The organism is Pseudofrankia saprophytica (assembly GCF_000235425.2).
GTDB lineage: Bacteria > Actinomycetota > Actinomycetes > Frankiales > Frankiaceae > Pseudofrankia > Pseudofrankia saprophytica.
The window spans coordinates 5,200,888-5,571,481 of sequence record NZ_KI912266.1; the positions used below are offsets into that span (position 1 = coordinate 5,200,888).

The 370,594-nt window shown below is 71.4% G+C and carries 323 protein-coding genes, 1 pseudogene and 1 riboswitch (1 of these 325 cut by a window edge); of the genes and pseudogenes, 172 read left to right on the forward strand and 152 right to left on the reverse strand.

Annotated elements, in window-relative coordinates; translation table 11 throughout:
* The 8 genes from FRCN3DRAFT_RS0221875 to FRCN3DRAFT_RS45655 form a co-directional block, all read right to left on the reverse strand.
* A protein-coding gene (locus tag FRCN3DRAFT_RS0221875) for a BTAD domain-containing putative transcriptional regulator (RefSeq protein WP_007509247.1) crosses the window boundary here: on the reverse strand, positions 1–631 show its beginning. 2,558 nt of this gene lie to the left of the window's left edge; 631 of the gene's 3,189 nt are visible here — the first part of the coding sequence; it begins with the start codon at positions 629–631; the stop codon falls past the left edge of the window.
* A gap of 12 nt (positions 632–643) precedes the next feature.
* On the reverse strand, positions 644–1,471 hold the full coding sequence (locus tag FRCN3DRAFT_RS0221880) for an alpha/beta hydrolase (RefSeq protein ID WP_007509245.1): 828 nt from the start codon (positions 1,469–1,471) through the stop codon (positions 644–646).
* Between the two features lie 119 nt (positions 1,472–1,590).
* The gene (locus FRCN3DRAFT_RS0221885; protein WP_027140824.1) at positions 1,591–4,317 is read right to left on the reverse strand and encodes a helix-turn-helix transcriptional regulator; all 2,727 of its coding nucleotides are present in this window, start codon (positions 4,315–4,317) and stop codon (positions 1,591–1,593) included.
* Positions 4,318–5,206: 889 nt separating this feature from the next.
* Positions 5,207–5,602: a hypothetical protein gene (locus FRCN3DRAFT_RS0221890; protein WP_035925061.1), complete on the reverse strand. Its 396-nt coding sequence runs from the start codon at positions 5,600–5,602 to the stop codon at positions 5,207–5,209.
* A gap of 192 nt (positions 5,603–5,794) precedes the next feature.
* The gene (locus tag FRCN3DRAFT_RS0221895) at positions 5,795–10,567 is read right to left on the reverse strand and encodes a non-ribosomal peptide synthetase (protein WP_007509240.1); all 4,773 of its coding nucleotides are present in this window, start codon (positions 10,565–10,567) and stop codon (positions 5,795–5,797) included.
* Complete coding sequence (locus tag FRCN3DRAFT_RS0221900) at positions 10,564–17,328, reverse strand: non-ribosomal peptide synthetase (protein WP_007509238.1); 6,765 nt, start codon at positions 17,326–17,328, stop codon at positions 10,564–10,566. The genes FRCN3DRAFT_RS0221895 and FRCN3DRAFT_RS0221900 overlap by 4 nt, the downstream gene beginning before the upstream one ends.
* A gap of 82 nt (positions 17,329–17,410) precedes the next feature.
* Complete coding sequence (locus tag FRCN3DRAFT_RS0221905) at positions 17,411–18,103, reverse strand: GNAT family N-acetyltransferase (RefSeq protein ID WP_007509236.1); 693 nt, start codon at positions 18,101–18,103, stop codon at positions 17,411–17,413.
* Positions 18,104–18,309: 206 nt separating this feature from the next.
* The gene (locus FRCN3DRAFT_RS45655; protein ID WP_007509234.1) at positions 18,310–19,200 is read right to left on the reverse strand and encodes an NAD(P)-dependent oxidoreductase; all 891 of its coding nucleotides are present in this window, start codon (positions 19,198–19,200) and stop codon (positions 18,310–18,312) included.
* Positions 19,201–19,331: 131 nt separating this feature from the next.
* Here FRCN3DRAFT_RS45655 and FRCN3DRAFT_RS0221915 point away from each other — a divergent pair, with 131 nt between their 5' ends.
* Positions 19,332–20,156, forward strand: a complete 825-nt coding sequence (locus tag FRCN3DRAFT_RS0221915) for a siderophore-interacting protein (protein WP_007509232.1) — start codon at positions 19,332–19,334, stop codon at positions 20,154–20,156.
* 54 nt (positions 20,157–20,210) lie between these two features.
* On the opposite strand, the gene FRCN3DRAFT_RS0221920 is transcribed toward FRCN3DRAFT_RS0221915, so the two are convergent.
* Positions 20,211–21,116, reverse strand: a complete 906-nt coding sequence (locus FRCN3DRAFT_RS0221920) for a siderophore-interacting protein (protein ID WP_007509230.1) — start codon at positions 21,114–21,116, stop codon at positions 20,211–20,213.
* Positions 21,117–21,172: 56 nt separating this feature from the next.
* Positions 21,173–22,708, reverse strand: a complete 1,536-nt coding sequence (locus tag FRCN3DRAFT_RS0221925) for an MFS transporter (RefSeq protein WP_007509228.1) — start codon at positions 22,706–22,708, stop codon at positions 21,173–21,175.
* A gap of 147 nt (positions 22,709–22,855) precedes the next feature.
* Here FRCN3DRAFT_RS0221925 and FRCN3DRAFT_RS0221930 point away from each other — a divergent pair, with 147 nt between their 5' ends.
* The 3 genes from FRCN3DRAFT_RS0221930 to FRCN3DRAFT_RS0221940 are packed head-to-tail and all read left to right on the forward strand — an operon-like array spanning position 22,856 to position 27,167.
* Positions 22,856–24,664 (forward strand): ABC transporter ATP-binding protein, encoded by a 1,809-nt coding sequence (locus FRCN3DRAFT_RS0221930; RefSeq protein ID WP_007509226.1) that lies wholly within the window; start codon positions 22,856–22,858, stop codon positions 24,662–24,664.
* On the forward strand, positions 24,661–26,421 hold the full coding sequence (locus tag FRCN3DRAFT_RS0221935) for an ABC transporter ATP-binding protein (protein WP_007509224.1): 1,761 nt from the start codon (positions 24,661–24,663) through the stop codon (positions 26,419–26,421). Before FRCN3DRAFT_RS0221930 ends, FRCN3DRAFT_RS0221935 begins: the two co-directional genes overlap by 4 nt.
* Positions 26,422–26,471: 50 nt before the next feature.
* On the forward strand, positions 26,472–27,167 hold the full coding sequence (locus FRCN3DRAFT_RS0221940) for a TetR family transcriptional regulator (protein WP_007509223.1): 696 nt from the start codon (positions 26,472–26,474) through the stop codon (positions 27,165–27,167).
* A 22-nt stretch (positions 27,168–27,189) separates the two neighbouring features.
* Here FRCN3DRAFT_RS0221940 and FRCN3DRAFT_RS0221945 read toward each other — a convergent pair whose 3' ends face one another.
* The 4 genes from FRCN3DRAFT_RS0221945 to FRCN3DRAFT_RS0221960 all read right to left on the reverse strand — a co-directional run bounded on the left by FRCN3DRAFT_RS0221945 (position 27,190) and on the right by FRCN3DRAFT_RS0221960 (position 31,628).
* Positions 27,190–28,545, reverse strand: a complete 1,356-nt coding sequence (locus FRCN3DRAFT_RS0221945; protein WP_007509221.1) for an ABC transporter substrate-binding protein — start codon at positions 28,543–28,545, stop codon at positions 27,190–27,192.
* A gap of 110 nt (positions 28,546–28,655) precedes the next feature.
* The gene (locus tag FRCN3DRAFT_RS0221950; protein ID WP_007509219.1) at positions 28,656–30,215 is read right to left on the reverse strand and encodes a carboxylesterase/lipase family protein; all 1,560 of its coding nucleotides are present in this window, start codon (positions 30,213–30,215) and stop codon (positions 28,656–28,658) included.
* A complete protein-coding gene (locus FRCN3DRAFT_RS45660; protein ID WP_051467082.1) occupies positions 30,212–30,874 on the reverse strand; it encodes a TetR/AcrR family transcriptional regulator in 663 nt (220 codons plus the stop codon). Before FRCN3DRAFT_RS45660 ends, FRCN3DRAFT_RS0221950 begins: the two co-directional genes overlap by 4 nt.
* A 196-nt stretch (positions 30,875–31,070) precedes the next feature.
* Complete coding sequence (locus FRCN3DRAFT_RS0221960) at positions 31,071–31,628, reverse strand: type 1 glutamine amidotransferase domain-containing protein (RefSeq protein WP_007509216.1); 558 nt, start codon at positions 31,626–31,628, stop codon at positions 31,071–31,073.
* Positions 31,629–31,827: 199 nt separating this feature from the next.
* Between FRCN3DRAFT_RS0221960 and FRCN3DRAFT_RS0221965 the strand changes: the two genes are divergently transcribed.
* Complete coding sequence (locus FRCN3DRAFT_RS0221965; protein ID WP_027140828.1) at positions 31,828–32,700, forward strand: MBL fold metallo-hydrolase; 873 nt, start codon at positions 31,828–31,830, stop codon at positions 32,698–32,700.
* A gap of 193 nt (positions 32,701–32,893) precedes the next feature.
* Here FRCN3DRAFT_RS0221965 and FRCN3DRAFT_RS0221970 read toward each other — a convergent pair whose 3' ends face one another.
* Complete coding sequence (locus tag FRCN3DRAFT_RS0221970; protein ID WP_007509212.1) at positions 32,894–34,585, reverse strand: AMP-binding protein; 1,692 nt, start codon at positions 34,583–34,585, stop codon at positions 32,894–32,896.
* A gap of 321 nt (positions 34,586–34,906) precedes the next feature.
* Between FRCN3DRAFT_RS0221970 and FRCN3DRAFT_RS0221975 the strand changes: the two genes are divergently transcribed.
* The 7 genes from FRCN3DRAFT_RS0221975 to FRCN3DRAFT_RS0222005 all read left to right on the forward strand — a co-directional run bounded on the left by FRCN3DRAFT_RS0221975 (position 34,907) and on the right by FRCN3DRAFT_RS0222005 (position 43,749).
* A complete protein-coding gene (locus tag FRCN3DRAFT_RS0221975) occupies positions 34,907–35,899 on the forward strand; it encodes a helix-turn-helix domain-containing protein (protein WP_007509210.1) in 993 nt (330 codons plus the stop codon).
* 248 nt (positions 35,900–36,147) lie between these two features.
* The gene (locus FRCN3DRAFT_RS0221980) at positions 36,148–37,632 is read left to right on the forward strand and encodes an aldehyde dehydrogenase (RefSeq protein ID WP_007509209.1); all 1,485 of its coding nucleotides are present in this window, start codon (positions 36,148–36,150) and stop codon (positions 37,630–37,632) included.
* 176 nt (positions 37,633–37,808) lie between these two features.
* Complete coding sequence (locus FRCN3DRAFT_RS0221985; RefSeq protein ID WP_007509207.1) at positions 37,809–39,011, forward strand: cytochrome P450; 1,203 nt, start codon at positions 37,809–37,811, stop codon at positions 39,009–39,011.
* Between the two features lie 143 nt (positions 39,012–39,154).
* Positions 39,155–39,955 carry a coniferyl-alcohol dehydrogenase gene (locus FRCN3DRAFT_RS0221990; RefSeq protein WP_007509205.1) on the forward strand — a complete coding sequence of 267 codons (801 nt, stop codon included), beginning with the start codon at positions 39,155–39,157 and terminating at the stop codon, positions 39,953–39,955.
* A gap of 103 nt (positions 39,956–40,058) precedes the next feature.
* Positions 40,059–40,733 carry a TetR/AcrR family transcriptional regulator gene (locus tag FRCN3DRAFT_RS0221995; RefSeq protein WP_007509203.1) on the forward strand — a complete coding sequence of 225 codons (675 nt, stop codon included), beginning with the start codon at positions 40,059–40,061 and terminating at the stop codon, positions 40,731–40,733.
* A gap of 516 nt (positions 40,734–41,249) precedes the next feature.
* Positions 41,250–42,242 carry an enoyl-CoA hydratase-related protein gene (locus tag FRCN3DRAFT_RS45665; RefSeq protein ID WP_007509201.1) on the forward strand — a complete coding sequence of 331 codons (993 nt, stop codon included), beginning with the start codon at positions 41,250–41,252 and terminating at the stop codon, positions 42,240–42,242.
* A gap of 109 nt (positions 42,243–42,351) precedes the next feature.
* Positions 42,352–43,749 (forward strand): ABC transporter substrate-binding protein, encoded by a 1,398-nt coding sequence (locus tag FRCN3DRAFT_RS0222005; RefSeq protein ID WP_232794112.1) that lies wholly within the window; start codon positions 42,352–42,354, stop codon positions 43,747–43,749.
* A gap of 91 nt (positions 43,750–43,840) precedes the next feature.
* Here FRCN3DRAFT_RS0222005 and FRCN3DRAFT_RS55225 read toward each other — a convergent pair whose 3' ends face one another.
* The 4 genes from FRCN3DRAFT_RS55225 to FRCN3DRAFT_RS0222025 all read right to left on the reverse strand — a co-directional run bounded on the left by FRCN3DRAFT_RS55225 (position 43,841) and on the right by FRCN3DRAFT_RS0222025 (position 49,064).
* Positions 43,841–43,978 carry a hypothetical protein gene (locus tag FRCN3DRAFT_RS55225; RefSeq protein ID WP_198536017.1) on the reverse strand — a complete coding sequence of 46 codons (138 nt, stop codon included), beginning with the start codon at positions 43,976–43,978 and terminating at the stop codon, positions 43,841–43,843.
* A 70-nt stretch (positions 43,979–44,048) separates the two neighbouring features.
* Positions 44,049–45,440 (reverse strand): ABC transporter substrate-binding protein, encoded by a 1,392-nt coding sequence (locus FRCN3DRAFT_RS0222015; protein WP_007509198.1) that lies wholly within the window; start codon positions 45,438–45,440, stop codon positions 44,049–44,051.
* Positions 45,441–45,482: 42 nt separating this feature from the next.
* On the reverse strand, positions 45,483–48,281 hold the full coding sequence (locus FRCN3DRAFT_RS0222020) for an ABC transporter permease subunit (RefSeq protein WP_007509196.1): 2,799 nt from the start codon (positions 48,279–48,281) through the stop codon (positions 45,483–45,485).
* Entirely contained in the window at positions 48,282–49,064 is a 783-nt protein-coding gene (locus FRCN3DRAFT_RS0222025) for an ABC transporter ATP-binding protein (protein WP_007509194.1), read from the reverse strand. It abuts the gene before it with no gap.
* 650 nt (positions 49,065–49,714) lie between these two features.
* On the opposite strand from FRCN3DRAFT_RS0222025, the gene FRCN3DRAFT_RS0222030 reads away from it, so the two are divergent.
* A complete protein-coding gene (locus FRCN3DRAFT_RS0222030) occupies positions 49,715–50,392 on the forward strand; it encodes a TetR/AcrR family transcriptional regulator (protein ID WP_425343323.1) in 678 nt (225 codons plus the stop codon).
* A gap of 35 nt (positions 50,393–50,427) precedes the next feature.
* On the opposite strand, the gene FRCN3DRAFT_RS45670 is transcribed toward FRCN3DRAFT_RS0222030, so the two are convergent.
* Positions 50,428–51,645 (reverse strand): CaiB/BaiF CoA transferase family protein, encoded by a 1,218-nt coding sequence (locus FRCN3DRAFT_RS45670; RefSeq protein ID WP_007509191.1) that lies wholly within the window; start codon positions 51,643–51,645, stop codon positions 50,428–50,430.
* Positions 51,646–51,736: 91 nt separating this feature from the next.
* Positions 51,737–52,738, reverse strand: coding sequence for an NAD-dependent epimerase/dehydratase family protein (locus tag FRCN3DRAFT_RS0222040; protein WP_007509189.1), 1,002 nt, complete (start codon positions 52,736–52,738; stop codon positions 51,737–51,739).
* Positions 52,739–53,063: 325 nt separating this feature from the next.
* On the opposite strand from FRCN3DRAFT_RS0222040, the gene FRCN3DRAFT_RS0222045 reads away from it, so the two are divergent.
* Entirely contained in the window at positions 53,064–53,495 is a 432-nt protein-coding gene (locus tag FRCN3DRAFT_RS0222045) for a hypothetical protein (RefSeq protein WP_007509187.1), read from the forward strand.
* A gap of 105 nt (positions 53,496–53,600) precedes the next feature.
* Here the strand turns inward: FRCN3DRAFT_RS0222045 and FRCN3DRAFT_RS0222050 are convergent, their stop codons facing one another.
* Positions 53,601–53,912, reverse strand: coding sequence for an antibiotic biosynthesis monooxygenase family protein (locus FRCN3DRAFT_RS0222050; protein WP_013423807.1), 312 nt, complete (start codon positions 53,910–53,912; stop codon positions 53,601–53,603).
* Positions 53,913–54,064: 152 nt separating this feature from the next.
* Complete coding sequence (locus FRCN3DRAFT_RS0222055; RefSeq protein ID WP_007509184.1) at positions 54,065–54,835, reverse strand: VOC family protein; 771 nt, start codon at positions 54,833–54,835, stop codon at positions 54,065–54,067.
* Positions 54,836–55,103: 268 nt separating this feature from the next.
* Here FRCN3DRAFT_RS0222055 and FRCN3DRAFT_RS0222060 point away from each other — a divergent pair, with 268 nt between their 5' ends.
* The gene (locus FRCN3DRAFT_RS0222060; RefSeq protein WP_027140830.1) at positions 55,104–56,246 is read left to right on the forward strand and encodes an epoxide hydrolase family protein; all 1,143 of its coding nucleotides are present in this window, start codon (positions 55,104–55,106) and stop codon (positions 56,244–56,246) included.
* 69 nt (positions 56,247–56,315) lie between these two features.
* On the opposite strand, the gene FRCN3DRAFT_RS0222065 is transcribed toward FRCN3DRAFT_RS0222060, so the two are convergent.
* Positions 56,316–56,993, reverse strand: coding sequence for a maltokinase N-terminal cap-like domain-containing protein (locus FRCN3DRAFT_RS0222065; RefSeq protein WP_007509180.1), 678 nt, complete (start codon positions 56,991–56,993; stop codon positions 56,316–56,318).
* 118 nt (positions 56,994–57,111) lie between these two features.
* Positions 57,112–58,101 (reverse strand): alpha/beta hydrolase, encoded by a 990-nt coding sequence (locus FRCN3DRAFT_RS0222070; RefSeq protein WP_007509178.1) that lies wholly within the window; start codon positions 58,099–58,101, stop codon positions 57,112–57,114.
* A gap of 370 nt (positions 58,102–58,471) precedes the next feature.
* Here FRCN3DRAFT_RS0222070 and FRCN3DRAFT_RS0222075 point away from each other — a divergent pair, with 370 nt between their 5' ends.
* From FRCN3DRAFT_RS0222075 to FRCN3DRAFT_RS0222090, 4 genes are all read left to right on the forward strand, one after another.
* Complete coding sequence (locus FRCN3DRAFT_RS0222075) at positions 58,472–59,410, forward strand: ribose-phosphate diphosphokinase (protein WP_007509177.1); 939 nt, start codon at positions 58,472–58,474, stop codon at positions 59,408–59,410.
* Positions 59,411–59,510: 100 nt separating this feature from the next.
* Positions 59,511–61,154: an alpha-amylase family protein gene (locus tag FRCN3DRAFT_RS0222080; protein ID WP_007509175.1), complete on the forward strand. Its 1,644-nt coding sequence runs from the start codon at positions 59,511–59,513 to the stop codon at positions 61,152–61,154.
* Positions 61,155–61,288: 134 nt separating this feature from the next.
* Positions 61,289–62,290 (forward strand): SDR family oxidoreductase, encoded by a 1,002-nt coding sequence (locus FRCN3DRAFT_RS0222085; RefSeq protein ID WP_027140831.1) that lies wholly within the window; start codon positions 61,289–61,291, stop codon positions 62,288–62,290.
* Between the two features lie 138 nt (positions 62,291–62,428).
* Positions 62,429–63,271: a TIGR03620 family F420-dependent LLM class oxidoreductase gene (locus FRCN3DRAFT_RS0222090; protein WP_027140832.1), complete on the forward strand. Its 843-nt coding sequence runs from the start codon at positions 62,429–62,431 to the stop codon at positions 63,269–63,271.
* Between the two features lie 201 nt (positions 63,272–63,472).
* Here the strand turns inward: FRCN3DRAFT_RS0222090 and FRCN3DRAFT_RS0222095 are convergent, their stop codons facing one another.
* The 6 genes from FRCN3DRAFT_RS0222095 to FRCN3DRAFT_RS0222120 all read right to left on the reverse strand — a co-directional run bounded on the left by FRCN3DRAFT_RS0222095 (position 63,473) and on the right by FRCN3DRAFT_RS0222120 (position 68,225).
* Positions 63,473–63,784, reverse strand: coding sequence for a DUF4286 family protein (locus FRCN3DRAFT_RS0222095; RefSeq protein WP_007509170.1), 312 nt, complete (start codon positions 63,782–63,784; stop codon positions 63,473–63,475).
* A 79-nt stretch (positions 63,785–63,863) separates the two neighbouring features.
* Positions 63,864–65,108: a metal-dependent hydrolase family protein gene (locus FRCN3DRAFT_RS0222100; protein WP_007509169.1), complete on the reverse strand. Its 1,245-nt coding sequence runs from the start codon at positions 65,106–65,108 to the stop codon at positions 63,864–63,866.
* Positions 65,105–65,437, reverse strand: a complete 333-nt coding sequence (locus tag FRCN3DRAFT_RS0222105; RefSeq protein WP_027140833.1) for a hypothetical protein — start codon at positions 65,435–65,437, stop codon at positions 65,105–65,107. Before FRCN3DRAFT_RS0222105 ends, FRCN3DRAFT_RS0222100 begins: the two co-directional genes overlap by 4 nt.
* A gap of 77 nt (positions 65,438–65,514) precedes the next feature.
* Positions 65,515–66,774, reverse strand: coding sequence for an aromatic ring-hydroxylating oxygenase subunit alpha (locus FRCN3DRAFT_RS0222110; protein ID WP_007509165.1), 1,260 nt, complete (start codon positions 66,772–66,774; stop codon positions 65,515–65,517).
* 12 nt (positions 66,775–66,786) lie between these two features.
* A complete protein-coding gene (locus FRCN3DRAFT_RS0222115) occupies positions 66,787–67,464 on the reverse strand; it encodes a carboxymuconolactone decarboxylase family protein (RefSeq protein WP_007509163.1) in 678 nt (225 codons plus the stop codon).
* The gene (locus tag FRCN3DRAFT_RS0222120; protein ID WP_007509161.1) at positions 67,461–68,225 is read right to left on the reverse strand and encodes an SDR family NAD(P)-dependent oxidoreductase; all 765 of its coding nucleotides are present in this window, start codon (positions 68,223–68,225) and stop codon (positions 67,461–67,463) included. Before FRCN3DRAFT_RS0222120 ends, FRCN3DRAFT_RS0222115 begins: the two co-directional genes overlap by 4 nt.
* 220 nt (positions 68,226–68,445) lie before the next feature.
* On the opposite strand from FRCN3DRAFT_RS0222120, the gene FRCN3DRAFT_RS0222125 reads away from it, so the two are divergent.
* Positions 68,446–69,081, forward strand: coding sequence for a TetR/AcrR family transcriptional regulator (locus FRCN3DRAFT_RS0222125; RefSeq protein WP_007509159.1), 636 nt, complete (start codon positions 68,446–68,448; stop codon positions 69,079–69,081).
* A 37-nt stretch (positions 69,082–69,118) separates the two neighbouring features.
* On the opposite strand, the gene FRCN3DRAFT_RS0222130 is transcribed toward FRCN3DRAFT_RS0222125, so the two are convergent.
* From FRCN3DRAFT_RS0222130 to FRCN3DRAFT_RS0222140, 3 genes are read right to left on the reverse strand one after another with little or no spacing between them, the layout of a single operon-like run.
* On the reverse strand, positions 69,119–69,964 hold the full coding sequence (locus FRCN3DRAFT_RS0222130) for a TauD/TfdA dioxygenase family protein (RefSeq protein WP_007509157.1): 846 nt from the start codon (positions 69,962–69,964) through the stop codon (positions 69,119–69,121).
* Entirely contained in the window at positions 69,961–70,311 is a 351-nt protein-coding gene (locus FRCN3DRAFT_RS0222135; RefSeq protein ID WP_007509155.1) for a hypothetical protein, read from the reverse strand. Before FRCN3DRAFT_RS0222135 ends, FRCN3DRAFT_RS0222130 begins: the two co-directional genes overlap by 4 nt.
* Positions 70,308–71,597 carry an aromatic ring-hydroxylating oxygenase subunit alpha gene (locus FRCN3DRAFT_RS0222140; protein ID WP_007509153.1) on the reverse strand — a complete coding sequence of 430 codons (1,290 nt, stop codon included), beginning with the start codon at positions 71,595–71,597 and terminating at the stop codon, positions 70,308–70,310. The genes FRCN3DRAFT_RS0222135 and FRCN3DRAFT_RS0222140 overlap by 4 nt, the downstream gene beginning before the upstream one ends.
* A gap of 126 nt (positions 71,598–71,723) precedes the next feature.
* On the opposite strand from FRCN3DRAFT_RS0222140, the gene FRCN3DRAFT_RS0222145 reads away from it, so the two are divergent.
* Complete coding sequence (locus tag FRCN3DRAFT_RS0222145; protein ID WP_007509151.1) at positions 71,724–73,172, forward strand: aldehyde dehydrogenase; 1,449 nt, start codon at positions 71,724–71,726, stop codon at positions 73,170–73,172.
* A 132-nt stretch (positions 73,173–73,304) separates the two neighbouring features.
* On the opposite strand, the gene FRCN3DRAFT_RS0222150 is transcribed toward FRCN3DRAFT_RS0222145, so the two are convergent.
* Positions 73,305–74,510, reverse strand: a complete 1,206-nt coding sequence (locus tag FRCN3DRAFT_RS0222150; RefSeq protein ID WP_007509149.1) for a PucR family transcriptional regulator — start codon at positions 74,508–74,510, stop codon at positions 73,305–73,307.
* Positions 74,511–74,704: 194 nt separating this feature from the next.
* Here FRCN3DRAFT_RS0222150 and FRCN3DRAFT_RS0222155 point away from each other — a divergent pair, with 194 nt between their 5' ends.
* Complete coding sequence (locus FRCN3DRAFT_RS0222155; RefSeq protein ID WP_007509148.1) at positions 74,705–75,676, forward strand: alpha/beta hydrolase; 972 nt, start codon at positions 74,705–74,707, stop codon at positions 75,674–75,676.
* 30 nt (positions 75,677–75,706) lie between these two features.
* Positions 75,707–77,023, forward strand: coding sequence for an ABC transporter substrate-binding protein (locus FRCN3DRAFT_RS0222160; RefSeq protein WP_007509146.1), 1,317 nt, complete (start codon positions 75,707–75,709; stop codon positions 77,021–77,023).
* A gap of 79 nt (positions 77,024–77,102) precedes the next feature.
* Here the strand turns inward: FRCN3DRAFT_RS0222160 and FRCN3DRAFT_RS0222165 are convergent, their stop codons facing one another.
* The gene (locus FRCN3DRAFT_RS0222165) at positions 77,103–78,002 is read right to left on the reverse strand and encodes an SDR family oxidoreductase (protein WP_007509144.1); all 900 of its coding nucleotides are present in this window, start codon (positions 78,000–78,002) and stop codon (positions 77,103–77,105) included.
* 87 nt (positions 78,003–78,089) lie between these two features.
* On the opposite strand from FRCN3DRAFT_RS0222165, the gene FRCN3DRAFT_RS0222170 reads away from it, so the two are divergent.
* Entirely contained in the window at positions 78,090–78,659 is a 570-nt protein-coding gene (locus FRCN3DRAFT_RS0222170; RefSeq protein ID WP_051466339.1) for a TetR/AcrR family transcriptional regulator, read from the forward strand.
* Positions 78,660–78,697: 38 nt separating this feature from the next.
* Here FRCN3DRAFT_RS0222170 and FRCN3DRAFT_RS0222175 read toward each other — a convergent pair whose 3' ends face one another.
* Positions 78,698–79,075, reverse strand: coding sequence for an oxygenase MpaB family protein (locus FRCN3DRAFT_RS0222175; protein WP_007509141.1), 378 nt, complete (start codon positions 79,073–79,075; stop codon positions 78,698–78,700).
* A 200-nt stretch (positions 79,076–79,275) separates the two neighbouring features.
* Between FRCN3DRAFT_RS0222175 and FRCN3DRAFT_RS0222180 the strand changes: the two genes are divergently transcribed.
* The gene (locus tag FRCN3DRAFT_RS0222180; RefSeq protein WP_131803565.1) at positions 79,276–79,812 is read left to right on the forward strand and encodes a hypothetical protein; all 537 of its coding nucleotides are present in this window, start codon (positions 79,276–79,278) and stop codon (positions 79,810–79,812) included.
* Positions 79,813–80,144: 332 nt separating this feature from the next.
* Here FRCN3DRAFT_RS0222180 and FRCN3DRAFT_RS54205 read toward each other — a convergent pair whose 3' ends face one another.
* The 3 genes from FRCN3DRAFT_RS54205 to FRCN3DRAFT_RS0222190 all read right to left on the reverse strand — a co-directional run bounded on the left by FRCN3DRAFT_RS54205 (position 80,145) and on the right by FRCN3DRAFT_RS0222190 (position 82,791).
* Positions 80,145–80,669, reverse strand: a complete 525-nt coding sequence (locus FRCN3DRAFT_RS54205) for a hypothetical protein (RefSeq protein WP_007509137.1) — start codon at positions 80,667–80,669, stop codon at positions 80,145–80,147.
* 252 nt (positions 80,670–80,921) lie between these two features.
* Positions 80,922–81,713 (reverse strand): NucA/NucB deoxyribonuclease domain-containing protein, encoded by a 792-nt coding sequence (locus FRCN3DRAFT_RS51715; RefSeq protein WP_007509135.1) that lies wholly within the window; start codon positions 81,711–81,713, stop codon positions 80,922–80,924.
* 865 nt (positions 81,714–82,578) lie between these two features.
* A complete protein-coding gene (locus tag FRCN3DRAFT_RS0222190) occupies positions 82,579–82,791 on the reverse strand; it encodes a hypothetical protein (protein ID WP_007509134.1) in 213 nt (70 codons plus the stop codon).
* A 117-nt stretch (positions 82,792–82,908) separates the two neighbouring features.
* On the opposite strand from FRCN3DRAFT_RS0222190, the gene FRCN3DRAFT_RS54210 reads away from it, so the two are divergent.
* The 4 genes from FRCN3DRAFT_RS54210 (at position 82,909) to FRCN3DRAFT_RS54215 (ending at position 86,173) form a co-directional block, all read left to right on the forward strand.
* Positions 82,909–83,067 carry a hypothetical protein gene (locus tag FRCN3DRAFT_RS54210; RefSeq protein WP_007509132.1) on the forward strand — a complete coding sequence of 53 codons (159 nt, stop codon included), beginning with the start codon at positions 82,909–82,911 and terminating at the stop codon, positions 83,065–83,067.
* A gap of 438 nt (positions 83,068–83,505) precedes the next feature.
* Positions 83,506–83,856 (forward strand): endonuclease VII domain-containing protein, encoded by a 351-nt coding sequence (locus FRCN3DRAFT_RS57840; RefSeq protein WP_007509128.1) that lies wholly within the window; start codon positions 83,506–83,508, stop codon positions 83,854–83,856.
* Between the two features lie 441 nt (positions 83,857–84,297).
* The gene (locus FRCN3DRAFT_RS0222205; RefSeq protein WP_007509127.1) at positions 84,298–84,645 is read left to right on the forward strand and encodes a hypothetical protein; all 348 of its coding nucleotides are present in this window, start codon (positions 84,298–84,300) and stop codon (positions 84,643–84,645) included.
* Between the two features lie 505 nt (positions 84,646–85,150).
* Entirely contained in the window at positions 85,151–86,173 is a 1,023-nt protein-coding gene (locus tag FRCN3DRAFT_RS54215) for an NsdA family TPR-like regulatory protein (RefSeq protein ID WP_007509125.1), read from the forward strand.
* 276 nt (positions 86,174–86,449) lie between these two features.
* Here FRCN3DRAFT_RS54215 and FRCN3DRAFT_RS55230 read toward each other — a convergent pair whose 3' ends face one another.
* Positions 86,450–87,172 carry an FmdB family zinc ribbon protein gene (locus tag FRCN3DRAFT_RS55230; RefSeq protein ID WP_131803566.1) on the reverse strand — a complete coding sequence of 241 codons (723 nt, stop codon included), beginning with the start codon at positions 87,170–87,172 and terminating at the stop codon, positions 86,450–86,452.
* Between the two features lie 227 nt (positions 87,173–87,399).
* On the opposite strand from FRCN3DRAFT_RS55230, the gene FRCN3DRAFT_RS0222215 reads away from it, so the two are divergent.
* Positions 87,400–88,275, forward strand: a complete 876-nt coding sequence (locus FRCN3DRAFT_RS0222215; RefSeq protein ID WP_035925085.1) for an oxygenase MpaB family protein — start codon at positions 87,400–87,402, stop codon at positions 88,273–88,275.
* Positions 88,276–88,329: 54 nt separating this feature from the next.
* Here the strand turns inward: FRCN3DRAFT_RS0222215 and FRCN3DRAFT_RS45685 are convergent.
* Positions 88,330–88,806, reverse strand: a pseudogene (locus tag FRCN3DRAFT_RS45685) (oxygenase MpaB family protein); the annotation flags it as partial.
* Between the two features lie 238 nt (positions 88,807–89,044).
* On the opposite strand from FRCN3DRAFT_RS45685, the gene FRCN3DRAFT_RS0222225 reads away from it, so the two are divergent.
* From FRCN3DRAFT_RS0222225 to FRCN3DRAFT_RS0222240, 4 genes are all read left to right on the forward strand, one after another.
* Positions 89,045–91,735, forward strand: coding sequence for an alpha/beta fold hydrolase (locus tag FRCN3DRAFT_RS0222225; RefSeq protein WP_007509119.1), 2,691 nt, complete (start codon positions 89,045–89,047; stop codon positions 91,733–91,735).
* Complete coding sequence (locus FRCN3DRAFT_RS0222230) at positions 91,732–92,694, forward strand: ABC transporter permease (protein WP_007509117.1); 963 nt, start codon at positions 91,732–91,734, stop codon at positions 92,692–92,694. Before FRCN3DRAFT_RS0222225 ends, FRCN3DRAFT_RS0222230 begins: the two co-directional genes overlap by 4 nt.
* 335 nt (positions 92,695–93,029) lie before the next feature.
* Positions 93,030–94,406, forward strand: coding sequence for an NADP-dependent succinic semialdehyde dehydrogenase (locus tag FRCN3DRAFT_RS0222235; RefSeq protein WP_007509115.1), 1,377 nt, complete (start codon positions 93,030–93,032; stop codon positions 94,404–94,406).
* Positions 94,407–94,502: 96 nt separating this feature from the next.
* Positions 94,503–95,735 carry a cytochrome P450 gene (locus FRCN3DRAFT_RS0222240; RefSeq protein ID WP_007509113.1) on the forward strand — a complete coding sequence of 411 codons (1,233 nt, stop codon included), beginning with the start codon at positions 94,503–94,505 and terminating at the stop codon, positions 95,733–95,735.
* A gap of 146 nt (positions 95,736–95,881) precedes the next feature.
* Here FRCN3DRAFT_RS0222240 and FRCN3DRAFT_RS0222245 read toward each other — a convergent pair whose 3' ends face one another.
* On the reverse strand, positions 95,882–96,928 hold the full coding sequence (locus tag FRCN3DRAFT_RS0222245; RefSeq protein ID WP_007509111.1) for a Rieske 2Fe-2S domain-containing protein: 1,047 nt from the start codon (positions 96,926–96,928) through the stop codon (positions 95,882–95,884).
* Between the two features lie 303 nt (positions 96,929–97,231).
* A complete protein-coding gene (locus FRCN3DRAFT_RS0222250) occupies positions 97,232–98,995 on the reverse strand; it encodes an HNH endonuclease signature motif containing protein (protein ID WP_007509109.1) in 1,764 nt (587 codons plus the stop codon).
* A 1,150-nt stretch (positions 98,996–100,145) separates the two neighbouring features.
* Here FRCN3DRAFT_RS0222250 and FRCN3DRAFT_RS0222260 point away from each other — a divergent pair.
* Positions 100,146–100,712 carry a DUF3800 domain-containing protein gene (locus tag FRCN3DRAFT_RS0222260; protein ID WP_007509107.1) on the forward strand — a complete coding sequence of 189 codons (567 nt, stop codon included), beginning with the start codon at positions 100,146–100,148 and terminating at the stop codon, positions 100,710–100,712.
* Positions 100,713–101,117: 405 nt separating this feature from the next.
* Positions 101,118–102,191, forward strand: a complete 1,074-nt coding sequence (locus FRCN3DRAFT_RS0222265) for a TIGR03857 family LLM class F420-dependent oxidoreductase (protein ID WP_007509105.1) — start codon at positions 101,118–101,120, stop codon at positions 102,189–102,191.
* Positions 102,192–102,217: 26 nt separating this feature from the next.
* Here the strand turns inward: FRCN3DRAFT_RS0222265 and FRCN3DRAFT_RS0222270 are convergent, their stop codons facing one another.
* From FRCN3DRAFT_RS0222270 to FRCN3DRAFT_RS0222280, 3 genes are all read right to left on the reverse strand, one after another.
* On the reverse strand, positions 102,218–103,180 hold the full coding sequence (locus FRCN3DRAFT_RS0222270) for a hypothetical protein (RefSeq protein WP_007509103.1): 963 nt from the start codon (positions 103,178–103,180) through the stop codon (positions 102,218–102,220).
* The gene (locus tag FRCN3DRAFT_RS0222275) at positions 103,173–104,303 is read right to left on the reverse strand and encodes a phosphotransferase family protein (protein ID WP_007509101.1); all 1,131 of its coding nucleotides are present in this window, start codon (positions 104,301–104,303) and stop codon (positions 103,173–103,175) included. The genes FRCN3DRAFT_RS0222270 and FRCN3DRAFT_RS0222275 overlap by 8 nt, the downstream gene beginning before the upstream one ends.
* A 135-nt stretch (positions 104,304–104,438) precedes the next feature.
* Positions 104,439–105,221 (reverse strand): hotdog domain-containing protein, encoded by a 783-nt coding sequence (locus FRCN3DRAFT_RS0222280; RefSeq protein WP_035925088.1) that lies wholly within the window; start codon positions 105,219–105,221, stop codon positions 104,439–104,441.
* Positions 105,222–105,437: 216 nt separating this feature from the next.
* Here FRCN3DRAFT_RS0222280 and FRCN3DRAFT_RS0222285 point away from each other — a divergent pair, with 216 nt between their 5' ends.
* From FRCN3DRAFT_RS0222285 to FRCN3DRAFT_RS45690, 5 genes are all read left to right on the forward strand, one after another.
* Complete coding sequence (locus FRCN3DRAFT_RS0222285; RefSeq protein ID WP_007509097.1) at positions 105,438–106,508, forward strand: NAD(P)H-dependent amine dehydrogenase family protein; 1,071 nt, start codon at positions 105,438–105,440, stop codon at positions 106,506–106,508.
* Positions 106,508–107,968: an aldehyde dehydrogenase family protein gene (locus FRCN3DRAFT_RS0222290; RefSeq protein WP_007509095.1), complete on the forward strand. Its 1,461-nt coding sequence runs from the start codon at positions 106,508–106,510 to the stop codon at positions 107,966–107,968. Before FRCN3DRAFT_RS0222285 ends, FRCN3DRAFT_RS0222290 begins: the two co-directional genes overlap by 1 nt.
* 76 nt (positions 107,969–108,044) lie before the next feature.
* The gene (locus FRCN3DRAFT_RS0222295) at positions 108,045–109,625 is read left to right on the forward strand and encodes a recombinase family protein (RefSeq protein ID WP_198536018.1); all 1,581 of its coding nucleotides are present in this window, start codon (positions 108,045–108,047) and stop codon (positions 109,623–109,625) included.
* A 407-nt stretch (positions 109,626–110,032) separates the two neighbouring features.
* Complete coding sequence (locus FRCN3DRAFT_RS0222300; protein ID WP_007509091.1) at positions 110,033–110,431, forward strand: recombinase family protein; 399 nt, start codon at positions 110,033–110,035, stop codon at positions 110,429–110,431.
* The gene (locus FRCN3DRAFT_RS45690) at positions 110,428–110,904 is read left to right on the forward strand and encodes a hypothetical protein (RefSeq protein WP_007509089.1); all 477 of its coding nucleotides are present in this window, start codon (positions 110,428–110,430) and stop codon (positions 110,902–110,904) included. Before FRCN3DRAFT_RS0222300 ends, FRCN3DRAFT_RS45690 begins: the two co-directional genes overlap by 4 nt.
* A 654-nt stretch (positions 110,905–111,558) precedes the next feature.
* On the opposite strand, the gene FRCN3DRAFT_RS0222310 is transcribed toward FRCN3DRAFT_RS45690, so the two are convergent.
* Positions 111,559–112,704, reverse strand: coding sequence for a helix-turn-helix transcriptional regulator (locus FRCN3DRAFT_RS0222310; protein ID WP_035925092.1), 1,146 nt, complete (start codon positions 112,702–112,704; stop codon positions 111,559–111,561).
* A gap of 370 nt (positions 112,705–113,074) precedes the next feature.
* Between FRCN3DRAFT_RS0222310 and FRCN3DRAFT_RS0222315 the strand changes: the two genes are divergently transcribed.
* The 4 genes from FRCN3DRAFT_RS0222315 (at position 113,075) to FRCN3DRAFT_RS45700 (ending at position 117,507) form a co-directional block, all read left to right on the forward strand.
* Positions 113,075–113,524 (forward strand): NUDIX domain-containing protein, encoded by a 450-nt coding sequence (locus FRCN3DRAFT_RS0222315; protein ID WP_007509086.1) that lies wholly within the window; start codon positions 113,075–113,077, stop codon positions 113,522–113,524.
* Between the two features lie 356 nt (positions 113,525–113,880).
* Complete coding sequence (locus FRCN3DRAFT_RS54220; RefSeq protein WP_007509084.1) at positions 113,881–114,537, forward strand: hypothetical protein; 657 nt, start codon at positions 113,881–113,883, stop codon at positions 114,535–114,537.
* A 144-nt stretch (positions 114,538–114,681) separates the two neighbouring features.
* Positions 114,682–115,635: a hypothetical protein gene (locus FRCN3DRAFT_RS0222325; RefSeq protein WP_007509082.1), complete on the forward strand. Its 954-nt coding sequence runs from the start codon at positions 114,682–114,684 to the stop codon at positions 115,633–115,635.
* A gap of 462 nt (positions 115,636–116,097) precedes the next feature.
* On the forward strand, positions 116,098–117,507 hold the full coding sequence (locus FRCN3DRAFT_RS45700; protein ID WP_335341708.1) for a replication initiator: 1,410 nt from the start codon (positions 116,098–116,100) through the stop codon (positions 117,505–117,507).
* Between the two features lie 646 nt (positions 117,508–118,153).
* Here the strand turns inward: FRCN3DRAFT_RS45700 and FRCN3DRAFT_RS0222345 are convergent.
* From FRCN3DRAFT_RS0222345 to FRCN3DRAFT_RS0222360, 4 genes are read right to left on the reverse strand one after another with little or no spacing between them, the layout of a single operon-like run.
* Positions 118,154–119,338: an acyl-CoA dehydrogenase family protein gene (locus tag FRCN3DRAFT_RS0222345; RefSeq protein ID WP_007509078.1), complete on the reverse strand. Its 1,185-nt coding sequence runs from the start codon at positions 119,336–119,338 to the stop codon at positions 118,154–118,156.
* Positions 119,338–120,888 (reverse strand): class I adenylate-forming enzyme family protein, encoded by a 1,551-nt coding sequence (locus FRCN3DRAFT_RS0222350; protein WP_007509077.1) that lies wholly within the window; start codon positions 120,886–120,888, stop codon positions 119,338–119,340. Before FRCN3DRAFT_RS0222350 ends, FRCN3DRAFT_RS0222345 begins: the two co-directional genes overlap by 1 nt.
* Positions 120,885–121,682 carry an enoyl-CoA hydratase/isomerase family protein gene (locus FRCN3DRAFT_RS0222355; RefSeq protein WP_007509075.1) on the reverse strand — a complete coding sequence of 266 codons (798 nt, stop codon included), beginning with the start codon at positions 121,680–121,682 and terminating at the stop codon, positions 120,885–120,887. The genes FRCN3DRAFT_RS0222350 and FRCN3DRAFT_RS0222355 overlap by 4 nt, the downstream gene beginning before the upstream one ends.
* Complete coding sequence (locus tag FRCN3DRAFT_RS0222360; protein ID WP_007509074.1) at positions 121,679–122,707, reverse strand: acyl-CoA dehydrogenase family protein; 1,029 nt, start codon at positions 122,705–122,707, stop codon at positions 121,679–121,681. Before FRCN3DRAFT_RS0222360 ends, FRCN3DRAFT_RS0222355 begins: the two co-directional genes overlap by 4 nt.
* A gap of 107 nt (positions 122,708–122,814) precedes the next feature.
* Here FRCN3DRAFT_RS0222360 and FRCN3DRAFT_RS0222365 point away from each other — a divergent pair, with 107 nt between their 5' ends.
* The 3 genes from FRCN3DRAFT_RS0222365 (at position 122,815) to FRCN3DRAFT_RS0222375 (ending at position 126,350) form a co-directional block, all read left to right on the forward strand.
* Positions 122,815–123,753, forward strand: coding sequence for an enoyl-CoA hydratase/isomerase family protein (locus FRCN3DRAFT_RS0222365; protein ID WP_007509072.1), 939 nt, complete (start codon positions 122,815–122,817; stop codon positions 123,751–123,753).
* A 70-nt stretch (positions 123,754–123,823) separates the two neighbouring features.
* On the forward strand, positions 123,824–124,696 hold the full coding sequence (locus tag FRCN3DRAFT_RS0222370; protein WP_007509071.1) for an enoyl-CoA hydratase/isomerase family protein: 873 nt from the start codon (positions 123,824–123,826) through the stop codon (positions 124,694–124,696).
* A 391-nt stretch (positions 124,697–125,087) separates the two neighbouring features.
* Positions 125,088–126,350, forward strand: coding sequence for an ABC transporter substrate-binding protein (locus FRCN3DRAFT_RS0222375; RefSeq protein WP_051466342.1), 1,263 nt, complete (start codon positions 125,088–125,090; stop codon positions 126,348–126,350).
* A 184-nt stretch (positions 126,351–126,534) separates the two neighbouring features.
* Here FRCN3DRAFT_RS0222375 and FRCN3DRAFT_RS0222380 read toward each other — a convergent pair whose 3' ends face one another.
* A complete protein-coding gene (locus FRCN3DRAFT_RS0222380; protein ID WP_007509069.1) occupies positions 126,535–127,383 on the reverse strand; it encodes an enoyl-CoA hydratase in 849 nt (282 codons plus the stop codon).
* Positions 127,384–127,609: 226 nt separating this feature from the next.
* Positions 127,610–128,632 carry an acyl-CoA thioesterase gene (locus FRCN3DRAFT_RS45710; protein WP_232794114.1) on the reverse strand — a complete coding sequence of 341 codons (1,023 nt, stop codon included), beginning with the start codon at positions 128,630–128,632 and terminating at the stop codon, positions 127,610–127,612.
* Between the two features lie 436 nt (positions 128,633–129,068).
* On the opposite strand from FRCN3DRAFT_RS45710, the gene FRCN3DRAFT_RS0222390 reads away from it, so the two are divergent.
* The 3 genes from FRCN3DRAFT_RS0222390 (at position 129,069) to FRCN3DRAFT_RS0222400 (ending at position 132,627) form a co-directional block, all read left to right on the forward strand.
* Complete coding sequence (locus FRCN3DRAFT_RS0222390) at positions 129,069–129,773, forward strand: histidine phosphatase family protein (protein WP_007509067.1); 705 nt, start codon at positions 129,069–129,071, stop codon at positions 129,771–129,773.
* Positions 129,774–129,951: 178 nt separating this feature from the next.
* The gene (locus FRCN3DRAFT_RS0222395) at positions 129,952–130,947 is read left to right on the forward strand and encodes an aldo/keto reductase (protein ID WP_007509065.1); all 996 of its coding nucleotides are present in this window, start codon (positions 129,952–129,954) and stop codon (positions 130,945–130,947) included.
* A gap of 267 nt (positions 130,948–131,214) precedes the next feature.
* On the forward strand, positions 131,215–132,627 hold the full coding sequence (locus FRCN3DRAFT_RS0222400; RefSeq protein WP_232794115.1) for an acyltransferase domain-containing protein: 1,413 nt from the start codon (positions 131,215–131,217) through the stop codon (positions 132,625–132,627).
* Here the strand turns inward: FRCN3DRAFT_RS0222400 and FRCN3DRAFT_RS0222405 are convergent.
* A complete protein-coding gene (locus tag FRCN3DRAFT_RS0222405; protein WP_007509062.1) occupies positions 132,554–132,961 on the reverse strand; it encodes a winged helix-turn-helix transcriptional regulator in 408 nt (135 codons plus the stop codon). The two genes, FRCN3DRAFT_RS0222400 and FRCN3DRAFT_RS0222405, sit on opposite strands and share 74 nt — an antisense overlap.
* A gap of 113 nt (positions 132,962–133,074) precedes the next feature.
* Here FRCN3DRAFT_RS0222405 and FRCN3DRAFT_RS0222410 point away from each other — a divergent pair, with 113 nt between their 5' ends.
* The 3 genes from FRCN3DRAFT_RS0222410 to FRCN3DRAFT_RS0222420 all read left to right on the forward strand — a co-directional run bounded on the left by FRCN3DRAFT_RS0222410 (position 133,075) and on the right by FRCN3DRAFT_RS0222420 (position 138,799).
* A complete protein-coding gene (locus FRCN3DRAFT_RS0222410; RefSeq protein ID WP_007509060.1) occupies positions 133,075–133,971 on the forward strand; it encodes an alcohol dehydrogenase catalytic domain-containing protein in 897 nt (298 codons plus the stop codon).
* A 269-nt stretch (positions 133,972–134,240) separates the two neighbouring features.
* Positions 134,241–138,494: a SpoIIE family protein phosphatase gene (locus FRCN3DRAFT_RS0222415; RefSeq protein ID WP_007509058.1), complete on the forward strand. Its 4,254-nt coding sequence runs from the start codon at positions 134,241–134,243 to the stop codon at positions 138,492–138,494.
* On the forward strand, positions 138,491–138,799 hold the full coding sequence (locus FRCN3DRAFT_RS0222420; RefSeq protein WP_007509056.1) for an STAS domain-containing protein: 309 nt from the start codon (positions 138,491–138,493) through the stop codon (positions 138,797–138,799). Before FRCN3DRAFT_RS0222415 ends, FRCN3DRAFT_RS0222420 begins: the two co-directional genes overlap by 4 nt.
* A 109-nt stretch (positions 138,800–138,908) precedes the next feature.
* Here the strand turns inward: FRCN3DRAFT_RS0222420 and msrA are convergent, their stop codons facing one another.
* Both msrA and msrB read right to left on the reverse strand, forming a co-directional pair.
* Positions 138,909–139,430 carry a peptide-methionine (S)-S-oxide reductase MsrA gene (gene msrA / locus FRCN3DRAFT_RS0222425; RefSeq protein WP_007509055.1) on the reverse strand — a complete coding sequence of 174 codons (522 nt, stop codon included), beginning with the start codon at positions 139,428–139,430 and terminating at the stop codon, positions 138,909–138,911.
* Complete coding sequence (gene msrB / locus FRCN3DRAFT_RS0222430) at positions 139,431–139,895, reverse strand: peptide-methionine (R)-S-oxide reductase MsrB (RefSeq protein WP_007509053.1); 465 nt, start codon at positions 139,893–139,895, stop codon at positions 139,431–139,433.
* Between the two features lie 216 nt (positions 139,896–140,111).
* Here msrB and FRCN3DRAFT_RS0222440 point away from each other — a divergent pair, with 216 nt between their 5' ends.
* The 3 genes from FRCN3DRAFT_RS0222440 to FRCN3DRAFT_RS0222450 all read left to right on the forward strand — a co-directional run bounded on the left by FRCN3DRAFT_RS0222440 (position 140,112) and on the right by FRCN3DRAFT_RS0222450 (position 141,618).
* On the forward strand, positions 140,112–140,483 hold the full coding sequence (locus tag FRCN3DRAFT_RS0222440) for an ArsR/SmtB family transcription factor (RefSeq protein WP_007509052.1): 372 nt from the start codon (positions 140,112–140,114) through the stop codon (positions 140,481–140,483).
* Positions 140,480–140,977 carry an SRPBCC family protein gene (locus tag FRCN3DRAFT_RS0222445; protein ID WP_007509050.1) on the forward strand — a complete coding sequence of 166 codons (498 nt, stop codon included), beginning with the start codon at positions 140,480–140,482 and terminating at the stop codon, positions 140,975–140,977. The genes FRCN3DRAFT_RS0222440 and FRCN3DRAFT_RS0222445 overlap by 4 nt, the downstream gene beginning before the upstream one ends.
* Positions 140,978–141,192: 215 nt before the next feature.
* On the forward strand, positions 141,193–141,618 hold the full coding sequence (locus tag FRCN3DRAFT_RS0222450) for a hypothetical protein (RefSeq protein WP_007509049.1): 426 nt from the start codon (positions 141,193–141,195) through the stop codon (positions 141,616–141,618).
* 27 nt (positions 141,619–141,645) lie between these two features.
* Here FRCN3DRAFT_RS0222450 and FRCN3DRAFT_RS0222455 read toward each other — a convergent pair whose 3' ends face one another.
* Genes FRCN3DRAFT_RS0222455 through FRCN3DRAFT_RS0222470 form a run of 4 tightly spaced genes read right to left on the reverse strand, consistent with a single transcriptional unit; the run spans position 141,646 to position 145,245 of the window.
* Positions 141,646–142,149: a CoA-binding protein gene (locus tag FRCN3DRAFT_RS0222455; RefSeq protein ID WP_007509047.1), complete on the reverse strand. Its 504-nt coding sequence runs from the start codon at positions 142,147–142,149 to the stop codon at positions 141,646–141,648.
* Positions 142,150–142,156: 7 nt separating this feature from the next.
* Positions 142,157–143,482, reverse strand: coding sequence for an O-acetylhomoserine aminocarboxypropyltransferase/cysteine synthase family protein (locus FRCN3DRAFT_RS0222460; RefSeq protein ID WP_007509045.1), 1,326 nt, complete (start codon positions 143,480–143,482; stop codon positions 142,157–142,159).
* Complete coding sequence (metX, locus tag FRCN3DRAFT_RS0222465) at positions 143,479–144,681, reverse strand: homoserine O-acetyltransferase MetX (RefSeq protein ID WP_007509043.1); 1,203 nt, start codon at positions 144,679–144,681, stop codon at positions 143,479–143,481. Before metX ends, FRCN3DRAFT_RS0222460 begins: the two co-directional genes overlap by 4 nt.
* A 15-nt stretch (positions 144,682–144,696) precedes the next feature.
* Positions 144,697–145,245: an OsmC family protein gene (locus tag FRCN3DRAFT_RS0222470; RefSeq protein ID WP_007509040.1), complete on the reverse strand. Its 549-nt coding sequence runs from the start codon at positions 145,243–145,245 to the stop codon at positions 144,697–144,699.
* 72 nt (positions 145,246–145,317) lie between these two features.
* Here FRCN3DRAFT_RS0222470 and FRCN3DRAFT_RS0222475 point away from each other — a divergent pair, with 72 nt between their 5' ends.
* Positions 145,318–146,604, forward strand: a complete 1,287-nt coding sequence (locus tag FRCN3DRAFT_RS0222475) for an NAD(P)-binding domain-containing protein (protein ID WP_027140842.1) — start codon at positions 145,318–145,320, stop codon at positions 146,602–146,604.
* Between the two features lie 70 nt (positions 146,605–146,674).
* Here FRCN3DRAFT_RS0222475 and FRCN3DRAFT_RS0222480 read toward each other — a convergent pair whose 3' ends face one another.
* Genes FRCN3DRAFT_RS0222480 through FRCN3DRAFT_RS0222490 form a run of 3 tightly spaced genes read right to left on the reverse strand, consistent with a single transcriptional unit; the run spans position 146,675 to position 150,155 of the window.
* The gene (locus FRCN3DRAFT_RS0222480; RefSeq protein ID WP_007509036.1) at positions 146,675–147,898 is read right to left on the reverse strand and encodes an SfnB family sulfur acquisition oxidoreductase; all 1,224 of its coding nucleotides are present in this window, start codon (positions 147,896–147,898) and stop codon (positions 146,675–146,677) included.
* Positions 147,895–149,004 (reverse strand): LLM class flavin-dependent oxidoreductase, encoded by a 1,110-nt coding sequence (locus FRCN3DRAFT_RS0222485; RefSeq protein WP_007509034.1) that lies wholly within the window; start codon positions 149,002–149,004, stop codon positions 147,895–147,897. Before FRCN3DRAFT_RS0222485 ends, FRCN3DRAFT_RS0222480 begins: the two co-directional genes overlap by 4 nt.
* Entirely contained in the window at positions 149,001–150,155 is a 1,155-nt protein-coding gene (locus tag FRCN3DRAFT_RS0222490) for an LLM class flavin-dependent oxidoreductase (RefSeq protein WP_007509032.1), read from the reverse strand. The genes FRCN3DRAFT_RS0222485 and FRCN3DRAFT_RS0222490 overlap by 4 nt, the downstream gene beginning before the upstream one ends.
* Before the next feature lie 106 nt (positions 150,156–150,261).
* On the opposite strand from FRCN3DRAFT_RS0222490, the gene FRCN3DRAFT_RS0222495 reads away from it, so the two are divergent.
* Genes FRCN3DRAFT_RS0222495 through FRCN3DRAFT_RS58225 form a run of 3 tightly spaced genes read left to right on the forward strand, consistent with a single transcriptional unit; the run spans position 150,262 to position 152,189 of the window.
* The gene (locus tag FRCN3DRAFT_RS0222495) at positions 150,262–151,518 is read left to right on the forward strand and encodes an acyl-CoA dehydrogenase family protein (RefSeq protein WP_007509029.1); all 1,257 of its coding nucleotides are present in this window, start codon (positions 150,262–150,264) and stop codon (positions 151,516–151,518) included.
* A gap of 36 nt (positions 151,519–151,554) precedes the next feature.
* Positions 151,555–151,881 carry a hypothetical protein gene (locus FRCN3DRAFT_RS58220; protein ID WP_198536019.1) on the forward strand — a complete coding sequence of 109 codons (327 nt, stop codon included), beginning with the start codon at positions 151,555–151,557 and terminating at the stop codon, positions 151,879–151,881.
* Between the two features lie 53 nt (positions 151,882–151,934).
* Positions 151,935–152,189, forward strand: coding sequence for a hypothetical protein (locus FRCN3DRAFT_RS58225; RefSeq protein ID WP_483414356.1), 255 nt, complete (start codon positions 151,935–151,937; stop codon positions 152,187–152,189).
* Positions 152,190–152,424: 235 nt separating this feature from the next.
* On the opposite strand, the gene FRCN3DRAFT_RS0222505 is transcribed toward FRCN3DRAFT_RS58225, so the two are convergent.
* A complete protein-coding gene (locus FRCN3DRAFT_RS0222505) occupies positions 152,425–153,342 on the reverse strand; it encodes a TIGR03564 family F420-dependent LLM class oxidoreductase (RefSeq protein WP_007509023.1) in 918 nt (305 codons plus the stop codon).
* Positions 153,343–153,448: 106 nt separating this feature from the next.
* On the opposite strand from FRCN3DRAFT_RS0222505, the gene FRCN3DRAFT_RS0222510 reads away from it, so the two are divergent.
* Positions 153,449–154,003, forward strand: a complete 555-nt coding sequence (locus FRCN3DRAFT_RS0222510; protein ID WP_007509022.1) for a TetR/AcrR family transcriptional regulator — start codon at positions 153,449–153,451, stop codon at positions 154,001–154,003.
* A 160-nt stretch (positions 154,004–154,163) separates the two neighbouring features.
* On the opposite strand, the gene FRCN3DRAFT_RS49740 is transcribed toward FRCN3DRAFT_RS0222510, so the two are convergent.
* The gene (locus FRCN3DRAFT_RS49740) at positions 154,164–158,087 is read right to left on the reverse strand and encodes an NB-ARC domain-containing protein (RefSeq protein WP_007509020.1); all 3,924 of its coding nucleotides are present in this window, start codon (positions 158,085–158,087) and stop codon (positions 154,164–154,166) included.
* 162 nt (positions 158,088–158,249) lie between these two features.
* Positions 158,250–159,185 carry a zinc-binding dehydrogenase gene (locus FRCN3DRAFT_RS0222520; protein ID WP_007509018.1) on the reverse strand — a complete coding sequence of 312 codons (936 nt, stop codon included), beginning with the start codon at positions 159,183–159,185 and terminating at the stop codon, positions 158,250–158,252.
* A 121-nt stretch (positions 159,186–159,306) separates the two neighbouring features.
* On the opposite strand from FRCN3DRAFT_RS0222520, the gene FRCN3DRAFT_RS0222525 reads away from it, so the two are divergent.
* Entirely contained in the window at positions 159,307–159,960 is a 654-nt protein-coding gene (locus tag FRCN3DRAFT_RS0222525; RefSeq protein ID WP_007509016.1) for a TetR/AcrR family transcriptional regulator, read from the forward strand.
* Positions 159,961–160,126: 166 nt separating this feature from the next.
* On the opposite strand, the gene FRCN3DRAFT_RS0222530 is transcribed toward FRCN3DRAFT_RS0222525, so the two are convergent.
* Positions 160,127–160,858: an SDR family oxidoreductase gene (locus tag FRCN3DRAFT_RS0222530; protein ID WP_007509014.1), complete on the reverse strand. Its 732-nt coding sequence runs from the start codon at positions 160,856–160,858 to the stop codon at positions 160,127–160,129.
* Positions 160,859–160,946: 88 nt separating this feature from the next.
* On the opposite strand from FRCN3DRAFT_RS0222530, the gene FRCN3DRAFT_RS45725 reads away from it, so the two are divergent.
* The 7 genes from FRCN3DRAFT_RS45725 to FRCN3DRAFT_RS0222565 all read left to right on the forward strand — a co-directional run bounded on the left by FRCN3DRAFT_RS45725 (position 160,947) and on the right by FRCN3DRAFT_RS0222565 (position 166,936).
* Positions 160,947–161,438 carry a MarR family winged helix-turn-helix transcriptional regulator gene (locus FRCN3DRAFT_RS45725; RefSeq protein ID WP_007509011.1) on the forward strand — a complete coding sequence of 164 codons (492 nt, stop codon included), beginning with the start codon at positions 160,947–160,949 and terminating at the stop codon, positions 161,436–161,438.
* 57 nt (positions 161,439–161,495) lie between these two features.
* A complete protein-coding gene (locus FRCN3DRAFT_RS0222540) occupies positions 161,496–162,074 on the forward strand; it encodes a cupin domain-containing protein (protein WP_007509009.1) in 579 nt (192 codons plus the stop codon).
* A 142-nt stretch (positions 162,075–162,216) separates the two neighbouring features.
* Positions 162,217–163,446, forward strand: a complete 1,230-nt coding sequence (locus tag FRCN3DRAFT_RS0222545) for an LLM class flavin-dependent oxidoreductase (protein WP_007509007.1) — start codon at positions 162,217–162,219, stop codon at positions 163,444–163,446.
* A gap of 3 nt (positions 163,447–163,449) precedes the next feature.
* Positions 163,450–164,229, forward strand: coding sequence for an SDR family NAD(P)-dependent oxidoreductase (locus FRCN3DRAFT_RS0222550; protein WP_007509006.1), 780 nt, complete (start codon positions 163,450–163,452; stop codon positions 164,227–164,229).
* 139 nt (positions 164,230–164,368) lie between these two features.
* On the forward strand, positions 164,369–164,830 hold the full coding sequence (locus tag FRCN3DRAFT_RS0222555) for a GNAT family N-acetyltransferase (RefSeq protein WP_007509004.1): 462 nt from the start codon (positions 164,369–164,371) through the stop codon (positions 164,828–164,830).
* 182 nt (positions 164,831–165,012) lie between these two features.
* A complete protein-coding gene (locus FRCN3DRAFT_RS0222560; RefSeq protein WP_007509001.1) occupies positions 165,013–166,248 on the forward strand; it encodes an NADH:flavin oxidoreductase in 1,236 nt (411 codons plus the stop codon).
* A gap of 79 nt (positions 166,249–166,327) precedes the next feature.
* The gene (locus FRCN3DRAFT_RS0222565) at positions 166,328–166,936 is read left to right on the forward strand and encodes a GNAT family N-acetyltransferase (RefSeq protein ID WP_007508999.1); all 609 of its coding nucleotides are present in this window, start codon (positions 166,328–166,330) and stop codon (positions 166,934–166,936) included.
* 120 nt (positions 166,937–167,056) lie between these two features.
* Here FRCN3DRAFT_RS0222565 and FRCN3DRAFT_RS0222570 read toward each other — a convergent pair whose 3' ends face one another.
* Both FRCN3DRAFT_RS0222570 and FRCN3DRAFT_RS0222575 read right to left on the reverse strand, forming a co-directional pair.
* Entirely contained in the window at positions 167,057–167,881 is an 825-nt protein-coding gene (locus tag FRCN3DRAFT_RS0222570; protein ID WP_007508997.1) for an SDR family NAD(P)-dependent oxidoreductase, read from the reverse strand.
* 1,097 nt (positions 167,882–168,978) lie between these two features.
* Entirely contained in the window at positions 168,979–169,503 is a 525-nt protein-coding gene (locus FRCN3DRAFT_RS0222575; RefSeq protein ID WP_007508996.1) for a MarR family winged helix-turn-helix transcriptional regulator, read from the reverse strand.
* A gap of 327 nt (positions 169,504–169,830) precedes the next feature.
* Between FRCN3DRAFT_RS0222575 and FRCN3DRAFT_RS0222580 the strand changes: the two genes are divergently transcribed.
* Positions 169,831–170,745, forward strand: coding sequence for an LLM class flavin-dependent oxidoreductase (locus FRCN3DRAFT_RS0222580; RefSeq protein ID WP_007508994.1), 915 nt, complete (start codon positions 169,831–169,833; stop codon positions 170,743–170,745).
* Positions 170,746–170,869: 124 nt separating this feature from the next.
* Here the strand turns inward: FRCN3DRAFT_RS0222580 and FRCN3DRAFT_RS0222585 are convergent, their stop codons facing one another.
* Positions 170,870–171,940 (reverse strand): LLM class flavin-dependent oxidoreductase, encoded by a 1,071-nt coding sequence (locus FRCN3DRAFT_RS0222585; RefSeq protein ID WP_007508992.1) that lies wholly within the window; start codon positions 171,938–171,940, stop codon positions 170,870–170,872.
* A gap of 204 nt (positions 171,941–172,144) precedes the next feature.
* Between FRCN3DRAFT_RS0222585 and FRCN3DRAFT_RS45730 the strand changes: the two genes are divergently transcribed.
* Genes FRCN3DRAFT_RS45730 through FRCN3DRAFT_RS0222600 form a run of 3 tightly spaced genes read left to right on the forward strand, consistent with a single transcriptional unit; the run spans position 172,145 to position 173,947 of the window.
* On the forward strand, positions 172,145–172,519 hold the full coding sequence (locus FRCN3DRAFT_RS45730) for a winged helix-turn-helix transcriptional regulator (protein ID WP_007508990.1): 375 nt from the start codon (positions 172,145–172,147) through the stop codon (positions 172,517–172,519).
* A gap of 35 nt (positions 172,520–172,554) precedes the next feature.
* On the forward strand, positions 172,555–173,571 hold the full coding sequence (locus tag FRCN3DRAFT_RS0222595) for an NADP-dependent oxidoreductase (protein ID WP_035925107.1): 1,017 nt from the start codon (positions 172,555–172,557) through the stop codon (positions 173,569–173,571).
* Complete coding sequence (locus FRCN3DRAFT_RS0222600; RefSeq protein ID WP_007508987.1) at positions 173,558–173,947, forward strand: MerR family transcriptional regulator; 390 nt, start codon at positions 173,558–173,560, stop codon at positions 173,945–173,947. The genes FRCN3DRAFT_RS0222595 and FRCN3DRAFT_RS0222600 overlap by 14 nt, the downstream gene beginning before the upstream one ends.
* A 101-nt stretch (positions 173,948–174,048) precedes the next feature.
* On the opposite strand, the gene FRCN3DRAFT_RS0222605 is transcribed toward FRCN3DRAFT_RS0222600, so the two are convergent.
* The 3 genes from FRCN3DRAFT_RS0222605 to FRCN3DRAFT_RS0222615 form a co-directional block, all read right to left on the reverse strand.
* On the reverse strand, positions 174,049–174,939 hold the full coding sequence (locus FRCN3DRAFT_RS0222605) for an alpha/beta fold hydrolase (protein WP_007508985.1): 891 nt from the start codon (positions 174,937–174,939) through the stop codon (positions 174,049–174,051).
* Positions 174,940–175,247: 308 nt separating this feature from the next.
* Positions 175,248–175,769 carry a P-loop nucleotide/nucleoside kinase family protein gene (locus FRCN3DRAFT_RS0222610; RefSeq protein WP_007508982.1) on the reverse strand — a complete coding sequence of 174 codons (522 nt, stop codon included), beginning with the start codon at positions 175,767–175,769 and terminating at the stop codon, positions 175,248–175,250.
* A gap of 59 nt (positions 175,770–175,828) precedes the next feature.
* Positions 175,829–176,920, reverse strand: coding sequence for an LLM class flavin-dependent oxidoreductase (locus tag FRCN3DRAFT_RS0222615; RefSeq protein ID WP_007508980.1), 1,092 nt, complete (start codon positions 176,918–176,920; stop codon positions 175,829–175,831).
* A 218-nt stretch (positions 176,921–177,138) separates the two neighbouring features.
* Here FRCN3DRAFT_RS0222615 and FRCN3DRAFT_RS45735 point away from each other — a divergent pair, with 218 nt between their 5' ends.
* Positions 177,139–177,672, forward strand: a complete 534-nt coding sequence (locus FRCN3DRAFT_RS45735; protein WP_007508978.1) for a winged helix-turn-helix transcriptional regulator — start codon at positions 177,139–177,141, stop codon at positions 177,670–177,672.
* 38 nt (positions 177,673–177,710) lie between these two features.
* Here FRCN3DRAFT_RS45735 and FRCN3DRAFT_RS0222625 read toward each other — a convergent pair whose 3' ends face one another.
* The gene (locus FRCN3DRAFT_RS0222625) at positions 177,711–178,685 is read right to left on the reverse strand and encodes a zinc-dependent alcohol dehydrogenase family protein (RefSeq protein WP_007508976.1); all 975 of its coding nucleotides are present in this window, start codon (positions 178,683–178,685) and stop codon (positions 177,711–177,713) included.
* 115 nt (positions 178,686–178,800) lie between these two features.
* Here FRCN3DRAFT_RS0222625 and FRCN3DRAFT_RS0222630 point away from each other — a divergent pair, with 115 nt between their 5' ends.
* Positions 178,801–179,409, forward strand: a complete 609-nt coding sequence (locus FRCN3DRAFT_RS0222630) for a TetR/AcrR family transcriptional regulator (protein ID WP_007508974.1) — start codon at positions 178,801–178,803, stop codon at positions 179,407–179,409.
* A gap of 36 nt (positions 179,410–179,445) precedes the next feature.
* On the opposite strand, the gene FRCN3DRAFT_RS0222635 is transcribed toward FRCN3DRAFT_RS0222630, so the two are convergent.
* The gene (locus FRCN3DRAFT_RS0222635; RefSeq protein WP_007508972.1) at positions 179,446–180,363 is read right to left on the reverse strand and encodes a LysR family transcriptional regulator; all 918 of its coding nucleotides are present in this window, start codon (positions 180,361–180,363) and stop codon (positions 179,446–179,448) included.
* Positions 180,364–180,524: 161 nt separating this feature from the next.
* Here FRCN3DRAFT_RS0222635 and FRCN3DRAFT_RS0222640 point away from each other — a divergent pair, with 161 nt between their 5' ends.
* Complete coding sequence (locus tag FRCN3DRAFT_RS0222640; protein WP_007508970.1) at positions 180,525–180,932, forward strand: nuclear transport factor 2 family protein; 408 nt, start codon at positions 180,525–180,527, stop codon at positions 180,930–180,932.
* 6 nt (positions 180,933–180,938) lie between these two features.
* Here FRCN3DRAFT_RS0222640 and FRCN3DRAFT_RS0222645 read toward each other — a convergent pair whose 3' ends face one another.
* Genes FRCN3DRAFT_RS0222645 through FRCN3DRAFT_RS0222665 form a run of 5 tightly spaced genes read right to left on the reverse strand, consistent with a single transcriptional unit; the run spans position 180,939 to position 187,404 of the window.
* A complete protein-coding gene (locus tag FRCN3DRAFT_RS0222645; protein WP_007508968.1) occupies positions 180,939–182,093 on the reverse strand; it encodes an LLM class flavin-dependent oxidoreductase in 1,155 nt (384 codons plus the stop codon).
* 7 nt (positions 182,094–182,100) lie between these two features.
* The gene (locus FRCN3DRAFT_RS0222650; RefSeq protein WP_007508965.1) at positions 182,101–183,492 is read right to left on the reverse strand and encodes an LLM class flavin-dependent oxidoreductase; all 1,392 of its coding nucleotides are present in this window, start codon (positions 183,490–183,492) and stop codon (positions 182,101–182,103) included.
* Complete coding sequence (locus FRCN3DRAFT_RS0222655; RefSeq protein WP_007508963.1) at positions 183,489–184,925, reverse strand: LLM class flavin-dependent oxidoreductase; 1,437 nt, start codon at positions 184,923–184,925, stop codon at positions 183,489–183,491. Before FRCN3DRAFT_RS0222655 ends, FRCN3DRAFT_RS0222650 begins: the two co-directional genes overlap by 4 nt.
* Positions 184,922–186,121 carry an LLM class flavin-dependent oxidoreductase gene (locus FRCN3DRAFT_RS51730; protein WP_007508961.1) on the reverse strand — a complete coding sequence of 400 codons (1,200 nt, stop codon included), beginning with the start codon at positions 186,119–186,121 and terminating at the stop codon, positions 184,922–184,924. The genes FRCN3DRAFT_RS0222655 and FRCN3DRAFT_RS51730 overlap by 4 nt, the downstream gene beginning before the upstream one ends.
* Before the next feature lie 59 nt (positions 186,122–186,180).
* Positions 186,181–187,404, reverse strand: a complete 1,224-nt coding sequence (locus tag FRCN3DRAFT_RS0222665; RefSeq protein ID WP_007508959.1) for an LLM class flavin-dependent oxidoreductase — start codon at positions 187,402–187,404, stop codon at positions 186,181–186,183.
* 868 nt (positions 187,405–188,272) lie between these two features.
* Between FRCN3DRAFT_RS0222665 and FRCN3DRAFT_RS0222670 the strand changes: the two genes are divergently transcribed.
* The 5 genes from FRCN3DRAFT_RS0222670 (at position 188,273) to FRCN3DRAFT_RS45745 (ending at position 193,772) form a co-directional block, all read left to right on the forward strand.
* Positions 188,273–189,838: an ABC transporter substrate-binding protein gene (locus FRCN3DRAFT_RS0222670; RefSeq protein WP_007508957.1), complete on the forward strand. Its 1,566-nt coding sequence runs from the start codon at positions 188,273–188,275 to the stop codon at positions 189,836–189,838.
* A gap of 91 nt (positions 189,839–189,929) precedes the next feature.
* Positions 189,930–190,880, forward strand: coding sequence for an ABC transporter permease (locus FRCN3DRAFT_RS0222675; RefSeq protein ID WP_007508955.1), 951 nt, complete (start codon positions 189,930–189,932; stop codon positions 190,878–190,880).
* Entirely contained in the window at positions 190,877–191,926 is a 1,050-nt protein-coding gene (locus FRCN3DRAFT_RS45740) for an ABC transporter permease (protein ID WP_007508953.1), read from the forward strand. The genes FRCN3DRAFT_RS0222675 and FRCN3DRAFT_RS45740 overlap by 4 nt, the downstream gene beginning before the upstream one ends.
* A complete protein-coding gene (locus FRCN3DRAFT_RS0222685) occupies positions 191,923–192,810 on the forward strand; it encodes an ATP-binding cassette domain-containing protein (protein WP_007508951.1) in 888 nt (295 codons plus the stop codon). Before FRCN3DRAFT_RS45740 ends, FRCN3DRAFT_RS0222685 begins: the two co-directional genes overlap by 4 nt.
* On the forward strand, positions 192,807–193,772 hold the full coding sequence (locus FRCN3DRAFT_RS45745; protein WP_007508948.1) for an ABC transporter ATP-binding protein: 966 nt from the start codon (positions 192,807–192,809) through the stop codon (positions 193,770–193,772). Before FRCN3DRAFT_RS0222685 ends, FRCN3DRAFT_RS45745 begins: the two co-directional genes overlap by 4 nt.
* Before the next feature lie 150 nt (positions 193,773–193,922).
* Here FRCN3DRAFT_RS45745 and FRCN3DRAFT_RS0222695 read toward each other — a convergent pair whose 3' ends face one another.
* Positions 193,923–194,249, reverse strand: coding sequence for a rhodanese-like domain-containing protein (locus FRCN3DRAFT_RS0222695; RefSeq protein ID WP_007508946.1), 327 nt, complete (start codon positions 194,247–194,249; stop codon positions 193,923–193,925).
* A 36-nt stretch (positions 194,250–194,285) separates the two neighbouring features.
* On the opposite strand from FRCN3DRAFT_RS0222695, the gene FRCN3DRAFT_RS45750 reads away from it, so the two are divergent.
* The 4 genes from FRCN3DRAFT_RS45750 to FRCN3DRAFT_RS0222715 all read left to right on the forward strand — a co-directional run bounded on the left by FRCN3DRAFT_RS45750 (position 194,286) and on the right by FRCN3DRAFT_RS0222715 (position 198,634).
* The gene (locus FRCN3DRAFT_RS45750) at positions 194,286–194,927 is read left to right on the forward strand and encodes a TetR/AcrR family transcriptional regulator (RefSeq protein ID WP_007508945.1); all 642 of its coding nucleotides are present in this window, start codon (positions 194,286–194,288) and stop codon (positions 194,925–194,927) included.
* A 378-nt stretch (positions 194,928–195,305) separates the two neighbouring features.
* Complete coding sequence (locus FRCN3DRAFT_RS0222705) at positions 195,306–196,094, forward strand: TauD/TfdA dioxygenase family protein (protein ID WP_007508943.1); 789 nt, start codon at positions 195,306–195,308, stop codon at positions 196,092–196,094.
* A gap of 78 nt (positions 196,095–196,172) precedes the next feature.
* On the forward strand, positions 196,173–197,105 hold the full coding sequence (locus FRCN3DRAFT_RS0222710) for a glutathione S-transferase C-terminal domain-containing protein (RefSeq protein ID WP_084174270.1): 933 nt from the start codon (positions 196,173–196,175) through the stop codon (positions 197,103–197,105).
* A gap of 83 nt (positions 197,106–197,188) precedes the next feature.
* Positions 197,189–198,634: a tetratricopeptide repeat protein gene (locus tag FRCN3DRAFT_RS0222715; protein ID WP_007508939.1), complete on the forward strand. Its 1,446-nt coding sequence runs from the start codon at positions 197,189–197,191 to the stop codon at positions 198,632–198,634.
* A 458-nt stretch (positions 198,635–199,092) separates the two neighbouring features.
* On the opposite strand, the gene FRCN3DRAFT_RS0222720 is transcribed toward FRCN3DRAFT_RS0222715, so the two are convergent.
* The gene (locus FRCN3DRAFT_RS0222720; RefSeq protein WP_007508936.1) at positions 199,093–199,743 is read right to left on the reverse strand and encodes a hypothetical protein; all 651 of its coding nucleotides are present in this window, start codon (positions 199,741–199,743) and stop codon (positions 199,093–199,095) included.
* A gap of 119 nt (positions 199,744–199,862) precedes the next feature.
* Positions 199,863–200,474, reverse strand: a complete 612-nt coding sequence (locus FRCN3DRAFT_RS0222725) for a hypothetical protein (RefSeq protein ID WP_007508935.1) — start codon at positions 200,472–200,474, stop codon at positions 199,863–199,865.
* 73 nt (positions 200,475–200,547) lie between these two features.
* Here FRCN3DRAFT_RS0222725 and FRCN3DRAFT_RS54225 point away from each other — a divergent pair, with 73 nt between their 5' ends.
* Positions 200,548–200,742 (forward strand): hypothetical protein, encoded by a 195-nt coding sequence (locus FRCN3DRAFT_RS54225; protein WP_027140848.1) that lies wholly within the window; start codon positions 200,548–200,550, stop codon positions 200,740–200,742.
* 38 nt (positions 200,743–200,780) lie between these two features.
* On the opposite strand, the gene FRCN3DRAFT_RS56390 is transcribed toward FRCN3DRAFT_RS54225, so the two are convergent.
* The 9 genes from FRCN3DRAFT_RS56390 to FRCN3DRAFT_RS0222775 all read right to left on the reverse strand — a co-directional run bounded on the left by FRCN3DRAFT_RS56390 (position 200,781) and on the right by FRCN3DRAFT_RS0222775 (position 211,921).
* Positions 200,781–201,164, reverse strand: coding sequence for a hypothetical protein (locus FRCN3DRAFT_RS56390; protein ID WP_007508933.1), 384 nt, complete (start codon positions 201,162–201,164; stop codon positions 200,781–200,783).
* 235 nt (positions 201,165–201,399) lie between these two features.
* Complete coding sequence (locus FRCN3DRAFT_RS0222740; RefSeq protein ID WP_007508928.1) at positions 201,400–202,767, reverse strand: NtaA/DmoA family FMN-dependent monooxygenase; 1,368 nt, start codon at positions 202,765–202,767, stop codon at positions 201,400–201,402.
* A gap of 121 nt (positions 202,768–202,888) precedes the next feature.
* Positions 202,889–204,103, reverse strand: coding sequence for an LLM class flavin-dependent oxidoreductase (locus tag FRCN3DRAFT_RS0222745; protein WP_007508926.1), 1,215 nt, complete (start codon positions 204,101–204,103; stop codon positions 202,889–202,891).
* Between the two features lie 124 nt (positions 204,104–204,227).
* Positions 204,228–205,535 carry an LLM class flavin-dependent oxidoreductase gene (locus FRCN3DRAFT_RS0222750; protein ID WP_007508925.1) on the reverse strand — a complete coding sequence of 436 codons (1,308 nt, stop codon included), beginning with the start codon at positions 205,533–205,535 and terminating at the stop codon, positions 204,228–204,230.
* A 27-nt stretch (positions 205,536–205,562) separates the two neighbouring features.
* The gene (locus FRCN3DRAFT_RS0222755; protein ID WP_007508924.1) at positions 205,563–207,398 is read right to left on the reverse strand and encodes a dipeptide ABC transporter ATP-binding protein; all 1,836 of its coding nucleotides are present in this window, start codon (positions 207,396–207,398) and stop codon (positions 205,563–205,565) included.
* A complete protein-coding gene (locus tag FRCN3DRAFT_RS0222760) occupies positions 207,380–208,348 on the reverse strand; it encodes an ABC transporter permease (RefSeq protein WP_007508923.1) in 969 nt (322 codons plus the stop codon). The genes FRCN3DRAFT_RS0222755 and FRCN3DRAFT_RS0222760 overlap by 19 nt, the downstream gene beginning before the upstream one ends.
* Complete coding sequence (locus tag FRCN3DRAFT_RS0222765; RefSeq protein WP_007508921.1) at positions 208,345–209,388, reverse strand: ABC transporter permease; 1,044 nt, start codon at positions 209,386–209,388, stop codon at positions 208,345–208,347. Before FRCN3DRAFT_RS0222765 ends, FRCN3DRAFT_RS0222760 begins: the two co-directional genes overlap by 4 nt.
* Before the next feature lie 146 nt (positions 209,389–209,534).
* Positions 209,535–211,163, reverse strand: a complete 1,629-nt coding sequence (locus tag FRCN3DRAFT_RS0222770; RefSeq protein WP_007508920.1) for an ABC transporter substrate-binding protein — start codon at positions 211,161–211,163, stop codon at positions 209,535–209,537.
* A 167-nt stretch (positions 211,164–211,330) separates the two neighbouring features.
* Positions 211,331–211,921: a hypothetical protein gene (locus tag FRCN3DRAFT_RS0222775; RefSeq protein ID WP_035929136.1), complete on the reverse strand. Its 591-nt coding sequence runs from the start codon at positions 211,919–211,921 to the stop codon at positions 211,331–211,333.
* A gap of 54 nt (positions 211,922–211,975) precedes the next feature.
* On the opposite strand from FRCN3DRAFT_RS0222775, the gene FRCN3DRAFT_RS0222780 reads away from it, so the two are divergent.
* The 7 genes from FRCN3DRAFT_RS0222780 to FRCN3DRAFT_RS0222810 all read left to right on the forward strand — a co-directional run bounded on the left by FRCN3DRAFT_RS0222780 (position 211,976) and on the right by FRCN3DRAFT_RS0222810 (position 220,648).
* Positions 211,976–212,683, forward strand: a complete 708-nt coding sequence (locus FRCN3DRAFT_RS0222780; protein ID WP_027140850.1) for a response regulator transcription factor — start codon at positions 211,976–211,978, stop codon at positions 212,681–212,683.
* Positions 212,680–214,137: a sensor histidine kinase gene (locus FRCN3DRAFT_RS0222785; RefSeq protein ID WP_027140851.1), complete on the forward strand. Its 1,458-nt coding sequence runs from the start codon at positions 212,680–212,682 to the stop codon at positions 214,135–214,137. Before FRCN3DRAFT_RS0222780 ends, FRCN3DRAFT_RS0222785 begins: the two co-directional genes overlap by 4 nt.
* Positions 214,138–214,239: 102 nt before the next feature.
* Complete coding sequence (locus tag FRCN3DRAFT_RS0222790; protein WP_007511403.1) at positions 214,240–215,775, forward strand: glycoside hydrolase family 18 protein; 1,536 nt, start codon at positions 214,240–214,242, stop codon at positions 215,773–215,775.
* Between the two features lie 187 nt (positions 215,776–215,962).
* Positions 215,963–217,171 carry a beta-1,3-glucanase family protein gene (locus tag FRCN3DRAFT_RS0222795; protein WP_007511400.1) on the forward strand — a complete coding sequence of 403 codons (1,209 nt, stop codon included), beginning with the start codon at positions 215,963–215,965 and terminating at the stop codon, positions 217,169–217,171.
* Between the two features lie 200 nt (positions 217,172–217,371).
* Positions 217,372–217,968, forward strand: a complete 597-nt coding sequence (locus FRCN3DRAFT_RS0222800; RefSeq protein WP_007511399.1) for a hypothetical protein — start codon at positions 217,372–217,374, stop codon at positions 217,966–217,968.
* 57 nt (positions 217,969–218,025) lie between these two features.
* The gene (locus FRCN3DRAFT_RS54230; RefSeq protein WP_007511397.1) at positions 218,026–218,958 is read left to right on the forward strand and encodes a thioesterase II family protein; all 933 of its coding nucleotides are present in this window, start codon (positions 218,026–218,028) and stop codon (positions 218,956–218,958) included.
* A gap of 397 nt (positions 218,959–219,355) precedes the next feature.
* Complete coding sequence (locus tag FRCN3DRAFT_RS0222810) at positions 219,356–220,648, forward strand: ABC transporter substrate-binding protein (protein ID WP_007511395.1); 1,293 nt, start codon at positions 219,356–219,358, stop codon at positions 220,646–220,648.
* Positions 220,649–220,654: 6 nt separating this feature from the next.
* Here the strand turns inward: FRCN3DRAFT_RS0222810 and FRCN3DRAFT_RS0222815 are convergent, their stop codons facing one another.
* Positions 220,655–221,689, reverse strand: a complete 1,035-nt coding sequence (locus FRCN3DRAFT_RS0222815) for a patatin-like phospholipase family protein (RefSeq protein WP_007511393.1) — start codon at positions 221,687–221,689, stop codon at positions 220,655–220,657.
* Between the two features lie 323 nt (positions 221,690–222,012).
* On the opposite strand from FRCN3DRAFT_RS0222815, the gene FRCN3DRAFT_RS0222820 reads away from it, so the two are divergent.
* Complete coding sequence (locus FRCN3DRAFT_RS0222820) at positions 222,013–222,558, forward strand: DUF3592 domain-containing protein (RefSeq protein WP_131803568.1); 546 nt, start codon at positions 222,013–222,015, stop codon at positions 222,556–222,558.
* 307 nt (positions 222,559–222,865) lie between these two features.
* On the opposite strand, the gene FRCN3DRAFT_RS0222825 is transcribed toward FRCN3DRAFT_RS0222820, so the two are convergent.
* The 3 genes from FRCN3DRAFT_RS0222825 to FRCN3DRAFT_RS0222835 form a co-directional block, all read right to left on the reverse strand.
* A complete protein-coding gene (locus FRCN3DRAFT_RS0222825; protein WP_007511389.1) occupies positions 222,866–223,684 on the reverse strand; it encodes a response regulator in 819 nt (272 codons plus the stop codon).
* The gene (locus tag FRCN3DRAFT_RS45755) at positions 223,672–224,781 is read right to left on the reverse strand and encodes a sensor histidine kinase (RefSeq protein WP_007511387.1); all 1,110 of its coding nucleotides are present in this window, start codon (positions 224,779–224,781) and stop codon (positions 223,672–223,674) included. Before FRCN3DRAFT_RS45755 ends, FRCN3DRAFT_RS0222825 begins: the two co-directional genes overlap by 13 nt.
* Before the next feature lie 326 nt (positions 224,782–225,107).
* Positions 225,108–225,716, reverse strand: a complete 609-nt coding sequence (locus FRCN3DRAFT_RS0222835) for a TetR/AcrR family transcriptional regulator (protein WP_007511385.1) — start codon at positions 225,714–225,716, stop codon at positions 225,108–225,110.
* Positions 225,717–225,743: 27 nt separating this feature from the next.
* On the opposite strand from FRCN3DRAFT_RS0222835, the gene FRCN3DRAFT_RS0222840 reads away from it, so the two are divergent.
* The gene (locus tag FRCN3DRAFT_RS0222840; protein ID WP_007511384.1) at positions 225,744–226,655 is read left to right on the forward strand and encodes an alpha/beta fold hydrolase; all 912 of its coding nucleotides are present in this window, start codon (positions 225,744–225,746) and stop codon (positions 226,653–226,655) included.
* 21 nt (positions 226,656–226,676) lie between these two features.
* Here FRCN3DRAFT_RS0222840 and FRCN3DRAFT_RS0222845 read toward each other — a convergent pair whose 3' ends face one another.
* From FRCN3DRAFT_RS0222845 to FRCN3DRAFT_RS0222855, 3 genes are all read right to left on the reverse strand, one after another.
* Positions 226,677–227,894: a cytochrome P450 gene (locus FRCN3DRAFT_RS0222845; RefSeq protein ID WP_007511382.1), complete on the reverse strand. Its 1,218-nt coding sequence runs from the start codon at positions 227,892–227,894 to the stop codon at positions 226,677–226,679.
* Positions 227,895–228,173: 279 nt separating this feature from the next.
* Positions 228,174–229,025, reverse strand: a complete 852-nt coding sequence (locus FRCN3DRAFT_RS0222850; protein WP_007511380.1) for a mycofactocin-coupled SDR family oxidoreductase — start codon at positions 229,023–229,025, stop codon at positions 228,174–228,176.
* A gap of 261 nt (positions 229,026–229,286) precedes the next feature.
* Entirely contained in the window at positions 229,287–229,625 is a 339-nt protein-coding gene (locus tag FRCN3DRAFT_RS0222855) for a DMT family transporter (RefSeq protein ID WP_007511378.1), read from the reverse strand.
* An 89-nt stretch (positions 229,626–229,714) separates the two neighbouring features.
* On the opposite strand from FRCN3DRAFT_RS0222855, the gene FRCN3DRAFT_RS0222860 reads away from it, so the two are divergent.
* Positions 229,715–230,299, forward strand: a complete 585-nt coding sequence (locus FRCN3DRAFT_RS0222860; protein WP_007511376.1) for a TetR/AcrR family transcriptional regulator — start codon at positions 229,715–229,717, stop codon at positions 230,297–230,299.
* A gap of 82 nt (positions 230,300–230,381) precedes the next feature.
* The gene (locus FRCN3DRAFT_RS0222865; protein WP_007511374.1) at positions 230,382–231,590 is read left to right on the forward strand and encodes an amidohydrolase family protein; all 1,209 of its coding nucleotides are present in this window, start codon (positions 230,382–230,384) and stop codon (positions 231,588–231,590) included.
* Between the two features lie 134 nt (positions 231,591–231,724).
* Here FRCN3DRAFT_RS0222865 and FRCN3DRAFT_RS0222870 read toward each other — a convergent pair whose 3' ends face one another.
* From FRCN3DRAFT_RS0222870 to fusA, 3 genes are all read right to left on the reverse strand, one after another.
* Entirely contained in the window at positions 231,725–232,567 is an 843-nt protein-coding gene (locus FRCN3DRAFT_RS0222870) for a ferritin-like domain-containing protein (RefSeq protein WP_007511373.1), read from the reverse strand.
* Positions 232,564–233,349 (reverse strand): ferritin-like domain-containing protein, encoded by a 786-nt coding sequence (locus tag FRCN3DRAFT_RS0222875; protein ID WP_007511371.1) that lies wholly within the window; start codon positions 233,347–233,349, stop codon positions 232,564–232,566. The genes FRCN3DRAFT_RS0222870 and FRCN3DRAFT_RS0222875 overlap by 4 nt, the downstream gene beginning before the upstream one ends.
* Before the next feature lie 331 nt (positions 233,350–233,680).
* Positions 233,681–235,792 (reverse strand): elongation factor G, encoded by a 2,112-nt coding sequence (fusA, locus tag FRCN3DRAFT_RS0222880; RefSeq protein WP_007511369.1) that lies wholly within the window; start codon positions 235,790–235,792, stop codon positions 233,681–233,683.
* Between the two features lie 348 nt (positions 235,793–236,140).
* Here fusA and FRCN3DRAFT_RS0222890 point away from each other — a divergent pair, with 348 nt between their 5' ends.
* Entirely contained in the window at positions 236,141–236,770 is a 630-nt protein-coding gene (locus tag FRCN3DRAFT_RS0222890; protein ID WP_007511365.1) for a hypothetical protein, read from the forward strand.
* Here FRCN3DRAFT_RS0222890 and FRCN3DRAFT_RS54235 read toward each other — a convergent pair.
* On the reverse strand, positions 236,751–236,927 hold the full coding sequence (locus tag FRCN3DRAFT_RS54235) for a hypothetical protein (protein WP_007511362.1): 177 nt from the start codon (positions 236,925–236,927) through the stop codon (positions 236,751–236,753). The genes FRCN3DRAFT_RS0222890 and FRCN3DRAFT_RS54235 overlap by 20 nt on opposite strands.
* A gap of 739 nt (positions 236,928–237,666) precedes the next feature.
* Here FRCN3DRAFT_RS54235 and FRCN3DRAFT_RS49745 point away from each other — a divergent pair.
* Positions 237,667–238,206 carry a hypothetical protein gene (locus tag FRCN3DRAFT_RS49745; RefSeq protein ID WP_007511360.1) on the forward strand — a complete coding sequence of 180 codons (540 nt, stop codon included), beginning with the start codon at positions 237,667–237,669 and terminating at the stop codon, positions 238,204–238,206.
* Between the two features lie 128 nt (positions 238,207–238,334).
* On the opposite strand, the gene FRCN3DRAFT_RS0222905 is transcribed toward FRCN3DRAFT_RS49745, so the two are convergent.
* The gene (locus FRCN3DRAFT_RS0222905) at positions 238,335–240,440 is read right to left on the reverse strand and encodes a PKD domain-containing protein (RefSeq protein WP_007511358.1); all 2,106 of its coding nucleotides are present in this window, start codon (positions 240,438–240,440) and stop codon (positions 238,335–238,337) included.
* Between the two features lie 448 nt (positions 240,441–240,888).
* Between FRCN3DRAFT_RS0222905 and FRCN3DRAFT_RS0222915 the strand changes: the two genes are divergently transcribed.
* The 4 genes from FRCN3DRAFT_RS0222915 to FRCN3DRAFT_RS0222930 all read left to right on the forward strand — a co-directional run bounded on the left by FRCN3DRAFT_RS0222915 (position 240,889) and on the right by FRCN3DRAFT_RS0222930 (position 244,393).
* The gene (locus FRCN3DRAFT_RS0222915) at positions 240,889–241,551 is read left to right on the forward strand and encodes a TetR/AcrR family transcriptional regulator (protein WP_007511356.1); all 663 of its coding nucleotides are present in this window, start codon (positions 240,889–240,891) and stop codon (positions 241,549–241,551) included.
* 228 nt (positions 241,552–241,779) lie between these two features.
* Positions 241,780–242,088 (forward strand): DUF6458 family protein, encoded by a 309-nt coding sequence (locus tag FRCN3DRAFT_RS0222920; protein ID WP_007511354.1) that lies wholly within the window; start codon positions 241,780–241,782, stop codon positions 242,086–242,088.
* A 577-nt stretch (positions 242,089–242,665) separates the two neighbouring features.
* Positions 242,666–244,012, forward strand: coding sequence for an EAL domain-containing protein (locus tag FRCN3DRAFT_RS55245; RefSeq protein WP_007511352.1), 1,347 nt, complete (start codon positions 242,666–242,668; stop codon positions 244,010–244,012).
* A 150-nt stretch (positions 244,013–244,162) separates the two neighbouring features.
* Positions 244,163–244,393, forward strand: a complete 231-nt coding sequence (locus FRCN3DRAFT_RS0222930) for a hypothetical protein (RefSeq protein WP_007511351.1) — start codon at positions 244,163–244,165, stop codon at positions 244,391–244,393.
* 173 nt (positions 244,394–244,566) lie between these two features.
* Here FRCN3DRAFT_RS0222930 and nicT read toward each other — a convergent pair whose 3' ends face one another.
* Positions 244,567–245,757: a Nickel transporter NicT gene (gene nicT / locus FRCN3DRAFT_RS0222935; RefSeq protein ID WP_007511349.1), complete on the reverse strand. Its 1,191-nt coding sequence runs from the start codon at positions 245,755–245,757 to the stop codon at positions 244,567–244,569.
* A gap of 162 nt (positions 245,758–245,919) precedes the next feature.
* On the opposite strand from nicT, the gene FRCN3DRAFT_RS0222945 reads away from it, so the two are divergent.
* Positions 245,920–247,038: an enoyl-CoA hydratase/isomerase family protein gene (locus FRCN3DRAFT_RS0222945; RefSeq protein WP_007511346.1), complete on the forward strand. Its 1,119-nt coding sequence runs from the start codon at positions 245,920–245,922 to the stop codon at positions 247,036–247,038.
* A gap of 4 nt (positions 247,039–247,042) precedes the next feature.
* On the opposite strand, the gene FRCN3DRAFT_RS0222950 is transcribed toward FRCN3DRAFT_RS0222945, so the two are convergent.
* Positions 247,043–248,074: a ribonucleotide-diphosphate reductase subunit beta gene (locus FRCN3DRAFT_RS0222950; RefSeq protein ID WP_035925121.1), complete on the reverse strand. Its 1,032-nt coding sequence runs from the start codon at positions 248,072–248,074 to the stop codon at positions 247,043–247,045.
* Positions 248,065–250,578, reverse strand: coding sequence for a ribonucleoside-diphosphate reductase subunit alpha (locus tag FRCN3DRAFT_RS0222955; RefSeq protein WP_007511343.1), 2,514 nt, complete (start codon positions 250,576–250,578; stop codon positions 248,065–248,067). Before FRCN3DRAFT_RS0222955 ends, FRCN3DRAFT_RS0222950 begins: the two co-directional genes overlap by 10 nt.
* Before the next feature lie 246 nt (positions 250,579–250,824).
* Positions 250,825–251,053, reverse strand: a riboswitch (cobalamin riboswitch).
* Between the two features lie 273 nt (positions 251,054–251,326).
* Here FRCN3DRAFT_RS0222955 and FRCN3DRAFT_RS0222960 point away from each other — a divergent pair.
* Entirely contained in the window at positions 251,327–252,694 is a 1,368-nt protein-coding gene (locus FRCN3DRAFT_RS0222960; RefSeq protein ID WP_007511342.1) for an LLM class flavin-dependent oxidoreductase, read from the forward strand.
* Positions 252,695–252,815: 121 nt separating this feature from the next.
* Here the strand turns inward: FRCN3DRAFT_RS0222960 and FRCN3DRAFT_RS45770 are convergent, their stop codons facing one another.
* Positions 252,816–253,556, reverse strand: coding sequence for a GntR family transcriptional regulator (locus FRCN3DRAFT_RS45770; RefSeq protein ID WP_007511341.1), 741 nt, complete (start codon positions 253,554–253,556; stop codon positions 252,816–252,818).
* Between the two features lie 90 nt (positions 253,557–253,646).
* Entirely contained in the window at positions 253,647–254,165 is a 519-nt protein-coding gene (locus tag FRCN3DRAFT_RS0222970; protein ID WP_007511340.1) for a flavin reductase family protein, read from the reverse strand.
* Positions 254,166–254,337: 172 nt separating this feature from the next.
* Here FRCN3DRAFT_RS0222970 and FRCN3DRAFT_RS0222975 point away from each other — a divergent pair, with 172 nt between their 5' ends.
* Positions 254,338–255,849: an MmgE/PrpD family protein gene (locus tag FRCN3DRAFT_RS0222975; protein WP_007511339.1), complete on the forward strand. Its 1,512-nt coding sequence runs from the start codon at positions 254,338–254,340 to the stop codon at positions 255,847–255,849.
* A gap of 34 nt (positions 255,850–255,883) precedes the next feature.
* The gene (gene prpB / locus FRCN3DRAFT_RS0222980) at positions 255,884–256,798 is read left to right on the forward strand and encodes a methylisocitrate lyase (protein WP_007511338.1); all 915 of its coding nucleotides are present in this window, start codon (positions 255,884–255,886) and stop codon (positions 256,796–256,798) included.
* A 70-nt stretch (positions 256,799–256,868) separates the two neighbouring features.
* On the opposite strand, the gene FRCN3DRAFT_RS0222985 is transcribed toward prpB, so the two are convergent.
* From FRCN3DRAFT_RS0222985 to FRCN3DRAFT_RS0223000, 4 genes are all read right to left on the reverse strand, one after another.
* The gene (locus FRCN3DRAFT_RS0222985) at positions 256,869–257,552 is read right to left on the reverse strand and encodes an adenosylcobinamide amidohydrolase (protein WP_035929163.1); all 684 of its coding nucleotides are present in this window, start codon (positions 257,550–257,552) and stop codon (positions 256,869–256,871) included.
* A gap of 152 nt (positions 257,553–257,704) precedes the next feature.
* Entirely contained in the window at positions 257,705–258,580 is an 876-nt protein-coding gene (locus tag FRCN3DRAFT_RS0222990) for a CbtA family protein (RefSeq protein WP_007511336.1), read from the reverse strand.
* Between the two features lie 15 nt (positions 258,581–258,595).
* The gene (locus tag FRCN3DRAFT_RS0222995; RefSeq protein WP_007511335.1) at positions 258,596–258,814 is read right to left on the reverse strand and encodes a CbtB domain-containing protein; all 219 of its coding nucleotides are present in this window, start codon (positions 258,812–258,814) and stop codon (positions 258,596–258,598) included.
* 258 nt (positions 258,815–259,072) lie between these two features.
* A complete protein-coding gene (locus FRCN3DRAFT_RS0223000) occupies positions 259,073–259,903 on the reverse strand; it encodes a helix-turn-helix domain-containing protein (RefSeq protein ID WP_007511334.1) in 831 nt (276 codons plus the stop codon).
* A gap of 126 nt (positions 259,904–260,029) precedes the next feature.
* Here FRCN3DRAFT_RS0223000 and FRCN3DRAFT_RS49750 point away from each other — a divergent pair, with 126 nt between their 5' ends.
* Complete coding sequence (locus FRCN3DRAFT_RS49750) at positions 260,030–260,620, forward strand: carboxymuconolactone decarboxylase family protein (protein WP_007511333.1); 591 nt, start codon at positions 260,030–260,032, stop codon at positions 260,618–260,620.
* 123 nt (positions 260,621–260,743) lie between these two features.
* Here FRCN3DRAFT_RS49750 and FRCN3DRAFT_RS0223010 read toward each other — a convergent pair whose 3' ends face one another.
* Both FRCN3DRAFT_RS0223010 and FRCN3DRAFT_RS0223015 read right to left on the reverse strand, forming a co-directional pair.
* Entirely contained in the window at positions 260,744–262,399 is a 1,656-nt protein-coding gene (locus FRCN3DRAFT_RS0223010; protein ID WP_007511331.1) for a permease family protein, read from the reverse strand.
* A gap of 124 nt (positions 262,400–262,523) precedes the next feature.
* Positions 262,524–263,225, reverse strand: a complete 702-nt coding sequence (locus FRCN3DRAFT_RS0223015; RefSeq protein WP_007511329.1) for a cysteine hydrolase family protein — start codon at positions 263,223–263,225, stop codon at positions 262,524–262,526.
* A gap of 518 nt (positions 263,226–263,743) precedes the next feature.
* On the opposite strand from FRCN3DRAFT_RS0223015, the gene FRCN3DRAFT_RS0223020 reads away from it, so the two are divergent.
* Both FRCN3DRAFT_RS0223020 and FRCN3DRAFT_RS0223025 read left to right on the forward strand, forming a co-directional pair.
* On the forward strand, positions 263,744–264,925 hold the full coding sequence (locus FRCN3DRAFT_RS0223020; RefSeq protein WP_007511326.1) for a sulfotransferase family protein: 1,182 nt from the start codon (positions 263,744–263,746) through the stop codon (positions 264,923–264,925).
* A gap of 93 nt (positions 264,926–265,018) precedes the next feature.
* The gene (locus FRCN3DRAFT_RS0223025; protein ID WP_007511325.1) at positions 265,019–266,398 is read left to right on the forward strand and encodes a serine hydrolase domain-containing protein; all 1,380 of its coding nucleotides are present in this window, start codon (positions 265,019–265,021) and stop codon (positions 266,396–266,398) included.
* A 187-nt stretch (positions 266,399–266,585) separates the two neighbouring features.
* On the opposite strand, the gene FRCN3DRAFT_RS0223030 is transcribed toward FRCN3DRAFT_RS0223025, so the two are convergent.
* The 3 genes from FRCN3DRAFT_RS0223030 to FRCN3DRAFT_RS0223040 form a co-directional block, all read right to left on the reverse strand.
* The gene (locus tag FRCN3DRAFT_RS0223030; protein WP_007511322.1) at positions 266,586–267,059 is read right to left on the reverse strand and encodes an HIT family protein; all 474 of its coding nucleotides are present in this window, start codon (positions 267,057–267,059) and stop codon (positions 266,586–266,588) included.
* Between the two features lie 251 nt (positions 267,060–267,310).
* The gene (locus FRCN3DRAFT_RS0223035) at positions 267,311–268,204 is read right to left on the reverse strand and encodes an IS982 family transposase (RefSeq protein WP_007507587.1); all 894 of its coding nucleotides are present in this window, start codon (positions 268,202–268,204) and stop codon (positions 267,311–267,313) included.
* A gap of 99 nt (positions 268,205–268,303) precedes the next feature.
* Positions 268,304–269,605 (reverse strand): MFS transporter, encoded by a 1,302-nt coding sequence (locus FRCN3DRAFT_RS0223040; RefSeq protein WP_007511320.1) that lies wholly within the window; start codon positions 269,603–269,605, stop codon positions 268,304–268,306.
* 133 nt (positions 269,606–269,738) lie between these two features.
* Here FRCN3DRAFT_RS0223040 and FRCN3DRAFT_RS45780 point away from each other — a divergent pair, with 133 nt between their 5' ends.
* Positions 269,739–270,185, forward strand: a complete 447-nt coding sequence (locus FRCN3DRAFT_RS45780) for a MerR family transcriptional regulator (protein WP_007511318.1) — start codon at positions 269,739–269,741, stop codon at positions 270,183–270,185.
* 124 nt (positions 270,186–270,309) lie between these two features.
* Here FRCN3DRAFT_RS45780 and FRCN3DRAFT_RS0223050 read toward each other — a convergent pair whose 3' ends face one another.
* Together FRCN3DRAFT_RS0223050 and FRCN3DRAFT_RS0223055 are read right to left on the reverse strand one after the other, a co-directional pair.
* On the reverse strand, positions 270,310–270,699 hold the full coding sequence (locus FRCN3DRAFT_RS0223050) for a VOC family protein (RefSeq protein ID WP_007511316.1): 390 nt from the start codon (positions 270,697–270,699) through the stop codon (positions 270,310–270,312).
* Between the two features lie 71 nt (positions 270,700–270,770).
* Complete coding sequence (locus FRCN3DRAFT_RS0223055; RefSeq protein ID WP_157845246.1) at positions 270,771–271,493, reverse strand: hypothetical protein; 723 nt, start codon at positions 271,491–271,493, stop codon at positions 270,771–270,773.
* 314 nt (positions 271,494–271,807) lie between these two features.
* Here FRCN3DRAFT_RS0223055 and FRCN3DRAFT_RS0223060 point away from each other — a divergent pair, with 314 nt between their 5' ends.
* Positions 271,808–273,565 (forward strand): alkaline phosphatase D family protein, encoded by a 1,758-nt coding sequence (locus tag FRCN3DRAFT_RS0223060; RefSeq protein ID WP_007511313.1) that lies wholly within the window; start codon positions 271,808–271,810, stop codon positions 273,563–273,565.
* A 404-nt stretch (positions 273,566–273,969) separates the two neighbouring features.
* Positions 273,970–274,992, forward strand: coding sequence for a CobW family GTP-binding protein (locus tag FRCN3DRAFT_RS0223065; RefSeq protein WP_007511312.1), 1,023 nt, complete (start codon positions 273,970–273,972; stop codon positions 274,990–274,992).
* A gap of 91 nt (positions 274,993–275,083) precedes the next feature.
* Here the strand turns inward: FRCN3DRAFT_RS0223065 and FRCN3DRAFT_RS0223070 are convergent, their stop codons facing one another.
* Positions 275,084–276,337, reverse strand: a complete 1,254-nt coding sequence (locus tag FRCN3DRAFT_RS0223070; RefSeq protein ID WP_007511309.1) for a PspC domain-containing protein — start codon at positions 276,335–276,337, stop codon at positions 275,084–275,086.
* Positions 276,338–276,462: 125 nt separating this feature from the next.
* Here FRCN3DRAFT_RS0223070 and FRCN3DRAFT_RS0223075 point away from each other — a divergent pair, with 125 nt between their 5' ends.
* The gene (locus tag FRCN3DRAFT_RS0223075; protein WP_007511307.1) at positions 276,463–277,638 is read left to right on the forward strand and encodes an ATP-binding protein; all 1,176 of its coding nucleotides are present in this window, start codon (positions 276,463–276,465) and stop codon (positions 277,636–277,638) included.
* The gene (locus FRCN3DRAFT_RS0223080) at positions 277,635–278,294 is read left to right on the forward strand and encodes a LuxR C-terminal-related transcriptional regulator (protein WP_007511305.1); all 660 of its coding nucleotides are present in this window, start codon (positions 277,635–277,637) and stop codon (positions 278,292–278,294) included. The genes FRCN3DRAFT_RS0223075 and FRCN3DRAFT_RS0223080 overlap by 4 nt, the downstream gene beginning before the upstream one ends.
* A 142-nt stretch (positions 278,295–278,436) precedes the next feature.
* On the opposite strand, the gene FRCN3DRAFT_RS0223085 is transcribed toward FRCN3DRAFT_RS0223080, so the two are convergent.
* Entirely contained in the window at positions 278,437–278,757 is a 321-nt protein-coding gene (locus FRCN3DRAFT_RS0223085) for a GlsB/YeaQ/YmgE family stress response membrane protein (RefSeq protein WP_007511303.1), read from the reverse strand.
* A gap of 262 nt (positions 278,758–279,019) precedes the next feature.
* Complete coding sequence (locus FRCN3DRAFT_RS0223090) at positions 279,020–280,063, reverse strand: zinc-binding metallopeptidase family protein (RefSeq protein WP_007511301.1); 1,044 nt, start codon at positions 280,061–280,063, stop codon at positions 279,020–279,022.
* A 273-nt stretch (positions 280,064–280,336) separates the two neighbouring features.
* On the opposite strand from FRCN3DRAFT_RS0223090, the gene FRCN3DRAFT_RS45785 reads away from it, so the two are divergent.
* The 3 genes from FRCN3DRAFT_RS45785 (at position 280,337) to FRCN3DRAFT_RS45795 (ending at position 283,997) form a co-directional block, all read left to right on the forward strand.
* Entirely contained in the window at positions 280,337–281,272 is a 936-nt protein-coding gene (locus FRCN3DRAFT_RS45785; RefSeq protein ID WP_007511299.1) for an alpha/beta hydrolase, read from the forward strand.
* Between the two features lie 136 nt (positions 281,273–281,408).
* Positions 281,409–282,638 (forward strand): glycosyltransferase, encoded by a 1,230-nt coding sequence (locus FRCN3DRAFT_RS45790; RefSeq protein WP_007511297.1) that lies wholly within the window; start codon positions 281,409–281,411, stop codon positions 282,636–282,638.
* Positions 282,639–283,997 carry a wax ester/triacylglycerol synthase domain-containing protein gene (locus FRCN3DRAFT_RS45795; protein WP_007511295.1) on the forward strand — a complete coding sequence of 453 codons (1,359 nt, stop codon included), beginning with the start codon at positions 282,639–282,641 and terminating at the stop codon, positions 283,995–283,997.
* Here FRCN3DRAFT_RS45795 and FRCN3DRAFT_RS45800 read toward each other — a convergent pair.
* The gene (locus FRCN3DRAFT_RS45800) at positions 283,994–286,087 is read right to left on the reverse strand and encodes a prolyl oligopeptidase family serine peptidase (RefSeq protein ID WP_007511293.1); all 2,094 of its coding nucleotides are present in this window, start codon (positions 286,085–286,087) and stop codon (positions 283,994–283,996) included. The genes FRCN3DRAFT_RS45795 and FRCN3DRAFT_RS45800 overlap by 4 nt on opposite strands.
* A gap of 211 nt (positions 286,088–286,298) precedes the next feature.
* On the opposite strand from FRCN3DRAFT_RS45800, the gene FRCN3DRAFT_RS45805 reads away from it, so the two are divergent.
* Positions 286,299–286,769 carry a SixA phosphatase family protein gene (locus FRCN3DRAFT_RS45805; protein ID WP_007511290.1) on the forward strand — a complete coding sequence of 157 codons (471 nt, stop codon included), beginning with the start codon at positions 286,299–286,301 and terminating at the stop codon, positions 286,767–286,769.
* 42 nt (positions 286,770–286,811) lie between these two features.
* Here FRCN3DRAFT_RS45805 and FRCN3DRAFT_RS0223120 read toward each other — a convergent pair whose 3' ends face one another.
* Positions 286,812–287,465 (reverse strand): TetR/AcrR family transcriptional regulator, encoded by a 654-nt coding sequence (locus FRCN3DRAFT_RS0223120; RefSeq protein WP_035929191.1) that lies wholly within the window; start codon positions 287,463–287,465, stop codon positions 286,812–286,814.
* 346 nt (positions 287,466–287,811) lie between these two features.
* Here FRCN3DRAFT_RS0223120 and FRCN3DRAFT_RS0223125 point away from each other — a divergent pair, with 346 nt between their 5' ends.
* From FRCN3DRAFT_RS0223125 to FRCN3DRAFT_RS54245, 5 genes are all read left to right on the forward strand, one after another.
* Positions 287,812–288,672 carry an SDR family NAD(P)-dependent oxidoreductase gene (locus FRCN3DRAFT_RS0223125; protein ID WP_007511286.1) on the forward strand — a complete coding sequence of 287 codons (861 nt, stop codon included), beginning with the start codon at positions 287,812–287,814 and terminating at the stop codon, positions 288,670–288,672.
* Between the two features lie 43 nt (positions 288,673–288,715).
* A complete protein-coding gene (locus FRCN3DRAFT_RS0223130) occupies positions 288,716–289,486 on the forward strand; it encodes an SDR family NAD(P)-dependent oxidoreductase (RefSeq protein WP_007511283.1) in 771 nt (256 codons plus the stop codon).
* A 643-nt stretch (positions 289,487–290,129) separates the two neighbouring features.
* Entirely contained in the window at positions 290,130–291,440 is a 1,311-nt protein-coding gene (locus FRCN3DRAFT_RS0223135; protein WP_232794118.1) for an ABC transporter substrate-binding protein, read from the forward strand.
* A 282-nt stretch (positions 291,441–291,722) separates the two neighbouring features.
* A complete protein-coding gene (locus tag FRCN3DRAFT_RS54240) occupies positions 291,723–292,469 on the forward strand; it encodes a hypothetical protein (protein WP_027140859.1) in 747 nt (248 codons plus the stop codon).
* A 23-nt stretch (positions 292,470–292,492) separates the two neighbouring features.
* Complete coding sequence (locus FRCN3DRAFT_RS54245) at positions 292,493–292,651, forward strand: hypothetical protein (protein WP_157845247.1); 159 nt, start codon at positions 292,493–292,495, stop codon at positions 292,649–292,651.
* Here the strand turns inward: FRCN3DRAFT_RS54245 and FRCN3DRAFT_RS0223145 are convergent.
* Both FRCN3DRAFT_RS0223145 and FRCN3DRAFT_RS56395 read right to left on the reverse strand, forming a co-directional pair.
* The gene (locus FRCN3DRAFT_RS0223145) at positions 292,630–293,250 is read right to left on the reverse strand and encodes a dihydrofolate reductase family protein (protein WP_007511274.1); all 621 of its coding nucleotides are present in this window, start codon (positions 293,248–293,250) and stop codon (positions 292,630–292,632) included. The genes FRCN3DRAFT_RS54245 and FRCN3DRAFT_RS0223145 overlap by 22 nt on opposite strands.
* A complete protein-coding gene (locus FRCN3DRAFT_RS56395) occupies positions 293,250–293,663 on the reverse strand; it encodes a metalloregulator ArsR/SmtB family transcription factor (protein ID WP_007511272.1) in 414 nt (137 codons plus the stop codon). Before FRCN3DRAFT_RS56395 ends, FRCN3DRAFT_RS0223145 begins: the two co-directional genes overlap by 1 nt.
* Before the next feature lie 250 nt (positions 293,664–293,913).
* Between FRCN3DRAFT_RS56395 and FRCN3DRAFT_RS0223155 the strand changes: the two genes are divergently transcribed.
* Positions 293,914–294,876 (forward strand): alpha/beta fold hydrolase, encoded by a 963-nt coding sequence (locus tag FRCN3DRAFT_RS0223155; protein WP_007511270.1) that lies wholly within the window; start codon positions 293,914–293,916, stop codon positions 294,874–294,876.
* Between the two features lie 57 nt (positions 294,877–294,933).
* Here the strand turns inward: FRCN3DRAFT_RS0223155 and FRCN3DRAFT_RS0223160 are convergent, their stop codons facing one another.
* On the reverse strand, positions 294,934–296,037 hold the full coding sequence (locus FRCN3DRAFT_RS0223160; RefSeq protein ID WP_007511268.1) for an NAD(P)/FAD-dependent oxidoreductase: 1,104 nt from the start codon (positions 296,035–296,037) through the stop codon (positions 294,934–294,936).
* A 153-nt stretch (positions 296,038–296,190) separates the two neighbouring features.
* Between FRCN3DRAFT_RS0223160 and FRCN3DRAFT_RS45815 the strand changes: the two genes are divergently transcribed.
* Positions 296,191–297,045, forward strand: coding sequence for a helix-turn-helix domain-containing protein (locus tag FRCN3DRAFT_RS45815; protein WP_007511266.1), 855 nt, complete (start codon positions 296,191–296,193; stop codon positions 297,043–297,045).
* Between the two features lie 48 nt (positions 297,046–297,093).
* Here FRCN3DRAFT_RS45815 and FRCN3DRAFT_RS0223170 read toward each other — a convergent pair whose 3' ends face one another.
* Together FRCN3DRAFT_RS0223170 and FRCN3DRAFT_RS0223175 are read right to left on the reverse strand one after the other, a co-directional pair.
* A complete protein-coding gene (locus FRCN3DRAFT_RS0223170) occupies positions 297,094–298,140 on the reverse strand; it encodes an aldo/keto reductase (protein WP_007511263.1) in 1,047 nt (348 codons plus the stop codon).
* 142 nt (positions 298,141–298,282) lie between these two features.
* Positions 298,283–299,011 carry an SDR family NAD(P)-dependent oxidoreductase gene (locus tag FRCN3DRAFT_RS0223175; RefSeq protein ID WP_007511261.1) on the reverse strand — a complete coding sequence of 243 codons (729 nt, stop codon included), beginning with the start codon at positions 299,009–299,011 and terminating at the stop codon, positions 298,283–298,285.
* A 263-nt stretch (positions 299,012–299,274) separates the two neighbouring features.
* On the opposite strand from FRCN3DRAFT_RS0223175, the gene FRCN3DRAFT_RS0223190 reads away from it, so the two are divergent.
* The 6 genes from FRCN3DRAFT_RS0223190 to FRCN3DRAFT_RS0223215 all read left to right on the forward strand — a co-directional run bounded on the left by FRCN3DRAFT_RS0223190 (position 299,275) and on the right by FRCN3DRAFT_RS0223215 (position 307,930).
* The gene (locus tag FRCN3DRAFT_RS0223190; protein ID WP_027140860.1) at positions 299,275–301,203 is read left to right on the forward strand and encodes a flavin-containing monooxygenase; all 1,929 of its coding nucleotides are present in this window, start codon (positions 299,275–299,277) and stop codon (positions 301,201–301,203) included.
* Positions 301,200–301,799 carry a TetR/AcrR family transcriptional regulator gene (locus FRCN3DRAFT_RS0223195; RefSeq protein ID WP_007511257.1) on the forward strand — a complete coding sequence of 200 codons (600 nt, stop codon included), beginning with the start codon at positions 301,200–301,202 and terminating at the stop codon, positions 301,797–301,799. The genes FRCN3DRAFT_RS0223190 and FRCN3DRAFT_RS0223195 overlap by 4 nt, the downstream gene beginning before the upstream one ends.
* A gap of 266 nt (positions 301,800–302,065) precedes the next feature.
* On the forward strand, positions 302,066–303,208 hold the full coding sequence (locus tag FRCN3DRAFT_RS0223200; RefSeq protein ID WP_007511255.1) for a sulfotransferase family protein: 1,143 nt from the start codon (positions 302,066–302,068) through the stop codon (positions 303,206–303,208).
* Positions 303,205–304,257 (forward strand): DUF7064 domain-containing protein, encoded by a 1,053-nt coding sequence (locus FRCN3DRAFT_RS0223205; RefSeq protein ID WP_007511254.1) that lies wholly within the window; start codon positions 303,205–303,207, stop codon positions 304,255–304,257. The genes FRCN3DRAFT_RS0223200 and FRCN3DRAFT_RS0223205 overlap by 4 nt, the downstream gene beginning before the upstream one ends.
* A gap of 58 nt (positions 304,258–304,315) precedes the next feature.
* Positions 304,316–305,935: an ABC-F family ATP-binding cassette domain-containing protein gene (locus FRCN3DRAFT_RS0223210; protein ID WP_007511252.1), complete on the forward strand. Its 1,620-nt coding sequence runs from the start codon at positions 304,316–304,318 to the stop codon at positions 305,933–305,935.
* A gap of 228 nt (positions 305,936–306,163) precedes the next feature.
* On the forward strand, positions 306,164–307,930 hold the full coding sequence (locus FRCN3DRAFT_RS0223215) for a hypothetical protein (protein ID WP_007511250.1): 1,767 nt from the start codon (positions 306,164–306,166) through the stop codon (positions 307,928–307,930).
* Between the two features lie 35 nt (positions 307,931–307,965).
* Here the strand turns inward: FRCN3DRAFT_RS0223215 and FRCN3DRAFT_RS0223220 are convergent, their stop codons facing one another.
* Positions 307,966–309,564: an MFS transporter gene (locus FRCN3DRAFT_RS0223220; protein WP_007511248.1), complete on the reverse strand. Its 1,599-nt coding sequence runs from the start codon at positions 309,562–309,564 to the stop codon at positions 307,966–307,968.
* Between the two features lie 123 nt (positions 309,565–309,687).
* Here FRCN3DRAFT_RS0223220 and FRCN3DRAFT_RS0223225 point away from each other — a divergent pair, with 123 nt between their 5' ends.
* On the forward strand, positions 309,688–310,422 hold the full coding sequence (locus FRCN3DRAFT_RS0223225; RefSeq protein ID WP_007511246.1) for a TetR/AcrR family transcriptional regulator: 735 nt from the start codon (positions 309,688–309,690) through the stop codon (positions 310,420–310,422).
* A 164-nt stretch (positions 310,423–310,586) separates the two neighbouring features.
* Here FRCN3DRAFT_RS0223225 and FRCN3DRAFT_RS0223230 read toward each other — a convergent pair whose 3' ends face one another.
* Positions 310,587–311,432, reverse strand: coding sequence for a class I SAM-dependent methyltransferase (locus FRCN3DRAFT_RS0223230; RefSeq protein WP_027140862.1), 846 nt, complete (start codon positions 311,430–311,432; stop codon positions 310,587–310,589).
* Between the two features lie 72 nt (positions 311,433–311,504).
* Between FRCN3DRAFT_RS0223230 and FRCN3DRAFT_RS0223235 the strand changes: the two genes are divergently transcribed.
* The gene (locus FRCN3DRAFT_RS0223235) at positions 311,505–312,107 is read left to right on the forward strand and encodes a TetR/AcrR family transcriptional regulator (RefSeq protein ID WP_007511242.1); all 603 of its coding nucleotides are present in this window, start codon (positions 311,505–311,507) and stop codon (positions 312,105–312,107) included.
* A gap of 70 nt (positions 312,108–312,177) precedes the next feature.
* On the forward strand, positions 312,178–312,912 hold the full coding sequence (locus tag FRCN3DRAFT_RS45820; protein ID WP_051466351.1) for a M24 family metallopeptidase: 735 nt from the start codon (positions 312,178–312,180) through the stop codon (positions 312,910–312,912).
* A gap of 75 nt (positions 312,913–312,987) precedes the next feature.
* Here the strand turns inward: FRCN3DRAFT_RS45820 and FRCN3DRAFT_RS0223245 are convergent, their stop codons facing one another.
* Positions 312,988–314,208, reverse strand: coding sequence for an NAD-dependent formate dehydrogenase (locus tag FRCN3DRAFT_RS0223245; protein WP_342435353.1), 1,221 nt, complete (start codon positions 314,206–314,208; stop codon positions 312,988–312,990).
* A 393-nt stretch (positions 314,209–314,601) separates the two neighbouring features.
* Here FRCN3DRAFT_RS0223245 and FRCN3DRAFT_RS0223255 point away from each other — a divergent pair, with 393 nt between their 5' ends.
* From FRCN3DRAFT_RS0223255 to FRCN3DRAFT_RS45830, 9 genes are all read left to right on the forward strand, one after another.
* A complete protein-coding gene (locus FRCN3DRAFT_RS0223255; RefSeq protein ID WP_007511237.1) occupies positions 314,602–315,072 on the forward strand; it encodes a nuclear transport factor 2 family protein in 471 nt (156 codons plus the stop codon).
* On the forward strand, positions 315,062–315,997 hold the full coding sequence (locus FRCN3DRAFT_RS0223260) for a DUF7065 domain-containing protein (RefSeq protein WP_007511235.1): 936 nt from the start codon (positions 315,062–315,064) through the stop codon (positions 315,995–315,997). Before FRCN3DRAFT_RS0223255 ends, FRCN3DRAFT_RS0223260 begins: the two co-directional genes overlap by 11 nt.
* Positions 315,994–316,515 carry an FAS1-like dehydratase domain-containing protein gene (locus tag FRCN3DRAFT_RS0223265; RefSeq protein ID WP_007511233.1) on the forward strand — a complete coding sequence of 174 codons (522 nt, stop codon included), beginning with the start codon at positions 315,994–315,996 and terminating at the stop codon, positions 316,513–316,515. Before FRCN3DRAFT_RS0223260 ends, FRCN3DRAFT_RS0223265 begins: the two co-directional genes overlap by 4 nt.
* 29 nt (positions 316,516–316,544) lie before the next feature.
* On the forward strand, positions 316,545–316,976 hold the full coding sequence (locus FRCN3DRAFT_RS0223270) for a MaoC/PaaZ C-terminal domain-containing protein (RefSeq protein WP_007511231.1): 432 nt from the start codon (positions 316,545–316,547) through the stop codon (positions 316,974–316,976).
* A 164-nt stretch (positions 316,977–317,140) separates the two neighbouring features.
* Positions 317,141–318,232, forward strand: a complete 1,092-nt coding sequence (locus FRCN3DRAFT_RS0223275; protein ID WP_232794119.1) for a LacI family DNA-binding transcriptional regulator — start codon at positions 317,141–317,143, stop codon at positions 318,230–318,232.
* 155 nt (positions 318,233–318,387) lie between these two features.
* Positions 318,388–319,920, forward strand: a complete 1,533-nt coding sequence (gene araA, locus FRCN3DRAFT_RS0223280; RefSeq protein ID WP_007511226.1) for an L-arabinose isomerase — start codon at positions 318,388–318,390, stop codon at positions 319,918–319,920.
* 47 nt (positions 319,921–319,967) lie between these two features.
* Positions 319,968–321,830: a ribulokinase gene (araB, locus tag FRCN3DRAFT_RS45825; RefSeq protein ID WP_007511224.1), complete on the forward strand. Its 1,863-nt coding sequence runs from the start codon at positions 319,968–319,970 to the stop codon at positions 321,828–321,830.
* Entirely contained in the window at positions 321,827–322,531 is a 705-nt protein-coding gene (locus FRCN3DRAFT_RS0223290) for an L-ribulose-5-phosphate 4-epimerase (protein WP_007511222.1), read from the forward strand. Before araB ends, FRCN3DRAFT_RS0223290 begins: the two co-directional genes overlap by 4 nt.
* A 168-nt stretch (positions 322,532–322,699) precedes the next feature.
* Positions 322,700–324,424, forward strand: coding sequence for a GGDEF domain-containing protein (locus FRCN3DRAFT_RS45830; RefSeq protein WP_007511220.1), 1,725 nt, complete (start codon positions 322,700–322,702; stop codon positions 324,422–324,424).
* 37 nt (positions 324,425–324,461) lie between these two features.
* On the opposite strand, the gene FRCN3DRAFT_RS0223300 is transcribed toward FRCN3DRAFT_RS45830, so the two are convergent.
* The 4 genes from FRCN3DRAFT_RS0223300 to FRCN3DRAFT_RS0223315 form a co-directional block, all read right to left on the reverse strand.
* Complete coding sequence (locus FRCN3DRAFT_RS0223300) at positions 324,462–325,484, reverse strand: LLM class flavin-dependent oxidoreductase (protein ID WP_007511218.1); 1,023 nt, start codon at positions 325,482–325,484, stop codon at positions 324,462–324,464.
* Positions 325,485–325,603: 119 nt separating this feature from the next.
* Positions 325,604–325,972, reverse strand: a complete 369-nt coding sequence (locus tag FRCN3DRAFT_RS0223305; RefSeq protein WP_007511216.1) for an EthD domain-containing protein — start codon at positions 325,970–325,972, stop codon at positions 325,604–325,606.
* Between the two features lie 67 nt (positions 325,973–326,039).
* On the reverse strand, positions 326,040–326,633 hold the full coding sequence (locus FRCN3DRAFT_RS0223310) for a TetR/AcrR family transcriptional regulator (RefSeq protein WP_007511214.1): 594 nt from the start codon (positions 326,631–326,633) through the stop codon (positions 326,040–326,042).
* Between the two features lie 169 nt (positions 326,634–326,802).
* Positions 326,803–327,417, reverse strand: a complete 615-nt coding sequence (locus FRCN3DRAFT_RS0223315; protein ID WP_007511213.1) for a TetR/AcrR family transcriptional regulator — start codon at positions 327,415–327,417, stop codon at positions 326,803–326,805.
* 124 nt (positions 327,418–327,541) lie between these two features.
* Here FRCN3DRAFT_RS0223315 and FRCN3DRAFT_RS0223320 point away from each other — a divergent pair, with 124 nt between their 5' ends.
* The 7 genes from FRCN3DRAFT_RS0223320 to FRCN3DRAFT_RS0223350 all read left to right on the forward strand — a co-directional run bounded on the left by FRCN3DRAFT_RS0223320 (position 327,542) and on the right by FRCN3DRAFT_RS0223350 (position 333,665).
* The gene (locus tag FRCN3DRAFT_RS0223320; protein ID WP_007511211.1) at positions 327,542–328,783 is read left to right on the forward strand and encodes an amidohydrolase family protein; all 1,242 of its coding nucleotides are present in this window, start codon (positions 327,542–327,544) and stop codon (positions 328,781–328,783) included.
* Positions 328,780–329,310, forward strand: a complete 531-nt coding sequence (locus tag FRCN3DRAFT_RS0223325; protein WP_007511210.1) for a nuclear transport factor 2 family protein — start codon at positions 328,780–328,782, stop codon at positions 329,308–329,310. Before FRCN3DRAFT_RS0223320 ends, FRCN3DRAFT_RS0223325 begins: the two co-directional genes overlap by 4 nt.
* A gap of 67 nt (positions 329,311–329,377) precedes the next feature.
* Positions 329,378–329,974, forward strand: a complete 597-nt coding sequence (locus FRCN3DRAFT_RS0223330; RefSeq protein WP_007511209.1) for a carboxymuconolactone decarboxylase family protein — start codon at positions 329,378–329,380, stop codon at positions 329,972–329,974.
* 58 nt (positions 329,975–330,032) lie between these two features.
* On the forward strand, positions 330,033–330,866 hold the full coding sequence (locus tag FRCN3DRAFT_RS0223335) for a TauD/TfdA dioxygenase family protein (RefSeq protein WP_007511208.1): 834 nt from the start codon (positions 330,033–330,035) through the stop codon (positions 330,864–330,866).
* A gap of 204 nt (positions 330,867–331,070) precedes the next feature.
* Complete coding sequence (locus FRCN3DRAFT_RS0223340) at positions 331,071–332,027, forward strand: ABC transporter ATP-binding protein (protein ID WP_007511207.1); 957 nt, start codon at positions 331,071–331,073, stop codon at positions 332,025–332,027.
* Positions 332,024–332,818, forward strand: a complete 795-nt coding sequence (locus tag FRCN3DRAFT_RS0223345) for an ABC transporter permease (RefSeq protein ID WP_007511206.1) — start codon at positions 332,024–332,026, stop codon at positions 332,816–332,818. Before FRCN3DRAFT_RS0223340 ends, FRCN3DRAFT_RS0223345 begins: the two co-directional genes overlap by 4 nt.
* A 79-nt stretch (positions 332,819–332,897) precedes the next feature.
* Positions 332,898–333,665 (forward strand): MerR family transcriptional regulator, encoded by a 768-nt coding sequence (locus FRCN3DRAFT_RS0223350; protein ID WP_007511205.1) that lies wholly within the window; start codon positions 332,898–332,900, stop codon positions 333,663–333,665.
* A 13-nt stretch (positions 333,666–333,678) separates the two neighbouring features.
* Here the strand turns inward: FRCN3DRAFT_RS0223350 and FRCN3DRAFT_RS45835 are convergent, their stop codons facing one another.
* On the reverse strand, positions 333,679–335,028 hold the full coding sequence (locus tag FRCN3DRAFT_RS45835) for a 4Fe-4S binding protein (protein WP_007511204.1): 1,350 nt from the start codon (positions 335,026–335,028) through the stop codon (positions 333,679–333,681).
* Between the two features lie 53 nt (positions 335,029–335,081).
* Between FRCN3DRAFT_RS45835 and FRCN3DRAFT_RS49755 the strand changes: the two genes are divergently transcribed.
* Both FRCN3DRAFT_RS49755 and FRCN3DRAFT_RS0223365 read left to right on the forward strand, forming a co-directional pair.
* A complete protein-coding gene (locus FRCN3DRAFT_RS49755) occupies positions 335,082–335,774 on the forward strand; it encodes a winged helix-turn-helix transcriptional regulator (RefSeq protein WP_007511203.1) in 693 nt (230 codons plus the stop codon).
* Positions 335,775–335,875: 101 nt separating this feature from the next.
* Positions 335,876–336,457, forward strand: a complete 582-nt coding sequence (locus tag FRCN3DRAFT_RS0223365; protein WP_007511201.1) for a YdeI/OmpD-associated family protein — start codon at positions 335,876–335,878, stop codon at positions 336,455–336,457.
* 115 nt (positions 336,458–336,572) lie between these two features.
* Here the strand turns inward: FRCN3DRAFT_RS0223365 and FRCN3DRAFT_RS0223370 are convergent, their stop codons facing one another.
* The 3 genes from FRCN3DRAFT_RS0223370 to FRCN3DRAFT_RS0223380 all read right to left on the reverse strand — a co-directional run bounded on the left by FRCN3DRAFT_RS0223370 (position 336,573) and on the right by FRCN3DRAFT_RS0223380 (position 339,482).
* Positions 336,573–337,829, reverse strand: a complete 1,257-nt coding sequence (locus FRCN3DRAFT_RS0223370; RefSeq protein ID WP_007511200.1) for an amidohydrolase family protein — start codon at positions 337,827–337,829, stop codon at positions 336,573–336,575.
* A 75-nt stretch (positions 337,830–337,904) separates the two neighbouring features.
* Positions 337,905–338,957, reverse strand: a complete 1,053-nt coding sequence (locus FRCN3DRAFT_RS0223375) for an aldo/keto reductase (protein WP_007511199.1) — start codon at positions 338,955–338,957, stop codon at positions 337,905–337,907.
* A gap of 72 nt (positions 338,958–339,029) precedes the next feature.
* Positions 339,030–339,482 carry a pyridoxamine 5'-phosphate oxidase family protein gene (locus FRCN3DRAFT_RS0223380; protein ID WP_007511198.1) on the reverse strand — a complete coding sequence of 151 codons (453 nt, stop codon included), beginning with the start codon at positions 339,480–339,482 and terminating at the stop codon, positions 339,030–339,032.
* A 331-nt stretch (positions 339,483–339,813) separates the two neighbouring features.
* Between FRCN3DRAFT_RS0223380 and FRCN3DRAFT_RS0223385 the strand changes: the two genes are divergently transcribed.
* The gene (locus tag FRCN3DRAFT_RS0223385) at positions 339,814–340,602 is read left to right on the forward strand and encodes a TetR/AcrR family transcriptional regulator (protein ID WP_007511197.1); all 789 of its coding nucleotides are present in this window, start codon (positions 339,814–339,816) and stop codon (positions 340,600–340,602) included.
* Between the two features lie 221 nt (positions 340,603–340,823).
* A complete protein-coding gene (locus FRCN3DRAFT_RS0223390) occupies positions 340,824–341,687 on the forward strand; it encodes a mycofactocin-coupled SDR family oxidoreductase (protein ID WP_007511196.1) in 864 nt (287 codons plus the stop codon).
* Positions 341,688–341,775: 88 nt separating this feature from the next.
* Here FRCN3DRAFT_RS0223390 and FRCN3DRAFT_RS0223395 read toward each other — a convergent pair whose 3' ends face one another.
* Complete coding sequence (locus FRCN3DRAFT_RS0223395) at positions 341,776–342,213, reverse strand: VOC family protein (RefSeq protein WP_007511195.1); 438 nt, start codon at positions 342,211–342,213, stop codon at positions 341,776–341,778.
* Between the two features lies 1 nt (position 342,214).
* On the reverse strand, positions 342,215–342,850 hold the full coding sequence (locus tag FRCN3DRAFT_RS0223400) for a DinB family protein (protein ID WP_007511194.1): 636 nt from the start codon (positions 342,848–342,850) through the stop codon (positions 342,215–342,217).
* A gap of 61 nt (positions 342,851–342,911) precedes the next feature.
* On the opposite strand from FRCN3DRAFT_RS0223400, the gene FRCN3DRAFT_RS0223405 reads away from it, so the two are divergent.
* Complete coding sequence (locus tag FRCN3DRAFT_RS0223405; protein ID WP_007511193.1) at positions 342,912–343,874, forward strand: helix-turn-helix transcriptional regulator; 963 nt, start codon at positions 342,912–342,914, stop codon at positions 343,872–343,874.
* Between the two features lie 28 nt (positions 343,875–343,902).
* On the opposite strand, the gene FRCN3DRAFT_RS0223410 is transcribed toward FRCN3DRAFT_RS0223405, so the two are convergent.
* Positions 343,903–344,571 (reverse strand): LuxR C-terminal-related transcriptional regulator, encoded by a 669-nt coding sequence (locus FRCN3DRAFT_RS0223410; RefSeq protein ID WP_007511192.1) that lies wholly within the window; start codon positions 344,569–344,571, stop codon positions 343,903–343,905.
* Between the two features lie 87 nt (positions 344,572–344,658).
* Between FRCN3DRAFT_RS0223410 and FRCN3DRAFT_RS0223415 the strand changes: the two genes are divergently transcribed.
* Together FRCN3DRAFT_RS0223415 and FRCN3DRAFT_RS0223420 are read left to right on the forward strand one after the other, a co-directional pair.
* On the forward strand, positions 344,659–346,089 hold the full coding sequence (locus tag FRCN3DRAFT_RS0223415) for a PP2C family protein-serine/threonine phosphatase (protein WP_007511191.1): 1,431 nt from the start codon (positions 344,659–344,661) through the stop codon (positions 346,087–346,089).
* 81 nt (positions 346,090–346,170) lie between these two features.
* Entirely contained in the window at positions 346,171–347,040 is an 870-nt protein-coding gene (locus FRCN3DRAFT_RS0223420; protein WP_007511189.1) for an enoyl-CoA hydratase-related protein, read from the forward strand.
* Positions 347,041–347,074: 34 nt separating this feature from the next.
* On the opposite strand, the gene FRCN3DRAFT_RS0223425 is transcribed toward FRCN3DRAFT_RS0223420, so the two are convergent.
* Complete coding sequence (locus FRCN3DRAFT_RS0223425; RefSeq protein ID WP_007511188.1) at positions 347,075–348,103, reverse strand: LLM class F420-dependent oxidoreductase; 1,029 nt, start codon at positions 348,101–348,103, stop codon at positions 347,075–347,077.
* A 178-nt stretch (positions 348,104–348,281) separates the two neighbouring features.
* Positions 348,282–349,583, reverse strand: coding sequence for an ABC transporter substrate-binding protein (locus tag FRCN3DRAFT_RS0223430; RefSeq protein ID WP_007511187.1), 1,302 nt, complete (start codon positions 349,581–349,583; stop codon positions 348,282–348,284).
* A 534-nt stretch (positions 349,584–350,117) separates the two neighbouring features.
* On the opposite strand from FRCN3DRAFT_RS0223430, the gene FRCN3DRAFT_RS0223435 reads away from it, so the two are divergent.
* The 11 genes from FRCN3DRAFT_RS0223435 to FRCN3DRAFT_RS45845 all read left to right on the forward strand — a co-directional run bounded on the left by FRCN3DRAFT_RS0223435 (position 350,118) and on the right by FRCN3DRAFT_RS45845 (position 363,169).
* Positions 350,118–351,302, forward strand: a complete 1,185-nt coding sequence (locus tag FRCN3DRAFT_RS0223435) for an amidohydrolase family protein (protein ID WP_007511186.1) — start codon at positions 350,118–350,120, stop codon at positions 351,300–351,302.
* A gap of 169 nt (positions 351,303–351,471) precedes the next feature.
* Positions 351,472–352,614 (forward strand): acyl-CoA dehydrogenase family protein, encoded by a 1,143-nt coding sequence (locus FRCN3DRAFT_RS0223440; protein ID WP_007511185.1) that lies wholly within the window; start codon positions 351,472–351,474, stop codon positions 352,612–352,614.
* A complete protein-coding gene (locus tag FRCN3DRAFT_RS0223445; RefSeq protein ID WP_007511184.1) occupies positions 352,611–353,891 on the forward strand; it encodes an acyl-CoA dehydrogenase family protein in 1,281 nt (426 codons plus the stop codon). The genes FRCN3DRAFT_RS0223440 and FRCN3DRAFT_RS0223445 overlap by 4 nt, the downstream gene beginning before the upstream one ends.
* Before the next feature lie 85 nt (positions 353,892–353,976).
* Positions 353,977–355,692 carry a class I adenylate-forming enzyme family protein gene (locus tag FRCN3DRAFT_RS0223450; RefSeq protein WP_007511183.1) on the forward strand — a complete coding sequence of 572 codons (1,716 nt, stop codon included), beginning with the start codon at positions 353,977–353,979 and terminating at the stop codon, positions 355,690–355,692.
* Between the two features lie 154 nt (positions 355,693–355,846).
* Positions 355,847–356,410 carry a cupin domain-containing protein gene (locus tag FRCN3DRAFT_RS0223455; RefSeq protein ID WP_007511182.1) on the forward strand — a complete coding sequence of 188 codons (564 nt, stop codon included), beginning with the start codon at positions 355,847–355,849 and terminating at the stop codon, positions 356,408–356,410.
* Between the two features lie 158 nt (positions 356,411–356,568).
* The gene (locus tag FRCN3DRAFT_RS0223460) at positions 356,569–357,402 is read left to right on the forward strand and encodes an amidohydrolase family protein (RefSeq protein ID WP_007511181.1); all 834 of its coding nucleotides are present in this window, start codon (positions 356,569–356,571) and stop codon (positions 357,400–357,402) included.
* On the forward strand, positions 357,399–358,589 hold the full coding sequence (locus FRCN3DRAFT_RS0223465; RefSeq protein ID WP_007511180.1) for a cytochrome P450: 1,191 nt from the start codon (positions 357,399–357,401) through the stop codon (positions 358,587–358,589). Before FRCN3DRAFT_RS0223460 ends, FRCN3DRAFT_RS0223465 begins: the two co-directional genes overlap by 4 nt.
* Before the next feature lie 128 nt (positions 358,590–358,717).
* Entirely contained in the window at positions 358,718–359,587 is an 870-nt protein-coding gene (locus FRCN3DRAFT_RS0223470; protein ID WP_007511179.1) for an SDR family NAD(P)-dependent oxidoreductase, read from the forward strand.
* Positions 359,584–360,606 carry an NAD(P)H-dependent amine dehydrogenase family protein gene (locus tag FRCN3DRAFT_RS0223475; protein WP_007511178.1) on the forward strand — a complete coding sequence of 341 codons (1,023 nt, stop codon included), beginning with the start codon at positions 359,584–359,586 and terminating at the stop codon, positions 360,604–360,606. The genes FRCN3DRAFT_RS0223470 and FRCN3DRAFT_RS0223475 overlap by 4 nt, the downstream gene beginning before the upstream one ends.
* Entirely contained in the window at positions 360,603–361,457 is an 855-nt protein-coding gene (locus FRCN3DRAFT_RS0223480) for an SDR family NAD(P)-dependent oxidoreductase (RefSeq protein ID WP_007511177.1), read from the forward strand. Before FRCN3DRAFT_RS0223475 ends, FRCN3DRAFT_RS0223480 begins: the two co-directional genes overlap by 4 nt.
* Positions 361,457–363,169 (forward strand): class I adenylate-forming enzyme family protein, encoded by a 1,713-nt coding sequence (locus FRCN3DRAFT_RS45845; protein WP_007511175.1) that lies wholly within the window; start codon positions 361,457–361,459, stop codon positions 363,167–363,169. The genes FRCN3DRAFT_RS0223480 and FRCN3DRAFT_RS45845 overlap by 1 nt, the downstream gene beginning before the upstream one ends.
* A gap of 9 nt (positions 363,170–363,178) precedes the next feature.
* Here the strand turns inward: FRCN3DRAFT_RS45845 and FRCN3DRAFT_RS0223490 are convergent, their stop codons facing one another.
* From FRCN3DRAFT_RS0223490 to FRCN3DRAFT_RS0223500, 3 genes are all read right to left on the reverse strand, one after another.
* On the reverse strand, positions 363,179–364,630 hold the full coding sequence (locus tag FRCN3DRAFT_RS0223490; RefSeq protein WP_007511173.1) for an aldehyde dehydrogenase: 1,452 nt from the start codon (positions 364,628–364,630) through the stop codon (positions 363,179–363,181).
* A gap of 49 nt (positions 364,631–364,679) precedes the next feature.
* Complete coding sequence (locus FRCN3DRAFT_RS0223495) at positions 364,680–365,780, reverse strand: NAD(P)-dependent alcohol dehydrogenase (protein ID WP_007511171.1); 1,101 nt, start codon at positions 365,778–365,780, stop codon at positions 364,680–364,682.
* Between the two features lie 75 nt (positions 365,781–365,855).
* Positions 365,856–366,914 carry an NAD(P)H-dependent amine dehydrogenase family protein gene (locus tag FRCN3DRAFT_RS0223500; protein ID WP_007511169.1) on the reverse strand — a complete coding sequence of 353 codons (1,059 nt, stop codon included), beginning with the start codon at positions 366,912–366,914 and terminating at the stop codon, positions 365,856–365,858.
* Between the two features lie 136 nt (positions 366,915–367,050).
* Here FRCN3DRAFT_RS0223500 and FRCN3DRAFT_RS0223505 point away from each other — a divergent pair, with 136 nt between their 5' ends.
* Together FRCN3DRAFT_RS0223505 and FRCN3DRAFT_RS0223510 are read left to right on the forward strand one after the other, a co-directional pair.
* Positions 367,051–367,467, forward strand: a complete 417-nt coding sequence (locus FRCN3DRAFT_RS0223505) for a VOC family protein (RefSeq protein ID WP_007511167.1) — start codon at positions 367,051–367,053, stop codon at positions 367,465–367,467.
* A 40-nt stretch (positions 367,468–367,507) separates the two neighbouring features.
* Positions 367,508–368,287, forward strand: coding sequence for an SDR family oxidoreductase (locus tag FRCN3DRAFT_RS0223510; protein WP_007511165.1), 780 nt, complete (start codon positions 367,508–367,510; stop codon positions 368,285–368,287).
* Positions 368,288–368,374: 87 nt separating this feature from the next.
* Here FRCN3DRAFT_RS0223510 and FRCN3DRAFT_RS0223515 read toward each other — a convergent pair whose 3' ends face one another.
* Positions 368,375–369,715: an acyl-CoA dehydrogenase family protein gene (locus FRCN3DRAFT_RS0223515; RefSeq protein ID WP_007511163.1), complete on the reverse strand. Its 1,341-nt coding sequence runs from the start codon at positions 369,713–369,715 to the stop codon at positions 368,375–368,377.
* Between the two features lie 15 nt (positions 369,716–369,730).
* Positions 369,731–370,594, reverse strand: an 864-nt coding sequence (locus tag FRCN3DRAFT_RS45850; protein WP_007511161.1) for an acyl-CoA dehydrogenase family protein, incomplete at its 5' end; no start/stop codon positions are given.

Below are 370,594 nucleotides of genomic sequence, written 5' to 3' on the forward strand. Positions count from 1 at the left end.
CGAGGGCCGCCTGAACGGTCTCGTGCAGCGGCGCCATCCTGGCGGCCAGGTACAGGGGCTGCAGTACGCGCGTCGGCTGGCCCCCTGCCACCGCGAGCTCGGCGGCCGCCACGCACGCGTCGAAGAACTCACCGTCCAGCGAGGCGAAGACCGACATCGCGGTCGACCCGCCGGCCAGCCCGTCGCCGGCGCTGCCGTGCCAGAGCGCCAGCGCCCGCACGTACGAGTCGAGCGCCTCATCGGGCCGCTGCTGGGCGACCCTGGCCCTGGCCGCCTCGACCAGCTCCCGGAACGTGAGGACGTCCAGCATGCCGGTGCCGGCGGCGAAGAGGTAGCCGTTACCGCGACGCTGAAGGTGCGAGCCGGTGCCGCGCGCGGGCAGCGCGGGCTCCAGCAGCCGGCGGAGCGCGCCGATGTACTTCTGGAGGATGTTGACGGCCGAGGCAGGGACGTCGTCAGCCCAGATCAGATCGATCAACTGGGTGGTGCTGACCGGCTTGCCGGCACGGGCAAGCAGCACGGCGAGAAGGTACGCCTGCTGCCGAGGCCCGGCGTCCACCTCGACGCCGTCCCGCCAGATCCGCAACGGACCGAGAATCTGTAGACGCAGCTCTTCTCCGGAGGCGGCCATGACTACTCCCACTCACCGACCGGCCGTGAGCGGCTGCCGGGCCAGCCATTCTAGGGTGTAGTCCGCGACCTGCCGCCATCCGCTGTCGATGACGAGCGAGTGTCCGCGGCCGGGGAACTGTTTGAGGTCTGTGATCGCGGACGAGTCGCCGTAGAGCTTGTACGCGGCCCGGGTGACGACGTCCGGCACGGTGCGATCCTCCTGGCCGGAGATGAGCAGCAGTGGGCCCCGGCTGGCGTTGCCGGTGTCGACCGCGGCCGGTGACGCGCGGCGGAGGTTCGCGACCGCGGCCTCGAAGAGCGGGCGGCCGGGCGACGGGATGGCCCACAGGCCGAACAGCTCGTCGGACTCCGTGCTGCTGACGGCGTTGCCGAAGCCGTACCGGAACTGGGTGGCGGTCAGCGACACCGACCGGCGCCGGTTGGCCGGGTTGGCGAGCGCAGGGAGGGCCGAGCGCAGCTGGGCGAACGGCAGCGGCCGGACGCCCTTGATCGGGGCCGGGGCGATGGCGACGGCGGCGAGGCCGAGACCGAGGCCGAGCAGCTTCTGCGCGATCAGGCCGCCGAACGAGTGGCCGATGAGCACGGGCGCAACCGGCAGGTCACGGACGATCGCCGCGTAGTGGGTGGCGACGTCGTCGATGCCGAGCCCGGCGACGGCGCGCGGGTCGCTGCGGGCCGCGTCGACGGTGTCGGGTTCGCCTGGCCAGCCGGGCATGGCGGGCGCGTACCCGTGGACGGCGAACCGGTCGGCCCACGGTCGCCACGAGGCGGCGTGCAGCCAGAGACCGTGGATGAAGACGACGGGGACGGCGGTGGTGGCGATGGCGGGCTCCTTCATCGTGCGATGCAGGAAGCATCGCCCGACAGTCGGTGCCCGCTGATCTGTCAGATGACCTACGTCCTCGACCTAGGTCGTATCTGTTGACCTAGGTCGCATCCGTTGCCGCGGGTGTCGACCTACGGCGGGTCCGTCGGCAGCGCGTCCCGCAGCGAGGCCCGCGACGTGATGCCCAGCTTCGGGAAGATCTTGTACAGGTGCGCGCCGACCGTGCGTGGCGACAGGTGCAGTCGGGCGCCGATCTCCCGGTTGCTCAGCCCGGTCGCGGCCAGCTCGGCGATCTGGCGTTCCTGCGGGGTCAGGGCGGCCACCGCGGCGCGGTCCGCGCGGGTCGGTTTGCCGGCTGCCCGCAGCTCGGTGCGGGCGCGTTCGGCCCAGGTCGCGGCGCCGAGCGTTTCGAAGGCGCCGAGCGCTTCGGTCAGCGTCCGTCGGGCCAGGGCCAGTTCGCGCGACCTGCGCAGCCAGGCACCGTAGGCGAGGCGGATCCGGGCCAGCTCGAACGGCAACGTGGCGCCGGCGGGGTGCGAGACCGCGGCGGCGAACAGCGCGCCGGCCGCCTCGGGCGGGGCCGTGATCGCCAGCGCGCCAGCGGTAAGCAGCGCGAGCCGCGGCGACAGCGCCGGTAGGCCCAGATCCCGGGCGGCCTCGGCATGCGCGCTCGCGGCGTCGTGCCGGCCGGTGTGCACGGCGGCCTCGACCAGGTCGAACAGCGTACGGAGGGCCTGCTGCGAGAACCGGGTGAACGTGCCCGGGGCGGTGATCCCGGCGGCGTAGGCGTACGCGGTCTCGTACTCACCTTCGCTGAGCGCCGCCGCCGCGCCGATCGCCTCCGCGTACTCGGTCAGGAACCGCAACCCGCGCGGCCGCCCCCAGGCGTCCACGGCCGCCTGCAGCTCGCGGGCCGCGTCCAGGTCGCCGCGGTACGCGGCCAGCAGGCCGAGAAACGCCCGGAACGTCTGGCCGAACAGCGTGTACCCGTGCTCGGCGGTCAGGTCCAGGCCACGGCGGCCGGTCCGCTCGGCCTCCGCCCACGCGCCGGCGCTGACCTGATCAAGCATGACCATCTGGAGCAGCACCATGACGCTGGCCACCGCACCAGCTTCCGCCTCCCGGTCGACTGTCCGTCGCAGCAGCGCCCGGTGGTCGCCGAGCACGCCCACGTAGTTGGCGGCGACGGCCAGCCGCATGATCTCCCACGGCGCGCAGGCGGCGGGATCGGCGAGCGCGGCGGCGATCCGTTCCGCCACGCCGTGGCCGCGCCGCACCATGTCGCCCCACGTGTCCCGGGCGATCGCCGCCGACGGGCTCACCCGGTCGCCGAACCGGTCGAAGAGCGCGTCGGTACGTGCCCAACGGGCCGGGTCGACGGAGAACTGGCTGAGCACCAGCAGCAGGCCCAGCGCACGTTCGGTCAGTTCTCCATCGGCGATGCCGAACTCCAGCAACGCGGCGATCCGGCGGTGGTTCGCGGCGACCTCGCCGTCGCGGTAGAGCGACACGTAACCCGCGGTGATCTCCGCCGCCGGGCCGTCGGACCCGGCGTCCTGGGCGAGGCCCTGCGCGGCGTCGAGCAGGCCGGCCTGCCCGGCGACGTACGCGGCGGAGGCCAGCCGCCGGGACCGGTCGGCGGGGCGGCGGCTGAGCTCCGCGGCGCGGGTCAGCCAGGTGATCGCGGTCGCGGCGCCGCCGCGGCGGGTCGCCGACACGGCCGCCTCCTCGAGCGCCGCCGCGACGTCGTCGTCGGGGTCGACGGTGGCGGCGGCCAGGTGAACGGCCCGCCGTTCCGGGCTGTCGCGGTGCAGGTCGGCGAGGTCGGCGTGCGCGGCCCGGCGCTCGTTGGGTGTGGCCGCCTGCACCACGGCCGAGCGGACGAGTGGATGGCGGAACACCGGCTCCCCGCTCGCCGGGTCCGGCGCCAGCAGGCCCGCGTCGATCGCTCGGCCGGCGTCGCGCATCCGGTACCGGACCGCCCCGATCCGGCGGACCGATCCGGCGCCCGTGCCGTCCAACGCCGCCCGCAGCAGCTCGCCGCGCTCCGCCGCCGGCAGCTCGCGCAGCCGCGCACCGTAGATCCGTTCCAGCCGCCGCGGCAGCGTCATCGCGCCGGAGTCCAGCAGTTCCGCACGAGGTAGCTCGATCAGCGCCAGCGGGTTTCCAGCCGCGGTCTTCAGGATCATGTTCCGGTGATAGGGCCTGAGTCTGGCCTGCTGCCGGTCCAGCAACTGGGCCGAAGCCTGCTCGGTCAGCGGTTCCAGGACCAGCTCCGGCAGCCCCGTCCCGTCGAACGGGGACGACACCTCCGCGCGTACCGCGACCGCCACCCGCACCGCCGTACCCGCGAGGCGTCGCGCGGTGAACGCGAGCACCTGCGTGCTCGGCGCGTCCAGCAGGTGGCCGTCGTCGACGACCAGCAGCAGCGGCGTGGCCGCCGACACGAACACAAGCAGGTCGAGCACGGCGATGCCGAGCTCCATCACCTGGGGCACGGTGCCGGTGGTACCGGCGAACGCCGCGTTGATCACCGCCCGGTGCCCGGGGTCCAGGCCTGTCGGCTCCGCCAGCAGCGGGAAGATCAGCTGATGCAGCCCGGCGTACGCCAGGTCCCGCTCCGCCTCCGCCCCGGCGCACCGCACGACCCGGAACCCGGCCGCCGTCATCGTCGCCGCGGCCGTCATCGTCGCTGCGGCCGTCGTCGCGGCCGCGGCCGCGGTCAGCTCGTCCAGCAACGCCGTCTTGCCGAGCCCGGCCTCGCCCCGCAGCACCACGACTGGACTGGCCGCGTCGCCGAGCAGCGCCACGAGCCGGGCTCGTTCCTCGTCCCGTCCAACGAGCTCAGCCTGGCGCACGCCTGGAACCTATCCGGCGGAGAGTCAGGAGACGGATCGGCTGGGAGCCGGTGAGAACAAGGACATCTCCCGTGGGTTCCCGCGGTCGGGACGACTTCCGCGCCGCGCCGCGCCGCGGCCCCTGGCCGTGAGCGCGCGAGCCGTCCATGATCTGGTGGGATCGTGGGAGCTCTGGCACGCAAGAACGCAATCACCCGGGAAATGTCTTGGCGATCGCAATGCCGCCCCCGCGTGGAGCGCGGTCCGGGTTTAGTCGGGGCGCCGCCCGGCGCTCGTGCGGCCGGGTGCTCATCCTGTCCGACGTCAGCGTCACAACCAGCGCCGTTTCGCGCCCCTGACGTCTGACGCGACGCCCGGGATCCCCGGTACCTGCCACGACGCGGGAGAGAAACAACCGGGCCGCCGCTCCGCTGCGCACGTCCATCCACCCATGGGCTGTGGCGGGCGGGAAGCCGGGATCCGCCCCACAAGCCATGACCAGATCCGATGAGGGACCTGAGTAATTTCGGTTTCTCGCTCTGGCGCGCAAGAACCCAATTGCTCTACGAACATCTTGGCGATCACAGAGGTGAAGTCCGCGGACGTGGCGTGGCGTACGGGGTGTGATCGGGGGAACACGGCTGAGGTGGTCGCTGGCGGCTCGTTGCGGCCGGCTGGTGTGACCGCCTGGGTCGCGCCACGGGCAATCTGGAGTGCCCTTGACCGCGCCCTGGTTCCGAAACGGGATCGTGGCATTTCGGCGTGTCCATAGACAGCCTGAGCCAACACACTTCGCCGTACTGCTGCCGGTGTGTGTCAGATGATCGAGCCTATGGGCACGCCCAAATGCCACGGTCCAGCCCACGCGCAGCCGGCCGGCAAGCAGCGCACGGGGCAGCACACACCGTGGTCAGCGCACTAGCTGTCTCGCCTCGGCTCCCCCTGGGTCAGGCGGCTCCTCAAGGAAGAACGTCACGTCATCAAGCGCGGAGAGAACCCGGCCGTCGAGGTCCGGACGCTCGGCGAGCTGGCGGACGAGCACGACCGACTGGGGTTCCAGGTATCCGAAGCGTCGAGCGAGGTGCCCCAGGCAGAGCGATGCCGTGGCGACAAGCCACAGGTCGGCGCTGTCGCGTGCGACCCGGCAACACCAGCGCTCGACGAAGACACGATCGTCGTCGTACAGCGCCAACCCCACCAACACGGAGCTGGGCTCAAGCGCCTGATCCGTGCCCTCCAGAGCAGCAGTGAGCGCTTCGTCCGCGAGGCCATGCGGCACCTGCGATGGATTCTCGTAAACGCCCACGCTGCGAGGTTACGGCGAAGCCGCGCGCGGGTTTGGACACGGGATTCGAGCATCTACCGGTACCGGACAGGAAGGCCGAGGACAGGAAGGCCGAGGAAGATCGGCGCCAACTATCTGCACATCTTCAAGGGGCGACGCCGACCTGGGCCAGGCGGAACCCGCCCAAGCCCTGCCAGCCCCAATACTGGACAGCTACCAGTGCCGCGTGGAGCCGGCCAGCAGCGTGACCGCGTCGAGCAGGTGCCCGCCGAGGGCGTCGAGGTCGGCCGCGGCCAGGACGTTGCCGTTCGCGCGCAGCGTCGTCACCAGCGACGCGGGCGACCCGGGGCCCCCGACCGAGCCGACGGCGCAGATGACCTCCAGGTCGTAGCGCAGCGGCAGGTCCGGCTCCGGGTCGGCCGGCAGCAGGTCGTGCAGCGCGCGGTCGGTCACGGCCGCCCAGCCGCCGGCGTCCGCCGGCTGCTGGTCGAAGCGACCGAGGTAGTTGAACTCGATCGGGGGAACCGCCGCCGTCCGCAGCCGCGGGTCCTCGCGGAGGCTCTGGGCGAGACCGAAGTCGAACCCCTGGTTCGGCACCGCCGCGAGGCGCCGCGCGGTCGCCTCGGCGGCCCGCCACAGCGCCGCGCACTCGTCGGCCGCCGGCTCCTCGGCTCCCCCGCTCCCCCGCGCGCCGTCGGGCTCGGGCGTGCCGTCAGCCTCGGGCACCGCCGGCACCCGGAACGGGAAGACGCTGGTGAACCAGCCCACCGTCGCCGACGTGTCGACATCGTCGACGTCGGCGGCGCCGGGTCCGGCGGCTCCTACCCCCTCGTCACCGGCCGCCACGACGAGGTGGTCGTGCCGGCCGTGGGACTCCAGGTCGACGACCACGTCCGGCAGCGCGGGGCGCCAGCGGCGGACCGCCCAGCCCAGCGCGGTGAGCAGCAACTCGCGCAGGCCGACCTCGCGGCTCACCGCGTCGACCAGGGCCGCGGTCGTCTCCGGCGAGGCCGCGAACGTCGCGACCCGCAGGCTCGCCGCGCGGTCGCTGGCGGGGTCCGTGCGCCGCGAGCCCAGCGGCTGGTCGGCCCCGGCGAGCTCCGCCGCCCAGTAGGGCACCTGCTGGGCGACCTCGTCGGCGCCGGCGCGCCCGCGCGCCAGCTCGCCGAAGCGTCGGTAGCTGGTCAGCTCACCGGTCGCCTCGCTCGGCCGGGCCAGCGCCCGCAGCATGATCGCCCAGGACACCGCGTCGACGGCCAGATGGTGCACGGACAGCTGGAGCAGGTCGGCGTCCGGCAGGTACAGCGCGGCCAGCATCCGCCCGCGGGCGGGGTCGACCCGGTCGATGGTGGCCCGGGCCTCGGCGCCGAGCGCGGACGGCGCGTCGCCGGGCACGACCCGCAGTACGTCGGCCGCCTTGACCGCCCCGACCGGATGGGTCACCAGGGCGTCCCCGGCGGGCGCCAGCGCGGCGCGCAACATCGGGTGGCGGTCGAGCAGCATCTGCAGGGCCGTCTCGACGCCCGCCGTCCCGGTGCCCGGCGGCACCGCCAGCAGCTGCGTCTGTGTGAAGCGGCGGAAGGACCGCAGTTCGAGCAGCCACCGCGCGATCGGCAGCGCCGGCACCGTGCCCAGCCCTTCGTCCGCGGGCCCTGCCGGCCCGCCCGCCCCGCCGGCCGCCGTCCGGGCCGCCAGGGCGTCGGCGGCCTCGGCCAGCTCGCGGATACCGCGGCTGACCGCCACCAGCCGCGGCGTGAGCACGATCCCGCCGGCCCGCGCCCTGCTCACCAGCGCGATCGTCGAGATGCTGTCGAGCCCCAGGTCCGCCAGGTCCGCGCCGACGCCGGCGGGAGCCGCGCCGAGCAGCTCGGTCGCGACCGCCCACAGCGCGCGTTCGGTCGCGGTGGCTGGCTGCGCCCCGGCTGCCTCGGCGTCACCCGCACCCACGCCGCCCGGGCCGCCGGCGGCGAGCGCCTCCAGAGCTCGGGCGTCCACCTTGCCGTTGGACGTCATCGGCAGCGCGTCGACGAGCACGAACCGGGCGGGCACCAGGTGCGCCGGCAGTCGGTCCGCGAGCTGGGCGCGCAGCGCGGCCGGCGTCGGCGCGGCCGGCGCGGGGACGCCACCGGCGGGGACGACGAAGGCGACGAGGGCCTGGCCCGCGCCCCGCGCCACCGCCCGGACGACGGCGGTAGACACGCCGGGCACCGCGCGCACCGCCGCCTCGATCTCCGCCGGCTCCACCCGGTAGCCGCGGATCTTGACCTGGTCGTCGCCGCGGCCCAGGTACTCGAGCCGGCCCGCCACCGCGCGACGCACGACGTCGCCCGTGCGGTACATCCGTTCCCCGGTCTGGAAGGGATCCGCGACGAATCGACCGGCGGTGTGCCCCGGCCGGCCAAGGTAGCCCCTGGTGAGCTGGTCGCCGCCCAGGTAGAGCTCGCCGGCCACACCCGCCGGGACCAGCCGCAGCCGGGCGTCGAGCACGTAGGCGCGCATGCCGGCGACCGGGTACCCGATGCTCGGCTCGGCCGTCTCGGCGAGCGCGGCCGACGCCGCGTCGACCGTCGTCTCGGTCGGCCCGTAGAAGTTGTGGACGGCGGTGGTCGGCAGCGCGCGCAGCCGGTCCCACACGTCCTGCCCGACCGCGTCGCCGCCGAGACCGAGCACCGCGAGTGGGCAGCGCTCCCCCTCCGCCGTGGCTTCCAGCAGACCGGCCTGGGCCAGATGGCCGAACATCGACGGCGACGTCTCGATCATGTCGAGGCCGAAGCGCCTGATGCCGTCCACGAGCCTGGCCGGGTCGCGCTGTTCGTCCGCGTCGAACACGTGGATGGCGTGCCCGGCCAGCAGCGCCAGCGTTGGCTGCCAGGACGCGTCGAAGCTCATCGACCAGGCGTGGCCGACCCGCAGCGGCCGGCCGAGCCGGCGGGCCGCCGGCTCGTACACGCGGTCGCGGTGGTCGGCGAGCAGGGCGGCGATCCCCCGATGCGTGCCCACGACGCCCCGGGGCTCGCCCGTCGAACCAGACGTGAAGATCGTGTACAGTGCCTGGTCGGGCAACACGCGCACGGCCGGCCGCTCAGCGGGCCGTCCGGCCACCGACGCGGCCGTCTTCGGGTCGTCCAGGTTCAGGACCGGTACGGCGCAGCCGGCCAGCTCGGCGGCGGCGGCGATCGCGAGCGCCGCCGAGGTCCGGTCGACCAGCGTGGCCAGCCGCGCCGCGGGCACCGGCCACTCGACGGGGACCGACGTGGCGCCGGCGAGTACCACCGCCAGCAGGGCGACGACGAAGCGCGGGCCGCGCGGCAACGCGATGACGACCGCGTCCTCCTGGCCGACGCCGCGCGCGACCAGCTCATGCGCGAGCCGGGCGGCCGCGGCGCCGAGCTCGCCGTAGCCCAGCCGGCCGGGTACGGTGGCGCCGCCCAGGTCCGCGTACGCCTCGGACTCGAGGGACCAGGTCATGGCCAGCGCCGCCGGCGTGTCCTGGACGTGCCGCCAGAACAGGTCGGCGACGCTCGGCGCCTCGTCACGCCCCGCGGCAACCGCGCCGGGCGTCCCGGCCGCCACACCGGTCGTCCCGGCTGCCTTCACCGACGTGAGCAGCGCGGCGCTCTCGCCGGGCAGCAGGATGTCGAGCGTGTCCGGGTCGGCGTCGGCGTGGTCGGGCAGGGCGCGCAGGACCTGGAGCAGCCGGGCGCCGAGCTCGCCGGGGTCGATGCTGGGCAGCAGGTCGGCGCGGTGCTCCAGCACGACGCGCAGCTCGCCGTCGGCGAGGTAGGGCACCAGCGTGAGCGGGTAGTGGGTGAGGCTGTCCAGCCGCAGCGGCGTGAACACCACGCCGTCCGGTGCGCGCACGACGTCCGCCATCGACCCGCGCGGGGCGTTCTGGAACACCATCAGCGTGTCGAACAGCTCGGGGTGGCCGGACAAGCGCTGCAGTGCGGCCAGCCCGACCCCGCCGTGCGCCCGCATGCCGACCACCCGGCGCTGCAGGTCGGCGCAGCCCTGCCTGACGGTGCTGGCGGTGTCGAGCCGCGCCCGCACCGGCACCGTGTTGATGAACAGGCCGACCATGTCCTCGACGCCGGTGAGCTGTTCGGGACGGCCCGCGACGGTCGCCCCGAACACCACGTCGCGCCGGTCGGTGAGCCGGCCGAGCAGCACCGCCCAGGCGAACTGGGTGAGCGTGTTGACGGTGAGGCCGCTCGCGCGCGCCCAGGCGGTCAGGCGCGCGGTGTCGGCGGCGGCAAGGCCCACCTCGACCGACACCGGCAGCGCGGCGGCCGTGCCGCGGCGGCCGGGAGCGAGGATCGACGGTTCGGCCAGCCCGGCGAGGTAGTCGCGCCAGGCGGACCGGGCTTGGCCCGGGTCCTGGCGCCCCAACCAGGCGACGTAGTCGCGGTAGGGCCGGACCCGCGGCAGGTGGTCGGTCCGGCCGTCGGCGAGATAGCCGGCGACCAGGTCGCGCACCATGGTGGGCACCGACCAGCCGTCGACGACGATGTGGTGCACCGTCCCGATCAGGCGGTGGCGCCCAGGCTCGCTCCTGGCGAGGGCGAACCGCATCGCGGGGCCGGCGGCGAGGTCGAACGGGACGCGCCGCTCCCGGTCGGCGAGCGCGTCGAGCTCGGAGCGCGCGCAGACGACCTCCCGCCAGGCCGGCGCGGCGCGGTCCGGCACGATCTGCACCGGATGCGGCAGGTCGCGGTCCCAGAACGACACCCGCAGGTTCGGGTGCCGGTCCAGCAGTGCCACCGTGGCGCGCCGCAGCCGGTCGACGTCGAGCGGGCCGTCGATGTCGGCGATGAACTGGATGGTGTACGGGTCGACGGCGCCCGGCTCGCGGGCCTGCGCGAGCGCGTAGAGCCCGGTCTGCAGCGGGGTCAGCGCGAGGACGTCGACGATCCGGTGGCGCTGTGTCCCGGTGGTGCTCGTGCTGGTGGCGCTCGCGTCGGTGGCGCTCGCGTCCGTGGTGGTCATCGTGCCCTCCAGGCGCGTTCGAGCGCGGCGAGGTCGGTCGCGTCCAGCCCGGACGCGCTCATCGGGTCGGTCTCGGGCGCGAGCCAGCCGTCCAGCGCGTCGCGTCCCGGTCCGCCCGGCTCGCCGTCGCCGGACGCGGCGACGTCGGCGCGGGCCACGTCGATCGCGGCGGCCACCGCCTCGACCGTCTCGTGCTCGAAGAGCAGCCTCGGCTCCAAGGGCAGGCCGGCCTCCCGCGCCTTGGCGGACACCTGGATCGAGACGATGCTGTCGCCGCCGAGGGCGAAGAACCGGTCGGAGCGCCCGACCCGCGGCACGCCCAGCACCTCGGCGAGGATCGCGGCGAGGGCGCGTTCGGTGTCGGTCACGAGCCCGTCGGCGACCGCCGCCGCTGCCAGGTCCGGCGCGGGCAGGTCCGGCCGGTTGATCTTCCCGGACCTGGTCAGCGGCAACTCCGGCAGGACGACCACCATCGCGGGCACCGCGTAGCTCGGCAGCCGTTCGGTGACGTGCGCCCGGACCAGGTCGGCGAAGGCCCGGTCGTCCGCGTCGCCGGCCGCCGCTGTGGCACCCGCCGCGGCGTCGGCGGCGTCGCGGACGACGTAGCCGACGATGGCGTCCGCGCCGTGCAGCGGGTGCAGCCGTGCGGCGGCGGCGGCCACGCCGGGCGCCGCCCGCAGCGCCGCTTCCACCTCGCCGAGCTCGATCCGAAAGCCGCGGATCTTGACCTGGTGGTCCACCCGGCCGGCGAAGCGCAGCCGCCCGTCCGCGTCCCACCAGCCGCGGTCGCCGGTGCGGTAGAGCCGTCCGCCGGGCTCGGTGGCGAACGGGTCGGCGACGAACCGGCTCGCGGTCAGGCCGGGGCGGCGCCAGTACCCGCGGGCGAGCTGCGCGCCGGACACGCAGACCTCCCCCACCGTCCCCGGCGGCACCGGGCGCAGCAGGTCGTCGAGGACCAGGATCCGCGTGCCGGGGACCGGCCGCCCGGCGGCGAGCCGGCCGGGTGTGACCGTCGTGCGCACGATCGCTCCGGCCGTCTCGGTCGTCCCATAGGAGTTCACCAGGTGGCGCTCGGGCGCGGCCGCGGCGAGCCGGTCCAGCAGCGGGTCCAGCAGCGGCTCGCCGCTGCACACCCAGCGGCGCACCGAGCGCACCGCGTCGGGAGCCGTGTCGACGAGCGCGCTGACGGCGCTGGCCACCATCGTCACCTGGCCGACCGGGTGCGCCCGCAGGAGCCCGGCCAACGCCGACAGGTCGCGGGCCTGCTCGTCGTCGGCGAGCAGCAGCTCGGCGCCCACCGCGACGGCGGCGAGCAGTTCCAGCGGTCCGTCGAGGAAACTCAGCGCGCCCTGCGCGAGGCGCACGTCCGGGTCGTCGACGGGGTAGCGCCGCGGCTGCCAGGCGAGCCGGTTGGCCATGGCGCGCTGGGTACCGACGACGCCCTTGGGCAGGCCGGTGGACCCGGAGGTGAACAGCAGGTAGGCCGCATGGTCACCGCGCAGGCCGAGCTCGCCCGGCGGGTCCGCGGCGGCGATCGCGGCCTGGGTGGCCGGGTCGTCGAGCACGACGCGCGGCGTGCCGGCGGGCGTGGCGCCGGCACCGGCACCGGCCTCCCCGTCCGAGGTGGGCAGCAGGTTCGCGACCGCCCCGGTGGTGAGCACGCAGACGGCCTCGGCGTCGGCGAGCATGAAGGCGAGCCGCTCGGCCGGCAGGCGCAGGTCGAGCGGGAGGAACGCCGCGCCGGACTTCATCACGGCGACGAGCGCCACCAGCATGTCGAGCGTGCGGGGCAACGCGACGGCGACGAAGGTGTCCGGCCCGGCGCCGAGCGCGCGCAGGTGGCCGGCGAGGCGGTCGGCGCGCTCGTGCAGCGTCGCGTGGTCGATCGTCGCCGCGGCGCACCGCACCAGCCCGCCAGTGGGTGCGCCGCGGCGGGACCGCTCGAGCAGCTCGGGCACGGTCGCCGGGACGGGCTCGGTCGTGAGCTCGGGCTCCGGGTCGGGCCAGCTCCACGCGTCCAGCGAGGCGCGCTCGTCCGGGGACAGCACGGCGAGCGCGGGAAGCGGGCTGTCGGGGGTGGTCGCGAGCGCGTCGAGCACCCGCAGCAGGCGGTCGACGATGGTCTGCACGGTGGCCCGGTCATACAGCTCGACGCGGTAGTTGACTCCGCCGCCGAAGCCGTCGCCGTCGGCGTAGAAGTCGAACGTCAGGTCGAACTTGGCCGTGGTGTCGACCGGGGCCTCGGTGCGCAGCGTCGTGCCGCACTCGTCCAGCGCCGTGCTGGTCAGCCCGGACTCGCGCAGGTGTACCAGAACCTGGAACAGCGGGTGGCGGGCCGTGGTGCGGGCCGGGTTGGCCGCGTCCACCAGCCGTTCGAACGGCAGGTCCTGATGGGCGAGGGCCGCCAGCGCCAGCGCCCGGGTCCGGCGCAGCAGCTCCCGCCCCGTAGGCGCACCCGACAGGTCGTTGCGCAGGACCAGGGTGTTCACGAACATGCCGACGGTCCGCGCGACCTCCGGGCGGGTGCGGCCGGCGACCGGCGTGCCCAGCGGGATGTCGGGGCCGGCGCCGAGCGCGTGCAGGGTGAGCGCCACGGCGGTCTGCAGCACCATGAACTCCGTCGCGTCGGTCTCCCGCGCGACCTGGGCCAGCCGCTGGCGCAGCGCCGGCGACACCCGCAGCGTCACCGTGTCGCCCTGGTCGGACTGGACGCGGGGCCGGGGCCGGTCGCGGCCGACGGCGGTGTCCTCGGGCAGGTCCGCGAGCGCCTCGCGCCAGAACGCGACCTGCTCCTCCTCGATGGTCGGCTCGCGTTCGATGGTCGACTCGCGGCCGTCGGCCGGACGCGGCCGCGCAGTCTCGTCCGCGGGAGCTTCCAGGGTCCGCGGGGTGAACATCTCCCGCTGCCACAGGGCGTAGTCGACGTACTGCACCGGCAGCGGGTCCCAGCCCGGCGCGGCGCCCCCGACGCGGGCCCGGTAGGCGGTGACCATGTCCTGGAACAGGACCGGCGCCGACCACTCGTCGGCCGCGATGTGGTGGACGACCACGGAGAGCCAGTGCAGCCTGGGCCCGACCCGCAGCACGGTCGCCCGGATCGGCGGCGCGGCCGACAGGTCGAACAGGTGCCCGGCGAGGCCTGGCAGCAGGTCGCGCAGCGCCTGGTACGGGTCCGGCTCCCCCGTCAGGTCGACCACTGGCAGGTCCAGCCGGAGCGCGGGCCAGATCTCCTGGTGGGGCACCCCGTCCACCTCCGGGTAGACGGTGCGCAGCACCTCGTGTCTGTCGGTCACGTCGCGCAGCGCCGCGGCCAGGGCGGAGACGTCGAGCTCGCCGTCGACGCGTGCGGTGAACGGGATGTTGTAGGTGCTGCGCGGCCCCTCGACCCGGTAGCCGACCCACTGCCGCAGCTGCGCGTAGGACAGCGGCGGCCGTTCGGGCCGGCGCGGGTGCGCGACGATCGGCGGCAGCTCGGGCCTGTCGGGGGTGACGCCGGCGAGTCGGGCGTCGACCAGGGCGGCGAGACCGGCCGGGGTCGGCGCCTCGAAGGCGTCGGCGAGCCGCAGCCGCACCCCGGTCCGTGCCTCGACCGCGGACAGCAGCGAGGTCGCGAGCAGGGAGTGGCCGCCGAGCTCGAAGAACCCGGCGTCCACGCCGACGTGGTCGCGCCCGAGCGTGTCGGCGAATGCCGCGCACATGAGCTTCTCGGTCCCAGTCGACGGCTCGCGGTCGGGCCGGCCCGCGGCCAGGTCCGGGGCGGGCAGCGCGGCGCGGTCGGCCTTGCCGTTGGCGGTGACGGGGATCTGCCCCATCCGGACGAACGCGGCCGGCACCATGTGGGCGGGCAGCGCGCGGGCGAGATGGTCGCGCAGCTGCCCCTCCAGGCCGTCGGCACCGGACCAGTCCCGCTCCCAGCGCTCGGCGGACCGGTTACTGGCGGGCACGACGTAGGCGACGAGCGCCGTCCCCAGCCGCTCCGCCTCCGTGGCCACGACGACGCACTGGCGCACCTCGGGGTGGCGGGCGAGCACGGCCTGGATCTCCCCCAGCTCGACCCGGAACCCGCGGATCTTCACCTGCTCGTCGGCGCGGCCGGTGAACTCGAGCTCGCCCTCGGCGTTCCAGCGGCCCAGGTCCCCGGTGCGGTAGAGCCGGCCGCCGCCCGGCCGGACGGGGTCGGCGACGAACCGCGACGCGGTCAGGCCCGGCCTGCCCAGGTAGCCCCGGGCGAGCTGGCCGCCGCCGATGTAGATCTCGCCGACCGTGCCGGGCGGCGCAAGCCGCAGGCGCTCGTCGAGGACGTAGACCTGGGTGTCGGCCTTGGGCATGCCGATCGGCACGGTGCGGGTGCCCTGCGGCCCGTCCACGACGTAGCGGGTGGCGGCGAGCGTGGTCTCGGTCGGGCCGTAGAAGTTGTGCAGGGCCGCGTCGAAGGTGCGCCGGAACCGGTCGACCAGCTCCCCCGGCAGCGCCTCGCCGCCGATCGGGACCAGGCGCAGCGACTTCCAGTCCGCGGTGCCCGGCAGGCTGAGGAACAGGTCGAGCAGCGACGGGACGAAGTGCATCCAGCTGATGCGCTGCTCGTCCAGCAGCCCGGTCAGGTAGGCCAGGTCCTGCAGGCCGCCGGGACGCGGGAGGACGAGGCGCGCGCCGGCGCACAGCGGCCCGAACAGCTCGCCCACCGAGACGTCGAAGCTGGGAGAGGCCACCTGCAGCAGCGCGTCGTCGCCGCCCACCGAGTACTCCTGCTTCAGCCACGACAGGTGACCGCAGATGGCGGCGTGCGAGACGGGCACGCCCTTGGGCGCCCCCGTCGAACCCGACGTGTAGATGACGTACGCGGTGTTGTCCGGCAGCAGCGGCCGGACCCGGTCCGCGTCGAGGGGCTCGGTGGCGGGCAGCCCCGGGTCGTCGAGGTCCAGCGGCCCGTCCAGGACGAGTCGCGGCCGGGCGTCGGCCAGCATGTACTCGATCCGGTCCGCGGGGTACTCGGGGTCGACGGGCAGGTAGGCGGCGCCGCTGGCGACGACGCCAAGTGTCGCGACCACCATGTCCAGGCCGCGGGGGTAGCGCAGCGCGACGATGTCCTCGGTGCCGATCCCCTGGCGGATCAACCGGTGCGCGAGCCGGTAGGCGCGGCCGGTCAGCTCGGCGTAGGTGAGGGTGGCCTCGTCGGCGACGACCGCCGGGGCGTCCGGGGTGCGTCGGGCCTGCGCGGCGACGAAGGCCGGCAGCGTCGGCACCACGAGCGTGACAGGACGGCCGGTCGAGAAGCCCAGCAGCTCGGCGTGGCGCCGCTCGCTGAGCACCGGCAGGTCGCCGACGGCGGTGTCCGGCCCGCGGACGGCCGCGCCGAGCAGGACGACGAGCTCCTCCAGCAGCCGGGCAGCCATCTGGTCGCCCACGACGTCGAGCTGGTAGGTGGCCTCCAGCAGCCAGGAGTCGTCGGCGGTCGGCTGCGCCATCACCTCGAACGGCAGCTGCGCCACGGCGCCGTGCAGGTCGAGCCGGTCGGAGCGCAGACCGGGCACGGCCAGCCCCGTCCACGTGCCGGAGCGGACGCCGAACCCGACCCGGGCGAGCGTGTCCAGCCCGCCGCCGCGGTTGGCGAGCGCCTCGGCGACGATGCGCTCCAGGCCGACGCCCTGGTGCGCGAACGCCCCGGCGCACACGTCCCTGGTGTGTTCGACGAGTGCCTGGAAGGAACCGGCCGCGGCGACCTGGATCCGCAGGGGCAGCGTGTTGCCGAAGTACCCGAGCGCGCCCGCGGCGTGCTGGCCCGGCCGGTCGACGACGGGGGTGACGACGACCAGGTCGGTCGCGCCGGTGACGCGGTGGGTCAACGCGGCGAACGCTGCGGTGAGCACCGCGAAGGGGCTGGCGCGCAGGGAGCGCGCGAGCGCGCGGACCTGGGCGGCGACGTCGGCGGGCACGTCCACCTGACGGTGTCCGCTGGCGCCCGGCGAGCCGGGCGCGGTGGCGGCGCCAGGCGCGACGGGGACGGCCGTCCGGGCGTGTTCGCCCGGGAGCTCGAAGGGCTCGATCGATCCCGCGAGCGCGTCGTGCCAGTACGCCAGGTCCGCGGCGATGGCGGCGCCGCCCGGACGCGCGGACGGGTCGAGGACCTGCAGGTCCAGGTACTGGGCGGGCGGGGTCGGCCCGGTGGCACCGGAGACGTACGCCTGGGAGAGGTCGGCGAAGAACGGCTCCCAGCAGTCGTCGTCCCAGGCGATGTGGTGCGCGACCAGCAGCAGGACGTGCTCGTCGTCGCCGGTGCGCGCCACGGTCAGCCGCAGCGGCGCATCGCGGGTCAGGTCGAACGGGCGGGTGAACTCGTCCGCCGCCAGGCGGCGTACCCGTGCCTCCCGATCATCCGCCGGCAGCCCGCGCAGGTCGTCGGTGGCGAGGCGAAGCGCCGGCGCCGGCGCCGCCTGGACGGTCTGGTACGGGGTGCCGTCGGTGTCCGCGTGGTACGTGGTGCGCAGGATCTCGTGCCGCTCGGCCACGGCGGTCGCGGCGCGGGCCAGCCGATCCCGGTCGAGCTCGCCGGCCAGCCGCATGGCCACGCCCACGTTCAGGTCGGCGCGGCTGGCGTCGACCTGGTGGAGGAACCACATGCGCCGCTGGCCCGACGAGAGGGGGTAGGGCGTGTCGCCGCCGCGCCGGGCGGGCGCCGTGGCGGCCGGCTCCTGGCCGGCAAGGCCGCGTTCGGTCAGGGTTCGGCGCAGCAGCGCGAGCCTGCGGTCGGTGTCGTTCCCCATGCCTCGTCGGCCTCCGAGTCCGCGAAGTCAGCAATCAGGTCGTCTGTGACGGCGGGCCGGCGTGGCGGCGGGCCCGCGCGGGTCAGTCGGCGGCCGCGGCCGCCCCGACGCGTTGGTAGGCGGGGGGCGTGTCCTTCTGGTCGCGTGGCCAGGCGTAGAGCGCGATCGTGCGGGTGGGCATGTCGTGCAGGCCGAGCTTCTGGCAGCCGGCCCGCTCGCAGACCAGCCGCGCGGGGGTGTTGCGGTGGTCGGGCTCGAACATGACCCGGCGGCACCGCGGCTCGGCCCGGAACGCGCCCTCGACGATGCCGCGCAGCCCGTAGGCGATGCCGCGGGCGGGCATGGCCGAGCGCACCACGACGGCTGCGTGCAGTCCCAGGTCCCAGGGATCGGCGTCGTAGAAGGTGGAGATGGTGTCGCGGGAGGCCCGGTACAGCTCCAGGTAGCCGACCGTTGTGTCCTCGTAGCTCAGCATCAGCGGCCGGGAGAAGTCGCTGTCCAGTTGTGCCCGCAGGTAGCGCCCCCAGCGTTGCGCCGGCCAGGCGGAGTTCCAGGTGTGGATGAGCAGGTCGCGGCTCATCCACTCCGAGACCAGCTCGGCGTCGGCGTCGGGGTCGGCGAACCGCACCGAGAACGGCGCCGGCATCTCGGCCAGGGGCGGGGCCGGAACCGCGAGAACCTCGGGCGAGAGGCCGGTCGCCCGCAGCCGGGGCAGCAGGGTGTCCTCGCCGGACTCGGCGGTCGCCGTGCCGGCGGACACGGGTTGGGCGGGCATGTCTGATGTCCTCCATCGAGATCGGACTGGCAGTGGCCGCGCGCAGCGGCGACCTCCGGGCGCGCCGGGAACACGCTGGTCAGCGGCGGTCAGCGCGGGTCAGCGCGGGTCAGCGCGGGTCAGCGGCGGTCTGCAACGAGCGATGATCAGCGATCAACGGCCGGTGGGGTGGCCGGCGGCGTGGTCAGCGGGGCGGTCAGCGGCAGTCAGTGCGTCTCCTGCCTGGGACGGGCCGGAACCAGGGCCGCGAAGGAGGAGAAGTCGAGCCCGGCGTTGCCGGACAGGAGGTTCTCCGTCAGCAGGTCCAGGACGCGCAGCGCCGACAGGGGCGGGGCGCCGACCCGGTTGCCGTGCGCCCAGGCAAGGTCGATGTCCTTGTGCATCAGGGCGGTGGTGAAGTCGGGCCGCCAGTCGTTCGAGGCCGGGCTGTGCGGCGCGACCCCCGGCACCGGGAAACGGGAGCGGGCGATGAAACTGTCGCCGGTGGAGTGGCCGAGCGCGTCATGCAGTGCCTGTGGGCTCACCCCAGAGCGCTGGGCCAGCTCGGCGCACTCGGCCAGGGTGAGCAGCTGGGCGCACACCAGCACCTGGTTGCAGAGCTTGACGACCTGGCCGGCGCCGACGTCGCCCGCGAGCGCGACGTAGCCGGCGTAGGCGTCGATGACCGGTCGCACGGTCTCGAACACGCCCGCGTCGCCGCCGACCATGACCGCGAGGGTGCCCGCCTCGGCGCCCTGTGGCCCGCCCGAGACCGGCGCGTCGAGGTAGTGGCCGCCGGCCTCGCGGACGAGCCGGCCCAGCCGCGTCTCGGTGTCGGGGCCGACGGTCGAGTGGTCGACGATCGTGCGGCCGCGCGCGACCGGCAGGCATTCCCCGACGACCGAGCGGACCGCCTCGTCGTCCGGCAGGCACAGGAAGGTGATCTCCGACCACGCCACGACGTCGGCGGCGGTCGGCAGCGGCACGGCCCCGAGCGCGGCGAGCTCCCGCACGGGCCCGGGAGACCTGGACGCGCACGCCAGCTCGTGCCCCGCGGCCAGCAGCCGCCTGGCCATGGGCCGCCCCATCGTGCCGAGCCCGATGAACCCTGTTCTCACCGCACCTCCCATATCCAGCCGAGGTGACTTAGGTTAACCTAACCAAACCAAAGTAGCCACATTTTGGCTGGTTACGCCACGGTCCGTGCGCCTGGGCGCGCCGGATCTCACGGGAGGAGAGGCCACACTCGATGGCCAGCCACAGCAGGTTGAAGAAGCCGGCGGAGCGGGAGGTCCTGGGCGCGGAGGTGGTGAAGGCCCAGCGGATCACCCCGCATGCCGTCCGGATCACCGTCAGCGGCGAGGACCTGCGCCGGTTCCAGCCGATGGGGTTCGACCAGTGGTTCCGGCTGTACATCCCGCAGGAGGGCCAGCATGAGCTCCGCCGGCCGGGCCGCGCCGGCCTGTCGGGCTACGTGCAGTACCTGTCGATACCGAAGGCCACGCGGCCGGTGATGCGCAACTACACGGTGCGCGCGTTCCGGACCGAGTCGGCGGAGCTGGATATCGATGTGATGACCCACGAGGGCGGGGTGGCCTCGGCCTGGGCCGAGCGTGCCCGTCCCGGCGATCAGGTGGCGCTCGTCGACGAAGGGATCATGTACACCCCCGCGCCCGAGACCGACTGGGCCCTGCTCGTCTGCGACGAGAGCGGCCTGCCAGCCGTCGCGGGTATCTGCGAGTCCCTTCCGCGCGACGCGCGGGGTGAGGCGTTCCTCGAGATTCCCGGGCCGGACGACGCCCAGGAGATCGACGCGCCGGTCGGGGTGAACCTGCACTGGCTCAGCCGCGACGACCCGCACGCGCGGCCGGGCGCACTCGCGCGGGCGGCCGTCACCGCGCTGGACCCGCCGAAGGGACGCCCCTACGCGTTCGTCGTCGGCGAGTCCGCGATGGTCACGGGCCTGCGCCGGTTCCTCGTGACCGAGCGCGCCATCCCGAAGGAGGACGTCTCCTTCTGCGGGTACTGGCGCGCCCAGGCGGCGCCGGCCGGCTCGGCCTCCCCAGCCGCCTGAACTGCTTCTCATGGTGCCGGCCCGGCCCGTCGGTCGCGCCGCGCCGCCGACGGCTCAGACCTCGAGCTCGACGCGCTCGCGGACGCCCGGATCGGTCGGGTCGGCACCGGTCGCCAGCTCCGACTCGTACCGGACGAGGTCCGCCTCGTCGCGGGCGTCGCTGTCCAGTCCCGCCTTCCAGTAGGCCGTGGCATGCAGGTCGTCGATCGAGACCGCGAGATCCGCGAGCGCCCAGCGGCGCAGCGCCCTGACCACGCCCGCCTCCGCGGCGAGCCAGGCCTGCACGCGCCCGCCCGGCCGCTCGCCCGCGCGCACCGCCCGCTCCAGCGGCGAGCCCGTGCCAGCGGGGGAACCACCGGGCACGATCTCGACCCGGACGTCGTCCCGCGCGGGCACGAGCGCCGCGTCGGCCTCGTCGTCGACTGCGAGGTAGACCGTCGCCTCGACGTGCGGGCCGAGCGACTCGACGATGGCCGCCACCGCGGGAAGCGCGCTCGAGTCGGCGGCGATCAGGTGGCGGGTCACCCCGTCCCCGGGATAGAAGTCGCGCCGCATCCCGATGAGGCCGAAGGTCGCGCCGGGCCGCGCCCGGTCCAGCCAGCGTCGGACGACGCCGCCCGCGTGCAGCATGGCGTCGAACTCGATGCGCCGGGCCGCGGGGTCGAACCGCCGGACGGTGAACGCGCGCGGGACCGGGGGGCTGCTCATGGACGGCCAACGGGGGAAGCCGTTGACGTCCCATTCGGGTTCTCCGACGCTGGACAGGCCGTCCGGGGGCAGCATGGCCTTGAACGCGTCGGCGGGCAGGACCTCGCGGTACCCGTCGAGACCGTCGCCGCTGACCGTGACCCTGGCGAAGCCGGGAGACAACGCGACCACCGACTCGACCCTGACGACACAGGCGACCCGCGAGGATCCGTCCCGAGTGATGCGCCGGATCTCCTGTCGGATCCCCGCCACGATGCCCCACCTCCGACCGAACTGGCTGATTAGGGAAGCCTAACCTAATAGGCTCGTCATCCGGAAGTCCTGGTCGGGGCACCGGCGGGCCGGTCGGCGGCGGCCCGGTCGCGGGGCCGGGACGGCAGCAGCGTGAACGCCGCCAGCGCGGCGATGCCGATGAGGATGCCGGCGATGAGGAAGGCGCGGTCGTAGCCGGTGGTGACCGCGGCGGCGCTGGCCGGGTCGGCCTGGTGGCGGGTGACGGTGGCCGCGACCGTGACGAGCACCGCCAGGCCGATGCTTCCCCCGCACTGGCGGGCGGCGTTCAGCAGGCCCGAGGCAAGTCCGGCCTCCTCGCGCGCGACGCCGGTGGTGCCGGCGGCGGTGTTGGTGACCATGCACAGCCCGAGGCCCACCGAGGTGACCAGGGAGGGGCCGAGCAGGTCCGTGGCGAAGCCACCGTCCGGGCTGACCCAGCCGAACCAGCCCATCCCGACCGCGCCCAGCGCCAGCCCGCCGACCAGCGGCGGACGCGGACCAACCCGGGCCATCAGGCGCGCGGCCACGATCGTGCCGGCGATCACGCCCAGGGCGAAGGGCACGAACGCGAGCCCCGTTCGCAGCGGGCTGTAGGCGAGCACGCCCTGCAGGTACAGCGAGGCGAAGTAGAAGGCGCCGAACTGGCCGCAGGCGACGAGGAAGATGACGACGCAGGCCACCGACAGCGACCGGGACCGCAGGATCCCCAGCCGGACCAGCGGCGCGGCGACCCGTCGCTCGACGAGCACGAACGCCACCGCGAGCACCGCCGCGGCCCCGAGCGTGCCGAGCGTCCGCGCCGAGCCCCAGGAGTAGGTGTCGGTGCGTACCACCCCGTAGACCAGCAGCACCATCGCGGCCGTGGCCAGCACCGCGCCGGCGACGTCCAGGCGGGGCCGGCGGGCCGTGCGCAGGTTGCCGATGCACGCGGCGGCGAGCGGGATGGCGACCGCGGCGATCGGGACGTTGACGAACAGGACCCACCGCCAGTTCAGGTACTCGGTGAGCACACCGCCCAGCAGGACGCCGACCGCGCTGCCGGCGCCCGCCACGGCCCCCCAGACCGCGAGCGCCCGGTGCCGCGCCGCGCCCTCGGTGAACGTGGTGGTGATGACGGTGAGGCTGACCGGCAGCAGCACCGCGCCGGACACGCCCTGCGCGGCGCGTGCCGCGATGAGCTCCGACGGGTTCTGCGCCAGCCCACCGAGCAGCGACGTGAGCCCGAACAGGCCCAACCCGGCGACGGCCGCGCGGCGCTGGCCGGCCAGGTCGGCGAGCCGGCCGCCGAGCAGCAGCAGCCCGCCAAAGGTGAGCGTGTAGGCGTTCACCACCCACTGCAGGCCGCTCGCGCTGAAGCCCAGGTCGGCGCGGATGGACGGCAGCGCGACGTTCACCACCGAGATGTCGAGCACCACCATCAGCTGGCACAGGCAGACGACCGCGAGCACGAGCCCGGCCCGCGCGGGTACGGGCGCGAGCGCGCCCTCGCTGACGCCCGGCCCGGGCCCGGATTCGGGCTCGCTGGCGTGCGGGCCCGCCACGGCGGTGTCAGGTGGCTCCGAGATGGACATAGCGCCCCTTTCGGGCGGAGTGCGGCGGAGGAAAACCGTTCGCAGGTCTATTGGACAGCGTCCAGTTAGGCTAACCTAACCTACAACTTGTTGATCGACAAGGGCGGGTGCTCACCCGGGCGCCCGCGAGACGAAGGGGGAAGGCTGATGGCCGAGACGCCACCGGCGACGGTCGGGCCGGACGCTCCGCCCGCGGCGCTGGGCGCCCTGCTGGCACCGGTCCGCGGGCGGCTGGTCGTCGCGGCGGTGTGCCAGGCGGCGGGCTCCGTGGCCGCGGTGGTTCCGTACGTGTGCATCGGCGAGCTGGCCAGCACCCTGCTAGGAACCCCCGTCGACCACAGCCGGGCCTGGACGGTCGTGCTCGTCGCGGTCGTCGCGTTCGTGGCCCGCTTCGCGCTGGTCGGCGCGGCCGGGGCGATCAGCCACCTCGCCGACAACGACCTGACGTTCGACCTGCGCACCCGCCTGGCGCGCCGGCTGGGACGGGCGCCGCTGGGCTGGTTCGACCAGCGCTCCAGCGGCGTCGTGAAGACGGCGGTGCAGGACCAGGTGTCGGCGCTGCACACGCTGGTCGCCCACGCTGTGAACGACTTCGTCGGCGCCGCGGTCACGCCGCTGGTGGTGCTCGGCTACCTGTTCTGGGCGGACTGGCGGCTCGCGCTGGTCACGCTGGTGCCACTGGTGTTCTTCGCCTTCTCCTACGGGCGGATGACGAAGGGCTACGGCGCGCAGATGGCCACCTACGTCACGGCGCTCGGGCGCATCAACGCCGCCGCAGTCGAGTTCGTCCGTGGCATCGCCGTGGTGAAGGCGTTCGGGCAGGCGCGACGGGCGCACGCCCGGTTCCTGCGCGAGACCGACGCGTTCGCCGACGCCTTCGAGGGCTGGACGAAGCCGATGCTGCGGCCGTTCGCGATCACGATGGCCGCGGTCTCCGGGCCGACGATGCTGCTGGTGATCCTCGGCGCCGGCATCGGGTTCACCCAGGCCGGCTGGTGCGCCCCCGCCGACGTGGTGCCCTTCGTCGTGCTGGGCATCGGGCTCGCCGGGCCGCTGCTGAACCTGGAGCACTCCGCCACGGCGCTGCAGCTCGCCCGCGGCGCCGCCACCGCCATCGGCTCCCTGCTGGCGACCCCGATCGTCACCGAGCCGCAGCGGCCGCGCGAGCCCGCGGGCCACCGGGTCGAGCTGCGGGAAGTGTCGTTCAGCTACGACGGCCGCGTCCGCGTGCTCGACGGTGTGGAGGCGGTACTCGAACCCGGCACGGTGACGGCGCTCGTCGGCCCGTCCGGCGCGGGCAAGTCGACCCTCGCCGGCCTGCTCCCTCGCTTCGCCGATCCGGACGCCGGCGCCGTGCTGCTGGGCGGCGTGGATGTCCGGGACGTCGGCAGCGAGCTGCTGTACCGCCAGGTCGGGTTCGTGACGCAGGAGGTCGGGCTGCTGCGCGTCAGCGTGCACGACAACATCGCCCTGGCCCGGCCGGGAACGACCCGCGAACGGGTCGTCGAGGCCGCCGTCGCGGCCCAGGTCCACGACGTGATCAGCGCGCTCCCCCGCGGCTACGACTCGGTGATCGGCGAGGACGCCCACCTCTCGGGCGGCGAGGCGCAGCGGGTCACGATCGCCCGTGCCGTGGTGGCCGACACGCCCGTCCTCGTCCTCGACGAGGCGACCTCGTGGGCGGACCCCGAGTCGGAGGCCGCGATCCAGGACGCGCTGTCCGCCGTGGCCGCCGGGCGCACGGTGCTGGTGATCGCGCACCGCCTGGCCAGCATCACCGCCGCCGACCAGATCCTGGTCCTCGAAACCGGACGGGTCGTCGAGCGCGGCCGACACCCGGAACTGATCGCCGCCGGCGGCCGCTACGCCCAGCTGTGGGCGGCCCAGACGGCGGACATCACGACGACGGACACACCGAACGACGGCGGCAGGACGGACACGGAGGTGGCGCGGTGATCCGGCAGCTCGGCAGGGTCCTCGGTACCAGGCACCGCGGCGACTACCTGCGCTATCTCGCCGCGCTCGTCGTCTACAACGTGCTGCAGGGCGTCGCCTACGTGCTGCTGGTGCCTGTGCTGCGCGACCTGCTGCGCGGCGACACCGGCGGCGCCGCCCGCTGGTTCGCGGTCCTCGCCGCGGTGGTGGTGACCGGCTGGCTGGTCTCCTACGCCCAGCAGCAGCTGGGGTTCCGGCTCGGGCACCTGCTCGCGCGCACCCTGCACCACCGGCTGGGCGACCATCTGGCCGACCTGCCGATCGGCTGGTTCAGCGGCAGCAGGGTCGGCGGCGTCGGACAGCTGACCAGCAAGGGCGTCGTCGACATCATGGGACTGCCCGCGCACATGTTCCAGCCGATCGTCTCGGCCGCGGTCACCCCGCTCACCGTCGTCGCCGGCATCCTGATCCTCGACTGGCGGCTGGGGCTGGGCGCGCTCGCCGCCGTCCCTCTGGTATTCGCCGTGTACTCCTGGGCCGCCCGGCGCGCCGCCAGCGTCGACGAGCAGCTGCACGCCACCGGCGTCGAGGCCGCCGACCGGGTCGTCGAGTTCGCCCGCCTGCAGCCGGTGCTGCGCGGCGCCGGGCGGGCGGCCGACGGCTACGCCCAGCTCGACGGCGCGCTGCGCGCGCAGCACGCCGCCGGCCGCCGCCAGCTGGGCCGTTCCCTGCCCGCGCTCGGCGGCAACGCCCTCACCATCCAGCTCGTGTTCACCGCGCTCATCCTGCTCGGCACGGCCCTGGCCCTGCACGACGGCGGCCGGACGGCCGAACTGGTCGCCCTGCTGGTGCTGCTGGCCCGGTTCGCCGAACCGCTGGCCGCCGCGGCCGAGTACGGCGGCACGCTGCGCGCGGCCAGGGCGAGCCTCACCCGCATCGACGAGGTCCTGGCGACCGCTCCCCTGCCCGAGCCGGACCATCCGACCCAGGTCGACGGCCACCGCGTCGACGTCGACGACGTGAGCTTCGGGTATGACCGCGACCGCCCGGTCCTGTCCGGGATCAGCTTCACCGCCGAGGCGGGCTCCACGACGGCGATCGTGGGATCGTCCGGGGCCGGCAAGACCACCCTGCTGTGGTTGCTGGCCCGGTTCCTCGACGTCGACGCCGGCGGCATCCGCGTCGGCGGCGTGGATCTGCGCGCGCTGACCGCGGAGCAGCGCGGCACCCTGATCGCGCCGGTGTTCCAGGACGTCTATCTGTTCGAGGGCAGCATCGCCGACAACATCCGGCTGGCCCGCCCCGACGCCACCGACGCCGAGCTGCGCGAGGCGGCCCGGCTCGCCCGCGTCGACGAGATCGTCGACCGGCTGCCCGACGGCTGGGAGACCCAGGTCGGCGAGGGCGGCACCTCGCTGTCCGGCGGCGAGCGCCAACGGGTCTCGATCGCCCGCGCCCTGCTCAAGGACGCCCCGATCGTGCTGCTCGACGAGGCCACCGCCGCCGTCGACCCGGAGAACGAGGCCGCGATCACCGCCGCGCTGGCCGCGCTCACCCTGGCCCGCACGGTGTTCGTCGTCGCCCACCGGCTCACCACCGTCGCCCACGCCGACCAGATCCTGGTCCTGGACGGCGGCCGCGTCGCCGAGCGCGGCACCCACACCGAGTTGCTGGCGAGCGACGGCCGCTACGCCGCGTTCTGGCGGCAACGCCAGCGCGCCGCGGGCTGGCATCTCCACACCCGCGTCACCACGGGGGCGGCCATCGGCGGAGACTAAGCCGTCGCACATCAGGTCCGGCCCTGGCCGGGTGTGGGACCGTGACATCCGTGGCGGAACGCGGTCGAGGAACGGACGTCGGCACCAGGCCCAGGCTCACCCCGGGCCTGGTGATCGACGCCGCGTTGGAGCTGAGCCGGGAACGTGGCCTGGACGGCTGGACCATCCGCGACCTCGCCCAGGCCCTCAAGGTCTGGCCGAACACGATCGCGTACCACGTCGGCGACCGGGAGGCGATCCTCGACGCCGTCGTCGAGCGGGTCGTGGCGATGATGCCGAACCCGCCCGTCGACCTCGGCTGGCAGGACTGGTTCCGGGCGTTCCTCTTCCCCGGCCGCGACATCGTCGGCCGCTACGTCGGGGTCGCCCGCCGGCTGTGCCGGGACGGCGCCACCGTGCCATCCGCCTTCCCGATCATGGATCGGGGCATCGGCCTGCTCGCCGCCGCCGGGTTCGGCGACCGAGCCCCGCTCGCCTACGCCACCCTGCTCAACAGCGCCATGCTGCTGGTCGCCCTCGACGACGACCGCGCGCTCGCCGGGCACGGCCGCGGCGACGCCGCGATCGCCCTGCGGTCCGCACCCGCGCCGCCGGGCGCGGGCGCGGGCTGGGCCACCATGCAGCCGTGGCTACGGGGTTGGGCCGAAGATCCCGACGCCAGCCGCGCCGCTCTCTACCGCTACACCATCGAGTGCCTCCTCGCCGGCCTCGAGGCCGACCTGCGCACAGGCGCGGGACGGGCCTGAGAGACAGGCCTGAGTCGAGCTGTCAGTCGGCGATCGGGGTGTTGCCGAGGACCTTGTACGCGGCGGGCTGGCCCTTGTCGTCCAGGGTGGTGATGAGGCCACCGAGGACGCAGACGGCCGGGTTGGCCGGGTCGGCCTTGCCGTTGCAGCGGAACTTCAGCCCGGCGCCGCCGGGCAGCTCCGTCTCCTTCATCGCCTTGATCGTCGAGGCGACGGTCGCCGGGGTGATGTCCCCGGAGATGCCCTGCGTCGCCACCTGGAGGCCCGTGGTCAGCATGAACGCGATCATGCTGTCCTGGACGCTGGTGTCGATGTCCGTGCCGTAGGTGTCGACGACCTTCTGGTACAGGCGCATCGACGGGCTGTCCGGGCCGACCGGCGCGGTGGCGCTGACGACCATGCCCTTCAGCGTGCTACCGGGCACCGACTTGCGGGTCGCGTCGGTGACGCACTGCGAGATGGCGCTGATGGTGCCGGTGAAGCCGACGGCCTTGAGGCCCTGCATGGCGCTGATGCAGAACGAGTCGTTGCCGATGATGAAGACCTCATCGGACTTGTTCGAGATGACCTGCTGCATCTGGGGCGTCATGTCGGCGGTACCCGGCGCCACGCGGATCAGCTCGTAGCCGATGCCGGCCTTCTCGAACAGCGGCGGCGCGACCTCCTGCGCCGAGTGGAGCGCGGCCGGAACGTCGATCACGACGGCGCTGACCTTCTTGTTGCCCTCGTCCTTGGCCACCTGGATCGGCAGGTCGATGACGGGGAAGGTCGGGTTGCCCAGCGAGAAGGTCGTCGGGCTCGCCAGCAGTGCCGGGTCGCTCGAGCCGTAGAGCATGACAGGGATCTTGGCCTCGCCCAGGGGCTTCCAGGCGTCGTCGACGACGCCGGAGGTGCCGATGAGGACGGCGACGGCACCATTCTGGATCATCTGGTTGCCGCAGTCCGTGGCCTTGGACGGGTCGCCCTGGGTCTCACAGACGGTCAGCTCGATGGGCCGGCCGCCGATCCCGGCCTTGTGCTCGTTGAGGTACTTGACGGTCGCCTCGGCCACCAGACCGACGGGCCGTGAGTCCAGCACGGGGGTGGCGCCGTCGATGATCATGCCGATCTTGACGGGCGCGCCGGTCGCCTTGTCGACCGGGCCGAGGGGGTCCGCGGCGCTCGCGGAGCCGCTCGCCGCCGGCGTCGCGGCGCCTTCGGGGACGTCCGAGCCGCCGCCGCAGGCGGAGACGAAGGCCAGACCCGCGGCCAGGACGGCGGTGCCGGCGAACCGTGACCGTAAGGCCCGCCTCGGGCCGGTGTGCGCTGGCAGGGCCGCTGCCGCCGGGTGCGGCCGTCCAGCCCTCAAACGACCGGTCAGTCCATTTATAAGCGTCATGTTCCCTGCCTGTGTCGATGGGCACTACGTTGACGGGCACTGCGCGGATACGGAGAACACGGCGCTCCGGTGGAGCGGCGAAGCGGGGTTTCAGGTTGGGCTGCGCCCCGTCAGGAGGCGTGCAAGGGAAGCGTGCCGAAGACGTGGTCCTGCCAAAGCCGTCGGGACGAGTCCTCCGGGTACGCGGTCACGGTCGGGTTCGCGTCGAAGACCTGGGTTAGTCGTCGCTCGGTGTCGTAGGCGGGCCAGCCCGGGTCACCGGTGGTGGCGAAGGCGGTCCAGGCGCCCCGGATGCGGGCCGCGAGTGCCCTGGCCTCGTCGGACGGCTCGGGACCGAGGAGCAGCGGGCCCAGGTGGGCGTCGAAGGTACCGAACACCAGCGGGCCGTCGAGGCCGTGGCAGGCGCCCAGCACGCCCCCGGCGCCGGGGGTGGCCCAGGTCAGCTCATAGAGGTGGGCGCGACCACCGCCGGCGGTCTGCGCGTCGGCGAGGTGCAGCGCGGGCATGCGGAACAGCCAGTCGGACTGGACGAGCTCGTGCAGGTACTCGGCCGAGGCCTCGGGAAAGGCCGCGCGGTAGGCGCGCTCGGCGTCGGGGGGCGGACCGAAGGTGCGCAGCGTCAGCGCGGCGTCCTCGTCCCCGATGCGGCCACGCTGCCCGGCGAGCGCGGTGAACAGCCGGTACTCGTCGCGGTTGTGCCCGATGATCAGGCCGATCCCCCGCGCCGCGCCGGCCCGCAGCGCCCGCCACGGCGTGGTGGGGAGCACGTCGCCGTCGACGACCGGGGCGTAGGGCGTGACGGTGTGGGCGACCGCGCCCCACCGGTCCTCGTGCTCGCGCATCTTGGTCGTCACCACGGCGCCCGCGTCCACCAGCCGGTAGGGGTCCACGGCGGACAGGTCCTCGACGGTCGCCCGCCGGCCCGCCTCCGCCGCGATCGCTGTCGCGATGTCGCCGCCCAGCTCGTCGGAGAAGAAGATGCCGGACGGGCTCTGCAGGATCGCCCGTCGAAACAGACCCTCGGCCCGGGGCATCGCCAGCAGGGCGGCAATGGACCCGGCGCCCGCCGACTCACCGAACACCGTGACCCGGTCCGGGTCACCGCCGAATGCCGTGATGCTGTAGCGCACCCATTCCAGCGCCGCCACCTGGTCGAGCAGCCCACGGTTGGCCGGCGCCCCGGCGATCCGCGCGAACCCCTCGACGCCCAGGCGGTAGTTGAAGGAGACCACGACGACGTCGCCCTCCTGGGCGATGTGGCTCGCGTCGTAGCCGGGACTTCCCGCCTGGCCAACCTTGAACGCCCCGCCGTAGACCCACACCAGTACCGGGCGGCGGGCCGCCGGATCCGGGTCCGGCGACCAGACGTTGACCGTCAGCCAGTCCTCCCCCGCCGACGTGTCCACGACACCGGTTCTCCCGGGAATCCCGGCGTCCTGCGGCGGCGGCGGGCCGAAGGCGAACGCCTCCCGCGCCCCCTCCCACGGGGGCACCGGGCGTGGTGCGGCGAACCGCGCGTCGCCCACGGGTGGCAGCGCGAACGGGATACCGCGGAAGACGGCCAACCCGTTCTCCCAACGGCCGCGTAACCTCCCGCGGGCGGTACGTACCTCAGGTTCGCCCTCAGGCTCGGCGGTGCGCCGGGACGCGTCGGTGCTGCCCGCGGTCATCGGATGGTCCTCTCGCCTAGTTGGCCGGATGTGAGAAGGCCCGGCTCGCTGCCGGGGGCGTGCGCCGCGACAAGCGCGTGGACGAGAACGGACACCATCCGGGTGATCCGGTCGGCGAACTCCTCCGGGTCGAGCGGATCCTCGCCGTCGATCACCCAGGCACAGACCAGGGCGTGCCCGCCACCGGCGAGACACGTCGCGAGATCATTCGCCGTCCGCGCGTCGAGGCTCCCGCTGAACGCCTCCTGGAAGAGCTGCCGGTGGAAGGGCACGAGAAGGCCTGTCATCGCCTTTCCCAGGGCGAACGCGATCGAGCCCGACATCAACGCCCGGTAGAAGCCGCGGTACTCCGCGAAGTGTCGGGCCACCGCCAGCGATCGGGCACGGCCGGGCACCGCTGCCGCGGGATCCCCGAGCCGCGGCATCAGGTCCCGGCGCGCGAGATCCAGCGCGGCCTCGAGGAGGAGCGCGTCACGGTCGCCGAACTGCTGGTACAGCACCTGCCGGCTCACGTCCGCCGCGTCGGCGATGTCGGAGATCGGCACGGCTGCCGTGCCGCGCTCCCCCACCAGGTCGGCCGCCGCCCGAAGCAGCGCGGACCGCGAGCGGCGTGCCCGACGGTCCCGAACGGGAACCGCCGGCGGGAGGCTGAACGTCACACGCGAGATAATGGACACATGTGCTGTAACTGGCAAGTGTCCGATCCGGGAAACATCGCTCCTGATCGCCGCGGACGTGTCGTCGCGGTCGCGGTGTAACCGGATCCGCGACCGCGACGACATGGCGACACGGGCGACACGTTGGTGGCGATCTACCACCGGCGAGCTGACGAGCGAACGCCGGCGAGGGCGGCACCTACCCCGACACGCGGGACCGGGCGAACTGCTCGACGATCGCCCGGCAGAAGGCCGGCAGGTCGGCCGGCGAACGGCTGGTGGTGAACTGCCCGTCGACGACGACCTCCTCGTCGACGACCTGCGCCCCGGCGTTGCGCAGGTCGGTCCGGATGCTCGGCCACGACGTGACCCTGCGCCCGCGCACGACATCCGCCTCGACCAGCATCCAGGGGCCGTGGCAGATCGCCGCGATGGGCTTGCCACTCGCGGTGAACGCCCTGACGAAGCCGACCGCGTCGCCGTTCATGCGCAGACGATCGGGATTGGTCATCCCGCCCGGCAGGAACAGGGCGTCGTAGTCCTCGACGGACGCGTCGGCGATCAGCCGGTCGACGGGAAACGTCCCCGCGGGCACGGAGTCGAACTGTCGAGCCTCGATCTCGCCGGGATGGATCGAGACGATCTCGGTGGTCGCGCCGGCACCCAGCAACGCCCCGCGGGGCTGGTCGAGCTCCACCCGCTCGACGCCGTCCGCGACCAGGATCGCGATCTTCAGGTTGTCGAGGTCGTGCGCCATGGTGCATCCCCTCCCTGGGTGGATGGCTGAGGTCTCGCCTGGAACGTGAGCGTCCCGCCCACCTCTCAAACGTCCCCATCGCCAGCCATCGACGAGCCGTGTCGACCTCCTCGCCTGACGACCCATGACCGCGGCCGGGCCGGGCCGGGCCGGGGGGATATTGTTTGCTTCCCCGCCTGGCAAGATTGAGAAGGTGGACGTGACCACGACCGTGACCTTGACGGGCACCGGCGTGCCCTTCCCGGCGCCGGGAAGGGCCGGGGCGGGGGTCCTGGTGCGTTCCGGCGAGACGGTCCTGCAGTTCGACGCGGGCCGGTCGACGACGCTGCGGCTGGCGGAGGCGGGTGTCCACCCACACGCGCTGTCCGCCGTCCTCCTCACGCACGTGCACAGTGACCACGTGGTGGGACTACCCGATCTCGCCATGGCCCGGTGGGTACAAAGCCACGCGTTCCCGGCGGGCCCGCTCGACGTCGTCGCCCCCGAGGGCGCCACGGCGCGCTTCGCGCGGACCATGCTCACGCCCTACGCGGACGACATCGAGGTAAGGCAGAAGCACGTACAGGCGTCGCCGCCCGAGGTGACGGTGCACGCGTTCGCCGTCGGCGACCGGCCGGAGATCGTCTGGACCAGCGGGGACGGGAAGGTCACCGTCGCCGCGGTCGGCGTGCACCACGAGCCCGTGGAAGGGGCGGACGCGTACCGCGTCGATACTCCCGACGGACGCGTGGTCATCTCCGGGGACACCAGGGTCTGCACCGAGGCCGAGGACCTCTGCCGGGACGCCGACCTCGTCGTGCACGAGGCCTGCCGCGCGTCGGCCCTCGCCGACTTCGTCCGAGGTACGCCCTTCGAGACCATCTTCTCGTACCACGCCGACACGGTGGCGCTGGGCGCGATGGCGGAACGGGCCGGCATCCCCCATCTGGTCCTGACCCACCTCATTCCCGCGCCGGACACCACCGAGGCCGAGGAGAACTTCGCCGCGGACGTGCGCAAGGGCGGCTATGCGGGGCGCGTCACCGTCGGTCGAGACCTGATGACGTTCTCGATCGGCGAAACCGCCCCGTAAAAGCGCATTCACACCATTCCACCCAAGCCCCACCCGATCACGGCCCGCTCATGACCACCGCGCCGCGGGCTTGATCGTCAGATCTGTACTTGGATCCGAACGGGCGAGGGCTCGCAGTTCGGATTTGGATACAGTCCTGGCGATCTTCGAGGCATCGGCCGCGCGAACGTGGCCGGGAACCGCGCTGGCCTCCTCAGCCCAGCAGCGGGTCGAGCCGGGCCCGGTCGGCGTCGTCGAGGGGGCGCAGGGGCTCGCCCTTGGCCGGGCGCCACACGACCGGCCCGGACCGCCAGGCCTCGCGGCGGAGGCGGCGCTTGTCGATCTTCATGCTGGCCAGCTTCGGCAGCTCGCCGGTCACCCGGACGAAGGCCGGCACCCACTTGGGCCCCAGGTCGGGCTGCTCGGCGAGGAACGCGTCGAACGCCGCCGGGTCGAAGCCGGCTCCGCCGCGTAGCTCGAGCGCCGCCATCACCCGGTCCCCCACCGGGTCGTCGGGCACGGCGTAGACCGCGACCGAGCGGACCTCGGGATGGCGGGCGAGGATCGCCTCCACCGGCGCCGCGGCGAAGTTCTCCCCGTCGACGCGCAGCCACTCGTTCGACCGTCCCGCGAAGTACAGCCAGCCGTCCGCGTCGCGGTAGGCGAGGTCGCCGGACCAGTAGGCACCGCCCCGGAACCGGGCCCGGGTGGCGTTCTCGTTGTTGTAGTAGCCCTCGAACCCCGAGGTGGGTGCGGTCTCGACGATCTCACCGACCGCCTCGTCCAGGTTCGCCGGCCGCCCGGCCGCGTCGAGGACCACCGCCGGGCATTCCGCGCCCGTCTCCGGGTCGAGCACCCGGACCGAAGGGTCGGCCGTGCCCAGCGCGTTCTCGGGCATCGAGGGGTCGCGACGGATGATGATGATGCCCTCGGTGGAGCCGTAGCTGTCCCGGACCGAGCAGCCGAACCGGCGGGCGAACTCGCGGATGTCCCGGGTCGACGCCTCGTTGCCGATCGCGAGCCGCAAGGGGCTGTCCGCGTCGTCGTGACGCTCGGGGGTGGCGAGGATGTAGTTCAGCACCTTGCCGGTGTAGGTGAGCATCGTCGCGCCGTGGCGGCGGATGTCCGGCAGCGTGCCCGACGCGGAGAACCTCGCCCGGGTCGCGATCGGGATACCGGCGTTGAGAGCCGACGACCAGCCCGTGAACAGCGAGCTGGAATGGAAGAACGGCAGCGGCGCGTACACCACGTCACCCACGGCCACGCCGTCCCCGGCACCGCCACCGGCACTAGCACCGCCGGCAGCACCGGCGGCACCGGCGGCACCGAGCCCGGCGATCCGCGCGACGTGGGCACCAGTCCGGGCGAACCGGCCCTGGGTGCAGCGCACCGCCTTCGGCAACCCCGTCGAACCGGATGTGAAGATCAGAAGGAACAGGTCGTCGGCGGCGGCGGCCGGCCGCTCAGGCACCGCGGACGGCGCCGACGGCGCGGCGGCGAGCCGGGTGGCGTATTCGTCGCTGTCGACGAGCAGCGTCCGCTCCGCGGCGACGCCCGTGTCCGCGCCTTCCAGCAGCGGCCGGTAGCCGGCCGAGGTGACCAGGAGCTGGCAGTCGGTGTGCCGCACCAGCTGCGCCAGCGCCTCGCCTCGATAGGTGGCGTTGACACCGACGACGACCGAACCCGAGAGCGCCGCCGCGCCCAGCCAGAACAGGTAGTCGGGCACGTTGTCGAGCAGGACGCCGATGTGCGGCGGACGGTCGTCGTCGCGTAACGACTCGAACACCGACGCGCGGCGGTACGCCTCCTCGACCAGCTGTCGGTAGGTCCAGCGCTCGTCCCCGAACAGCAGCGCGACGGCATCGCTGTCCGCCCGCTCGCGCAGCAGATTCCCCACGGTCGTCACGGCCGCCCACCTCCGCAATCCGCCGACAGCCACCCCGAACGCCGACGTTCATGACGCCGACATTCATGGTCCGCCAAGGTCCCGCCATAGTCCCGCGCGGGAGCCCGCGCACGCGACGACCACCGCCTCCGCGGAGGTCAACTCGGCCGCCGGGGTAGCCCAGCCTCCCGACCGAGGTCTATGTCGACATCGACTTCGACCTCGTGACCTTAGCGGCGGCCGGCGGGCAGTCGCAACGGATCGTCGCCCGGGTCCGCACTGTGCGAAGGCAGGGAAGCATCATGCGAACCGCCCAGGCGGCTGAGCTACGGTCGCCGCATCATGAGCAGCAGACCCTCACCGCAGACAGATCGGCTACTCGACCTGGTGGACCTCCTCGCCACCCGTCCGGTCGACGGCGCCACGCTGGCCGAGATCGCGCGAGCGCTCGGCCTCAGCAAGACGACGATCCACCCGATGGTCGTGACGCTGGCCCGGCGCGGCTGGCTCCTGCGCCACCCGGACCGGCACACGTACCGGCTCGGCCCGGCGCTGGTCGCCGCCGGGCGGGCCGCGGCCCGCGGCCACGCCGTCATCGACGCCGCCCGCCCGGTGGTCCGCGGCCTCGCCGCGGTGACCGGGCTGACCTGCCTCGCGCTGGTCACGGGCGCCATTCCCGGTGAGCGGGACGAACTGCTCATCGGCGAGATCGGAGCCCCGCCCCAGCCCGCGGCGAACGGCGGCGGCGCGGCGGGCAGCCTGGGGGCGGCCTACCGTCACCTGCGGCTGGGCGACCGGTTCCCGTTGCAGCCGCCGATCGGATCGGTCTGCGTCGCCTGGTCCGACGATCCCACCGCGGTCGAGCAGTGGCTCGACCGACTGGGTTCCGACCGGCCGGGCGACGCGCTGGCGCAGATCACGCCGAGCCTCGCCGGGGTGCGGGCGCGCGGCTGGTCGGTCGAGGTGGACCGGCACCTGCGCGAACGCCTCGACCTGCTGGCCGCGGAGCTCGGCGAGGATCAGCGCGGCGCCGAGCACGCCGCGGCGCTGCGCCGGATCCTGGGCGAGGTCCACCGGACGTTCGGCCTCGCGGACGCGCTTCCCGCGACGATCGATCTGGCCGGTACCTACCGCGCGACCACGGTCAGCGCCCCCGTGTTCGACGCGCGCGGTGAGGTCGTCGTCGTGCTGGCGGCGATCTGCGCCTCCGACCAGCACTACGCGCCCGTGCGGACCGGCGCCGAGGTCATCGACCTCGGGGAGCGCGTCCGCGCGGCCGCCGAGACCCTGACGGCCAGCACCCAGGGCCGCCCACCGGCCCGCTGGCAGGGCTGAGAACCGGCCTCAGGTGTTCGCATAATGCGACTGTTGCTTCGCGCAGTGCGTCATGAAACGCTGCCAGCCACGACTCGTAGCCAACGTGGAACGAGCGGCGATGGCCGGCTGCTCGCCGGACGCCGACTCTCGGCACCGTTCACGGCGGTCGCGAGCCGACCAGCGCCAGCCCGGGCCTGAATCCACGCCACCTACCGGCCAAACCCCCTGGCGAAGTCTTCGACGTTCCTACCTGGCGGAGTCGTCTCATGTCGTTACTGCCCTCGGCAAGCGCGCCACCGGTCACCTCGCCGGTCGTCAAGGACCGGTTGTTCATCGGCGGCGCCTGGGTGGCGCCGGCGAGTGCCCGCACCATCGACGTCGTCTCGCCGCACACCGAGCAGGTCATCGCGACCGTCCCCGAGGCGGACGGGACCGACATCGACCGCGCGGTGGCCGCGGCGCGCACGGCGTTCGACGACGGCCCATGGCCGCGCTCCTCCCCCGCCGAGCGGGCCGCCGTGATCCGGGCGATCAGCGCCGCGATCCAGGCGCGCGCGCAGGAGTTCTCCGACACGGTGACCGCGGAGATGGGCGCCCCCTCCACCTTCGCGCTGCTGGGCAACACGCTGGCCGCCGCCATGGTCCTCGACGGCTACGCCGACCTGCTCGACACCTTCCCGTTCGAGCAGGAGCGCCCCGGCCTGCTGGCCCCGGCGACCGTCGTCAAGGCCCCGGTCGGGGTGTGCGCGGGCATCGTGCCGTGGAATGTGCCGCTGTTCCTGATCGCGATGAAGATCGGGGCGAGCCTGGCCTCCGGATCGACGATGGTCGTCAAGTCGGCGCCGGAGACACCGCTGACCGGCTACCTGCTCGCCGAGGTCCTCGAGTCCGTCGGTCTGCCGCCAGGCGTCATCAACATCATCACCGCGGACCGCGAGATGAGCGAGCTCCTCGTGCGCCACCCAGGCCTCGACAAGGTCTCGTTCACCGGCAGCACCGCGGTCGGCCGCAAGATCGGCGCGATCTGCGGCGAGCAGCTGAAGCGCTGCACCCTGGAGCTCGGTGGCAAGTCGGCCGCGATCATCCTCGACGACGCCGACCTGGGCACGGCCCTGCCCGCGCTGCTGCCGGCGGCGTTCATGAACACCGGGCAGGTGTGCGCGGCGCAGACCCGCGTCCTCGCGCCCCGCAACCGCTACCGCGAGGTCGTCGACGGCCTCGCCGACCTGGTCGCCACCGCGAAGGTCGGCGACCCCGCCGACCCGCAGACCCTCGTCGGCCCGCTCGTGGCCGAACGGCAGCGCACCCGCGTCGAGGGCCTCATCCAGGCCGGCACGGGCGAGGGCGCCCGGCTCGTCCAGGGCGGCGGGCGGCCCGCCGAGCTGGACCGGGGCTGGTACGTCGAGCCGACGCTGTTCGCCGACGTGGACAACCGGATGCGCATCGCCCAGGAGGAGATCTTCGGTCCGGTTCTGTCGGTGATCCCGTACGACGGCGAGGACGAGGCCGTCCGCATCGCCAACGACTCGAACTACGGACTGTCCGGCTCCGTCTGGACCGGCGACCCCGCCCGCGGGACCGCCGTCGGCAGGCGCGTCCGCACCGGCGTTCTCGCGATCAACTCGGGCACCGTCGTCGAGCTCCGCAACCCCTTCGGCGGGTTCAAGCAGTCCGGAATCGGCCGCGAGATGGGCATGGAGGGTCTCGAGGCCTACCTCGAGACCCAGACGCTCGTCAATCCGCAGGGCTGACCGCCGGTCTCCGCCAGTCTCCGCCGGCGGCCAGAACCGGCGGAGACTGGCGGACCCGGCGATCCGGCGGACACCCGCGGTCACCATCCCGGCCGGGCCACGCGGGAACCGCGACAGCCGGAGGCGAGACGACGCATGATTCTCCTCACGATCACGGCCGCGAGAAGGAGCCGAGCATGACGGTGACGAGCCCGAGCGACGTGTACTACGACCCCTACGACGCCGAGATCGACGCCGACCCGTACCCGACGTGGCGACGGTTGCGCGACGAGGCGCCGCTCTACCGCAACGACAAGTTCGACTTCTTCGCGCTGAGCCGGTTCCCCGACGTCGAGCCGGCGCTCGCGGACTGGCACACCTACCGCTCGGGCCGGGGCTCGGTCCTGGAGCTCATCAAGGCCAACATCGAGCTTCCGCCGGGCAATATCCTGTTCGAGGACCCACCGATCCACACGGTCCACCGGAGCCTCCTGGCCCGGGTCTTCACCCCGAAGAAGATGCTCGCGCTCGAGCCGAAGGTCCGGGAGTTCTGCGCGCGCAGCCTCGACCCGCTCGTCGGCGCGGGCCGCTTCGACTTCATCCGGGACCTGGGCGCGCAGATGCCGATGCGCACCATCGGCTACCTGCTCGGCATTCCCGAGGACGACCAGGAGGCCCTGCGGGACCGGATCGACGAGGGCCTGCGGCTCACCGGCGACGGCACCGACCTGGTGCCCCCCGACAGCTTCATGGCCAGCATGGAGATGTACGGCGAGTACATCGACTGGCGGGCCAAGAACCCGTCGGACGACCTGATGACCGAGCTGCTGACCACCGAGTTCGAGGACGAGAACGGCACGACCCGCACACTGACCCGCGAGGAGGTCATCACCTACGTCATGTTGCTGGCCGGCGCGGGCAACGAGACGACCACCAGGCTGATCGGCTGGACCGGCAAGGTGCTCGCCGAGAACCCCGAGGCGCGCCGCGAGCTGGTCGCCGACCGGTCGCTCATCCCGAACGCCATCGAGGAACTCCTCCGTTACGAGTCCCCCTCCCCCGTCCAGGCCCGCTACGTCGCGCGCGACGTCTCCCACCACGGCCAGACGGTCCCCGAGGGCAGCATCATGCTGCTGCTGAACGGCTCGGCCAACCGCGACGAGCGCCGTTTCCCCGAGCCCGACCGCTTCGACATCCACCGCGACGTCGGCCGGCACCTCACCTTCGGCTACGGCATCCACCACTGCCTCGGCGCCGCGCTCGCCCGTCTCGAAGGCCGCGTCGCCCTCGACGAGGTGCTGCGCCGCTTCCCGGACTGGGAGATCGACTGGCCGAACGCCCGCCAGGCCCGCACCTCCACCGTCCGCGGCTGGGAGACGCTTCCCGCGATCACCGGCTGACGCGCCGAGACGCTCGGGCGGCCCAGGCCCGCCCGAGCCACCGGGCGGGCTCCGGCCCGTCACACATCCGGCCAGCACCTTCCCGCGCGCCTGGCCGTGCCGCCGGCATCAGGCCGTGTCACCGACATCAAGAAAGGGGCCCGGTGGGAAACCCGTTCAGCTACCAGGGCAGGCGCGTCGTCGTGACCGGCGCCGCCTCCGGGGTGGGAGCGGCGCTCGTGGAGCTGCTCGTCGAGCTCGACGCGGCGCACATCACGGCGATCGACCGGGACACTCCGGCCGGGCCGGCCCACCAGTTCATCCGCGCGGACCTGTCCACCGAGGCCGGCGTGGAGGCCGCCGCCGAGGCCGTCGACGGCCCTGCCCAGGTGCTGTTCGCCAACGCCGGCGTCGCCGCGACCCAGCCGACGCGGACCGTGCTGAGCGTCAACTTCCTCGCCACCCGCCGGCTGTGCCAACGGCTCGCCCCACGGATGACCGCGGGCGGCGCGATCGTGCTGACCTCGTCGATGGCGGGCACCGGCTGGCCCAACCACCGCGACGACCTGCTGAAGCTCATGGCGATCGACGACTGGGACGAGGCGCTCGCCTGGTTCGACGCCCACCCCGAGCTGACCGCCGACTCCTACGGCCTGTCCAAGGAATGCGGCCAGGTCTACACCTTGTACGCGTCCCGGGAACTCGGCCGGTCGGGCATCCGGATCACCAGCGCCTGTCCCAACCCGATCAGCACGCCGCTGCTCGCCGACTTCCGGGCGACGATGACGGACGAGCTGCTCGACTGGGCGGTCAGACAAGGCCACCAGGGCCGGCCGGCGACGGCGCGCGAGGTCGCCCAGGTGCTCGCGTTCCTCGGTTCCGACGCGGCCAGTTACCTCAATGGCGTCAACATCCCCATCGACGCCGGCATGCAGGCCGCACTCCTGACGGACCAGACCGACTAGCCGGGTCAACGAGCCCGAGCAGGCCAGCGAGCCTGGGCAGGCCAGGGAATCCGGGCAGGTTAGCGAACCCGGGCACGTGCACGCGGCCGAGAGGAGAGCACCGTTGCCGTTCGATCCACCCGCGGACCGCGAACAGTCGGGACCCCCGCTCCCGACCGCGCGCCGGGAATCGCGGGCGCGGATGCTGGCGGCGGCCAGGATGGTCTTCGAGCGAGATGGACTCCACGACGCCCGCGTCACGGACATCGTCCATCTCGCCGGTCTGGCCCACGGGGGGTTCTACCGCCACTTCGAGTCCAAGGAGGCCGCCTTCCTGGAGCTCGCGCGCGAGGCCTCGGCCCGGCTGGGCACTCCCCTGGACGGCCTGCTCTTCGAGCCGGGTCGCCTGGACGGGCTGGGTGACCTCATGCGGGCCAGCGTCCGCCGGTACCTGGAGGCCTATCGGCTGGAGGCCCGGCTGCTGGGACTCGTCCGCCAGATCGGCTGGCACGACGAAGAGGTCCGGGCCATCCGGGCGGACTCGCGGATGCGGGCCGTGGCCCGGCACGTCGAGCCGGTCCGCCGGCTGCAGCGTGCCGGGCTGGCGGAGGCCCAGGTCAGCCCGGAAAGCATTCTGCTCGGGCTCATCGGCATGGTCGAGGGATTCGCCGACCGCTCCTTCCCGCGCCCGGGGGTCGACCGCGACCTCGCGACCGCCGCCGACCAGCTGAGCCGGCTCTGCCTGCAGGCGATGCGCCTGCCGCGCGGCGGCGACCTGCCCGTCGGGCCCCGGGCGTGACCGCGGGGCGCGCCGCGCCCCGGACGAGATGTTTCTCTCTATGCCCCGCCAGACCCTCACCGCGACCCACGGTCTGGAAATCTGGGAGCCCAGGTCTGGAAACCCGGGAAACGGTCACACGATAGGGACATCGTCCCAACAGCCGCCCGGCACGAGGGCGACAGCCGCTCGACGGGAGACCGGCGCGGCGCCCGAACGCCCGAGCGCACGGACGCGCGGACGTCCTGGGAGCGCAGCGCCGGGGCGACCCGTCGAGGTCCCGCCCGTTTGTCGCCAAGACAGTCCGCTTACTATGGGCCGCGCACCTCAAGGTCGACGTCAATCTTGACTGTGGATCAGCAAGCCGGGACGGCACGGAACCGCGCGACCGGTAGCGGACCTCACCGCGTTCAAGATCAGCCGGCGACCGGCCGTCTGCCTGTAGTGGCGCCCCCACTACCGCCCTACCCGACGCGCCGGCCGCGCAACGCCGGATGATCGCGCGCGCCGAGCCGGGCACACCGAACCGAGGGGACGATGAGAGGGAACGAGGTGGGGACGCCACCCGAACGATCATCGGATGGCGCGGCCAGCGACACCCCCGACAGCCACGCCCCCGGCAGCGATGCCCCGGGCAGCGACGACACACCGAGCAACGGCGACGTCGCGGTCGTGGCGGACGGGCCGGTGCTGCTGCACGTCGGCACGGACGGGGTCGGCGTCGTCACGCTGAACCGCCCGGACCGGCGCAACGGCTGGAACCCGGACATGGAGCTTCGCTACTTCGAGGCGCTCGAGCAGGTCGACCGTGACCCGCGGATCCGGGTCGCGGTCGTCACCGGCGCGGGCAGGACCTTCTGCCCGGGTGTCGACAGCGGCCGTCTTGACGGGATCGCCAGCGGCGGCCTGGACCTGTCCGGCCGCCGCTCGCCGGTGCGGGCCTGGGCGTTGCGCAAGCCACTCGTCGCGGCCATCAACGGCGCGTGCGCCGGTATGGGTCTCGTCCAGGCGCTGCTGTGCGACGTCCGGTTCGCCGCGCGCGGTGCCCGGTTCACCACCGCGTTCGCCCGCCGTGGCCTGGCCGGCGAGTTCGGCGCCACCTGGCTGCTGCCCAGGCTGGTGGGGGCGGAGCGGGCGGCGGACCTGTTGCTGTCCGCACGGGTCTTCGACGCCGACGAGGCCCTCGCGCTCGGGCTGGTGAGCAGGGTCGTCGAGCCGGCGGAGCTCCTGGCGGCGGCGCGCGCCTACGCCGCCGACATCGCCGCGAACTGTTCGCCGGCTTCCCTGGCGCTCATCCGCCACCAGTTGCACGCCGACCAGCAGAGCGACCTCGAGACGGCACTGCGTCGCTCCTACCGGGCGATGGCTGTCGCCGTCACGGGCCCCGACTTCCGCGAGGGGCTGGACAGTTTCACGCAGAAACGCCCCCCGGCGTTCCCACCGCTGGCCGACGACCTCGACCCGGCCGCGGTGACCGGCGCCGGGCTGCCCGAGCTCGACGTCGTCCCGCAGCAGGCCCTGGATTCCTGACGATCCCGAAGAAGACTTACGTGGAGACCATCTTGGCTTGTCAGTGCATGGGAGTCCGTTTCTCGCGCGCCTCGTTCGGTCCGCGAGGGTTCCTGACCCTGGGCCGGGGGTGACGGTGGTGCTCAGCGCGCCCAGCGACTCCCAGAAAAGCGACGCCTCCTCACGGCGCCTCCGGCGGCGGCCGCGCCGCGACCCGTCGATCTCCCGCTCGTGGGATGCGCGGCCCGCCCCGAGGACCCTGTCCAGGTCCCGGCGCGGCGCGTCGCGGCCCACGGCGCTGGCCACCGCCCTGGTCGCGGTGCTGGCCGCGGGCTGCGCGTCCTCCGGCGGCGGCGCGGGCAGCAGCGCGGTCGCCAGCTGCAACACTCCCGGCTTCACCGACGACTCGATCCAGCTGGGCTTCGTCTACCCCGACACCGGCGCCGGCGCCGCCTCGCTGACCGCCGCCAAGGGCGGGTTCATCGCGCGGATCGAGGAGGCGAACGCGGCCGGCGGGATCCACGGTCGCAAGCTCGTCTACACCTGGCGCGACGACGCCAGCGAGCCCGCCCAGAACCTCGAGATCGTCCGCGACCTGACCGAGAACCAGAAGGTCTTCGGGTTCGTCGAGGCGTCCATCGCCGCCGCCCAGGGCGCCGACTACCTGCGCGAGCACGGCATCCCGGCGACAGGGATTCCGGCGGAGCCGTTCTGGACGGACCAGCGGTATCGCAACATGTTCGCCTACGCATACGTGTTCAGCGACGGCCCGTCGGTCTCGACGTTCGGCGACTTCGCGAAGGCTCAGGGCGGCACCAGGGCGGCCGTGATCCAGAACGACGTCACCTCGTCCGGCAACGACATCGGATCGAAGATCAGTGCCAGCCTGGTGTCGGCGGGCATCCAGATGGCGCCCGGTCATTTCATCTTCAACGGGAACGTCACCAACCCGGTCCAGCTCGGCCAGCAGCTGAAGCAGGCCGGGGTCGACGTGGTGAGCGCCGCCTTCGCCGGCACCGACCTGGCCGAGGTCGTCCGCGGCATCCGTGAGGCCGGCGCGCCGGTGAAGGTCGTGCTCGCGCCCAGCGGCTACGACAAGTCACTGGTCAACCAGTACGGCAAGACGCTCAGCGGGCTGACCGCGGCCGTCAACTACGTCCCGTTCGAGATCGGCGGCGCGGCCCACCAGAAGTACCTGTCGGCGATGAGCAGCTACGCGCCCGAGCTCCAGCCGCCCGACCAGGAGCTCGCGTTCGTCACCTACATCCTCACCGACCTGTTCCTCTACGGTCTCGACAAGGCCGGGTCCTGCCCGACCCGCGCCCAGTTCATCGACACCCTGCGCGCCAGCAAGTTCGACGCCGGCGGCCTGCTGCCCGGTCCGGTCGACATGACCAAGGACTGGGGCCAGATCGCCACCTGCTACACCTTCATGCGCGTGAACGACGCCGGCACCGGCTACGAGGTCGTCCCAAGCTCCGACCCCGCCAACCGCAACCGCTGGTGCGGCCACCGGCTGGAGCAGTAGCCCCCAGACCTGGGCCGGCCGCGGGAGGCAACGCAACGCCCCGCGGCCGGTCCAGCCATTTCTGGCCGCTGACAGGCCTTCACCATCACGTTCACATCACGTCCACGGTGCTCCCGGCGAACGTCGGGAGCACCGTTTTTTCCGCCGAGCCACGGTCTACGCCGAGCCGCTCCGGGTGGCCGGCGACATCCTCGTCGACCGTCGCCGTCGTGGCCCGTCGCCCGTTCACTGTCCGTAGAAAGCCCGAAGGCTGTGCGGCCAGGTTCGGCCGCACAGCCTTCGGGGCGTGCTCGGGCGATTTACGCGGCCGAGAACAGGTATTCGTGGCCGAAGGTCTGGAGGTCCTTGATGGGGACGATGGCCTTCTTCGCCCCGTCGAACCGGACGAGCGCGGCGCAGTCGTTGCCCAGGACGCGCCCGGCGGGCCAGGTGGAGCCGCACAGCGCGTTGCCCAGCGCGGGGTAGTCGAAGCCGGAGTTGAGGACCTTGGCGAGGGCCTCGGTGGTGACCGAGCCGTTGATCTTCGCGAAGGCCTTGAGGAACAGGTCCGCGGCACCGTAGGAGGTCAGCGTCCCGGAGGCGCTGGCGTCCGCCTGCGAGCCGACGGCCTTCAGGTCGGCGTCGATCTGCTTGAAGGTGTCGCTCGGGAAGACGCCCGAGCCGAAGTTCGGCGTCATCGCGTACGCCTTGTCGAGCTGGTCGGCCAGCGGCGCGAGTCGCGGGTCGGCGAAGTAGATCAGGACGTCGCCGGTGTAGCCCGACGACCGCAGCGCGGCCACGAGCGGGAAGATCTGGGCCGGCGGGGTCGTCGACGCGACCAGGTTCGCGCCGCTGGCGATGATGTCGCGGGCGATCGGCGTGTAGTCCGACAGCGGCGGCGCCCCGGGCCCCGGGATCGGGGTCTTGGCGTAGGGGGCCTTCATCCCCAGCCCGACGGCCATCTTCGCGAAGCTCTTCACGGAGCTCGCCCCGGCCGCGACGCTCGACCCGATGAACGCGGCACTCACGTCAGCCGGCTTCTTGCCCGAGCCCGTCAGGTAGCTCTCCAGACCGGCGGACGAGTAGAACGTCTGCCCGGGCAGCACACCCGCGCAGGCGATCGCCTGGGTGACGGAGAAGCCGAACTGGCGGTTGTTCCAGCCGCAGTAGTCGTTCGAGATGCCCCAGCCGAAGTAGGGCACGTGCTTGTCGTTGAGGTAGTCCCCGACGGTGGAGACCGTCGCGGTGAAGGGCACCAGACCGAAGACCTTCTTGTCCTCGACCATCTCGGTCACGGCGTCCTTGGACGTCGTGGGATCGGCACCGCTGTCGGTACAGCCCGCGTAGGAGAAGGTGTAGCCGTTCACCCCGCCCTCGCGGTTGGCACGTTCGAACCGCGCCTTCGCGCCGTCGCACACGCCCGGGAAGTTCTCGATACCGGTCGTGTCCTTGACGTCGGCGACGCCACCGATCGTGATGACCTTGCCGTTCACGCCGCGGACCGTGTCGCCGGTCGCGAACTCGATCGGCCCCGCCTTCTCGATCGCCAGCTTGCTGGCCGCGGCGGCGTCCATCGGCTTACCCAGGTCCACGGGTGCCGAGGAGGTGCCGTTGTCGGTGGTGGAGCTACACGAGGCGAACGTGACCGCGGCCACCAGCGCCGCGACGCCGGCCAACCCGGCCCGCGCCCGACGTGAACGCAACAAGATCACAGGTCTTCTCCCAGTCAGATTTTCAGAACGCGACGGGCGGCCTCAGACCGTGGCCGCGCCGCCGAGATATGCGGAGGTGAGCTCGTCGAGATCGACGTCCGCGGCGGCGCGCACCCACTGCAACCGGCCGAGGGAGAGGGCACCGACCTGGTCGGCCAGGGTCAGCACCTCCTGCGCCTTCTCCTCGACCAGGATCAGGGTCGTCCCCTCGTCCCGCAGGACCCGCAGCGCCGCGAGCACCTCGCCGGCGACCTTCACCGAGAGCCCCAGCGTCGGCTCGTCGGCGAGCAGCAACGCCGGCGGCCGCGCGATGAAGGGCGCCAGGCTGAGCATCTGCTGCTCACCGCCGGACAGGTTGCCCGCCTCCACCCCGCGCCGCTCGGCCAGGTTCGGGAAACGGTCGTAGACGCTCTCCCGCAGGGCCTGCTCACGCAGCCACAGCTGGAGGTTCTCCTCGACCGTCAGGCTGGGGAAGACCCCACGGGACTCGGGCACCAGCACGATGCCCATCCGGGAACGCTCGTGCGCCGGCGCGTGCGTGACGTCCTCACCCCGGAACATCACCTGACCGCCGACGCCGGAGGTCAGCCCGGCGACCGTCCGGCACAGCGTGCTCTTGCCGGCGCCGTTGGCCCCCAGCAACGTCAGGACGCCGCCCGGCGCGACCGTCAGGTCCAGGCCGTGGAGAACCTCGACGTCGCCGTACCCGGCCCGCACCCCGCGCAGCTCGAGCAGCGCCGGACCCGTGGGCGGGGCGGCCACCGGCCCGCGGGCGGGCGTGGCGAGTGCCGGCGACGCCGTCGCGGCCGTTCCCTGGGCAGGCACAGCCGCGGCGGCGTCGGACGCGACCGCCGGGCGGGTGGCGAGCCGGCGACGATGCCTCAGCCCGGAGACCGAGGCCAGCGCGCCCTCGGGCTGCTGGGCCAGGCCGATCGCGCCGAGCCCGAACAGGATCTGCGCGACCACCGGCGACGTCGTCCCGCCCCAGCCCACCGACCCCAGGTGCAGGCCATGGCTGATCACCCGCGGCAGCGCGACCGACACCAGGCCGGCCACCACCGCGCCCTGCGGGCGGCGGACCCCGAAGATCACCACGGTCGCGAGCCAGAGGAAGCCCATGATCGGCGGCCAGGAGAAGCCCCGCGCGGTGCCCTGGACGCAGGCGAGCAGCACCCCGCCGAGACCCGCCAGCGCCGCCGACACCCCGAAGATAGTCAGCTTGGTCGCGGCGAGCGGCACGCCGCTGGCCGCCGCACCCGGCGCGCTGGACCGCACGGCCGCCATCGCCCGTCCCGACGCCGAGCGCTCCAGGTTCCCGACGACCGCCGCGACCGCCAGCACCACCGCGAACAGCACAACGACCATGACCCGGTCGTCGGCGAAGTCCACCGACCCGACCGACGGGAACGCGAGCTTCCAACCCTCCGTGCCGTTGGTGAAACCGGCGATGTTGAACAGCACCGAGAAGCCCAGCAGCGCCAGGGCGAGCGTCGCCAGCGTGAGCGCGACTCCCCCCAGCCGCAGCGCCGGCAGCGCGACCACGACTCCGATCGCCGTCGCCGCGGCCATGCCGAGCAGCAGGGCCAGCAGGAACGGCCAGCCGTGCCCCACCGCCCAGCCGGCGGACAGGGCCGCGACCGTGACGAAGGTCGACTGCGCCAGGCTGACCATGCCGCCGATCCCGGTCACGACCGTGAACGACATGAACACGATCGCCAGCGCCAGCCCGGACAACACGATCGTGCGCCACGTGCTGTCGGCGAGGAACAGCCCGTAGATCAGCAGGACGGCGCCGGCGATGACCCATGGCAGGTGCCGGCGCCACCGCGGCAGGTCCGCGAGGTAGTCCGGCGGCGGGGCGGCCTCGCTGGCGGTCCCCGCCACCCGCCGGCGCCGCTCCATGCCGACGACGACCAGGGCGACGATCAGCACCCAGTACGGCAGCGACGACCGCAGCCCGTAGACGCCCTCGACCCAGGAGCCGAAGGAGCCCAGGTACTGGCCGCTGACATACCCCTCGGCCAGGTTGCGGGCGGCGCCGATGAGCAGCCCGGCCAGAAACGCGATCGGGAACGACCGCAACCCGGCGATCACCGCGGCGGTCGCCGCCACGAACAACGCCAGCGTGTAGTTGTCCCCGGTCAGTCCGAACGTGCCCGGCAGCGGCGCCGCGAGCACGCCGGCGAGCCCCGCCAGGAAGAAGCTGAGCACCCAGGCCACGCCGGAGGTCGTGTTCGTGTTCGTCCCCCGCAGCCGCACCAGCTCCGGCTTGTCGACCGCCGCCCGCATCCGCAGCCCGAGCGCCGTGAACCGCAGCAGCAGCCACAGACCCACGAACGCGACCAGCGCGACCACCAACGCGATCAGCTGGTTCGAGCTGATGACCAGCCCTGACGTGACCCGGAAGTTCCGCGGCGGGTTCGGCCCGATCCCCGGAACCACGTACGCCGTCGAGGTGTCGACGAACCCGACCCCGAACGTCCCGCGCAGCACGTCACACAGCCACTGCACCAACGCCGGCATCGTGATGAGGATCCCGACGCTCGCGACCGTCGCGGCCGCCTCGCCCGCACCCGCCAGCCGGCGAAACACCAGCCGGTCCCACATCCACCCCGCCGCCGGCGCGAACAGGAACACCGTCACGACGAGCGCGGCCCACTTCGACCAGCCGAGCCCCGTGTTCAGCTGGTAGAAGAGGAACGCGGTCGAGAAGGCCGTCGCGCCGTGACCGAAGTTGAAGATCCTGGCCGTCTGGTAGTTCAGTACCAGGCCGATGGCGAGCAGCGAGTAGATGGCGCCGGAAACGCCGCCGCTCAGAATTAGGCTGACGAACTTGTCCATCTACGCTTTCCCGATGTAGGCGGAGACGACCCTGGGGTCGCGGCAGACCTCGGCCGGGTCACCACTGGTGAGGACCTGGCCGGCGGTGAGCACCATCAGCTGATCGCACAGCCCGACGACGAAGTCGAGGTCGTGCTCGACGAGAATCGCCGCGCACTCGCCCTTCGACGTGAGCTCGGTGACGACCGAGCCCAGACGTTCCGTGTCCGCGGGGCCGAGACCGGAGGTCGGCTCGTCCAGCAGCAGCAGGCGCGGCTCGTCGACGATCGCCCGGGCGAACTCCATCAGCCGCACCTGCCCGATCGGCAGTGTCGCGGCCCGCCGGTCACGGACCGGCAGCAGCCCACACAACTCGAGGACGTGCTCGATGCGCTCCGTGTGCGCCTGCCGGCGGCGCCGCGACGACCGGGCCGCCAGCAGGTCGGCCACGATCCGCCGGCTCCGGCCACGCCACTCGCACGCCACCAGGAGGTTCTCCTCGACCGTCAACCAGCCGAAGGCCTGGTGACGTTGGAAGGTCCGCCGGATGCCATGCTGCGCCCGCCAGGCCGACGACCTCCTGGTCAGGTCGTGGCCGTCGAGCAGGATCCGCCCCGCGCGAGGCACGAGGACACCGGCGAGGGTGTCCAGCAGGGTCGTCTTGCCGGCACCATTGGGCCCGATGATCCCGCAACAGCCACGGTCCAGGGTGAACGACACTTGATCGACGGCCTTGATGCCGCCAAAGCTGATCGAGACATCCTCCACCTGCAGCAATGCAGGGAGGTGTTCCGAGGGGGTCAAAGCGCGGCTCCCGTCTCTGGGCACGGGCCTGGACGTCGACATCGGGCGCAGACCGTGGTGTCGGCACGAACTTCGATGTTGACGTCGACTTCAATGTTCCCGCACGGTAGAACCGTACAACCCCTACCGGCAACGGGTACGCGGGGGTCCCCGCCGCCGAGCCCCCGCGGGGGCCACGGACCGGCCAGCCGGCCTGGAGAACAACGCCGGCCGGAGCGACCCGGCGCCAGCAGGGCCGGGCGAGCCCATCCGGTCCACCGCGACGCCGAGGCGGAACAACGAAACAACGGGCAGGCGACAGGCGAGACGGAGGACCGCGCCATCGGAGACCGAACAGCGCAGCGCCGGTCCGCTCGTACGGACCCCACGCGGCGCCGGCAACGATGCGTGAGGAACCGCGGTCGCGACCGGCCGTCAGGGCGCTCCACCGCTGCTACGCTCGACGCTGCCCGGCACTGCCTGGTCACCCGCCGTCGGTCATCTTTTCAGAGAACTGTGGCGCTTACCCAGAGGGCAGCCCATCAAGCGGCGAACATCACTACTACGCACTCGATCCGACCCCTGGATGACAGGGAACCGGGATCGGCCGTGCCCGGTTCATGTCGTCGGAGAGGACTGCAGTGTCTGAAGGGACCAGACCCGTCGAGCAAATGGCCTCCATTCCCAACGCCAGCCGCGGCTGGCAGGGAGAGACCAGAGCCAAACGGCGCGGCACCGGCCGCACCAGCCGCGGCCGACAAACCCGCGACCAACTCCTCGACGCCGCCCGGGCCGTCTTCGAACGCGACGGCTTCCTGCACGCCCGCGTCGCCGACATCTGCGACGAGGCCGGCACCTCACACGGCTCCTTCTACACCTACTTTGTTTCCAAAGAAGAAATCTTTCGCAAAGTCGTGGAGTCCGTCGAGCTCGACCTGCTCGCCGTCAACGCCGGCACCACGGACGACCCCGTAGAACGCATCCGCGCGGCGAACGAGCACTACCTGCGCACCTACGCCGCCAACGCCGGCATCATGCGCGTCATCCACCAGGTCGCCACCATCGACGTCGACGTCTGGCGCATCCGCTTCCAACGCCAGGACGCCTTCGCCCACAGCATCGAACGACGCATCCGCCAATTCCAACACGACCACCTCGCCGACCCCGACGTCGAACCCGCCTACGCAGCCCAAGCCCTCGGCGGCATGGTCGCCTACTTCGCCGAACTCCTCTTCAACTCCCACGACCCCGTCGCCTTCGACACCGACAAGGCCGTCGACGAACTCACCCGCATCTGGCTCAACGCCCTCGGCATCAGACTCCCCGCCGCGCCCGCGCCCGCGTCATAGCCGGCCGGCGGACCTCAGACGTCGCCACCAGCCAGCTACGGAATGGCGCCCGCGTCCTTCAGGGCGATGATCCGCGACCAGTCGAGGCCAAGGCCGAGGAGCACCTCCTCCGTGTGCTCGCCGATCTCCGGCGCGCGCGGGGCGTCGCCGGGCTGGAACGAGGAGAAGTCGACCGGGGTCGCGACGGTGACGACCCGGCGTTCGCCGGTCGGCGTCGCGGCGTCGTTCTCGCCGGTCGCCTCACCGTCCTCGACGGCGACGGGCCGGAAGACGCCGGCCGCGTGGGCGAACGGGTCGGCGAGCACCTCGTCGAAGGAGTGCACCGGATCCCACCAGACGTCATGGCGCGCGAAGACCTCCGCCCAGTGGTCGAGCGGTTGGCGCGCGAACGCCTCGTCGAGCAGCGCGAGCACCTCACCCCGGTTCCTGCCCAGGTCCGCCATGGTGGCGTACCGCGGGTCCTCGGCCAGCTCGGGGCGGTCGATCGCCCGGGCGATGCCCGGCCAGTGCCGGGCGCCCTGCAGCCCGAGCAGCCAGAACCAGTGGCCGTCGCCGGCCTGGTAGACGGCGAGAATCGGGTTGTACATCATCCGGCTCAGCCCTGGAGTCGCGAGCTGGCCCCGCGCGTGGCTCGCCAGGTCACAACCGATCGTGTAGGCACCGGTCCGCAGCAGCGACGTGGTCACGAACTGCCCGCGGCCATGCGTCCGCTGTTCGACCAAAGCGGCGCACACCCCCGCCGCGAGCGCCATCGCGGTCGGATGGTCGCCCATGCCCGGCCGAGAGACCGGTGGCGGCGTCCCCTCCTGCGTGAGCGCGAACGCGATCCCGGCGCGCGACCAGTAGGCGCCCATGTCGTACCCGGGCTTGTCCGCGCCCTCCCCGGTCACGCCGTATCCGGTCGCGGCGGCGTAGATGAGCCGGGGAAACCGCGCCGACAGGGTCTCGTAGTCCAGACCAAGCCGGGCGAGCGCGGCCAGCCGCAGGTTAGTGACCAGCACGTCCGCGCCCGCCAGCAGTCGTAACAGCACCTCGCGCGCGGCCTCGTTCTTCAGGTCGAGGCAGACGCTGCGCTTCCCCCGGTTGTCCAGCTCGAACAACGCGGTGATGATGTTCCCGCGGTGCGGGTCGCCCTCCGGCGGTTCCACCTTGACGACCTCGGCGCCCCAGTCGAGCAGAATCCCGGCGCAGGCCGGCCCGGCCACCACGACCCCCAGCTCGACCACCTTCACCCCGTCCAGCGGCCCACTCATGCCGGAGCTCCCTTCCTCGGCCGGCGCCATCCGCCGAACGAGGACACGCTGGCGGTCAGAGGCCAGACTGTAACCGGGTTCTCGTTTCCGGTCAGCCGGCGCTCTCGCGCCGCTGCTCGACGTAGAACTTCGCGGCTTCCCGGACGGCGTCCGGCGTCGGGGACGGATGCCAGTCGAGCTCCCTGGTGGCCTTGCCGTGGTCGAGTGGCGGCATGAAATGCATGAGCCGGACGCTGACGGTGGTCATCGGGATGTCACGGCGCAGCACGCGCCCGGCCACGTCGCCGACGCGGCCGACCACCTTCATCGCGGGCAGCGGGATGCCGAAGCGCGGGGGCTTCGCGTCCACCGCCGCGGCCGCGGTCGTCAGCAGTTCCTTCCAGGACATGTAGCGCTCGCTGATGATGTAGCGCTCGCCGACGCGTCCCTTCTCCGCCGCGAGCAGGAACGCGCGGGCGGCGTCCTTGATGCCGACGACCTCCATCGCGGCGTCGCCGAAGTGGACCGGCATCTTGCCGTGCGCGGCCTCGGACACCATCTGGCCGTGCGGCGAGCCGAAGTCGGGCGCGCCGTAGGTCGTCGACACGCACATGACGATGGCGGGGAGTCCCCGCTCGCGGTGGTAGCTCAGGACGAGGTCCTCGGCGGCGACGCGGGCCTGGATGTACGGGCCGCCCAGGTGCTGCCAGGTGTGCGGATCGTCCTCGTCGGCCGGACCGCCGTCCGTCGACAGGCCGATCGTGCCCACCGTGCTGCAGAAGACGAAGCGCCGCACCTTCGCCTCGACCGCGGCGTCCAGCGCGTGCCGCAGGCCGTCGACGTTCGTCGCGAACAGCGGTGCGGGGTCGCGTAGCCAGGCCCGGGTGTCGACGACGCAGTAGTGCACGGTGTCCACGCCGGTCATCGCCGCGCGCATCGCGTCGTCGTCGGTCAGGTCGCCGTAGTGCCGTTCCACGGGCAGGTCCTCGAAGGCCTGCGTCGAGCTGGTCCGACGAATCCACACCCGAACGTCGTCGCCGCGCTCCACCAGCTGCCGCGTGACGTGTGAACCGAGGAAGCCGCTAGCTCCCATGACCAGCTGTGTGTCGACCACGACCTGACCGTCTCCTCAATCGGCTCGCGTCCGACCGTTTCGTCGGCTCGTTCGGACTGCCTCGTCGCGGTGGTGGCACGGGGGCAGCGGCGCTCCGGGGGGAGTCGGCCACTCCCGAGCGTCGTCGGGACGAACAGGCGCGAAGCATACGTATCACGGATCAATTTCCGCGCGGATCGGCGGGCGGGCGGCCCGCCCCGGGGCGGCCCGCCCCGGGGCGCGGCCGCGAGGACGATCGGCGAGCCACGCCTGAGTATTCGCGCCCAGGCGGGTCGGGCGTTCCTGCTCAGGCCCGGGCCGGCTTCAGACCGCCACCATCGGCGTCATGGACAGTCCCCGCCCGGACCAGCCACCCTGGGCCGAGTCCGTCGCCGCCCTGCGGATCCTGCTCGCGGTCGTCTGGCTCGTGGTGCCGGCGGTGGCCACGTGGGACGCGCTGATGTACAGCGTCGCGTTCTTCGGGGAGTCAGTGGATCGCCAGGACATACTGAAGGCCGCCCGCTACCTTGGCATCGGCGCGGCCGTTGCCTTCGGCGTTCCCCCGGCCGGGCTCTTCCTCGCTACCTGGGCCGACAACCGGCCGGCCATCCGCCGCTGGAAGGTCGGCTGTGCCCTGGGCACGCTGGTCGGCGCGCTGCTGTTCGCCGGATGCGTCTCATTCCTTCGGGACACGCGGGATCCGGCGCCCCGCCACAGCCCGACCGGCACCTACTGCGCGGAGTACAGCGGCCCACCGAACACTTGCCCCGGCGGCTGACCACCCGGCCCGGTCACGGCGCCGTCCCTCGGCGCGCGCGGCGCGGGGGCACCAGTCAGCGGCAGCAGGCTGGTGCGCTCGGCGCGCCGTGGGGATGAGACCCCGTCAGGAGCCGCCCGCCACCGAGCGCTGGACGACCTCGAACTCCAGCAGGGACGAGCCGGACGCCACCGGGCGGGCGCGCTCCCCCGAGTGCGCCTCCATGGCCGGCCCGGTGAGCCACGCCTGGAACGACTCCTCGCTGTCCCAGTGCGTCACGACGAAGTACCGGTTGTCGCCCTTCACCGGCCGCAGCAGCTCGAACGACACGAAGCCTGGCTGCCCGTCCACCGCGTGCAGCCGGTTCGCGAACCGCTTCTCCAGCTCGGGGCCCGCGCCCTCGGGAACCTCGATCGCATTGATCTTCACGACAGTCACGCCGCCCAGCCTACGGCCAACCCGGGAGCCGCTGTAGGCCCACCGCGCGCTGCCCGGCGAGGGCCGCGTCCGGCAGCGGCGAACGACGGTGCCCGGCGTCCGGCGCACTCGCCGGACACCGGACACCGCGTTCCGCCGGATCGGCGCCCGCCTCAGAGCCTGATGACCGCGAAGGTCTCCCGGTGCGGGCCGGCGAGGATCGCGAACCGGCCGATGGGGATGTCGGCCGGTTCCAGGATGACCGACCCGCCGAGCTCCACCGTCTTCGCGGCGATCGCATCGGTGTCGCTGACCGCGAAGTAGGTCAACCAGAATGACGGCACCTCGGCGGGCACCATCGCGGGCATGGGCATCATCCCACCGATGATGGCGCCGCCGAGCTTCCACTCGTAGTACTCCATCGGGCCGCCCTGGGCCCCCGAATCGTCCGTGGCCCAGCCGAACACGGCCGGGTAGAAGGCCTTGGCCGCGGCCACGTCGCGGGTGTCCAGCTCGTTCCAGCAGAATGCGCCGGGCTCGTTCGCCAGCTCGGCTCCCTTGTGCATCCCCGGCTGCCACACGGAGATGGCGGCACCGCCGGAGTCGAGGAACACCGCCATCCGGCCCGCGTCCAGGACGTCCATCGGCGCGACGACGACCTGGCCACCGGCGCCGACCACGGCCTCGGCCGTCTTGTCCGCGTCGTCGACCCGGACATAGGTGCTCCAGGCGGCCGGCTGTCCCTCGACGAACAGCGGGCCCAGGCCCGCGACCTGCTTGCCGCGCAAGGTGAACAACGTATAACCGCCCGCCGCCGGATCCGGCGAGACGTTCGCCTCCCAGCCGAACAGGCCGCCGTAGAAGGCCCTGGACGCCGCCGGATCCGGGCTACCAAGATCCACCCAACAAGGAGTTCCCGGTTCGTAGGATGTGAACTCGGCCATTGCGACCACCTCTCGCTCATTTGGCGGACACTCCTGTGTGTCCTGCGGTGGACCGTAGCGGGCAGGTAGGACAGTTTCCCGCCCGGTGGAGTCCCATCGGCGAACCGCGGCTTCATTGGCGCGCAGCGACCGCCAATGCCGGCGCAATCAGGTGACGATGTGGCGAATGTTCGCGTACCTGCGCACGGCCACCGCGTCGCCTGACCGCCGAGTGCCGGCCCGCCGCTTTAGGTCAGGATCCGGCCGGAATCACTTCTACGGTCGGGGCATGACGACCTCGCCAACCATCCAACCGTTTCGTATCGACATTCCGCGGCGCGACCTTGACGACCTGGCCGCGCGCCTGTCCATCGCCCGCTGGCCGGCCGAGGTGACCGGTGCCGGCACCGACTACGGCATGCCCATCGGGGTGGTGCGCAGACTGGCCGAGCGTTGGAGCAGCGGTTACGACTGGCGGGCGCACGAGGCCCGGCTCAACGAGGTCCCGCAGTTCACGACGACCATCGACGGGCAGAACATCCACTTCCTGCACGTGCGGTCCGCCGAGCCGGGCGCCCTGCCTCTGCTGCTCCTGCACGGCTGGCCAGGCTCGGTGGTGGAGTTCCTCGAGATGATCGGGCCGCTGACCGACCCGCGGGCACACGGCGCCAGTCCCTCGCGGGCGTTCCACGTGGTGGTGCCCTCGCTGCCTGGCTATGGCTTCTCCAGCCCCGTGACGGAGCGGGGATGGGACAGCGCGCGGATGGCCCGCGCCTTCGCCACGTTGATGGACCGGCTGGGCTACGAGCGGTGGGGCGCGGTCGGCGGTGACGCCGGCGCCCTGGTCGGGCGGGAGCTGGGCATCCTTGCGCCGGACGGCCTGCTCGGGGTGCACCTCCTGCAGATCTTCGCGTTCCCCTCCGGCGACCCGGCGGAGCTGGCCGGGTTGTCGGCGGCGGACCGGGAAAGCCTGTCCGGTAGCACCTCGGACTTCCAGAGCAAGGCGGGTTACCAGAAGATCCAGCAGACCCGGCCGCAGACACTGGGGTACGGGCTCACCGACTCACCGATCGGACAGCTGGCCTGGAACGCCGAGCTGTGGACCGGCTGGGGCGACTACGCCGACTACCTCGACGTCGACACCTATCTCACCCACGTGAGCATCTACTGGTTCACCCGTACAGGCGTGTCGAGCGCACGGCACTACTACGAGGACGCACGCACCGGAGCCGGCTACCGCGAGCTGCCGAACAAGGTGCCGACCGCCGTCGCGGTGTTCCCCGAGGACTACCGGACCGTACGGGCCTTCGCCCAGCGCGCGAACAACGTCGTGCGCTACACCGAGTTCGATCAGGGCGGGCACTTCGCCTACACCACCCACCCGGATCTGGTGGTTGACGACCTCCGGCAGTTCTTCGCGGGCCTCGCCTGAACGCCGATGCCCATCCGTCGCCCGCCACCAGGGTCACGAAAGGTCCAGAGGAGTGGTCCGCCCTGTCGGCTAGTCGACCGCCGGGGCCGCGGTGACGACGGCCGCGCTTGACTCGGTTCCGTCCGCCTGACGCCAGGGGACCTGGACGTGGCCGCCGCGCTGGTCCACGGCACCCGGACGGACGGGGAGGGCGCGGACGACCCGCAGCAGGAGGTCCGTCGGGACGGCGTCGGCGTCCGTCGTCGAGATCCGCAGCCTCGTCCCGTCGGGACCGTTGCTGGCGAGGGCGCAGCCGGTCACGACGAGGTCCGAGCCGGGCAGAACCGGTTCGCTGCGCACGGTGGGGTCCGGGGTGTCGGTGAGGCTTTGCGCCTGCGGCTCGGCCTTGCCCTGGATCAGCGCGACGAGCTGGGTGACGAACACCCAGTCGTACGTCGCGTCGTACACGTACCTGGTACCGAGCACACCGTGCTCGGTCGTCCCGATGAGGCCGGCTTCCATGCCCGGTTGCGCCTGTGCGTGGTAGGTCATGGGCACGTGATAGGTCACCGGGTCGCCGTCGGCCACGTCCGTGACGATCATGAACTCGATGCCGACCTCGCCGGCCGGGTCGTCGAGCCGGAACCCGCCGGCCTTGGTGAGCTGGGGCGCCTTGCCGGCGTCGAGGTACCAGGGCTGACCGGGGAGCCAGGCAGTCAGCAGTTCCAGCTTGGATGGGACCAAGGTGGTGTTGTGGATCGTCGCCATTCCCGGATTATCTTCCCCGCGGGCAGCCTCTCGGCGAGGGCATCGCGGCCGACGGCCCACCGTCGACGGCCCACCGTCGCCCGCCGGTGACCCGAGCACGATGGCCTGGCCGGACCTGTCATCCCGCGGTGGGCCTGGGTCCCGGGGACGCGGCGCGGGCGAGCGCTCGGCCGACGAAGGCGAGCTGGACGCCGACGGCGGCGCGCCAGTACGTGGGGTCGTGTCCGCCCGGGCCGAATCGGCGTTCGGTCGCCGCCAGCTCGTCCGCGGCCTGCCGGGAGACGGCGTAGAACGGGTCGCTCTGCCCGCAGTCGATTCTGTAGGCCACTCCCGGGGGCGGCGGCTCACCCAGGACCCGGTGGGCCGCGAAGTCGGCGGCGGAGTCGAACGCGCCCGGCGCGCTGGCACCGTAGGCGGGCCACATCGCCGGGCTGCTCGCCGCCACGGCGACGACCAGGTCCGGGTGGCGCCGGGCGAGCAGCAGGGCGCCGTAGCCGCCCATCGACCAGCCGATCGCCGCCAGCCGGGTGGTGCGCAACCCCTGATCCGCGAGGCGGGGCAGGATCTCGGCCAGGATCATCCGTTCCGGGTCGTCGCCGGATCTGCGCGGGTGCCAGTAGGTCTCGCCACCGTCGACCGCTACGGCGACGAACGGCGCCACTCCGGCCCGGGCCGCGTCCGCCAACGCGGCGTCCAGGCCGAGAAGAGCCACGCCGCGGCGCGCGTCGTCGCCACGGCCGTGCAGGACGAGACACACCGGCAGACCGTCGACGGCGCCGGCGACCGGTGAGACGAGCACCATCGAGACGTCCAGACCGCGAGCGGCGCTCCGGAACGTCGTCCGCGTCACCGCGGCCGGCCCGCTCGGTATCAGCGGCGCAGCCTTGCCGCCGGCCGGCGGCGTCGACGCCGCCGCGCCGTCCGCCGCCGCGCCGCTCGGCGGACCGGGCCGCCCGCCGTCCGAGACCGTGGGCCGCCCGCCGTCCGAGACCGTGGGCCGCCCGCTCCCCGCCGGGTCGCCGGAGCGCCGCGCCCACAGCGCGCCACCGACGGCGCCGGCCGCGAACGTCGGCGCCGCCAGCAGTACCGTCCGTCGACTCGGCCGCACGCCGCGATCGTCCCATTCCCGGCCGGCGCCCCGCCGAGCCGGCTGACCAGCGAACGCCGCACCCGCCGGACCAGACCTGTCCGAACCACTCCACGGCACACCGCGCCGCGCACGCCACGCCGAAACCGCGTGGCGCCGCACGCGGCATTTCCAACGTGAAATCAAACCGGTTCCCGCCGCACCCGCCCGCCGCTTTGTTGGCCGAGTCGGCGGGCGAGTCGGCTGGATTCCGGCCGGCCGTCCACGCCGCGCCAAGAGCGCTCAGCCCACCATCCGATATCTCGGTTGACCATTGGATTGATCGGGTCAGCAAGATCCGACCTGTATGATGGGACTTCCCGCAACGTCGCACTAATGTCAGGGGCGGTTTGTGCGAGAGATTGTCGTGTTCAGCGGAAGTGCACATCGGCAGCTGGCGGAGGAGGTGTGCCGACACCTCAAGACGCCATTGTCGCCGGTTCGCATCGACCGTTTCGCCAACGACTGCCTGGAGGTGCAGCTGCAGGCGAACTGCCGCGAACGGGACATCTACATCATCCAGCCACTCGTGAAGCCCGTCCAGGAGAACCTGGTCGAACTACTGCTCATGATCGATGCGGCGAAGGGGGCGTCCGCGGCGCGTACCACGGTCGTGATGCCGCACTATTCGTATGCCCGGTCGGACAAGAAGGACGCGCCACGGATCTCCATCGGCGGTCGGCTCGTCGCCGACCTGCTGGCCACCGCCGGCGCCAGCCGGATCCTCGCGATGACCCTGCACTCACCCCAGGTCCACGGCTTCTTCAGCGTCCCCGTCGACCACCTGCACGCGCTGCGGGAGCTGGCGGAGCACTTCCGTCAGTACGACCTGTCGAACACCACCGTGGTCTCCCCCGACCTCGGCAACGCCAAGGAGGCGGCGAGCTTCGCCCGGCGGCTCGGAGTCCCGGTCGCGGCCGGCGCGAAGCAGCGGTTCGCCGACGACCGGGTCGCCATCAGCGCGGTCATCGGCGACGTCGCCGGTCGCGACATCATCATCCTCGACGACGAGATCGCCAAGGGCAGCACAGTCCTCGAACTGCTCAACAAGCTCCGCGACATCGGTGTCGGCTCCATCCGCGTGGCCTGCACCCACGGTCTGTTCGCCGGCGGCGCGCTCAAGCGAATCGGTGACCAGCCCGACGTCCTCGAGATCGTCTGCACCAACACCGTGCCGATCCTGCCGGAGGAGCGGGTCTCCAAGCTGGAGATCCTGTCCATCGCGCCCGCGCTGGCCGAGGCCATGCGACGCATTCACAACGGCGAGTCGGTCAGTTCACTGTTCGACTGAGCTGGCAGGTAGCCACCCCAGGCCGCCGGCCGACCCGCCGTCGGCGGCGGCGCCGCGAACGCCCCGGTTTGGCGGCTTCGCACCCGGGCAGAGCCGCGACGTGAACGATCGTTGGTACCAGCAGGCAGTGATCTACTGCGTCGACGTCGAGACCTTCCAGGACAGCGACGGGGACGGTACCGGCGACCTGCCCGGACTGATCAGCCGGCTGGACTACCTGTCCCGCCTCGGTGTGACCTGCCTGTGGCTCAACCCGATCCACCCCACCCCGAACCGCGACGACGGCTACGACATCACTGACTACTACGGCGTCGACCCCCGGCTGGGCAGCCCCGGCGACCTCGCCCAGCTGATCCACCAGGCCGGCAACCTCGGCATCCGGGTCATCATCGATCTCGTCGTCAACCACACCTCCGACGAGCATCCGTGGTTCGCGCAGGCCCGCGCCGACCGCGCGTCGCCGTTGCGTGACTGGTACGTGTGGTCGGACGACGCCCCGCCCGACCGGCACCAGGGCATGGTGTTCCCTGGGGTGCAGAAGGAGACCTGGACCTACGACCGGCACTCCGGGTCGTACTACTACCACCGCTTCTACGACTTCGAGCCCGACCTCAACAGCGGTAATCCGGCCGTCCGCGCCGAGATCAAGAAGATCGTCGCCTTCTGGCTTCAGCTCGGGGTCGCCGGCTTCCGGATGGACGCCGCGCCGTTCGTCATCGAGGAGACCAAGCCCGGGGAACCCTCTCCCCCGCTCGACTACCCGATGCTCTCCGAGCTGTACCGGCATATCTCCTGGCGGCGCGGCGACGCCGTCGTCCTGGCCGAGGCGAACGTGCCCGACAAGGAGATCGGCCGGTTCTTCGGCGACGGCGAGTCCGCCGACCGGCTGCCCATGATCTTCGCGTTCGGCCTGAACCAGGCGACCATGCTCGCGCTCGCCCGCCAGGACGCCCGCCCGCTGCGGAACGCTCTCGCGGACCTCCCCGTGCCGCCGGCCGGCGGCCAGTGGTGCACGTTCCTGCGCAACCACGACGAGATCGACCTGGGCCGCCTGCGCGACACCGAGCGGGCAGAGGTCTTCGACGCGTTCGGCCCGGACGAGAACATGCAGCTCTACGGCCGGGGCATCCGCCGCCGGCTGGCGCCGATGCTCGGCGGCGACCGCGCCCGCATCGAGCTGGCGTACTCACTGCAGTTCACCATGCCCGGTACGCCGGTCCTTCGCTACGGCGAGGAGATCGGCATGGGCGACGACCTGGACCTGCCCGAGCGCAACGCCATCCGCACCCCCATGCAGTGGTCCGCGGCGAGCGGCGGCGGTTTCTCGTCCGCCCCGCCGGACGCGCTCGTCCGACCGGTCGTCAGCGACAAGGAATTCGGATACCAGACGGTCAACGTGGCTCGCCAGCGGCTGGAGCCCGACTCCCTGCTGTCCTGGTTCGAACGGATGATCCGCGCCGCGCGCGAATGTCCCGAGACCGGGCTCGGCCGGTGGCAGGTGTTGCCCGTCAGGGCGAGGTCCGTCCTCGCCGTTCGATTCGACGCCGACAGCGGGACCGTCCTGTTCACCCACAACCTGGCCGACAAGCCGGTGACCGTCGACATCGGCCGCCAGCCCGGGCAGGACGAGGAACCGGTCGAGTTGTTCGCCGACCACGACTACGCCCCACCCGGCCGCGACCTGAACGGTCTCGAGCTGGGCCGGTATGGCTACCGCTGGTTCCGCTTGGCCCGGCACGGCTGAGAACTCCCCAGGCCACCGAGGGTACGACGGGCTGTCTCGGGAATTCATGAGAGGTGAGCCCACAGGAAAGGGAGCCGACACCGATGCCTCTATGGAACGGACGTCGTAAGAGGAGGAAGACCGACCACCGGGTCGTGGTCGTCACCGGCGCCAGCGGCGGCATCGGGCGCGCGACCGCCCGGGCGTGCGCCGCCCGCGGCGCGTCCGTCGGCCTGCTCGCCCGTGGTGAGGCCGGCCTGGCCGCCGCCGCCGGAGAGGTCGCCGAAGCGGGTGGCCAGGCATTGGCGATCCCCGTCGACGTGGCCGACGCCGACGGCGTCGCCCAGGCGGCGCGGCGGATCGAGGACGAGCTCGGGCCGATCGACGTGTGGGTCAACGTCGCCTTCAGCTCGGTGTTCGCCCCCTTCAGCCAGATCCAGCCGGCCGAGTTCCAGCGGGCCACCGAGGTGACCTATCTCGGCTACGTCTACGGAACGATGGCCGCGCTGCGGTACATGAAGCCACGCGACCGCGGCACGGTCGTGCAGGTCGGCTCCGCCCTCGCCTACCGCGGCATCCCGCTGCAGACCGCGTACTGCGGCGCGAAGCACGCCATCCAGGGCTTCCACGAGGCGCTGCGCTGCGAGCTGCTGCACGAACATTCGAACGTCCACGTCACGATGGTGCAGATGCCTGCGGTCAACACCCCCCAGTTCTCCTGGCTGTTGTCCCGGCTGCCCCGCCAGGCCCAGCCCGTGCCGCCGATCTACCAGCCCGAGCTCGCCGCCCGCGCGGTGCTGTACGCAGCCGACCACCCCCGCCGGCGCGAGTACTGGGTCGGCTCCAGCACCGCCGCGACCCTGGCCGCCAACGCCGTCGCGCCGGGCCTGCTCGACCGCTATCTGGCCCGTACCGGTTTCGCCGGCCAGCAGACCGACGCCGCGCACGACCCCAGTGCGGCGGGCAACCTGTGGAAGCCAGCCGACGCGCCCGGCGGCCACGACTTCGGCGCGCACGGCTCCTTCGACGACCGGTCCCATCGCCGCGACCCCCAGCTCTGGGCCTCCCAGCACCACGGCGTGGTGGCCGCGACCACGACCGCCGCGGCCGCGGCGGCGGCGACCGGCTGGCTTCTGACACATCGCAAGGACAATTAACTTTCCGCTAACCGTCCGCGCACAAATCTGTGGCACGGACTCACGGATGATCACTAATCCCGAAAACATGACGAAATGCCCGGCCCAACTTTGTCCGGACCGGGAACAGTCTGTCGGCTAGGCCCGTTGGCGCTGGTCATGACCATTGCGGGACCGGTCGGTATCGCCGGCCTAGCCCTAGACCCGACAGCGGAACCAGCCGCGGAGATCGACGCCGCCGCCAGGCTGGAGGAACTGGGATATCAGACGCTCTGGCTACCGGGCGGCCAGGGCAACAATCTCGCGCAGATCGACCGCGTCGTCCGCGGCACGTCGACGCTGCGGGTGGCGAGCGCCATCATCTCGGTCGACCGGGTACCGGCCACCGAGGTCGCGACGGCGCACGCGGCGTTGGCGGCCGACCATCCCGGCCGGTTCGTCGTCGGCCTGGGCGGCGCGCACGGCCCGAAGCCGCTGCCGACGATCAACGCCTACCTGGACGCGCTGGACACCGCGACGCCGGCGGTGCCCGCGTCGGAGCGGATCCTCGCCGCGCTCGGCCCGCGGATGCTCGACCTGTCCCGCGGCCGTGCCGGCGGCGCCTACCCCTACCTGGTGACCACGGACTACGTGGCCGAGGCGCGCAAGCTGCTCGGCGACGGGCCGGCGCTCGCGGTGCTGGTGCCGGTCATTCCTCTGTCGGACCCCGACGCGGCCCGAGAGCTCGCCCGCGCTTCGGTGGGCTTCTTCACGACCCGTCCCGGCTACCGCCGCAACTTCGTCCGCATGGGATTCGACGAGGCCGACATCACCGGGCTCAGCGACGCCTTCGTCGACGGCATCACCGTCTGGGGCGGCCTGGAGACGATCGTGGCACGGATCGCCGATTACCAGTCGGCCGGCGCCGACCAGGTGGTGCTCGGCCTGCGCCTGCCCCCGGGCGGCGACCCCAGCTCCACGACCGCCTGGCAGGCACGCCTCGCCGAGGCCCTGCTCGGCTAGGCCACCAACCGACGCCCGGCCGGGCGCGGACCTCCCGCGCGGTACCGATCGCGACACGCGGAAGGAACGCGCCCGGCCGGTCGAGAATCCGGGTCCCGGGCAACAGGGCGGCCCACGCGCATCGCGGTGCGGGGCGAGTTCTCGCGAACGACCGAGCCAGACCGACCGACCGCCATCCGTCCGGGTGGGTGGGTGGGTGGCCTACTCGGCGGAGCTGAGCTGGCGGAAGTAGCGGACGGTCGGCGGTGGGCCCAGCTGCACGTGCTCCGGCCGGGACAGGGCTCCCGTCGACTGTGCCAGGCCCAGCGCCGCCTTGGCCGCCTCAAGGTCACAGTCGATCTCGTAGATCACGATGAAGGTGTCGCTGTCGAGGGACTCCAGCCGGCGGGCGGAGACGAAGCCGTCCACCTTCAGGATCTCGGGAAGATGCGTGTGGTCGTACCAGTCGTGGTACGCCGCCAGCTCGTCCGGTGAGGCGGGCCGTGATTCGACGATGAGCACGCCGTTGGCCATGGGTAGAGCTCCTAGTGAGTCGTGCGGCCTTTAGGGCTGGCGTTGGCGTTGGTGTTCAGGCGCCCTTGTGGATGGGTGTTCAGGCGCCCTTGTGGATGCGGCCGTCCTTCATGACGAACCGGACGTCCTGGGTGACGGTGATGTCCTGGGTCGGGTCGCCGGGAACGGCGATGACGTCGGCGAGGTAGCCCGCCCGCAGCCGGCCGAGCTCGTGGTCACGCTCGACGAGTTCCGCGCTCGTGACGGTGGCCGCGCGCAGCGCCTGCGGCGGGGTCATGCCGCGGGTCACCAGCGCGGCCAGCTCCTTGGCGTTGTCGCCGTGCGGGACGGCGGGGGCGTCGGTACCGCAGGCGATCCTCACTCCGGCGGCGACGGCCCGGGGAAGCATGGCCCTGGCCTGGGGAAACACCACGGCGGCCTTCGCCTGCAGCTCCGGCGCGGCTCTGGCGACGTCCATCGCGTCGGTCAGGTACGTGGTGGACACCAGGAACGTGCCGGCCTCCGCCATCAGCTTCAACGTCTCGTCGCTGGCCAGGAAGCCGTGCTCGACGCAGTCGATCCCGGCCTCGACGCAGGCCCGCACCGCCCGGTCCCCCACCGCGTGGGCGGCTACCCGGATGTCGGCCCGGTGCGCCTCGTCGACGATCGCGGCCAGTTCCTCGTCGGAGTACTGCTGGGAGCCGGGACCGGTGCTGTGTGACATCACTCCGCCCGAAGCGGACACCTTGATCACCTTGGCGCCATGGCGGATCTGGTACCGCACGCAGTAACGCACCTGGTCGACGCCATTCGCGATCCCCTCGCCGACACCGAGCGGCATGATCCCCGGTGCGAGACGCTGGAACACCGTCGGGTCGAGGTGGCCGCCGTAAGGAGTGACCGCGTGCCCCGCTGGGATGATCCGCGGGCCTTCCACCCATCCCTGGTCGATGGCGCGCTGCAGCGCGACGTCCAGCAGATACCCGCCCGTCTTGACCATCAGGCCGAGGTTGCGCACGGTCGTGAATCCGGCCAGCAGGGTCTTGCGGGCGTTGATCGTGGCGCGCAGCGTTCGGTACGCAGGGTCGTCCTGGACGCCGTGCATCGGCAGCGGCAGGCCCGTAGGGGTCTCCGGTCCGCCGATCAGGAGGTTGAGCTCCATATCCATCAGCCCGGGCAGCAGCGTCACGTCGCCGAGGTCGATCTCCGTCGCGCCGGCGGGGAGCTCGGCCGGGTTGATCGCGCTGATCCGGTTGCCCTCGACCACGATCACCGCGGGCGACCGGACCTCGCCGGCATCGATGTCCAGCCACCGGTCGGCCCGCAGGACGGTCGGCGCGGTCACGGGACCGGCTCGACGAAGCAGTCGAACCTGGTGGCGCCGGTGTCCGGGACCCTCGGCTGGTGCCAGATCTCGACGGGGAACGACGTCTGGATCATCGAGTAGAGCAGGTACAGCAGGTTGGTCGCGTCGTCGGGCAGCGCGTCGTACGGCAGCCTCTCCAGGTAGGCCATCACGGCCTCGACGCGCGGGGTGATCGCGTCGTAGAAGACCTGCATCTCCTCGGTCGTGCTGGCCAGCCGGGTGCCGTACCGCTCGGGCTCGCTCGGTAGCGCCCACTTCGCGGCGAACGGCTCGAGATCGGCGAACTCGGCCGGCAGTAACGCTCTCACAGCGTCCTGGGTTCGCTCCCGGGGTTCCTGCCGGATCGGCGGAACTTGCGGAGTCGATCCGCCAGGTTCGGCCGCGCTCACCGGGACGCTCCCTCGTAGGTGTCGATCCAGTCGCGGACCTCGGCGTGCAGGTGTCGGCAGAGGATCTCCTGGTCGCCCAGGAGGAACCGGTCGACGTACCGGGTCTCGAGCATCATCTGGGTGGCCTCGAGCGTGTTGGCGTCCTGCAGCGCGAACTCCTTGAACGTCACCGCCGACATCTCCTGGGAGATCCGGTCGCGGACGTTCGTCGCCGGCAGGAAGTAGACGTTGCCCTCGAAGACGTGCGTGTTGTGCGACGTCGGCCAGTAGTTGTACGTCAGGTACCAGCCCTGGCTCCAGATGAGGATCACGAAGTTCGGGAAGAGCTGGAACGAGTCCAGACCCCACGGGTCGCATTTTGCCGGGTTGAGGCCCTTCGGCATCTCACCGAGGTCGGCCTTGTCCCACGGGCCGAACAGGCCGCCGCGGGTCATCGCCTCCATCGGCTTGATCATGTCCGCGCCCATCTCCCAGAACCGGACGCCGGACGTGCTCACCAGCCGGTGCGGGCGCTCGATCTGGTAGTGGGGCGCCTCGAAACCGGCCTGCACGGCGGCCTTCGAGTACTTCTCCGGCGACTGGTTACCGTGCAGGACCGGCGCGTGGTAGAACTCCGCGAACGCGTCCATGAACAGCTTCCAGTTCGCCCCGACCGTGGTGCTGTACCCAAAACGGGCCGTCATCCGTTCGAACGGGTAGCCCTCCAGGTCGGTCACCATCGGCCCGAGGAAATCCCGCAGCGACTGCGACGGCTCCCGCGAGAAGTTCACGAAGATGAACCCCGCCCAGACGTCGCAGTGCACCGGCGCCAGGCCCCACTGGCTCTTGTCGACGTCGAAGAACTCGCCCTCCTGCTGGATGAACGTCAGCGAGCCGTCAAGGTCGTAACGCCAGCCGTGGTACTTGCAGGTGAACTGCCGGCAGATCCCCTGGCTCTCGTTCTTCGGATCCTCGGTCCAGACGAGCTTGTTGCCCCGGTGCCGGCACATGTTGTGGAAGGCCCGCACCTGGCCGGCCTTGTCGCGCACGACGACGATCGACGCGTGGGCGGCCTTGATGTCCTTGGTGAAGTAGCTGCCAACGCGCGGAAGCTGCTCGACCCGGCCGACGTTCAGCCAGGCCCGCTTGAAGATCGCCTCCTTCTCGCGCTCGAAGTACTCGGGCGAGATCGAGTCCTCATACGACACGGGGCCGGTGCCGAGCTCCGGGTAGTGCTCGGTCCAGCTGCCTTCCGGTGGTTTCGGGAAACGTGGCATGCGCTGCCTCCTTCAGGGGATCGGCGCGGCGTCGGGAACGGTGCGGCCGTTTTTCGCGCCGTCCGGGTCTGGTAGAGCCGCGGGCTCCAGACCGACGCTGTTGAGCACCATGGCGAGACACACATAGCCACCCACCACGAAGGTCAGCTCCAGAAGCTGGCGCTCGTCGAGGTGCGCGGCCAGGCGCGCCCAGGTGGCGTCGTCGATGACGTGGTCGTCAACGAGCTGGTCGACGGCGCGCAGCAGGTCACGGTCGCGGTCCGTCCACCCGTCAGCGGCCGTGGCGACGCAGGCAGCGCCGGACGTGGTGCCGGCAGCGTCAGACGCGACGCCGGCGGCCACGGCGGCGATCTCGTCGAGCGTCAGCCCGGCGGTCTGCGCCATGCCGACATGCTGCGCCCACTGGTACCGGCAGCCCGTCCGATGACCGACTCGGAGGATCAGCAGCTCACGGTCGCGCGGATCGAGTGCGCCGTCGTCGAGCAGCGTCCCGCTGAACGCGAGCCACGGCCCACCTACCCGGGAGTGGCGGGCGAACAGGCCGAGGATCGCCGGCATGGGCGGCGCGTCCGCCTCACCCGACAGGTAGCGGTCGGCACGGGTCAGGTTGCCGCGCAACAGCTCGCGGTCCTCCTCAGTCCACTCCGACACCGGCAGCGGCCCCAACCGGGGGGTAGGGGCAGGCCTCACAGCACAGACCCGCCGTTGACGCCCAGCACCTGGCCCGTGATGAAGCCGGCCTCCTCGGAGGCGAGGAAGGCGACCGCCGCGGCCAGGTCGTCCGGGGTCCCGAGATGGCCGAGCGGGATGCTCGCGGCCATCACCTCATTGGGCGGCAGGTTCCCCGCGGCCTGGTCACGATGCTGCATCGGGGTCTCGATCCCCGACGGCGGAACGCAGTTGACCGTGATGCCGTGGGTCGCATAGGCACGGGCCAGGGACTTGGTCAGCACCATGACACCGCCCTTGGCCGCCGCGTAGTGCGCCATGTTCGGCGAGCCCCGCTGGGCGCTCGACGACGAGATCGTGACGATCCGGCCCCACCCGGCCGCGACCATGTCGGGCACCGCCGCCTGGCAGCAGTGGAAGGTGCCGGTGAGGTTCACCTCGACGACCCGGTTCCACCGCTCGAGCGTGATCTGCTCGAACGACTGGAAGTCCACGAGGCCGGCGCTGGTCACCAAAATCTCCGTCGGGCCCAGCGCCGAGCGGATGCTGGTGAAGGCGGCGTCGAGGGCCGGGCGGTCCGTGACGTCGACCGCGAGGCCGAGAGCCTCCGCCCCCTCGGCCCGCAGCTCCTTGGCCACCCGCTGCGCGCCGTGGTCGTCGAGGTCGAGGACGGCGATCCGGTGGCCACGCTCGGCCAGGTGATGGCAGGTGGCCTCCCCGATGCCCGATGCTCCGCCGGTGACCACGGCCACGCGCGACTGTTGCACTCTGCTACGCGGCATCGTTCTGTCCTTCCTCACTCGAAGACGACTTCGCCGACGGGGGTGACCTGTACCGCCCTTCGCCACCCGTACACGCTGGGACATCGGTGTTCTTCGAACGACTAACGCTGTTCTTCACATGACTAACATGGAGCGTGGCCCAGGGCAAGGGCTGCCCAGCGGCGGACGGGGGCGACACTGGGACTGGCAAGGGGCGCCGGGAGCAGCGAGAGGAACAGACATGACGCGGGCACGGCGGAGCGCCGTCGACGACTCGGTCACGCGCACGGCGCTCCTCGACGCCACCGAGGCCCTGATGCTCGAGGAGGGCTACGCCGCCGTCACCACCCGCCGGCTGGCGACCAGGGCGGGCGTCAACAACGGGCTCGTCTACTACTACTTCGGCACGATGGACGGCCTGTTCATCGAGCTGTTCCGCCGCGGCGCCGAGCGCAGCCTGGACCGGCTCCGCCACGCGATGCGCTCCCCGCAGCCGTTGTGGGCCCTCTGGGAACTCGTCCAGGAGTCCTCGAACAACGCGCGCACGATGGAGTTCACCGCGCTGGCGAACCACCGCAAGGCGATCCGCGCCGAGATCGCCTCCTACTCGCGGACGTTCCGGCGGCTGCAGCTCGAGACCCTCTCGGACGTGCTCAGGGGCTATGGCGTCGATCCCGACCGGTGGCCGCCCGCGTCGTTGATCCTCGCCATGGCCGCGATCTCCCGGTTCCTGCACATCGAGGAGGCCTTCGACATCGACATCGGCCACCGCGAGCTGATCGCCGTCGTCGAGCGCGAGATCCACGCCCTGGAAGGCGACCGCCGGCCGGCCGACGACGAGGTCGTCGACGCCATCGCCGGCCGACGGGCCAGCTAGCCGACCGGCCAACCGGCCCGTTCACCGGCCGCCGCGGTCACTGGATCGGCTCGTCCCCAAAGACGGTGGTGCGCAGCATCTCGCGCGGCGAACTCGGGTCGTACGGAGCGGCCCGGTGCACGACGCCGGTGTTGTCCCAGATGACGGTGTCGCCGACCGACCATTCGTGGCGGTAGGTCAGCCCGCCCGCGGTCGTGTGGTCGAGCAGCTTTCCCAGCAGCGCTCGCCCCTCGTCGAGGTCCATGCCGACGATGTGGCTGGCGTGGGCGCCGATGACCAGCGACCTGCGGCCGGTCCGGTGGGTCCAGACCAGGGGGTGGGCCGAGGTCGGGCGGGCGCGCCACTTCTCGAGCTGTTCCGGGGTCGGGTCCGGGTACACCGTGCGCTGGGACGCCTCGAACGTGTGCATCACCCGCAGCGAGGCGAACCGTTCCTTCTCTGCGTCGGACAGCGCGTCATAGCCGGCGTAGGTGCTGGCGAACTCCGTCTCCCCGCCGTTCGCCGCCACCTGCTTGGCGCTGAGAATGGTCGCCTTCTGCGGCGGCTCGCCGTGCAGCGGGGTGCACCCGTCCATATGCCAGGCGAAGGTGCCCCTGAGATAGGCCGCCGACGAGTTCTTCGACTGGTCCAGGGTCACCCGGTAGATACCCGCGACCGGGTGGTGCCCCGGCTCGAAGTCGATCTCACCGAGCCGGCGGCAGAACGCCACCTGGTTGTCCGGCTCCAGGTTCAGGCCGCGGAAGACCAGCACGCCGAACTGCTCGAGCGCCTCGAGGATCGACCCGGCGATCGTGTCGTCCTGGGCGAGGCGCTCGGCGTCGACACCGCTCACCTCGGCGCCGACGGTCGCGGCGAGCGGCTCGCAGGTGATGGTCGTCGTCATGGCGCGGGCTCCAGGTAACGGTCGAAGTAGGCGGTGCCGGCGTCGATGACCCTGGGCTGGTGCCAGACCTCGACCGGCAGCGAGACCATCACGAACGAGTACACGAGATACAGCAGGTTCTCCTCCTGCTCGGGCAGCTCGTCCAGCGGGAACTGGTCGAGATACGCCATGGCGTCGCGCACCCGTGGGAACGTGGCGTCATAGAACGCCTGCATGTCCGCCATCGCGCTGTTCAGCCGTGCGGTGTACCTGGCCGGCTCGCCGGGGAGGCACCACCTGGCGGCGAAGGACTCGAGATCGGCGAACTGCGTCGGGAGCAACGAGGCCGGGAGTAACGAGTCGCTCATGCCCGGACCCCCTTTCCGTCTCGAAGGTAGGCCCGCACCCAGTCACCGGTGACCTTGTGCAGGTGGCGAACGGTGATCTCCTGGTCGGAGAGCGGGTATTTGTCGATGACCCGGGATTCCAGGCCCATCTGGGTTCCGTCGAGCGTGCCGGCGTCCTGCAGGCCCGCTTCCTTGGAGATGACGGCGGTGACCTCGTGACGGATCCGCTCGCTGGCGGTCCGCGACCGCGGGAAGTAGTACGACATCTCCCATGCGTGCGTGTTGGGGCCGGTCGGCCAGTAGTGGTAGGTGAGGTACCAGCCGCGCTCGTAGACCAGGATGACGAAGTTCGGGAAGATCTGGAAGTTCGAGATCGACCAGGGGTCCAGCCCACCGGGATTGAGCCCCGCCGGCAGGTTGACCGGGTCGAGCTCGGGGATGTCCGGGCGCTGCCAGGGGCCCATGAGGCCGGCCTCGGTGAGGGGCTCGATCGGGTACATCTGGTCGTGCGGCAGCATGTGCCGCGGCACGCCCTTCCAGCCACCGGTGCTGATCATCCGGTGCGGCCCGTCGATCTGGTAGTGCGGCGCCTTGAAACCGGACTCGAAGCTGCGCAGGCTCGGCACCTGCTGCTGCGAGTGCAGGATCGACGCGTGGTAGTACTCCTGGAAAGCGTCCAGGTAGATCTTCCAGTTGCTGTTGAGGTCGGCCTTGTACGCGTACCGCTCCGTGACGAGATGGAACGGATAGCCCTCCAGGCCACGCACCATCGGCCCGAGGAAATCCAGGAGGGTCTGGCTGGGCTCGTCCGAGAGGTTGACGAAGATGAAACCCTCCCAGACCTCGCAGTGCACCGAGACGAGCGGGAAGTCGGCCTTGTCGAAGTCGAAGAACTCCTCCTGCTGCAGGACGAAGTTCAGCTGGCCGTCCAGGCCGTACCGCCAGCCGTGGTACTTGCACATGAACTGGCGACAGACGCCGCTGGTCTCCTCCTTCGGAGTCCCTTCCCACAGCAGCTTGTTGCCACGGTGACGACACACGTTGTGAAAGGCGCGGACCCGGCCGTCCAGGTCACGCGCGACGATGACGGAGGTCTTCGCGACCGCGAGGTCCTTGGTGAAGAAGCTCCCTTTGCGCGGCAGCTGCTCGACCCGGCCGACGTTCAGCCACGCCCGCCGGAAGATCGCCTCGCGCTCCAGTTCGTAGAACTCCGGCGAGATCGAGTCCTCGTACGACACGAGGCCGGTGCCCAGCCCCGGGTAGCGCTCCGTCCAGCTGGCCTCCGCCGGCTTGGTGGCACGTGCCATGGCCCAGTCCTCCCGTTGCGGTCGCTCGAGACCACCGGTCGAGAGCGTTCTACGACTGACTAATGTTCTCCAAGTGACTAACATAGGCTCGGCGCAGGCCACAAGGCCCCAAACCAGGGAGCGCTCATGCAGGAGCGGGGACAGCTGTTCATCGGCGGCGAGTGGATCATGCCCAGCACCGGGGCTCGCATCGAGGTGATCTCCCCGCACAGCGAGCAGCCGGTCGGAAGCGTCGCGGCCGCGGGCACCGCGGACGTCGACCGTGCCGTCGCCGCCGCGCGCCGCGCCTTCGACGAAGGGCCGTGGCCGCGCACCGATCCGGCCGAACGTGTCGAGACGATCCGCCGGCTGGCCGCGCTCTACAGCGCCCGCCGCGACGAGCTGGCGGAAATCATCACCGCCCAGCTGGGCGCCCCGATCTCCTTCGCCAGGCGCGCCCAGGTCGGCCTGCCCGGATCCATGATCAGCGCGTTCGCCGACATCGCCGCCGCCTATCCATGGCAGGAGAACCGCCCGGGTGTCTATGGGCAGGACATCGTCCTGCGCCGAGAGCCCGTCGGCGTCGTCGCCGCGGTCGTCCCGTGGAACATGCCGCAGTTCCTGACCGTCACCAAGGTGATCCCCGCGCTGCTCGCCGGCTGCGCGGTCGTGCTGAAACCGGCGCCCGAGTCGCCACTCGACGCGCTGTACCTCGCCGACCTGTTCGCGCGGGCCGGTCTTCCGCCCGGCGTCGTGAGCGTCCTGCCCGCCGACCGGGACGTGAGCGCCTACCTCGTCGCCCACCCCGGCATCGACAAGGTCTCCTTTACCGGCTCGACGGCGGCCGGCCGCCAGGTCGCCGCCGCCTGCGCCTCGAACCTCACCAGAGTCAGCCTCGAACTCGGCGGGAAGTCAGCCGCCATCGCGCTCGGCGACGCCGACCCGGCCACCGTGGCGAAGGCCGTCCGGTTCTCCGGCATGGGCATGGCCGGCCAGATCTGCAACGCCCTCACCCGCGTGCTGGCCCCCGCCAACCGGCTCGACGACTACGCGGACGCGCTCGCGGCGGAACTGTCGACCATCAGGATCGGGAACCCTGCCGACCCGGACACGCAGATGGGCCCGCTCGTGACCAGGCGCCAACGGGAGCGGGTACGGAGCCACATCGACACCGGCGTGCGCGAGGGCGCCCGGCTCGTCCGTGGCGGCAGCGCGCCGCCCCCCGGCATCGACAGCGGCTGGTACGTCCAGCCCACCGTCTTCAGCGACGTGGCCCCCGCCATGACCATCGCCCGTGAGGAGATCTTCGGCCCGGTGGTCGTGGTCCTCCCCTACGACGACGAGGACGACGCCGTCCGGATCGCGAACGACACCGACTACGGCCTCGCGGGCTCCGTGTTCACCGCGGACCCGGCCCGCGGACTCGACATCGCCGGCCGGGTCCGCGCGGGAACCTTCGGCGTGAACCAGGGCTACTCCATGGACCCGGCGGCACCGTTCGGCGGGGTGAAGGCGAGCGGCTACGGCCGCGAACTCGGCCGCGAGGGCCTCGAAGGCTACCTCGACATCAAGTCGATCTCCATCGCCCCCGGATAGCAGGCGCCCGAGCGGCAAGAGGTCGCTTGCGCTCCGCCGGCCTGACGGGAGCTGGCGACGGCTACGCGACGCTGATGACGACGCCGCCGAGAATGCGTTGATCGCCCGGACCGCTGACGAGGAGTCGGCGGTCTATGGCGCGGTCGCGAGGCGGCGGGCGAGCAGGGCGAGGCGGGCGCGGAACCGGCCCTCGGGTTCGTCGAGGCGCCAGCCGAGGACGTCCTCGAGATGCGCCACCCTGGCGGCGACGGAGCTGTGGTGCAGGTGCAGGACGGCGGCCCCCTGCCGCAACGAGCTCGCCCGGCAGTACGCCTCGAGGACGGCGATGTCGCCAGCACCGGCCGGCGCCTGGGCGAGCGCGTCGAGGGCGCGGACGTCCGGGTCGGCGCGCAGCCGGTCGACCGGGACGTCCGCGAGCAGCGCGACCGAGCCGAGTTCCGAGTAGTCGACGACCAGCGCGTCGGCGGATCCGGGGGCGGCGAACCGCAGCGCGAGGCGCGCCTGCCGCCAGGAACGCCGGGCGTCGAGCCCGTCGACCGGGCCACCGACCCCCACCCGCGGCTGGGCGGCGCCGTCCCAACGATCGGCGGAGGCGGAGCAGTCGGGCGTGCTCGTGTCGGTCCGGCTGGACGGGCGTTCGGCGAGCGCGAGGCGCAGGTCGCCGGCCGGGGTCGCCGCCGCGGACCGGTCCTGGAGCAGCACCGCCGCCATCCGGCCCAGGACGGCCACCCGGACGGTGCGCCGCCCGAGCCGGCCCCGGGCCATCAGGGCGACCGCCTGCACCCCGACGTCCGTCCCCGCCGGCGGGGAGATCGCCACCGCCCGCACCGCCACGTCGGGCAGCAGCCCCAGCAGGCGCAGCGCGCGAGCCCGGTCCTCGGCCGACTCCCGGTCCGAGAGCACCAGCTCCACCAAAGCCGGGTCGGCGATGTGCAGCGACGGGCGGGCTCTCGTGCCGATGGCCCGCGCGGCGATCGCCATCCGCTCCAGGACGATCTCGTCCAGCGGGCGGGGTAAGCCGGGCCGCTCCAGCCATACCCGGCCGCCGTCGCCGTCGAGGCTCATCCAGCCGGAGACGTGCCCGGGCTCGGCGGACCCCTCCGCCGAACGGACCCCCTCCACCGAATGGGGCATCGGTGTGCCGTCCTGGCGGTACCGCACCCGGCCGATGTCCGCCGTCTCCAGCCCGGCGCCGCACTCGGCGAGCGCCGCGGTCGCGCGGACCAGGGAGGCGGCGTCCGCCCGGGCGGCCACCAGGGCGTCGAAGTACGCGATGACCCGGACCGCGCTCTCGGCGTCCGCGTCGAGCGCGGACAGCTGCAGCAGCAGGCCCTTCACCGCCGGCCGCCGCGGCTCGTCCAGGCAGCGGTTCGCACACGGGGAGGTTACGGCGTCACTCGGCGAGGCCGCCACACTCCGGACCCCATCGCCAGGTGGCGGGTGCCGGCGCGCGAACGTCCGACGACTGGCGGATGACCGGGGCAGCCAGGTTCGGCAGAGTGCTGCCAGCCACCACCTGAGGGAGCTCCGCGATGACCTACCGATTCGACCCCGAGCTGGCAGCCGTCATCCCGATGCTGCCCGCGCCCGACTTCTCCGACCTGGCCTCGTTCCGCGCCCTGCTCGCCGAGTTCAGGAACAGCATGCGGTCCGACACCACCGGGGTCGACGTCCGGGACCTGCGCGTTCCCGGACCGCCGGGCGCTCCCGAGGTTCCCGTCCGGGTCTACCGGCCGGCGCGGCCGACCCCCGGCTCCCGAGCCGGCCTCACCGCCGGTGTGCTCAACATCCACGGCGGCGGGTTCGTGATCGGGGACATCAGCATCGACGACGGGTCCTGCCTGGACCTGGTCCGCGCGCTCGGCGTCGTCGTCGTGTCGGTGGACTACCGGCTGGCCCCGGAACACCCGTTCCCGGCCCCGCTGGAGGACTGCTATGCCGCCTTGGAGTGGCTGGCGAAGAGCACCGGCGACCTCGGCGTCGACCCGACCCGGATCGCGGTCCGCGGGATCAGCGCCGGCGCCGGACTGGCCGCCGGCCTCGCGCTGCTGGCCCGAGACCGCGGCGGCCCGCCGCTGTGCTTCCAGTTCCTCGGCGTCCCCGAGGTCGACGACCGGCTCGACACCCCCAGCATGCGCCGGTTCGTCGACACCCCGATGTGGAACCGGCCCAACGCGGTCATCAGCTGGAACTCCTACCTTGGCGACGGCGTCCCGGGCACGCCCGGCGTCTCGCCCTACGCCGCGCCCGCTCGGGCGACCGACCTGACCGGCCTGCCGCCCGCCTACATCTCCGTCATGGAGTTCGACCCGTTGCGAGACGAGGGCATCGCCTACGCCCAGGCACTGCTCGCCGCCGAGGTGCCGGTCGAGCTTCACCTGTACCCCGGCACGTTCCACGGCTCCGCGGTGGCGGCGCAGGCCGCCGTCAGCCAGCGGGAGAGCAGGGAGGCGACGGCCGTCCTGGCCGCCGCGCTCGGGCTGTCCCCCACGACCGCCGGCTGACTCCCGTCCCTGGCAAGGAGGAGCATGGATATGCGAACGACAGCGGAGATGCGGACGGCAGCAGCCTCGCTCGGACGACGGACGGGCGCTCGACCGGGACGACGCTCGCTGGGCGCGGTGTTAGCCGCGTCGCTGGCCCTGGTGGTGTTCGGCGCGGCCTGCGGCTCGGACGGAGACGCCCCGTCACCCGCGAACACCACGGCGAACGCCGGCGTACTCGGGCCGGTGAGGGCCGCGAGCGGCGAGCCGGTGAAGATAGGCATCATCTCGGACGGCGCGACCCCCGGCTTCGACGCCTCCGCCCAGCTCGACGTCGCCGACGCCACCGCCGCGTACCTCAACGAGCGGCGTTCCGGGATCGGTGGCCGCCCGATCAAGCTGGTGAAATGCAAGACGCAGGGGGATCCGTCCAAGGCCACCGACTGCGCCAACCAGCTGGTCTCCGACGACCTCGTCGCCGTCGCCGTCGCCGAGTCGGGAGTGATCGACGACATCTGGCGACCCCTGGCGGCCGCGAACGTGCCCACCATGGTCTACGGTGCCGGCAGCCCCGACGTGCTCGCCGACAACGAGTCGACGTTCGCCCTCGGCGACCCGAACTACGCCACTCTCCAGATGCCGATCAGCCTCGCCAAGAAGCTGGGAGTGCACAAGGTGACCGCGGTGGTGATCGACGTGCCGGCCGCGCTGCACAGCGCCCAGGAGGTCGCGCCGGGGGCGTTCGCCAAGGCGGGCCTCGAATACCAGCTCGTCACCGTCCCTCCGGGCACCGCCGACATGACACCCCAGATGCAGAACGTCGCGGGCGCCCACCCCGGCCTCGTGTTCGTCATCGGCAATGACTCGTTCTGCATCAGCGCGTTCAACGGCCTGCGCGCCGTCGGCTTCGACGGCAAGATCAGCGCGATCTCCCAGTGCGTCACCGACGCCACCCGCAAGGCCGTGCCCGCCGACGCGCTCAAGGGAATGATCGTCTCGGCCACCGTGCCCAACGGCGGCACCGACCCGTCCACGGTGCTCTACGACGCGGTGCTCAAGACCTACAGCCACGGCATCGGCAGCGCGGACGCGGTCATCGGCCGCGGCATGTTCATGACTCTGGCCGGCCTCGCCACCGCCACCGAGGGAATCTCGGGAACCATCACGCCGGCGACCGTCATCGCGACCATCAAGGCGATGCCAGAGCGAGAACTACCCGGCTCGGGCGGCCAGAAGTTCCGCTGCAACGGGAAGGCCGACCCGGCGGACCCGGCGGTCTGCGTGCGAGGCGGCCTGTCGACGACCCTCGACGACAAGGGCCAGCCCACCGCCTTCGAGGTGCTGGGCTCCACCCCGATCGGGAACTGAACGAATCCCGGCCCGGACCGACGCGGCTTTCCCGCTGGTCCGGGCCGGGATGGCCGTCGACTCCGTCAGCGCCCCGCGGTCACGCGGGCAGCGCGTAGGCGCCGGCGGCGATGTCCTCCAGCAGCGTCGGGCCGGTCGGCGTCCAGCCGAGCAGCTCCCGGGTACGGGCGTTGGACGCGACCGCGTCCATACCGAAGAAGCGCCCGATCCAGCCGAAGTGAGCCTCGGCGTCCGCCGGCGGGACCGACGCCGTCGGCAGGCCCAGGTAGTCCCCGATGGCGGCGGCGATGTCGCGGGAGGGGATGCCGCCCTCGGCCACCGCGTGCACCCGTGAGCCGGCTGGGGCCTTCTCCAGCGCGAGGCGGACGAGCCGTGCGGCGTCGGAGCGGTGCACGGCCGCCCAGCGGGTCGCGCCGTCGCCGATGTAGCCGGCCACCCCGGCCTCCTTGGCGATCCTCGTCAGGGTCGCGGTGAAGCCGTGGTCGCCCATGCCGTGCACGGTCGGGGAGAAACGCAGCGCCACCGTGCGGACCCCCCGGTCGGCGAAGTCGAGGGCGAGGTTCTCGCTGCCGCCGCGCATCGAGTCCGCGCCGCGGAACGGCGAGGCGTCGTCCTCGGTCAACGGCCGCCCGATGGCGCCCGACGCCAGCCCGGAGGCGAGCAGGAACGGCCGGTCGCTGCCCTTGAGCGTGTCGAGCATCCGCTGGACGGCGGCGTGCTCGGTGCGGCCGGCGCCGGCGTAGTCGGCGAAGTCGTGGTTGAAGGCGAGGTGAATGACGCCGTCGGCGGCCTCGGCACCCGAGGCCAGGCTGTCGAGGTCGTCGAGGCCGCCGCGGTGGGCGGTGGCGCCCTTGGCCGCCAGGGCGGCGGCCGACTCGTCGGAGCGGGCGAGACCGACGACGTCGTAGCCGTGGGCGAGGAGCTCGTCGGTGACGGCCGAGCCGATCCAGCCGGAGGCGCCGGTGACGAAGACGCGCATGGTGGGCTCCCTTTCCGCAGGTATGTCAGTGACTGACATCAACCGTAGCACCCCATGTCAGCTACTGTCATCACTACACTCCTCGGCATGGGCCGATGGATGCCGGACGCGCAGGGGCGGATGATCCGCGCCGCGGTGGAGCTGTTCGCCGAGCGCGGCTTCGAGCAGACCACCGCCGGCGACATCGCCGAGCGCGCCGGCGTCACCGAGCGCACCTTCTTCCGGCACTTCGCCGACAAGCGCGAGGTCCTCTTCGACAATTCGAAGACCATGGAGCGCAAGGCCTACGACGCGATCCTGGCCGCGTCGGCCGGCCTGTCACCACTGGACGCGGCGCTGGCCGGGGTGGTCGCGGGTGCCAGCCTGCTGGAGGACCGCCGCGACCACGCCGTCCGCCGGTCCCGGATCATCGCGGCCAATCCGGGTCTACAGGAGCGCGAACTGCTCAAGCTCGCGGCCATGGCCGAAACGGCCGCCGAGGCGCTGCGCGCGCGTGGAGTCGCCGAGCCCACCGCCAGCCTCGCCGCCCACAGCGCGGTGACGGTCTTCCAGGTCGGGTTCGCGCACTGGGTCTCCGACGAGGTCTCCGCCGAGAGGCCCCCTGGCATCGCCGCCTGCATCGCGGAAGCCGCCGCGGCGTTACGCGCCCTGACCTGACCCAGCCGCCGGCCACCCCGCGTGGGCCGCGGACGCTGTCAGGGCGCCGGCTGGTGAACCTCTTCGGATGGCGCGGGCGGGCGGTTCGTCGCCCAGCGGACACCGGCCACCACGCCCCAGCCGGCCAGCCGGCCGACGGTCCCCTCGACCACCGGCAGGTAGGGCAGCCGCAGGGGCCACCGCGTCCAGGCGGGCATCAGGCCGACGGCGGCCGCCCCCAGCGCGGTGTACGGCACCCGGGCCGCAAGCGGGAGCGGGGCGCTGACCAGCAGGTACCGCGCGGCCTGGCGTGCCGGCGGCGTGCCGGCCAGCTCCGGCCCGTCTACCCGCAGGGGGCGGCGCTCCCGAGGAGGGCGAGGGCAGCCCCGGTGATAGCGCTGGGGGTGACACCCCGGACAGCGGGGGTGAGTCGCCACAGGACGACGCTGGAGCGCCCGACGGCGACGGGAACGACGCCCCCGACGACGAGGACGAGGTGGCGAAGCTTCGTAGGCGCCTACGGGCTGCCGATCGCCGGGCGTCCGCGCTCGAGAAGCAACTGAAGGAGTGGGACAGCCGCCCCGAGTCGATCGAGACTCGGCGTCTTGCCGATCGAGCTGCCGAGCTTGAGGCCCAGTTGGAGGCCGCGCGGGGCGAGAGCAGGGCAGATCGGATCAAGGTCGCCTTTCACCGCGCCTCTCACGAAGTGCAGTGGCACGACATCTCGGATCCGCTTGGTGTCATCGAGAACGCGCCGGGTGTGGTGTACGACCCTGAGACCGGCCGGGTGACGGGCATGAAGGAAGCCGTCGCCGACCTGGCGAAGCGGAAGCCTCACTGGGTCAAGGGCAATCAGCCGACCGGCGCTCCCAGGGTGGAGCCAGGGAACGGCGTCGTGACAGCGGAGAAGGCCGCCGCGCTGGTCAACAAGTACCCGTCGCTTCGTGGTGGCTCGCGCGCCCCGGCGAGCCAGCCCAGCGGCGAGCCAGGCGATACCGGCGCCGAGCTGAGGAGGAAGTACCCCGCCCTCGCGGAGAACACAGGCCCGAAGGCCAAGCCCCGATCGGATGCCGAGTGGGAACGGAGGAAGGCCGAGCAGAAGGCCAAGCCCGCGATCACCGACCAGGCTGCCCTGTGGGACAAGTACCCGGGCTTGCGGCCGGGGTCGCTCTGATAGGTCCTCGGGGCACCGCAGGACGCGCGCCCTGATCGACGCACGCGGGGCGTTGTCCACTCGCCGCACGACGCCGTCAGGCGCCTCTACGACGTGCCCTCGCGTCGCACGTCACGACGTGCGCGCGCACTGTGCCCCGATCGCCTGACCAGTCCACAGCCCCCGCTCAGCCTCACCGACGCCGGCTGACGGGGGGTGTGGAGTAGTCAGCCGCAGGCGTAGCGCGGGTAGAGGGATTCGGACCGGTCGTCGCTGAAGTTGTGGATTACGTTGATGATTCAGCCGGTCGCCGCGAACGTCACTTTGGCGATCTTCGCCACGCGCATGCCCTATCATGGCTGCCCTGGCTGATAAGGTCCTTCGGCAGCCAGAGCCCTCCCAATCTCGCTGGTGATCTTGTGGACGAAATCAGGTGCCGGCTCTCCTGGCCATAGGGAGATGCGGATGACCTCGGGCCACGGGCTGCGCTTGGCCTCAACCCGGAGTCGATAGTTGCCAGCGCCGAACGGAAGAGGTTCGATATTCTCGCGGTAATTAGCATATGCGTCTGTAATGAAGAGCGCCGATTCGGTCGGCGACCATGACGTTTCGATAGCGTCATCCGCTTCTTCCCAGAGGGGTGGAGCGCTTTCGTAGGCGATAATCTTGACAGTCGCCTCGGCAGCTTCTGGGTCCACTGCCGAATCCGAAGCGCAGAAGATACGAACTAGACCCCCGTCGACCGCTAGGAGCGGATCAATCGGGAAGGACATGCCGAGGGATGCGACAGAGCCGTCACAGAGAAAAAGAGCCCAATCGGCAATTTTTCTAGGGCCGCTGAAGAGAACGTGTCGTCCACTACTGCTTGCCGCCGCCATAATATTGCTCCTTACGGCAGTTCCGAAACCAGGCCATCATATTTTAGCAGAAGTCGTCTTCTTGTGATTTTGCTAGCTTTGAACGCGGAACGCAGTCAGACCGTGCCGCGCGCATAGGAGCAAGTGCGCACGGCACGGTCCTCTACTGGAACAGGCGCAGCGGAGCCAGGGGGCCACGCTCTCGCATCCGCTTGCCTGCCCTCCGGGTTAGGCGAGCCAACCGGAGTAGCGCTGTCCGGTCCCGGTCCTAGTTTACGACGCCGGGTCCAGCACTACGTGGAATGCCTCGCCGTTGAACAGGCGGTTGTCTGTGTAGAACTTTCCGAGGTCCTGCGACCCATGAAGACTGTTCTCGGTCGACGGCACGTGCCACGTGTGTCCGCCGGCTCCGCCCTCCAATGTTGACGCGTAGGGATATTCGTCGCAGGTATCAAGAGGGCCGCTTGCGACAAAACCTGCGCACGCCGCGTTCCGATTTGACTGCCTTGTTCGCCCGCTCGGATCCTTCCCATCAATAAGTCTGTGGAGAGTCGTGGGCTTGCCAGCCACGATGGCGTCCAGGTCACCTAGCCAAACGTTCGGGTAGGCGGACCTGTGTAGGACATAGGTCGGGACGAATTCATCATGAATGCATCCGCTAATAGCGACCTGACCGGATTCGGAGTCGCACTGGATCCAGTTTGTGTAGCCCTGATCAAAGTGGGTGAGGCCAATCGCCTCGCCGATACCGAAGTCCCCGGAGGCGAATGGTCGGAATGCTGAAATTTGGTCTCCCGGCGAATCGAACGAGACGGAGGAGATTTGTGAGATATTCATCGCCAGATTCATCAGATGCGTGCCGATGAAAATAGAGCAACCAGGACTGGCTAGGCAGGAGACGTCCTGGGACCACCTGACTTGCGGCATTGGCTCCCCGACGTTGTCGGTGAGCACGACGCCGACCTTCACAGTATTCAGGAGGCGGGACTTGGCGTTAAGCTGCGAAAGTATGAAGCTCGTCGCTATGGCTTGGCTGACGACGGTGTTATTGCGTCTATACTGCACCAGCCCCTGACTGCCCGTACAGCCTGAAGTACGGGAAGCAAGGATTATGGGATCAGCGGGAGGGCTCGGCATTCTACCGCAGGATTCTGGGTCCAGTGCATCAGCGAGGTCTTGAATCGGGCCAGCCACGCTCGATGGGGCGAGTCTGGCGGTTGATTGCGGGTGCAGAGGTGTATAACAGGCCTGCGTGCCAGATGCACTGACCGCGCCGCACGTGGATTCGGCGGTAAGCCCGGCCAGCGGCGGTGTTTCCGACGCGGCGCTTGCCGAAGTCGTTCCCGCCAAGATCGCGAGACCGATACCGGCGGCCACCGAGAGAGAGATACCTCTCTTAGGTCGTCTGGGGGGACGGAGGCGTCTCAGCATCAATAGCTTTGGCACGTGGGGGCGCACCTCTCTGCCGTGATGCGGCATCGTTTTGTGCCACGCCAAAATAGGCTCATGGGCAAAGGTCGGTTAGAGAGCCGTTGACTTGACGGTCAAGGCTTTTACGCGCTTGTGGCGCATCGGAAACATAACTCGATGCGTCGTCCTCCGCCGCGCTTTGGCGAACCCCCAGTAGAGGACGACGCAAGGTGGGTGACTCCGTGTAGCGCGATCGCACAGGGTGAGGTTTCAGTCTTCGCCGATTCGCGTTTCTGAACGGTAAACGATCAATCTTCCGGCCGGGACGCTGCAGTCTGTAAGCGACCTCGTAACTAACCGTTGAATGTGACTTACGCCACTGCTCGCCGAGACGAGAACTGGAGCCCTCGCAACGTCACGAATCTGGCGATGGACGTCGAGGACCCGCCCACCGAGCAACTCGGGGAGACCCTTGCTGGGTATGGCGGTCCACACCGCTCTGACGGGGGGTGTGGAGTGGTCAGGCTTCGCCGCGCCAGCCGGGGCGGTTCGCGTCAAGCCAGGTCTCGACCTCGGTGCGTAGCCACAGGCGGGTGGTGCCGTCACGCGAGACGAACCAGGGCTCTGGGAACCGACGCTCGCCCACGATGACCGAGGCCCGCTGGCGACTGACGCCGAGGGCTTCGCGGACGTCGCCGAAGGTGATCAGGTCCTCAGGTCGGACGTTGCCCACGGGCAGGACTGTCAGTCATTGGCGTAAGTAGCTGTCTCATCCCCTGACCTATGTCAATGGGCACGCCAGGCTGGGCCATGCCTCGCGCGTCGCGCGTCTTGAGCCCAGGGAGCCCCGATGTCCGCCCCGTCCACACCGCCCGATAACGAGCCCAGGGGCGCCGTAGGCGAGCCCACCCCGACCGACGAGCCCGACCCACTCGAACGCGACGCCGGGGCGGTGTGGGACTGGCGGAGCGTCGTCACTACCGACGAGCTGTCGCGGCCTACCCGGTGAGCGACTCGACGGCTTCGGCACTGGCTGTCCGGTCTACCGTCGTCGCCGAGTGCGCACGGGTACGTGGTGCCGGTCCCCGGACGGTAGGCAGTGGCCGAATGACGGTTGCCGTCGTACTCGGCGACGATGGCCAGCCCGCGGGAGCCTACGGCCCATACCCCAGCGTGATGTACGCCCAGACGGCAATGACGCTCGCCGGCATCGACCGATGGCGGCCCGTCCCATGGGCGCTCACACCACCACCGGCGGTCAGAAACCGCCTGGCTGGCTTCTGACGGCCGCCATTCCTGTCTTTCAGGGCCATCACTCGCGACCGAAAACCCATGAGGTTCGACGTTAGCGCGCTAGCGGAACTCCCATTTTTGAAGGAAGTTGAGATTCCGCACTCCTAGCACTTAGCGTTGATCTTGACGATCCGACGCCCCTAGGAGACCGGAAATGTCCTACGACCCCGAAGCTCGACGGACGCGCCGGCAAGAAAGGTACCGCAGAAGGAAGGAGGCCGACCCGAGGCATGGTCTGACTCGGAATCTATGGTCCCACTATGGCATAACCATTGAAGAGTGGGACAGGCTGCTCATCGCCTCGTGTGGGCTGTGCGCCATCTGTGCCCGGCCGTTCAGAAACACCCCGAAGGAGCCGCACGTCGACCACAACCACCGGACGGGCGTGGTCCGGGATCTGCTCTGCGCCCCGTGCAACCGCAGACTTGAGGCACTAGAAGCACCCGGTTTCGTGCGGGCCGCGCACGCATACCTCCTCCTCCACCGCCAGGCCGCTGGGGTTTAACCTAGCCGAGGGTGCCATTGGCCGATATGAAAGATTATGTAGAGCTCGAAGCGCCCATATCGCCCACCGCTGTTGCGCAGCGTCGATAGTTCGTCACGCCAGCCGGCTTTCTTCACGCTCGGTAATTGTGACGCGGCGTGAACCCTCACCCGTCACACAGCGTCAAGATGACCGATCACCTGCGGGCGCTGATCGGTGGCTGAGTCCGCGCGAGATAGCGCCTCGGCGAAGCACCCCGTAACGGCGCTGAGGCGGGTGCTGACGGGGCAACGGCCCCTATGCCGAGGTCTAGCATTCCGGCGCCAGGTGACGCGCGCACAGAGCATGAGCGGTTTTCCTCGGCGATGTCTCCACGTGCTGTTGCTCAAAGTTTTCCTTTAGATGGCGCTCCCCCTCTCCTAGCGTTGTCTCAACGCCCCACCGATACAAAGGAGCCCGACAATGACCGAGCCCGTCAAGGCCACCCGCACCCGCAAGCCCCGCACCGCCGCGAAGCCCGCCGAGGCCCAGGCCGCCGAGGAGGTCGTCACCGTCGAGGAGGTCGCCCCGGCTGAGCCGATCGCCGACACCGAGGCCCAGGCCGACGACGTGACCACGACCGAGACCGACGACGTCACCCCGGCCGGTGTAAAGAACACCGCCGAGCCGGCCGCCGAGGAGAAGCCGAAGCGGGCAAACACCAGCCACACGACGTGCGACCACCCGTCCACCAAGGCCGCCCGCGCGAAGTGCCGTCGCGATCGTGCCAAGGCCGCCGAGCCGACGCCGGCCGAGGCTGCTACCGCCTGACCGCAATACTGATAAAGGCCCCCGCCCGATCCGTCGCGATCGGGGAACGGGGGCCTTTCGGTGGACGCCCTCACACCGGCCCGTGCAATGTGTGCGCCGAGTGCACGCGTTGACAACGTTGGCAAAAACGATCTCTCGCCCTCGCATAGTCGGCGTTCGGGCGATTTGCCCCTCGCTCGACGTGCGCACATGCGTGACGCGAGGCGGCGTGTTGAGGCGCTCTGAGATCGCCGTAGGGCAAGTGGAACGCGCGTCGCGTGTCATCGATAGGGGCACGTCGATCGGAACGTCACGGTCGCGCTGAATAGCCGCGATCTTTCCCGAAAGCGCTCAGAGGGGCCGCCGCAAGCCGATATTTTCACCGAGGGGGCGACTCTCGGAAGCCAAGTCGTGGCGCACCGTTGTGGTCTCCCTGGGTGACAGGTCGGACACCGATAGGGGATGATCGCCACATGGGCTGGTGGCTACAGTCGACTTCTCTGCGTCAACGACGGACGATCGATCCATGGACTTCGCGGAACCACCACCACGAGGACCGACGATCGACCGCCGAGGCTTCGTTCACCTACTGCTCGCCGGCGCGGGCGCTGGGCTCGGGGGCGGGCTGGTGAGAGAGCCGCTCGACGGGCCTAGCCTGATCCTCGAATCGGTCACCCGCACCGTCAACGCACTGGCCACGGGCTATTCGTCGACCGACCCGCGCAGGATCGGCACCGCCCTGAACCACGCCGAACGGAACATCACCAAGCTGGTTACCGGTCGACCATCGCCAACCCAGATGCGCGACACCAAGGCCGTGTACTCCCGGCTGTTGACGATCTCGTCGGCCGTCGCGGACGACACGGGCGACTACGACGAGGCGATCCGCACGGGCGAGCTGGCGGCCAGCCTCGCGACCGAGGTAGGCGACGCACAAACCAGCGGCTACGCCTGGTCGATCGTGTCCGGCGCGCTGCACCACTCGGGCCGCCACCGCAAAGCCGTGGACATCGCCCAGCGGGCCAAGAGCACCGCGGGTGCCTCGCCGTCCGGCGTGATGGCCCTCCTGGAGGAAGCCACAGCGGCCGCCGCGATGGGTCGAGCCCACACCACCATCGACGCCGTGATGGCCGCCGAGGAGCAGCACGGCAAACTGTCGGACGCCGCATGGGGAAACCCAGGCTTCGGCTTGCTCGGCACCTACCACCCGAGCAACCTCAAAGCGTTCGCCGGCTCGGCCCTGGTCGAGGTCGGGCTGTTCGACGAAGCCACACCCCGCCTGGAGGAAGCCGCCGACATCCTGGCCGGCTCACCAGCCGCAGGCATCCGCGCGTACGTCTGGGTGTACCAGGCTCGGGCCGCGCTCGGCCAAGGCGACGTCGACAAGGCACACGCGGTGGCCTCCAAGGCCGTCGCGATGGCCGACGCCCGACCCACAGCGTTCATCGCGGGCTCGGTCGTCCAGCTCGACCTCATGGCTGGTGGCGAGTTCTCAGACCTCGTCGACCGAGTCAGACCATGGGGCTTCTCGCCGCCCTCGACGGTGTAGCCGGGTGGGTGTGGAAGATCGACTAAAGTCGGATCGTAGATCTTTTAAAGTAGGTGGCGCGGTGCGGGCGACCGACTGAACGGATCGATCGACGCACCGCGCCGGTGGTGGAGGATCACATCACGTGACTCGGTCCTACACCTGAGGTACGGTTACCTCTGCGAACAGCAGCCAAGGGGCTCCCGGCAAGGATCTTTGGCTTACTGCCCGGCGGCGACCGGCGGGTGCCGTCACACCCCACTCGACCGGTCGCCGTGCCTGGTGATGCCAGCCATTTCACTCACCTCCGTCTTCCTCGACCTTAGCGTCATCCCGTTTGGGAGACGAAGTCTCGATCCTGTATTTTTTCGAAGCCTTCCCATTGCCGCATTTTGGGCAGCGAGCGTTCTGCGGGAGAGAGACAAAGATCTCACCGCAATCTTGGCAGGCATACCGAATAGGACGTCTCGCCCCTGTGTATGGCTCCAATGCGAGCGCTTGGCCTGATATCTGCCACCGGCTGTCGTCGGTTCGAGCTACAAGACCGAGATCCTCCGCCCTCTTGAGGGCGCTGTACACGCTCTGAGCTGGCGCCGCCCAATGCTTCTCCACCCATCCGCGCTCTTCGAACGCCTTGAGGACATCCGCAGGGCGGAGAGGGTGCGGCGCATCAGTGAGAACCTCCACTACCCGCTGGGCAGCGACGCTCATCTTGTGGGGAGCCGGCGACACCTGTGGTTCGTTCGAGGCCAGTGGACTACCGGTGGTTTCCGTTCGAGCACTACCGGTCGGCGCGAAGTTCCGTCGAGGTGGCACAGGTCGCTTGCGCGTTCTCTTCTGCTGATCTAGCAGCGCCTTGACGGCATTTTGCGCTTGCCTCGCCTCCACTAGACGCGCTTCGACGATCTCAAGTCGTCGGGAGGCATCTTCATGCTGAACGAGCAACCTAAAGACTTCCTCGTCCGCAGCCCGCACTGCAGCCTCAAGGGCGGCGATGAGGTCCGAGGGCTCCATGGTCACAGCAACCACCGTAGTGGATGAAGGAGGTCTTGTCTAATCCTAAAGGTCAACAGAGGGACAACGTCGCTTCATCACCAAAGACGGGATACTTATACCGGGGAGCTGGTCGGTCGCGCGCGCGGGGGGTGTGGAGACAGCAGCCGTGCCTTAGGTCGCCGGGCCTTGGTCGTGCCTTACGGAAGCCCCAAGCCCCGCCCGATGCGCGGTGCTCGGCGCATGATGGGGGCATGGTGGCCAGCACGGTCGTGCTCGAACGGACGGAGGACCTGCGGATCTGGCTCGGCGGCCACGTGTTAGGCCGGGTGGCTGGGTCCGAGGGGCCGGCACGCCGGGAACGGATCTTCGAGGCTCCTGGGAAGCGCTGGTTCACCGAGGATCGGCCCATCCGCCGCGTACACGCGGATGCGTCGATGTTCGTGGGCGGCCTGCGCGCGCTACTGCTCCAGTCGCTGCACCCGCTGGCCATGGCCGGGGTCGCCGAGCACTCGGACTACCGCAACGACCCGTGGGGACGTCTCCAGCAGACCAGCTACTTCCTCGCTATGACGACCTTCGGACCGGCCGAGGGAGCCGAGCGCGCCGTCTCCCGGGTGAAGGGCGTACACCGCCGAGTCCACGGCACCGCGCCTGACGGCCGCCCGTATGACGCCTCCGACCCGCACCTGCTGCGGTGGGTGCACGTGGCGGAGACAGATAGCTTCCTTGCAGCATTCCAGCGGTACGGCCACACCAAGCTGAGTCCCGAGGAGTGCGACGGCTACATCGCCGATATGGCTGTTGTCGGTCGACACCTGGACATCCCTGATCTTCCCGAGACGCGCGAGGAGTTGGACACCGCGATCCGGGAGTACAGACCAGAGCTGGCTGGAACCCCAGAAGCCCGTTCGGCTGCTCGGTACCTACTGCTTCAGGCACCCCTCCCCCTGCCCGCGCGACCGCCTTACGGCGCTCTGGCCGGAGCCGCCGTCGGTCTCATGCCCGCCTGGACGCGGTGGCCTCTGAGGCTGCCCTACCTGCCCGTCGCCGAGGAGACCGTGGGTCGCATCGCGGGGCAGTCGATCGTTACGACGATCCGGTGGGCGATGGGACCTAGGCGCGCCTGAGGCTGAGCACGGCGTCTCCGGCGAGCGAGCCTAGTTGTGACACGGGCGATTTGAACTGTCCACCTCCGCGAGATGCACCCAGCGCAGCAGATGCGGGTCGGAGGCCGCGTACGGCCGCCCGTCAGGCGCCGTCCCGCTGACCCGGCGGTGCACACCCTTCACCCGGGCGACGGCCCGCTCCGCCTCGTCGGCCGGCCCGAACGTCGTCGCGGCCAGGAAGTAGCTGGTCCGCTGCAGGCGGCCCCAGGGGTCGGCGCGGAAGTCCGAGTGTGCGGCCACCCCGGCCATCGCGAGCGGGTGCAGCGACTGCAGCAGCAGCGCGCGCAGGCCGCCGACGAACATCGCCGAGTCGCCGTGGACCCGCCGGATCGGGCGGCCCTCGGCGAGCCACCGCTCGCCGGCGGCCTCGAAGATCCGTTCACGCCGCCGCGGACCGTCCGGTCCGGCCACCCGGGCGAACACCTCGCCGCCGACCCACGAGCGGATCTCATCCGCGTCGACGGGCAGCCTGGGCACCCTGGGCAGCACCATCACCCCATCATGCGCGCGGTCCCGCCGGTCGGCCTGATCGAAAGACTGTGAGTATGTGGTCAGACCCTCGGGTTGATGCGGGGCCGACCCGGAACGTTACGGTCGACGTGGCCCGCGCGTTCCGGTGACCCGGTGCCTGACGTCTGGCCATCGTCCGGACACTCGCGTGCGGCGAAAGGAGCGGCATCCCGGTGGCACCTGTGGACTGGATCGGTATCCGTCGGCAGGACCAGACCCGGTGAGGGCCTTCCTCAGGCGCCGGCGTCGTCTCGTCACCGTCACGGCGGTCGCGCTCCTGGCCGTCGTCGGCGGCCTGATCGCGCTGGCCTCGACCGGCAACGACGACTCAGTCCGGACCCGGTCCCAGTTCGTCGCCGGCGTCGCGGAGAACGGCTCGTCGGTCATGCTGGACACGACCGTCTACCTGCCGCGGTCGACGCCTGCGCCGGCGATCCTGCTCGCTCACGGGTTCGGTGGGTCCAAGGACGACCTCGCCTCCACGGCCCGTTCCTTCGCGCGGCGCGGATACGTCGTCCTTGCCTACACGGCGAGGGGCTTCGGTCGGTCCGGCGGCCTGGTTCATCTGGACGCGCCGGAGTACGAGGTGGCGGACGCGAACAAGCTGATCACCTACCTGGCCACGCTGCCGCAGGTGTCGAAGGACGCGCCCGGCGACCCGCGTGTGGGCGTCGCCGGCTCGTCCTACGGTGGCGCGCTCGGGCTGCTCGCGGCGGGCAATGACAGGCGGATCGACGCGGTCGCGGCCGACATCACCTGGAACGACCTGTCGCAGGCGCTGTTTCCGAACGCCGTCCCCACCGATCAGGCGGCCCCCGCCACCGGCCAGCCAGCCGCCGACCAGCCAGCCGCTGACCGGGCGGGCGTCTTCAAGAAGCAGTGGGCCGGCGTGCTGTTCACCTCCGCCGCGGCCCAGCAGCCCGGTGAGTGCGGACGGTTCGCGCCGGACCTGTGCGCCGCCTACCAGCGGGCGGCCGCCACCGGACAGGCGGACGCGACGATCCTGTCGCTGCTGCGGGCGTCCAGCCCTGCCAGCGTGCTCGACCGGATCACGGTTCCGACGCTGCTCATCCAGGGCGAGCGGGACTCGTTGTTCTCCCTCGGCCAGGCGGACGCGAACGCCCGTGGCATCGCCGCCCGGGGCACGCCGGTGAAGGAGGTCTGGCGAACCGGCGGCCACGACGGGACGACGTCCACCGACGTCCTGGTCCGCAACGTCGACGACTGGTTCGCTCCGGTACTGCTCGGGCACGGGCAGCTCGACACCTCGTTCGAGGTCGGCGTGCCCGGCAGCAGCATCTCCACCCAGACCGGGCAGACCGTCCCACGGGTCCTGCGCGCGGACGACGCCGCGACGAGCCGACGGACCGACCGCGTGACCGTCGCCGGCCCGCCGCAGACCATCTACGCGCCGGCCGGTGGCAGTCCGGCCGCCATCACCACCATCCCGGGCCTGGGCAACCTACTTGCCAACGCGACCGCGCTCTCGAGTTCGGCGGGGTCGATCTCGGGGTCGGGATCCGAAACCGGGGCTGAAACCGGGGCCGGGGCCGCGGCCGGGCTGACTGGTCTGGCCACGATTCCCGGCCAGGTGGCGGCGTTCGTGTCTGAGCCGCTGCCCGTGGGGATGCTCGTGGGCGGATCATCGACGATCGCCCTGCAGGTGACCGCGCGGGATACCACCGACGCGACGCTGTTCGCCTCACTGCTCGACGTGCCGGCGGACGGGACTCCCGACCTCCCGAACGGCCTGGTGGCGCCGATCCAGCTCACCGGCCTGCGGCCTGGCGAAGCGAGGACCGTGACGGTGGCCCTGCCGGGCATCGTGACCCAGATACCTGCCGGTCACCGCATCGTGGTCGCCATCGGCACCACAGACTCGGCCTACCAGCTGCCGGCCTCCCCCCGCAGCTACGTCATCGCGCTGGCCGGCACGTCGCTGCGCGGTGACCTGGCCATCGCCACGATCGACGGGCACATCGGGGGGGCCAGCCTGCCGTGGATCTGGCTGGTGGTGGGTGGCGCGGCGATGGCGGCGCTCGTGCCCGGCGCGCTGGTCGCGCGCCTGCGCCGCCGGCGCCGGCGTGCCGTCGACGCCGAACTGACGACGGTGCCGGTGGTGATCGAGGGCCTGGTCAAGGAGTACGGCGACGGGTACCGCGCGGTCGACGGGGTGAGCTTCCGGGTGGAGGGCGGCCAGGTCGTGGGGCTGCTGGGTCCGAACGGCGCGGGGAAGACCACGGCGCTGCGCGTGCTCATGGGGCTGATCAGGCCGACGGCGGGCACCGTGCGCCTGTTCGGTGAGCTCGTCGAGGCGGGGGCGCCGGTGCTCGCCAAGGTCGGGACGTTCATCGAGGGCCCCGGGCTGCTGCCGCACCTGTCGGGCCGGGACAACCTGCGCCTGTTCTGGGCGGCGACCGGCCGGCCGCCGGCGGACGCGCGGTTCGACACCGCGCTGGAGATCGCCGGCCTGGGATCGTCGGTCGAACGGCCGGTCAAGACATACAGCCAGGGCATGCGCCAACGCCTGGCGATCGCGCAGGCGATGCTCGGGCTGCCTGAGCTGCTGGTGCTCGACGAGCCGACCAACGGCCTGGACCCGCCGCAGATCGCCGAGATGCGGGAGGTCCTGCGCCGCTACGCCACGACGGGCCGCACCGTCGTGATCTCCAGCCACCTGCTCGCCGAGGTGGAACAGACCTGCACCCACGTCGTCGTCATGCACAAGGGGAAGCTCGTCGCGGCCGGGTCGGTGGAGGAGATCGTCGGCATGGGCAGGACGCAGCTCTCGGTCGCGGACCCGGAGGAGGCGCAGCACATCCTGGCGGCCGCCGGCGTGCCGTCACAGATCATGCCGGCCCAGCGCTCGTTGGAGGAAGTGTTTCTCAGGATGGTCGGCGCGGATCAATGACGACACCACCCGGCAACGAGCTCGGCGAGTTTCGGCCGCCTCCCACCCAGCGCGGCGCGCACGACCTGCTGGTGGACACGGCCGAGTCCCACGACGCCGAGACCCGCGACACCGGCTTCCGGCCCGAGCGCACGCTGCGAACACGCGTGGAGTTCGTCCGGCAGCTACGCCGCCGGCGGACCCACCTGGTCGCCCTGATCCTCCTGCTGTTGCCGCTGGCCATCGCGCTCGCCTTTCAGGCGAGCTCGCCCGGGTCGGCGTCGGGAAACAACAACGGCAACTTCTCGGGACCGCTGCTGGCGACGCTGGCGACGAAGGGGGCGATCAACTTCGCCCTGTTCACCGAGTTCGCCTCGGCGTCGTTCCTGCTGGTCGTGCTGGTCGCCCTGTTCTGCGGCGACACGGTGGCGAGCGAGGCGAGCTGGTCCTCGTTGCGCTACCTGCTCGCGATCCCGGTGCCACGCGCGCGGCTGCTGCGGCAGAAGCTGATCGTCGCCCTGTCGTTGAGCCTCGGCGCGAACGTGCTGCTGCCCGCCTGGGCACTGCTGGTCGGTGGCCTGTTCTTCGGGTGGGCGCCGGCGCAGTCACCTCTGGGTGGTTCGTTCACCACCGGGGAAGGGCTGACGAGGCTGCTGATCGTCGTCGGCTACGCGAGCCTGCAGTCGCTGCTGGTCGCGGCGCTCGCGTTCCTGTTCGGCGTGCTCACCGACGCCCCGTTGGGCGCGGTCGGCGGCGCCACCATGGTCGTGGTCCTGTCGAACATCCTCGACTCGATCGCCGCTCTGGACCCGTACCGCAGGTTCCTGCCCACCCACTTCCAGTACGCCTGGCTCGACGCGATCGGACCCGGCGTCCAGTGGGACAACATGATGCGCGGAAGCGGCCTGGTCCTGGTCTACTCGGCGGTCCTCTTCGCCCTGGCCTGGTGGCACTTCCAGCGCAAGGACATCGTCAGCTGACGCCTCCGGCCGGGGCCTGACCGCGAGACGAGTGTGCACTCACCTATCTAAGGTAGCGAGCGTTCGCTCATGATGCTACGGTCCGCCGGGAGGCCGGGAGAACAGCCCAGGGAGGCGGACGTGTCGACGGATCCGCGTTACCGGCGGGGCCCCGGGTTTTACTCGCCACGAAGACCGGCATCGACCGGGTGGTGGCCGCCGCCCGCCTGGCGTCCGGCGATGGTTCATGGCCGGATGAGCCCGGCCGGCCGCGCTGTCGCCACCCGTGCGGCCGGTCTTTCCGGATCAGCACCGACTAGCGGACGTCCCCGCTGAGTCCTCGAGGAGTGAGTGGCATGGCGATCCAGACCATCAACCCGGCGACCGGCGCCGTCCTGAAGACCTTCGACCCGCTCAGCGCCGACGAGATCGACGCCAAGATCGCCCGCGCGGCCGAGACGTTCACGAGCTACCGGCGCACGACGTTCGCCGAGCGCGCCGGCCTGCTGCGCGCGGCGGCGGACCTGCTCGACGCCGAACGCCGCGACATCGCCGTGACGATGACGACCGAGATGGGCAAGACGCTCGCCTCCGCCGAGGCCGAGGCGGCCAAGTGCGCCAAGGGCCTGCGGTTCTACGCCGAGCACGCCGAGGCGTTCCTGGCCGACGAGCCGCTCGACGACCCGGCCGCCGTCGGGGCGAGCCGGGCGTTCGCCCGCTACCAGCCGCTCGGCGTCGTGCTCGCCGTGATGCCATGGAACTTCCCGCTGTGGCAGGTGACCCGGTTCGCCGCGCCCGCGCTGATGGCCGGCAACGTCGGCCTGCTCAAGCACGCCTCCAACGTGCCGCAGTGCGCGCTCTACCTGGGAGACCTGTTCGCCAGGGCCGGCTTCCCGGAGGGGGCCTTCCAGACCCTGCTGATCAGCGCGCGCCAGGTCGAGGCGGTGCTGCGCGACCCGCGGGTCGCCGCCGCCGCGGTCACCGGCAGCGAGCCCGCCGGCCAGTCGGTCGCGTCGATCTGCGGCGACGAGATCAAGAAGACGGTGCTCGAGCTCGGCGGCAGCGACCCGTTCGTCGTCATGCCGTCGGCCGACCTGGAGCGGGCCGCCACGGTCGCCGTCACGGCCCGGTGCCAGAACAACGGCCAGTCCTGCATCGCCGCCAAGCGGTTCATCGTCCACGAGGACGCCTACGCCGAGTTCGCCCGGCTGTTCACCGAGAAGATGGCCGCCCTCACGGTCGGCGATCCCATGGCCGCGGGCACCGACGTCGGGCCGATCGCCACCGAGCAGGGACGCGTCGATCTGGAGGAGCTGCTGGCCGACGCCGTCGCCAAGGGCGCGACGGTGCTCTGCGGCGGGAAGTCGCAGGAGGGCCCGGGCTGGTTCTTCCCCCCGACGGTCGTCGCCGACGTCACCGACGCCATGCGGCTACACCTCGAGGAGGCGTTCGGCCCGCTGGCCACTCTCTACCGGGTGCCGGACCTCGACGCGGCTCTTGAGATCGCCAACGCCACCACCTTCGGCTTGGGCTCGAACGCGTGGACCAATGACCCGGCCGAGCAGGACCGGTTCGCGAACGAACTCGTCGCCGGCGCCGTCTTCATCAACGGCATGACGACCTCCTACCCGGAGCTCCCCTTCGGCGGAGTGAAGCGGTCCGGCTACGGGCGTGAGCTCGGCGCTGTCGGCATCCGGGAGTTCTGCAACCAGAAGTCCGTCTGGGTGGGCTGACCCCAGGGACGAAGCCATCCATTTATATCGTTGGGAGGACATGTACCAGGAGGCTCGTCACACGGCTGCCTCCGCCGACCTGGGTTGGGGAGAAGCATGACAGCGGCGAGCACCGCCACCGCGCCAAAGATCGACCTGCTCGACGCGGCGTCGTTCGCGAACGGCCAGCCACACGACCAGTTCAGCTGGCTGCGCGAGCACGACCCGGTACACCGCCACGACGAGCCCGACGGCCCCGGCTTCTGGGCCGTCACCCGCTACGAGGACGTCCGGCACGTCGCCCGCGACCCGGGCACGTTCTCCAACTCGCCGTCCGTGCAGATCGCCGACATACACGGCGACGGCGCTTCGGTGGGCGACCACCAGATGATGCTGATGATGGACCCGCCTCGGCACAGCAGATACCGCAAGCTCGTCAGCCCCGACTTCGTGCCCCGCTCCGTCAAGCCACTCACGCACCGGGTCGAGGCGCTCGCCCGGCGGATCGTCGACGCGGTCATCGAACGCGGCGAGTGCGACCTCGTCGACGACCTCGCCGGCGAGATGCCGTCCCTCGTCATCGCCGACCTGCTCGGCATGCCACTGGAAGACGGCCGGGAGCTCTACAAGCTGACCGAGCTGATCCACGCCGTTCCGGACACCGTGCCGGAAGGCACCCAGCTCAACGCGGCGATCAAGATGTTCACCTATGCGAGCGAGCTCCAGGCGTCCAAACGCCGCAACCCCGGCGAGGATCTCTCCAGCCGGCTGCTGGCCGCCGAGGTCGAGGGCCACCGCCTCGACGAGATGGACTTCAACCTGTTCTTCATGCTTCTCATCGACGCCGGCGGTGACACCACCCGCCAGCTCGTCGGCGGCGGCCTGCACGCCCTGTTCGAGCACCCGGAGGCGCGGGCCGCGCTGACGGCCGACCTGGACGGCCGCCTGGACCCGGCGATCGAGGAGATGCTCCGCTGGGTCAGCCCCGTCGTCTACATGCGCCGGACCGTCACGACCGACACCGAGCTGCGCGGCCAGAAGATCAGCGCGGGCGACAAGGTCGTCATGTACTACGGCTCCGCCAACCGCGACGAGCGGGTGTTCACCGACCCCCAGACGTTCGACATCACCCGCTCCCCCAACGACCACATCGCCTTCGGCAGCGGCGGCCCGCACTTCTGCCTCGGCTCCCACCTGGCCCGCGTCGAGATCGCCGCGCTGCTGCGCGAGATCCTCACGCGGATGCCCGACATCGAGCCCGCGGGGCCGACCACCTGGCTGCAGTCGAACTTCATCTCCGGCCCCCGCCACCTCCCGATCCGCTTCACCCCGGGCCCGAAACTCGGCTGAGGACGGCGCGACGGCCGATCGATCACCCGGTTGCCGAGGGTGACAGCGCGGTGGATTCCCGGTTGGTAAGACCCACGATCGATCTGTGTCAGCAGGCACAGGCGTTGGCACAGGTCAGGCTCGCGTCATGGCGTGCTTCTTGCGGGTCATGACGGTACCCAACGGCCGGTGACCAGGTCGGTCCACAGGCGACGAATCGCCAGGCTGTTACGGTCGGCGCGCGCGTGGGCGTTCAGGTGCCGCGCGAGCGGGAACGGCGTCGGCAGCAGCTCGAGCAGCGCTCGGTCCTCGGTCTCGACGGCGATGTCGAAGGCCAGGATGTCGGCGGCCGGACGGTCCTGTTCGGTGTCCGTGCGCAGGACGATCTGTACCAGTCGACACCGTTCGTCGTCGACCGGGGTGATCGCTTTGATCATCAGGTGCCGCAGACCGTCCGGATAGGCGATATGGATACGCGCGAAGAACGGCGCGTAGAGGTCGGAGACGGTGGTGCGGGTCGTCGCCCCGGTCTCACCGGGGCGGGACTCGACACTGACCTGACCACACGAGCGCAGGCCGTAAGGCTCGCGGGTGACCGTCGTATCGGCCAACTCGGCGCGGTCCGGGTTTCCGAACGTGTTCCGGTGCACGAACGCGATATGTGCCGGATCGAAGTTGTTCTCCAGCAGGTGCGGCGCGGTGCACGCAAAATCGAACTCGTACTCCGGCACTACCCGCCACGCGGGGTCGTCGTACTCCGGCAACGGCGGGATGTCCACGATCGGATCGTCGGCCAGGCACACCCACACCATCCCGTAGCGCTCTCGCGTCGCGACCATGGTCAGACCGCTCTTCGTCGGGTGTGGCGCGTCGGGGAACTGCGGAATGCGCCTCGTCCGTCCGGCGCCGTCCCATTCCCAGCCGTGGTAGGGACAGACCAGGTGACAGTTCGCGATCCAGCCCCGTGAGAGCGGTGCGTCCCGGTGCGCGCACCGGTCCAGCGCGGCGCTGGCTGGGGCGTCCGCGGAGGGCCGCCACAGCACAAGAGGGGTGCCCAGCACCGTCAACGCCACCGGCTCGTCGCCCAGGCTGCGGGCCAGACAGGCGGCGTACCAGAACCTACGAAAGACCGGATGTTCCGAGATCACCAAATGATCGGGCCGATCTACCCGCTCCTGGCGCTCGTCGCCGAACTTCTGTGGGGCGGTCCTCATCTCGGGACTGTCCTCCGAGGGCCGCGTGGAGGCGGTGACCACCGCCGGCTACCCACGAGGCCGCGCCCTCAGTACACACACCAGGCATAGCCGGCCGGTTTCGGTGACGTTGCGACCTGACCTGCCTCGCGGCGTCGCTCAACTGCCCATCACACCTCGCGCTGTACACCTCGCCGCTTCGCTGCAGTTGGCCGTTCGCTGCGGTCAATGGCCGAGCCCACAATCGAGGCCATTGGCCAGCCCCGGGCACCGTGGCAGCGGGCTGGTGCTCGGCCGGCCGAGGACGACCCGACGTCACCCGGCCTACCGCGCGCCCGATGGCTGGAGATGTTGCAGGAGGACGTAGAGCGAGTCGTCCCAGCTGAGGCGGCCGCCGCCATGGGTGTGGATCGCGTCGTCGTCGACGTGTCGGGTGGCGGCGATCAGCTGCTCGACCGGATCGGAATCCCCGCCGGAGTGGCGCCGCCGATCTGGCAGATCCGCGCGCTGGTCGAGACGGGGCGCCGGGACGATCTCGAAGCCGTCCGGCAGCGTCGCCACGATCCTGCCGTCGTCGCGGCGGCGCAGCGCGATGCCTTCGTCGTGGATCAGTCGGTGATGCCGGGAACACAGCAGTGTCAGGTTCTCCAGGTCCGTCGCACCCGCGTCCGCCGCCCAGGTACGCAGGTGATGGGCCTGCAGCCATCGAGTGTGGCTACAACCCGGGTACTGGCAGATCCCCTGGTCCCGGGCGTAGACCGCCTCCCGGAGCCGCTGGGTCGGCAGCCGACGCCGTCGCCCGAGTGCCAACGGGTTGGCCGCGTCGTCCTGGACGAGCGCGCGCACGAGCACGTCGCACCCGAGCCGGGACAGCACCGCCCGAGGCAGGCCGATGCCAGGGCCGGCGTCACACCGCAGCAGCCCGCGCGCCAGCCGGCTGACCGGATCGTTTCCGATCACCGCCGCAAACCCGCCAGCCGCCGCGATCCCGTCGTCCGACGTGGACCGCTCGTCCAACGCGAATTCGTTCCCCGTCGCGGACTGGTCGTCCGGCGCGGACCGATTCCCTGTCGTGGACCGGTCCGCCGTCGCAATCCTGCTACTCGCCACCGCGCTCTCCACCACCTTTCCACGCGCGGACCGCTCCCCCGCTGACAGCCCGCTGCCGCAGTCCCGGCCCGCTCCGTCGGCGGTCGGCGGCGAGGCCCCGCCCTCACCTCCGTCTCCCCGCCCAGCGGCGAGCCGTTCACCGGCCACCAGTTGACCGACCAGCAGGGTCTCCGCGTCAACATGCACCGTCAGCGTGTGCGCTGGGTCCATCAGCGCGGGCACAGGCCGGCACAGGAATCCCTCCGCGAGCGAGACCAGGGCGTCAGCGTCAGCGCGGCGATCACGCGGCGCGGCCACTATCTCGCCGTCCACCGACACAGGCCCGGGCTCGCCGTCGACCGGTGGTGGCGTGACGTCGTCCAGGGCCGCCCGGGCCGCGTCGATGGCCACCGACAGCCGGGCGCCCTCCTCCGCCGTCAGGACCGCCGACAGCCGGAACAGGCCGTCCGAGCCCGTCCGCCACGAAACCTTCCGCGCCGCCGACTGCTCCGACGGGTCCGCGGTCAGCTGGTGAAATCGGGACACGAGCCGCTCCAGCTGCCCGGCCGTGCAGTGCAGCGCATGAGCCAGCCACGACGGCTCCGACGCCGGCTCGGCCACCCGCGCCACCGCCCGTACCTTCGAGTACGACAGCCGCCCGGCCGCGAACGCCGCCCGCACCGCCGGCAGCCCCTCCAGTGCCCGGGCCACGGCCACGTGCTCCTGCGCCGTGCGGACCGAGATGCCACAGCGCCACGACAGCCACTGCGCGCACGTCGACATCCCGAGCCCCGACCACCCCTGACGTCGGTCGAACGCCGCGAGTACCCGCAACATCTGGCACGTCGCCGCCGCGATTCGCCCCGCCCACCCACAGATCTCCGCCTCCAGCTCGGGCAGCGGAGCCGTCTCCACCTCCAGCCCGGCCGAGCCGGATCCCACCATGCTGATCTTCTCCGCGCCGCTGATCTTCTCAGCGTCGAACTTCTCGTCGGACATCGCCACCACCGAGGTCAAGGAGTGCCAGGCCCAGTAACGGGCCGTCGATGCCGCCCGTCGATGCCACGACGATCGCACGCCGGTCCGACAGTTTTTCCAGGTCAGGGACCCGCCCGTACCTCCGACGGCCGGCCCCAGCCTGGGCCGCCGCCAGTCACGTCCATGGCGTGAGCCACGAGCCGTGCCGAAGACGCGTTCCGCGGCGTGCACCGGCCGGCCGCCGCCCGGCGGCTCGACGGCACGATGCCCGGCCGCCCGGCAGCGGCTCGGCGGCACGACGGACGACGGCCAGGCAGCGGCTCGACGGCCCGCCAGCGGCTCGACGGCCCGGAGGCGGCTCGACGGCTCAGCGAGCAGGCGAGCATGCGAGCATGCGAGCCAACCTCGCCGTGCGCCGCGGGCAGTCAGCGCACCCGCCGCGCGCCGCGCGTCATCAGGTCCCCGGCGAACCAGCAGGACGGAACATGCCGCATGGACAACCGTGCTCCGACCGGTGGATCTTCGCGTTCCGCGGCGCGCACCGATCTCCACCGGTCGCGGCAGGATGCCCCTAGGGACGCGCCTGGATCGCTTTCTGGGCTAGCGATCTTTGGTCGCTGGGAGGTCTTCACATCCGTGTCACGTTTCTGCAGGTGAGTGTGGCCCTTCGCGGCGGACGCCTTGATGCGGACGCTTTGATGTTGCGCAGCGCACAGCCCAGCTCACCGGCCAGGTCGACTTCTGTCACCTCAGAGCCGTGTTCGCTGGCACGCCGAGCCCGGCGCTGGCTGTGCTCGCCGCGGTGCGGGCCCTGTGAGTCTTGGCCCCGAATGACTCGGGCCCGCGGACCGACTGGCGGGAAGTTCTGGCTATGATCTACCGCAAGCACCTGCGCCACGGGGGGCGGATTCGTCCGCATACACGCGCGGGAGTCACGTCGTCATCCTGACGTTGGGTTGCCGGCCCCGGTTTCCGGCAGGCCCGCCTCTACGTAGAGGCACGTCCGGATAGGCGTGGCTGGCTCGACGGTGGACGCTGCTCAACAGCGCTTCGTCATATCCGGGGGACGAGGCGCGGGTGTGGAGCACCGTCGTGTTGTCCGTCGACCCCATCGGGGTCTGGATCCCGTCCTTCATGCCGTGCGCGGCGACCGCGGCGCGGCGGTGATCCGATGTTCCACGCCTACTTGGACGAGTCCGGCTCCGATCAGGCTCGCGATCCCCACACCTACCTGCTGGCTGCGGCAATCTGCGAGCCCGCCAAGCTCGATCAGCTCCGCTCCACCATGCGCGACCTGCTGCTTCCCGGACAGGTCAAGGTTCACTGGCGCGCGGAGCAGGAGAAGCGCCGTCGCCAGATCATGGAAACCGTCGCGTCGATCGCTCTTGAGCACATCGTCGTCATCCGCGACGGCAGAGAAGGCGAGCGCAGCGAACGCCGGCGCCGCCACTGCCTGGAACGCATGCTCTTTGAACTCGACCAGCTCGGGGTCGAGCAGGTCGTGGTCGAGTCGCGCGGCCGCAAGGACGATCAGCGTGACCGCGGGATGCTCGACATTTTGCGAACCCAGAAGGTAGTCCGGGGCCAGCTGCGCATGGACCACAGGCCCGGCCCAGAGGAAGCCCTCCTCTGGATCGCCGACGCGATCTGCGGAGCTGTGACACGCGACCGCACAGGGGATCCGCAGTTCCTCGAAACGGTCTCATCCCGACTGACGGTCATCTCCATCGAATGCTGACCGATCTACGCAGCGCGAAGCCCCGGGCCCTGTCGTCCGGCAGGAAGTCCCGGGGCTCACTTCCATCCCCACCGCGATGGGAACGGCACCAGTCCGATCGTGCGGATCCTCGACACCGAAGTCAACCTGTCGACGCGAGTAGTTACTGGACTGCCCGGTGTGTCCGGAGCCTCCGCCCACACCGGTGCCGGTTCAATAGGCCTGTATCGACAGCTACGTCCCACTCGACGCCCCAGGCTGCCCAGCGCGACCGGTCTCGGCGCAGGAGGCCGCCTGACGCCGGCCGACGAGCAGGTCAGCTTGGAGCTCGCTGGACCGGCGGAGGCCGCTTGCGCGGGTGGCTGTTGCCTGGTGAGATCCCTTTAGATCTTTGGTGCCGGCTTGACGTCCTTCTGGGAGCAAACCATGAACACCGCCACGGCGAATGGCGCGAGCGACACCGGCCGGGTGCACGAGGAGCTTGCCTGTTACCTGCTGGCCGGGCAGCCGAAGTCGTCGCATGACATCGTCGTCGAGGCCGCCGAGGCCGAACGGCTCGGCCTCGGCACCGCCTACATCTCGGAGCGGTTCAACAAGAAGGAAGCCGCGGCCCTGTCCGGCGCGGCGGGCGCCGTCACCGAACGCATCACCATCGCCACCGGGGCCACGAACCACAACACCCGCCACCCCATGGTGACCGCCGGCTACGCCCGCACGATGCAGAGCCTCACCGGCGGTCGCTTCGTCCTCGGGCTCGGCCGTGGGGTCCCGCGGATGCAGGACATCTACGGCATCCCCCGGGTGACGACCGCGCAGCTCGAGGACTTCACCAACCTCATGCGCCGGCTCTTCCGTGGCGAGGTCATCATCGGCCACGACGGTCCGGCCGGCTCCTGGCCGGTGCTCCACCTCGACGCGACGCTCGACGAGCACCTGCCGATGGGCATCGTGGCGTTCGGGCCGAACACGCTCGAGCTGGGCGGGCGGGTCTTCGACCAGGTCGTGCTGCACACCTTCTTCACCGACGAGACCACGGCGCGCGCCGTCGCGACGGTGAAGCGCGCCGCCGAGGAGGCCGGGCGCGACCCCGACTCCGTCAAGGTCTGGTCCTGCTTCGCCACGGTCGGCGAACACGTCCCCGCCGACCAGCGGCTCATGAAGCTCGTCGGCCGTCTCGGCACCTACCTCGAGGGGTACGGCGACCTGCTCGTACGCACCAACGGCTGGGACCCCAAGGTGCTCGAGCGGTACCGGGCCGACCCGATCATCGCCGGCATCCGCGGCCTCGACGTGACCGGCACCCCCGAGCAGCTCCAACACGCCGCCACACTCATCCCCGCCGAATGGCTCGAACCAGCCGCCACCGGCACCCCGGCCCAGTGCGTCGCCGCCGTCCGCAACCAGCTCGCCCTCGGCTGCGACGGCGTCATCATGCACGGCGCCACCCCCGCCGAGCTCGCCCCGATCGTCGCCGAATACGAGAAGACCGCCCAGCCATAGCCAGATGACCAGCCGACCAGACGAACTCAGGGGGATTCGTAGCGGCTGGCCTCGAACCAGCCGCGGCACGGACCGTCCCACCCGGGCACCCTGGCCCGCACGAGGGTGCGCCAGTACGGCCACTGCTCCGGTTCCTGGCAGGTGTGGGCCATGTCGAAGGAGACGCTCGGCATGATCGGTTCGAGCTCCACCTCGATCGGGGCGCCGTCGGCGTCCTCGAAGCGCAGCGTTCCAGGGGTGATCGTCCGCGTCTTGTCGTCGTACCCGACGGTCCCGCCGACCCAGCGCAGCCGGCGCGGCTCGGCGGAGCCGTCGCGCAGGTATCCGGAGCCGCGGCCGTACCTGGGCGAGCCGACGAAGTAGAGCTGGCGGTCGCCGCCCTGCAGGTCACCGATCGCGAACGGCAGCCGCCACTCGCGCGGCCCCCACGACCGGTCCCGGTGCGCGCCGGCGCGCACCGGGCGAGCGTCGCCGCCGACGGCGACGGTCCCGAACGCCCGGAGAGACTGCTCGAAGCGGTCGGCCGGATACGACGGCCGCGGCGTGTCGGTGCCCGGTGCCGCGCCGACGCGCTCGCTCGTGGCCGCGCAGGTCAGGTCGATCGAGACGGGCACCTGGGCGCCCGCGTCGGCGCCGGACCGGGTGAGCAACGTTCCGGCGAAGGTGAAGCGCGCGCCGGCCAGCGGCAGCTCCGGGCGCCAGCCGAACCGAAGGGCCCACCTGTCGTAGGAATGCCCGGCGGCAAGGTCGAAATCGGCGAGCACGAGCCGGGACTCCTCGACGCCGAGCCACGCGTCGTCGACGTGGACGAAGCACCAGAGCATCGCCCGGCGCTGGTTCGGCAGGAGCCCGACGCGGAAGAAACCGGCTGGCCCGCCGTCCAGGTCGATCCAGGAGAAGTACCAGGACTCGTTCCACGACCAGTCGTCCGGGTCGGACGGATGCACGTTCTCGTCGTCGGCGGTGAACCTCGCGGATGACTCAGGCATGGGTCGCCCTTTCCACGCACGCCTCCCAGCGGGCGACCAGCGGGTTGGCCGATTCGATTCCCTCGTCCGCCAGACCCCACTGGATCATCGCCCGGGTGGCCGTGACGCAGAGGATCGTCACGCCGAAGGCCGTCCAGTAGGCCGGGTCGTCGACGGCCCGGCCGGTCGCGCGGCTCCACCGGTCCCAGGTCTCGGCGGCGGACGGAAGCCCGTCGAGCGGTTGTTGCGCGCCTGACCGGTGCAGGTCGTCGAAGAAGATGCTGTAGGCGACGTCGGCGGCGGGATTGCCGACGTAGGCCACCTCGAAGTCGACCAGCGCCCGTGCCTCGTTCCCGTCGATGAGGCAGTTGGCGATCCGGGCGTCGCCCATGCAGACCGCCGGCGCGTCGTCGGCGCCCGGTGGGACGTGGTCCCGCAGCCAGTCCAGCGCGCTGAGCTGCCTGGGCACCGAGGACGCCGGTGCGGCGTCCAGCAGCGCTGCCCGCCAGTAGTCGAGGACGTCGAGCACGCCGCGCGGGCCGTGACTCGCGTCGGGAACCTGGCGCGCGTCGACCGCGTGCAGGGCGGCGAGCGCGTCGTGGAAGGAGTCCCAGATCGCCCGCCGGGCATCCGGGTCGACGGTCCGCAGCCAGGCGTCCTCGTGCGGGCCCGCCATCGACGAGTCGGCCAGCCCGCGTCCCGCCACGCGCTCCATGACGAAGCATCGCCGGCCGGTGGCGGTGCCGGTGTCGACGGCGAGCACGTCCGGGACCGGCCCGCCCAACCCCCGGATGGCGGCGAGGATCCGCGCCTCGCGGCAGGCGTCCCGCCGGTACACGACGCTCGGCTCCCCGGGAGCCTTGAGGATCATCGGCCGGACGCCGTCGCCGCCGATGACGGCGTCGACGCGCCACACCCCGCTGGAGTGGCCGCCGGGCAGCTTGCTGACCACCGCCGACGACACCGCGGGGTCCAGGCTCTCGCTCAGCCAGGCCGCGATACGCCGCGCGTCGACGCCGTCGACGCCGTCGGGGTCGGGGTCGGTCGCGCGCTGTGCGTCGACGCTGACGGTGTCGATCGGTGCGCCTGGGTCGTCGCCGGCGGGTAAGCCGGGTTCGTCGTCCGGTACCGGGTCGGGGCTCACGTCCGAGCCCGTTCGATGTCCATGCGGCCTCCTCGCGCGACGGCTCCTGCGCTGCTCGCAGAGGTTAGGCCATACGTCTATATGTCTTCAATGCCCGCGCGGCATCTGCGCCCGCGCGGCAGCCGCGCCCTGGGGCTATGGCCGGGCGGGACGCAGCCGGGGCGCGGCCGCCAGACGGGCGGTCGCCAGGGCGCTGAGCCTGCCGACGCCGGCGTCGGTCAGGCGCACCAGGCAGGTGTCGCCGTGGCGCTCGGCCGTCGCCCGGGCCGGGCCGACCGCGAACGGCCTCAGGTAGCGCAGCGTCAGGGACTCCAGGAACACCGGGGTGTCGGACAGCGAGGCCGCGGCCTCCTCGGCGGCCAGCGCGACCAGGCCGCCCTGGATCCCGCCGGACGCGTTGAGCCCGTCCAGCTTCCGGGGGACCTCCGCCGTCCCGGGGTTCTCGACCACGGACCCGGCCCGCTCGGCGAACGGCATCGACAGCCGGCCGGCCTCCTGCCGAAGCGGCGGCCGGAAGTCGGGGGGAAAGACGTGGCTCGGATCCGGTGAGGCGATGAACGACACCAGCGCAAGCGCGGCCGGCGCGGCGGACCCCTCCACGTGGAACCTGGCCTCGGTCACCATGACGGTCCGGCCCAGTTTGACCATGCTGGCCTCGATCGTGACCGTGTCCCCCTCGACGGGTGGCTCGAACACCTGGACCTCGAGATCGAGCGTGAGCGGAATGCGCGGCGCGATCGCGGAGATGCAGAGCGTTCCGGTGATCACGTCGGCCCAGGTGGCCAGGACCGAGGTCCGCGGCACGACGCTCCCCGGCACGCAGATCTCCGGAACGACCGCGGCGCGTCCCACCGCCAGCGGGCCGTCGATCGCGACGGAGAGACCGAGCTCGACGACGATGTGGCTGGCCGGTGTCACGGCGACATCCTTTCTGGGCTCCACCGGGCCGGTCCGCACAGCCCTGAGCATGATACATCTATATATTTAACGGAGCGAGGAGGCTGGGGACGCAGACGCCCGGAGGCCGGGAAACCTGCGCGATACATCTAGATGACTTGCCTCTCACGAGGTAGAACCTTCACCAGGACGCCCAGCGCTGTGTCCAGCTTGTCGCGTCCGGAGCGGAGATGCGCGATGACCTATCGGGTTGTGCAGTGGACCACCGGCAACGTCGGCCGACAGTCGGTCGAGGCCATACTCACCCATCCTGACCTGGAGTTAGTCGGCTGCTACGCGTGGTCGCCCGACAAGGTCGGCAAGGACGTCGGGGAGCTGTGCGGCACGGCCCCCGCGGGGGTGGCCGCGACGAACGACGTCGACGCGCTGCTCGCGCTCAAGCCCGACTGCGTCGTCTACAACCCCATGTGGCTCGACGTCGACGAGATGGTGCGCATCCTCGAGTCAGGCGCGAACATCGTCAGCACGGCGGGGTTCATCACCGGCCACTCCCTCGGCGCGGGCCGTGGCCGCCTCCAGGAGGCCTGTGCCCAGGGCCAGTCCTCCGTCTTCGGCTCCGGCATCAACCCGGGCCTGGCGAACCTGATCGCGATGGTCTCCGCCGCCGGCTGCGACCGCGTCGACAAGATCGTGGTCAGCGAGACGGCCGACGCCACCGGCTACGACTCCCCCGCCACCGAGCTGCCGGTCGGGTTCGCCCGCCCCATCGACGACCCGAACCTGCTGGCGATGACCACCAAGGGCACCGGGGTGTTCGAGGACGCCGTCCGGCTGCTCGGCGCGGCCCTCGGCGTCGAGTTCGACGAGGTGGTCTGCGAGGCGGAGTACGCGAAGACCACCGAGGATCTCGACCTCGGCTCCTGGAAGATCGACGCCGGCTGCGTCGCGGGGATCGCCGGCAGCTGGCAGGGCAAGGTGGCCGGGCGGACCATCGTCGACCTGCGCTTCCGGTGGCGCAAGGGCCAGTCCCTGGAGCCCGACTGGAAGATGGACACCGGCTATCTCATCGAGGTCCACGGCCGCCCGACGATCCGGACGAAGGTCGAAATTCTGCCGCCCCCCGACTTCCAGGGAACCACCTTCGCGGATTTCATGGTTCTGGGCATGGTCATGACGGCCATGCCGGCGGTGCACGCCATCCCCGCCGTAGTCGCCGCGCCGCCCGGAATCGTGACCTACGCCGACCTGCCACTCCCACTGCCCAGGAAAGTCGTCTCCCGATCCGCGCCAGCCCTTACGGAGAACTGATGTCCGAGCAGCGAATGTTAATCAACGGCAAGCTCGTCGACGCCGAGGGCGGCCGGGTCTTCGACAACGTCAACCCGGCGACCGAGGAGGTCCTCGGGGTCACCGCCGACGGGTCGCGCGCCGACATGGAACGTGCGGTCGCCGCGGCCCGGGCCGCGTTCGACCAGTCGGACTGGGCGCGCGACCACGCCGGCCGCAAGAAGGCGATCCTGCAGCTGCAGGCGGCGATCGAGGCCGAGGTGGAGGAGTTTCGGTCCGAGCTGGTCGCCGAGGTCGGCTGCCCGGTGATCACGACCTACGGGCCGCAGCTCGACGCGCCGCTGCGGGAGGCGCTGCGCTGGCCCGCCGAGCAGATCGAGTCGTTCCCGTGGACGCGGACACTCGAGGCGAAGGACGCCTTCGGAATGGGCTACCTCTCAGCCCGGGAGGTGTGGAAGGAGCCCGTCGGGGTCGTCGGCGTGGTCACCCCGTGGAACTTCCCGCTCGAGATCGCGCTCAACAAGCTCGGCCCGATCCTCGCCATGGGCAACACCTGCGTGCTCAAGCCGGCGCCGGACACCCCCTGGAACACCACCCGGCTCGGCCGGCTCATCGCCGAGCACACCGACATCCCGCCGGGCGTCGTCAACATCGTCCCCTCGTCCGACCACCTCGTCGGCGAGGTCATCTCCACCTCTCCCCTGGTCGACATGGTCGCCTTCACCGGCTCGACCGTCACCGGCCGGCGCATCATGGCGGCGGCGGCCGCCACCGTGAAGCCGACGTTCCTCGAGCTCGGCGGCAAGTCCGTCAACCTGTTCCTCGACGACGCCGACTTCGCCCAGGCCATCCCCAGCGCCGCCATGGTCTGCATGCACGCCGGCCAGGGCTGCGCGATGCCGACCCGGCTGCTCGTGCCGAACTCCCGCTACGACGAGGCCATCGAGCTGGCTACCGCCGCCTTCGAGGGCGTCAAGTACGGCGACCCGACCGACCCGTCGGTGCTGCAGGGCCCGCAGGTCTCCCGCCGCCAGCAGGAGCGGGTGCTCGGCTACATCGAGTCCGGCCGCGCCGAGGGCGCCCGGCTGGTGCTCGGCGGCGGCGTGCCCAAGGACCTCGACCGCGGCTACTTCGTCGAGCCGACGCTGTTCGCCGACGTCACCCCCGGCATGACGATCGCCCAGGAGGAGATCTTCGGCCCGGTGCTCGTCATCATCGGCTTCGAGGACGACGACGACGCGGTCCGCATCGCCAACGACTCCGTCTACGGCCTGTCCGGGGTGATCACGTCGGCCGACCTCGACCGGGCCAAGGGCCTGGCGCGCCGGATCCGCACCGGGACGCTCGGCCTCAACGGCGGCCTCTGGTACGGCGCCGACGCCCCGTTCGGCGGCTACAAGCAGTCCGGCATCGGCCGCCAGTGCGGCCTCGAAGGCCTGGAGATCTTCACCGAGACCAAGACGGTCAGCTGGCCCGCCTGACCCAAGCCGAACCGTGTCGGATGGGCAGGCCTATAGTTCCCTGAGTCTCAGCACTCACAATGATATGATCTTACTTATGACGCTACAACGATCCGTGACCAGGACGTTTGGTGCAGGCAGCGAGAGCGGGGCGGCGCTGCGGGTGGTGATCTATGCCCGCCGGTCTGCCGCTGGCGGGACGTCGACGGCTGATCAGGTCCGGATGGGTCAGGAGGACGCTGGCCACCACGGTTGGGCTGTGGTGGCTGTGCATGCCGAGTCTGGACAGTCAGCCAGTATGTACCGCAAGGACGGTGCGCCGCGCGCGGAATGGGCAAAGGTGCTGGATCTTGTAGCGGCCGGTGCGGTGGATCTGGTGTGGGTCCGGGAGACGTCGCGGGCGGATCGTCAGATGGCGACGTGGGCGCCGTTCCTCGACGAGCTGCGCCGTGGCGGGGTGGGCCTGTATGTGCAGGCGGATCGGCGGTTGTATGACCTGTCGGTGTGGCGTGATCACAAGACGCTGCTTGAGGACGGGATCGACAACGCGGACGAGTCGGCGAAAAAGTCCAAGCGGGTCAAGGACGGTGTCGATGACAACGTCCGCTCGGGCAAGCCGACGGGTGCCGCGCCGCTGGGGTATCGCAACGTCTATGACCCGCGCACCCGCAAGCTGACAGCGCGGGAGGTCGATCCGGCGTGGTCGGCGGTGGCGTCGGAGATGTTCGATCGGGTCGGGCGGGGTGACTCGTTGGCGAGCGTGGCCCGGTGGCTGAATGGCAAGGGCGCGCCGGTGCCTCGGGCGGGGAAGCGCTGGGATGAGCGCATCGTCCGTACCGCGTGCGAGAACCGCGCCTACCTCGCGGAACGGGTCCACACCTTCTTCGGTGACGAGATGCCCACGACGGTGCCGCAGGGCTGGCGTGCGCTGGTGAGTCGGGCGCAGTGGACGGCGGCCCAGAACGCTCTCCAAAAGATCGCCACGGTGCACGCGGTCCGGGGCCGCGCTCCGGGTGCCTATTCCAACCTGATGTCGTTCACCGCGACGTGTGGTCTGTGCGGTGCGCCGGTCGCGGTGGGCAACGCACGTGGGGTGCGGGTGTACGTGTGCTCGTCGGGTAGTCGCCACGCGGTGGTCAACCAGCAAGACACGGACGACTACGTGATGCGTCTGGTGGTGGCGCGGATGGCGCGCCCGGACCTGTTCGCCAGCCTGACGGCTGCTGACAACGACGTGATCCGTAAGGCGGAAGCCGAGGTGGAGGGGATCGAAGCGGAGCTAGCCGAGCTCGGCGCGGAGGTGAAGAACCGTTCCGGCCGTGCCCGGTTGGCCGCGCTCGACGCGATCGACGATTTGGAGATCAAACTCGGCGCGGCGCGGGAGCGGTTGGAAAAGCTCGCGGTGCCTGCCAGTCTGCGGGAACTCGCCCATGGTGCACGGGAGGACGAGAACGCGGTACGGGCGAACTGGGAGGGCATGACAATGGCGGCGCGTCGGGACGCGGTCCGGTCGTTGCTCGCCTATTTCCGGGTCCTGCCCGCCCCGGTCGTCGGGGTCAGTCCTCGGACGGGTAAGCCGATGAAGGCACGTGGAATCCGTGGGGCTCTCGATCCACGCCGCGTCGAACACGACTGGCGGGACTTCACCCAACCTGCGGCGCAGATCAGTGCAGCCTGACCAGCGCAGAGCCTGCGCGGTGGCCGGCTGGTCGTCGTGGGTGTAGTCCTGGTGGGCGTCGCGCTCGGCGGGCTGGTCCTGGTGGGCGTTGCTCTCGGGTCGCGGCCCGGCCGTGTCTGCCGGATGGCTGGGGCTAATCTCTGAACTCCGATGATCGTTTAGCCCGGTATGAGAATGTAGCCCTAAGATTGATGTTGTCTACGGCGATTCCAGGGGCCTTTACGGCCAATTCTTCTGATCTTGCCGTGAATGGCTCCGACCGGGATTCTCGGATTCGGCTGCATTTACCGGCACGGCGGTTTACAATGGTAAGCAGAACGACAACTCAATAAGGCGGCCCGGGACGGTGCGCTAACACCAATCCCGGGCCTTGATCCCAAACCTTGAGCTAGCAAGGAGTGGAACCCATGGCCATCATGGCAGATGGGGTGCGGGCTGTTGCCTTCACCCGTCACGGAGTTGGGGCGGATCGGCTCGCAGACCAGCGGCGGGCGTTTCGGGCGGCGTGCGCGGAGCGTGGCTGGGTCGCGGGTGGTGAGGTCTGCCAGATCGGTACCGGTGGCGGCCGTGGCCGTGCGTGGGCGACGGTGCGGCGGCTGGTCCGGATGCGTCGGTATGACGTGGTCGTGGTCGACGCGTTGGACACCATCGGCGCAAACGAGCGGGAGATTGCCCGGGAGCTGGTTCTCCTGCGCCACGCGGGGGTGCGGCTGCTGATCGCGTCGACCGGTTGGGACACGGTCGAGCCGCTGGTCTCGGACCTGATCGTGGGTGCCCTCGGCTCGGCGGCGGGGGTGGCGGCGTGAACGGCTGGCCGCTGGTGCGGGCCCTGACGCTGCCAGACAGCGGATATGGCCTGGAAGTACAGGTAGGCGCGACTCCAGCCGAGATCGGCACCGTCGCGGCGGGGCTCCCCCCGGCGTCGTTCGTCGATCACATGCCCGCACGGCACGCGGGAGTGGTGCTGCTATTCCGCCGGTTCCCGGACGGTGTACCCGACCCGGCGGCATCGTCCAGCGGGCCCGGCGGTGGGCAGGAAGCCGTGACGATCCCTGGCGGCTGGGTACCGGACGTCGCGGCGGTGCCAGACCGTGGCCTGACCCCGTACCAGGTCGCGGCCTACGAACTGATCTCGGCGGCGGCGGACTCGGCGATCGGGGCCCGTGTCTTCGACCTGGTCAGGCGGGAGGCTCCGGAAACGGTCGTCGCACTGGCGGGCCTGCTGCGAGACGGGACACGGGGCCGGTGCGGCTGCCGGTCGGATCGGCACGGCTCGTAGTCCAGGTGGACGGCGGCGGCCGACGATCCTGCACAGGGTTGCCGGCCGTCGCCGTTCCGGGGCCTCGGGGCTCTGCCCCGTCATACCCCTGGCTGAGCGGGGCTTCTCCGGTGGGCAGGCAAGCTCTGCTTTGCTACAGGGTTCTCGGCCGTGCAAGATCCGCCCGTCGTTGCCTGCGCTCATCGTGTCGGGTGGCGGTCTTGCGCGGTCGGGGTTCCTGTGGCAACCCTCTGGGTGCCTGCTCACCGGAGGAGACACGCGGACTCCCGCCCTGCCCTGTCCCCTCTCCGGAGGCGGCCGGGGGTTCGGGGGCTGGCCCCCGAGCACTAAACCGGACTCGCCCGGCTCACTGTCATGCCTGCGGTATCGCGCTGCCTACTGACGGATTCCGCGGTGGCCTTCACCGTCCTGGTGGTGGGGTGCGACGGGCCGACGCTCCGACGCTCCGGGTGGGTGGCAGACCCGACACGCCCGGGGTGCCGAGCGAAGCGAGGCGGGGCCCCGGGGCGTGGCGGGGCTGACGGGCCCCACCCGGAGCGGCGCGTGCGGCGCGCACGGCGCACCCCACCACGGCGGCCGAAGGCCGCCCTTGAAGATGTACAGAAAGTCTGCGACGGCGATCATCGACCTGCGCGCCGAAGGGCGTCCGTGGGGTCATCCGCGCTGTGGATCGCGCCTGCCTGCTGCTCGCTCAACCTCCGTGACCAGTAGGCGCAGGGTCAACGAGTGCTTGTCCGGAGGTAGACGGTCCATGGCGGCGTGTGCGTACTGGGTGCCGCCGTCGCGGTCACCGGCCCGCGCGAGCATCAGCCCACGGTGCAGCTCAAGATGAGTCGCGAATCGTGGAAGCGACGATGGAAGCAGGCTACGGGCGGTGTCCTGCGCTTCCACTGCGTCGCGCTCGTCGCCGAGTCGGGCGTGTAGGAGGCTGGTGAACACGTTCATGCGCCACTCAGGAACGGCGTAGTCGGACGTCTGTTCCTCAGAGCCTGCGGCGTCGAAAATGCGTCGGCCTTCGGTGAGCAGGTCAAGCGCGGTGGTCCGGTCGCCTCGGATCGCTGCTACGTGGGCGAGGCCCATGACGGCGTTCAGTCGGCCGAGTGACGGCCTGTCAGAGATCTCGAATGCCTGGCGGGCGAAGGACTCCGCGATGCCGAGCGAGGCTCCTTCGTAGCCAAGGGCGATCGCTGCCCGCCCGCGTACCCAGACTCGGGTCTGGTCGTCTTGGGATCGGTCTGCGGCGGTGGCGGCTGTCCGGTACCAATCCACGGCCTTGGACCCGTCAGCCCCGGGGAAGGTCTTCCCGAAGAGGGTGGCGAGCTTGGCGGATACGCCCCAAAGCTCCGGTCGATCTAGTTGCTGTTGGAGAACGAGCAGGTCAATGGCCAGGCGCCGTTGGATCTCGGCCGCGCCAAGGGCCATGTAGTCGGCGCCGTACGTGGCGAGCTTTTCGTGCCACTCGTCGACGTCTGGGCCGTGGCCCTGGAGTCTGGCACTGAACCCAGCGTGAATGAGGTCGCTCGCGACGAGTGGGGCGATCGACGTGGCGGCGAGATCGGTCAGAAACCTGCGGCGGTCCAACTTTTCATTCTCCAAGACTTGGAGCGGCACCTGGAGGACGGCGGCGAGGTGCCGGAGCCAGTACGGGTCAGGGCAGGTGATCTTTCCCGTCTCCCAGCGGGACACCGTCTCGCGGGTGACTGTCGTGCGGCCGGCTACCCGGCAAAGCTCGTCAGCTAGCCGGCCCTGGGACCAGCCTCGCGCCGAGCGCAGTTCTCGCACAAGTTCTCCGACTGCCACATGACCATCATGCCCCTAGTGCTGCCACTACCCGCGACAGTGCGCCACCGGCAGGCTACGTCTAGGCCCTCGGGCCGGCAGCACGGATGCCGGCCCGAGGTGCCACAGAAGCAGTCGGTTATCTGGGACGGAGGACGAGCGGGCACGCATCCGAATGACCGCACGGGACGTGCCGGGCGGCTGGTCGGGCGGCCAGGGTCGGCCCCGGTACTACAGCGCCACAGGCTACGGCTCTCACTTCGGCCTGCGGGTGCAATCCTCCGGCCGATCGCCTGATGCCGGCGCGGCGGGCCGGCGGGCGATACAGCACGGGATCCGGCATCATCGTCGACGCGGACAAGCCCAGAAGCCGGAACCGGAGGAAAGCGCGATGAAGAAAGTGCTGGAGGTAGCGTGGAAGGCAATTCGTGGCCCGGCGCAGTGGTGGGTACTGTGGGCGGCGCACTCTAAATTCATGATCGGCGTCACTGGGGTTGTGACGAACAGCGACGGTCACGTGCTCCTTTTGCGCCACCGGCTATGGCCGGAACGCCGACAGTGGGGCCTGCCGACGGGATACGCGAAAGCGTCGGAGCGATTCGAGGACACGATCGTTCGCGAGGTTCGCGAGGAAACAGGGCTCAATGTGGAGGTCGCCGAACTGGTGCACCTGAAAAGCGGCTACAGACTACGGGTCGAGGTCGCCTACGCGGCCACTTTCATCGGCGGCAAGCTCAAAATCAACCCTTCGGAGATCCTGGAGGCAAGATGGTTCCCGCCGGACCAACTACCGGAAGGGACACACGACTCTCATCGGCTCCTGATCCAGACGGCGCGCTGATCTGGCGGTCGCAACACGAGCCGCTCGCACCGAACGAGCATCTGGGCGGCCGGCTGGCAGATCGGGCTGACGCTAGTCTGCTGCTCGCTGCCGCACGAGCAACCGCCGCGCTGGACCGTGCCCACCCCGCCCACCCGGACCTGACGTTTCTATCGCTCTACGCTGTGGTCGGGGCATGGGACCAGCAGGCTCGGGAGATCTTCCGCGTCGGGACGGCGTTAGCAATGGCCCGCTGCGGACAGCTCGGGTTACACAGGATGCTTCCGCCAGATCGCGTATGGGTGGGCATCCGTTCAGAATCGGCGGAGAGGTATGGCGGGTTCCACCATGGGGGCCAAGGATACCGGCACCTCCAGATGGGCGCGGTGGTCACCCAGCACGGCTATCTACACCCGTCGCAGCCAGGCACGCCGCCTACTCTGGTAGCGCTGGATCTGCTGCGGTCGTACACACACGATTCTCTGCACTACGGAACATTCCGCGAGTATGTCATCTACGAAGCTGAGGTGTTCCGCACCCGGTACGGGATCAACCGCCGGGATCCTGGCGGGCTCTCATTCTCCGCTGTAGACCCTCCGGACGCCGAATCTACGCGGAACCTTGGCGTGGTAATGGAGGGAGCGACGGATCGGGAGGCCCGGACGGTCGCTCGCCATACGGCGGTCGCTCTCGGCCTGTCGGCGCCAGCGGACGCGTCAAACCGCGTCATGTTCCACGACACCACAGGCCAACTCACCGGCGCCGAACGCGCCAAGCTCGCCTCATGCTTGTACTCCGCCGAGACCTACGGCTGCGGCATCGACCGCTACCTTGCCGCTCTGGCCGCCTACAACCGCGAGGTAGACACCCGCTACACGGCGTTCCTCGCTGAAATCGGCGGCAGGGAGGCCGAAGACCTTCACGTGCTGATCGTGGCCGCGATGGTCACCGGGGATCTCGGCGAACTGACGCGATGGCTGGACCAGCGCCACGGCGCAGACGCCTTCGACCGCATCTTTCGCCGATCCGGCTAACTCGATCGGCGGCGCCATAGCCGGCGGGGTCACGCCAGCGGACCCGAACTTACTGACAGAGACGAAAAGTGCCGCTGCGGCACGGAACATCGTTCAGACTGGAGGAGCAATGCGCACGTCCGGCCGCATCGGACAGGAGCGAGCATGCATCGACCACACCGGCGTACCCTGCTGCGCGCGGGTCTCGCCCTTCCGGTGGCAGCGATGACGGCTGGTGCTGCCGACGCTGCCGGCGCTGGTAGCGCTACCGAAATCCGCGAGAGCATAGACAACGGGGTGGCGACGCATAACGCCCGCTGGGAGGTTACGCCGCTGGCGACCGTGTTGGACGACTGCCATCACTGGTCCTACCTCTGCGGTCAGGTCGGGACGTCCGGCGATGCCGACTGGGAGGCTACAGCCGCTCACGTCGCACTGCTCGATGCCCGAGCGCACCTCGATAGTGGCCTCCCGGATAGGGCGCTGGAACTGGCGCAACGGGCAAGGATGCTTGCCCGGGGGCATGGGGATCTGTACACCGAGCTGCGTGCGGATCTGGTCGCGGCAGGAGTGTGGGACGCTACCCGGCCCGAGAGTTACGGCGTGCCTGACGCAATCCTGGCCAAGGTGCGTACGCGCGGCCGTGTTACGTGGCTGGCGGCGACTGCCGCTGTCCTCGGGGCGAATCTGAGCGCCCGGCGTGGCGATGTCGACGCAACGGTGCTGCTGGTCAAGGGTGCCGAACGGCTTGCGGGGCAACTGGGCGCCTCGTCGCCGGGTGACTATAACCGCGCCCATGTCGCCGCGTTCAGTGCAAACGCGCTGGTTCGGGCTGGCCTGGGGAAGGCGGCTCGCCCACGGCTGAGCCTCGCGGCCTATCTGGCCGAGGATCAGGGTCCCGGGCTGCGCTCGGCGGTTGCCCTCTACGAATCGCGGGCGGCGTTGGACGGCGGCGATCGGGCGGAAGCGGCCAGCCACGCGAGGCGCGCGCTCGATATCTCCGCCGGTCGGCCGGCGTCGTGGCTTGCTCGGTCGGTGATCGAGCAGGCGCGGCAGGCTGGCGATGGGTATGGCTGGGACATGCTCGCCAACCGGGCGGGCTCCTGGCAGATGGCCTAGGGCCGACGGGTCATAGCCGTGGGGCTGACCCTGCGCTAGGCGGCATATAGGTACGGGGGCATGGGCTTGGGGCCTGTGCCCTCGTTTTCTTGTGTTTGGCTTGTTTGGGGTGTGGCTGGCTGGGTACGGTGGGGTCAGGTCATCGGGTAGACCCTTTAGAGCCCGTTAGGGCTAGGTCAAGATTCCCAGACCTGGATTAAGTACGGGTGCCGCCACACGGAAAGCTGGCCATGAGGACGACGGCCCGGGCTTCGGTGTCACCACCTACGCGCTTGGTGTGACCTCCGCGAGCAACAGCGGTAGGTATCCCGGGCGCACCCCACCTGCGGGTGGGGCGGCCTGCGGGCCTCGACTCCATCTTCGCGTTGCCTTCACCCCGGTCTGCCGCGCTGTGCGGCGTTGGTGGTGGGTGTGACGTGAGGTGTGGTCGGGCCTGCTTCCCGGGGTGGGGGCGCGGTCCCGATGACCGAGGCATCTTCGTCAACGACACCAGCAACCGAGGGCTGTAGCCGGCCTGTGCGGCTCTCCGGACGGTCGGATCAGGTGGACCTGGCGACCGGTGAGATCCGGCGGGCGTCGGCCCCGCCGACGGTGCATGTGCGGTGTAACAACCGGCGGGCGTCGGCCTGTCCGGACTGCTCGAAGCTGTATCAGCGCGATGCGCGGCGCATCGTGGTGCGCGGCCTGGACACCGGCCCCGACGGCGCGGCTGCGGTGGCGGGTGGGCCTGCCTGGTTCGTGACCCTCACCGCCCCCAGCTTCGGGCCGGTGCACTCCCGGCGGGCCAGCAAGGGCGCGGACAGCCGAGTGTGTCGGCAGCGTCGTGGAACCTGCGAACACGGCCGTGCCCTGTCCTGCCATCTGCGCCACGATGCGGATGACCGGCGTCTTGGTGAGCCGCTGTGTCCGCGCTGCTTCGACTACAGCCGCGCCGTGGTGTGGAACGCGATGGTGCCCGCGCTGTGGAAGGCCACCCGGGACCGGTTGGAATCCGCGGTGGCCTCGGCGGTCGGGCTGACGGTCACGGGGCTGCGCCGGGTGGTGCGGGTGTCGTTCGTGAAGGTCGCGGAGATGCAACGGCGGGGCCTGGTGCATCTGCACGTGGTGGTCCGGGTCGATGGCCGTGACCCGTCCGGCGAACCGACCACCCCGCCCGAGTGGGCGTACGGGGATCTGATCGCGGACTGCCTACGGGCGGTCGTTGACTCCGTGGCGGTGGCTGCTCCCGACCCTGCGGCCGTGGCGCTGTTCGACAGCTCGGGGGCGCTGCCGTCGGCGGCGTCGGTCGGCGGGTGGGCGGTGCGCTGGGGTGGGCAGGTCGACATCCGCCGGATCCGGCTGGGCTCGGACGTGGACGCGGTCAAGGTCGGTAACTACCTGGCGAAGTATCTGACCAAGTCGGTGACCGACTCCGGGGCGCTCGACGGGCCGGTGCGGTCGCTGCGTCACCTTGCCCGGCTCGGCCTGCGCGGACACACAAAGCGGCTGGTCGAGACGTGCTGGCGCCTCGGCACCGACCGGGCGTTCGCGGAAGCGTTGGATGCGGCGGCGGGCCGTCCGGCGGGCCGAGTGTCGGGGCTGATCCGCTGGTCGCACTCGTTCGGTTTCGGTGGCCACTGGCTCACCAAATCGCGGAAGTACTCCACCACGTTCCGGCAGTTGCGCGGGATGCGGCGGCGCTGGTCGCGGCTACTCGCGGCGGCGCTGTCCGGCCGTCCGCTGGGCCTGGACGACGACGGCTCGCCGGTCGTGCTCGACGAATTCGGCCGACCCGACGGCGACCCCCAAACGGAGATCATCGGACAGTGGCGCTACGCCGGACGTGGCCGTGACCCTGCCATGGCGCAGAACTCGCGCGGGGTGGGGTCGTGACGCGGCGGCGCGGGAGTGGGCCGGTGGCTGGACAGGTCGCGCTGTCCTTCGACGACCGGGCTGACGTGCCCGGAGCGGCAGACGTGACCGGAGCGGTAGATGTCGTTACGGTGTGTAGTGAAGTTCACACCTTCTACTCGGCGTCCGCCTCGTCCTCAACCAGAGCGGGGGACTGGGCGGGCGCCGAGGAAGCTGCGCCTCCCGTGGGGGTGGGGGGGTGGGCCCCGTCCCGTCCAGCGGCGTCGCATAGACGATCACGCGTTACCGGCGGGACGGCGGGCGCGGCTCGTAGTGCACGCACTGACGATCCTGCTCCGCTATCGGATCATGACCGCGTCGCGGCCATCCTGGCGGCGCAGGAAGAGGCCATCCGACGAGCGGTGGAATCGGCACCGCCGGTGCCCGTCGAGGTCGCCAGTCACCTGCGCACGCTGTTCGGCCATGTGCACATAGCCGGCGAAACTCCGTAACGCGCACCACGCTGCCCGCCGGGGATACGGTCCATCCCGGCATAGGACAACTCTTGTGAGTGCTGAGACACACATCTCGATAGGCCTGCTCATCCGCCACAATCCGTACCCGCTTCAGCGGCGCGGCGGGGCGCCAGGGCGGCGCCGAGGCAGAAGCGGGCGTCGAACCCCCGGGCTCAGGCGCTCCTCGGCATGCCCAGGATGCGCTCGGCCACGAGGTTGCGCTGAATCTGCGACGTGCCGGCGGCGATCGTGTATTGCAGCGACCACAGGTAGTCGCGCGCGGCCTCCCGCGCCCGGCCGGCGGCGCCGCCCAGCACGGGCCGGCCGAGGATCCGGACCGTCAACTCGGTGATCTCCTGGGCCAGCTCGGAGAACCGCAGCTTCACCGCGGAGCCGGTCGGGGCGGGCAGGCCGGTCCGTTCGGCCTCGGCAATGCCCAGCTGGGTCAGCCGCCACAGCGCGTCGACGCTCGCCGAGAGCCTGCCGACCTGCTTGCGCAGCGCCGAGTCGTCCCACGCCGTCTGCCCGCCGGGGCCGGTCGGGGTCGCCATCGCGATCTCGAGGAGCGCCCGGACCTGCGAGCGCAGCGTGATGATGTGCTGGGCGAACGCGGTGCCGCGCTCGAAACGCAGCGTCACGTTCGTGACCCGCCAGCCGTCGTTCTCCTCGCCGACCCGGTTCGTGACAGGAGCGCGGGCGCCGTCGAGGAAGACCTCGCAGAAGTGGCTCTCCCCGTCGATCGTGCGCATCGGGCGGACCTCGACGCCGGGCTGGTGCATGTCCAGGATCAGCCAGCTGATCCCGCGGTGCTTGCGCGCCTCGGGGTCGGTACGGACCAGCAGCTCGCAGTAGTCCGCGACGTGCGCGCGGGTGCTCCAGATCTTCTGGCCGTGGATGACGTACTCATCGCCGTCCCGGACCGCCCGGGTCCGCAGCGACGCCAGGTCCGAACCGGCGTCCGGCTCGGAGAAACCCTGGCACCAGACGTCGTCGCCGCGCAGGATCCGCGGCAGGTGGAACGCCCGCTGCGCCTCGGTCCCCTCCGCGATCAGCGTCGGGCCGGCGTGCATCATGCCGACGAAGTTCACGGAGATGTACGGCGCGTTCGCCGCCGCATACTCCTCCAGGTAGACCAGCTGCTGGCTGACCGCCACGCCGCGGCCGCCGAACGCCTTCGGCCAGTGCAGGCCCGCGTAGCCCGCGTCGTACAGCCTGCGCTGCCACGCCGTGTCGTAGGCACGCCGCGCCGGCCAGTCGCCGGGCGGTGGGGGCGCGCCGTGGGCCGGCACCTCCCTGGCCAGCCACGTCCGCAGCTCGGCGCGGAAGCGCTCGTCCTCCTCGCTGTAGGTGAGGTCCATCAGCGCTCACGCTCCCACTCCTGGTCCTGGCCCTGATCCTGATCCCGGTTCGGTGTGGCGAGCAGTTCCTTGATCGCGCCAAGATCGGCCTTGCCCGACGGGGTGCGCGGCAGCGCGTCGACGACGCGGATCTCGGTCGGCAGCTCGTAGGCCGCGAGAACCCGGGCAGCGTCGGTCCGCAGCGCCTGGGCCACCTCCTTCGCCTCGAGCGCGCCGACGGCCGTTCGCAGTTCGACGGCGGCGACAGGAACGGCGCCCAGCCGTGGGTCGGGACGGCCGACGACCGCGGCGGCGCGGACCCGCGGGTCCCGCTCCAGCGCGACCCGAACGTCGTCCGGAATGATCTTGAAGCCGCCGCGGATGATCGCCTGGTCGGCCCGGCCGAGGATCCACAGGAACCCGTCGGCATCCAGGCGGGCGAGGTCGGTGGTGTGGACCCAGCCCGCGCCGTCACCGAACTGGTGCGCGCGGACCTCCAGCAGGCCCTCGGTGTCGGGCGGCAGCGGCTCGAGGCTCTCCGCGTCGACGACGCGCAGCTCGCAGCCCGCGTGCGCCCGCCCGACGCTGCCACGCTTGGCCGCCCAGTACTTCTGGTGGTCGGCCAGGTTCCAGCCCGCCACGCCGCCGCCGAACTCGGTGGCCGCGTACGAGACGAGCACCGGCACGCCGTACTTCGCCTCGAACGCGTCCGCGTCGTCCGGGGACAGCGGGGCGGTGCCGGAGATCACCGAGCGGACACTCGCGAAGACCGCCGGGTCGAGGTCGGCCTCCAGCACCATCCGCAGTGCCGCCGGCACGAGGCTGACCGTGCGTGGCCGGTGCCTGCGCACCGCGTCCGCCCACGGGTCGAGCGCGAACCGCTCCAGCAGACACAGCGCCCGACCGTCGTAGAGGCACTGCAGGACCCGGAACAGGCCACCCATGTGCACCAGCGGCGCGTTCACGATCGCGACGCCGGAACGCAGCCGAGGAGTGTCGTCCTGGTTCGACTCGTAGTGCTTGGCGCCGACGAGCCCGCGCAGGAGCATCTCGTAGCCGAGCGGGATGCGCTTCGGCGGGCCCGTGGTCCCGCTGGTCAGCATCTCGACGGCGACCTCCGGCCGCGGCGCGCCCAGGTCGTCGGGAAGCGCCCCCGAGGCGGCGACCGGCCCGCCGAGATCCGTGGCGGTGAGCACCCGGAGTCCCAGCTCCGGGTCGACGAACATCGCGATGTCGTCCGGCGTGCCGGCGAGTATCGGCAGGCCGAGGCCGGCGAGATCGGCGCGGACCCGGTCGACGCCACGGCTCGGGTTGATGGTGACGACGCAGGCCCCGGCGCGCAGAAGGCCGACGAGGATGCCGACGTGCGCCGGCCGGTTGCGCAGGAGCACCCCGACCCGAGTGCCCGGCGTGGGCACGTGGGCCGCGACCGCGTCGGCGGTCACCGCGAGCTGGCCCCAGGTGCGCCACTCGCCGTGGAACTCCAGGAACGGGGCGGACGGGTCCAGGACGAGGGTGTCGGCGATGCGGCCGGACAGCGCGGGGCGCCCGACCTCCTCGACGCTCGTCATCGCAGCCTCGGCTGGCGCTTCGGCCGCGGGTTGGCCCTGACCTCGGCCATGCCGATCGGGTTGCCCAGACGGGTGTAGATCAATCCCTGCTCCATGGCGGCGCGGTATGGACGGTCCAGTGACTCCCAGATGGCGCGGACCGTGCCCTGGGTGGCCGACGACGGCTTCTCGGCGATCCCGGCGGCGATCTCGTGCGCCCGTTCCCACAGCCGGTCACGCTCGACGACCTCGGTCACGAGCCCGATGCGCAGCGCGGTGGCGGCGGTGACCCGCTCGTCGTTGCCCGACAGCGCGATCCGCAGGGTCTCGCCGAGCCCGATCCTGCGCATCAGGCCGATCGGCTCCAGCGCCAGCACCATCCCCTGGCTCACGTGCGAGTCGAAGAAGGTGGCGTCCTCGGAGCAGATCACGATGTCCGACTCGTTCAGGAAGTAGAAGGCCCCGGCCGTGCAGATGCCCTGCACGGCGCACACGACCGGCTTCCAGACCTTCTGCCACTTGGGCGAGAGCAGCTCGCCGGGGTCCTCGTGGTTCCAGACGTCGTCCGGCTGGCCGTAGCTCTTCTTGATGTCCAGGCCCGCGCTGAACGCCCGGTCGCCGGCGGCGCGCAGCACGACCGCGTTGACCGCCGGGTCGTCCTTGACCCGCTTCCAGACGTCGCGGATCTCCTCGCACATCCGGCGGTCGAAGGCGTTCAGCGCCTCGGGCCGGTTGAGCGTGATCGTGGCGACCTTGTCGGGGGTCACCTCGTACTTGACCGTGCCGTACGAGGGTGGCCGCGTCGCCTCCGTCACCCGTTCACCGCCTTCGTCGTCCCGCCCGCCTCGGCCGCGAGGGTGTCGGCCAGGGCGAGCGCGTGGCTGTCGGCGGGGCCGAAGCCCTGTTCCAGCACCCAGGCCCGCTTGAGGAAGTAGTGCGGAAGCATCTCCCAGGTGAAGCCCATGCCGCCGAGCACCTGGATGGCGGCGCGGCCGTTGCCGATGCCCGCCTCGCCGGCCAGCAGCTTCGCGGCGCTCGCGGCCCGGACGGCGTCCCCGGCGCGTGGGTCGTCGATCATGGCGGCGGCGGCGTAGGTGGCGCTGCGGGCGAGCGCGACCCGCACGTACATGTCGGTGAGCAGGTGTTTCACGGCCTGGAACGAGCCGATGGGCACGCCGAACTGCCTGCGCCCGGCCGCGTAGCTCGTCGCCGTGTCCAGCGCGCCCTGCGCGACCCCGGTCAGCAGCGCGGCGGACAGGGTCGTGCCGAGCAGCCGCAGCCGAGCAGCCTCCCGCGCGCCGCCGATCGCGGTGCCGGCGGGCAGCGTCTCGAACACCGCCGTGGGCGTCAGCGGGTCGAACGGCTCACCGGCGACGGAGACCGGCAGGTCGGCCGTCTCCAGCCGCTCGACGCGGTCCGGGTACAGCGCGATCAGCACGTCGCTCTCCCCCGCGTGCTCAACGGCGACCGGACCGGCGGGCAGGCCGGGCTCGACGCGCACCCCGGCGACCCGGACGTCCCCGTCGCCGGCGCCCGGGACGAGCGGGGCGCCGATCGTCGACCAGAGCAGCGGGCCGACGCACAGGTGCCGGCCGAGCTCCTCGAAGGCGATGGCGACCTCGGCCGCGCCACCGGGCGCTTCGCCACCGGGCGCCGCGCCGTCGGCCGCGTCCGGGACCAGCATGCCGAGCACGCCGATTCCCGCGAGCTCCGACCACGCCCCGGCATCCGCCGGCTTGCCCTCGCGGGACGCGGCCGCCGCCACGTCGGAATGACCCTTGCAGAACGACACGACGGTGTCGCGCAGGGCAAGCTGCTCGTCGCTGAGACGGAAGTCCATGCAGTGACGCTTCCCTCTGCCTCGTCATGGCCGGCCGCGCGCGGCTCGCTGGAAATATCTAGACATTAACCCTAGGATGGCAACGACTCACGCGCAACGGGAGAAGGATGACCGCGTTGACTGACGGACGCGTACTGATGGAGCGGGATCCCGAGTTCGGGATCGCCCGCATCACGCTCAACAACCCCGACCGGCGCAACTCCTACGACGCCGCGATGCGCGACCAGCTCGCCGCGTACCTGGACGACGCGGCCTGCGACGACGACGTCAAGGTCGTGTTGCTGCGCGGCGCCGGTGGTGACTTCTCCGCCGGCGCGGACATGCGCAACGCCTACGGCTGGTACGGCGAGGGCACCGGCAAGGACGGTACTGGCAACGACGGCGCCGGAAAGGACGGCGGCGGACCGGGCGCGGCGACCAGCAATGGCGCCAGGCCCCGGCGGCCCAGCCAGCGTCGCCGCCTCACCGTCGACCGACGGACGTTCGATTTCTACCACGAGTTCCTCGGGTTCCCGAAGGCGACGGTCGCCGAGGTCCGCGGCCTCGCGCTCGGCGGCGGCTTCGAGATGGCGCTGATGGCCGACATCGCGGTCGTCGGCCGGGACGCCAAGCTCGGCATGCCGGCGACCCGCTTCCTCGGCCCGGCGCTCGGCTCCCTGCACGTGTTCTTCCACCGGCTCGGGCCGGTCCTGGCCCGCCGCATGCTGCTGACCGGAGACTCGATCTCCGGCGCGGCCGTGGAGCACCTCGGGGTCTTCACGGAGGTCGTCGACGACGGCGACGTCGAGAAGCGGGCCGAGTGGTGGGCCCGCAAGGTCTCGCGGATGCCCGCCGACGGCATCGTGATGGCCAAGGAGGCGTTCCGCCTCATCGAGCAACTGCAGGCCTACCAGGGCGAGGAGGTGCTCAGCTACCTCTTCCACGCGTACGGCACGAACCTCAGCTTCGAGGATGGCGAGTTCAACTTCGTCAAGGAGCGCGCCCGCCATGGCGTCAAGCGCGCCTTCGAGCTGCGCGACGAGCACTTCGAGATCCCCGAGCCGTGACAGGCTGACGGCCCGCGTCAGCGCGCACCACCAGTCCGTCACGACGACACCCCAGAGGGTAAGCATCTAGATGTCTACGAGCGAAGCGTCCGGTGCGGTGGCCACCCCGGATGACGTCGAGACCGCGCGGGCCGTCGAGACGGCCGTGCGCGACGGCGTGCTGCGGATCGTGCTCAACCGGCCGGCTCGCCGCAACGCGCTCGACATTGCCGCCGTCGGCGTCCTCGTCGCCACGCTGGAGGCGGCCTCGACGGACGACCGCCTGCGTGCCGTCGTGATCGAGGGCGCGGGTGGCCACTTCTGCTCGGGCGCCGACTGGGTGTCATCCAACACCGGCGACAAGGCCGACAAGGCCGATGAGGCCCCGAAGAGCAAACCGCGGCCGGGCAGCGTGCAGCGGCGCACCCCCGTCCAGGCGCACCGCCTCGTGCAGCTGATCATGGAGATCCAGCTGCCGGTGGTCTGCGTCGTGCGCGGCTGGGCGGCGGGCCTCGGCTTCCAGCTGGCGCTGGCCGCCGACGTCACCGTCGCCGCCGACGACGCGCGGTTCTGGGAGCCGTTCCTGCAGCGTGGCTTCACCCCGGACAGCGGGGCGACCTGGCTGCTGCCCCGGCTGGTCGGCGTCGCCCGGGCGCGTGACCTGCTCCTGCTCGGCCGCAAGCTGACAGGCGCCGAGGCGGCCGCCTGGGGCCTGATCCACGCCAGCGCCCCCGCAGGCGAGCTGGACGCCACCGCCGCCGCGGTCATCGAGCAGCTCGCGACCGGCCCGACCGTCGCCATCGGCCTGGCGAAGCGCTGCCTCAACCGCAACCTGGAGAACAGCTTCGCCCAGGCGCTCGAAAACGAGTCCCTGGCGCTGGAGCTGAGCTCCCGCACCGCGGACTTCCGCGAGGGCCTTACCGCCTTCACCACTCGCCGCGCGCCGAACTACACCGGCCGCTGAAGCACACCGATCACGATCGGTGACCGGGTTGTGAGGATCTTCCGGAACGACGGGTAGGCGTCCGCGCGCCCTCACCCCTCACCGCCGCACTCCCGTACACCCAATTTCCCGCACCCCCGCACCCCTGCACCCCGCGCCAGGACCAAGGCCAGGCCGGCAATGGCCGTCGTCGACGGCCACGATCGGTTGGGTGGCGGCGTTCGCGCGGGGCGGCGACGCTTCGCGTCGCCCGTGGTGGCCGGAGCCGGTCTGTTGCCAACGCGCACCGGCCGCCGCTATGTTCCCAACATCGACGTTGATGTCAACATAACTCTTCACGAGTGCCCGGTCCTGCCATGACCATGAATTGGAGATACCCATGCGGCACAAGGTGATCCAACACCGTCGTCCCATGGCGGGGCGACGCCATCGACGGACCGCCGGCACACTGTTAACCGCGCCCCTGGCCCTGCTCGTGCTCACCACCGCGTGCGGCTCGGACTCCGACTCCGGTGGCACCACGGCGAAGCCGTCCGCGACCACGAACGCGCTGGGACCGGTCGACAGGGCGGCGGGCGCGCCCGTCAAGATCGGCATCGTCTCCGACGGCAAGTCCGCGGCCCTCGACAACTCGGTCCAGTTCGACGTCGCCGATGCCACCGCCAAATGGCTCAACGAGCACCATGGGGGCATCGGCGGCCGGCCCGTCGAGCTGGTCACGTGCGAGACCCAGGGGGACCCGGGCAAGGGCACCGACTGCGGCAACCAGATGGTCGAGAAGGACGTCGTCGCGGTCGCGATCGGCGAGTCGGCGGTGGGCGACGCGGTGGCGAAGCCGCTGAGCGACGCGGACATCCCGGCGATGTTCTACGGCCTCACCACTCCGGCCCTCCTGAGTGACCCGACGACGTTCACGATCAGCGACCCGAACTTCGCGATCCAGCAGCTGCCCATCGCCCTCGCGAAGGCCGAGAACCTCAAGAAGGTGACGTCGGTCGTCATCGACGTACCCGCCGTGCTCCCCAGCGTCCAGGACGTCGCGCCCAGGCTCATGAAGGCCGCGGGCCTCGAGTACACCCTGATCCGCATCCCCCCGGGTACGGCCGACATGACGGCGCAGCTGCAGGGCGTCACGAGCGGCACGCCCGGGGTCGTGTTCGTCGTCGGCAACGACTCGTTCTGCATCAGCGCGTTCAACGGCCTGCGGGCGGTCGGCTACGACGGCAACATCAGCGCGCTGTCGCAGTGCATCTCCGACGCGACCCGCAAGGCCGTGCCGGGCGACGTCCTGAAGGGGATGACCATCGCCGCGTCCATGCCGACCGGCGGGGACGACCCCTCCACGGTCCTCTACAACGCGGTCATCGGCACCTACGGCAAGGGCATCCCCGCCGACTCGGCCGTGGCCCGCGGAATGTTCGTCACGTTCGCCGGCCTCGCGACCGCGCTCGAGGGCATCAAGGGTGACATCACCCCGGCCACGGCCGCCGCCGCCATCAGGGCGATGCCGGAGAAGGAGCTGCCGGGCGCGGGCGGACTGAAGCTCCGCTGCAACGGCAAGGCCTTCCCGGAAACGCCCGCGGTCTGCGTGCGGGGTGGGCTCACGACGACACTGGACAGTGACGGCCAGCCCACGGACTTCAAGGTCCTCGGGAACTCTCCCATCCCGAACTGACGCACGCCCATTCGAACTGACGCATGGGCGTACCCACCGGGGTGGGTCACGGCGTCGAGGGTCTGTTGCGCGGGACAATGACGTGGCCCGCGCAACGGACCCTTCGATTCCTTCGACCGGCCGATTTGCTTCTTGGCCAGTCGACGCTTCCCAGCCAAGCGGCCGACGTTGCTTGTTGCCGACGTTACTTCTTGATCGCGGTCTTCATGCCGTCGAGAAGCGTCAGGATAGGCAGTCCGGTCTCGGACAGGGCGTGGCCGTGGCCGGTCTGGTGAATGTCGAACACCGACTGGATCGCCGCGTAGAAGCCCTGGACGTCCAGGGTCTGGTTGACCGCGCGCTTCGCCTGGCGCAGCGCGAACGGATGCATCTGGGCGATGTGGGCCGCGAGCTCACGGACCGCCGGGCGCAGCTCGTCGAGCGGCACCACCCGGTTGACCATGCCGACGCTCTCGGCCTCCTGCGCCGTCATGTGCCGGCCGGTGAACAGGATCTCCTTGGCCTTGCGAGGGCCCATCTCCCAGGTGTGGCCGTGGTACTCGACACCGCCGATGCCCATCATGACCACCGGGTCGGAGAACTTCGCGTTGTCGGCCGCGACGATCAGGTCGCACGGCCAGGCCAGCAGCAGGCCACCGGAGATGCACACACCCTGCACGGCGGCGATCGACGGCTTGGGGATGTTGCGCCACCGCAGGGTGTACTCCAGGAACCGCTTCGCCTCGATCTCGTAGATGCCGGCGAGGGTCCACTTGGGAGCCTCTCCGTTGCTGGCACCGTTGCTGGCGCCATTACTGGCACCGTTGCTGGCGGCCTCGGGGCCGACGCCCTTGATGTCGTGGCCGGCGGAGAAGTGCTTGCCGTTGGCCTGCAGCACGATGACCCGGACCTCGGGGTCGTCCGCCGCGCGGCGCCACGCCTCGTCCAGGTCGTCGAGCAGCGGCAGCGTCTGGGCGTTGGCCGCCTCCGGCCGGTTGAGCGTGATCGTCGCGATCCGCTCGCTGACCTCGTACTCGATGAAGCTTGTGATCACGACGGTCTCCTCGAACCCTGGCGGGTGCCACCTGGCGCCCGTCGGCCGGCCGGTCGGGGGCAGCCCTGTGGGCCCGGCGTGCCCGGCGGCCGACTGCCGCCGAGATGTCTAGATGTTAATGACCGATGTGCGCCGCCGCCAGGAGCGGCCGCCGCCCCGGGATCACGCCCAGGGATGCCCGGTATCCGATCAACTCAGTGCCCGATCAACTCAGTGCCCGATCGGCTCAGTGCCCGATCGGCTCAGTGCCCGATCGGCCGGGCGCCCCCGCTCCCAGCCACAGGGCCGCCGTCTGACTACCCACGCCCGCGAGCGAGCCGTCCGGGGTCCAGAGCCGTACCGAGCCGTGGCCATAGCCGCCGGCCGCCTGCTCGGGGGTGCCGTCGACGAGCACCCACTCGCTGTCCGGCGCCGAACCGATCCGGATCGTGTTGTCGAGGCTCGACCCGGAACCGCTGTGGCCGAGAGCGGCCATCACCATGGTCGGCACCGAGTCGGCCACCATCGGAAGCATGGCGGGACGGGTCACCGGCCGGCCGGGAAAGCGCATCCAGAAACGCAGCCGCGGCCCTTCGCCGAACTCGCGCATCTCGACCATGGCGAAGAACCCGGGCGGAAGATCCGGCGGAATCGGCAACCGGGTCGGCGGGCAGTCCTCCGGAGGCGGCACCACCGGCATGCTCGGGACTGTCCCCTCCGGGATGGCCGGGTTGACGTCTCCGGCCGCGCCCAGCCCGGCCAGCACGACCCGGCCGCCGACGAAACCGGTGACCCGCACCTGCGACGTGCGCCGGCCCGCAGCCAGCACCTCGGCGACCAGGTCGACACGGTCGCCGTGCCGCGGCGTCCCCACGAACTGCGCCGTCGCCCAGCGCAGCGACCGCCCGGTCGCCGCCTCGACGAGCGCGCCGACCAGCGAAAGCCCGGTGCCGCCGTACATCCGCCGCAACTGGGTGAGATGACGCTCCGCCATCACCACGGTCGCACGTGTCGTGGCGACGCCGGTGGCATCGGGGCCGGCCTCGAGCAGCTCCAGACCGAGCCACCGCCGGTCAGCGGCGCGCCCCGCCTCAGCGACCGCCTCTGCGACCGCGGCCTCAGCGATCCCTGCCTCCGTGACCGCGGCCGGGTGGACGTCCTCGATGCTCGCCTCAGCGTCCACGGCGCCCGTGAGGCCCGTGGCCTCCACCGTGCTCCCGGCGCCCCGGGCGCCCCTGGTGCCCTCGGTATCCGTCGTCACATCGGTCACGATGCCTGACGTTAGCATTTCTAACATCCGGACGTTTTGGCGACTGCGACCGGCTCGCCAGCCCGGTCACGGTATTATCGCCATGCTTTCCGTATCGACGGCGCATCGATGTTCACCAGATACGGAGGAACATCCAATGAGCGAAGATAAATGGCCGGTGAGGGTCGCGAACCGCCCACCGGTACGTCACCTCTACGGCTGTCGACTCGAGCCAGAAAGCGGAGGGACGGTCGAGCACTGACCCAGGCGCTGCCCGGGCATCGGCCGCCGGTGCTTTGTCGGTGTACCCGGCCGAAAGAGTCACCGCCGATGCGCGCGCCGGTTCACCCGGACCGCGTGAGGCCGACATGAAGCCGGATGTCCGGCATCCAGCGCGGCGGGGCTGACCGGCGGTTACGGGCACCCGGGCGAAGCTCGGACGCTAGAGTCGGCCGTGATGCGCCTAATACTGATCCGCCACGGCCAGACTCCCCACAACGTCGACGGCGCGCTCGACACCGCGCGCCCGGGCGCTGGGCTGACTCCCCTCGGGCACGCGCAGGCACAGGCACTCCCGGCCGCGCTCCGTGACGAACGAATCTCGGGGATCTACGCCTCGGTCCTGACTCGCGCCCAGCTCACGGCGGCTCCCCTCGCCGCGGCCCACGGCCTCACCGTGCAGGTGCGCGAGGGAGTCGAGGAGATCGTCGCGGGCCACCTCGAGCTACGCAGCGACAAGACTTCGATCACGACGTATCTAGAGACCATCCGCCACTGGATACACGGCGACCTGGACCACACGATGCCGGGCGGGGAGAGCGGCCGCGCCTTCGTCACCCGGTATGACACCGCCATAGCGGACATCGCCGCGGCGCATGCCGCCGACGACACCGTCGCGGTCATCAGCCACGGCGCCGCGATACGGACCTGGGCCGGCATCCGCGTGGGCGCGGTCGGGCCCGCGGACAACCGATGGGTGTCGAACACCGGGATGGTCATCCTCACCGGTGGTGGGACGGTCGGCTGGGACCTCGAGCAGTGGCTGGAGGAGCCGCCAGGCAGGCACGCCGGCCCAGGCATCGACGACCCGGGCCTCGCCGCCCGCGACGTCACCGGCGCCCCCGCCCGCGAGGCCATCGCCGAGGTTCGCGGCACCACGTAACGGCCGGCCGCGCGGTCCGGCCGCGCCTGGCGCACCGCCGCCGGGTCGTGTTCCGATCGGACGGGCGCCGCGGGCTTGACCTGGAGCGCACTCGAAGTTGGAGACTGGCCAGGTGCCCGCGGGACCGCCCGAGCGCGGTGTCCGCTGGTCTCCGTCACCAGAGAGGATCCCGCTCAGGATGCAGTTCACTCACCTCGGCCGTTCCGGTCTGTCCGTGTCTCGCCTCTGCCTGGGCACGATGAACTTCGGCCCGCTGACCGACGAGGTCGACGCACACGCGATCATGGACGCGGCGCATGAGTACGGCATCAACTTCTTCGACACCGCCAACGTCTACGGGCTGCGCTCGGCCGGGGTCTCCGGCCTCGGGGACGGCGTGGGCGCCACCGAGTCGATCATCGGCCGCTGGTTCGCCGAGGGCGGAGGGCGCCGCGAGCGCACGGTGCTCGCCACCAAGGTCTACGGCAACATGGGCGAGGGGCCCAACGAGGGCAAGCTGTCGGCTCTCAACATCCGCCGCGCCCTGGACGCGAGCCTGACCCGCCTCCAGACCGACTACATCGACCTGTACCAGTTCCACCACGTCGACCGGGCGACCCCGTGGGACGAGATCTGGCAGGCCATCGACGTCGCCATCACCGCCGGCAAGATCCTCTACGTCGGCAGCAGCAACTTCGCCGGCTGGCACATCGCCCAGGCGCAGGCCGCCGCGGCCCAGCACGGGCTGGTCGGCCTGTCGAGCGAGCAGCCGTTCTACAACCTGATCACCCGCGACATCGAGCTGGAGATCCTCCCGGCCGCCCAGCACTATGGTCTGGGCATCCTCCCGTGGTCGCCGCTGCAGAGCGGGCTGCTGGGCGGCGTGCTGCGCAAGGAGCGCGAAGGCCTGCGGCGACTCGAAGGCCGGGCGGCGCAGACCCTCAACGCCAAGCGCGCGCAGATCGAGGCCTACGAGGACTTCGCCGCCGAGCTCGGCCACGAGCCCGGCGATGTCGCGCTCGCCTGGCTGCTGCACCAGCCCGCCGTCACCGCTCCGATCGTCGGTCCCCGCATCCGGCAGCAGCTCGACGACGCCGTCCGGGCACTCGACGTGCGCCTGGACGAGAAGGCGCTCGCCAGGCTGGACGAGATCTTCCCCGGCTACCGGACGGCACCCGAGCACTTCGCCTGGTAGGCACACCCGGCGCCCCCGGCGCCGAGGTGCCGGGCACCGCCGGAAAGCATCGTCCCGACCGGCACCCCCACCCGGCACCGCCCACTTTGCCGCTAATACCCTCTTACAGGGGTATTAGCGGCAAAGGCGGCGTTCTAGCTTAGACAAATGCCGGTTCCTGTCGGAGCAAATCCTCCGTTTGTTGTCGACGCGCAACCGACCGGCCCCGGTCGCGACCAGAATTCGGAGCCGTCACCCGGCGCCACGGCGGTACCCGCGGTGCCGGTCGTGCCGGTCGTGCCGGTCGTGCCGGTGATCCTGTCCGGGCGGACCGACGCCGAGCTTCGGGTCCAGGCGGCCCGTCTGGGCGACCATCTGGCCCGGTATCCCGACGCGGACCCGCTCGACGTGGCACACGCCCTGGCGCGCCGCAGCCGGCTCCCCTGGCGATCGGTCGCGGTCGTCCCCAGCGGTCCGTCCGGCCGAGGGCGGCTGGCGGGCGCGCTCGCCAGGCTGTCCGACGGCCGTCCGGCGGGTGGGGCGGTCCGTGGGCAGGTCCGCCCGGGCGTCGCCCTCGGCCGGACCGCCTTCCTGTTCACCGGGCAGGGCGGCCAACGCCCGGGGCTGGGGCGTGAGCTGCGGGACGCCTACCCCGTGTTCGGCCGGGCGCTGGACGAGGTCTGCGCCCGGTTCGACGGGCGGCTGGAACGCCCGCTGGCCGACGTCATGTTCGCCGCCGCGGGATCGCCGGCGGCGGCGGCGCTCGACCAGTCGGCATACGCCCAGTGCGCGCTGTTCGCGTTCGAGACGGCGATGTTCCGCCTGCTGGAGTCCTGGGGCCTCGTACCCGACGTTCTGGTCGGGCACTCGATCGGCGAGCTCGTCGCGGCGTACCTCGCCGGGGTCTGGAGCCTCGACGACGCCTGCGCGCTCGTCGCCGCCCGCGGCCGGCTGACGCAGGAGTGCCGCCCGGGCGGGGCGATGGTCGCGATCCACGCGTCGGAGGCCGAGGTCCGCCACTCCATCGCGCGGCTCGCCGGCCAGGTGGACGTCGCCGCGGTCGACGGGCCCATGGCCACGGTGGTGGCCGGGGACGCGGAGATGGTCGAGGCGGTGGCTGCGGGCTGGGCCGGCCGAGGCCGGAGCACGAGACGCCTGACCGTGAGCCACGCGTTCCATTCGCCCCACATGAACGGCATGCTCGACGCATTCCGGGCGGTGGCCGAGCGGGTGACCTACCAGGCGCCGGCCCTGCCGGTGGTGTCCAACCTCAGCGGCGAGCTGGCCACCGACGCCGAGCTGACGTCACCCGATTACTGGGTGCGCCACGTACGCGGTCCCGTGCGGTTCGGCGACGGCGTGGCCCGGCTGTGCCGGGACGGGGTCACCTCCTTCGTCGAGCTCGGCCCCGACGCCGTCCTGGTCGCGCTCGCCACCGCCTGCCTGCCCAGGACGATGGCCGCTGGCGAGGGCGCGGTCCTGGTCGCGGCCTCCCGGGGCGGCAGACCCGAGGCAGAGGCGGCGCTGACCGCCGCCGCCCGCCTCGACGTCACAGGCTTCACCGTCGACTGGTCCGCCGCCTGCCCCAGCCGCGAGACTCGCCAGGCCGACACCGGTGAGCGTCAGGTCAGGGACGGTTCCGGTCGTATTCCGCCCGCGCGGCGTCGACCTCGGGCAGGTGTGCCTCGGCCCACTCCTTGAGATGGCGAATCGTGTCCAGCAGGGACAGGCCCAGCGGCGTGAGCTCGTAGTCGACCCGGACGGGCACCGACGGAGTCACCGTCCGGGTCAGCAGCCCGTCTCGTTCGAGACCCCGCAACGTCTGGGTCAGCATCTTCTGGCTCACGCCGGCGATTCGCGCGGCGAGCTCGGAATAGCGCATCCGGCCGCCGAGACCCAGCGCCACGATCACGAGGCTCACCCACTTGTCGCCGATCGTGTCGAGCAGCCGCCGGCTGGGGCAGGAGGGGTGGAACGCGTCGAATCGCGCCGTTGGCCTGTCAGCAGTCGGTCTTTCAACAGTGGTCACGTCCATGGCTCACCTCCGGGTGCCTACACCACTTCAGAGTGCCTTCTTCCCATCAGAGAGTAAGGCACCGATGGTGGTGCCGTGCACCGATCGGCGCACGCACCGGAAGGAGATCCGCCATGACGCTCGCTCTCGTCTCCACGCCAGACACCCCCGCGCCCACCCTCCAGGAGGTGACCCTGCCCCCGCTGGGCCCCGGTGACCTGCGAGTCCGGGTGACGGCGGCCTCGGTCGATCCCGTCGACACCCTCTTCGCGGGCGGACCGGGCCGGGCGATCTTCGGGCTGACCGGCACCGTCGGCCTCGGCTGGTCCCTCACCGGCGTCGTCACCGAGATCGGCGCCGACGTCACCGGCTTCTCGGTCGGCGACCCGGTCGCCGCCGCCCACGGCAACCTCGCCGCCCCGGTCCGCGCGCACGCCGAGGAGACCGTCGTGCCGGCGGCGGGCGCCGCGCCGCTGCCCGCCGGCCTCGATCCGGTCGCCGCCGCCTCCCTCCCCCTCAACGCCCTGACCGCGGCGCAGCTGGTCGACCGGCTGGGCCCCGCTGGCGGGCGGACCCTGCTGGTCACCGGTGCCGCCGGTGCCGTGGGCGGATACGCCATCGCGCTGGCCGCGCACGCCGGCTGGACGGTCACCGGGCTGGCGCGCGCGTCCGACCGGGACTTCGTGCTGCGAGCCGGGGCCCGCGCGCTGGTCACCGAGCTGCCGGGGCCGACGTTCGACGCCGTCGTCGACGGCGCCGTCCTGCACGCGGCGGCCCTCGCGGCGATCCGCGACGGCGGGACGTTCGCCGGGGTGACCTCGGCGTCCCCCGCGTCCCCGGAACGGGGCATCGAGGTCGGCATCGTGAACGTCCGGCCCGACAGTTCCCGGCTGGCCGACCTGCTCGCCCTCGCCGCCGGCGGCGTCCTGGAGCTGAGGGTGGCCGGCCGGGTGCCGCTGGCCGAGGCCGCGTCGGCGTACGACAAGGTCGCCGGCGGCGGCCAGCGGGGCCGGTGGCTGCTCATACCGTGACCCGCGGACCGGCCGCGCGGGAGTGGCCTGGTGGCCGGCGATCCGGATGTTGATCTTCCCGGCGGGTAGTGGTCACTCGTCTGGTAGGTTCCGAGACGCGGACTGGCGCATGCTGGCGAGGTCGCGCTGACCACCTGAGCTGGCCCGGAAGCGAGCCAGCTCGGAAGCGAGCCGCTCGGAAGCGGTCGGTGTTGGGCATGGCGCCAGAACACTGTTTCCGCTGTGTCGTCAGGAGAGGCTTTCCGCCGTAAGGGCGAGAGGACGGCCCCGTGAGCAGTGGAGCCGACGGCGGGGCGCGAGCGGTCGCCCCGACGGCGGCTGGGGTGTTCGCCGCCGACGAGGAGGTCGGCCGGGACCTGGCGGCGGTCGACTGGTCGGCGACGCCGATCGGCGAGCCGTCCGGATGGCCGCAGAGCCTGCGGACCGCGGTGAGCATCCTGCTGTCGTCGCGGTTCCCGATGTGGATGGCGTGGGGCCCGCGGCTGACCTTCTTCTGCAACGCGGCCTACCGCCGCGGCACCCTGGGACAGAAGTACCCGTGGGCGCTGGGCCGCCCGGCTGGCCAGGTGTGGGAGGAGATCTGGGAGGACATCAGCCCCCGTATCGACCGGGTGCTGGCCACGGGCCAGGCCACCTGGGACGAGGGGTTGATGCTCTTCCTGGAACGCTCGGGATATCCGGAGGAGACCCACCACACCTTCTCCTACAGCCCACTGCGCGACGATCAGGGCGCGGTCGTCGGGATGCTGTGTGTGGTCATTGAAGACACCGAACGTGTCATCGGCGAGCGGCGCATGACCACGCTGCGGAACCTCGGCTCGGATCCGAGCGTGCTGCGCACCGAGCAGGAGATGCTGGAGTTCACGGCGGACCAGCTGGGCCGCAACCAGCGCGACCTGCCGTTCACCCTGACCTACCTGTGCGACGACGACGGCGGCGCGCGGCTCGCGGCGACGACCGGGATCGCGAGCGGTCATCCGGCCGCCCCGCGGTACCTGCCGACGGCCGACGACGCCGGGGTGTGGCCTGCCGCGTCGGCGGCCCGGGGCGAGTCGGTACTCGTCGACCTCGACAGCCCACCACTCGACGGACCGGCGCCGGACGGATCGGCGCGGGGCGCGCTGCCGGCCGGCGACTGGCCACGGCCGCCGGCCCAGGCGCTGGTCGTGCCGCTGCTCCAGCACGGCGGTGCGCCGCTGGGGTTCATGGTGGCCGCGCTGAACCGGTATCGCCCGCTGGACGAGCGTTACCGCGGTTTCGTCGACCTGGTCGCGAGGCACGTCGCCACCGGGGTCCTCAGTGCCCGCAGCTATCGGGCTCAGCAGCGGCGGGCCGAGGAGCTGGCCGAGCTGGACCGCGCCAAGACCGCCTTCTTCGCCAACATCAGCCATGAGTTCCGCACCCCGCTGACCCTGATCACCGGGCCGGTGCAGGAGCTGCGGACCCACCTCGCCGACGCCGAGCCCGCGGTGCGGGAGGAGGTGGAGGTCATCCACCGCAACGGGCTGCGTCTCGGCAGGCTGGTCAACGCCCTGCTGGACTTCTCCCGGATCGAGGCCGGGCGCATGCGGGCCACCTACCAGCCGGTCGACCTGGCGGCGCTGACCGGGGAGCTGGCCAGCGTGTTCCGGTCCGCGATCGAGAAGGCCGGGCTGCGGTTCGACGTGGAGTGTCCCCCGCTGCCCGCCACGGTCTACGTCGACCGTGGCATGTGGGAGAAGGTGATCTTCAATCTGCTGTCCAACGCGGTCAAGTTCACCTTCGACGGTGCCGTCGCCGTCCGCGTGGGCGCCGAGGGCGACCAGGCGGTCGTCACGGTCGCCGACACCGGCGTCGGCATCGCCGAGGCGGAGGTGCCACGGCTGTTCGAGCGGTTCCACCGCGTGGAGCACGCCCGGTCCCGCTCCAGCGAGGGCAGCGGCATCGGGCTGGCGCTGGTCAGGGAGCTCGTCGGCATGCACGGCGGGGCCATCACCGCCTCCTCGGCGCAGGACCAGGGCACGACCTTCACGATTCGCCTGCCCTTCGGCCACGCCCACCTGCCGGCCGACGCCGTGGACGATGGCGGGGCGGCGGTGACGACCTCGGTGAGCGCCGAGCCGTTCGTGCGGGAGGCGCTGCGCTGGCTGCCCGGCACCGCGGCCGCGGACGGCCAGCGCGCCGAGCAGAACGGCGAGGCCTTCCTCGCGCGGGCCGACGCACCCGACCCATCCGTCACGGCCGACGCCAGCCGCCGGGACCGGCCCGCGCGGGTGCTGGTCGCCGACGACAACGCCGACATGCGCGAGTACCTGACCCGTCTGCTCTGGAGCGCCGGGCACCAGGTCAGGACGGTCACCGACGGTCAGGCCGCGTTGGACGCCATCCGCGCCGAGCTGCCCGACCTGGTCGTCAGCGACGTCATGATGCCCCGGCTGGACGGGCTGGGCCTGGTGGCCGCGCTGCGCGCGGACGGGCGCACCGCGAGCGTCCCCATACTGCTGCTGTCCGCGCGCGCCGACCAGGAGGCCTCCATCGAGGGGCTGGAGGCGGGCGCGGACGACTACCTGGTCAAACCGTTCGCCGCGGCCGACCTGCTGGCGCGGGTACGGGCCAACGTGGAGCTGGCCCGGCTGCGCAGCCAGCACGCCCGGTGGCGCACCGCCCTGCTGGACTCGCTGCAGGAGGGGTTCTTCGTCAGCGACCCCGACGGCACGGTCATCGAGATCAACGCCACGTTCGCCGAGATCCTCGGCTACGGGCCAGAAGGGGCTCCCTACCGGCCGCCGCTGCCCTGGTGGCCCGATCCCGACACCGACCCGCACGCCTACCAGCGGGTCCGCCGCGAGTTCTCCCGCCTGGTCGAGAGCGTCACCGGCGCGGCCGATCTCCCGCTGGTCCACCGCGACGGGCACCGGGTCTGGCTGCGGGCCACCTTCAACCGGGTCGAGGACCCGGAGACCGGCCGGTACGTGATCGTGGGCACCGTCCGCGACATCACCGCCGAGCACTTCGCCGTCCAACGCGACACCGCCCTGGCCGCGCTCGCCGACCAGCTCGCCCAGGCCGACACCGTGCCCGATGCCCTGGCCGCCGCGGTGACCGAGCTGCGCCGCACCTGGTCGGCCACCCGCGTGGTCATCGCCGCCTTTCCCGCCAGCTCCACCGGCCACCGCGAGGAACCGGACCTGCTGTACACCAGCGACCACAGCCGGTGGCCCGAGCTGACGCCACGGCTGCGGCAGGAGCTGTCCGGGCTGTGCGAGGCACCGCTGCTGACCCCCCAGCTCCATCAGCCCGGCCGCGCCGGGGTCACCGTCGGCTATCCCGGCGGGGTGCTGGTGGTGTGGATCGACCTCGGCCGGCGCCCGGTCGGTGCCGAGGACCATGCGCTGCTGTCGGTACTGGCCGGTCGGCTGGGCCAGGGTCTGCACCGGGTGTACGAGATCGACCAGCAGCGCGAGGCCGCGGTGGCCCTGCAACACGCCATCCTGGGGCCCGCGAGCCTGCCCGGCGGGTTCGCGGTGCGCTACCAGCCGGCCATCCGCCCGCTGCAGGTCGGCGGTGACTGGTACGACACCGTGCCCCTGGCCAGGGACCGCATCGGCATCGTCGTCGGCGACTGCGTGGGCCACGGGCTGGACGCCGCCGCGGTGATGGGCCAGCTGCGCAGCGCCTGCCGCGCGCTGCTGCTGGAGCACTCCAGCCCCGCGCGGGCCCTGACCGGCCTGGACCGGTTCGCCGCGCTGCTGCCCGGAGCGGAATGCACCACCGTCTTCTGCGCCATGCTCGACCCGGTCACCGGCGAGCTGGCGTACAGCAGCGCCGGGCATCCGCCACCGATTCTCGTACGGGCCGACGGCACCACCTCGACCCTGGACGGCGGCCGCGGCATCCCTCTGGGGCTGCGCGTCGACCAGCACCGGGGGCAGGACAGCCTCGTGATCCCGGCACGCGCGACCCTGCTGCTCTACACCGACGGGCTGGTCGAACGCCGCCGCCGCTCCCTGGACGAGGGCATCGCCCGCGCGGCGGCCACCGTCCACGACGGCCGCGCCATGCCGGTGGAGGAGTTGGCCAGTCATCTGATGGCCACCCTCGCTCCCGAGGACGGGTATGAGGATGACGTGGCGCTGCTGCTCTACCGCCCGCCGGGGCCGCTGGAGGTCGACTTCGTGGCCGCGGCCAGCGAGCTGGCCCCGGTCCGGCACACCGTCCGGAACTGGCTGCGGCGCTGCGACCTGGACACCCAGCAGATCAACGACGTGCTGATCGCCATCGGCGAGGCCTGCAACAACGCCGTCGAACACGGCCACCGTGACCACCCCGCGGGGATGATCCGGCTGCGCGCCGCCGCGCTGGCCGACCGGCTGTGGGTGTCCGTTACCGACAGTGGGCGTTGGAAGCCCCGTGATCCCGAGGCCACCGCGCGGGAGCACCGCGGCCGCGGGATCGCGCTGATGCGTGGCCTGATGTACCGGGTCACCATCGACACCACCGAGGGGGGGACCATCGTCGAGATGTACGCGAGGATCGCCACGTGAGCAGCCCGCTGACCCTGCGTACCGATCGCCACCCCGACGGCCGGCCGATCCTGGCCGCCCGCGGTGAGATCGACATGACCAACCTGCCCGAGTTCCGCGCCGCCCTCGCCGCAGCGGTGGTCGAGGCCACCCCGGTGGTGGTCGACCTCACCGCCGTCGACTACCTGGACAGCGGCGCGATCAACGCCCTGTTCGTGCACGCCGAGCACCTGCACCTGGTCTGCAACCCGGTCCTGCTACCAGCCCTGCGCATCAGCGGCCTGACCGAGCTGGCCACCGTCGAGACCTCCGACGGGAATCCCTGACCGGCTGACCCCGCCCAGACCGAACTCCCAGGGGTAGCCGGTAGCCGTCGAGGCGAGGGGCACCCGGGCGCGGGGTGCCCCTCGATCAGGAGCGGTCAGTCAGGAGCGGTCAGTGTGCCGCCGACTCCGCGCGGTGGGGGAGCTTCCAGCCCGGCCGCACGTAGTGGCAGGTGTAGCCCTCCGGGTAGTTCTGCAGGTAGTCCTGGTGCTCTGGCTCCGCCTGCCAGAACGGACCGGCCGCAGCGACCTCGGTGACGACCTTCCCCGGCCAGATGCCGGAGGCGTCGACGTCCGCGATGGTGTCCTCCGCGACCCGCTTCTGCTCCTCGTCGGTGTAGAAGATCGCCGACCGGTAGCTGAGGCCGACGTCGTTGCCCTGCCGGTTCCTCGTCGACGGGTCGTGGATCTGGAAGAAGAACTCCAGCAGGTCCCGGTAGGAGATCCTGGCCGGGTCGAAGGTGATCTCCAGTGCCTCGGCGTGGGTGCCGTGGTTGCGGTACGTCGCGTTGGGTACGTCGCCGCCGGTGTAACCCACCTCGGTGTCCAGCACGCCGGGGAGCTTGCGGACGAGCTCCTCGACTCCCCAGAAACAGCCGCCGGCCAGGACGGCCTTCTCCGTCGCGGTGCTCATCTACTCCGCCTTCCCCTCTTTGTCCTCAAAAAGCTGCCGATAGGCGCCGTAGCCCGCGCTCTCCAGCTCGTCCACCGGGACGAAGCGGAGGGCCGCCGAGTTCAGGCAGTACCGCAGGCCGCCGGCGTCCGCCGGGCCGTCGTCGAACAGGTGGCCGAGGTGGCTGTCACCGTGCGCCGACCGGACCTCGGTACGCCGCATCCCGTAACTGGTGTCGACCTTCTCGATCACGTTGCCCGGCTCGATCGGCACCGTGAAGCTCGGCCAGCCGGTGCCGCTGTCGAACTTGTGCACCGACGCGAACAAAGGCTCGCCGGAAACGACGTCGACGTAGATCCCCGGCCGCTTGTTGTCGCAGTACTCACCGGTGAACGCTCGCTCGGTGCCGCTTTCCTGGGTCACCCGGTACTGCTCCGGCGTAAGCCGCGAAATGGCCGCAGGGTCCCTGCTGTAGGTCTCTGGCATCTCGTCCCCTCGACGGTGGCGCACCTGACCACCTGAACGCCGCTGAACACCCGTTTGTGCCCGGAGCGCGCCAGCACGGGCGCGGGCCGCGGGCCGCGGGCCGCGTCGGAGATCCGGGCCAGGGCGATCAGCGCGATCAAGGCGACCGGCGCGAGCGGCGGCGCGGCGGTCACCAGCTCCTTGCCGAAATGGTAACTGAAAGGTTACCATTTTCGGGTGGACGTCTTCGGCGCGCTCGCGGACCCGGTCCGGCGGTCGCTGCTTCGGCGACTCGCCGCCGGGCCGCGGCGGGTGGTCGACCTGGCCGCGCCGTACGACGTGTCCCGCCCGGCGGTCAGCAAGCACCTGCGGCTGCTGACCGAGGCAGGTCTCGTCGACGTCGTCGACCGAGGCCGCGAACGCCACTACACGCTGCGCCCGGCGGGGCTGGACGAGGTCCGCGCGTTCCTGGCCGGCCTCGCCGCGCCCGACCTGGGCGCACTGCTGTCGGGCAACGCCCTCGACGCCCTCGACACGGAGGTGCGCCGCGCCGGCCGCGACCGCCGCGCCGCGACAACCCGACGCCAGCCCGAACAGGAGACCGCATGACGCCGAAGCCGACCGGCCGCATCGAGCGACGGGGCGAACAACACGTACTGGTCCTCACGCGCACGTTCCGCGCGCCCGTGTGGGACGTGTGGGCAGCGGTCACCGAGCCCGAGCGCCTGGCCCGCTGGATCGGCCCCTTCACCGGAGACCCCGCATCGGGCCGGGTGAAGTTGCGGATGACGGAGGAGGGCGACGGGCCGCCGTCCGACGTGGAGATCCGCGAGTGCACGCCGCCACACGTGCTCCGAGTGAGCACCCGCGCCGGCGACGACGGCTGGCTGCTCGACCTCGAGCTCACCGAGACCGACGGCGTCACCACCCTGACCTTCTCCCAGCCGGGGATCGCTCCCGACGCCGCCGAGAACATCGGGCCCGGGTGGGAGTACTACCTCGACCGGTTGATCGCGGCGGAGACCGGTGGCGACCCGGCCGCCGTCGACTTCGACCGCGACTACTACCCGGCGATGCGGGATCACTACCGGACGAGCGACTGACCGCGACGAGGATCCCCGGCGCAGCACAGTGCCGTCGCGGCGGCGGCCGTCATCGGGCGATCGTGGCCATGCCCACGTCGCGTCGCCACCTCGATGCCCGATGCCGATACCGCGTTCGGCCGACGGCCCGTCTTCGCGATGCTATGGTCTGACACGTCAGGGGGGGCTTGGCTGTGGATCTTTCCCAGCCGAGAACTCTGACCCGAGGACTATCCATGATGGATGTCAAGGCGCTGACGGCTCAGGCCGAACTAGCAGCCAAAGCGGTGCCGCTGACCAAATCATCCGAGGGATACGCCGCCGCCGTCGCACGGGCAACGGACCTCTATGAGAAGGCTCAGTCGGCGGCGTCGATGTTGGGACCGGCTGATCCGATCCGACTCGAATGCGCGCTCAGGTACGCGACATTCCTGTACCGGAAATCCTCCCGTCGCGACGCCTATGCCGTCGCGGAAGAGGCCGCCGCCGTGGCGGAACGCGCGGGCGCCGGCACTGTCTGGTCCGAGTCGGGCATGCTGGTGGCGACGCTTCGCGGCAGGTTGGCAAGCTGGCGAGCCGACCTCTGCCAGACGACGGACGACACGTGGCGTCTCGACCATGAGGCGTTCTCTCTCGCTGACGGAGTCAGTCCGCGAAGGTGACGCTGGCAGCGAACGTCCGCCTGCCGGCTACTGGAGCCCGGCGCGGACGGAGGTGATGCGCTCGGTGTTGAAGCCGAGCCAGTGCATCCGGCCCGCGTAGCGCGCGTGCTCTATCTTCAGGCAGCGGTCCATGACCACCGTCAGACCGCCTTCCTCGGCGATCCGCGCGCCCTCCTCGTTGATCACACCGAACTGGCACCAGAGGGCGCTGGCGTGGATCGCCACGGCCTCCCGCGCGATCGCCGGCAGCGCGTCCGGCGCGCGGAAGACGTTCACGAGGTCCACCGGCACGGGCACGTCGGCCAGGCTTGGGTAACACCGCTCGCCGAGGATCTCCGTCTCCCGGGGATTCACCGGGATGACGCGGTAGCCGTGCCGCTTGAGGTAGTAGCCGACGAAGTAGCTGGCCCGCAGCTCGTTGCTCGACAGCCCCACGACCGCGACCGTCCGCGCGGTGTGCAGCACGCGCTGGATCGTTCGCGGGTCCTGGTAGCGCCCGAGATCGGTCACGTCGTCCCCGAGATCGGTCACGTTGTCGCTACCTCTTTCCCGCTGCCGCGGCGACGTGCGCGAAACCCTGTTCCAGGTCCCAGATCAGGTCCTCGACGGACTCGAGGCCGACCGACAGCCGCACCGTCCCCGGCCCGACGCCGGATGCCCGGAGCTCGTCGTCGCTCAGCTGGCGGTGCGTGGTGCTGGCCGGGTGGATGATCAGGCTTTTCGCGTCGCCGACGTTCGCGAGGTGGGACCAGAGCGTCACGCCGCGGATGAGGTCCTGGCCGCCGTCGCGGCCGCCGGCGCAGTCGAACGAGAACACCGCGCCCGCGCCGCGCGGCAGGTACCTGTCCACCAGCGGGCGGTATTTGCTCGTCGGCAGGCCGGAATAGGTCACGTTGGACGCCAGCTCGTGGGACTCGAGGAACGCCGCGACCGCCCGGGCGTTCTCGACGTGGCGTTCCATCCGCAGCGACAGCGTCTCGAGCCCCTGCAGGAACAGGAACGCGTTCAGCGGCGCGAGCGTCGCGCCGAGGTCGCGCAGGGTCTCGGCCCGCAGCTTCATCAGGTAGCCGTAGGTCCCGAACGTCTCGTGGAACCGCAGGCCGTGGTAGGCCGGCGACGGGTCCGCGATGACGGGAAACCGCCCGTTGGACCAGTCGAAGGTGCCGGCCTCGACGACGACGCCGCCGATGCTCGTGCCGTGGCCGCCGATGAACTTGGTCGCCGAGTGGATCACGATGTCGGCGCCCCAGTCGATCGGCCGGCACAGGTATGGCGTGGCGAACGTGTTGTCGACGAGGAGCGGCAGCTCGTGCTCGTGCGCGATGTCCGCCACGGTCCGGATGTCCAGCACGTTCCCGGCGGGGTTGCCGATCGTCTCGCCGAAGAAGGCCTTCGTGTTCGCGCGCACCGCGCCCCGCCACGCCGCCGGATCGTCCGGATCGACCCACGTCAGCTCGGCGCTCATCTTGCGCAGCAGGTGCTTGAGCTGGTTCACCGTCCCGCCGTAGAGCGCCGAGGACGAGACGACGTGGTCACCCGGCGCCAGCAGCGTGAACAGCGCGGCCGCCTGCGCGGCGATGCCGCTGGCGAACGCCACCCCGCCGACGCCGCCCTCGAGGTTCGCCACCCGTTCCTCGAACACCGCGACGGTCGGGTTCATGATGCGCGAGTACGTGTTGCCGTACTCCTGCAGGTTGAAGTACGCGGCCGCGGACTCCGGGTCCTCGAACACGTAGCTGGTCGTCTGGAAGATCGGCACCGCGCGCGCGCCGGTGTTCGGGTCGGGTCGTTGCCCGGCGTGCAGCTGCCGTGTCTCGAACCCGAACGCACGAGCTTCCTCGACGCGGGCGGACTGGTCGGTCACGAAGGCCTCTCCAGGAAACGGCGAATGATCGGTGTCTGCCTAGCTTCCTCCAGCAGGAAGCAGTCGTGGCCGTACGGCGCGTCGATCACGTGGAACTCGACCGGTTTGCCGAGGGCCCGCAGCGCGTCCGCGATCTGCGCCGACGCGGCCGGTGGGTACAGCCAGTCGGAGCTGAACGCGATCAGCAGCGCCCGTACCGAGACGTTCGCGAGCGCGCGCGTGAGCGACCCGCCGCCGTGCTGCCGGCCGAGATCGAAGTACGTCAGCGCGCGCGACGTGTAGAGGTAGGTGTTCGCGTCGAAGCGCCGGACGAACGAGTCGGCCTGGTGGCGCAGGTAGCTCTCGACCTCGAACTCCGGCTCGGTGATCGTGTAGCGGATGTCGTCGGAGAACTGCAGGCGCCGGCCGAACTTGTCGTCCAGCGCCGGTGCCGACAGGTACGTGACGTGGCCGACCATCCGCGCCAGGCCCATGCCCGCGCTGGGCGCACGGCCCGTGCCGTAGTAGTGGCCGCCCTGCCAGTCCGGGTCCCGCATGATCGCGTCACGGGCTATCGCGTTCCAGGCCAGGCCCTGCGGGTACAGGGCGTGCGTGCTGGCGATGACCACGACGGCGTCGACCTGGTCGGGGAACAGGATCGCCCACTCGAGCGCCTGCATGCCACCGAGCGAGCCACCGGCCACCGCCGCGAGCCGCTCGATACCGAGCTCGTCCAGGAAGGCGCGCTCGGTGCGCACCATGTCGGCGACGGTGATGACCGGGAAGTCCGACCCGTACGGCCGGCCGGTGGCCGGGTCGACGGACGACGGCCCCGTCGTGCCGCGGCACCCGCCGAGCAGGTTGGTGGCGACGACGAAGAACCGGTCGGTGTCGAACGCCTTGCCGGGGCCGATCATCCCGTCCCACCAGCCGAGTCCCGGGCCGGCGGTGCCGTCGCGGTCCCGCGCCCCGAACCCGTCGCGGGTGCTCTGCTCGGGCGGTGTGCGCGAGACGCCGGCCGCGTGGGCGTCACCGCTCAGCGCGTGACACACCAGGATGACGTTGTCGCGCCCGGGCGCGAGCGCGCCGTAGGTCTCGTACGCCACCCGGACCGGGTGCAGCTCCCGTCCGCAGTCGAGACGCACCGGCCTCGGCAGGTCGAGGTAGCGCGTCTCGACACTGCCGACCGAGCCGGGTGCCCTCGCCGAGGCTGACGCCACGGACGCATTCAACGCTCAGGCGACCTCGACCGTCACGTTGGTGGGGTTGGTGAGCGCGTCGAACACGGCGGAGCGCTTCTGGGACTGGGCCACCAGGGCGGCGATGTCCTTCTCCGAGGCGTCCGCGTCGATGGTGAAGGTCACCTTGATGTCGTTGAAGCCGTTGCGAACGTCGCTGTCGACACCGAGGATCCCGCGGATGTCGTGCTTGCCCTCGAGCTGCGCCTCGACCGAGCGCAGCTGGATGCCGCGGTTCTGCGCGACGGACGCCACGCCCGCTGTCAGGCAGCTCGCCAGGCCGACGAGGAGGTATTCGATCGGCGTGATGCCGTTGTCCTCGGCGGCGAAGACCTCGGGGTGGTCGGCGTCGAACACCGTCTCGGCCTTGTGGCTCTGCTCCGCCCCGAGACCGTGGAAGCCCTGGATCGAGGTCGTGCTGTGGACGCCCTGCTTCCACGTGGAGGATGCCCGCCAGGTGAACTGCGCGGCCTCGGGCGCGCCCTTCAGCACCTCGCGCGCGTCGAGCAGCGCCTGGACGTTGACTCCGTTGTCAGCCGTGGTCATGTTGCGTGGCCCCCTCTAGTCCTATTCCCCAGATTCCCCGTGGGGATTCTCGACAATACACTGGTCAGACGGGTGGAACTAGCTGCGAGGAGGCCGGCCATCGAGCGCACCAGCACCGTCGTCATCGGCGCGGGGCACGCGGGCCTCGCCGCGAGCCACTTCCTGAGCGACCGGTCGGTCGACCACGTCGTGCTCGAACGCGGCGAGGTGGCGAACTCCTGGCGACGCGAACGCTGGGACTCCCTGCGGCTGCTCACTCCCAACTGGCAGACCCACCTGCCGAACCAGCGCTACGAAGGCCCCGATCCCGACGGCTACATGACGATGGGCGAGGTGATCGGGTTCATCGAGCGCTTCGCCGAAGTCTCGCGCGCTCCCGTCCGCACCGGCACGAACGTGTCGTCGGTGCGACACGCAGATGACGGATACGACGTCATAACGAGCCACGGCGAGATTCGCTGCCAGACCGTGGTCATCGCGAGCGGCGCCTGCAACCGACCGACGGTGCCGCCGTTCGCCGAGGCGGTGCCGTCGGCCGTCGAGCAGCTGACGCCGTTCGACTACCGCGGCCCCGACGAGCTGCCCGACGGCGGCGTCCTCGTCGTCGGAGCGTCGGCGACCGGCGTGCAGCTCGCGGCCGAGCTGGCGCGGTCGGGCCGGCCGGTGACCCTGTCGGTGGGCGAGCACGTGCGGCTGCCGCGCCTGTACCGCGGGCGCGACGTGCTGTGGTGGATGGACGCGTCGGGCGTGTGGGACCAGCGGCACGATCAGGTCGACGACCTCACCCGGGCGCGGCGGCTGCCCTCGCCGCAGCTCGTCGGGACGCCCGAGCGCCGGACGCTCGATCTCAACGCGCTCGCCGCGATGGGCGTCGAGCTGGTGGGCCGCTGGGCGGCGGTGCGCGACGGCGAAGCGCTGTTCTCCGGCGGCCTGCGCAACCTGTTCTCGCTCGCGGACCTCAAGCTGGAACGCCTGCTGGACACGTTCGACGAATGGGCCCGGATGGACGGCGCCCGAGTGGACGGGGCCCGGGCGCGCGGCGAGCTCGGCGGTCCCGAGCGGTTCGCGCCGACGAAGGTGCCCGAGACGACGCGGCTGCGACTCGACCTGGGCAGCGGGGAGATCCGGGCGATCGTGTGGGCGACGGGCTTCCGACCCGACTACCAGTGGCTCGACCTGCCGGCCCTGGACGCGAAGGGCCGCCTGCGCCACGAGGGCGGCGTGCTCGGCGTCCCGGGCCTGTACGCGCTGGGCCTGCCGCTGCTGCGGCGGCGGAAGTCCACCTTCATCCACGGCATCGAGGACGACGCGCGCGAGGTGATCGACCACCTCGCCGGGTACCTGGCCGAGCGCCGCTGACCGCACGTCGTCGACGGCCGAGGCTCGCGCGTGGCCGCGCACCCGCCCGGATCCCTGCCACGACGCGCGCCTAGACCAGGCCGTGGTTCGGTGGCAGCACGCCGTTGATGATGTGGTTGCCGTTGTGCACGTACTTCCAGCGCGCCGGGTCATGCAGGGTGTGCGTACGGGCATTGCGCCAGTGACGGTCCAGGTCGTGCGCCGCGTCGGACGCCGAGGCGCCCATCAGCCCGAAGATCTCGCTGGCGACCTCGACGGCGACGTCGCCGCCGAACGCCTTCGCCTCGGCCACCGCCAGTGACGCCGCGCCCGCGGCCTCGGCACTGGGCCGGGGCCCCTGTGCGGCCGCCGCGTCGAGCGTCTCGGCCGCCCGCCGCAGCAGCGCCTCCGCGGCGTGGACCTTGGCGCCGAGCTGGCCGAAGCGCAGGAGCACGTGCGGCTCGTCGGCGGCGCGTTCCTCGGCGGCCTCGAACCACGGCCGGGCCTGCTCGCGCACGAACCGCGCGCCGTCGGCGAGCGCGGCGCCCGCGATGCCGACGTCGATGGCCGCGTGCAGGATCTGGCCGAACGCGCCGGCCACCTGCGGCCGCTCGTACGTGTGCCAGTGCGCCACGACGTTCTCCGGGGCGACGGCCACGTCCGTCAGCCGCGTCGTGCCGCTCATCGTCGCCCGCTGCCCGAAGGCGCTCCAGTCCTGCAGCACCTCCACGCCGTCCGCGTCACGCGGGACGTACGCGACCACCAGCCGGTCCGCCTCGTCGAGCGCGAACACCGGGATCCACGTCGCCGTCAACGCGCCCGTGCAGTAGTACTTGGTGCCGTTCAGGCGCAGCGTCCCGTCGGCCGCCGGCAGCAGCCGGGTCCGCATGTCCATGACGTGCTTCGTGCCGCGCTCCGACAGGGCGTTGCCGAACCGCGCGCCCGTCAGCACGTCGCCCAGCAGCCGCCGCTGCTGCTCCTCGGTGCCGTCGTGGCGCAGGACCGAGACGAACACGTAGTGGTTCTGCGGCACCTGCGCCACCGACGGGTCCGCGACCGCGAGCCGCCGGAACACCTCGGCGAGGGTCACGGCCGACACGTCGGCGCCGCCGAGGCGCGCCGGCACCGTCAGTCCGAGCAGCCCACTGCGGCCCAGCGCCGCGAGCTCCTCCACCGGCACCCGCGCCTGCCGGTCGCGCTCGGCCGCGCCGTCGCGCAGCGTCGCGGCGAACGCGTCGGCGATCTGGAGCGCCTCGGCGTCGGAGCCAACGACGTGCGCACCGACGGCTTCGCCGCCGACGGCCCCGTGGCTCACGGCGCCACCGCCCATCCCCCACCGGCGGATGGCACCAGGCGGCGGACCCGGGGGATGACCTCCTCGGCGAACCGCCGCATCTCCGGTTCGAACGGCTGGAACTGCAGCATGAAGGTCTCGATCCCCTCGGCGTGGAAGTCGCGGATCCGCTCGGCGACCTGGTCGTAGGTGCCGACGAGGCCGGCCGCGGTCCCGCCGTTGGTGCCGATCGCGGGGAACTGGGCGTGGGTCTGGAACATCACCGCCTTGGTGTCGATGTGCTTCAACATCTCCGCCACCTTCGGCTCGTCCCTGGCCGCGATCTCCCAGGCGAACGCGAGTGCCTCGCGCGCCTGCGCCTCGGTCTCGCGCGCGATCACGAACGCCGACAGCCCGAAGCGCAGCGGCGGCTGGCCGGCGCGCCCACGGCTCGCGACGTCGGCGACGATGGCGCGCACCCGCTCGATCGGCTGGCCGTTGATGAAGTACAGGTCCGCGAGGTCGGCGCCCAGCGCGCGCGCCGGCTCGGACTCGCCGCCGAGATAGATACGCGGGCGGTCCCGGAAGCGGTCCTCGGGGCGCAGCAGGTAGCCGTCGACGTCGAAGTGCCGGCCGTGGAACGTCGTGCGCCGGCCTTCGAGGAGCGAGCGCGCGACCGTCAGCCATTCGCGGCCGTAGGCGTAGCGCTCGTCGTGTTCGAGGAACGGCAGCCCGGCCTTCTCGATCTCGGGCTTGTACCAGGCGTTGACCAGGTTGATGGCGAACCGGCCCTGGCTGATCTCCTCGATCTGCAGGGCCTGCTTGGCCAGCACGACCGGGTGGTACAGGAACGGCTTGATCGCCGTGATGATCTCGATGCGCTCCGTCGCCTCGGCCAGCGCGGCCGACGCGGTCCATGCCTCCAGGCCGTCGAGCTCGTCGCTCCAAGGGTTGATCGTGTGCTGGGCGACCAGCGTCGTGTCGTAGCCGAGCGCCTCGGCCTCGACGATCTGCCGCCGGTTGCGCAGGTAGCTGGCGTCGGGCGGGTCGTCGGGGTGGTGCAGCGACGCCCAGGTCCCGTTGATCAGCGCCCAGACGCCGAAGCGCAGCGGGTGCGTCGCACCGCCCGCCGGCGGGTGCCCGCTCATCGCCGCCCCTCCCCCACGAGCGTGCCGTAGCCAAGCGCGGCGTCGCCGCCAGGCAGGCCCTCGGTCTCCTGGAGGGCGGGCAGCACCAGCTCGGCGAACCGGTACGCCTCCTCAAGCAGCGGGACGCCGGAGAGGATGAAGGTGGAGATGCCGACGGCCTGGAAGTCGCGCAGCCGGCGCAGGACGGTCGCGGGCGAGCCGACGATCGCCGTCGCCGCGCCGGGGCGCACCAGGCCGAAGCCCGACCACAGCGCGTCGTCGAACTCGAGCGCTCGCGGGTCGTCCGGGATCTGGCCGCCGTGCAGCGCCAGCTGGTGCTGCTGGACCTGCGAATCGGTGCCCGCGAACGCCCGCTGGATCGAGGCGACGACGGCCGGGTCCATGGTGCGCAGGATGCGGGCGGCCTCGGCCCAGGCCTCCTCGTCGGTGTCGCGGACGACGACGTACAGCCGGATCCCGTAGCGCAGGGTCCGCCCGAGCTCGGCGGCACGCGCCGCGACCCGGCCGATCCGCTCGGCGGTGTTGGCCGGGGTGTCGCCGTAGACGAGGTAGGTGTCGATGTGGCGCGCGGCGACCTCGACCGCGGCAGGCGACGCTCCGCCGAACCACAGCGGTGGCGTGGGCTTCTGCACCGACGGCAGCGCCAGCTTGCCGCCCCGCACCGTGACGAAGTCGCCTTCGACGTCGACGACCTCGCCGGCGACGGCGGCCCGCCACGCCGGGATCCACTCGTCGGTGTAGCGGTAGCGGTCGTCGTGGGCGAGCGTCGAGCCCATCGAGGCGAGCGTGGCGGCGTCACCGTTGACGATGTTCAGCAGGACGCGCCCGCGGGTGAACTGGTCGAGCGTGACGGTCATCTTGGCGGCCAGCATCGGTGACAACAGCGGCGGGTGGACGGCCAGCAGGAAGCGCATCCGCTCGGTGTGCGAGGCGAGGGCGGCGGCCAGGATGTGGACGTCGTGCGGGCCGGTGGCCAGCAGCGCGCCATCGAAACCCAGACCGTCGATGGCACCCGCGAGCTGCTTGAGGTAGGCGAAGTCCACGTCGCGCACGCCACTGGGTGACCATGGCGCGCGGCCGTCCGGGGCGGTGAGGTACCAGAGGACCTCGGGGTCGGGCGAGGATGACGAGCGGGTCCCGGGCGAAGCCACGGGAGAATTCTACAAAACCGCTGGTTAAGGTACCTTTTCGACAGTTTTCACCCCACGTGTCGCCGCACTCGGCCGCAGCGCCGAACCCACCACCGGGAGTCGACGCATGACCACCTCCGTGCAATCCGCTCTCGCCGCGCGCGGGCTGCTGGACCGGGCGTTCCCACCACCGCGTCTGAACGACGAGGAGCGCGGCGTTCTCGGCCGCCTTCAGGCCGTGCTCGACGAGCAGGTCGAGCCGGCCGCCGCCGAGCACGACGCGCGGGGGCGCTACCCGGCCTCGTCGATCACCGCGCTCAAGCCGACGGGCATCACCTTCGCCTCCCTGCCCCGCGAGCTCGGCGGCATCGCCGCGTCACACCGGCTGACGCTGGAGGCGCAGGTGCGCATGGCCGTCGCGGACAGCTCCGTCGCGCAGATCTTCCGCGTCCATGAGGATTGCGTCCGCGAGCTGCACATCACCGCGGGCCCGGAGCTGCGGACCCGGCTGGGCGAGCTGCTCGTCACCCAGCGCCAGGTCATCGGCCTGGCCGCGGCGGAGAACGGCCGGCGCGTCGACAGCCCGATGACGACGCTCGCGCACCGCCGCGACGACGGCTCCTACCTGCTCGACGGCACCAAGATCTACACCACCGGCGCCGCAGGCTCGGACCTGATCGCCGTGGCCGCCTTCGACCCGGTCGCCGGGGCAGCCAACCCGCTGGACGGCGTCAGGACGTTCCTCGTGCCGCCGGACGCGCCGGGCGTACGCATCGCCTACGACTGGGACGCGCTCGGCCAGCGGGCCACCGAGTCGGGAACCATCACCTTCACCGAGGTCGAGGTCTCCCCGCTGCTCGGCGGCCTGCTGGCCACCGGGCTCATGCCGCACTCCGGGCCGCGTTTCCAGGCGGGCTTCGCCGCCGAGCTGGTCGGCCTCGGCATCGCCGCGCTGCGCGCCGCCGCGCCGTTCGTCCGCGACCGCAGCCGACCATGGCCGTCGGCCGACGTCGAGCAGGCCTCCGAGGACCCCACCGTCCGGGCCCTGGCCGGCGAGCTGACCGCCGATCTCGTCGCCGCCTACACCGCCGTCATCGCCACCGGCGACCTGCTCGACGCCTTCGAGGCGGGCCAGGTCGACCGCACGCAGCTGGCCGTGCCCATCTACGCCGCCAAGGCCACGGCCAGCCGCGCCGCCGTCCGCGCGACCTCGGAGATCTTCGCACTGATGGGCACCCGGTCCGCGAGGCGCGAGCTCGGCTTCGACCGCTTCTGGCGCAACGCGCGCACGCTCTCGCTGCACGACCCGGTCGCCTGGAAGCACATCGAGATCGGCCGCCACGTACTCGAAGGCTGGGAGCCCGAGCCGGGCCTGTACCAGTGACGCAGGCGCCCGCTCCCCCGCTCCCTGAAGATCGCCGTGACCGTGTCGCCGTCGTCGCGAATGCGGCAGAATCACGACGCCGGCAACACGCCGGCGGCGATCAGGGCTTCGCTTGTGAGGGTGAAGAACATGGGCGCGACGGTGACCGCGGTCAGCAGCAAAGGCCAGTACTCGTTCACCAAGCCGAACCGGGACAGCATCACGTTGCTGGCCGGGCTCGGGGTAGAAGGGGACGTGCACGCGGGTGTGACGGTCAGGCATCGCTCACGCGTCGCGCGGGATCCCACCCAGCCCAATCTGCGGCAGGTCCACCTCATCCACGAGGAACTCTTCGCCGAGGTAGGTGGCAAGGATTCACGGTAGCGCCCGGTGAACTCGGCGAGAACATCACGACACGTGGCATCGCTCTGCTCGACCTGCCCGTCGGCACATTGCTGCACATCGGCGCCGAGGCGGTCGTGGAGGTCACTGGTCTGCGCAATCCCTGCCGCCAGATCGACAACTTCCAGGAGGGGCTGCTGAAGCAGGTCGTGGGCCGCGATGAGGCGGGGAATATCGTGCGCAAGGCCGGAATCATGAGCATCGTGAGACAGGGCGGTACGGTGCGTCCCAGCGACACCATCATCGTGGAGCTTCCCGGCAAGCCGTACCGGCCACTGGAGCCGGTTTAGCGTTGCCTTAGGCAAGGCTCTGTCTGCCCGCTCGACGAGTCAGACCCAGCAGCGGCCTGGCTGCTCCCCTCGCGCGTCGTGGAGGCACCTGGGGATCCTGCACGTCCTGTCAGACGTCGGGGCCACGAAACGGTACTGGTCGTGGCCCCGACGTCTGACAGGATTCCCCGCAACGTCGGACACGATGAGGGGGCGGCCGCGCGCAGGGTGAACGTGCCGGGCGCGGCGCATCAGGTCACACCGCGGCGAGCTCCCCACGCAGCGCGGCGAGCAGTTCCAGCGTCCTGGTCCACTCCCGCTCGTCGCCGACCGGGCCGACGACCAGCTCGGTGACGCCGGCCGCCGCGAACTCACCGAGGGCCCGCGCCACCGCGTCCTCGTCACCGGCGATGACCGTCTCCTCGACACCCGAGCGTCCCTGGCGCTCCAGCACGGCCCGGTAGCCCGGGAACTGGGAGGCGAACCCGACCTGCTCGGCGACCCACCGCCGGGTGGCGTCGGGATCCGCGGTCACGCTCGCCACCACCGTCGCCACGATCCGGGGAGCCGGCCTCCCGGCACTCGTGGCCGCTTCGGTGAGGGTCGGGGCGATGTAGTCCCCGATCAGCTCGGAACCGGTCCACACGGTCACGGTGCCGTCGGCGAGCTCGCCTGCGATCCGCAGCATCACCGGCCCGAGCGCGGACAGCAGCACCGACGGCGGTGGCGTGTTCGGCGCGTCGACCGCGCCGGTCGCGGTGAGTGTCTCCCCGTGGTAATCAACCTGCTCGCCGCGCAGCAGCGGCAGCAGCGCCGACAGGTACTCGCGGACATGCCGAGCCGGTTTGTCGTACGAGTAGCCGAACATGCCCTCGATGATCGGTGGATGGCTCGGGCCGACCCCGAGCGTGAACGGCTGCCCGCTGACCGCCTGCACGGTCAGCGCCTGTCCCGCAAGCGCGATCGGGTGCCGGGGGTAGGTCTGCACGATGGCCGTGCCCAGCGCGAGGCCCGGTGCCGCCTGAGCGCTGAGGGCGGCGACCGTGAGCGCGTCCCAGGAGAAGATCTGGCTGAAGTAGGCGCTGTCGAGGCCGGCGGCCGCGGCGGCCCGGACCTGGTCGATGAGCGCCTGTGGGCTCGGGCCGACCCCGTTGACGTACAGACCGATCTTCACGATCCCTCCAAGGTGAATCGGACGTTCCGGTTCCGCTACCAGGCGGACCGTAACATGAACCTCCAGTTCCGTTTCGTTGAGGGGTTCGATCGAAGGGGTCGCCGTCGTGCGCACCGACGCCCGCCGTAACCGCGAGCTCATCGTCACCACCGCGAGCAGGCTGCTCACCCAGCACGGGGCGGCGGTGTCGATGGAGGAGATCGCGCGCACGGCCGGCCTCGGCGTCGGAACGCTCTATCGGCACTTCCCGGACCGGCGGACCCTCCTGGAGGACATCGCCGCGGACGCCGTCGGGCAGCTGCTCGCGGCGGGCCACGCCGAACAGGCCCGGAGCCTGACCGGGTGGGAGGTCCTGCTCCAACTGGTGCGGCGCTGCACGGACCTGCCGCTGGCCCTGATCAAGGAGCTGGCCGGCGGCCAGCCACCGCGTTCCCAGGTCCAGGACCTGGTCACGGAGCTCAACGCCCTGCTGGCGCAGATCGCCGCGCGGGCGCAGCGCGAAGGGTCGCTGCGCGCCGACATCCCGCCCGCCGAGGTCGTCGGCCTGCTCAACGTCATGCTCTGCCGCCCGGGCGCCCGCGCCGACGACCACCTCACGACCGTGATGCTCGACGGCCTGCGGGCCGATGGCGGCCCACGCGCCGACAGACCGGCCGACTAACCAGGTAACGGAGACGCATCAGAAGGCCGCTCTCGCTCGGCGACCTCGCGACCTTGATCCAAGTTTGACGGGGCCACCGTGTCGCGAGGAACAGAGACGCCAGGCACCGGGCACCGGTCCATAGAGCCGTGCTTTGCCGGACAGGCTGGACCAGGGCTGGCTAGCGATGGCAGCGAAGCAGCACGGCGCCGAGAGTCGTGGTGCAGCAGAGACAGTCGTCGCGCCATCGAATCCCGGAGACATTCATGCCGACCCTCAAGGCGGTCACCTCGGTGCCGGTGGCCACGTCCCGCAGCCGCACGGTGCCGTCCTCAGGGCCAGTAGAAGCCAGCAGCCCGCCGTCCGGCGAGAACGTCATTGCGGCATATCGGCCAGCGGCCCATGCGGCATGTTCGACCCCGCTGGCGGTATCCCACAGCTGAATTATTCCCTCATCGCTGACGGTCGCCAGCAGTCGGCTGTCCGGTGAGAACACCACATTTTCCACGCCTCCGAGGCGGCAGGTAAGCATGGCGATCTCGACCCCGGTGGCGGTCTCCGACAATCGCGCCGTCCCGTCGTCGTCGCCAAACGTAGCCACCAGCAGGCTGTCCGGCGAGAAGGCCACCTCCTGCACCCAGCCGGCGTGGCCGACCAGCACGGCAAGCTCGGTGCAGCTGGCTGTTTCCCACATGCGCACCGTCCCGTCCTCGTCCCCGGACGCGGCCACCAGCCGACCGTCCGGTGAGAACACCACGGCCTGCCCCGTGTTGTCGGGGCTGCCCAGAACGGCCCGCTCGGCGCCGCTGGTCGTGTCCCACAGCCTCGCCGGCCCCCCGTATTGGCGAGTAGCCAGCAGCGTGCCGTCCGGTGAGAGTGCCAATACCTGCACCGGGCCGCTGGCAAAAGCCAGCACCACGCGTTCCGCGCCGTCGGCGGTTTCCCAGATCCGCACCGTGTTGTCGTCGGCAGCGGTGACCAGCAACGCGCCGTCGGATGAGAACACCGTCGAGATCACCAGTGCGGTGTGGCCGTTCAGAGCGGCGCGTTCGGTGCCGTCGGCGGTTTCCCGGAGGGTCACCGTCCCGTCCTCCGCGCCGATCGCCAGCAGATCACCGCTCGGCGACGACGCCATCACGGCCGCCCAGCCGCCACTGTGGCTGGCGAAGGCGGCGCGCTCGATGCCGCTACGTGCCTCCCAGAGCCGTACCGTCGCGTCGGGGCTGACGATGACCAGCAGCTCGCCATCCGGGCGGAAGACGACATCCCGTACCTCTCCAAGGCCGGCCGGTACTGTGGCGCGTCCGATGTCGCCGGAGACGTCCCACAGGCGTGCCGTCCGGTCGTCGCTGACGGTGGCGAGCAGCTGGCCGTCTGGCGAGAACGCCACATCCGCCACGGCCCCGAGGTGACCGGTCAGCACCGCGAGCTCGGCACCGCGGTCCGTCTCCCACAACCGCGCCGTCCCGTCGTCCCCACCGGTGGCCAGCAGCCGGCCATCCCGCGAGAACACCACTGCCCGCACCGACCGACTGTGACCGGCGAGTCCGGCGAGCTCGGCGTCGCCGGCGGTGTCCCACAACCGGACTGACCCTTCCAACAGGCCACCGGCGGTGGCCAGCACCCTGCCGTCCGGGGAGAACTCCGCCGCCTGAACTCGGGAGTCGTCAGGGACGGCGCGCACGGCGCCGCTGGTGATATCCCACAGCCACACGGTCCCGTGGCTGTCAGCGGCGGCCAGCAGACGGCCATCCTCCGGCGAGAACATCACCCCCCGCGCCTGGCCGCCACGAAAGGTCAGCGCGGCGCGCTCGACGCCGCTGTCCGTCTCCCACACCCGCACCGAGCCGTCCTCGCCCCCGGCGACGAGCAGGCGGCCGTCCGGCGAGAACTCCACCGAGACCACCCAGCCGACGTGGCCGACCAGTACGGCGCGCTCGACGCCGCTGGCCGCCTCCCACACCCGCACGCGGCCGTCCTCGGCGGTGGCGAACAGACCGCCGTCCGGCGAGAACGCGACCGCGGCGACCGAGCTCAGGTGACGGACCAGAACGGCGGATTCGAAAGGGCGGTCGATCTTCCACAGTCGCAGCGTCGCGTCATCGCCGAGGGTGGCTAGCAGCCGGCCGTCTGGTGAGAACCGCACGTCGCGCACCCAGACGGGGTGGCCAGTGAGAACCGCGGACTCGGTGCCGCTGTCCGTGTTCCACAACCGTGCCGTCCCGTCTCGGCTGCCAGTGGCCAGCAGACGACCGTCTGACGCGAAGGCCACGGCGGTCACCGCGTCGGTGTGGCCGGCCAGGACGCGCCGCTGAGCCTGGCTGGTGGCCTCGGTCGACCAGACGACGCCCAGATATGGATGAGCGAAGGACTCGGCGTAGGACTCGGCGATGGCTGCGAGAGCGGGGATCGTGGCGAGTCGAGCCGCCAAGGTCGGGCCGAGGCCACCCGGCAGGGGCGCGCCGGTCAGCAGGTGGGCGCTGCCCGCCAGCACTCGCCCGAACAGAGGCGCCCGTTCACCGCCCGTGCTCGCCAGGTCGGCCTCGACCGCCAGACTGGACCCGGTGCGCTGGATCGAGGCTTCGATCCAGCGCGGGTCGCAGGCGAGCGCGCCGGCCTCGTCGACCAGGCCTGCGGCGCGCAGATGGTGCATGAGTCGGCGTGTCAGGTAGTCGCCGACCGGGCCGTCGGGCAGCAGCCACCACCGGCCCCGCCCGTCCGCGCCGGTCACGAGGACGCGGAAGGCGGCGACCAGCGCGGCGTGCGCCGCTTTCTGCCCGGCCGTGCCGAGCTCGCTGCGCAGGTGAGCCCGCAGCACGTCGTGCAGGCCGAACCTCGGGCCGTCGTCGCTCCACCGGCGGCGCAGCAGGCTCAGGTCGACCAGCCGGTCGCACAGCCTGCGGGCCTCGCGGCCATCAGGATCACCGGCACGGCCCCACAGCAACGCGACGACCTCGATCGGCACGTAGGTGTCCTCGGGGAAGATGCCGAGATCCAGGTAGTGACGTTGGCTGGCTTCGGGTAACTGGGACAGGCTCGCGTTGATGGTGGCTCGCACGCTGAACTGGCGGTCACGCTCATCCGCCACGTCCAAGGTTGCCGGCCCGTCGTTGACCAACTGCCGAAGAAGCCAGGCAGCGGCCTGCTCGAGGCCGGCGCGCTCCCGCACGGCGAGGGCGAGCTGGCTACCGGCCAGGCCGAGCAGCAGCGGCCAGCCTCCTGTCCAGGCGAGCAGGTCCGCCACCAGCGGCTCGGGGAGCCCGTCCACCGGGCCGCACAGCAGTTCCCGAGCCTCGTCGTCGGCCATCTGATCGACCAGCAGCGACCGGGCACCGACCGGCAGAACGCGACGGATGCGGGTGATGACGAGCAGTCCGCAGGCCCGGCCGACGGCCAGGAAGGGGGCGAGCTGGGAGGCCCGCCAGACGTCGTCGACCACAAGCAGCACCGGAGGCCGGGCCTCGAGCAGGGCGGCGACCCGGGCCGCGGCCCTGGCTGGGTCGGAGGACCCAGCCGGGGCACCCACCAGGCTGATGGCCAGGTCATCGAGCAGGGCGGCCAGCGCGGCACCGTGGCGTTCCTCCCCGACCTCGACCCACAGCAGGCCGCCAGGAAACGCCTGACGTACCTCATCGCGGGCACAGACCGCGGCGGCGAGCGTGGTCTTGCCGAAGCCGCCCTCGCCCTCGATGCCGGTCGTCCTCCCAGCCACCGGGCCGGCCGGGCCCAGCAGCGCCGCGAGCAGCTCGACCTCCAGCTCCGGGCGAGCGACGACCAGAGCCGGCGGTGGGGGCAGCTGCCAGGGCGGGTCGGGAGCAGGCCCGACGCCCGGCGGCCCGGGCGCGACGTCGGAGGCCGTCCCGTTCCCGGTGAACGCGGGATTGTGTGGATAGAGCGCACGAGCCGCGGCGAACAGCCGCGCCTGCCCCTCCTTCATGACACCGGCGCGCAGCGCCTGGCACACCGCGTCCCAGAACTGCAACGGCGTCGCGGCGTCGAACGGGATGTGGACGTCAGGAAAGCCCGCGAGCCGCAACACGGGCAGAGCCGCCGCCCGGTCCGGGAATGCGGTGGCAAGCTCGACGGCTGTCAGGCCGTCGTTCACCTGGCACCCCCCGCGTCCGAAACCACCTAGACGGCATCGACCAAGACGGCGGCACGACCCCGTCCCGGTGATGCACATCGTCCCACCAGACCGCCGATTCTGGCTCGCATTCGGTGCTCACCAAACTCCAGCAGGTCAAGGCCAGTAGGTGGTCATCTTGTGTCAGTCGACCGCGAGGACGGTTCGGCGGCGGCGGACGCTCCCGTCGAGATAGCCGGCGGCCAGGTCGTCGACCGCCCGCCAGCTGACGCGCGAGTGCTCGGCCGGGCGCAACCGGCCGGCGGCGACCAGTCCGGTCAGCTCGCGTAGCTCGCCGCCGACCGGCCAGTGGCCCCAGTAGCCCTGCAGCCGCCGGCGCGCCGGGCTCGCCAGGGCGTCCGGCGCGAGGACCGTCGGCTCGCCGGAGATCGCGCCGACCGCGACCGCCACCCCGCCCTCGCCCAGCAGCAACACCGCGGACGCGAGCACGGCGCCGCCGACGATGTCGATCACGATGTCAACCGAGCCAGCGACGTCCGCCAGGTCGGTGACGACGGCTGACGCGCCGACCTCGCGCAGCGCTGCGGCGTCTGCCGGGTCGCGCACGAGGGCGGTGACCCGCGCGCCCGCGAGCGCGGCGAGCTGGACGGCGTACCAGCCGACCCCGCCGGATGCCCCCGTGACCAGTACGTGCTGGTCCGGTCGTGGGGTGACCTCGCGCAGCGACTGCTGAGCCGAGATGCCGGGCAGGGCCAGCGCCGTGGCGGTCGCCGCGTCGACGGAGCCAGGCAGCGACGCGACGTCGGCCGCCTCGCTGACGACCAGCTCGGACCAGGCTCCCGGCGCGGGAAGCAGGGTGACGACGCGGGTCCCGGGGGCCAGCGCGGACACGGAGCCCGGGGCGTCCGGGTCGGGCGCCGCCTCGACCACGGTTCCAGCCGCGTCGAAGCCCCACACCCCGCCGGCGCCGAGCATCCGCGGCGCGTAGACGAGGTCACGGTCGACGAGCGAGACCGCCTCGACCTGAATCAGCACCTGACCGGGGCCGGGGGCCGGCTCCGGTCGCTGCTCGATGCGCAGCCCGGACGACGCGGCCGGGTCGACGACGAGCGATCTCATCGCTTCTCCTCCAGTACACACCGGACCCTTCCGGGCCGGACACAGTTCGCCACCGCTCAAATGTCCCAACCAGTTCGGTGTATTGAACTGACTAGTTCACTTGTGTGGTCCGCACCGTAGCATGGGCGGCGTGGGCAGTGGCGAAGGCGGCGGCGGGGACCCCTACTCGCGCGGGCGCATCGACAAGCGCCAGGCGATCGTGCGAGCCGCTTTCGACGTCTTCGCGCGCGACGGCTACGCGCAGGCGAGCGTCGACGCCATCGCCGCCGCGGCCGGCGTGGCGAAGCCGACCATCTACAACCACTTCGGCGCGAAGGAGAACCTGTTCCGCGTAGTGATGGCGGAGGTCGGCCGCCAGGCGATCGCGGCGACGCTGGGCGCCCTCGAGGCCTTCCCGGCCGAGCCGGAGGACCTGCGCGTCGAGCTGACGCTGCTCGGCCGCAGGCTCACCACCTGCTTCGCCGACCCCGTGTCAACCAGCCTGCGGCGGCTCCTGCACGCCGAGATCGTGCGCTTCCCGGACCTGCTCGACGACGTTCGCGCCGGTGCCGCGACGCCTGTCATCGACGCGCTCGCGGGCCGGCTGGCCCGCCTGGCGACCGCCGGCCACCTGCGGCTGACCGACCCGGTCCGGGCGGCCAACCAGTTCATCGCGCTGATCGGCGACGAGCTGCCAGCGCTGACCGCGCTGGGCACCCGGCCTGCCCCACCGGAACAGCTCGACGCGGTCGTCACCGCCGGCGTCGACACCTTCCTACGCGCCTTCAGCGCCTAGTCCGCCGCGTCAGTCGTGGTAGGCACCTGGGAGATCCGGACGTCCTGTCAGACGTCAGGGCCACGAAACGGCGCTGGTGGTGCCCCTGACGTCTGCCAGGATTCCCCGTGGCGCCGCACAGGATGAGTGCCCGACCGCGCGCGGGCACCTGCTCCCCGGTGCCCGATCAGAAGAGGCCGCCGCCGGCGTGCACGGTCTGGCCCGTCAGCCAGCGGGCGGCGTCCGAGGCGAGGAAGGCGACGATCTCGGCGATGTCGTCCGGCTCACCCAGGCGCCGCAACGGGTTCTGCGCGGCGATCTGTTCGAGCACGGCTGGCGGTTGGGTCGAGGTGAGCGCTTCGGTCCGGGTCGCACCAGGCAGCACGCTGTTCACGGTGATCCCGCGTGGTCCAAGCTCCCGGGCGAGTACGCGGACGAGCTCGTCGCCCGCCGCCTTGCTCGCGGCATAGACGCCAGCGCCGGGGCGATGGGTCACGGCCGCTCCGCTGGACACGACGACGATCCGGCCGCCGTCGCGTACCCGGTTGGCCGCCTCGCGCAGGACCATGAACGTCGCTCGGGTGTTCGTGGCGAACATCTGGTCGTAGTCGGTGTCAGACGTGTCCGCGATCGGCGCGAACCGGGCGAGCCCGACGTTGCTGACCACGATGTCGATGCCGCCGTAGTGCCGCTGCGCCGCGTCGAACAGCCCGCGCAGCTGGTCGGGGACGGCGACGTCGGCCGCCAGGGCGACGGCGCGCCGACCGGCGGCCTCCACCGCGGCGACGACCTCCAGGGCCGCCGGGCGGTCCGACCGGTAGTTGACGACGATGTCCGCGCCGCCGGCGCCGAGCCGCCGCGCGATCGCGCGGCCGATGCCGCGCGAGCCTCCCGTCACGATCGCGACCCTGTCGGACACGCGGCCTCCATAGTCCAGTACACCGATAGTCGATATCATCGACAAATATGGTCGAGGATGTCAACTGTCGACCAGGTAGACTTCGTGGGTGCAACCCAGCAAGGCCGATCGCGACCTGGCCGCCGCGCTGTCCGCGCTGCATCGCCAGGTGGACGTCCTGTACGGGGTGATCGCCCGCCGGTTCGGGCTCACCACCCAGCAGATCGAGCTGCTCTGCCACCTGGACAACCGCGCGCACCTGGACAGCCGCGCCCCGTCGTTCGGCGAGCTCGCGGGCATGCTCGGCTGCGACAAGACCAACGTGACGGGAATGGTCGACCGGCTCGAGCGGCGTGGGCTTGTCCGCAGGACCCCCGACCCGGCCGACCGCCGGGTCAGCCGGGTGACGCTCTCCGAACAGGGCGCGGCTCTGGCGCCCCAGATCCGCACCGCGGTGGCCGAAGCGATCACCGACAGCTGCGGCTCGCTGGACGCGGCGGACCGCGGCCGTCTCACCGACCTCGCGCGGACGGCCGCGCACGCCCTCCGCACCGGACACCCGACACCGGCGACGACATCCGCCCCGGCTCCGCCCGCCTGATCACTGGATCCGTCCCGTCGGACCTGGAAACCGAACCACCGCCTCAGGAGGGGCACCATGCCTGACCGAACAGCGGCCTCAGCCGACGAGCCCAGCGCGACCGACGAGGCCGGCAAGGCCGGCAAGGCGCTGCCCGAGCCGGAGGATGCGACCGGGCCGGAGGAGCCGGCCGGGCCTGAGTTCGACGCCTTCCACCGTCGGCTGTACCAGATCCGCCCGACCGGCCTGTCCGCCCACACCGCCCAGACAGCGGGGATGCGCCGGGTCGAGGCGCTGTCCGGCACGACGGTCGGCACGGAGCGACTGTGGATGGGCCAGACCCACGTCGCTCCCGCCACCCGGTCTGCGAACCATCACCACGGCCTGTCCGAGACCGGGATCTACGTCGTCACCGGCCACCCGGCGTTCGTCTTCCTGCGCGACGACGAGGAGATCCGGCTGGAGACCTCCCCCGGCGACTACATCTACGTACCGCCGTGGGTGCCCCACCGGGAGGAGAACCCCGACCCGGAGGCCGAGGCGGTCGTCGTCATCGCCCGCACCACCCAGGAAGCGATCGTCGTCAACCTCCCCGACCTGCGCTGGCGAGGCCCGGCCAAGACCTCCGACCAAGGCCGCTCCTGGCACACCTACTAGACAAAGGTCTTCCCCTGGGATGTGTTCTGGCGGCAACACGGCTGTAGCGGAGGCATTCGGGGCGAGGGTTGACGGTTGGACGGGGTGACCAGCAGTCCGGCCAGCGTGGCCGGCCTGGCCGCGCATCCCGTTCGGAGACCTCGTGACCATCCCCGCCTTCGACAGCCAGATCCCCGCGACCGCGGCCCGTAAGGTCGAGTTCGTCAGCGCGACCAGCTACAGCGGCGGCTCCGAGCTCCACCCACCGGGGTCCGGCGTCGATCTGGCCGCCTACCGCCAGTACGTCCGGGCGCTCGACGAGGCCGGCTTCGACTACACGCTGAACGGCTACAGCGCGAACTCCGCCGACTCGTTCGTCGTCGCCTCCGCCACCGGTCTGCTGACCGAGCGGATCAAGCCGATCGTCGCCCTGCGGCCCAACACCACCTTCCCGCTCGTCGCCGCGCAGAAGCTCGCCACTCTGGACCAGCTCACCGAAGGCCGCGCCGTCGTCCACCTCATCTCTGGTGGCAGCGACGCCGAGCAGGCGCGGCAGGGCGACTACGTCCCGAAGGACCGTCGTTACGCGCGCACGTCGGAATACATCGATGTGCTGCGTCGTGCCTGGACCGCGAAGGAGCCCTTCAGCCACGAAGGTGAGTTCTACAAGTTCGACGACTTCGGCCCCGGCTTCGCCACCTACTCCGGCGAGCCGATCCCGATCTCGATCGGCGGCCAGTCGAACGAGGCCTTCGAGGTCGGTGGCGTGAAGGCCGACTGGTTCACCTTCTGGGGCGAGCCACTGGCGGAGGTCCGCAAGGAGATCGACCGCGTGCACGCGATCGCCGACCGGGCCGGCCGCCCCCGCCAGCGGATCTGGGTCACCTTCCGCCCGATCATCGAGGCGACCGACGAGCTGGCCTGGGAGAGGGCCTACCAGATCCTCGGCGTGCTCGCGGAGCGCGCGCGGGCGGGCCAGGACCTGGCCCGCCGCTGGATCGGCGGCAACGGCGCACCGCAGAACAAGGGCTCGCAGCGGGCGCTGGGCTTCGCGGGCGCCGCCGAGCGCTACGACCGCGCGCTCTGGACCCCGACGGCGAGCGCCACCGGCGGGGCCGGGGCGTCGACCGCGCTGGTCGGAAGCTACGAGACGGTGGCGGCCGCGATCCTCGACTACGTCGACGCTGGCGCCGACATCGTCTCCATCCGTGGCTACGACGGCATCGTCGACGTCGAGAAGTACGGCACGTACATCCTCCCGCTCGTGCGGCAGGAGCTAGCCCACCGCGAGGCCACCGGCCAGCGCGGCACCCTCCAGGCCGAGCACCTCGGCTACTACGGCAATGACTTCACCAGCGTCGCCGACACCGCGGCGGCCAGGGCCAGGGGATGAATCGTGGATCTTGAACTTGCGGGGCGACGCGCGATCGTGACGGGCGGCAGCCGGGGCATCGGGCTGGCGGTGGCCGGCGCGCTGCTCGCCGAGGGCGCCCGGGTGGTGATCGCGGCGCGCGACGGTGAGCGGCTCAAGGCGGCGGCGGCCCGGCTGGCCGCCGGCGCCGATGGCGGGGTGGTCGTCCCGGTCGTGGCGGACACCGGCAGCGACGAGGCCGTGCGGGAGCTGGTCGCTCGCACCGTCGACGAGCTCGGTGGGGTCGACATCCTGGTCAACAACGCCGCCCGCGTCGGCGGCGCGGGCGGCCCCGGGGGCGTGCGCGCCCTCGCCACCGCGGATGCCGCCGCCGACCTCAACGTGAAGGTGCTCGGCTACCTGCGGACCGCGCAGGAGGTCATTCCCCACTTCACGGCGCAGCGATGGGGCCGCATCATCAACATCGGCGGGGTGGCCGCCCGCCAGGTCGGCCTCGTCTCCGGTTCGATCCGCAACGCCGGCATCGTCGCGCTGACGAAGACCCTCGCCGACGAGCTCGGCGCCCACGGCGTCACCGTCAACGCCGTCCACCCCGGCTTCACCCGGACCGACCGGCACGACGGCACCATCACGGTGACCGAGGAGCAGCTCGCCGCCGCGGCCAGGAGCATCGTCATCGGCCGGGTCGTGACGGCGGACGAGGTCGCGGCCGTCGTCACCTTCCTCGCCTCACCCGTCGCCGCCGCCATCACCGGCGAGTCCCTCGCCGCCGGCGGCGGCACTCCCGGCCCCATCCACTACTGACCAGGCGAGATCGGCGACCTTTTCGTCAACGGCCGCGCTCCGGCCCTCCTCTTCCCGGCGCCCTCGGGTATCGGTACGGCGGAGCAGTCGAGCCAGCCTCAGCGGGCACCAGGCCGGCCGCATCGGGAATTGTGGGCGGATGAACGCCCTCAGGGTCCGGGCAGCTCGGCCGGACGACTACGACACCATCGCGGCGGTGGCGGACGACTGGTGGGGCCGGCCCATCGACGCCGCACTCCCGCGGCTCTTCCTCGACCATTTCCACCAGTCCAGCCGGGTCGTCGAGGACGACCACGGCCTGGCGGCCTTCCTCGTCGCCTTCCTGTCACCATCTCAGCCACGCATCGCCTACATCCACTTCGTCGGCGTGCGGCCCGACCAGCGCCGCGGCGGTTGGGCACGCCGCCTCTACGAGGAGTTCTTCCAACGCGCGCGGGCGGCGGGCTGCCGAGAGGTCCACGCGATCACCGGACCGGGCAACACCGGCTCGATCGCGTTCCACCGCCGCCTCGGATTCGCCGTCGGCGGTCCCGTGCCGGATTACAACGGCCCGGGGCGCCCCATGGTGACCTTCCGCCGGCCGCTGACGGACGAGTCCTAGCCACGACACCCAGGGCAGCGCCCTGCGCGCACTAGCCGACATCGGCTTGGGCGCGGGCGAGACAAGGCCAAGCGCGTCGCCTTGGTCAGCGGCGTGAGGCTGACGGACCCGGAGCCGACCAGACGCCGCGTGGAACGCCGCCGCCCCGACCGGTCGGGCACCGCGACGCCGGACAGTGCGGGATGGGCGAACGCCACAGATCTGGACGGAACATCGGCGGCGATGCCCGGATTGGACGCGATGTGACTGTGTCTTCGAGTGTTGCGACGACTGCGAGTGTCACGGCGGCCGCGTCCCCGCTGAGCAGTGAGCGCCTGTTGGACGGGGTGGACGCGGCGGCGCTGTTCACGCCGTTCGCGCTGTCCGGCGTCGAACTCGCCAACCGGTTCGTGATGGCGCCGATGACCCGCCAGTTCTCCCCGGACGGAGTGCCGGGCGAGGACGTGGCCGGCTACTACGCACGGCGGGCGGAGCACGTCGGCCTCGTCGTGACCGAAGGCACCTATGTCGATCATCCGTCGGCCGGGGCCAGCGACCGGGTGCCGCGGTTCTACGGCGACGAGGCGCTGGCGGGCTGGCGCCAGGTCGCCGACGCCGTGCACGCGGTAGGCGGACGGATCGTCCCGCAGCTGTGGCATCTCGGCGCCGGCCGCACGGCGGGTGCCCCGCCGCACCCGGAGGCGGCGGTGTTCTCCCCTTCCGGCCTGCGGCCCGACGGAACGGTGGTCGGCGACGAGCCGAGCACCGCGGAGATCGACGAAGTGGTCGCCTCCTTCGCCCGCGCCGCGGCCGACGCCCGCAGGGCCGGATTCGACGGCGTCGAGCTGCACGGGGCGCACGGCTACCTGCTGGATCAGTTCTTCTGGCCGCGGACCAACCGCCGCGCCGACGGCTACGGCGGAAGTCTGGCCAACCGGGCTCGGATCGGGGCCGACGTCGTCGCCGCGGTCCGTGGAGAGGTGGGACCTGACTTCCCGGTGATCTACCGGTTCTCCCAGTGGAAGGGCGCCGACTACGACGCCCGGATCGCCGAGACCCCCGACGAGCTCGCGGCGCTGCTCACCCCGCTCGCGGACGCCGGGGCCACCGCGCTGCACGTCTCCACCCGCCGTTACTGGCTGCCGGCGTTCGACGGCTCCCCGCGCACCCTTGCCGGCTGGGCCAAGAACCTCACCGGCCTGCCCACCATCGCGATCGGCTCGATCGGCGTGCCGACGGCCTTCCGCGGCGACCACGAGGGCGCGGTACCGACCATGAGCCTCGCTCCGCTGCTGGAGTTGTTCGACCGTGGCGAGTTCGACCTGGTCGCCCTCGGCCGCGTCCTGCTCTCCGACCCGGCCTGGACCACCAAGCTGCGTGACGGTCGCCTGTCCGAGATCCGGGCCTACGACCAGGCCGACGGGTCCCGCCTGACCTGACGACCCGTGGCCGGGCCGCCGCCGGCCCGCCACCACCCGTGGTGTCGATCAAGCCGCGTTCCCAAGGAGCTGCCCGGCCATGCCTTCGTCCTTTGGCGTCACCGCCACGCCCGATGGACAAAACCCGCAGCTCCAGTCGGTGCGGTTCCGACGCGCCGGTGCGGACGACGCCGAGCAGATCGCGGCTCTCCATGCCGACAGCTGGCGCCGCCACTACCGCGGTGCCTATGCCGACTCGTTCCTCGACGGTGACGTGGCGGCCGACCGCCGTGCGGTGTGGTCGACGCGGCTGGGCGTACCGGCCAACAACGAGACGATCCTCGCCGAGCACGACGCCCGTGTGGTGGGCTTCATCCACGTCGAGTTCGACGACGACCCGCGGTGGGGCAGCCTCGTCGACAACCTGCACGTGACCCACGACCTGCGTCGGACGGGTATCGGCACGCGGCTTCTCCATCGCGCCGCCCGCGCCGTCGCCGGGCACGGGGCCAACAATGCGATGTATCTCTGGGTATTGCAGCAGAACACCGCCGCGCTGCGGTTCTACCAAGCGCTAGGAGCCACCGACGAGGGGACGGCGCCTGTATCACCGCCCGGCGGGGACCCGGCCCGGCTCCAGGGCGCGCCGCGCAAGCTGCGCATGGCCTGGGCCGACGTCGCGAGGCTGTTCTCCGACGGCCACCGGTGACGCGGGCGTAGAGCAAGCTGATCGCCACGGCCGGCAGAGCCTGGCCATGGGCCGGAATGCTGTTGCCGCGCGACGCCGGGTCACGCCGGGGTCGGCGGTGCTGCCGTTCTCGCCGTCACCCTAGCCGTCGGTCCGACGGTCGAACTGGGCCAGGAGGTCCAGGGTGATGTCGCGCAGGCGGCGCGCGTCGTCGAGCGCCCACAGCGCCGGCTTCAGCGGCACCCGCTGGCCTTCGAGCACGGCGGTCAGGCGTTCCCGTCCGGGCGGTTCGAGGAACGGGAGGATCTGGGCCACGGCTGTCGACACCGGCTTGCCGATCACTCGCAGCTGGTCGACCTGCGCGGCGGTGACCGGGTCGTACTCACCGGCGAAGCTCGTGACGACCACCCCCGGGTGGTTGAGGACATACCTGATGCCCGTGTCGGCATAGGTCTCGACGAAGTCGAGGCCGAGCAGGTCGTCGAGCCGGGCGGCGTGCCCCATCGCCCCAACGCCGTGGTAGGCGCGTTCCAGTTGCAGGTCGTCCCACCGGACCGGCTCGGTCTGGCCGGCCCCACCGAAGTTGAGCACGACCGGGTGCTCGGCGCGGCTCAGCGGGCCGACCAGCCCGTGGCTGAGCAGGAACCTGCTGAGATAGAACAGCGCGAAGGTGCTCTCGAACCCGTCGGCGGTGACCACGCGAGCTGGCAGGTGGTAACGCGCGCCGAGCACGAGCACGTCGATCACCGGGTGCCGCCGCGAGATCCACTCGACCAGGCGGCGGTTCTCGGCCACCTCGCTCAGGTCGGCGGCGATGAAATGTGCCCGGTCGCCGGAGTTCTCGAAGGCCCGGCCCTTCTTCTCGCTGCGCCCCACGACGAGCACCTCGAACCCGCGGCGGAGGTACTCCGCTGCGAGCCCCCTGCCGATGCCGTCGGTACCGCCTGTGATCACAGCCGTCGCCATACGCCAGCTCCCCTCCGCCGAGGGCGTGCCCAGGTCACGCCAGATACTTTTATCTATCAAAACATCTCCGCGCCGAACGGATCACCCCGGCCGATTGGAGAACCCGCGACCGATGATCGGGACGGTGCCGACGGTCTCACCCGGCGCCGGCCCGACTCACGATCTAATGGGATCGTCGGAGTCAGAGCGAGGAACCCTAATTACTCAGGTCTCGCATCGGATCCGGTCATGGGTTGTGGGGCGGATCCCGGCTTCCCGCCCGCCACAGCCCATGGATGGATGGGCGGGCAGCGCGCAGCGGCGGCCGGTCGCTTCTAACCCGCGTCGCGGCGGGCGCCAGCAGGATCCCGGGCGTCGGGTCAGACGTCATGGGCGCGAAACGGCGCTGGTTGTGACTCTGACGTCGGACAGGACGAGCACGCGGCCGCACGAGCGCCCGGACGGCGCCCCGACCGAGCCCGGGCCGGGCTCCAAGCGGGGTTGACTCCGCGATCGCCAAGGCAATTCCACGGTGATTGCGTTCCTGCGTACCAGAGCGAGGAAACGAAATTACTCAGGTCCGGGCCAGAAGATCCGCATGACGCCGGTCACCTACGCGTAGGGCACGCCGAAGCGGCATCCGACCCGCGCCGACTCGTGCTCCCACCAGCCGGGACGGCCTGCCTGCCACCAGCCTCTGGCGGACCGTGGCGGATGAATGACCCCATAGGCCCAATCATCTGACACACATCGACAGCAGTACGGCGAAGTGTGTTGGTTCAGGCTGTCTATGGACACGCCAAAATGCCACGATCCCGCTTCGGAACCAGGGCGCGGTCGAGGGCACTCCAGATTGCCCGCGGCGCGACCCAGGCAGTCACACCAGCCGGCCACAACGAGCCGTCAGCGACCACCTCAGCCGTGTTCTCCCAGTCACACCCCGTACACCACGTCCGTCAGACTCCGCCCTCTGGGATCGTCAAGGCGTTCGTAGAGCAATTGGGTTCTTGCGTGCCAGAGCGCCGAAAACCCCACCGGATCACCGGCGGCATCCTAGCGTGGTCAGTCACCAATGGCTTTCAGCGCGCTAACGGGTCAGGGCGGGTCGGCCCCGATTGCTAGCGGGAAGCCGTTCCGCCGGTCGCGCCAGTCCCGAACAGCTCGCGCATGCCGGCGAGCATGTGGTCGTGGACGAGCAACAGTACGTCGGCCGTCAGGTCAAGTCTGTCGTCCGGGACGCCGGCGAACACTTCCCGTAGGAGCGCGTGCCGCGCGGTGCGCACCTTCCGGACAGTCTCACGACCTTTGGACGTTATGGCGATCAGGCTCACGCGCCGGTCTCCCTTGACGGGAGTCGCCTCGACGAGGCGGTTCTCGCGGAGCTGACGCAGCTGGAGCGAAGCCGTGGAGATGTCGATCCGCAGGCACTCGGCGATGTCGGAGATCCGCAGCGGCTCGGCCAGGTCGAAGAACTCCAGCAACCGCAGTTCGCTCGGCGGCAGCTCGCAGCCCGAGCGCTCGGCGATCTCCGCCCGGATATGCCTGCTCTCGCTCCAACGCACCAGCGCCGCGACGCCGGCCTCCAGCCTCTCCAGCGGCGCCTGACCTGATGTACGAGGAGAGGGCGGCAGGGCGGCGCTCACCGCGCCAGGCTACCCGTTCACCTCCCGCCGAGCCGGCACGCCGATCACGGCGGTAGCGCCCAGCTCCTGTGCCAGCCCCAGATCGGCTCGCCGGCGGGATGGTGTCCCGGCCACTACCACCCTCAGCGCGGTCTTCCTGGCCGCGTCCCGGCCCATGACAGTCGGAGAGGCGCGACGACTTGCGCCACAGGCGTGACGAACTGGGCATCGGGCCGCAGCGCCCCGGCGTGTACTCCCCGCTCCGAATCTCAGGGCAGACCCGTTCGCCGAAACGTCCCGCGCGGCTGACAGAACGGCGAAGCAGCCCCTCGAACGAAAGGCGGAAAAATGTCTGTAGGAGAAGTCGTCTTCGGTTTTGGCGCGCACTGCGGCATCGGCGACGGGCCGGAGCTGCTGCGCCTGGCCGAGCAGGCCGACCGCGACGGGCTTGACATTTTCTCGCTGTCAGACCATCCCTACATCGGCGGGCGACTGGACGCGTATGCCTCCCTCGGATTCGTCCTCGGACGGACCCGGCAGCTCGCGGCCTTCGCCAACGTCACCAACCTGCCGACCCGGCCCGCTCCCGTGCTGGCGCGGACGGTGACGTCGTTGTCCGCGCTCTCCGGCGGCCGCATCGTTCTTGGCGTAGGTGTGGGTGGTCTGTGGGACCGGATCTCCGACATGGGCGTGCCTCGTCTGTCACCGGGTGACGCCGTCGACGCCTTCGAGGAGGCGGTCGTCCTGATCAGGAGGTTGTCCGGTGGCGGTCCGCCGGTCACCCATCGGGGCCGCCACTACCGAGTGGACCAGATCGAGCCGGCGCCGGTGGCCGCCGTCCCCGTGTGGACCGGATCGGTCGGCCCGAAGTCGCTGACCGCCACCGGCCGCGTGGCCGACGGCTGGATCCCGGGCCACGCGGCGGACTGGCTCAGCCAGCGATACCGGGAGTCACGGCCGATCATCGACGAAGCGGCGACGGCCGCCGGGCGCGATCCGCATGCGATCCGCACGGTCTACAACCTGCCCGGACGCATCACCGACCGCCCAGCGGCCGCCACGCGTGACCGCGACGGCCGGTGGACCGGCGGTTCCGCCGACCAGTGGGCCGAGGAGCTGACCGCGGCCGTGCTGACGCACGGCGCATCCGGCTTTCTCCTCTTCTCGCCCGGCGGGGGCACGCCGGACGCCGTTTCCGTCGCCCGCTGGGCCCAGGAGATCGCCCCAGCGGTGCGCGAGGCGATCGCCAAGGAGAACGGCTAACGGCCCCTGGCGCGAGCCGGCGACGCGGGGACGAGACGCCTCGGCCCGCGACCGCCGAACGGATAGGACAACCGGCGTTCCAGGGCCTGCCCTGTCCACTGTTCGCATTTCCACGTACGACGGCCTAGCCAGGTACGGCGGGCTGGCGGTCGTGGCCCGGCGCGACGTGCCGGCGCAGGGCGGGCGCGATGACCTCGCCCAGTCGGTGCAGCGACTCGCGCACCGCGTCCTCGGGCAGGCCGCCCCAGTCGATCAGCGCGTGGACCCGGTCGAAGCGCACCGCGTCGTACAGCTCGGCGAGCTTCTCGGAGACCTGCTCGGAGGTGCCGATCATCAGGTGCTGGCCAGGACGTAGGCCCAGGGCGAACTGCTCGCGTTCGACGACGAAGCCGCCGCCGCCGGGGTGCTTCGGGCGCAGAAAGTCGTGGTAGTAGGGGTAGAGCGACATCGCCTCCCCAGCGCTCGACGTGCCGAAGTAGTGCAGGGCGACGCCGAGGCGCAGGTCGTCGGCGTGCCCCGACTGGGCGCCGGCCTCCCGGTACACGTCGGCGAGTTCGCGCAGCCGCGCCGGGGTGCCGCCGATGTAGCCAAGGATCATCGGCAGCCCGAGCCGGCCCGCCCTGGCGGCGCTGGCCGAGGTTCCGCCGACGCCCAGCCAGACCGGCAGCGGCTCCTGGACGGCCCTGGGCATGACGACCGCGTCGCGTAGCGGCGGCCGGAACCGGCCTCGCCAGGTGACCACCGGCTCAGCGCGGATCTTCATCAGAAGATCCAATTTCTCCTGGAACACCGCGTCGTACTGCCCGATGTCGACCCCGAACAGCGCGAACGGCTCGGGGTAGGCGCTGCGACCGACGATGATCTCGGCGCGCCCGCCACTGAGAAGGTCCAGGGTGGCGAAGTCCTGGTAGACCCGGACGGGGTCGAGGGCGCCGAGCGTCGTGACGGAGCTGGTCAGCCGCAGCCGGGAGGTGCGGGCCGCAATGGCGGACAGCACTGCGGCCGGCGACGAGACGACGAAGTCCGCGTTGTGATGCTCACCCAGCCCGAAGTGATCCAGCCCGAGCTCGTCGGCCAGCACCCCGAGCGACACGATCTGCTCGACGCGCTGACGGGGGGTGCGGCGCGTGCCGTCCACGGTCACGGGCTGCAGGTCCGACAGCGAGGTGACGCCGATGTCGAGGTCCCGGCTCACGCGTCGCCAACCTCACGCGGCGCTTCCCACCGGGCCATCGTTCCTGCTCCGGCCCCGGGAGCCCGACCTTCATCCGCGCCGATCTCGCCGACGGTGCACATCCAGCATCCTCTCGCTCATGAACTATTGATAAGATAGCTCGATACGAAAAACATAGTCAAGGCAAGATCGAGAGACACCCCGCGACGGTAGGGTGTCAGCGACATGGCTGCGAACAGCGATCGGGACGGGACGCAGGCCGCCGCCGGCGGCGGCCTGGACTTCCACACGGCCATCGAGCTGATCGGCCGGCGCTGGACCGGAGTGATCCTCGCCGAGCTGCTCGCCGGCCCGATGCGGTTCGGCGAGCTGCGCGAGCACATCCCGAGAATCACCGACGCGATGCTCTCCCAGCGCCTCAAGGAGCTCGAGCAGGCCGAGGTCGTCGAGCGGGTGGTGACCGTGGCCAGGCCGGTGGAGGTCCGTTACGCCCTCACCGCCATCGGCCGCCGCCTCGAGCCCGTGCTGGACGCGGTCCGAGCGTGGAGCGTGGACTGGGCAGCACATCAGGCAGCCAAGTCAACGCGTGACGCACGTTGACCTTGACGTGGGCGTCAGGGCTTAGCGTCGCCGCCGTGTCGACGACTCGAACCTCCCGTCAGGTCCTGCTTGCCCACCGTCCGCAGGGGACGCCCGTCCCCGCGGACTTCCGCCTGGTCGAGGTGGACGTCCCGCCGTTGACTGAGGGGCAGGTGCTGGTGCGCAACACGTACCTGGCGCTGAGCGCGGCCATGCGGACGTTGATGTCGGACGAGGACGTTCCCCTGCCGATGTACCGGGTCGGGGAGGTGCTGCACGGGCCGGCGCTCGGCGAGGTGGTCGCGTCCACCGACCCGGGGTTCGCGCCCGGGGACCTGGTGCGGCACCGGTCGGGGTGGCGGGAGCACGCGTGGGGCCCCGCCTCCGGATTCCTGCGGCTGGACCCGGACCTGTACCCGGACCCGGTAGCTCACCTGTCTTCGGGGCTGACCGCCTACGCCGGCCTCATCGCCGCGGGACGGCTGGCGGCTGGCGAGACGGTACTGGTCACCAGCGCCGCCGGGTCGGTCGGCAGCGTGGCCGGCCAGCTCGCCCGGCTGCTGGGCGCGGGCCGGGTGATCGGTACCGTCGGCTCGGCCGCCAAGGCCGACTATGCCACCGGCGTCCTGGGCTATGACCAGGCCCTCGACTACCGCCGCGGTCCCATCGGCGATGCTCTGGGCGCCGCGGCCCCAGACGGCGTCGACGTGGTCTTCGACAACGTCGGCGGTGCGCAGCTGCGCGCGGCGGTCCACGCGGCCCGGCCCCGGGCTCGGATCGTGATCTGCGGCGCGCTGGCCCACCAGGCCGCGCACGAGCCCGCGTCCCTGACAGTGGACACGATGGCCGTCGCGGGCAAGCGCCTCACCGTCACCGGATTCACCGCCGCCGACCATCCCGGCCTCGCGGCCGAGTGGCCGGCCCGCTTCGCGGCCTGGCTGCGTGACGGCTCCATGCACCTGGCCCACACGCGGCTGGATGGGCTGGACTCCGCCGTGCCCGGGCTGCTCGATCTGCTCGCCGGTCGGCACACCGGCCTGGTCGTGGTGGACTTGAGGAATGCGTATCACTGATGCGGCCCGTGCGGTCGGGGCGACGCCGCGGGCGCTGCGCTGGTACGAACAGCACGGCCTCATCCGCGCAGCGCGCACCCCGGCCGGTTACCGCGACTACAGCGACTCGGACCTGGCACGCATCCGGAACATCCGCACCCTGCTGAGCCTCGGGTTCACCCTGGAGGACATCGCCACCTTCGATGCGTTCCTCGACGGACGACTCCCCGAACGGTTCGCGGCCAGTCCTGGCGGCCCCTGCGAGGCCGCCCTGGCCCGGAGCCGGGAACGGCTCGCCACCCTGGATCGGCGAATAGCCGAGCTCACCGGGCTGCGCGACCGCCTCGCCGCGTCGATCTCGACAGGCGACGACGCCCCGGCCTCGTCCCGCGGCTGAACGTGCGGTGCCGCGGGCGCGAGAGACGTGGTGCCTCGGCCGCGGGAGAGCGGTGCCTCGAGCGGTCCGCCGCCGCGACACCGTCGAGCCGGCGGACTCGCTCAGCCCGCCTGGCCGGCGAGAAAGCGGCTGATCGCGGCGGCGAGCGCGGCCGGCTGCTGTTCCTGGACGTTGTGGCCCGTCTCGAACTCGACGACCTCGGCCCGCGGCACGCGGGCGCGGAACTCGTCGACGACCTCCGGCGAGAGGAACCCGTACCGCCCGCGGACCAGCAGCACCGGGATCGTCGTCGCGTCCAGCCCGGGCCACAGGTCACCGAAGTCGACGCTGAACCGGGCGCCGGGCGGCGGGCTGGCGAAGTGGTGCTTGAACACGACCGTGCCGTCGTCGCGAACCCGGGTGTTGAGCACCACGCCCCGGGTGAGCGCCGGCCGTGACGAGCCGATGCCGGCGGCGAGGGCCTTCTCGACGATCTCTTCGCGGGAGCCGAACTCCTGCGGACCGGCGAGGAAGTCGATCACCTGGGCGGCGTCCTCGGGGCGCTGGTTGGGGCTGGCGTCCACGAGGACCAGGCCGCCGACCAGATCCGGACGCGTCTGCGCCAGGGCGATCGCGGTATGGGCTCCCAGCGACTGGCCCACGACGGTCTGCCGGACGCCCGGCTCGACGGCGTCGAGGACGGCGGCCACGGCTGTGGCGTTCCGCTGCGGGGAGTAGTCGAAGTCGTCGCGCCACGCCGAGTCGCCGTGGCCCGGCAGGTCGAGGGCGAGAGCCGGCCGGCCGAGCGCGAGCAGCGTCCCGTCCCAGGTGTGGGCGTTCAGGCCGCCGCCGTGCAGCAGGGTGATCTCCGGCGAGGCACCCCACAGCAGCGCGCTGAGGGCGCCCTCCGAGGTCGTCACGTCGAGGCGGCGCACCGTCGGAAGCTCGGGCGGGGCGCCCACCTCGGCCGCCTCCTCCGCGAGAAAGTCGAACTCGGCGGGGTCGTGACCCATCGTCGTCCTCCTGTCGCCGCCCGGTGCACCGACCGATGTCTCGGCTGTCGGCGACCGGCTGCTGAAAACCCTCGTCACGATAACGAACGCGAGATTCTCGGCACCCTTCTTCCGGCCCGTCCGGCCCCAACTGATAAGCGATCGATACAAACCGTTCACGGAGACAGGTTCGCTGGCAGGCGCGCCGCCGTCGATGCGCGACGAGGACGGACCCGGCAGTGGTCGAGACCGACCTCGCGACGCCGGCGAGGTCCCACCGCCGGTCACGGGTCGCCCCGGGACGCGCCCGGCCGCGGGACCTGTCCGGCCTACTCCTGGACGATGACCCGCTCCCCCTCGCCCACGGGTTCCTGAAAATTGGCGAAGTAACGTTCCAGGAGTTCGTCGGAGACGGTAACGCTGTTCGCGTCGCTGTGCTGGTTGCGGACGGCCAGCCGACGCCGCAGCGTTTCCAGGTCGACCTTCAGCCGGATAAGCTCCCACCGGCATCCGTGGCTCTCGATAGCGGCCTTGTACCGATCCCGGGTCGCCCGGTTCCAGAAGCTGTAGTCGATGACCACGGGCAGCCTCGCCGTCATCAGACGGATAAGATCTTCCCATAGTTTCCGCTCGGCGGTGGACTTGAGATGCTCGTATTCCGCCGGGTCGAGGTCAGCCGCATCGTGGCCGATCCATTCCCACACCAGCTCGTCGATCGAAAGCCGGGTGTAGCCGCGGCGCTCGAGGGCCCGCGCATATGTGCTCTTGCCAGAGCCGGACAGGCCGCACATCATCACGACGAGGCCGCGTTCCCTCCCGGTGAGGTCCGGCAGAAGATCCGCATCGTCCACGAACGCGAGGCTAGCGCGACGTCCACCCGCAGGTGATCGCCGCCGGCGTGTCGTGGCGATCACCTGGCGCGAGCAGGTCCGCTCGCGGTTTCGAGCGCTCTGGGCGGCGGCGTGCGCCAGTCGTCGATCGGTTTGTTCGGGAGCTCCCGGCGGATGACCGGCGCGATCTCGGTGGCGAAGATCTCCAGGGTGGCCCGGTAGTCCTCCGGGGTGAGTGCCTCCGCGTCGACGTGGATGTGCACGAGGTCGTGCTGGAACGTCTCGTACTGGGCCAGCAGGATGTCGATCACCTGTTGCGGGCTGCCGACGAGTGCCGAGGTCTTGGTGATGAAGTCCTCGACCGTGGCGATCCCGAGCCGGTCGATGGCCGCGTGTTCGTAGCGGCGGTTGTAGGCCAGGCGCCGCTCGAAGACGGGTGTGAACTTCCGGACCGCCTCCTGGCTCGTCGAAGCGGCAAGGAATCCGCCGGTGCCGACGCCCACCAGAGCACCGTCCGGGTCGTGGCCGTAGAAGGCGAACCGCTCCCGGTAGTACCGCACGCTCTCGAGATACCGGCCGACGGCGGCGGTCCCGATCGAGGTGAACAACGGGTCGCCGTGCCGGGCGGCGAAGTCGGCGCTTTCCAGGTTCGTGTTGGCGCCGTGCCAGATCCGCAGGCCGCGCCGACCCGGCCGGGGTAGCGCGGTCACGTCGACCAGCGGTGGTCGGAAGCGACCCGTCCAGTTCACCTTGGTCTCGTTCCACAGTGCGCGAAAGGCCTCGTAGTTCTCGCGCAGCCGGTCCCACTGGTCGTCCGGGGTCACCCCGAAGATGCGATGGGTCTCCGCGTAACCCCCCTTGCCGATGACGAGGTCGAGGCGCCCGTCGGCGAGGTGGTCCAGCGTCGAGTAGTCCTCGACGGCCCGCAGCGGGTCGTGCAGCCCGAGCGTCGAGACCGTCGTGACCAGCTGGATCGTGCCGGTGCGCGCGGCGGCGTTGGCGAGGATCACCACCGGCGACGAGGAGACCGCCAGGCCGTCGTGCCGCTCACCGATCCCGTAGGCGTCGAACCCGAGCCGCTCGGCGAGAACGGCCTGGTCGACCAGGTCCGTGATCTGCTGCCGCACTGACTTCCGCTCGTGCGAGACGTACGGCAGGAGGAGGAACTTCATCTGTGGTCTCCCGGGGGCGGGCTGGTGTCACCGGCGACGCCGAGGGGGTGTCGCTGCTGGCGTAGCTGGTTCGTCGGCCCGGCAGGACGAACCCGCCCGACGTGCCGGGCTCGGCGAGGACGGGAGTCAGCCTGCCGGGCGGCCGGAGTACGCGGAAGACTGCACTTCGACGTGCGTTATGCACTTTAAAGTGCGTATCAGCAAAGGGAGGCTGGCCCGTGAGCGAAGTGGACGTCGCATCGGACGAGACAGCGGTCGTCGGTGGAGGAGTCTGCGCGACGGAACGGGACGCCCAGTCGGTCCGTGAGCTGTTCCGCCGCGTCGGTGACAAGTGGTCGCTCAATGTCGTCGCGGAGCTCTCCCCCGGTCCGGTGCGGTTCATGGTCCTGCTACAGCGGATCGACGGGATCTCGCATCGTTTGCTGGCCAAGACACTAAAAAGTCTCGAACGCGACGGGCTTGTTACAAGGGTGGCCTATCCCGAGGTGCCGCCACGGGTGGAATACGCCCTCTCACCGCTCGGTGAGTCGCTTCTCGAGCCGGTCGTCGCACTCGCGGACTGGGCGGAACGCCACCGAGCAGAGGTCGATGTGCACCGCGCCAGCTACGACGCACGCCAGCCGCCACCCGCGCTCTCGGACGGATCGCCGACACCGACACCGACGATGACGGCGACGGCGATCGGCCCGGGGTCCCCTGCCGGCACCGGCCCGGATCTGCCGGCGGGTCCGCGGGCCCGCGGAAGGTGGTGATCGGTCACGGGCGGACCTCGGTCGTTCTGGGCGTCCGGTCAGGTCAGGAGCACGATCCTGCCGAACACTTCGCCGGCGTCCATCTTCTGGTGGGCCAGCACGGCCTGCTCCAGGGGCAGCAGTTCGTGCACCACCGCGTCCAGCTCGCCGCGGCCCGCGGCGGTGAACAGCTCGGCGGTCACGGCGTGCCGGGCGGCCTCGGTCATGGTGTTCGTGCTGAAGGTGGCGAACGACATCGACTTCTGGAACGCCGCGAACAGGTGCGCGGCGAAGTCCGCCGGTGGGTCGCCCGCGACCGCGCCGACGGCGACCATGCGGCCGTTCGGGTTGAGCCTGGCGAAGAAAGACGGCAGGTCCGGGCCGGCCACGACGTCGATGATGACGTCGTAGCCGGCGGGAGCGTCCTGGGGTTCCTCGCCTCGTCCCTCGCCGGCGCGGTCCAGCACGTGGGTCGCGCCGAGCTTGCGCAGCCGGTCGCCCCGCTCGGGCGACGACGTCGTGACCGCGACCGTGCCCGCGCCCTGGCGGGCCGCGAGCTGGACGGCCATGATCCCGATGCCGCCGGACGCGCCGCGGACCAGCACCGACTCGCCCGGCCTGAAGTGGGCGTGGCGAAGGCCGAAGTGGGCCACTCGCCCGGAGCTGCCGAGCGTCACCGCGTCGGCGGCGGAGAGGTCGGCCGGGAGGGGGACGAGCGTCTCGGCCGGCGCGATCGCCCGCTCGGCATAGCCGCCGCCCAGGCCGGTGAACCCCCACACCCGCTGACCGACCCAGGCCGTGTCGACGCCGTCCCCGACCGCCGCCACGGTGCCCGCTACCTCGCCACCGAGGATGTGGCCCTCCTGGAACCCGTAGGCGGCGACGGCGCCGCTTCGGATCATGACGTCGACGCCGCCGACACCGATCGCCTCGGTGGCGATCAGTACCTGCCCGGCGGCGGGAACCGGGTCGGGGAGCTCGACGACGGCGAGGCCCTCGGGTCCTCCGAACCTCTTGATCGCAACTGCCTTCACGGTCGCCTCCGGTTCTGGGATGTGTCTGGGCTGGTCGGCCGACCGTAACGGAGCACCCCGTCCGTTTCGCTAAAGTGAGAGCGGTGACGGCCGAAGTGATATCGACACCGCGGTGATGACGACGCTGCGCTCGGACGCCCGTGACAACCGCGCGCGCATCCTCGCCGTCGCGCGCGCGGCGTTCGCCGCGGAGGGCCTCGACGTGCCGATCCGGGAGATCGCCCGGCGGGCGCAGGTCGGCGTCGCCACCGTCTACCGGCACTTCCAGACCAAGGAAGCCCTGCTGTCCGAGGCCTTCGGCGAGCAGATGGCCCTGTGCTCGGAGGTCGTGGGCGAGGGGCTGGCGGCGGCCGACCCGTGGACCGGGTTCTGCCTGGTGATCGAGAAGCTCATGGAAATGCACGCCCTCGACCGGGGCTTCGCGCGCGCGTTCACTTCTCAGCTTCCCCCGGCGGTCGGCCTCGCCGAGGACCGCGATCACACGCTGCGTCTGCTGCTCGAGCTCGTGCGGCGCGCGAAGGAAGCGGGTTCGCTGCGCGGGGATTTCGTCCTGGAGGACATCGTCCTGGCGCTGATGGCGAACGAGGGTATCCGCGCGGAGTCACCCGGAGTGAGGGTCGTGGCATCACGCCGCTTCGCCGCGCTCATGATTCAGTCTTTCCAGGCGAGCCCCGTGCCGACGCCGCTCCCGCCGGCGGTCCGCCTGCCTCTCACCAGAGGCTGAGACTTTCCCGGGAATCTCTTGGAAACGGCTTCCTTCTCACCTGGCCGTCGGATCGCTGGGCGTGACGGCCCGGGCGGCGGCGATCAGGTCCAGGAGATGGGGGCTGTGGTTGTCGGCCCGGTGGACCAGGGCGGTTTCTATCTTGATGGGAGGGCTGGCCAGGCGGCGGAAGGCAATCCCCGGTAGGGCCTGCCTGGCGAGAAGGTAGGCCTGGTCGGGGTAGAAGACCGTCCAGCTGGCGCCGCCGGCGGCGATCATCGCCAGCATGTCCTGGTCGTTGCTGGCGGGCGCGTGGCTGGGTTCGAATCCCGCCTCGCGGCAAGCGCCGAGCACGGCGTCGACGAGCAGCGGGTTGGCGTCGCGCGGTGGGAGGCGCACCGGCAGCGAGGCGAGCTCCGCCAGGCGGACGGTGCGGCGCCGGGCCGTGGTCACGCCGGTGGGCAGCGCGGCAACGAGCAGATCGGCCCGGACGTGCGCATAGCGAAGGTGGCGGGCCATCTCGCTGTCAGGGCGGCGGCGGACGAAAGCGACGTCGAGGTCTCCGCCGGACAGGTGCGCGATCCGCTCGCGTTCGGTGAGCCTGACCAGGTCGACGGTGATGTTCGGCTGGCGCCGCGAGAAGTCGCGTAGCACGTGGGTCAGATAGTCACCGAGGCCGGCGCTGGTGCCCAGGCGCAGCGTGCGGACGGTGGGGGCGCCGAGTTCGCGGGCCGCGGCCTGGGCCCGGTCGGCGGCGGCGATCGCCTCCCGGGCGTGGCCGAGGAAGACGCGACCGGCATCGGTGAGCGCCACGCGCCTGGTGGAGCGGTCGAGCAGCGTCACGCTCAGCTCGCGTTCCAGGCGGCGGATCTGCTGGCTGACGGCCGGCTGCACGATGTGCAGCTGCTCGGCGGCCCGTCCGAAGTGCCGGCTGTCCGCCACGGCGACGAAATAGCGCAGCTGCCGAAGCTCCATGTCCGCGCCCTCGATTCATCACGAGTCGTGATGAGACTAGAGGGTGGTTGCTGGTTGAAGGCGAACGGCCAGGCTGGTCGACTGGCCCGGTGGCGCGAGTCCGGATCAACGACGCCGAGACAGGCGCCCGCGCGGAACCCTCCCCGGAAAGGGCCCTTCCTGTGACCACCGAGACCACACGCGCCACCGTCGCCGACTATGTCGCCGCGCTGCGGCGAGGAGATGTCGACGCATTGCGAGCCAGCTTCGCGCCGAAGGCGACGTGGACCATCCGGGGCGACCTGCCGGTCGCCGGTACCTGGACCGGCGCCGGCGAGATCCTGGATGGGTTCCTCGCCCAGGTCGTCGCCACGCTGGACCCCGCGGTGCCCGTGACACAGACCCTGCACCGCATCATCGCCGATGGCGAGCATGCCGTCGCCGAATGGACGAGCCACGCCCAGGCCCGCGACGGGACGCCCTACGACAACGACTACGCGGTGGTGTTCCAGGTACGCGACGGGCTGATCACCTCGGTCACGGAGTACTGCGACACCTCGTATATGAAACGCGTGTTGTTCGAACAGTGAGCGCCGTCATCGGGCCACCGCCGTCCGCTGCCCGGCCTCGTCGATGACGGCCGCGGCGTCGGCGGCCTGATTGCCGGCGAAGGCGGGCCGGCCGCCGTAGGGATCCTGGTCGGTCCACAGCGTGGTCGGCGCCGCCCGCCGGACGACGGGAATCACCTCGGTGGCAAGGCGTTCGAGCATCTCCAGCTGCTGCTCGTGCGGAATCATGGTGGGCAGGCTGAACGCCTGCAGGTCATGGCCGAACCCGGCATGGAAGTACATGATCTTGTCGATGATCTGCTGCGGGCTGCCGACCAGCACCGGGCCCTCGGCGATGGCGTGGTCGATGCCATGGAAGATCATCTCGTTGCCCGGGGTGTGGTTGCCGGGTCGGTTGAAGAACTCGACCATCTTCTCGTAGGTCGGGCCGAAGTGCTCCCGCGCCTGGGCGGTGGTGTCGGCCAGGAAGAGGAAGCCGGCGCCGGCCGCGACATAGCCGTAGCGCGGGTCGTGCCCGTGCCGCGCGTACTCCTCGCGGTAGTGCTCGATGAGCACCGTGTAGTTGTCGCGGGGCTGGATGGCGTTGGCGCTGAACAGCGGGTCGCCATACCGGCCGGCGAGCGCGGCGGAGGTCCGGGTGGTGGCCGAGCCGTGCCAGACGCGGGGCGCGCCGGCGTAGGGCCGCGGCAGGGTGGTGGCCTCGTGCAGCGGCGGTCGGAACCGGCCGGACCACGTGACGTTCTCCTCGCGCCACAGCCGGCGCAGCAGCTCGTACTTCTCGGCGAGCGCATCCCACTGCGTCCCCTGTTCGATGCCGAACAGGGGCAGCTGCCGCAGCTCGTTGCCCTTCCCGATGACCAGCTCCAACCGGCCGCGGGAGAGCTGGTCGATGGTGGCGTAGTCCTCGGCCACGCGCACCGGATCGAGGATGGACAGCACGCTCACCCCGGTCTGGAGGCGCACGCGCGTCGTGGTCGCCGCGATGGCGCCGAGCAGGACCGTGACACCGGAGGACAGCACCGGCCCGGCGTGCCGCTCGCCGATCGCGACCGCGTCCAGGCCCAGCTCCTCGGCGCGCCGGGCGGAGGCCAGCGCCTGCGCGTACCGCTCGGCCGTGCTGACGAGCCGTCCGGTCACCGGGTTCTGGATGTTCGGCAGGATGTCGAGCACCTGGAATCTCATATGTGCCTCACGAGACGTCGTGGGAGGGGGTCACAGGAGACAGTGCCGAGGCGGCGGGCCAGCGACTGGGTGGTCGCGACAGGCCGAGGTTCTCACGCAGCGTGCGGCCGGTGTACTCGGCACGGAACAGGCCACGGCGGCGCAGCTCCGGGATCACCAGGGTGGCGAAGTCGTCGAGCGTGTCCGGAAGGTAGGAGAAGACGACGTTGAAGCCGTCCGCGCCGCGGCCCTCGAACCATTCCTGGATGTGGTCGGCGATCGTCGCCGGGGTGCCGGCGATGGTCCTGGCGTCGCGGGCGAGCTGTTGGGCGAGCTGGCGGATGGTCAGGCCACCGGCCCTGGCCCGTTCGACGATCTGGCGCTGGGCGCTCTGGCTCTGGTTGGACGGCGGCAGGTCCGGCAGCGGCCCGTCCAGGGGGTAGGCGGCGAGGTCGACGCCACCGAGCCAGTAGGCGAGGTCGGCCAGCGCGATGCGCGGGTCCAGCAGCGAGGTCAGCCGTTCGAGCTTGTCCTCGGCCTCGCCGACCGTGCGCCCCACGACCGTCGAGAGGCCGGGCAGCACGACCACCTCATCCGGGTTCCGGCCAGCCGCCTGGGCGCGCGCCTTCAGGTCGGCGTAGAACGCCTGCGCGCCGGCCAGGTCCGGATGGTGGGTGAACACGACGTCGGCCACCGAGGCGGCGAGCGCGCGGCCGGTCTCCGACGAGCCGGCCTGCACGATCACCGGTCGCCCCTGCGGGGGACGCGGGATGTTGAGTGGCCCGGCCACCGCGAAGTGCTTCCCACGATGGTCGAGACGGTGCAGCCTGGCCTCGTCGAAGTACATGCCGGTCTTCTGGTCGTGCAGAAACGCGTCGTCGTCGAAGCTGTCCCACAGGCCGGTCACGACGTCGAAGAACTCGGCCGCACGCTCATAGCGCAGCTCGTGCTCGGGATGCTCGTCGAGCCCGAAGTTCTGTGCCTCTGCGTTGTTCAGCGACGTGACGACGTTCCAGCCGGCCCGTCCGCCGCTGATGTGGTCGATGGAGGCGAAGGTGCGGGCCAGGTGGTAGGGCTCGTTGTAGGTCGTGGAGGCGGTCGCGATCAGCCCGATGTGGCTGGTCGCCGTCGCGAGGGCCGAGATGAGCGTCGTCGGCTCGAAGGAGTCGTTGACGACCGAGACTCGGCTCAGCACCTCCTGGCTGGTGAACGGCACTCCGACGAGGTCGGCGAAGAAGATGGCGTCGAACTTCGCCCGCTCGGCGGTTCGCGCCAGCTCGATCACGTGCCGGATGTTCACGCCCGCGTCGGCCACCGTGTTCGGGTGTCGCCAGGCGGCGAGGAACTCCCCCGGCGGCTTGAGGAACGCGTTCAGGTGCAGCTGACGGGGACGCGGCTGTTCCGGCGACGTGGCGGTCATCGCGCCACCGCCGCCGCTGCCCCGGCGCCGGCGTCGTCTTCGGCCCGCTCGACCGGCCGGCCCGCGGGGCGCGGGAGGCCCAGGTGCCCGCGCAGGGTCGCCTCCTCGTACTCGGTACGGAACAGGCCGCGGCGGCGCAGCTCCGGCACGACCTGGTCGACGAAGTCCTCGGCCGAGCCGGGCAGGTAGGGGAAACTCACGTTGAAGCCGTCGGCGGCCCGGCCGCGGAACCAGCGCTCGATGTGGTCGGCGACCGTCTCGGGAGTACCGATGACCGACGAGACCGCGGCGAACCGCAGTGCCAGCTGGCGGATCGTCAGGTTCTCCCGGCGGGCGAGGCCCAGCAGCAGCTCCTGCCGGCTCAGGCTGCGGTTGGTGACGCCGATGTCCGGCACCGGCCCGTCCAGTGGGTAGGAGGACAGGTCCAGGTCGCCGATGTTGTCCTGCACCACCCGGCGCGCGACGTCGTCGTGCACCAGCTCCTGCAGCTCGTCGAGCCGGGCGCGCGCCTCGGCCTCGGTGCTCGCGACGTAGGGAGCGAGCACCGGCCACACCAGCACGTCGTCGGGATCGCGGCCGTACGCCGCCGCCCGCCGCTTGACGTCGGCGTAGAAGTCCCGCGCGCCCGCCAGCGACGTCTGGGCCGTGAAGATGACCTCGCCGTGGCGGGCGGCGAAGTTCTTGCCGGTCTCCGACGAACCCGCCTGGAAGATCACCGGGTGGCCCTGGGGCGGCCGGGAGATGTTCAGCGGCCCGCGGACCGTGAAGTGCTCCCCCGCGTGGTGCGGCGGGCGCAGCCCGGCGGGGTCGTAGTAGATGCCGCTGGCGCGGTCGCGGAGCACCGAGCCGTCGGCGAAGCTGTCCCAGAGCCCGCGGACGACCTCGACGAACTCCTCGGCCCGCCGGTAGCGCAGGGTGTGGTCGAGGTGGGTGTCGCGGCCGAAGTTGCCCGCCTCCAGCGGGACGACCGACGTCACCACGTTCCAGCCCGCGCGCCCGCCCGACAGATGGTCGAGCGAGGCGAACTTGCGGGCGACGTGGAAGGGCTCGTTGTAGGTGGTGGTCGCGGTCGCGACCAGGCCGATCCGTTCCGTCACCGTCGACAGCGCGGCGAGCAGGGTGAGCGGCTCGAAGTGGTCGGCGCGGGCGGTGCGCCGCAGCGAGTCCAGGTCGTGGCCCCAGACCGCCACCACGTCCGCGAGGAACAGCGCGTCGAAGGTGCCGCGTTCCAGCGTCCTGGCGAGCCGGATGTGCAGGGGCAGGTCCAGCTGCCCGTCCGGTGGCGACAGCGGATGACGCCAGGCGGCGATGTGCCCACCGGAACCATGCACCAGCGCCCCGAGCGTCAGCCGTCGGCGCCTGGCGCCATCCGTACGGCCGCGGCCGCCCGTCGGGGACTGCGCCTGGCCGGTCGCCTGCGCCTGGCCGGTCACAGCGCGGCCCCGACCACGCCGACAGGGTTCGCCACGACGCCGGGGTCCTTCACCGCGCCGGGGTCCTTCACAGCACCGGCCACCGGCCGGCTCGCCGGGTACCAGCCCAGCTCGGGAGCGATCTGGGTCGCGATGACCTCCAGGCGGCGCAGGGTCGCGTCGAAGTCGGCGCCGCCGCCGGCCTCACCCTGGACGGCGGCGATGAAGGTCGAGACGGCGCCGGGACCGACCGGGTTGCGCGCGAGGCTCTCGATGACGGTCTCGACCGGGCCGTGGTGGACGTTCATCGCGTCGAGCGTCGTCAGGTCGTCCGCGTCCGCGCTCAGCCCGAAGCGGGTGAGGTATCCCCGGTAGCGAGCGATGTCGGCCGCGAGGTCGCGGGCCGCCGCCCGCCGGTCCGGGCCGGGGAACACACCGTGCGCCGACGCGATCCGTGCCGGTGGCGCGGCGGCCGGCGGCGCGCTGCGCGGCGGCGCCGTTCGCGGCCGCCAGTCGGACCGTTCGGCGAGATGCTCGGCCTGCTCGACAGCAAGCTGCTCGGCCTCGTGCGCGGCGAGGTAGGCGTCGGCCAGCGGGCGCTGCGCCGTCGCGGCCGGGCCGACCCCGAGGATCAGGCCGTCACCCGCGCGCGCCGCGCGCCGGGCGCCGTCCGCGCTCGACGTCGAGTCCCACAACCGCCCAGTGAGCGTCGGGGCCGGTGGCTGCACCCGCAGGGCATCGGTCCCCGCGAGCGGGTCGCCGCCGAGCAGGCCGCGCAGCCGCGCCAGTGCCTCGGCGAACAGCTCGCGGCGTGCCTCGGCGTCCCGCCCGAAGGCGCCGAACACCGGCGAGCTCGGCCCGCCGGTGCCGAGCCCGAGTTGCAGCCGCCCGCCGCTGAGGGCGTCGAGCACCGCCGCGTCCTCGGCGAGACGGATCGGGTCCTCCAACGGCAGCACGACCACGGCCGTGCCGAGCTCGATCCGCCGCGTCGCCTGCGCCGCCGCCGCCAGCAGCACGAGCGGCGACGGCAGCCGACCGAACTCGGTCTGGAAGTGGTGCTGCGCGACCCAGCCGCTGTCGTAGCCGAGCTCGTCGGCGGCGACGAACAGCTCGACGAGCCGGGGCAGCAGCTCGCGCGGCTCCTCCCGGCCGAACACGTGGGTCAGGAACCCCAGCCGGAACGGCCGCTCGGCGCCGTCCCCCACGGTCGCGACCATGATCGATATCTCCTTGGAAGTCGGCGGATGGACGAGCGGTCCGAAACGATCGCCAGCCGTCAGGCCGGTCTCCCGGCGGGCGCACCGGCGCCGGCGGGAACGGATGGGACAGCAACAGGCGGCGACGCGGCCAGCGACGGAGTGGCCGGCGACGGCGGATCGGGTGACGCCAGCAGGCCCCGGGCGCGCAGCAGCGCCGCCGCGCCCTCAGCCAGCTGGTAGGCCTCCTCCAGGTGCGGCTGGCCGGAGAGGATGAAATGGTCGAGGCCGAGCGCGTGGTACTCCTCGATCCGCTCGGCCACCTGCTCGTGGCTCCCGACGATCGCCGTGCCCGCGCCGCCGCGCACCAGGCCGTAGCCGGCCCAGACGTTCGGGTACACCTCCAGGCGGGTGCGGTCGCCGCCGTGCAGGGCCGCCATCCGCCGCTGCCCGACCGACTCGCTCGCGGCGAAGACGGCCTGGTGGGCGGCGATCCGGGCGTCGTCGAGGCCGGCGAGCAGTCGGTCCGCCTCGGCCCATGCCTCGGCGGCGGTGTCCCGGCTGATGACGTGGAACCGGATGCCGAAGCGCGGGTCACGCTCCCGGCCAGCCGCCGCGGCCAGCGCCCGCACCCGGTCGAGCCGCTCGGCGATCTGCGCCGGCGTCTCGCCCCAGGCCAGGTAGACGTCGGCGTGCCGGGCGGCGACCCGCTCGGCGGCGGGGCTCGCGCCGCCGAAGAAGACCGGCGGTGGCCCCCAGGGACTGGCGTCGACGCTCGCGTCCCGGACGTCGTAGTGCGCGCCGGTGAAGTCGAGCGGCGGGCTTGCGCCGGCGACGCCGCGCAGCACCGTCAGGAACTCGTCGGTACGGGCGTAGCGCTGGTCATGGTCGAGGTGGTCGCCGAACCGGCGCTGCTCGGCCGAGTCGCCGCCGGTGACGATGTTGAGCAGCAGCCGGCCGTCGGAGACCCGCTGGAAGGTGGCGGCCTGGTGCGCGGCGAGCGTCGGCGAGATCAGCCCCGGCCGGAAGGCGACCAGGAACCGCAGCCGGGTGGTGACCTGGCTCAGCGCGGCGGTGACGATCCAGGCGTCCTCGCACCACAGCCCGGTCGGGGTGAGCACCGCCTCGTAGCCAAGCTGCTCGGCGGCCCGGGCGATCTGCCCGAGGTAGCCGACGGTCGGTGCCCGGAACCGCGAGAACCGCGGCGCGCCGTCGGCGCCGTGCCGCGGCTCGCCATCCCCCGAGCCGACGATGCCCCTGTCGTCGCCGTTGGTCGGCAGGTACCAGTGCAGGTGCAGCGGCACGACGTGTGGTTCTCCTTCGTGACGGCGGTCGCCCGCGGGGCTGACCTCTGCGCGGGCGCCGGGTGTGGCGGCTGTGGCGGGCGAGCGATGAAGGCAGCCCGGCAATAGCCGTAGGTACGGCACGGGGCTCGTGGGCGCTGCTGCTGCGGGGGTCGGGGCACGCGCCGGCGGCCGTTTCCCGGCGCGCAGGGAAAGCGGAGTGCCGGCGGGCCCTACCGCGCAAACGCGACAGCCGAGCCCAGCACCGGAACGCGCCGAGCGTCGCATCGCGACGCAGGCCCCGTCAACCGCCAGGACGGTTCACTGCGCGATTGCTGCCGAATTGTTTCTCGCCTTTGACCGCGCCGCCGCGGCGCCGCCAACCGGCACGGAACGGGGCCTGCGACACGGGTCACAGCCTGCCCCGATCGCAACAGCAATGTTGCATATCCACCATCCTGGTCGAGATTGTGGGATACGCTGCCGGTCATGCAGCCGCCATCCGTCTCCCGGCGCGGCCCCCGGCCGCTCTGTCGGGGATCGGCGCAGGTAGCGGTACCACTCACCAGCCGACGCGCGGTCGACCTGATGCGGGTTGCCAGCCGACTCTGTAGCTGAGCCCGCGACCAACCGGCCGTGTGCCCGCCGCACCCTGGCTGCCGGGCCGCCCGTAATGGCGCCGCACAGGCGTTCAGGGATGCCCTCTTCTCCGGCACGACGAGCCCCATGCGTGCTTTCCAGACGCTGACGCCAAATCTCCGCCGCCCGGCACGACGAGGTTCCACATGTCCCTCTTCGGCGAGTCCCGGCGACGCACCCATATCTCTGCCGCCTTCTTTCGCTCGCCTTCTCTTCGCCCTTTCGACGATGCCCAAGGAGCACACAGGCCATGAAGGTCAGACCCCCCAGGCCGAGGCTGGGTTTCCACCGCCCGCGCCGTTCGCTGGCGCTGACCGCCGTCGCGGCGGTCGCCGGGCTGGTCCTCGCGGCCTGCGGCGGCGGAACGACCAGCGACGACGGTGGGACGAGCGGGAGCGGCGGCAAGGGGGCCGACCCGAACGCGACGGTCACCATCGGCCAGGTCCTCGAGCCCGGCACGCTCGACATCACCACGGGCTCCGGCGTCGCCATCGCGCAGGTGCTGCTCGACAACGTCTACCAGGGGCTGCTGGGGCGTGACGAAAAGGGCAACGTGTCTCCGGAGCTGGCGGAGGACTACAAGGTCTCCGGCGACGGGCTCACCTACACCTTCACCCTCCGCGACGGGGTGACCTTCCACGACGGCACCCCGCTCAAGGCGTCGGACGTGGTCTCGTCGCTGAGCAACGTCATCGCGCCCGGGTCGAAGAACCCGAACGCCGGCGACCTCGTCTCGCTCGCCTCGGCCTCGGCGCCTGACGACGCGACGGTCGTGCTGAAGCTGAAGAACCGCGACTCGAACTTCCCCTTCTGGCTCAGCGGCGCCGCCGGCGCGGTGCTCAAGGAAGGGGCGGCGAACCTCGCCAGCACGGCCGTCGGCACGGGGCCGTTCAGGTTCGACTCCTGGAAGCACGGCGACAGCATCACGCTGGTCCGCAACGACGCCTACTGGGGCGCGAAGGCGAGCGTCGCCAAGGTCGTCTTCCGTTACATCACCGACGTGAACGCGCAGAACAACGCGGTGAAGACCGGCCAGGTCGACGTCGGCTCGATCCTCGACTCCGACCTGTTGAACAGCTACGAGGGCAACCAGGACTTCGTGATCGCCAAGGGCGCGTCGACCGACAAGTTCACCCTGGGGTTCAACACCGCCAAGGCCCCGCTGTCCGACGAGCGGGTCCGACACGCGATCCGCCAGGGCATCGACAAGGACGGCCTCATCAAGACCTTCGGCCGGGGCATCCGGATCGGCGGCGACGTCCCGCCGCTCGACCCCTGGTACGAGGACCTCACCGGCATCGACAAGTACGACCCGGCGAACGCGAAGAAACTGCTCGCCGACGCCGGCCACGCGGGCGGCCTCAGCCTGACGCTGACCATCCCGAACATCTACCCGACCACCATCTCCGAGTACATCGCCTCACAGCTCAAGGAGATCGGGGTCAACCTGACGATCCGCTCGGTCGAGTTCCCGACCTGGCTGACCGACGTCTTCACCAACCACGACTACGACCTGAGCGTCGTCGACCACGCCGAGCCGCGCGACCTCGGCAACTACGCCAAGACGAGCTACTACTGGGGTTACAACAACCCGCAGGCCCAGCAGCTGTACCAGGCCGGGGTGACCGCGACCACCGACGCCGACCGGGACACCAACTTCAAGGCGCTGGCCAAGCTGATCTCCCAGCAGGCCGTCAGCGACTGGCTGCTCCTCGGCGAGTCCCTCCAGGTCGCCAGGACCGGCGTCACCGGTTATCCGACGAACAACATCTCGTCGCGCTACGACGCGTCGAAGATCGTCGTCACTCGCTCGTGACGAACCCGTTCGACCACCGGCGGGCGCCGGCCGAGCCATCGTGCCCGGCCGGTGCCCGCCGGGCGTGGGTCGCCCACCGCGAGGCAGCGCCATGGCACTGATCATCCTGCGCCGGCTCGGCCTGTTCGTGCTCTCGCTGCTGGTGGCGAGCGTGCTGGTGTTCCTGCTGCTGCGGCTGCTGCCCGGCAACGTCGCCCAGGTGATCGCCGGGACCAGGGCGACGCCGGAGCAGGTCGCCCGCATCAGCCACGACCTCGGCACCGACCGGCCGCTGGTCCAGCAGTACCTGAGCTGGATCGGCGGCGTGCTGACCGGGGACTTCGGCACGTCCGCCCTCAACGGCGTCTCCGTGTCGGACGAGATCGGCGAGAAGCTGGCCGTGACCGCCCCGCTGGTCGCCGGGGCGACCCTGCTCGCCGCCCTGGTGGGGGTGCCGCTCGGGATCGTCGCCGCGGCCCGCCACCGCGGCCCGGCCGGGCACGCGCTCTCGGTCGTGAGCCAGCTCGGGATCGCCGTGCCGAGCTTCTGGGTCGGCCTGATGGCGACGACCGTGTTCGCCGTCCACTGGCGCCTGCTGCCCGCCGGCGGGTTCCCGCGCGACGGCTGGGCGCAGCCGGACACGGCCGTGCGCTCGCTGGTGCTGCCGGTGCTCACCCTGGCGCTGCTGGAGGGCGCGGTGCTGCTGCGGTTCACGCGCTCGGCGACGCTGGAGGTGCTGCACGCCGACTACATCCGCACCGCGAGGGCGAAGGGCCTGACCAGGGGCAGGGCGCTGGTGCGCCACGGGGTCCGCAACGCCGCGCTGCCGGTGCTCAGCGTGCTCGGCCTGGAGTTCGCCAGCCTGCTGCTGGGCGCGGTCGTGATCGAGAACGTCTTCGCGCTACCGGGCATCGGCCAGATGCTCATCGTCGACGTCGGCAACCGCGACCTGCTGAAGGTGCAGGGCACGGTCCTGCTGGTCGCCGTCGCCGTGCTCGTCGTCAGCTTCCTCGTCGACCTGGGCCACCGCCTGCTCGACCCGCGGCTACGGGAGGCCCGGTGAGTGGGCCCGGCAGGGCCGCCGGTGGGGCGCGGTTCGCCCTGGGGGCGGTGGCGACGGCGCGGGCGGTGCTGCGCACCCGGTCCGGGCGGCTGGGTGCCGCCCTGTCCAGCCTGATCGTGATCGCGGCGGTGGTGTCACTGCTGTGGACCCCGTACGACCCGACCCAGGTCAAACCGGCCGACTCGTGGGCGCCTATGTCCGGCCGTCACTGGCTGGGCGCGGACCGGCTCGGCCGCGACCTGTTCAGCCAGCTGCTCGTCGGCTCCCAGATCACGCTGGTCGTCGCCGTAGGAGCCACCGCGCTGGCGGCGATCGTCGGCCTCACGCTGGCGCTGCTCGCGACCGTGACCCCACGGGTCGTCGGCGAGGGGTTCGTGTACCTCATCGACATCCTGCTTGCCTTCCCGATGCTGCTGCTCGCGCTGGTCCTGGCGGCCGTCTTCCCGGGCCACGCCTGGACGACGGTGGTCGCGCTCGGCATCGGGATCGGCATCCAGGTCGGCCGGGTCACCCGCGGCGAGATCAACCGGGTGCTGGCCACCGACTTCGTGCTGGCCGCCCGGGCCGCCGGCGCCGGGACCTGGCGGATCATTTCCCGCCACCTGCTGCCGAACGCCATGCCGACGCTCTACGTCCAGCTCTCCCTGTCGGCGGGGATCGCGGTGCTCGCCGAGGCCGCGCTGTCCTACCTCGGCCTGGGCACCCCGCCGCCGACGCCGTCCTGGGGCCGCAGCCTGCACGAGCTGCAGGCCTACCTGACGTTGCGTCCGCTGGTGCTGCTCTGGCCCGGTCTCGCCGTCGTGCTGACCGTCCTCGGCTTCAACCTGCTCGGCGACGGCCTGCGTGAGGCCGCCGACCCGCGCCTGCGGTTCCCGACCCGCGCCGTGCCTGACGCGGCCGTGCCTGACCTGGCCTCGTCCGCCGCGCCGCCCAGTCCTGCCGCGCCCGGTTCCACCACGCCCAGTTCCGCCGCAGCCGGTCTTGCCGCGCCCGGTCCTGCCGCGCTTGGGTCGCGAGCGCTCGGTCCGCTGGACGGTGCGCGGTGAGCGCGCCGAACGAGCCGCTCTTGCGGGTCAGCGACCTGCGGGTTCGCATCGGCGGCGTGCCCGTCGTCGACGGAGTCGACTTCCAGGTGGACGCCGGCGAACGGGTCGGGCTGATCGGCGAGTCCGGATCAGGCAAGTCGCTGACGGCGCTCGCGGTCCTCGGCCTGCTGCCCGAGGCGGCGACGGTCAGCGGCAGCGTCCGCCTCGCCGGCGCGGAGCTGATCGGCCGCTCCGACCGGGAGCTGTCCCGAATCCGGGGCAACGAGATCGCGATGGTCTTCCAGGAGCCGCTGACCGCGCTCAACCCGCTGATGCGGATCGGCCGGCAGATCGGCGAGCCGCTGCGCATCCACCGTGGGCTGTCCCGCCGCGCCGCCGACGCGGCGGCCGTGGAGCTCGCCGACCGGGTCGGCCTTCCCGACCCGGATCGGCTGGTGCGCGCCTACCCGCACCAGCTGTCCGGCGGGCAGCGCCAGCGCGTCGGCCTCGCGGTCGCGCTCGCCTGCCGCCCGGCGCTGATCCTGGCCGACGAGCCGACGACCGCGCTGGACGTCACCGTCCAGGCGGAGGTGCTGAGCCTGCTGACCGACCTGGTGGACGAGATGGGGGCCGCGTTGCTGTTCATCACCCACGACCTGGCCGTCGTCGCCGCCGTGACCCGCCGCCTCGAGGTCATGCGGGCGGGCCGGCTGGTCGAGTCCGGCCAGACGGGCGACGTCCTGCGCCATCCCGACCACCCCTACACCCGCGCCCTGCTCGCGGCCGCCCACGCCACCACGTGGCCACCGACCACGGGCGGCGCCACCATCGGCGCCGGCTCCAGCACCAGCTCCGGTGCCGCCGCGAGCCGCCCGACCCAGGCGCGGAAGGCGGTCCGACCGTGACCGACACCCGCGTGGGCGATCCGGCCGCGGATGGGGCCACGGCTACGGGCCCAGCCGTGCTCTTCGAGGCCAGGGGGCTGTCCAGGTCGTTCCGGCTGCCGCGCGCCGAGCGGCGCACGGCCGGCTGGAAGGCCGGCCAGGCTGACGGCGACTCCCACATCCGGCGCGCCGTCCGGGACGTCACCCTGACGCTGCTCGAGGGGGCGAGCCTCGGGATCGTCGGCGAGTCCGGCTCCGGCAAGTCGACGCTCGTCCGGCTGCTGCTCGGCCTCGACCGCCCCGACGCCGGGACGGTGAGCTACCGCGGTCGGCCGGTCCGCGACGGCCGACCCCGCGACCTGCGCTGGCTGCGCCGCGACGTCCAGGTGGTTCTGCAGGACCCGGTCGCCTCGCTGGACCCGCGGATGACCGTCGAGGCGATCGTCGCCGAGCCGCTGGAGTGCCTGCGGATCGCGGAGAACCATGACGCCCGGGTCGACGAGGTGCTGCGTGCCGTCGGCCTGGCGCCGGACGTGCGGCGCCGTTACCCGCACGAGTTCTCCGGCGGGCAGCGCCAGCGGATCGCGATCGCGCGGGCGCTCGCCCCCCGCCCGCGGGTCCTCGTCGGCGACGAGCCGGTCAGCGCGCTGGACGTCTCCGTGCGGGCGCAGATCCTCGACCTGCTCGCGGAGCTGACCGTCGCCAACCTCCTCAGCCTCGTCCTCGTCTCGCATGACCTGGGCGTCGTCGCCCGGCTGTGCGACCAGGTCGCGGTGATGCGCGCCGGCGAGATCGTCGAGCAGGGGGGCACGTCCCAGGTCCTGGAGAACCCGGCCCACCCGTACACGACGGCTCTGCTCGCCGCCGTCCCCCGCCTGCCGTCCCCGTCCGACCCCGACCCCAGCCTCAGCGCCGACCCCAGCGCCGACCCGCCGCGCCGCGATCCCGGCCAGGCAGGACCCGATGACGACGAACCCGGCTGACAGGCGGGAAGCCGACGGGCGGCCGCCCGACCGGCGGACAACCGACCCGGACCCCAGGCACGCGAGCCGCCCATGATCTGGTGTGATCTTCGGGCCCCCGACTCCCAGGATCACACCAGATCATGAAGCGCGGCTCCGGCGGCGCGCCGCCTAGGCCGATTCGGTGGGCAGGCCGGCGGCCACCCAGTCCTCGATGCCCTCGCGGTACTTGCGGACGTTGGAGTAGCCGAGCGCGGCGAGCCGGTCGGCGACCTGCCCGCTGTTCGGGCAGGACGGGTTGGTGCAGTAGGTGACGATGGCGGCGTCGCGGTCCGGCAGCACGGCGGGCGCCTTCGCGTCGACCTCGGCCAGGACCAGGGGCAGCGCGCCGGGCAGGTGCTGCTGCGCGTAGTACCCGCCGCCCAGCGCGTCGACGACGGTCACGTTCCCCGCGCCGATCGCCGCCTTCAGCTCGTCACGGGTGATGAGTGCGGTCATGCCACTACCTCCAGAGAATCGGACTATAGTCCGGTTGTGCAGGAGAACCTTAGCGGACCGCAGTCCGGTTATGCAACACCGGTGGAGCTGCTTCGCTCGCCGCCACCCAAGGAACGGGCCGACGCCGCTCGCAACCGGGTCGCGGTGCTGGACGCGGCCGCCCGGCTGTTCGCCGAGTACGGGGTGGCGGCGGTCTCCATGGACCAGATCGCGGCGGCGGCCGGCGTCGGCAAGGGCACCCTCTTCCGCCGCTTCGGCGACAAGGCCGGCCTAGCGGTCGCGCTCCTCGACACACGGGAGCAGGTGCTGCAGGAGGCGATCCTGCACGGGCCGCCGCCACTCGGCCCCGGAGCGCCGCCGGCCGACCGGCTTACCGCGTTCGTCGACGCGTACCTCGACTACCTGCTCGAACACCTGGACCTGGTACGGATGTCGGAGACCGCGACACCCGGCGCCCGCTACCGGATCGGGGCCTACCGGTTCTGGCACCGGCACACGGCGATCCTGCTGGACGGCGTGCCCGACCCGGACCACGCCGCGCACGCCCTGCTCGCCGCGCTCGCCGCCGAGCATGTCGCCGCGCTGCTGCCGGAGCTCGGCGAGCCGCGCATCAGAACCGGCCTGCGCCGCCTCGCCGAGAACCACTCCGCGTCGCCCCGCCGTTCCCCGGCACCCTGACGAGCATCTCGACGCCGCGGCCACGGCGCGGCCGTGCGCCCGCGACCGTGTGCCCCGGGCCGTGTGCCGGGGCCGTGCCGCGATGCTGTCGCGCGGCTGTTACGCCCCTATGCCGCTATGTTCATAAACCCGATAGGGATTGCGGAATTGGTGGGAGCGGAGTTAACGTCGGGCTGTCCCACGGGGGCGGGGCCCGATCGGCCCGCTGATCCTCGGGGCGCACGTTTCGACGACGGACGGGAAAGGGCCGCGTCGTCGACCGCGACCAGGGAGGCGTTCGGCGCTTTCCGATCCAGGCTGCGACGGCCACGCAGCGCGGTCTTTCCGGCTGACCGCGCTCGATTGGCAGACGCTCCAATCCATTTCGAGGGGGACACGGTGACCGCTGTCCGTACCGCGCCTTATGAAGTCCGCCAGGCCAGCCCGGTCCTCGGGGCCGAGATCGTCGGCGTCGATCTGGCGGGTGGTATCGACGACGCCACCGCCGAGGCACTGCGCGAGGACTTCTGGAAGTACAAGGTCCTGGTGTTCCGCGGGCAGGACCTCTCGCCGGACGCGCACGTGCGGGCCGTGCAGATCTTCGACGAGCCGTTCGACCACCCCCGGTGGCTCCACCGCCACGAGGACAACCGGCTGGTGTACACCTTCAACCTCGAGAAGGGCGGCGCCGCCTCGGCATGGCACATCGGCGGCACCTGGCGCACCCCGCCGTTCAACATCGAGTCCCTGACCTACCAGGTAGTGCCGGAGATCGGTGGTCACACCCTGTGGGCCGACCTGCAGGCGGCCTACGACGGCCTCTCGGAACCGTTCAAGCAGCTGCTGGCATCGGTCAGCGCCGTGTACAGCGCCTACCCCGGCGACGGAACCTATGACCGGCCGCCGGTGACCGAGACCGTCGAGCACCCGGTCGTGCGCACCCACCGGCACACCGGCCGCAAGGGGCTGTTCCTCAGCTCGACCGCGCTGCGCCTGACCGGCATCGCCCCGGCCGAGGGCGAGGCCCTCCTGCCGTTCCTCCTGGCGCATGCCTCCTCCCCCAACTACACCGTGAGCTTCGGCTGGAAGCCGGGCGACTTCGTGCTCTGGGACAACCTGGCCGCCTGGCACTACGCGGTGAACGACTACGACGGCCCCCGCGTCTACCGCAAGGTCATCGGCGGCTGACCGGGCTCCGACGCATCGGCCCGACCGGAATACCGGAGATGGCCGCGGCGGTGGCAGCGCCGCGACCTGACCAGGAGGATGACCGTGTCCCAGACGGCGAGTGCCACCTGTGCCAGCCCCACCGGCTCTGCCGGCCCAAGTGGCTATGCCAGCCCTACCGACGTCGCCACCCATGGCGCGTACACGATCAGGCGAGACCCGGCGGACCCGCGCCCGCTGTACCGGTTCACCGGGCGGATCACCGCGGACGGGTCGAGCGGCTACCGGGCCGAGCCAGGGCGGTACCACATCTACTCCGGCTGGTTCTGCCCGTGGGCGCAGCGGATCACCTTGCAGATCGCTCTCAACGAGCTGGAAGACGTGATCGGCGTGTCCTACGTCGACAACAGCCGTGACGCCCGCGGGTGGGCGTTCCGCGAGACCAACGGCCCGGACCCGGTGAACGGGTTCACGCTGCTGCGCGACGCCTACGAGACGACCGAGCCCGGGTTCGACGGCCACGTCTCCGTGCCGACGCTGTGGGACCGCGAGACCGGCCGGGTCGTGAGCAACGACTACGTCACCCTCGGGATCGACCTCGCCACCCAGTTCGGCGAGTGGTCCAACGGCGCCGACACCTATCCCGAGCGCCTGCGCGCCGAGATCGCCGGGCTCGAATCCTGGATCGGCCCAGCGGTGAACCGCGGCGTCCACCGGGCCGCCAACGACGAGGCGGCCCGCGCGACGCTGCTCGACGCGTTCACCCGGCTCGACGGCCGACTCGCCGACGCCCACTACCTGGCAGGCGGCCAGCTCAGCGAGGCCGACATCCGGCTGTGGGTCTCCCTGGTCCGCTACCGTGGCCGCGCCCACGGCCTGGACCGGCTCCCACCGCTGTCCGACTACCCGAACCTGTGGGCCTACGCCCGTCGCCTCTACCGGCTTCCCGCCTTCCAGGCGACGACCGACTTCACCACCTTCACCGACCCCGCCGTCGCCCTCCCCGACTGGAACACTTCGCCGGCCGCGTGACCGCCGAGGTCGCTGCGGTCGCGGCACCGGGCTTGCCTCACGGTCGACCAGTCTCCCTGGTTACGAATGGGGATAATGGGTGGGTGATCGACGGGGGCAGCAAGAAGGTGGCCGGCGATGGGCGCGAGGGGTGGGACTTCTTCGTCTCGTACACCGCGGCGGACCAGGCATGGGCGGAGTGGATCTCGTGGCAGCTTGAGGCGGGCGGATACCGTGTCCTCGTCCAGGCGTGGGACTTCGTCGCCGGGACGAACTGGCAGATTCGCATGCAGCAGGGAATCCTACGGGCTCAGCGCACCGTCGCCGTATTGTCCGCTGCCTATCTGTCGTCGGTGTACGGCCAGAACGAGTGGTTGGCCGCCCAGGCAGCGGACCCACACGGCTTCGCCCGCAAGCTCCTGCCAGTCCGGATCGAGGACTGCCCACGGCCGGGCCTGATGAGCGCCATCGTCTCCATCGACCTGTTCGACCTCGATCCCGCCCAGGCGAACCGCCATCTACTCGACCGTGTCCGTCATGCGGTCAGTGGTCGGGCGAAACCCGCCACAGCGCCGGACTTCCCGGTCCACCGGCTAAACGCGCCAACCAGCGAACCGGTCTTTCCCGCGGGCACACCGGAACGTGCCGGCACGTCGGCTGACTACAATCAGTCACGAGGGCTGAATGATGAACTCGTCCGGCAGCGCGGTGAGCTCGGCGCCGACCACCTCGAGACCCTGGCGACCGCGGACAAGCTGTCCTTGGAGCTGATCCGGCTCGGCGATCGGCAGGAGGCACAGGCGCTCGCAGAAGACACGCTGCGACGACGCCGCAGCGTCCTCGGCGCCGACCATCTGGATAGCCTGACCACGGCGAGCATTCTCGTCCTCGCGCTGAGTGGGCTCGGTGACCACGAGACCGCGCGGACAGTCGCCGAAGACACCTTTCAAAGGCTGCGCCGCCTCCTCGGCGCTGACCGCGCCGAGACCCTGACCGCCGCGAATGACCTGGTCGACGCGCTGATCGGTCTTGGCGACCACAAAGCGGCACGGACGCTCGCCGAGGACACGCTGCAACGACAGCGCCGCGTTCGTGGCGCCGACCACGCCGAGACCTTGGCCACCGCGCACCACCTCGTCGGCGTGCTCAACCGCCTCGCCGACTTCAAGGCGGCACGGACGCTCGCCGAGGACACCCTGCGACGGGAGCGCCGCAAGCTCGGCAACGACGACGCCGAGACGCTGAACAGCGCAGACGATCTCGCGTTCGCGCTCAGCGGACTTGGTGACTACCAGGCGGCACGGACACTCGCCGAGGACACGCTCCGACGACGACGGACCGTCGGCGCCGACCGGGCCGAGACCTTGACCACCGCGCACAATCTGGCGATCGACCTGATCCGGCTCGGTGACCACAAAGCGGCACGAACACTCGCCGAGGACACCCTGCGGCGGCGACGCCGCACCCTCGGCGCCGACCATGCCGACACACACGCCACCGAAAGGGTCCTTGCCATCGCGCGCGAGGAGGCCCGGCGCGCCACGGGCTAAGACCTGACATCGACGCCGGGCTGATGTGCAGGCGTCGTGCGCGACGAGGCTACGACGGCCGCGCACGAACTCGAAGTTCCGCGCTGGTGGCTGACGAGCCCGCCGAGGACCGTTCTCGTGAGTACGCACGAACTGGCCTGGAGTCGACGAGGGAGACGACCGCCTGGCGCAGGTCGGCTCCGCGCGGTCCTGGATCAGGAGAAAGTCGCCGAGAGGCTCGACCGCCATTACCTGAACGAGTTCCTCTGTGCCAAGAACGTGTGCCTGCCGGTGTAGCACTGGAGGCGCGGGTTCTCCACTGGTCTCGGAGCATCCTGACGAAGGTAAACCCGACCTCTACGGTCGCGACGAAGAGGAGGCCACCCAGCAGAATGCGGCTAACCCCGGGTGTCGAAGCCGGGCCTGGTCACGCCGGTCACGCCACGGGTCCTCCACGGGCCGTCGCCCCAGTCCATCTCTTAGCGTGATGCCATGGAGGCCAGGTGTTCGGCCGCGGCGCGCCATGACGCCGGATCGCCTGAGCAGATCTTGTCGAAGAATGTCGAGATGTCGCTGACGTCCCGCCGCTCGCCGCAGTACCGAAGCAGTGTGTTGGAGGCGTGGTAACGGACCAGGTACTCGTGGTCGGTGACCGCACGCGCGAGCGCGTCGACGAGGTGCTCGGTCGGCGGGAATCCGCTCAGCGCGATGGCCGCGTCGAGGCGGTTGCCCCAGAAGGTCTCGACGCCGCGTGCCGTCACGGTCGTGAGCACCCGAACGATCGGTCTGGCCCACGCCTCGTCGCCGGTCAGCGCATACAGCGCCTCGGCGAGCCGCACCAGGAAGGTCCCCTGGCCATCCGGAACCGCTGCCCGCAGCAACGTCTCGGCTCCGTCGGGTACCAGTCCCGCCTCGGCCAGCGCGATGAACGACTGGGCCGCCACCTCGTCGTGCTGCGCGACGCCGACGGCCAGACTGATGCCGACATCCGCCCGGTTGGCTCGCGCCAGCTCCAGCAGCCGGCTGAAATCCGGACCCTCGTGCCAGACCATGAACGGGTCACCGAACACGGCCCGCCGCCAGTCGTCCCACGACGTACTCGGTGACCGTGCGCCAGCCCCATCAACCATCACCGCCTCCACATCCACACCACGTCAGGCACCATGCCCGCCTCGCCACCGATCCTCGTCGCGGACCGGCGGGCGGCCTCCGCCGACCACGCTCCAGCCCCCCGGCCACGTCAGAACATCTATTCCGGGGTCGTCGACAGGAGATAGTTCGCCCACCGCCTGATGCGCAGGCGCCTCGCCCAGTACAGGTCGCGTGCTCCCGGGGGCGCCACGACGCCGCCCGCGCGCGGGTCGCCCGCGAACCACACCGTCGTGAACTCTTCGAACTCGCTCGGGTGCCGGCCCCACCGCCACATGCTCACCGAGAGGCGCAGGATGGTTGGCCGCCCGTTGGGGCCCCGCTCGGCCAGGCCGTGCGCCGGGCCGTCGCCGGTGGGGATGGCCCGCGACTGAGCCTTCGCGCCCGGATCGAGGATCAGCACGGGCGCGGGGATGCGTCTGTTCACGGTGACCTCGCGAAGCCTGCCCCGCCGGGACACCCACGGGTTCCTGGCTAACACCCATCGCATGCGCAGACAGTTCAGGAAACCCGGCAGGCCGTAAAGCAGCGCAAAGCCGCCGCTGGTCAGAGGAAACGTGAGAGCCTCGCGCTCGTTGACGGACCGACCGGCGGCGTACCGGTACAGGACGAGGGAAGCCACGACAGCCGCGCCCCCGACGGCCAGCAGGGCTAGGGCATGCCGCTGGTACCTCGCCAGCGCGGCAGCCGTCGCCCGATGATCCAGGGCCATTCCCGACGGCGGGGCGAGCGCCCTGCGTTTCTTCCCGCTCCTACTGATTTTTCAACCAAGGCATTTCGGGTTGATGATCGTCGACGTGCGCGGCGCTTTCCCGGCTGAAGAGCACGGCGTCGACGGTGATGAGCCGTCGGCGGCGGTGGCCGTCAGTGATCTGGTGGGATTTTCGGAGCTGGGACTCCGAGGATCCCACCAGATCATGAGCAGGCCGATGATCTGGTGGGATCCTGGGTGCGGCTCGGCGCGATGGTCGTGGGACTGAGCGGGAGTCATGACCGCCAAGACTTCCGCGCCTCCCACTCAGTCCCACGACCATCGCGGGAATCCCTCGTCGTCCACGCCGACGTACCCGACGGCATCGCCGATTTCGACGGGATCGACGTCCACATCCTCGACAGGTGGGCTGGCGTAGAGCATGCGGGCGAGAGTGTCCTGCGCCGTCTCATGGTCCCAGGCGCGGACGTCGACGAAGAGGTGGAACCGGAAGCCCCTGGTCGGCCATTCGCAACGACAGCCGCGGCACCGCCACTGTTCCGGTCCACCGAAACATGATCCACTCGCCCATGTTCCGTCCTGCTGCAGGCCCACGCTCCGGTCGGAGCGAAGGCCATGGGTGACCGGGTAGGCATCCGTCCGTCCGCAGACGGGACAGGCTGGGGAAACCGCGCCTTCGTCGCCGCTCATTCGGCACACGGTACCCAGGGCATTCCGGCGGATGGGACGGTGGACCGTAGGTACACGGCGGCGCCGGGCCTCCTTCGTCCCTGAGACCGCCGTTGGCCACGGTCACGGCCAGTTCGGTGCAGGGGCCAGGACAGAATGCCGTGGGGATGGCGACGCTGTCGGCTCGCCCCTACCGGCACGCTGTCCTGGCCGGTCTGGTGCGCCCGCGCGGCTGCGTCGGCGTGCGGGCGCGGGCCTATGCGACCGCGGCTGGCACCGGAGCGGGTTCCGGCACCGGGATGCGCAGGTTGTCGCGCAGGGTGCTGCCGGCGTAGTCGGCGCGCAGCGAGCCGCGTTCCTGCAGCAGCGGGACGACCTTGTCGACGAACTCGTCGAGGCCGGTCGGGGTCAGGTGCGAGCCGAGGATGAAGCCGTCCGAGCCGTCGTTCTGGACGAACGCGTCCAGCTGGTCGGCGATCTGGGTCGGGGTGCCGACGAACTCGGTCCGGCTGAACAGGTGGATGGCGAGCTCACGCAGCGAGAACCTGTTCGCCTCCGCGATCGCACGCCACTCCCGGACCGTCGCGAACGGATCCTGGTGCAGCCGCGCCCGGCCCTGGATGACCCACGGCTCGTCCGGGTCCGGGTCGACGTCCGGCAGCGGGCCGTCCGGGTCGTAGCCGGACAGGTCCCGGTTCCACACCGCTTCGAAGAGGACCTGCGCGGTCCTGCCGGTGACCTGGGTCCGGGCGATCTCGCGTGCCTTCTCGGCCGCGTCGGTCGCGGTGTCGCCGAGCACGAACGCGCCGCCGGGAAGGATGCGCACCGAGCCCGCTGGGCGACCCGCGCGGGCGACGCGGTTCTGGATGTCGCGGTAGAACTCCTGTGCCTCGGCCAGCCGGTGGAACGGAGAGAAGATGGCGTCGGCGGTGGCCGCGGCGAAGTCCCGGCCCTGCGGGGACACCCCGGCCTGCAGGATCACCGGCCGTCCCTGCGGGCTGCGCGGCACGTTGAACCGGCCCGAGACGTCGAACTGCCAGCCACGGAAACGGAACGCACCCGCGTCGCCGTCGCGCAGGAACCGGCCGTCGTCGGCGTCCGCGACCACGGCGTCGGGCGCCCAGGTGTTCCACAGCCGGCGAGCCACGGTCACGAACTCCTCGGCCCGGATGTACCGGTCGTCCCGGTGCAGGAAACCACCACGCCTGAAGTTCTGGCCGGTGAAGGCGTCGAAGGACGTGACGACGTTCCAGCCAGCGCGGCCGCCGGACAGGTGGTCGAGAGAGGCGACTTGTCGGGCGAGCTCGTAGGGCTCGTTGAACGTCGCATTGAGGGTGCCGACCAGCCCGAGGTGCTCCGTGACCGCGGCCAGCGCGGCGAGGACCGGCAGAGTGTCAGGACGGCCGACGATGTCCTGATCGAAGATCTTCCCAAGTCGTTCGCGCAGGATGAGGCCCTCGGCGAGAAAGAAGAAGTCGAACTTCCCCCGCTCCGCCGTCTGCGCCACGTGCTTGAAGGTGGAGAAATCGATCTGGCTGCCGGCGGCCGGGTCCGACCACACCGTCTGGTGGTTGACGCCTCCGACATAGGCGCCGAGGATGATCTGCTTGCGCGCACCGCTCATGCCGAGTACCTCGAATCGCGGGTCGACGGGGTCAACGGGGCCACTGCCAGCGGAGTCGTCGCCAGCGGGGTCGTCGTCAGCGGAGTGGTCATGGTCAGCGGGGTCGTCGTCGCCATCGGGCTCAGTGGGCGGCGATCGCGTAGCGGTTCGCGGGCCGGCCAAGGCCGAGGAGCCCGCGCAGCGTGTCCGCCTCGTACGCGGTGCGGAAGGCGCCGCGGCGCTGGAGCTCGGGAACCAGGGCGCGGGTGATGGCCTCGAGGTCGTGCGGGACGGCGCCGGGCCGCAGCCGGTAGCCGGACAGTCCGGCGCGCTGCCAGCCGAGCAGCAGATCGGCGAGCTCCGCCGCGGTGCCAGTGAAGACCAGGGCGTCGCTGGCGTACTCCTCCCCCGCCGTCTCGTCGAGGCGGTCCTTGCGGGCGGCGGCCGCCGCGGCGGTCTCGTCGAGGAAGACGACGAGGTCGCCGAAGACGTGGATGGTCTCGCCAGCCCGGCCGGCCGCCTCCTGCTCCGCGCGGATCTCGGCCACGATCGCCGCCGCACCGGGCTCGTCGCGCGGGGTCACGTACACGATGTCGGCGGCGCGGGCGCCGAGCCGGTACGGGATGGTCGCGTGCGCGAGCGCCGAGACGACCGGCTGGCCCTGCGGCGGACGCGGCACGATCGACGGACCGCGGACCTTGAACCAGCGGCCCTCGAAGTCGATGTAGTGCAGCTTGTCCCGGTCGACGAACCGGCCGGAGGCGACGTCGCGGATCTCCGCGTCGTCCTCCCAGCTGTCCCACAGCCGGCGCACGACCTCCACGAAGTCCGCGGCCTCGTCGAAGGACTCGGCGACCACGGCCTGCACCTCGGGGCTCTGGTAGTCGGCCAGCCGGAACGGGCGAACCGTGCGCCGGCCGAAGTGCGAGTTCTCCGCCGGGCGCGACGTCTGGGCCCGCCAGCCGGCCCGGCCCTGGCTGGTGAAGTCGAGGGTGGCGATGGCCTTCGAGATGTGGAACGGCTCGGTGTGGCTGACGGTCGCCGTCGGCACCAGGCCGATGTGGCTGGTCAGCGGGGAGACCCGGGCCGCGATGAGCACCGCGTCGAGCCGGCCGCGCACCTGGTCGGTCCGGTCGTCCGGGCCGTCGAAGCCGGACGACTGCAGGCCGAGCGAGTCCTCGATGGTGACGAGGTCGAGAAGGCCGCGTTCGGCCTCGAGCACCTGGTCGAGCCAGTAGCCCGGGGTGAACAGCTCCGCCGGCCGCGCGTCGGGCTCACGCCAGGCGGCGGGATGCCAGCCGGCGCCGTCGAGCGCGACGGCGAGGTGCAGCGGAGCCGTGGTCGCCGGATCTGCCATGGGAGTCGTCTCCTTCTCGTCTTTCTCGTCGGCTTCGCGTGCTGTCAGCTCCGGGCCGCGTCTGGCCAGCCCGCGGGACGCGTCGGTGCGGTGTCGGGTGCGGACCGGCCGTCCGGCGGACCGGTCAGCGGCGGCTCCATTCGTCGGCCAGCAACTCGTAGGAGCGCACGCGGTCGGCGTGCTGGTGGGTGATGGTGGTGATGGCCAGCTCGTCGGCGCCGGTCGCGGCCCGCAGCTGCTCCAGCCGGTCGGCGACGGTGCGCGGCGAGCCGACCAGCTGCGTGCGCACCCGGTCGGCGACCAGCTCCCGCTCCTCGTCCGTCCAGGTGTGCGCGAGGGCGTCCTCGGGAGCGGGGAACGGGATCGCGCCCGAGCCCGCGCGGATGCTCAGCACCCATGGCCCGTAACCGGCGGCCAGGCGCGCGGCGGTGTCGTCGTCCTCGGCGACGACGACGTCGGCGGACACGGCCACCAGCGGCCGCTCGAGCCGCGCCGAGGGGCGGAACGCGGCCCGGTAGGCATTGATCCCGTCGAGCACGGTGCTCGGGCTGTGGTGGTAGGAGGCCGCGAACGGCAGCCCGCGCTGGCCGGCGACCTGCGCGCTCACGCCGCCCGACGCGCCGAGGATCCAGATCTCGAGGTCGGCGCCCTCGCCCGGAGAGGCGTGCGCCGGCAGGCCGCCGGGGGAACGGTAGGTCCCCGCGAGCAGCGCCAGCACGTCGTCGATCTGCTCGCCGTAGTCCGGGGCGTAGGCGCCGGGCTGCTGCAACAGCGCCAACGTCAGTCCGAGCCGGTCGGAGGCGAGCAGCCTGCTGATGTCGAACTTCTTCGGCAGCAGGAGGCCGCCCGCGGTGTACTCGTCGGCGGTGTGGTTGGCACCGCCGAGGGACGCGACGTAGTTCGCCGCCGCGCCCGCGGCGTCCGCGGCACCGGCGGCGCTCGTCGCGGCTCCGGGTCCGGCTCCGGCTCCGGACGAGACGAGCGCGGCGCCCGCGGTCACCGGTGTTCCCGCCGGGGCGGGCGGGCCGGCGGATGGCGACGGCTGCGCCGCTTCGACGGGTGCCGGCCCGTCGCCGCCCTTCGGCGCGGGCCGGCTCAGGGACCGGCCGATGCCCAGGTCGAGCCGGCCGGGGAAGGCAGCGTTCAGCAGCCCGAACTCCTCGACCACGGACAGCGGGGTGCGGTGCCCGATCTGGACGCCGGCCGAGCCCAGCCGGATCGTTCTCGTCGCGGCGCCGACCAGGGCGATGGTGACCGCGGCGGAGGCGCCGATCACGCCGCTGGCGAGGTGATGCTCCGCGAGCCAGTAACGCCGGTAGCCGAAGGCCTCCGTCCGCCGAGCCAGGTCGACCGCGTTGCGCAGCGCCTCGGAGTGCGTCGCGCCGGCGCTGACCGGGACGAGGTCGAGGACGGAAAGCGGAACATCGGACATGGCATGCCTCCTGTGGTTGCGCCCTGCTCAGGCCCTCGCGGTGCGCGGATGGACGTCTGTCGGATCCCCGTGGATGCCCGGAGTGCCGGCAGTCGGCACGTGGCGGGTGCGGGCGGCACCGGGGATGGCGTCGAGCAGGGCGCGGGTGTACTCGTGTTCGGGACGGGCGAACAGTTCCGCCGTGCTGCCGGTCTCGACGATCCGGCCGGAGCGCATCACCGCGACCCGGTGGGCGATCTGGCGGACGACGGCCAGGTCGTGCGAGATGAACAGGTAGGCCACGCCGGTGTCGGCCTGCAGCCGCGCCAGCAGCTCGAGCACCTGGGCCTGTACCGAGACGTCCAGCGCGGAGACCGGCTCGTCGCAGACGACCAGCTCGGGGGCGAGCGCCAGCGCCCGGGCGATCGCGACCCGCTGACGCTGCCCGCCGGAGAGCTCCGCCGGGCGGCGGTCGACCATCGACGCGGGCAGCGCGACCCGGTCGAGCAGGTCCCGGACCCTGGCCAGGCGGGAGGCCCGGTCGCCGATGTGGAACACCCGCAACGGCTCGTTTATCACCTCTCCGATGGTGAACCTCGGGTCGAGGGATGCGTAGGGGTTCTGGTAGATGAGCTGGGCCCGCCGGCGCAGCGCCCGCAGCCGCCCGCCGCCGGCGCGGGTCACGTCGTCGCCGTCGAAGGTGATCCGCCCGCCGGTCGGGTCCACCAGCCGCAGCACGAGCCGGGCCGTCGTCGACTTTCCCGAGCCCGACTCGCCGACCAGCGCGAGCGTCTCGCCGCGGCTCACGGTGAAGCTGACGTCGTCGACGGCGCGCAGCAGCCGCGCCCCGCCGTCGGTCCTGGGCAGCGGGAAGTCCTTGACCAGGTGGTCCACCACGACCAGCGGCCGCGCACCACCCACGCCCACCGCGGCCTGGGTGGCCGTCTTCGTGAGAGCGGCCGGCGGGCGGGCGGCCAGGGGCGGCAGCGAGCCGCGGGCCGCGGCCAGGCCGGGGGCGGCACGCAGCAGGCGGCGCGTGTACGGGTCGCGCGGGGCGTCGAGGATCCGCCCGGTCGGGCCGGTCTCGACGATCTTGCCGCGCGACATCACCGCGATGCGCTGGGCGCGGTCGGCGGCGACGCCGAGGTCGTGGGTGACGAGCAGGACGGCGGTGCCGAGCTCGGTCGTCAGCCGTTCGAGGTGATCGAGGATGAGCCGCTGCACGGTCACGTCCAGCGCGCTGGTCGGCTCGTCGGCGATGATCAGGCTGGGCCCGGCGGCGATCGCGATGGCGATCAGCGCCCGCTGCCGCATCCCGCCGGACAGCTCGTGCGGGTACTGCCGGGCCCTGGTCGCCGGGTCCGGCAGGCCCGCCCGCTCCAGCAGCTCGACGGCGGCCCTGCCCGCCTCCCGGCGGCCGGCGAGCTGGTGGATCCGCAGCACCTCGGCGACCTGGTCGCCGATCCGCGCCACCGGGTTCAGCGAGACGGTCGGGTCCTGCGGGATGAGCCCGATGCCCGCGCCGCGGATGGCACGCAGCTCCCCCGCCGGGAGCCCGACCAGGTCGTGGGCGCCGAACCGGACGCTGCCGGCGTCGATCCGGCCACCGGGTGGCAGCAGGCCGATCACGGCGTGCGCCGTCGTGCTCTTCCCGGACCCGGACTCGCCGACCAGCGCGACGATCTCCCCCGGGCGGATGTCGAGGTCGATCCCACGGACGGCCGGGACCGGCCCGGTCCGGGTCTGGTACGAGACGGACAGCCCGCGGATCACGAGCAGGCTGTCGTTCTCCTGGTCGCTCCGCTCAGCAGCCGGTTCGGCCGGTTCGGCCGGTTCGGCCGCGGCGGGTCGGGCCGGGCCGCCGGTCATCGCTGGGTCGCCCATTCGCCGTCCAGCGCCCGGGCGATCCGGTTCGTCGACAGCACGGTCGCGGCCACCGTCAGGCCGGGCAGGGTCGAGAGCCACCAGGCGTTCGCCAGGTAGTTGCGTCCGCTCGAGATCAACGTTCCCCATTCCGGCGCGGGCGGGGCGGCGCCGTAGCCCAGGAAGCTCAGCGACGACACCGCCAGGACCGACACGCCGAAGTCGAGGGTCGCGAGCACGAGCACCGGCCCCATCGCGTTCGGCAGCACGTGCCGGCCGAGCACGCTGTACCAGCGGGCGCCGATCGACCGGGCCGCCTCGACGTACGTCGCCTGGCGCACCTTGAGCACCTCGGCGCGCATCACCCGGGCGAAGCTGGCGACGCTCGCGATCCCGACCGCGATGGCCACCTTGACCGTGCCGTAGCCGAGCGCGGTGACCAGGGCTAGTGACATGAACAGCCCCGGGATGGACAGCAGCACGTCGACGACGCGCATGATGACGTCCTCGGCCCAGCGGCCGACGAAGCCGGCGACGAGGCCGAGACCGCCGCCGACGACGAACGCGACGGCGACCGCGATGATCGTCGCCTTCAGTGACAGCGCGGCACCGTGCACGACACGGGCGAACACATCCCGGCCCAGCTCGTCGGTACCGAACCAGTGCTGGCCGCTGGGCCCCTGGAAGCGGCTGGTCGGTACGCCCAGCAGCGGGTCGCGGGAGGTGTAGAGCGCCGGCCAGAACGCGGCCAGCACCACCACGATCACCACGATCGCCGCCAGCACCAGGCCGGGCCGGTGCAGGAAGAACCGTCCGAGCCGGGGCAGGTCCACCCGGCGCCACGCCGAGGACGGTTCCCGCCACGACTGCGCGAGCTTCCCGAGCTCGGCGTTCGGTTCGAGGTCCGCGCCGGCGTCTTCGGGGGCATCCGGCGCCGAGGGCGCCGGCTCGGTCGCGGCGGGGCGGGTCACCGGGCGCTCCCCGCCACCGGCTCGATGGCCGACGTCGTCAGGACGCCGCCGCCCAGGGTCGGGTCCATCGGGGTGCTCTTTCTTCTGGAGGGACCGCGGCGGCCGGAGCCGACGGTGATCCTCGGGTCGAGGAGCGGGTACACGAGGTCGACGACCAGGTTGACCGTGATGAAGACGAACGCGCCGAAGACGACGACGCCCTGCACGACCGGGATGTCCTGCACGGTCACGGCGGCCGAGGTGATCCGACCGAGGCCGTTGCGGGAGAACACCGTCTCGACGACGACGGCGTTCGCCATCAACTGGCCGGTCAGCACGCCGGTGATCGTCAGCGCGGGCAGCAGGGCGTTGCGCAGCGCGTGCCGCAGGTGCACCCGCGCCCGGCCCGCCCCCTTGGCCAGGGCGGTCTGGGCGTACGGCTCGGCGAGCGCGGTGAGCAGGCTCTTGGCGAGGATCTGCGCGACCATCGCGCCGGGCAGCACCGCCAGGGTGACGGCCGGCAGTATCAGGCCGCGCAGCCCGTCGTTGCCGAAGGCGGGAAACAGCCTGATCCGGAACGAGAACAGCTGGACGAGCATCAACCCGACCCAGAAGCCGGGGACCGACACCCCGAGCGCCGGCAGCGAGAGCAGAGCCTGGCGAAGCCATCGCTGGTTGGTGTAGGTCGCGACGAGCGCGATCGTGCCGCCGGCGAGGACCCCGATGGCGAGGGCCAGCCCGGTGAGTGCCAGCGTCGGCGGCAGCGCTTCGCTCATCACCGAGCTGACTGGGCGATTGGTCGACACCGAGACGCCAAAGTCACCGCGCAGCGCCCTCGTCAGATAGTGGAGGTACTGCACCAGCACCGGCTCGTCGAAGCCGTACTGATATCTCAACCTCTCGATCTGCGCGGGGTCGATCCCCTGCGAGTCCATACCAGCACCGGCCATGGCCGTGACCGGGTCGCCCGGCAGGTAGTCGAGCACCAGGAACGTCACCGTGTAGGCCGCCCACAGCACGCCGACCGCCTGGGCGAGACGGCGAAGCACGTAGCGCCACATCTTCTCCGCCGTCTCCTGTCGTCGTGTTCCTCGAAGCGGTCGCGCCCCCGCGGCCGGCTGGTCTCGCCGCCGGCCCCGCCCGCGCGGCCACACCGCGGCCCCGCCGGCGGCCAGGTGACCGCGGGCGGGGCCGCGTGCTCAGTCGGTCAGCTCTTCCAGGTGTCGTGCAGCTGGATGCGGCTGGACGCCTCGAACTTCAGGTCGTGGACGTTCTTGCCGACGCCGAGTTCGGTCTCGAGCTCGACGACCGGGACGACGTAGGCGTTGTCGACGACCAGCCGCTGAGCCCGCTCGACGAGCGCCGCGCGCTTCGTCGCGTCGGGCTCCGCGGCCTGCTGGGCGAGCACCGTGTCCAGCTCGGTCACCGGGATCTTGTACGCGTTGAGGCCCTTGGTGGAGTACTGGCTGCGCAGGATGTCCGGGTCGGCCCGGGTCAGGTTGCCCCACAGCACGTCGAAGTCGGCGCCCGTCAGGATCTGGGTGATCTGCGCGATCTGGAGCTGCTTCAGCTCGACCTGGACGCCGACGGCCTTGAGCTGCTGCTGGACCAGCTCCATCGCCGGCTGGTTGGTGGCGGCGTTGGCGAACCAGGTGATCGTCAGGGAGAGCGGGGCGCCGTCCTTCTGCCGGATCCCGTCGGCGCCAAGCTTCCAGCCCGCCGCGTCGAGCAGCGAGCCGGCCTTCGCCTTGTCGAAGGTGAGGCTGGAGCTGAGGTCGACGTAGCTAGGCGTGGTGTGCGAGAGGATGCTCGTCGCCGGCTTGGTCCCGGTCGGGAACACGGTGTCGACGATCTGCTGCCGGTCGATCGCCAGACCAATCGCCTTCCGCACGTTCGGGTCGGTGTAGGGCGCCTTGGAGTTGTTGAAGCTCAGGCCGAAGGGCACACCCGGGTTGGCCCGGGCCTGCAGCTGGGCGCCGCTGCCCTCCAGTGCCGCCTCGTCCGCCTGGGCCACGGCGCCGATCGCGTCGACCTGGCCGGACTGCAGGCTGGAGGTCCGCACACCGGCCTCCGGCACCACCTTGAACTCGAGCGCGTCCAGGTAGGCGTCACCGGACTTGGTGAACAGCGACGAGCCCCAGGTGTAGCCGGTGCGCTTCGTCAGCGAGATCGACTGGCTGGGCACGTACTTCGACAGCACGAACGGCCCGGAGCCGATCACCCCGTCGCTGCAGCGCGCCTGCGGGGTCTTCTTGACGCTCGCCTCGGACACGATGCCGAGCGAGAACGTCGAGGTGGCCTGCAGGAACTGGGCGTTCGACTGCTGGAAGTCGATCTCGATGGTCTGGTCGTCGATCACCTTGCTGCCGGCGTAGCCACCCAGATAGCCGGCGCCCAGCTGGGCGAGGGCGCCCAGCTTGGGGATCGCCTCGAAGTTGTCCTTGACCACCTGCGCGGTCAGCGGCGTGCCGTCGCTGAACGTGACACCGGGCTTGAGGTGGAAGGTGAAGGACTTCGCGTCGGCACTGATCTCCCAGCTCCGCGCGAGCCAGGGAACGATCTTGCCCGTGTCGGGGTCCTGGTCGGTCAGCGAGTCGACGAGCTGGCGCGTCGAGTAGACCGTGTCGTTGCTGCCGACCTGCTGCGGGTCGACGCAGCCGATGTCCGAGCCGACCGCGAAGGTCAACGTGCCGCCGGGCTTCGGCGCGGCACTCGCGGGCGCGCCGCCGTCGGAGGAACCACCGGAACCACAGGCGCTCAGCAACGTCGTGCCGACGGCGAGCGCGGCCACAGCCACGGCCCACCGGGTGGGTGCGGACTGTCTTGATTGATTCACGACGGTCTCTTCTCCTCCTCGTTGGACGACCGTCGGGGAACGCTAGCCAGCCAGGCACTTTGTCGTCAATTCCGATGAACAAAGTGAAAAAGTAGAGACATGACCGTGTCACAGGCGCGACCGGTCAGCGCACCCGACCCGTCGTCCGTCGACCCGGCGGCCTCAGCTCAGGTGGTCTGCACCGACGGGGGATGCCCGTTCCAGGTGACGAAGCAGGACGAGGTGGCGGCGCCGTCCCGGCTGAAGTCCACGCGCAGCCAGCCGTCGGCCTCCCAGGCCTGAACCCGCCAGTCCGGCTCCGGGGTCGCGGACACCAGCCGAGCCGAGGTCTCGGTCATCTCCAGCACGACCCGGCCGCCGGTCAGCTGGTAGCTCCGGACGGCGGCGCCGTTCGAGGTGGCCGGGGCCGCCGCGGGCGGCCGCGAGACCTGCCCGCCGGCGGACCCCGCCGGGCCACCGCCGGCGGTCACCCCGGCCGTTCCGGCCCCAGCTCCGGGCCCCGGCTCCCCCGCCGCCGGCCCGGACGTCGCGGGCGTCTCGACGGCGGGGCCGGGCGCGGTCGTCGCGGACACGCCGGCCGTGGGCGCGGTGGCGCTCGCAGCGACGGACGGGGAGATCAGCGGCCCGACCGGGACGGCCTTGGGCAGCCCCGCGGCCGTCTCCAGCGGGAGCGCTCGCTGGACGCCGAACCAGGAGACCAGGACGGCGAGCCCGGTGCCGATGGTCCACAGGGCGAGGCGGCGCAGCGACCTGGCCACGTCGGCATGGTACAGGGCGGACATATCGGTCGACGGGCTCTACGGTACGGCGGTATGGCGACAGTGCTCGTGGTCGAGGATGATCCGTCGGTGCGGGCGGCGCTGGTCCGTCACCTCACCGCCGCCGGGCACGCGGTGCGCAGCGCCGGCGCCGCCCTGGACGCGATGCGCGAGGTCACGCAGGTCGGCTGCGACCTGGTCGTACTCGACCTGGGACTGCCCGACCTCGACGGCGCCGCCGCGCTGCGCATGCTGCGCGGCGTGACCGACGTTCCGGTGGTGGTCGCCACCGCGCGCGACGACGACGCCAGCATCGTGCGGCTGCTCAACAGCGGCGCGGACGACTACCTCGTCAAGCCGTTCACGCCGGCGCACCTCAACGCCCGGGTCGCCGCCGTGCTGCGCCGGGCGAGCCCGGCCGGGCGGGACGCCGCGGGCCAGGCGACCGTCGCGAGCCCGCCGTTACGGGTCGCGGAGCTGGTCGTCGACGGCCGCCGCCGGACGGCGACGCTGGCCGGCACGCCGCTCGACCTGACCCGCCGCGAGTTCGACCTGCTGGCCTACCTCGCCGCCCGCCCCGGGGTGGTGGTGACGCGCGACGAGCTGCTCGCGGCGGTGTGGCACCAGGCCTACGGCGGCGGCCAGACCATCGACGTGCACCTGTCGTGGCTGCGGCGCAAGCTCGGCGAGACGGCGGCCCGACCGCGCTACCTGCACACGGTGCGCGGGGTGGGCGTCAAGCTCGAGGCGCCGGCGGCATGAGGCGGGAGCTGATCCGGGTCTCGATCGCGGTCACGTCGATGGTGGCGCTGGCCTTCCTCATCCCACTCGCGCTGATCGTCGCCCAGACCGCGCGTGACCGCGCCTTCGTCCGGGCCGAGCGGACGGCCGCCGAGCTCGGGCCGGCCCTGGCGATCACCACCGACCCGTTCGCCCTCGACCGGGCACTCGCCACCACCCGCGGCGGGGCCGACGGCCTGGCCGCCGTCCACCTGCCCGCCACGGCCGGCGCGGGCGGCACGGGCGGCGCGCTGACCACGATCGGCCCGTCGCGGGTGACGCGTGAACAGTTGGCCGCCGTCGCGACTACCGGGCAGGCGGCGGTCCTCGACGCGCCGGGAGGCTCGGTCCTGCTACGCCCGGTGGCCGTGAGCGACGCGCGGATCGCCGTGGTCGAGGTGTTCGTGCCCGCCTCGTCGATGAATCAGGGAGTGCACACGGCCTGGCTGGTGCTCGGCGGGCTCGCGGTGGGCCTGGTCGCGATCTCGGTGCTGGTCGCCGACCGGCTGGCAAGCCGCACCGTGCGCGCGACCCGAGGGCTCGCCGCCACCGCCCGCCGGCTCGGCGCGGGCGACCTCGACGCCCGGGTGCCCACCTCGGGCACCGGGGTGCCGCCGGAGGTGCGCGACGCGGCCATCGCGTTCAACACGATGGCCGACCGGGTCCGCCAGCTGCTCGCCGCCGAACGCGAGCTGGCGGCCGACCTGTCGCACCGCCTGCGGACCCCGCTGACCGTGCTGCGGCTCAACACCGCCGCGCTGGCCGACGCCGGCTCGGCCGACCAGGTCCAGCTGGCCGTCGAGCGGCTGGAGCGCGAGGTGGACCACATCATCCGGGCGGCGCGCGACCGCGGCGCCGGCGGGCCGGCCGCGGCGAGCTGCGACGCGGCCGAGGTGGTCCGCGACCGGGTCGACTTCTGGTCGGTGCTCGCCGAGGACCAGGGACGCCCCTGGCGGCTGACCGGGGCCGCGGCCGACGCCGGCGACGCGCCGGTGCCCGTCGCCAGGGCCGAGCTGGTCGCCGCGCTCGACGCGCTGCTGGGCAACGTCTTCCAGCACACCGACGAGGGCGTCGGGTTCGCGGTCACCCTGCGGGCCGCGCCCGCCTCCGCCTCCGGTTCCGGTCCCGCCCTCGGTTCCGGTCCCGCCCTCGGCGCCGTCACCATCACGGTCGCGGACGCGGGCCCCGGCATCACCGACCCGGCCGAGGCGCTGCGGCGCGGCGCCGGGGCCGGCGGCGCCGGCTCCACCGGGCTGGGCCTGGACATCGCCCGCCGGGTGGCCGCGTCGACCGGCGGCGAGCTGACGGTCGGGCGGTCCGCGCTGGGCGGCGCCGAGATCCGGCTGCGCCTGCGCGCCACCGCCACCGCCGGCCACGGCGCGGGGCGGGCACGGCGGCGGAGACGGCGAAGCCGGCGCTGGCGCGCGCTTTCCTAAGCCAGTCCTAAGAGACCTTCTCGGCTGCCTCAGGCGGGGCTGCGCCGGCCGGCGCGCTGGCTAGCGTCCGCCTGCGGGGGCTCCCAAGGAGGTCACACCACGATGTCGTCGAAGCAGGGCCGGCACCGCCGACGCCGCCGGCAGATCATCTCCGGTACGGCGGTCGCGCTGGCGGCCGTGACCGGGCTCGTCCTGGCGCTCACCATTCCCGGCACCGCCTCCGCGTCGGTCTTCGGGGCGGCGTACGCGCGGACGGGGGCCTGGGAGACCGGCTACTCCGCCCAGTACCGGGTGACGAACACGACCGGGTCACCCCGCGGGTTCACCCTCGAGTTCGACCTGCCGGCCGGGGCGCGGCTCACCTCGCTGTGGAACGCCGAGCACCGGGTGGACGGCCAGCACGTCACCGTCACCCCGCCGAAGTGGCAGCCCGAGCTCGCCCCCGACGCGGCCGTCGACGTCGGTTTCGTGGTGAGCACGCCGGGCGGCGTCGCCGACCCGACCGGATGCCGGATCGACGGCGGCCCGTGCGTGCCGTCCGGCGACCCGGGGCAGCCGACCTCGGCGCCACCGGTCGCCACCTCCGCCCCGCCGTCCGCGCCCTCGTCGCCGACCTCGCCGCCGGCGACCGCTCCGGCGACGCCCACGTCGGCGCCGCCGGCGACCACCGCGCCGCCGGCCACCACCCCGCCGGGCGGCGGGTCCGGTAGCGGATCCGGCCATTTCGCTCCCTACATCGACACCTCGCTGTACCCGCCGTACGACCTGGTCGCGGCCGCGCAGGCCACCGGTGTGCGGACCTACACGCTGGCGTTCGTGCTCGCGGGCGGTGGCGGCTGCTCCCCCAGGTGGGGCGGGGTGTCCGAGCTGAACCAGGACGGTGTGCCCGGCCAGATCGGCCGGCTGCGCGAGCTGGGCGGTGACGTGCGGGTCTCGTTCGGCGGCGCGAACGGCACCGAGCTCGCGGGTGCCTGCGGCAGCCCGGCCGCGCTGGCCGCCGCCTACGGCCAGGTGGTCAGCACCTACGGCCTGAGCCAGGTGGACTTCGACATCGAGGGCTCGTCGCTGTCCGACACGGCGGCGAACGACCGGCGCGCCCAGGCGATCGCCCAGCTCCAGCGGGACGCGTCGGCGCAGGGCCGGCGCCTCGACGTGTCGTTCACGCTGCCGGTGCTCCCCTCCGGGCTCACCCAGACCGGCGTGGCGCTGCTCGAGAACGCGCGGGAGCGCGGCGTCAGGGTCGACGCGGTCAACGTCATGGCGATGGACTTCGGCGACGGCGTCGCGCCGAACCCCGACGGCCGGATGGGCGGTTACGCCATCGACTCGGTCACCGCCACGCAGGCCCAGGTGAGGGGCGTGTTCGGGCTCTCGGACGCAGAGGCCTGGTCGCGGCTCGCGGTCACCCCGATGATCGGCGTCAACGACGTGCGCACCGAGGTTTTCCGGCAGTCCGACGCCCGCCAGGTCGCCACGTTCGCCGCGCAGCACGGCCTGGCCTGGTGGTCCATGTGGTCGCTGACCCGCGACCAGCCGTGCCCCGGTGGGCCGGCCGACTACGCCCAGGCGACCTGCAGCAGCCTCACCCAGCAGCCGCTGGAGTTCACGCGGATCTTCGCCGCCGCCACCAGCGGCTAGCGAGCCCCGGTCGCGGCCACGCTGCCGCCGCGGCCGGCGTCGACGGCGGCCTCCTCCGTCCCCCTCCCGGGGCGCCGTCGACACCGCCGGCGGCGTCGACACCAGCCGTGTCGACGCCGTCGGTGCCATCGGTGCGGCCGGTGCCGCCCGAGGTTCTCGCCTTCAAGTCACCCCCGAGGAGACCGTGATGCTGAACCGACGCTCCCTGCTGGTCGGCGGCGCCGCCGCGCTGGCCACCGCCGGCGTGAGCGGCGCCGTCGCCGCCACCCGCTCCGGCGGCTCCGGCCAGGCCGCGCTGCTGGCCGCCAGCCAGGCGGCGGTCGACATCCCGGCCCACATCCCTGGCACGCCGCTGCCGCTGGTCATCGTCAACCACACCTACCGGTACGCGAACCGCGAGATCTGGTTCTACGTCGTCGGCACCGACCTGAGCACCGGCCGGCAGGTCTACGCCCGCGCGGACGGAAGCGTCGCCGAGGTCGCGCTGGGAGCGGACGGCGGCGACATCGCGATCCCGCTGGTGGCGGACGGCGACACCGTTGCCGCCGTCCCCACCGGGATGTCCGGGCGGATCTACGTCTCGATCGGCGCGAGGCTCGACTTCCGGATCGTCGCCGACGGGGCCGGCAGGCCGGCGTTGCAGTACCCGGCCGGCTGGGTGCGCGACGCGCCCGGGTACGCGGTGCTGCACGACTTCGTCGAGTTCACGCACAACGCGGCCGGCATGTTCTGCAACACGACCATGGTCGACATGTTCAGCGTCCCGCTCCTGCTGCGGCTGCACGGAGACGGTGACCAGACCACCGGCCAGGTCGTGCCCGGCGGCCGTGACGCGATCTTCGCCGCGCTCCGCGCGAACCCGGCGTTCGCTCCGCTGGTGGTCGGCGACGTCCGGGTCATCGCCCCGGGGCATGGCATCGAGGCAGGGCTCTTCCCGGCCACGTACTACGACTCGTACATCGACGCGGTGTGGAACCGCTACGCCTCGGGAGGGCTCACCGTCGACGCGGCCGGGCGGCGCGTCACCGGCCGGGTGACCGGCGGCGCGCTGGCCTTCGACGGCGGGGTGGCCGCGTTCGGCCGGCCGAGCACCCGCGACGTCCTCTTCTGCGACGGCGCTCTCGCGGCTCCCAACGACGGGGTCACCGGGCCGGTCGCGGCCGTCCTCGCCGCCGGGTTCAACCGCTCGACGCTGCTGACCGGTGCCGAGCAGCCCACAGGTGACCCGGGCGCCTACTACCAGGACGCCGTCACCAACCACTACGCGCGGGTCCTGCACGAGCACACCGACAACCACCGCGCCTACGGCTTCGCCTTCGACGACGTCGCCGGGCAGGCCTCCTACGTCGAGGACCACGCCCCGTCCCAGCTCACCCTGGTCCTGACCCCGTTCTGACCGGGGGCCGCCGCCGCTCCGGCCCCCGGCGGCGCCGGCGTGGGCCGAACAACCCTCTCCTCGCCCGCACCGTCGTCCCGAAATGGCCCCGAAACGGCCCCGAAACGATCAGACTGAGCCTGGACACGGGCTTGTGGCGCGCGATCCCCTCCATTAGGTTAGGCAAACCTAATATTAAGGGAGCCATAGTGGAGGACGCGGTGGAGCAGACGACAGGTGTCACCGGCAGCGGTGCCGCCCCGCGTCACCCCGAGCTGGTGGCGGTCGCCCGCGCTCTGACGGCGTCGGCGGACTACGGCAGCCTCGCCCTCTGGAGCGGCCGGGTCGCCCACGGCCTGCGCTTCACCACCCGCCGCCTCGACGGCACGCCGAACCCGGCCGCGGCCCAGAAGCCGACGAGCCTCGGATCCGTGGACCTGAGGAAGAAACCCGCGGCCAACCTGGACGCGGCCTGGCCGGTGGCCGCCGTCGACCGTCTCGTCCTGCTCGCGCCGCTGGCGATCGGCCGCCTGCTCATCGACGGCGACCAGGCCTGCCGTTTCCAGTTCTGCGGACCGGTGGCCGGGCAGACCCGCTGGGTGTCGGTCGCCTTCGGCGGCTGGGTGGCCGCCGTACCGGCGGCGGACACGGCCAGGCTCACCGAGCACTTCGCCGACCGGCATCCCACCGGCGACCTGTTCGACCTCGGCGAGCGGTGGGCGATGCTCGAAATCGACGTGGTGGAGGCGTTCGTGCGCACCGAGCACAGCGGCACGCGCCTCGACACGGGCGACGCGCGCTCGCTGCTCGCCTCCTGAGATGCCCGTCGCGTGGATTCGGCCGGACCGCCGCGTCGATGCGTCCGGGGCGGGCGCATGACCGCGGCGCGTTCCTCGGTCTGGCTGCGCTGCCGCCAGCGGCGCCCCAACGCCCGGTACCGCGTCGTCGTCTTCCCGCACGCCGGCGGTACCGCCAACGCGTACTGGACCTGGGCCGCGGAGTTTCCCGCGGACGTCGAGGTGTGGATGACGCAGTACCCCGGCCGGGAGAACCGGAGCGCCGAGCCGCTGGTGGACGCCATGGATCCGCTGGTGGACGGCATCGCCGCCGCCATCGCCGACCAGGCGCAGGCCTGGGAGTCGCCCGCTCACGCGGCCCGGCCCAGCGCCGCGGGGACCGCCGACTCCGCTGGAACCGCCGAATCTGTTGAGACCCCCGAATCGGTTGAGACCACCGACTCTGCTGAGACCACCGACTCCGCTGAGACCGGAGTGCCGCTGGTGCTGTTCGGCCACAGCATGGGCGCGTCCGTCGCGTACGAGACGGCCCGCCGCCTGCGGGAACGCCGGCCGGGACTCGTCCGCCTGCTGGTGGTCTCCGCGCGCGCCGCGCCGACGGTCGTTCGCCCGGGCCAGGACCACACGCTGTCTCGCGCGCGGTTCGTCGAGGTGCTGCGCGCCCAGGGCGGCACCGACGAGTCGATCTTCGAGCACGAGGACCTGCTGGACTACCTGCTGCCCATCATCCGCAACGACTACCGGCTGATCGAGACCTACCGACCGCCGTCGGACGTCCGGCTGCCGGTGGACATCGTGGCGTTCGCCGGCGCGGACGACCTGACGGTGCGGGTGGCGGACGTCCTCGCCTGGGCCGACGCGACCACGGCGTCCTTCGACGGCATGATCTTCCCGGGCGGGCATTTCTACCTGCGCGAGGACCCGGCCCCGGTCGTTACCGAGCTGGTGCGGCGTCTACGGCTCGCCGGTCAGCGGGAACCATCGCGGGACGGACGGCCAGATCCCGGGTGAGTGGGCGCGGCCGGCTCATGACGGGGCTCGCGACCGCAATCGCGGCGCAAATTAAGCGGTCGTAGGTTAAAAAGCCCACAGGCTGTGTACGAGCGCGCCGCGGGTTCGACCGTCAGCCGTGTCGCCAGTACAGCCGGATGCACTCAGTACATCAAGTTCAATGAATAACCGAATGTTTACCCGGCGTTTGCCGGAGGCGGTTTCTTTTGTCGGGTGGGTGGTCGATAACATCACAGCCGGCATTGGCGCCAGGGGGAGATCCAAAGCCCCGGCGGACCGCACCGCGCCAGTCAACTGTGACGCGAGCAACATTCGGAGCGGTCTTCCGAGGCAGCAGACGCGAGGTTCGCAAAGCCGGACGGCCGCCGCCGTTGTTGCGCAGAGGAGCTTGCCCGCAATGTCGCTACCAGTTCGTCGGCGAGCGTTCAGGACCGTCGCGCTCGCGGTCGGCGCCGGCAGCCTGGCCGCCAGCCTGGCCGCCTGCGGCCCCACAGGCGGCGGCGCGGCCGGCGGTACAGGCTGCGGATCCATCGCGCCGGGTATCACGCCGACGGCGGTCAAGGCTGGCATGACCTGGAGCGACACCGGCCCGTCCGCCAGCAGCATGCGTGCCTTCCGGGCTGGCGTGGACGCCCGGCTCCAGGTCGCCAACGACGAGGAGGGCGGCGTCTTCGGCCGCAAGGTCACCTATGCCTGGCGGGACGACCAGGCGGACCCGAGGCTCAACGTGACCAAGGTCCAGGAGCTCCTCGACCAGGAGCAGGTCTTCGGGTTCATCTACGGGTCCAGCGCGGGCAAGGATTCGGCCGCCCTGCTGCAGGAGCGCGGTATCCCGGTCACGGGCCCCGCCAGCGACCCCAGCTGGCTCGGCAAGAACAACATGTTCTCGTGGTTCTACGACGGCGACGGCTCCAGCACCGCCTGGGGCAAGTACGTCTTCGAGCAGGGCGGCACCCGCGCGGCCGTCTTCGCGATCGACGGGAGCGCCACCAGCGGCGACTTCACGCAGCAGTTCGTGGCGAGCCTGCGGGCCCGCGGCGTCAAGGTCGTCAAGACGTTCCAGACCAGCAGCGCGGTGATCGACTACCAGAGTGTCGCTCGACAGATCAGGGCGGCGAACGTCGACGCGATCGGTGGCGTTCTGCTTCCGGAGACGGCGGCCAACCTGCTGCCGGAGCTGCGCAGACTCGGCCTGACTCTCGGCGGCAAGCTCAAGGTCGTGCTGATGCCCCAGGGTTACGACGGCAGCAACCTGGCGAGGTTCGGCCAGTCGCTGGCCGGTGTGTCGATCTTCACCAATATCAAGCCCTTCGAGATCAATACTCCCGGGCAGCAGACATTCGTGCGGGCGATGAACGCCTATTCCCCGGAGATCCAGCCGGCGACGCAGGACAGCGCGGTCGACGGCTGGCTCTCGGCCGACCTGTTCATCCGCGGTCTCAAGGAGGCCGGACGGTGCCCGACCAGGGAGTCGTTCATCTCCGGCCTGCGCGGCGTGAAGGACTACGACAGCGCGGGGATGACACCGCAGGACGCCATCAGCCTCTCGACGAACTATCAGAACGTCTCGGTCTGCTACGACGTCATCCGGGTCAGCCAGGGCGGTGACGGGTTCGAGCCGGACGACCAGCCCGAATGCGGCGTCGTGATCACCCGGGAACGGATGAACGCCCTGAACCAGCAGCCCTGACGACCCTCAGGCCAGTCTGGTGGCTGGTGCCGCGATCGAGGTCCGGGACCGGGCCGGTGACGAGACCGGCGGCGACGTCGGAACCGGAGCGGGGTCGCGCAGCCAGTCCAGGGTCAGCCGGTAGCCGGCGGCGATCAGGGCCCGGGTGCCGCGGAAGTCGAACGGGTTCACGGTCTTCGTGCCCGGGGTGGGCAGCAGATAGACCGTGCCACGGACGGCGGACATGTCGGCCCGGGCGGCGTTCCCGAGGATCTGGTTCATCGCGCGCAGTGCCAGCGCGAACGCCCCGTGCGGGACGAGCTCGGCGGTAGCGGCGACGGGGGTGGGGCCGACCGAGGGCAGCACGTAGGTCGTCGTCGCGCCCAGACTCTCGGCCTGCCTGACTGGCGTGTCGGCGCTCACTCCCCCGTCGATGAGCCTCCGCCCCTCGATGGTGACCGGCGAGTAGACACCTGGGTAGGCCGAGGTCGCCAGCAGGGCCTCGACGGCGTCGCCGCGGGAGAGCACGACCGGGCGCCCGGTCTCCAGGTCGGTGGTGACGACATGGGCCGGGATGACCGTCTGCTCCAACCGGGGAACCACCAGCCCACTTTCGATCAGGTGGCGCAACCCGGCGCTGGAGGCCAGCCCGTCCTGCCGGCCGATCAGCCCACCCACCAGCGCGCGTGCGGACAGCGGCGCCACGTCCTTGCGACGTATCGATGCCCACACCGCGGCGGTGCGGTCGATGCCCGCCAAGGTGGGATCACTGGCATACGCGACGGCGTTGAGCGCGCCGGCCGAGGCGCCCACCACGAGGTCCGGGACGATGCCCGCCTCGGTCAACGCCCGCAGCATGCCGACATGGGCCGCGGCGAGGCTGCCTCCGCCCTGGAAGACGAACGCGACCCTGCCTCCGCCTGAGCTCTCCCCGGCGTCAGGTGAGCCTTCGGGATCGCCGCCCGCGCCGCGAGCTCGCGGGCCGGCCGCGAGGCCGAGGGCGCCGTCCGGCGACGGGACGGCGGGAAACGACGGCTGAGAGGGGAGCAGCGGCACGGTCATCAGACCTCCCGGGCATGTCCAGTCGCCTGCCGGGCTGGCTGCCCCGCCTGGAGGACACCGCCGCCCGAAGCCAATGTCAGGCTATGACATTCACTCCAACACCGACACCACCGCGCCCTATGCCACATGACGGACAGAGAGGATCCAAGCACTCACAGGTATGGCGCGCATCCGTCAGAGGTGCGGCCGCCGTGTTCGCCGCCGCCCTCGCCTGCGCCTGCGGGCGAAGGCAACCGCGGTTCAGCGACTCTGGTCGAGGTGGATGATCTATCCTGCGCTGGTAGCTGGCGGCGGATCGCGGCCGGCCTCTTGGACGCGCCCACGTGCGCCTGCCACCGCCCTCGCAAGAAGATCATTGCCGGAGGTCATGGCCGCATGTTCGGTATCCAGAACGAGTCTGGTCGGCCAGTGTCGCCGTGACGAAGAAAGATCCTGTACGGCGCGGGCCTCGACATCGGTTTTCGTTCGGCAAGCTGGTCGATTGGGAAACGCTGGTCGGCTTCGCGTGCGCCGCCGGGCTTGCTTTTCTCGCGCACTTCCTGGTCGACCATCGTGATGACGGCGTCCACGTGACCGGTACGTCGGTTCACGTTGAGGAACGCATCATCACCGACCTCAGCCAGCCAGCTCCTCCTGACCTGACCACCGTCCGATATCGGGACCTGGCAGGGAAGGAACACGTCGAGCGAGTCGACGGGAACTACGCGGTAGGCACCGCGGTCGACCTCCTGTACGACCCCGACAACCCGGGGAAGGTCGAGGCCGAGCGTTTCACCCATGGTGCATACGACCTGTGGGCGGCAATCACCGCGCTGGCCGCGCTGGTGACCTTCGTCGGCACCGCGTCCAGGTTGGCCTCGCCGGTGTGACGCCGTCCTGAGGACGGCCGCGGCCGGGAGGCGCCGGCCGGAATGCCACGAACTGGCCGCGGAATCAGCGGCTCCGCTCGACGGCCGACCATTTCGCGGCATGACGGCGCCGGCGGCTCCCCCGTTTGCCGCCGGCGCCGGGAATTGCCCCGGAGAACGACACGCCGCCCGCCCGTCTGACAGGCGACAACGGCGGCCCATCCAATCTCCGGGCCGGGCCCGGCCTGGCGGTCCTCCCCCGAGTCGGACCGCCGGGCCAGGCCCTCGAGCAAAGTATTGGGCAGGTGTGCCGGTACCGGAATCCCAATCAGTTGGGAACTTGGCGTCGGCACAGGTCCAGTTCGACCGCCCAGGCCCTCGCGGCGTCCCGCGGTCTCATCCGGGGGCTGACCTCCGGGTGCAGCTCCTGGTACTTGTCCCGCACCCGTTCCAGCCTGCTGGTCACGGTCCAGGGCGAGATCGACAGCTCGGCGGCGGCGCCCTCGTTGCTGAGCCCGTCACAGGCCACCAAGGTGACGGTCCGTAGCTCGAGCGGGGTCAGCCGCAGCCGCCTGCGACGTTCCCGCGCGAGGTCCAGCGCGGCCCGGACGAGGTCGAGAAGGTGGGCTCGGCTCATCCCGAGGCTCAGCGCGACCTCGGTGAGGTCCTCGCCCTTGGCAAGCTCACGCAGGACGGTGAGCTGGTGGGCGGACAGGTCACCCGACGGCAACGGCCTTCGCCGGTGGTCGCCCAGCAGGAATCCGGCCAGCTGCGCGGAGACATGACAGCCGTCGGTGACCGCCGCCTCGACGGCGACAGTGAACCGGCTGGCAGGCGAGGTCTTCTCCACGAAGCCGATCGCCCCGGCCTCGATGGCATCGAGGACGACCTCCTGGTTGGCCACCCCCGACAGCGCGAGCACCGGCACACCGCGGTGGGTGAGATCGGCGACGGCCGCCGCTCCGGAAAGGCCTCGCGGAAGATGCAGGTCGCAGATGACCAGATCCAGGTCGAGCGTTGGCAGCTCGGCGATCGCGGGTACCTGGGCGACGACGTCGAAGCCGTAGTCCGCCAGGGAGGTACTCAGCGCGGGCCACAGCAGTACGTGGTCGTCGACGATCGCCACGCGAGGTTTCAGCCGGGCCATCGGATCACGACCTTGGTGCCGTCGCCTGACGTGATCGAGACCGTCCCCCCGACCAGCTCCACCGCCGGGAAGGTGCGGCCAAGGCCCCCGCCCGCGCTGACAGCCGCCGTGTCGAAACCCTTGCCCCGGTCTCTCACGACGATCTCGACCGACCCGGCGGTGGCCTGCACGTAAAGATGGGCCGCGACGTCTCGACCCGCATGCTTGCGGACGTTCGTGAGCGCTTCCCTGGTTGCGGCGACAACCGCGTCGGCGACCTCCAGTGGTGGGTCGGACTCGATGTCGATCACGGTGGTGATCTCTGGGAACATCGACTGGACGTCCCCGATCTGCCTGGTGAACGGCGTGTTCGTTCGTATGTCGGCCAGAAACCAGCGAGCCCGGGCGACGCCCTGCCTCGCCGCTTCGTGAACAGGCTCATCGGTGGCACCGCTCGCCACTCGCTCCACTACCGGTAGCAGGTAGTCGTGGATGGTTCGGTGCGCGTCCCTCCTGGCGTGCTCGACAACCGTTTCTCGTTCCCGCCTGGACAGCTCCCGTTCAATGCGTGCGTTTTCCTGTTGCGATTGCAGCGTCTGCTGAGCAAGACTGCGCAGTTCGCGGGCAATCAGCGTCGCGACGACGAACCAAAGGGCGAACCCCAGCAAATCCGAAGCAATCTTGACGGTGTAGTTAGGGTACAGCGCCCCCGACCATCCGAGTCCCAGCACGGAGACGATCGCCGCGCCGACCACCGGCCTTCGGACCCCGAACCCGAGGAGGGCGGGGCACACCAGCGCGAAGGGCAGCAGGACCGTCATCACCGTCGTACGGCTGTCCGCACTGGCCGCACGCGACCCGATCACCATCAGCAGCAGAGAGAACCCCACATCCAACGCGATGGCCTGGCCGTCCCGCGTGCTCCTGACCTTCCGCAGGCGATGGTGCAGGCACGCGGCCTCGACCACGCCCATGAGTGCTACCGCGACCGCGAGCCACGGGTGACGCAGGCGATCCCACGCAAAGACCGGCGGGATGAAAAGAAAGCACGACGTCGCCGACCGCGTATAGGCGATCATCCGTGCCAGCCGTTCCTCGGTGCGCTCTACGACTCCCACCGACGCCCCATCCCTTGTCCGCGCGCCCCCGACCCATCGACACGCACGCCGTCGGTGTTGGCTATCCAGTCGGTGTTGGCTAAGAGCAGGAGATCCGAGGACACCGCAAGGATGGTCGATGTCACAACGCCAGATATGGTCGCCCCACCGGGCCCCAACCAAGACCCACACTACTGTCACACACACAGCGCCGAAGACGTTCCCGTACTAACAGTACCGACCCTGCGGGAATATTCCTCGATGACCCGCGACATGGCCACCAGTCTGACGGTCCTGAGCGCAACACCGTCCACTCCCCCGGCCGCTCACGGTCTCGCGTGGACGATTCAGTCCTGCGGGCCGAGTCGGTCGTCGAGGTGGCACGCGAGGAGGCGTCGCGCGTCGTCCGTTGATCGCCGGCCGGCGAGAACCGCATTGCCGAGCCCGACGGTCAACGCGAGGACGATGGACGCCTCGGCGACGGGATCCCGTTCAGGGGCCAGCCGCCCGTCGGCCTGGCAGGCACGCAGCTGCTCGACAAGCCATGTCTCGAGGGCATCGGGGTCGCTCCCGTAGGGCTGGGCGGCCAGCGCGGGATTGGTGAGCGCGAGCGCGAAGTACTGGTTGTAGAGGACGTAGAGCGATCGACTTTCGGCGTCCAGCGGCAGCGTCGCCGTCAGGACGAACTCGATCCGTGCCCGGCCGGCGGGAGGCAGCACGCCGGAGGCAAGGCGCGGCTGCACCCGCTCGGTGAACTGCTCACCGACCCGGCGCAGGCCGAACAGCAGCAGCTGCTCCTTGGTCTCGAAGTAGTACTGGACCAGCCGCACCGACACCCCGGCCTCGGCCGCCACCTCCCGGAACCCGGCCGCGTGCAACCCCTGTGCGGCCGCGACGCGCAGCAGCGCGTCGGCGATGTGGCGGCGGCGCTGGTCGTGGTCGACCCGTTTCGGCATCGCATCCTTTCGTGGTACAACCGTACCATGAAAGCTCGGGAAGACCGAACGGTCGGCCGGTTCCGTGGTGACAAGCAGCGTGCCAGGTTCCTCGCCGCCTACGACGCGGCGTTCGCCGCGCTGTGGCCGACACCGTGGACGGAAGCCGACCTCGAGACCGATTTCGGTACCACCCATGTGCACCGCTACGGGCCTGACACCGGCGTGCCGGTCGTGTTGCTGCACGGCGCGAGCTCGAACGCGGTCCAGTGGTACCCGTTCCTGAACGCCCTTGGTGCCCGGCACCCGGTGATCGCTCTGGACACCATCGGCGACCCCGGCCGCAGCGTCGCCCGCCGCCCGCTCCATGACCCGCCCGACAGCGCCGCCTGGCTCGACCAGACCCTTGCGGGCCTCGGCGTCTCCCAGGCACATCTGATCGGGCACTCCTACGGCGGCTGGCTGGCCCTCAACCAGGCGCTGCACGCACCGGATCGGCTCATGAGCGTGACCGCGCTCGATCCGGGCGGGCTGGAGAAGGTGAGCGCCCGGTTCATCTGGCTGATGTACCTGAACGGGATGGCCGGTCTCGCTCCGCCGCCGCTGCGCCGACGGCTGGCGGTCTGGCTGGACAACCCGGTCCTGGTCGTCCCCGAGCTCAGGAAGGTCCTGCTGACGGGTGCGCGGGCGTTCCGTACCCGGCGGCCCGCCCCCGAGCCGCTGTCCGATGACGATCTCCGGGCCATCGAGACACCGGCCCTTGTCCTGATCGGGCAGCGCAGCCCGCTGCTGCACCCCGCGCGCGCTCAGGCTCGGGTGGCGCTCATGCCGCACGGCCAGGCCGAGATCCTGCCCGGAGTCGGCCACGGGCCGGGCTTCCAGCGCGGCGACGACGTCGACGTCAACGCCCGGCTTCTCGCCTTCCTCGACGCCACGCAGGACCGCTCCCTACGGGGGTAGGGCAAGGCGGCGGGATCCCCGTCAGGCCATCTCGTAGCGGATGGGGACACGTTTCGGGCCGCCGACGAAGAGGGTTTCGACGTATTCGACGGGGCCGGCCAGCTCGATGGACCGGATCCGGGGCACCAGCTCGGCGTAGAGGGCACGGCCCTCCAGGCGGGCCAGGTGGGTGCCCAGGCAGTAGTGGGCGCCGAAGCCGAAGCCGACGTGCCTGTTCGGCGTGCGGCCGACATCGAAGACGTCCGGGCGCTCGAAGATGGTCTCGTCCCGGTTCGCCGACGGGTAGGAGAGCAGCACCGCGTCGCCGGCGGGGATGGGTACCCCGCGCACGGCGGTGTCCTTCACGGCCGTACGCATGAAGTGCTTGACCGGCGATACCCAGCGGATCATCTCGTCGACCGCGGTCGGCACGAGCGAGGGGTCGGCGGACAGCCGCCGCCACTGCTCCGGGTTCTCCAGCAGGGCGTGCATCCCGCCGGAGATGGCGGCGCTCGTCGTGTCGTGGCCGGCGGTCGCGATCAGCACGTAGTAGCCGACCGCCTCCAGCTCCCCGATCAGATCCCCCTCGATCGTGGCGTTGGCGATCACGGAGGCGAGGTCGTCGGTCGGGTTCTCCCGGCGGTTCGCGATCAGCCCCTGGAAGTACTGGAAGAAGTCCAGCAGCGCCAGCCCGGCCGCCTCGTCGCTCCCGTCTCTGGCCATCTCCGCGTCGTCGGCGCCGAACAGCTCCTGGGTGAGCTTCAGCATCCGCGGGAAGTCCTCCTCGGGCATCCCGAGCAGCGACAGGATCACGTAGAGCGGGTAGTGCGCGGCGACGTCCCGGAAGAAGTCACACTCACCGCCGAGCTCGGCCAGGTGGTCGACGTAGCGTCTGGCGAGCTGGGCTATCCGGTCGGACAGCTTGCGGATGCCGGCCGGCTTGAACCAGTCCGCGCTGATGTGCCGGTAGACCAGATGGTCTGGCGCGTCCATCTGCACGAGCGTGCGCACCGGCGGCGCCGGGGCGTCGGGGTGCTGGTTCACGGTCGTGCGCGGCGCGTTGTGCCACAGCTCCGACTCGCGCGCGATCTCCATGACGTCGTCGTACCGGGTGATGGCCCAGAACGGCGCGTACTTCGCCGACTCCACCCGATGGACGGGCGACTCGCGGCGCAGCAGCGCGGTGGCGGCGTGGAACCGCTTCTCGTCCGCGTACGCGCGCGGGTCGGTGAAGACGCCGGACGCTTCTTCCAGATCCATACCCGGTCCTTTGCCGCCAGCGGATGCGACTGGACGGCGCCCCTACCGGTGCCCGGCCAGGCGGCCGTCCCGACCGCGGTCGGGATCTGGCCCGGCGGGGTACCCGCCGACAGGCCGGCGGCGGACCCGCCTCCAGGACTCGCAATATATCTAGATGTAAGGGCCAGCCGCAACGGTCGGGGCGGCGGGGCGGACACCGCCGCCGCCCCCGCGTCGCGACACGACGCGGGGGCGACCGCTACCACGAGACGCCCGACGCGTTCCCGCGCCGGAGCGGGCTCAGAGGGCTGGTTCGCCCTTGAGCATGCCGCCGGCGTCGATACGCAGGTTGAGGCCGGTGATGTACTTCGCGTCGTCGGAGGCGAGGAACAGCACCAGCGAGCTGACGTCGTTCGGCTCGATGTACGGGATCGGCATCGACTGCAGCACCGGGAACGCCAGCTCCGCGTCCTCGCGGGTCGGGTTCTCCAGGTCGGGACGGAACGTCCGGTAGATCCGGTCGTTCTGCAGCAGGTTGGTGTTGACGTTCGTCGGGTGGATCGCGTTGAGCCGCACGCTGTGCGGAGCCAGCTGCAACGCCAGCACCTCGGTGTACCGGGCCACCGTCTGCTTGGCCCACGAGTAGCCGACCCCGCCGGTGTTCCCCATCACCTCGGTGGTGCCCTTCATCATCCCGGCCGTCGAACCGGTCAGGACGATCGACGCGCCGGCCTTCAGGTGCGGCAGGCTGACCGCGACCGTGTTCATGACGCCGATCAGGTCGACGTCGGTGCCGTCGACGAACCCACCGGCCAGCGACAGGTCGTCCCACGGGCAGACACCCGCGTTCCCAAGGACGATGTCGAGCCGGCCGAACCGGGCCAGCCCCTCGTCCAGCGCCGCGCGCAGCTGGGACCGCTCCCGCACGTCGGCCTTGACCGCCACGATGCCCCGACCGAGCGCCTCGACCTCCTTCACGGTCTGCGCGAGGTCCTCCGGCGTCCCCAGCGGGTATGGCACGCTCGCGATCTGCTCGCACAGGTCGACCGCGATGATGTCCGCGCCCTCCCCGGCAAGCCGCACCGCGTGGCTACGGCCCTGGCCGCGCGCGGCCCCGGTGATGAACGCGACCCGGCCATCGAGCTTGCCCATGCTGAGTCCTCCAGGTTGTTCGAGCGGTCGGTGCGGCCAGGCAACCGGCGGCCGGCCGGGGTCGGTGAACGGCACCAGACCCCGGGAGCGCTTGGAACCGGTGTAGCCGTCGGCGACGATTCCCCATCGGTCTCGCGATCGGTCTCGCGGCACACCCTCTAGATATTGGATATTTCCGCTCGACGACGGGAGCGTCAAGCGACCGCCTCGGAGTCACCGATGGGATCCGGGCGACTCCGAGGCGGTCGTGGGGCCGCCCGCTCAGGCGACGGACCCCGAGGAGCCGACCAGGTTCAGGCCGATCACACCGGCGATGATCAGCCCGAGCGAGACGCCCTTGGCCCAGCTCATCGCCTCGCCGAGGAAGAACACGCCGACCACCGCCACCGCCGCGGTGCCGAGGCCCGCCCAGATCGCGTAGGTCACCGACACCGACAGGGTCCGGACCACGAGGGCGAGCAGCCAGATGGACAGGCCATAGCCAAACAGCACGATCGCGGACCACAGCGGGTCCTTGAAGCCGTCGGCGCGCGGGAGCAGCGCGGAGGCCGCGACCTCGCTGCCGATCGCGGTGGCGAGCATGGCAAGGGCTGCGTACATGACGTCCCTCCGAACGTAGCGAACGCTACAAGCGTAGCACTCGCTACGTCTGGATGTAGCAATCGCTACGCCCCTACTATGTGGGCCTCATGGGACGCCGAGAGGACCTGCTCGACCAGGTCACCGATCACGTGCTGGAGCACGGTCTCATCGGTCTGACGCTCCGCCCGGTCGCCGCGGCGATCGGCACCAGCGACCGGATGATCATCTACCACTTCGGCAGTCGCGATGAGCTGGTCGCGGCCGTCGTCACGCGCGCGGAGGACCGGGCGGTCGCCGCCGTCGACGCACTCGCCGGCGTCGCCGGAGTACGCCAGGGCGTCAACGCCCTGTGGGCGGCCCTCCAGACCGACCCGCTCCACCGCTGCACGGACGTCTACGTGCAGGCCGCGGCAACCGGGCTGATCGGCCAGGAGCGCTTCGCCACCATCGTCAGGGAGGCGAACGAGCGATGGGTGCGGGCGCTACAGGCCTACCTCGTCCGCTGCGGCGCTCCCCCGGAAAGGGTCGGCCGCATCGTCCGGCTCGTCGACTCCAGCCTGTACGGGTTCCACCTCGACCTGAGTACCGACCGGCCCGACGAGCTGGCCCTGGGCGTCGACGACCTCGCGACCGCCGCCCAGGCCATCGCCGACGGCTCGGACCTGGCGACCCGGGCCGACGAGTGCGGCTAGGATCCTAGAGAGTAAGCGCTCGCAAACAACTGCTTCGCAAACAACTGCGCCGTAGCCGACCGGCGAGAACCAGGAGCACACGATGCCGAGGCCGAACTGGCAGCTGCTTCCGGACCCCGAGCCGCAGGAACGCAGCTACTCGATCGTCTCGGTGGACGATCACCTGACCGAGCCCGCCGACATCTTCGTCAAGCGCTTCCCGGCGAACCTCCGCGACCAGGCACCTCAGGTGATCACGACGCCGGACGGGTCGGAGGCCTGGCTCTACCGGGACCGCCTCTACCGCGACAACGGGATGAGCGTCGTCGCCGGGCGCCCGAAGTCCGAATGGACCCTCGACCCACTGAACTTCAGCGAGATGCGCCAGGCCGCGTGGGACGTGCACGCCCGGGTGAAGGACATGGACCTCGACGGCATCTGGGCGTCGCTGTGCTTCCCGTCCGGCGCGTGGGGCTTCACCGGCCGCGTGCTGTCGATGAACAACGACGAGGAGGTCGGCCTCGCCGCGGTCCGCGCGTGGAACAGCTGGATGATCGAGGAATGGCACGGCGCCTACCCGGAGCGCTTCATCCCGATGCAGCTGCCCTGGTTCAAGGACCCGAAGGTCGCCGCCGACGAGGTCCGCCGCAACGCCGAGCTCGGCTTCACGTCGGTGTCGTTCCTCGAGTCGCCGCACCTGCTCAAGCTCCCGCCGATCACCAACCACAAGCACTGGGAGCCGTTCTTCAAGGCGTGCGAGGAGACCGACACGGTCATCTCGCTGCACTGCGGCGCCAGCGGCTTCGTCCTGCAGGGCTCACCCGGCGGCGGCCTGAACGTGCAGACGTCGCTGTTCCCGGCCGGCGCCTTCTGCGCGGCCGTCGACTGGGTGTGGGCGGGCATCCCGGCGCTCTACCCGAATCTGAAGATCGCGCTGAGCGAGGGCGGCATCGGCTGGGTGCCGATGGCGATCAACCGCCTCGACTACGTGCTCGCACACTCCGGCAGCGGCGGCACGCCGTGGACCTACGACGTGACGCCCAGCGAGGCGCTGCGCCGCAACTTCTACTTCTGCATGCTCGACGACCCAGGCACGCTCGACCAGCGCCACATGATCGGCGTCGACCACATCCTGTTCGAGACCGACTTCCCGCACGCCGACTCGACCTGGCCGGGCTCGCAGGACCTGCTGCGCAAGCGCTTCGCCGACATCCCCCAGCATGAGGCCGTGATGATCGCCGGTGGCAACGCCGCGAGGCTGTTCCGCCAGCCGCTCCCCCAGAGCAGTGACTGGCCGACGATCGCCGCGTAGGCCTGCTACGCCGGGCAGGCCTGCTGCCGAGGCTCATCGGGCAGGCTCGCCGAGCAGCGCACTGGCTGCGGTCGCCGGGCCGGGTGGCCCTCCTCGCGGGGGTGGCCGACACCGCGAGGAGGGTGCCCGGCGGGTCAGGCGGTCAGTGCGGCTGGGCCGACGGCGGAGCTGGTGTCCAGGAACGCGTCGGGCACCGGGTAGTCCCCGGCGATGAAGGTCAGCACGGCCGCGTGCATGGCCTCGACCGGCGCGATCGTCGCCGCGGTCGCGATGCCGCCGCTGTCGGTCACGTTCGTCATCGCGTACAGGTAGGTGTGCGCGGCCGCGTTCTCCAGGCCGAGCGCGAAGGTGGCGAGCTCGGGGACCGACTTCGTCGCCTTCAGCTTCGCGACCTCCGACGCGGCGATCGTCAGCGGCGTTCCGGTGATCATCGGCAGTTTGGCTCCGGACAGCACCCCGTTCCACGCCTTCGCGTGATCGACATGCTGCGCGCGGGCGACCGTCGCGAACTCGCCGACGGCGGCCGGCACCGTGCCGTAGTCGCCGGCGGTCGCCTTCGCCAGCGCCATCGTGTAGGCGGCGACGGCGAGGTTCTCCAACGCGGCCGCCAGCGCGACCACCCTCAGGTCGCCGGTGTACGGGCTGGCCGCCCGGGTGGGGGTCGCCCCCATGGCCGGCCGGTTCCCGCCCCCGTCCGAGCCGCCGCACGCCGCGAGCAGACCCGCTCCGGCCGCGGCCAGGCCACCGAGCAGCACGCCACGCCGGCTGGTCGCTCTGCCGGCCACCCTCCCGATCATGGCCCGCGTGGTGCTGGTCGAGTCGCGCAGCTGCTCCAACGCGGTCGGGAAGGTGTCCCGATGCAGCCCGTCGAGATCCTTCGTCAGCGCGCGCAGTTCCGCGTCTCCGATGCCCATCTCGCCGCGCCGACGCCCGTCCGGCCCGATCTGGTCGTGTCGGGTCTGGTCGTTCCGGGTCATGCAACCGCTCCTTCAGTCGCCGGGGAGGCCATCGAGGTCGGGTAGAAGGCGTCGGGGAAGCCGACGCCACCGGCGGCCTTCGGGAGCTTCGCCGCGTCGGGCGGCAACGCGATCAGGTCGGCCGCGCCGCCACCGAGCAGCGCCGAGACCGCGAGCAGGATGGCCCGGTGCTGCGCCTCGACGGCGGCGACGCTGCCGAACAGCTGGCGCAGCATCGAGCTGCCCACCTGGCTGACGTTCTTGGTGTAGGTCTGCGCGGCGACGTCCTCCAGGGTGATCGCGAGCGACACGACGTCGCCGGGACCCTTGATCGTCGGTATCGCCTCCTCGACGACCTTCGCGTACTTCGGGTCCGGAGCGCTCTGGGCCTGACCACCGAGCCTGACCACCGCGGCGTTGAACGCCCCGGCGTGATCCACGTGCTGCTTCATCGTCGTCATCGCGAACGCCTTCACGACGGCGTTCGCCTCGGCACCGCCGATGAACGGCAGCGTCAGCGCCGTCGTGTAGGTGCTGACCGCCAGGTTCTCGATCGACGCGGCGGTCTGCAGGATCGCCACGTCCATCGTCGCCGCCGAGCCACGGGTCGCCGTCGCGAGCACCCCCGCGCCGGCCAGGCCGACGGCCAGGGCCGCGCCGCGCCGTACCGATCTGGTGGCGGGCTCGGTCGACTCGACCAGGTCGGCGACGGCCACGCGGCTGCCCCGCATGGCATCACTGTGCAGGTCCTCGGACGCCTCGCTCAGTTCCCGCAGGCGTCGGTCGTCAACGGTGTCAGACACCGCATCCCTCCTGATTGCCGATGAGGCTCGACGGTCACCATGGGTGCTCACCTATGAGCACATAGGTCACCGATGCCGCCAGTGGTGGCCGTGCCAACGGTGTGCGTACCGCCACGATCACATACTGTTGATCACACGACGGGTTGACGATGACGCGGCCAGCACCGGCTGCTTACAAGAGGTATTCGGAGCCATCGGCTGGGCGGATGGGTGCGAGTTCGCAGGAATACGCGGCCGACGCCGCGGGCGGCGTGGCCCGTACGGGGTCGTGCCGCCGGGCCCGGAGAACGGGCCCGGCGGCACGACGTGTTCTGCCTGGTCAGGGCGGTGTCTAGCCGGCGAACCTGGCCACGACCTGGCGGGTCACCTGCGCGGGCGCCTCGGCGTGACGGTCGAAGCGCATCGAGTAGGTGGCCCTGCCCTGGGTGCGGGAACGCAGGTCACCGACATAGCCGAACATCTCCGCCAGTGGAACGACGGCGGTGACCACCCGGGCGCCGCGACGGTCGTCCAGCGTGCGGACGGTGCCGCGGCGGGCGGTGAGGTCGCCGATGACGTCACCGAGGTACTCCGGTGGCGTCACGACCTCGACGGCCATCACGGGCTCGAGCAGGACCGGACCGGCCTGGCGGGCCGCCGCCCTGAACGCCATGGCTGCGGCGGTACGGAACGCCACGTCGGAGGAGTCCTTCTCGTGGTGCTGCCCGTCGACGAGCTCCACCCGGACCCCGACGACCGGCTGGCCGGCCAGCACCCCGGCCTGCATGGCGTCGCCGATGCCGGCCTCGACGGCCGGGACGTACTCCTTCGGCACCGCGCCCCCGGTGACGACGTTGTGGAACTCGTACGTCGGATCGTCCGGGCTGGTGCGTGGCAACGGCGCCACGTTGACGACGACCTTCGCATACTGCCCGCGCCCTCCGTCCTGTTTCCTGTGCAGGTACGTCACCTGTTCGACCGCCCGGCCGATGGTCTCCCGGTACGACACCCGCGGGGCGCCGATGGTGACGGCGACGCCGAAGTCGGCGCGCATCCGTTCGACCAATATCTGCAGGTGCAGCTCGCCCATGCCGGCGAGAATGGTCTGCCCGGTCTCCGGGTCCTGGTGGGCCCGGAACGTCGGGTCCTCCGCGGCGAGACTCGCGATCGCCGCCGGGAGCCCGTCGGAATCGGCCCTGGTCCTTGGTTCGACCGCGACCGAGATCACCGGTTCCGGGAACGTCATCGACTCCAGCAGCACGGGGCGCGCCGGATCGCACAGCGTGTCGCCGGTGGTGGTGTGTTTCAGGCCCTGCACGGCGACGATCTCGCCGGCCGTGGCCGCCGGCCTTTCGGTGCGGCGGTCGGCGTGCAGCTGGTAGACCTTGCCGATCCTCTCCTTCCGGTCCCGGGTCGTGTTCATCACCTGAGCGCCGCCGGCCACCTGCCCGGAATAGACCCGGAGATAGGTGAGCCTGCCCAGGTGCTGGTCTATCTGCACCTTGAACGCGAGCGCGGCGAACGGCTGGTCGGGCGCGCATGGACGTTGCACCGTGGACCTTCCGTCCGGAGTGACGCCAGATACCGGCGGTACGTCCAGCGGGCTCGGCAGGTAGTCGACGACCGCGTCCAGCAACGGCTGGACTCCCTTGTTCCTGAACGCGGACCCGCACAGCACCGGGTTGGCGGCACCCGCGATCGTGGCGCGGCGGATGCCGGCCCTGATCTCGGCGGCGGTCAGGCCGACGTCGGTCAGGTCGACGTCGCCGCCGAGGTACCGCTCCAGCACCGTGTCATCCACCGCGGAGAGGGTCTCCAGCAGCCGTTCCCGGTGGTCATGGGCCTCCTTCCGCAGCCGGGCCGGGATCTCGCCGACGACGAGGTCGTCGCCCACCCAGGTCAGGGCGGTCATCTCCACCAGGTCGACGACGCCGGCGAAGTCCGGCCCGGAGCCGATCGGCAGCTGCGTCACCAGCGGAGTGACGCCGAGCCGGTCGACCATCATGTCGACGCAGCGGAACAGGTCGGCGCCGACCCGGTCCATCTTGTTGACGAAACAGAGCCGCGGCACGTCGTACCTGTCCGCCTGCCGCCACACGTTCTCGGTCTGCGGTTCGACGCCGGCGACCCCGTCGAAGGCGGTGACGCAGCCGTCGAGAACCCGAAGCGACCGTTCTACTTCAACGGTGAAGTCGACGTGGCCAGGGGTGTCGATGATCTGGATGGTGTGGCCGCGCCATGCGCAGCGGGTCGCCGCCGCCGTGATCGTGATACCGCGGTCCCGTTCCTGCGCGGTGGTGTCCATGACCGTCGTGCCGTCATGGACCTCTCCCATCTTGTAGGTGGTGCCGGTGTAGAACAGGATCCGCTCGGTCATGGTGGTCTTGCCGGCGTCGATGTGGGCCATGATGCCGATGGTGCGGAGCTCTGCCGGGCCGGTGTGGTTGGTACGCGCCGGTGTCATCGCCGGTTCTCCCAGGTCGTGTTCGCGATGAATGGACACGAGGGAGCCCGCGGTCAGGCGGACGGAACGCGGACGTCGCCGGCCGGAAGGCCGGACGAGGGGACGCGTCGATACGGCGGTTGTGGCGGAACGCCGCCGGGCCTAACCGCGGGCGGCGGTGGATGCCAGCGTGAACCGGTGCAGCACGCGCCCGACCGACAGCGCGGCGGCCCGACGGGCGGCGGCGCGCTGCTGGGAACGCGGGACTGTCATCTCCGGTCTCCCATCATCACGGTCTGGTGCGGGTGATGTTAGGGGCGCTCACCGACCACGTCGACCGGATTTCCCGCCGGGTGCCATAGTCGCGAGATGACACCGGGGGAAACGCGGACCCTGGAGGCGGTGCGGGCCGAGCTGGCCCGTCTCGCGCGCTACGACGACGAGTCACTCGTCCACGACGTCTGGATCAGGCAGCGCTACGAGGGCGGGTTCGCCGGGACCTACGCGCCCGCCCGCGCGGAGGCCGTGGTCACCGCCTGGCACGAGGCGGGGCACGCGGTGGCGGCGCTCGCCGTCCGGGCCCGGTTCAGTTCGGCGTCGATCCGGGCCGGCGGCCGCAGCTCCGGCCGGGTTCACTCGATCGCGGGTGGTGGCGCGGACGGGTTCGTGATCGCGGCCGGTGGGCGGGTCGCGGAGGGTCTGCGGAGCTGGACGCTGCCGTCCTCCGACGCCGAGGTGCGGGCGTGGCTTGCGTCATGGCGCAATGACGGCGGGGACGCGCGGCGTTTCCGGGCCGGGCTGGCCGGAACCCGGTTCGCCGCCGACGAGATCGCTGCCTGGCGGCACTGCGTGGACAGGTTGACACCATTGCGCCTGGGAATCCGGTCACTGGCGCGCGGCCTGTTGGTATGGCCACGGCACCTGCCGTATGCGGTGGCGGCGGCACTCGCCGGCCCATCGGCGGGACACCGGGTGGAAGTCAGGCCACCGAGTGGGTGAGCACGCAGCTGTACGCGCCCGCGACCGCGGACGCCGGGATGGTCACCGTCAGTGTCGGTGAGCCGAGCGCGGCGGTCGGTCGGGGGGTGATGCTGACGGCGGCCCGGGCCGGCCATGCCGGCAGGCTCAGCGTGAGCGTGAGGACGACCAGCGCCACAGACGCGCCGACCGCCCTCGCCGCGCGAGGGCGCGCGGCGGCGCGGGGGCGGGCGGTCGCGGTCGGCGGCTCGTCCAGCGCCGACGGCTCGACCGCCTCGGACGGCTCGACCGGCGCCGCGGGAGGGCGGTTCGGGCCTGGCGGGCCGGCCGTAGCCGCGCTCGCGCCGGGCGCTGGTCACGGCTGCCGCCGTGCTGGTGCTGGCTGGCAGGTTCGCCGCCAGGCGGCGCGGATCGCGGCCGGTTCGGCCACATACGGGCGGCACGGGCCCGCACTGAACGGGGCTGAACTGGCCAGGAGAATCTGCTACTCAGCTGTGCGAGTTAATGACGCGGAAACCACACGCGAAGTTGCCCCTGCAACATTCCCAGAGCCCCGGCCCGTCATCCCGCCTAGCGGCACGGTACCCAGGCAAACCACCTCGCGCGCCGGGGGAATCCGGCCGTGACATCCGCATCGACAGTATCGTCCAGGAATGCGATAATCCCCAACGGATCACGGTAACGTGAGCACCGCGGGGCCCGTCGGGTGCGCGCCGGCCGGGTCGGATTCCCGACACGGCGAGGCCCGGCACGGATTCCTTGTCCACCCATTCCTCGGGTCTAATCTGCCGTCCGACGTCCCGCCGATCCGGCGGAACACCGGCCACCGGCGGTGTCGGCCCGCCGGCTCTGAGTTCGACGCGGGCGCCGCGATCCGCCGCCCGCGCCTACCGGCCAGGGATGAGGAGGTTTCGAGGATGCTGGGAACAGCAAGGACGAGAAAAACACGCTGGGCACTGGTGCCGGTGCTGCTCGCCGCGTCGTTCGCGCTTATCGCGAGCGAGGGCGGCGTCGCTCAGGCCGGCGGCCTGCCAAGCGCGACCTGCCCGAGCGGTATTCGGGCGAACATAATCATTCCTGGTACAGACGCGCCGGTTCACTCGGCCGTCCACATAGACACCGGTTTCTACGCGCTGAGCGGATACTTCTGGCCGCCGGGGACGCTGATCGCCTGCAAGACCCAGCACAAGGCGGGCCATCCCCTCGTGCGCCCGGGCGGCACCGGCTGCCACCAGGGCGCGCTGCCGCTGCAGATCCCGAACGAGCTCCCGGTCGACTTCACGACGCCCCTGGCGGTCGACTGGGGGACGCTCCTGCCTGCCGGTTGGTACTTCGGTGGTGACCGCGGCGCCGACTGGTCGACCGTCTGCTGGTACCCGCGGCAGCCGGCGAGCGATGGCACCCCCGCCGGTGCGTCGGTGCCACCTGCCACCCCGGCGGCACCGACGCCCAGCTGAGGCCAACCGCCGGGTGCCCGGCGGCGCGGCCAGAAGCACAGACAGCCGCATGAGTCGCGGTTCGCGGCCCGAGTGCCGCGAACCGCGACATTTAGCGCGCAAAGCTCCTCGCGAGGTCAGGCCACTTTCTATTTGACGACGATCCGGACGCGGCCGAGATTCTGGACGAGGGTGTAGGCCGCCCCGGCGTCTCCTTGCCGCTGAGAGGTGACCCGGACGACGGCGAAATAGGTACCGGGCTTGGTGAAAACGTGGTTGGTGGTCAGCCGCACGGAGCTATCGATCTTGCCGAGTCTGGAGCTTTCCGAGTAGCTGCCGGTTCCGTCGAAGTCCCATTCGACTCGGGTGATCCTGCCGGCGTCCGGTGGCTCCCGCGCGTCCACGGAGAGGGTGACGGCCTGACCGGTCCTCGCGTCCGCGCGGACGGCCGGCTTGATCTTGTCCTTTCCGACCTTGGTGATGCTCAGGCTGACGACCGGCTGGACGCCGCCTCGCTGGTCGGCGGTGGTGGCGAGGTGGATCTGGGTGTTCTCGTCGATCGTGTAACCCGTGGTGGCGGGGGGTGGAGTTCCGCGGGTGACCCAGGCGTCGAGGTCGAGCAGCGCCTGCTGGAGCTCACCGTCGTAGCTGACGATGTGGGTCAGGGCGGCCTTCGTGGGCGGCGGGCCGTGTCCGGCGTTGTCCATGTACCACAGGCGGTAGCTGCCATCCAGGTTCGATCCGAGGATGGCCTTGGCCTGCTGGCGGTACCAGTCGGCAGACCAGGGGAACGCCAGGGCGTCGAGGGTCGACGCCAGCATGATCATCTTTCCGTGGAACCTGCCGGTGGGAACTCCGCCGCTGCCCTGCTGGGCGAAGACCGGCCCTGTGAGCGCCGCCCGCTGCGGGTAGAGCGGCTTGCCGCTGGCGTCGCGGAACTGGTCCCACGCGGTCAGGCCCTGGTCGGCAGGTGGGACCTGGTGGCGCTGGTAGTACTGCAGGGCGAGATACCAGGAGTTGTCGAGGCGTACCTGGTCGCCGGGCTTGATCGCGCTGGTCACCGAAGTGTCCGCGCCGCGTTCGAAGGTGAGGGTGTTCCCACTCGCGCTGTCGAGCGCGACGGACTTGCCCGCGGCGGCGCCGCTCGTGACGTCGATGTCGGCGCCGGTCAGGTCGCCGGTCGGCGGGCCGGAGAGCTCCAGGCCGGTCGGGGGTGAGCCGACGAGGCCCGTGACGGTGGCGGTGTACTGGATCCGGGCCTTCGCGACCGACGAGGCCGGGTCGGTGCCGGCATATCCCGGCTTCGTCCAGAAGTCGTCCACATAGGTCGGGTCGAGTACCCGGACGCCCACGCCGATGGCCGCGACCTGGTTGGGGCTCATGTTCGCGTAGTCCCACCAGCCGTTCAGCGGGAAGCCGAGCCGGGCCGTCTCGCGCAGGACCGCCCGCTGCTCCGCGTCGAGGCCGGCGTAGGGGTCACCGCTGCCGCCGGGCTCCATCGCGTCGTCGATCTGGGGGAGCTTGTCCTTCAGCACCCGCAGCCCCAACGACTCCACGGTCAGATTGCTCGGGAGCGCGTTCGAGGTGCCGGGGACCATCGGTACCGCGCCGTCGTAGACGCCGTCGGTGTTCTCCATCGCGGCGAGGGTCTGGTAGGCACCGCCACTCGCGCCGTACAGGTAGCCACGCGGCCGGGCGGAGTCGCCGTATACCTGTGCCGCGACCACACGGGAGAACTTCGCGGACGCAGCGTTGAGCTCGTAACCCGCGATCACGCCGCCCGCGGGCAGGCCGCCGGCATTGTTGTCCGACACCACATAGGAGTTGTTCGAGATCGCGAAGACGACCGTCGCCGGATCAGCGTCCTCGGTGGAGAGCGTGGGGTAGGTCGACTCGAAGAACCGACCGGCGTACTTGTCCGGGAAGTAGAAGGAGAACTTCCCGGCGGTCCCCGTGAAGCCGCCGTGCACGTAGCGGACGTTCACGGTGACCCTGGTGGCCGGATCGGTGATCGTCCGGCGCTCATCGAGGTCCACGTAGGGCTTGTTCAGCGCCGGGTCGACACAGGACTCGGTCACCAGGGGACCGCCGTTGTCCCCGGTCTCGCAGGGCGCTCCCGCCGTCGGTTCGGTGCCGATGGTCAACGGGCTCCCGACGTTGCTCTTCAACGCCTGCGCGGGAGTGGTCGGCGAGCTGGGGGCGGCGTCAGCATTCGACGAACAGGACGCGACCGCGGCGATGCCGACGATCGCCACCGCCGCTGGAACGGAAAACAATGATCGACTTCGACCACCACCGCCCCCGGCGGTCGATCGCGTTAACAAACGCCTCACATTTCCTCCCATGATCGTCTGGCCTGGAGACGCGTCGACGCCCGCGGCCCGTCGGCGGGGCTCCCGGCTTGTTCGTCGCGGCCCCCTGCGGATGGCACACCGCCATCCGGCCCGGACCCGAGACCACGCCCCCGGGCATCGGGGCGCCTCCGGCCGCCCGGCCTCCAGCCGCCCCGGTTCCGACCGGATCTCGCGCGCCTCGACCGGCCGCGTCGGCACGCTGGCGATCCTGACCTACGCCCAAACCTGAGTCAACTTTTAAATTCGACGTCACCTTGACGGGATCGGAGGGCGACCTCGCCCGGCATCGACCACAGAACGCAACGCTTATTACCACTGACTCAGAGTTGAGGTCGGTAAGGTCGGCTGCATGGCTTCCACGGCCCGCGGCCCGCGCGGTCACTACGCCCGGACGGCAACCCGTCGCCGGGAGATCGCCCAGGCGGTCCTCGACCTGGTCGTCGAGAAGGGGCACGCGAACGTGACCACGGCCGAGGTCGCGCTGCGGGCGGGCGCGAGCGAGGCGACGGTCCTCTACCACTACCCGAGCAAGGACCACCTCCTGCTCGCCGCCCTGGAACGAGATCAGGAGCTCGCCGTGCACCACGCCGAGAAGGACGGTGTACGCACGGCGGACGGCCTGGCCGGCCTCGACATCGACGCCCTCGCCGAGGCCGCGCGCGTCTCGACCCGGCGAGAGCCACTGCTCCGGCTACGGCTCGCCCTCACCGGCCTCGCCGCGACTCCCGGACATCCGGCGGAGGACTACTTCGCCCGGTACAACCGGGTCGCCGTCGAGGCCTACGGTCGCCTCGTCGCCGAACGCCAGAAGACCGGCCAGGCGCATCCGAGCCTTGATCCGGTAGAGGTCGCGCGGCAGTTCGTGGCCGCCTGGGACGGCCTCGCGGCCCAGTGGCTCCTCTCCCCCGACTTCGACCTCGGCGCGCTGGTCGTCCAGGCGTTTCGCAGGCTCTCGGGGCAGAACTGGATGGAGGCGGCGCGCGCCGTGATCGAGCCACCCAACGGGATCTGAACGGAAAACCAACCGTCGTGAGACCACGACGAGACGATGCGGTCCGACCCAGCCGCCCCTCGGCGCGGGCCACAAAACCGCAGGTCAGCACCCCCAAAAGGGTCGGCAGCGCCACACCCGGGATTTGGGAACACAATCCGCTCGGTATCCATCGAATACCAGCGATCTCTTCGGGTACGCCACGAAGTGATCGCCTCCAGCCGGGAGGCACCCCGAAGGGAGCCCACGATGGGTATCGGTGCCGGCATCTTCCTCATGGCGGTCGGTGCGATCCTCACGTTCGCCGTCGACGTCTCGATTTCCGGGCTCGACATCGCCGTCATCGGCGTGGTGCTGATGGTGGCCGGCGCGGCCGGGATCGTTCTCGACATCTTCCTGTTCGCCCCGCGCCGGCGGCAGCGCGTCGTGTACCCGCAGCAGCCTGACGTCTACCCGCCGCAGCAGCCTGAAGTCGAGGTCTACGACGACGCCCCGGCGACCCGCACCACGCAGTACGACCGCCGGGTGACGACCGACTACCGGCCGCCGGTTCGCTGAACCGAACACGCGACGACCGCCGACCTTGACGACCGCCGACCTGACGACCTGACGACCTGACGACCTCTGACCTTGACGAACGCCGACCTGACGAACTCCGGCACACCGACTGAGACAGGAACCGCGGGACGAGAAGTGTTATAGGCGCCGCGGCGGGCATGTCACGACCAGGCCGGCGACAGGACGACGAAGTCCGGACGGACGAAGGACACGACGAGGCCCGAGGAGGAAACGATGAAGTTGCTACGGAGGCTCCGCCATGAGGTTCGGCGTGACGTGAACGCGGCCGACCGGTCAGGGGCACGGGGTCTGCGGCGGCTGCGTCGCCGCTCGCGGACTCACTCGACGACGAGCGCCCGCCACTGACAGACCACGGCGCCGGCCGGTAACAGCCGCGGGCCTGCCCACCACGGTGGGTGGGCCCGCGGCTGTTTCGTCGTAGCGGTTTCCGCTCGTCATCGCGCCGTCCGCTCGTCTTCACGCCGCCCGCTCGCGGTCAGCCTCGTCGGCCACGGTAAGTAGTTCGGCATAACCGGGGCGCAGTCGGGGTATCCCTGTGCATTGTCGGGAGTCACCCATGGAGCGGGGCTCGGAGGGGGACGACGTGGCCGACGGGTGTACATGCCGCGATGCGGGAGCGGGCCGGGCAGCCGGCGCCGGCCCCGACCGTCCGGGACAGACCGTGCGCCGGATGCTGTCAGTGGCTCGGCAGCACCTGGACATGCAGCTTTCCTGCCTCTCGCGGTCCGCCGGTGACGCCCTCGTGGTCGAGGCCACCGAGGGCGACGCGGAGTCATTCGGAATCGCGCCCGGGTTCGTGTCCGCCGATCCGGAGTCGCTGTGCGGGAAGCTCCGGGACGGCCGGCTGCCACCCGTCCTGCCGGATGTGCGATCGAACCGGCGGACGGCGGGCGACCCGGCCGCCGGTGAGCTGGGGACCGGACCGCGGATAGGCGCGCTCGTCACGGCGCAGGTCCGCTGCGCTGACGGTCAGATCTATGGCCTGCTCACCTGTATGAGCCATGAGCCGGACCCGAGGCTGCAGGAGAAGGACGGGCATTTCCTCTCCCTGCTCGCCGATGCGCTGTCGTACTCCGTCGCCGAACCCTCTGTCTCCGAACCCGGTGTCGCCGAACCGGGTGTCGCCGAACCTTCTGTCTCCGAACGCGGTGTCGGCGAACCGGGTTCGGGCGAACCGGGCGCCGCCTGGCAGATGCGTGACCGGCGGTTCCGTCGGATCCGCGGGGTGATCGACGACGGCGGGCCGAAGATGGTGTTCCAGCCCGTGTTCAATCTGGCCACGATGCGGATGGCCAGCGCTGAGGCGCTGGCCCGGTTCCCACCCGGGTTCGGCTCACCGGAGCGATGGTTCGCGGACGCCGTCTCGGTCGGTCTTGGTACAGACCTCGAGCTCTCCGCGATCGACGCGGCCCTGCGCGTTCTCCCCCGCCTTCCTCACGGGCTGGCGATCGCGGTCAACGCCTCGCCCGCGACCGTCGCGTCCGGCCGGTTGGCGAAGCTGCTCGCGAGCGAACCCACGGACCGGATCATCGTGGAGGTCACCGAGCACGAGCGCATCGAGGACTATCCGGCGACCCGCGCCGCCCTGGATCACCTGCGCGCCCGCGGTGTGCGCACCGCCGTCGACGACGTCGGTGTCGGCTACGCGAGCCTGCACCACCTCGTCCAGTTGCTACCCGATGTGATCAAGATGGATCGGCAGCTGACCCAGCGGATCGACACCGACCGGAACCTGCACGCGCTCGCCTCGGCCCTCGCCCAGTTCGCCGGCGACATCGGCGCCTGTGTGCTCGCCGAGGGCGTCGAGACGGCGGGCGAGCTGAGGTCTCTCGTCTCCGCGGGCGTCCACCAGGCTCAGGGCTTCTACCTCGGGGTGCCGAGACCGCTTCCCTCGGCCGCATGACCGGGGTCAGGATCGGGATCGGGCTCAGGGTCGGGGGTCGGGGGTCGGGAAGCAGCAGGCTGATCGGGTTGACGGCGCCATCCTTGGGAAGGTCCGCAGGCAGGTGAGCACAGCCAGCCGGCACAGCCTTTCGGAAGTGGAGCCGATTCAATGCCGAACCCGGAACGCGATCCCGACTTCCGCAACTCCGACGCGTACGCCGAGGCCGAGGAGGGCCGACGCAGGGACGAGTCCGTGACCGGAGCCGACGTTGGCCCGATCGACGAGGACGCGATGCGCGCCGCTGACGGCCTGACCACGACCCCGGCCGAGGACGCCGCCTACCGCGAGCACATCGAGCGCGGCGCCCACCAGAAGGGCGAGGGCGCACCCGTCGTCTAGCCACGACCGCTGGCCGCCGACGGACTGGCCGGCCGCCGCGGCCGATGCGCCGCGGCGGCAAGCCAGTCCTTTTCACTGAAACGCGGCTGACTGGCTGGCCCGATGCCCCTGAGGCATCCAGGTTCCAGGACGTCCGGTGTTCGCCGGCGACCGGAGCTGGGTTGGTGTCGTGGTCAGACCGATTCGGTCGTGGGGGCGGGCTCGGCGGTCAGGCTGGCGGTCCAGCGTTCCTCGACGCGGCCGAAGTACCAGATGGCCAGGGCGACGGCCCAGGCGACGAAGAAGAGTCCGACGATGACATAGCCGGTGTAGTCGAGGTTGATGTTGGCGATCCAGGCGAGTGGTCCGGACTCGATCGTGAACCGGTCCGCGAGGACGCCGATGAGCTCGATGGTGCCGACGACGAGGGCGACGACCACGGAGATGCTGGTGATCGTCAGGTTGTAGAAGACCTTGCGGACGGGGCGGGCGAACGCCCAGCCGTAGGCGGCGTTCATGAAGACGCCGTCGATGGTGTCCATGAGGCACATGCCGGCGGCGAACAGGATCGGCAGGACCAGGATCGAGTAGAAGGGCAGGTTGAACGCGGCGGCGCCGCCGGCCATCACGAGGAGGCCGACCTCGGTGGCGGTGTCGAAGCCGAGCCCGAACAGGACGCCGACGGGGTAGATGTTCCACGGCTTGGTGACGGTCTTGGTCAGGCCGCCGAGGAAGCGGTTCATGAAGCCGCGGGAGTCGAGGCGGCGTTCGAGCTCCTGCTCGTCGTAGGTCCCGTTCCGCATCCCGCGGAAGATCTTGATGATGCCGATCAGGGCGGCGAGGTTGAGGATCCCGAGGATCCACAGGAAGACGCCGGACACGGACGGGCCGATGACGCCGGTGATGGTGTGCAGCTTGGAGGAGTCGTCCTCGACTGGGCCGACCAGGGACTTCACGCCGACGGAGAGCAGGAACGCGAGCGCGAAGACGATGGTCGAGTGGCCGAGGGAGAACCAGAACCCGACGGACAGCGGCCGGCGCTGGCGCCCGCTGCCTGCGGCCTCCTTCGCGACGTTGTCGGCGATGAGCTTGCGGGTGGCGTTGTCGACCGCGGCGATATGGTCGGCGTCGAAGGCGTGCCGCAGGCCGAAGGTGTACGCGAGGACGCCGACGCCGGCGGTGAAGATCGGGTGGTCGCCGCCGAGGTGGTAGTCGTGCGGGGTGACCAGGGTGAGCAGGACGACGAAGCCCAACGCGTGCAGCAGCACGATGAACGCGGTCATCCCGGCGAGGGACCGCCTGTCCGCGCCGCTGAGGCTCTGCCGGAACTGGGTCAGCCGCGACGACAGGGTGAGCCCGCCGGCGCTGGGAGCTGCTTGAGCCATGCTGCCACCATCTCGTTGTTGCGAGATCTTCGCAACTAGCGGATACCTCACGGAGTTTGGTTTGGAGACGATCATGCGAGACCCACGGATGCGCCAGATCCCCGAGAGCACCAACGAGATCATCCGGGTGGTCGCGTCCCGTTCGGTGCTGGCGGAGGCCCGATGACCGCCGCCACGTCCATCGCCACCTTGGCGACGGAGGGTACCGACGACGTGATCCGCCGCGTCGACGGCCGCGTCGGCCGACTCACCCTCGACCGACCGAAGGCGATCAACGCGCTGACGCACGCCATGGTGCTCGCGATGATCGAGGCGCTCGACGACTGGGCCGCCGACGACTCGATCACCTGCGTCGTCGTCGACGGCGCCGGCGAGCGCGGACTGTGCGCCGGCGGCGACGTCCGGGCCTTCTACCGCGACGCGCGGTCCGGCGGAACTGGATCCGTGGACTTCTGGGCCGACGAGTACCGGCTGAACTCGTTCATCGCCCACTACCCGAAGCCCTACGTCGCGCTGATGGACGGCCTGGTGATGGGTGGCGGCGTCGGGATCTCCGCGCACGGCTCGGTCCGCGTCGTCACGGAGCGCTCCAGGATCGCCATGCCGGAGACCGGCATCGGGTTCGTGCCCGACGTCGGCGGGACCTGGCTGCTCTCCCGGATGCCCGGCGAGACCGGCACCCACGCGGCGCTCACCGCCGGCGGCCTGTCCGGCGCCGACGCGATCACGGCCGGGCTCGCCGACCACCTCGTCCCCGCCGAGCGGCTGCCGGCACTGGTCGGCGCCCTGTCGGCCGGGACGGCGCCGAGCGACGCCGTCGCCGCGCTGGCCGTCCCCGCCGGCAGCGGGAACCTCGCCGCCGAGCGCGGCTGGATCGACACCTGCTACGCGGCGGACAGCGTCGAGGAGATCCTGGCGCGCCTGCGCGCCAGCGGCGATCCGGCGGCGGCCACCGCGGCCGACGAGATCGCGGCGAAGTCGCCCACGGCGCTCGCCGTCACGCTGGCCGCGCTGCGCCGAGTGGCCGGGCTCGCGGACCTGGACGCGGCGCTCGTCCAGGAGTTCCGCGTCTCCACCGCCTGCCTGCGCCACCCCGACCTGGCCGAGGGCATCCGGGCACAGATCATCGACAAGGACCGTTCGCCGCGCTGGTCGCCGCCCGCGCTCGCGGACGTCGACGCCGCCCTGGTCGCGGGGTTCTTCGCCGTGCCTCCGGGCGGCGACCTCGATCTCGACCTGGACCGAAGCCCCGCTCGTACCCGCCGGAACGCGACCCGATGACCGGTCAGAAGTCCTCGTCGAAGGAGACCGAGCCGGCGATGGCGACCTGGTAGGCCGAGACCCGGCGCTCGAAGAAGTTCGACAGCTCCTGCACGTCCTGCAGCTCGAGGAACGAGAACGGGTTCGCCGACCCGAACATCGGGGCGAACCCGAGCTGGACGAGCCGGCGGTCGGCCACGTGCTCCAGGTAGGCGCGCATGTCGACGACGGTCATCCCGGCGACGCCCCCCGCCAGCAGGTCCCGCGCGAACTCGGTCTCCGCGTCGACGGCCTCGGCGAGCATCTGGCGCACCGAGGCCTCGAACTCGCCGTCGACGAGATCCGGCTCCTGCGCCCGGATGGTCCGCACGACGTCGAGCGCGAACTCCATGTGCATGGACTCGTCGCGGAACACCCAGTTGGTGCCGGACGCCAGCCCGTGCAGCAGGCCCCGGGAGCGCAGGAAGTAGACGTAGGCGAACGCGCCGTAGAAGAACAGCCCCTCGATGCAGGCGGCGAAGCAGATGAGGTTGAGCAGGAAAGCCCGCCGGTCCGCGCGGGTGCTCAGCTGGTCGAGGCCGCCGAGCGTGTCGATCCAGCGGAAGCAGAACTGTGCCTTCGCGCGGATCGACGGCACGTTCTCGACGGCGGCGAATGCCTGGGCGCGTTCGTCGGCGTCGGGGAGATAGGTGTCGAGCAGCGTCAGGTAGAACTGGACGTGCACGGCCTCCTCGAACAGCTGCCGGGACAGGTAGAGCCGGGCCTCCGGCGCGTTGATGTGGCGGTAGAGGTTGAGGACCAGGTTGTTGGCGACGATCGTGTCGCCGGTCGCGAAGAAGGCGACCAGCCGGTTGACCAGGTGCCGCTCGGCGGGGCTCAGCCGGTGCAGGTCGGCGAGGTCGGAGTGCAGGTCGACCTCCTCCACGGTCCACGTGTTGCGGATCGCCGCCCGGTAACGGTCGTAGAAGGCCGGATAGCTCATCGGCCGCAGCGTGAGGCTCATACCCGGGTCGAGCAGCATCGGCCCAGTTCCAGCGGCGGGCGTCGTCACTGGCATGCCTCGCAGATCTCGGGGTTCTCCAGGGAGCAGGCGACGGCCGCGGCCTCCTCGCCGTCCCGCGGAGTCTCCTGGGTCGGGATGGTGTGGGTCGCCGCCGTCACCGTCGCCTGCTGGATGCGGGTCGCGGGCCGCGACCGCAGGTAGTACGTCGTCTTGAGGCCGCTCGACCAGGCGTAGGAGTACATCGACGAGAGCCGGCCGATGTTCGGGTCGGCCATGAACAGGTTCAGCGACTGGCTCTGGTCGATGTAGGGCGTCCGCGCCGCCGCCAGGTCGATCAGCGCTCGCTGCGGCAGTTCCCAGGCGGTCCGGAACAGGACCCGCAGGTCGTCCGGCAGCTCGCCGATCTCCTGGACCGAACCCTCGGCCGCCCTGATCCGCTCCCGGACAGGCGCCGTCCACAGTCCCCGGCCGCGCAGCTCCTCGACGAGGTAGCTGTTGATCTGCAGGAACTCGCCGGACAGCGTCTCGCGCTTGAACACGTTGGACACCTGCGGCTCGATGCACTCGTAGCAGCCGGCGATCGACGCGATGGTCGCGGTCGGCGCGATCGCGATCAGCAGGCAGTTGCGCAGGCCGTGCTCGACGATGTCGGCCCGCAGCGCGGCCCACCGGGCCGGCTGCGACGGCGTCACGTCGAAGTGGTCCGGGTGCAGCACCCCACGCGCGGCCCTGGTCTGCGCGAACGCCGGGTGCGGGCCGTGCTCGCGGGCGAGCTCCACGGACCGTTCGAGCGCGGTGAGCACGATCTCCTCGGAGAGCCTGGTGGAAAGCTCCCGGGCGGCGGCGGAGTCGAACGGCAGCCGCAGCGCGAAGAAGACGTCCTGCAGTCCCATCACGCCGAGCCCCACCGGCCGCCACCGGGGGTTGCTCGCGGCGGCCTCGCCGGTCGGGTAGTAGTTGATGTCGATCACCCGGTCGAGGAACGTCACCGCGGTGCGGACGGTGGCCCGCAGCATCGCCCAGTCGATCCGCCCACCCGGGTCCGCTGTCGGGGCCGTCGAGGACGTCGACGGGTCGCCGTCCGCGAGCCGGGGCGCCAGCAGGTGTCGGGCCAGGTTCACCGAGCCGAGGTTGCACACCGCGGTCTCGGCGTCGCTGGTGACCTCGAGGATCTCGGTGCACAGGTTCGACAGGTGGATGACGTTTCCCGGCTCGGCGGTCTGGTTGCCAGTCCGGTTCGCGGCGTCCTTGAAGGTCATCCAGCCGTTGCCGGTCTGCGCGAGCGTGCGCATCATCCGGGCGTACAGGTCGCGCGCGGGCAGCTGGCGGACGTAGCGCCCCGCGGTCTCCGCCGCCCGGTAGGCGCGGTCGAACTCGTCGCCCCACAGGTCCGTCAGCTCGGGGACCTCGTCGGGGTCCATCAGCGACCACGACTCGTCGGCGCGCACCCGGCGCATGAACTCGTCCGGGATCCAGTGCGCGAGGCTGAGGTTGTGGGTGCGCCGGGCGTCCTCGCCGGTGTTGTCCCGCAGCTCGAGGAACTCCTCGATGTCGGGGTGCCAGGGTTCCAGGTACACGCAGGCGGCGCCCTTGCGCCGGCCCCCCTGGTTGACGGCGGCGACCGAGGCGTCGAGGGTGCGCAGCCACGGCACGATCCCGTTGGAACGCCCGTTCGTGCCGCGGATCAGCGCGCCGCGGGACCGCACCCGGGAGAAGCCGATCCCGATGCCGCCGGCGAACTTCGACAGCCGGGCGACCTGGCTGTACCGCTCGTAGATGGACTCCAGTTCGTCGCGGGGCGAGTCGACGAGGAAGCAGCTCGACATCTGCGGATGCGCGGTGCCCGCGTTGAACAGCGTCGGCGAGCTCGGTAGGTAGGCGAGCGACGCCATCAACCGGTACAGCTCGGCGGCCTCGGCGACGTCGTGGGACAGCCCGCAGGCGACCCGCAGCAGCCAGCGCTGCGGGGTCTCCACGACCAGCCGGGTGCGCGGATGGCGCAGCAGATAGCGGTCCGCCACGGTGCGGATGCCGAAGTACTCGAAGGCCCGGTCGGCGTCCGGGTCGATGAGCGCGTCCAGCTCGGCGGCGTGCGCGGCGACGAACGCGGCGGTCGGGTCGCCGATGAGGCCGAGGCGGTGGCCGTTCGCGACGCCCTCGCTGAACGAGGTGATCCCCTGACCGGCGACCTCGTCGGCGATGAGCGCGGCGAGCAGGCGGGCGGCGAGCCGGGAGTACTGCGGCTCCTCACCGATCAGGTCCGCGGCCGTCTGCACGGCGAGCTTGTCGAGTTCCTCGGCGCTCACCCCGTCATAGAGCCCCCCGATCGTGCGGGACGCGACCCGGAGCGGGTCGACCCGATCGAGATCATCCGCGCGGCGTGCCACCGCGTCGGCGATCCCGCTGACGTCGACGGGTTCGAGCGTGCCGCCGCGATGGCGGACCCGCATCGCCTGGGTGCCGGTCGAGCCAAAGGACGCGCGGAAATGATCTTCTTTCGCGCGTCCTTTGGCCCCGAGGCCAGGGTCTGCTGTCGGGGACGATTCGGTGACGGTCAACGTCTCTCCTCGCGCGAGTCCGCTCGTCGGTCTGGACCGGTGGCGTCAGGGAGGAGGCCACCGTCTCGGGGGCATCCCGGCAGGCGGGCACCTGACGGTCCGGCGCACGGCGGCGACGCGGCGCGACCGACCAGGGGCGCGACGATGCCAGGCCATGGTGGCGACCGACGAGGTGCCCGTGCCCGGACAAGCTCCGGCACGGTGATCCCGGCCCTCCCTCGAGGCCGTCGGACCGCCGCGCGCGTGTTCGCGCGCGGCGCGCTGGCAGGTCTTCGGACTCGTGGGCTCCCGTCGGCACCGGTGGCGCCGACGGACCTACTGGCCGTCGCTTCCCAGGCGCGCCGTCGCGCGCCCAGTGCTCCTGACGGCGGTCGTTCCCACATACCGCTGCGGGGCAGTCCCGGACTCTCGCCGGGTTCCCTCTTACGACGGCCGCCCTTGGCGGGACGGCCGAACCAGTGCGTGCCTCACCCTACATATGAGAATCACAGGCCTGCAAGTAGCCCACATGTTGTGTCGCGGCGGATGCGTGCCACCCTGTCGACCCCGGATCCGGCCGCGTCACGGCGAGCCGAACGGGGCCGCGGCGAGGCGCCGCGGCGGCCTGGACGGGCGCGGACACACCCGCGAGGGGCGGTCCTACGCTGCTTGTTCTCCGCCCGATGTTCTCCGTCCGAGTTGACCCGGCGGCGCACCGAGGGTCTACTGTGACCACATCTCTGATATATCAACCTTGAGAGGGGTGGACGTGTCCGCTGGACGCGACGATCAGCTCACCCTGGTCGCCTTCATGCAGGCCTCGAACGTGTCGGTGTACTCGGGCTCCTGGCGGTACCCGAACTCGGCGCCGGACTTCCTCGACCTGCGCTACTACCAGCGGATCGCGCGGACGCTCGAGGACGGCACGTTCGACCTGATGTTCTTCGACGACCGCCTCGCGATGCCGTCGATCTACGGCGGGTCCCCGGACGACGCGGTCCGCTACGGCGCCCGTCCCGTCAAGATGGACCTGACGGCGGTGCTGGGTGCCGCCGCCGCGGCGACGTCGCACCTGGGTCTGGGGGCGACCTACTCGACGACCTACTACCCGCCGTTCCACGTCGCGCGCACCTTCGCCACCCTCGACCACCTCAGCGGCGGCCGGGCGGCGTGGAACGTCGTCACCTCGGTGAACGACGCCGAGGCACGCAACTTCGGCGTCGAGCAGCACCTCGGCCACGACGAGCGCTACGACCGCGCCGAGGAGTTCATCGAGATCGTCACCCAGTTGTGGGACTCCTGGGAGGACGACGCCCTCGTCCTGGACCGCGCCGCGGGCATCTTCGCCGACCCGGCCAAGGTCCACGAGATCAACTACCAGGGCAAGTACTTCAACGTGCGCGGCCCGCTCACGGTGCCCCGCCCGCCGCAGGGGCGCCCGCCCATCATCCAGGCCGGCCAGTCCGGCCGGGGCCAGCGCTTCGCCGCCCGGTGGGCCGACCTGATCTTCACCGCGGACCCGAGCCAGGCTGTCGCCCTCGAGCACTACAAGGCCCAGAAGGAGCAGATCACGGCCGAGGGACGCGACGCGGCCGCCGTGCGCATGCTGCCGATGGTCTACGCCGTGGTGGGCGAGACCGAGGCGATCGCCCGGGAGAAGGAGAACATCTTCCTCAACGAGCTCGTGCACCCACTGGCGTCGCTGACGCTGCTGTCCGAGCTCACCAACCACGACTTCTCCGGCTACTCGCTCGACGACGAGATCACCGACGAGCTCATCGCCTCCATCTCCGGCATCCGCGGTCTCGTCCAGGGGGTGAAGCGGCACCTCGGCGGCGGGAAGCTGACCCTGCGCACCCTCGCCAGCCACCGGGCCTCCCTGCTGCAGGGCCCACGGTTCGTCGGCACCGGCGAGCAGATCGCCGACCAGATGCAGGAGTGGTTCGAGAGCCGCTCCTGCGACGGCTTCGTCCTCGCCGCGACGCACTTCCCCGGCGCGTTCGAGGACTTCGTCCGGATGGTCGTGCCCGAGCTGCGCCGCCGCGGCCTGATGCGCTCCAGCTACACCGGCTCGACGCTGCGGGAGAACCTGGGCCTCGCCCGGCCCGCCAGCAGTTTCGCGGCACCGGGAGCCTGACGGGAGGCTGATCAGCGGGACCGTACTCGGATCCGAACAGGCAACGGTTCGACGTTCGGATCCGAGTACGGTCCTGGCGATTTCCGCGCCGGCGGTTCGGCGAACCCCGCCGGGAACCGTGCTAGCTGGCGACGCTGGTGCCTGGCAGGGGAGCGGCGTCGCCTGCCGGCTGAGGGCCGAACATCCGGGCCACGAGCAGCCGGCCGGCGTTGATCACATGTTCTTCCGAGACCCGGCGGGCGCGGGCGGCGTTGCGGGCGGAAAGCGCGTCGACGATGTCGTCGTGCTCCCGCAGGGCGCAGCCCGCCTGCTCGGGAACCATGTCGAAGAAGGACCACGGGATGATCCGCCCGGTCTGGCGGATCAGCGCGATGAGCCGCACCGAGTCGCTGGCCCGGTTGATCGCCCGGTGGAACAGGAAGTTCGGCATCTTCGGGTCACCGCCGGCCTCGACGGCGACGCGGACGCCATCGGCGAGCCGCCGCACCTCGTCGAGGGCGGTCACCGAGATCCGCTCCGCGGCCCAGGCCGCCGCGGAGCCCGCGAGCTGGGCGCTGAGGGCGAAGTTGTCCTCGACGTCGCGCTGGCGCAGGCCGATGACGGTGACCCCGCTGCGGGGAGCGACCTGGACGAGCCCCTCGAACTGCAGCGTCAGGCACGCCTCCCGCACCGGGGTCCGGCTCGTGCCCAGCCAGGCGGCGGTCTCGTCCAGGTCGATGCGCGTCCCCGGGCCGAACCGGCCGCTCATGATCTGGTCGCGCAGAACGTCGGCCACCCGGTCCCTGGCGGTCGCCCCCAGCCGGAGCCGACGAAGGCCGGTCCCGTCGGCGTCACCCGCCGAAGCCGGGGCGTCTGTTGTCACCGCTCGCTCACCCTCGATGACTCCGCCAGCAGGCGGATGTAGGTGACTCGACGCTGACACGGCCATCAGCGTATATCAGAGAGGAATGTCTCAGGCGACGTCCCCGATGAGATGGAACCTGCGGCGGAAATAGACGGCGGGAAGATCGTCGCCGACCCAGGTCCGCTCGACCCGGCCCAGCAGGATCGAGTGGTCGCCCGCCGGCTGCACCGCGTGGGTGACGCAGTCGAACGTCGCGCTCGCCCGGTCGAGGACGGGCAGACCGTGCTCGTTCGAGCGGAAGCCGGCGTCCGAGAACTTGTCAGCACCCCTGGTCGCGAAGCGGACGGCGAGGTCCGCGTGCTCGGGATGCACCACGTGCACGACGAACCGCTCGGCCGCCGCGAACACCGGATGACACTCGGCCGTCGCCGCGAGGCAGACCAGTACGAGCGGCGGGTCCATGGAGACCGAGCAGAAGGAGCTGGCGGTGAAGCCCCACCAGCGCCCGGTGTGGTCGGCCGTCGTCACGATCGTCACGCCGCTGGGAAACAGCGACATGGCCTCGCGAAAGAGCCGCGGCGCGTCGTCCGCCAGATCCGTACGGGGGCTGTCTGCCGCACTTGTCACAAGAACAGCCTGCCGGATTGATATATCAGGTGTCAAGGAGTGCATGGCTTCGGCCGGCCCCGGTCTCCAGCCGGCCAACTGTCCGATCGGACCATCGGTTGGGGCTCCCGACCCGTCCCAGGCCAAGATGCCGGACCGGAGAGAGACTCGCCCCGAGGAGAGGTGTGACCGCATGATCGAGCACAAGGTGCGCGTCTACCGCAGCGAGGAGCGGCTGGCCCGGGACGAGCAGCTCGCCTGGAAGATCGCCGCCGTCGCGACCGACCCGGTGGAGGTGACCGGCGAGGTCTCGGAGATGGTCATCAACCGGATGATCGACAACGCCGGCGTCGCGGCGGCGTCGCTGGCCCGCGGGCCGGTCGCCGCGGCCCGGGAGCAGGCGCTGCGGCACCCCGCGGCGGCCGGGCGGGCCGGCGCCACGGTGTTCGGCGTGGCGCCCGAGACCCGGGTCTCCCCCGAGTGGGCGGCCTGGGCGAACGGCGTCGCCGTGCGCGAGCTCGACTTCCACGACACCTTCCTCGCCGCCGACTACTCCCATCCCGGCGACAACATCCCGCCGATCCTGGCAACCGCCCAGCACGTCGGGCTCGGCGGGCGGGAGCTGCTGCGCGCCATCGCGACCGGCTACGAGATCCAGGTGGCGCTGGTCCGCGCGATCTGCCTGCACAAGCACAAGATCGACCACATCGCGCACCTCGGGCCGTCGGCCGCGGCCGGGATCGGCACGCTGCTCGGCCTGCCCACCGAGACCGTCTACCAGGCCGTCGGCCAGGCGCTGCACACCACGACGACGACCCGCCAGTCCCGCAAGGGTGAGATCTCCAGCTGGAAGGCCTACGCGCCAGCGTTCGCCGGGAAGATCGCCGTCGAGGCGGTCGACCGGGCGATGCGGGGCCAGGGCGCGCCGTCGCCGATCTACGAGGGCGAGGACGGGGTGATCGCCTGGCTGCTCGACGGCCCACAGGCGCGGTACGTCGTCGGCCTGCCCGGCCCCGGCGAGCCCAAGCTCGGCATCCTGGACACCTACACCAAGGAGCACTCGGCGGAGTACCAGAGCCAGGCGCTCATCGACCTGGCCCGCCGCCTCGGCCCCCGCCTCGGCCCCGAGCTGGCGACGGTGCGCCACGTCGTCATCCACACCAGCCACCACACCCACCACGTGATCGGCTCGGGCGCGAACGACCCGCAGAAGTACGACCCGACGGCGAGCCGCGAGACCCTGGACCACTCGATCCCGTACATCTTCGCCGTCGCGCTGCAGGACTCCGACTGGCATCACGAGCGCTCCTATGCACCCGAGCGCGCCGCCAGGCCCGACACCGTCGAGCTGTGGCGGAAGATCACCACGGTCGAGGACCCGGAGTGGACCCGCCGCTACCACGCGACCGACCCGGCCGAGAAGGCGTTCGGCGGCCGGGTCGTTGTCACCCTCGCGGACGGTTCGGTGGTCGAGGACGAGATCGCCGTCGCCGACGCGCACCCGCTCGGCGCCCGGCCGTTCGGGCGGTCCGAGTACGTGGCGAAGTTCCGCCGGCTGGCGGCGGGCGTCGTGCCGACCGGCGAGCAGGACCGCTTCCTCGACGCCGCGGTGCGGCTGCCGGAGCTACGCCCGGACGAGCTGGGCGAGCTGACCCTCGTACCCGACCGGCCCCTGCCCGCCAGCTGCGCAGGCGGGCTCTTCTAGCCAGCAGGAAACCAGCGACCAGAAGGGAATCGCGATGCTGCACGCCCAGACCTCGGCGGCGAGCCGGCGGGTAGCGCTGCGCGAGGCGCTGGTCGCCTCCCAGAGCGGAGGCCGGGGGCTGCTGCGTTTCCCCGGCGCGTTCAACCCGCTGTCCGCCCTGCTCATCCAACGGCTCGGGTTCGACGGGGTGTACGTCTCCGGCGCGGTGCTCTCCGCCGACCTGGGCCTGCCCGACATCGGGCTGACCACCCTCACCGAGGTCGCCGGGCGGTCCGGCGCGATCGCCCGGGTGACCGACCTGCCGGCGATCGTCGACGCGGACACCGGCTTCGGCGAGCCGATGAACGTCGCCCGCACCGTCCAGGTCCTCGAGGACGCGGGCCTCGCCGGCTGCCATCTGGAGGACCAGGTCAACCCGAAGCGGTGCGGCCATCTCGACGGCAAGTCGGTGGTCGAGACCGCCGAGATGGCCCGGCGGATCCGCGCGGCCGTCGCGGCCCGCCGCGACCCGAACTTCGTCATCTGCGCTCGGACCGACGCCCGCGCGGTCGAGGGCCTCGGCGCGGCGGCCGACCGGGCCAGGGCCTACGTCGAAGCCGGCGCGGACATGATCTTCCCGGAGGCGATGGCCAACCTGGGCGAGTTCGCGGCCATCCGCGAGGCCGTGGACGTGCCGCTCCTCGCGAACATGACCGAGTTCGGCAAGAGCGAGCTGTTCACCGCGACACAGCTCGAGTCGGTCGGCGTGAACCTCGTCATCTACCCGGTCACCCTGCTACGCCTCGCCATGGGCGCCGTCGAGGACGGCCTGCGCCGTCTCAAGGACGAAGGCACCCAGGCCGGCGTCGTCGACCGCATGCAGACCAGGGCCAGGCTCTACGAACTGCTCGACTACGCCGACTACAACGTCTTCGACGACGAGATCTTCAACTTCCGCCTCCCCGGCTGATCTCCGGGTGCGCTGATCTCCAAGCGCGCTGGTTTCCGCGTGCGCTGGTCTCCGCGTGCACCGACCGTGCTCAGATCGGGGGTTCGGACCATCGGACCGCGTAGCGCGCGGTGCCCTCGGCGACAGCCGCGTGGACGGCACGGGCCAGCCGTGCTCCCCACTGCGAGCGCGGGCCGCAGTACTCGGCCTGCGACCCTCGGTCGGCGGGTCCGTCCGGGCAGCACACCACGATGGCGTCCGACGCGGTACCGGTGCCGGGCACGCCGGCCTCCAGCAGAGCCTGGCTCTTGGCCTCGGTGGCCGTGACGACCGCGTTGACCAGGGCGGCGTCGCTCAGCCGCACGGGCAGCAGGCAGACCAGGTTGACCGTTCCGGGATGCCACCTGGCCGCCCGCGTCGGCAGGTCACCCGACGCGGCGGCCCACGTCGGGTACGACAGCCCGACCGTGGCGTCGCATCGAACACCACCATCACTGGCGCCGCACATCTGCCGGACGTCCGCCGCGGTCATCAGCCCGGCACCGCCACCCTCCGGCAGACCGAGTTCGGCGGCGATCTCGCTGAGGTGGCCAGCGGGATCGTCCCGACGATAGTCCTGCGCCACTCCGGCATTGATGACCCACTCACCACGCGCGAGCCCGCCGCCGAGCACCGCGCTGGAGATCATCCGCACCGGCGCGGCGAACCGCCAGACCAGCGCCGCACGCGGCTGTCCGGTGCCGTCGTCCCGGTGCTCGAGCCGGTCGAGCTTCACCGTCAACGACGGGACAGCCGGCGACCCGGCGTCGCCCGCCATCGCCACTTCGGCGACGCCAGCCGCCGCACCGAAGGTGACCTCGGACGCGGGCCCGGCGGGCCGCCGAGGGCGACCCGCCGGGTTTTCGGTCGAGATGGGTACGTGGTCCGTCAGGATGCCGGCGACGCCGTGACGACGCCTGCCGGACGGGTGGCCGGCGCGGGAGCCTTCGCCTTGGCGGTGACGCGCTCGGCGAGAGCGCCGAAGGCGAGACCGATCGTCGCCCACATGATCATCTGGGCGATGAGCGAGTACAGCCGGAACTTGAACAGGACGTCGGCCGGAAAGCCCGGGTACACGATCTTCCCGTCCGGGTCCAGCAGCGGCTGGGGGGTTTCGGTGGCGTGCCTGCCGTACTGGGACTCGTTGAGCGGGAAGTGGCCCAGGGCGGGCAGCAGCGCCATCGCGACGGAGACGACGACCACGAAGCCGAGCGCCGCGAGCAGGCTGCCGTACCACGCGCCGAAGCGTCCGGCGAGGCGGTATCCGGCTACGACGGCGAGGATGAGCGCGACGGCGGAGATGCCGACCATGGCCAGGTAGACCGCGCTGCGGTCGCCGATCGTCTCACCGTGGCCGACCGCGGGCGGGTTCGCGGGGTACTTCACGAACGGCACGGCGTAGAAGCCGACGAAGCAGGCGGCGGCGAGGAGCGCCGCGAGCACCCGCGGCCGGATGTCGGGGAAGCGGCGGGAGACGACGAGGTAGGCCACGACGAACAGGCCAGCCATCGCCAGGCCGAACAGCACCATCCCGGTGGCGATTCCGAGGTTGCGCTGGAGCCCTCGGCTGAAGATCTCCGCCTCTTCCCCACCGACTGTCAGGCCGGCGGCCTTGTAAAGCTCCGCCTGGGCCGCGTCACGACCCGCTTCGTAGTCGATCGCGCTCTGGATAAACGGCTCGGCGAATATCCGGGCGAAGACGAACGCCAGCAGGCCGCCGAGAGCGCCGGCGCCGAGGGCGCGGAAAATGAAACGCGATTCCATGACGACTCCGGCTGCTCAGTGGCAGGGGAAGCCGAGGAAGTGCCGCGCGTCGTGCACGAACTCATGGATGTGGCTGTCCTGACCGAACAGCGACGTCGCGCCCTGGTCGATACCGATGAAGTAGTACAGCAGGAGCGAAAGAATGAGGACGCCCCCGAGCCATAGTGCTCGTGAGGTGACGGGCGAGGAGATAGCTCGGTCGTGTGCCTCGACCACAGGCGCGTTGGTACTCACGGTAGCCCCCTTCGGGATCACGCGTCCCTGAACATTCGGACCGGACCCGCAGGTGGGTCTGACTCTCAAGCGACCGCCGGACGGGCGGGAAGGCTTGATCACAGTGGCGCGACCGTGCCGGACTCGCACCGGCTTCCACCTACAGATCGCGTTCGAAGTGTGCGGGGAGCACCAGAGCCTGTCAATGGCCCATCAACCAGATCACACCACCGATACCGGCCGCGGCCGCGCGTGGGAGCATGGCGGGCACCCCTCCGATCAGACCCAGCTGGCGGCACGCAGGCGCGACCAGTTCTCGCGGGTCGCATCATCGCTGGGGAAGAACGACTCCAGCCGGAGCTCCTGCGCGGTGATGTCGATCGGCGTGCCGATCGTGGACACCACGGAGAACAGGTTGAGCGGTGTGCCGTCCACCTCGAACTGCACGTCGACCACGGGCGCCGCTTCCAGGCCCGACTCCGGGGCGGCGAGCAGCGAGGCGACGCCGGGCCTGGCCCGCAGCCCGCGCACCAGTTCGGCGGTTCGGTCATCCAGCACTCCGCCCACGGCCTCGCGACGCGCCCGTTCCAACAGGTGCGGGACGACGCTGTTCCAGTTTCGGATCGCCCGCCGGACCGGGCCAGGTTCGATGACCAGTCGAAGCACGTTGGCCGGCTCCGGCACCGGTTCAGGCGCGCACAACCGCCCGAACAACAGCTGGGCACCCTGGTTGGCCCGCAGCACGTCCCAGCTCCGGTTCATGATCACAGCAGGCAGCGGATCGTGCTGGTCGAGCATCGCCGCCAGTGCCGCGCCGACCTGGCGCAGCCGCGGGCTGTCCAGCGGCTCATGGGCGTACGACGGCGCGTAGCCACCGGCCAGCAGCAGAAGATTGCGGTCGCGCAGCGGGATGTCGAGCGTACGAGCCAACCGCTCGATCATCTGGCGGCTTGGCCGGGCCCGGCCGCTCTCGACGAAGCTCACGTAGCGGGGCGTGCTCCCGGCGGCGGACGCCAGATCCAGCTGGCTGAACCGGCGGAGGCCCCGCCAGTGGCGCAGCTGATCGCCGAGCGCCGAACCGGGCAACGAGGCGGCATCCGGCGGCACCATGCCACGGACGCTAGCCGGTCGCCGACATCGAATCCCTTCCCTGCCAGGGAATCGCGCCGCCACCTGCGGTTCGGGAGTCTGCTGGCAGCCGCCGGCCGTCGGCGGCATCGAGGAAAGGCGACGACGATGAAGCTCACCGTCCACACCACCGAATCCGCTCCCGTCGACGCCGCGCCGCTGCTACGAGGCATCGCCGACGACCTCGGCATCGTCCCCCACCTGGCCGGCACGATGGCCAGCTCTCCGGCTCTGCTCGCCGGGTTCGACGGGATGCGCCGCGCCCTCGGGACGGCCCGGCTTCCGCTGCGGGAACGCGAGGTGGCCGGCCTCGCCGTGGGCGTCGCCGTCGACAACGCGTACGGCGTCGCCTTCCACTCGACGATGCTGGACCGGCTCGACATCGACGTCGCGGACATCGCCGCGATGCGCGACGGCCGCGAGCCGGCCGAGCCGCGCGACGCCGCGGTGTACGCGCTCGCCCGTTCCCTCGCTGTCGGCCGCGGCAGGGTCGATGACGCGGTCCTGGACCGGGCAGCCGCGGCCGGCCTCGACGACGGCCTGATCCTCGACGTCGTCCTCGAAACCGCCTTCGCGGGCCTCGTCGGCCTCGTCGACAACCTCGCCGACCGGGTCGAGCTGGACGGTTTCCTTCGCCGATGGGAGTCGGGCGACCAGCACGCCAGCTCCGCAAGTGGCTCCGGCATGGTCGAAATCTGATCGCACATGACGACGGCCGCCGTGCCAGGAGGTGGAGGACCACGTCCGCGGCGCGGGCGGCGCCGCTGGCGGGGCGCGCCGGGTCAGTCGCGCGCCCCGCCAGCGGGATTGGGGGTACAGGGGTCAGCCCGCGGCGGCCGACGCCTCCGGTGCCGGCGCGGTCCCGCTGTCCTTGTCCTTCTTGCTGGGCTGCTGGGGCACGCCGTGGACGCGCTCCAGCTCGATCTCGTCGGCGTCCGGTTCCCGTGGCGCCGGCTTGGTCAGGGCGAAGACGACGCAGATGGCGGCCAGGAGCAGGTAGCCCAGCGCGACCTGGCCGTTGGCGTCCCACTCGACCTTCTCGCCATGAATCAGGCCGATGAACGAGAGCACCGCGCCGATGGCCGAGAAGATCGCCGCCGAAATGAATCGTTTGTCGATGATGAAGGCGACGATCGAGCCCAGCACGAGGCCGGCCAGGATCGCCCCCTCACCGAAGATCATCAATCCCTTGTAGATGACTCCCGCCTGGTTGATCTTGTCGTAGCCCACCTGGGTCGCGCTGGTGCCGGCGGCCGACAGCACGTTGTCCATCAGGCCGACCGCCCACGAGGCGATGTTGGGCAAGAGGGCCGCGACCACCGCCGGCGCGTGTGCCCGGGGCGAGACCTGGAAGGCCTGGGCGCCGATGAGCAGGCCGATGTAGAGCAGGATCGGCACGATCGCCGGCAACGGGAGAATCGAGCCGAGGAGACTGAACAGGCTGAAGAAGCACAGGACCGCGATCATCACGCCGGTGGCCAGCGAATAGCCGGTGCGGCCGCCGGCGCCCTTCCAGCCGGGGTGGCCGATGTAGACGGCGGGCGGGAACGGCGAGCCCAGGCAGGAGCCGATCACGGCGCCGAAGCCGTCGGCCAGCAGGACCGCGCGCAGGTTGTAGTTGTCACCGGCCGAGGCGGCGCTCTCCACGTTGGTCATCGCCTCGGTGAAGTTGTAGACGCCCAGGGGAATGGCGGTCGCCAGCAGCGGCGAGAGGTCCTTCAACCCGGAGAACAGCATGTCGAACCGGAAGTCGGGCACGGCCAGCGCGATGTCCTTGGCCGCCGAGGTCACGTCCGGGGTGTCCATGAAGCCGCCGATCCAGCCGATCGCCGTGCCCACCAGCAGCGCGACAGCCCCGATCGGCAGGTTCCAGGGCAGCTTGATGTCGGTGAGCAGCCCGACGATGAGCAGGGCGAAGACGGGCAGCGCGATCCAGGCCGCCTCCCACATCTGCCCGACCGGCCGCATCGAGATGAACGCGACCGAGATACCGGCCAGGGTGCCGAGCATTGCCGCCCGAGGCGCGTAGCGGCGGATCGTCGGGCCGACGAACGCGCCGAGCATGACGATCACGCCGATGATGAAGGCCCACGCCATGCCGGCTTCCCAGGCCTTGAACGGGTCCTTCGTCTTCAGGTAGATCGGCAGCATGATGACGAACGTGACGATGAACATGTGCGGCACGCTGGGCCCGTACGGCATCGCCGTGACGTCCGACCGGTTTTCTTTGATCGCGAGCCGGCGGGCCAGATAGGTGTAGTACAGATTTCCGAGGATCAGTGCGATCCCGAGTGCGGGCAGAATCGTGCCGAGCACATCACCCTTGGGAATCGCGATTACGCCGATGCACAGCCCCGTCAGTACCAGGACGTTGACCAGGACGTTGATACCGAGACCGAAGAAGGCGTTGAGGTCCCCCCGGACCCACAGCGGCGGACCGGCGGTGGCTGTGCCGCCCGTCCCTGGAAACTTCACCATGGCAGACTCCTCAATGACGGGTGGGCACAGCCGCGGCGCGGCTGCCCGGGTGCTGGCCGCGGACGCGGCCGGTCATAATCCGCCCGGCGCGCGGCGGCCGGATTCCTGAACTACCGGCCGGTGGTCACTGGGCCGCGGACGCCGCCGAGAGGGGCGCGAGCGCGTCGATGAACGCGGCCGACGGCGCGACCCAGCCGAAGATTCCGCCCTGCGCGGCGATCATCTCGAGGGCGACCCGCTGGAACTCCGGGAAGTAGCTGCCGACGCAGTCGGACAGGACCAGGCACTCGTACCCGCGGTCGTTGGCCTCCCGGACCGTCGTGTGCACGCACACCTCGGTCGTGACCCCGGTGACGACGAGGCTCTTTATGCCCTTCTCGGCCAGGATCTCGCCGAACGACGTGGCGTAGAAGGCACCCTTGCCGGGCTTGTCGATGACGATCTCACCCTCGATCGGCGCGAGTTCGTCGATGATGTCCTGGCCGTACTCGCCGCGAATGAGAATTCGCCCCTTCGGGCCGACGTCGCCGATTTTCAGGGCCGCGTTCCCCCGGTTCAGCTTGGCCGGGGGCAGGTCCGAGAGATCCGGCTTGTGGCCTTCCCGGGTGTGTATGACGGTCAGGCCGGCGGCACGGGCGGCGGCGAAGACCGCCGTCAGTGGCTCGATGGTGCTCCGCAGCTGGGACACGTCGTTGCCGAGGCTTTCACCGAAGCCGCCCGGCTCCATGAAGTCACGCTGCATGTCGATGACGACGAGGGCCGTCGTGGCTGGATCAAAGGTGAAGTCGTATGGACGGGCCGAAACGGTGAGTGGTGCGCTCGTCATGCCAGAGTCCTGTCGTCGGCGGAGACGGGGACGGTATGCGGTGACCGGGAAAACCAAACCGGTTGGTGTGGTCGTCGGAGCACCTCGCGGATCACCGCGCAGGACGGGAGCGGCCCCAGGGCTGGGGGGCGAGCCGGCCGGGATGCCCGGATCCGGAGGCCTGCACGTGCGATTCGGTCGGGATTTTGGTCTTGATACCGCGGGCGCTAGCTGCCTTCGACGACTGTCGGGCCGTTCGGTTTCGGGGCGCGTGTCGCTGTGTAACGCAGCGGTAAATGACGTATACAATCGCGTATCCGGCGTCGTATACAGATCTCCTTGCTGGCGACGCTAGCGACACCAAGTAGTCGGTTCATCACCATCAGCCAGACCGTCGACTCGTTCGCCAGTGAACGGCGCGATCGTTGCGGGCCGGCCGACCAAGATCCGGTACGGTTACTCGCCTGGGCCGCTTTGCCGCTTTCAACCCCTATGACGCCCCTTGCTACGTTGAGGGCCCCCTGGGGAGAGGTTGAGGCGTGCACGCAAACGAGCTGCTCACAGCGGCTGTAGACAGCACCGGGCTGTCCGACTTCGGCGACGACGAGATCTTCGGCGGGGACGGGTGGCGGGACGGCCTTGCCCGGCTGATCGACGATCTTCCCGGAGCACGGTTCAACGAGCTGGGGCACCTGGCCCTGGGGATCGAGATGGGCGCCTACCTCAGCCGCCGGCTGCGGATCGTGGACTACCACCGCGCCAACCCACAGATCCGGGACCGCGACATCACCCCGCCGGTGATCATCGTGGGACAGGCCCGCACCGGCACCACGCTGCTGCATGACGCCCTCGCCCAGGACAGCGCGCATCGGGTGCCGATGACCTGGGAGGTCGAGCAGCCGGTGCCGCCGCCGCGGACCGAGACCTACGAGACCGACCCCCGCATCACCGAGGCCGAAGAGCTCTACGCCGTCACCGACACGCTCATCCCGGGCTTCCGCACGATCCACCAGATCGGCGGACGGCTCGCGCAGGAATGCGGCCGGATCATGGGTACCGCGTTCATCAGCACGATCTTCCCCTACCAGTACCACGTGCCCGGATACATGCACTGGTGGCTGCACGACGCCGTCAGGGACGGCCACATCGCCGGCGCGTACGTCTGGCACCGGCGTTTTCTCGAGGTGCTGCAGAGCGAGCACCGCGGCCAGCGCTGGCTGATCAAATGGCCGTCGCACATCTGGACGCTGCCGCAGCTGATGGCGCAGTACCCGAACGCGCTGCTCGTGCAGACCCACCGCGACGTGGCGAGGCTGGTCGCCTCCAACACCAGCCTGTCCGCCGCGCTGCGCAGCCTGCACTCCGACCAGGTCGACCGGGAGGAGACCGCGGCGCTGTTCGCCGAACTGCTCGTCGACGGGGTGGAACGCTCCCTGGACGCCCGGCTCGACGGGACCGTGCCGGCCGACCAGGTCATCGACATCCAGTTCGCCGACCTCATGGCCGACCCGATGGCGACCGTGCGGGCGATCTACGACCGCTTCGGCTTCGAGCTGAGCCCCCAGACCGAGGCCCGGATGGCCACATTCATCCAGGGCAACAAGCGGGAGACGAGCGGGCACCGTTACGCCTTCGCCGACACCGGCCTGGACCTCGCTGACGTCCGGGCCCGCACAGCCCGGTACACCAAGTACTTCAAGGTCGCCGAGGAGGACGTGTAGCCGACGGAGTTAGCTGGACCCCTCCGCATCATTGGCCAGAGGATCACGCCAGATCACGCCAGATCACGCGAGACCGGGCTAGAGGAAGGGGCGATGGCCTTGCCGTCCGAGGAGCTGTTGCCGAGTACACGCCGCGCGCTGCTGCACCGGCTGGCCGTCGGGCAGGCGGAGGGGCGCACGCCCTCGCTGGTCGGCGCGGTCGTGCGCGGCGGCCGACTCGTCTGGACCGACGGCCGGAGCATGATCGACGGGCACAGCCCGGACGCCGACGTCCAGTACCGGATCGGCTCGATCACGAAGACCTTCGTCGCGGTGCAGGTCATGCGCTTGCGTGACGAGGGCGTGCTGGACCTGGCGGACCCGCTGGACCGTCACCTTCCCGGCACCACGGCCGGGTCGCTGACGATCGCCCAGCTGCTCGGCCACACCTCTGGCCTCGCGTCCGAGACCCCGGGCCCCTGGTGGGAACGCACCCCGGGATCGCTGCGGCCACAGCTTGGTGACGTGCTCGGCCAGCCGGCGGTACGCCACCCGGCGGGCCGCCGGTTCCACTACTCGAACCCCGGGTTCGCACTGCTCGGCGCGCTGGTCAGCCGGCTGCGCGGACAGCCGTGGGGCGAGGCGCTGCGCCAGGAGGTGCTGGCGCCTCTCGACCTCACCCGGACCGCACCGTCACCTCAGGCCCCGCACGCCGGCGGCTTCGCGGTGCACCCGTGGGCCGACGTGATGCTGCCCGAGCCGTTGGAGGACACCGGGGTGATGGCGCCCGCGGGTCAGCTCTGGTCGACCGCCGCCGACCTCTCCCGCTGGGCGGCGTTCCTGGCCCGGGGGGCCGGCGGTGTCCTGGGCGCCGGCACCCTCGCCGAGATGCGCCGGCCCGCGTCGGAACCGGACGAGGCCGACGACTGGACCGGCTCGTACGGGCTCGGCCTGGAACTGCGACGGCAGGACGGCCAGGTGCTCTACGGCCACACCGGCTCGATGCCGGGATTCCTCGCGGCGCTCTGGGTGAGCGAACGAGACGACGTCGCCGCCGTCGTCCTGGCGAACGCCACCTCCGGACCGGCGGTCCCGCTGATCGCCGCCGACCTGATCCAGATCGTGGCCGAGCACGAACCGCGCATCCCGGACCCGTGGCGCCCGCTGCCGACCCCCGATCCAGAGCTGCTGGCGCTCACCGGCCTGTGGCACTGGGGACCGGCACCGCACCTGCTGCACCTGCGCGCCGACCGCGGGCTGGAACTCGTCCCGTATGGCGCGACCGGCCGCGGTGCCCGCTTCCGGGCTGAGGCGAACGGCACCTGGACCGGCCTCGACGGCTACTACGCGGGCGAGACGCTGCGTGTCGTCCGGGCGCCCGACGGCACCGCCAGACACCTGGACATCGGCAGCTTCGTGTTCACCCGCACGCCGTACGACCCGACCACCGACCTCCCCGGCGGCCTCGCCCCACAAGGCTGGCAGACCTACTGACCCGCGCCGAGGCGCACCTCGGCGTGGAAGATCGCCAGCTCTGTACCGCGATCCGAACCTCGAGCCCGCCCCAGTTCGGATCCGGATACAGAACCGCTGATCAGGCCCACGGTGCGACGATCTTGCCGGGCCAGCCTTCGCCGAGGCGGCGCCAGATCGTCGAGCCGCCGCTTCCGACCTCTGGGCGTCAGGAATCCGGGAGGTGGCCGGCCAGCAGGGTGGCGAGGCGGTCCATCTCGGCGGCGGGGACCCAGCGTCGCTCGGGTGCACGCAGCTGGGCGAACACGGCCGGACCGCGCTCGTCCGGGGAAAGGTCCGGGGCCCGCGGGATGACGTGGACGTGCAGATGCTCGAAGCCCACCGCCTCGGAGAAGCAGGCGACGTAGATCTTCTGACAGTCGAGGGCCGCGGTGAGCGCGACGCTCAGCCGCCGGGTCACCAGTCCGAGCTCCGCCGCCTCCGCGGCGGTGAGGTCCGCCAGCGACAGGACGTGGCGACGGGCGACGACCACCAGCCAGCCGGGTATGGCCGACGTGAACGCGTGTGCCACCCGCCAACCGTCACCGACAAGGATCCGCTCCCTGGGTGGGAGCGTCGCCGGCTCGGCCGCGTTCTGCGTGCAGGAAAAACAGCCGGCTCCGGGCGGCTTCCCGTCATCCACAAGATCTACGCTAACGGGGCGGGCCGGACCGCAGCCGCGCGCTCAGCCTGTGCGACGTCACGGGGAATCCTGTCAGGCGTCAGGGGCGCGAAACGCTGCTGGTCGTGGCCGTGAGGTCTGACAGGACGTCCGGGATCCCCTGGCGCCTGCCACGGCGCGGGAGCGGAGTGATCGGGGCGGCGTTCCGCGCGGCCGTTGCCCCGGGCAGACATTGCCTGAGGCAGCACTAGACGAGTAATTCCGATCTCTGGTCAGTGGTCGTAGGCGATCAGGGAGCGGGTGACGGGCGCGGCGGTCTTGTTGTTGTGCCAGATCGCCGCGGCCATCGCCAGTAGGCGCTGGGCGACGCGGACCGCGACGCCCTCGAAGGTCCGCCCGCCGTGTTGTTCCAGGTCGAGTTGGCCCTTGAGGGTGTCGTTGACCGACTCGATGAGCTGGCGGACCTTCTTGAGCATCGGCTCGCCGTTGCGCGCCGTCTCGTCCTTGCGGTGCGGACGGAGCAGGTCGATGCGCTGCTCGGACAGTGCCGCCTCGAGGTCGTTCGAGGCGAACCCCTTGTCCGCGATCAGCAGGATCCGGTCTCGTTCGGCGATCAGGGCGGCGTCGTGGTCGAGCATCGCGGCGAGCACCTCCCGTTCGCCGATCTTCGGGTTGGCCAGTGCCCACAGGACGGGCATGCCGGTCGGGGTGCAGACCAGGTAGAGCTTGAGGCCCCAGTAGAACCGGGAGTGCGACGCGCAGTAGCCGTAGCCGGCCCAGCCGGCCATCTCGGAGCGCTTCACGGTCGGCCGGGACATCCCGCACGGGACGGGGGTGGCGTCGGTGATCCAGTGGTTGTCGAACCAGAAGTCGCTGTCGACCGCGACCGCCCTGATCGCCTCCTTGACCAGCGGCAGCGCCGTCTTCAGACGCCGGTTGTAGCCGGACTGGCCCGGCAGATACGGGAACATCCCGGTCAGATGCCTGCGGGCGTAGCGCAGCCAGCGGGCCTCGGAGTGGTGGCCGAGCAGGGCCTGGGCGACCGCGAGGCAGACGAGTTCGGAGTCGCTCAGCGTGGGTGGCCGTCCGGTCCGTCGTCTCCCTCCGATCCGGTCGTCGATCTTCACATAGAGTGCGGTCAGGAGGGTTTCCAGGTCTTGCGTCACAACTCGATCTTGGAAACCCTCTCTCCATGCCCGACCACCGGTCACCCAGACTTCGGACTTACTCGTCTAGTCGGCCGCCCTCGCCGGCGCTGGCCTGGCTCAGCCGGTGCCGCCGGCCAGGGCTGGGCGGATGGTCGCGCTTCGACGTGCACGTGCGGCGGCCGTCATGGCCGCGGCGACCAGCGCGAGCGCGACCCACGGCAGGGTCCCCGCCCCGGACCGCTCGAGCACGATGCCGCCGGTCAGCGAGCCGCCCGCGATACCGAGGTTGAACACGGTGGCCTGCACGGAGGTGGCGACGTCGGCCTTCTCGGCGCCGCAGGCGTTGACCACCGCCGCCTGCAGCAGCGTCGGCGCCGCGCCGTACGCCGCGCCCCAGACGGCGATGGAGACGAGCAGGACCGCCGGCGCGCGCCCGAACACTCCGAGCACGAGCATCGCGGCCGCGATGAGACCGAGTGCGACCAGCAGCATCGCGCTCGGGTGCCGGTCCACCAGCAGGCCGGCGGCCCACACTCCGAGGACGGTCGCGCCGCCGAAGACGAACAGGGCCAGGCCGGTGTCGCCGAATCGCGACCACTCGGCCAGAGGCGCGATGTACGTGTACACCGCCTGGTGGCCCAGCAGCAGGAACAGGGTCACCGCGAACACGGGACGCAGGCCAGGAGTGACGAGGACCCGCCGCAACGGGAGGCGCGCTGTGGCCGGCTCCCCCGGGAAGTCAGGAACGCGCCGCAGCACCCAGACCACGAGAACCAGCGCCAGCGCGGCGAGCACGGCGAAGCTGGCACGCCAGCCGAGGATCGCGGCGAGTGCCGCGCCAGCCGGAATGCCCACCGCGGTCGCGACCGTGATGCCGGCGAGGACGACGGCGATCGCCCGGCCCTGGCGTTCGGCCGGAACCATCCTGGCGGCGTAGCCGGCGAGCATTCCCCAGCTCACGCCGCCCGCCGCGCCGGCCAGCAGCCGAGCGACGAAGGTGAGCGGATAGCTGCCAGACAGCGCGATGACAGCGTTGGAGAGCGCGAACGCAGCGAGCGCGCCAACCAGCACCGGACGGCGGCGAAAGCCCCGCAGGAGGGCGGCAAGCGGCACGGCCGCCAGGCACGAGGCGGCCGCATAGCCGCTGACCAGGAACCCGACGCTGGATCGGGACACGTGCAGGTCCGCGCTCACGCTGGTCAGCAGCCCGGCCGGCAGCAGCTCGGTCACCACGGCGGTGAAGGCCGTCGCCGTGAGCGCGAGCAGCCCGGACCAGGGAAGCCCGGCCGGCCGGGGCGCCAGCTCCCCCGGCCGGACCGGCAGCTCCCCCGGCCGTGGCGTCTGTCTGGCCTCAGGCCCGCCGCCGGCCGGCGACGTCCCACTCGCCGGCAGGGCCTCAGATGCCTCGAACATGGACATGCAACGATGCTCAAACGTTCACATCAATGTGATAGCAAATGTGGTGCTGATCACCCAGTCATCGGTCGAGTCAAGTCTGGCCCCAAGGCAGGACGGGCCCAAGGCAGGACGGGCCCAAGGCAGTGAGACAACCATGAGAATCGGCGAAGTCTCGCGGCGCACCGGCGTCCCAGCCAGGATGCTCCGCTACTACGAGGAACAGGGGCTGCTGAGCCCGGAGCGGGCCGGCAACGGATACCGCGCCTACTCCGAGTCGACGGTCGAACGTGTCAGGCAGATCCGCGGCCTGCTCGACTGCGGCCTGACGACCGAGATCATCCGCATCATCCTGCCGTGCCTGGACGGACCCGACCACATCTACCTGCTGCCGGAGAACCTCAGCCCACGGACCGCCGAACTCCTCCGCGACGAGATCGCCCGCATCCAGCAGCGGATCGACTGCCTGACGCGCAACCGCGACGCCGTCCTCGCCTATCTGGCGGCCGCGCAGTCGGGCATCGCGCCGTGCGCTGGAAGCCGGCGCACGGCCGAGCGGTCCCCCGAGCCCGATCGACCCGCTCAGGACTGCCGCGAGAGCTGAGGTCCTGGCCGTCCGCGAGGACGGCGACCCAGTTGAGTGCGCTGACAGCAGCATCCAGCGCGGCCCCATGAGCAGCCCGGTGAGCCATCGGGGCAGCCGCACGGTGCGGCGTGGCAGGGGCGCGTCACCTCGCCGAGGCGTCCGCCGGGTACCAGCGAAGCTCGACGGTGTTGCCGTCGGGATCGCGGATGTAGAGCGAAACCGCCTCACCGCGCGCACCGAAGCGGGTGTCCGGGCCGTCCACGACCGTGACGATGCCCGCGTCGATGACCTCCTGCCAGTCGAGCGGATCCACGACGAGGCAGAAATGATCCACATTTGCCGAGCCGCGTGGCATCGCGACCAGGTCGATGATGGTCTCGCCGCTGACCCGGACGGATGGGAACGGAGCCTCACCCGCCCGCCACTGCTCGACGCGGACGGGCTCCAGACCAAGAACACCGCAGTAGAAGGCAAGCGAACGCTCGACGTCGCCCACGTTGAGAACGAGGTGGTCGAATCCGGTGACCCGCATTGCGATCAATCCTTCCCCATCGGCCCCCGGCACTCCACGGTCACCCGCGTTTCACCGTCCCGTGGAGCGTCTCACGGGGTGTAGATCTCGGCGATCGTGGTCAACGCGCCCGACTCAACCTTGATGAAGCACTTGAGCCGCCCATCCGGCCCGAACTGGCCCAGTTTCGCGGCCAGCGCGGACAGCGTGGTCGGGACGTCTCCTCCGGCCGGGTCGTCCAGGCTGACCCCGTCCGCGGGACCGTTCTCGTCCACGTATTTCAGCTGGGCCTTTGGCGCGACGGGCAGAGTGCGCGGCACCGCGTTGCTGTTGCGTAGGTAGTAGTCGTTGCACCGCTCCGCGGGCCACGGTCCCGGGTCGCCGTCCTCGGTGCAGGCCTGCTGGGCGGCGGTGCCGGTGAACCATTCGACGACGTCGAACGTCACGGTGGCCTTCACCGGGTCGACAGCCGTGACGTAGGCGGCGTATTCACCCCGCAGCGGGGTGGCGGTGGGGCCGTCCCCGTCGTCGGCCGTCGGCGTGCTCGGGCCAGCTTGGGCGGACGGCGCCGCCGTCGGGCCGCCTCCGGCCACGGTCGGCGCGGTGGTCGGGCCAGCGGTCGGGCCAGTTCCGGCGGCCGGCGCCGCGGCCGGGCCTTCTCCGGCGGCCGACTCCGTGGTCGGGCCGCCTCCGGCGGCGGCCGGCGCGGCGCTCGGCGAGGCAGCCGTGGTCCGAACCGCGCCCAACGGCAGATCGACAAGATCGATCGACGGCGGCGCCGAACCGGCGCCGACCGATTCAGCGGCGACGGTCACCCGATCGTCCGCCGGGCGCGCGGCCCCATTCCCGGCGGCCCCCGCGGAGCTCGTGGGGGCCCAGGTCAGCGCGCAACAGGCCACCGCGGCCAGCAGCGCGACCCGCACCGAAACAGCGGCCGCCGAGCCGCGACCACCGAGCCCGAACCGTCCGGCCGGGCCCGCGACATTCCGTTCCCGCACGAGTCCCCCACGCACTACGTCGTGGTGACCGGCGAAAGCCGATCACCAACCAAATCGTAGTCAGCCACTAAACGTCGCTGCTTTAGGGAGCAGGATCGCACACGCCAAGTTTCGTCTAGTCTGCTGGATCTGTGACCCGCGATGGCGCCGTTGAACGCCCATGCCCGGATCGTTCCGACGCGAGCCGCGGACCGGCGCCCGGAGCCGACACCAGCACCGGCACCGGTACCGCCCGCCCCCATCGGCGTTCCCTCCTGCTCGGCGGACTGGGCCTCGGGGGCGCCGCGCTGGCCGCGGCGGGCCTGGCCGCCTGCGGCGGCTCCGATGGCGCCACGCCGACCCCGGCTCCCACCCTGCGCGCGCCCACGCCCGTTCCCGGGGTGGCGGACGGGGTCTTCGGCCTCGGCGTCGCGAGCGGCGATCCGCTGCCCGACGGCGTGATCCTCTGGACCCGGCTCGCGCCGAAACCCACCGAAGGTGGCGGGATGCCAGCCCGGGACGTCCCCGTCGACTGGCAGGTCGCCACCGACGAGGGCTTCCGCTCGGTGGTGCGCGCCGGTACGCAGACCGCGTCGGCGGCGTTGGCGCACTCCGTCCACGTCGACGTCCGTGGCCTCGAACCGGGGCGGGACTACTACTACCGGTTCCGCGCCGGCACCGTGCTCAGCCCGGTCGGCCGCACCCGGACGGCGGCCGCGCCGGGGGCCGGCCCGGACGCGGCCGGCGGGTCGCTGGCGTTCGCGCTCGTGTCCTGCCAGGACTTCCAGAACGGCTACTGGCCGGCGTACGACGCGGTCGCCGCCGACCGGCCGGATCTCGTCGTGCACGTCGGCGACTACATCTACGAGTACGACCCGGACAGCAAGTTCGCGGACCGGCGGCACACCACCCCGCAGACCCCCGGCCTCGACCAGCTCCAGACCCTGGCGGACTACCGCAACCGCTACGGCCAGTACAAGTCGGACCCGGCACTGCAGGCCGCCCACCTGGCCGCGCCCTGGGTGGTCACCTGGGACGACCACGAGGTCGAGAACAACTACGCCAGCCTCGTCGACGAGCTCGGCGACAGCGGGCCACGACACCAGGACCCCACGGCGTTCGCCCGCCAGCGCGCGGCCGCCTACCAGGCCTATTACGAGCACATGCCGATCCGCGTCAAGCTGAACCCGGGCTCCCCCGACCTGCAGATCTACCGTCGGCTCACGTTCGGCAGCCTGGCGACGCTCAACGTCCTGGACACCCGGCAATACCGGACACCCGTGCCGGGCGACTCCTCGACGGCCATCGGCGCCGCCGCGCTGGGCGGCGCCAACGCCGGCGGCACGATGGCCGGCGCCGGGCAGGAGCGGTGGCTGCGCGCGGGGCTGGACGCCTCCCGTACCCGGTGGAACCTCATCGCGCAGCAGACGATGATGGCGCAGCTCGACGGCCAGCTGCCGGGCGGGGACGGGCAGACGCTGACGAACCTGGACCAGAACGACGGCTACCGCCCCTACCGGCGGCGCGTGCTGACCGGCGTGCGGGACAGCAAGGCCCGCAACCCGGTCGTGCTGTCCGGGGACCTGCACTGCGCGTGGGTCAACGACCTGCGGGTCGACTTCGACCAGCCGGAGACGCCGGCCGTCGCCACCGAGTTCGTCTGCACCTCGATCAGCTCGGCGTTCTTCCTCATCAGCGACGACTTCGTCCGCGACAACAACGCCCGCTTCAACCCGCACGTGCGGTACTTCCGGGGCGACCGACGCGGCTACACCCGCATCCGGCTGACACCCGCGGAATGCCGCGCCGATTTGCGGATCGTCGCCGACAGCTCCCGCCGTGACTCCCCGGTCACCACCGACGCCACCTGGGTCGTCGAGGACGGCCACCCCGGCGCCCAACCGGCCTGACCCAACCGGCCTGACCCGCCCGACCCGCCCGACCCGCCTGACCGCCAGCAAGGCAAGATCGAAGACCGCCGGCGGCGCGCTTCGCCTGCGCCGGGACGCGCCACAGGCCATACGCTGAACTGCGGAGGCGGGCGCGATGGCGGGAACGGTCGGCGTGGGCCGAGGGGCAGGCGCGATGGTGAACCGGTCGGAGTCAACGGGCCCAGACGCTCTGAGCACTGGCACGCTCTGAGCACCGGCACGCTCTGAGTACTCGGCGGCGGCTCACGTCACCGCACCCCCGGCCGGGACTCCTGATGGCGATGGATGGCATGGTCTTCCTGGCCCGCTGTCGGCGGCCTGCCCGCCGGGCGCCACTGGATCGGCGCCGCCTGCCGGGCGCGGGCAGGAGGAGGCGGATCGGGATGAGCACGCGGGTGCCTGTGATCGCACTCACCGGGTACCTGGGCGCGGGCAAGACGACGGTGCTCAACCGTCTGCTCCAGACGCCGGGGGCACGGCTCGGGGTAGTGGTCAACGACTTCGGAGCGATCAACGTCGATGCCGCGCTCGTCACCGGTCAGGTGGACCAGCCGGCCTCGATCGCGGGCGGCTGCCTGTGCTGCCTGCCGGACACGGACGGCCTGGACCAGGCCCTGGAGAAGCTGACCCATCCCCGCTTGCGGCTGGACGCGGTGATCGTGGAGGCCAGCGGCGTGGCCGACCCGCCGGCCCTGGCGAGGCTCATCCGGTTCAGCGCCGTGGACCGCGTCCGACCCGGCGGCCTCGTCGACGTGGTCGACGCCGCCTCGTACTTCGACACCGTCGACCGCGGTGGGCTGCCGCCAGCCCGGTTCGCGTCGGCCACCCTCGTTCTGATCAACAAGACGGACCGGATTCCGCCGGAACACCGGGCCGAGACGGTGGCGCGGATCTCCAGCCGGGTACGCGAGAGCAACCCGCGGGCGCACCTCGTCGAGACGACGCACGGCCGCATCGACCCGGTACTCGTGTTCGACGCCGCCAGCCCGCACGACCCGGTCGACGAGCTTCCCCTCGCGGCCCTGTCCAGGCACGAGCATGACCACGATGACGAGCCGCACCCGCGCGTCGACGCGGTCACCGTTCCCGCCACCGGCCCGGTCGATCCCGGCCTGCTGGTCGACCTGATCGAGGACCCGCCCGCGAACGTCTACCGCCTCAAGGGCACCGTGACCGTGAACACGGGGCCAAGTACGCGCGGTTATGTGGTCAACATCGTCGGCCGGCAGGTCCACGTCGCGACGAGGCCCGTGACGGAAGGTCCCGACGGTCTGGTCGCCATCGGCATGCATCTCGACGTGCCCACCGTCCGCGCCCGGCTCGAGGCGGCGCTCCAGCCTCGCTTCGAGCGTCCCGCCGCGGACGGGATACGCCGCCTCGCCAGGCTCCGACGCCTGAGCCCCTGAGCACGCCTGAGCCCTGAGGGGCGGGTCCCGCCCCCGGAGCGGGTCCTCCCCTGGGGCGGAACCCGCTCCCGTGGAGGCGAGGCGGCGGCGGTCAGCCGTGGTCGACGGTGATGTTGCCGTCGGCGACGTCGACGTCGATCGTGACCGCCGGGCCCGTGGCGCCGGTCGGCGGCAGGATCGTCTGGCCGGTTCCGACGCCGCGCCGCCGCTCGCCCCAGCCACGATCGTCGTCGGTGAAGGAGCCGGCACCGTCGACCGTGACGTCGCCCAGGCGCACGTCGGCCCTGACGGTCGCGTTCATCGTCGCCGGCAGGAGCACCCGGACCTGCCCCGCGCCGAGGGTGACGTGGATGTCCTGGGCCACCTCCGGGGTGAGGCGGCGCAGGTCGAGCACGCTCTGGCCGAAGGCGAGCCGGTAGTCGCCGCGCAGGTCGGCGGCCGTGGCCGGCGTCCAGACCCGCTGCCCGACCCCGTCGTTCAGGCTCGCGTGCGTGCCGCCGAACGCCGCGGTGCCGAGCGCCGCGACCAGCAGCAGCGGGAGCAGCGACCACGGGGTGCGGCGCAGCACCGCCCCGAGCAGCAACGCGACCAGGGCGATCCCGCCGATGACCCAGAAGTAGACCGGCAGCCAGATCCCCACCAGGGCGTCGGTCACGCCGAGGACGGTCAGCGTCGCCGCCAGCGTCGTGAACGCGGCCACCCGCAGCGGCCAGGATCGCCGCCGCCGTGCGCGCGCCGCCTGCCGGGCCTCCCCCAGCCAGGCCCGCGCCTCGGTGGCCCAGGCGGGCGGCGCCGCCGTCGGACCCTTGTCGAGGCGCACCGCCGGTGCCTCGGCCGAGCCCGACGCCTCGCCCGCGGCCGAGGACCCGGACGGCGCCGTCGGCACGGGACGGCGCCAGCCGCCGTCCCTCGACCCGAACAGCAGCAACGGCACGAGGACCAGCGCGAGCAGCGGCCACGGCGGGTGCGGCGACCACCAGCTGAAGGCGACAGCCCACAGCAGGAGGCAACCGACCGCGGCCACCAGCCACGGCGGGATGTGGTGCCGGCGCAGGCCGTCGACCCAGCCGTCGACGGGCGCGTGCTCGGTGCCCTCGACCGGGATGACCGCCCACGCGACCGCGTAGGCCAGCGCGCCGGCGCCGCCGAAGAACGCGGCCACGGCGAACAGGACTCGGAACAGCACCGGGTCGACGCCGGCGTACTCGCCAAGCCCACCGGCGACGCCGGCGCCGACCCGGTCGGTGGCGCTGCGGCGCAGCCGGCGCGGGGGTGCGGGTGGGGGTGGGGATGGGGCGGGCGGTGCGGCGGGCGGGGCCGCCGGGGTCTCGGGATCTGTGCTCATAGTGGCTATACGGTGCTGGCGGCGCGGCGCCAGCGCATCCGGCGAACCCCTGATTTCGACCCTGAGCCCACGGCTCAGGGTAGCTCCCGATACCGGATGGCGGCCGGAACCGGAATCATGGCCCTGTGACCCGGACCGTGCCCGCCACCCGCGTTCTCTACCGGCGTCCGGATGTGGGCTGGGCCGGCGGGGTCGTCGCGGGGATCGCCCTGCATACGGGTCTGCGGCGCCGGATGGTGGCGCTGGCGTTCCTCGTGCTGGCGGCCAGCGGCGGCCTCGGCATCGCGCTCTACGCGGCCTACTGGATCGTGTTGCCGACGCCCGAGGGCATCCGGCGCTCGCGCCTGCCGCGTCCCGTCGAGTTCGCGCTGCTCGCCGTGGTCGTGCTCGCGGCGACCGGTCTGGTCGCCACCAGGGTCGCCGGCGGCACACTGTTCGTGCCGACCCTGCTCGCCTGCCTCGGCGGCGCGACGATCTGGCGTCAGGCGGCCGGACCGGACCGCGAACGCTGGCTGCGGGCCTCGCGCAGCACGGTGGGCGCGCCGTTCGCCGACCGGATGGGCCGGCTGCGCCTCGTCGTCGGGGCCGCCCTGGTGGTCGCCGGGGGTGTCCTCGTGCTGCACCGGGCGAACGTGAACACCCTGCGGGACGGGCTGTGGGCGATGGGCGTCACGGCGGTCGGCCTGGCGCTCGTCGGCGGGCCCTGGTGGATCCGGCTGACGTCCCAGCTCGGCGCGGAGCGCGCCGAACGGATCCGCGGCCAGGAGCGCGCCGACATCGCGGCCCATCTGCACGACTCCGTCCTGCAGACCCTCGCCCTCATCCAGCGCAACGCGGAATCGCCGCGCGAGGTGACCCGCCTGGCGCGCGGGCAGGAGCGCGAGCTGCGCGGCCTGCTCTACGGGACACGCGCCGCGGGCGGCCAGCTCAGCGCGGAGCTGCGCACCGCCGCCGCCGAGGTCGAGGACGCGTACGCCGTCAAGGTGGACGTCGTCGTGGTCGGTGACCTCGTCCTGGACGACGCGCTCGCGGCGGCCTGCGCCGCGGCCCGCGAGGCGATGGTCAACGCGGCTCGGCATTCCGGAGCCACGGACGTCTCGCTCTACGCCGAGGTCGAGGCCGACGCGGTCAGCGTCTTCGTCCGGGACCGCGGGATCGGCTTCGAGCCGGACGCGGTCGCCGAGGACCGCCAGGGGGTGCGCGGCTCGATCATCGGCCGCGTCGAGCGCCACGGCGGGACGGTCTCGATCCGCAGCAGCCCTGGCGGCGGTACCGAGGTAGCGATAAGGATGCGGCGATGACGACGGTCTTCCTGGTCGACGACCACGCCATGTTCCGGGCCGGCGTCCGCGCGGAGCTCGGCGGGCGGGTGGAGGTCGTCGGCGAGGCTGCGACGCCGGCCGAGGCCGTCGCCGGCATCGTGGCGAGCAGGCCGCAGGTCGTCCTGCTCGACGTGCACATGCCGGACGGAGGAGGCCTCGCCGTCCTGCGGCAGGTGGGCGAGAGCCTGCCGGCCACGCGTTTCCTGGTGCTCTCCGTGTCGGACGCGGCCGAGGACGTCATCGCGCTGATCCGCGCGGGTGCCCGTGGCTACGTCACCAAGACGATCTCCGCCGACGATCTCGCCGACGCCGTCGAGCGGGTGGCGGGCGGGGACGTCGTGTTCAGCCCCCGGCTGGCGGGCTTCGTCCTGGACGCCTTCCGGGACGCCACCCCCGCGCCGCCCGTCCCTACGGCCGCCGCCACTGGCACCGACGCGGACTTCGACCAGCTCACGCCGCGCGAACGTGAGGTGCTGCGGCTGCTGGCCCGCGGATACGCCTACAAGGAGATCGCGGCCGAGCTGTTCATCTCGGTCAAGACCGTGGAGACGCACGCGTCCAACGTCCTGCGCAAGCTGCGGCTGTCCAGCCGCCACCAGCTCACCCGGTGGGCGGCCGACCGCCGGATCACCTAGCGCGCCGGCGGACGCCGGCGTCGGCGGTCCTCACCATCTCTCCACGACCTGGGCGCCCTGTCCGACCCGCACGCGGCGTGCGGGTCGGACAGGGCGCCCAGGGTCTTCTCCAGGTGTCGCGGCTCAGCCGCGCCAGCCGCGCCTAACGCAGGGCGCGGCGACGGCTGCTGCTGCGGCGACGGCTGGTGTGGCTACGGCCACGGCGACGGCTGGTGGGCCGGTAGATCAGCAGAAGGATGATCGCACCGACGATGGACCCGATGACGCCGGACGGCTGCAGCGCGCCCTCGCTGAGGTCCTTGTGGAAAAGAACGTAACCCAGGAATCCGCCGATGAACGAGCCGACGACGCCCAACATAATCGTGGTCGGAACACTCATCGGGTCGGGGCCGGGCACGAGAAGACGCGCGACCGCGCCGGCGATGAGACCGAGCACGATCCAGGAGATGATGGTCACGAGCACGGGATCCTCCAGGGAAAACCATTTTCGACGATCATCCGCCGTGTTGTGGGGAGCTTTACCCCACCAACCCCGCGACCCAAACAAAGCAGTTTGCGCATGCCACCGTCAGCACTGTGGCATGCGCCTGCCGGAGCTTGCGCCCTCGCATTGACGTCAAACCGAAATCGAACCATCACCACGTGTAGTCGATTGGATCACCAAGGGAACACCGGCTACACCCCGTGTTCGGCAACGCCCTCCGGACTTTCGGCGATCGTGGAGGTCAGGACTGCGCGGCCTGGCCGGCGACGGCCCGGCCGGCCTCGCCCGCCCCGGCGACGAGCTCGTGGACGAGACGCATCTTGTCCAGCGCGGGGGGCGGGAGGACGAACGGATACAGGTCCGGGTGGCCCATGGACCTGTTGATCATATTGAGTGACCAGGCCAGCGGCAGCCACAGCTCGATGATGCGCCTGAACCCGACGTCGCCGACGAGTGGAGTCGCCAGGGTGGCACCAGCGGGGGCGAATCCGAACGCGGCGGCGGTATCGAGGGTGTCGCGAACATGAAGGTAGTGCGCGAAGGTCTCGGCCCAGTCCTCGGCCGGGTGCATGGTGGCGTAGGCGGAGACATACGTCTCCTGCCATCCACTCGGCGGGCCCTTTTGGTAGTGCCGGTCCAGGGCGGCCTGATAGTCGGCGTCGGGGTCGCCGAACAGCGATGTGAACCGCTCCCTGGCGTCGCCGCCGTCGGTGAGGACCGTGAAGTAGTAATGACCGACCTCGTGCCGGAAGTGGCCGAGCAGGGTGCGGTAGGGCTCGGCCATCGACACGCGCAGCTGCTCGCGGTGCACATCGTCGCCCTCGGCCAGGTCCAGGGTGATCACCCCGTTGGCGTGGCCGGTGATGACGCGCTCCTGGCCGCTGGAGAGCAGGTCGAAACACAGTCCGGCCTCGGGGTCGACGTCGCGTCCACGCAGCGGCAGGCCCAGCTCGGTCAGCTCGAACACCAGCCGGCGCTTGGCCGCCTCGGCCTCGGCGAAGGCCGGTAGCGCGTCCAGATCCGTGTCCGCGGGACGGGTGCGGGTGAGCGCGCAGGACCTGCACAGCCCGGACGGGTGCTCGGGCGGAGCCAGCCAGTTGCAGGCGGCGATGTCGACGTTCGCGCACCTGGACGCTCGGGCGCCCTCGGCGTGGACTCCCTCGTCGGGCACGACGGCGAACGAGCCCGCGTCGGGATCGAAGCCGACGCCGCTGTGGCAGGCCAGGCAACGCGAGTTCTCGAACGTCAGCTGCTGCCCGCACCTCGGGCAGGCGAAATCACGCATCGCCGATATCCCTTGGCGACGAAGAACGTCGTGTTGCCCGGGTCATGGCCCCAGTTCGCGGTGTTGCGCCAGATCTCACCTGGCCAGTGTGGCCCACGATGCGGCGCGCCAACCCTGGAAACCTTTCCCGCCCGCGACCGCGCTGGCGAGTGAACCCGCCGCGGGCTCACCGCCCAGCCGCCGGCTCCCGGCGGCCAGCGCCACGCGATGATGGCTAGGGCCGGCCGCGGCGGCGGGGCCGGCGGGATGACAGGCACGTGGGAGGCGGGTCAGATGGCTGCTGGCGGGCGCGGCGCGCCGCCAGAATGGCGCGGGAAGAAGCCAGGCACGGGAATGGAGCCCCTGCCGTCGGCCGCCAGGCCCTTCGAGCTGGTCCCCCGCCCCGCCGGTGGGGACAGCCCAGCCGGCGTGCTGGTCCTGCACGGGCTCACGGGCACACCGCACAGTGTGCGGTCCTGGGGGGAGTATCTCGGCGCCGCCGGGCTGGCGGTGTCCTGCCCGCTGCTGCCCGGGCACGGTACCCACTGGCGCGACCTGGCCACGACAGGGTGGGGCGACTGGTACCGGGCGGTCGACGACGCCTTCGCCGAACTCGCCGCCCGCCGCGCACCGGTGTTCGTGATGGGCCTGTCCATGGGTGGCACCCTCGCGCTCCGCCTCGCCGAGGAACGCGGCGGCGAGCTCGCCGGGGTGGTCACGGTCAACCCCGCGCTCGACACCAGCCGACGGGGAGCCCGCCTCGTCCCGTACGCGGCGCGCGTGCTGCCGTCGGTGCGCGCGTCTCCGCTCGGTGGCCGGCTGTGGGGACCGAAGTACAGCGACATCAAGGCGCCCGGGGTCCAGGACGTCGGCTACGAGCGGCTCTCCCTGCGCGCGTTCGCCTCGATGGGCGAGCTGTGCGCCGTCACCCTGCCCGACCTGCACCGCGTCGCGTGCCCCGTGCTGACCTTCCGCAGCGTGACCGACCACGTCGTCGGGCCCAGCTCCGGGCGCCTCCTGCTCGCCGGGGTCACGGGCGCGCCCGTGACCGAGCAGCTCCTGCTCGACAGCTACCACGTGGCCACCCTCGACAACGACAAGGAACGCGTCTTCGCTGGCAGCCTCGACTTCGTCCGGCGGCACACCACCGCACAGCACCTGTCTCCGACACGACACGTGTGCGGAAGGTCGGCGGAAGGCACGGTTCCTATCGTGGCGAGGATCGACTGAAATCGGTCGGGCCGTGCCAGCCGGCGCTTCCGTCCATGGCCACCCGACCCGCGCCGCTCACGACGCGGCCGTTTGACGGCCGCCCACGGCGCACCCGCGCAACCCGCGTGACCCAGAAAAAGGAGTCGCCACCATCATGGGTCAGATCGTGGTCGTCACCTGGAATGGCGGGGGGAACGTGCCGCCCGCCCTGGGCATCGCCGACACGCTGCGCCGGCGTGGCCACGACGTCCGGGTCCTGGGCCAGATCGACCAGCGCGCCGCCGTCGAGAAGCTCGGCCTGCGCTTCGAGGCATACCGGCTCGCCGTGCCGCACCAGCCCCTGGAACGCACGGGCTTCGCCGGCTGGGCGGCGGAGAACCTGCGGCTGTTCACCGATCCCGGGGTGGGCGCCGACCTGGCGGCATCCCTGGACCGCGAGGGGGCCGACCTCGTCGTCGTCGACGCGATGCTGCTCACGGCGCTGCGGACGCTGCAGCTCCGTCGGACCCGCCACGCCGTCCTGCACCACACGCTGCACAGCCACATGACGGGCCACTGGGCGTTCTGGATCGGCACGGTCACGAGGTTCCGAGGCCTGGCGCCGGGCGCGCTGTGGACGCGGGCGGACCGGGTGCTCGTCCCGGGGATCGCCGCGCTCGAGCGGCGCGCCGTCCGGCAGCGCAACGTGTGCCTGACCGGCCCGATCTGGCCCGTGGGGATGTCACCCGCCCCGCACACCGGAACCAACCGGGTCCTGGTCAGCCTCAGCTCGATCTTCTACGGCGGACAGGCCGCGACCCTGCGCGGCGTCATGGCGGCGGTGGCCGACCTGCCGGTTCCGGTGGTGCTGACCACCGGCCGCGCCCACGGTCCCGCCGAGCTCGACGTGCCGGCCAACGTCGAGGCGCACGGGTACGTCCCCCACCGCGACGTCCTGCCGACGGTGAGCATGGTCGTCGGCCATGGCGGTTACAGCACGACGACCCAGGCGCTCGGCCACGACCTGCCGATGGTCGTGCTGCCGGTGTCCGCCGCCGGCGACCAGCCGGCCGTCGGCGCCGCCGTGGCGCGCGCCGGCGCCGGAGTCGTGGTGCGACGCACAGCGCCGGCCACGGTGATCCGGGACGCGATCTCCCGGATGCTCGACGACGGGCCGCACCGGGCGGCGGCCGCCCGCCTCGGCGCGCAGCTGCGCGCCGCGAACGGCGCCGCCACCGCCGCTTGCGAGATCGAACGCCTTCTTCCCAGCCCGCGCGTCGTCGCGTTCAGCGGCGGGCACCAACGAGTCAGACCGGCCGGGCCCATCAGGCCGGCAAGGCCAGCCGACCCTCGGCCGGTTCCCGGCCGCCGGACCAACATTCTCGGTGACGGAGAAGCACAGTAAATGCTCAAGGCAGTGCAGCACGGTGTCTACGAGCGTCCGCTCAGCCTCCTGGATCTGGCGCTCCTGGGATACCAGCGGCGCAATCCCGGCACGCAGATCGCCCTCGGCTACCTCCTGCGGGTCGCGGGGGAATGCGATCTCGACGCCGTGCGGGCCGCCGCGGCCGACCGGCTGCGCCGGTTCCCGGCGCTCACCGAGCGGCTGGCCCACCCGCGGGGAGCGTCCGGGCCGCCGGTGTGGGCGGCGCGGCCCGACGTCGACGTGTCCGCGCACATCCGGGAGCACCTGCTGCCGGCCGGGGCCGGCGACGCCGGCGTCGCGGCCTTCGTCGAGCAGGAGTACCAGGCGCCGGTCCGCCTCGACGCCCCGCCGTGGCAGGTCTGGCTGCTGCGGGAGCCCGGCGCGGGCGAGACCACGGTCCTCTTCCGCGCCAGCCACGTCTGGCTGGACGGGGGCGCGCTGCACCGGGCGATGGTCCTGCTGTTCGGCGCCCGCGACGACGCCGACGACGACCAGCCGCAGTGGCGGCGCACCGGGCGGACCACCCCACTGGCCCGCGCCTCGGCCGTCCTGAACTCGGTCACCTGGGCGACGCCGTCCACCAGCCTGCGCGCGCTGACCCGGCCGCTCGCCGGTGAGGTGCGCCTGGGCTGGGCGACGACGAGCACCGACCGGCTGCGGGACATCGGCCACGCCTTCGGCACCACCGTCAACGACGTCTTCCTGGTGGCGCTGTCCGAGGCGCTCGACACCTGGACCGGGCCGGCGGGCCGGCGCCACGCTCCCCTGGCCCTGATGCCGATGAGCACCCGGCGGCCGGAGGAGCACGACCTTCTCAGCAACTTCATGGTCGGTGCCCGCATCCGGTTGCCCTGCGGGTTGGAGTCGCCCCAGCGCCGGTTCGAGGCGATCCAGGGGCAGACCGTTCGGTTCCGCGGTGGCTCCCGGTCGGGCGCCGGCCTGCGCTGGTGCTTCGAGAAGGTACCGGCCGGCTTCCGCCCGGCGGCGCTGTCGATGGCCATGCGGCCCCTGCAGACCATGGTGTCGACGTCCAACCTCGGCACCTTCGCCGCCCCGATGGACGTCGCCGGCCACCCGGTCACCACCGCGATCCCGGTCCCCGTCCGGCTGCCCGGCCAGCGGGTGTTCCTCGTCCTGGGCAGCTTGGCGCCCACGGACACCCAGCCCCGGACGACCTCCCTCGGCATCGTGACGGACCGCAACGTCCCGAACGGCCGGGCCCTGGCCGACCTGTGGCTCGCCGCGCTCGACCGCCTGGAACGGGCCGCCGGCTTCCCCGCCTCCCCCTACCGGCGCGCCGCCGATCCCAAGCCCGTCGCCGCGTCGGTCGGGGACTAGTCCTCGCGGCGGGTCGCGGGCCCGGGTGGGCCCGCGGAGGTGACGGCGGTGCCGAGGGTCCGCCAGAGGAACTCGTAGGTCAGGGCCGACTTGTGGGCCAGCTGCTCGTTGTCGGCGGCGCCGCCGTGACCGCCCTCGATGTTCTCGTAGTAGCGGACGTCGTGGCCGAGCTCGCGCAGGAGGGCGACCATCTTGCGGGCATGCCCGGGGTGGACGCGGTCGTCCCGGGTCGATGTGGTGATGAGAGTCGGCGGGTAGCGAAGGTCGGGGCGGACGTTCTGGTACGGCGAGTACTCCTTGATGAACGCCCAGTCGGCGGGATCGTCGGGGTCGCCGTACTCGGCCTGCCACGACGCTCCGGCGAGCAGCTGGTGGTAGCGGCGCATGTCGAGCAGCGGGACCGAGCAGACTATCGCTCCGAACAGCTCCGGATAGCGGGTCAGCATGACGCCCATGAGCAGGCCGCCGTTCGAGCCGCCCTCGATGCCGAGCTGGGCCGGCGCAGTGACTCCCGTGGCGACGAGGTCCCTGGCCACGGCGGCGAAATCCTCGTAGACGCGCATCCGGTTCTCCCGGACGACCGACTGATGCCAGTCCGGCCCGTATTCTCCGCCGCCGCGTATGTTGGCGACGACGTACGTGCCGCCGCGTGCCAGCCAGGCGCGGCCGATCGTGCCGCTGTAGCCGGGGGTGAGCGAGACCTCGAAGCCGCCGTACCCGTAGAGCAGCGTCGGCCCGGGTTTTCCGGTGCCGACGACGAAATACGGGATACGGGTACCGTCGTCGGACACGGCGAAATGTTGACTGACGGTGCTGCCCTCGGTCGGGAAGAACGCCGGAGCCTGCTTTATGATCTCAGGCTCCGTGCCAATGTGGCCGCGGTACAGGGTCGCCGGCTGGGTGTAGCCGCTAACATTGAGGTAGTACTCGTCGTCGACATCGGGATTGGTGTCGTTGATGTGGGCCGAGCCGGTTTCCGGGAGGTCGGCCAGCGGCGCCGTCGTCCAGCCCGCCGGCGTCGGGGTGAGGACCGTGAGCTGGCTCTTCACATCCCGCAGCGTGGCGACGATCAGATGGTTGCGAGTCCACACCTGGTAGTCGAGCGAGGTGTGCTCGTCCGGCTCGAAGAGCGTCTCGAGCTCTCGCCGTCCGGCGAGGAAGGCGTGGAAGTCGGCGGCGAGCAACGCGCCCGCCGGATAGGCGTTCTCGCCGACGACCCATTCCGACCGGGGGGTTATGAGCAGCCACTCCCGGTGGATCGAGGTGTGCGCGTCGTCCGGAACGTCGACGCGGACCAGCCCTTCCGGGGTACGCAGGTACAGCTCGGTGCGGTAGAAGTCGACGCTTCGGTAGACGAAGTCGCGCACGAAACCCTCGGTGGGATCGTGATATGCGCCGGCCGAGACGTCATCCGGCTCGCCCTCGAAGACCGTGACCGCCTCGTCGAGCGGCGTGCCGCGCCGCCATTCCTTGGCCACCCGCGGGTAGCCGGACGAGGTCAGCGAGCCTTCGCCGAAGTCGGTACCGACGTAGACCCGGTCCTCGTCGATCCAGCCCACCGAGCTCTTGGCTTCGGGCAGGAAGAAGCCGTCGTCCACGAAGGCCTTGGCGACCAGGTCGAACTCACGGACGACGGACGCGTCCGCGCCGCCGCGGGACAGCTGGACCAGAGCCAGCCGATGGTCGGGCCGCAGCACCCGGGCGCCATGCCACACCCAGTTCTCGCCCTCGCTGTCGGCGAGTTTGTCGACGTCGAGCACGACCTCCCAGTCCGGGGCGGTCTCGCGATAGGACGCGAGCGAGGTGCGCCGCCACAGGCCGCGCGGATGAGCCGCGTCGCGCCAGAAGTTGTAGAGGTACTCGCCCCGCGTGACCGGATAGGGAATCCGGTCGTCCGCGTCGAGTACCTCGCGGATCTGGGCGCGCAGCGCGGCGAACCTGGCGGACTGGGTGAGCTCGGCGAACGTCTCGGCGTTGCGTTCCCGCACCCAGGTGAGCGCGGCTTCCCCGACGACGTCCTCGAGCCAACGGTACGGATCATCGTCGGCCACCCCCCAAGTCTGCCCGATGTCGGCCGCCGATTCCGACATGTCCGGTCCGCGGACGGGGCCCGGCGCTCCGCCCAGTGTTCGGACTGCGGTCAGGTACGGTTCACCCGACAGCGGGTAGCGCGGCTACATGGACCTGACGAAGGTTTCGCTGGTCGGACCGGTCGCCGCTGGATCCGCTGGGGCCGCTGGCCCTGGGGCTGGCGCCGCGCGGCCTGTCGACGTCGAGCCGGCGCCGAGTCGGAGCCACACCTTGCTGATCGTCCGCCACGCCCGGGCCATCCCGAAGGACGGGTGGACCGGCTCCGACGCCGATCGCCCGCTGACCGCCGCGGGTGTCCGCCAGGCCGCGACCTTCGCCGACGTGGTGACCAGAGACCTACCGATCCGACGCGTGCTCACCAGTCCGACGCTGCGCTGCGAGCAGACCGTCGCCCCGCTCGTCGCCGCCCGCCAGCTCCCGCTGCTACGGCACACGGCGCTGGGCGTCGACGGATCCGTGCGGGCTCTGCTCGAGCTGCTGGCCTCCGACGAGGCCGACGGCGCCGTCCTGTGTACGCACGGAGAGCGCCTGCGCGACCTGTTCGAGGTCTGGCACGCGCGTGGACGGCGTGGCCTGCCGAGTACGGACGGACGCACCCGAAAGGGCGACGCGTGGCTGCTGCGCGGCTACCCCGCCGACGACGCGACGGTCGAGTACCTGGCGACGCCTGACCGCCACTGATCACCGACAGCCGGCGCGGGTGACTTCGATGAGGGCGGTCGACTAACCGCCGTCCGGGTGGCCGATACCGCGCAGGACGACGGCCGCTCGATCACGGAGCGTCTCGGCCAACCAGGACGCGGAGCGGTCCCCCGCGCCCCAGCGAATGATCGCTTCCATTGTCACGGCGGTCAACATCGCGGCGCCCTCTTCCACATCGAGCTTTGCGTTCAGCTCGCCGCGGTCCTTGCCGTAGTTGAGAAGGGATTCAAAGGCGACGCTCAGGCGAGGGCTCGCCGGGGTTGGCCCATCCGCCCGTCCCGCGAAGCCAAGGGTGCCCGCCCGCAGCGCGGCCGCCTTCGGCGTGCGAACGACGCGCCGAGCCATCGAGGTCATCACCTGCTCGCTCAACGGGCGCAGGGGGACATCCTGCACGGTACCGGCCTCGACCTGGTCGATCATCGCCTGGATCGTCGCCGAGCTCATCTCGAGGAGGATCGCCTCTTTGTTGGCGAAATGGAAATAGAAGGTTCCCCTGGTGACTCCGGCGGCGTTGGCGATATCAGTGACGGTGCTCGCTTCGTACGCCTCGTCGAAGTCACCCTCACTCCAAAGGCGAAGGGCCGCGCGAGTGAGCGCCAGCCGAGTCTCCCGTGACCTCGTGTTGACAAGCGTCGCCCGCTGGCGGGGCGGGGTACGCGTTCGGCCGGGTTCCATCACGGAAATCATACGCAGCGCTCACCACCACCGTTCCGATCTTGTAGAACACCGTTCGCCGGGTTGGCGGCCGACGAGATCGCGAGATCGTTCTCAGACGCGTCGGGCGGAGCCGGGGAGAACGATCGGACGGGCGGCCTCCCGGGCGGCCCGGAGGGCCCGAGGGCCCACGCCCGCCGGGGCTCCTGGGGCTCCACCGGGCGGACCCGAAGATCCGCGCGCGCCTGCACCGCGGCACCTCGCTGTTGGGCCCCAGCCTGGCGCTTTGGTCGCGATGCCCGGGGATGGGAGCTGTGTTACGGTCCATTTGAACACTGGTCAAATGGAGAGCGGAGGTCGTATCACCATGCAGCGACAGGAGGAGCTGGACCTCACCGGCAAGGTCGTGATCATCACGGGAGCCAGCCGGGGGGTCGGCGCCCGGGCGGCCCAGACGTTCGCCCGTCGCGGCGCCAAGGTGGTGCTGGCCGCCCGGACGGTCGAGCCGGACAGGAAGCTGCCCGGCACCCTGAACGAGACGCTGGCGGAGCTCGAGAAGCTGGGAGCCGGCGCGATCGCCGTGCAGACCGACCTGGCCAGCGAGGCGGATCTCCAGCACCTGGTCGATGCCGCTGTCGAGCGGTTCGGGGGCGTCGACGTGCTCGTCAACAACGCGGCGGCCACCACCGGTGACATCTGGAACAAGCGATTTCTGGAGCTGACGCGCGAGGACTGGCTGTACCAGTTCGACGTCAACCTCCATGCGCCCTTCACCCTCATGCAGCTGGTGACGCCCATCATGGAGAGCCGCGGCGGCGGGCGCATCATCAACCTCAGCACTGGCAGCGGCGAGGTCTTCCGCCAGCCGGAGGAGCTCCCCAAGCTCGAGGCCGTCGGTAAGTTCAGCCTCGCCGTGCCCGGCTACTACTCCAGCAAGCGGGCGCTCGACCGGCTCGGCAACGCCCTCGCGCCCGAGCTGGCCCGGAAGAACATCTTCGTGATCGGCCTGCACCCGGGCCTGGTGGCCACCGAGCTTGTCGCCATCCGCGTCAAAGAGGCCGGCCTCGACGACTCGGTAGCCGTGCCGATGGAGGTCCCCGCGCGCATGATTGCCTATTTCGCCTCGTGCGCCGATCCCAAGGAGTACACGGGCCGCCTGTTCTGGGCCGAGCGCGAGCTCAAGGAGTTCGGGCTCGACCTGGACGACCAGCCCGCGGTCACCGCCTGAACCCCAGAGGATCGACGGGGCCGCCGACGAACGAAAGGAAATCATGGATCTGGAGAAGTACGGGCCATGGGCTCTGGTCGTCGGCGGCTCGGAGGGCATCGGCGAGAGCTACGCCCGAAAGCTTGCGGCGCAGGGGTTCAACCTGGTCCTCACGGCCCGGAAGACCGGTCCCTTACAGGCGTTGGCCGAAGACCTGAGCACGGGGGGCGCACAGGTCCGCACCCTGTCCGTCGACCTGAGCGAGCCGGACGCGCTGGAGCGGACCCGGACCGCGACCGACGACATCGAGGTCGGCCTGCTCATCTACAACGCCGGCGCCAACAGCGTGCGCGGTGATTTCGTCGAGCTGGACCCGGCCGTCTACCGGTCGGTCATCGCCGTCAATGTGCTCGGTCAGGCCGAGTTTGCCCGGCACTACGGCGCCCTGATGTGCGCGCGCGGACGCGGGGGAATCATTCTGTCCGGCTCGGGTGCCAGCTTCATGGGCGCACCGTCCCTGGCCGCCTACTGCGGGTCGAAGGCTTTCAGCCGGGTTTTCAGCGAAGCCCTGTGGATCGAGTGCGAAAAGTACGGCGTCGACGTGCTGCACCTCAGCGTCGGCTTCACGGCCACTCCGGCGATGGCTCGGCTGGGATATCCCCTCGACGCCGCCCAGCCGCCCGACGAGACCGCCCAGGAAGCCCTGGACAACATCGCCAACGGTCCGCTGTGGATCGCGGGCGGAAAGTCGTCCTTCGAGACGGCGATAAACCGGTCCACGGTCCCGGGTCGGGCCGAGGCCGTACGGACGTTCGCCACTCCGGGACGGTTCTGACGCCACCCTGAGCCCGGCGGGCATGACTCCGGCGGGCATGACTCCGGCGGGTAGAAGCCCGGTGCCCGTCAGGGCGAGCCGGCCACGGGAACGTCCGGTCGATCGCCCGCGCTGGTAGTCCAGCCCGCGGCGCCGCGATCCGCGGGCACTCGGCGGCCCCCGCGTTCACGACCCGGACGGCCCCCTCCGCGTCGAGCCCCTCCGCGTCGAGGCAGATGCCGACGGGCCGGACGTCTAGCGTCGAGCGTCGCCCACACCCGCCGCCCGAACAGGTCGCCACCGGCGGAACGCTCGAACGCCGTCAGCCGCCTCGGTCACCGTCCAGACCGTGCCGGTGGTCTGATCGGAGCCCCAGAGACGGCCGTCGTGCCAACGCGGGCCTTCCGGGAAGGTGATCCCGGCGCACAGCGCCGTCGCGGACCGGCCACCATCGCGTTCCTCCCGCCAGGCCGTCGGCCTTGCCGCGCCATGCCGACGCGCCGAAAGGTCGGCTCGGCACCTCTCCGTCAGGTTGACACCGCGGCGCGCCCCGACAAGGATGAATAAAGTATCCAATATTCAACTGACCGGCGTCGCTCGTCGTGCGGCCTCGGCAGAAGGAGACAGTATGTGGCGCCCCAGTCGGGTTGCTCTGGTCTTATCCGTGGCCTGCGCGGTCGGCATCGCCGGCTGCGGCGGCAACGGTGACGGCGGCGGCTCCGCCCCGGTCACGGTCAACCCGTCGCTGAGCAAGCTCGGCCCGGACCACGGCTGGGACCAGACGAACGTCACCGTCGATCCCGCCTCGCTCGACTGCAACACCAAGGCGCCCGACCCGAACCGCGGCGTCACCCCCACCTCTGTGAAGATCGGCGGGCTGGTATCCCTCACCAGCCCCGCGGGTGCCGCGTTCGGTGACGTTCCCGCGGGTGCCAAGGCCCGGTTCGCGCGGGCGAACGCGCAGGGCGGCGTCAACGGACGCCAGATCGACTTCCTCGACACACGCGACGACGGCAGCGACGCGGCCCGCACCGCCGACCAGGCCCGCGCCCTCGTCGAGAAGGACCAGCCCTTCGCCTCGATCGTGACCACCACCGGTGGCAACTACATCGACTCGTTCTGCTCCGAGGTCATGCCGTTCTTCGGCTGGGGTACCAACCCCGGCTTCTGCGGCAACGCCATCGGCTTCGGCATCACCGGCTGCCAGGCACCGACCTCCGGCAGCCAGCGGTCCGTCGACACCGGCGGCGCGCTGACCGTCGCGAACGCGCTGCCCGCGGGGGCCTCGAAGACCCTCGCGCTGATCGGACTCGACAACGACTCCGCCCGGCAGGGCATCATCACGGTCCGCCAGGGCTTCGAGACGGCCGGGTTCAAGGCCGTATACGAGAAGACGCCGATCCCGGTGTCCGGGCTCACCGACCCGACGCCCATCGTCAGCGCGGTCATGCAGGCCGACGCGGGCAAGCCTCCCGCTGTCGTCTTCTTCGTCGCCCAGTTCGGTGACGCGACCAAGCTCTCCGGCGCTCTCAAGGCGGCCGGCTACAAGGGACTGGTCGTCTCCCCCATCTACGACCCGCGCGTGTCCGGCATCCCCGAGCTCGACGGCACCTACGCCCTGCTGCAGTGGCAGGGCGGGTTCAACACCGACGTCCCCGGCGTCGCCCAGATGGCCACCGACATCGAGAAGTACTCGTCCGGCACGGCGCTGAGCCTGACCGCGATGGCCGGCTACTGGGCCGCCGACATGCTGGTCACGGCCCTGCAGAAAACCGGCAAGGACCTGACCGTCGACTCGTTCCTGAAGACGCTCAACGGCGCCAGCTACACCAACTACGTCGCCGGAGCCCTGCCCGAGACCCGCTGGCCCGTCAACCACCTCGCGCCCGCCCCCTGCGAGACGCTGGCTCACCTGACAAACGGGAAGTGGGCCGCTCCCCCGCTGCAGTGCGGAGCCATCACCAAGGTGTCCTGACAGCCGGTTCACGACTGGCGGGGTGTCGTCGGAGACGCGGCACCGCCAGCACGGCCGGCGCCGGCCGTGCTGGCGGTGCCGCACGTGTCTGCCAGTTCGGGGCCGACAGCCGGCCCCACCTTTCCGATCGGCCCGCAGCCGGACCGCTCCCCCGCCAGGGCCAGGCCCGCGCGCCGCGAGCGGTCGGCTCACCACATCGTTTCGTACAGATTTCGGCGCGATGACGAAGTCGGGACTTTTGGGCCCGCGACCGGCTAGAGTCCTCCTGTTCCTGATCGGCCGATGTCAGGCACCGGGGGCACCATGAACAGCAGGCACGACATCGCGGGTGGGCGGTTTTCAGGCCGCGAGGCCATGACGGCGACCGTCGCCCGGGCGGCGGGCTCGCCGCCCACCACCCGGACACCCGTCACCCGGACGACGGCCCCGCCGTCGCCCTGGAGCGCCCAGAGCGCGACCACCGAATGGTTCGTCCCGACGCCGCCGCCCAAGCCGGCAGGCTCGGACGGCCCGCCGACGCCGCCAGCGGCGTCGGCGGCCCGCTGGCGAGGGCGACGAACGCTGGCCGCCGCGGCGAGCGTCGCGACCCTGGCGGCCGCGGTGACCATCAGCGCACTGCTGGTTCCCGGTGACCGGCCCACCAGGTCACCGGACGCGTCGTCCCAGCTGGCGGCCCGGGCCGCGGGCTCCTGGGTGAACCACTACGCGCTGGCGGGAAGCCACGCCGACTACCAGCTGACGATCGACGGCAGGCGATGGCATCTCACCGGTGAGGACTATGTCGTCGCGGGAGCTCGTCACGACGGGATCCGGCAGACCTGCTCGGGAACCGTCACGGCGGATGACTATCAGCTGACCTTCGCCACCGCGACCCGCACGGCGGAGCCCATCGGTTCCGGCCTGCCCGGCCGACAGACCGGCGGCTCGTTCTGCGCCGGTACCTTCAACGCGGTCCTCTACCCGGCGGGCCAGGCACTCGACCTCATCGACCCGAAGTCGGTGCGGACCTACCAGCTGCGCCGCCCCTGACGCCACCCCCACAGCGACCGCTCTTGAAAACCGCGCCCGGCCACGACGAGGAGCTGCGCAGCTCGGTGTTCTTCGAACGTGATCTGCGTGCGACGTCCCTCCGCGGCGCGGTCGACGCCGCGCTGCTGGCCTCGGTGGGGGAGCGCCGAGGTCGAGGCAGTTACCGTTTCTGGACGGTGTAGGTCAGGTGGGTCACCCGCCGCGTCGGCTCCGCGCGGATCGGTTCCAGGGCGACGTGGCCTGCGTCCACGCCCTCGAACAGGCGGATTCCGGAGCCGAACAGTACGGGTGAGAGCGCGATCGTGAACTCGTCGATCAGGCCGGCGTTGACGTACTCCAGGATCGTCGCGCCGCCGCCCGCGATGCGGACGTCCCGGTCGCCGGCGGCGTCGCGGGCCTGGTCGAGCGCGGTTTCGATGCCGTCGTTGACGAAGTGGAAGGTGGTCCCGCCCGGCCGCTCCCAGGGGTCACGCTTCTCGTGCGTCACGACGAAGACCGGCGTGTGGAACGGCGCCTCCTGCGGCCACGCGTGCTCGCCGGCGTCGAACATGCGCTTGCCCATGACGCTCGCGCCGGTGCGCTCGAACGTCTCCCGCGCGATGTCGTTGTCGCGCCCTTCCTCGCCGCCCTCGCCGAGCTTCAGGTTCTCCCGGAAGAACCGCAGCGGGAATATCCACTGCTGCAGCTCCATCCACTGCTGCCCCATCAGTTCCTCGGGGGACTCGGGCGCGATGAAACCGTCCAGCGACATCGACACGCTGAAGAACACCTTCCCGGCCATCAGTCCTCGGCTCCCGTCCGAATGATCTCGGTGACGTAGGCAGCCAGGTTGTTCAGGGTCTGCTGGCCGCCCTCGATCGCGTGGTACTTCTCGACCGCCTCGTCGCGCAGCTCCCTGGTGGGGAACACCGTGCGCATCTCGATCCGGGTCGCCGCGCCGTCGGGCGCGAACGTCAGGACCGACTCGAAGGCGTCAAGGCCGTACAGGCGTTGCTTGCCTGCCCTGCGGTCCCGCACCAGCCCGACCTCCCGCAGCACCCGCAGGTGTTTGGACGCCCCCGGCTGGGTCATCCCCAGCTCCTGGGCCAGCTCGGTCACCGGCCGCTCACCCGCCCGCAGCAGCACCAGGATCTCCCGACGCTGCGGCTCGGCGATCGCGTTGAAGACGTCCGACGTCGTCGCTGCTCGTGCCATGACCGCAACCATATTCCGATATCGGCATACGTCAAGCCTGGAGGAATCAGGCGAGTCCTGACAGTCGACGATCATGTTCTGATCATTGCTCGCGGGAACAGCGGCGACCGCCGGCACACACCGCGTGGCCCGGCCCGGCCTTGTCCTCAGGGACTGGTGCGCTGGCCACATTCGTGCGCGTCTACCGACCGGGCGGGACGAGAATCGGCTCGTTCTGACTACTGCACGGGGTGGACGGGTCGGAGGCGGGATGAGCCCGGTCGAGACCGGCGTGTCCGGTGGCACGGCGGTGCCAGCACAGGCAGGGCCAGCACGGGCGGAGCCGCCCGCGCGGCCGGGGCCGCCCGCGCCCGCGCCCGCGCCCGCGCTGCCGAACGAGGTGCTGGTGGACGGCGTGCCGATCCGCTACGCCGTGTCCGGGGCGGGCAGCCGCGACCTGCTGCTCGTGCATGGCTACCGGGCGCACCACCTGTGGTGGTACCGGATGCTGCCGGCGCTGGAGGAGCGCTGGCGGGTGATCAGACTCGACCTCAGCGGCCACGGCGACAGCGGGCACCGCGAACACTACGGCGTGGACATGTGGACCGCCGAGCTGATCGCGGTGCTCGACGCGGTCGGGTCCCGCCAGGCGCTGGTGATCGGTCACAGCATGGGCGGCCGGGTCGCGGCGGTCGCCGCGGCCAGCCACCCGGACCGGTTCGGCGGTGTCATCATGCTCGACTCGATGCTGCGGCCGGCCGGCTCGCCACCGCCACGGGTGGCGTCGCTCCCACCCGGGCGCGAGATCGTCTACACCTCGCGGGAGACCGCGACCGCGCGGTTCCGGCTGCAGCCACCGCAGCCGGAACCGTCGGCGGACCTGGTCCACCCGGTCGCCGAGTACGCCGTGCGACCGACCACGAGCACGGGCGCCGAGGGCTGGACCTGGAAGTTCGACCAGCACGGACTCGCGCCGACCGACAACGACCGGGTAGTGGACAGCCTGGCGCGGCTACGGATGCCGGTGTGGTACGTCCGCGCCGGACTCAGCCTGATCGTCACCGACGAGATCGCCGCGTACGCGCGCGGCGCGCTGCCCGCCGCAGCGACCTTCGTGACGCTGCCGGACGCCCACCATCACATGATTCTCGACGCCGCGGACGAGTGCGTCCGGCTGCTGGCGGACCTGCACGGCGACCTGGCCGCCGCCGTCCGCCCGCGTTACTCCTCCTGATTCTGGAGAGTTTCGCCGCAGGGTCGAAGGCGGCGGCCCCATCCCGGTGGAGGTCGTTCAGGCCGCGGTGGGACCGAACTGGTCGGTGAAACGGCCGGTGAACAGGTCGACGCCCTTGTACTGGGAGACCGTCGTGGCCGAGACGACGGCCGGGCCCTCGGGGGTGGGCATCTGCCCGACGCCGCCGCGCGGTCCGAGCGGCAGCAGGATGATCGGATGTGGCAGCGGCTGGTAGGTGGTCGTGGGCCGCTCGCCCCGCAGCTGCGCGGTGATGTTCGTCGCCACGACCTCCGCATGCCGCAGGGCATACGCGGCCAGCTTGTCCTCGGCGACATCGGTGAGGTCGCCGACCGCGTAGACATGGTCGTGCCCCGCGACGTTCAGGGTGTCGGTCACGGCGACCTCGCCGCGCGCGGTGAGCGTGGTGAGCCGGCCGTCGGCAAGGTAGTCGTTGTTGAGACGCACCCCGTGGGCCTGGAACCAGATGTCGGCGGTGACCTCGGCGCCGTCGGCCGTGGCGACGGTGAACGTCCCGGCCCGGCCGGCCTCTGTCGGCGGCGGCGCCGTCAGGCTGACTCCCAGGCGCAGCTGGATGTCCAGGTCCTCGAGCTGGCGGTGCAGGTCGTCGCGCATATCCGGCTCGAAGCCCGCCAGCAGCGTCTCGGCGGGGTCGACGACGGTCACGGACTTGTTCGGCCAGGCATCCTTGATCTCACCGGCAAACTCCAGGCCGACCGGACCCGCGCCGACGATCAGCACACGCTCGGCGTCGGCCAGCTCCTTGTGAGTGTCGCGCAGGTCCGCCAGCGCGTCCTCGGTCGCGTCAGCCTTCGACTTGGCCGGGTAGGCGTAGCTGGAGCCGGTGGCGAGCACCAGGTAGTCCGCCCGCACATGCCGCCCCGAGGAAAGGGTGACACCGCCGGAATCCACCGAGACCGCTCGCTCTCGAATCACCGTGCCCCGGGTGAGCAGCGTGGCGAAAGGAAAAAACATCCTGGGAGCCCAGGCCGGTTGAACCAGCGCCCGCAGCGACCCGGCCGCGTTGACGAAGGCGTCCCGTGGATCGATCAGAACGACATCGGCCTCGGCTTCGGCCTCGAGGGCCTTGGCGACCGCCGCGCCGCCATAACCCCCGCCAATGACCACAACCGTACCGCTCATGATTCTCAGCTCCCGCGGACGCAGAGTCGGGCTCGACGTCGCCGAGCCCCTTTTTGGCGACTCTCGCCAGCGGGCGGGCGTTCAGGAAGGCCGCGCGGAGGGTGGTAGTGACGGGGACACCAACAACGGTGGGGACGCTGTTACGGTCGGACCGTGAGCGACAACGAGCTCGGGCTGTTCCTGCGTACACACCGCGAGAAGGTCAGCCCGGCCGAGGTCGGCCTGCCTACCGGACCGCGCCGCCGTGCCCCTGGGCTACGCCGCTCCGAGGTGGCGGCCCTCGCCGACGTCAGCGTCGAGTACGTGATCAGGCTCGAGCAGGGGCGCGACCGCCGACCGTCCCCGCAGGTGCTCTCGGCCCTCGCCGACGCGCTCCGGCTGACCATGGGCGAACGCGTCCACCTGCACCGACTGACGAAGGCCGCGGACCCCGCGTTCAACTGCCGGGGCCTCGGCAGCCTGTCGCGCGTCGTCCGCCCGACCGTCCAGGCCCTGCTCGACCGCCTCGAGCCCACACCCGCGGTGCTGCTCGACCCGCTCACCGACATCCTCGCGCACACCGCCGGCTACGAACGGCTCGCCGGACCCACGGGGCTGTTGGACACCGCGCAGCCCAACCTCGCCCGGTACGTCTTCACCGACAGCCGCGCCCGCGCCGCCTACCCGGACTGGGCCCACGTGGCCGACGAACAGGTCGCGGCGCTCAAACAGGGCCCCTTCCGGGCGCGTCCCGACATGGCGGCGTTCGTGGACGAACTGACGGTCACCGCCGGGGAGGCCTTCACCCACCGGGTCGACGCGGTTCCCAGCCTGGCGAAGAGCAGCGGCGTCCTGCGCCTGGCCCACCCCGATGCCGGCGCGCTTCGCCTCGCCTACGAAACCCTCGAGCTCCCCGTCGACGACGAACAACGTCTGGTCGTCTACCTGCCCGCCGACGCGGCGACGGCCGCGGCGCTCGACCAGCTCAACCGCGACCGGACGCAGCCACTACGCCTCGTCGTCCACTGACGCGGGCCACGGCCCGGTCCAGCCGGGCCGGGCCGGGCGCACCTGACCTCAGGACCGCGCGACCGGCCGGCGGCGTAGCTCGGGGCGCAGCGACGGGTCTCCGGTCATGTGGAAGACGCCGGCGAGGTCGGTGCCAGGGCGCACGACCTGGTCGATGGCGTCGAGGGTGGCGTCGTCGAGCACGACGTCGACGGCGGCGAGCACGTCGTCGAGCTGCTCGACGGTCTTGGGGCCGATGATCGTCGAGCTGATGGCCGGATGGCGGTCGACGAACGCGAGCGCCAGGTGGGTGAGCGAGAGGCCGGCCGCCGCCGCGATCTTGGACAGCTCCTCCACCGCGTCGAACCTGGCCTCGGAGTCCGGATCGCCGGAGATCGTGCGGCCCCGGGCGAACACGCTGCCGGCGGCGTACCGCGAGCTGGCCGGCTCGTCCTGGCCACGCCGGTACTTGCCGGTGAGCCAGCCGCCGGACAGCGGGCTCCACGGGATCACCCCGATGCCGTGGCGCAGGCAGGCCGGCAGCACGGCCTGCTCCACCGACCGCGCGAAGATCGAGTACTGCGGCTGCTCGCTGACGAATCGTTCGCTGTTACGACGCTGGGCGGCCCACTGCGCCTCGACGATCCAGTCCGCCGGGAAGGTCGACGAGCCGATGTACCGCACCTTGCCCTGGCGGACCAGGTCGGTGAGCGCGCCGAGAGTCTCCTCGAGATCGGTGTCCCAGTCGTGCCGGTGGACCTGGTACAGGTCGATGTAGTCGGTCCCGAGCCGGCGCAGGCTGTCCTCGGCGGCCTTCATGATCCATCGCCGGGACCCGCCGCGCTGGTTGCGGTCGGTCCCCATCGGGTTGAAGCACTTGGTCGCGATGACCACGTCGTCGCGCCGTGCCCCGACCGCCTTGCCGACGATCTCCTCGCTCTCGCCGCGGGAGTAGATGTCGGCGGTGTCGATGAAGTTGATCCCGGCGTCGAGCGCCCGGCCGATCATGCGCTCGCACTCGTCGTGGTCAGGGTTGCCGATGACCCCGAACATCATCGCGCCCAGGCACTGACTGCTGACCTCGACGCCGGTTCGACCGAACTTGCGGTACTTCATCCACACTCCCCAGGTCAGCCGGCACACTATCGCGGCGGGCTCTCGGGCCCGGCCGCCCGGACGTGGCCCACCCGGCAAAGACGTCCGGCGTGCCGGGCCAGCAGGCAGGCCGGCCGGCCGGCCGGTCAGCGGAGCCGGACGGTCAGACGGGGTCGACCGCCGTCGCGCCGCCGTCGACGACCAGGCAGGCACCGGTGATGAACGCGGCCTTGGGGCTCAGCAGAAAAGCCGCGGCGTTGGCGACGTCAGCCGGCTGGCCGAGCCGTCCGAGCGGAGATCTCTTCTCGAACTTCTCCCGCAGGCCGGGAACGTCGAGCGCCGTGGCGATCATGGGGGTTTCGATGTAGCCGGGGCAGATGGCGTTGACGCGGATGCCGTCGGCGGCGAGCTGGTGCGCCATCGAGCGGGTGAGCCCGAGCAGGCCGGCCTTCGACGCGCAGTAGGCCGGAATCGCGCCGTTGCCCTGGAGCGCCTCGATCGAGCTGATCCCGACGATGGCGGCACCCGGGGCCGCGCGCAGCGACGGCAGGAGCGCCTGGCTGACGAGCGCGTGGGCGCGCAGATTGACGTCGAGAACCTTGTCCCAGAGATCCGCGCTGAGCGCACCGATCGGATCGATGCTCACGACTCCGGCCGCGTGGACCAGCCCGTCGACTCCCCCGAGCGTCGCCACCGACGCCTCGACCGCGGCCGCCACCGCCGCCGCGTCGGTGACGTCGAGGACGACGGCGCTCATCCCCAACGAGGCGGCCACGTCGACGACCGACTGGTTCAGGTCCCAGAGCACGACGGGCCGGCCCTCGTCGACCAGCGCCCGCGCGCAGGCCTCACCGATACCCGAGGCGCCGCCGGTGACGACCACGCCGGTCACGGCCGCGTCAACGCCTCGACGCGTTCGCCGGCCCGGACCGCGACCCGTGGCACCCGAGCCCTCACGGCACCCGTCACGACGATCTGTCGCATCACGACGACCTGGCGCACGGTTCTCCCTCGCACCCGTCGACCTCGCACCGGCCGACCGTGGACACGGCGTCCGTCGGCACGATGTCCATGGACACCAGATCCATAGACCTGAGGTCCGTGGACGAAGCGTCCGTAGACACAATATCGATCTTGTGTACTACTGTATACCTTATGCGGAACCGTCACGCAGGCGAAACCTTCACCACCTCTGACGACGAGATCGCCGCGGCCCTGCTCGACGTGAGCATCCCGACGCTGATGATGTCGATGGTTCACATGGCCGGGGATCTGGAGTTGATTCGCGGCCGGCTGAAGCCGGCGGGCCTGTTCCTCAACGAGGTCCAGGGCTTCATGTCCGAGGAGGACAAGGCCGAGGTCCGGGCACTCGCGCTCGACGTCATCCGGGACTACCGCGACGCCGGGTGCCCGGACCCGAGGTCCCTGTCCGGCGACGAGCTCCACGAGATGATGGAGTGGCTGGTCTGCGGCGAGGTCGCGCCGGAATACGTGCCGATGCTGCTCGAGGAGATGGAGCTCGCCGGCACGGATGACCGCAGGATCGAGGCGACGTCGTCGCCGGCCGGCCGGGCCGCGTTCCCCGTCGTGGTCATCGGCTGCGGCCAGTCCGGCCTGCTCGCGGGTATCCGGCTGAAGGAAGCCGGTATTCCGTTCACGATCGTCGAGAAGAACGCCGGTGTCGGCGGAACCTGGTGGGAGAACTCCTACCCGGGCGCGCGGGTCGACGTCGGCAACCATTTCTACTGCTACAGCTTCGAGCCAAGCGACCACTGGACCGAGTTCTTCGCCCAGCAGCCGGAGCTCCAGCGCTACTTCGAGGACGTCATGAACGCCCGCGGCGTAGCCCCGCACGTCCGCTGGCGGACCGAGGTGCTCGGCGCCGACTGGAACGACGACGATGGCACGTGGTCGGTCCGCTGCCTCGGGCCCGACGGCACCGAGAGCGTCCTGACCGCCCGCGCGGTGATCTCGGCGGTCGGTCAGCTCAACCGGCCGAAGATGCCGGACATCCCCGGCCGCGACGACTTCGCCGGCCCCGCGTTCCACACCGCGCGCTGGGATCACGACGTCGACCTGGCCGGCCGGCGGGTGGCGATGATCGGAGCCGGGGCCAGCGGCTTCCAGATCGCGCCGGCCATCGCGCCCGACGTCCGGCACCTCACCGTCTTCCAGCGCACCGCGCAGTGGATGTTCGCCAACCCGAACTACCACGCCAAGGTCGGCCCCGGTGTCCGCTGGGCGCTGCGACACCTGCCGTTCTACGGCCGCTGGTACCGCTTCCTGATCCTCTGGCCAGGCTGCGACGCCGGGCTGGCGGGCGCGCGCGTCGATCCGGCCTATCCCGACCAGCAGGTCGCGATCAGTGCGCACAACGAGCTCATCCGCCAGATGTTCACCAACCTGATCACCAGCCAGTGCGGCGGTGACGAGGAACTGATCGCGAAGGTGGTTCCGGACTATCCGGCGACCGGCAAACGCACCCTGCAGGACGACGGCAGCTGGCTGCGGACCCTGCGGCGCGACAACGTCGACCTCGTCCGGACCAGCATCGACCACATCGAGTCGGACGCCGTCGTGACCGTCGACGGGCGGCGCCACCCCGCCGACGTGCTCGTGTTCGCCACCGGCTTCCGGATGACCGAGGTGCTGGCGCCGATGCGGATCACCGGCCGCGACGGGCGGGACCTGCTGGAGCTCTGGGGCGAGCGGCCGGCGGCCTACCTCGGCATCACCGTGCCGGGATTCCCAAACCTGTTCCTGATGTACGGGCCGGGCACACACCTGGCGCACGGCGCGAGCCTGATCTTCCATTCCGAGTGCCAGATGCGCTACATCTCGCGGTGCCTCGACGAGCTCATCGGCGGCGGCCACGTGTCGATGGAGCCGAACCAGGAGCGCTATGACGACTGGCACGAACGCACCCAGCGGGAGATCAGGACGCTGGTGTGGTCGCAGCCGTCGATCAGGCACTCCTACTTCAAGAACTCCCGCGGCGAGATCCACGGCGTCAGCCCCTGGCGCGTCGTCGACTACTGGACGTGGACGGCCGAGCCAGACCTCAAGGACTTCGTGATCCGATGATCGGCTTCACCCCGGCGGCCGCGGACCCGCCGGACTCGGTGCGGACCATCTTCCTCGACGCCGCCGTCCGCTGCCTGCGCGACGTCGGGATCCGGCGCACGACGATGGTGCGGGTCGCCGACGAGGCCGGCCTCTCGCGGGCCTGGCTCTACCGCCACTACCCCGACAAGGCCTCACTGCTCGGCGCGGCCCTGATCCGGCAGGACGAACAGTTCTGGGCCGGAGCCCGCGCGCTCGTCTCGAAAAGGAAAGGACTGGCCGCCCAGGTCGCCGAGGCGGTGTGCTATTCGCGGCGGCAGGAGCCGGACGCGCTGGTCCTGCGGCTGCGAGCCAGTGAACCGGAGGCGTGCGCCGCGGTTCTGGGAGCCGGGCTGCGCCAGGCGGTCCCCGGCATGGCCGTGTTCTGGCGCCCCTATCTCGAGACGGCCCGCGCGCGCGGCGAGGTACGCGCCGACCTCGATATCGCGCGCGCGGCCGAATGGGTCATCCGCGTGGTCATGTCCCTGGTCACGACGCCGGGCGACGCGGTCGACCCCGACGACTCCGCGTCGGTCCGCCGTTTCGTCGAGGAGTTCCTCGTCCCAGGCCTTTCCTAGGACCGAGACGGGACGGGGCGGAAGCCCGCTGCGCCGCGGCGCAGCTTGACGCGACTCCCATATTCGGGGGAGTCTGCTGCCACCAATTTTCGCGCGAATCCGCTCCCGCGAATCCGGCGCGCCGCAGCCCTGGCCAGGCCAGCTCGGTGTCCGCCTTCCGCTCGCCGAGGCCCGACCGGCCGTCGCCGTCCCGCCTCTGGACACACCCGCCGCCAGCGCCACGCCCGGTGCCAGCCCGGGCACCCAGCCATCCCGGGAGCAAACGCATGGATGACGTCGACGACCTGCTCGCCGCGGCCCGCGCCGAGACCAGCCTGACGGACTTCGGCGAGGACACGTTCAGAGAGGGCCTCGACCTGCTGGTCGACTCCTTACGCAAGGAGGCGAGACTGACCGCCGTCGGCGAGTTCGCCCTGCGCGACATCATCGTCCGGCTGCTGAGGAACCGCCTCCAGGTCGAGGACTGGTACCACCGTCATCCCGAGATCGACGGCGAGGTCATCGAACGCCCGCTGATCGGTCTGGGCCTCCCCCGCACGGGTTCCACGGCGCTGGCCGCGCTGCTGGGTGAGGATCCGGGGGCGCGTTCGCTGGTGCAGTGGCAGGCCGAGGAGCCATGCCCGCCGCCCTCCACCGTGCCCGCCCCGGATCCGCGGATCGCCCGTTCCCAGGCCAAGTCGGCCATGACGCGCCAGCTGTCGCCGAAGCTGGCCACGATGCAGCCGTCATCGCCGACCGGGCCCTTCGAGGACCACGACCTCATGGGACTCGACTTCAAGTCCCAGGTGTTCCAGGCATTCGCGCAGATCCCGTCGTACTCGTCCTGGCTGCTCGACGCCGACCTGACGTCGACCTACCGTTACGAACGCCGCGTGCTGAAACTGCTCCAGTGGGGCGCCGAGCGCCGGCCGTGGCGGCTGAAATGCCCGACCCACCTGGTCTACCTCGGCCATCTCGACCAGGCGTTCCCGGACGCACGTTTCGTGATGACGCACCGGGACCCGACGGAGGTCCTCGTCTCCGTCGCCGACGTGTACGCCACGGCGGCCGCGATGTTCAGCGACGAGGTCGACCCCCACTACCTCGCGGCCCTCAACGTCGAGCAGTGGTCCGTCGGTATGCGACGCGCGTTGGAGTTCCGCGACGCGGGCCACGACGAGCGGTTCTTCGACCTGGACTTCCGCGCCGTGCAACGCGACCCCGTCGGCGAGGTCCGGCGGCTCTACGCCTGGCTCGGCGAGCCCGTCACCGGACCGTTCGAGGCCGGGATGCGGCGCTGGTGGCACGAGAACGCCGAGAACCGCGAGGAGAACGTCCATCCGGACCCGGCCGACTTCGGCCTCGACCTGGACGAGGTGCGGCCGCTCTTCGCCGACTACGTGACGCGGTCCGCGCGGTGGACCGCATGAAAGGGGACCACCCCATGGCCATGGACCTGACCGGCGGCCTCGACGAGGAACGGGAGTTCGTCTTCGCCAGGCAGCCCGACGACCCGGAGGCGCGCGAGTCGGTCAACGCGTGGATCTGGGACGACAGCGGGACCTTCGGCATTCCACGCATCGGCGTCGAGGCCGTCGCCGACCAGTGGGACACGCACGACGTCCAGGTCAACATCGGGTTCGCGGACGGGCGCGTGTACAACGTGTTCGGCACGGGACCGGTACACGACCCGGCCGGGCCGGACGGCCGGCCACGGGTCCTGGGTGCTGGTCCGCTGTCGTTCGAGCTGGTCGAGCCGTACCGCCACCTGCGCGTCCGGCTCGACGGCACGGCGCTCACGACCACCTCGGGAGCGCAGATCGACGGCTGGACGCCGTGGGGCGGCGGCGAGCAGGTGCCCGTCAAAGCCGAGATCGACATCTACCCGGCCGCGCCGCCCTGGGAGAACGGTTCGACCAGCGAGGACGCCCGCCGCATCCTGGCGACCCAGGAGGAGGGCTACCTCATCGGCTATCCCTGGCGGTTCGAGCAGCTGTGCCGGGCCACCGGGACTTTCACCATCGGCGACGAGGTCCACCATCTGAGCGGCGGCGCCGACCGCATCCGCCGGCAGGGAATCCGCCGCCTGGCCAAGTTCTGGGGCCATGTGTGGCAGGCGGCGCTGTTCCCCAGCGGCCGAGGTTTCGGCTTCCAGGTCTATCCCCCGCGCGCCGACGGAAAGCCCACGTACAACGAGGGCTACGTGGTCGACGGCGGCGAGCTGATTCCCGCCCGCGTCGCGCGCGCCCCCTGGCTGCGGACCCTGGAGGCCAGCGGCCAGGACGTCTCGGTCACGCTGGAGACGGCGAAGGGCACGGTCGAGATCGGCGGCGAGACGGTGCTCTCGACGTTCATGGTGATGCCGCCCGAGGTCGGCGGCGGCATGCAGCTCCAGCAGGGCCTGGCCCGCTACACCTGGGAGGACGAGTCCGCCATCGGCATGATCGAACGGTCCAGCACGCCCGACCAGATGGCCTGACGTCGCGATCGCCACCCGGCCGACCCCGGGCGGGGCCTCATGGGTTTGGATGGAACCGATGAGCCACGTCGAGGTCGCGCATGTCGAGTACCACCTGCCGGACGGGCAGGTGCTGCTCGACGACGCCTCGTTCCGGGTCGGGGATGGCGCCATCGCCGCGCTGGTCGGGGCCAACGGCGCGGGCAAGACGACGCTGCTGCGGATCATCACCGGCGAGCTGGCGCCGCACGCCGGCACGGTGACCGTCAGCGGGGGCCTGGGCGTCATGCCGCAGTTCGTCGGCTCGGTCCGCGACGACCGGACCGTGCGCGACCTGTTGGTCTCGGTCGCGGTTCCGCTCATCCGGCGGGCCGCGCGCGCCGTCGACGAGGCCGAGGTCGCGCTCGTCGAACGCGACGACGAGGCGGCGCAGATGAGCTACGCGCAGGCCCTCGCCGACTGGGCGGACGCCCGCGGCTACGAGGCCGAGACCCTCTGGGACATGTGCACGATGTCCGCGCTCGGCATGCCCTACGAGAAGGCGCAGTGGCGGGCCGTGCGGACGCTGTCCGGCGGTGAGCAGAAACGGCTGGTCCTGGAGGCCCTGCTGCGCGGCCCCGACGGGGTCCTGCTGCTCGACGAGCCGGACAACTACCTGGACGTGCCGGGCAAGCAGTGGCTCGAGGAGCAGCTGCGCGCCACCCGCAAGACCGTGCTGTTCGTCTCCCACGACCGCGAGCTGCTCGTGCGGGCGGCGCAGCGGATCGTCAGCGTCGAGCCGGGGCCGGCGGGAAGCGTCGTGTGGGTGCACGGTGGCGGCTTCGCCACCTACCACCAGGCGCGCGCCGAACGGTTCGAGCGGTTCGAGGAGCTGCGTCGGCGCTGGGACGAGAAGCACGCGCAGCTGAAGAAGCTCGTGGTGGACATGCGGCAGTACGCGTCGCGCAGCGACGAGATGGCCTCGCGCTACCAGGCCGCCCAGACGCGGCTGCGCAAGTTCGAGGAGATCGGCCCGCCGCCGGAACCGCCGCGCGAGCAGAAGATCACCATGCGGCTGCGGGGCGGGCGCACGGGCGTGCGGGCCCTCACCTGCAAGGGGCTGGAACTGACCGGTCTCATGCAGCCGTTCGACCTGGAGGTCTTCTACGGCGAACGGGTCGCCGTGCTCGGCTCGAACGGCTCGGGCAAGTCCCATTTCCTGCGGCTGCTCGCGGGCGGCGACGTCGCCCACGAGGGCGAGTGGAAGCTCGGGGCCCGCGTCGTGCCGGGGCATTTCGCGCAGACGCACACCAGGCCGGAGTTGCAGGGGCGCACCCTGGTCGACATCCTCTGGGCCGACCACGCGAAGAGCCGGGGAGCGGCGATGAACGCGCTGCGCCGCTACGAGCTCGACGGCCACGGCGACAAGCCGTTCGACCGGCTGTCGGGCGGCCAGCAGGCCCGCTTCCAGATCCTCCTGCTCGAGATCGGCGGCGCGACGGCGCTGCTGTTGGACGAGCCGACCGACAACCTCGACCTGGCCTCCGCCGAGGCCCTGCAGAAGGGTCTGGAGTCATACGAGGGAACGACCCTGGCGGTCACCCACGACCGCTGGTTCGCCCGGTCGTTCGACCGTTTCCTGGTGTTCGGAACCGACGGCAAGGTTCGCGAGACTGCCAAGCCGGTCTGGGACGAACGACGGGTGCAGCGCGCCCGCTAGGCCAAAGGGCACGCGGCAATGGCGGAGCCTCGCGTGACCGGAGGCCGTCAGACACGGCCTAAGCCCCGCCGGGTCGGGGAGGCGACAGCGCCGGCGGATTGCCCCGCGTTGGCGAACATGCGACGTTTCGGACATGGCCTCGGATCTTGATGCCGATCTCGAGAGGGATTCCCGCGCGGAACTCGCCGACGGGGCGCCACCGTGGTGGCCTCCCGTGGTGCCGACCCGATGATCGTGCTGGGCGCCGAACTCGTGTGGGTGGACGTCGCGACCGCGGTGACGTTGCTGACCTGGGCGGCGGTGACGGCCGCGGTGGCACTGACCCGGCTGGGGATCAGGCGGGAGCTGCTGCACGAGGGACGGCCGGCCGAGGCGGGGCCGGAACCGGCGCTGGCCGCCGCCGTGGCCGCCTCCCCGACCCTGGCGGCGTCGACGGCGGTGGCGACCATCGTTCTCGACCTGGCGCGGCGCGGGCTCGTCGACATCTGGCGCGACGACCGGTTCGGCGTGCTGGTCCAGTACACCGACGCCGGGTCCGGCCGCGGCGCGGACGATCCGCCGCTCGCCATGCACGAGACCGCCGTGCTGCGCCTCATCGCGGTCCGCACCGCGCGGGGGCCACTGCCGGCCGGGGCGCTGTTCCAGGAGGCGGTGCCGTCGCCGTCGCGGTGGCGGGACGAGCTAGTGGCCGAGGCCGAACGCGCCGCCGCCCGGTTCCAGACCTCGCGGCGGCGCCGAGTCCGCCGCCTCACCACCGTCAGCGTCTTCCTGGTCCTCGCCGTCTCGACGTTCGCCGGGCTCGCCGCCGCGCGCCGTTTCGTGGAGCCGGAGGTCGAGACCGAGGACACCATCAACAGCCCCGCCGCGCAGTGGTTCCTCGTCTTCGTCCTCGTGCTGCTCGCCACCGCCACGATCTCGATGATCGTGATCGGCGGTGCGCGCAACGAGGACGACGGGCGCCGGCGCAGGCGCTGGCGACGGGTCGGCTCGGGCCTGGCCGCGGATCCCGACCTGGCGGCGGCCGGGCCGGAGGCGATCGGCGCCCTCGGTCACCGGCTGGTGTACGCCGCCGCGCTGGGGCACGCGCCCGCGGCGGTGAAGCCGTTCGAGTCCGACGAGTCGCCCGAGGCGGCGGCCTGGACCGCCCGCGGCGGCACGCCACGCCAGATCACCATCCGGTTCGAGACCGGGATCGACACCCGCGGTCTCGGCGCCTCCCGAGGTAACGACACCCATGGCGAAGCGCGCGAACGCTACGGGCCTGGCCGCCTCAGGTACCACACCGACGTCGACGATCCGGCCGGCGGGACGGGCGCGGAGACGCTGGCCGCCGGGGAGGTGGTGCGCGTCTGGCACGCGCCGTCCGGCGCCTGGTGGCTGGCGGTGCACGACGGTGCCTCCGGCCACGCGGTCGCGCGCCGGCTCGGCCTGGACGCCGCGGTGTGCCCACCCGGCGTCGGATCGGTCGTGCGGCTGTCCCGGGACGTCGGCGCGCGTACCTGGTCGGTCGACGTCCTGGAGCTGGCGCCGGCACAGCTGGGCGTCGCCGCCAGGCCGGATCCGACGGCGCTGCTCGACGTCGCCGACCTGCGGCCGCTGTTTCCGGGCCGCCAGATCGAGGCCCTACCACTGGCCCTCGGGAATGTCAGCAGCTTCCGGGCCCGCGGGGCGGGCGGCCCCGCGGTGACCATCCAGTGCCTGGTGTTCACGGCTGGCCCGCTGCGGACATTGCTGATGGCCGGTTCGCGTCGGCGGCGGCTGCCCGTGCCGGGCCAGGTCTACCTGCGCGGCCGCGTCCGAGCGGTGGTCCTAGTCGGCGATCTCACCGTGGCCGTCGACATCACCGGGCGCCGCGTCGAGGATCGGCGGGCCCTGCTCACCACGCTGGCCTGGACCGTGTCGGCCCGGCTCGGCGTTCCCGTCGGCGATCCCCCCGGCTCACCCACAGGGTCCGCGCACGAGCGTGTGACGCCTCAGGTGCGACGCGGCGGCTGATGGAGGCAGTGTCCGATCTCGGGCTCTGAGGCGGCCTAGTGGACGACGACGGCGGCGCCGTCGCTGTTGGCTCCTCGTCGGACCAGGAGGGCCAGCGCCGCGGCGACGAGGGTGGCGACGCCAGCGACGACGAGTGACGTGTGCAGACCGGTCATGAAGGCCGAGTGGCTGCCCGCCGTCACGGCGGCCTGCACCGATTCCGGCGCACCGGTGACCCTGGGCGCGACTCCCTGGCTGATGAGCTCGTTCGAGCCGGTCAGGCGGTTCGCGACGTCGGCGGGAGCGCCGGCGCCGGTCAGTTTGTCGATCAGAACCGAGCCCACCCGGCTGCTGAGGATGGAGCCCAGCACAGCGGTGCCGATGACGCCACCCAGCTGCAGTGCCGTCGTCTGCAGGCCACCGGCGACCCCGGCGTCGTCCACCGGCGCGTTGCCGATGATCGCCTCCGCGCTCGCGGTGATGACCAGGCCCATCCCGATGCCGAGCATGAGAAGCGACGGCCACAGCGCGCCGAAACCGGAGCCGATCTCGAGCCTGGTCAGGAGGAGCAACGCGACCCCGGACAGGACGAGCCCGGCCACCATCGGCGGCCGGGGCCCGAAGCGCTCGGTGACGTGGCCGGAGATCGGCCCCATGATCATCATTACCAGAGACAGCGGCAGGATGTGCACGCCGGTCCCGATGGGCGAGACACCCTGGACGTTCTGCAGGAACAGCGTGACGAAGAACAGCACGCCGAACAACGCGAAGAAGTTGATGACGAGGACCGCGCTGCTCACCGAGATCGACCGGTTGGTGAACAGCCGCATCGGCAGCAGCGGAGCAGGCACCCGGGTTTCGATCACTACGAACAGAGCCAGCACGGCCAGGCCGGCGATGACGAAGGCGAGCGTCTTCACATCCGTCCACCCCCAGCTGGACGCCTTGATCAGGCCAAAAATGACGCCGAACAGGCCGCCGGACAGGGTGACGATGCCGGGAATGTCATGGCGCTGGCCCACGCTCTCGCTCTGGGACTCGCGCAGCACTGCCAGGCCCACGCCCAGCGCGAGCGCGCCCATCGGCACGTTGATGTAGAAGACCGACTCCCAGCTCACGTGCTCGACCAGCAGGCCCCCGATGATCGGCCCGCCGGCGATCGAGACGGACGACGCGCCGCTCCAGATCCCGATCGCCCGGTTCAGCTCTCTGGGCGAGAACGCGCCGCGCAGGATGGCGAGCGTGTTCGGCAGCAGCAGGGCTCCGAACGCGCCCTGGACCGCCCGGAACGCGATGATCCCGACGATGTTGCCGACCAGGCCGATCGCCAGCGATGAGAGACCGAACCCCACCACACCGATAAGGAAGATCCGCTTACGGCCGTAGCGGTCGCCGAGGTTTCCGCCGAAGATCAGCAGCGCCGCCAGGGCCAGCAGATAGGAGTTGGTGATCCACTGCAGGTCGGTCAGCGAGGCGTTGAGGTCCTCGGCGATCCGCGGGTTCGCGATCGACACGACGGTCCCGTCCAGGCCGACCATGATGACGCCGAGGGCAACGCTCACCAGGGCCCACCAGGGATTACCCCGCCGGCCAGTCGCGCCCGCCACCGAGGCGGAGCCCGTCCGATGATCATCGGCGACGACGTGCTGTGACATGGCGCCATCCCTTCGTCGAGCACGCGGCGGTCGTCGGAAGCGATACAAGTGGAGGAGATCTTCCGGATAACCCTAGCAGGGTAAACGGAGGATCGCCTCCAGATAGGAAGGTAGGCTCGTCACATGGACGGTCCGCGACTCGGCGGGAACGAGGTGATGGCCGCCGGGTCGACCAGGCGGTCAGGCCCCGCGCTGCGGGTCGACGCCGAGCGCAACCGCGAGCGCATTCTGCGGGCCGCACGGGAGGTGTTCTCCGAGCGCGGCATCGAGGTCGGCCTGGAGGAGATCGCGCGGCGCGCCGGGGTCGGCATCGCCACGCTCTACCGCCGGTTCCCGACCAGGGCCGACCTGCTCGAGGCGAGCATCGAGGAGAACATCCGCGACTACCGGGCCGCCGTCGGCCGGGCGTTGGAGAACCCCATCCCCTGGGCGGGCTTCCGAGAGCTCATCGAGTACCTCTGCGGCGCGCAGGCGGCGGACGCGGGCCTGCGTGACCTGATCACCCTGCGGTTTCCCTCGTCCAGCGCGGTCGAGGAGCTCAAGGCGGAAGCACACGCGGAGCTGGAGGAGCTCGTCGCCCGGGCCCAGCGGAACGGCTCCCTGCGGCCCGACTTCGTCGCCGCCGACATCGGCCTCCTGCTGCTCGCCAACGCCGGACTGGCCGCCGCGACCCACGAGGCCGCGCCCGACGCCTGGCGCCGCTTCACCGCCTACCTCCTCGACGCCTTCCGGGCCGAGGGATCGACGCGGACCGATCCGATACCGGCCGCGCCCACCGCGGACCAGATCGAACGTTCCGTGCAGAGCATGGTCACCACGGTCCACCGAGGCCGCCCCCCGGTCCATCAGGATCTGTAGACCGGCGACCGCGACGCCCGTTCCCTCGATTCGGAAGGTCGGTTCGGAAGGCCGACGTCACAGGCCGCTTCAGGACACGTCCGAGCTCCGGTCACGGCCCGGGCGAGGCGTGGCTGCCGCCGGCCGGGTGGGTCGGCGTGCCGAGGCTCTGGCCTTTCTGACGACTACCCGCGCTGATCGGGCAGGCCACGCCGAAGGGCGGTCGTCGCCAGGGTGGTGTAGCGCATCGTGAAGTAGCCGCCCAGGGAGTCGATGGCGTCCCCGACCGCGGCCAGTATCTCGGCCAGCTGGTCGGAGCGGAGCTGGGTGAGGCCGCCGGTGGTGGGGAGCAGGGCCAGCCACTGGTCGCGCGTGTAGGACTGCTCCCAGTCGAATCGCCATTGTTCCGGGTCGTCGAACCGTTCGGTCTCGCGGATCCTGTCGGCGATCATCGCGTACCCCGCCTGGTATATCTCCAAGGGGCGTCGAGCCGGCTGACCACGCAGCGGCGAATCGGGCGCCACCCGCCGGTAGGCGGCCGCGAACGGCTCGGCCACCTCGGCTGGCGGCTCGAACACGTGCCCGAAGATCGCCAGTCGCCCGTCCGGACGCAGCACCCGGGCCGCCTTTTCGGCACCGGTGACCGGATCCACCCAGTGCCACGACTGGGCGGCAACCACCGCGTCGAACGTCCGGCCCGCCGGCTGCCACGCCTCCAGGGTCGCGACCTCGACCCGCACACCGCGGGATCGCGCGAAGTCGGCCATCCTCGCGTCCGGCTCGACGCCAAGCACGACGCAGCCGGCGGCCTTGAACTGCCGAGCCGCGATGCCGGTCCCGCAGCCGACGTCGAGCACGTCACGCCCCGGGCTCCCCGCGACGATCCGCGCCACCAGCGCATCGGGGTAGCCGGGCCTGGCCTGGTCATAGCGTCGCGCGTTCGTGCCGAACGACTCGGCCATCCGCCGGGCCTTGTGCAGCTCCGCTGGCGGTTCTCCCGTCTCACGCGGTTCTCGCGGCAAAGTGGGCATGCGCCCACTTTAATGGGCGCATGCCCACTGGGCTACGGAGGCCACCGGGCGGATCGATGGGAGGATCTGTGCGTGCCGACTGGGGTGCATCTTCGCGACGCGCGGCAGCAGCTGTTCGACGCCGCCGAACGCGTACTGCTGCGGGCCGGGCCGCATGGCCTGACCAGCCGGGCCGTCACCGACGAGGCGGGCTGCGCCAAGGGCGTCCTGCACCGGCACTTCACCGACTTCGACGCCTTCCTCACCGAACTCGTGCTCGATCGGGCCGCGCAGCTCGAGACACGGGCCAGCGAGCTGCGCGAGTCCGCCGGCGCCGGCACGGTGGCCGACAACCTCACCAGCGCGCTGACCACGCTGTTCGGGCCGGTTCCGGTGGCGATCATCCCGCTCGTCACCTTCCGGGACGAGCTACGCGCTCGGCTGCGGCAAGCCCGGCCGGGAGGCGGCATCACGATCCTCGCCCAGGCCACGGCCGCGATCTCCGCCTACCTGGCCGACGAGCGTGATCTCGGCCGTATCGCCGCCGATGCCGACATTGACTCGCTCACCCTCTCCCTGGTCGGTGGCGGGCATCTGCTGTTCGCGGACCGCGACCTGGGTGCGCCGGCCCCGGCAATCGTCAACAAGCTGGTGACAACGGTGCTCGCCGACGTCGTGCAACGGCGGCCACGCTGACGGCCGAGAATGTCGGAGGCTTGCCAGGTAAATGTCAGGATTCTTGTCTGGTCAGTGCCCGGTCCGTACCATGAGCCGCGTGGCCAGTGAATCCGAACGCGTCAGCCGACTGCTCGACGCACAGACTAAGGCGTCCGAGCTTCTTCGCGAGGTCGAACGTCGTGGCCTCATTTCCGCGGGCCGGAGCGAGCAACGTGTCAGTAACGACATCCGCGACCTCGCCACGCAGCTGTTCGGCGTGCGCCAGCACTGGCACAAACGCATCGTCCGGGCGGGTCCGAACACCCTCCAGCCATACGACGAGAATCCTCCCGACCGGGTGATCGGCGATGACGACATCGTGTTCTGCGATTTCGGCCCCGTTTTCGACGGATGGGAGGGCGACTACGGGCGGACCTTCGTCCTGGGCGACGACCCGGTCAAACATCGCCTGCGTAACGACCTGTCACTGGTGTTCGAGGCCGGGCGCCGCCACTTCGAGGATCACCCGGACATCACCGGGGAGCAGCTGTTCGCCGCGGTCGAGAAGCTCGCGGCCGACGCCGGCTGGGAATACGGGAGCCCACTCGCCGGCCACCTCGTGGGCGAGTTCCCGCACGACCGTATCCCCGGCAACCGCGTCGAGTACTACATCACGCCGGGAAGCCAGCACCCGATGCGCCGGACGGACTCCGCCGGGCGGCCGTGCCACTGGATCCTCGAGATCCACCTCGTCGACCGGGAGCGGGGGTTCGGCGGGTTCTACGAGACCCTGCTCGACCTCGGCCACACCGCTTCGCCCGGCCTCACCGACGCGATTCGATAAGCCGACGCCATTCGGCAAGCCGGCGCGATCCGATCCCGGCGACGTCCTGTCATCTCCCGGCCAGGCGGTCGTCGCTCAGCCCGGCGCTCCCGTGGTCGCGTTTCCCGCCGTGTAGGAATGAGCGCCGACGCCGGCGAGCGCGCCGCCCTGGACTATCAGGTACTCGTCGCGGATCGGCCGGTTCTCGAGCCAGCATTCGAGGATCTCGCGGGTGCCGGCGGCGTAGCGGGCCTGGGCGGACAGGGACGAGCCGGAGATGTGCGGTGTCATCCCGTGATGAGGCATCGTCCGCCACGGATGATCGGCGGCCGGCGGCTGGGGGAACCACACGTCGCCGGCGTAGCCCGCGAGTTGGCCGCTTTCCAGAGCCCGCACCACCGCGTCCCGGTCGCAGATCTTGGCACGGGCGGTGTTGATCAGATAGGCGCCACGCTTCATCGTGGCGATGAGCGCGTCGTCGAACAGACCCTCCGTCTCCGGGTGCAGCGGCGCGTTGATGGTGACGACGTCGCAGACCGGCACCAGGTCCCGCGTGGTCGGATGGAAGGTGAGCCCGAGGTCCCGCTCGACGTCCGTCGGCAGCCGGTGCCGGTCGGTGTAGTGCAGCTTCACGCCGAAGGGCGCCAGCCGGCGCAGCACGCCCAGCCCGATCCGGCCGGCGGCGACCGTCCCGACAGCCATGCCCTCCAGGTCGTAGGAGCGTTCCACGCAGTCGGCGATGTTCCATCCGCCGGACCGCACCCACTGGTGGGACGGCAGGTAGTTCCGCACCAGCGAGAGAATCATCATCACCACGTGCTCGGCGACGCTGACGCTGTTGCAGTAGGTGACCTCGGCGACGGTGATTCCGTGCGCGATAGCCGCGTCCAGGTCCACGTGGTCGGAGCCGATCCCGGCGGTGATCGCGAGTTTCAGCTTCGGCGCCTTCGCGATCCGCTCGGCGGTCAGGTACGCCGGCCAGAAGGGCTGGGAAATCACGACATCGGTGTCAGGTAGCTCGCGGTCAAAGACGGACTCCGCGCCGTCCTTGTCCGAGGTGACGACCAGTGAATGCCCGCCGCTTTCCAGGAAGCCACGCAGGCCGAGCTCTCCCGACACACTTCCCAGCAGCGTCCCCGGGGTGAAGTCGACCGCCCGCGGCGTGGGTAGCCGCTGCCCGTCGGGATAGGCTTCGAGAACCGGAAGGTCCGGCCGGGCGTACAAGCTGGGATATCCACCCACCGGATCGTCATAAAGAACGCAAAGAACCTTCACCATGACATCCCCTCGCCTGGGCTCGCGGCAGGACGCCATCATCGGTTCCCCGCCACGGCACAGTCAAAGTGATGTCTTATATCGCGATGTAATTGACAGGCATCGCGCGGGAGGACGCTCAGCCGGTGGACGGGTGCTGAAGGCGCTTCCTGACCCGCACCATCCCGTCGACGTCCGCCAGCGTCACCCCGGCGCCGACCACTCCCCACACGTCGACGGGACCCGCCGCCGGCGACGCCTCAGCCGGCTCAGCCGGCTCAGCGGGCTCAGCGCCGACGAAGGCCGGTGGGGCGGCGCCCGCGACGTCGCGCTCCGCGGTGCCCGGGTAGAGAGTGAACGTGTACTTTCCCCGTGGGAAGGTGGCCGGTGGAGTCCGTGCTCAGCGGGGAGGTCGGCTCCGGTCTACGGCGCGCGCACACGCGAGAGAGGTCGTGCATGGACAGGATCGACCGGCTGGAGGCGATCGAGGAGATCCGCAGCCTCAAGGCCCGCTACTTCCGTTACATGGACTCCAAGCTCTGGGACGAGCTGGCGTCAGTGTTCACGGAGGACATGAAGGTCATCACCCCGCGCGGTGACGTGTGGATGGAAGGTGGCGCGAACTACGCCGCGAGCCTCCGATCCAGTCTCACGACCGCCGTGTCGTGCCACCAGGGTCTGACGGGAGAGATCGAGATCCTCGACGAGGGGCACGCCACCGGCATCTGGGCGATGCAGGACGTCATCGAGTGGGCAGACCGGCACCCACGCGAGGGCTGGAAAAGCATTCTGGGTCGCGGTCATTACCACGAGACGTACCGCAAGGAGGGGGGCAGCTGGCGGATCGCCACGCTGACCCTGACCCGGCTGCGGCTGGACATCGAGTGGCCGCGGGACACGACCGTTGGAGCGATCAGTGGGGCTTGATGCCGGCGACGAGGTCTTCCATCACGGCGAGGACCCCTACTGGCGCGAAAGCGTCTGGTTCCATTTCTCGGTTCCGGCGCGGAACCTGATCGGGTTCGTCTACTTCTTCTACGATCCGCGCACCGGCGTCCCGGGCGGTGGCCCAGCGATCTGGGATCCCAGCGGCGAGGAGACCTACGACTGCCTCTTCTACGACTGGCGCTGGCTGCAACCGACGGCCGAGCACCTCGACTTCGCCCATGTCGAACTGCCGAACAGCCTCCGCCACGAGGTCCTCGACCCGATGCGGCACTACCGGCTGTCGTACTCGAACCTCGGCCTCGAGCTCGACCTCGAGTGGACGGCGCTCATGGAACCACACGAGATCCGCAACGATCCGATGTCGATCGTGAGCGGGGCCCGTCACTTCGACCAGCCAGGTCGGTGCACCGGCTCGTTGGTCCTGCACGGTGAGCGCATCGCCGTCGACTCCTTCTCGCTGCGCGACCGGACCTGGGGGCCGCACCGTCCGGGCGCCACCCGCGCAGGCGACTACCTCTGGGCCATCGCGTCGCCCGACTCGCACTGGCACGCGATCACCCTCGGCACCGACGAGCCCGGGGTCGAGACCGTCCGCAACGGCTACCTTTTCCGCGACGGAGTCCTGGGCGATCTCGTCAGCGGAAGCCGACGCGTGCTCGAACGACGGGGGGACGTACCGGCCCGGGTCGCGCTGGACGCCGTCGACGAACACGGACGCGAGCTGCGGGCGGTCGGGGAGATCCGGACGGCCCTGCGCTGGTTCGGCTGGCCGGGTCGACTCGCCTACTGGACCCTCACCGACTGGCAGTGGGACGGCCAACAGGGCTGGGGTGAGAACCAGGAGTTCCACCCGCTCGCCCACGTCCGGGCGCTGCGAGCCGCGAGCAAGAAGGCACCAGCATGAGGCACCCAACGCACCTCGAAGACATCGAACACATCGAAACGCTGGTCACGCCCGAACTCGAGGCCCAGCGTGGCGTATGGACCGACGAGCGGGTTTCATATCCGGTGTCGGCGTCCGACATCCGCAGGTGGGCCATCGCGGTGTACTGGGGCGAGACGCCGCCGCGAATCTACTGGGACGAGGAGTACGCCAAGTCGACCCGCTGGGGCGGGATCATCGCCCCAGACGACTTCAACCCCTTCGCCTGGGCCGTCCCGGTGAACGACCCGCGACCAGCGGGAGCCGTCCCGGACCGGCAGGCGAAGAAGGGCGAGAACATCCTCAACGGCGGTATGACCGAGAAGTTCGGCGTGAAGATGCGGCCGGGGGACGTCATCACCGCCCGATCCCGGCTGACCCACTGGGAGGAGCGCCAGGGCCGCCACGGGCTCACTCTCTACACGTACGTCGCGACCGAGTGGACCAACCAGAACGGCGAGATCGTCAAGACCCGGGTCAAGACGACGATCCGCTACTAGCCGGCCACGACCTGACAAGGACCGATGAGATGGCGCACAACGTCTACTTCGAGGACGTCGAGGTCGGCCAGGAGATCCCGGCGTTCCAGCGCAGGACCGACGTCATGAACTGGAACCGGTTCGCGGCCGTCAACGACGAGTTCTTCTACGTCCACATGGACGACGAGGCGGGGAAGGCGGCCGGGCAGGGCGCGGCGTTCGGCATGGGCAACCTGCGCTGGGCCTACGTGCTCAACGCGCTGCGGGCCTGGATCGGTGACGAGGCGGAAATCCGTGAGCTCGGCATGCAGTTCCGGGCGATCAACCACAAGAACGACGTCCTCACCACCATCGGCGTGGTGACCGGGAAGAAGCAGGAGAACGGGGAGAACCTTGTAGCCCTGGACATCAACGTGGTCAACCAGGACGGAGTCGGGACCTCTCCAGGTCACGCGGTCGTGTCCCTGCCCGCCCGGGAGTGAGTCCGTTCGCCTTCAGCGGTAGAGTGAGCGCTAACATGTCGGGGCAGAATCGGCCATCCAGGCCCGCGCCATCCAGGCCCGCGGAGCCGGTCCGGGAGCCCGCCCGAGAGCTGGCCGGAGGGCCGGATCGGGCGGCACAGGACGCGGGACGGGCTCTGCCGCCGGTGCCCGAGGGCGAGGCCGGCGCACGGGTCCTCACCCGGCGCGCGCCCGGCATGGCGGACGTGGCCCAGTTGGCCGGCGTCTCACATCAGACGGTGTCGCGGGTGCTGAACGAGCACCCGAACGTCAGGGAGCAGACGCGCCTGCGGGTGCGCGCGGCGATGGAGCAGCTGGGGTACCGGCCGAACCGCGCGGCCAGGGCACTGGTCACCGGAAGGTCCCAGACCGTGGGGATCGTCGCGCAGAACACCGCGCTCTACGGGCCGACCTCGATCCTGACCGCGGTCGAGCGGGTGGTGAGCAGGGTCGGGTTCGCCGTCGGCGTCGCCAGTGTCCCGGTGCTCGACCGGGCATCCATCGCCGACGCGGTCGCCCGGCTGCTGGACCAGCACGTGGCCGGGATCGTGGTGATCGCGCCGGTGGTGTCGGCCAACGAGGCGCTCGACGACGTCCCGGACGACCTGCCGATGGCGGTGATCGACGGCGACCCGGCCCGCCCGTCGCGGCTGGTGACGGTCGACCAGCAGCTGGGGGCCCGCCTGGCGACGCGGTGCCTGTTGGCCGCGGGGCACGAGACCGTCTGGCACGTGTCCGGCCCACCGGACTGGTTCGACAGCGCGGAGCGCGTGGTGGGCTGGCGCCAGGCGCTGGTCGACGCCGGCGCCGAGGTGCCGCCCGTCCTCGCGGCGGACTGGTCGCTGGGCGCCGGTTTCGAGGCGGGGCAGCTGCTGGCGCGGATGCCGGAGGCTCGCGCGGTCTTCGCCGCCAACGACCACCTCGCGCTGGGCGTCATGAAGGCGCTGCGCCAGGCCGGATTGTCGGTGCCGGGCGACGTGAGCATCGTCGGGTTCGACGACATCCCGGAGGCGGGCTACGTCAGCCCGCCGTTGACGACCGTTCGCCCGGACTTCGAGGCCGTCGCCGAACAGGCCGTGCGCCTGTTGCTGGCGCAGCTGGACGACCCCTCCCCCGACGGGCTCCCGCGCCTCGCGCCGATCCCGCCCAGCCTGGTCGAGCGGGAGAGCGTCGCCCCGCCGGGGCGCGCCGCGCCGCGCCGCCGCGCGGGAGTCGCCCGCCGTTCCGGCGGCCGGTAGACCCGACCGTCCCCGGGCGCCGCTCTCGCACCTTGACGGTCGATTTGTTAACGCTAACAATGTGGCCGGGCCGCCCAGACTCTCCCCTGGTGCCGCCGCGGCGCCGACCGCTCGTTCCCGGGCCGATGCCGCCGTCCGCACTGAAACGAGGCCGCATGTCGCTACCCGCCCTCCAGCACGCGGTGCCCGTCCTGTCCGGCGCCACGGTCTGGTTCCTGACGGGCAGCCAGCACCTGTACGGGCCCGAGACCCTCGAGCAGGTCGCGGCGCAGTCGCGCCGCATCGCCGACGGGCTGGCCAGCGACGGCACGATCCCGGCGCGGGTCACCTGGCAGCCGGTGCTGACCGACGCGGACACCATCGCCGCCGTCTGCCAGCAGGCCAACGTCGACCCGTCGTGCGTCGGGGTGATCGCCTGGATGCACACCTTCTCGCCGGCGAAGATGTGGATCCGCGGGCTGGAGGCGCTCGACAAGCCGTTGCTGCACCTGCACACGCAGGCCAACCAGGCGCTGCCCTGGGACAGCCTCGACATGGACTTCATGAACCTCAACCAGGCCGCCCATGGCGACCGGGAGTTCGGCTACATCCAGACCCGGCTGCGGCTGCCCAGGGTGACGGTCGTCGGGCATGTCGAGGACCCACGCACCCGCCACCGCGTCGGCCGCTGGGCCCGCGTCGCGGCCGCCCGCGCCGACCTGCGCGGGATGCGGCTCGTCCGCTTCGGCGACAACATGCGCGGCGTGGCCGTCACCGAGGGCGACAAGGTGGCGGCCGAGATCCGTTTCGGCGTCGCCGTCAACACCCACTCGGTGAACGACCTGGTCGACGTGGTGGACGCGGTCGACGACGACGCGGTCGACGAGCTCACCGGCGTCTACGACGAGCAGTACGACGTCGCCCCCGAGCTGCGCGCCGACGGCGAACGCCACGGGTCGCTGCGCTACGCGGCCCGGGTCGAGGCCGGGCTGCGCCGGTTCCTCACCGACGGCGGCTACCAGGCGTTCACCACCAACTTCGAGGATCTCGGCGGGCTGCGCCAGCTCCCCGGCCTGGCGGTGCAGCGGCTGATGGCCGACGGGTACGGTTTCGGCGGCGAGGGAGACTGGAAGACCGCCCTGCTGCTGCGCGCCGTCAAGGTCATGGGCGCGGGCCTGCCCGGCGGCACCTCCTTCATGGAGGACTACACGTACCACCTCGGCCCTGGGCCACAGCGCATCCTCGGCGCCCACATGCTGGAGGTCTGCCCCACGATCTCGGCGGCCCGCCCCACGGCCGAGATCCACCCGCTGAGCATCGGCGGGCGCCAGGATCCCGTCCGGCTCCGGTTCACCGCCGCACCCGGACCGGGCCTCGTGGTGGGGATCTGCGACCTCGGCGGCCGGTTCCGGCTCGTGGCCAACACCATCGACGTCGTCGAGCCCGACCACGAGCTGCCGAGGCTTCCGGTCGCCTGCGCGGTGTGGGCCCCGCGGCCGGACCTGCCGACCTCCGCCGAATGCTGGCTGACTGCCGGCGGCCCGCACCACACCGTCCTGTCCACCGCCGTGGACGTCGACATGCTGGACATGTTCGCCGGCATGACCGGCGTCGAGCTCGCGCTCATCGACGCCGAGACCACCGTCCGCTCCTTCGGCGCCGACCTGCGGCTGAACGACCTCTACTTCAGCCTCGACCGCCGCCGCTAGCCGGTACCCGGCCCATCCCCACCCGGCCCATCCGCGCGAGGAGCGCCATGACCGCCACTCCCGATCCCGCACTCCGGGACGCGTACGTCGTCGGCATCGACTTCGGCACGCTGTCCGGGCGCGCCAGCGTGATCCGGGTCCGCGACGGACACGAGCTGGCGACCTCCGTGCACGTCTACCCCGACGGCGTGATCGAGCGCCGGCTTCCGGGCGGCCGGGAGCTGCCGCCGGACTGGGCGCTGCAGAACCCGCGCGACTGGATCGCCGTCCTCGCCAGCGCCGTCCCCGCCGCCGTGCGCGACGCGGGAGTGGACCCGGCCGAGGTGCTCGGCATCGGCACCGACTTCACCGCCTGCACCGTGCTTCCGACGACCGCGGACGGCACGCCGCTGTGCGAGCTGCCGGACTATGCCGGCCGGCCGCACGCCTGGCCGAAGCTCTGGAAGCACCACGCGGCCCAGCCACACGCCGACCGGGTCAACGCCCTCGCCCACGAGCGCGGCGAGCCCTGGATCGCCCGGTACGGCGGGAAGATCTCCAGCGAGTGGCAGGTGGCCAAGGCGCTGCAGGTCCTCGAGGAGGACCCCGAGGTCTACGCCGCCACCGAGCGCTGGATCGAGGCGGCCGACTGGATCGTCTGGCAGCTCACCGGGACGGAGACCCGCAACACCTGCGCCGCCGGGTACAAGGGGATATTCCAGGACGGCGCCTACCCCAGCCGGGACTTCCTCGCCGCGCTCGATCCCGCGTTCGCCGACTACCCGGACACGCGCCTGTCGACCGCGCTGCTTCCGCTCGGCGCCCCGGCCGGGAGCCTGACGGCCCGCGCCGCCGGGTGGACCGGTCTGGCCGCCGGCACCGTCGTCGCGGCCGGCAACGTGGACGCCCACGTCAGCGCTCCCGCGGTCGGGGTCACCGAGCCCGGGCACATGCTCGCGGTGATGGGCACCTCCACCTGCCACGTCATGTCCGCGGACACGCTCGCCGACGTGCCCGGCATGTGCGGCGTCGTCGACGGCGGCATCATCGCGGGCCGCTACGGCTACGAGGCCGGCCAGTCCGGCGTCGGCGACATCTTCGCCTGGTGGGCGGAGCACCACGTCCCCGACTCCTACCGCCTCGCTGCCCGGGCCGCCGGTGAGTCCCTGCACCAGTACCTCACCGAGCTGACCGCCATCGACCCGGTCGGTAGCCACGGGCTGCTCGCTCTGGACTGGATGAACGGCAACCGGTCGGTCCTCGTCGACCACACGCTGTCCGGGGTGATCGTCGGCCTGACGCTGGCGACCCGCCCCGAGCACGTCTACCGCGCGCTGCTGGAAGCCACCGCGTTCGGCACCCGCCGGATCCTCGACGCCTTCCGCGACGCCGGCGTGCCCGTCCGGGAGTTCTACGCCGCCGGCGGACTGGTCCAGAACGCCACCCTCATGCGGCTCTACGCCGACGTCCTCGGCTACCCGATCCACGTCGCCGCGACCAGCCAGGCCCCGGCGCTCGGCTCCGCCATCCACGCCGCCGTCGCGGCCGGCGCCTATCCGGACGTGCCCGCCGCCGCGGCCGCCATGAGCCGGGTGGACCGCGACGCCTACCTCCCGGACCCGGCCCGGCACGCCGCCTACACCCGCCTCTACGACGAATACCGCGCGCTGCACGACTACTTCGGCGCCACCACCGCCGGAACGGGCGGTGTGCTGCACCGCCTGCGTGCCCTGCGCGACGAGGCCCTGCGTGCCGCGGCCTCGCGCGGCGAGGCCCCGGGCGGCGAGGCCCGGCGCGGCTTCGCGAGGCCGCCGGCGGACGATCCGGCGTTCCCCGATCCGGCGTTCCCCGATCCGGCACCGCTCGCGCGCACGATCGCGACGACGGCGGCCAGCCCACACCCGACCAGCGCGACCGGAGACCCACGATGACCAACCAGGCGCCCTGGCCCGCCGTCGACGAGGCACGCGACCAGCTCGTCGACCTGCACCTGTCCCTCGTCGACAACGGCCTCGTCGCCTGGACCTCCGGCAACGTCTCGGCCCGCGCCCGCGACGCGCACGGCCGGGAGGTCCTGGTGATCAAGCCCTCCGGGGTCGACTACACCGAGCTGACGGCGCAGAAGATGGTCGTCTGCGACCTGTACGGCACCGTGGTGGCGGGCAGCCTCAGCCCGTCCAGCGACACCGCCGCGCACGCCTACGTCTACCGGCACCGCCCGGACGTGGGCGGCGTCGTGCACACCCACTCCCCCTACGCCTGCGCCTGGGCCGCCCGCCACGAACCCATCCCGTGCGTGCTGTCCGCCATGGCCGACGAGTTCGGCGGGCCCATCCCGGTCGGCCCGCTCACCGCGATCGGCGACGACTCCATCGGCCGTGGCATCGTCGCCACCCTCGACGGGCACCGCTCCCCGGCGGTGCTCCTGGCCAACCACGGCGTGTTCACCATCGGCCCGACCGCCCGCGCGGCCGTCAAGGCGGCGGTCATGTGCGAGGACGTCGCCCGCAGCGTCCACTTCGCCCATCAGCTCGGCATCCCGAAGCCGATCCCGCCCGACCTCATCGACCGGTTCTACCACCGCTACCAGAACGCCTACGGCCAGCACGACCAGCCGATCGCGTCCCCCTGACCAGGTCCTCCGCGGCCGTCGCGCCACACGCCGAATCGCGCGCGACGCAGGATGACTGCACAAGGTGACCGATTTGCGCTCTCGTCCGGGGGTACGGAGATACACCGTGGCCCCGGCGCATCTCTGGGGGACGGCTGGCCGTCGGACCATCGGCGGGAGGCGACGCCCGTGACCAGACGCGATGGTCCCTCGGGTCCTGCGGGGCTGTTCGGCCTCGTCCAGACAGGTCTGATCGTCTCCGGCGTCGACGACGGCCTCGTGCATCAGATCAACGCGGCGGCCTGCGAGCTGCTCGGCCGGCACGAGGCCACGGTCGTCGGTAGGCCCTGGCACCAGTTGGTGGACCCGACCCAGCTGGACGAACTCAACGAGGCCGTCCGCAGAGGTGAAGCGGACAGGAAGGAAGATCGAACTCGAATCGTCCGGTTCGTCCGACCGGACGGCAGGGTCATTCATGTGCTGGCATCCGGGCCCATCGCCGCCGCGAACGGCATCCCGTGCTTCGTCACTCAACTTCTGGACATCACGCAGCTCGTCTCGACCAATCTGCAGCTACAGCTGGTGGTCGACCACATGCCGGTCTCGATCTTCCTCCTCGATCACGAGGGCCGCGTGCTGGTCAGCGGCGGCGCGGCCACCCAACCACCGGCGACAGCGCTGCGGCAGGCGGCGGCATCCAGCGTCTACGAGACCTTCGCCGACCAGCCAGCGGTCCTGGCGTTGCTCCGCCGGGCGATGCGCGGCGAACACGCGCACGACGTGGTCGAGTCCCAGGGCCGGTGGTACGACATCTACCTCGACCCCATGCCGGGCACCTCCGCCGGAGGCGCCGCCGTATCAGGGCCGGCGGTCGCCGGCATCGTCAACGACGTCACCGAACGCGAGCGGTCGGCCGCCACCCAGCGCCTGCGGACCGCACGCCAGACAGCCCTGGCGGACCTGGCGCAGTCCGCGCTGGAAAGCGCCGACGAGGAAAAGCTGTGCGAGGACGCCGCACGGACCCTCCTCGACCGGCTCCCGGCCGACGACGTCACCTTGCGACGCCACTGGGAACCCGAGCGGCAAACGCCTGGCGCGGGTCCGGTCGACCAGGCCGTGGCGCCGACGGCCAAGGGACCGGACGGATGTGCCGCCCGCGTCACCCCATCGGTCGTACGAGTGCCGGTCGGCCGAGCGGACGCGCCCGTCGCGACCCTCGTCGTCCGCCGGCACGCCGGTGGCTTCAACCCGGACAGCATCGCGTTCATCCGGGCGGTCGCCGCGGTCGTCGGCGCCGCGGTGATCCGGATCCGGGCCGAGGACGACGCCCGCTACCGCGCCTGGCATGACTCACTCACCGGTCTGGCCAACCGGGCGGCGCTCCTGGACCGACTGGGACGCGGCCTGCGGCGCGCCCGCGCCGACCGACGCGCCGTCGGGGTCCTGTTCCTCGACCTGGACGGGTTCAAGTCCGTCAACGACACCCTCGGGCACCAGGCCGGCGACGCACTGCTGCGCGCGGTCGCCGACCGGCTCCGCTACGTGGTCCGGCCCGGTGACGTCGTCGGCCGGCTCGCCGGCGACGAGTTCGCCGTGCTGTGCGAGGACACCGACCTGGACGACCTGCGCGCCATCGGCAACCGCATCCTCGCCGCGCTGGCCGAGCCGGTCACGCTACGCCGCACGGTCCAGATCAAGGGCAGCGTCGGGATCGCGCTGTCAGATCCCGACCTCACCGACGCCGAGGACCTGCTCAACGCCGCCGACATGGCCATGTACGAGGCCAAGCACGGCGGCCCCGGACGCTGCGTCACCTACGACCCCCGGACCCACGCCGCGCCCGCCGCCAAACCGAACGACACCACCGAACCGCGCGGCGCACCTGGCCGCCGACGGTCTCGGGATCCCCGCTGACCGGGCCGCACCGGCCGGGACCACTCATCAAGGCAGGTCACATTGGGGTTGGGACGGCGGCCCCGATCCCAGTTTCGACTGCCTTGGCAGCTGTGGCGAAGGCGGTCAACTCGCGCGTCACGTCGGGTCCGGTCGGGGTGTAGACGACCTCGCGGAAGCCGAAGCCGGCCATGCGCGCGAGGCCGCGCCGGATGCGTTCGGGGTCGCCGACGAAGGTGCGGACGTCGATGTTCTCGAGCAGCGCGCGGTCGCGGTCGGGCAGGTGGGTGACGTGTCCCTCGAAGGTCAGCAGGTGGCGCTCGCCGTCCGGGGCGAGCGCCTCGAGCGCCTCCCGCCAGGCCTGGCCGCCGGGCAGCGCGTCGACGGCCGCGGCGCCGCCCTGGGCGTAGGCGTTGTGCCAGTCGACAACGCGCCACGGCCCGACGGCCTCCCGAACCCGGTCCGAACCCGCGTCCTCGCCCGGGTCGAGCACCGTGCCGGACATGATCGTCGCGGTGGGGAGGGTGGGGTGCGGCGGGCCGATGATGCCGTCGGCCACCTCGGTGGCGAGGGCGGCGCCCTTCGGGCCGAAGACGCTGAGCCAGATCGGCACCTCCAGCGGCCGGGTGCCGGTGAGACCCGGCGCGTGCAGCATCCGGACCGGCCTGCCGTCAGCGACCGCGGTCCCACCCGCCAACAGCTGCCGCAGCGCGGTGACGTAGTCGGCGAGGGCGTCCAGTTTCATGGGGCGCTGGCCGGCGGCGACCCGCGAGGTGAAGCCGGTTCCGAAGCAGGCCCGGAACCGCCCGTCGGAGATGCGGGCGATCGCGGCGACGGCCGACGCCATCGCCATCACCGACCGCTCGCCGGGGACGAGCACCGCCGTACCCAGGCCGATCCGGCTGGTCCGCTCCGCCGCGAGCGCGAGGTGGACGAACGGGTCCTCCCACAGCGGCGCCGAATCATAGATCCACACCCGGCGGTAGCCGAGCTGTTCGGCCAGCACGGCCAGGTCGGCGAAGTCGGGCCCCGGCGGCAGCCCGCAGGACACCTCGAGATCAGCCAGGTCTGGGTCAGCCATGTCGATGCTCATCTCCGGCGGATCTGGCCGCCCGGGTCACCGGCCGCCTCCGCCCACGTCGGTATACGCGCGTCCCGCGGCACGGGCCTCCGAAACCATTTCCAGCATTCCGCCGCCGGCTAGGTGGTCGTGAGGTTGGAGACCCGGTCCTCGGCGAAGGCGACGCGGGTCCTGGCCCGGTCGAACAGGACCTTCTCGTCCGCGATGACGGCGGCGACCAGGTCCGGCTGTTGACGGGCGTCGCGCTGCTCGGCGGTGAACGCCGCCATGTCGTCGTACCAGATCTCCGTGACGACGTCGTACTCCGGCTCCAGCGGTTCCCCGCCGGCGACGAGGTCACCCATCGGGTGCAGGAAGTGCCGTTCGTAATGCGTGGCCCTGGTGGCGAGTTTCTCGACCAACGGGACGTGGACGTTCTCGTAGTGGTCGACGAAGTCGGCCAGGGAAAGCCCGGGCTTCCGCTTCAACAGCATGATCACTTTGATCACGGCGGTTCCCCTTCGGGTCGGACCGGTCGCCGGGTGGCGACCTGGTGGCGGAGAGCGCGGAGAGAGGTCAGCCGACGACAGGTACGGCGGCGGCCGAGGCCGAGTCCACGGCGACGGCATGCAGCCCGGCACGAATCCGGTCGAGCGACATGCCGCGGGCGGTATGGAGGTAGTCGACGGCGTCGGCCCGCATCGCCGTGTACAGGATGTGGGCGAGATAGTCCGCGTCCTCGCCGGGACGCGCGGCGGCGACCAGCCGGGTCAGTTCGCCGATCCAGTGCTGGCTGGCCAGGTTCTCGTAGAACACGTTCGGCCCGCTCTGGTCGAGCGCCCGGATGAGAGACCGGTTCTCCCAGACGAAGTCCAGCAGGCTGTCCAGGTAGGCCCGCAAGGCCGCGACGGGCTCGATCCCAGGTCCGGACGGCGGTGTGTCGTGCTCGCGCCGCAGCAAGGCCGTGGCGCGGCGGGTCAGGACGGCCTCGATCAGGGCGGTACGACTGCTGAACCGGCGGAAGAGGGTGCCCTTGCCGACGCCCGCCGCCTCGGCGATGTCGTTCATCGACACCGTCTCGACGCCCGCGCGGTCGAACAGCTCGGCCGCCGCCACCAGGATCGCCTCCCGGTTGCGGGCGGCGTCAGCCCTCTCCGTCACGACGGTCACCAGCGCGCCTCCCACCCGGCCGCGAGTCCGCCCCACCGGATCGGACCACCGGTCCGGATCGTAGCACGCTAACCGTACCGCCGGTCCGGAACCGCCCGGCGCCGTCGAGGCCGCGGCGCCATCCGAGGTTCGAGATCCGCGATGCACGGCGTCCCCGGCCGACGGCCGGTCACGGTCCGAGGGCCGCGAAGGCTTCGTCCAGCAGGGCGGCGAGGTCGAGGGTGTTGCCGGATCTCGCCCAGTGCGCAATCGCGATGTTGAGGCAGTCCAGGGCGGCGGCGGCTCGTACGGAGTGCGTGACGACCCCTGCTAGCGGAGATGCGCCGCGCTCGGCGAGTGCCCTGGTCAGGGCGGGGCGCCAGCTGTGCTGCTTCTCCCACTGGCGGGTGTGCAGCGCGGGCGTGGCCAGGACGAGATGAGTCGTCGCGAGGGCGGCCGCGGGGTCCTGGCGGTAGATCTCCACGATGATGTCCAGCGCGCGGCGCAGCGCGACCCAGTCGCTCTCGGCGGGCGGGCGGGCGCGCAGGGCGTCGGCGACCTGCGCGCCGTGGGCGTCGAGGGCGCCCAGGACGGCGTCCTCCTTGGTGCCGAAGTGGCGCAGGACGGTGCTGCGGGACACGCCGGCCGCGGCGGCGATGTCGTTGATGGTGACGTTGTCGAAACCATCACGGCGGAACAGGTCCAGGGCCACTTCCGCCAGCATCGCCCGCACCGCGTTGCGGGCCACGTCCCGCGCGGTCGTCCGGGGCACGTCCCGCGTGGTCGTCCTAGTCGCACCGTTCACCGGGCGATCCTATCCCTGGCCTGAACCTGGCTTGCACTTGTGAATCTCGGTCGCTAGCGTGACACCGAGTTTCACCTTCCCGGGCTGCCCGCGGGCCGCCCCGTCGAGAGCGTAGGGACCCACCGTGACGGAAGAGCTCCTCGTTTCTGTGGACGGGCACATCGTCGAGCCACCCGATCTCTTCCTGACCCGGCTCCCGAAGCACCTGCGGGATCGCGCCGTCTGGGAGGAGGACCTGACGATCGCGCCGCTTGGCGAGGACGGGCGCACCCATTTCCGGAAGCTGCACACACCCGGGTTCGAGGGCTGGACGAACTCCGCCTACCCCCATTTCGATGGCTCGCCCAACACCGGCCAGCCCGACCGGATCCTCGACGACATGGACAGCGAGGGTGTCCGCGCGCAGGTGATGCACCCGAACCTGTCGTTCTTCGGCCTGTACTCGGACGATCACGAGCTGTCGATGGCACACGCCCGCGTCTACAACGACTACGTCGCCGAGACGTTCGCCGCTCACCGCGCGCGGATCGCGCCGACGGCACCCATTCCGATGACCAACGTCGACGACGCGGTCATCGAGATCGAGCGTGCGGCCGGACTCGGCCTGCGGGCGATCCTCCTGCCGGCGGTGTCCCCGATCCCCTATCACTCGCGGGAGCTGGACCGGGTGTGGGCGGCGGCCCAGGCGAACGGCATGACCGTGACGTTCCATGTCGCTACCGGCGGGGTGAAGGTGAGCCGGAAGGCGTCGCCGACGCTTCGGGGCCTCATGATGACGGTGGCGGCGCAGAGCCAGGAACTCACCGACGATCTCGTCGTCGACCGCATCGTGTTCGCCGCGACCCAGCAGTCACTCGCGCCCCAGCAGATCATCGCCTCGCTCGTCGGTGGTGGTGTGACCGAGCGGTTCGGAGATCTGCATTTCGTGCTGGTCGAGTTCAACGCGAACTGGCTCGTGTCGTTCATGGCCGCGATGGACAAGGCCTGGACGCTGGGCATCGGCCAGGACCGGGACTTCTGGGTCGGCGTGTGGGACGACGATCGTCCGGAGGACGCCCAGACCGGTATGGCTCAGGTGTTCAAGCTCAACGAGCGGTGGCCCTATCCGCTGCGGCCCAGCGAGTACGTCCAGCGCCAGATCCACGTGTCGTTCCAGGAGGACCCGATCGCGCTGGCCTGCCGGCACATCACCGGCGTATCCACCCTCGTGTGGGGCGTCGACTACCCGCACCCGGAAGGCACCTTCCGCCGCACCCGGGAGGTCATCGCCGAGCAGTTCCGCGGCGTCAGCGCGGCGGACCGGGCGGCGATCCTCGGCGGGACCACCGCCAAGCTCTTCGGACTCGAAGCCCCGGTCTCCGTATGAGCTCCTCCGACGACGGTGTCGGAGACGACCGCCGGGCGCTGCGCCGGCTGCTCGACAAGGACGCCATCGGCGATCTCGTCCGCCGCTACTCCTACTGCGTCGACCACAAGCTGAACGACGAACTGGCGGCGCTGTTCACCGAGGACTGCGTCATCGACTACGGCCCCGGCTCCGCGCCCGTGATCCACGGGCGCCGCGAGTACCGGGCCCTGCTCGACAGCGCGGTCCGCGATGGCGTCGACTACGGGTTTGTCGCGACCAGTCATCACAACGCCAACGTGCTGATCGTGTTCGACACCGACGACCGCGCCACCGTCCGGACGTCGGTGTACGCCTGGCACCTCACGAGAGCTGGGAAGACCCCCCAGGTCTGGGGCTACTACCACGACGTCGCCGTGCGGACGGCCGACGGCTGGCGGCTGCACGAACGAAAGCTGCACCTTCTCGGGACCGACGGCTGGCACGACGGCTACCACCCGGCCGAGCACACCTGCCCGGCGATCGCCACGCCGGGCGTCCAACCGTAGGGCAGCGACCGTAGGAGCACCGCCGGCTGGCTCCCTGCCAGACGATCACCGACAAAGGGACCATTCCATGGCACGTATCGAGCCGCTCCGGCCCAGGCAGTGGCCTACGGAGATGCGGCAGATTCTGGCCGCGCTGGAGCCCCCGGGCACGCCCCGGAAGCTGTCCGCCGAGGGTCGTTCGAAGGCCCTGAACACGCTCGGGACCTTCGCTCACCACACCACGTTGGCGCGGGCGTTCTACACGTTCAACGGCCACCTCATGTCGACGAGCACGCTGTCCGGCCGGCAGCGGGAGCTGATCGTGCTGCGGGTCGCGGCGCTGCGCGGGACGGGCTACGAGTGGCTGCAGCACACGTTCATCGCGCGCGACGAGGGCCTGTCCGACGAGGAGATCCAGCGGATCGCGCTCGGCCCGGACGCCCCGCTGTGGGACCCGCTGGACGCGGCGCTGCTGCGCGCGGCCGACGAGCTGATCAGTGACGGCAAGATCGGTGACGCCAGCTGGGCCATGCTTGCCGACAAGCTCGAGATCAAGCAGCTCCTGGACGTGATCTTCACGGTCGGCGCGTACGAGACGCTCGCCTACATGTTCGCCTCCTGCGGCATCGAGATCGACGACGACCTGCGCGACGCCATTTCCCGGCGCCAGTCGCCAGCCACATAACAGCGCCGCCAACCACACCACCCGCGCCCGATCCGATCCGATCCGACGGGAGTCACCGATGTCCGTCACCGTCAGCCCGATCAGCGCCGAGGTCGGCGTCCAGATCACCGGACTCGCCGGCCACCAGCTGGCGGACCCGACGGTCGCCGCCGACACCCGCAAGTACCTCGACGAACATGGCGTCGTCATCTACCGCGAGGCACACATCGGCGACGCCGACCTCGTCGCGCTGTCCCGGATGCTCGGCGAGGTCGTCGTCGCCCCGATGGGCGGCCAGCAGGACTTCCCCGAGGTCTCCGCGATCTCCCTCGACCCGGCGCAGAGCACCCTGGCCGCCTACCGGACCGGCACCTTCTACTGGCACATCGACGGCGCCAACGACCCGGTACCCCAGAAGGCGACCCTGCTGACCGCACTGGAGGTCGCCACCGAGGGCGGCGACACCGAGTTCGCCAGCCTCTACGCCGCCTACGACGGGCTCCCCGACGACGACAAGGCCCGGTTCGCCGAGCTACGGGTGGTGCACAGCTTCGCGGCCACACAGCGGCTGATCAACCCGGACGCCTCCGACAGGATCCGCGCCAGCTGGGACAAGGTGCCCTCCCGAGAGCATCCACTGGTCTGGACGCGGCGCAACGGCCGCAAGTCGCTGCTCGTCGGCACGACCGCCGACCACGTCGTCGGCCTGGCCTCGGACGAGAGCCGCGCCCTGCTCGACCGGCTGCTCGACTGGGCGACCCAGCCCCGGTTCTCGCTGCGCCACCAGTGGTCACGCGGCGACCTCGTCATCTGGGACAACACCGGAATCCTGCACCGCGCCCAGCCCTACACCGCCGCCTCCCGCCGCCTGATGCACCGCACCACCCTCGTCGGCGAGGAAACCGTCGCCTGAAACGGCCCGGCCGCGCCTCGACCGGGGCCGGCCGACCCGCGCCGTCGCATCGCGAGGCGCCCAGCAGCCGCCGCCACGGGGCGCCGCTCGACCTTGGCCACGTACTGGTGTGCGTCCGACCCAACATCTCATCGAGCTGCCCCGGAAATCCCCTGCCGGCAGCGGCTTGACCTTGACCCTGCGTCAGGGTCCCAGCATGGCGGCATGACCACTACCACCCCCGCGATCGAGGTCTCCGGACTCACCAAGTCCTACGGCGACCACGCCGTGCTGGACGGCGTCGACCTGACCGTCCCGAGGGGCACCGTCTACGCGCTCCTCGGGCCCAACGGCGCCGGCAAGACGACCATCGTCAACATCCTCTCCACCTTGCTGGCCCCCGATGACGGCGAGATCCGCGTCGCCGGCTTCGACGTGCGACGCGAGCCCGCCGGGGTGCGCGCCGCGATCGGTGTCACCGGGCAGTTCTCGGCGATCGACGCGCTGCTCACGGGCCGCGAGAACCTGCGGCTGATGGCCGACCTGGCGCACCTGGACCGGGCGACCGCGACCACCGCCGTGACCGTGCTGCTGAAGCGCTTCGACCTCGTCGACGCGGCCGACCGGCGGGCGCAGACCTACTCCGGCGGCATGAAGCGGCGCCTCGACCTGGCGATGACGCTCATCGCCCGGCCCCGGCTGATCTTCCTCGACGAGCCGACCGCCGGCCTCGACCCGCGCAGCCGTCGTGAACTGTGGGCGATCGTGCGCGAGCAGGTCGCCGACGGCGTGACGGTGCTGCTGACGACGCAGTACCTCGAGGAGGCCGACCAGCTGGCCGACCGGATCGGGGTCCTCGACCGGGGCCGCCTGGTCGCCGAGGGCACGGCCGCCCAGCTGAAGCGGCGGGTGCCCGGCGGGCATGTGTCGGTGCAGTTCACCGACGCCGCGGGGCTGGCCGCGGCGGCGGCGGCACACCCGGAGGCCACCATCGATGCCGAGGCACTCACCCTGCAGGTGCCGAACGACGGCAGCATCGCCGGGCTGCGCCGCGTGCTCGACGGCCTGGACGACGACGGCGTCGCCGGCCTGACGGTCGGGTCCGCAGACCTCGACGACGTGTTCCTCGCGCTCACCGGCCGCGCGGCCAAGGCATCCGCATCCGAGGAGATCCCCGCATGAGCACCACCTACACCGTCCGTGACTCGGCGACGATGCTGCGGCGCAACCTGCTGCACATCCGCCGCTATCCCTCGTTGTCGATCATGCTGATCGCGCAGCCGATCCTGTTCCTGCTGCTGTTCGTGTACGTGTTCGGCGGGACCCTGGGCGCCGGCCTGCCGGGCCAGGAGGGCGGCGGGGACCGCGGCGACTACCTCGTCTTCATCACGCCAGGCATCCTGTTCATGACCGTCGCCAGCGTCGCGCTCGGCACCGCGATCTCGACCGCGTCCGACATGACCACCGGGATCATCGCCCGGTTCCGCACCATGAACATCGCCCGGGTGTCGGTGCTCACCGGCCACGTGCTGGGCGCCGTCATCAGGACCGGAATCGCCGTGGTGATCGTGTCGGCGTTCGCGTTTCTCCTCGGGTTCCGCTCCGACGCCGGCCCGCTCGGCTGGCTCGGTGCGATCGGGCTGCTGATCCTCATCTCGTTCTCGCTCACCTGGCTGACCGTCGGCATGGGCCTGGCGGCGGACAGCGTCGAGACGGCCAGCAACACCCCGCTGTTCCTGATGATCCTGCCGTTCATCAGCAGCAGCTTCGTGCCGACCGACGCGATGCCGGCCGGGTTGCGGCAGTTCGCGGAGCACCAGCCGTTCACCCCGATGATCGACACTCTCCGCGCACTCGTCACGGGCGCGCACACGAACTCCGACCTGTGGTTCGCGATCGGCTGGTGCGTCCTGATCTCGCTGCTCGGCTACCTCTGGTCACGCCGGCTGTTCCTGCGCGTACCCGCGAAATAATGATCCCGGGGACGACGGCCGCCGGGCGTGCGAAGAAGATCATTTTCGCACGCCCTTTTGCCTCTAGGAGACTGGCGCGGTGCTCACGATCAGCCAGCTGGCGTCGTACGCCGGCGTCACCGTGCGCGCGGTGCGGCACTATCACGCCAAGGGCCTCCTGCCGGAGCCGGAGCGCGACCGCTCCGGCTACCGGCGCTACGACGCCCGCGCCGTCGTCGAGCTCATCAAGATCCGTACGCTCGCCGAGGCCGGCGTGCCGCTCGCGCGCGTCCGCGAGCTCCTGACCGCGGGCGAGGCGGAGTTCAACGCCGCGGTCGCCGACATCGACCGGCGCCTGCGCGCGGAGATCAGGGAGCGGCAACGACACCGCGAGCGGATCGCGCAGCTGGCAGCCGGGGACAGCCTGGCCCTGCCGCCGGAGGCCGTGGCGTACCTCGACCGGCTGCGCAAGCTAGGACTGCCGGAGCGGATGATCGAGGGCGAGCGGGATGGCTGGATCCTGGTGGCCGCCCAGCTCCCGCAGCACATGTCGCTCTACATGAAGCTGAAGCAGCAGGAGCTCGACAATCCGGCGACGGTCGAACTCTACTGGGATCTCGTCGCGATGATCGACTGGGGGGTGGACGACCCGCGGTTGGCCGCTGTGGCCGACCGGCTCGTCGCCTCTCTCGAGGACGCCGGTATCGAGGAATGGGCGGACCACGACCAGGAGATCACCGACGAGCTCGCGGACCTCCTCGACTCTTTCTTCCTCGACTCCGTGCCGATCGCCCGTCGGCTCATGGAACTGCTCGAGGAACGCGGCTGGCGGGGCTGGACCAAGTTCGAGCGGATCCATCCGACCTGATCGAGCGTCCGGGTCAGGTAAGAGACGCCAGCAGGCGTTGGAATGCGGCCGGATCGCCTTTGACGGTGTACCTGTCCGGTTCGGTGTAGGTGGGGCGGCCGGCGATCGGGCGGTGCAGGATCCTGATGTAGTCGAGCTCGTCGCAGACCACGGTCGCGTCCACGGGCAGGTCGTCGGCCGATCCCGTCGTGAGTCGTTGGTCCCTGACGGTGGCGAGCAGGGTGCCGTCGGGGAAACGAAACTCGACCCGAAGCCCGTCCGGCAGAGATGCGCTCGGCGTGAACATATGCCGGAGGCCGAGGGCGAAGTTGGCGACGGTGGAGACGTCGGGTTTGAAGTCGAGGTAACGCACGCGTTTGGCCGGGTTGCGGGCCGCCGTCTTCTCGGCGTGGCTGCCGGACTGCACGTAGACCGGTTCGGGGTGCTGACGCAGCGGGAGCAGCACGTCGTCGCGGTGGCGTGCCTTGTCGGCCAGATAGGGGCCGATGACGTCCTCGCCGGCCGGGCACACCGCCATGCAGTAAGCCGACTTGTAGTTCGGCTCGAACGCCAGGGACTGCAGCATCGACAGGGTCTCGTCCTCGCGGAACTTCGCGCGGTAGGCGCTGGCGTCCCCGGCGGCCACGGCGTCGACCCAGTCGGTCGCGCTGATCGGGAACTCGCGGTAGTTGTGTCCGAGGCAGGCGAAGAAGTCGAAGTCCCCGACGTTGCTGATCGCCCCGACCGGGCAGGCCGCGACGCACAGGTTGCAGCCCAGGCACGGGTTGTAGTCCAGCGGCTGGCCGTAGGCGTCGATCTCCGCGTCGATCAGGATGGTGTCGAGCAGTACGAAGTTTCCGAACTTCGGATGGATGATGTTGCGGTTGATGCCCATGTGGCCCATCCCCGCCTCGACGGCCACGATCTTGTGCGCGATGGCCCAGCTGGCCTGGCCGGGTGGGACCTGCACGTCCATCGGGAATCCCATGTTGGTGGGGATCGCGCGGACGCCGGCCTCGGCCAGTTCCTCGCAGATGCGCGCGGCGGCGCTTTCGAGCTTGTCGCCGGTGCGATGCCAGGCTTTGTTGGCCGTGGCGCGCGAGGTCGATCGGATCGCGTCCCGGTTGGAGATCCCGACGAGGCAGATCAGCGACCGGACGGTGGGCATGAGCCGGCGGGCGTTGTCGTTCTCCCCGCCCAGGCCGGCCCGGCCGACGTCCACGAATCCGACATCGGCGGCACCGGCCCGCAGGCACAGCTCGCGCAGCCAGCCGGCCTCGACGCGGTCGGGACGAGGCGGTGAGGACAGCGATGCCTCGTACACACGGCGGGCGGCCTCAGCCTCGTCGGTGCCCCGGAAGATCCGTCGGGTCTCGTTCACCATGCCGCGAATAGTATCGTAGATATAGTATCTCCACGAGAGGGTAGGCTCGACGGGTGCCGACCACGCCGCGCTCCGCGTACGCGCACTTCTGCATGCTCGCCAAGACTCTCGAGCGGCTGGGAGATCGCTGGGCCCTGCTCGTCGTACGCGACCTGCTGACCGGCCCGAAACGCTTCACCGACCTGATGGACCGGCTTGGCGGCATCACACCGCGGACGCTGACGCAGCGGCTGCGTGATCTCGAATCGGAGCGACTCGTCTGCGTGGACCGGGAGCCCGGCCGGCGCGAGGTCTGGTACAGCCTCACCCCGGCCGGCCACGACCTCGCGCCTTCGCTGGACGAACTCGCCCTGTGGGGCCTGCGCCATCTCGCGGCCCCGCCCGCGCCGGGCGAACCGACCCATCCCGAGCACCTGCTCAACTCCGTGCGCCTCGTCCTGGACCGCGAGCAGCTCGACGTCGGCCCGGCCACCTGGGTGGTCCGGACCCTCGACCACGACGACACGTACACGATCAGCGGGCGCGGTGGCCGGTGGATGCTGGAGGCCCGAGCGGATCCGCATCCGGACGTCGAGCTGCTCGGCACCAGGCGCGACCTGGCCAACTACTTCGCCACGCTCCCGTCGACGCGCGCCGCGGGTCACCCAGGCGTGCGCGTCGAGGGCCGCGAGCAGGAGATCAGCAGATTCCTCGGCGCGATCGCCGTCTTCCCGCCCCTCCCGCGCGCGGCGGCATCGCCAGCCTAAGCGCGGCTGATCTCCCCCAGCTGATCGATCCACGCCGTTCGGCGCAGGTAATGTCCGGCCGACAGGGACGTTCCCGATGACCGGGTGAGGGGGGTGCCGCCATGGGCGAGGAGCCGGAGGTTCTCGTCGTCGCGGATGCCGCGGCCTGGCGGGCGTGGCTCGACGGGCACGAGGACACCTTCGACGGCGTCTGGCTGCTCCTGGCGAAGAAGGGCACGGTCTCGCCGACCTCGCTGAGCTACGACCAGGCGCTCGACGAGGCGTTGTGCAGTGGGTGGATCGACGGGCAGCGCAGGGCCTTCGACGCCGCGACGTTCCGGCAGCGGTTCAGCCCGCGCCGCCGGGCGTCGCTCTGGTCGCGGCGGAACATCGACCTGGTGGCCGGGCTGATCGCCGAGGGGCGGATGCGCCCGCGCGGCCAGGCCGAGATCGACCGCGCGAAGGCGGACGGGCGCTGGGCGCGCGCCTACGCCGGTTCCGCGACGGCGCAGGTTCCGGAGGACCTCGCCGCGGCGCTGGCGGCATCCTCGGCCGCCGCGGCGCTCTTCGCGCGGCTGAACAGCCAGAACCGATACTCGGTCATCCACCGCATCATGACGGCGCCGAGCCCGTCGAGCCGGGCGAACCGGCTCGCGAAACTCGTCGGGATGCTCGAACGCGGCGAGACCCCGCACCCGCAGTGATCAGGCCAGCCGGCCCGGCCGGGAGCCTGCCGGCGCCGCCTGGACGGTCGTGCCGCCGGGCCCGAAGGACGGACTCGGAGAACGGGCCCGGCGGCATGACGGTGGTCCGCCTGGTTCAGCTGGCCTGTCGTTCGGCGTAGCGCCGCGCCCACTCCTTGCGGGAGCGGATGGTGGTATCGACGTCGGTCGACGTCGCCCGCAGTGCGCCCACGGTCCCCCGCTCCTTCGGCACCACGGCGAACGGATCCCAGCCGAAGAACCGGCAGGCGTTCCGCCAGGTGATCTTGTCGATCTCCTCGTCCGTCGCACCAACGTCCGCCAGCTCGGCGAGGACGAACTCCGGAGCGTTGGGCCAGATCGAGTCGGCGTGCGGGTAGTCGCACTCCCAGGCGATGATGTCGATCCCGATCTCGCGGCGCAGCCGGAGCGAGGTGGGGTCGGTCACGTAGCAGGCCAGCGAGTGCTCGCGGAAGATCTCGCTCGGCAGCCTTCCGCCGAAGTCCCGGCGCAGCCAGCGCTGGTTCGTGTAATGGCGGTCGCAGCGGTCCAGGTAGAACGGGATCCAGCCGATGCCGCCCTCGGAGAAGGCGAACTTCAGGTCCGGATAGGAGCGCATCGCCGGACCCCACAGCAGGTCCTGCGCCACGAGCGCCGAGATCTGGCAGGCCAGGATGATCAGGTTGTCGATCGGCGCGTCCGGCGCGCCCTTGATGGCACCGAAGCCCGTGCCGATGTGCAGGCACATCACCATGCCGGTGTCGGACAGGGCCTCGAAGACCGGCCCCCAGTAGTCGATGTCGTGGTAGCTCGGCAGCCCTTCCAGGTGGGGCTGCTCGGGCATGGTGACGGCGCGGCAGCCCTTGGCGGCGACCCGGCGGATCTCGTCGACCATCAGCCCCGGGTCCCAGGTCGGCAGCAGCGCCAACGGGATGAACCGGCCGGGGTAGGTGCCCGCCCACTCGTCGATGTGCCAGTCGTTGTATGCCTGGATCATCACCACCGTCTGGGGGTCCCGGAAATGGTTGAGGTGGCCGGCGCTGAACCCGGCGAACGTCGGGAAGCACATCGACGCGAGGATGCCGTTGCGATCCATGTCCCGCACCCGGTCATGGATGTCGTAGACCCCGGGGCGCATCTCGGCGAATCCCGCCGGGTCGCGCCCCCACTCCTGCGCCGGCCAGGAGACGACCGCGTTGAGGCCGCTGACCCCGGTGACCCGGCCCTGGTAGATCCACCGGTCCACGCCCTTGTCGTCGGTCTCCACATGGGGCGCCAGGCCGGCCCACTTCGCCGGCACATGGTTCTTGAACATGTCCGGCGGCTCGACCACATGGTCGTCGATGCTCACCAAGATCATATCGTCGATGTTCATGCTCCTCCTCCTGCCGGGCCTGCTGGGCCTGCTGGGCCAGCCGGGCGGCGTAAGCGCTCCTGCCGGTGCGTGTGTCTAGGGCGCGGGCCAGGCGGACCGCCGGCGAGCCTCGGGCCGCAGCGCCGGGTACTGGACGAAGTGGTCGACGCCGGGGAGATCCGTGCCGGGGGGCACGACCTTGTCGATGGCGTCGAGGGTGTCCTGGTCGAGGCGGACGTCCGCGGCGGCCAACGCGTCCTCGAGATGCGGCAGGGTACGCGGCCCGATGATCGTCGAGGTGACCGCGGGATGGCTGTCGACGAATGCCAGCGCGAGCGCGGTCAGGGACAGTCCCGCCTGGTCGGCGATCGTGCGCAGGGCGTCCACCGCGTCGAACCGGGTCCGCGAGAGGCGGTCCTCGGCGGAGCTGACGCTGCCCAGCATGAAGGGGCTGTTGGCGTCGAACCGGGATCCGGCCGGTGGCTGTTCGCCGCGCCGGTACTTGCCCGTGAGCCAGCCGCCGGCGAGCGGACTCCACGGAAGCATCGCCATCCGGTGCCGCTGGCAGGCGGGCAGAACCGCCTGTTCCACCGACCTTGCGAAGATCGAGTACTGGGACTGCTCACAGACGAACCGGTTGCCACCGCGCCGGGCGGCGGCCCACTGAGCCTCGACGATCCAGTCCGCCGGAAAGGACGACGACCCCAGGTAGAGCACCTTGCCGTGGCGCACCAGGTCGGTCAGCGCGCCGAGGGTCTCCTCCAGGTCGGTCTCCCAGTCGGGCTTGTGCACCTGGTAGAGGTCGATGCGGTCGGTGCCAAGGCGGCGCAGGCTGTCCTCGACGGCCCGCATGATCCATCGCCGGGAACCGCCGCGGCGACCGCGGTCGTCCCCCATCGGGTAGAAGCACTTGGTCGCGATCACCACCTCGTCGCGGCGTGACCGCACCGCCCGCCCGACGATCTCCTCGCTCTCGCCATGGGAGTAGACGTCGGCGGTGTCGATGAAGTTGACCCCGCCGTCCAGCGCACGATTGATGATGCGGTCGCAGTCGTCATGGTCGGAGTTACCGAGCCCACCGAACATCATCGCGCCCAGGCACTGCCCGCTCACCTCGACGCCGGTTGTTCCGAGCCGACGATAGTTCACGGTGGATCCTTCCCTTGTCTGCGCGGTCTCTTCCGGGGTCGCCCGACGTCGATTTCCCGCCGGGTTCGCGGGTCACATCTTCCGGAAATCCCAGCTCGTGATTTTCTCCGGAGTCAACCGCAGCCAGGCGTGCCGGCCGTCGTAGTGCATCTCGTCGCGGCCGGTGTACTTCCTGGCGAAGAGGCGTTCCGGGACCTCGAGCCCCGGGTCCGGCGCACTGGTGCGCGGAACGTCGCCCATGGGCTCGAACTTTCCACGAATCTCCACGCCGCGCAGCTCGTTGAAGCCGTGCCCGGTGTCCACCAGGACCGCGGCCTGCGGGTCGCGCGCGATATCCGTCCAACGCTGGCTCTTGACGATCGAGTTGAGCCACAACGCGGTTCCGTCCCAGACGAACCACAGTGGTGTCAGATGCGGCCCCTCCGCGCCTGATGTCGCCACGCGACAGGTCCGTTCCTCGGTCAGGAAGGCGTCGACCTCGGCCGGGCTCATGGCTATCTTGCGCCCTCGGCGCTGTTCTTTCATCCGACCTTCTCCCTTATTTCGTGATCTCAGCCGCGCCAAAGGCGGCGACACCTTCCCGCGATCATCCAATGAATACGAGGCAGCATCCGGCAATGCGCCATGGTGTCCGCCTGGCGGCTGGCCAGGAAAACCCGGTCGCGTCCGGACGGCGACGCCGGCGGCCAACTCCCGCCCGCCCCGCGGTCGATAGCAGGAATCGCGGAGGAGGACAGCCAGCCGTCCTCCGTCCGGCAATCGTGGCCGCACACTCCATACCGAAGTGGCCGTCATTTCCTTCCGGCGCTCCCTTGCGGCCACCGAAGTATGCGACCAGCGGTCGCATAGTGTCAAGATGGTGTTAGATGGTCCGGTGAAGCACCGATCACCCACCGAGACCGGATGCTCCGAACCCCCCGAGGACAAGGTCGCGCCGCCCGAACCCGGCTCGGCCCGCTGGTGGGCGGATCGCGCCGCCGCGGAAGCCAGGCGCAGGCCGCGCGCCGGCGGACTGACCACCACCCGCATCGTCGAGGCCGCCCTGGAGATCCTGCGGGAGGACGGGCTCGAGGCGCTGACCGTACGCGCCGTAGCCGATCGGTTCCACACCGGCAATGCCTCGCTCTACCGGCACATCGCCAGCCGCGACGAGCTGATCGCACTGATCAGCGATCACGTGATGGGCGACGTCCGACTCGACCGCACCGGCCAGGGCTGGCGCACCGATACCGAGGCTCTGATGCGCGAGATACGGCGCGTCATCCTCGACCAGCCACTGCCGCCATCCGCCCGGCGGAGCACCTGGGCATACGGACCGAACACGCTGCGCGTCATCGACGCCGCGCTGGGCCTGTTCCTCGAAGCCGGGCTGACCGACGAACAGGCCGCCTGCACGACCATCACGATGATCAAATTCATCGCCGGCTCCGCCGACATCCAACGCAGCGCCGCCGGCCGCGGTCCGAGCGGAGCGACCGGTGCCGAAGGATTCGGCCGACTGCTCGACGGGCTGCCCGCCGACCAGTTCACCGCCCTGCGCACAGCCGGGCGCGCCTACATCGCGGCGTCCGCCGACGACGTCTTCGACCACGGCATGGCCGTCTTCCTCGACGGCGTGACCCACCAGCTTCCCGTCGGCGGATGAGTCACACGAACCCGACTGGAGACGCGCTCTCGCGAGCCGCCCCGTCCCGCCCCGTCCCGCCGCGCGGCTACGCTGTCGCGGCGCGAGGCGGAACGCGACCTTGACGATATGCGACCAAGGATCGCATAATTCGGCACCATCAGCGAGTGCCGATCGCATAGGGACGGGCGGATGCGGCCACGACCAGCGACCGACGCCGCTTGACGAGGAGGACGAGATACGTGGGCAAGTTGGACGGCAAGGTCGCCTTCATTACCGGCGCCGGGCGGGGGCAGGGGCGTAGTCACGCCATCAAGCTCGCCAGCGAGGGTGCGGACATCATCGCGGTCGACATCTGTGAGGACATCCCGAGCGTCAACTACGAGATGGCGAGCGCGGAGGATCTGGCGCAGACCGTCAAGGAGGTCGAGGCGCTCGGCCGCGGCATCGTCGCGGTCAAGGCAGATGTGCGGATCAAGGCGGAGCTGAAGGCCGCGCTCGACCAGGGCCTCGCCCGCTTCGGCAAGGTCGACATCGTCTGCGCCAACGCCGGCATCCTGCCGATGAATGACCACACCCTGATCGAGGGCTTCATCGACGGCATGGACGTCGACTTCGTCGGCGCCCACAACACGGTCGCCGTCGTCGCTCCGCACCTGCAGGCCGGCGCCTCGATCATCATCACCGGTTCGTGCGCGGGCCTGATGAAGAACACCACCGAGGCGATGGGCAAGACCGGCGGCGTCGGGTACTCGTTCGCGAAGCGGATCGGGTTCCAGTATGTCGAGACGCTCGCGCTGCAGCTGGCCCCGCACAACATCCGGCTGAACGCGGTCCACCCGACCAACGTCAACACCCGCCTGCTGATGAACGACGACATCTACCGCGCGTTCCGCCCGGACCTCGTCGCCGAGGGCAAGACGCCCACCCGCGAGGACGCGGAGGCAGCCTTCCCGGGGATGCAGCCGATGCCGATCCCGTACATCGAGACGGGCGACGTCTCGGCCCTGGTCACCTTCCTGGCCAGCGAGGACTCCCGCTACATCACCGGCCTCAACATCCGCATCGACGCGGGCTCGATGCTCAAGGGCGAACGCGCCATCTAGGGCCGCCCCGCGGCCGAGGACGGCCGCTCCGCCGAGCGCGCCGCCTGGCGGAAGGCGCGACGGCCTTCCCCCAGGCGGGCGCGGACGCTCAGTCGAGGCAGAACTCGTTGCCCTCGGGGTCGGCCATCACGATGTGCCCGGCCCCGAGCGGCGGAGCGGGTTCGTGGCGCCCGAGCCGGGTCGCGCCATGGTCGACGAGCCGCGCGGATTCCGCCTCCAGAGCCGCCATCCGCGCGTCGCCGGCAAGCCCGGGAGCGGCCCGCACATCGAGATGGACCCTGTTCTTGACCTGCTTGCCCTCCGGCACCCGCTGGAAGAACAGCCGCGGTCGGGCGCCGTCGGGGTCGACCAGAGCCGAGGCGTCGTTACGGCGTTCGGGTGGCACGCCCATCGCGGTCAGCGCCTGGTCCCACGAGTCGAAACCCGCGGGCGGGTCCTGCAGGCGGTAGCCGAGCGCCTCGGCCCAGAACGCGGCCAGCTTGGCCGGGTCGGCGCAGTCGAAGGTGATCTGGACGTCGCGGGCCATCTCAGCTCGCCTCCTGTCGAATTCGCTGATGGGTCTGCTCACCGGCCCGCTGGCCGGTTCCGTGCCGGGCCTGCGGGTGAGTATGCAGGTAGAGATCGCGCAGCAGGCACACCTCGGCCAGGTGATGGATCAGCTCACGGTGGATGTGCAGCACCAGCGCCGCCAGCGGAAACTCGGCATACGGCCCCTCCGCCGCGCCACACGCCCGGGCGAGGCCGGCCTCCCCGAGGGACTCGACCCCGGCCATCCACGTGGCGTACTCCGCGTCGAGCTGGGCCAGCGCCTCGGTCGCGGTCGCGGCGTACTCGAACGACCGGTAGTCGGTCGGCGCGCGGCCGAAGTGGGCGGCGTTGCGCACCGCGAGCACGCCGACGACCACGTGCCCGAGCCGCCAGGCGATCGTCGCGAACGGCGGCGGCTCCGAGGGAGCCAGCACCGCGAAGTCGATGGTCATCACGCCGGCCCCGGCCGCCACCGGCGCGGTGCCGGTGCCACGCGGGCGCACGCTCCAGCAGCCGGGCGCCGGTTCCCAGAAGTACTCGTCGTCGGTGAGCCCGTCGAGGCGATCGCGCAGCTGGTGGGTCCAGTGCCAGGCGAGCTGGTCGCGCAGCATCGAGTTCCAGGTCTGGTCGGTCATGGTTCCACCCTCCCCTCAATAGCGGACAGTTTCGTTCCGCGATCGCGGGGACAATGCGTGCATGACCGTCGAGGCGACGACCGAGCGGGTGCTGCGCCTGCTGACGCTCCTGCAGCACCGCCCGTCCTGGACCGCCGCCGCGCTCGCCACCGAGCTGGGCGTCACCGACCGGTCGGTGCGCCGCGACATCGAACGCCTGCGCGCGCTCGGCTATCCCGTCCGCGCCACGGCGGGCGTCGGCGGCGGCTACCAGCTCGGAGCGGGCACCCGGCTGCCGCCTTTGCTCCTCGACGACGAGGAAGCGATCGCGACGGCGGTGTCTCTGCGGCTGGCGGCGGGCGGCACGGTCGCCGGAGCGGGCGAGGCGGCGCTGCGGGCGCTCACGAAGCTCGACCAGGTGATGCCGCCTCGGCTGCGCGCCGAGATGCACGCGGTGCACGGCGCCACCGAGACCCTCGTCGGCCCCGGTGTCGAGATCTCGGCGGAGCTGCTGGTGACGCTCGCGCGGTCCTGCCGCGACGCGGTGCGGGTCCGGTTCCGGTACGCCGGCCGTGACAGCGCCCAGCGCGAGCGCACCGTCGAGCCGGTGCGGATGGTCGCCACCGGCCGCCGCTGGTACCTGATGGCCTGGGACGTCGAGCGCGCCGACTGGCGCACCTTCCGGCTGGACCGGATGAGCGACGCGGTGGCGACGACCTGGCGCTTCCGGCCGAGGGAGCATCCGGACCCGGTCGCCTACGTGCAGCGGTCGGTGACGGCGGCTCCGTACCGCCATCTCGCCCGGGTCCGTGTGCACGCCCGGCCGGACCAGGTGCGTGAGCTGGTGCCACCCCAGGTGGGACGCGTCGAGGACGACGACCGCGACGGGTGGTGCGTGCTCGTCCTCGGCGGGGAGGACCTGGACTGGCTGGCCGTGCACGTGGCCCGCCTCGGCTTCGACGCCGAGGTGCTGGAGCCGCCGGAGCTGCGCGCCGCCGCCGCCCGGCTCGCCCGCCGCGCCGCGGCGCTGGCCGGCACCGGCTGACAGACCAGCTGACAGGCCAACCGGCCCGCTACGGCCTGGCGTGCCAGGACTGGATGCGGTGGTGGTGGTCCGGGGCGAATCCGTGATGGACGCCCCACAGCACGGCCTGGGAGCGGCTGGCCACACCGATCTTGCGGTAGAGCGCGCGGATGTAGGACTTCACCGTGTTCGGGCTCAGGCAGGTGATCTCGGCGACCTCGGCATTGTTGCGGCCCTGGGTGATCAGTGCGAGGACCTCAGCCTCCCGTTCGGTGAGGCCCTCGTTCCGGCCCGGCCAGTCCTGGCCCGCGGTGGCGCGGGAGCGAGGCGCCGGGCTCACGACGACCTTCCCCGCGTGCACGGCCTCGAGCGCGGAGACGAGCTCACGGCCGGTGAGCGTCTTCGACAGGTACCCCCGCGCGCCCCGAGCCAGGGCGTCCTCGATCAGGTTCTGGTGGAAGATCCAGGTGTAGATGACGACCCGGCCGGTGTGCTTGTTCGCGACGACGTACCCGAGGTCGTCTCCGCCTGCCTCCGCCTGGGCGAAGGAGTCATAAAGCACGATGTCGACGTCCTGACCGACTGGACTGTTCGTATCGATCTCGACGACGCAGACACGATCCTCATAAGGCGCCAGGATGCGGGCCACCCCGGCGAGCACCACGTCGTAGTCATCGACCAGCGCCACGGTGATCGGCCCGGACACTCCGCCTGTCATAGGTAAGGGCGTATCACCTGGCATGGGCGGGAGTTACCACCCCTAGGGGGGTATCACGCCCCCTTTGTCCGGGGTTAAGTGTGATCTATGGTCGGCGACATCCCGCCTCATGGCGACCTACTGGTCTCCGAGGTGCCCGGACTGACCGCCATGTACACCCCGGCGGACCGCGTCATCGTCCCTGGTGTCGAACCGGGCGAAGCGATCGGGATACACCTGAGCGCGCTCGTGAGTCCCGGTCACACCCGACACATCCGGGATGTACCGGCGGCATCGTCCACCAACCTGCGCGAAGCCAGCTCGACCGGACCCGCGTCGGCCGGCCTCACGCCCCTCCTCGAGCTGCCCGTGCAGGCGGCAGCCGAGCCCGGCCAGACCGACTGGCCCGTCCTCCTGGTCGAGGATGACGACGGTGACGCCTTCCTCGTCGAGGAGCTCCTCGACGAGACGTCGGCCCCGGTCCAGCTGCTACGGGCCAGCAGCATCGCCGAGGCCCGCGCGATGGCCGCCGGAGCCCGCTGCGTCCTGCTCGACCTGGGCCTACCCGACAGCCACGGCCTGTCCGCGCTCGAAACCATGCGCCGCGTCGCCCCACGGGCCGCGATCGTCGTCCTGACCGGCCTCGCCGACGAACACCGCGGCGTCGAAGCACTCGCCGCCGGCGCCCAGGACTACCTCGTCAAAGGCGAGATCGACGGCAAGACCCTCGTCCGCGCCCTGCGCTACGCCATCGAACGACGCGACGCCGAGCAGGCCGCCCGCGCCCTGCACGAATCCGAACTACGCGCCGAGGAGAACTCCCGCCTCGAACGCGGCCTCCTGCCGACCCCGCTCCTTCGCGACACCCGCCTCGGCCATCTCGCCCGCTACCGGCCAGGACGCCGCCAGGCGCTACTCGGCGGCGACTTCTACGACGTCGTCGAGACCCCCGACCACGTCGTCCACGTCCTGCTCGGCGACGTCTGCGGCCACGGCCCCGACGAAGCCGCCCTCGGCGTCAGCCTCCGCATCGCCTGGCGCACCCTCGTCCTGGCCGGCATCCCCGAACCCGACCGACTCGCCTACCTGCAGGACGTCCTCGTCAGCGAACGCACCAACGACGAACTGTTCGCCACCGTCTGCACCCTCGCCGTCGCACCAGACCGCACCTCCCTCGGCATGCGCCTCGCCGGCCACCCACCACCCGCCCTCATCCACCCACACCTCGCCGCGCTGCCCGACCACGAGGTCGGCCCGGCTCTCGGGGTGCTCGACGACGTGGCCAGCGAACTGGTCACCGTCCCGCTGCCGGCCGGTTGGGAACTGCTCCTGGTCACCGACGGCCTGCTGGAGGGACGCGACGGCCCCACCGGCGAACGACTCGGCTGGGACGGCGTCCTCGCCGAGATCACCACCATCGACCCACCACCCGGCGACGACAGCCTCCCCGACGTCCTCATCGACCACATCGAACGACGCAACGGCGGACCACTCACCGACGACGTCGCGCTACTCCTCCTGAGAGGCCCGACCCCATGACGGAGGCGGCGGCCGTTCGTGCCTTCCGCGGGCATCACGGCTAGATTCATCTAGATACTTTGAGCTGGCCGGGGAGTCGAGATGACAGAATCGCGCGCGTTCGAGGACGTCCGCCTGGACATCGACGACCCGGTGGCGGTCGTCACGATCGACCGCCCCGAGAGCATGAACGCCTTCCGTGGCCGGACGCTGCGCGAGCTTCGGGAGGCGTTCTCACTCGCCGAGCACGACCGGCGGGTGGTCGGAATCGTGCTCACCGGCGCTGGCGACCGAGCCTTCTCCGCCGGCCTCGACGTCGCCGTCCTGCACGCGCAGGTCGCCCGGGACGGCGCCGCCGGCGTGGCGGGCGCGGCGGACGAGGGCTGGCGGGGGCCCTTCCCCGGCTCCCCGGCCATGGCCGACATGCAGCGGATGCTCACCTGGCCGCTGACGATCCGCAAACCGGTGATCGCCGCCGTGAACGGGGTGTGCGCCGGCGGGGCCTTCCTGCTCGCCGCGGCCTGCGACCTGCGGTTCGCCGCCGACACCGCGCGCTTCACGACGGTCTACTCCCGTCGCGGTCTCATCGCGGAACAGGGCATCAGCTGGCTGCTCCCCCGCCTCGTGGGGCCGGCCCACGCCCTCGATCTCCTGTGGTCATCCCGGACCATCCCCGCGCAGGAGGCGCTGGCCATCGGTTTCGCCCAGCGCGTCGTCGGGCCGGACCGCCTCCTGGACGAGTGCCGCGCGTACATCGCCGAGCTGGCCCGCGTCGCGTCACCGCACTCGATGATGGTGTCGAAACAGCTCGTCTACCAGCATCTTCAGCGGGCCCTCGGGGACGCCGTCGACCAGACCGACGCCCTCATGCGGACGGCCTTCGAGGGGACCGACCCCGTGGAGGGGGCGGTGTCGTTCCTGGAGCGCCGCGACCCCAGGTTCGAACGCCTCGACGTGCCCCCGCCCGTCTGAACCCGGCTCCCCGAACCCAGCTCGGGTGCCCTGGCTAACCGGACCGGGAGGCGCGGGGCTCGCGCACAGCCTCCAGGACCGACTCGACCGTCTCGGCCGGCGTGCCCGCCGGCAGGCCCAGCATGACCCGGTCGACCACGCCCTCGAAGCGGTCCCGGACCCGGTCCGCGAGCGTGTCGAGGGGCGCGACCACGACGAAGGCGTCAAGGATCTCGTCGTCGATCAGCCTGCCCATCGCCGCCCACTCCCCCCGCAGCGACAGCGCGCGCAGCTCGGGCTGCAGCTCGCCCCACCCGTGCAGGTCGAGGACCGCCCGGTAGGCGGGGGTCGACCCGTAGAAGGCGATCCGCTGGCGCATCGCGTCGGCGGCCGCCTCGACCTCGGCGGCCCCCCGCCCGGTGGCCACGAACGCCGGGCAGCAGACCTGGACGTCACCGCGGTCGCGACCGGCGCGGGTGACGCCGTCGAGCAGCGCCGGGAGGGTCGCCTCCTGGAGGTACCGGCGGGTCGTGAAGGCGTGGGTGTGCACGCCGTCCGCCACCTCGCCACACATCCGGGTCATCGCCGCGCCCACCGCCGCCACGAAGATCCTCGGATCACCGTGGGGATGCGGCTCGGGGACGAACGTCGGCGTCATCAGCTTGTGCGTGTAGAACTCGCCCTCGAAGCGCAACGGGGTTCCATCCCGCCAGCACGACCAGATCGCCCGCAGGGCGAGGACGAACTCCCGCATCCGGCCGACGGGCTTCCCCCACGGCATGCCGAACCGCTTCTCGATGTGCGGGCGCACCTGCGAGCCGAGCCCGAGGACGAACCGACCACCGGAGTACGCCTGCAGGTCCCACCCGAGCTGGGCGACCGACATCGGGTTACGCGCGAACGCCACCGCGATACAGGTCCCGATCTCGATTCGCGACGTGTGCTCGGCGGCGAGCACGAGCGGCAGGAACGGGTCGTGGTTCACCTCTCCGCACCACGCACCGTCATAGCCCCGGCGCTCCAGCGCGGCCGCCGCGGCCGGCACCTGCCCGAGCACGGACGGCAGTCCGCCATCGATCCTCATGGCACCCGACTCTAGCCAGGAGGCGCCGAACAGTTTAGATATATCTGGTTCGACGGGGCGGTGAGGGCGACGGGGGCGCCCGGTCGAGCCCGCCCCGATCCATGCCCGGTTCCCGCCGCGCCCAGGAGGGCGGATGGTCGGGTCGGGCCAGATCGGGGCGGGCGGGCGGTGCCCGGCGTTAGTCTTCGACGGGCGAGTTGCCCGTCGGCCGGTAAGGCAGCGTGGGGTTGCCGTGCTCGTCCAGCGTCGTCAGCAGGGTGCCGCGGACGCAGACCGCCGGCGTCAGCGCGTACGCCTTGCCGTTGCACCGGTAGGTCAGGCCGCCGCCGGCGGGCAGGGGCTTGTTCGGCGCCGACTTGATCTTCGCGACCATGGCCGCCGGCGTGAGGTCACCGGTGATGCCGTCGAGCGACGAGTACATGGCCATCATCGTCAGGTACACGGTCGCGCCCACCGAGTTGCTGAGGTCGATGTCGTGGCCGTAGGTCTCGGCGATCGCCTTCCACAGGTTCAGGTCCTTGTTGGAGTCGTCGCCGAGCGCCAGCGGCGAGCCCATCGACACGCCCTTGAGACGGCTTCCGATCGACTTGCGCGAGCTGTCGGTGACGCACTGGTTGAGGACGCTGATCGGGCCGGTGAAGTTCACCGCGCGCAGGCCGTCGAAGGCCGCGATGCAGAAGGCGTCGTTGCCGAGGATGTGCACCTCGGTGGGGGTGCCCGAGGCTACCCCCGCCAGCTGGGGGGTCATGTCGGCCGTGCCCGGCGGCACCTTGATCAGCTGCAGGTCGATGCCGGCGTCGGCGAACGTCTGCTTGCCGACGGCCTCGTAGAAGCCGGTGGCCTGCGGAACGTCGATGACGACGGCCGTCACCTTCTTGAGGTTGTGCTCCTTCGCGACCCCGATGGGCAGGTCGGCGAGGCCGGCGATCTGGCTGGCGAGCGCGAAGGTCGAGGTCGTGTCGAGCAGAGCGCCCGTCTCGGTGGTGCCGTAGGTGAAGACCGGGATGTTGGCGTCGTGCAGTGGCTTCCACACCTGAGCCATGGTCGTGATCTCGCCGAACACGGCCATCGAGACGTCCGCCTGGACCAGCTGGTTCGCGCAGTCGGCGGCCTTGCCCGGATCGGCCTGCGTCTGGCAGCTGACCAACTCGATCGGGTGGCCCGCGAGGCCGCCCCGATGCTCGTTCAGGTAGGCCGTGATGGCCTTGGCGGCCTCGATCTGGATGGTGTTGTCGAACGCCGGCGTCTGGCCGTCGCTGACCGTGCCGATCTTGATCGGCGTGCCGGTCGCCGCCTGCTTCGGGCCGAGCAGCGAGGCGTTCGCGCTGCCGCCGGAGCCATCGGAGCCGCCCGAACCGCCCGAGCCGCTATCCCCACACGCCGCGCCGACGAGCGCCAGCAGGGCTACAGCCGCCACCACCGCCACCCGTCGCGTTCCGGGCAGCCGGCCTAAGCCGGCGGGCCCACTGGTGTTATCCATGATTCTCCCTGGTGAGTCGACGGGCGTTGAGCCGCCCGGTAAGCGGTCGCCGAGAAGCAGGTGGCGAAAGATGTACCTCTTTTGGTCGCCTTCCCACCGGGGATCCCGCCGGGCGGCCGGCCACCGCCCACGCGGCGCCTGAGCGCCGCGGGCGGGACGCGAGCGGTCCGGCCAGGCACCTTGGGGCCCCACAGCCACTCCGGCTCCGATCTGGGCGCACCCTGCCACGCCCTCGATCGCCCGGAGTGTAAGGGATAACATGTAGACCTTTCCAACCTAGTTTTGGCGGTCCCGCCGGCCATGAACGATCATCTACCCGCGATGGACGCACGCCGGCGCACCTCTGCCACCGACCGTCACCAGCCTCGATGAGCTCGGCCCCGTCCTCGCCGCGACCCGCGGATCCGCCCCGTCACCGGATCCGCACGGGCGGCCAGGGGGTGGCCGCTCCGGGCGGGCGGAGGTACAGTCCGAGTCGGAAAGCCACACTTTTCAAGAGTTAAAGTACCGCTTCCCACCAGGTCGAGGAAGGCAATGACAGACTTGCGGCCGATCGACGCCGACAACCACTACTACGAGACCCTCGACGCGTTCACCCGCCACCTGGACCGTCAGTTCGCCCACCGCGGGGTTCAGGTCGTGCAGACCGGCAAGCGCGTCCAGATGCTCATGGGAGGCCGGGTCAACCGGTTCATCCCGAACCCGACGTTCGATCCGATCATCGTGCCGGGCTGTCTGGACCCGCTGTTTCGCGGCCAGATCCCGGACGGCGTCGACCCTCGCTCGCTGATGAAGGTCGAACCCCTCCCGGAGGAGTACCGCGACCGCGACAGGCGGGCCGACCTCGTCAAGCGGCAGGGCCTCGACGCCGTGCTGCTGTTCCCGACCCTCGGGTGCGGGGTCGAGGAGGCGCTCAGGGACGACATCGAGGCGACGATGGCCAGCCTGCATGCCTTCAACCGCTGGCTGGAGGAGGACTGGGGCTTCGACTACCGCGGCCGGATCGTCGGCGTCCCGATGCTCTCGCTAGCCGACCCGGCCGCCGCCGTCACCGAGATCGACAGCCTGCTCGAACGCGGAGGCCGGATGGTCCACGTGCGCCCAGCCCCGGTCCCGGCCGAGCACGGCACGTCGCGCTCGCTCGGCGACAAGCGCTACGACCCGGTCTGGGCCCGGCTGGCCGAGGCCGGCATCCCGGTGGCCTTCCACCTCGGCGACAGCGGCTACGAGGGCTACGTCGCGGCGCCATGGGGCGGCTCGGCGCGGTTCGAGGCGTACGGCAGCGTGAGCGTCCTGAGCCGAGTCCTGGTGGCCGACCGGGCCATCCAGGACACGATGGCCTCCCTCATCGTCGACGGCGTGTTCACCCGGCACCCCACCCTGCGCGTCGCCAGCATCGAGAACGGCTCGGACTGGGTGAAGCTGCTGGTCAAGGTGCTGCGCAAGCAGGCCAACCAGACGCCCTGGGCCTTCGCCGAGGACCCGCTGGACACCATCCGCGAGCACGTGTGGGTCACCCCCTACTACGAGGAGGACCTGCGCGCGCTCGCGGACCTGATCGGCGTCGACCGCGTCCTGTTCGGCTCCGACTGGCCACACGGCGAGGGTCTCGCCCAGCCCACCGACTTCACCAAGGAGCTCGACCTGTTCGACGAGGCCGAGATCCGCAAGATCATGCGAGACAACTGCCTCGACCTGCTCGGCTCGCCGCGCGCGTAAGCCCGCGCCCGCGGCGGACCGGACCGCCGCCGCTATCGATGGCTGGTACGGCCACTTTCATAGATGGAGTATGGCGATTTACCTGAGGCGCCATACTCCAGCCAGGGTCGCCGGGTGGAGGCCGAAGAGTCGGGAGAACCGGGACACCGCGACGGACGCCAGGAGGACGATGTTCACCCAGACAGCGGACCAGGACCTGCTCGAGACGACCACCGAGCAGTACCTCGCCGCCACCTATCCCCCTGCGCGCATACGTGAGCTGTCGCGGCGGGACTCGACGTTCGACCCGGCGCTGTGGCGGCAGGGCGCGGAGCTTGGCTGGACGACCCCGTTGGTGCCGGAGGCCGCCGGCGGTGGCTCGGTGAGCGGCAACGGCCTCGCGGACCTGCTCGCGGTCGCGTTCCAGTTCGGGCGGCATGCCGCGCCCGGCCCGCTGATCGGGACGAACGTGGTCGCCGCGGCGCTGGGCAGGTGGGGATCGAAGGAGCTGCACGGGGGGCCGCTCGCCGAGCTGCTCGACGGCGACGCCACCGCCGCCTGGGCGCACGCGCCGTGGACGGGGTCGCGCGCCGGCGCGACGGTGCGCGCCAGCCGCTCGGGCGGCGGTGTCGTCCTCGACGGGACGGTGCCCTGCGTCGAGAGCGGAGCGCCGAAGGGCTATCTCCTGGTCGCCGCCACGGCCGACGAGGACGCCGCGCGGACGCACTACCTCGTCCCGTTCGACGCACCCGGAGTAGAGACCGCCCCGCTGGGCGGCCTCGACCTCACCCGACGCCATCTCGCCATGACGTTACGCGCAGTTGTCGTACCGGCGACCTCGCGGGTGGGCGAACCCGGCAGCGCCGACGACCACGACGAGCTGCTGCTCGATCTCACCGCCGTGCTGCAGGCCGGCGAGATCGTCGGCGCGATGGAGCGCGCGTTCGCCATGACCCTGCAGTGGACGCGCGACCGGTACTCCTTCGGCCGCCCGCTCGGGTCGTACCAGGAGATCAAGCATCGGATGGCCGACCTGCGCACCCAGCTCGAGGCGAGCGCGGCCGTCGCCGAGAAGGCCGCGCGGCGCGTCGGCGAGGACGGGCGCGACGCCCGGACCTGGGCGAGCGCCGCCAAGGCGCACGTCGGGCGGGCGGGCCCGGAGGTGATCCAGGACTGCGTCCAGCTGCACGGCGGCATCGGCGTCACCTTCGAGCACGACCTGCACCTCTACCTGCGCCGGGCCACGGTCGACGCGCAGCTGTTCGGAACGCCGGCCTACTTCACCGAACGACTCGTACGGCTGACCGAGGCCACCGTGGACGGTGGGAGATGAGCGAGACCGTGATCGACGTCGACGCGTTCGCGGCGCGCGCCCGCGGCTGGCTGGCCGAGAACCTCCCGCCGGCCGATCCCGCGAAGGACACCTTCTTCCTCTACGCCGCCACCCACCCGACCGACGAGGAGGTGCTGGCGCGCGCCGCGACGTGCCGCGAGCTGCAGCGCCGGCTCTTCGACGGCGGGTTCGCCGGCATCTGCGTGCCCAGGCAGTACGGCGGGCAGGGGCTGACGCCGGCGCACCAGGCCGCGTTCAACCGGGAGATCAAGGGCTACGACTACCCGGCGGAGATCCAGGCGTCGACCTTCATCCCGTGCATGGCGATCCTGCTGGAGTTCGGGACCGAACAGCAGAAGCTGCGCCACGTCCCGGCGATGCTGCGCGGCGAGGAGATCTGGGTCCAGCTCCTGTCCGAGCCCGGCGGCGGGTCCGACGCCGCCGGCGCGGTCACCACCGCCACCCGCGACGGCAACGGCTGGGTCCTCAACGGCTCGAAGATCTGGACCACCTCCGGCTGGTGGGGCGACTGGGCGCTCTGCCTGGCCCGGACGAACTGGGACGTCGAGAAGCACCGCGGCCTGACCGTGTTCAGCCTGCCGATGTCCGCCCCCGGCCTGGCGATCCGTCAGATCGAGCTCGTGAACGGCTCGAAGGACTTCTGCCAGGAGTTCCTCACCGACGTCGTCGTCCCCGACTCCGACCGGATCGGCGAGGTCGACGCCGGCTGGAACGTCATGACGCGCTGGCTGTACCACGAGCGCACCATCTCCGGCGGCTCCCCCTACGTGACCGGTGGCGGCAACCGGCGGGGCGACGGCCCGTACGAGCCCGCCACCATGATCGAGGCCGCCCGCCGGCTCGGCACGATCGACGACAGCGGCACCCGAGCCCTCATCGGTGAGGCCCGTACGGGCGCCCTGGTCCAGCGAGCCCTCGTCGAGTCCGTCACCCGCGGGATGGCCACCGGCAGGCTTCCCCATCACGCCGCCGCGATGACCAGGCTGTTCGGTGGCACGGCGAACGCCCGCCTCGCCGCGATCGCGACCGAGCTGTACGGCGACGCCGGGGTGGTCTGGTCGCCGGACGAGGAGACGTCCGCCCAGGTCGGGCTCGGCTACCTGATCCGACAGGCCGCCTGCATCGGCGGCGGTACCACCGAGATGGCCCGCAACGTCATCGCCGAACGGCTGCTCGGCCTGCCCCGCGAGCACCGCGCCGACGCCGGCGCCTTCCGCGACGTCCCACGAGGCCCCCAGGCGAGCGGCACCCACTGACCGCGTGGCCCCGACCCGGCTTGGCTACGGCCGGTCTTGCGGATAGAAACGTCTATATCTCTTCGCCCCTCGTACGGAGGCTGCCATGGCGGCGCGACCCACCCTGGACCACGCCGGCCTCGCGCCGGTGTACCGCGACGACCCCCGCCTCGCGCCGCTCATCGGCCCAGGAGGCCCGTTCGAGGTCGAGAACATCGTGCTGGACGGCATCCCGCTGCGGGACTACGTCCGCGCGCCGCGCACCATCGTCGACGTCTTCCGGGCCGGCGCGGCGCACGAGGCGCTCGTCAACGTCGTCTACGAGGGCGAGCGGCTCACCTTCGCCGACGTGCGCGACCGGGCGCGCAGCGTGGCCCGCGAGCTGCGGTCGACGTTCGAGGTCCGCCCGGGCGACCGGGTCGGGATCGCCATGCGCAACCTGCCCGAGTTCGTGGTCGGGTTCTGGGCGGCCGCCCTGGCCGGGGCGGTCGTCGTGCCGCTGAACTCCTGGTGGGCGGGCGGCGAGCTGACGTACGCCTTACGCGACGCCGGCGTCTCGGTGCTGTTCGCCGACGACGACCGGTGCGAGCGGATCCGCTCGGCAGGCCGGCCCGAGGGCCTGGCCCTGGTCGGGGTGCGCACGGACGCCGGCGACGTCGCCTTCGACGAGCTGACGGCCGGAACGCCGCTTCCGGACGAAGAGTTCGCCCAGCTCGACCGGGACGACCCGGTGACGCTCCTCTACACGTCCGGCACCACCGGACGCCCGAAGGGAGCGCTCAACACCAACCGAGGCACGATCACCAACCTCTGGAACATGGCCTTCGCCAGCGCGCGGGAGGCCATCATCGCCGGCCGCCGCCCGGCGCCGGCCCGCCAGTCGGTGACGATCTCCACCGCGCCGCTGTTCCACATCGGCGGGGTGTCGGCCATCGTCGGGGGTCCGCTCGGCGGCGGCAAGATGGTGCTGATGCGCCGCTGGGACATCCAGCAGTGGGCGCGGCTCGCCGTCGACGAGCAGGTGACGGCGCTCGGCGGCGTCCCGGCGGTCGCCCGCCAGATCCTCGAGCATCCGGGCGTCGGCGAGCTGGGGCTGGACGTGCGGCTGTTCTCCATCGGCGGCGCCGCGGTCCCGCCCGACCTGGTGACGCTCGCGACCCAGGTGTTCGGCGCGGACGTCGCGCTGCTGAACGGCTACGGCCTCACCGAGACCACCTCCGCCGTGGTCACGAACGTCGGCGTCGAGTTCGTCGCCCACCCCGACAGCGTCGGGCGACCCAACCTGACCGCCGACGTCTTGGTCATCGATGCCGACGGCACGCCCCTCGACCCCGGCGACGTCGGCGAGATCTGCTTCCGCTCGCCGCAGGTCGCGCGCGGCTACTGGAACGACGACGACGCGACCAAGGCCTCGTTCCAGGACGGCTGGTTCCACTCGGGCGACCTCGGCTACCTCGACGCCGAGGGTTTCGTCCACGTCGTCGACCGCCTGAAGGACGTCGTCATCCGCGGCGGCGAGAACGTCTACTGCGCGGAGGTCGAGGCTGTCCTGCACGAGCACCCTGACGTGGTGGAGGCCGCGGTCGTCGGGATCGACGACCGGGCGCTGGGCGAGCGGGTCTGCGCCGTGGTGGTCCCGCGTCCTGGCACCCGGCCGACCCTGGCGAGCCTGCGGGAGTTCGCGGCCGGCCGCCTCGCCGCCTTCAAGTGCCCGGAAGCGCTGGTCGTCCTGGCCGAGCTTCCGACGACCGCCACCGGGAAGATCGCCAAGACCGCCCTGCGCGCCCAGGTGGCCGCCTCCGCCGCCGAACGGACCTGGTAGCCGACGCAGTCACACCGCCGACCGCCCCGAAGGACTGATCGGCGTCCTCATCCTCCTGGCCCAGGACAGCTCCCCGCAGGAAACGAACGTCAGGCTTCACCGTCCAGACAGCCCCGTGGCGACACCCTGGCCAGGAACGAAATGAGGTGCGGACATGAGCGAGACAACGATCCAGACAGCCCAGGCGACGACGGAGACCGCGGAAGCGACGCAGACCGCGGAGGCGACGGAGGCGGCCCACCGGCGCGAGACCTTCCGCATCGCCGACGCGCCGTCGCTGCACGAGAGCGGGATGATGTCGACGCCGGTCATGACCCCGGAGGCGCCCGAGCAGTTCATGGAGTGGGTGTCCGGTGGTGGCCAGGTCGTCAAGGTGCTGTTCGGTGACCCCGAGGCCGGCGGGATCAGCCTGGTGTGGTCACGGTTCGCCCCGGGCTACGTGCTCCCGCGCCATTCCCACAGCGCCGACTGCCTCTACTACGTGACCCGTGGCGAGCTGCGCATGGGCAGGACCGTGCTGGGCGAGGGCGACGGGTTCTTCCAGCCGGCGGACCGCCCGTACACCTACACGGCGGGCCCGGACGGCGTCGAGATCCTCGAGTTCCGCACCAGCAGCCCCTTCGACATGAAGATCACCGAGAGCCTGCCCGGCTGGGGACGCGTCCTGGAGGCGGTGCGCGCCAACCGCGACCAGTGGGCGGCGCAGCCGCAGGCCTGAAGCCTGCCCGGCGCCATGCCCTTCCCCGCGCGTTCCGCGACACCAAGACGACTCCGCGGCACCAAAACAGTGAGGCTCCCCGCTCGCCTCGACGGCCAGCGCGATACGGGCCGAAAGACGGCGGAGAGGGCTTACCTACCGATGAGAGGAGACCGGCGATGACCCGCGCCATGGACTGTCTGGTAAATGTCGACTTCGGCGATGTGAAGAAGCAGCCCGACTGGATGGTCCGCGTCAAGGAGGACTACTTCAAGGGCGGCGACGACTTCTTCAAGAGCCCCGAACTGCCCGAGCTGCTGGACGACATGGACGCGAACGGCGTCGAGCGGGCGATCCTCATCGCCAAGGTCGGGAAGACCGACGGGCGGGCGTTCCAGTTCGCCGAGGCCCGCCCCGACCGCTTCGCCCTCGCGATCGGCGGCTTCAACCTGCTGCGCCCCATGCCTGCGGTCCGTGCCCTGGAGTCCTACGCCCGCGACTACCCCGTCGTGTGCACCAACGTCGGCCCCAGTTTCTGGGGCGACGGCATGTACCCACCCACCGACCCGGTCTACTACCCGATCTACACGAAGTGCTGCGAGCTCGACCTGCCGCTGTGCGTCAACACCGGCATCCCCGGCCCGCCGCTGCCGGCCGAGCCCCAGAACCCGATCCACCTCGACCGGGTCTGCTACCGCTTCCCCGAGCTGAAGCTGTGCATGATCCACGGCGCCGACCCCTGGTGGGACACCGCCATCCGCCTGATGATCAAGTACCGGAACCTGCGGCTGATGACGTCGGCGTGGTCGCCGAAGCGGCTGCCGGCCTCGCTGCTGCACTTCATGTCCACCCGCGGCAAGGACCGGGTCATCTTCGCCTCCGACTACCCCGTCCTGTCCTTCAAACGCACCCTCACCGAAGCCGCCGCCCTCGACCTCACCGACGAGGTCCGCGACAACTGGCTCTACGCCAACGCCAACGCCTTCTTCTTCGGAGAGAAGTCCGGCTCATGACCGATCTGTACTGGGACCCGATCGCTCCCGAACTGCGCGACGACCCGTATCCGCTCTGGCGGCGGTTACGGGACGAGGCGCCGGTGTACCGCAACGACCAGTTCGACTTCTACGCGCTGTCCCGCTTCGAGGACATCGAGGCGGCCCACCGTGACGCCGAGACGTTCAGCTCGAGCCACGGCACCACCCTCGAGACGATGGCGCCGGAGCCCCAGGACACGGCGATGATGATCTGGCTCGACCCGCCCAAGCACACGACGCTGCGCAAACTGGTGTCGCGCGCGTTCACCGTCCGCCGGGTGACGGCGCTGGAGGAGCGCATCCGCGAGATCTGCGCGGAACTCCTCGACCCCCGGATCGGCTCCGGCGGTTTCGACTACGTCCAGGACTTCTCCGCGATCCTCCCGCCGACGGTCATCTCGATCCTGCTCGGCGTCCCCGGCAGCGAGCGCGACGAGCTGCGCCACATCGTCGACGACGTCTTCCACATGGAGGAGGGCGTCGGCATGGCGAACGAGGTGTCGCTGAACGCGCTGACCGAGCTCGGGCTGCGCCTCGGGGCGCACTTCGCCGACCGGCGCACGCATCCGCGCGACGACGTCTTCACCGATCTGGTGAACGCCGAGGTCGCCGACGAGGTGACGGGCGAGCCGCGCCGGCTCACGGACGTGGAGCTGGCCAGCTTCGCGATCCTGCTGTTCAGCGCCGGCAGCGAGACCGTGGCCCGCCACCTCGGCTGGGCCGCGAGCGTACTCGACGAGTACCCCGACCAGCGGGCCGAACTGGCACGCGACCCCGCGCTGATCCCGGGCGCGATCGAGGAGATCCTTCGCTACGAGCCGCCGTCGCCGGTGAACGCCCGCTGGACGAACCACGACGTCACCCTGCGGGACGCGACGATCCCGGCGGGATCCCGCGTCATCCTCATCACCGGCTCCGCCGGCCGCGACGAGCGGAAGTACCCGAACCCCGACGTGCTCGACGTCCACCGCAAGGTCGACCTGCACATGACCTTCGGCTACGGCATCCACTTCTGCCTCGGAGCGGCACTCGCCCGCCGCGAGGGCCGCATCGGCCTGGAGGAGACGCTGCGGCGGTGGCCGCAGTGGTCGGTCGACCGCGCCGCCACCGAGATGCTCTACACCAGCACCGTCCGCGGCCCGCTGCGCCTGCCCATCCGCGTCTGACGGCCGGGCCGCCGTAGGCCGCGATCGCGGCCTACGCTTCCGGCCTTCATCTCCCGTATTGAATACATTATCAACAAGGAGATGACGTCTCGAACAAGGAGATGGCGTCTCAGAGGAAGGAGCGCACGATGGCGGAGGACGAGTTCCGGGCGCGCTACGGGCCGTGGGTCGTGGTGGCCGGCGCTTCGATGGGGATCGGCGCCGCGCTGTCGCACGAGGCCGCCCGGCGGGGCTTACACGTGGTGCTGCTCGCCCGGGGCAAGGACCAGCTCGAGGCGACCGCGGCCGAGGTCGCCGCCCAGCACGGCGTCGAGGTACGGACGATCGCGGCCGACCTGGCGTCGCCCGACATCGGTGAGGTCGTGGCCGAGGCGACGAAGGACCTCGACGTCGGCCTCTTCGTCTACAACGCCGCGGTCGGGCCGAACAGCCGGTTCATCGACGGCGACCTCGACCTGCACCTGCTGTCCGTCGACGTCAACTGCCGCACGCCGGTGATCCTGTGTCACCACTTCGGCCGCCGGCTGGTCGAGCGCGGCCGGGGCGGCATCGTGATGATCAGCTCGATGGGCGGCACCCAGGGTGCGGTCAACTTCAGCACCTACAACGCCGGCAAGGGATTCCAGTGGATCCTCACCGAGTCCCTGTGGACCGAGCTGGCCGACCGCGGCGTGGACGCCGTCAACGTCTTCGTCGGCGCCACGTCCTCGCCCAACTACAACTCGTTCCAGGAGACGCTGGACCCCGAGCTGTGCGGCCGCGTCGACACGGACGACCCGCTCGACCGGGCCCGCTCGCGGCTGATGCGGCCCAGCAGCCCCGAAGAGGTGGCGACCGCGTCCTATGACGGTCTCGGCCGGGGACCGGTGGCCTACACCCACCCCGACGACGCGTTCGTGTCCCAGCGGTGCTTCGCGCTGCCCCGGGACGAGGCGACGCTGGTGTGGCGGGCGCTGCAGGAGACCTCCACCCGGCGCCCCGACCGGGTCGCCCGGTGAGCCGGCGCCTGCGGGTCGTCCAGTGGACGACCGGCAAGACGGGCAGCGCGGCGGTACGCGGCATGGTCGACCATCCGGTGCTCGACCTCGTCGGCTGCTACGCCCACTCCGCCGACAAGGTCGGCCGCGACGTCGGCGAGCTGTGCGGGATCGACCCGATCGGCGTCACCGCCACCGACGACGTCGACGCGCTCCTTGCCCTCGAGCCCGACTGCGTCTCCTACATGGCGTACCGGCCGAACTTCGACCATCTGGAACGGATCCTCGAGTCCGGCGCCAACGTCGTGTCGACGATGTACATGATGGCCGGCTTCGGCTACGGCGAGCAGGCCACCCACCGGCTGCGCGACGCCTGCCTGCGGGGCGGCTCGTCGCTCTACGCGTCGGGCATCTACCCCGGCCACGCGCCGATGGTCGCCCTCGCCGCGAGCGCCATGTGCAGCCGCGTCGAGCGCCTCTCGATCCTCGAGTCGCTCGACATCTCCGGCTACGCCAACGAGCAGATGTTCCGCGCCCAGGGCTTCGACCTCGACCCCGACGACCCGGCCGCCCGGGAGGCGTGCGAGGCGTCGTGCGGCTCGTTCAAGGACCAGATCCCCGTGCTCGCCAGGGCGCTCGGCGTGCGGATCGACGGCGTCGGCTTCCGCGTCGAGTTCGCCACCGCCAACCAGGACACCGATTTCGGCTACATGACCGTGAAGAAGGGTCGCATCGCCGGCTTCAAGGGCACTGTGTCGGGCGACAAGGACGGGCGCTCACTGATCGAGTGCAGCTTCGTCTGGAAACTCGGCGAGGACATGACGCCGAACTGGCCGGTCACCCACGGCTATGTGATCGAGCTCGACGGCGTGCCGGGCGTCCGGGTCCGGCTGGAGCCGCAGGGCGACCACCTCGACGGCACCGTCACCACCGCCATGCCCGCCGTCAACGCCATCCCGCTGGTGTGCGCCGCGCAGCCGGGAATCGTGAACCTGATGGACCTGCCGCTGGTCCGCGCCGCCGGCCAGTTCCGGCCATGATCGGGGACCTGCTGCGGCTCGACGGCCGCACTGTCGTCGTCGCGGGCGCCGGGGGCGGCGGCATCGGCACGGCGGTGTGCGCGGCGGCCGCCGAGCTCGGGGCCAGTGTCGTCGGCCTCGACGTCGACAAGGCCGCGCTGGCCGCGGCCGAGGCGGCCGTCCACGGCCCGTTCCGCGGCGTGGTCGTGGACGTGCGCGTGAAGGACGAGGTCGACGCCGCGTTCGCCGACGCGGTCGCGACGTTCGGCTCGGCCGACGGGCTGGTGCACGTGGTCGGCGGCCAGCGGCCCCGGCACTGGCAGCCAGCCGACGACTTCCCGCTCGCCGACCTCGACGAGGTCCTCGACCTCAACCTGCGCTCGGCGCTGCTCACCAGCCAGGCCGCCGCCCGGGCGATGACCACGGCGGGCCGGGGCGGCAGCATCGTGCACATCGCGTCGGTCGCCGCGTTCTTCGCGGCGCCGTACAGCCTCGCCTACAGCGCGGCCAAGGCCGCGCTCGTCTCCCTCACGAGGACGACCGCCGCCGAGTGGGGCCCACGCGGCATCCGCGTCAACGCCGTCGCGACCGGCACCATCCGCACCCCGCACAGCCGCGGCAACGACGCCGCCGACCAGGCCCGCGACGCCGTGCTCGCCCTGCGACGGCGCGGTACGCCGCGCGAGCTGGCCGGTGCCGTGATGTTCCTGCTCAGCGACCTCGCCGGCTTCGTCACCGGCCACACCCTCACGGTCGACGGCGGCTCCACCATCCGCCCCTCCTACCTCGGGCCGGACGACGTCCCGGTCTTCATGGAGGACGGCGACCTACGCCAAAGACTGCTCCAGGACCAGGCACGGAGGACCAGCTGATGGCCGAGTCCGGCACCGACACACGGGCGGCGTTGCTGGCGTCCGGGTCGTACTTCGAGGTCGTCGACGAGGATGTCCGCGGCGTCCGGATGCCCGTGTTCCGCCACCGCGCCCGGTCGCTGCGCGAGCTCCTCGACCGGACCGCCGGGTTCGGCGAGCGGACCTATCTCGTCGACGGCGACGTGCGGCTCAGCTTCGCCACCCACCTGGCACACGTCGACGCCCTGGCCGCCGCTCTGCGGGACAGGTTCGGGCTGCGCCAGGGTGACCGCGTCGCGATCTATGCCGCGAACCGCTGGGAGTGGGTCGTCGCCTTCTGGGCCGTCGCGACGACCGGCGCGATCCCCGCCGCCTTCAACAGCTGGTGGACGCCGGACGAGTTCGCCCACGCCTCGGCGCTGGTCGAGCCGGCGCTGGTCATCGGCGACGCGCCGCGGCTGGCCCGGGCGGCGCAGGCCGCGGGCACGCTCCCACTGCTGGACCTCGACGAGGTGCCCGGCCTCGCCCGGGCGCACCGCGGCGCGCGGCCGGCGCCGGTGACGGTCGACGAGGACGACCCGGCGGTTCTCATCTTCACCAGCGGCACCACCGGCCGGCCCAAGGCCGTCAGCACCGCGCACCGGGGGCTGTGCGGCCTGGAGCAGGTCAACAGGTTCACCGAGATGCTGGCGATGGTCGCCCTGGGCCGGCCGGTCCCGGCGTCCGTCGACGACCTGCCCGTCCGCGACGACGTCGTGCTCGTGACCTCGCCGCTGTTCCACACCTCGATGCTCTACGGCGTCGTGCTGCGCGCGGCCGCGGCCGGCACGGCGGGCGTCCTGCTGCCGGGACGCTTCGACCCCGAGCGCGTGCTCGCCACGATCGAACGGGAGCGGGTCACCAGCTGGCTCGCGCTGGGCAGCGCGGCCCCCCGGGTCTGCGCCTTCCCGGGCCGCGACCGGTTCGACACGACCAGCCTGCGCCACATGGGCGTCGGCGGCGCCCCCGTCAGCCCCGCCGTCCAGGGTTCGATCCGGGAGACCTTCCCCGGGGTGGCCCGGACCCTCAGCATCGGCTACGCGAGCACCGAGAGCGTCGCGGTCGTCGCCAACCTCAGCGGACCGGCCCTCGAACGGCACCCCGCCTCCACCGGCCGGGCGAGCGTGACCACCGAGGTCGAGCTGCGCGACCCCTACGGCGCGCCGGTGCCCGACGGCACGCTGGGCGAGGTGCACGTCCGCAGCCCCTACCTCATGCTCGGCTACTGGAACGATCCCAAGGCCTCGTCCGAGGTGCTCAAGGACGGCGGCTGGCTGGCGATGGGTGACGTCGGCCGGCTCGTCGACGGCCTGCTGTACATCGACAGCCGGGCCCGCGACCTGATCCTCGTCAGCGCCGAGAACGTCACGCCGACCGAGGTCGAGCACCGGCTGGAGGCGCACCCCGACGTGGTCGAGGCCGCCGTCTTCGCCGTCGACGACGACCTGACCGGCGACGCGGTCTGCGCAGCCGTCGTCGCCGGTCCGGACGCGAAGCTGGACGAGGGCGACCTGGCCGCCTGGTGCCGGTCCGCCCTCGCGCACTACAAGGTGCCGACCCGCTGGCACCTCGCCCACGACCCGCTCCCCCGCACGGCCACCGGCAAGCTGCTCAAGCACGTCATCCGCGCCCAGGTCACCGGGACACGACCGTCCGCCCCCCAAGGAGGGGATGACGGGAACAGGGGCCTCTGAACCGCCGGCTCACCCGAAGGGCAGCACGACGGTGCGGGTCTCCAGGTAGGCCTCGACGCCCTCGGGGCCCATCTCGCGGCCGATCCCGGACTGCTTGAACCCGCCGAACGGGCTGCGCGGCTCGACGATCGCGACCGAGTTGACCGCGCAGGTGCCGGTGCGGATCCGGCTGGCCAGCGCGACGCCGCGGTCGAGGTCGGCGGTCCACACCGAGCCCGACAGCCCGTAGTCGGAGTCGTTGGCGATCGCCACCGCCTCGTCGGTGTCGCGGTACCGGATGACCGTCACCACCGGGCCGAAGATCTCCTCGCGGGCGATCCGGCTGGCGTTGTCGACGTCGGCGAACAGCGTGGGCTCGACGTAGAAGCCGGCGTCCAGGCCGGCGGGGCGGCCGCCGCCGACGACCAGCCGGGCGCCACTCGCCTTACCGTCCGCGAGGTAGCCCTCGACGCGGTCACGCTGGCGGCCCGAGACCACCGGGCCGACGTCGGTGCCGGGGTCGCGGGGGTCGCCGACGACCAGGCCGCGCAGCTGGTCGGCGAGGGCGTCGACGATCTCGTCGTAGCGCGCCGCCGGGGCCAGGATGCGGCTCTGCGCCGCGCAGACCTGGCCGTTGTTCTGCAGGCCGGAGTCCAGCAGCTGCGGGACGACCGTGGCGAGGTCGGCGTCCTCGAGGATGATCCCGGCCGACTTGCCGCCGAGTTCGAGCGTGCACCGCTTCACGAGCTGTCCGCAGGTGGCGCCGACGGTCCGGCCGGCCGCGCTGCTGCCGGTGAACGACACCTTGTCGACGCCCGGGTGGGCGACCAGGTAGCGGCCGAGGTCCGCGCCACCGGGCAGGATGCTCACCGCGCCGGGTGGGAGGCCGGCGTCGAGAAGCACCTCGGCGAGCAGGAACGAGCTGACCGGCGCCTCGGGGGGCGGCTTGAGGATGATCGGCGCGCCCGCGGCGAGCGCGGCGCCGAGCTTCATGCAGGCGAGGAAGACCGGGACGTTCCACGGCACGATGCCGGCGGCCACGCCTACCGGGACCTTCTGGATCAGGCAGGGCCCCATCAGGCCGGCCCGCCGCTGTTCGAAGGGAAACCGCTCGGCCAGCTCGGCGTAGCCGTCGAGGACCATCGCGGGCGCGATCGCCTGCCCGAACAGGGAGAACTTCGCCGGCGAGCCCATCTCGTCGGTGATCACCCCGGCCAGCTCCTCGGCGCGGGCCTGCAGCCCGGCCGACACCCTGCGGATCACCTCGGCGCGGTCCTTGCCGGTGGTGGCCGCCCAGTCGCCGCCGTCCAGCGCCGCCCGCGCCGCGCTGACCGCCGCGTCGGCGTCCGCCGCGCCCGCCAGCGGCACGGTGGCCACCAGGCGCTGGTCGTGCGGCGAACGGACCTCGATGCGTTCGGCCGAGGCCGGGTCCTGCCAACGGCCGCCTACGAACAGCTGGTCGCGCTCGATCACGGTGGTCATGCCGTCACCTCCGGGAAAGCAGATCCATGGGAAAACCGCGCCGGTGACGTCAGGAACCCGCCGACGGGAGCAGGACGGGCTTGACCACCTTGCCGGACAGCGAGGCCTCCTCCGCGGCGTTGATCGCCTCCAGCGGGAAGGTCTCGATCAGCCGGTCGAACGGGAAGCTGCCCGCCCGCCACAGCTCGATCAGCCGGGGGATCACCACCTGCGGGTCGGCGCCGCCCTCGAGGATTCCGGACACCCGCTTGCCCAGCAGCGCGACCGGGTCGAACGTGACCGGCTCGGTCTGGATGCCCACCAGCCCGCAGTGCCCGCCCATCCGCAGCGCGCCGACCGCGTTCGTGATGACCCCGACGTTGCCGGTGGTGTCGAAGGTGTAGTCGGCGCCGCCGCCGGTCAGGCCCTGGATCTGGGCGACGAGGTCGGCGCTCGCCCCGTCCAGGACGTGGGTCGCGCCGAGCTCGGTGGCCAGCTCCAACCGATGCTGGTGCAGGTCAATCGCGATGATCGTCTCCGCGCCGGCGACCTTCGCCGCCATGACCGCCGCGAGGCCCACCGCGCCGGCGCCGAACACGGCGAGGCTGGCGCCCGCCCGGACGTTCAGGTCGACGAGCACCGAGCCCGCGCCGGTGAGGATGCCGCAGCCGAGCGGCCCCAGCTTCTCCAGTGGCAGGTCGGAGTCCACGACGACGACGCAGCGCTCCGCGGCGACGCAGTAGGTCGCGAACGACGACTGGCCGAACCAGCGCGACGCGATCTCGCCGCCGGCGGCATCCCGGACTCCGGTGGTGCCGTCCAGGCGCCGCCCGAAGAAGTTGCGGAACAGGAACAGGTCGCAGTACGGCGGCGCGCCCCGCTGGCAGCTCGGGCACTGGCCGCACGAGTCGAACGAGAGCACGACGTGGTCGCCGACCGACACCCGCGTGACGCCCGCGCCGACGGCCTCGACCACACCGGCGCCCTCGTGCCCGGTGATGATCGGCGTCGGCGTCGGCGCGCCCTCCTGCCGCGGCACGATGTCGGTGTGGCACATGCCCGCGCTCACGACGCGGACGAGCACCTCGCCCGCCCCCGGCGGATCGAGCTCGACCTCCTCCAGCACGTACGGCCCGTCCGCCTGCCGCAGCACCGCCGCAGTCGCCTTCATCCCGCGCTCTCCCAGCTCTCCGAGTGTCCAGAAAGTATGGCATAGATCTAGATGTTTCAATACGGGGGAGCCGCGTCAGCGGTGCAGGTGCGGTGGCTGGGTCAGCGGCAGGTCCAGGTGGGTCCGCAGGCCGGGCGGCGCGGCGACGACGGTGGGGATCGCGTTGACGGCCGCCATGGCCGTCCAGATCCGGCCCCAGTAGCCGATGTCGCCGTCCGGGCCGGGGTCCGTCGGCTCGTAGTTCACCCGGAACGAGGGCAGGCCGGTGAAGTACAGGGCGTATTTGGCGTTCTCGTATCCCCAGTCAGGGTCGGTGGTGTCGTCCATCCGCCAGTAGGACCGGAAGATCACCACCGGTTTGCCGCCGTTCCAGACGCGCCACTCAAGGCGCATCCCGGCGACGTGCCCCTTCCTGATCGAGCCGGCCCGCACGGTGACGTCCCGGACCGCGACCGCCGGCTCCCACCCGAAGTCGTAGTCCTCGACCTCGATGCCCAGGCCCGCGGCCAGCAGGTAGATCGACTCCTTGAAGGTCCGGCCCATGGTGTCGAACATCCGCGGCGGGTCGGCCAACAGGTCGTCGGGGTCCCGGCCGAACCCGAGGCCGTCGAACATCATCGCGGCCGAGGGATGGTTGCGGAAGTCGCCCACCTCCTGGACGACGAGCTCGTCGATGCGCGACGCCAGCCGGGCGAAGGTCAGGGGCAGCAGGTCACCGGCGAACCCGGGGTGGATCCCGGAGCCGAACAGCGACACCCCGCCCTCCTGGCAGGCCGCCTCCAGCCGCTCGCGCACGTCGGCGTCGAGCGCGTCCGGGTAGGTGAAGCCGGACGGCGTCACCAGGTTCTTGCCGCTGCGCAGGATCCGGGCGATCTCGTCGAGGTCCACGTACAGGGGCGCGTAGTTGACGCAGTCGGCGTCCAGCGCCAGCAGCGCCTCGGCGTCGCGCGTCGCGAGCACGCCGACCGGGTCGATCCCGGCCAGCTCGCCGACGTCCCTGCCGCCCTTCTCGTCCGACGTGACGTAACAGCCGACCACCTCGAAGGCCGGGTTGTCGACCATGTGCCGGACCGAGATCTGCCCGATGCTGCCCATCGCCCACTGGATGACCCGTAACGGAGGTGCGGTCGCCATGATCGATCTCCTCGTCTCTGGATGTTCCACGCGCCCGCGCGCACTCCGCCACCGGCGCCCTGGCCCGCCGTCCGCGAGTCGGAACCCGTCCGCGACGCCTCGACACGGACCACCTATAGGTCTATATGATTCTGGTGTGACGAGCGTCAAACTCCACCATGTCGTCTACTGCGTCCGGCCCGAGAACCATGAACGGGCAGCCGACTTCTGGCGCGGTCTTGGGATGACCTTCCAGGAGATGCCGCTGGCCGAGGAGGGGATCCGGGTCCTGCTCGACTGGTCGGCCGGCATCGAGATCATCTCGCCCACCGAGCCGGTGGGCACGGAGACGGCCCGCTTCTGGGCGTTCCTCGAGGAGCGCGGGGAGACCGTCTACTCGGTGGTCGTCCGCACGGCCGACATCGAAGGCCCGATCTCGATCGCCGCCCGGCACGGCGCCCAGGTCCGCTACCAGCAGCACCGGGAAACGGGTGACGCGGTCATCGACGAGGCCGACCTCGAGCCGGTGTGCGGCATGGCGGTGACCCTGCTCGCGACGAACCTGCCCGACTGACCGACCGGGCCGGTCGCCGAGCGGGTGATACGGAGGATCGATGTTCGAGGACAACCAGGTCGCGATCGTCACTGGCATCGGCCCGGGCATGGGCCGCAGCATCGCGCTGGGTTTCGCCCGCCGCGGCGTCGACGTCGTCCTCGCCGCCCGGCAGCGCGCCCGCCTCGAGGCGGTGGCCGACGAGATACGCCAGGCCGGCCGCGAACCGCTGGTGGTGCCGACCGACATCACCGACCGGCCCTCCTGCACCGCCCTCGTCGAGGCCGCGGTGGAACGCTTCGGCGGCGTCGACTTCCTGGTCCAGAACGCCCACCACGAGGGTGACTGGGCCTCCGTCGCCGACGCCGACCCCGAGAGCTGGCGGACGGTCTTCGACGTCAACCTCTACGGGACCCTGTACCTCGTCCAGGCCACGCTCCCGGCGATCCGCGCGCGCGGCGGCGGAGCGATCGTCCTGGTGAACACCGGCGCGGTGCTGTCGAACCCGCCCAGCCTCGGGGCCTACACCGCTTCCAAGGCGGCGCTCGCCGCCGTCGCCCGCACCCTGGCGGTCGAGGCCGGGCAGTGGGGCGTCCGGGTCAACGGCGTGTTCCTCGGCGGCGTGCTCGGCGACAACATCCTGCACGCGGCCGAGCACCAGTCGGCGGCCGAGGGCATCACCGTCGAGGAATGGCTCGACCGGCGGGGCGCCACGCTGCCGCTGCGGCACATACCGACACCCGACGAGTGCGCCGGCGCCGTGCTGTTCCTGTGCTCGGACCTGGCCGCCGCCGTCACCGGGCAGCACCTGAGCGTCAACGGCGGTCAGTGGACGACCTGACCGTGGGCGCCAGCCCGCCGGTCAGCCCGCGGTCCTGACCTCGCCGTTCCGGTGGACCCCGGCGTGGCCCACCGGAACGGCAAGCCTTCAGCCGATCCGGCCGTCCCAGGTGCGGGCGTCCCGCACGACGTCCCGGAACGGCTTGCGCGCGTCGAAGCTCGGCTCCCGGGGCAGCCCCAGGACCCGCTCGCCGATGCCGTTGCGCTGCACCTCGTTCGTGCCGGCGGCGATGGAGACCATCCGGCCGTTCAGGTAGGTGGTCGCGGGCGCCGTCGCCGACTCGTCCGCGCCCTGCGGCCACAGCAGCGCCTCCGCCCCGCCGACCTCGACCGTGATCCGCGCCCGGATCGGGGACAGGACGCCGGCGGCCAGCTTGCCGTACGCGGCCACCGCCGGCTGGGGCGCCGCCGAGCCGCGCAGCTGGGCGCCGATCCGCAGGCCGAGATGATATTGGGCGAAGTCGTTGATGTGGGCACGCGCGATGGCCTGCCGGGCGACCGGGTCCTCGATCCGGCCGGCGCGGCGGGCGAGCTCGACGAGGTCGGGGGCCAGGTCGCGGGGCTCCGCCCGGGCCGGGCCGAAGCTCCCGGCGCCGCGCTCGTGGACCAGCATGGTCTGCGCTACCGACCAGCCCTGGTTGATCTCGCCGATGACGTCCTCGTCGGACACGACGACGTCGTCGAGGAAGGCCTCGCAGAACCCGGACGCCCCGTTGATCTGCCGGATCGGGCGCACCGTGACGCCCGTGGCGTCGGTGGGGACGGCGAACCAGGTCAGGCCGCGGTGCTTCGGCACGTCCCAGTCCGTGCGCGCCAGGCACATCGCGTAGTCGGCCTGGTGCGCGCCCGTGCTCCAGATCTTCGACCCGTTCAGCACCCACCGGTCGCCCTCGCGGCGCGCCGTGGTCCGGATGCCGGCCAGGTCGGAACCGGCCTCGGGCTCGGAGTAGAACTGGCACCACAACCGCTCCCCCGCCAGGATCGGCGGGATGTGCCGGCTCAGGAACTCCGGCGACGCGTGCGCGAGCATCGACCGGGCGATCGCGGTGAACGTGACGTGGCCCGCGCCGCCGAAGTGCGGGGTGACGAAGTCCCGCGACTCCTCCCGGAACACCCGCTCGTGCTCGGCGCCGAGCCCTCGGCCGCCGTACTCCCGCGGGAACGAGATGCCCGCGTACCCGGCGTCGAACAGCTTGCGCTGCAGCGGCCTGGCGGCGGCGACCTGCCCGTCGGTGCGCGCCTCACCGCCGTCCTGAACCCCCACCGGCCGCCGCCGCAGGTTCGCGGCCAGCCACGCCCGCACCTCGGCCCGGAACTCGTCGAGCCCGATCACGCCACCAGTCCCCACCGCACCCGTGCCCGCGCCGCCCGTCCCCGCGCCGCCCGTCACGTCGTTCGTTCTCACGTCGCCCGCCGCCTCGTCCGTCATCGCTCGCACCCCCGCCTAGATCCCGGACAGCTGGCACAGGCGCTCCCGATGCCAGCTCGGGTCGCCGAAGAACGCCGCGTCCGTCGTCAGGCGGCGCAGGTACAGATGCTGGTCGTGCTCCCAGGTGAAGCCGATCCCGCCGAAGACCTGGAAGCAGCTCTGGGCGAGGTCGACGCCGCTGTCCCCGACGAACGCCTTCGCCATGCTCGCCGCCTCCAGCCCGTACCCGTCCGAGCCGGCCGGGCCCTCCGACGGCGCGGGCGCGTCCTGCCCGCCCGGCCCGTCCATGCCGCCTGCCTCGCCGAGGCGCCGCGCCGCGGCCGTCGTGATCGCCTTGCTCATCTCCAGCGCCAGGCTGGTGTCCGCCAGCGCGTGTTTCAGGGCCTGGAACGAGCCGATCGGGCGGCCGAACGCGATCCGGTCCTTCGCGTACTGGACGGTCATCGCCAGCTCGCGGTCCATCGCGCCGACCGACTCGGCCGTGGTCAGGACGCAGGCGAGGGCGAGCTGCCGGGCCACCAGCGCGGCCACCCCGCCGGCCGGCGCCCGCAGCTCGCCGGATGACCCGACCGCGACGCCGTCGAGCTCCAGGCGGACGAACCGGCGGGGGAGGTCCAGCGACTCCAGCGGCACCACCCGCAGGCCGGGAGCGTCCGCGGGCAGCAGGAACTGCCCGAGCCCCGCGCCGCCGTCGTACCCGTCGATCCCGGCGCCGTCGCCGGCCGCGGCGGTGACGAGATACCAGCCGCCCGGGCCGGCGTCCTCCACGAACGTCGCCTGCCCGGACAGCCGCCAGCCATCGGCGGCCTCCGTCGCCGACACCGCCCCGGCCGCGGCCGGGCGGCCGACCGGCGCGGGCCGCGACAGCGCCGCCGTCGT

Excerpts from the sequence above, each read along its gene's own strand:
- FRCN3DRAFT_RS0221880 (WP_007509245.1), bottom strand. The coding sequence starts at position 1,471 with ATGAAGGAGCCCGCCATCGCCACCACCGCCGTCCCCGTCGTCTTCATC.
- FRCN3DRAFT_RS0221895 (WP_007509240.1), bottom strand. The coding sequence starts at position 10,567 with ATGACCACCACGGACGCGAGCGCCACCGACGCGAGCGCCACCAGCACG.
- FRCN3DRAFT_RS0221900 (WP_007509238.1), bottom strand. The coding sequence starts at position 17,328 with ATGGGGAACGACACCGACCGCAGGCTCGCGCTGCTGCGCCGAACCCTG.
- FRCN3DRAFT_RS0221905 (WP_007509236.1), bottom strand. The coding sequence starts at position 18,103 with ATGCCCGCCCAACCCGTGTCCGCCGGCACGGCGACCGCCGAGTCCGGC.
- FRCN3DRAFT_RS0221915 (WP_007509232.1), top strand. The coding sequence starts at position 19,332 with ATGGCCAGCCACAGCAGGTTGAAGAAGCCGGCGGAGCGGGAGGTCCTG.
- FRCN3DRAFT_RS0221925 (WP_007509228.1), bottom strand. The coding sequence starts at position 22,708 with ATGTCCATCTCGGAGCCACCTGACACCGCCGTGGCGGGCCCGCACGCC.
- FRCN3DRAFT_RS0221930 (WP_007509226.1), top strand. The coding sequence starts at position 22,856 with ATGGCCGAGACGCCACCGGCGACGGTCGGGCCGGACGCTCCGCCCGCG.
- FRCN3DRAFT_RS0221945 (WP_007509221.1), bottom strand. The coding sequence starts at position 28,545 with ATGACGCTTATAAATGGACTGACCGGTCGTTTGAGGGCTGGACGGCCG.
- FRCN3DRAFT_RS0221950 (WP_007509219.1), bottom strand. The coding sequence starts at position 30,215 with ATGACCGCGGGCAGCACCGACGCGTCCCGGCGCACCGCCGAGCCTGAG.
- FRCN3DRAFT_RS0221960 (WP_007509216.1), bottom strand. The coding sequence starts at position 31,628 with ATGGCGCACGACCTCGACAACCTGAAGATCGCGATCCTGGTCGCGGAC.
- FRCN3DRAFT_RS0221975 (WP_007509210.1), top strand. The coding sequence starts at position 34,907 with ATGAGCAGCAGACCCTCACCGCAGACAGATCGGCTACTCGACCTGGTG.
- FRCN3DRAFT_RS0221980 (WP_007509209.1), top strand. The coding sequence starts at position 36,148 with ATGTCGTTACTGCCCTCGGCAAGCGCGCCACCGGTCACCTCGCCGGTC.
- FRCN3DRAFT_RS0221985 (WP_007509207.1), top strand. The coding sequence starts at position 37,809 with ATGACGGTGACGAGCCCGAGCGACGTGTACTACGACCCCTACGACGCC.
- FRCN3DRAFT_RS45665 (WP_007509201.1), top strand. The coding sequence starts at position 41,250 with ATGAGAGGGAACGAGGTGGGGACGCCACCCGAACGATCATCGGATGGC.
- FRCN3DRAFT_RS0222020 (WP_007509196.1), bottom strand. The coding sequence starts at position 48,281 with ATGGACAAGTTCGTCAGCCTAATTCTGAGCGGCGGCGTTTCCGGCGCC.
- FRCN3DRAFT_RS0222030 (WP_425343323.1), top strand. The coding sequence starts at position 49,715 with ATGGCCTCCATTCCCAACGCCAGCCGCGGCTGGCAGGGAGAGACCAGA.
- FRCN3DRAFT_RS45670 (WP_007509191.1), bottom strand. The coding sequence starts at position 51,645 with ATGAGTGGGCCGCTGGACGGGGTGAAGGTGGTCGAGCTGGGGGTCGTG.
- FRCN3DRAFT_RS0222045 (WP_007509187.1), top strand. The coding sequence starts at position 53,064 with ATGGACAGTCCCCGCCCGGACCAGCCACCCTGGGCCGAGTCCGTCGCC.
- FRCN3DRAFT_RS0222055 (WP_007509184.1), bottom strand. The coding sequence starts at position 54,835 with ATGGCCGAGTTCACATCCTACGAACCGGGAACTCCTTGTTGGGTGGAT.
- FRCN3DRAFT_RS0222060 (WP_027140830.1), top strand. The coding sequence starts at position 55,104 with ATGACGACCTCGCCAACCATCCAACCGTTTCGTATCGACATTCCGCGG.
- FRCN3DRAFT_RS0222065 (WP_007509180.1), bottom strand. The coding sequence starts at position 56,993 with ATGGCGACGATCCACAACACCACCTTGGTCCCATCCAAGCTGGAACTG.
- FRCN3DRAFT_RS0222090 (WP_027140832.1), top strand. The coding sequence starts at position 62,429 with ATGACCATTGCGGGACCGGTCGGTATCGCCGGCCTAGCCCTAGACCCG.
- FRCN3DRAFT_RS0222095 (WP_007509170.1), bottom strand. The coding sequence starts at position 63,784 with ATGGCCAACGGCGTGCTCATCGTCGAATCACGGCCCGCCTCACCGGAC.
- FRCN3DRAFT_RS0222110 (WP_007509165.1), bottom strand. The coding sequence starts at position 66,774 with ATGCCACGTTTCCCGAAACCACCGGAAGGCAGCTGGACCGAGCACTAC.
- FRCN3DRAFT_RS0222120 (WP_007509161.1), bottom strand. The coding sequence starts at position 68,225 with ATGCCGCGTAGCAGAGTGCAACAGTCGCGCGTGGCCGTGGTCACCGGC.
- FRCN3DRAFT_RS0222125 (WP_007509159.1), top strand. The coding sequence starts at position 68,446 with ATGACGCGGGCACGGCGGAGCGCCGTCGACGACTCGGTCACGCGCACG.
- FRCN3DRAFT_RS0222130 (WP_007509157.1), bottom strand. The coding sequence starts at position 69,964 with ATGACGACGACCATCACCTGCGAGCCGCTCGCCGCGACCGTCGGCGCC.
- FRCN3DRAFT_RS0222135 (WP_007509155.1), bottom strand. The coding sequence starts at position 70,311 with ATGAGCGACTCGTTACTCCCGGCCTCGTTGCTCCCGACGCAGTTCGCC.
- FRCN3DRAFT_RS0222140 (WP_007509153.1), bottom strand. The coding sequence starts at position 71,597 with ATGGCACGTGCCACCAAGCCGGCGGAGGCCAGCTGGACGGAGCGCTAC.
- FRCN3DRAFT_RS0222145 (WP_007509151.1), top strand. The coding sequence starts at position 71,724 with ATGCAGGAGCGGGGACAGCTGTTCATCGGCGGCGAGTGGATCATGCCC.
- FRCN3DRAFT_RS0222155 (WP_007509148.1), top strand. The coding sequence starts at position 74,705 with ATGACCTACCGATTCGACCCCGAGCTGGCAGCCGTCATCCCGATGCTG.
- FRCN3DRAFT_RS0222160 (WP_007509146.1), top strand. The coding sequence starts at position 75,707 with ATGCGAACGACAGCGGAGATGCGGACGGCAGCAGCCTCGCTCGGACGA.
- FRCN3DRAFT_RS0222165 (WP_007509144.1), bottom strand. The coding sequence starts at position 78,002 with ATGCGCGTCTTCGTCACCGGCGCCTCCGGCTGGATCGGCTCGGCCGTC.
- FRCN3DRAFT_RS0222170 (WP_051466339.1), top strand. The coding sequence starts at position 78,090 with ATGGGCCGATGGATGCCGGACGCGCAGGGGCGGATGATCCGCGCCGCG.
- FRCN3DRAFT_RS54205 (WP_007509137.1), bottom strand. The coding sequence starts at position 80,669 with ATGGCGGCGGCAAGCAGTAGTGGACGACACGTTCTCTTCAGCGGCCCT.
- FRCN3DRAFT_RS54210 (WP_007509132.1), top strand. The coding sequence starts at position 82,909 with ATGTCCGCCCCGTCCACACCGCCCGATAACGAGCCCAGGGGCGCCGTA.
- FRCN3DRAFT_RS57840 (WP_007509128.1), top strand. The coding sequence starts at position 83,506 with ATGTCCTACGACCCCGAAGCTCGACGGACGCGCCGGCAAGAAAGGTAC.
- FRCN3DRAFT_RS0222205 (WP_007509127.1), top strand. The coding sequence starts at position 84,298 with ATGACCGAGCCCGTCAAGGCCACCCGCACCCGCAAGCCCCGCACCGCC.
- FRCN3DRAFT_RS54215 (WP_007509125.1), top strand. The coding sequence starts at position 85,151 with ATGGACTTCGCGGAACCACCACCACGAGGACCGACGATCGACCGCCGA.
- FRCN3DRAFT_RS0222215 (WP_035925085.1), top strand. The coding sequence starts at position 87,400 with ATGGTGGCCAGCACGGTCGTGCTCGAACGGACGGAGGACCTGCGGATC.
- FRCN3DRAFT_RS0222230 (WP_007509117.1), top strand. The coding sequence starts at position 91,732 with ATGACGACACCACCCGGCAACGAGCTCGGCGAGTTTCGGCCGCCTCCC.
- FRCN3DRAFT_RS0222235 (WP_007509115.1), top strand. The coding sequence starts at position 93,030 with ATGGCGATCCAGACCATCAACCCGGCGACCGGCGCCGTCCTGAAGACC.
- FRCN3DRAFT_RS0222240 (WP_007509113.1), top strand. The coding sequence starts at position 94,503 with ATGACAGCGGCGAGCACCGCCACCGCGCCAAAGATCGACCTGCTCGAC.
- FRCN3DRAFT_RS0222245 (WP_007509111.1), bottom strand. The coding sequence starts at position 96,928 with ATGAGGACCGCCCCACAGAAGTTCGGCGACGAGCGCCAGGAGCGGGTA.
- FRCN3DRAFT_RS0222250 (WP_007509109.1), bottom strand. The coding sequence starts at position 98,995 with ATGTCCGACGAGAAGTTCGACGCTGAGAAGATCAGCGGCGCGGAGAAG.
- FRCN3DRAFT_RS0222260 (WP_007509107.1), top strand. The coding sequence starts at position 100,146 with ATGTTCCACGCCTACTTGGACGAGTCCGGCTCCGATCAGGCTCGCGAT.
- FRCN3DRAFT_RS0222265 (WP_007509105.1), top strand. The coding sequence starts at position 101,118 with ATGAACACCGCCACGGCGAATGGCGCGAGCGACACCGGCCGGGTGCAC.
- FRCN3DRAFT_RS0222270 (WP_007509103.1), bottom strand. The coding sequence starts at position 103,180 with ATGCCTGAGTCATCCGCGAGGTTCACCGCCGACGACGAGAACGTGCAT.
- FRCN3DRAFT_RS0222285 (WP_007509097.1), top strand. The coding sequence starts at position 105,438 with ATGACCTATCGGGTTGTGCAGTGGACCACCGGCAACGTCGGCCGACAG.
- FRCN3DRAFT_RS0222290 (WP_007509095.1), top strand. The coding sequence starts at position 106,508 with ATGTCCGAGCAGCGAATGTTAATCAACGGCAAGCTCGTCGACGCCGAG.
- FRCN3DRAFT_RS0222295 (WP_198536018.1), top strand. The coding sequence starts at position 108,045 with ATGACGCTACAACGATCCGTGACCAGGACGTTTGGTGCAGGCAGCGAG.
- FRCN3DRAFT_RS0222300 (WP_007509091.1), top strand. The coding sequence starts at position 110,033 with ATGGCCATCATGGCAGATGGGGTGCGGGCTGTTGCCTTCACCCGTCAC.
- FRCN3DRAFT_RS0222315 (WP_007509086.1), top strand. The coding sequence starts at position 113,075 with ATGAAGAAAGTGCTGGAGGTAGCGTGGAAGGCAATTCGTGGCCCGGCG.
- FRCN3DRAFT_RS54220 (WP_007509084.1), top strand. The coding sequence starts at position 113,881 with ATGGGCGCGGTGGTCACCCAGCACGGCTATCTACACCCGTCGCAGCCA.
- FRCN3DRAFT_RS0222325 (WP_007509082.1), top strand. The coding sequence starts at position 114,682 with ATGCATCGACCACACCGGCGTACCCTGCTGCGCGCGGGTCTCGCCCTT.
- FRCN3DRAFT_RS45700 (WP_335341708.1), top strand. The coding sequence starts at position 116,098 with ATGACCGAGGCATCTTCGTCAACGACACCAGCAACCGAGGGCTGTAGC.
- FRCN3DRAFT_RS0222345 (WP_007509078.1), bottom strand. The coding sequence starts at position 119,338 with ATGGACCTCACCTACAGCGAGGAGGACGAGCGCTTCCGCGCCGAGCTG.
- FRCN3DRAFT_RS0222350 (WP_007509077.1), bottom strand. The coding sequence starts at position 120,888 with ATGACGAGCGTCGAGGAGGTCGGGCGCCCCGCGCTGTCCGGCCGCATC.
- FRCN3DRAFT_RS0222360 (WP_007509074.1), bottom strand. The coding sequence starts at position 122,707 with ATGGACTTCCGTCTCAGCGACGAGCAGCTTGCCCTGCGCGACACCGTC.
- FRCN3DRAFT_RS0222365 (WP_007509072.1), top strand. The coding sequence starts at position 122,815 with ATGACCGCGTTGACTGACGGACGCGTACTGATGGAGCGGGATCCCGAG.
- FRCN3DRAFT_RS0222370 (WP_007509071.1), top strand. The coding sequence starts at position 123,824 with ATGTCTACGAGCGAAGCGTCCGGTGCGGTGGCCACCCCGGATGACGTC.
- FRCN3DRAFT_RS0222375 (WP_051466342.1), top strand. The coding sequence starts at position 125,088 with ATGGCGGGGCGACGCCATCGACGGACCGCCGGCACACTGTTAACCGCG.
- FRCN3DRAFT_RS0222390 (WP_007509067.1), top strand. The coding sequence starts at position 129,069 with ATGCGCCTAATACTGATCCGCCACGGCCAGACTCCCCACAACGTCGAC.
- FRCN3DRAFT_RS0222395 (WP_007509065.1), top strand. The coding sequence starts at position 129,952 with ATGCAGTTCACTCACCTCGGCCGTTCCGGTCTGTCCGTGTCTCGCCTC.
- FRCN3DRAFT_RS0222405 (WP_007509062.1), bottom strand. The coding sequence starts at position 132,961 with ATGGACGTGACCACTGTTGAAAGACCGACTGCTGACAGGCCAACGGCG.
- FRCN3DRAFT_RS0222410 (WP_007509060.1), top strand. The coding sequence starts at position 133,075 with ATGACGCTCGCTCTCGTCTCCACGCCAGACACCCCCGCGCCCACCCTC.
- msrA (WP_007509055.1), bottom strand. The coding sequence starts at position 139,430 with ATGAGCACCGCGACGGAGAAGGCCGTCCTGGCCGGCGGCTGTTTCTGG.
- msrB (WP_007509053.1), bottom strand. The coding sequence starts at position 139,895 with ATGCCAGAGACCTACAGCAGGGACCCTGCGGCCATTTCGCGGCTTACG.
- FRCN3DRAFT_RS0222445 (WP_007509050.1), top strand. The coding sequence starts at position 140,480 with ATGACGCCGAAGCCGACCGGCCGCATCGAGCGACGGGGCGAACAACAC.
- FRCN3DRAFT_RS0222450 (WP_007509049.1), top strand. The coding sequence starts at position 141,193 with ATGATGGATGTCAAGGCGCTGACGGCTCAGGCCGAACTAGCAGCCAAA.
- FRCN3DRAFT_RS0222470 (WP_007509040.1), bottom strand. The coding sequence starts at position 145,245 with ATGACCACGGCTGACAACGGAGTCAACGTCCAGGCGCTGCTCGACGCG.
- FRCN3DRAFT_RS0222485 (WP_007509034.1), bottom strand. The coding sequence starts at position 149,004 with ATGAGCGGGCACCCGCCGGCGGGCGGTGCGACGCACCCGCTGCGCTTC.
- FRCN3DRAFT_RS0222495 (WP_007509029.1), top strand. The coding sequence starts at position 150,262 with ATGACCACCTCCGTGCAATCCGCTCTCGCCGCGCGCGGGCTGCTGGAC.
- FRCN3DRAFT_RS0222520 (WP_007509018.1), bottom strand. The coding sequence starts at position 159,185 with ATGAGATCGCTCGTCGTCGACCCGGCCGCGTCGTCCGGGCTGCGCATC.
- FRCN3DRAFT_RS0222525 (WP_007509016.1), top strand. The coding sequence starts at position 159,307 with ATGGGCGGCGTGGGCAGTGGCGAAGGCGGCGGCGGGGACCCCTACTCG.
- FRCN3DRAFT_RS0222540 (WP_007509009.1), top strand. The coding sequence starts at position 161,496 with ATGCCTGACCGAACAGCGGCCTCAGCCGACGAGCCCAGCGCGACCGAC.
- FRCN3DRAFT_RS0222555 (WP_007509004.1), top strand. The coding sequence starts at position 164,369 with ATGAACGCCCTCAGGGTCCGGGCAGCTCGGCCGGACGACTACGACACC.
- FRCN3DRAFT_RS0222560 (WP_007509001.1), top strand. The coding sequence starts at position 165,013 with ATGGGCGAACGCCACAGATCTGGACGGAACATCGGCGGCGATGCCCGG.
- FRCN3DRAFT_RS0222565 (WP_007508999.1), top strand. The coding sequence starts at position 166,328 with ATGCCTTCGTCCTTTGGCGTCACCGCCACGCCCGATGGACAAAACCCG.
- FRCN3DRAFT_RS0222570 (WP_007508997.1), bottom strand. The coding sequence starts at position 167,881 with ATGGCGACGGCTGTGATCACAGGCGGTACCGACGGCATCGGCAGGGGG.
- FRCN3DRAFT_RS0222580 (WP_007508994.1), top strand. The coding sequence starts at position 169,831 with ATGTCTGTAGGAGAAGTCGTCTTCGGTTTTGGCGCGCACTGCGGCATC.
- FRCN3DRAFT_RS45730 (WP_007508990.1), top strand. The coding sequence starts at position 172,145 with ATGGCTGCGAACAGCGATCGGGACGGGACGCAGGCCGCCGCCGGCGGC.
- FRCN3DRAFT_RS0222600 (WP_007508987.1), top strand. The coding sequence starts at position 173,558 with ATGCGTATCACTGATGCGGCCCGTGCGGTCGGGGCGACGCCGCGGGCG.
- FRCN3DRAFT_RS0222605 (WP_007508985.1), bottom strand. The coding sequence starts at position 174,939 with ATGGGTCACGACCCCGCCGAGTTCGACTTTCTCGCGGAGGAGGCGGCC.
- FRCN3DRAFT_RS0222615 (WP_007508980.1), bottom strand. The coding sequence starts at position 176,920 with ATGAAGTTCCTCCTCCTGCCGTACGTCTCGCACGAGCGGAAGTCAGTG.
- FRCN3DRAFT_RS0222630 (WP_007508974.1), top strand. The coding sequence starts at position 178,801 with ATGACGACGCTGCGCTCGGACGCCCGTGACAACCGCGCGCGCATCCTC.
- FRCN3DRAFT_RS0222635 (WP_007508972.1), bottom strand. The coding sequence starts at position 180,363 with ATGGAGCTTCGGCAGCTGCGCTATTTCGTCGCCGTGGCGGACAGCCGG.
- FRCN3DRAFT_RS0222645 (WP_007508968.1), bottom strand. The coding sequence starts at position 182,093 with ATGAGATTCCAGGTGCTCGACATCCTGCCGAACATCCAGAACCCGGTG.
- FRCN3DRAFT_RS0222650 (WP_007508965.1), bottom strand. The coding sequence starts at position 183,492 with ATGACCGCCACGTCGCCGGAACAGCCGCGTCCCCGTCAGCTGCACCTG.
- FRCN3DRAFT_RS51730 (WP_007508961.1), bottom strand. The coding sequence starts at position 186,121 with ATGGTCGCGACCGTGGGGGACGGCGCCGAGCGGCCGTTCCGGCTGGGG.
- FRCN3DRAFT_RS0222670 (WP_007508957.1), top strand. The coding sequence starts at position 188,273 with ATGAAGGTCAGACCCCCCAGGCCGAGGCTGGGTTTCCACCGCCCGCGC.
- FRCN3DRAFT_RS0222675 (WP_007508955.1), top strand. The coding sequence starts at position 189,930 with ATGGCACTGATCATCCTGCGCCGGCTCGGCCTGTTCGTGCTCTCGCTG.
- FRCN3DRAFT_RS0222695 (WP_007508946.1), bottom strand. The coding sequence starts at position 194,249 with ATGACCGCACTCATCACCCGTGACGAGCTGAAGGCGGCGATCGGCGCG.
- FRCN3DRAFT_RS0222710 (WP_084174270.1), top strand. The coding sequence starts at position 196,173 with ATGACCGTGTCCCAGACGGCGAGTGCCACCTGTGCCAGCCCCACCGGC.
- FRCN3DRAFT_RS0222720 (WP_007508936.1), bottom strand. The coding sequence starts at position 199,743 with ATGGTTGATGGGGCTGGCGCACGGTCACCGAGTACGTCGTGGGACGAC.
- FRCN3DRAFT_RS0222725 (WP_007508935.1), bottom strand. The coding sequence starts at position 200,474 with ATGGCCCTGGATCATCGGGCGACGGCTGCCGCGCTGGCGAGGTACCAG.
- FRCN3DRAFT_RS54225 (WP_027140848.1), top strand. The coding sequence starts at position 200,548 with ATGATCGTCGACGTGCGCGGCGCTTTCCCGGCTGAAGAGCACGGCGTC.
- FRCN3DRAFT_RS56390 (WP_007508933.1), bottom strand. The coding sequence starts at position 201,164 with ATGAGCGGCGACGAAGGCGCGGTTTCCCCAGCCTGTCCCGTCTGCGGA.
- FRCN3DRAFT_RS0222740 (WP_007508928.1), bottom strand. The coding sequence starts at position 202,767 with ATGAGCGGTGCGCGCAAGCAGATCATCCTCGGCGCCTATGTCGGAGGC.
- FRCN3DRAFT_RS0222745 (WP_007508926.1), bottom strand. The coding sequence starts at position 204,103 with ATGGCAGATCCGGCGACCACGGCTCCGCTGCACCTCGCCGTCGCGCTC.
- FRCN3DRAFT_RS0222750 (WP_007508925.1), bottom strand. The coding sequence starts at position 205,535 with ATGTCCGATGTTCCGCTTTCCGTCCTCGACCTCGTCCCGGTCAGCGCC.
- FRCN3DRAFT_RS0222755 (WP_007508924.1), bottom strand. The coding sequence starts at position 207,398 with ATGGGCGACCCAGCGATGACCGGCGGCCCGGCCCGACCCGCCGCGGCC.
- FRCN3DRAFT_RS0222765 (WP_007508921.1), bottom strand. The coding sequence starts at position 209,388 with ATGTGGCGCTACGTGCTTCGCCGTCTCGCCCAGGCGGTCGGCGTGCTG.
- FRCN3DRAFT_RS0222780 (WP_027140850.1), top strand. The coding sequence starts at position 211,976 with ATGGCGACAGTGCTCGTGGTCGAGGATGATCCGTCGGTGCGGGCGGCG.
- FRCN3DRAFT_RS0222785 (WP_027140851.1), top strand. The coding sequence starts at position 212,680 with ATGAGGCGGGAGCTGATCCGGGTCTCGATCGCGGTCACGTCGATGGTG.
- FRCN3DRAFT_RS0222790 (WP_007511403.1), top strand. The coding sequence starts at position 214,240 with ATGTCGTCGAAGCAGGGCCGGCACCGCCGACGCCGCCGGCAGATCATC.
- FRCN3DRAFT_RS0222795 (WP_007511400.1), top strand. The coding sequence starts at position 215,963 with ATGCTGAACCGACGCTCCCTGCTGGTCGGCGGCGCCGCCGCGCTGGCC.
- FRCN3DRAFT_RS54230 (WP_007511397.1), top strand. The coding sequence starts at position 218,026 with ATGACCGCGGCGCGTTCCTCGGTCTGGCTGCGCTGCCGCCAGCGGCGC.
- FRCN3DRAFT_RS0222810 (WP_007511395.1), top strand. The coding sequence starts at position 219,356 with ATGTCGCTACCAGTTCGTCGGCGAGCGTTCAGGACCGTCGCGCTCGCG.
- FRCN3DRAFT_RS0222815 (WP_007511393.1), bottom strand. The coding sequence starts at position 221,689 with ATGACCGTGCCGCTGCTCCCCTCTCAGCCGTCGTTTCCCGCCGTCCCG.
- FRCN3DRAFT_RS0222825 (WP_007511389.1), bottom strand. The coding sequence starts at position 223,684 with ATGGCCCGGCTGAAACCTCGCGTGGCGATCGTCGACGACCACGTACTG.
- FRCN3DRAFT_RS0222835 (WP_007511385.1), bottom strand. The coding sequence starts at position 225,716 with ATGCCGAAACGGGTCGACCACGACCAGCGCCGCCGCCACATCGCCGAC.
- FRCN3DRAFT_RS0222840 (WP_007511384.1), top strand. The coding sequence starts at position 225,744 with ATGAAAGCTCGGGAAGACCGAACGGTCGGCCGGTTCCGTGGTGACAAG.
- FRCN3DRAFT_RS0222845 (WP_007511382.1), bottom strand. The coding sequence starts at position 227,894 with ATGGATCTGGAAGAAGCGTCCGGCGTCTTCACCGACCCGCGCGCGTAC.
- FRCN3DRAFT_RS0222850 (WP_007511380.1), bottom strand. The coding sequence starts at position 229,025 with ATGGGCAAGCTCGATGGCCGGGTCGCGTTCATCACCGGGGCCGCGCGC.
- FRCN3DRAFT_RS0222855 (WP_007511378.1), bottom strand. The coding sequence starts at position 229,625 with ATGTACGCAGCCCTTGCCATGCTCGCCACCGCGATCGGCAGCGAGGTC.
- FRCN3DRAFT_RS0222860 (WP_007511376.1), top strand. The coding sequence starts at position 229,715 with ATGGGACGCCGAGAGGACCTGCTCGACCAGGTCACCGATCACGTGCTG.
- FRCN3DRAFT_RS0222865 (WP_007511374.1), top strand. The coding sequence starts at position 230,382 with ATGCCGAGGCCGAACTGGCAGCTGCTTCCGGACCCCGAGCCGCAGGAA.
- FRCN3DRAFT_RS0222870 (WP_007511373.1), bottom strand. The coding sequence starts at position 232,567 with ATGACCCGGAACGACCAGACCCGACACGACCAGATCGGGCCGGACGGG.
- fusA (WP_007511369.1), bottom strand. The coding sequence starts at position 235,792 with ATGACACCGGCGCGTACCAACCACACCGGCCCGGCAGAGCTCCGCACC.
- FRCN3DRAFT_RS0222890 (WP_007511365.1), top strand. The coding sequence starts at position 236,141 with ATGACACCGGGGGAAACGCGGACCCTGGAGGCGGTGCGGGCCGAGCTG.
- FRCN3DRAFT_RS49745 (WP_007511360.1), top strand. The coding sequence starts at position 237,667 with ATGCTGGGAACAGCAAGGACGAGAAAAACACGCTGGGCACTGGTGCCG.
- FRCN3DRAFT_RS0222915 (WP_007511356.1), top strand. The coding sequence starts at position 240,889 with ATGGCTTCCACGGCCCGCGGCCCGCGCGGTCACTACGCCCGGACGGCA.
- FRCN3DRAFT_RS0222920 (WP_007511354.1), top strand. The coding sequence starts at position 241,780 with ATGGGTATCGGTGCCGGCATCTTCCTCATGGCGGTCGGTGCGATCCTC.
- FRCN3DRAFT_RS55245 (WP_007511352.1), top strand. The coding sequence starts at position 242,666 with ATGGAGCGGGGCTCGGAGGGGGACGACGTGGCCGACGGGTGTACATGC.
- FRCN3DRAFT_RS0222930 (WP_007511351.1), top strand. The coding sequence starts at position 244,163 with ATGCCGAACCCGGAACGCGATCCCGACTTCCGCAACTCCGACGCGTAC.
- nicT (WP_007511349.1), bottom strand. The coding sequence starts at position 245,757 with ATGGCTCAAGCAGCTCCCAGCGCCGGCGGGCTCACCCTGTCGTCGCGG.
- FRCN3DRAFT_RS0222945 (WP_007511346.1), top strand. The coding sequence starts at position 245,920 with ATGACCGCCGCCACGTCCATCGCCACCTTGGCGACGGAGGGTACCGAC.
- FRCN3DRAFT_RS0222950 (WP_035925121.1), bottom strand. The coding sequence starts at position 248,074 with ATGCCAGTGACGACGCCCGCCGCTGGAACTGGGCCGATGCTGCTCGAC.
- FRCN3DRAFT_RS0222975 (WP_007511339.1), top strand. The coding sequence starts at position 254,338 with ATGATCGAGCACAAGGTGCGCGTCTACCGCAGCGAGGAGCGGCTGGCC.
- prpB (WP_007511338.1), top strand. The coding sequence starts at position 255,884 with ATGCTGCACGCCCAGACCTCGGCGGCGAGCCGGCGGGTAGCGCTGCGC.
- FRCN3DRAFT_RS0222990 (WP_007511336.1), bottom strand. The coding sequence starts at position 258,580 with ATGGAATCGCGTTTCATTTTCCGCGCCCTCGGCGCCGGCGCTCTCGGC.
- FRCN3DRAFT_RS0223000 (WP_007511334.1), bottom strand. The coding sequence starts at position 259,903 with ATGGTGCCGCCGGATGCCGCCTCGTTGCCCGGTTCGGCGCTCGGCGAT.
- FRCN3DRAFT_RS49750 (WP_007511333.1), top strand. The coding sequence starts at position 260,030 with ATGAAGCTCACCGTCCACACCACCGAATCCGCTCCCGTCGACGCCGCG.
- FRCN3DRAFT_RS0223010 (WP_007511331.1), bottom strand. The coding sequence starts at position 262,399 with ATGGTGAAGTTTCCAGGGACGGGCGGCACAGCCACCGCCGGTCCGCCG.
- FRCN3DRAFT_RS0223015 (WP_007511329.1), bottom strand. The coding sequence starts at position 263,225 with ATGACGAGCGCACCACTCACCGTTTCGGCCCGTCCATACGACTTCACC.
- FRCN3DRAFT_RS0223025 (WP_007511325.1), top strand. The coding sequence starts at position 265,019 with ATGGCCTTGCCGTCCGAGGAGCTGTTGCCGAGTACACGCCGCGCGCTG.
- FRCN3DRAFT_RS0223040 (WP_007511320.1), bottom strand. The coding sequence starts at position 269,605 with ATGTCCATGTTCGAGGCATCTGAGGCCCTGCCGGCGAGTGGGACGTCG.
- FRCN3DRAFT_RS45780 (WP_007511318.1), top strand. The coding sequence starts at position 269,739 with ATGAGAATCGGCGAAGTCTCGCGGCGCACCGGCGTCCCAGCCAGGATG.
- FRCN3DRAFT_RS0223050 (WP_007511316.1), bottom strand. The coding sequence starts at position 270,699 with ATGCGGGTCACCGGATTCGACCACCTCGTTCTCAACGTGGGCGACGTC.
- FRCN3DRAFT_RS0223065 (WP_007511312.1), top strand. The coding sequence starts at position 273,970 with ATGAGCACGCGGGTGCCTGTGATCGCACTCACCGGGTACCTGGGCGCG.
- FRCN3DRAFT_RS0223070 (WP_007511309.1), bottom strand. The coding sequence starts at position 276,337 with ATGAGCACAGATCCCGAGACCCCGGCGGCCCCGCCCGCCGCACCGCCC.
- FRCN3DRAFT_RS0223080 (WP_007511305.1), top strand. The coding sequence starts at position 277,635 with ATGACGACGGTCTTCCTGGTCGACGACCACGCCATGTTCCGGGCCGGC.
- FRCN3DRAFT_RS0223090 (WP_007511301.1), bottom strand. The coding sequence starts at position 280,063 with ATGCGTGATTTCGCCTGCCCGAGGTGCGGGCAGCAGCTGACGTTCGAG.
- FRCN3DRAFT_RS45785 (WP_007511299.1), top strand. The coding sequence starts at position 280,337 with ATGGCTGCTGGCGGGCGCGGCGCGCCGCCAGAATGGCGCGGGAAGAAG.
- FRCN3DRAFT_RS45790 (WP_007511297.1), top strand. The coding sequence starts at position 281,409 with ATGGGTCAGATCGTGGTCGTCACCTGGAATGGCGGGGGGAACGTGCCG.
- FRCN3DRAFT_RS45795 (WP_007511295.1), top strand. The coding sequence starts at position 282,639 with ATGCTCAAGGCAGTGCAGCACGGTGTCTACGAGCGTCCGCTCAGCCTC.
- FRCN3DRAFT_RS45800 (WP_007511293.1), bottom strand. The coding sequence starts at position 286,087 with ATGTCGGAATCGGCGGCCGACATCGGGCAGACTTGGGGGGTGGCCGAC.
- FRCN3DRAFT_RS0223120 (WP_035929191.1), bottom strand. The coding sequence starts at position 287,465 with ATGGAACCCGGCCGAACGCGTACCCCGCCCCGCCAGCGGGCGACGCTT.
- FRCN3DRAFT_RS0223125 (WP_007511286.1), top strand. The coding sequence starts at position 287,812 with ATGCAGCGACAGGAGGAGCTGGACCTCACCGGCAAGGTCGTGATCATC.
- FRCN3DRAFT_RS0223130 (WP_007511283.1), top strand. The coding sequence starts at position 288,716 with ATGGATCTGGAGAAGTACGGGCCATGGGCTCTGGTCGTCGGCGGCTCG.
- FRCN3DRAFT_RS54240 (WP_027140859.1), top strand. The coding sequence starts at position 291,723 with ATGTCAGGCACCGGGGGCACCATGAACAGCAGGCACGACATCGCGGGT.
- FRCN3DRAFT_RS0223145 (WP_007511274.1), bottom strand. The coding sequence starts at position 293,250 with ATGGCCGGGAAGGTGTTCTTCAGCGTGTCGATGTCGCTGGACGGTTTC.
- FRCN3DRAFT_RS56395 (WP_007511272.1), bottom strand. The coding sequence starts at position 293,663 with ATGGCACGAGCAGCGACGACGTCGGACGTCTTCAACGCGATCGCCGAG.
- FRCN3DRAFT_RS0223155 (WP_007511270.1), top strand. The coding sequence starts at position 293,914 with ATGAGCCCGGTCGAGACCGGCGTGTCCGGTGGCACGGCGGTGCCAGCA.
- FRCN3DRAFT_RS0223160 (WP_007511268.1), bottom strand. The coding sequence starts at position 296,037 with ATGAGCGGTACGGTTGTGGTCATTGGCGGGGGTTATGGCGGCGCGGCG.
- FRCN3DRAFT_RS0223170 (WP_007511263.1), bottom strand. The coding sequence starts at position 298,140 with ATGAAGTACCGCAAGTTCGGTCGAACCGGCGTCGAGGTCAGCAGTCAG.
- FRCN3DRAFT_RS0223190 (WP_027140860.1), top strand. The coding sequence starts at position 299,275 with ATGCGGAACCGTCACGCAGGCGAAACCTTCACCACCTCTGACGACGAG.
- FRCN3DRAFT_RS0223195 (WP_007511257.1), top strand. The coding sequence starts at position 301,200 with ATGATCGGCTTCACCCCGGCGGCCGCGGACCCGCCGGACTCGGTGCGG.
- FRCN3DRAFT_RS0223200 (WP_007511255.1), top strand. The coding sequence starts at position 302,066 with ATGGATGACGTCGACGACCTGCTCGCCGCGGCCCGCGCCGAGACCAGC.
- FRCN3DRAFT_RS0223205 (WP_007511254.1), top strand. The coding sequence starts at position 303,205 with ATGAAAGGGGACCACCCCATGGCCATGGACCTGACCGGCGGCCTCGAC.
- FRCN3DRAFT_RS0223210 (WP_007511252.1), top strand. The coding sequence starts at position 304,316 with ATGAGCCACGTCGAGGTCGCGCATGTCGAGTACCACCTGCCGGACGGG.
- FRCN3DRAFT_RS0223215 (WP_007511250.1), top strand. The coding sequence starts at position 306,164 with ATGATCGTGCTGGGCGCCGAACTCGTGTGGGTGGACGTCGCGACCGCG.
- FRCN3DRAFT_RS0223220 (WP_007511248.1), bottom strand. The coding sequence starts at position 309,564 with ATGTCACAGCACGTCGTCGCCGATGATCATCGGACGGGCTCCGCCTCG.
- FRCN3DRAFT_RS0223225 (WP_007511246.1), top strand. The coding sequence starts at position 309,688 with ATGGACGGTCCGCGACTCGGCGGGAACGAGGTGATGGCCGCCGGGTCG.
- FRCN3DRAFT_RS0223230 (WP_027140862.1), bottom strand. The coding sequence starts at position 311,432 with ATGCCCACTTTGCCGCGAGAACCGCGTGAGACGGGAGAACCGCCAGCG.
- FRCN3DRAFT_RS45820 (WP_051466351.1), top strand. The coding sequence starts at position 312,178 with ATGAGCCGCGTGGCCAGTGAATCCGAACGCGTCAGCCGACTGCTCGAC.
- FRCN3DRAFT_RS0223245 (WP_342435353.1), bottom strand. The coding sequence starts at position 314,208 with ATGATGGCGTCCTGCCGCGAGCCCAGGCGAGGGGATGTCATGGTGAAG.
- FRCN3DRAFT_RS0223255 (WP_007511237.1), top strand. The coding sequence starts at position 314,602 with ATGGACAGGATCGACCGGCTGGAGGCGATCGAGGAGATCCGCAGCCTC.
- FRCN3DRAFT_RS0223265 (WP_007511233.1), top strand. The coding sequence starts at position 315,994 with ATGAGGCACCCAACGCACCTCGAAGACATCGAACACATCGAAACGCTG.
- FRCN3DRAFT_RS0223270 (WP_007511231.1), top strand. The coding sequence starts at position 316,545 with ATGGCGCACAACGTCTACTTCGAGGACGTCGAGGTCGGCCAGGAGATC.
- araA (WP_007511226.1), top strand. The coding sequence starts at position 318,388 with ATGTCGCTACCCGCCCTCCAGCACGCGGTGCCCGTCCTGTCCGGCGCC.
- araB (WP_007511224.1), top strand. The coding sequence starts at position 319,968 with ATGACCGCCACTCCCGATCCCGCACTCCGGGACGCGTACGTCGTCGGC.
- FRCN3DRAFT_RS0223290 (WP_007511222.1), top strand. The coding sequence starts at position 321,827 with ATGACCAACCAGGCGCCCTGGCCCGCCGTCGACGAGGCACGCGACCAG.
- FRCN3DRAFT_RS0223300 (WP_007511218.1), bottom strand. The coding sequence starts at position 325,484 with ATGGCTGACCCAGACCTGGCTGATCTCGAGGTGTCCTGCGGGCTGCCG.
- FRCN3DRAFT_RS0223325 (WP_007511210.1), top strand. The coding sequence starts at position 328,780 with ATGAGCTCCTCCGACGACGGTGTCGGAGACGACCGCCGGGCGCTGCGC.
- FRCN3DRAFT_RS0223330 (WP_007511209.1), top strand. The coding sequence starts at position 329,378 with ATGGCACGTATCGAGCCGCTCCGGCCCAGGCAGTGGCCTACGGAGATG.
- FRCN3DRAFT_RS0223335 (WP_007511208.1), top strand. The coding sequence starts at position 330,033 with ATGTCCGTCACCGTCAGCCCGATCAGCGCCGAGGTCGGCGTCCAGATC.
- FRCN3DRAFT_RS0223340 (WP_007511207.1), top strand. The coding sequence starts at position 331,071 with ATGACCACTACCACCCCCGCGATCGAGGTCTCCGGACTCACCAAGTCC.
- FRCN3DRAFT_RS0223345 (WP_007511206.1), top strand. The coding sequence starts at position 332,024 with ATGAGCACCACCTACACCGTCCGTGACTCGGCGACGATGCTGCGGCGC.
- FRCN3DRAFT_RS45835 (WP_007511204.1), bottom strand. The coding sequence starts at position 335,028 with ATGGTGAACGAGACCCGACGGATCTTCCGGGGCACCGACGAGGCTGAG.
- FRCN3DRAFT_RS0223365 (WP_007511201.1), top strand. The coding sequence starts at position 335,876 with ATGGGCGAGGAGCCGGAGGTTCTCGTCGTCGCGGATGCCGCGGCCTGG.
- FRCN3DRAFT_RS0223370 (WP_007511200.1), bottom strand. The coding sequence starts at position 337,829 with ATGAACATCGACGATATGATCTTGGTGAGCATCGACGACCATGTGGTC.
- FRCN3DRAFT_RS0223380 (WP_007511198.1), bottom strand. The coding sequence starts at position 339,482 with ATGAAAGAACAGCGCCGAGGGCGCAAGATAGCCATGAGCCCGGCCGAG.
- FRCN3DRAFT_RS0223385 (WP_007511197.1), top strand. The coding sequence starts at position 339,814 with ATGGTGTTAGATGGTCCGGTGAAGCACCGATCACCCACCGAGACCGGA.
- FRCN3DRAFT_RS0223395 (WP_007511195.1), bottom strand. The coding sequence starts at position 342,213 with ATGGCCCGCGACGTCCAGATCACCTTCGACTGCGCCGACCCGGCCAAG.
- FRCN3DRAFT_RS0223400 (WP_007511194.1), bottom strand. The coding sequence starts at position 342,850 with ATGACCGACCAGACCTGGAACTCGATGCTGCGCGACCAGCTCGCCTGG.
- FRCN3DRAFT_RS0223405 (WP_007511193.1), top strand. The coding sequence starts at position 342,912 with ATGACCGTCGAGGCGACGACCGAGCGGGTGCTGCGCCTGCTGACGCTC.
- FRCN3DRAFT_RS0223410 (WP_007511192.1), bottom strand. The coding sequence starts at position 344,571 with ATGACAGGCGGAGTGTCCGGGCCGATCACCGTGGCGCTGGTCGATGAC.
- FRCN3DRAFT_RS0223415 (WP_007511191.1), top strand. The coding sequence starts at position 344,659 with ATGGTCGGCGACATCCCGCCTCATGGCGACCTACTGGTCTCCGAGGTG.
- FRCN3DRAFT_RS0223420 (WP_007511189.1), top strand. The coding sequence starts at position 346,171 with ATGACAGAATCGCGCGCGTTCGAGGACGTCCGCCTGGACATCGACGAC.
- FRCN3DRAFT_RS0223425 (WP_007511188.1), bottom strand. The coding sequence starts at position 348,103 with ATGAGGATCGATGGCGGACTGCCGTCCGTGCTCGGGCAGGTGCCGGCC.
- FRCN3DRAFT_RS0223430 (WP_007511187.1), bottom strand. The coding sequence starts at position 349,583 with ATGGATAACACCAGTGGGCCCGCCGGCTTAGGCCGGCTGCCCGGAACG.
- FRCN3DRAFT_RS0223435 (WP_007511186.1), top strand. The coding sequence starts at position 350,118 with ATGACAGACTTGCGGCCGATCGACGCCGACAACCACTACTACGAGACC.
- FRCN3DRAFT_RS0223440 (WP_007511185.1), top strand. The coding sequence starts at position 351,472 with ATGTTCACCCAGACAGCGGACCAGGACCTGCTCGAGACGACCACCGAG.
- FRCN3DRAFT_RS0223445 (WP_007511184.1), top strand. The coding sequence starts at position 352,611 with ATGAGCGAGACCGTGATCGACGTCGACGCGTTCGCGGCGCGCGCCCGC.
- FRCN3DRAFT_RS0223450 (WP_007511183.1), top strand. The coding sequence starts at position 353,977 with ATGGCGGCGCGACCCACCCTGGACCACGCCGGCCTCGCGCCGGTGTAC.
- FRCN3DRAFT_RS0223455 (WP_007511182.1), top strand. The coding sequence starts at position 355,847 with ATGAGCGAGACAACGATCCAGACAGCCCAGGCGACGACGGAGACCGCG.
- FRCN3DRAFT_RS0223460 (WP_007511181.1), top strand. The coding sequence starts at position 356,569 with ATGACCCGCGCCATGGACTGTCTGGTAAATGTCGACTTCGGCGATGTG.
- FRCN3DRAFT_RS0223465 (WP_007511180.1), top strand. The coding sequence starts at position 357,399 with ATGACCGATCTGTACTGGGACCCGATCGCTCCCGAACTGCGCGACGAC.
- FRCN3DRAFT_RS0223470 (WP_007511179.1), top strand. The coding sequence starts at position 358,718 with ATGGCGGAGGACGAGTTCCGGGCGCGCTACGGGCCGTGGGTCGTGGTG.
- FRCN3DRAFT_RS0223480 (WP_007511177.1), top strand. The coding sequence starts at position 360,603 with ATGATCGGGGACCTGCTGCGGCTCGACGGCCGCACTGTCGTCGTCGCG.
- FRCN3DRAFT_RS45845 (WP_007511175.1), top strand. The coding sequence starts at position 361,457 with ATGGCCGAGTCCGGCACCGACACACGGGCGGCGTTGCTGGCGTCCGGG.
- FRCN3DRAFT_RS0223490 (WP_007511173.1), bottom strand. The coding sequence starts at position 364,630 with ATGACCACCGTGATCGAGCGCGACCAGCTGTTCGTAGGCGGCCGTTGG.
- FRCN3DRAFT_RS0223495 (WP_007511171.1), bottom strand. The coding sequence starts at position 365,780 with ATGAAGGCGACTGCGGCGGTGCTGCGGCAGGCGGACGGGCCGTACGTG.
- FRCN3DRAFT_RS0223500 (WP_007511169.1), bottom strand. The coding sequence starts at position 366,914 with ATGGCGACCGCACCTCCGTTACGGGTCATCCAGTGGGCGATGGGCAGC.
- FRCN3DRAFT_RS0223510 (WP_007511165.1), top strand. The coding sequence starts at position 367,508 with ATGTTCGAGGACAACCAGGTCGCGATCGTCACTGGCATCGGCCCGGGC.
- FRCN3DRAFT_RS0223515 (WP_007511163.1), bottom strand. The coding sequence starts at position 369,715 with ATGACGGACGAGGCGGCGGGCGACGTGAGAACGAACGACGTGACGGGC.